This window comes from Burkholderia sp. Ed8, assembly GCF_040761425.1.
Lineage (GTDB): Bacteria > Pseudomonadota > Gammaproteobacteria > Burkholderiales > Burkholderiaceae > Burkholderia > Burkholderia seminalis.
Window position 1 is genome coordinate 570,965 of sequence record NZ_CP142889.1, and the last position, 461,373, is coordinate 1,032,337.

384 protein-coding genes, 2 tRNA genes, 3 rRNA genes and 19 pseudogenes (2 of these 408 only partly in view) are annotated in these 461,373 nt (G+C 66.7%); 185 read left to right on the plus strand and 223 right to left on the minus strand.

What is annotated here, in order from left to right; genetic code table 11:
• The 6 genes from VXM69_RS36820 to VXM69_RS36845 form a co-directional block, all read left to right on the plus strand.
• A protein-coding gene (locus tag VXM69_RS36820; protein ID WP_367190438.1) for a glycosyltransferase family 87 protein crosses the window boundary here: on the plus strand, positions 1-739 show its 3' portion. The gene continues 500 nt to the left of window position 1, outside the view; 739 of the gene's 1,239 nt are visible here — the last part of the coding sequence; its start codon lies beyond the left edge, outside the window; it ends in the stop codon at positions 737-739.
• Positions 736-2,115, plus strand: a complete 1,380-nt coding sequence (locus VXM69_RS36825) for a glycosyltransferase family 87 protein (protein ID WP_367190439.1) — start codon at positions 736-738, stop codon at positions 2,113-2,115. The genes VXM69_RS36820 and VXM69_RS36825 overlap by 4 nt, the downstream gene beginning before the upstream one ends.
• A 24-nt stretch (positions 2,116-2,139) precedes the next feature.
• Positions 2,140-3,183, plus strand: coding sequence for a glycosyltransferase family 2 protein (locus VXM69_RS36830; RefSeq protein WP_367190440.1), 1,044 nt, complete (start codon positions 2,140-2,142; stop codon positions 3,181-3,183).
• 15 nt (positions 3,184-3,198) lie between these two features.
• On the plus strand, positions 3,199-3,582 hold the full coding sequence (locus VXM69_RS36835; protein ID WP_034192011.1) for a GtrA family protein: 384 nt from the start codon (positions 3,199-3,201) through the stop codon (positions 3,580-3,582).
• 302 nt (positions 3,583-3,884) lie between these two features.
• Positions 3,885-4,388, plus strand: a complete 504-nt coding sequence (locus tag VXM69_RS36840) for an inclusion body family protein (protein ID WP_006483191.1) — start codon at positions 3,885-3,887, stop codon at positions 4,386-4,388.
• Between the two features lie 65 nt (positions 4,389-4,453).
• The gene (locus tag VXM69_RS36845; protein ID WP_124608321.1) at positions 4,454-5,344 is read left to right on the plus strand and encodes an AidA/PixA family protein; all 891 of its coding nucleotides are present in this window, start codon (positions 4,454-4,456) and stop codon (positions 5,342-5,344) included.
• Positions 5,345-5,420: 76 nt separating this feature from the next.
• Here VXM69_RS36845 and VXM69_RS36850 read toward each other — a convergent pair whose 3' ends face one another.
• Positions 5,421-5,909 carry a DinB family protein gene (locus tag VXM69_RS36850; RefSeq protein ID WP_367190441.1) on the minus strand — a complete coding sequence of 163 codons (489 nt, stop codon included), beginning with the start codon at positions 5,907-5,909 and terminating at the stop codon, positions 5,421-5,423.
• Between the two features lie 95 nt (positions 5,910-6,004).
• Between VXM69_RS36850 and VXM69_RS36855 the strand changes: the two genes are divergently transcribed.
• On the plus strand, positions 6,005-6,913 hold the full coding sequence (locus VXM69_RS36855; RefSeq protein WP_367190792.1) for a LysR family transcriptional regulator: 909 nt from the start codon (positions 6,005-6,007) through the stop codon (positions 6,911-6,913).
• Between the two features lie 179 nt (positions 6,914-7,092).
• Here VXM69_RS36855 and VXM69_RS36860 read toward each other — a convergent pair whose 3' ends face one another.
• Complete coding sequence (locus VXM69_RS36860) at positions 7,093-7,707, minus strand: NIPSNAP family protein (RefSeq protein ID WP_049030703.1); 615 nt, start codon at positions 7,705-7,707, stop codon at positions 7,093-7,095.
• A gap of 96 nt (positions 7,708-7,803) precedes the next feature.
• Between VXM69_RS36860 and VXM69_RS36865 the strand changes: the two genes are divergently transcribed.
• A complete protein-coding gene (locus VXM69_RS36865) occupies positions 7,804-8,724 on the plus strand; it encodes a LysR family transcriptional regulator (RefSeq protein ID WP_367190442.1) in 921 nt (306 codons plus the stop codon).
• Between the two features lie 76 nt (positions 8,725-8,800).
• Here the strand turns inward: VXM69_RS36865 and VXM69_RS36870 are convergent.
• Positions 8,801-9,063: pseudogene (locus VXM69_RS36870) on the minus strand (LysR family transcriptional regulator); the annotation flags it as partial.
• A gap of 61 nt (positions 9,064-9,124) precedes the next feature.
• Here VXM69_RS36870 and VXM69_RS36875 point away from each other — a divergent pair.
• From VXM69_RS36875 to VXM69_RS36885, 3 genes are all read left to right on the plus strand, one after another.
• Entirely contained in the window at positions 9,125-10,324 is a 1,200-nt protein-coding gene (locus tag VXM69_RS36875; protein ID WP_367190443.1) for an AAA family ATPase, read from the plus strand.
• A gap of 5 nt (positions 10,325-10,329) precedes the next feature.
• On the plus strand, positions 10,330-12,033 hold the full coding sequence (locus tag VXM69_RS36880) for a cobalamin biosynthesis protein CobT (protein ID WP_367190444.1): 1,704 nt from the start codon (positions 10,330-10,332) through the stop codon (positions 12,031-12,033).
• A 264-nt stretch (positions 12,034-12,297) separates the two neighbouring features.
• A complete protein-coding gene (locus tag VXM69_RS36885) occupies positions 12,298-13,452 on the plus strand; it encodes a PHB depolymerase family esterase (protein WP_367190445.1) in 1,155 nt (384 codons plus the stop codon).
• 31 nt (positions 13,453-13,483) lie between these two features.
• Here VXM69_RS36885 and VXM69_RS36890 read toward each other — a convergent pair whose 3' ends face one another.
• The 4 genes from VXM69_RS36890 to VXM69_RS36905 form a co-directional block, all read right to left on the minus strand.
• The gene (locus tag VXM69_RS36890; protein WP_367190793.1) at positions 13,484-15,253 is read right to left on the minus strand and encodes a histidine kinase; all 1,770 of its coding nucleotides are present in this window, start codon (positions 15,251-15,253) and stop codon (positions 13,484-13,486) included.
• A 65-nt stretch (positions 15,254-15,318) separates the two neighbouring features.
• Entirely contained in the window at positions 15,319-16,731 is a 1,413-nt protein-coding gene (locus VXM69_RS36895) for an HD domain-containing phosphohydrolase (protein ID WP_367190446.1), read from the minus strand.
• 279 nt (positions 16,732-17,010) lie between these two features.
• Complete coding sequence (locus VXM69_RS36900) at positions 17,011-17,448, minus strand: tol-pal system YbgF family protein (RefSeq protein WP_034191780.1); 438 nt, start codon at positions 17,446-17,448, stop codon at positions 17,011-17,013.
• A 216-nt stretch (positions 17,449-17,664) separates the two neighbouring features.
• Positions 17,665-18,273, minus strand: coding sequence for a short chain dehydrogenase (locus VXM69_RS36905; protein ID WP_049028812.1), 609 nt, complete (start codon positions 18,271-18,273; stop codon positions 17,665-17,667).
• A gap of 107 nt (positions 18,274-18,380) precedes the next feature.
• On the opposite strand from VXM69_RS36905, the gene VXM69_RS36910 reads away from it, so the two are divergent.
• Positions 18,381-19,274 (plus strand): LysR family transcriptional regulator, encoded by an 894-nt coding sequence (locus VXM69_RS36910; protein ID WP_069704822.1) that lies wholly within the window; start codon positions 18,381-18,383, stop codon positions 19,272-19,274.
• 41 nt (positions 19,275-19,315) lie between these two features.
• Here the strand turns inward: VXM69_RS36910 and VXM69_RS36915 are convergent, their stop codons facing one another.
• Genes VXM69_RS36915 through VXM69_RS36925 form a run of 3 tightly spaced genes read right to left on the minus strand, consistent with a single transcriptional unit; the run spans position 19,316 to position 21,943 of the window.
• The gene (locus tag VXM69_RS36915) at positions 19,316-19,777 is read right to left on the minus strand and encodes a chromate resistance protein ChrB domain-containing protein (RefSeq protein ID WP_034191783.1); all 462 of its coding nucleotides are present in this window, start codon (positions 19,775-19,777) and stop codon (positions 19,316-19,318) included.
• 14 nt (positions 19,778-19,791) lie between these two features.
• Positions 19,792-20,964, minus strand: a complete 1,173-nt coding sequence (locus VXM69_RS36920) for a chromate transporter (protein WP_034191784.1) — start codon at positions 20,962-20,964, stop codon at positions 19,792-19,794.
• Between the two features lie 16 nt (positions 20,965-20,980).
• Positions 20,981-21,943 carry a chromate resistance protein ChrB domain-containing protein gene (locus VXM69_RS36925; RefSeq protein WP_367190447.1) on the minus strand — a complete coding sequence of 321 codons (963 nt, stop codon included), beginning with the start codon at positions 21,941-21,943 and terminating at the stop codon, positions 20,981-20,983.
• Positions 21,944-22,275: 332 nt separating this feature from the next.
• Here VXM69_RS36925 and pstS point away from each other — a divergent pair, with 332 nt between their 5' ends.
• Both pstS and VXM69_RS36935 read left to right on the plus strand, forming a co-directional pair.
• A complete protein-coding gene (gene pstS, locus VXM69_RS36930; protein WP_367190448.1) occupies positions 22,276-23,301 on the plus strand; it encodes a phosphate ABC transporter substrate-binding protein PstS in 1,026 nt (341 codons plus the stop codon).
• A gap of 87 nt (positions 23,302-23,388) precedes the next feature.
• Positions 23,389-23,958 carry a YdeI family protein gene (locus tag VXM69_RS36935; RefSeq protein ID WP_034191787.1) on the plus strand — a complete coding sequence of 190 codons (570 nt, stop codon included), beginning with the start codon at positions 23,389-23,391 and terminating at the stop codon, positions 23,956-23,958.
• A gap of 171 nt (positions 23,959-24,129) precedes the next feature.
• Here VXM69_RS36935 and VXM69_RS36940 read toward each other — a convergent pair whose 3' ends face one another.
• The 3 genes and pseudogenes from VXM69_RS36940 to VXM69_RS36950 form a co-directional block, all read right to left on the minus strand.
• Positions 24,130-25,251 (minus strand): sensor histidine kinase, encoded by a 1,122-nt coding sequence (locus tag VXM69_RS36940; RefSeq protein ID WP_343726861.1) that lies wholly within the window; start codon positions 25,249-25,251, stop codon positions 24,130-24,132.
• 165 nt (positions 25,252-25,416) lie between these two features.
• Positions 25,417-26,364, minus strand: a complete 948-nt coding sequence (locus VXM69_RS36945; RefSeq protein WP_367190794.1) for a ketopantoate reductase family protein — start codon at positions 26,362-26,364, stop codon at positions 25,417-25,419.
• Positions 26,365-26,466: 102 nt separating this feature from the next.
• Positions 26,467-26,706, minus strand: a pseudogene (locus VXM69_RS36950) (aldehyde dehydrogenase family protein); the annotation flags it as partial.
• A 173-nt stretch (positions 26,707-26,879) separates the two neighbouring features.
• Between VXM69_RS36950 and VXM69_RS36955 the strand changes: the two are divergent.
• Positions 26,880-27,026 (plus strand): annotated as a pseudogene (locus VXM69_RS36955) (IS481 family transposase); the annotation flags it as partial.
• A 23-nt stretch (positions 27,027-27,049) separates the two neighbouring features.
• Here the strand turns inward: VXM69_RS36955 and VXM69_RS36960 are convergent.
• Entirely contained in the window at positions 27,050-27,421 is a 372-nt protein-coding gene (locus VXM69_RS36960) for a sensor histidine kinase KdpD (RefSeq protein ID WP_124669992.1), read from the minus strand.
• 341 nt (positions 27,422-27,762) lie between these two features.
• The gene (locus VXM69_RS36965) at positions 27,763-28,653 is read right to left on the minus strand and encodes a LysR family transcriptional regulator (protein WP_226252598.1); all 891 of its coding nucleotides are present in this window, start codon (positions 28,651-28,653) and stop codon (positions 27,763-27,765) included.
• Positions 28,654-28,795: 142 nt separating this feature from the next.
• On the opposite strand from VXM69_RS36965, the gene acnA reads away from it, so the two are divergent.
• The 4 genes from acnA (at position 28,796) to VXM69_RS36985 (ending at position 35,320) form a co-directional block, all read left to right on the plus strand.
• Positions 28,796-31,492 carry an aconitate hydratase AcnA gene (gene acnA / locus VXM69_RS36970; protein ID WP_367190449.1) on the plus strand — a complete coding sequence of 899 codons (2,697 nt, stop codon included), beginning with the start codon at positions 28,796-28,798 and terminating at the stop codon, positions 31,490-31,492.
• A gap of 143 nt (positions 31,493-31,635) precedes the next feature.
• Positions 31,636-32,931 (plus strand): MFS transporter, encoded by a 1,296-nt coding sequence (locus tag VXM69_RS36975; RefSeq protein WP_367190795.1) that lies wholly within the window; start codon positions 31,636-31,638, stop codon positions 32,929-32,931.
• 698 nt (positions 32,932-33,629) lie between these two features.
• A complete protein-coding gene (locus VXM69_RS36980; RefSeq protein WP_124608743.1) occupies positions 33,630-33,845 on the plus strand; it encodes a hypothetical protein in 216 nt (71 codons plus the stop codon).
• A gap of 554 nt (positions 33,846-34,399) precedes the next feature.
• Positions 34,400-35,320, plus strand: coding sequence for a LysR family transcriptional regulator (locus tag VXM69_RS36985; protein WP_049034467.1), 921 nt, complete (start codon positions 34,400-34,402; stop codon positions 35,318-35,320).
• Positions 35,321-36,067: 747 nt separating this feature from the next.
• Here VXM69_RS36985 and VXM69_RS36990 read toward each other — a convergent pair.
• The 4 genes from VXM69_RS36990 to VXM69_RS37005 form a co-directional block, all read right to left on the minus strand.
• Complete coding sequence (locus VXM69_RS36990) at positions 36,068-36,865, minus strand: HNH endonuclease (protein WP_367190450.1); 798 nt, start codon at positions 36,863-36,865, stop codon at positions 36,068-36,070.
• Positions 36,866-36,883: 18 nt separating this feature from the next.
• On the minus strand, positions 36,884-37,930 hold the full coding sequence (locus VXM69_RS36995) for a phospholipase D-like domain-containing protein (protein WP_367190451.1): 1,047 nt from the start codon (positions 37,928-37,930) through the stop codon (positions 36,884-36,886).
• Between the two features lie 497 nt (positions 37,931-38,427).
• Positions 38,428-38,997 (minus strand): hypothetical protein, encoded by a 570-nt coding sequence (locus VXM69_RS37000; protein ID WP_141727405.1) that lies wholly within the window; start codon positions 38,995-38,997, stop codon positions 38,428-38,430.
• A gap of 608 nt (positions 38,998-39,605) precedes the next feature.
• A complete protein-coding gene (locus VXM69_RS37005; RefSeq protein WP_034191796.1) occupies positions 39,606-39,992 on the minus strand; it encodes a MerR family transcriptional regulator in 387 nt (128 codons plus the stop codon).
• A gap of 133 nt (positions 39,993-40,125) precedes the next feature.
• Here VXM69_RS37005 and VXM69_RS37010 point away from each other — a divergent pair, with 133 nt between their 5' ends.
• From VXM69_RS37010 to VXM69_RS37020, 3 genes are all read left to right on the plus strand, one after another.
• Positions 40,126-40,989 (plus strand): alpha/beta hydrolase, encoded by an 864-nt coding sequence (locus VXM69_RS37010; protein ID WP_233623003.1) that lies wholly within the window; start codon positions 40,126-40,128, stop codon positions 40,987-40,989.
• A gap of 65 nt (positions 40,990-41,054) precedes the next feature.
• The gene (locus VXM69_RS37015; RefSeq protein WP_034191798.1) at positions 41,055-41,537 is read left to right on the plus strand and encodes a cupin domain-containing protein; all 483 of its coding nucleotides are present in this window, start codon (positions 41,055-41,057) and stop codon (positions 41,535-41,537) included.
• Between the two features lie 110 nt (positions 41,538-41,647).
• Complete coding sequence (locus tag VXM69_RS37020; RefSeq protein ID WP_034191799.1) at positions 41,648-42,382, plus strand: ABC transporter substrate-binding protein; 735 nt, start codon at positions 41,648-41,650, stop codon at positions 42,380-42,382.
• 79 nt (positions 42,383-42,461) lie between these two features.
• Here the strand turns inward: VXM69_RS37020 and uvrA are convergent, their stop codons facing one another.
• Positions 42,462-48,356, minus strand: a complete 5,895-nt coding sequence (gene uvrA / locus VXM69_RS37025) for an excinuclease ABC subunit UvrA (RefSeq protein WP_367190452.1) — start codon at positions 48,354-48,356, stop codon at positions 42,462-42,464.
• 223 nt (positions 48,357-48,579) lie between these two features.
• Positions 48,580-48,798, minus strand: coding sequence for a DUF3820 family protein (locus tag VXM69_RS37030; RefSeq protein WP_034192020.1), 219 nt, complete (start codon positions 48,796-48,798; stop codon positions 48,580-48,582).
• Positions 48,799-48,960: 162 nt separating this feature from the next.
• Between VXM69_RS37030 and VXM69_RS37035 the strand changes: the two genes are divergently transcribed.
• Positions 48,961-49,149 carry a hypothetical protein gene (locus tag VXM69_RS37035; protein WP_034192021.1) on the plus strand — a complete coding sequence of 63 codons (189 nt, stop codon included), beginning with the start codon at positions 48,961-48,963 and terminating at the stop codon, positions 49,147-49,149.
• A 79-nt stretch (positions 49,150-49,228) separates the two neighbouring features.
• Here VXM69_RS37035 and VXM69_RS37040 read toward each other — a convergent pair whose 3' ends face one another.
• Positions 49,229-49,624, minus strand: coding sequence for an outer membrane protein assembly factor BamE (locus tag VXM69_RS37040; protein WP_034192022.1), 396 nt, complete (start codon positions 49,622-49,624; stop codon positions 49,229-49,231).
• A gap of 44 nt (positions 49,625-49,668) precedes the next feature.
• Complete coding sequence (locus VXM69_RS37045; protein WP_367190453.1) at positions 49,669-54,315, minus strand: YadA-like family protein; 4,647 nt, start codon at positions 54,313-54,315, stop codon at positions 49,669-49,671.
• Between the two features lie 1,439 nt (positions 54,316-55,754).
• On the opposite strand from VXM69_RS37045, the gene VXM69_RS37050 reads away from it, so the two are divergent.
• Together VXM69_RS37050 and VXM69_RS37055 are read left to right on the plus strand one after the other, a co-directional pair.
• Positions 55,755-56,588, plus strand: coding sequence for a response regulator (locus tag VXM69_RS37050; RefSeq protein WP_367190796.1), 834 nt, complete (start codon positions 55,755-55,757; stop codon positions 56,586-56,588).
• Positions 56,581-58,929, plus strand: coding sequence for an ATP-binding protein (locus VXM69_RS37055; RefSeq protein ID WP_367190454.1), 2,349 nt, complete (start codon positions 56,581-56,583; stop codon positions 58,927-58,929). Before VXM69_RS37050 ends, VXM69_RS37055 begins: the two co-directional genes overlap by 8 nt.
• Before the next feature lie 67 nt (positions 58,930-58,996).
• Here VXM69_RS37055 and VXM69_RS37060 read toward each other — a convergent pair whose 3' ends face one another.
• Entirely contained in the window at positions 58,997-59,887 is an 891-nt protein-coding gene (locus tag VXM69_RS37060) for a LysR family transcriptional regulator (protein ID WP_034191804.1), read from the minus strand.
• Between the two features lie 119 nt (positions 59,888-60,006).
• Between VXM69_RS37060 and VXM69_RS37065 the strand changes: the two genes are divergently transcribed.
• The 3 genes and pseudogenes from VXM69_RS37065 (at position 60,007) to VXM69_RS37075 (ending at position 64,674) form a co-directional block, all read left to right on the plus strand.
• Entirely contained in the window at positions 60,007-60,747 is a 741-nt protein-coding gene (locus VXM69_RS37065; RefSeq protein ID WP_034191805.1) for an SDR family oxidoreductase, read from the plus strand.
• A 281-nt stretch (positions 60,748-61,028) separates the two neighbouring features.
• Positions 61,029-62,548, plus strand: a pseudogene (locus VXM69_RS37070) (diguanylate cyclase).
• A 167-nt stretch (positions 62,549-62,715) separates the two neighbouring features.
• Positions 62,716-64,674 carry a phosphatase PAP2 family protein gene (locus tag VXM69_RS37075; RefSeq protein ID WP_367190456.1) on the plus strand — a complete coding sequence of 653 codons (1,959 nt, stop codon included), beginning with the start codon at positions 62,716-62,718 and terminating at the stop codon, positions 64,672-64,674.
• 46 nt (positions 64,675-64,720) lie between these two features.
• Here the strand turns inward: VXM69_RS37075 and VXM69_RS37080 are convergent, their stop codons facing one another.
• The 9 genes from VXM69_RS37080 to VXM69_RS37120 are packed head-to-tail and all read right to left on the minus strand — an operon-like array spanning position 64,721 to position 74,303.
• The gene (locus VXM69_RS37080) at positions 64,721-65,014 is read right to left on the minus strand and encodes a hypothetical protein (protein ID WP_051701118.1); all 294 of its coding nucleotides are present in this window, start codon (positions 65,012-65,014) and stop codon (positions 64,721-64,723) included.
• Positions 65,015-65,069: 55 nt separating this feature from the next.
• The gene (locus VXM69_RS37085) at positions 65,070-66,593 is read right to left on the minus strand and encodes a UxaA family hydrolase (protein WP_069704838.1); all 1,524 of its coding nucleotides are present in this window, start codon (positions 66,591-66,593) and stop codon (positions 65,070-65,072) included.
• Positions 66,590-67,753 (minus strand): mannitol dehydrogenase family protein, encoded by a 1,164-nt coding sequence (locus tag VXM69_RS37090; protein WP_367190457.1) that lies wholly within the window; start codon positions 67,751-67,753, stop codon positions 66,590-66,592. The genes VXM69_RS37085 and VXM69_RS37090 overlap by 4 nt, the downstream gene beginning before the upstream one ends.
• A gap of 31 nt (positions 67,754-67,784) precedes the next feature.
• Positions 67,785-68,795, minus strand: coding sequence for a zinc-binding alcohol dehydrogenase family protein (locus VXM69_RS37095; RefSeq protein WP_175027702.1), 1,011 nt, complete (start codon positions 68,793-68,795; stop codon positions 67,785-67,787).
• A gap of 22 nt (positions 68,796-68,817) precedes the next feature.
• Positions 68,818-69,693, minus strand: coding sequence for an amidohydrolase (locus VXM69_RS37100; protein ID WP_367190458.1), 876 nt, complete (start codon positions 69,691-69,693; stop codon positions 68,818-68,820).
• Complete coding sequence (locus VXM69_RS37105; protein ID WP_367190459.1) at positions 69,690-70,706, minus strand: aldo/keto reductase; 1,017 nt, start codon at positions 70,704-70,706, stop codon at positions 69,690-69,692. The genes VXM69_RS37100 and VXM69_RS37105 overlap by 4 nt, the downstream gene beginning before the upstream one ends.
• 38 nt (positions 70,707-70,744) lie before the next feature.
• Positions 70,745-71,692, minus strand: coding sequence for an ABC transporter substrate-binding protein (locus VXM69_RS37110; protein ID WP_367190460.1), 948 nt, complete (start codon positions 71,690-71,692; stop codon positions 70,745-70,747).
• Positions 71,693-71,734: 42 nt separating this feature from the next.
• Positions 71,735-72,766, minus strand: a complete 1,032-nt coding sequence (locus VXM69_RS37115; protein WP_034191814.1) for an ABC transporter permease — start codon at positions 72,764-72,766, stop codon at positions 71,735-71,737.
• Positions 72,759-74,303: a sugar ABC transporter ATP-binding protein gene (locus VXM69_RS37120; protein WP_226252585.1), complete on the minus strand. Its 1,545-nt coding sequence runs from the start codon at positions 74,301-74,303 to the stop codon at positions 72,759-72,761. The genes VXM69_RS37115 and VXM69_RS37120 overlap by 8 nt, the downstream gene beginning before the upstream one ends.
• 234 nt (positions 74,304-74,537) lie before the next feature.
• Between VXM69_RS37120 and VXM69_RS37125 the strand changes: the two genes are divergently transcribed.
• On the plus strand, positions 74,538-75,239 hold the full coding sequence (locus VXM69_RS37125; RefSeq protein WP_069704844.1) for a FadR/GntR family transcriptional regulator: 702 nt from the start codon (positions 74,538-74,540) through the stop codon (positions 75,237-75,239).
• 230 nt (positions 75,240-75,469) lie between these two features.
• Here VXM69_RS37125 and VXM69_RS37130 read toward each other — a convergent pair whose 3' ends face one another.
• Complete coding sequence (locus VXM69_RS37130; protein WP_343726876.1) at positions 75,470-76,876, minus strand: MFS transporter; 1,407 nt, start codon at positions 76,874-76,876, stop codon at positions 75,470-75,472.
• 463 nt (positions 76,877-77,339) lie between these two features.
• Between VXM69_RS37130 and VXM69_RS37135 the strand changes: the two genes are divergently transcribed.
• The 6 genes from VXM69_RS37135 to VXM69_RS37160 all read left to right on the plus strand — a co-directional run bounded on the left by VXM69_RS37135 (position 77,340) and on the right by VXM69_RS37160 (position 85,188).
• Positions 77,340-78,284, plus strand: coding sequence for a helix-turn-helix domain-containing protein (locus VXM69_RS37135; protein ID WP_034191818.1), 945 nt, complete (start codon positions 77,340-77,342; stop codon positions 78,282-78,284).
• 283 nt (positions 78,285-78,567) lie between these two features.
• Positions 78,568-80,007, plus strand: coding sequence for an APC family permease (locus tag VXM69_RS37140; RefSeq protein ID WP_367190461.1), 1,440 nt, complete (start codon positions 78,568-78,570; stop codon positions 80,005-80,007).
• Between the two features lie 260 nt (positions 80,008-80,267).
• Entirely contained in the window at positions 80,268-81,713 is a 1,446-nt protein-coding gene (locus tag VXM69_RS37145; RefSeq protein ID WP_367190462.1) for an aldehyde dehydrogenase, read from the plus strand.
• A 62-nt stretch (positions 81,714-81,775) separates the two neighbouring features.
• Complete coding sequence (locus tag VXM69_RS37150; protein WP_367190463.1) at positions 81,776-83,140, plus strand: aspartate aminotransferase family protein; 1,365 nt, start codon at positions 81,776-81,778, stop codon at positions 83,138-83,140.
• Positions 83,141-83,282: 142 nt separating this feature from the next.
• On the plus strand, positions 83,283-83,846 hold the full coding sequence (locus tag VXM69_RS37155) for a cytochrome b/b6 domain-containing protein (RefSeq protein ID WP_059562574.1): 564 nt from the start codon (positions 83,283-83,285) through the stop codon (positions 83,844-83,846).
• 193 nt (positions 83,847-84,039) lie between these two features.
• The gene (locus VXM69_RS37160) at positions 84,040-85,188 is read left to right on the plus strand and encodes a porin (RefSeq protein WP_367190464.1); all 1,149 of its coding nucleotides are present in this window, start codon (positions 84,040-84,042) and stop codon (positions 85,186-85,188) included.
• A 57-nt stretch (positions 85,189-85,245) separates the two neighbouring features.
• On the opposite strand, the gene VXM69_RS37165 is transcribed toward VXM69_RS37160, so the two are convergent.
• Positions 85,246-86,301 (minus strand): porin, encoded by a 1,056-nt coding sequence (locus tag VXM69_RS37165; protein WP_124670012.1) that lies wholly within the window; start codon positions 86,299-86,301, stop codon positions 85,246-85,248.
• 312 nt (positions 86,302-86,613) lie between these two features.
• On the opposite strand from VXM69_RS37165, the gene VXM69_RS37170 reads away from it, so the two are divergent.
• Complete coding sequence (locus VXM69_RS37170) at positions 86,614-87,342, plus strand: IclR family transcriptional regulator (protein ID WP_034191825.1); 729 nt, start codon at positions 86,614-86,616, stop codon at positions 87,340-87,342.
• Between the two features lie 42 nt (positions 87,343-87,384).
• Here VXM69_RS37170 and VXM69_RS37175 read toward each other — a convergent pair whose 3' ends face one another.
• From VXM69_RS37175 to VXM69_RS37215, 9 genes are all read right to left on the minus strand, one after another.
• Complete coding sequence (locus tag VXM69_RS37175; protein WP_175027740.1) at positions 87,385-88,836, minus strand: NAD-dependent succinate-semialdehyde dehydrogenase; 1,452 nt, start codon at positions 88,834-88,836, stop codon at positions 87,385-87,387.
• A gap of 84 nt (positions 88,837-88,920) precedes the next feature.
• Positions 88,921-89,253 (minus strand): NIPSNAP family protein, encoded by a 333-nt coding sequence (locus VXM69_RS37180; protein ID WP_034191827.1) that lies wholly within the window; start codon positions 89,251-89,253, stop codon positions 88,921-88,923.
• Complete coding sequence (locus VXM69_RS37185) at positions 89,243-90,871, minus strand: bifunctional 3-(3-hydroxy-phenyl)propionate/3-hydroxycinnamic acid hydroxylase (protein WP_367190465.1); 1,629 nt, start codon at positions 90,869-90,871, stop codon at positions 89,243-89,245. The genes VXM69_RS37180 and VXM69_RS37185 overlap by 11 nt, the downstream gene beginning before the upstream one ends.
• Complete coding sequence (locus VXM69_RS37190) at positions 90,868-91,752, minus strand: alpha/beta fold hydrolase (protein ID WP_367190466.1); 885 nt, start codon at positions 91,750-91,752, stop codon at positions 90,868-90,870. The genes VXM69_RS37185 and VXM69_RS37190 overlap by 4 nt, the downstream gene beginning before the upstream one ends.
• Before the next feature lie 26 nt (positions 91,753-91,778).
• Positions 91,779-92,384 (minus strand): amino acid synthesis family protein, encoded by a 606-nt coding sequence (locus VXM69_RS37195; protein WP_034191828.1) that lies wholly within the window; start codon positions 92,382-92,384, stop codon positions 91,779-91,781.
• Between the two features lie 50 nt (positions 92,385-92,434).
• Positions 92,435-92,950, minus strand: coding sequence for a VOC family protein (locus tag VXM69_RS37200; RefSeq protein ID WP_367190467.1), 516 nt, complete (start codon positions 92,948-92,950; stop codon positions 92,435-92,437).
• A gap of 12 nt (positions 92,951-92,962) precedes the next feature.
• Positions 92,963-94,000, minus strand: coding sequence for a sialidase family protein (locus tag VXM69_RS37205; RefSeq protein ID WP_049036230.1), 1,038 nt, complete (start codon positions 93,998-94,000; stop codon positions 92,963-92,965).
• Between the two features lie 15 nt (positions 94,001-94,015).
• Positions 94,016-94,828: an SDR family NAD(P)-dependent oxidoreductase gene (locus VXM69_RS37210; protein WP_367190468.1), complete on the minus strand. Its 813-nt coding sequence runs from the start codon at positions 94,826-94,828 to the stop codon at positions 94,016-94,018.
• Positions 94,829-94,877: 49 nt separating this feature from the next.
• Positions 94,878-96,461, minus strand: a complete 1,584-nt coding sequence (locus tag VXM69_RS37215; RefSeq protein WP_367190469.1) for an acetolactate synthase large subunit — start codon at positions 96,459-96,461, stop codon at positions 94,878-94,880.
• Between the two features lie 401 nt (positions 96,462-96,862).
• Between VXM69_RS37215 and VXM69_RS37220 the strand changes: the two genes are divergently transcribed.
• Entirely contained in the window at positions 96,863-98,968 is a 2,106-nt protein-coding gene (locus VXM69_RS37220) for a TonB-dependent siderophore receptor (protein ID WP_367190470.1), read from the plus strand.
• 30 nt (positions 98,969-98,998) lie between these two features.
• Here VXM69_RS37220 and VXM69_RS37225 read toward each other — a convergent pair whose 3' ends face one another.
• The 6 genes from VXM69_RS37225 to VXM69_RS37250 all read right to left on the minus strand — a co-directional run bounded on the left by VXM69_RS37225 (position 98,999) and on the right by VXM69_RS37250 (position 105,957).
• Positions 98,999-100,252 carry an arsenic transporter gene (locus VXM69_RS37225; protein ID WP_034191834.1) on the minus strand — a complete coding sequence of 418 codons (1,254 nt, stop codon included), beginning with the start codon at positions 100,250-100,252 and terminating at the stop codon, positions 98,999-99,001.
• Positions 100,253-100,289: 37 nt separating this feature from the next.
• Entirely contained in the window at positions 100,290-101,555 is a 1,266-nt protein-coding gene (locus tag VXM69_RS37230; protein ID WP_049032425.1) for an MFS transporter, read from the minus strand.
• A 13-nt stretch (positions 101,556-101,568) separates the two neighbouring features.
• On the minus strand, positions 101,569-102,114 hold the full coding sequence (locus VXM69_RS37235; RefSeq protein WP_226252631.1) for a hypothetical protein: 546 nt from the start codon (positions 102,112-102,114) through the stop codon (positions 101,569-101,571).
• 40 nt (positions 102,115-102,154) lie between these two features.
• Positions 102,155-102,925, minus strand: coding sequence for a hypothetical protein (locus tag VXM69_RS37240; RefSeq protein ID WP_059562546.1), 771 nt, complete (start codon positions 102,923-102,925; stop codon positions 102,155-102,157).
• Between the two features lie 168 nt (positions 102,926-103,093).
• Positions 103,094-104,479, minus strand: coding sequence for a sigma-54-dependent transcriptional regulator (locus VXM69_RS37245; protein WP_367190471.1), 1,386 nt, complete (start codon positions 104,477-104,479; stop codon positions 103,094-103,096).
• Positions 104,461-105,957: a HAMP domain-containing sensor histidine kinase gene (locus VXM69_RS37250; RefSeq protein WP_069704969.1), complete on the minus strand. Its 1,497-nt coding sequence runs from the start codon at positions 105,955-105,957 to the stop codon at positions 104,461-104,463. Before VXM69_RS37250 ends, VXM69_RS37245 begins: the two co-directional genes overlap by 19 nt.
• Positions 105,958-106,135: 178 nt before the next feature.
• Here VXM69_RS37250 and VXM69_RS37255 point away from each other — a divergent pair, with 178 nt between their 5' ends.
• Positions 106,136-107,092: a mannuronate-specific alginate lyase gene (locus tag VXM69_RS37255; RefSeq protein ID WP_069704857.1), complete on the plus strand. Its 957-nt coding sequence runs from the start codon at positions 106,136-106,138 to the stop codon at positions 107,090-107,092.
• 89 nt (positions 107,093-107,181) lie between these two features.
• Here the strand turns inward: VXM69_RS37255 and VXM69_RS37260 are convergent, their stop codons facing one another.
• The 6 genes from VXM69_RS37260 to xylA form a co-directional block, all read right to left on the minus strand.
• Positions 107,182-107,511 (minus strand): hypothetical protein, encoded by a 330-nt coding sequence (locus tag VXM69_RS37260; RefSeq protein WP_233622743.1) that lies wholly within the window; start codon positions 107,509-107,511, stop codon positions 107,182-107,184.
• Between the two features lie 35 nt (positions 107,512-107,546).
• Entirely contained in the window at positions 107,547-108,782 is a 1,236-nt protein-coding gene (locus VXM69_RS37265) for a sugar ABC transporter permease (protein WP_124670020.1), read from the minus strand.
• The gene (xylG, locus tag VXM69_RS37270; RefSeq protein ID WP_034191841.1) at positions 108,779-110,338 is read right to left on the minus strand and encodes a D-xylose ABC transporter ATP-binding protein; all 1,560 of its coding nucleotides are present in this window, start codon (positions 110,336-110,338) and stop codon (positions 108,779-108,781) included. Before xylG ends, VXM69_RS37265 begins: the two co-directional genes overlap by 4 nt.
• A gap of 60 nt (positions 110,339-110,398) precedes the next feature.
• Positions 110,399-111,427 carry a D-xylose ABC transporter substrate-binding protein gene (gene xylF, locus VXM69_RS37275; RefSeq protein WP_034191842.1) on the minus strand — a complete coding sequence of 343 codons (1,029 nt, stop codon included), beginning with the start codon at positions 111,425-111,427 and terminating at the stop codon, positions 110,399-110,401.
• A gap of 104 nt (positions 111,428-111,531) precedes the next feature.
• Positions 111,532-113,010, minus strand: coding sequence for a xylulokinase (gene xylB, locus VXM69_RS37280; RefSeq protein ID WP_367190472.1), 1,479 nt, complete (start codon positions 113,008-113,010; stop codon positions 111,532-111,534).
• 4 nt (positions 113,011-113,014) lie between these two features.
• Positions 113,015-114,337: a xylose isomerase gene (gene xylA, locus VXM69_RS37285; RefSeq protein ID WP_367190473.1), complete on the minus strand. Its 1,323-nt coding sequence runs from the start codon at positions 114,335-114,337 to the stop codon at positions 113,015-113,017.
• A gap of 264 nt (positions 114,338-114,601) precedes the next feature.
• On the opposite strand from xylA, the gene VXM69_RS37290 reads away from it, so the two are divergent.
• Together VXM69_RS37290 and VXM69_RS37295 are read left to right on the plus strand one after the other, a co-directional pair.
• The gene (locus VXM69_RS37290; RefSeq protein ID WP_034191844.1) at positions 114,602-115,795 is read left to right on the plus strand and encodes a DNA-binding transcriptional regulator; all 1,194 of its coding nucleotides are present in this window, start codon (positions 114,602-114,604) and stop codon (positions 115,793-115,795) included.
• 27 nt (positions 115,796-115,822) lie between these two features.
• Positions 115,823-116,911 carry an aldose epimerase family protein gene (locus VXM69_RS37295; RefSeq protein ID WP_226229156.1) on the plus strand — a complete coding sequence of 363 codons (1,089 nt, stop codon included), beginning with the start codon at positions 115,823-115,825 and terminating at the stop codon, positions 116,909-116,911.
• 59 nt (positions 116,912-116,970) lie between these two features.
• On the opposite strand, the gene yjfF is transcribed toward VXM69_RS37295, so the two are convergent.
• From yjfF to VXM69_RS37315, 4 genes are all read right to left on the minus strand, one after another.
• The gene (yjfF, locus tag VXM69_RS37300) at positions 116,971-118,059 is read right to left on the minus strand and encodes a galactofuranose ABC transporter, permease protein YjfF (protein WP_124608711.1); all 1,089 of its coding nucleotides are present in this window, start codon (positions 118,057-118,059) and stop codon (positions 116,971-116,973) included.
• Positions 118,056-119,096 (minus strand): ABC transporter permease, encoded by a 1,041-nt coding sequence (locus tag VXM69_RS37305; RefSeq protein ID WP_367190474.1) that lies wholly within the window; start codon positions 119,094-119,096, stop codon positions 118,056-118,058. The genes yjfF and VXM69_RS37305 overlap by 4 nt, the downstream gene beginning before the upstream one ends.
• Positions 119,093-120,607, minus strand: coding sequence for a sugar ABC transporter ATP-binding protein (locus VXM69_RS37310; RefSeq protein ID WP_124608709.1), 1,515 nt, complete (start codon positions 120,605-120,607; stop codon positions 119,093-119,095). The genes VXM69_RS37305 and VXM69_RS37310 overlap by 4 nt, the downstream gene beginning before the upstream one ends.
• Before the next feature lie 74 nt (positions 120,608-120,681).
• Positions 120,682-121,644 carry an ABC transporter substrate-binding protein gene (locus VXM69_RS37315; RefSeq protein ID WP_006405299.1) on the minus strand — a complete coding sequence of 321 codons (963 nt, stop codon included), beginning with the start codon at positions 121,642-121,644 and terminating at the stop codon, positions 120,682-120,684.
• A gap of 490 nt (positions 121,645-122,134) precedes the next feature.
• Between VXM69_RS37315 and VXM69_RS37320 the strand changes: the two genes are divergently transcribed.
• Positions 122,135-123,181 (plus strand): DNA topoisomerase IB, encoded by a 1,047-nt coding sequence (locus VXM69_RS37320; RefSeq protein ID WP_051701119.1) that lies wholly within the window; start codon positions 122,135-122,137, stop codon positions 123,179-123,181.
• Positions 123,182-123,347: 166 nt separating this feature from the next.
• Here the strand turns inward: VXM69_RS37320 and hutC are convergent, their stop codons facing one another.
• The 9 genes and pseudogenes from hutC to VXM69_RS37365 all read right to left on the minus strand — a co-directional run.
• The gene (gene hutC, locus VXM69_RS37325; protein ID WP_034191849.1) at positions 123,348-124,076 is read right to left on the minus strand and encodes a histidine utilization repressor; all 729 of its coding nucleotides are present in this window, start codon (positions 124,074-124,076) and stop codon (positions 123,348-123,350) included.
• A gap of 49 nt (positions 124,077-124,125) precedes the next feature.
• Positions 124,126-125,619 carry a histidine ammonia-lyase gene (gene hutH, locus VXM69_RS37330; RefSeq protein WP_034191850.1) on the minus strand — a complete coding sequence of 498 codons (1,494 nt, stop codon included), beginning with the start codon at positions 125,617-125,619 and terminating at the stop codon, positions 124,126-124,128.
• Positions 125,620-125,626: 7 nt separating this feature from the next.
• The gene (locus VXM69_RS37335; protein WP_059562514.1) at positions 125,627-126,418 is read right to left on the minus strand and encodes an ABC transporter ATP-binding protein; all 792 of its coding nucleotides are present in this window, start codon (positions 126,416-126,418) and stop codon (positions 125,627-125,629) included.
• Between the two features lie 27 nt (positions 126,419-126,445).
• Positions 126,446-127,189, minus strand: a complete 744-nt coding sequence (locus VXM69_RS37340) for an ABC transporter permease subunit (RefSeq protein WP_034191852.1) — start codon at positions 127,187-127,189, stop codon at positions 126,446-126,448.
• 12 nt (positions 127,190-127,201) lie between these two features.
• The gene (locus VXM69_RS37345; RefSeq protein ID WP_006405306.1) at positions 127,202-127,924 is read right to left on the minus strand and encodes an ABC transporter permease subunit; all 723 of its coding nucleotides are present in this window, start codon (positions 127,922-127,924) and stop codon (positions 127,202-127,204) included.
• 92 nt (positions 127,925-128,016) lie between these two features.
• Positions 128,017-128,877: a transporter substrate-binding domain-containing protein gene (locus VXM69_RS37350; protein WP_049035238.1), complete on the minus strand. Its 861-nt coding sequence runs from the start codon at positions 128,875-128,877 to the stop codon at positions 128,017-128,019.
• Positions 128,878-129,513: 636 nt separating this feature from the next.
• Complete coding sequence (locus tag VXM69_RS37355) at positions 129,514-129,741, minus strand: hypothetical protein (RefSeq protein ID WP_367190475.1); 228 nt, start codon at positions 129,739-129,741, stop codon at positions 129,514-129,516.
• Positions 129,742-129,756: 15 nt separating this feature from the next.
• Positions 129,757-130,035, minus strand: coding sequence for a DUF4148 domain-containing protein (locus VXM69_RS37360; protein ID WP_059562508.1), 279 nt, complete (start codon positions 130,033-130,035; stop codon positions 129,757-129,759).
• A gap of 352 nt (positions 130,036-130,387) precedes the next feature.
• Positions 130,388-130,579, minus strand: a pseudogene (locus VXM69_RS37365) (alpha/beta hydrolase); the annotation flags it as partial.
• Between the two features lie 619 nt (positions 130,580-131,198).
• On the opposite strand from VXM69_RS37365, the gene VXM69_RS37370 reads away from it, so the two are divergent.
• On the plus strand, positions 131,199-131,411 hold the full coding sequence (locus tag VXM69_RS37370) for a hypothetical protein (protein WP_367190476.1): 213 nt from the start codon (positions 131,199-131,201) through the stop codon (positions 131,409-131,411).
• A 298-nt stretch (positions 131,412-131,709) separates the two neighbouring features.
• Here the strand turns inward: VXM69_RS37370 and VXM69_RS37375 are convergent, their stop codons facing one another.
• From VXM69_RS37375 to VXM69_RS37450, 16 genes are all read right to left on the minus strand, one after another.
• Positions 131,710-133,062: a TRAP transporter large permease gene (locus VXM69_RS37375; RefSeq protein WP_034191857.1), complete on the minus strand. Its 1,353-nt coding sequence runs from the start codon at positions 133,060-133,062 to the stop codon at positions 131,710-131,712.
• 4 nt (positions 133,063-133,066) lie between these two features.
• Positions 133,067-133,639 (minus strand): TRAP transporter small permease, encoded by a 573-nt coding sequence (locus VXM69_RS37380; RefSeq protein WP_049035255.1) that lies wholly within the window; start codon positions 133,637-133,639, stop codon positions 133,067-133,069.
• A complete protein-coding gene (locus tag VXM69_RS37385) occupies positions 133,636-134,622 on the minus strand; it encodes a TRAP transporter substrate-binding protein (RefSeq protein ID WP_367190477.1) in 987 nt (328 codons plus the stop codon). The genes VXM69_RS37380 and VXM69_RS37385 overlap by 4 nt, the downstream gene beginning before the upstream one ends.
• A 552-nt stretch (positions 134,623-135,174) precedes the next feature.
• Positions 135,175-136,362 (minus strand): M20 aminoacylase family protein, encoded by a 1,188-nt coding sequence (locus VXM69_RS37390; RefSeq protein ID WP_367190478.1) that lies wholly within the window; start codon positions 136,360-136,362, stop codon positions 135,175-135,177.
• A gap of 67 nt (positions 136,363-136,429) precedes the next feature.
• Positions 136,430-137,887, minus strand: a complete 1,458-nt coding sequence (locus tag VXM69_RS37395; protein WP_367190479.1) for an aldehyde dehydrogenase family protein — start codon at positions 137,885-137,887, stop codon at positions 136,430-136,432.
• Positions 137,884-139,161: an FAD-binding oxidoreductase gene (locus VXM69_RS37400; RefSeq protein WP_200161445.1), complete on the minus strand. Its 1,278-nt coding sequence runs from the start codon at positions 139,159-139,161 to the stop codon at positions 137,884-137,886. Before VXM69_RS37400 ends, VXM69_RS37395 begins: the two co-directional genes overlap by 4 nt.
• 93 nt (positions 139,162-139,254) lie before the next feature.
• Positions 139,255-140,580 (minus strand): FAD-binding oxidoreductase, encoded by a 1,326-nt coding sequence (locus tag VXM69_RS37405; RefSeq protein ID WP_027791938.1) that lies wholly within the window; start codon positions 140,578-140,580, stop codon positions 139,255-139,257.
• A gap of 2 nt (positions 140,581-140,582) precedes the next feature.
• Entirely contained in the window at positions 140,583-141,317 is a 735-nt protein-coding gene (locus VXM69_RS37410; RefSeq protein ID WP_367190480.1) for a cupin domain-containing protein, read from the minus strand.
• Between the two features lie 118 nt (positions 141,318-141,435).
• A complete protein-coding gene (locus VXM69_RS37415; RefSeq protein WP_027791940.1) occupies positions 141,436-141,867 on the minus strand; it encodes a helix-turn-helix domain-containing protein in 432 nt (143 codons plus the stop codon).
• A gap of 24 nt (positions 141,868-141,891) precedes the next feature.
• Entirely contained in the window at positions 141,892-143,226 is a 1,335-nt protein-coding gene (locus VXM69_RS37420; protein WP_080288025.1) for an FAD-binding oxidoreductase, read from the minus strand.
• A gap of 139 nt (positions 143,227-143,365) precedes the next feature.
• Positions 143,366-145,240, minus strand: a complete 1,875-nt coding sequence (locus VXM69_RS37425; protein WP_034191864.1) for an ABC transporter ATP-binding protein — start codon at positions 145,238-145,240, stop codon at positions 143,366-143,368.
• The gene (locus tag VXM69_RS37430; RefSeq protein WP_034191865.1) at positions 145,240-146,196 is read right to left on the minus strand and encodes an ABC transporter permease; all 957 of its coding nucleotides are present in this window, start codon (positions 146,194-146,196) and stop codon (positions 145,240-145,242) included. The genes VXM69_RS37425 and VXM69_RS37430 overlap by 1 nt, the downstream gene beginning before the upstream one ends.
• A 30-nt stretch (positions 146,197-146,226) precedes the next feature.
• The gene (locus tag VXM69_RS37435) at positions 146,227-147,180 is read right to left on the minus strand and encodes an ABC transporter permease (protein WP_034191866.1); all 954 of its coding nucleotides are present in this window, start codon (positions 147,178-147,180) and stop codon (positions 146,227-146,229) included.
• A 79-nt stretch (positions 147,181-147,259) separates the two neighbouring features.
• A complete protein-coding gene (locus tag VXM69_RS37440; protein WP_034191867.1) occupies positions 147,260-148,843 on the minus strand; it encodes an ABC transporter substrate-binding protein in 1,584 nt (527 codons plus the stop codon).
• 693 nt (positions 148,844-149,536) lie between these two features.
• Positions 149,537-151,075 carry a methyl-accepting chemotaxis protein gene (locus VXM69_RS37445; RefSeq protein WP_367190481.1) on the minus strand — a complete coding sequence of 513 codons (1,539 nt, stop codon included), beginning with the start codon at positions 151,073-151,075 and terminating at the stop codon, positions 149,537-149,539.
• Between the two features lie 172 nt (positions 151,076-151,247).
• Positions 151,248-151,916 carry a haloacid dehalogenase type II gene (locus VXM69_RS37450; RefSeq protein ID WP_034191869.1) on the minus strand — a complete coding sequence of 223 codons (669 nt, stop codon included), beginning with the start codon at positions 151,914-151,916 and terminating at the stop codon, positions 151,248-151,250.
• 467 nt (positions 151,917-152,383) lie between these two features.
• Here VXM69_RS37450 and VXM69_RS37455 point away from each other — a divergent pair, with 467 nt between their 5' ends.
• The 5 genes from VXM69_RS37455 to VXM69_RS37475 all read left to right on the plus strand — a co-directional run bounded on the left by VXM69_RS37455 (position 152,384) and on the right by VXM69_RS37475 (position 157,903).
• Entirely contained in the window at positions 152,384-153,244 is an 861-nt protein-coding gene (locus VXM69_RS37455) for a GNAT family N-acetyltransferase (protein ID WP_049031037.1), read from the plus strand.
• Positions 153,245-153,255: 11 nt separating this feature from the next.
• On the plus strand, positions 153,256-154,182 hold the full coding sequence (locus VXM69_RS37460) for a glyoxylate/hydroxypyruvate reductase A (RefSeq protein WP_200086739.1): 927 nt from the start codon (positions 153,256-153,258) through the stop codon (positions 154,180-154,182).
• A 161-nt stretch (positions 154,183-154,343) separates the two neighbouring features.
• Entirely contained in the window at positions 154,344-155,753 is a 1,410-nt protein-coding gene (locus VXM69_RS37465) for an aspartate aminotransferase family protein (RefSeq protein ID WP_367190482.1), read from the plus strand.
• An 86-nt stretch (positions 155,754-155,839) separates the two neighbouring features.
• Positions 155,840-156,331, plus strand: a complete 492-nt coding sequence (locus VXM69_RS37470) for a winged helix-turn-helix transcriptional regulator (RefSeq protein ID WP_034191873.1) — start codon at positions 155,840-155,842, stop codon at positions 156,329-156,331.
• A 99-nt stretch (positions 156,332-156,430) separates the two neighbouring features.
• Positions 156,431-157,903: an NAD-dependent succinate-semialdehyde dehydrogenase gene (locus VXM69_RS37475; RefSeq protein WP_367190483.1), complete on the plus strand. Its 1,473-nt coding sequence runs from the start codon at positions 156,431-156,433 to the stop codon at positions 157,901-157,903.
• A 60-nt stretch (positions 157,904-157,963) separates the two neighbouring features.
• Here VXM69_RS37475 and VXM69_RS37480 read toward each other — a convergent pair whose 3' ends face one another.
• A complete protein-coding gene (locus tag VXM69_RS37480; RefSeq protein WP_367190484.1) occupies positions 157,964-159,055 on the minus strand; it encodes a helix-turn-helix transcriptional regulator in 1,092 nt (363 codons plus the stop codon).
• A 427-nt stretch (positions 159,056-159,482) separates the two neighbouring features.
• Between VXM69_RS37480 and VXM69_RS37485 the strand changes: the two genes are divergently transcribed.
• Positions 159,483-160,595 carry a histidinol-phosphate transaminase gene (locus VXM69_RS37485; protein WP_367190485.1) on the plus strand — a complete coding sequence of 371 codons (1,113 nt, stop codon included), beginning with the start codon at positions 159,483-159,485 and terminating at the stop codon, positions 160,593-160,595.
• Positions 160,596-160,607: 12 nt separating this feature from the next.
• Here the strand turns inward: VXM69_RS37485 and VXM69_RS37490 are convergent, their stop codons facing one another.
• Complete coding sequence (locus VXM69_RS37490; protein WP_034191877.1) at positions 160,608-160,859, minus strand: hypothetical protein; 252 nt, start codon at positions 160,857-160,859, stop codon at positions 160,608-160,610.
• Between the two features lie 681 nt (positions 160,860-161,540).
• Between VXM69_RS37490 and VXM69_RS37495 the strand changes: the two genes are divergently transcribed.
• Complete coding sequence (locus tag VXM69_RS37495) at positions 161,541-162,599, plus strand: NAD-dependent epimerase/dehydratase family protein (RefSeq protein WP_367190486.1); 1,059 nt, start codon at positions 161,541-161,543, stop codon at positions 162,597-162,599.
• Complete coding sequence (locus VXM69_RS37500; RefSeq protein ID WP_034191879.1) at positions 162,596-163,588, plus strand: AraC family transcriptional regulator; 993 nt, start codon at positions 162,596-162,598, stop codon at positions 163,586-163,588. The genes VXM69_RS37495 and VXM69_RS37500 overlap by 4 nt, the downstream gene beginning before the upstream one ends.
• Positions 163,589-163,624: 36 nt before the next feature.
• On the opposite strand, the gene VXM69_RS37505 is transcribed toward VXM69_RS37500, so the two are convergent.
• Positions 163,625-164,113 carry a RidA family protein gene (locus VXM69_RS37505; RefSeq protein WP_059562470.1) on the minus strand — a complete coding sequence of 163 codons (489 nt, stop codon included), beginning with the start codon at positions 164,111-164,113 and terminating at the stop codon, positions 163,625-163,627.
• Between the two features lie 226 nt (positions 164,114-164,339).
• On the opposite strand from VXM69_RS37505, the gene VXM69_RS37510 reads away from it, so the two are divergent.
• Positions 164,340-164,639 carry an H-NS histone family protein gene (locus VXM69_RS37510; RefSeq protein ID WP_034191881.1) on the plus strand — a complete coding sequence of 100 codons (300 nt, stop codon included), beginning with the start codon at positions 164,340-164,342 and terminating at the stop codon, positions 164,637-164,639.
• 134 nt (positions 164,640-164,773) lie between these two features.
• Here the strand turns inward: VXM69_RS37510 and VXM69_RS37515 are convergent, their stop codons facing one another.
• On the minus strand, positions 164,774-165,106 hold the full coding sequence (locus VXM69_RS37515; RefSeq protein ID WP_049036215.1) for a cupin domain-containing protein: 333 nt from the start codon (positions 165,104-165,106) through the stop codon (positions 164,774-164,776).
• A gap of 110 nt (positions 165,107-165,216) precedes the next feature.
• Positions 165,217-166,158: a LysR substrate-binding domain-containing protein gene (locus VXM69_RS37520; RefSeq protein ID WP_367190487.1), complete on the minus strand. Its 942-nt coding sequence runs from the start codon at positions 166,156-166,158 to the stop codon at positions 165,217-165,219.
• Between the two features lie 82 nt (positions 166,159-166,240).
• Between VXM69_RS37520 and VXM69_RS37525 the strand changes: the two genes are divergently transcribed.
• Entirely contained in the window at positions 166,241-166,639 is a 399-nt protein-coding gene (locus VXM69_RS37525) for a nuclear transport factor 2 family protein (RefSeq protein WP_226229189.1), read from the plus strand.
• Positions 166,640-166,860: 221 nt separating this feature from the next.
• On the opposite strand, the gene VXM69_RS37530 is transcribed toward VXM69_RS37525, so the two are convergent.
• Positions 166,861-167,784: a LysR family transcriptional regulator gene (locus VXM69_RS37530; protein ID WP_367190488.1), complete on the minus strand. Its 924-nt coding sequence runs from the start codon at positions 167,782-167,784 to the stop codon at positions 166,861-166,863.
• Between the two features lie 66 nt (positions 167,785-167,850).
• On the opposite strand from VXM69_RS37530, the gene VXM69_RS37535 reads away from it, so the two are divergent.
• Complete coding sequence (locus VXM69_RS37535; protein ID WP_059562461.1) at positions 167,851-168,468, plus strand: LysE family transporter; 618 nt, start codon at positions 167,851-167,853, stop codon at positions 168,466-168,468.
• Positions 168,469-168,493: 25 nt separating this feature from the next.
• On the opposite strand, the gene VXM69_RS37540 is transcribed toward VXM69_RS37535, so the two are convergent.
• Positions 168,494-169,126, minus strand: coding sequence for an FMN-dependent NADH-azoreductase (locus tag VXM69_RS37540; RefSeq protein ID WP_367190489.1), 633 nt, complete (start codon positions 169,124-169,126; stop codon positions 168,494-168,496).
• A 132-nt stretch (positions 169,127-169,258) separates the two neighbouring features.
• Here VXM69_RS37540 and VXM69_RS37545 point away from each other — a divergent pair, with 132 nt between their 5' ends.
• Positions 169,259-170,140 carry a LysR substrate-binding domain-containing protein gene (locus tag VXM69_RS37545; protein ID WP_367190490.1) on the plus strand — a complete coding sequence of 294 codons (882 nt, stop codon included), beginning with the start codon at positions 169,259-169,261 and terminating at the stop codon, positions 170,138-170,140.
• 46 nt (positions 170,141-170,186) lie between these two features.
• Here the strand turns inward: VXM69_RS37545 and VXM69_RS37550 are convergent, their stop codons facing one another.
• The 3 genes and pseudogenes from VXM69_RS37550 to VXM69_RS37560 all read right to left on the minus strand — a co-directional run bounded on the left by VXM69_RS37550 (position 170,187) and on the right by VXM69_RS37560 (position 172,474).
• Positions 170,187-171,431, minus strand: coding sequence for a trans-acting enoyl reductase family protein (locus tag VXM69_RS37550; RefSeq protein ID WP_367190491.1), 1,245 nt, complete (start codon positions 171,429-171,431; stop codon positions 170,187-170,189).
• 45 nt (positions 171,432-171,476) lie between these two features.
• Positions 171,477-171,587 (minus strand): annotated as a pseudogene (locus VXM69_RS37555) (acetoacetate decarboxylase); the annotation flags it as partial.
• A 224-nt stretch (positions 171,588-171,811) separates the two neighbouring features.
• Complete coding sequence (locus VXM69_RS37560) at positions 171,812-172,474, minus strand: glutathione S-transferase family protein (RefSeq protein ID WP_124608693.1); 663 nt, start codon at positions 172,472-172,474, stop codon at positions 171,812-171,814.
• A gap of 100 nt (positions 172,475-172,574) precedes the next feature.
• Here VXM69_RS37560 and VXM69_RS37565 point away from each other — a divergent pair, with 100 nt between their 5' ends.
• Positions 172,575-173,555, plus strand: coding sequence for a YafY family protein (locus VXM69_RS37565; protein WP_049031229.1), 981 nt, complete (start codon positions 172,575-172,577; stop codon positions 173,553-173,555).
• 10 nt (positions 173,556-173,565) lie between these two features.
• On the opposite strand, the gene VXM69_RS37570 is transcribed toward VXM69_RS37565, so the two are convergent.
• From VXM69_RS37570 to VXM69_RS37585, 4 genes are all read right to left on the minus strand, one after another.
• Complete coding sequence (locus VXM69_RS37570; protein WP_034191891.1) at positions 173,566-174,210, minus strand: HD domain-containing protein; 645 nt, start codon at positions 174,208-174,210, stop codon at positions 173,566-173,568.
• A gap of 208 nt (positions 174,211-174,418) precedes the next feature.
• The gene (locus VXM69_RS37575; protein WP_367190492.1) at positions 174,419-175,984 is read right to left on the minus strand and encodes a methyl-accepting chemotaxis protein; all 1,566 of its coding nucleotides are present in this window, start codon (positions 175,982-175,984) and stop codon (positions 174,419-174,421) included.
• A 197-nt stretch (positions 175,985-176,181) separates the two neighbouring features.
• Positions 176,182-176,592: a VOC family protein gene (locus VXM69_RS37580; protein WP_059562442.1), complete on the minus strand. Its 411-nt coding sequence runs from the start codon at positions 176,590-176,592 to the stop codon at positions 176,182-176,184.
• 109 nt (positions 176,593-176,701) lie between these two features.
• Positions 176,702-178,135, minus strand: coding sequence for a CoA transferase (locus VXM69_RS37585; protein ID WP_367190493.1), 1,434 nt, complete (start codon positions 178,133-178,135; stop codon positions 176,702-176,704).
• A gap of 103 nt (positions 178,136-178,238) precedes the next feature.
• Here VXM69_RS37585 and VXM69_RS37590 point away from each other — a divergent pair, with 103 nt between their 5' ends.
• The 5 genes from VXM69_RS37590 (at position 178,239) to VXM69_RS37610 (ending at position 184,703) form a co-directional block, all read left to right on the plus strand.
• Positions 178,239-179,534, plus strand: a complete 1,296-nt coding sequence (locus VXM69_RS37590) for a citrate synthase family protein (RefSeq protein ID WP_049035759.1) — start codon at positions 178,239-178,241, stop codon at positions 179,532-179,534.
• 163 nt (positions 179,535-179,697) lie between these two features.
• On the plus strand, positions 179,698-180,651 hold the full coding sequence (locus VXM69_RS37595) for a LysR family transcriptional regulator (protein ID WP_367190494.1): 954 nt from the start codon (positions 179,698-179,700) through the stop codon (positions 180,649-180,651).
• Positions 180,652-180,714: 63 nt separating this feature from the next.
• On the plus strand, positions 180,715-182,124 hold the full coding sequence (gene tcuA / locus VXM69_RS37600) for an FAD-dependent tricarballylate dehydrogenase TcuA (protein ID WP_367190495.1): 1,410 nt from the start codon (positions 180,715-180,717) through the stop codon (positions 182,122-182,124).
• A complete protein-coding gene (tcuB, locus tag VXM69_RS37605) occupies positions 182,111-183,325 on the plus strand; it encodes a tricarballylate utilization 4Fe-4S protein TcuB (protein WP_367190496.1) in 1,215 nt (404 codons plus the stop codon). The genes tcuA and tcuB overlap by 14 nt, the downstream gene beginning before the upstream one ends.
• 58 nt (positions 183,326-183,383) lie before the next feature.
• On the plus strand, positions 183,384-184,703 hold the full coding sequence (locus VXM69_RS37610) for an MFS transporter (RefSeq protein WP_124670040.1): 1,320 nt from the start codon (positions 183,384-183,386) through the stop codon (positions 184,701-184,703).
• 146 nt (positions 184,704-184,849) lie between these two features.
• On the opposite strand, the gene VXM69_RS37615 is transcribed toward VXM69_RS37610, so the two are convergent.
• A complete protein-coding gene (locus VXM69_RS37615) occupies positions 184,850-185,539 on the minus strand; it encodes a TetR/AcrR family transcriptional regulator (RefSeq protein WP_034191900.1) in 690 nt (229 codons plus the stop codon).
• A 53-nt stretch (positions 185,540-185,592) separates the two neighbouring features.
• Here VXM69_RS37615 and shc point away from each other — a divergent pair, with 53 nt between their 5' ends.
• Entirely contained in the window at positions 185,593-187,632 is a 2,040-nt protein-coding gene (shc, locus tag VXM69_RS37620; RefSeq protein WP_367190497.1) for a squalene--hopene cyclase, read from the plus strand.
• Positions 187,633-187,681: 49 nt separating this feature from the next.
• Here shc and VXM69_RS37625 read toward each other — a convergent pair whose 3' ends face one another.
• Entirely contained in the window at positions 187,682-188,596 is a 915-nt protein-coding gene (locus VXM69_RS37625) for a LysR substrate-binding domain-containing protein (protein ID WP_124670041.1), read from the minus strand.
• 149 nt (positions 188,597-188,745) lie between these two features.
• Here VXM69_RS37625 and VXM69_RS37630 point away from each other — a divergent pair, with 149 nt between their 5' ends.
• From VXM69_RS37630 to VXM69_RS37650, 5 genes are all read left to right on the plus strand, one after another.
• On the plus strand, positions 188,746-189,870 hold the full coding sequence (locus VXM69_RS37630; protein ID WP_124670042.1) for an FAD-binding oxidoreductase: 1,125 nt from the start codon (positions 188,746-188,748) through the stop codon (positions 189,868-189,870).
• Positions 189,863-190,162, plus strand: a complete 300-nt coding sequence (locus tag VXM69_RS37635; RefSeq protein ID WP_034191904.1) for a (2Fe-2S)-binding protein — start codon at positions 189,863-189,865, stop codon at positions 190,160-190,162. Before VXM69_RS37630 ends, VXM69_RS37635 begins: the two co-directional genes overlap by 8 nt.
• Complete coding sequence (locus tag VXM69_RS37640; RefSeq protein ID WP_367190498.1) at positions 190,159-191,595, plus strand: NAD(P)/FAD-dependent oxidoreductase; 1,437 nt, start codon at positions 190,159-190,161, stop codon at positions 191,593-191,595. The genes VXM69_RS37635 and VXM69_RS37640 overlap by 4 nt, the downstream gene beginning before the upstream one ends.
• A 40-nt stretch (positions 191,596-191,635) precedes the next feature.
• Positions 191,636-192,418 carry an ABC transporter substrate-binding protein gene (locus VXM69_RS37645; protein ID WP_034191906.1) on the plus strand — a complete coding sequence of 261 codons (783 nt, stop codon included), beginning with the start codon at positions 191,636-191,638 and terminating at the stop codon, positions 192,416-192,418.
• A gap of 168 nt (positions 192,419-192,586) precedes the next feature.
• Positions 192,587-193,498: a LysR family transcriptional regulator gene (locus tag VXM69_RS37650; protein WP_367190499.1), complete on the plus strand. Its 912-nt coding sequence runs from the start codon at positions 192,587-192,589 to the stop codon at positions 193,496-193,498.
• Positions 193,499-193,597: 99 nt separating this feature from the next.
• Here the strand turns inward: VXM69_RS37650 and VXM69_RS37655 are convergent, their stop codons facing one another.
• Positions 193,598-194,014 (minus strand): SRPBCC family protein, encoded by a 417-nt coding sequence (locus VXM69_RS37655; protein WP_034192033.1) that lies wholly within the window; start codon positions 194,012-194,014, stop codon positions 193,598-193,600.
• Positions 194,015-194,031: 17 nt separating this feature from the next.
• Positions 194,032-195,051, minus strand: coding sequence for an aldo/keto reductase (locus tag VXM69_RS37660; RefSeq protein WP_367190500.1), 1,020 nt, complete (start codon positions 195,049-195,051; stop codon positions 194,032-194,034).
• Between the two features lie 319 nt (positions 195,052-195,370).
• Between VXM69_RS37660 and VXM69_RS37665 the strand changes: the two genes are divergently transcribed.
• The gene (locus tag VXM69_RS37665) at positions 195,371-195,694 is read left to right on the plus strand and encodes a DUF4148 domain-containing protein (protein ID WP_185732844.1); all 324 of its coding nucleotides are present in this window, start codon (positions 195,371-195,373) and stop codon (positions 195,692-195,694) included.
• Positions 195,695-195,838: 144 nt separating this feature from the next.
• Here VXM69_RS37665 and VXM69_RS37670 read toward each other — a convergent pair whose 3' ends face one another.
• Entirely contained in the window at positions 195,839-196,495 is a 657-nt protein-coding gene (locus VXM69_RS37670; protein ID WP_367190797.1) for an ankyrin repeat domain-containing protein, read from the minus strand.
• 48 nt (positions 196,496-196,543) lie between these two features.
• On the minus strand, positions 196,544-197,398 hold the full coding sequence (locus VXM69_RS37675; RefSeq protein ID WP_175026846.1) for a helix-turn-helix transcriptional regulator: 855 nt from the start codon (positions 197,396-197,398) through the stop codon (positions 196,544-196,546).
• A 271-nt stretch (positions 197,399-197,669) separates the two neighbouring features.
• Between VXM69_RS37675 and VXM69_RS37680 the strand changes: the two genes are divergently transcribed.
• Together VXM69_RS37680 and VXM69_RS37685 are read left to right on the plus strand one after the other, a co-directional pair.
• On the plus strand, positions 197,670-198,788 hold the full coding sequence (locus tag VXM69_RS37680) for a polyamine ABC transporter substrate-binding protein (protein WP_069704892.1): 1,119 nt from the start codon (positions 197,670-197,672) through the stop codon (positions 198,786-198,788).
• A gap of 77 nt (positions 198,789-198,865) precedes the next feature.
• Positions 198,866-199,237 carry a cupin domain-containing protein gene (locus VXM69_RS37685; RefSeq protein ID WP_367190501.1) on the plus strand — a complete coding sequence of 124 codons (372 nt, stop codon included), beginning with the start codon at positions 198,866-198,868 and terminating at the stop codon, positions 199,235-199,237.
• 62 nt (positions 199,238-199,299) lie between these two features.
• Here VXM69_RS37685 and ampC read toward each other — a convergent pair whose 3' ends face one another.
• The 4 genes from ampC to VXM69_RS37705 form a co-directional block, all read right to left on the minus strand.
• Positions 199,300-200,469: a class C beta-lactamase gene (ampC, locus tag VXM69_RS37690; RefSeq protein ID WP_367190502.1), complete on the minus strand. Its 1,170-nt coding sequence runs from the start codon at positions 200,467-200,469 to the stop codon at positions 199,300-199,302.
• Between the two features lie 230 nt (positions 200,470-200,699).
• The gene (locus VXM69_RS37695) at positions 200,700-201,656 is read right to left on the minus strand and encodes a prolyl oligopeptidase family serine peptidase (RefSeq protein ID WP_343726881.1); all 957 of its coding nucleotides are present in this window, start codon (positions 201,654-201,656) and stop codon (positions 200,700-200,702) included.
• Positions 201,657-201,678: 22 nt separating this feature from the next.
• Positions 201,679-202,491: an alpha/beta hydrolase gene (locus tag VXM69_RS37700; RefSeq protein WP_034191914.1), complete on the minus strand. Its 813-nt coding sequence runs from the start codon at positions 202,489-202,491 to the stop codon at positions 201,679-201,681.
• A gap of 70 nt (positions 202,492-202,561) precedes the next feature.
• Positions 202,562-203,029, minus strand: a complete 468-nt coding sequence (locus VXM69_RS37705; RefSeq protein WP_226229221.1) for a hypothetical protein — start codon at positions 203,027-203,029, stop codon at positions 202,562-202,564.
• A gap of 401 nt (positions 203,030-203,430) precedes the next feature.
• On the opposite strand from VXM69_RS37705, the gene VXM69_RS37710 reads away from it, so the two are divergent.
• Entirely contained in the window at positions 203,431-203,565 is a 135-nt protein-coding gene (locus tag VXM69_RS37710) for a hypothetical protein (RefSeq protein WP_006405345.1), read from the plus strand.
• Positions 203,566-203,656: 91 nt separating this feature from the next.
• Here VXM69_RS37710 and VXM69_RS37715 read toward each other — a convergent pair whose 3' ends face one another.
• From VXM69_RS37715 to VXM69_RS37755, 9 genes are all read right to left on the minus strand, one after another.
• Positions 203,657-206,113 carry a glycoside hydrolase domain-containing protein gene (locus VXM69_RS37715; protein WP_367190798.1) on the minus strand — a complete coding sequence of 819 codons (2,457 nt, stop codon included), beginning with the start codon at positions 206,111-206,113 and terminating at the stop codon, positions 203,657-203,659.
• Positions 206,114-206,632: 519 nt separating this feature from the next.
• Positions 206,633-207,820 (minus strand): YncE family protein, encoded by a 1,188-nt coding sequence (locus VXM69_RS37720; protein ID WP_367190503.1) that lies wholly within the window; start codon positions 207,818-207,820, stop codon positions 206,633-206,635.
• A gap of 122 nt (positions 207,821-207,942) precedes the next feature.
• Positions 207,943-209,445, minus strand: coding sequence for a M81 family metallopeptidase (locus tag VXM69_RS37725; RefSeq protein WP_034191918.1), 1,503 nt, complete (start codon positions 209,443-209,445; stop codon positions 207,943-207,945).
• A complete protein-coding gene (locus VXM69_RS37730; RefSeq protein WP_034192036.1) occupies positions 209,442-210,722 on the minus strand; it encodes a Zn-dependent hydrolase in 1,281 nt (426 codons plus the stop codon). Before VXM69_RS37730 ends, VXM69_RS37725 begins: the two co-directional genes overlap by 4 nt.
• A gap of 34 nt (positions 210,723-210,756) precedes the next feature.
• On the minus strand, positions 210,757-211,458 hold the full coding sequence (locus tag VXM69_RS37735; protein WP_059562383.1) for an ABC transporter ATP-binding protein: 702 nt from the start codon (positions 211,456-211,458) through the stop codon (positions 210,757-210,759).
• Positions 211,455-212,222 carry an ABC transporter ATP-binding protein gene (locus VXM69_RS37740; RefSeq protein ID WP_124608679.1) on the minus strand — a complete coding sequence of 256 codons (768 nt, stop codon included), beginning with the start codon at positions 212,220-212,222 and terminating at the stop codon, positions 211,455-211,457. Before VXM69_RS37740 ends, VXM69_RS37735 begins: the two co-directional genes overlap by 4 nt.
• Positions 212,219-213,262, minus strand: a complete 1,044-nt coding sequence (locus VXM69_RS37745; protein ID WP_059562380.1) for a branched-chain amino acid ABC transporter permease — start codon at positions 213,260-213,262, stop codon at positions 212,219-212,221. The genes VXM69_RS37740 and VXM69_RS37745 overlap by 4 nt, the downstream gene beginning before the upstream one ends.
• A complete protein-coding gene (locus VXM69_RS37750) occupies positions 213,259-214,119 on the minus strand; it encodes a branched-chain amino acid ABC transporter permease (RefSeq protein WP_034191922.1) in 861 nt (286 codons plus the stop codon). Before VXM69_RS37750 ends, VXM69_RS37745 begins: the two co-directional genes overlap by 4 nt.
• 70 nt (positions 214,120-214,189) lie before the next feature.
• Positions 214,190-215,398 carry an ABC transporter substrate-binding protein gene (locus VXM69_RS37755; RefSeq protein WP_069704898.1) on the minus strand — a complete coding sequence of 403 codons (1,209 nt, stop codon included), beginning with the start codon at positions 215,396-215,398 and terminating at the stop codon, positions 214,190-214,192.
• 225 nt (positions 215,399-215,623) lie between these two features.
• On the opposite strand from VXM69_RS37755, the gene VXM69_RS37760 reads away from it, so the two are divergent.
• The gene (locus VXM69_RS37760; protein WP_034192037.1) at positions 215,624-216,478 is read left to right on the plus strand and encodes a FadR/GntR family transcriptional regulator; all 855 of its coding nucleotides are present in this window, start codon (positions 215,624-215,626) and stop codon (positions 216,476-216,478) included.
• Positions 216,479-216,649: 171 nt separating this feature from the next.
• Here VXM69_RS37760 and VXM69_RS37765 read toward each other — a convergent pair whose 3' ends face one another.
• Genes VXM69_RS37765 through VXM69_RS37775 form a run of 3 tightly spaced genes read right to left on the minus strand, consistent with a single transcriptional unit; the run spans position 216,650 to position 220,959 of the window.
• A complete protein-coding gene (locus VXM69_RS37765) occupies positions 216,650-218,086 on the minus strand; it encodes an aldehyde dehydrogenase family protein (protein WP_175026849.1) in 1,437 nt (478 codons plus the stop codon).
• A gap of 33 nt (positions 218,087-218,119) precedes the next feature.
• Positions 218,120-219,517, minus strand: a complete 1,398-nt coding sequence (locus VXM69_RS37770; RefSeq protein ID WP_367190504.1) for an aspartate aminotransferase family protein — start codon at positions 219,515-219,517, stop codon at positions 218,120-218,122.
• 50 nt (positions 219,518-219,567) lie between these two features.
• Positions 219,568-220,959, minus strand: coding sequence for an APC family permease (locus VXM69_RS37775; RefSeq protein WP_049036710.1), 1,392 nt, complete (start codon positions 220,957-220,959; stop codon positions 219,568-219,570).
• Positions 220,960-221,214: 255 nt separating this feature from the next.
• Between VXM69_RS37775 and VXM69_RS37780 the strand changes: the two genes are divergently transcribed.
• Positions 221,215-222,309, plus strand: coding sequence for an AraC family transcriptional regulator (locus tag VXM69_RS37780; protein ID WP_367190505.1), 1,095 nt, complete (start codon positions 221,215-221,217; stop codon positions 222,307-222,309).
• A gap of 364 nt (positions 222,310-222,673) precedes the next feature.
• On the opposite strand, the gene VXM69_RS37785 is transcribed toward VXM69_RS37780, so the two are convergent.
• Positions 222,674-222,859: a hypothetical protein gene (locus tag VXM69_RS37785; RefSeq protein ID WP_034191928.1), complete on the minus strand. Its 186-nt coding sequence runs from the start codon at positions 222,857-222,859 to the stop codon at positions 222,674-222,676.
• Between VXM69_RS37785 and VXM69_RS37790 the strand changes: the two genes are divergently transcribed.
• The 6 genes from VXM69_RS37790 (at position 222,858) to VXM69_RS37815 (ending at position 229,977) form a co-directional block, all read left to right on the plus strand.
• A complete protein-coding gene (locus tag VXM69_RS37790) occupies positions 222,858-223,574 on the plus strand; it encodes an ABC transporter permease (RefSeq protein WP_034191929.1) in 717 nt (238 codons plus the stop codon). The genes VXM69_RS37785 and VXM69_RS37790 overlap by 2 nt on opposite strands.
• On the plus strand, positions 223,571-224,476 hold the full coding sequence (locus VXM69_RS37795) for a glycine betaine ABC transporter substrate-binding protein (RefSeq protein ID WP_034191930.1): 906 nt from the start codon (positions 223,571-223,573) through the stop codon (positions 224,474-224,476). The genes VXM69_RS37790 and VXM69_RS37795 overlap by 4 nt, the downstream gene beginning before the upstream one ends.
• Positions 224,477-224,486: 10 nt before the next feature.
• Positions 224,487-225,140: an ABC transporter permease gene (locus tag VXM69_RS37800; protein WP_049036718.1), complete on the plus strand. Its 654-nt coding sequence runs from the start codon at positions 224,487-224,489 to the stop codon at positions 225,138-225,140.
• Positions 225,137-226,312: a betaine/proline/choline family ABC transporter ATP-binding protein gene (locus tag VXM69_RS37805; RefSeq protein WP_059562369.1), complete on the plus strand. Its 1,176-nt coding sequence runs from the start codon at positions 225,137-225,139 to the stop codon at positions 226,310-226,312. Before VXM69_RS37800 ends, VXM69_RS37805 begins: the two co-directional genes overlap by 4 nt.
• Before the next feature lie 391 nt (positions 226,313-226,703).
• Positions 226,704-229,139, plus strand: a complete 2,436-nt coding sequence (locus tag VXM69_RS37810) for a PEP-utilizing enzyme (protein WP_367190506.1) — start codon at positions 226,704-226,706, stop codon at positions 229,137-229,139.
• A gap of 70 nt (positions 229,140-229,209) precedes the next feature.
• Positions 229,210-229,977, plus strand: coding sequence for a DUF169 domain-containing protein (locus VXM69_RS37815; RefSeq protein WP_034191935.1), 768 nt, complete (start codon positions 229,210-229,212; stop codon positions 229,975-229,977).
• Between the two features lie 38 nt (positions 229,978-230,015).
• Here the strand turns inward: VXM69_RS37815 and VXM69_RS37820 are convergent, their stop codons facing one another.
• On the minus strand, positions 230,016-230,390 hold the full coding sequence (locus VXM69_RS37820) for a hypothetical protein (protein ID WP_049036725.1): 375 nt from the start codon (positions 230,388-230,390) through the stop codon (positions 230,016-230,018).
• Between the two features lie 267 nt (positions 230,391-230,657).
• Here VXM69_RS37820 and VXM69_RS37825 point away from each other — a divergent pair, with 267 nt between their 5' ends.
• A complete protein-coding gene (locus tag VXM69_RS37825; protein WP_034191937.1) occupies positions 230,658-231,638 on the plus strand; it encodes a helix-turn-helix domain-containing GNAT family N-acetyltransferase in 981 nt (326 codons plus the stop codon).
• Positions 231,639-231,703: 65 nt separating this feature from the next.
• Complete coding sequence (locus VXM69_RS37830) at positions 231,704-232,549, plus strand: lysozyme inhibitor LprI family protein (protein WP_367190507.1); 846 nt, start codon at positions 231,704-231,706, stop codon at positions 232,547-232,549.
• Between the two features lie 19 nt (positions 232,550-232,568).
• Here VXM69_RS37830 and VXM69_RS37835 read toward each other — a convergent pair.
• Both VXM69_RS37835 and VXM69_RS37840 read right to left on the minus strand, forming a co-directional pair.
• Positions 232,569-232,703: pseudogene (locus VXM69_RS37835) on the minus strand (IS256 family transposase); the annotation flags it as partial.
• A gap of 184 nt (positions 232,704-232,887) precedes the next feature.
• The gene (locus tag VXM69_RS37840; protein ID WP_367190508.1) at positions 232,888-233,673 is read right to left on the minus strand and encodes a TetR/AcrR family transcriptional regulator; all 786 of its coding nucleotides are present in this window, start codon (positions 233,671-233,673) and stop codon (positions 232,888-232,890) included.
• A 101-nt stretch (positions 233,674-233,774) separates the two neighbouring features.
• Between VXM69_RS37840 and VXM69_RS37845 the strand changes: the two genes are divergently transcribed.
• The 5 genes from VXM69_RS37845 to VXM69_RS37865 all read left to right on the plus strand — a co-directional run bounded on the left by VXM69_RS37845 (position 233,775) and on the right by VXM69_RS37865 (position 240,454).
• Entirely contained in the window at positions 233,775-235,487 is a 1,713-nt protein-coding gene (locus tag VXM69_RS37845; RefSeq protein WP_175026853.1) for a bifunctional 3-(3-hydroxy-phenyl)propionate/3-hydroxycinnamic acid hydroxylase, read from the plus strand.
• A 7-nt stretch (positions 235,488-235,494) separates the two neighbouring features.
• A complete protein-coding gene (locus tag VXM69_RS37850; RefSeq protein ID WP_049036733.1) occupies positions 235,495-236,565 on the plus strand; it encodes a VOC family protein in 1,071 nt (356 codons plus the stop codon).
• 36 nt (positions 236,566-236,601) lie between these two features.
• Positions 236,602-237,558 (plus strand): fumarylacetoacetate hydrolase family protein, encoded by a 957-nt coding sequence (locus VXM69_RS37855; RefSeq protein ID WP_367190509.1) that lies wholly within the window; start codon positions 236,602-236,604, stop codon positions 237,556-237,558.
• Positions 237,555-239,516, plus strand: a complete 1,962-nt coding sequence (locus VXM69_RS37860) for an acyl-CoA synthetase (RefSeq protein ID WP_367190510.1) — start codon at positions 237,555-237,557, stop codon at positions 239,514-239,516. Before VXM69_RS37855 ends, VXM69_RS37860 begins: the two co-directional genes overlap by 4 nt.
• 212 nt (positions 239,517-239,728) lie before the next feature.
• Positions 239,729-240,454 carry an OmpW family outer membrane protein gene (locus VXM69_RS37865; RefSeq protein WP_049036737.1) on the plus strand — a complete coding sequence of 242 codons (726 nt, stop codon included), beginning with the start codon at positions 239,729-239,731 and terminating at the stop codon, positions 240,452-240,454.
• A 65-nt stretch (positions 240,455-240,519) separates the two neighbouring features.
• Here the strand turns inward: VXM69_RS37865 and VXM69_RS37870 are convergent.
• From VXM69_RS37870 to VXM69_RS37880, 3 genes and pseudogenes are all read right to left on the minus strand, one after another.
• Positions 240,520-240,741, minus strand: a pseudogene (locus VXM69_RS37870) (ISNCY family transposase); the annotation flags it as partial.
• Positions 240,742-240,903: 162 nt separating this feature from the next.
• Positions 240,904-241,476, minus strand: a complete 573-nt coding sequence (locus tag VXM69_RS37875; RefSeq protein WP_367190799.1) for a cupin domain-containing protein — start codon at positions 241,474-241,476, stop codon at positions 240,904-240,906.
• 83 nt (positions 241,477-241,559) lie between these two features.
• A complete protein-coding gene (locus tag VXM69_RS37880) occupies positions 241,560-241,970 on the minus strand; it encodes a hypothetical protein (protein WP_034191945.1) in 411 nt (136 codons plus the stop codon).
• Positions 241,971-242,196: 226 nt separating this feature from the next.
• Here VXM69_RS37880 and VXM69_RS37885 point away from each other — a divergent pair, with 226 nt between their 5' ends.
• Entirely contained in the window at positions 242,197-243,036 is an 840-nt protein-coding gene (locus VXM69_RS37885; protein WP_034191946.1) for a helix-turn-helix domain-containing protein, read from the plus strand.
• 103 nt (positions 243,037-243,139) lie between these two features.
• Here VXM69_RS37885 and VXM69_RS37890 read toward each other — a convergent pair whose 3' ends face one another.
• The 4 genes from VXM69_RS37890 to VXM69_RS37905 form a co-directional block, all read right to left on the minus strand.
• The gene (locus VXM69_RS37890) at positions 243,140-243,712 is read right to left on the minus strand and encodes a Fur family transcriptional regulator (protein WP_080288027.1); all 573 of its coding nucleotides are present in this window, start codon (positions 243,710-243,712) and stop codon (positions 243,140-243,142) included.
• Positions 243,713-243,836: 124 nt separating this feature from the next.
• Complete coding sequence (locus VXM69_RS37895; protein WP_367190800.1) at positions 243,837-245,228, minus strand: efflux transporter outer membrane subunit; 1,392 nt, start codon at positions 245,226-245,228, stop codon at positions 243,837-243,839.
• Positions 245,229-245,292: 64 nt separating this feature from the next.
• Positions 245,293-248,385 (minus strand): efflux RND transporter permease subunit, encoded by a 3,093-nt coding sequence (locus VXM69_RS37900; protein ID WP_367190511.1) that lies wholly within the window; start codon positions 248,383-248,385, stop codon positions 245,293-245,295.
• 13 nt (positions 248,386-248,398) lie between these two features.
• Positions 248,399-249,547, minus strand: coding sequence for an efflux RND transporter periplasmic adaptor subunit (locus VXM69_RS37905; protein ID WP_034191949.1), 1,149 nt, complete (start codon positions 249,545-249,547; stop codon positions 248,399-248,401).
• A 479-nt stretch (positions 249,548-250,026) separates the two neighbouring features.
• Here VXM69_RS37905 and VXM69_RS37910 point away from each other — a divergent pair, with 479 nt between their 5' ends.
• Together VXM69_RS37910 and VXM69_RS37915 are read left to right on the plus strand one after the other, a co-directional pair.
• Positions 250,027-252,162 (plus strand): TonB-dependent receptor, encoded by a 2,136-nt coding sequence (locus VXM69_RS37910; RefSeq protein WP_167361886.1) that lies wholly within the window; start codon positions 250,027-250,029, stop codon positions 252,160-252,162.
• A gap of 202 nt (positions 252,163-252,364) precedes the next feature.
• Positions 252,365-252,610, plus strand: a pseudogene (locus tag VXM69_RS37915) (polyamine ABC transporter substrate-binding protein); the annotation flags it as partial.
• Between the two features lie 95 nt (positions 252,611-252,705).
• Here VXM69_RS37915 and VXM69_RS37920 read toward each other — a convergent pair.
• The 10 genes from VXM69_RS37920 to rbsK all read right to left on the minus strand — a co-directional run bounded on the left by VXM69_RS37920 (position 252,706) and on the right by rbsK (position 263,206).
• Positions 252,706-253,311, minus strand: coding sequence for a DNA-binding protein (locus tag VXM69_RS37920; protein ID WP_367190512.1), 606 nt, complete (start codon positions 253,309-253,311; stop codon positions 252,706-252,708).
• Positions 253,308-254,555: an MFS transporter gene (locus VXM69_RS37925; protein ID WP_049036745.1), complete on the minus strand. Its 1,248-nt coding sequence runs from the start codon at positions 254,553-254,555 to the stop codon at positions 253,308-253,310. The genes VXM69_RS37920 and VXM69_RS37925 overlap by 4 nt, the downstream gene beginning before the upstream one ends.
• Positions 254,556-254,827: 272 nt before the next feature.
• Positions 254,828-255,157: an H-NS histone family protein gene (locus VXM69_RS37930; protein WP_034191954.1), complete on the minus strand. Its 330-nt coding sequence runs from the start codon at positions 255,155-255,157 to the stop codon at positions 254,828-254,830.
• Between the two features lie 313 nt (positions 255,158-255,470).
• Positions 255,471-256,820 (minus strand): reverse transcriptase family protein, encoded by a 1,350-nt coding sequence (locus VXM69_RS37935; protein WP_049036746.1) that lies wholly within the window; start codon positions 256,818-256,820, stop codon positions 255,471-255,473.
• A 288-nt stretch (positions 256,821-257,108) separates the two neighbouring features.
• Positions 257,109-257,681, minus strand: coding sequence for a hypothetical protein (locus tag VXM69_RS37940; RefSeq protein WP_034191956.1), 573 nt, complete (start codon positions 257,679-257,681; stop codon positions 257,109-257,111).
• 265 nt (positions 257,682-257,946) lie between these two features.
• Positions 257,947-258,912, minus strand: coding sequence for an SDR family oxidoreductase (locus tag VXM69_RS37945; RefSeq protein ID WP_069245782.1), 966 nt, complete (start codon positions 258,910-258,912; stop codon positions 257,947-257,949).
• A 209-nt stretch (positions 258,913-259,121) separates the two neighbouring features.
• The gene (locus VXM69_RS37950) at positions 259,122-259,535 is read right to left on the minus strand and encodes a DoxX family protein (RefSeq protein ID WP_034191958.1); all 414 of its coding nucleotides are present in this window, start codon (positions 259,533-259,535) and stop codon (positions 259,122-259,124) included.
• Positions 259,536-259,910: 375 nt separating this feature from the next.
• Positions 259,911-260,855 (minus strand): dihydrodipicolinate synthase family protein, encoded by a 945-nt coding sequence (locus tag VXM69_RS37955; protein ID WP_049036751.1) that lies wholly within the window; start codon positions 260,853-260,855, stop codon positions 259,911-259,913.
• Between the two features lie 44 nt (positions 260,856-260,899).
• Positions 260,900-262,219, minus strand: a complete 1,320-nt coding sequence (locus VXM69_RS37960; protein WP_034192040.1) for an MFS transporter — start codon at positions 262,217-262,219, stop codon at positions 260,900-260,902.
• Between the two features lie 60 nt (positions 262,220-262,279).
• Entirely contained in the window at positions 262,280-263,206 is a 927-nt protein-coding gene (rbsK, locus tag VXM69_RS37965) for a ribokinase (RefSeq protein WP_034191960.1), read from the minus strand.
• 241 nt (positions 263,207-263,447) lie between these two features.
• Between rbsK and VXM69_RS37970 the strand changes: the two genes are divergently transcribed.
• On the plus strand, positions 263,448-264,533 hold the full coding sequence (locus tag VXM69_RS37970) for a LacI family DNA-binding transcriptional regulator (protein WP_034191961.1): 1,086 nt from the start codon (positions 263,448-263,450) through the stop codon (positions 264,531-264,533).
• A 25-nt stretch (positions 264,534-264,558) separates the two neighbouring features.
• Here the strand turns inward: VXM69_RS37970 and VXM69_RS37975 are convergent, their stop codons facing one another.
• The 5 genes and pseudogenes from VXM69_RS37975 to VXM69_RS37995 form a co-directional block, all read right to left on the minus strand.
• On the minus strand, positions 264,559-265,563 hold the full coding sequence (locus VXM69_RS37975; protein WP_367190513.1) for a lysozyme inhibitor LprI family protein: 1,005 nt from the start codon (positions 265,561-265,563) through the stop codon (positions 264,559-264,561).
• A 62-nt stretch (positions 265,564-265,625) separates the two neighbouring features.
• A complete protein-coding gene (locus tag VXM69_RS37980; protein ID WP_367190801.1) occupies positions 265,626-265,994 on the minus strand; it encodes a hypothetical protein in 369 nt (122 codons plus the stop codon).
• A gap of 37 nt (positions 265,995-266,031) precedes the next feature.
• Positions 266,032-266,237 (minus strand): annotated as a pseudogene (locus VXM69_RS37985) (sodium:solute symporter family protein); the annotation flags it as partial.
• Between the two features lie 25 nt (positions 266,238-266,262).
• The gene (locus VXM69_RS37990; protein ID WP_367190802.1) at positions 266,263-267,387 is read right to left on the minus strand and encodes a Fic family protein; all 1,125 of its coding nucleotides are present in this window, start codon (positions 267,385-267,387) and stop codon (positions 266,263-266,265) included.
• Between the two features lie 91 nt (positions 267,388-267,478).
• Positions 267,479-268,396 carry a LysR family transcriptional regulator gene (locus VXM69_RS37995; protein ID WP_049036689.1) on the minus strand — a complete coding sequence of 306 codons (918 nt, stop codon included), beginning with the start codon at positions 268,394-268,396 and terminating at the stop codon, positions 267,479-267,481.
• 127 nt (positions 268,397-268,523) lie between these two features.
• On the opposite strand from VXM69_RS37995, the gene VXM69_RS38000 reads away from it, so the two are divergent.
• Together VXM69_RS38000 and wrbA are read left to right on the plus strand one after the other, a co-directional pair.
• Complete coding sequence (locus tag VXM69_RS38000; protein WP_069704920.1) at positions 268,524-269,249, plus strand: pirin family protein; 726 nt, start codon at positions 268,524-268,526, stop codon at positions 269,247-269,249.
• 61 nt (positions 269,250-269,310) lie between these two features.
• On the plus strand, positions 269,311-269,913 hold the full coding sequence (gene wrbA, locus VXM69_RS38005; RefSeq protein ID WP_301741834.1) for an NAD(P)H:quinone oxidoreductase: 603 nt from the start codon (positions 269,311-269,313) through the stop codon (positions 269,911-269,913).
• A gap of 90 nt (positions 269,914-270,003) precedes the next feature.
• Here wrbA and VXM69_RS38010 read toward each other — a convergent pair whose 3' ends face one another.
• From VXM69_RS38010 to VXM69_RS38040, 7 genes are all read right to left on the minus strand, one after another.
• Positions 270,004-270,309 carry a hypothetical protein gene (locus VXM69_RS38010; protein WP_034191966.1) on the minus strand — a complete coding sequence of 102 codons (306 nt, stop codon included), beginning with the start codon at positions 270,307-270,309 and terminating at the stop codon, positions 270,004-270,006.
• A 233-nt stretch (positions 270,310-270,542) separates the two neighbouring features.
• Positions 270,543-271,277, minus strand: a complete 735-nt coding sequence (locus VXM69_RS38015; protein ID WP_034191967.1) for an LrgB family protein — start codon at positions 271,275-271,277, stop codon at positions 270,543-270,545.
• On the minus strand, positions 271,274-271,645 hold the full coding sequence (locus VXM69_RS38020; protein ID WP_124608658.1) for a CidA/LrgA family protein: 372 nt from the start codon (positions 271,643-271,645) through the stop codon (positions 271,274-271,276). Before VXM69_RS38020 ends, VXM69_RS38015 begins: the two co-directional genes overlap by 4 nt.
• Positions 271,646-271,914: 269 nt before the next feature.
• A complete protein-coding gene (locus tag VXM69_RS38025; protein ID WP_367190514.1) occupies positions 271,915-272,949 on the minus strand; it encodes an alpha/beta hydrolase in 1,035 nt (344 codons plus the stop codon).
• A gap of 58 nt (positions 272,950-273,007) precedes the next feature.
• Positions 273,008-273,433 (minus strand): organic hydroperoxide resistance protein, encoded by a 426-nt coding sequence (locus tag VXM69_RS38030; protein WP_034191970.1) that lies wholly within the window; start codon positions 273,431-273,433, stop codon positions 273,008-273,010.
• A 224-nt stretch (positions 273,434-273,657) separates the two neighbouring features.
• A complete protein-coding gene (locus VXM69_RS38035; protein WP_034191971.1) occupies positions 273,658-274,224 on the minus strand; it encodes a TetR/AcrR family transcriptional regulator in 567 nt (188 codons plus the stop codon).
• A gap of 117 nt (positions 274,225-274,341) precedes the next feature.
• Positions 274,342-276,294: a HAMP domain-containing sensor histidine kinase gene (locus VXM69_RS38040; RefSeq protein WP_301741835.1), complete on the minus strand. Its 1,953-nt coding sequence runs from the start codon at positions 276,292-276,294 to the stop codon at positions 274,342-274,344.
• Positions 276,295-276,823: 529 nt separating this feature from the next.
• Here VXM69_RS38040 and VXM69_RS38045 point away from each other — a divergent pair.
• On the plus strand, positions 276,824-277,462 hold the full coding sequence (locus VXM69_RS38045) for a response regulator transcription factor (protein ID WP_175026868.1): 639 nt from the start codon (positions 276,824-276,826) through the stop codon (positions 277,460-277,462).
• Between the two features lie 310 nt (positions 277,463-277,772).
• A complete protein-coding gene (locus tag VXM69_RS38050) occupies positions 277,773-279,485 on the plus strand; it encodes an ATP-binding protein (protein WP_367190515.1) in 1,713 nt (570 codons plus the stop codon).
• Positions 279,486-279,542: 57 nt separating this feature from the next.
• On the opposite strand, the gene VXM69_RS38055 is transcribed toward VXM69_RS38050, so the two are convergent.
• Positions 279,543-280,139, minus strand: coding sequence for a TetR/AcrR family transcriptional regulator (locus VXM69_RS38055; RefSeq protein WP_049028532.1), 597 nt, complete (start codon positions 280,137-280,139; stop codon positions 279,543-279,545).
• Positions 280,140-280,228: 89 nt separating this feature from the next.
• Between VXM69_RS38055 and VXM69_RS38060 the strand changes: the two are divergent.
• From VXM69_RS38060 to VXM69_RS38070, 3 genes and pseudogenes are all read left to right on the plus strand, one after another.
• Positions 280,229-280,538: pseudogene (locus tag VXM69_RS38060) on the plus strand (alpha/beta hydrolase); the annotation flags it as partial.
• 105 nt (positions 280,539-280,643) lie between these two features.
• A complete protein-coding gene (locus VXM69_RS38065; protein WP_069704924.1) occupies positions 280,644-282,497 on the plus strand; it encodes an ABC transporter ATP-binding protein in 1,854 nt (617 codons plus the stop codon).
• Between the two features lie 47 nt (positions 282,498-282,544).
• Positions 282,545-282,742 (plus strand): annotated as a pseudogene (locus tag VXM69_RS38070) (DUF4262 domain-containing protein); the annotation flags it as partial.
• Between the two features lie 27 nt (positions 282,743-282,769).
• Here the strand turns inward: VXM69_RS38070 and VXM69_RS38075 are convergent.
• The 11 genes and pseudogenes from VXM69_RS38075 to VXM69_RS38125 form a co-directional block, all read right to left on the minus strand.
• Entirely contained in the window at positions 282,770-283,891 is a 1,122-nt protein-coding gene (locus VXM69_RS38075; protein WP_034191976.1) for a porin, read from the minus strand.
• A gap of 155 nt (positions 283,892-284,046) precedes the next feature.
• On the minus strand, positions 284,047-285,015 hold the full coding sequence (gene speB / locus VXM69_RS38080; protein ID WP_124608654.1) for an agmatinase: 969 nt from the start codon (positions 285,013-285,015) through the stop codon (positions 284,047-284,049).
• Positions 285,016-285,058: 43 nt separating this feature from the next.
• A complete protein-coding gene (locus tag VXM69_RS38085) occupies positions 285,059-286,648 on the minus strand; it encodes a gamma-glutamyltransferase family protein (protein ID WP_367190516.1) in 1,590 nt (529 codons plus the stop codon).
• Positions 286,649-286,662: 14 nt separating this feature from the next.
• On the minus strand, positions 286,663-288,033 hold the full coding sequence (locus VXM69_RS38090) for an aspartate aminotransferase family protein (RefSeq protein ID WP_034191978.1): 1,371 nt from the start codon (positions 288,031-288,033) through the stop codon (positions 286,663-286,665).
• Between the two features lie 79 nt (positions 288,034-288,112).
• Positions 288,113-288,877 carry an ABC transporter ATP-binding protein gene (locus VXM69_RS38095; RefSeq protein WP_367190517.1) on the minus strand — a complete coding sequence of 255 codons (765 nt, stop codon included), beginning with the start codon at positions 288,875-288,877 and terminating at the stop codon, positions 288,113-288,115.
• On the minus strand, positions 288,874-289,614 hold the full coding sequence (locus VXM69_RS38100; RefSeq protein WP_034191980.1) for an ABC transporter permease subunit: 741 nt from the start codon (positions 289,612-289,614) through the stop codon (positions 288,874-288,876). Before VXM69_RS38100 ends, VXM69_RS38095 begins: the two co-directional genes overlap by 4 nt.
• Positions 289,611-290,309: an ABC transporter permease subunit gene (locus VXM69_RS38105; protein ID WP_034191981.1), complete on the minus strand. Its 699-nt coding sequence runs from the start codon at positions 290,307-290,309 to the stop codon at positions 289,611-289,613. Before VXM69_RS38105 ends, VXM69_RS38100 begins: the two co-directional genes overlap by 4 nt.
• Before the next feature lie 85 nt (positions 290,310-290,394).
• The gene (locus VXM69_RS38110; RefSeq protein WP_069704927.1) at positions 290,395-291,180 is read right to left on the minus strand and encodes an ABC transporter substrate-binding protein; all 786 of its coding nucleotides are present in this window, start codon (positions 291,178-291,180) and stop codon (positions 290,395-290,397) included.
• Positions 291,181-291,320: 140 nt separating this feature from the next.
• Positions 291,321-291,998, minus strand: a complete 678-nt coding sequence (locus VXM69_RS38115; RefSeq protein WP_080288031.1) for a GntR family transcriptional regulator — start codon at positions 291,996-291,998, stop codon at positions 291,321-291,323.
• A 344-nt stretch (positions 291,999-292,342) separates the two neighbouring features.
• A pseudogene (locus VXM69_RS38120) lies at positions 292,343-292,774 on the minus strand (transposase); the annotation flags it as partial.
• A 60-nt stretch (positions 292,775-292,834) separates the two neighbouring features.
• Entirely contained in the window at positions 292,835-294,424 is a 1,590-nt protein-coding gene (locus VXM69_RS38125; protein ID WP_367190518.1) for a methyl-accepting chemotaxis protein, read from the minus strand.
• 803 nt (positions 294,425-295,227) lie between these two features.
• On the opposite strand from VXM69_RS38125, the gene VXM69_RS38130 reads away from it, so the two are divergent.
• Positions 295,228-295,506, plus strand: coding sequence for a hypothetical protein (locus tag VXM69_RS38130; RefSeq protein WP_367190519.1), 279 nt, complete (start codon positions 295,228-295,230; stop codon positions 295,504-295,506).
• A 280-nt stretch (positions 295,507-295,786) separates the two neighbouring features.
• Here the strand turns inward: VXM69_RS38130 and VXM69_RS38135 are convergent, their stop codons facing one another.
• Complete coding sequence (locus VXM69_RS38135) at positions 295,787-297,133, minus strand: MFS transporter (protein WP_034191985.1); 1,347 nt, start codon at positions 297,131-297,133, stop codon at positions 295,787-295,789.
• 294 nt (positions 297,134-297,427) lie between these two features.
• Between VXM69_RS38135 and VXM69_RS38140 the strand changes: the two genes are divergently transcribed.
• The 3 genes from VXM69_RS38140 (at position 297,428) to VXM69_RS38150 (ending at position 301,812) form a co-directional block, all read left to right on the plus strand.
• Positions 297,428-298,465 carry a LacI family DNA-binding transcriptional regulator gene (locus VXM69_RS38140; RefSeq protein WP_367190520.1) on the plus strand — a complete coding sequence of 346 codons (1,038 nt, stop codon included), beginning with the start codon at positions 297,428-297,430 and terminating at the stop codon, positions 298,463-298,465.
• 333 nt (positions 298,466-298,798) lie between these two features.
• A complete protein-coding gene (locus tag VXM69_RS38145; RefSeq protein WP_367190521.1) occupies positions 298,799-300,580 on the plus strand; it encodes an IlvD/Edd family dehydratase in 1,782 nt (593 codons plus the stop codon).
• 50 nt (positions 300,581-300,630) lie between these two features.
• The gene (locus VXM69_RS38150) at positions 300,631-301,812 is read left to right on the plus strand and encodes a fumarylacetoacetate hydrolase family protein (RefSeq protein WP_367190522.1); all 1,182 of its coding nucleotides are present in this window, start codon (positions 300,631-300,633) and stop codon (positions 301,810-301,812) included.
• Positions 301,813-301,958: 146 nt separating this feature from the next.
• Here the strand turns inward: VXM69_RS38150 and VXM69_RS38155 are convergent, their stop codons facing one another.
• From VXM69_RS38155 to VXM69_RS38170, 4 genes are all read right to left on the minus strand, one after another.
• Positions 301,959-303,149, minus strand: coding sequence for a M20 aminoacylase family protein (locus VXM69_RS38155; RefSeq protein ID WP_034191989.1), 1,191 nt, complete (start codon positions 303,147-303,149; stop codon positions 301,959-301,961).
• A 79-nt stretch (positions 303,150-303,228) separates the two neighbouring features.
• Positions 303,229-304,563 (minus strand): DUF3100 domain-containing protein, encoded by a 1,335-nt coding sequence (locus VXM69_RS38160; RefSeq protein WP_034191990.1) that lies wholly within the window; start codon positions 304,561-304,563, stop codon positions 303,229-303,231.
• A gap of 48 nt (positions 304,564-304,611) precedes the next feature.
• Positions 304,612-306,129: an aldehyde dehydrogenase gene (locus tag VXM69_RS38165; protein WP_367190523.1), complete on the minus strand. Its 1,518-nt coding sequence runs from the start codon at positions 306,127-306,129 to the stop codon at positions 304,612-304,614.
• A gap of 52 nt (positions 306,130-306,181) precedes the next feature.
• Complete coding sequence (locus VXM69_RS38170) at positions 306,182-307,054, minus strand: NAD(P)-dependent oxidoreductase (RefSeq protein WP_034191992.1); 873 nt, start codon at positions 307,052-307,054, stop codon at positions 306,182-306,184.
• 143 nt (positions 307,055-307,197) lie between these two features.
• On the opposite strand from VXM69_RS38170, the gene VXM69_RS38175 reads away from it, so the two are divergent.
• The gene (locus VXM69_RS38175) at positions 307,198-308,106 is read left to right on the plus strand and encodes a LysR family transcriptional regulator (RefSeq protein ID WP_034191993.1); all 909 of its coding nucleotides are present in this window, start codon (positions 307,198-307,200) and stop codon (positions 308,104-308,106) included.
• A 209-nt stretch (positions 308,107-308,315) separates the two neighbouring features.
• Here the strand turns inward: VXM69_RS38175 and VXM69_RS38180 are convergent, their stop codons facing one another.
• Positions 308,316-309,797 (minus strand): diguanylate cyclase, encoded by a 1,482-nt coding sequence (locus tag VXM69_RS38180; RefSeq protein ID WP_367190524.1) that lies wholly within the window; start codon positions 309,795-309,797, stop codon positions 308,316-308,318.
• A 210-nt stretch (positions 309,798-310,007) separates the two neighbouring features.
• Here VXM69_RS38180 and VXM69_RS38185 point away from each other — a divergent pair, with 210 nt between their 5' ends.
• The 3 genes from VXM69_RS38185 to VXM69_RS38195 all read left to right on the plus strand — a co-directional run bounded on the left by VXM69_RS38185 (position 310,008) and on the right by VXM69_RS38195 (position 312,640).
• Positions 310,008-310,652: a glutathione S-transferase family protein gene (locus tag VXM69_RS38185; protein ID WP_367190525.1), complete on the plus strand. Its 645-nt coding sequence runs from the start codon at positions 310,008-310,010 to the stop codon at positions 310,650-310,652.
• 154 nt (positions 310,653-310,806) lie between these two features.
• Positions 310,807-311,964 carry an acyltransferase gene (locus tag VXM69_RS38190; RefSeq protein WP_226252525.1) on the plus strand — a complete coding sequence of 386 codons (1,158 nt, stop codon included), beginning with the start codon at positions 310,807-310,809 and terminating at the stop codon, positions 311,962-311,964.
• Between the two features lie 151 nt (positions 311,965-312,115).
• Positions 312,116-312,640 (plus strand): hypothetical protein, encoded by a 525-nt coding sequence (locus tag VXM69_RS38195; RefSeq protein WP_367190526.1) that lies wholly within the window; start codon positions 312,116-312,118, stop codon positions 312,638-312,640.
• Between the two features lie 26 nt (positions 312,641-312,666).
• Here VXM69_RS38195 and VXM69_RS38200 read toward each other — a convergent pair whose 3' ends face one another.
• The 4 genes from VXM69_RS38200 to VXM69_RS38215 all read right to left on the minus strand — a co-directional run bounded on the left by VXM69_RS38200 (position 312,667) and on the right by VXM69_RS38215 (position 315,717).
• On the minus strand, positions 312,667-313,131 hold the full coding sequence (locus VXM69_RS38200; protein ID WP_367190527.1) for a hypothetical protein: 465 nt from the start codon (positions 313,129-313,131) through the stop codon (positions 312,667-312,669).
• A gap of 224 nt (positions 313,132-313,355) precedes the next feature.
• A complete protein-coding gene (locus VXM69_RS38205) occupies positions 313,356-313,823 on the minus strand; it encodes a hypothetical protein (protein WP_034191999.1) in 468 nt (155 codons plus the stop codon).
• A gap of 49 nt (positions 313,824-313,872) precedes the next feature.
• Positions 313,873-314,544, minus strand: a complete 672-nt coding sequence (locus VXM69_RS38210; RefSeq protein ID WP_034192000.1) for a hypothetical protein — start codon at positions 314,542-314,544, stop codon at positions 313,873-313,875.
• A gap of 195 nt (positions 314,545-314,739) precedes the next feature.
• Positions 314,740-315,717, minus strand: a complete 978-nt coding sequence (locus VXM69_RS38215) for a LysR substrate-binding domain-containing protein (protein ID WP_059562249.1) — start codon at positions 315,715-315,717, stop codon at positions 314,740-314,742.
• A gap of 57 nt (positions 315,718-315,774) precedes the next feature.
• On the opposite strand from VXM69_RS38215, the gene VXM69_RS38220 reads away from it, so the two are divergent.
• The 3 genes from VXM69_RS38220 (at position 315,775) to VXM69_RS38230 (ending at position 318,857) form a co-directional block, all read left to right on the plus strand.
• Positions 315,775-316,674 (plus strand): DMT family transporter, encoded by a 900-nt coding sequence (locus VXM69_RS38220; RefSeq protein WP_367190528.1) that lies wholly within the window; start codon positions 315,775-315,777, stop codon positions 316,672-316,674.
• Positions 316,675-317,312: 638 nt separating this feature from the next.
• Positions 317,313-318,467, plus strand: a complete 1,155-nt coding sequence (locus VXM69_RS38225; protein ID WP_034192003.1) for a branched-chain amino acid ABC transporter substrate-binding protein — start codon at positions 317,313-317,315, stop codon at positions 318,465-318,467.
• Positions 318,468-318,554: 87 nt separating this feature from the next.
• Positions 318,555-318,857, plus strand: a complete 303-nt coding sequence (locus VXM69_RS38230; RefSeq protein ID WP_059562243.1) for a hypothetical protein — start codon at positions 318,555-318,557, stop codon at positions 318,855-318,857.
• A 94-nt stretch (positions 318,858-318,951) separates the two neighbouring features.
• Here the strand turns inward: VXM69_RS38230 and VXM69_RS38235 are convergent, their stop codons facing one another.
• Positions 318,952-321,999 (minus strand): FAD-binding and (Fe-S)-binding domain-containing protein, encoded by a 3,048-nt coding sequence (locus VXM69_RS38235; protein ID WP_367190529.1) that lies wholly within the window; start codon positions 321,997-321,999, stop codon positions 318,952-318,954.
• A gap of 152 nt (positions 322,000-322,151) precedes the next feature.
• Between VXM69_RS38235 and VXM69_RS38240 the strand changes: the two genes are divergently transcribed.
• Entirely contained in the window at positions 322,152-323,042 is an 891-nt protein-coding gene (locus tag VXM69_RS38240; RefSeq protein ID WP_175905384.1) for a LysR substrate-binding domain-containing protein, read from the plus strand.
• Positions 323,043-323,064: 22 nt separating this feature from the next.
• Here the strand turns inward: VXM69_RS38240 and VXM69_RS38245 are convergent, their stop codons facing one another.
• Positions 323,065-323,916 (minus strand): LysR substrate-binding domain-containing protein, encoded by an 852-nt coding sequence (locus VXM69_RS38245; protein WP_034192007.1) that lies wholly within the window; start codon positions 323,914-323,916, stop codon positions 323,065-323,067.
• Between the two features lie 110 nt (positions 323,917-324,026).
• Between VXM69_RS38245 and VXM69_RS38250 the strand changes: the two genes are divergently transcribed.
• Positions 324,027-324,674 carry a LysE family translocator gene (locus VXM69_RS38250; RefSeq protein ID WP_034192008.1) on the plus strand — a complete coding sequence of 216 codons (648 nt, stop codon included), beginning with the start codon at positions 324,027-324,029 and terminating at the stop codon, positions 324,672-324,674.
• A gap of 352 nt (positions 324,675-325,026) precedes the next feature.
• Here the strand turns inward: VXM69_RS38250 and sfnG are convergent, their stop codons facing one another.
• Positions 325,027-326,130 carry a dimethylsulfone monooxygenase SfnG gene (sfnG, locus tag VXM69_RS38255; RefSeq protein ID WP_367190530.1) on the minus strand — a complete coding sequence of 368 codons (1,104 nt, stop codon included), beginning with the start codon at positions 326,128-326,130 and terminating at the stop codon, positions 325,027-325,029.
• A 35-nt stretch (positions 326,131-326,165) separates the two neighbouring features.
• Complete coding sequence (msuE, locus tag VXM69_RS38260) at positions 326,166-326,726, minus strand: FMN reductase (protein ID WP_367190531.1); 561 nt, start codon at positions 326,724-326,726, stop codon at positions 326,166-326,168.
• 475 nt (positions 326,727-327,201) lie between these two features.
• Here msuE and VXM69_RS38265 point away from each other — a divergent pair, with 475 nt between their 5' ends.
• Together VXM69_RS38265 and dhaL are read left to right on the plus strand one after the other, a co-directional pair.
• Entirely contained in the window at positions 327,202-328,356 is a 1,155-nt protein-coding gene (locus VXM69_RS38265; protein WP_367190532.1) for a sigma-54 interaction domain-containing protein, read from the plus strand.
• A gap of 226 nt (positions 328,357-328,582) precedes the next feature.
• Positions 328,583-330,283: a dihydroxyacetone kinase subunit DhaL gene (gene dhaL, locus VXM69_RS38270; RefSeq protein ID WP_367190533.1), complete on the plus strand. Its 1,701-nt coding sequence runs from the start codon at positions 328,583-328,585 to the stop codon at positions 330,281-330,283.
• A gap of 43 nt (positions 330,284-330,326) precedes the next feature.
• Here dhaL and VXM69_RS38275 read toward each other — a convergent pair whose 3' ends face one another.
• Together VXM69_RS38275 and VXM69_RS38280 are read right to left on the minus strand one after the other, a co-directional pair.
• Positions 330,327-330,479 (minus strand): hypothetical protein, encoded by a 153-nt coding sequence (locus VXM69_RS38275; RefSeq protein WP_367190534.1) that lies wholly within the window; start codon positions 330,477-330,479, stop codon positions 330,327-330,329.
• A gap of 60 nt (positions 330,480-330,539) precedes the next feature.
• A complete protein-coding gene (locus VXM69_RS38280; protein WP_034191737.1) occupies positions 330,540-330,827 on the minus strand; it encodes a DUF1330 domain-containing protein in 288 nt (95 codons plus the stop codon).
• 623 nt (positions 330,828-331,450) lie between these two features.
• Between VXM69_RS38280 and VXM69_RS38285 the strand changes: the two genes are divergently transcribed.
• A complete protein-coding gene (locus VXM69_RS38285; protein ID WP_367190803.1) occupies positions 331,451-332,383 on the plus strand; it encodes an MBL fold metallo-hydrolase in 933 nt (310 codons plus the stop codon).
• Positions 332,384-332,520: 137 nt separating this feature from the next.
• Here the strand turns inward: VXM69_RS38285 and VXM69_RS38290 are convergent, their stop codons facing one another.
• A complete protein-coding gene (locus tag VXM69_RS38290; RefSeq protein WP_367190535.1) occupies positions 332,521-332,769 on the minus strand; it encodes a hypothetical protein in 249 nt (82 codons plus the stop codon).
• Positions 332,770-332,967: 198 nt separating this feature from the next.
• Positions 332,968-333,828, minus strand: a complete 861-nt coding sequence (locus tag VXM69_RS38295) for a MaoC family dehydratase N-terminal domain-containing protein (RefSeq protein WP_069245778.1) — start codon at positions 333,826-333,828, stop codon at positions 332,968-332,970.
• 345 nt (positions 333,829-334,173) lie between these two features.
• On the opposite strand from VXM69_RS38295, the gene VXM69_RS38300 reads away from it, so the two are divergent.
• From VXM69_RS38300 to VXM69_RS38330, 7 genes are all read left to right on the plus strand, one after another.
• Positions 334,174-334,653, plus strand: coding sequence for a MarR family transcriptional regulator (locus VXM69_RS38300; protein ID WP_124610109.1), 480 nt, complete (start codon positions 334,174-334,176; stop codon positions 334,651-334,653).
• On the plus strand, positions 334,650-336,767 hold the full coding sequence (locus VXM69_RS38305) for an FUSC family protein (protein ID WP_367190536.1): 2,118 nt from the start codon (positions 334,650-334,652) through the stop codon (positions 336,765-336,767). Before VXM69_RS38300 ends, VXM69_RS38305 begins: the two co-directional genes overlap by 4 nt.
• A 34-nt stretch (positions 336,768-336,801) precedes the next feature.
• Positions 336,802-337,014: a DUF1656 domain-containing protein gene (locus tag VXM69_RS38310; RefSeq protein ID WP_034191733.1), complete on the plus strand. Its 213-nt coding sequence runs from the start codon at positions 336,802-336,804 to the stop codon at positions 337,012-337,014.
• Position 337,015: 1 nt separating this feature from the next.
• Positions 337,016-338,008 (plus strand): efflux RND transporter periplasmic adaptor subunit, encoded by a 993-nt coding sequence (locus VXM69_RS38315; protein WP_367190537.1) that lies wholly within the window; start codon positions 337,016-337,018, stop codon positions 338,006-338,008.
• Positions 338,005-339,513 carry an efflux transporter outer membrane subunit gene (locus VXM69_RS38320; RefSeq protein WP_367190538.1) on the plus strand — a complete coding sequence of 503 codons (1,509 nt, stop codon included), beginning with the start codon at positions 338,005-338,007 and terminating at the stop codon, positions 339,511-339,513. Before VXM69_RS38315 ends, VXM69_RS38320 begins: the two co-directional genes overlap by 4 nt.
• Before the next feature lie 180 nt (positions 339,514-339,693).
• Positions 339,694-340,119, plus strand: a complete 426-nt coding sequence (locus VXM69_RS38325) for a molybdopterin-binding protein (protein ID WP_034191730.1) — start codon at positions 339,694-339,696, stop codon at positions 340,117-340,119.
• Between the two features lie 75 nt (positions 340,120-340,194).
• On the plus strand, positions 340,195-340,779 hold the full coding sequence (locus VXM69_RS38330; RefSeq protein WP_034191729.1) for a nitrogen fixation protein NifQ: 585 nt from the start codon (positions 340,195-340,197) through the stop codon (positions 340,777-340,779).
• A 115-nt stretch (positions 340,780-340,894) separates the two neighbouring features.
• Here the strand turns inward: VXM69_RS38330 and VXM69_RS38335 are convergent, their stop codons facing one another.
• On the minus strand, positions 340,895-341,956 hold the full coding sequence (locus VXM69_RS38335) for a DMT family transporter (protein WP_034191728.1): 1,062 nt from the start codon (positions 341,954-341,956) through the stop codon (positions 340,895-340,897).
• A 459-nt stretch (positions 341,957-342,415) separates the two neighbouring features.
• Positions 342,416-343,096 carry a ProQ/FinO family protein gene (locus VXM69_RS38340; protein ID WP_367190804.1) on the minus strand — a complete coding sequence of 227 codons (681 nt, stop codon included), beginning with the start codon at positions 343,094-343,096 and terminating at the stop codon, positions 342,416-342,418.
• A gap of 625 nt (positions 343,097-343,721) precedes the next feature.
• On the opposite strand from VXM69_RS38340, the gene VXM69_RS38345 reads away from it, so the two are divergent.
• Positions 343,722-344,306 (plus strand): DUF2889 domain-containing protein, encoded by a 585-nt coding sequence (locus VXM69_RS38345; protein ID WP_034191726.1) that lies wholly within the window; start codon positions 343,722-343,724, stop codon positions 344,304-344,306.
• Positions 344,307-344,374: 68 nt separating this feature from the next.
• On the opposite strand, the gene VXM69_RS38350 is transcribed toward VXM69_RS38345, so the two are convergent.
• Both VXM69_RS38350 and VXM69_RS38355 read right to left on the minus strand, forming a co-directional pair.
• A complete protein-coding gene (locus VXM69_RS38350) occupies positions 344,375-344,866 on the minus strand; it encodes a flavodoxin family protein (RefSeq protein WP_034191725.1) in 492 nt (163 codons plus the stop codon).
• Between the two features lie 67 nt (positions 344,867-344,933).
• Positions 344,934-345,587, minus strand: a complete 654-nt coding sequence (locus tag VXM69_RS38355; protein WP_069704944.1) for a TetR/AcrR family transcriptional regulator — start codon at positions 345,585-345,587, stop codon at positions 344,934-344,936.
• A gap of 83 nt (positions 345,588-345,670) precedes the next feature.
• Here VXM69_RS38355 and VXM69_RS38360 point away from each other — a divergent pair, with 83 nt between their 5' ends.
• From VXM69_RS38360 to VXM69_RS38375, 4 genes are all read left to right on the plus strand, one after another.
• Positions 345,671-346,795, plus strand: coding sequence for an MBL fold metallo-hydrolase (locus VXM69_RS38360; RefSeq protein ID WP_059561920.1), 1,125 nt, complete (start codon positions 345,671-345,673; stop codon positions 346,793-346,795).
• Positions 346,796-346,920: 125 nt separating this feature from the next.
• Entirely contained in the window at positions 346,921-347,937 is a 1,017-nt protein-coding gene (locus VXM69_RS38365; protein ID WP_034191740.1) for an AraC family transcriptional regulator, read from the plus strand.
• A gap of 1,821 nt (positions 347,938-349,758) precedes the next feature.
• Positions 349,759-350,454, plus strand: coding sequence for a ParA family protein (locus tag VXM69_RS38370; RefSeq protein WP_031398033.1), 696 nt, complete (start codon positions 349,759-349,761; stop codon positions 350,452-350,454).
• On the plus strand, positions 350,447-351,478 hold the full coding sequence (locus VXM69_RS38375; protein WP_034191721.1) for a ParB/RepB/Spo0J family partition protein: 1,032 nt from the start codon (positions 350,447-350,449) through the stop codon (positions 351,476-351,478). Before VXM69_RS38370 ends, VXM69_RS38375 begins: the two co-directional genes overlap by 8 nt.
• Positions 351,479-351,578: 100 nt before the next feature.
• Here the strand turns inward: VXM69_RS38375 and VXM69_RS38380 are convergent, their stop codons facing one another.
• Entirely contained in the window at positions 351,579-352,895 is a 1,317-nt protein-coding gene (locus VXM69_RS38380; protein ID WP_034191720.1) for a replication initiation protein, read from the minus strand.
• A 2,346-nt stretch (positions 352,896-355,241) separates the two neighbouring features.
• Between VXM69_RS38380 and VXM69_RS38385 the strand changes: the two genes are divergently transcribed.
• Positions 355,242-355,556 carry a DUF4148 domain-containing protein gene (locus tag VXM69_RS38385; RefSeq protein WP_124610123.1) on the plus strand — a complete coding sequence of 105 codons (315 nt, stop codon included), beginning with the start codon at positions 355,242-355,244 and terminating at the stop codon, positions 355,554-355,556.
• Positions 355,557-355,708: 152 nt separating this feature from the next.
• Here the strand turns inward: VXM69_RS38385 and gcvA are convergent, their stop codons facing one another.
• Positions 355,709-356,614, minus strand: a complete 906-nt coding sequence (gcvA, locus tag VXM69_RS38390) for a transcriptional regulator GcvA (protein ID WP_034191719.1) — start codon at positions 356,612-356,614, stop codon at positions 355,709-355,711.
• Between the two features lie 140 nt (positions 356,615-356,754).
• On the opposite strand from gcvA, the gene VXM69_RS38395 reads away from it, so the two are divergent.
• Complete coding sequence (locus VXM69_RS38395) at positions 356,755-358,053, plus strand: adenylosuccinate synthase (RefSeq protein WP_367190539.1); 1,299 nt, start codon at positions 356,755-356,757, stop codon at positions 358,051-358,053.
• Positions 358,054-358,354: 301 nt separating this feature from the next.
• Positions 358,355-359,305: a LysR family transcriptional regulator gene (locus tag VXM69_RS38400; RefSeq protein WP_034191717.1), complete on the plus strand. Its 951-nt coding sequence runs from the start codon at positions 358,355-358,357 to the stop codon at positions 359,303-359,305.
• 263 nt (positions 359,306-359,568) lie between these two features.
• Here the strand turns inward: VXM69_RS38400 and VXM69_RS38405 are convergent, their stop codons facing one another.
• Positions 359,569-360,549, minus strand: a complete 981-nt coding sequence (locus VXM69_RS38405) for an AraC family transcriptional regulator N-terminal domain-containing protein (protein ID WP_367190540.1) — start codon at positions 360,547-360,549, stop codon at positions 359,569-359,571.
• A gap of 598 nt (positions 360,550-361,147) precedes the next feature.
• Between VXM69_RS38405 and VXM69_RS38410 the strand changes: the two genes are divergently transcribed.
• The 4 genes and pseudogenes from VXM69_RS38410 to VXM69_RS38425 all read left to right on the plus strand — a co-directional run bounded on the left by VXM69_RS38410 (position 361,148) and on the right by VXM69_RS38425 (position 368,214).
• Complete coding sequence (locus VXM69_RS38410; RefSeq protein ID WP_034191715.1) at positions 361,148-362,029, plus strand: LysR family transcriptional regulator; 882 nt, start codon at positions 361,148-361,150, stop codon at positions 362,027-362,029.
• A gap of 229 nt (positions 362,030-362,258) precedes the next feature.
• A pseudogene (locus VXM69_RS38415) lies at positions 362,259-363,496 on the plus strand (efflux RND transporter periplasmic adaptor subunit).
• A 15-nt stretch (positions 363,497-363,511) separates the two neighbouring features.
• On the plus strand, positions 363,512-366,703 hold the full coding sequence (locus tag VXM69_RS38420) for an efflux RND transporter permease subunit (protein ID WP_175868201.1): 3,192 nt from the start codon (positions 363,512-363,514) through the stop codon (positions 366,701-366,703).
• Between the two features lie 2 nt (positions 366,704-366,705).
• On the plus strand, positions 366,706-368,214 hold the full coding sequence (locus VXM69_RS38425) for an efflux transporter outer membrane subunit (protein ID WP_367190541.1): 1,509 nt from the start codon (positions 366,706-366,708) through the stop codon (positions 368,212-368,214).
• Positions 368,215-368,347: 133 nt separating this feature from the next.
• Here VXM69_RS38425 and VXM69_RS38430 read toward each other — a convergent pair whose 3' ends face one another.
• The 3 genes from VXM69_RS38430 to VXM69_RS38440 form a co-directional block, all read right to left on the minus strand.
• A complete protein-coding gene (locus VXM69_RS38430) occupies positions 368,348-369,061 on the minus strand; it encodes a dienelactone hydrolase family protein (RefSeq protein WP_034191110.1) in 714 nt (237 codons plus the stop codon).
• 288 nt (positions 369,062-369,349) lie between these two features.
• Positions 369,350-369,661 (minus strand): DUF4148 domain-containing protein, encoded by a 312-nt coding sequence (locus tag VXM69_RS38435; RefSeq protein WP_034191126.1) that lies wholly within the window; start codon positions 369,659-369,661, stop codon positions 369,350-369,352.
• Between the two features lie 316 nt (positions 369,662-369,977).
• Positions 369,978-370,943 (minus strand): GlxA family transcriptional regulator, encoded by a 966-nt coding sequence (locus tag VXM69_RS38440; protein WP_034191111.1) that lies wholly within the window; start codon positions 370,941-370,943, stop codon positions 369,978-369,980.
• 218 nt (positions 370,944-371,161) lie between these two features.
• Between VXM69_RS38440 and VXM69_RS38445 the strand changes: the two genes are divergently transcribed.
• From VXM69_RS38445 to VXM69_RS38455, 3 genes are all read left to right on the plus strand, one after another.
• Entirely contained in the window at positions 371,162-371,803 is a 642-nt protein-coding gene (locus tag VXM69_RS38445) for an HD domain-containing protein (RefSeq protein WP_124610176.1), read from the plus strand.
• 639 nt (positions 371,804-372,442) lie between these two features.
• Positions 372,443-372,898 carry an antitoxin Xre/MbcA/ParS toxin-binding domain-containing protein gene (locus VXM69_RS38450; protein ID WP_301943248.1) on the plus strand — a complete coding sequence of 152 codons (456 nt, stop codon included), beginning with the start codon at positions 372,443-372,445 and terminating at the stop codon, positions 372,896-372,898.
• Positions 372,895-373,374 (plus strand): RES family NAD+ phosphorylase, encoded by a 480-nt coding sequence (locus VXM69_RS38455; protein WP_034191114.1) that lies wholly within the window; start codon positions 372,895-372,897, stop codon positions 373,372-373,374. Before VXM69_RS38450 ends, VXM69_RS38455 begins: the two co-directional genes overlap by 4 nt.
• Positions 373,375-373,411: 37 nt before the next feature.
• Here the strand turns inward: VXM69_RS38455 and VXM69_RS38460 are convergent, their stop codons facing one another.
• From VXM69_RS38460 to VXM69_RS38475, 4 genes and pseudogenes are all read right to left on the minus strand, one after another.
• Positions 373,412-374,350, minus strand: a complete 939-nt coding sequence (locus tag VXM69_RS38460) for a tyrosine-type recombinase/integrase (protein WP_367190805.1) — start codon at positions 374,348-374,350, stop codon at positions 373,412-373,414.
• 65 nt (positions 374,351-374,415) lie between these two features.
• Positions 374,416-374,725 (minus strand): annotated as a pseudogene (locus VXM69_RS38465) (DUF2165 family protein); the annotation flags it as partial.
• 121 nt (positions 374,726-374,846) lie between these two features.
• Positions 374,847-376,202, minus strand: coding sequence for a uracil-xanthine permease family protein (locus tag VXM69_RS38470; protein WP_069704954.1), 1,356 nt, complete (start codon positions 376,200-376,202; stop codon positions 374,847-374,849).
• 58 nt (positions 376,203-376,260) lie between these two features.
• Positions 376,261-377,385, minus strand: coding sequence for an aryl-sulfate sulfotransferase (locus VXM69_RS38475; protein ID WP_367190542.1), 1,125 nt, complete (start codon positions 377,383-377,385; stop codon positions 376,261-376,263).
• Positions 377,386-377,487: 102 nt separating this feature from the next.
• Here VXM69_RS38475 and VXM69_RS38480 point away from each other — a divergent pair, with 102 nt between their 5' ends.
• The gene (locus tag VXM69_RS38480) at positions 377,488-378,444 is read left to right on the plus strand and encodes a LysR family transcriptional regulator (RefSeq protein ID WP_367190543.1); all 957 of its coding nucleotides are present in this window, start codon (positions 377,488-377,490) and stop codon (positions 378,442-378,444) included.
• 205 nt (positions 378,445-378,649) lie between these two features.
• A complete protein-coding gene (locus VXM69_RS38485) occupies positions 378,650-380,635 on the plus strand; it encodes a gamma-glutamyltransferase family protein (protein ID WP_367190544.1) in 1,986 nt (661 codons plus the stop codon).
• A 52-nt stretch (positions 380,636-380,687) separates the two neighbouring features.
• Here the strand turns inward: VXM69_RS38485 and VXM69_RS38490 are convergent, their stop codons facing one another.
• A complete protein-coding gene (locus VXM69_RS38490) occupies positions 380,688-380,846 on the minus strand; it encodes a hypothetical protein (RefSeq protein ID WP_176730030.1) in 159 nt (52 codons plus the stop codon).
• A gap of 196 nt (positions 380,847-381,042) precedes the next feature.
• Between VXM69_RS38490 and VXM69_RS38495 the strand changes: the two genes are divergently transcribed.
• The 6 genes from VXM69_RS38495 (at position 381,043) to VXM69_RS38520 (ending at position 389,131) form a co-directional block, all read left to right on the plus strand.
• Complete coding sequence (locus tag VXM69_RS38495) at positions 381,043-381,585, plus strand: hypothetical protein (RefSeq protein ID WP_034191119.1); 543 nt, start codon at positions 381,043-381,045, stop codon at positions 381,583-381,585.
• Positions 381,586-381,835: 250 nt separating this feature from the next.
• Positions 381,836-382,618: a hypothetical protein gene (locus VXM69_RS38500; protein WP_367190545.1), complete on the plus strand. Its 783-nt coding sequence runs from the start codon at positions 381,836-381,838 to the stop codon at positions 382,616-382,618.
• A 445-nt stretch (positions 382,619-383,063) separates the two neighbouring features.
• Positions 383,064-384,314, plus strand: coding sequence for an exonuclease SbcCD subunit D (locus VXM69_RS38505; RefSeq protein WP_367190546.1), 1,251 nt, complete (start codon positions 383,064-383,066; stop codon positions 384,312-384,314).
• 3 nt (positions 384,315-384,317) lie between these two features.
• Complete coding sequence (locus VXM69_RS38510) at positions 384,318-387,788, plus strand: AAA family ATPase (protein WP_367190547.1); 3,471 nt, start codon at positions 384,318-384,320, stop codon at positions 387,786-387,788.
• 122 nt (positions 387,789-387,910) lie between these two features.
• Positions 387,911-388,435 (plus strand): HD domain-containing protein, encoded by a 525-nt coding sequence (locus VXM69_RS38515; protein WP_034191123.1) that lies wholly within the window; start codon positions 387,911-387,913, stop codon positions 388,433-388,435.
• 9 nt (positions 388,436-388,444) lie between these two features.
• Positions 388,445-389,131, plus strand: a complete 687-nt coding sequence (locus VXM69_RS38520; protein ID WP_226229338.1) for a DUF429 domain-containing protein — start codon at positions 388,445-388,447, stop codon at positions 389,129-389,131.
• A 173-nt stretch (positions 389,132-389,304) separates the two neighbouring features.
• Here VXM69_RS38520 and VXM69_RS38525 read toward each other — a convergent pair whose 3' ends face one another.
• Positions 389,305-389,742 carry an ATPase gene (locus tag VXM69_RS38525; protein ID WP_226194352.1) on the minus strand — a complete coding sequence of 146 codons (438 nt, stop codon included), beginning with the start codon at positions 389,740-389,742 and terminating at the stop codon, positions 389,305-389,307.
• Positions 389,743-390,384: 642 nt separating this feature from the next.
• Between VXM69_RS38525 and VXM69_RS38530 the strand changes: the two genes are divergently transcribed.
• The 5 genes from VXM69_RS38530 (at position 390,385) to rrf (ending at position 395,574) form a co-directional block, all read left to right on the plus strand.
• Positions 390,385-391,917 (plus strand): 16S ribosomal RNA (locus tag VXM69_RS38530).
• A 63-nt stretch (positions 391,918-391,980) separates the two neighbouring features.
• A tRNA-Ile gene (locus tag VXM69_RS38535) sits at positions 391,981-392,057 on the plus strand.
• Between the two features lie 38 nt (positions 392,058-392,095).
• Positions 392,096-392,171: transfer RNA gene (locus VXM69_RS38540), tRNA-Ala, on the plus strand.
• 287 nt (positions 392,172-392,458) lie between these two features.
• A 23S ribosomal RNA gene (locus VXM69_RS38545) occupies positions 392,459-395,340 on the plus strand.
• Positions 395,341-395,461: 121 nt separating this feature from the next.
• A 5S ribosomal RNA gene (gene rrf, locus VXM69_RS38550) occupies positions 395,462-395,574 on the plus strand.
• Together the 16S, 23S and 5S rRNA genes with 2 tRNA genes alongside form the textbook arrangement of a ribosomal RNA operon.
• Positions 395,575-395,691: 117 nt before the next feature.
• On the opposite strand, the gene VXM69_RS38555 is transcribed toward rrf, so the two are convergent.
• The 4 genes from VXM69_RS38555 to VXM69_RS38570 all read right to left on the minus strand — a co-directional run bounded on the left by VXM69_RS38555 (position 395,692) and on the right by VXM69_RS38570 (position 397,713).
• Positions 395,692-396,408: an O-methyltransferase gene (locus VXM69_RS38555; RefSeq protein ID WP_226253857.1), complete on the minus strand. Its 717-nt coding sequence runs from the start codon at positions 396,406-396,408 to the stop codon at positions 395,692-395,694.
• A gap of 103 nt (positions 396,409-396,511) precedes the next feature.
• Positions 396,512-396,808 carry a 4Fe-4S dicluster domain-containing protein gene (locus tag VXM69_RS38560; RefSeq protein ID WP_034190682.1) on the minus strand — a complete coding sequence of 99 codons (297 nt, stop codon included), beginning with the start codon at positions 396,806-396,808 and terminating at the stop codon, positions 396,512-396,514.
• Positions 396,809-396,810: 2 nt separating this feature from the next.
• Complete coding sequence (locus tag VXM69_RS38565) at positions 396,811-397,119, minus strand: hypothetical protein (protein WP_367190548.1); 309 nt, start codon at positions 397,117-397,119, stop codon at positions 396,811-396,813.
• Between the two features lie 12 nt (positions 397,120-397,131).
• Positions 397,132-397,713 carry a sigma-70 family RNA polymerase sigma factor gene (locus tag VXM69_RS38570; RefSeq protein WP_175902134.1) on the minus strand — a complete coding sequence of 194 codons (582 nt, stop codon included), beginning with the start codon at positions 397,711-397,713 and terminating at the stop codon, positions 397,132-397,134.
• Between the two features lie 274 nt (positions 397,714-397,987).
• Here VXM69_RS38570 and VXM69_RS38575 point away from each other — a divergent pair, with 274 nt between their 5' ends.
• Positions 397,988-399,817 carry a methyl-accepting chemotaxis protein gene (locus VXM69_RS38575; RefSeq protein WP_059557998.1) on the plus strand — a complete coding sequence of 610 codons (1,830 nt, stop codon included), beginning with the start codon at positions 397,988-397,990 and terminating at the stop codon, positions 399,815-399,817.
• Positions 399,818-399,912: 95 nt separating this feature from the next.
• Here VXM69_RS38575 and VXM69_RS38580 read toward each other — a convergent pair whose 3' ends face one another.
• The gene (locus VXM69_RS38580) at positions 399,913-400,284 is read right to left on the minus strand and encodes a nuclear transport factor 2 family protein (RefSeq protein WP_367190549.1); all 372 of its coding nucleotides are present in this window, start codon (positions 400,282-400,284) and stop codon (positions 399,913-399,915) included.
• A 56-nt stretch (positions 400,285-400,340) separates the two neighbouring features.
• The gene (locus VXM69_RS38585) at positions 400,341-400,940 is read right to left on the minus strand and encodes a hypothetical protein (protein WP_367190550.1); all 600 of its coding nucleotides are present in this window, start codon (positions 400,938-400,940) and stop codon (positions 400,341-400,343) included.
• A 387-nt stretch (positions 400,941-401,327) separates the two neighbouring features.
• On the opposite strand from VXM69_RS38585, the gene VXM69_RS38590 reads away from it, so the two are divergent.
• Positions 401,328-402,833, plus strand: a complete 1,506-nt coding sequence (locus VXM69_RS38590) for an aldehyde dehydrogenase (protein ID WP_367190551.1) — start codon at positions 401,328-401,330, stop codon at positions 402,831-402,833.
• Between the two features lie 80 nt (positions 402,834-402,913).
• Positions 402,914-404,305 carry an aspartate aminotransferase family protein gene (locus VXM69_RS38595; protein WP_034190676.1) on the plus strand — a complete coding sequence of 464 codons (1,392 nt, stop codon included), beginning with the start codon at positions 402,914-402,916 and terminating at the stop codon, positions 404,303-404,305.
• A 107-nt stretch (positions 404,306-404,412) separates the two neighbouring features.
• Here the strand turns inward: VXM69_RS38595 and VXM69_RS38600 are convergent, their stop codons facing one another.
• Positions 404,413-405,417 carry an AraC family transcriptional regulator gene (locus VXM69_RS38600; RefSeq protein ID WP_049029564.1) on the minus strand — a complete coding sequence of 335 codons (1,005 nt, stop codon included), beginning with the start codon at positions 405,415-405,417 and terminating at the stop codon, positions 404,413-404,415.
• Between the two features lie 145 nt (positions 405,418-405,562).
• Between VXM69_RS38600 and VXM69_RS38605 the strand changes: the two genes are divergently transcribed.
• The 3 genes from VXM69_RS38605 to VXM69_RS38615 are packed head-to-tail and all read left to right on the plus strand — an operon-like array spanning position 405,563 to position 409,220.
• On the plus strand, positions 405,563-407,230 hold the full coding sequence (locus VXM69_RS38605) for an acyl-CoA synthetase (protein WP_034190691.1): 1,668 nt from the start codon (positions 405,563-405,565) through the stop codon (positions 407,228-407,230).
• A gap of 13 nt (positions 407,231-407,243) precedes the next feature.
• Positions 407,244-408,011 carry a 3-hydroxyacyl-CoA dehydrogenase gene (locus tag VXM69_RS38610; protein WP_034190674.1) on the plus strand — a complete coding sequence of 256 codons (768 nt, stop codon included), beginning with the start codon at positions 407,244-407,246 and terminating at the stop codon, positions 408,009-408,011.
• Positions 408,012-408,029: 18 nt separating this feature from the next.
• Positions 408,030-409,220: an acetyl-CoA C-acetyltransferase gene (locus tag VXM69_RS38615; protein ID WP_034190673.1), complete on the plus strand. Its 1,191-nt coding sequence runs from the start codon at positions 408,030-408,032 to the stop codon at positions 409,218-409,220.
• An 81-nt stretch (positions 409,221-409,301) separates the two neighbouring features.
• Here the strand turns inward: VXM69_RS38615 and VXM69_RS38620 are convergent, their stop codons facing one another.
• Positions 409,302-410,000, minus strand: a complete 699-nt coding sequence (locus VXM69_RS38620) for a TetR/AcrR family transcriptional regulator (RefSeq protein WP_034190672.1) — start codon at positions 409,998-410,000, stop codon at positions 409,302-409,304.
• 319 nt (positions 410,001-410,319) lie between these two features.
• Here VXM69_RS38620 and VXM69_RS38625 point away from each other — a divergent pair, with 319 nt between their 5' ends.
• From VXM69_RS38625 to VXM69_RS38660, 8 genes are all read left to right on the plus strand, one after another.
• Entirely contained in the window at positions 410,320-411,600 is a 1,281-nt protein-coding gene (locus VXM69_RS38625) for a Zn-dependent hydrolase (protein WP_034190671.1), read from the plus strand.
• Positions 411,601-411,727: 127 nt separating this feature from the next.
• A complete protein-coding gene (locus VXM69_RS38630; RefSeq protein WP_367190552.1) occupies positions 411,728-413,065 on the plus strand; it encodes an NAD(P)-dependent oxidoreductase in 1,338 nt (445 codons plus the stop codon).
• Positions 413,066-413,119: 54 nt separating this feature from the next.
• Entirely contained in the window at positions 413,120-414,430 is a 1,311-nt protein-coding gene (gene preA, locus VXM69_RS38635; protein WP_034190669.1) for an NAD-dependent dihydropyrimidine dehydrogenase subunit PreA, read from the plus strand.
• Positions 414,431-414,531: 101 nt separating this feature from the next.
• The gene (locus VXM69_RS38640; RefSeq protein ID WP_367190553.1) at positions 414,532-416,040 is read left to right on the plus strand and encodes an NCS1 family nucleobase:cation symporter-1; all 1,509 of its coding nucleotides are present in this window, start codon (positions 414,532-414,534) and stop codon (positions 416,038-416,040) included.
• Positions 416,041-416,092: 52 nt separating this feature from the next.
• Entirely contained in the window at positions 416,093-417,550 is a 1,458-nt protein-coding gene (gene hydA / locus VXM69_RS38645) for a dihydropyrimidinase (RefSeq protein WP_367190554.1), read from the plus strand.
• A 255-nt stretch (positions 417,551-417,805) separates the two neighbouring features.
• Positions 417,806-419,080: a NupC/NupG family nucleoside CNT transporter gene (locus tag VXM69_RS38650; protein ID WP_034190666.1), complete on the plus strand. Its 1,275-nt coding sequence runs from the start codon at positions 417,806-417,808 to the stop codon at positions 419,078-419,080.
• A 39-nt stretch (positions 419,081-419,119) separates the two neighbouring features.
• The gene (gene deoA / locus VXM69_RS38655; RefSeq protein ID WP_069707038.1) at positions 419,120-420,436 is read left to right on the plus strand and encodes a thymidine phosphorylase; all 1,317 of its coding nucleotides are present in this window, start codon (positions 419,120-419,122) and stop codon (positions 420,434-420,436) included.
• Between the two features lie 25 nt (positions 420,437-420,461).
• On the plus strand, positions 420,462-420,851 hold the full coding sequence (locus VXM69_RS38660; RefSeq protein WP_034190664.1) for a cytidine deaminase: 390 nt from the start codon (positions 420,462-420,464) through the stop codon (positions 420,849-420,851).
• Positions 420,852-420,879: 28 nt separating this feature from the next.
• Here VXM69_RS38660 and VXM69_RS38665 read toward each other — a convergent pair whose 3' ends face one another.
• The 4 genes from VXM69_RS38665 to msrB all read right to left on the minus strand — a co-directional run bounded on the left by VXM69_RS38665 (position 420,880) and on the right by msrB (position 425,425).
• The gene (locus VXM69_RS38665; protein ID WP_034190663.1) at positions 420,880-421,995 is read right to left on the minus strand and encodes an aromatic ring-hydroxylating dioxygenase subunit alpha; all 1,116 of its coding nucleotides are present in this window, start codon (positions 421,993-421,995) and stop codon (positions 420,880-420,882) included.
• Between the two features lie 220 nt (positions 421,996-422,215).
• Positions 422,216-422,959 carry a peptide-methionine (S)-S-oxide reductase MsrA gene (gene msrA / locus VXM69_RS38670; protein ID WP_059558018.1) on the minus strand — a complete coding sequence of 248 codons (744 nt, stop codon included), beginning with the start codon at positions 422,957-422,959 and terminating at the stop codon, positions 422,216-422,218.
• Between the two features lie 55 nt (positions 422,960-423,014).
• Entirely contained in the window at positions 423,015-424,862 is a 1,848-nt protein-coding gene (locus VXM69_RS38675) for a cytochrome c biogenesis protein DipZ (RefSeq protein ID WP_367190555.1), read from the minus strand.
• 35 nt (positions 424,863-424,897) lie between these two features.
• Positions 424,898-425,425, minus strand: a complete 528-nt coding sequence (gene msrB / locus VXM69_RS38680; protein WP_367190556.1) for a peptide-methionine (R)-S-oxide reductase MsrB — start codon at positions 425,423-425,425, stop codon at positions 424,898-424,900.
• A gap of 81 nt (positions 425,426-425,506) precedes the next feature.
• Here msrB and VXM69_RS38685 point away from each other — a divergent pair, with 81 nt between their 5' ends.
• Together VXM69_RS38685 and VXM69_RS38690 are read left to right on the plus strand one after the other, a co-directional pair.
• A complete protein-coding gene (locus tag VXM69_RS38685; protein ID WP_367190557.1) occupies positions 425,507-425,704 on the plus strand; it encodes a hypothetical protein in 198 nt (65 codons plus the stop codon).
• A gap of 274 nt (positions 425,705-425,978) precedes the next feature.
• Positions 425,979-426,095 (plus strand): annotated as a pseudogene (locus VXM69_RS38690) (AraC family transcriptional regulator); the annotation flags it as partial.
• Between the two features lie 54 nt (positions 426,096-426,149).
• Here VXM69_RS38690 and VXM69_RS38695 read toward each other — a convergent pair.
• The 3 genes from VXM69_RS38695 to VXM69_RS38705 are packed head-to-tail and all read right to left on the minus strand — an operon-like array spanning position 426,150 to position 430,217.
• The gene (locus VXM69_RS38695) at positions 426,150-427,805 is read right to left on the minus strand and encodes a tannase/feruloyl esterase family alpha/beta hydrolase (RefSeq protein ID WP_367190558.1); all 1,656 of its coding nucleotides are present in this window, start codon (positions 427,803-427,805) and stop codon (positions 426,150-426,152) included.
• 25 nt (positions 427,806-427,830) lie between these two features.
• Entirely contained in the window at positions 427,831-428,871 is a 1,041-nt protein-coding gene (locus VXM69_RS38700; protein ID WP_301742832.1) for a hypothetical protein, read from the minus strand.
• Positions 428,868-430,217, minus strand: a complete 1,350-nt coding sequence (locus VXM69_RS38705; RefSeq protein WP_034190902.1) for an MFS transporter — start codon at positions 430,215-430,217, stop codon at positions 428,868-428,870. The genes VXM69_RS38700 and VXM69_RS38705 overlap by 4 nt, the downstream gene beginning before the upstream one ends.
• A 113-nt stretch (positions 430,218-430,330) precedes the next feature.
• On the opposite strand from VXM69_RS38705, the gene VXM69_RS38710 reads away from it, so the two are divergent.
• Complete coding sequence (locus VXM69_RS38710; RefSeq protein WP_034190903.1) at positions 430,331-431,239, plus strand: LysR family transcriptional regulator; 909 nt, start codon at positions 430,331-430,333, stop codon at positions 431,237-431,239.
• A gap of 479 nt (positions 431,240-431,718) precedes the next feature.
• On the opposite strand, the gene VXM69_RS38715 is transcribed toward VXM69_RS38710, so the two are convergent.
• Positions 431,719-432,015: a hypothetical protein gene (locus tag VXM69_RS38715; RefSeq protein WP_367190559.1), complete on the minus strand. Its 297-nt coding sequence runs from the start codon at positions 432,013-432,015 to the stop codon at positions 431,719-431,721.
• 726 nt (positions 432,016-432,741) lie between these two features.
• Here VXM69_RS38715 and VXM69_RS38720 point away from each other — a divergent pair.
• From VXM69_RS38720 to VXM69_RS38790, 15 genes and pseudogenes are all read left to right on the plus strand, one after another.
• A complete protein-coding gene (locus tag VXM69_RS38720; RefSeq protein WP_226104035.1) occupies positions 432,742-433,686 on the plus strand; it encodes a GlxA family transcriptional regulator in 945 nt (314 codons plus the stop codon).
• 552 nt (positions 433,687-434,238) lie between these two features.
• The gene (locus VXM69_RS38725; RefSeq protein ID WP_124670535.1) at positions 434,239-434,421 is read left to right on the plus strand and encodes a hypothetical protein; all 183 of its coding nucleotides are present in this window, start codon (positions 434,239-434,241) and stop codon (positions 434,419-434,421) included.
• A gap of 86 nt (positions 434,422-434,507) precedes the next feature.
• Positions 434,508-435,584 (plus strand): sugar transferase, encoded by a 1,077-nt coding sequence (locus tag VXM69_RS38730; RefSeq protein WP_049035390.1) that lies wholly within the window; start codon positions 434,508-434,510, stop codon positions 435,582-435,584.
• A 234-nt stretch (positions 435,585-435,818) separates the two neighbouring features.
• On the plus strand, positions 435,819-436,940 hold the full coding sequence (locus VXM69_RS38735) for a polysaccharide biosynthesis/export family protein (protein ID WP_226104034.1): 1,122 nt from the start codon (positions 435,819-435,821) through the stop codon (positions 436,938-436,940).
• Entirely contained in the window at positions 436,937-437,371 is a 435-nt protein-coding gene (locus VXM69_RS38740; RefSeq protein ID WP_069706634.1) for a low molecular weight protein-tyrosine-phosphatase, read from the plus strand. The genes VXM69_RS38735 and VXM69_RS38740 overlap by 4 nt, the downstream gene beginning before the upstream one ends.
• Before the next feature lie 53 nt (positions 437,372-437,424).
• Entirely contained in the window at positions 437,425-439,662 is a 2,238-nt protein-coding gene (locus tag VXM69_RS38745) for a polysaccharide biosynthesis tyrosine autokinase (protein WP_367190560.1), read from the plus strand.
• Between the two features lie 63 nt (positions 439,663-439,725).
• A pseudogene (locus VXM69_RS38750) lies at positions 439,726-440,956 on the plus strand (lipopolysaccharide biosynthesis protein).
• Positions 440,957-440,984: 28 nt separating this feature from the next.
• Positions 440,985-442,184 carry a capsular biosynthesis protein gene (locus VXM69_RS38755; RefSeq protein WP_367190561.1) on the plus strand — a complete coding sequence of 400 codons (1,200 nt, stop codon included), beginning with the start codon at positions 440,985-440,987 and terminating at the stop codon, positions 442,182-442,184.
• Between the two features lies 1 nt (position 442,185).
• Positions 442,186-442,716: a serine O-acetyltransferase gene (locus tag VXM69_RS38760; RefSeq protein ID WP_175027306.1), complete on the plus strand. Its 531-nt coding sequence runs from the start codon at positions 442,186-442,188 to the stop codon at positions 442,714-442,716.
• The gene (locus VXM69_RS38765) at positions 442,713-443,666 is read left to right on the plus strand and encodes a glycosyltransferase (RefSeq protein WP_175027305.1); all 954 of its coding nucleotides are present in this window, start codon (positions 442,713-442,715) and stop codon (positions 443,664-443,666) included. The genes VXM69_RS38760 and VXM69_RS38765 overlap by 4 nt, the downstream gene beginning before the upstream one ends.
• A gap of 52 nt (positions 443,667-443,718) precedes the next feature.
• Positions 443,719-444,801 carry a glycosyltransferase gene (locus VXM69_RS38770; protein ID WP_367190562.1) on the plus strand — a complete coding sequence of 361 codons (1,083 nt, stop codon included), beginning with the start codon at positions 443,719-443,721 and terminating at the stop codon, positions 444,799-444,801.
• Positions 444,802-444,832: 31 nt separating this feature from the next.
• On the plus strand, positions 444,833-445,678 hold the full coding sequence (gene kdsA / locus VXM69_RS38775) for a 3-deoxy-8-phosphooctulonate synthase (RefSeq protein ID WP_124609278.1): 846 nt from the start codon (positions 444,833-444,835) through the stop codon (positions 445,676-445,678).
• Complete coding sequence (locus VXM69_RS38780) at positions 445,675-446,226, plus strand: HAD family hydrolase (RefSeq protein ID WP_034190913.1); 552 nt, start codon at positions 445,675-445,677, stop codon at positions 446,224-446,226. Before kdsA ends, VXM69_RS38780 begins: the two co-directional genes overlap by 4 nt.
• Positions 446,210-447,013 carry a 3-deoxy-manno-octulosonate cytidylyltransferase gene (gene kdsB, locus VXM69_RS38785; RefSeq protein WP_367190563.1) on the plus strand — a complete coding sequence of 268 codons (804 nt, stop codon included), beginning with the start codon at positions 446,210-446,212 and terminating at the stop codon, positions 447,011-447,013. Before VXM69_RS38780 ends, kdsB begins: the two co-directional genes overlap by 17 nt.
• A complete protein-coding gene (locus VXM69_RS38790) occupies positions 446,991-447,926 on the plus strand; it encodes an SIS domain-containing protein (protein ID WP_367190564.1) in 936 nt (311 codons plus the stop codon). Before kdsB ends, VXM69_RS38790 begins: the two co-directional genes overlap by 23 nt.
• Before the next feature lie 63 nt (positions 447,927-447,989).
• On the opposite strand, the gene VXM69_RS38795 is transcribed toward VXM69_RS38790, so the two are convergent.
• The 4 genes from VXM69_RS38795 to galU form a co-directional block, all read right to left on the minus strand.
• Positions 447,990-449,117, minus strand: a complete 1,128-nt coding sequence (locus tag VXM69_RS38795; protein ID WP_367190806.1) for a sialidase family protein — start codon at positions 449,115-449,117, stop codon at positions 447,990-447,992.
• Positions 449,118-449,188: 71 nt separating this feature from the next.
• On the minus strand, positions 449,189-450,382 hold the full coding sequence (locus VXM69_RS38800; protein ID WP_301742822.1) for a hypothetical protein: 1,194 nt from the start codon (positions 450,380-450,382) through the stop codon (positions 449,189-449,191).
• Between the two features lie 315 nt (positions 450,383-450,697).
• Complete coding sequence (locus VXM69_RS38805) at positions 450,698-451,303, minus strand: phosphatase PAP2 family protein (RefSeq protein WP_367190565.1); 606 nt, start codon at positions 451,301-451,303, stop codon at positions 450,698-450,700.
• Positions 451,304-451,328: 25 nt separating this feature from the next.
• Positions 451,329-452,213: a UTP--glucose-1-phosphate uridylyltransferase GalU gene (gene galU / locus VXM69_RS38810; RefSeq protein WP_034190918.1), complete on the minus strand. Its 885-nt coding sequence runs from the start codon at positions 452,211-452,213 to the stop codon at positions 451,329-451,331.
• Positions 452,214-452,532: 319 nt separating this feature from the next.
• Between galU and VXM69_RS38815 the strand changes: the two genes are divergently transcribed.
• The gene (locus tag VXM69_RS38815) at positions 452,533-452,805 is read left to right on the plus strand and encodes a flagellar transcriptional regulator FlhD (RefSeq protein ID WP_226104033.1); all 273 of its coding nucleotides are present in this window, start codon (positions 452,533-452,535) and stop codon (positions 452,803-452,805) included.
• A 105-nt stretch (positions 452,806-452,910) separates the two neighbouring features.
• Positions 452,911-453,219 (plus strand): H-NS histone family protein, encoded by a 309-nt coding sequence (locus VXM69_RS38820; protein WP_367190807.1) that lies wholly within the window; start codon positions 452,911-452,913, stop codon positions 453,217-453,219.
• Between the two features lie 397 nt (positions 453,220-453,616).
• Here VXM69_RS38820 and VXM69_RS38825 read toward each other — a convergent pair.
• Positions 453,617-453,865 (minus strand): annotated as a pseudogene (locus VXM69_RS38825) (winged helix-turn-helix transcriptional regulator); the annotation flags it as partial.
• A 225-nt stretch (positions 453,866-454,090) separates the two neighbouring features.
• Between VXM69_RS38825 and VXM69_RS38830 the strand changes: the two are divergent.
• Entirely contained in the window at positions 454,091-454,990 is a 900-nt protein-coding gene (locus VXM69_RS38830; RefSeq protein ID WP_367190566.1) for a DMT family transporter, read from the plus strand.
• Positions 454,991-455,404: 414 nt separating this feature from the next.
• On the opposite strand, the gene VXM69_RS38835 is transcribed toward VXM69_RS38830, so the two are convergent.
• Positions 455,405-457,813, minus strand: coding sequence for a hypothetical protein (locus VXM69_RS38835; RefSeq protein ID WP_367190567.1), 2,409 nt, complete (start codon positions 457,811-457,813; stop codon positions 455,405-455,407).
• Positions 457,814-457,852: 39 nt separating this feature from the next.
• Entirely contained in the window at positions 457,853-459,415 is a 1,563-nt protein-coding gene (locus VXM69_RS38840) for a DASS family sodium-coupled anion symporter (protein ID WP_367190568.1), read from the minus strand.
• Positions 459,416-459,574: 159 nt separating this feature from the next.
• On the opposite strand from VXM69_RS38840, the gene VXM69_RS38845 reads away from it, so the two are divergent.
• From VXM69_RS38845 to VXM69_RS38855, 3 genes and pseudogenes are all read left to right on the plus strand, one after another.
• Entirely contained in the window at positions 459,575-460,315 is a 741-nt protein-coding gene (locus tag VXM69_RS38845) for a GntR family transcriptional regulator (RefSeq protein ID WP_034190923.1), read from the plus strand.
• Positions 460,316-460,652: 337 nt separating this feature from the next.
• A pseudogene (locus VXM69_RS38850) lies at positions 460,653-460,880 on the plus strand (hypothetical protein); the annotation flags it as partial.
• Between the two features lie 55 nt (positions 460,881-460,935).
• Positions 460,936-461,373, plus strand: partial view of a TauD/TfdA family dioxygenase gene (locus VXM69_RS38855; protein WP_049036679.1) — the start only. The gene runs 489 nt beyond the window's last position; 438 of the gene's 927 nt are visible here — the first part of the coding sequence; the start codon lies at positions 460,936-460,938; its stop codon lies beyond the right edge, outside the window.

Sequence of the window (461,373 nt, forward strand, 5' to 3'; positions counted from 1 at the left end):
GTGCATGTCCGCGCTGTTCGGGCAGAACAGCATCCTGACCGCCGGCCTCGCCGCGCTGGCGCTGCACCTGCTCGGCAGGCGCCCCGTCGTGGCCGGCGTGCTGATCGGCCTGCTCGCGATCAAGCCGCAACTGGCCGTGGTGTTCCCGTTCGTGCTGATCGCGACGCGCGCCTGGCGCACGTTCGCGGCGGCGGCGATCAGCGCGGCGCTGTTCGCGGCGGCCGGTGTCGCACTGGCCGGCCCGGCCGCGCTGCACGGGTTGTCGCATGCGATGTCGACGGTACGCGAGCAGCACTTCATGCTCGCGTCGTACTGGCTCGCGTCGCCGACGCCGTTCGCCGCGTTGCGGCTCGCGGGCGCACCGGTGGCCGCCGCGCTCGCGGCACAGGCGGCGGTAGCCTTGCTCGCGATCGCCGCGGCCGTCGGCGTGTGGCGCCGTACGCGCGACATGCGCCTGCGCGGCGCGGTGCTGGCGGTCGCCACGCTGCTGACCACGCCGTATCTGTGGAACTACGAACTGACGTGGCTCGGCATCGCGGTCTTCTGCCTGATCGCGCATGGTCTCGACGAGGGCTGGCTGCCGGGCGACCAGGGCATCCTCGTGCTCGCGTGGCTGCTGCCGATCTTCGAGATGCTGAACCGGCTGATGAAGCTGCCGCAGATCGGGCCGATCGTGCTGCTCGCGGTGCTGTTCGTCGTCGTGCGCCGCACGGCGCTCGCATCCGGGAGCGCACGATGAAAACGCCTGCGTTCGCCCGCCACCTGCATGCATCCGTCGACGTGCATCCGGAGCTGCCGATCGCCGGCCCGCGCCGCTACCCGCACTGGCTCAATCGCGACCGCGTGCGCCTCTACGCGGCCGCCGCGCTGCTGACCGAACTGCTGTTCATCGTGATCTACGTGACGCGCGTGCTCCTGTCGCACAACGGCGCGCTGGAACCGCTGTCGCAGGACTTCTCGCCGATCTGGAGCGCCGCGTGGCTCGCCGCGCACGGCCACGGCGCCGACGCGTGGCATTTCCCCGCGCTGTTCGCGGTCCAGAAGCTGGCCGTCCCGACGATGACGCTCGCGGGCGGCGCGCTGCCGTGGCTTTATCCGCCGACGATGCTGCTGCTCGTGCTGCCGCTCGGCTGGCTGCCGTACACGCTTGCGCTCGTGCTGTGGCTCGCCGTCACGTATGCGCTGTTCGCCGCGACGATCCACGCGATCGTCCAGCGCGATGCCGCCTGGCTGTGCGCGCTCGCGTTCCCGGGCGCATTCCTCACCGTGATCGTCGGCCAGACCAGCCTCTTCACCGCGATGCTCGCCGGCGTCGGCCTGCTCGCGCTGAACCGCCGGCCTGCGGTGGCGGGCATCTGCTTCGGCTTGCTGACGATGAAGCCGCAGCTCGCGGTGCTGTTCCCGCTCGCGCTGCTGTGCGCGGGCCAGTGGCGCGCGCTGGCCGCGTGGGCCGCGACGATCGCCGGCAGCGTCGCGCTCGCGACACTCGCGTTCGGCATCGGCCCGTGGATCACGTTCGCGCACGTGATCGGCAACGTCTACGCGGTCGTCGGCACCGGTCACGCGAAGCTCGCGCGCATGCCGTCCGTGTTCGCGCTCGCGACGATGGCCGGCTGGCCCGTGCTCGTCGCGCGCGGCCTGCAACTGCTGTCGGCCGCGGCAGCCGCGATCGCCGTCGTCTACGCATGGCGCGGCGCGTGCTCCTATGCGCTGCGCGCCGCGACGCTCGTATGCGCGTGCCTGCTCGTCAGCCCGTATTTGTACGACTACGACCTGACCTGGTATGGCCTCGTGATCGCGTGGTACGCCCGCTATGCATGGACCCACGGCTGGCGGCGCTTCGATCGCGAATGGCTGATGCTGCTGTGGCTGATGCCGTTCGCCGGCCTCGCGGTCATGCCGCATCTGCCGTTCCAGTTCATGCCGCTCGTCACGCTGGCGTCGCTCGCGCTGCTCGTCGGCCGGATCGCGCAGGAAAGACACGACGTGCCGTCGATGCCCGACGCGCACGACCACTCGACCGATACCGGATTCACGCATCCGGTCCGGCCGCACCACCGCCCGGCGTACGGAATGCGCCGCACCGACCGCCCGACCATCGGCGCCGACCGGTGACGCGACATGACAAGGGGAGTCATCATGCGGGAACCACGCTACACACCGCTCGTTTCGCTGGTTGTGCCGTTCTATAACGAAGGCGAGGCCGTCGAGCGCTTCTTCGACGTCGTGATGCCGTTGCTGACGGCCATCGACGCGATCCGCTTCGAGATCGTCTGCGTCAACGACGGCAGCCGCGACGACACGCTCGAGCGCCTGGTCCGGATCGGCACCACCGAGCCGCGCGTGCGCGTGATCGACCTCACCCGCAACTTCGGCAAGGAAGCGGCGTTGACGGCCGGCCTCGACGAAGCCACCGGCGACGCGGTGATTCCGCTCGACGCCGACCTGCAGGATCCGCCGAGCCTGATCCCCGTGATGATCGAGCACTGGCGCGACGGCGCGGAAGTCGTCGCGGCGAAACGCAGCAACCGCGCGTGCGATTCGTTCGCGAAGCGCACCGCCGCCGCGATCTACTATCGTGTGCACAACATGCTGTCGGACGTGAAACTGCCGGAGAACGTCGGCGATTTCCGGCTGATGGATCGCCGGGTCGTGAATGCGCTGCGTAGCCTGCCCGAGCGGCACCGTTTCATGAAGGGGCTGTTCGCGTGGGTCGGCTACAAGACCGTGATCGTCGAGTACCAGCGCGACCCGCGCAGCGCCGGGCACTCGAAGTTCTCCGGCTGGAAGCTGTGGAATTTCGCGCTGGAAGGCATCACCAGCTTCAGCACGGTGCCGCTGCGCAGCTGGACCTACATCGGCGTCGGCATCGCCGCGCTCGCGTTCCTGTACGGCACGTTCATCATCTTCCGCACGCTGCTGTTCGGCAATCCGGTGCTCGGCTACGCGTCGCTGATCTCGGTCACGCTGTTCATTGGCGGCATCGAACTGATCGGGATCGGTGTCGTCGGCGAATACATCGGGCGAATCTACGACGAGTCGAAGCAACGGCCCGTCTACCTGATCCGCCGCCGCTACCAGGTGCACGCCAAGGTGATCGAGCTGCCGGTGGCGCGCGACGCGCGCCGCCAGGCCGCCCGCCGCCGCACGCAGCCGACCCACGCGCGGATCGGCGCCCGCTGACGCATGCGCGCCGCCATGATCGACCTGCTCCACGCCGAACGCACGCGGCTGGTGCGCTTCGGCGTGTCCGGGCTGTGCTCGACCGCGCTCCACACGCTGGTCGCCGCGGCGATGTTCGCGCTGTTCGACGCGACGCTGGTGGCCGCGAACGCGGTCGCCTTCCTGTGCGCGACCGCGTTCTCGTATCTCGCGAATACGCTGTGGAGCTTCGCGTCGACGGTGCGCACGCGCAACCTGGTGCGCTTTCTCGCGGTCACGCTGGTCGGCTTCGTCGAGACGATGCTGCTGGCGCGCGGCGCCGAAGCACTCGACCTGTCGCGCGGGATGAGCATCGTCGCGATCGCGCTGCTGATCCCGCCGACGACGTTCGTGCTGCACCGGCTGTGGACCTACCGGTAAACGGCCCGCCCGCGTTTCCTCCTCCCCGCCGATAATCGGTCAAACGATTAACAGATTCAATGTCGCCATATTTATGTGGCGTATCGAATCGATTGATTCCGATTTTAAAATTACTAATCGATTTAATCATAACGACCTGTTTACTTTTACAGCTTCCATAATTAACCGAACGGGATAATCTGCATTCGCCGTCGCTTCAGCACCTGCCGCCTCCGGAGCAAATCCTTGCGGCACAAGGCGATGGCGGCCGCACGAAGCAATTCGCGCAACGATAAGTCCCATTACTTCAAACGGGAGCTTCCATGTCACGCGTTACCGATGTGCTCGTTTCGTTCGATACCGAAACCATTCTCAAAAAATATCCGAATCCCAGCAAAAACCCGGCCGCTCCGACGCTGATCGACTGGCGTTATGTTTATATGGTGACCAACCAGGACAACGTCATCTCCGGGCAGGCAGGCGGCGAGCTCGATCTGAAAGCGCAGGTCGGCGACCTGATCCGCTGGCGTGAAACGAGCCTGTCGCTGGGCTTCGAGAACCAGGTGGTGTTCTACAAGTTCATCGGCAACGTCGGCAACGACCTGATCTCGACGCCGACGCCGCGGGTGGCGGAAGCGTCGATCCCGGTGCCGAACACCAGCAAGCCGGAAGTGCCGACGTGCCAGAAAGTCGCGAACTACTACTGGTCGTCGGAATGCCTGAAGGTCGGCCGCGTGACCTACCACTTCCAGTTCCAGATCATCGATCGCAACTGCCAGAGCCAGGGCTGCTTCTCGTGGGATCCGTTCATCTCGATCCATAACTGATCGCGGCAGGCGGGCGGCCGCGCGACGGCTGCCCGTGCCGCCCCCTTGTTGCGCAGGAGGTGCTCATGTCTGGTCTTCGTTGCGATGTGCTCGCGGTCGTCGACGCCGTCACGCTGCTGTCGGCCCACCCCGATGCGAGCCGGAACGCCGATGCGCCGACCGTGATCGACGGCCGGCACATCTACGTGTTGAGCCCGGGCGACGCCGGGCAGGTCGGCCACAACGACAACCGGCTGTTTGCCGGCCTGTCGCCCGGCGACGAGCTTCATCTGCGCGAAACCGCGCTGGCGCTGCGTGCGGAGCTGAGCGTGCTGTTCATCCGGTTCGCGTTGAAGGACGCCGGCATCGTCGCGCCGATCGAAGCGGAAGTGCGCGATGCCGCCAAGCCGGTGCCGGACGGCGACGACCTGCTTCATCCGTCGTGCCGGCCGATGAAAGACCACGTGTGGCGCAGCGAGGTGCTGGCGGCCGGCACCACCATCTGCACGGCCGATTTCGCGGTGCTCGATCGCGACGGCGCGGTGTCCGGTTACTTCCGCTGGGAAACGACGATCGAGATCGCCGGCAGCCGGCCCGACACGAAGCAGCCCGGTTTCAAGCCGTCGTCCGACCGCAACGGCAGCTTCACGCTGCCGCCGAATACCGATTTCAAGGCGACCTTCTACGCGAATGCCGCCGACCGGCAGGACCTGAAGCTGTTCATCGACGACGCACCGGAACCGGCCGCGTCGTTCGCGGGCAACGGCAACGACGGCGTCAGGCAGTTCACGCTGAACTCGCGCGGCGGCAGGATCCGGATCGACGCGTCGGCCAACGGCCGGCCATCCGCGACCGATGCGCGGCTCGCGCCGCTGTCCGCCGGCGATACCGTCTGGCTCGGCTGGCTCGGCGCCGAAGACGGCGCCGACCGCGACTACAACGACGGGATCGTGATCCTGCAGTGGCCGATCGCGTGAGCGGCGCGGCACATCCAGTACACCTGATCGTCGCACTTTCCGCCCGCACGCGCCGCTCTTTCCACTCGAGCTTGGATCACCCGAGCGGAAAATACGTGACGTCGAGGGCGGGCGGCGCAACGGGCGTTTGCGACAGCAACGCATGAACCTGACCGCGATGGTGCGCGTGATGAAGGAAAAGATGAGAAAGGACCAGCCCGAGCGGTTTGCGCTGCGGCGTTCCGTCCATGCTCGTGTAGTTCACGTCGGCGTTCAGGTCGTTGCGCGCGACAGCGCCGACGATGCGCGCGAGCCGCTCGTCCTCGGCTCGCCGTTCGGTCCGCAGGCTGTCGAAATCGTCGCAGACGACAAAGTCCAGGGTCGGGATGGCGTGGCCTTCCCCGGAGAGCCGGCCGAGCCAGATGCGGTCCGTGGCAAGCAGATGATTGAGCGTATGGTGGATCGAGCCGAACGCGCATGCGCGTGGGAGAAAATACTCATCCGATGAAAGGCCGGCGCATGCCTGATACATGCGCTCATTCGCCCAGGCGGTCCAGCGCGCCAGCATCTCGAACTGATTCGTCATCGCCGTTCCCTTGTCTTTTGATTCCGTCCGGGTAATCTATGGGTCCGGATGGTCGCTGTCGATCGCGTTTTTCTTATCAGCTATAAGGTCTGATGATGCCCGTACGCCGTGATCCGCCCCAAACGCACTTGCTTCGGGCCTTCGAGGCGGTCGCCCGGCTGAAGAGCTTCAGGCAGGCGGCTGTCGAAATAGGCGTGTCGCAGAGTGCGATCAGCCAGCGCGTGGCCGCGCTCGAAACGCGCCTCGGGACGTGCCTGATCCATCGAGAGCAGGGCCGCTTCGCACTCACCCGTGATGGCCTGGCCTATCTGGCCACGGCGGAAGGCGTGCTGCGAACGCTCGCGAGGGCCGACAGCCGGCTCGCCGATCGCCGGGAAACGGTCCGCCTGTCCGTCGTTTCATCGTTCGCGCACTGCTGGCTCGCTCCCCGGCTCGAAGCGCTGTCCCTGTCATTCGAAGACATCAGTCTCGAGGTGCACGTGTCGGACGAGATCGTCGCGATCGACGACGGCGAATTCGATCTCGCGATCCGCCTGCATCCGAAGGCGGGCATGCCGGGAGAACGGATGACGGCAGCCGATGACGTGCTCGTACCGGTCCACGCGCCGGGCAACCGGCCAAGCCCTGCGTGTCGCGCGGAGCCGTTCGCGGGGATGAGGTTGCTCGAGGACGACTGCAGCCGTCTCGGCGGATCGCGCCACCAGTCGTGGGACGCGTGGCATGAACTCAACGGATGCGAGATCCGGCAACCGCGCAGGCGGATCGTGTTCAACGACGCAGGGTTGATGATCGAGGCTGCTCGCCGCGGCGCCGGCGTCGCGCTCGCGCGCCAGTCGCTGGTTGCGGACCATCTGGCTGCCGGCGAGCTGGTGAAATTCGACGCGATGCCGCTCGCATGTCTCGCGCAAACATCGTTGATCCAACGACGCGCGAGCAGCCGCAGCCACGCGAGCCGGCGCGTCGCAAGCTGGCTGCTCGATGCCGTATCCGGCGCGATCGCCTAGCATCGCTCGTCGAGGCTCGCGCGAGCGGCGCCCACCGTCGCACCGCGCTTCTCCGCCCGATCCGTCCAGCTCGAGCGAAGTGGCCGGCGCTCACCGCCCGGTCGGGCAATCGCGGCAATACAGTCGGCGCGTGACCGATCGGCGCACTGCCCCCAAAATGGCCTGCGCCGGCGGCGCGTTCAATGCAACGGCGACCACGCCTCCGGCAACGCGATCGTCGAGGTCGCCCTTTCGATCTGTTCCGGGCCGCCGGCCGGTGGCCAGAGACCCGCCGCGTAGTGCCGTTTTCTCAACGCCATCCGCTCTTCCAGACTCGAGAATCCCCAGATGTGCACGATACGCGGCGGTCCATCGAGCGCGTACATGTTGCAAACGAGATGCGACGTATAGTCTTTGGCCGGGCCCACCGCCCGTTCCCACGCGGAAATGGTCGGCGCGATACCGCCGGCTTTCAGCCAGTAGCGGCGAATCTCGTAGAAATCGCCGAATACCCGCGGTTCGATCTCGGGTAGAAAAGGAAACAGCGCATAGCTTTCCATCGTCAATCGAACGGACGCGCTTTCAATCCCGAAAGGTTGCCCGGCGCTCAAGGCCCGATTGCGTTCGTGTTGCAATTCATCCGTCGTGTCGAAGCCCCTCAGCACGACGATCCGCGACAACTCGCCAATCTCCGTGCGCCATGCGCCCAGTAGCCTCCCTGGCGCGCCGGCATCGGATACCCAGCGATGCGCGCGGCGCGACACCCTATCCTGGTCTGTAAGCGGACACGACAACGTCGTGAGTTCATACAGCATGGCTGCCCTCCTTTCGCGTGGATGTCGCAATGTATGACCGAAGCGGCGGCCGATCAACGCGCGTCGCCTTGAAACAGAATCCAGTACCATTGCGCAATGGATCTCCTCAAGGCGATGGCCGTATTCGTCCGTATCGTGGAAACGGGTAGCCTGACCGCGGCCGCGCAAGCGTCCGATCTGTCGCCGACCATGGTCGGCAACTACCTGCAGGCGCTGGAAAGCCGCCTGGGCACGGTCCTCGTCCACCGCACGACGCGCAAGCAGAAAGTCAGCGCGTTCGGCCACGCCTACTACGCGCGATGCGTCGAAGTCCTCGGTCTGGTCGACGATACGGAGCGGCTGGCGCTCGATCATCTGCAGCAGCCGCGCGGGCGCTTGCGCGTGACGGCACCCGTGGTGTTTACGAACGAGTGCCTGATTCCCGCGCTCCCGGACTATTACCGGCGCTACCCCGAGATCAAGCTCGATATCGTCGCCACCGATTCGCTCGCCGATTTGTTCGATGAGGGTTTCGAGGCAGCGATTCGCATCGGCGCGTTCGCCGGCGCGGACGTGGTCGCGCGTCCGCTCGCGCCGTACCGGCTGGTGCTCTGTGCATCGCCCGCGTACGTTGCCGAACATGGCGCACCGACCACCCCGCACACGCTTGGCGAGCATCAATGCCTGACGTATGCCTATCCGCCTCGATCGGCGTGGCACGCGGCGCAATCGCGATGGATGCTCGAAGGTCCGGACGGGCCGATGAGCGTCGCCGTGGACGGCAGACTGAAGACCGACAGTGCGGATGCGTTGCGCCGGGCGGCATTGAGCGGGCTCGGTATCGCGATGCTTCCTTCGATGTTGATACGCGACGACATTCGCGAGCAGCGCCTCATCGAGATCCTGCCGGACTTCGCCGCTCCCGAACGATCGATGACGCTGCTTTATCTGCAAGAGACGCGGAAATCACCGAAGCTTCGCAGCTTCACCGAATTCGTGGTGGACCGCTTCGGCGCCGAAACGACGGATCGGGCCTGATACGGCTACCGCCCGGAAACCGCCGCGCCACCGCCGCGCGACGTCCTGTGTCGATCCTGAACGCCGAAGCCGCCGGTCAGGGCGCCGCACCGAACGGTCGAATCACGACGCCGCGCAGCCACCGGTCGCCGGCCTCGTGGTGATCGCGCGCCTGCCAATGCTGCCGTACCGCGAAGCCTTCGACCGGGACCGGGCAGGCATGAACCGCCAGGCCGCTCGCCTGAGCCAGGGTCTGGCCGACATGACGCGGCAACGCCGTGATCGGATCGGTCGTCCGGACGATCGCCCCCAACCCGGGAAACCCGGCAACGCCAGCACGACCTCTCGCTCGGCAAGCCTATACAATCGGCACGATGCATCGAAGCCATGAAGCGCTGACCGACCACGCCCGTCCGCCACCATGAATGCACCCGCCGCCCCCTCCTCCGCGCCGCCGGTACTCGGCGTCTACCGGCACCCGGCCGACCCGTCCGCCGGACAATGGCTCGTCAGCCGCTCCGAGCGCGCGCACCTGTTCCGCATCCAGCATCGCCGGCCCGACGGCAGCACGTCGGTCGACACCGTCGTCGATGCCGACAATCTCGACGCGAAGCTGCACAAGTGGCTTCGGGAAGGCTTCGTGCGGCGCGCGTCCGACGACCGCGCACCGCCCGCGCATCGCGACGGATTCATGCAGGACTTGCGTCGTGCGCATGCGTCGCGACCGGCCGCGGCCCCCGATGCGGCCCACCTCGTGCGCGTAGGCGGCGTGCCGATGCCGCGCGGCCCCGGCGGCCCGCTCGTACCGCCGCCGAATCCGGCCTACCTGTTTACCGCGCGGGCGACGAGCGCGCTCGAGGATGTCGTCGAGAACCGCCGCATCCTGCTGATCGGCCACACGGGCACCGGCAAGACGAGCCTGATCGAACAGACCGCCGCGCGGACCGGCCACGGCGTGCTGCGCTCGAACATGAACGGCCAGACGACAGTGGGCGACTTCGTCGGCTTCTGGACCGTCAAGGGCGGCGAGACGGTCTGGATCGACGGTGTGCTGCCGACCGCGATGCGCGAAGGACTGTGGCTCATCGTCGACGAGATCGACTTCGCGGAACCGGCGATCCTCGCGGTGCTGACCGCCGTGCTCGAGCCGGGCGGCAGCCTGCTGCTGAAGGAGAAAGGCAACGAGATCGTCGCCCCGCATCCGTCGTTCCGGCTGTTCGCGACCGCCAACGCGGTGGGCGCGATGGGACGGTTCCGCCACCTGTACCAGGGCGCCAACGTGATGAACGAGGCGTTCCTCGACCGCTGGCGCGTGTACCACCTCGACTACCTGCCGCCGGCCGACGAGGCGCACGTGCTGCAGCGGACCTTCGGCGCGGCGATGTCGGCGGCGATGGCCGACACGCTCGCCGCGATCGCGGCCGACTGCCGCGCCGCGTTCGTTCGCGAGGATCTGGCGAGCGCGTTCTCGACACGGCGCCTGCTCGACTGGGCCGAACTGATGCTGCGTACCGGCGACCCCGAAGCCGCCGCCGGCCCGACGATCTACGCGAAAGTCGACACGGAAGACGCCGACCTGATTCGCACCATCATCCGTCACTACATCGACGTGGACGGGTGAAGCCGATGAACCGGGACGACGACGCACGCGCGCAGCGTCTGGGCCGCCTCGCGCGCACGCTCGCGCAACGGCACGGCATCGACGTGCGGTTCGCGAACCACGGCCCGGCCATCGAGCACGACGTGCTGGTGCTGCCCGACAGATGGCTCGCCGGCGAGATCGACGACGCTGCCCTCACCGGCTTCGTCGACCTGCATGCGGCGCGCCTGCGCTTCGGCGCCAGCGACACCGTGGCCGCGCTCGCATCGCCCGCCGTGCGCGCGCTCGCGCAGGCGATCGACGACCGCCGCGCAGCCGCGTGCCTCGTCGCGCGTTATCCCGGCGCGCAGGCGTTCCTGCGCCGGATGCGGACAGTGACCGGCGCCGATACGCTGCGCCGGTGGCCGCGCGTCGCATGGCGCGACAAGCTGCTGTGGCGCATCGAGCGCGCGTTGTGGGACGAGCGGCCCGCAGCCGTCGAGCGCCTGCCATCGCTCGACGCGACGCTGGCCGCCTGCGACGATGTCGTCGACGAAGCGCGCGCCGCGACGTCGACGGCCGACAGCATCCGCGCGGCGCGGCGCATCGTCGAACGCGTGCGCGCGCTGGCGTCGGCCGGCGCCAACAACATGATGTTCACGGCCGATCCGGGCAGCACGATCGACAGCGACGCGATCGCCGCCGAGTTCGACCCGGACGGCCAGGGCGCGGCGGACGATGCGCGCGCGCCTGCCGCCGCCGAATCCGGCGCCGCGACGATCGCCGACACGGCAACGTCGGCGCAACCGCCGACGCCGGGCGATGCGTCCGCCGGCGCGATCCGCCTGTCGACGGAGAACCGGCCGCTGCTGTCGGTCCCGCTGACCACCGCATTCGACACGGTGGCGGACTTCACCGGCCGCGGCGAACCGGCGCGCTGGCATCGTCTGCTCGGCGCGGCCCGCGCCCAGACCGGGGCGCTCAAGCGGCAGCTCGAACGGGCGCTGAAGGTGGACGAGCACACCCGCTGGAAGCGCGAACAGGAACGCGGCGATCTCGACCGTGCGGCGCTCGCCCGCGTCGCGACGTCCCCCGGCTACCGCACGCCGTTTCGCGTCAGGCGTGCGACGCCCGGGCGCGACGCGGCGGTCAGCCTGCTGATCGACTGCAGCGGCTCGATGGCGGGCAGCAAGATCGAACTCGCGACGCTCTGCGCGGCCGCGCTGTGCGACGCGCTGATTCAGCTCGGCTTCGCGTGCGAAGTGCTTGGCTACAGTTCCGCCGAGGATGCGGCGATGCGCGCGCACTACCAGCGCTGGATCGACGACGGTCTCAGCACGTTCGGCTACAACCGGTTCGTCGAACGGCTCGACCTGCGGGTCTACAAGCGGTTCGATTCCGACAACCCGAGCGGCATCGCGTGCCTCGAATGCGGCCACGAGAATCCCGACGGCGAGGCATTGAGCTGGGCCGCGGAACGGCTGTTGTCGACGCCCGCACGCCGGCGCATCCTGATGGTGCTGTCCGACGGCTCCCCGGCCACCGGCGACGGCCACCCGGCGATCCTGCGCACCGACCTGCACGCACGCGTCGACGCGTTGCGCGCACGGCGCGTCGAACTGATCGGCGTCGGCATTCTCGACGATGCGGTCGAGTCGTTCTATCCGGTCAGCCGCGTGGTCGAACATCTGAATGCGTTGCCGGGCGCGGCGTTCGCGGTACTGAGCGACACGCTGCTGGATCGCCGGTAGCGCTGCGCGCGGCAGGGTGGAAGCGGACTTCGGCATTGCGGTTCGCACACAAGTCACATCGGACGGTTACCATTCCGCTTGGCCGGGTCGAATCGCCGCCGCGACGCAGGATCGCGTTTTTCCGTTGCATGCGCTCGGCCGCCCGGTTCCGCTGCGGTCGCGGGCGGCAGCACGAACCTTGCTCCGCAGCCGGTCGACTTTCATCCCGACGGCGAATCCGGCCGCCTCGCACTGCCGCGGCCGGCAGCCGGCACGAAACTGCATATGCCCAGGAAACGATCCAGCCTCTGGCTGCGGCCTCTCGAACTCCTCTCAATCGCGACCGGTGCGCGGCCGAAGAAGGTGGCCGGCAGGACGCGGCCGGCCGCCAAAAAGGCCGCACCGCAAGTCGCCTCCGCCAAGGCGCCGCAAAACGCCGCCGGGAAAATCACTCGACGGGCCTCCACGCCGGCGGCCAGCGTCCGTTCCGCCAAGCGCACGCGCACCGCGCATGCCGCACGCGCGGCGTCCGACACGCCGCCCGGCACGTGGCTGCGCTCGTTTCACTCCGCCGGCCCGAGCGCCGGCCGCCTCGTCAATCATCTGGCGTACGCGCTCTATCTTCCCGCCGCGCCGGCCGCGACAGCCGCGCTGCCGGTCGTCGTCATGCTGCACGGCTGCAAGCAGACCGCCGAATCGTTTGCAGCGGGCACGCGCATGTGCCGCCTCGCCGAGCGTGCGGGGTTCGCCGTGCTGTTTCCCGAGCAGGCCAAGACCGCGCATGCGCACCGCTGCTGGCACTGGCATGGTGATGCGACGCAGTCCGAAGCCGCGGCCGTCGTGTCGCTGGTCGATGCGATCGTGCGGCACCATGGCTTCGATCGCGACCGGATCTACGTGGCGGGCCTGTCGGCCGGCGCGGGGCTCGCGGCGGCACTGGCGATTCGGTATCCCGACCGTTTCGCGGCGGTGGGCCTGCACTCGGGGCCGGCCATTGCCCCGCCGTCGTCGGCGATGGCCGCGATGAGCCTGATGCGACGCGGCATCCGCGACGACCCGCTCGATGCGCTCGACGCCTGCGCCGACGTCGCGTCCTATCCGGGCATGCCGGCGCTCGTCGTGCACGGTGCGCTCGATACGGTCGTCACCGACCGGAACGCGACGCAACTCGGCATCGCATTCGCGCGGCTCAACCGGCTCGTCGACGAACACGGCGCGATCCGCGTCGGCGAACAACACGGCTACGCGCGAAACGATGCCGCTTACGTCGATTATCTGAAGGCCGGGCGGCTCGTCGTCAGGGTGTGCATCGTCCACCGGCTGCCGCATGCATGGAGCGGCGGCGACCCGCGCGAGCCGTTCCATTCCGCGACGGGGCCGGACGCGAGCGCGATGTTCTGGCATTTCTTTCGTCGTCAGCGCCGCAAGCGACCGGCGTGACGCACGACGCGAGCGGCGGGCGGCGATCGCGTCACGCGCGTTGCTCCAGCGCCGCCGCACTCGCGCGGTCGACGGCACGCCGGACCGGCAAGCGGATCCGGAAGGTGGTCCCGCGCCCCGGCGCGCTCGTCACGTCGATCGTGCCGCGATGGCGCTCGACGATCCCGTGCGACACCGACAGCCCGAGCCCCGTGCCCTGCCCGACCGGCTTCGTGGTGAAGAACGGATCGAAGATCCGCCGCATGACGTCGGGCGTCATGCCCGCGCCGGTATCGCTGATTTCGATCGACACCTGATCGCCGTCGCTCGACGTGCGGATCGTGATCACGCCATGCTCGGGAATCGCCTGCGCCGCGTTGACCAGCAGGTTCATGAATACCTGGTTCAATTGCGACGGCAGGCATTCGACGGGCGGGATATCGCCGTAGTCGCGCACGACGTCGGCCTTGTACTTGAGTTCGTTGTGGACGACGTTGAGCGTGCTCTCGAGCCCCGCGTGCAGATCGACGACGCGCCATTCGTCGCTGGCCGGGCGCGAGAAATCGCGCAGGTCCTGCACGATGCGCCGCACCCGCAGCGCGCCGTCGATCGATTCGTCGATCAGCGTCACGATCTCGTCGCGGACGTAGTCGAGATCCGCGGCCCGGCGCACGGCTGTCAGCGTGTCGCGGGTGGTCGGATCGAGCTGCGGCAGCGCGGCTTCGTGCGCGGCGATCACGTCGAGCAGGTTGCGCACCCATGCCTTCAATGTATTGAGGTTCGCGCTGACGAAGCCGATCGGATTGTTGATCTCGTGCGCGACACCGGCCGCGAGCTGGCCGATCGACGCGAGCTTTTCCGACTGCAGCAACTGGTCGTGCGTTTCCGCGAGCGCATGCAGCAGGCGCCGCTGTTCGTCCTTCTCCTGTTCGAGCTGCGCGTGCGCGGCCTTGCGTTCGTCGATCTCGGCCGCCATGTTCTCGCGCGTGCGCTGCAGCATCTGCGTCGTCTGCTCGTAGCGGCGCAGCGCGCGTTCGAGTTCGTCGGTTCGCAACCGCACAAGCCGCTCGAGCGTGTCGGTCATGCCGCGCAGGAAGGTGGTGCGCGCATCGAAACGGCACAGCATCAGCGTGACGACCAGCGTCGCCATCGTAAACAGCGCGACCGTCGTCGCGAGCCACGGCGCGTCGACCCCTTGCGCGGCGCCGCACCGTGCATCCGCCGCGAAATGCGCGGCGGCCATCGCCGTGTAGTGCATGCCGGTGATGGCCGCGCCCATGACGACGGCCGCGCCGATGCGTTGCACGGTCGCGTGGCGCGCCTGCCGCGCGCGCAATGCCTGCGCGATCCATAACGCGGCCGTCGATGCGATCACCGCGATGCCGATCGATGCGGCGAACAGCGCGGCATCGTAACGAATGGCCGGCTGCATGTGCATCGCGGCCATGCCCGTGTAATGCATGCCGGCAATCCCGCCGCCCATCAGCACGCCGCCCGCGCACAGCCGCCGCCAGCCGAGCCGCGCGCGCGTGACGACGTTCAGCGCGAAGTACGACACGAGCACGGCGATCGCCAGCGAGATGCCCGTGCCCTGCCATGCATAGCCGAGCGGGATCGGCAGCGAGAACGCGAGCATGCCGACGAAATGCATCGACCAGATGCCGGTGCCCATCGCCGCCGCGCCGCCCGCCAGCCAGGCCCGCTTCAGCTTTGGGTTGTCGAGCAGCGAAATGAACGCCGCGAGGTCGAGCGTCGTGTAGGAGGCCAGCGTCGCTATCGCGAGCGACAGCAGGACAAGCGGGACGTTGTAGGTGCCGTGCATGGTCGGGCGCCCGAGGCTGGGTGAAGGCATCGTCGCGGTGCGCGGTCGAACGCGCACCGCGACCGTCACGCCGGCGGCGCGCCTGCGTCGGGCGCCTGCGCCGACGCCGCCGGGCCGGCCAGCACGAGGATGTCGAACGGCGTCCCTTCGCGCGTCTCGAAGCGCCGCACGAGTTCGATCTGATGCGCGGACATCACGCTGCCCTTCGTTATCAGCAGCACGCCGCGATGCGTGCGCAGATCGTCGGCGAGCCGCATGCCTTCGCGCAGTTGCGCCGACCGGATCTCGGCGACGGATGCCGCGATGCCGAGACTCGCGGGGTCGCGCATCAGCTCGGTGAAGCGCTCGACCAGTAGCGGGTCGTAACGCACGCCGGCCTGCGAACGCAACACGTCGATCGCCTGCTCGATCGAATGCGGCGCGCCGATTTCGCCGTGGCGCAGCCCTTCGAAATCGCGGGCGATCGCCACGATCCGCGAGCCGGGCGGGATCGCTTCCCCGATCAGCCCGTCCGGCGTGCCGCGCCCGTTGAAGCGCTCGTACTGGTGCAGCACGATCGACGCGACCTTGTGCAATTGCGCGACGGGCGTCAGCACCATCTGCGCCCGCAACGGATGCTCGTGGAACAGCCGCTGCTCGTCCGTCGTCATCCGCGTGAGCGGCTTGTGCAGCAATTCGTCCGGCAGCGACAGCTTGCCGATGCCGTGCAGCAGCCCCGCGAAATAGACGTCCTGCGCGTGCAGCTCGCTCATCTGTGCCGCCAGCGCGAGCCGGCGCGCGATCTCGCCGACCCGCATCGCGTGGCCGCTGGCGGCGCCGCAACGCAGTTCGATCATGCTCGCGCAGACCTGCACCATCGCCGTGAAGCTGCTTTTCAGGTCGCGTTGCGCGGCCTCGAGAAACATCACGGTCTGGCCGAGCTCCTCGGTGCGCGCACGCACCTGCGTTTCGAGTTCCGTGTTGAACCGGCGCAGCGCGTCGTTCTGCGCTTCCGTCAGCGCGGCCAGCCGGGCCGCTTCGCGGCGCAAGCTGCGCTGTTCCAGCGCCTGCTCGATGGTCAGCAGCAGGTCGTGATCGTCCCACGGCTTGTTCAGGTAGCGGTACACGCCGCCTTCGTTGACGGCCTGCACGACCGACGCGATCTCCGCATAACCGGTCAGCAGGATGCGCATCGTGTCCGGGTGCAACGCCCGTGCGCGCGCCAGAAATTCCGCGCCGCTCATGTGCGGCATCCGCATGTCGGACACGATCAGGTCGATCTCCGTCGACGCCAGGATCGCGAGTGCGGCCTCGCCGCTGTCGGCGGTCAGGACGTCGTAGCCGGTTGGACGAAGCACGCGCCTGAGCGCCGACAGCACGTTCGGCTCGTCGTCGACCAGCAGGATCGACGGGGCGCGTTCGGCGTCGCCGGAAGCCGCTGTTGCGTCGGGGGTTTCGGATGGCACGCCATTCACGCCGTTCGTTGCAGATGTCGTCACAATGGGCCTCGGATCGATTGTTCACGTCCTCTCTGCAACATCGGCCGGCCTCGCGTTTTCCATATTGGTGGAAACGCTGATACGTGCGTGCCGGTTCCACCGACATGCATCCGGCGCTGCGCTACCCCCATTGTCGAACCCGCTTCGCGCGCGGCGCGGATATCCCCTTCCGCTTCGCCGATACGTCAAAGCCCGAACGGGCGCCATCGGCTTCGATGAAGCGGCATGGCGTCGGGGCGCGGGTCGGGCTCGTTGGCCGGGACTCGCGCCGCGCACCCGTCAAGGCACCTGGATCCCGTCCGCCCGCGTGGCCAGGAATCGCAGGTACTTGTCGTCCTCGTCCTCGAAAAGCTCCGGCCCGCCGCCCATGTAGGCGCGCATCAGCTCGTCCGCCGCGCGGTCGAGATCACCGAGTTCGAACTGGCACTGACCGAGCCGCAGGTGCAGGAACGGATTGCCGATCGCGTTGGGAAACCGCATCGCGTAGCCGAGATTGTCGCGTCCGGCCGCGTAGTCTTCCTGAAAAAAGTTCGCGTCGCCGATGGCGGCCATGAGCCAGGTGCCGGCTTCCCACTGGGTCTTGGGTTCGGGCAGCAGGTCGAACGCCTCCCGGTATTTCGCGAGCGCGCCTTCGAAATCCTCGTCCTCCGCCAGCGCGTCGCCGGCCTCGCTCAGCGCGCCGATCTGCTCGTAAAGTGCGTGGTCCAGTTCTGCCATGAGGGGTCCTTTTTTTCCGGAAATCGAAGGGGCGTCGCGCGGCGAACGGGGCGCTGCCAGCGCGGTATCGGCCGCGCCATGCATCGTCGTGCCCGATTCGTTCGCCAGGCTCGTCAACAGTGACGCAGCATACCCGAGCGCGATGACGCGTGCGCTGCGGTTTCCGGTGTACCGGCCCGGCGCGTGCCGCAGGTGCCGGCATGCGGGCCCGTCACTTCAATGACCGACCCGATAGATGCGACCGCTATGCACCCCCTCGACACTGCGGCGGTAGGCCAATGCCACGCGTGCCGCCGGCACGCCTTCGTAGCCGGGAAAGAATGGCCCGAACCGGTCCATGGATTCCGTCAGCACGGTCGGACTCACGGCATTGATGCGGAGCCCGCGCGGAAGATCGCATGCGGCGGCACGCACGAACCCTTCGATCGCGGCATTCGACGCTGCGGCATGGGCGCCCTGCGCGATCGGATCATCGACCGCGATGCCCGAGGTCAGCGTGATCGAGCCGCCGTCGCTCAGGAAATGCTGACCCATCAGCGCGACACGCACCTGACCGAGCAGTTTGTCCTGCAGGCCCTGATGGAATTCCTCCGCCGTCATCTCGTCGATGGGCGCCAGAATGACATTGCCCGCGGCGACCACGATGGCGTCGATGCGCCCGATCTGCTCGAACAGCGAACCCACGCTGTCGTCACGGGTGATATCGACCTGGCGGTCGCCACGGGTGCGGCCGACACGAATGATTTCGTGCTTGCCGTCACGCGCCAGCTCATCTGCCACGGAACGGCCGACGTCCCCGCCGGCACCGATTACGACGATCTTCATCGAACACTCCTTTTCGCGTTCAGGTGGAAACGTCGTCATTCTTCCCCGAACCGAAGAGCCCATAAATATGCTCTAATTTCCAACACTACTAACCTACAGTTCGCAATATGGACAGACTGCGTGCGATGGAAACCTTCGTTGCCGTCGTGGAGGGCGGCAACTTCACCGAGGCAGCACGGCGGCTGGCAATCTCGGCGGTCATGGTGGGCAAATATGTGCGCGAACTGGAGGAGCGCCTCGGCGCACGCCTGCTGGAGCGTACGACCCGACGCCAGAACCTGACCGATGCCGGTCGCGCGTTTTACGAAGACGCCAAGCGCGCGCTCGAACACATGCGGATCGCCGAAACGTCGGTCGAACGGCTGCGCGCGTCACCGTCCGGCACGTTGCGCATCAGCGCGCCGATCACCTTCGGCGCCTGTGTGATCGCGCCGCTGGCCGCGACGTTCCGGCAGCGGTATCCGCTCGTGCGTGTCGAACTGGAATTGAGCAATCGCAACGTCGACCTGATCGACGAGGGTTTTGATCTGGCGATCCGCATTGGCGACCTGGGCGATGCCGACCTGGTTGCCAAGCCGTTGACGCTGTATCGCATGGTGATCTGTGCGTCGCCGGACTATCTCGCCCGGTACGGGCGGCCGGAGACGCCGCAGGACCTGGCCGCGCATCACTGCCTGTCTCACACGGTATGGAACAGCCGTCACGGCTGGAAGCTCGGGGACCAGGACAGCCCGCACTTGTCCACGGAACCGGTATTCACGTGCAATGACGGCAACGGCCTGCGGATGGCCGCGATCGCAGGCGCGGGATTGTTGCTGCAACCGGAAGTCCTCGTGCGCCACGATCTGGCCAGCGGCGCGTTGGTACAGGTGCTGCAGGACCATTCACCGAGGCCGCATCCCGTTCATGTCGTGTATCGACACGACCGGCGGCCGCTGCCGAAGCTCACCCGCTTCGTTGCCCATTTGCTCGAGCAGGTGACGGAGCGCGAAGCGTCGTAGCATGCGTTTCCCGCCAGAAGGCATGCACGACAGCGGGTGCGTCACTCCGCCATCTTCGGCGGCCACGCATGGCTTTCGGCCTGACAATGCCTGCACCACGCATACAGTGCGTCGTACATGACCAGACCATGCTCAAGCATGTCGTGATCGTCGGAAAACAGCGCCGACAGCCCGAGTGAAATCGCGTAGAGCCCGCTGGACTGCGGCGTCAGGTCGAGCCGCGACGTATCCGCGCCCCGCACGATGCGGGCCATCTGCTGCAGCGCCCGGTCGCCGGTCAGGCCGTACTTGTCGAGAAACGCGTCAAAGCTGCAGTACTCGCCGACATGCGTCAATTCCACGCCTGGAATGTCGTACGGGATCGCACCGGTCTCGCCGGCGATCCGCAACACGTCGCCCGGCGGTACGTAGAGGAACACCGGGCGCTCGTCGATGAAACGAACGATGAGCCAGGGACAGGCGACCCTGTCGATCTTGGGACGTTCTCGCGTAATCCACTGCATGACAGCCTCCCCGATCAGTGATGCAACAGCGGATACACCATCAAGCCAATCACGGCGGCCCCCGCCACGACCGCCGGCTCCGGCAGCTTCTTGAATCGGACCAGCAGCACGATCGTCGCCAGCGCCATCAATGCGGTGGGCACGTCGACGATCGAACGTCTGGCCAGCACGATCACCGAACCTGTGATCGCGCCCACGGCGGCTGCCGTCACACCGTCGACGAAGGCCAGAATGGCCGGCAGCTTGCCGTACTTCTTGAAGTACGGGGCCGGCAACACCGTGAACAGATAACACGGCAGGAACGTGCCGGCTGCCGCCACGCATGCGCCTGGCAGGCCCGCCACCAGATAACCGATGAAGCCCACCGTGATGACGACCGGCCCCGGCGTGATCATCGCGACCGCAACCGCGTCGACGAACTGTTTCTCGTCGAGCCAATGGTGCTCCGTGACCACACCGCCATAGAGGAATGGCACGATGGCGAGGCCCGAGCCGAACACGAAGGCGCCGGCCTTGGCGAAGAAGGCGGCAAGTTGCGCAAGCTGCGGCCAGTCGGCGATACCCAGCCAGGCGCCGGTAGCCGATACCGGCAGCGCGACCATCGCATCGACGCGCCGCTGGCGCAACCAGCCGGGCGGCGAGCGCGTGAACCAGACGAGCAGGCCCGCCGCGAGAAACAGCCACGCCACTTCCGATTCGGTGATCACCGTCACGGCGACCAGCGTCAGATAGATCGCCCAAAGCAGCTTGTCGCGACCGATGCTCTTCGCGGTCAGCTTGCGTGCGCTGATCGCGATGATGCCGATCACCGCCGCGCCCACCCCGTAAAACACCGACTGCATCCACGTCAGGCCGCCGAATCGGGTATACGCATAACCGAGCAGCACAACCATCAGAAACGACGGCAGCACGAACGCGATCCCGACCATCGTCGCGCCGACGATGCGGTAGTGCACATAACCGAGATATATCGCCAGCTGCGCTGCGAGCGGACCAGGCGCGAGCTGCGCGAGCGCGAGGCCTTCCTTGTAGTCCGCGTCGGCGATCCATTTGCGGGTGTCCACGAGGTCCCGATGCATGTAGCCGGCGAGCGCAACCGGGCCGCCGAAGCCCGTCGCGCCAAGCCACGCGAAATAGATGATCAGCTGCCACAGCGTATAGGCGGGGCGATCGCGATGAATGTTCATGGGGCGAGCATCAGGGTCAAGGTTTCCGGGGGCCGCGGAAATGGGCGTACAGCGAATCGAGCACGGCACCCATCTCCGCCAGCAACGCGTCGTCGCCGACAAGGCGCTTGCGGGCGCCGGCCAGAATGGCCTCGAAGCCGCCGGCTTCCGGCACGCTCGCCCCGCCCACGTCCAGCGCATGCACCATCGCCCCCAGCCGGACGAGCCCTTCGTTGTCGTCCAGTCCGAAGCTGGCGACCAGGACCTCGAATGAAACGCGATCGCCCACATGCGTGAACGGAGCGCCGTCGAAATCGAAGCCAAGGGCATCGGCCGGGCATTCGGCGATGTTTTCCAGCCACACGAAGCGCGCATGCGGATCGATGAAGCGCTGAATCAGCCATGCGCAGGCGACGCGGTCCACCCACAGGTGACGCCGCGTCGCCCACACTTGCCCTTGATACCGGCCACGATCGCGCCGCGGAATGCCACCCTGGGCAGCACGCGGCTCGTCGGGGGATTTCACCGCTTCGATCGCAGCGGTGAAATCCCGCCATTGCGCACTGGCGCGCAGCGAGGTTTCGCCGGGAAAGAAATCGATGCTGCGAATGGCCTCATACGTGCGCGCGTGGCGACGGTGCAGACGATTGAGATCGGCTGCGGCGAGCTCGGGCAGTGTCTTGCGGTCCTCCGACAGCTCGGCGAGCCAGTCCGCGTAGTCGCCGCTGCGATCGAACAGCGCCTGGTACGCGTCCTCGTCGGACGCATCTTCCGGGCGGACCTGCAACAGCCAGGCTTGCCCCTCGCCCTTGCGCGCCTCGTCGGCCAGCTCGCGCAACTGCGCGGCCTGTTCGGCATGCGCCGGCAACAGGTAGGCACCGTCACGCAGTGCGCCGCAGCCGAGGGCCTTGACGGTCCGCCAGATGCGCATCCGCGCAGTCGCGCCGGAGGTCGGCAGACTGACGATCAACAGGAGCCAGGGGGCAGGAATCGCATTCATGAGGGCAGCATAGTTTCCCGTCACGAAGACTGCAATCCTGTAGAGATCGCTACAACACTTCGGGCGTGCACCAGCCTCGTCTCCCTCGAATCGGTAGCTGCCGCCACCAAACGGCCCCGGATGCCGATCGGTGGCCGCGCTTCGTCTCGACCCTCATCGGCATCATTCGGGCAGACAGCGGGGGCGTGACGACCATCGCTCTGCTGACGGCACGGGCCGGCAATGCGTCGCGGCCGGACTGGCGGCGGATGCCGTTGCGGAGAAGTTCGACGTGACCGAAACTGCACCCGAGCCGTTGCTCATTGCCATCGAAATCAGACAGGAGACGTTGCATGAACATCCGGATGTGGGCCCCCTGCGCCCTGGCCTTCGTTGCCATCACCGCTCACGCCGCCGACATCACGGGAGCCGGCAGCACATTTGCAGTCCCGGTTTACACGAAGTGGGCGGATGCCTATCGGAAGGCAGGCGGCGGCAAGGTCAACTACCAGGGCATCGGCTCGTCGGGCGGCCTGAAGCAGATCATCGCGAAGACGATCGATTTTGCCGGTTCGGACGCTCCGCTGAAGGATGAAGCGCTCGCGAAGGAAGGCCTGTTCCAGTTCCCGACGGTGGTCGGCGGCGTGGTGCCGGTCGTCAACGTGCCGGGCGTGAAGGCCGGCGAACTGACGCTGTCGGGCTCGGTGCTCGGCGACATCTACCTCGGCAAGATCAGGAAGTGGAACGACCCGGCGATCGCCGCGCTGAACCCGAAGGTCAAGCTGCCGGATACGGACATCGCCGTGGTTCGCCGGGCTGACGGTTCGGGCACCAGCTTCATCTGGACGAACTACCTGTCGAAGGTCAACGACGAGTGGAAGTCGAAGATCGGCGAAGGCACGGCGGTCAACTGGCCGACGGGCACGGGCGGCAAGGGCAACGACGGCGTCGCGGCCTTCGTGCAGCGCCTGCCGGGCGCGATCGGCTACGTCGAATGGGCGTATGCGAAGAAGAACAACATGGTCTACACGGCCCTGAAGAACTCGACGGGCACGGTGGTCGAGCCGAAAGCGGAAACGTTCAAGGCGGCCGCGGCCGGCGCGAACTGGTCGAAGTCGTTCTACCAGATCCTGACGAACCAGCCGGGCAAGGACGCATGGCCGGTCGTCGGCGCGACGTTCGTGCTGCTGCACGCGAAGCAGGACAAGCCGGCACAGGGCGCGGAAACGCTGAAGTTCTTCGATTGGGCATTCCGCTCGGGCAGCCAGACCGCCACGGACCTCGACTACATCACGCTGCCTGATTCGGTCGTATCTGAAATCCGCATGCAGTGGAAGACAAAAATCAAGGATGCTTCCGGTAAGGCGCTCACGTATTGAGCGCACCCCGGACGGTGATGTCCGCGTCGACACTGTCGGACCGCGGACGCCTGCCCTGTACCGTACCCAACCATTCAGGATAACGACATGACCGAATGCGCGCTGACCTTTGCCAGTCAGGCCGAGTGGGAAAGCTGGCTGGAGCAGAACGGCGGCACCGCGACCGGCGCATGGCTGCGTCTGGCGAAACAAGGCGCGGGGCAGCGAACCGTCACCTACGGACAGGCGCTGGAAAGTGCGCTCTGCCATGGCTGGATCGACGGTCAAAAGCGGGCCGAGAGCGAGACATACTGGTTGCAACGCTTCACCCCGCGCACCGCCAAAAGCATCTGGTCCAAACTCAACAAAGACAGGGCGGAAGCGTTGATCGCCGCGGGCAGAATGCGCGCGCGCGGCATGGTCGAAATCGAGAAGGCCCGGCAGGACGGCCGATGGAAGGCCGCGTATACGTCGGCCGGCAACTCGATCGTGCCGGACGACCTGCAGGCGGCCCTGGACGCCAATCCGCGAGCCGGAAAGTTCTTTGCAACGCTGAGCAGCCGCAACCGCTATGCCATTCTGTTCCGGATACAGAATGCCAAAAAGCCGGAAACACGGGCGCGCAAGATCGGCGAATTCATCGACATGCTGAACCGGGGCGAAACCATTCATCCATAGATCTTGCGCTTCCGACGGAGGCTTTCCTGATGCGGGCATTTCATTCAATCTGCCCGGATGGTCTTGGCGCCACGATGGAGTGCGGTGACGATCAGCGCCGCGCCCGCGATCCGGGCCGCTGTATCGAGCGATCGTTCCTGGCCGCGGATTCAATCGGTCGATCAACAGCAACTAGCTGCGGTATGGCAGATGTACAACGAACACCGTCTCGCTCGCGTCCGACCTTGCTTCAAGGGTCCCGTCATGCGCAGACGCAATTTCACGCGCGATGAACAGGCCCAGGCCCATGCCGTCATCGCCCGGCGCGTTGTGCGATTTGCCGGGACCGCGTTGGAGCGGATTGAAGATTTTCGCCAGCGTCGACGGGTCGAGGGCAGGCCCATGGTTGCTCACTTCGATGCATACGCCCCCGTTCGCCCGCGCAACCGAAACGCCGACCGGTGCATCCTGGGCGCCGTACTTCAGTGCATTGAGTACGAGATTCCCGACCAGCTGCTGGATTCGCTGGCCATCCCAGTACCCCGACAAATTCGATTCGACGCTCAAGTCGATCTGCCGCCTGGGGTATGCGGCGCGAAGCTCTTCGATCATATCCGTGACGATATCGCTCAGATCGGAATCATGTGGATCGATTTTGATCCCCAATCCCAACTGCGTCCGATTGAAGTCACACAAGTCGTCCAATAAGGACCTCATTCTGGCGCCACTCTTTGCGAGTCGCGCAGCAGCGTCCGTCACCGTCTCGCCGGCATTCAGCGACGCGAGATACGACGCCGTCAGCAGGATCGTCTGCAAAGGCGTGCGCATGTCATGCCCGAGCATGCCGAGCAGCAGGTTACGCGCCCATTCCACTTGCGCATTGAAATGGGTGACCGATTCCGTCACGGCCTGATCGATCGCTTCGTTGAAGCGCACCATGTCGCCTATGTGAGGGGCATCCGGGAGACAGTCGTCTATCCACATCCGCAACACGCTGGCGCGGAGCGCGCGGTACTCGGCGATCAATTGGTTGATGTCGAAGCCGCGCCCGGCGCGCGACTGAGCATGCGTTTGCGCGGGCGTATCGGCAGCATTGCCGTGCTCCTCAGCATGCCCTAACGACTTTTCCCGTTGTTGATCTCGCGTTTCCGGCGTCGAGATGTCTCTGACCAACGCCTCGAGAATTTTCCGGGCATCGTCGCGCAAGGCCATCGGCGACATGCCGTCGGCTGCGGGCATCAGGGTTCTGGCAAATGCCTCCCACTGAACCAGGATAGCTTCGATGTTATGTGTGATGAATTCAGACAAGCGCATGTCGTGTCCTCCGCGAAACGGGCGAACACCCGCGTTGCAGTCGACTGCGCAAGAGTTGAGCCTGAAGCATCGAGGGGATTCTTCTGGAGGATCGTACGTGCTGCTGGAAACTCGGAAGGTCGACGGACAATCCGACAACGCGCGTGGCGGCAACCGCCATGTGCTTCAATGTCGAGCCGTCGCTCCATCCGACTGGCGTGCACGAGCGTCGACGAGCCTGACGAGGCACGCTAGGCTGTTCGTATACGGCACTTCTACACCGACCTTGCGAGCAGCCTCGACTACGGCGCCATTGATTGCTTCAATCTCGGTACGCCGCCCGGCCAGCACGTCCTGCAGCATCGATGGCCGATGCGTACGATGATGGGCGAGCGCATCGCGCACGTTCGACACCACGTGCTCTTCGGTTGCCGAAATACCGAGCGCACGGGCGACGGCCATCACCTCCGCAACGATCTTCAGCGCCAATTCTTCACCGTCAGGGGTATTCGTCAACTCGCCGACCATGCATTGCGTCACGGCACACAGGCTGTTGAGGGCGGCGATAAATGCAACCTTCTCCCAAATCGCGGCCCAGACGTCGGGATCGACATGGCACGAGAGGCCGGCGTCGTTCAAGACCTGCACGGTCTGCTCGAGCGCGCTCGTATGCGCGCCGTTCGCGTTCATCAGTCGAATCGTGCCCTGGCCGTGCGAGCGGACGGCCCCAGGCTCTGACTTGTCGGCTGGCCACGTGGTCACGCCGACCATGATCCGGTCGGACGATACGGATCGGGCGAGCCGTTCGGCGTTCCCCAGGCCGTTCTGCAAAGACAGGATGACAGTGTCAGAGCCGAGTACGGCGCTTGCGGCAGCGAGTGCGGCGGTCGTATGCATCGTCTTCGTGAAAACGATGACGAGGTCGACGGGCTTGCTGGCCTCCTCCGGCCTCAGCGCGACGAGATTGCGCACAACTTGCTCGCCCGAATCGGTCGACAGCCGCAGGCCGTGGGCGCGAATCGAGGCAAGATGAGCCTCGTCGATATCGAGCAGGCTGACCGAATGACCTGCCAGCGCGAGGCGGCCGCCAAAGAACGAACCCATCGCACCGGCGCCCAGAATGGCGATCTGCATGGCACGCTCCTCAGAACGGATAATGGCGGGGGGCTGCAGGGCGATCCACCGCAAGTCGGTAAATTCCGCGCTACCCGCGCGGCCGCCGAATCGCCCGAAGCCGCTATCCTTGGCGCCGCCGAACGGCATTTGAGCTCCGTTGTATACCACCGGCCCATCGATACGGCAGATTCCGGATTCGATGCGCCGGGCAACGTTCATCGCGCGTGCGCTGTCCCGACCAAACACGGCCGCCGCGAGACCGTAGCGGTTGTCGTTTGCGCAAGCGATCACCGCATCGCGTACTGTCATGCCCTGCGCATTGCCGGCTTGATGGCCTTGTGGCGGAACGCTGTGCTCCATTTAGGTCTCCTGTTGTTCAGTACGGTTCTGGTGAACGCATTATCTAAACATCCTGCAGAATCCGGAATTGCCGATTTCGCCAAAAGGCATTACCTTCAGGCATGACTTTCAATCGCCAGCAGCTTCACGCCTCCGTCACGATCGCCTCAGTCTGCAGCCTCCGACGCGCGGCCGAAACCTTGCAGACGGACCTTGATGCGTGGGTCGACCCGTACAACGCTGAACGAGCGCCTCAGGGGTGCCGGTGTTACGGCAAGACACCGATGCGCACTTTCCTCGATTCACTCGCGCTTGCCAAGGAGAAACTCATTCCCCATTGATGCGTCGTTCTTTGTCGGTCCGACTACCTGTCAGATCGAGTCTCGGCTAATACAACTGACGATTGGTTGATGGCTGCCCCATGGTTGCTCACCTCGATGCATACGCCCCCTTTCGCCCGTGCAACCGAAACGCCGACCGGTGCATCCTGGGTCCCGTACTTCAGTGCGTCGAGCACGAGATTCCCGACCGGTTGCCGGATTCGCTGACCATCCCAGCGTCCTGACAAATTCGATTCGACGTTCGAGTCGATCTGACGCCTGGGGTACGCGGCACGAAGCTCTTCGACCAAATCGGTGACGATGTCGCTCGGATCGGAATCGTGCGGATCGATTTTGATCCCCAATCCCAATTGCGTCCGATTGAAGTCACACAAGTCGTCCAGCAGCGATCGCATCCTGGTGCCACTCCGTGCGAGTCGCGCTGCGGGCATTCGCCACCGTCTCGCCGGCATTCAGCGACGCGAGATACGACGCCGTCGGCAGGATCCTCTGCAAAGGCGTCGCACGTCATGCCCGAGCATGCCGAGCAGCAGGTTACGCGCCCATTCCACTTGCGCGTTGAGATGGGTGACCGATTCCGTCACGGCTGATCGATCGCTTCGGATACTGAATGTCGCATTCGTGCACCCAACGGCCGTGCGCAGAGATGGCGGAGACAGATAGGCCTTTTTCCTTTCAGCAGTGACGCTGGCGGCGTGCTGCGCTCTGGCGGCACGGCGGAATGACTTCCTCGCGGCTACCGAACCGTCTTCTTTCGCACCAGATCGACAAAGTTCTGGGCCGCGGGCGAAATCCCGTTCACTCGATGTACCAAGCCCAGACTTGCCGTCAGTTGCCCGCCTTGCAGCGCGAGATAACGGACGTCGTCCGCCCGGCTTTTGCGCATGCAGGAGGGCACGATTGAAATGCCCAGACCGCCCGCGACCAGATTGATCGTCGACGAAATCTGGGGGGCAAACTGCACGACCTTGGGACTGAAGCCGGCTGCCTCGCACGCCGACAGTACCTTCTCCGGGAGACCGGAGCGCGTGGTCCGCGCGTAAAGCACGAACAGTTCGTCGCGTAATTCGGCGAGCCGCACAGACTTGCGCTTGCCGAGCCGATGCCCCCTGGGAACCGCGACCACCATCGGTTCCGTCGACATCAGCAAAAACGCAATTGCGTCATCCTCGTCGACCGGCGGACGAACGAAGGCCAGATCGAGGCGTTCTTGCCTCAAGGCGTCCATCAACGGCCCCGTTCGATGTTCTTCCAGTGAAATTTCGACGTGCGGATAGAGGCTCCGGTATTCGTGTAGCGCCCAGGTCACCTCTTCGCGATACGACGCCGACTCGGTAAAGCCGATAGCCAGACGCCCGACTTTCCCCTGTGCGCTCAGCTGGCATCGCAGCCCCGCTTTCTTGACCTGCTCGAGGATTGCGCGCGCCTCCTCCAGATAAACCTTCCCGGGGACCGTCAGACTCACACGCCCCGGTTGGCGGTCGAACAATTGCACCCCCAGATCACGCTCGAGTGCTTTGATCTGCGACGTCAATGGCGGCTGTGCAATACCGATGCGCTGCGCCGCGCGTGTGAAGTGCAGTTCCTCTGCGACCACGACGAAGTACCGCAAATGCCTGAGATCCATACATTAAACGTATCGGGACTGCGACTTCAATATATTAGACGGGCTATCCGCGATTGCATAGACTTTGTTCATTCCTTGGCCCCTGCTTCGCGTGCCTCTTCAATCGCAAATCGTACTGTCATGCCAACGCGACGATCTCGTCATGGCTGGTCAATGGTCAGGTTTGCTTGACGATTCTCATCCAGACATGAACTTTCAATCCAACGACGCCCTCAAACCGCTTCTCGCAGACGGTCTGCCTGCGAGCCAGTTCTATTCTCTGGCCGTGCTCGAAGAGCGAGGTTTCGGCAAGATCTCGCGATTGCCACATTCGATCCGCATCATCCTGGAAGCGCTTCTGCGCAATCTCGACGGCATCAGCGTGCAGGAGCACCATCTCCGCGAGCTGGCCGCGTGGCGACCGAACGCAACCCGGGAGACGGAGATACCGTTTGTCGTGGCACGCATCGTGGCGCCTGATTCGTCCGGTGTGCCGTTGCTCGCTGATCTCGCCGCGATGCGCGAAGCGGCAGCACAATTCGACGTCGATCCTGCCGATATCGAGCCGCAAATACCCGTCGATCTCGTTGTCGATCATTCAATTTCCGTCGAGCATGCGGGAAGCGCCGACGCGCTGCGCAAAAACATGAGGGTCGAGTATCAACGTAACACCGAACGCTACACGTTTCTCAAATGGGCTGCCAACGCATTCAAGTCGTTCCGGATTTTTCCGCCCGGCACCGGCATCATCCATCAGGTCAATCTGGAATGGCTCGCACGCGGCGTCCATCAAAAGGACGGGGTCACGTACTTCGATTCGCTCGTGGGTACCGACAGCCACACCCCGATGGTGAACGGAATCGGTGTGATCGGTTGGGGCGTTGGCGGCATCGAAGCTGAAGCGGCCATGCTTGGCCAGCCGGTCACGTTGGTGGTTCCCGATGTGATCGGTGTGGAACTCATCGGTACGCCGGGTCCCGGCATCATGGCGACCGATATCGTCCTGACCGTCGTCGAAGCGCTGCGCGCCAGAAAGGTCGTCGGGAAATTCGTCGAGTTCTTTGGAGAAGGTGCAACGGGTCTCTCCGCGCCCGATCGATCGACGATCGCAAACATGGCGCCGGAATATGGCGCGACCGTCGCGTTCTTCACCGTCGACGAAAAAACCCTCGACTTTCTCAAGTCCGTCGGCCGAAGCGACACCGAGCTTGCCGCATTGAAGCGTTATTTCGAAGCCCAACAGATGTTTGGTATTCCAAAGCGCGGTGATATCGACTACACCGATACGGTGACGATCGACTTGTCCGCGGTTGTGCCGAGCGTCGCGGGACCTTCGCGTCCGCAAGACCGCATTCCGTTATCGACACTGAAAAGCAAGGTCCGCGAAATGCTGCCATCAACAGCCCGCGAAACCGGCAAGCTGAGTCACGGTGACATCGTGCTGGCGGCGATCACATCGTGCACCAACACGTCGAACTCGAATCTGATGCTTGCGGCTGGCGTTCTCGCGAAAAAGGCCGTAGCACATGGCCTGAAGACCGCGTCTCATGTGAAGACGTCTTTTACGCCCGGCTCGCGAGTGGTCAGCGCATATCTGAGGGCAGCCGGTCTGGAACAGTATCTCGACGCTCTCGGCTTTCAGGCCGTGGGCTATGGTTGCGCGACATGCATGGGGAATTCGGGTCCGCTGGCACCGGAAATACTCGAACAGATCGACGCTGACAATCTGAACGTTGCGGCTGTGCTGTCCGGCAACCGCAACTTTGAAGCGCGCATTCATCAGGCGATCAAGGCCAACTTTCTCATGAGCCCGCCGCTGGTCGTCGCCTTCGCCATTGCCGGCCGCAGTGATTTTGATCCTGAAAGCGAGCCACTGGGCCGAGGCGCGAATGGTGAATACGTGTATCTGCGTGATGTGTGGCCCACATCTGCCGAGCTCGCTGCCGTTTCGCCGTATGCCCAGAACCCTCGCAACGTGCCGGATATCTATCGGACTACTGCGGAAACGGAATTGTGGGACGCGCTGCCCGCGCCGGAAGGCGACGTGTTCACATGGACTGCCGGTTCGACGTATCTCAAACGCCCGCCGTTTTTCGACGGTGTGACGCCCGATCTGCCCCACTTGCCGGACATTCGGGGCGCGCGGGCGCTGGCGATCCTCGGCGATTCGGTGACGACCGATCACATCAACCCGGGGGGCGCTATTCCACCGGAATCCGAGTCGGGAAAATTCCTCCAGTTCCTCGGCGTCACGCCGCGTGACTTTAACAGCTACATTTCGCGCCGTGCCCACGATCAGGTGATGGTACGCAGCAGCTTCGCCAATGTCCGTCTGCGCAATATGATGGCTGACGGCGAGGAAGGAAGCGTAACGCGACATCAGCCGGATGGCCGGCGCATGAGCATTTTCGAGGCGGCGACGCGCTACAACTCGGACGGCGTGCCCATGATCGTGTTCGCTGGAGAAGAATATGGCAACGGATCCAGTCGTGACTGGGCAGCCAAAGGGCCGCGCCTGCTCGGCGTTCGCGCAGTGATCGCGCGCAGTTTCGAACGCATCCATCGCAACAATCTGGTCGGCATGGGCATTCTTCCGCTTGAGTTTCCGGACGGCGTGAGCGCGCAAACACTGCATCTGTCCGGCGACGAGTGGTTCGACGTGTGTGCGGATATGAATGCTTTACGCATGCGGCAAACCGTCGAAATGGTGATTCACCGAAGCAATGGAGAAACCGAAACCGTGTCGCTGCTGGCGCGCCTTGACTCGGCGATCGAAGAGACTTACTTCCGTCACGGCGGAATTCTCCCCTTCGTCCTGCGTGAACGACTGACGGGATTCAGTGCCGGGCAGGCTACCTGACCCTGCGACATCCGCATGCCACTGGCCGACACACATCGGCTGTCGCAGATCGTCCTTTAGACCCAAAACAGGCATGGATACATGCAGGAGACGCTATGACAATCGCAACAGACACTCGTACCGCATGCGACGTTGCGGAGGATATGCCTCGCATCGAATCATCCGGACGTCCGCGCATCCGCTCGATCGCCGGAGGCCTGGGCGGCAATCTGATCGAATGGTACGACTTCCTCACGTACAGCATTTTCTCGATCTACTTCGCGAAGTCGTTCTTTCCGAGCGATCAACCGACCGTCCAGCTCATGAACACAGCGGCAATTGCAGCCGTCGGTTATATCGCGCGCCCGCTCGGCAGCTGGTTGATTGGTCTATGGGCCGACAAGCGCGGGCGCAAATCCGCGCTCACCTGGTCGGTCGCAACGATGTGCATCGGGTCATTGATGATCGCCGTCACACCCGGCTACGAGTCGATCGGTGTGTGCGCGCCGATCGTGCTGATCGCAGCGAGACTGCTGCAAGGCTTGAGCATGGGTGGAGAATATGGCACCAGCGCGACCTATCTGAGCGAAATCGCGCCGCCACACCGTCGCGGTTTCTTCGTCGGTTTTTTGCAGGTGAGTGTCATTTCCGGCCAACTGGTGGCGCTCGGGTTGATGCTCCTGTTGCAGAAGACGCTGAGCGCGCATCAGATCGAGGCATGGGGCTGGCGGATTCCGTTTGCGATTGGCGGCGTGCTTGCCATGTTCGCGCTCTACATGCGTCGTAATGTGGTTGAGACGGCGGCATTTGAAGCAGCGCAGCGCGAGGAAGGACCGTCCATAACCGTTCAATTGCTGCAGCACTGGAGACAGATACTGCTCGCAATCGGCATGACCGTTGGCGGCACGGTAGGCTTTTATACGTACACGGTGTACATGCAGAAGTACCTCGTCAATACCGTCGGCCTCACGAAGGAAGTGTCGACGCTCGCCTTTACCTGCGCGTTGGTGTTTTACATGTTCCTGCAACCGCTATTTGGTTATGCATCGGATGTGTTTGGCAGACGTCCCGTACTGATCACGTTCGGACTGTCGACCACGCTGTTCTCCGTCCCGCTCTTCAAGGCGCTAAGTATGACGCACGATCCATGGGTTGCGTTCGGTCTGTCGTTCGCGGGCCTTTTCATGCTGGCTGGTTTCACGTCGGTGCATATGCTGGCGAAGGCCGAACTGTTTCCGGCGCGCATACGGGCCCTTGCGGTAGGATTGCCCTACGCTTTGACCACGGCGATCCTCGGCGGCACTACGGAGCTTGTCGCACTGAAATTCAAGGCGAGCGGGCACGAAGCGTATTTTTACTGGTACGTATCTTTGTGGGCCGCCGTCTCGTTGGCCGTCTATCTACGGATGCCCGAATCCAACAATCTTCACGCGCCAGATGACAGACAGTCCGCCGTCTGAGACGATAAATGCCCTCGGCGCCTGAAGGTCCGCACAATTCCCGCCTTTACAGGTACGGATACCAATACCTAGCCGGAAGGCGAACTTCGAGAGATCGCGTGCGTGCCACACCTGCGCCTGACGTGACAACGGCCGGCAGTGCAATCTTCGCCAGACCTACGCTCGTCGTTTTCGCCTACGCTCATCGCGCGACCGTCCGCGAATCCTGCTGGATCCCCGTTTTGACGACTCGAGTGAAATCGGAAACGCTCAGTGGAACTGTATCCGCCTTTGCGTTCGAGCGCGTCTTCCGCGCGACAACCAGGATCGCGCCCAAGTGTTCATAAAAACACGCGAGCTGTCGCGCATCGGACAACAATCTCTCCAGATCGAACGCCCTCTCAAGCACCGTCCGCGGGAGATGAAAGCGCTGAAATCCGCGCCGCACGCGAACCTGAAAAACCACCCCATCGCTGTTATGCGGTACTCCTGCCCATACAAGCGGGCCGCAATCCATGACGCCTCCGGAAAATCCCTATCGTCAGATCAATATGCCAGCTATTCTCAATCCGCACATTAATATTTCAAAATTGTGGCGACTGACGCACTGACGCATTCGCAACACTCCCGATATTGCGTTGCAGCATGAACTTCCGTCGACTGAATTTTCGCCTTAGAAGCAGTAGCCCCTCAGTCGCCCCATGACGGGAGAGCACGCCATGACGACTTCTTCACCAGCACTGAGCCAGTCCCTGCCCGCCCTCCATGTGTTCGAACAAGATGGAGGTTGGCATTGGGGCATCACGGTTCCTCGTTCGGTGGGATGCGGATTCAAACTGATCGCATCCAGCAATCACATCCTTCCCAACCAAGACACTGCCCGATGTGATGGTGGTCAAGCGCTGGCCGCGATTGTCACAAGTCCGGGCACCTGAACTTGTCGTCTCCGGCACGGAAAGCCCGCTTGAGTTTTCACGTCTGGATGCAATACTCCAATCAACCTTCAAAGCGAAGCATGCATTGCCGGACGACGGCCAGCACATCCAACTAGACAAGTCCGACTTCCAGATCCGAACCAGCGAGTGAGCGGTGCTCGGATCAATGTGTTAGCTGCGGCTAGCAGACGCACCGACGACGAGCCGCCTCGCCAAGAAACAGCTGGCTTGTCTACCTGCAAGCAGCCACTGGCGACTGGCGGCTTCTGGCCGCACGGAGCCCGACGTAGGCGCCGCCATCCTGCTACCGCCCTTCGAATCCGCATGGATTGACTTCCGGCGTTGATAAACTTGTGACCGACGCTTCCGTCCCTGAACACCTCGTATCAGTGCCCCAAAGTCCAGCCGAGCTGACGTGCGTGATCCGAGGAATCAGTGGCAAAGCGTCGTGGCGGCTGCCAAAATGGCGGCCCCGCAGCCGCGAGGGAAGTCTCGACCAACGACACCCCAAGCCCTGCGTCGATCATCAGCGGCGTATCTCACAGGTAATCGCTTTGAAATTGTCGTTTGAAGTTATCGAAGTGCTCGATGCCATAGACCGGGCGGGAACGTTCGCGGAAGCGGCCGTGCTGCTTCATCGCGTACCGTCGGCATTGACTTATCTGGTGAAAAAGGCCGAGGCTGATCTTGGCGTCGCCCTGTTTGATCGCAACGGCCGGCGCGCGCAGATGACGGAGGCGGGGAGACTGCTCGTGGAGGACGGTCGTCATTTGCTGCGAGCCGGGCAGGATCTGGAGAGCAAGGTTCGAAGTGTCCATGCGGGTTGGGAGGCTGAGCTCAGGCTGTGCGTCGACGATATTCTCCCGTTGCCTTCGTTGTGGCCGCACGTGCGTGCGTTCTACGAACTGAAGATGACGACACGGCTGCGTTTATCGACCGAAGTGCTCGGTGGCGTGTGGGACGCGCTTGTGACGGGGCGTGCGGATATCGCGATCGGCGCCGCGGGAGAGCCGCCACACGCGCCCAACATTGCAGCAAGGCCGATCGGCCTGCTACGTCACGTTTTTGTCGTGGCGCCTTATCATCCGCTTGCCGCGAACGAAAAGCCACTCGACAGCAGCGCAATTTCAAGTCACCGCGGCGTCGTCATCAGCGATACATCGCGTGAACTCGAGCCGAGATCGGTGGCCATTCATGACGGACAACCGGTCATCGTCGTACCGAACCTGGCCGCCAAAATCGACCTCCTTTGCGAAGGCATTGCCGTCGGCATGCTGCCCGCGCCTGTCGCCGACGAGTTGATACGGCAGGGCAAGCTCGTCGAGCGCCAGGTAACAGGCGTGCGAGCGCACACAAACTGCTACCTCGGCTGGCGGGAGGATAAGACGGGGCGTGCGTCGAGATGGTGGATTGAACGACTGGATCAGATCGATCTGATAACCGGGCTTTTCAGTGCGCGCGGCATCGCTACCTGAAGCAAATGCCCGTCTCACACCTCGGCGTCGACTCGCTGGATGGGGAGGACAGGATGCTCGAGAAAATGCGTCGAGGCGAGCGTGATACCTGGTCGTAGCAACGTGAGCGCCTCGAACGATAAACGCATCGCGTCGTGCCCCCGATATCGGCGCGACGGGTATAACGCGCCATCAGGTCACCGTTCGGGACCGACCAACTGCATCGCTGCGTGAAGCTGCACGCCGATAGGTGTCAACCCGCCCGGGACGCACTTGCACAGCGGACAGTCGCGGTCACGCGTTCGGCGGAGCCTGAGTTTGGCTGCGCAGGCATGCTGTCGTGATACGCAGGCATCTCGTTATCATGCCGTTCGACGATGTCTGCAAGTGACCCCGCACAACATCGAGTGTCCGCGCGGAGCCGGGGTGAAAGGCTCCTTGCGGCCCGAAGCTGCCTTTCGACCCAATGTGAGAGCTATGGCAGGTTGCAGATGGGGAACGGCCATACGCGCGGTGTCTTCGCCGGCAAGTTGTCGGGTTTTGCAGTCGCTCAGGCAGAGCGGTGCGTGAGGTAGCTTTAAGTTCCTTCCTGCCCTTAGCAGCATCGGGCCCGCGAATATCGTGTCACCATTACTGGCGCGGCCCGTTTTTTGCGAGCACCACACGGCGCTGGACCTATGATCGCTTAACAAATATTAAGCTTGAACCAAGCAAAAAAAAGAAAGTGGGCATAAAGCCTCCCGCCAGGAGGCTTGGGCTGATACGCCGTTACTCACGCTCGGAGTTTTCATTCGAATATGCGACCCCGAAGTGTCGTTCTCGATGGCAGTTAGGACAAAGGGCCTGTGCGTTCTCTTCAGTATCGAGGCCGCCATCTGCGAGGCGTTGAATATGGTGCACTTCGAGGTATGCGCTTCCGTTAGGCCGGAAGAAAGGCGCCGGTTTGTGGCAACCCTCACACTCTCCCTTTGATCGGAAAAGGACTTGGGCGATGACGTATGGGTTTCTTCGATAAACGGTCGTTGTTACCGTCATCTTTTCCGGGACGGTAGGCATTTGCGTTATGGCTCGCTTGCGCTCGTCTTCTGTTGCGAGCAGGGCTTTCCTGACCTGAAGGTCCAGATCGATCTTTTCCGAAATACCCTCATCCATCACAGAGAGCTTAGCCAGAAAGTGGTCATGAACGCGCTCTGGAACGCGGTAGGTTGGATTCTTCCTTTTGACGTACTCGATGTGGTCATTGAGCGTGTATAAAGCTGTGGTCAGGGGTGCCGGTCCCAACGCCGCAATTTTCTCGAGGTTGTACCTCCAACCCTCCTCGGAGATTGTGTTTTGAATGAGACGGCGGGTAAGCAGGTATAGATAGCACTGCCAGTACCCGTTGGCGGTGCGACCTTGGTTAGACGCCAAATTTAGGTGCGACATAAAAAGCTGGTTGGCCATATTCGCCGGTAACGTCCCTTCGTAGACTCGGCGAGAAATTTCATACCCGACCTCGATCATTTCGGGCGTACTCTTTTGCTTTTGCCTTTGCTTCTTCTCGGCCATTTCGATCTTCAGTTTCATTTTGGGCGCGGTCTGAGACTATGACTGTTTAGCATTCCCTGCCAAAATCATCTGACGGCCTCTGGCGTCAATCAAATCCGTCACAAACTCCCCAAATTCTTTCGTAATTTCGAGGAAGGAGTGTCCGTAATTAATCGCCGGTTGAATGTGGTCGCCGCCGGCTGCAGTCACCGCTACCGTTGGATGTAAGGACTTGAACTGTTTTATGACGTCGTCATAAAATAGAGGATCTTCGAACCAGCTTCTACCATAAGCTGGCGCGCAGTTGTTCCCGTACATATAATACTTCCATCTCGCATGGTGTGCATTTCTCTTCTGTTCGTCCGGGCTTCTCATGTATCCGCCGCTTGAGCTGACGTAGTAAGTCAGGAACGCTTTCGCACCAACTGCCGCTTCTATCAATACATCGCCGACACGAATAGGCGTTGGCATCTTTGCAAAACTCAAATCGGGATGGGGTGTGTCAAACGATCTTTTATCAATAATCCGAATCGGATCATCTTTAACTCCTGAAACCTTGATGAAAAACTTTGCCCCGGATCCAAGCATGACGTTTGAATTTCCCGCGCTTGGAGCGCAGTACTTTTTAAGCATGCCCGGAAGTCCAATGTCAATATCTGGACCAGGCGGATAGCTGGATCGGAACGAGTTGACGACTCCGCACAGTATTCCAATTTGCTGTTCCGTGATATGCACGTAATCAATATTGCGTTCGACTCTGTCCCGGATATCCACCAGGGTTGTCTCGTCGGTCAAGACAATGCCGGTTTCCGAGTTGTTTTGTAGCCCTCCGTGCGTAAGATTGGCTGACGTCACGATGCCCACGACAGGTCTGCCACCGTCATAAAATACGAAAACCTTTGAATGGAGGGATTGGTCGACATGTATAGGAGGCCACACATTCGTTTTCTCCTGAACCAAATCGCCAAAACTTCGCATTGAAAATGGTTTCGTGAGCAAGTCGTTCCCTCTTGCACTGAAACTTGTCACCAGCTCAAGGCGCTTTTCGCGTAGATCAATGCCGGCAAACAATGGCCCGAAATCCTCAAAGAGAAATGGTGACACGAGAAATGCCTGCTCGAAGCGTCTGAGAAAGACTCTGACGAGTTCAAAGTGGTCGTTCGTCGAAATCGCAAACGATCCATTTTCTGTTGGGATAGAAAAATGCGATAGCCGACCATTGCTTACAGCGTACATCCTGCCCCCGTATGATTTTGGCTTTATTCCTATGATAGCCGATCATCAGGAGCGGGTTGCGTCCGATCGTTACGAACACATTCTTCCGAAGCAGCCGCCCGCCTACAGCAACACTCGAGATCCCGCGAGTGAGCCCGAGTGGAAAAAAAATTCGGCCTGCATATTCTTCCGCCGAAGGCGGCTTTGATCCCAGACCGGTCGTTCCAGCGGCTCGATCCGTGAGCAGGCGAGTGGCGCTTCATGGCCGGTAGCCGTCGGCCACGATCGGCGCTTCCCGACCCGGAGCAGACTTTCGCACACTGCGGAAACGACCATTGACGCCCCTGTGTAGGCAGGTTTTGTGCGATGAGAGAGGGCCCCGTACGTCAGTACCGTGACTGGATGTGGAAGTGAATCATGAAATAAAGCGGTACGCATAGCATGGCCACAAAGATCGCCTTGGTAGATAGCTTACGAGACCGACCCGGCCCCCACGCAAATACTGACCTGGGAGTCACATCAAATTCGTGATAGTCGAGTTCGCTCAATCGATGGGCAATCGTGGCGAGATTTGAAACCAGGTGCCATCCTCCGCTAGGATCGAGCGATAGCTGTCGAGGAATCGTATCCAAGCTCGCGACCAGCTGCGTGTCAGTGCACTCCACATCAAACGCATACTGGTCGAGGACAAAGCGAAGAGCGGAACAAAGCTCGTGATCATGCCCGATGGTGCGAGATAGAATCTCTGCCCGGTCGCCAAAAATATAAAGTCCTTTTGGCATTTCAAAGTGGCGAAGGAATGGAAAAAGGCGACCTAGCCAGCCCGCGTGATAAGTCGTTGCGAAGCCTACATCAATCCGTGAGGGCAGTTTCAATGGCATGTAGACAAGGGTAAGTCCCTTAATGTGGTCCACCGTCCCACCATACTTTTTTACCAGCTCTTTTAATTCGCTCATGTCGACAGGTCCCCAACGTATCGTCGTCGAAAAATCGCAGCGACACCGCCCCGTATTTTGTCCGCGAGATGACCACACCTGACACGTATGTGAGCGTCACCCCGATTCAATGGAGTTTCAGCTTTCCAATTTGCACCGGTTGCAAACATCGCTGTCGATTGTCGACGATTCAGTCCTTCCGGTCGAGTGTCTCGTCCTGGCCGGGAGCCGACAGATGTACAGAACCGCTACCGCCCCCTGAGGCGGCCATCAAGATTGTGAAAGCGGACGCTCACGCATCGACTTGCCGATCCATTTAGACGCGCAGGCAATGCCAATGGACGATCATTCGACTACCTACCGCTGCCCGGTCGTTGATTTCCACACGAACGCGGCAATCCTTTCGACGATACCGTCCGCCAACGGGAGATCGGGATCAGAATAAGCCGCGAGGTTGGGCTCGACGGTCAGCCGTATGTATCGCTTTGAGCACGTGGTTGGCGTCGGCGACAAGCACGAGTTCAACGGCGGGATTTGCCTGTTTCAACCGTTGCGCATCCGCGGAGCCCACCTGAAGATCCTGCAATCCCTGCATGATGAGCACTGGCTTGCCCGCTCATCCCCGGACATCAATCCAACGGCGGCACGGCCCCCTCGGCCAAGGTCTTGAGCAACCGCGCGCGACGGCGTTCGAGATCCGCGATCTGACGTTCGATCGACGCCAGTCGTTTGCGCTGGGCATCAGTGGTTTCAGGGCATGCGCCCGCGCCTTCGATCATGCGCATGCAGTCGGGAAACGAACGAATCTCGGCCAGACTGAAACCCGTTGCGATCATCCGCTGAATCTGCCTGACCTGCGTCACCGCTGCGGCAGGAAACGCGCGGTAACCATTGCTCGCGCGAACGGACGTGAGCAGCCCCTGCTCGTCGTAATGACGGATCGAGCGCACGCTTGCGCCGGTCTGGCGCGCAAGCTCGCCAATGGTCAGCAGGTTTTGTCCGGGAGATCGAGTCATGGAAAAAGCATAGCAGCTTTCGCTTGACCCTCACATCAGTGTCAGGGTTGAAACTCGTGGGCATCTCAACGATTCTCGAACACCGATCATGCCCCATACCCTCTTGCGTCACGTGCTTTCGACACTGGTGGCCATGCTCGCCGCGCTTGCGGTGATATCGACGGCCGGCGCCGCGACAACAAACTATACGGTGACCGCGCCGGACGGCGTCACCCTTGCCGTCCAGGAATCGGGAAACCCGTCCGGGCCGGCGATCGTGCTGATTCACGGCTTGCTCGGCAGTCATCTGAACTGGGATGCACAGGTCGACAGCGCGCTGCTTCAGCGGTATCGCATCATCACGTACGACCTGCGCGGCCACGGCCTGTCCGGCAAGCCGGCGGGAACCGCCGCCTATCTCGACGGGCGGCGCTGGGCGGACGATCTCGCCGCCGTCATTGCGTCATCGCATGCGAACCGTCCGGTACTGGTCGGATGGTCGCTGGGCGGCGCCGTCATCTCGAACTACCTGGCCGCTCATGGCGATAGCCGGATCGCGGGAGCCGTCTACGTCGACGGAGTGATCGAACTGAAGGCGGACCAGCTCGTCGCCCATGCGGACATCTATCGCGACATGATCTCCGCGGACCTGAAGACGCACCTCGATGGCGAACGCGCATTTCTCGGCCAGTGCTTCCACACGCAACCCGACACCGCCACGGCCGACCGGCTGCTCGCGAACGCGGCGATGGCTTCATGGGACATGCAGCGCGCGGTGCCGTCGATGACGGTGGCGGCGGCCGAAGGCCTCGGCAACACCCGCGTGCCGGTGCTGCTGCTCTATGGCGAACGCGACGCGCTGGTGAACACCCACGGGGCGATCGCCCGTGCCAAGGCCATTGCGCCGCGCGTTCAAATCCGACTGTACGCGAACTCGGGCCATGCGCCTTTCATCGAGGAACCGGCGCGCTTCAATCGCGATCTGGCTGATTTCGTCGACCGTGTCGCAACGCACTGAGCAAACCGTGTCCGCGCGGACGCCAAACCGCTACCATCGATGTTCGTCCCCACGGAGAACCGCCGATGAGCCGCCCCGATTTCATCAAGCACTGGACCGAACTCGAAGAACCCGATGCGCATTGCTATCGCGGCGATACCGAGCCGATGGCACTGGATGCCCCGCTTTCCGCCGCGCTCGGCATCACGCGCATCGGTATTCATCACGTGAGGCTGCTTCCGGGCCGGCGGACATCGTACCCGCATGCCGAAAGCACCGAGCAGGAATTCGTGTACGTGCTCGAAGGCAAGCCCGACGTCTGGATCGACGGCGTGCTTCATCCGGTCGCCGAAGGCGATTCGGTCGCGTTTCCCGCGGGTACCGGCATCTGCCACACTTTCATCAACAATACGAAGGACGAAGTCCGGTTGATGGTGATCGGCGAACGCCCGCGCGACGACAACCGCATTCGCTACCCGCTCAACGAGGCCTATGAGCGGACCCGCGCGGATCGCTGGGTCGACTGGCCCGACAGGCCGCTCGGCCCCCATGACGGGATGCCGGACTGACGTTTGCGGCGGCTCGCCCGCGGCATACCGGCCCGGGCCCGGGGCTGGTGATAAGCTGCGAGGCGGTACGCAATCGCATCCGCCCGCCCACGCCCCAACGAGAGCCCGTCATGCCCATCGCTTCCTCCGTCCGCTCCGCCTTCACCCCCACCGGCAAGCTCCGCGCGTCGATCAACCTCGGCAACCCGATCCTCGCGAACCGGGATCCGGCGACCGGCGAACCGTTCGGCGTCTCGATCGACCTCGCGCGCGCATTCGCCGAGCGCCTGTCGGCCGAGCTGGAACTCGTCGTATTCGACACCGCCGGCCAATCGGTGCAGGCGCTGACTGAAGAACGCGCCGATTTCGGCTTCTTCGCGGTCGATCCGCTGCGCGGTGAAACGGTTGCGTTCACCGCACCGTACGTGCTGATCGAAGGCTTCTATCTCGTACCCGACGCATCGCCGATCCGCACCAACGCGGACGTCGACCAGCCGCACAACCGCGTGGCCGTCGGCAAGGGCAGCGCGTACGACCTGTTCCTCACGCGCGAACTGAAAGCCGCCCGGATCGTGCGCGCGCCGACATCGCAGGCCGTCGTGCCGACGTTTCTCGAACAGCATCTGGAAGTCGCCGCCGGCGTGAAGCAGCAACTCGAAGCCGACGCCGCGAAGACGACCGGCCTGCGCCTGCTCGACGCGCGCTTCATGGAGATTCGGCAGGCGATGGGCGTACCGAAGAGCCGCGGCGAAGCCGCCGCCGCGGTGTTGAACGCCTTCGTCGAGGACATGAAGGCGTCGGGCTTCGTCGCCGAATCGCTGCGTCGGCACGGTATCACGGGCGCGTCCGTCGCCCCGGCCGCCTGACCGGACGCGCATGACGAAATGAAACGGCCGCGGTGTCCGGCAAGACACCGCGGCCGTCGACCGAATGGAAGCCCCGCGCTCAACCGACGCGAGCCTCTCCCTCGCGCTCGGCTTCCCCCTCATCCGAACTCGCGCGCGCCAGCACCGGCTTGAGCGCCTGCCCCGTATGGCTCGCGCCGACCTTCACGAGCGCTTCGGGCGGCGCCGCCGCGACGATCGTGCCGCCGCCCACACCGCCCTCCGGCCCGAGGTCGATGATCCAGTCGGCTTCCGCGATCACGTCGAGATCATGCTCGATCACGACGACGCTATGCCCCGCATCGACGAGCCGGTGCAGCACGCGGATCAGCTTCGCGACGTCCGCCATGTGCAGGCCGACTGTCGGTTCGTCGAGCACGTACAGCGTATGCGGCGCCTTCTGGCCGCGCCGCGTGATGTCGTCGCGCACCTTCGTCAGCTCGGTGACCAGCTTGATGCGCTGCGCCTCGCCGCCGGACAACGTCGGGGACGGCTGGCCGAGCGTCAGGTAACCGAGCCCGACGTCCTTCATCAGTTGCAGCGGATGCGCGATGTTCGAGATCGGCGCGAAGAATTCCACCGCCTCGTCGATCTCCATCGTCAGCACGTCGCCGATGTTCCGGCCGCGCCACGTGACGGCGAGCGTCTCCGGATTGAAACGCTGGCCGTGACACACGTCGCACGGCACCTTCACGTCGGGCAGGAAGCTCATGCCGATCGTGCGCACGCCTTGCCCTTCGCACGCCGGGCAGCGCCCGTCGCCGGTATTGAACGAGAACCGCGACGCCGTATAGCCGCGCGCACGCGCCTCCAGGGTGTCCGCGAACAGCTTGCGGATCGTGTCCCACACGCCGATGTAGGTGGCCGGACACGAACGCGGTGTCTTACCGATCGGCGTCTGGTCGACTTCGAGCACGCGATCGATCTGCTCCCAGCCGCTCAGCGACGCGCAGCCCTGCCACGCGTGCGTGACGTTCAGCGACGGCCGCGGCGCGCTGCGTGCGAGCACGCTCGAGCGGCGGTTGGCCGCCGGCGCGTCCTGCTGCGCGGCCTTGCGTGCGCGCCGTGTGGCGGGCGACGACAGCACCGAGCGGCCGACCGCGTCGAGCAGGTTCGTCATCAGCACGTCGCGCGCGAGCGTCGACTTGCCCGAGCCGCTGACACCCGTCACCGCGACGAGCCGCGCGAGCGGAATGCCGACCGTGACGTCGCGCAGGTTGTGCAGCCGCGCACCGTGCACGGTCAACCACGCTTCCGGCACGGCCGCGCCGCCCTTCTTGCCCGGCAGGCTCACGCTACGGCGCGGCTGCAGCGGATGCGTCATCGGCCGCGCGAGCAGCCGACCCGTGACCGAGTCGGCCTGCGCGGCGAGATCGGCGACCGCGCCCTGCGCGACCAGCGCACCGCCGCGCTTGCCGGCGCCGGGGCCGATGTCGATGATGTGATCGGCGCGACGGATCGTGTCCTCGTCGTGTTCGACGACGACGAGCGTATTGCCCTTGTCGCCGAGCTTGCGCAGCGCGTCGAGCAGGATCTGGTTGTCGCGCGGATGCAGGCCGATCGTCGGCTCGTCGAGCACGTAGCACACGCCCTGCAGGTTGCTGCCGAGCTGCGCGGCGAGCCGGATGCGCTGCGCTTCGCCGCCCGACAGGCTCGGCGCCGCACGGTCGAGGCTCAGGTAGCCGAGCCCGACTTCCTCGAGGAACGCGAGGCGGCTGCCGATCTCGCTGACGATGTCGCGCGCGATCTGCGCGTCGCGCCCGGTGAGTTCGAGCGCGTCGATCCAGCGGCGCGTGTCCGACACCGTCCACTGCGCGACCTCGACGATCGGATGCGCGTCGAACGTGACCGCGCGTGCGGTCGGGTTCAGCCGCGTCCCGCCGCAGTCCGGGCACGGCTCGTTGCCGACGCCTTCCGGTTCCTGCTCGTCCGACGGCAGCGTCTGCTCGCGGCCGCGGCCGTCCTCGGCGAGTACCGTGTCGTCGTACGCGGCGCGTTGTTCGCGCGTGAGCGTGACGCCGGTGCCGACGCAGGTCGTGCACCAGCCGTGCTTGCTGTTGTACGAGAACATTCGCGGGTCCAGCTCCGGATAGCTCGTGCCGCATACCGGGCACGCACGCTTGACCGACAGCACCTTGACCGTGCCGACGCGCGCGGTCGAATGGTCGTTCCGCATCGCATCGTGCAGCCCGTCGAGCGGCGCGAGCAGATGCATCACGCCCTTGCCGAGCTCGAGCGTCTCGTCGAGCCTGCGGCGCAATTCGGCTTCGTTGTCCGGCGACACGACGAGATCGGCGACCGGCAATTCGATCGTGTGCTCGCGGAAGCGGTCGAGCTTCGGCCACGGATCGACCGGCACGAACTCGCCGTCGACACGCAGATGCGTGCTGCCGCGCGCCTTCGCCCACTTCGCGAGATCGGTGTACACCCCCTTGCGGTTCACGACGAGCGGCGCGAGCAATCCGACGTGCTCGCCGCGATGATCGCGCAGCAGCTGCGCGGCGATCGATTCGACGGATTGCGACGTGACCGGCGTGCCGTCGTGGATGCAATGCTGCAGGCCGAGCTTCACGTACAGCAGCCGCAGGAAGTGCCACACTTCGGACGTGGTCGCGACCGTGCTCTTGCGCCCGCCGCGCGACAGCCGCTGCTCGATCGCGACGGTCGGCGGAATGCCGTACACCGCGTCGACTTCGGGCCGCCCGGCCGGCTGCACGATCGAGCGTGCATACGCGTTCAGCGATTCGAGGTAGCGGCGCTGGCCTTCGTGGAACAGGATGTCGAACGCGAGCGTCGACTTGCCGGAGCCCGATACGCCGGTGATCACGTTGAACTTGCCGTGCGGAATGTCGACGTCGAGCGCCTTCAGGTTGTGCTCGCGCGCGTTGACGATCCGCACGACGTCCTCGCCCTCGATCGCACGGCGCTCGCGCGCGGCGTTCAGCACGGCCTGCAGCGGCACGCCTTCGTCGGCGAGCGCCGCCTCGGCGTCCATCGCGCGGTCGTACTGCAGCAGCGCCACGCCCGTGTGCGATTCGGCGCAGGCCTTCACGTCGTCGGGCGTGCCCGCGCACAGCACGAGGCCGCCGCCGTCGCCGCCTTCCGGGCCGAGGTCGATCAGCCAGTCGGCCGCGCGGATCACGTCGAGGTTGTGCTCGATCACGATCAGCGAATGGCCGGCCGCGAGCAGCTTGCCGAACGCCTGCATCAGCTTCGCGATGTCGTCGAAGTGCAGCCCGGTGGTCGGCTCGTCGAACATGAACAGCTTCGCGCGCGCGATGCGCGCCTCTTCCGTCGCGACCCGGCGCCCGTTGGCCGCCGCCGCCGATTCGGCGAGGAAGCCGGCGAGCTTCAGGCGCTGCGCCTCGCCGCCCGACAGCGTCGGCACCGGCTGGCCGAGCTTCACGTATTCGAGGCCGACGTCGACGATCGGCTGCAGCACGCGCAGCACCTCGGCGTCGGTCGCGAAGAACGCGGCCGCCTCGCTGACGGTCAGGTCGAGCACGTCGGCGATGTTCAGCGCACGGCCGTCGCGCTCGATGCGCACCTCGAGGATCTCGGCGCGGTAGCGGCTGCCGTCGCAGTCCGGGCAGCGCAGGTACACGTCGCTCAGGAACTGCATCTCGATGTGCTCGAAGCCCGAGCCGCCGCAGGTCGGGCAACGACCGTCGCCCGAGTTGAAGCTGAACGTGCCGGCGCCGTAGCCGCGCTGCAGCGCGAGCGGCGCCTTCGCGAACAGCTTGCGGATCTCGTCGAACGCGCCGACGTAGCTCGCCGGGTTCGAGCGCGTGGTCTTGCCGATCGGCGACTGGTCGACGAACACGACGTCGCCGACCTGGTCCGCGCCCGTGAGGCTGCGGTACGCGCCCGGCGACTCGGTCGCCTTGCCGTGGTGCCGCGCCATCGCCGGATACAGCACGTCCTGCAGCAGCGTCGATTTGCCAGAACCGGACACGCCCGTCACGCAGACGAGCCGCTGCAGCGGAATCTCGACCGTCACGTCGCGCAGGTTGTGTTCGCTCGCGCCTTCGAGCACGATGCGCGGCGTATGCGCGTCGACCGCCCGGCGCGCCCAGTTCGACGCGTGCGCGACCTGCTTGCGGCCGCCGAGATACTCGCCGGTCAGCGTGGGCGCGGAACGGATGTCGGCCGGCGTGCCGTCGTAGACGATCGTGCCGCCGCGCTCGCCCGGACCCGGCCCCATGTCGATCAGCCGGTCGGCCGCGAGCATCACCGACGGATCGTGCTCGACGACGACCAGCGTATTGCCCGCGTCGCGCAGCCGCTGCATCGCCTCGACGATCCGTGTCAGATCGCGCGGATGCAGCCCGATGCTCGGTTCGTCGAGGACGAACAGGGTTTTGGTCAGCGACGTGCCGAGCGCCGTCGTCAGGTTGATCCGCTGCACCTCGCCGCCCGACAGCGTGCGGCTCTGCCGGTCGAGCGTCAGGTAGCCGAGCCCCACGTCGCACAGGTATTTCAGGCGCGTGCGCACCTCGGCGAGCAGCAGCTTCAGCGCATCGTCGAGCAGCGCGCTCGGCAGGCTGATGCCGTCGAAAAAGCGCCGGATGCGCTCGATCGGCAGCAGCATCAGGTCGTGCACGGTCAGGCCCGGCAGCGCCTCGAGCTGCGCGCGGCTCCAGTCGACGCCGCGCGGCATGAAGCGCTCGGCCGGCGCGAGCACGCCGTCGGCATTTTCTTTCGAGCCGAGCCGCCATTGCAGCGATTCCGTCTTCAGGCGCGCGCCGCCGCACACGTCGCACGGCGTGTAACTGCGGTATTTCGACAGCAGCACGCGGATATGCATCTTGTACGCTTTCGATTCGAGATAGCCGAAGAAGCGCTTCACGCCGTACCACTGGCTCTGCCACTTGCCGTTCCAGTCCGGCGAACCGTTGACGACCCAGTCGCGTTCGGCGTCGGTCAGCTCGGACCACGCCACGTCGCGGCGGATGCCGGCCTTCGCCGCGTAGCGCATCAGGTCGTCCTGGCACTCTTTCCATGCGGGGGTCTGCATCGGCTTGATCGCGCCGCCGCGCAGCGTCTTGCGCGCGTCCGGAATCACGAGGCCGAGATCGACGCCGATCACGCGGCCGAAGCCGCGGCAGGTTTCGCACGCGCCGTACGCCGAGTTGAACGAGAACAGCGCCGCCTGCGGTTCCGCGTAGCGCAGGTCGCTGTCGGGATCGTGCAGCCCGGTGGAGAAGCGCCACACCTGCGGCTCGGCGACCGCATGTTCGGCCTCGGGGGCCAGCACGTATACGTTCACGCGGCCGCCGCCGCGCTTCAGCGACGCCTCGATCGCCTCGACCACGCGCACCTTGTCGGCCTGCTGCACGCGGAAGCGGTCGGCCACCACGTCGAGCACCTTGCGCGGCCCGGTGGGCGACGCGACTTCGCGCTGCGCCTGCACGCGCGTATAGCCGCTCGCGGACAGCCACTGCGCGATTTCCTCGTCGGACACCGCTTCCGGCAATTCGACCGGGAACGTGACGACGACGCGCGGATCGTCCGCCCGCGTGCGGGCGACGAGATCCGCGTAGATCGTTTCCGGCGTGTCGTGCCGCACCTGCCGCGCGGTCTGGCGGTCGAACAGCTCGGCCGCGCGCGCGTACAGCAGCTTCAGGTGATCGTTCAGCTCGGTCATCGTGCCGACGGTCGAACGCGAACTGCGGACCGGGTTGGTCTGGTCGATCGCGATCGCGGGCGGCACGCCGTCGACGCGCTCGACCTGCGGGCGGTCCATCCGGTCGAGGAACTGGCGTGCGTACGCGCTGAAGGTTTCGACGTAGCGCCGCTGCCCTTCCGCATACAGCGTGTCGAACACGAGACTCGACTTGCCCGAGCCCGACGGGCCGGTGACGACCGTCATTTCGCCGGTGCGCAGGTCGAGATCGAGGTTCTTGAGGTTGTGCTGACGTGCTCCGCGAATGCGGATCAGATTGCTGGATGACAATTTGCCTGCCCGTCTGAATGAGTTAGCCGGAATTCACGGTGCCGGAACGCTGCGGCGGATACCCGCAGGCGCGGCGCACGCGCCGCAAGGGTTGCACCTGTGCGGCTCGAGTTCGACGGGTACTATACTGTATATTCATACAGTTTTCCATGACGACCCTGCGGGCGTCATGGGCAGGCGGCCGGGGAACGGCCGGCAAGCGCCCTGGCGAAAGCGGCGTCGCTCACGACGAACGCGTGCGCAACGGTTCCAGCAAGTCCCTCAGGCCGTTGTGATCGATTTCGTGCATCAGCGCCAGCTGCCGGCCGATTTCGCCGCGCGGGAAGCCTTCACGGGCCAGCCAGTTGAGATAAGGCCCGGGCAGGTCGGCGATGAGCCGGCCCTTGTACTTGCCAAAGGGCATGGTGACGGTGACGAGGTGTGCGAGGTCGGCGGTCTGCATCCGCGTATTGTGCACGCCTTTGGGCCCGTATCGCGCGCCGGGCCGATGCGGCACGCGGCAAACCCGCCGGCCGCGGCCTCGCGAACAGGCCGCAACGAACCGCCCGCGCCCCTTTTCCGGCCTGCTAGACTGAAATTCCCCCTGCAAACGATGGAGGGCGTCATGTTGTCCGTCTACGTCGTGAAGACCGGCGAGCAGTTCCTCTGCACCGCCGAGGATGGCGATATCGGCATGGCACCGGCGGTTGAAGATGCCACGTCGTTTCGTTCGTATGAGGAAGCGGAAAAGGCGGCGCACGTGCATGCCGACCCCGGGTACGAAATCGTGGCCGTGTGCGTGCTCAGGCACTGACCCGACGCCCGGTGGCGGGCGCCGATGGACCCTGCGCCATCGACGCCCGCCGCCCGGCCCGAGAACCGGCCGTGCCGCGTCAGCCTGCGTTGCCCGCCGCCCCCTTCCCGCCGAAGGCCTCGCACTCCGGCTTGTCCCACCGCGTCTTCGCGACGCGGCTATCCGAATCGAACCGCACCTGATACTGGCAGGTCGCGACCTTCCCCGCGTCGCGGAACTGGAACAGGTAGTTCCACGTCCGCACGTGGAAGATCCACTCGTGGAAATGCGGCGGGCCGAGCAGTTCGTACAGCTGGTTCTTCGTCACGCCCGGCTGCACCTGCGCCAGGTTCGCGAGATTCGGATACGTGCCTTCGGGCAGCGTGGCCGTATCGGGCGACGGGAACGGCGGATCGCCCTGCTGCGTGGCGCATCCGGTCAGGCCGGCGGCGGCGACCAGTGCGGCGGCCGCGAACTTTGCAAGATTTGCGTTCATGTTTGCCATTGTCTGAATGGAAGGGAAACGGCGCGCGCCGCGGCTCACCACTGATACCCGGCACCGACCACCGCGCCATACGTACCGCGCGTGTTGGTCGAGACGGCCGCCTTGTAGATCCAGTGGTTGTTCTCCGAAATCGTCGAGATGCCCAGCGCCTGCCCCGACTGGCCGCGATACACGCTGCCGGCCAGTGCGACCATGCTCTTGCCGGGGCCGGACGGCTGCGGCAGGCCGGCGACGGCCATCGCCGTCGCCGTGCCGCCGTCCGCATCGCGGCGGTAGCTGTCGAGGCTGTTGCGCAAGCTCGCGACCTGACCGTCCGTGTAGCTGTTCGCCTGCGACAGCGTGTTGCCGACGCTCGCGTTCAGCTGGTTCACGTTGACCGCGTCGGTGCCCTGCGTGCCGGCCGCGACGTTGACGACCTGGCGCGCCGAATCCGCGGAGCCGACCGCCACGACGTTCGAGCGGCCGCCGTCGTTGCTGCCCGTGCCGATCGCGGCCGAATTGCTGCCGGACGCGGTCGACCCGACGCCGATCGCGGTCGAGCCGTTGCCCGATGCGAGCGCCCCGTTGCCGACCGCCGTGCTGTTCGAGCCCGATGCGACCGCGCCCGAGCCGCCCGCCGACGAGTTCGACCCGGTCGAGCCCGGCGGCACGTTCGTGCCGCTCGGATTCGTCGTGTACGAGCCGCCGAGGTTCGACGTGCGCTGGTTGATCAGCGTCGTCAACTGGTTGGCGACCGAGTCGAGCTGCGACACGTTCACCGCATCGGTGCCGTTCTTGCCGGCCGCGAGGCCGGTGATCTGCCGGTTGCCGATGTTGACCTCGCCGGCCGACGACTGCGGGCTGCTCAGGCCGTACGCGATGTAGTTCGTCTGCGCGCCGACCGTGGTCAGCGAACCCGCGCCGAGCGCGACGCTGTTCGCATAGGTCGCCGACGCGCCGGCGCCGAACGCGAGCGCATCGGTCGCCGTCGCGTGCGCGCCCGACCCGAGCGCGACGCTGCCCACGCTCGCCGCGACCGCGTTCGCGCCCTGCGCGACGGACTGCGCGCCGGTGGCCGTCGCCCCGCTGCCGAGCGCGATCGCATCGGCCTGCGCGACGCTCGCCGCCTGCCCGATCGCGACGCCGCCCGGCGCGGTGGCATCGACGATCGCGCCGTTGCCGATGCCCACGCCGTTGTCGCCGTTGACGACCGTCGTCGGGCCGACCGCGACCGATTCCGCGCCGACCGCGAGCGAATCCACGGCCGTCGAGTTCGCGTGGAAGTACTTCGTGGTGGTGACCGCGAACGATTGCAGCGCGCCCGCCAGTTGTCGCACGGTGACCGCATCCTGCTGGCCGGTGCCGTCCGCGACGTTGGTGATCTGGCGGTACGTCTTGCTCGTCGCGTCGCCGACCGACACCGCGCCGAGCAGCGTCTGGTCGGTCGTGTTGAACGGAATCGACGCGCTGCCGTTGCGAATCGTGCCGGACGTCGGCACCGTCGCGCGATCGGCTACCGAGCCGGCGCCGAGCGCGATGCTGCCGTCGACCTTCGACACGGCGTTCGGACCGATCGCGACACTGTCGAGTCCGAGCGCCTGGCTATCCGGCGCGGTCGAGTTCGCGTGGAAGTACTTGATGCCGTGCGCGTTGATGTTGTCGACCGCGGAACCGACGTTGTTGTTGACCGTCGTCGTGCCGTCGCTGTTGTACGTCACGTACGACGGCGCGGAGATCGTGCCGGTCGTCGGGTCATAGGTTGCGCCGCCGCCGATCGCGCCCGCCGTGCTGTTGCCGAGGTTGGTGTTGTTCGACGCGATCGAGCTGAGGCCCGTCGACAGCGAGCCGATGCCCGTCGACGTCGCGGTGGACAGCGACGTCAGGTTGCTGTTCGTGCTAGACAGGCCGGTGGACAGCGAGCCGACGGTCGTCGACGTCGACGTCGACAGCGACGAGATCGAGCTGGTCGTCGAGCTGAGGCCGGTGGACAGTGAGCCGATACTCGACGACGTGGCCGTCGACAGCGACGTCACGCTGCTGTTCGTCGTGCTCAGGCCGGTGGACAGCGACGCGACGCCGGTGGACAACGAACCGACGATCGTCGACGTGGAGGTCGACAGCGACGTGACCGTGCTGTTCGTGCTCGACAGGCCGGTGGACAGCGACGTGATGCCGGTGGACAACGAACCGACGATCGTCGACGTGGAGGTCGACAGCGACGTGACCGTGCTGTTCGTGCTCGACAGGCCGGTGGACAGCGACGTGATGCCGGTTGACGTTGACGTCGACAGCGATGTGACCGCGCTGTTGGTCGAACTCAGGCCGGTGGACAGCGAACCGACGACCGTCGAGGTCGACGTCGACAGCGACGTGACCGAACTGTTGGTCGAACTCAGGCCCGTCGACAACGACCCGACGACGGTCGACGTGGAGGTCGACAACGACGTGACCGCGCTGTTGGTCGAGCTCAATCCGGTGGACAGCGACGTCACCGAACTGTTGGTCGAACTCAGGCCGGTAGACAGCGAGCTGATGCCCGTCGACGTCGAGGTCGACAGTGACGTCACCGTGCTGTTGGTCGAACTCAGGCCCGTCGACAGTGACGTGATGCCCGTCGACGTCGAGGTCGACAACGACGTGATCGCGCTGTTCGCCGACGACAACCCGGTGGACGTCGACGTCGACAGCGACGTCACCGTGCTGTTGGTCGAACTCAGGCCCGTCGACAGCGACGTGATGCCCGTCGACGTCGAGGTCGACAACGACGTGATCGCGCTGTTCGCCGACGACAACCCGGTGGACGTCGACGTCGACAGCGACGTCACCGTGCTGTTGGTCGAACTCAGGCCCGTCGAGAGCGACGTGATGCCCGTCGACGTCGACGTGGACAGCGACGAAATCGCGCTGGTTGCCGACGACAACCCGGTGGACGTCGAGGTCGACAACGACGTGATGCTCGATGCCGTCGACGTCGACAGCGAATCGACCGCCAGGTTCGTCGCGGCCAGTTGCGAGCCGTTGATCGCGTCCGTGCTCGACGAACTGATCCGTCCGGCCGCGACGTTGGTGATCTGGCGCTCGGTACCCGCCGCGCCGACGCTGACGACGCTGGTCGGCGACGTACCGTTGAAGTTGTACGTGACACCGCCGATCACCGCGCTGGCCGTCGGATTCGGCGCGGCCGTCGTCGAGCCCGAGCCGAGCGCGACATCGTTCGCATTGTTCGCCACGGCCGAGGCGCCGAACGCGACCGCCCCCGCTACTGCCGCCGTCGACGTATTGCCGAGCGCGAGGGAACCAGTGCCCTGCGCGTTGTTGGTATTGCCGATCGCCACCGCCCCGTCGCCGTTCGCGGTGTTGTTCGCCCCCAGCGTGACCGCGCCCGTGCCGATCGCGGTGCTCGGATCGCCGATCGCTACCGCGCCGTTGCCGCTCACGGTCTGGCCGAAGCCGAGCGCGACTGCGCCGGTACCGCCCAGCACCTTCGAGCCGTAGCCGCCGGCGACCGAACCGGCACCGGCCGCCGCGGCGACCGAGTTGGAGTCGCCGATCGCCACGGTCGAACTCGCCGCCGCGACGCTATTGATACCGACCGCCGTCGCATTCGTGGCCGACGCCGTCGCGCCGGACCCGAGTGCGGTCGCCGAAATGCCGCTGCTGCGCGCGAGATTGCCGAGCGCGACGGCGAACTGCTGCGTCGCGGTCGACTGCACGCCGGCCGCGATCGAGCTGACGCCCGACGCATTGGCGCTCAGGCCGAGTGCCATTGCCTGATCGGCGCCCGCAGTCGTGGCGGAGCCGAGCGCGATCGAACTGGTGCCGAGCGACTGCGTGCCCGAGCCCGGTACGCCGGCCGTGCCGCCCCAGCCGATCGCGATCGACGTTGCACCCTTCGCGCCGCTGTTGACACCCATCGCGATCGACGAATTGCCGGTCGTCAGCGCACCGCTGCCCACCGCGACACCGGCAGCGCCGGAACTCGTCGACTGGTTGCCGAGCGCAACCGCGCCCTGATTGGTCGCCTGCGCCGAAAAACCAAGCGCGACGCTGCCGATACCCGACGAAACGGCGCCGAGTCCGAGCGCAGCCGCACTCTGACCGGAGGCCGTCGCATTGTTCCCGAGCCCGATGGCGGACGTGCCGCTCGCGGTCGCGCCACTGCCGATCGCCACCGTACCGGACTGCGTCGCCTGCGTTGCATTCCCGACGGCAACCGAAAACGCGCCCGACCCGATCGCCTGCACACCGAACGCCGCGCTATTGACACCGGTCGCCTGCGAATTGATGCCGACGGCCGTCGAACCGTCCGCCATCGCATGCGCACCCGGCCCCAGCGCGGTGGCCGACACGCCCTGCGCCGTCGACAGGTTGCCCAGGGCGGTGGAATTCTGCTGCGCGGCACTCGACCCGACGCCGATCGAGATCGAGCTCACGCCGCCGGTCGCGGAGCCGCCATCCTGCGCATACTGCGCGTGCGCGCCCGCATGGAACAACGCAAGATAAGTTGACGCCATCAGCACGGCCAATCGCCGCGGCGACGGCATCGAAGACCGGCCCGCGCGGCTCGCGGCGCCCTCGCTCGCGGCATGCCCGGACCTGACTGCCGACGACGCAACCCGCTTGCCGCGCGCACGGTCAAGCTCGGACGCCGCGACCCAGGCCCCCAGTGCTTCGTTCCAGATCGACTTGAACGACTTGTTCATCTTGTGTTCCCTCGGTTCTCATGTGCTGGATGACGCAGCAGCGAGCGCGACGGCAAGCGATGATGCATCGGCCCGCCTCCTCGCCCGTGTCGCGACGCTTCGCGATTCACTTTGGATAGCTAACTAAACGATCGAACAACGCTGCTCGGCAATCGCGATCGCCACGGCGATCGCGCGACGGCACGCCGCACGCGCGCGTCGGCACGCTGCGCGGCGGCACTCGCCGGTTATCGGATCATGGAAGCCGATGGCACGCGAAGACGGCGGCACGCTGCCCCGCGCATCGCGGATTCGCGTGCGCGCGCCGTCGCGCCGAGCCGGCGGCGACCTTGAATTTCATGGGAAGGCGCCGTTCAGACGCCGGATGAACGAAAGCCGGCCCCGAACCCGGGGCGGCTTTCGTCACGATTCATTCAGGAGGAGGATGACGCCGTGTGGTCCCCGGGTATGAAGCATGCGCATCCGGTCCGTTCGAACCGGTGCGTTGACCTGTCATGCCTGTCGTATTCATGTTTTTCGTGCCCGCCTGATTCGAGAACGCGCCGCGCGATCGCGCCACGACGGATCAGACCGTCGGGCGGACCATGCGCAGCCGCTCACCCTCTCCGCCGGCAGTCGAGCGCTTTCCGGATTTCCGGAAAAATCGCCCGACTTGCAGAACGGCCCCCGCATCGATTGAGTCGATCGAATTTTCTTGACGATTTTTCTTGTCGATGCGTCACACCCGAACCAATCTCACAATCATTCCGCTTTTCTTGTATACGAACACATTCGGAAAATTATGAAATTTGTATTACCCTCGTGCCAATTTTCTTGTTCATCATCGCACTCTCAAATTCTGAGAATTGCCATCATTCGATGTCACATTGAATATCGCAACATCCGAACGTGGCAGCGGCAAGGAATCCACGAACATCCGTTCCCCTCGAAGAACCGATTCCAGCCGCGCCGGAGCTAGTGTGCAGTCATCCGTTCAAACAAACCTTTTCCAGAGCGGAAAAATCCTTTTCCAGAGCGGATGATATTTACATTCATACATTTCCACTCGAAATCGGTTTTTCATCAAAACAAATCCTGACCGGACAACCAAAAAAATCAACCGGACGAGCGCCGATTCGAAGCGCCTGTTTCAAATCGAAAGACATCACCTCTCGACACAATTCACCCTAATTTATTTCGCGGGCCAATTCGATCACATAATCCATAAAAATCGGAAATAAAGACCGAAATTAAAAAGACGGCTCGGCATGTTTTTCCACTCCATTTCTTCCGGTCTAGTAACGCTGCCGAAACCGTTCAGTGTCCCGGCGGATAAGCCCACACAGTCCGCACGGAATCCTCACAATCGGTATTGTTGTCGACATATAATTTTTCGCAACAATCGCACCCACTGCGATGCTTTCAATCCGACCGACCACCCTTCCCTCGCGTCCGCCACCATGCCATCCCGCTTGCCCAGTTCGGCGCCGCCTCGTACCACGCCGGATCTCGCGGGCGCGCATATTCTTGTCGTCGACGACCGCCCGAACGACCTGCGGCTCCTGACCGAAATCCTGCGCGCGGCGCGGTGCCGGATCAGCGTGGCGTTCGACGGGCTGCAGGCCTATCACCGTGCGCAGGCCATCGCGCCCGACCTGATCCTGATGGACGTCCGCATGCCGCGCATGGACGGCTTCGCCGCGTCGCGGCTGCTGGCATCGACGCCGTCGACGCAAGCGATCCCGGTGATCATCCTGACGGCGGCCGGCGAGCTCGAGGATCGGATCGCCGGGCTCGAAACCGGCGCGATCGACTACATCGTCAAGCCGTTCGAGCCGGCGGAAGTCATCGCGCGGATCCGCAATCACCTGAAACGCGCGCGGCGCGGCCAGCCGTTCGCGCACTTGCCCGAACTGCCCGACCACCCCGACGCCGCGCTCGTACGCGCGGCGACCGACGTGCTGCTGCGCGACCTGCGGCATCCGCCGGCGCTCGACGATCTCGCGAAGCAGGTCGGTACGCACGAAAAGCGCTTGTCCCGCGTGTTCCGCGACCAGCTCGGCCAGACCGTATTCGAGTACTTGCGCGACACGCGCCTGCGTGCCGCGATGCACTTCCTGTCGGATACATCGATGGGCATCGGCGACATCGCCGAGGAAATCGGCTTTTCCACGCCCGGCAATTTCGCGACGGCGTTCCGCGAACGTTTCGGTATCACGCCGTCCGACTGGCGGCGCCAGCGCCACACCGGCGACACGCCGGCCGCACCGGGGGGGCGCCACGGCGATGCGTAGGCGACACGCGGCGTGGGCAGCCGGATGGCGCGCGGTGCTGCTGCTTGTGATCGCCCTGGCCGTCACCTGCGCGACGGCCCGCGCGGCATCGACGCCGAACCCCGCGCAACTGGACGGCGTATCGGTGTTCGAGGACGCGAGCACGACGATGACGGCCGAACAGGTCGCCGCGCGCCTCGCCGGGCCCGCTCGACGCGCGCCTGCGGCAAGCACGTCAACGTTCAACGTCGAGTTCTCGCGGTCGGCATGGTGGGTCCGGGCGACGCTGACCAACCGCGGCAGCGTCGCGCGTCCGCTGGTGCTGGTGATTCGCGACGCGCGCATCGACCACGCCGACTTCCATGTCGGCCAGGACGGCATCTGGACGCTCGTCAGCCGCTTCCCGGCTGCCGACGCCGGCAGCGACGCGGCCCGTCAGCCGTCGCGCTACCCGGTACTCGACGTCACGCTGCCCGCCGGCGCAAGCCTCCCCGTGCTGATCCGCGTCACGTCGCGCAAGGAAATGCGGCTCGCGCCGGCCGCGTTCACTCGCGCGGCATGGGATGCGCAGGAACGGCGCGCGACGATGTGGGACTTCGGCTTCTTCGGCGGCCTGCTCGCGCTCCTGTGGTGCGCGCTGCTGATCGGGTTCTTTTCGCGCAGCGGCGTGTTCCATGTACTGGCCGCGATGGCGCTGGGCACGACGCTGTTCGAGGCCGCTTACCGCGGTTACGTGGCCATGGCGCTACCGCCCGCACTGCGCGAGTGGTCGGCGCGCGGCGAGGTGATCGCCGTGTACGCGGCGATCGCCTGCTTCATCGTCTTCATCCTGACGGTCGCCCGGCGCGAACAGGCCAGGCTGCCCTTGCGTGCCGTCTACATGGCGTTCCTCGCGCTCGAATGCATCGGCATGGCCGGCGCCGCAGGCGGCGACCTGCTGACCTTCACGTGGTTCTGCCTGCGGCTGAACGCGGTGCTCGGGATCGTCAACATCAGCCTCGCGCTGATGCTCGCGATCCGCCGGACGCCGACCGGCCGCGTGATGCTGATCGCCATCGTGTTCGCCACCTTCAACATGCTGATCCGCGTGCTCGACGGCATGGACGCGCTGCCGCCGCTGCTGTCCTGGCTCAAGTCCGATATCTATCCGAACCCCGTCATCGCGATCGTCGGGCTCGCCACGCACCTGCTGGTGCTGGCCGCGTGGATCCACCACGTGGGCCGCCAGCGCACCGAGGCCAGGAAGCGGCTCGAACATTGGCAGCTCACCGAACAGGATCGCCTGCGCGACGAAGTCGCGAGACGCACGGTCGCGCTCAACGACGCGTTGCAGCAGGTGACGACCCACATGCAGCAGAAGATCGAGACGCTCGGTTATGTGAGCCACGACCTGCGCGCGCCGCTGTCGACGATCAACGGTTATGCGAAGCTGCTGCTGCAGAGCGCGACGCGCGGCCAGGCGCGGCTGATCCGGTCGATCGACCGCAGCATCCGCTACCAGCTCACGCTGATCGACGAACTGCTCGCGTTCACGAAGGCCGAACTGCAGCCGCTCGGTGTGGCGCCGGACGCGACCGACCTGCCCGGCCTGCTCGACGACATCGGCCACTATGCGCTCGCGCTGTGCGCGCAGCAGGACAACCGGTTCGTCTACCGGCCGGCCACGCCGCTGCCGCGCATGGTGTCGATCGACGGGATGCGGCTGCAGCAGGTGCTGCTCAACCTGCTGTCGAACGCGTCGAAGTTCACGCGGGACGGGACGGTCACGCTGTCGGTGCACGCGGCGCGCGAAGGTAATGCGTGGCGCCTGCTGTTCGAGGTCGCCGATACGGGCATCGGCATCGACATCAGCGGCACCCGCGACATCTTCCGCGCGTACCAGCAGGTGCAAGCCGTGAACGGCGGAACCGGGCTCGGCCTGTTCATCGCGCAGCGCATCGTCGGCGCGATGGGCGGCGAGCTGGCCGTCGCGAGCCAGCCGGGCGTCGGCACCGCGTTCTCGTTCCCGGTCGTCGCACCGGCGCTCGGGCACGCGCTCGTGCCGGTGTCGGAACTCGTCCGGCGGTTTCATCCGGGTGACGGGGCCGGGCCGGAACGCGTCGCGCCCGCGATGGATGGCCCGCCCGACGATGCACTCGACGCACTGATCCTGCTGGCCCGTGACGGGCGGCTCACCGATATCGAGACATGGCTCGGCCAGGTTGCGGACGAGCACGGTTACGCGGCCTTCGTGCAGCGCGTGCGCGAGCATCTCGATACGCTCGACCTGCACGCGATCGAGAAGCTGGCCGGGGAGCTCAAGCGTGCGCGCGGCGCGGACGCTTCGTTCGACGCCGAAGCGGACGCGGCCGGGCCGGCTTGACCGCGCGTGGCGCGGGCACCGGTCGCGCGGCACCGCACCGTGCACCGTGCCGTTCGAATCCGTTCGCTCAAACGCGCCGCGGCAGCGCCGTCGCGAAGAACTCCGTCGCGCGGCGCACGCGCGCCGGAACGAATCGGCGCTTCGGCCAGACGACGCTGATATCCCTGACTTCGCTGACGTATTCGTCGAGTATCGTCATCACGTCCGGGTGGCGAAGTTCATCGGCGAGCGAGATCCGGGCGAACAACCCGATTCCGACGCCGGCCAGCACGCCAGCCCGGATCGTCTCGACACTGTTGGACGACAGGTTGCCGCGCACGGCGACGCTGAACCTGCCTTGCGGGCCCGTGAACGGCCAGTTGACCGCTTCCGTCAGGCCGCCGTACAGCAGGCAATTGTGATCGACGAGCTCGGCGGGCGTCCTGGGGATGCCGTGTTGCTCGAAATAACGACGGGATCCGACGCACACGAGCGGGGTGCCGGCCACCCGCCTGACCACCGCGTCGGGATCGTGAACCGCGCCGACCCGGATCGCCAGGTCGATCCGATCCTCCACCATGTCCCGCACGAAGTCGGAAAGGACGAGGTCGACCTGCAGGCCGGGGTTCGACGCCAGCAGCTCGGGAATCAGTGGGAGCACATGCAGGCGGCCGAAGGTCGCGGAGACCGCGATCCGGATCAAACCGGATGCGTCGTGCGTGCTGCTCGCCAGTTCGCTGTCGGCGTCATCGAGCTCCTCGATCAGCGGTTTGGTCCGGTCGTAATATCGCTGCCCGTCGTCCGTCAGCGTCACGCTGCGCGTGCTGCGATTGAACAGCCTCACGCCGAGGCGGCTCTCCAGCGTGCCGATGGCCTTGCTGATGCCCGACTGCGAGTCGCCGGTCCGGCGGGCCGCGGCGGAAAAGCCGCCCGCCTCGACGACGGCGATGAAAGCGTTCAATTCGTGAAACCGGTCCATTGCGCTGCTCCGTTCGACCCATTCTCCCGAAGAATAGAGCTTATGCAGGCTCGGCCGATTATCATTTCCGGCAGCGGCAATTACGATGATTCCGTCAAACACATCGACGGAAGGTTCTCATGCCCACGCTTGCAGGCAAATTTGCGGTCGTCAGCGGCGCAACGACCGGTATCGGGTTCGCGATTGCCCAGCGCTTCGTCGCCGAAGGCGCGCATGTCTTCATCTTCGGCCGTCGGCAGGCCCAGCTCGACGCGGCAGCCGAACGGCTCGGACACGACGTCACGGCGCTCCAGGCCGACGCGGCCAGCCTCGCCGACCTCGACCGCGTCGCGGCAGCCGTGCGCGACGAAACCGGACGCGTCGACATCGTCGTCTCGAACGCGGGCTTCACCGAGCAGGCCCCGATCGACACGCTCACCCCCGAGCATTTCGACAAGGCCTTCAATCTCATGGCCCGCGGCCCCGTGTTCCTCGTGCAGAAGCTGCTGCCGCTGATGCAAAACCGCGGCTCGATCGTGCTGGTTTCGTCGGCCATGCACGTGATGGGCATTCCGGGGCACACCGCGTACGCAGCGACCAAGGCGGCGCTGCGCTCCTATGCGCGCACCTGGGCCGCGGAATTCAAGGATCGCGGCATCCGCGTCAACATGTTGAGCCCCGGCGTCACCGACACGCCCATCCTCGACGCGCAGACGGCGACACGCGACGAACTGGTCAGCATGTACCGGAGCATGGTGCCGCTCGGCCGGCTCGCGCGCGCGGACGAGATTGCGAGCGCGGCGCTCTTCCTCGCATCCGACGAAAGTTCGTACGTAACGGGTGCGGACCTGATGGCCGACGGCGGCATCGGTCAGGTCTGAAACGTGTGGGCCCCGGATCCGCCCGTTCGGCGCCCGGCGGCGCGTTCAATGAACGAAGCCCCCGCCGGGCCGGGCAAGACCGGCACGGCCATTGCCCGCGCGTTCGCCGCGCCCGCCGCCGGGTCGCGCGTTCCGATATGAGCCCGGGGCCGCACACGTTTGCGGCCGCGCCCCGCCCATTTGCGTTGCACACGACCCTCGATTTCCCCGCGGACCTGCCGTTAACCCGGATTTAAGCGCAGCCCGGTTCATCGCGCCGGGCCTTCCCCGCGAGCGCCAGCATGTCCGCATCCACCTCCATCGAGAAAATCGCCGACTGGGCGGGACGACACTACCTCGTCGTCGGCGCGCTGGGCACGCTGATGTCGCTCGCGGCGCTGAGCATCAGCGCGATCACGCTCTGGGCCACGAGAAGCGAAGTGGTCGAACATGCGCACGAAACCTCGCGCAACGTCGCCGCCGTGTTGGTGAGCGAGATCGCGCGGACCGTCGAAACGTCCAACAACGCACTGGTCGCGCTCGCCGCCGACCTCGGCAGCCGGCGGTCCGGCACATGGACGCCGGGCTGCGGCACGATCTGCTGTTCCAGCGCTCGGCCGCGCAATACGTGACGGGGATGGGCGTGACGGACCGGGACGGCCAGTTGATCGACGCGTGCTGCGGGCCGTCCCACCACTGGAACTTCAGCGATCGCGATTATTTCAAGGTCCATCGCGACGCGCCGAATGTCGGCCTTTACGTGTCGGAGGCCTATCGCGCGCGCTCGCGCGGCGGCAAGGAATCGATCGCGCTCTCGCGGCGCATCGAACAGCCGGACCATACGTTCAACGGGATCGCGGTGGTCGCGATCGACCTCGCCTATTTCGATCAGTTGCTGTCCCGGCTGGACGTCGGGCCGCACGGCATCAGCGCGGTCCTGCGCGCGGACGGCACCATCCTGGCCCGCAACCCGTCGCTGAACGACCACCAGATGGTCCGCCTGCGCCGTTCGAACACCTTCGATCGCATGCTGAACCAGGACTCGGGCTTCTATGCGGCGCATTCGCGCATCGACGGAACGTTGCGCCTGTATACGTTCCAGCGGGTGCCCGGCACACCGCTAATCGCCGTCGTCGCGCCGGCCGAAGGCGACGTGCTGGACGGCTTCATCCGCATGTCATGGTCGGTCGGCATATCGGCGTCGCTCCTGTGCGCACTTTTCTGCGCGGTCGTCTGGCTGCTCGCCTTCGCGTTGCGGGACAACCTGCGCAAGCAGACGCTGCTGACCGGCCTCAGCCGCACCGATCCGCTGACCGGCCTGCACAACCGGCGTGCGCTCGACTTCGCGCTGGCCGACCAGTGGGAGCGGCTGCATCGAAACGGCCACGGCAGCCTGTCGCTGCTGTTCATCGATGCCGACCACTTCAAGCAGTACAACGACCGGCACGGGCACGCGCGAGGCGACACGGGGCTCCGGTTCCTCGCCGCCTGCATCCGCGCGCACACGCAGCGGCGCGGCGACTTCGCCGCGCGCTACGGCGGCGAGGAATTCGTCGCGGTGCTGCCCGATACCGATGAACGCGGCGCCGCGAAGGTGGCGGAGGCGATCCGCCGGGAAGTGGAACACAACCGCCTCGACGGGTTCGACGACCCGGTGCCGGCCTTCACGGTGAGCATCGGCTGCGCGACCGCCCGCGCCGGATGGCCGGCGTCCGTCGACGCGTGGTCGCGCGAGGCGGATCTCGCGCTGTACGCCGCCAAGCGTGACGGACGCAACCGCGTCCGTCACGCGCCGTCGCCGCGGAACGAACAAGCGGCGTGACGGCCGGATCGATCCGCCATCCGTACCGCGTTTAGGATATCGGAGTAAACAAACCCGTCGGCGGGTTCGATCCATGCATCGCTCGTGACGCACAGCCGATTCGTAACCATCGCGTCACGATCGGCCACGACAATGCGCCATCTTTCAAACCCAGGATGGAGTCTTGCATGTTTGTGTCATCGAGCCGTCTCCCGCTGCACGTCGCAGCCCTGTCGACCGCGGTCGTGCTGGCCGCGTGCGGCGGCGGCGACGACGTGGTCGCCACACCCTCGACGAACGCCGCGATCCCGGCGCCGCCGGCCGATCCCGGTTTCGTCGACAGCGCGCCGGTTCCGAGCGTGCCCGCATTCGTCGACAATATCGCGACCAACCAGCGCGGCGACGCGCGTTACGCGACGCTGTCGACGAACGCCGCGGTGCGCGTGGTCAGCCGCTTCCTGGACCTCTGGCAGCCGTCGACGATGCTCGTCGATGCGGGCGTGACCGCGCCGGCCAACGGCGCGTTTCCGGCCATCTCGCCGTCGACCTGCACGGGGCTGCCCGGCAACGGCACACCGTGCGGCACGATCCTGAACGACGCGGTACTGCAGGCGAACGTGCAATACGTGGTCAACGCGACGACCGCACGCACGCAGCAGCAGGCCGACGCCGCGTACTACGACGACCGGCGCGGCAAGGGCTACAGCGTGACCGACGGCATGGGGCCGCTCACGTCGGCCTGGCGCACCGCCGCCCAGCAGACGACCAGCATCACCAGCGTGCCGGCCGACGCGACGAGCGTGCTGTACAACGACACGGGCAACAACGTGGGCGTGGGCGGCAGCGCGAACGCGAGCTTCGGGAAAGTCGTCGATCTGCTCAATGAGATGGGCAACAACGCGTCGACCGAACCCTCGAAACGTTTCTACAAATATGCGCGGCCGTACCGCTGGAGCACGAGCGTCGTCGTCGACCCCACGCTGGTGCCCGCGGAAAGCACGACGCCCGCGACCGACGGCGGTTTCATCAGCGGCCATCAGGCGGAAGCGATGCGCGACGCCGTGACGATGGCGTGGCTCGTGCCGGAGCGCTTCCAGGAAATGGTCGGCCGCGGCCTCGAACTCGGCGAGAACCGCATCCTCGCCGGCATGCACTCGCCGCTCGACGTGATCGGCGGGCGCATGCTCGCGCTGGCGATCAGCGCGGCCAATCTCGCGGTGTACGCGAACGATGCGCAGGCCGCCTACGGCCAGGCGCACCAGACGCTGCAGCAGCTCACCGGCACGACCGACGCGACGTTCCAGGCATTCGCGCGCTCGGGCACGACGGCGACCGACCGGTTCGCCGATTACACGACGAACAAGACGGCCTTCGCGCGCCGCATGACCTACGGCTTCGGCGCGCTCGACGCGACCGGCGCGCCGCCGGTCGTGCCGAAGGGAGCGGAGATCCTGCTGCAGACGCGTTTCCCGTACCTGGGCGCGGATCAGCGGCGCGTCGTGCTGAAAACCACCGAACTGCCGTCCGGCTACCCGGTGATGGACGATGCGGAAGGCTGGGGCCGGCTGAACCTGTTCGCGGCCGCCGACGGCTACGGCGCATTCAACGGCAACGTGACCGTCGCGATGGATGCGTCGAAGGGCGGCCTCAACGCCGCCGACCTGTGGCGCAATGACATCGCCGGCTCGGGCAAGCTGACGCTGCAAGGCAGCGGCGTGCTGACGCTGGCGGGCAACAACAGCTACACGGGCGGCACGCAGGTCGGCGGCGGCACGCTCGCCGCCGCCTCCGCGACGGCGTTCGGCAACGGCGACGTCTACGTCGGCGCGGGCGGCGGCGTCAGGATCGCGGCCGGCGCGCCCGTCACGATCGCCACGCGCTACACGCAGCTCGACGGCGCCACGCTCGAACTCGACATCGACGGCAACGGCGGCGGACGCCTGCGCGTGGGCGGCGCGTTCACCGTCGCGGGCGGCACGCTGCACGTGAAGTTCGTGAACGGCTATCAGCCGAAGGCCGGCGACACCATCGCGCTGATCGACGCGGCAGCGGGCGCGGCGAAATTCGCGACGGTGACCGTCGACGGCTTCAAGGCGACGCCGGTCTACACGGCGACGGGCGTGTCGATCACGCTGTCGGCGGCGTAAGCGGCGCCGCAGCGACCCGGGCGACGTCGCCGCCGAGCGGCGGCGGCTACGCGAAGCGACCGGGCACCGGCCCGTCGCCCGGGGTGCCAGCCTCGCCCGACGGACGAGGCCGCGTCCCGAAGCGCCGTTGCAGATCGATGATCGCGGGCAGGTTGAAGTCGTGGACGTCGGGCACGGCGCCGCCTTGCCGCCGGTTCACCTCGGCACAGAGTTCCAGCGCCCGGGCGCGTGTCTCGGCGAGCATCCGCAGCGCCTCGCCCAGCAGTCGCTGCTCCAGGTCCGACAGCGGAAAATCGCGGCCGGTGTCGCCGGCCGCCGGCTTGCGCATCAGGGTCGTCATCGCGGGGTCTCCTTCGAAGCCGGATCGCGCGGGCGGCCACATGCCGCCCCGCGCGTCACATGATCGCGCCGCGCAGCCACGGCACGAACTCGCGTTCGCCGATACCGTTCTCCTCGCTGCAGGTCCTGCGCCCGGACGCGACGTCGAGCATCAGCCGGAACAGCCGCGCGCCCGCGTCGTCGACGCTCGACGAACCAGTGACGATCCCGCCGCTATCGAAGTCCATGTCGGCGCGCATCCGCTCGTACAGGCCGGTCGTCGTCGCGATCTTGACCGTCGGCACCGGTTTCGACCCGAACACCGAACCGCGGCCCGTGGTGAAACAGACGAGATTCGCGCCGCCGGCGATCTGCCCGGTCGCCGACACCGGGTCGTAGCCGGGCGTATCCATGAAGACGAGGCCGCGCTGCCGCACCGGCTCCGCGTAGTCGTAGACGGCGCGAAGCGTCGAGCGCCCGCCCTTCGACACCGCGCCGAGCGATTTCTCGAGAATGGTCGTGATGCCGCCGGCGATATTGCCGGGCGACGGGTTGTTGTTCATTTCGCCGCCGCCGTCGGCCACGTAGCGCTCCCACCACCGCAACCGGCCGAGCAGGCGTTCGCCGATGTCGCGCGATGCCGCGCGGGCGATCAGCAGGTGCTCCGCGCCGTAGATCTCGGGCGTCTCGGACAGGATCGCGGTGCCGCCGTTGCGCACCAGCAGGTCGACGGCCGCGCCGAGCGCCGGGTTCGCCGTGATCCCCGAGTAGCCGTCGGATCCGCCGCATTGCAGGCCGACCGTCAGCCGCGCCGCCGGCACCGCACGGCGGCGCGCGCCGTCGGCCGCCTCCAGCAGCTCGCGCACGATCGACACGCCGCGCGCGACCGTTTCGCGCACGCCGCCCTCGTCCTGGATCACCAGCGTGCGGACCGTGCCCGGCGCGGCCGCGTCGAGCCGCTCGGCCAGCACGCGCACCTGGTTGACCTCGCAACCGAGGCCGACCAACAGCACGCCGGCGAAATTCGGGTTGCGCGCGTAGCCCACGAGCGTACGGCGCAGCAGCTCGACCCCGTCCCCGTTCGCCGCCATCCCGCATCCGCTCTGATGGGTGATCGCGACGACGCCGTCGACATGACCGAACGGCGCGAGCGCCTCGTGCCGGTACGCATCGGCAATCGCGTGGCACACGCTCGCCGAACAGTTGACGCTCGCGATCACGCCGATGTAGTTGCGGGTACCCACGCGGCCGTCGGGCCGCACGAACCCGTCGAAGGTATCGCCGAGGTCGGTCGGCGCGTCGGGCGCCGCACCGGCGGCGCCGTGATCGAGCACGTGCCGCTCGGGCATCCCGACGTTGTGCACGTGCACGTGCTCGCCCGCGGCGATGTCGCGCAGCGCGACGCCGATCGGCTGGCCGCACTTGACGATCCGCGCGCCGCGCGCGATCGGCGCCGTGGCGAGCTTGTGGCCGGCCGGCACCGCGGCCGCGACGCGCAGCGTCGTGCCGTTCGCGTCGACCGGCACGTCCGGCGCCAGCGCGTCGAGCGCGACGGCGACATTGTCGTCATGATGCAGGATCACTACTGCCGGCTGGTTCACGATGCGATGCTCCCTGTGGTGGCGCGGCGCGCCGGATCGCAGCGGGCCGCGATGCGTCGCAGGCGCGGCTGCCCGTCCGGCAGCGCCAGCGAATCCGCGAGCGCGAGCAGCGGCGCGATCCGCCGCGCCACCTTCTCGCGATGATTGCCGGCGATATCGGCGAGGCGATGCGCGAGATACGGATTGAGAAAACGTTCGCGCACGCTGTCGAGGTAGCGTTCGGCCGTTTCTTGCTGGCCCAGCGCGGCGAATACCGGCGCGACCTCATCGCGCCATACGGCCTCGAGGCCGTCGCGCAGCCGCACGTCGTTCATCGCGTCGAGCACCGTTTCCGATTCGGGCCGCCCCGTGACGAGCCATTGCTCCGCCAGCCAGCTGTGCCCGAGGTTGAGGAAAAACAGCTTCAGGCGCTCGTGGCTGCGCAGGTCGTCGGTGACGACGATCCGCGCGTGCCGGCACGGCAACGCCATGCCGGCACGCCGCTCGATCGCCCACAGCGCGTAAGGCTCCGCGACCGCGCCGACCGGGTGAATCGGCTCGGACACGATGCGGTCGACGAGCGAGTTGACCCAGACGCAGCGGTGCTGCAGGTAGTCGACGAACGCGTCGGGCAACCGCCATTCACGCGCGAGCGCGAGCACGCCGCCGCGCAGCGTGTCGCCGTTGTCCGCGACCAGTTCGCAGGGCAGCACGGTGACGCCGTCGGCGGGCCGCACCTGCCAGCGCGCCTGCAGCAGCACGAGCAGCTTCGCGGGAAAACCGCGCGGCACGCGGTCGGGATGAGCCAGCACCTCCGCCGAATCGTGCGGGTCGGCGCGATAACCCGCGTCGCCGGTGTTCGACACGATCGCCCGCACGGACTCGATCGCCGCGCGGCGGATTTCGGCCCAGTCCGACTCCGCATCCCACGCGCGGTGCACGGCGCGGCACTCGACCACCTCGTCGACGATCCGGCCGCCGTCGCGTCCGCGTATGCGCACCGGATAGTGCGCGGCCGAGCGCAGCGCGTCGATGCGCGCGCGGCTGGCCGGGTTCCCGGTCGACTGCACGATGCCGATGCCGCCCATCGCGCCGCCTTCGTCGAGTGCCTGCGACACGAACAGGTCGACGTGCGCGAGCAGGAAGCGGCTTGTGCCGAACTGCAGGATCGGCGGCGTCATGACGTGCGCCCCGCGGCTTGCATGGCGCGGCTCAGCATTCGACGAGCGCCTTCACGACGGTCTGCCCCGCGTCGAGCAGGCGCGGCAGCGCGTCGGGCACGTCCTCGAGCCGCATCCGGTGCGTATTCAGCGCGCGGTCCGGAATCCGCCCCGCACGCATCGCATCGAGCACCGTCGCGAAATCCTCGGCCGTGGCGTTGCGGCTCGCGAGCAGCGTGGTTTCGCGCTTGTGGAATTCCGGATCCGAGAACGCGACGTGCCCGCGCACGATCGAGATCAGCGTGTATTTGCCGCCGTGCGCGACGAATTCGAAACCGCGGTTCATCGCATCGAGGTTGCCGGTCGCATCGAACACCGCATCGAAATACTCGCCGTCGGTCAGCGCCGCGAGGCGTGCGGCATCGTCGGGCCCGACCTCCACCGCCGCGTCGACCCCCAGATGCTGCCGGCAAAACGCCAGGCGGTCGGCCCGCGTATCGAGGCAGGTCACGTCGGCGCCGCGCAGCTTCGCGAAAGTCATCGCCGCCATGCCGATCGGCCCGGCGCCGACCACCAGCGCTCGCTGGCCGGCCCGGATGTCCGCGCGCCGCACCGCATGCGCGCCGATCGCGAGAAATTCCAGCATCGCCGCCTGGTCGAGCGAAATGCCGTCGGCCTTGTGAACGAACTGCGCGGGCACGCTGAGGTATTCGGCCAGCGCGCCGTCGCGATGCACGCCGAGCACCTTGATGTTCACGCAGCAGTTCGTGTTGCCGTGACGGCATGCGACGCAGTGCCCGCACGACAGGTACGGCATCACGTACACCGCGTCGCCAACGCCGAGCCCCGACTCGGGTTCCGCCTCGACGACGACCGCGGAAAGCTCGTGGCCCATCACACGCGGATATTCGAGGTACGGCTGGTTGCCGGTGAAGATGTGCAGGTCGGTGCCGCAGATGCCGACACGTTGCACGCGCAACAGCACTTCGCCGCCGCCGCGCACGGGCAGTTCGCGATGCTGCACGCGCAGCACGCCGGGGGATTCGCAAATCACGCTGAGCATGTCGGTTCCTTTCGTTCGGGGTTCATTCGTCGTGGCGTGCGGTGTCGATCCGGTAGAAGCGGCGCGCGTTGCCGCCGAAGAGGCCGGCCAGCGCCGCGGAGCCGAGCCACCGCGCGCAATCGTCCTCGCACGCGGCCAGCCATTCGCCGTAGCCGCCGCACGCCGACGCGAGCCGCAGCACCGGCCAGTCGCTGCCCCACATCAATCGCGTCGGCCCGAACAGCTCGGCCAGCGCGCGAACATACGGCCGCGTGCGCGCCCGCACGGCGTCCGGCCCGGCCGACGGCCCGGCCTCCGTCCACAGGCCGGACAGCTTGCAATGCAGGTTCGGCAGGCTCGCCAGCCGGCGCATCGACGACAGCCACGGCTGCAGTTCGCCGCGCTCGACGAACGGCTTCGCGCCGTGGTCGATCACGATCGGCAGATCCGGATGGCGTCGCGCGAACGCATGCAGCGCATCGAGGTGGCGCGGCATCACCAGCGCGTCGAAACTCAGCACATGCTCAAGCATCGCGGCCACCGCGCGATCCAGCCGCGGATCGGCGATCCACGCGTCGTCGGGCAGATCCTGAAGCATCGGCCGCAGGCCGCGCGCCTTCGGCGCGCACGCAAATGCCGCGATCCGCGCCGGCGCGTCGTCGGCCTTCATGTCGACCCAGCCGACCACGGCGCCGACCGTCGGGGTGTCGGCCGCGAGATCGAGCAGATAGCGCGTGTCGGCTTCGCTCGGCAACGATTGCACGAGCACGGTGCGCTCGATGCGCGCGGCGTCGAGCAGCGGCGCCAGATCGGCGGGGCCGAAATCCCGATGGATCGCATCGAGCTCGGCCGGCGGCCAGTTGCCGGCTCGCGCGCCGATGCGCCAGTAGTGCTGATGGGCGTCGATGCGCACGGTCATGCGTGCGCTCCCGGAACCGGCGCGTGCGCGTCGATCAGACCTTCATCGCGCAGCGCGTCCCACAGTTCGGCCGGCGCGGCGCGCTCGAACCATTCGATGTTCTGCGTCAGCTGGGCCACGCTGCGCGCGCCGATCACGCACGACACGACCGCCGGATGGCCGAACGGAAACTGCAACGCGGCGGCGGGAAGCGGCACGTCGAAGCGCCGGCACAGCGCGCCGAGGCGCGTCGCCCTGTCGATCACGTCGGCACGCGCATCCGAATAGTTGAACTTGCCGTTGCCGGCGAGCACGCCGGAATTGAACACGCCGCCGATCACGATCCCCGTCCCTTCGCGGGCGCACGTGTCGAGCAGCGGTTCGAGCGCCGTCTGTTCGAGCAGCGTGTAGCGGCCGGCCAGCAGCACCGCGTCGAGCGCCGCCTCGTTCAGCGCATCGGCCGCGACTTCCCATTCGTTCACGCCGAGACCGAACCCGCCGATCTCGCCGCCCGCCCGCAGCGCCTCAAGCGCGCGGAACCCGCCGCCGCGGGTCAACTGATCCCAGTAGTGCGCATGGCGCTCGCCGTGCGTCATCGCGCCGATGTCGTGCACGTACAGCATGTCGATCCGCGCGAGCCCGAGCCGTTGCCGGCTGTCGTCGTGCGAACGCATGATGCCGTCGTAGCTGTAGTCGTAGACGGGCCGGAACGGCAGCGGCTCGGCCCAGCCGTCGTCGCCCGGCCGCACGCTCGCGTCGGCGCGCATCAGCCGTCCGACCTTCGTGCTGAGCGTGAAGGCGCCGCGCTCGCGCGGGGCAAGCCCCGCGCCCACGCGCCGCTCGGACAGCGTGTAACCGTAATACGGCGCGGTGTCGAAATAGCGCAGGCCCGCCGCCCACGCGGCGTCGACGAGCGACGCGGCATCGGCCGCCGACATCGGACGATAAAGGCCGCCGAGCTGCGAGCAGCCGAGACCGAGCGCGGATACCGTCAACCCGCTGCGCGGCAAGGTGCACGTATCGTTTGCGTTCATGAGGCGTGACAGGTAGTACGGAAAGGACGCATGGGCGGTCAGTACAGGACGTTCTTCGACGCCTGCGAATCGAGGTTCTGCTTGTCGACCATCACGACGCCGGTATCGATCAGCTTCGGCGCGGGCTTGCGCGCGATCACGTCGAGCGCCGTGCGCACGCCCTGGTTCCCCATTTGCCACGAGCCCTGCACGGCGATCGCCTGCACGGTGCCGTCGCGCACGAAGCCCTGCAGGTCCTCGTTGCCGTCGAACCCGATCGCCACCACCTTGCCCGCCTTGCCCGACTGCTTCAGCGCACGGCCCATCCCGACCGCGGTCGGCTCGTTCGCGCCGAAGATGCCCTTCAGGTCCGGGTTCGCCGACAACACGTCGGTCGTCTGGTTCAGCGCGGTCGCCATTTGCGATTGCGAGTAATACGGGCCGACGATCTGCAGCTTCGAGTGGCGCTCGATGTACGTGCGGAAGCCGCCGACGCGGCTGACCTCGGACCCCGCGCCCGGCACGTACGACATGATCGCGATCTTGCCGGACTGCCCGACGCGATCGATCAGCGCCTTCGCGCACAACGCCCCCGCCTTCTCGTTGTCGGTCGACAGGAACGCCTGGTAGTACGGCTTGCCGGCATCCGAGATGGCCGAGTCGATCAGCACGACGGGAATGTGCGCTTCCCACGCCTTCTTGATCGCGGGTACGAGCGCATCGGGATCGGACGGCGCGAGCACGATGGCCGCCACATGACGCGTGACCGCGTTGTCGACCATGTTGACCTGCCCGCTGATGTCGGATTCGGCCGCCGGCCCCTGGAACGTCATCGTGTAGCCGTTGGCCCCGTCGAGCGCCGCCTTCGCGCCTTTCTGCACGTTCTGCCAGTAGTTCGAATTGACCGTCTTGACGATCACCGCGATCTCGCCGCCGGCCGCATACGCGCCGCTGTTGCATGCCGCGAACAGGCACGCCGAGGCCGCCAGCAGGATGGATTTGTTCATGTCTCGCTCCGCTTCTCGTTGGTAGGGACTGCTTGCTGCCGGTCAGGGCCGGCGATTGCGCAACTGGTCGATCCAGACCGTGCCCAGAATCACGACGCCGATGATGATCTGCTGGATGAAGCTCGACACGCCGTTCATGTTCAGGCCGTTGCGCAGCACGCCGATCACGAACGCGCCGATCGCCGTGCCGGAGATCGTGCCGACGCCGCCCATCAGCGACGTGCCGCCGATGACCGAGCTGGCGATGGCGTCGAGCTCGTACATCACGCCTTCGTTCGGCTGCCCGGTGACGAGCCGCGACATCAGTACGCAGCCGGTCACGCCCGCGAGCGCGCCGGACAGCACGTAGGTGAACAGCTTCACGCCCTGGACGTTCACGCCCGACAGCCGCGCCGCCTCGGCGTTCGAGCCGACCGCGTAGATGTGACGGCCAAGCGACGTCCTCGACAGCAGCACGGACACCACGACGAACAGCACGATCATGATCACGACCGGATACGGAATGCCGGGAAACGTCGTGTCGGGGAACCCGTCCGCGCCGATGTGCGAGATCCGCAGCAGCGCGCCGTTGCCGAGCGCGCCGAACGCGTCGCCGAGATCCGATACGGGCCGGGCGCCCGTGATCTGGAGCGCGATGCCGCGCGCGACGAGCATCATGCCGAGCGTCGCGATGAACGGCGGCAAGCCCATGCGCGTCACGCAGATGCCGTTGACGAGCCCGCACAGCGCGCCGACCAGGATGCCGGCCGCCATCGCGGCGGGCACCGGCACGCCCGCCTTGACCAGCAGCGCGGCGCACACGCCGGCCAGCGCGAGCACCGAGCCGACCGACAGGTCGATGCCGCCCGTGATGATGACGCAGGTCGCGGCCACGCCCAGATAGGCGATGGAGGTCACCTGCAGGCCGACGGTCATCAGGTTGTCGACCGAGAAGAATGCCGCGCTCGATATCGAGAACGCGAACACGAGCACGACGAGACTGCCCAGCGCGGCGAACTTCTGGATCAGGTCGCGCCGCCGCTGTCGCGCCGCCCGCTCGTCGGCCTGACTCCGATCGGATGTCATTTCAAGCATGGGAACGCCCCGACGCATAGTGCATGATCTCCTCCTGACTGGTGTGTTTCGTGTCGAGCACCGCGGTCAATCGACCTTCGTGAAAAACGGCGATCCGGTCGGTCATGCCCAGCAGTTCGGGCAGTTCCGAACTGATCAGCACCACGCCGACGCCGTCGGCGGCGAGTCGGTCCATCAGCCCGTAGATCGCGAACTTCGCGCCGACGTCGATCCCGCGCGTCGGCTCGTCGAAGAACAGGATCTTCGAGCCGCGGTAGAGCCATTTGCCGATGACGACCTTCTGCTGGTTGCCGCCGGACAGGTTGCGCACGCGCTGGTGCACGGACGGCGTGCGAATCGCGAGGTCCTGCACGTAGCGGCGCGCCACCTCGAGTTCGTCGTCGAAGCGCAGGAAGCCCAGGCGCGACGAGATACCGCGCACGTTCGCGAGCGTGAGATTCGCCGCGACCGGCATCGGCAGCGCGAGCCCCTCCTTCTTGCGGTCCTCCGACAGATACGCGATGCCGTGCCGGATCGCCTCGCGCGGCGAGCGGATCGTCACGGGCCGGCCGTGCAGCGCGATCGAGCCGCCGTCCGGGCGATCCGCGCCGAAGATCGCGCGGGCGATCTCGGTGCGCCCGGCGCCCATCAATCCCGCGAAACCCAGGATCTCGCCGCGGCGCAGCGCGAACGACACCGGTCCGAACACGCCGTCCCGGCGCAGCGCGCGCACGTCGAGCAGCACGTCGTCCGTCGGCACCGATTGCCGGGACGGATAGGCGTCGTCGAGCGTGCGTCCGACCATGCGCGCGACGATGTCGTCGAGGCTCACGTCGGCGAAATCGTCCGTCGAGATATGGCGCCCGTCGCGCAGCACGGTCACGCGATCGACGATCTGCGCCATTTCGTCGAGGCGGTGCGAGATATACAGAATCGCCACGCCGTCGGCCCGCAGTTCCTCGATGATGCGAAACAGCTGCACCGTTTCCGACTCCGTCAGCGACGACGTCGGCTCGTCCATGATCAGCACGCGCGCGTCGTGCGACAGCGCCTTCGCGATCTCGACCATCTGCTGCTGCGCGATGGACAGCACGCCGACCTTCGTCGTCGGCGCGACATTCAGGCCGATCCGCGCGATGCAGCGCGCCGCGTCCGCGTTCATGCGTTTCGTATCGACGAACGGCCCGCGCCGCGGCTCCCGCGCGAGGAACAGGTTCTCCGCCACGCTCAGGTGCGGGACGAGATTGAGTTCCTGGTGAATGATCGCGATGCCGGCCGCCTGCGCTTCGGAGGCCGAACGGAATTGCACCGGTGCGCCGCGATAGTGAACGACGCCCTCGTCGGGCAGGTACTGACCGCTGATGATCTTCATCAGCGTGGATTTGCCCGCGCCGTTTTCGCCGCACACCGCATGCACCTCGCCGCGGCGCAGGTCGAGGCGAATGCCGTCGAGCGCCACGACGCCCGGGAAGCGCTTGCGAATGCCGTCCAGGCGCAGGATCTCCCGGTCGGTTTCGTCCTGCGCGGCCTGGCCGGGCAGATTGCGAGGCAATGCCATTGCGTCTCCTGGGGGCGGATCGACCTCGGCTTCGTCTGGTCAGTCCAATTTGGAGGGATTACATCAATCAAACCCATTTTGGTCAAGCCAATTTAACTATCTCAATCCCGATCTTACCAATAGTGAAAACCCGGACATCCGGATGAACCCGCCGCTGCAAAGGGCGATGCGGCGGGCGTGATAGACTCCGCGACACGCGCTTGCGCCGAAAGCGCATTGACCCCAATCCATCGGATGAAATCGACAGAACCCAAGCGGCTTTACCAATCGGTCGCGGCCCAGATCGTCGCGTTGATTCGCCAGGGCGAATTCGCGATCGGCGAGCGACTGCCGCCGGAGCGCGAGCTGGCGCTGACGCTCGGCGTATCGCGCCCGTCGCTTCGCGAGGCGCTGATCGCGCTGGAAATCGGCGGGCAGATCGAGATCCGGATGGGCTCGGGCGTCTATGTCCGCGACACGGCGGCCGACGATGTCGGCACGATGGTCACGCTCGGCGACAGTCCGTCGGAATTGATGCAGGCCCGCGCGGCCATCGAAGGCAGCGTGGCCGCGCTGGCCGCCGCGCGGATGACGGCCGCGATGCTCGACCGCCTGCGCCGCACGCTTCAGCGCATGAAGCGGCTCGCGGAAGCCGGCAAATCGCCGGTCGAAGCCGATCGGCAGTTCCACATGCTGATCGCGGAAGCCGCCGGCAATTCGGTGCTCACCCGCTTCGTCGGCGAGTTGTTCGACAGCCGCCACGACCCGATCGCGACCGCGATGCGCGGCCACGCGGAGAATCCGCAGACGTGGACGGCCGCCGTGCGCGAGCACGAGGACGTGCTCCTCGCGCTACAGGCCGGCGATCCGATCGCGGCGCAGACGGCCATCCGCGCGCATCTTCGCGCGTCCGAAGCGCGGTGGATCGAGGGTGGCCTGAAAGCCGAGCCGGATTGACCGCTGCGGGCGTCGGCACATGCGGGCGAACGCGTTGCCAAACGAGGCCGGCCCGATATCCGTCCCAATCTCCGTCCGGATCTCCGCTGAAAAAATTCCGGCGCTTGCCGCGTGAATGCGGCAGCGCAATCGCGCGTCACGCCGACCGGGTCCGGCCGATTCGCGCGAGCCGCTGCCCGCGACGCCGAGGGCAGGCCGTTGGCGCCGCGACACGCGGGCCCGGCCACGCGCTATTCAACGCCCTGCAACGCCGCCCGTTCGCTCGCCGTGCGGCGCGGCGGCAATGAGCGCGGGACCAGGCTCGTCACCAGCACCGAGCCCACCACCAGCAGCCCCGCGACCACCGCGAGCCCGGCATACGGCGCGCCGGTCCGCGCAAACAGGGCGCCGACCAGCCACGAACCGAACGCGCCGCCGAGCGAACCCAGCATGCTGATGACCGCGATGCCCGCCGCCGCCGCCCGCCCGGTCAGTTGCGCCGCCGGAATCGTCCAGAACACGATCGGCACGGTGAACGCGCACAGCTGCGCGATCGCCAGCAAGGTCACGGTGAGCCAGACATGGCCGACAGCGAAGCGCAGGAACAGCAGAGCGCACGCGGTGACGAGCATGCAGGCCACCGTATGCCACCGGCGCTCGCCGTACCGGTCGGAACTCCATGCGATCGCCACATTGCCGATCATCGTGAACACGGAAATCAATCCGGACAACCAACCGATTCCGGCGACACTCGTCACCCCGGCCGTCTTCAGCACCGTGGGCGACCAGAACGTCACCGTGCCCATCCCGACGTAGACGCAGAAATAGATCGCCGCCAGCCCCAGCACGCGCGCGTGGCGGACAATGTCGAGAACGCCCACCCGGCCATGGCCGATCACGGCCGAGGCCCGCTCCGCGTCAAGGTCGCGCAGGAGCGCCTGGCGATCCGACGGCGACAGCCATGCCGCCTGTTCCGGTCGGTCGCTCAGCATCAGCGGCGCAACCAGCCCGAGCGCGATGGCCGGCAACCCTTCGATCAGAAACAGCCACTGCCATCCGCGCAACCCCATCGCGTCCTGCATGTGCGCCATGATCCAGCCGGACAGCGGCCCGCCGATCATCCCCGCGACCGGAACGGCGAGCAGCAGCACGCTGTTGACACGGGCGCGCACCGCATCCGGAAACCAGTACGACAGGTACAGGATCAGGCCCGGAAAGAAGCCGGCCTCGGCGGCGCCGAGCAGAAAACGCACCACATACAGCGACGCGCTGCCGGTCACGAACATCTGCGCGACCGTGCAGAGGCCCCACAGCACCATGATTCGCATGAGCGTGCGGCTCGCGCCGATGCGCGCCAGCAGCAGATTGCTCGGCACCTCGAATGCGGCGTAACTGATGAAGAAGATGGCCGCCGCGGAGCCGAATACGGCTTCGCTCAAGCCGAGGTCCTGCAGGAACTGCAGCTTGGCGAATCCGATGTTGACGCGATCGACGAAGTTGACGACGTAGCAGAGGAACAGAAACGGAATCACGCGTAGCGCGATCCGACGATACAAGAAGGCAGGGGATGACTCGGACATGGACCGCTCCCGGTATGTGGAAATGCGTCGACCGTCGTTTGCATTGCGTGGGGGCCGCCAGCGATGGCGTCGACACACGTTGCGCGCGCACGAGCGGGCGAAGCGTTGCCGGATGATTATACAAATCCCGCCATTCGGTATTTATCGGTAGTTAACACGAGAGAGGCCGTTGGATGCTACGCACGCGATGCCGCCGCACCCCGAACCCGTCAGTTTCGTAATAAATATCGAAAAAACTCGATCACCAGGCCCTCTTTCCCGCGTGCAAGGTATCGCGCGACACCCTATGTAAACCCCATCATAAAAATAAATACAATCCCTTATAATGAGATTTACAAAAAATAGATCCTCGAGGGTTGAGATCGCCTCCTCCCGTGTTTTTTTCTGGATATGATCGTCGGGGAAACTGGCCGCGTCGTACGGCACCTTCGGAAGCCATCCAGGCGAACCGCGCGCATGGCGCGAGCCCGCTGCCCGCGCCTGGCAGCATGAGCCGGCTTCGGCCGGCGTCGAATTTGAGACGGAATGCATTAGCCACGCCATGAACCTGCACGCTGAAACACTGTGCTTCTCGGATGTGTTCCTCCATTCGCAGGCGATCGTGAACTGGTCGCAGCACTACGATCAGATCAGTCCGGGCACGGCCACGACCACGTTGCGCCAGGTCGCCGGCCAGCGCTTTCACGTCTTTCGCGAACGCATCAACCAGCGCGTGATGCAGCACGGACTCGCGCCGCGCGGCCGGCTCTGCTTCGCACTGCCGATCGCCAGTGCGGTTGCGCCGGTGGTCCAGGGCCGTACCGTCGAGCGCCCGAGCCTGCTGACGCTGCGCGGCGGCGAGGAATTCGTCGCGCACCTTCCGAGCGACACCGAAGTGCTCGCCTTCACGATCGATCGCACCCTTACCGCCGATCGCGAGGTCGACGAACTCGCGCACCTGCCGGCGCGTATTCTGCAGCAGCCGGTACTCCCGATCGCGCCCGCGCGTTACCGCGATGCACTGGACGGCCTCGAGCAGGTACTCTGCCAGGCGCTCGACCGCGATTCGCTCACGGCGCGCGATGCGTTCGACGAACGCGTGCTCGCGCACAGCGTCGTCGGTATCCTGCTCGACCTCGTGCAGACCGACGCGTCCGGCGCCGGCGCCCTGCCGTCGGCGTCGACGCAGAGCTACATCGTGCGCCGCAGCCAGGAGATCGCGCTCGACAGCGACGACGTGCCGACCGTCATCGATCTCTGCCACCACCTGCGCATCAGCCGCCGCACGCTGCAATACAGCTTCCAGAACGTCGTCGGCACGACGCCGACGGCCTACCTCCGCTCGATCCGGCTGAACGCGGTGCGGCGCTTCCTGATGACGACGCCCGAGACGATACGCATCGGCGACGCGGCGGCGCAATTCGGCTTCTGCCACTTCGGGCGCTTCTCCGCGTACTACCAGCAACATTTCCACGAGTTGCCGTCGCATACGCCGCGCCTGAGCTGAGTCCGTGCGCAAGCGCCGTGACGCCGCATCCGGGTAATCCCCTGCCGCTCGACGCATGCGGATTGCCGATAGCGGACAACGCCCGGTTTTTCGGCACCGTAAATTGCGTCGTCGGCCTGCTCCGCGGTGCGTTGCACCGGGCGGCCGGCCAAGCGTACACCGGTGTCGCCGGCGGACATCAGCCTCCATGGCCGGTTCGTCAGGATCGGCCCGCGGCACCGGGATATTGATCAGACATGCCGGTGTCGATTCCTGATGGACGATCCGGTCAGCGGGACTACTCATGAACGAATCGTCATCCCGGTCCGACGCGGGGCTCAGCAGGAACGCGGTCGGACTCTCACACATCGTCTTCTTCGTCGTCGCCGCGGCCGCGCCGCTCACCGCGATGGTCGGCGCGACGCCCGCGGCATTCTCGCTCGGCAACGGCCCCGGCGTGCCCGGCGTATTCGTGCTGGCCGGCATCATGTACCTGATCTTCAGCATCGGTTATGCCGCGATGAGCCGGCATATCTCCAATGCGGGCGCGTTCTACGCGTATATCGCGAACGGGCTCGGACGTCCGGCCGGCGTGGGTGGCGCGTTCGTCGCGATCGTCGCGTACAACGCGGTGCAGATCGCGATCTACTGCATGTTCGGCTTCTTCCTGAACGACAGCATCCAGCGCCACTACGGCGTCGACGTGCCGTGGTGGGCGTTCGCGCTCGCCTGCGTCGTCGTCGTCCATGTCTGCGGCGCGCGGCGCATCGAGTTCAGCGGCCGGCTGCTCGGCATGCTGATGATCGGCGAGATCGCGATCGTGATGCTGCTCGATCTCGCGATCGTCGCGCACGGCGCGAGCACCGGCGGCTTCAGCGCGAAACCGTTCAGCCCGTCGACGGTGTTCGCGCCAGGGCTGGGCACCGCGCTCGTGTTCGTCCTCGGCTCGTACATGGGTTTCGAGGCAACGGCGATCTTCTCCGAGGAGGCACGCGACCCGAAGCGCACGATTCCGCGCGCGACCTACGTTGCCGTGCTTCTGATCATGGCGTTCTACGCGCTGTCGTCGTGGGCGATCGTCGAGGCATGGGGGGAGAGCCGGATCGCCGCGCAGGCGGCCCACGACCCGGCCAATCTCTGGTTTGCCGTCAGCGGCCGGCTGCTCGGCGGCATCGCGACGGACGCGATGAACGTCCTGCTCGTCACGAGCCTGTTCGCGGCCATCCTGTCGTTCCACAACACGATCACGCGCTATTTCTACGCGATGGGCCGTGAACGTGTGCTGTGGCGCAAGCTCGGCCATACGTGCCCCGTGCATCGCTGCCCCGACGTCGCCGGCAAAGTGCAGACGCTGATCGCGCTCGCGGCCATCGCCGGATCGGCCGCCTTTCGCCTCGACCCGTTCGCGGTCGTGTTCTCGTGGATGAGCGCGCTGGCCACGATCGGCATCATCGCGGTGCAGATCCTCGTGGCGGCCTCGGTGATCGCGTTCTTCGCGCGCGATCGCCGGGATGCCAGCGTCGTGCACCGCCTGATCGCGCCGCTCGTCAGCATGATCGCGCTCGGTGCCTGCCTCGTGCTGGTCGTACGCAACCTGTCCGTGCTGAGCGGATCGGATTCCACCTTTGTCGCGATGTTTCCGTATTTCCTGGTCGCCGTCGGCGCGCTCGGCATCCGCGCCGCCTTGCGATTGAAGCGCAGCGACCCCGACCTGTACCGCGAACTCGGGCGCGCCGTCCAGTAGCCGCCCCCGGACGGTGCCGCACGGCACCGCCGTCGCACGACGCCCCGTCGACGATGTCCCGGGGCCGGCGACCCGCGCCCGCTGCGTCGCGCCGGCGCGGGTATTCCCTGTCCCGATCGCCTCGCAACGATTGCCGATAGCGGACAAGGCCCGCGATTTCATCGACATACAGTGAAAGCGACGTTGAAGCCGCACCGTGGCCGCTGCCCTCGCCGCCACCGGTTCGGTCCGACGATTCGCCCCTGGGAAACACGGACACCATGATGAAAATTCAGAATCTGATCGGCGGCCGGCATTGCGATGCCTCCGCCGGCCGCACCTTCGAAAAACTCGCACCGGCAACCGGCGACTACGTAGCCGCGGTGCCCGCGTCGAGCGCCGAAGACGTCGATCGCGCCGCGCGTGCCGCGCACGATGCCCTGCACGACGACGCGTGGGCCCGCGCGGGCGGGCCGGCCAGAGCCCGCTGGCTGCTGCGGCTGGCGGACCTGGTCGAACGCGACGGCGATGCGCTGACGCAGCTGCTCGCCGTCGAACAAGGACGGCCGCTCGCCGAGATGCGCATGATGGACCTTCCGATGTGCATCGACACGCTGCGCTACTTCGCCGGCTGGGCCGACAAGCTCGAGGGCCGCACGATTCCGACCGACGGCTTCATGGGCCGCCCGACGCTCAGCTACACGCGGCGTGCGCCGGTGGGCGTGGCCGGCCAGATCATCCCGTGGAACGCGCCGCTGATGATCGCCGTGTGGAAACTCGCGCCGGCGCTGGCGGCCGGCTGCACGGTGGTCGTCAAGCCGTCGGAGGATGCGCCGCTGGCCGTGGCCCGGCTCGGCGAACTCGCATGCGAAGCCGGCCTCCCTGCCGGGGTCGTCAATATCGTCCACGGCGTGGGCGCGGAAGTCGGCGCCGCACTGGTCGCGCACCCGCTCGTCAACAAGATCAGCTTCACGGGCAGCACCGAAGTGGGCCGCGCGATCGCAGGCGCCGCGGCGAAGACCTTCAAGCGCGTCACGCTCGAACTGGGCGGAAAAGCCGCGCAGATCGTCTTCGCGGATGCCGATCTCGACCGTGCGATCCCGTCGCTGATGGCCGGCATGTTCGCGAACCAGGGCCAGACGTGCGCCGCCGGCTCGCGCGTGCTCGCGCATCGCTCGATCGCGCCCGCACTCGAAGCGCGGCTCGCCGATGCGGCCCGCGCGATCCGCGTCGGTCCGCCGTCGGAGCCCGGCGTGCAGATGGGCGCCCTCATCAACCCGCGTCACCTCGCACGCGTCCGCGCGCTGGTCGACGGCGCGCTCGCCGAAGGCGCCGTGCTGCTGGCCGGCGACGAACAGCTGCCGCCGCGCGGCTGCTTCATGCGCCCGACGGTGCTCGGCGGCGTCCATCCGGGCATGCGGATCGCCCGTGACGAAGTGTTCGGCCCGGTCGGCATGGTCATGCCGTTCGACACCGAGGACGAGGCCGTCCGCATCGCCAACGACACGCCGTTCGGCCTGTCCGCTTCCGTGTGGACGCAGGACGTCGGCACCGCGCACCGCGTCGCCGAGCGGCTCGACGTCGGCGCGGTCGCGATCAATGCGTGGAGCCCGATCGACGCGCGCCTGCCGTGGGGCGGCACCAAGCAAAGCGGGATCGGGCGCGACCTGTCGAAGGCCGCGCTCGATTCGTACCTCGAGGAAAAGATCGTCACCGCAGCCCTGTGATCCCGCGGCGCACACCGCGCCGCCTCCTGTTCAAGCACTTCGTAAGAGAGACGAGAGACACCATGGACTATCAAACGCGTCAAAAACGATTCTGGCATCCGATGAGCTCGGCGGCCGCCGGGCATACGACCCCCACCGTCGTCATCGCGCGCGGCGACGGCAACTATGTGTACGACGTCGAAGGCCACCGCATGCTCGACGGCGTCGGCGGCCTGTGGAACGTCAACGTCGGCCACAACCGGCCGGAAGTGAAAAGCGCGATCGCCCGGCAGATGGACGAACTGTCGTACTACCAGACCTTCGACGGCGTCGCCCACCCGCGCGTCTACGACCTGGCCGACCGCCTGTGCGCGATGTTCGCGCAGGAAGACATGCAGCGCGTGATGTTCGGCAGCGGCGGATCCGACGCGATCGAGACCGCGCTCAAGATGGCGCGCCAGTACTGGATCGCCGCGGGCGAGCCGTCGCGCACGAAATTCCTGTCGCTGCGCAACGGCTATCACGGCGTGCACATGGGCGGCACGTCGATCGGCGGCAACGGCGTCTACCATTACAATCACGGCCCGCTGCTGCCCGGCTGCGTGCTGCTCGATACGCCCTGGCTCTATCGCAACCCGTGGAACTGCGACGATCCGCAGCAGCTCGTCGAGCATTGCATCGGGCAGCTCGAGGAAACGATCGCGTTCCACGGTCCGCAGACCATCGCCGCGTTCGTCGCGGAACCGGTCCAGGGCGCGGGCGGCCTGATCGTCCCGCCCGCCGATTACTGGGCGCGCGTGCGCGACGTATGCAACCGCAACGGCATCCTGCTGATCGCCGACGAGGTGGTGACGGGCTTCGGCCGCACCGGCAGCATGCTCGGCAGTCGCGGCTGGGGCGTCGCCGCCGACATCCTGTGCGTCGCCAAGGGGATTTCGGCCGGCTACGTGCCGCTCGGCGCGACGCTGTACAACGGGCGCATCGCTCAGGCGATCGAACATGGCGCGGGCTTCTCGCACGTGGTCATGCACGGCTACACGTACAGCGGGCATCCGCTCGCGTGCGCCGCGTCGCTCGCGGTGCTCGACATCGTCGAAGCCGAGGATCTGCCGGGCAATGCCGCGCGGGTCGGCCAGCGCCTGCTCGAGCAGCTTCAGCCGCTGAAAGCCGACTTCGAGACCGTCGGCGACGTGCGCGGCAAGGGGCTGATGCTAGCGCTCGATCTGGTGACCGACAAGGCCAGCCGCACGCCGCTCGATCCGGGCCAGGGGTTTGCGGCGCGCGTGGCCGATGCCGCGCGCAAGCGCGGGGTCCTGGTCCGTGCGATCGCGAACAAGGTCGTGATGTCGCCGCCGCTGACGCTGCTGCCGGACGAAGCCGACTTCATCGCGGTCACGCTGCGCGAGGCGCTGCAGGCGTGCTGCGCGGATTCGCGGTCGATCGCCTGACGCCGCCGGCCTTCGTGCACGGGCCCGGCATCCCGGGTTCGTGCGCATGGCCATGCCCCCGCGCGCCGATGGGCACCCTCGCGGGACGTCGATGCCCGGCGCCCCGCCCGCCGTTATTTCGTTTTCGAGGATCACACGCCAAATGGAAAACCAGGCCGTTGCATTCACGGTGGAGAAATACCCGCTCGCCCTTCGGCTGCTGCACTGGGCCCGGGCGATCCTGATCGGTGCGCAGCTGTGGACCGGCTGGACCATGGTCCGGCTCGACGACAACCTGCCGGCCAAATTCGACTGGTACTACCCGACCCACAAGGAATTCGGCGTGCTCACGCTGCTGGTGGTCGTCACGCAACTGGCGATCCGCTCGATGAAGCCGTTGCCGCCGCTGCCAGCGAGCCTGCCGAGGCTCGACCGCAAGCTCGCCAAGATCGGCCACATCCTGCTGTACACGCTGGCGATCGTCGTGCCGCTGATGGGTTATTCGATGTCCAGTACCTATACGCAGAGCGACGGCGTGCCGTTCTTCCTGTTCCGCGTGCCTGAGCTGCTGCCGAAAAACGACCACTGGTTCGAGGCGTTCCAGTGGCTGCACCGGACGCTGGCCTACACGTTGCTCGCGCTCATCGTCCTGCACGTTCTCGGCGCGCTGAAACACCGGTTCTTCGACCGCAATCCGGAAAACGACGTGCTACGGCGGATGCTGTAACGCCGCCGCCGTCCGGGCGCGCGGCCCGGTCGGTATTCGCCTTCGGGCCGCCTGTTGACGGCGGCCCGGTTTCCTGCATTTTCCTTGCTTCGTTTTACTAACTACTACCGGACCGGTTCGGGCGTCCGATGCCCCTACACGCCCTCGAAACCGGTACCGCGCCGGCAATCCGGCGCTCACCTGGAGATCGACGATGAAGAAGATGATTGCGGCCGTATCGGCCGCCGGCGCGATGGGATTCGGCCTGACGGCCCATGCGCAGAGCAGCGTGACGCTGTACGGGCTGATCGACGAAGGCGTCAATTTCACGAGCAACGCGGGCGGCAGCAAGGCCTACCAGATGGTCAGCGGCGACACCGTCGGCAGCAACTGGGGACTCAAAGGCACCGAAGACCTCGGCGGCGGCCTGAGAGCGCTGTTCCAGCTCGAAAACGGCTTCAACGCAAGTACGGGCGCGCTCGGCGTGACGTCCCGGATGTTCGGCAGGCAGGCCTATGTCGGCCTCGATTCCGACCGGTTCGGCACGCTCACGCTCGGCCGCCAGTACGACCCCACGCTCGACATGTGGAGCCCGTTCACGGCCACCGGAAACTGGCTCGGCGACTTCGGCGCGCACCCGTACGACAACGACAACGCCGACTGGGACTACCGCATCCAGAACAGCGTCAAGTACGTGTCGCCCGCGTATGCCGGTTTCAAGGGCGAAGTACTCTACGGCCTCTCGAACCAGGCGGGCGGCTTCGCGCGAAACCGCGTCTACAGCGCGGCCGTGCAGTATCAGATGGGCGCGTTCTCCGCCGCCGTCGCCTACCTGAAGGCGAACAACGGCGGCGCGACCGCGGGCGGCGCGCTGTCGAGCGACGACACGGTATTCAGCGGCCGCTCGCAGCAGAACATCGATGCCGGCGCGTCATACAAGTTCAGCGACACGTTCACGCTCTCCGCCGCGTATTCGCACGTCGACGTGACCCACCCCGAGTCGAATCTCTACTTCGCGAACCCGCCCGCGGCAGGCACGCAGAACGCGTGGAAATTCGACAACTTCGAGGTCAACGGCCAGTATTTCTTCCGGCCGGACCTCTGGCTCGGCGCCGCCTATACGTTCACGCACGCGCATGTCGCCACGACGGCCGGCGACGTATCGCCGAGCTGGCACCAGTTGTCGATGATGCTCGACTACGACCTCAGCAAGCGGACATCGACCTACATCCAGGGTGCGTACCAGCATGCAACCGGCAACACCGGTACCGACTTCGACTACGCGCACGTGCTCGGCACGGTCGGGCAGTCGTCGGGCCGCAACCAGCTGGCGCTGCGGATCGGGATGATGCACCGGTTCTGAGCGCGGCGACCCGCGGGCCGGGTTGCCGCACGCGGCAACCCGGGCTTTCCCGTGCGGTCAGAACTGATGCCGCACCCCGACGCGCACCGCCGTCTGCGACGCGCCTGCCGCCGCTGCGCCGAGCGCGGCCTCGACCTGGGCGCCGTAAGCACTGTCGTGCCCGCGCGCGAACACAGCGTACAGCCCGGTGCGCTTCGACAGCGAATAGTCGGCGCTCAGCGTGATCTGGTTGGCCGAGCCGATGTCCCCGCCGCGCTGCTGGTACTGGAAACCGCCGCCGAGCTGCAACGAGGGCGTGACCGCATAGGTCAACCCGGCGTCGTAGGTGGTGGCGCGCAGCGGCGCGGCGGCGCTGATCCGGACGTCCGACACCATGCCGAAGACGCGGAACGCCCCGACGTTGTAGCCGGCCCCGCCCGAGAAGTTGCGTAGATTGCCGCCGGCCGTCACGTCGTGCTGGCCGAAATAGGCGAGCGCGGCGCTGAATGCACCTTGCGTGTAGGACAGCATCGCGCTTTGCACGCTGCCGCGCGCGACCGTGCCGGGCACGTTGCCGAACCCCCACATGCCGCCGAACGCGACACCGCCGAACGTCGGACTCACGTACTTCACCGCGTTGTTCACCTGCACACCCCACACGCGGTTGTCGAGCGCGCCGCCCGCCGACGCGTTCGCCGGCAAGCCCCACGCGAGCAGCCCGGCCGGCGTGTTCGCGCCGATCGCGAACGACGGCATGAGATCGCCGACGAAATCGAACTGGCGCCCGAGCGTCACGGTGCCCCAGTCGCCGCCGAGCCCGACGTAGGCTTGCGAACTGAACGCGGAGCCCGGCACGGTCAGCGTGCCGTCCGATGTCTGGAACTGGCTTTCGAGCCGGAATACCGCGAAGTTGGCGCCGCCGAGATCTTCCCTGCCCGTCAGACCCCACACGTCGTTGCGCGACACGCCCGCCTGGAGCGCGAGCTGGCGGCCGCCGTGCGGCGCGGATGCGACGTCGCTCGTATAGGTGATGCCGGTGTCCAGCGAACCGTAGAGCGTCACGCTCGACTGCGCGAACACCGGCGAAACGGCACCGCAGCCGCACAGCGCCATCATCTTCAACCACGTTCCCATCTTCTTCTCCTCATCGAATTTTCGCGCGTCGCGTCCGCGAGCCGGACCGCACGCAGGCCGTACCGGGTTGCGTCATCTTCATCGTCAACATAGGATTCCAGATCGATTCGACGCGACGCGATCTCGGGACCGTCAGTGGCATGTGTCACGCGCCTTCCTTGATGCGAGTCCGGTTGCCGCCGCCACGACTTAAGTTAGACTACGGCCCTGCCGTCGCCGATGTGTCGCGTCACCCGCGACCGCGGCGCGGCGCGAGCCGTTTCCGATCGTCCCGTTCCATTGCCGCAAGCCGCCTGATTTCCGGATCACGTCATGTCGAGCCTCACCAAAATGCTGTCCATCCTCGACGTCTTCTCTTCGTCCGCGACGTCGATGACCGCCGAGGAAATCGCCGAACACCTGGGTTTTTCACGCACCACGTGTTATCGCTACGTGAAGGAACTGGCTTCCGTCGGCCTGCTCGTCGGCACCAACGGCCGCTATACGCTGGGCCCGCGCATCATCCATCTCGACTACAACATGCGGCAGTCGGACCCGACGCTCACCGCCGCGAAGCCCGTCATCCAGAAACTGGTCCAGGTCACCGGCGGCGATGCACTCGTGTCGACGCTGTTCGACGAACAGATCATCAACGTCATGCACGAAACCGGCGCCGAGAACCTGCAGCTCGGTTTCGGCCGCGGCCGCATCATGCCGCTGTTCCAGGGCGCGTCGTCGAAAGTGATCGTGGCCGCGATGTCGCGCGCGCGCCTGAAACGGCTGCACGAACGGCACAACGCCGCGTTCGGCGAGTTCGCGGCCGACTGGACGCAGTTCTGGCGGCACTGCCAGCAGATCGTCGAGACCGGCTACTGGATCTCGCGCGGCGAACTCGACGCCGGTTTCGTCGGCATCGCCGCCCCGATCCGCACCGCCAGCAGCGGCGAGATCAACAGCAGCCTGTCGTTGGTGTTTCGCGCCGAGCACTTCGCGCTGTTCGACGAGCACGTGCTCGGCAAGCTGCTGATCGACGCCACCGCGCAGATCGGCGAAGCTACCTGAAGGCTGGCGCGACGCCGCGCGCGGGCGCCGGCGCGCGCACCGTCAGTTCAGTTGCGTGATGAATTTGGTGACCAGATAACCGTCGAAGGTCTCCGTGCCTCCCTCGCTGCCGAAGCCGCTGTCCTTCACGCCGCCGAACGGGATCTCCGCCGGCCCCATGCCGAAGTGATTGATGTTGACCATGCCGGCCTCGAGCGCGCGGCCGATGCGGTGCGCGTTGCGTGCCGATGTCGTGAATGCGTACGACGCCAGGCCGAACGGCAAACGATTGGCCTCGGCGAGCGCATCGTCGAGTGCATCGAACGGCACGATCCCGACGATCGGGCCGAACGGCTCGTCGTTCATCAGGCGCGCCTCGCGCGGCGGCGCCACGACGACCGTCGGCGCGAAGTAATGGCCGGGCCCCGGCAAACGCGTGCCGCCCGCGACGATCGCCGCGCCGTTCGCCTTCGCGTCGGCGACGAACGCGTCGATCTCCGACACGCGCCGCGCATGCGCGAGCGGCCCCATCGTGACGCCCTCCTCCAGTCCGTAGCCGACGCGGATCTTGCCGACCGCTTCCAGATACGCGGCAACGAAGCGGTCGAATACCGCGCGTTGCACGAAGAACCGCGTCGGCGACACGCACACCTGCCCGGCATTGCGAAACTTGTACGCGGCCAGCATCGTCGCGGCGCGCTCGATCTCGGCATCCGCGCAGACGATCACCGGTGCGTGTCCGCCCAGCTCCATCGTCATGCGCTTCATGTGCGACGCGGCGAGCGCCGCCAGCCGCTTGCCGACCGGCACCGAACCGGTGAACGAGATCTTGCGCACCTGCGGCGCCTCGATCAGCTGCGTCGACACGTCGCCCGGCACACCCCACACGATGTTCAGGCAGCCCGGCGGCAACCCCGCATCGTGGAAGAGGTGCGCGAGCGCGACGATCGCGCTCGGCGATTCCTCGGGCCCCTTCAGCACCAGCGTGCACCCGGACGCAAGCGCGGCCGCGATCTTGTGCATCGCCTGGCTGAACGGGAAATTCCACGGCGAAAACGCCGCGCACACGCCGATCGGCTCCCGCAGCACCGTCTGCATCACGTCCGGCGAACGCGCGGGCACGACGCGGCCGTAGGTGCGACGCCCCTCCTCCGCGTGCCATTCGAGCTGTTCCGCGGACGACACGACCTCCGCGACCGCCTCCCGAAGCGGCTTGCCCTGGTCCATCGTAATGTGGCGGCCGATGGACTCGGCGCGCTCGCGCACGAGCGAAGCGGCGCGCCGCAGGATGTCCGAGCGCACGAGCGGCGACTCGCGGCGCCATGCCGCGAACGCGCGATGCGCGGCATGCACGGCGGCGTCGATATCGGCCCGCGTCGCATGCGGCAGGTCGCCGAGCACGCGGCCGTTGCCCGGATCGACGACGGGCTGCGTGCGCCGGCCGTCGGCCGGCAGGAACCGTCCATCGACATACAGACGAAGCGGCGGGTAATCGGCGCACGCATCAGGCACCATGCGCGAAGTCAGCGGCGTAAACGGAATCAAGACGGTACCCTCGGTTGAAAGTGCGCGGTGGGCGCGGACGGTGCGACGGTCGTGTCACGCCGCCTGTTGCGGCGCTTGCAGCAAGCCGCCGATTTCCTGCCGGAGAATCTGGTTTTCCTGCCTGACGAGCAGATGCCGGACCTTGCCGCGGAACGTCCCGAACTCGGGATCGGCCATCAGCGCGGCCCGGCGCCGCGCACGCGTGTCGAGCGAATCGAATGCCCACAGATAGACGAGCTGGTTCAGCGGCCCGACTTCCGTCGCGAAACAGCCGATCATCGTGCCGAGTGCCCGCTCCTGCGCGGCGCGCCCGCATTCCGCATACAGCCGCAGATATTCGGCGACGCCGCCCGGCACCAGCGTATAGGTGCGTTGCTCAACAAACATGCGCTTCCTCCCGTTGTCGCGGCGCGAACGCCTGAAAGGCCGCGGTCGCGCGGGCCATCCCCGCGGCGTCCGTCTGCGCCGCCACGTAGCGATCGGGGCGCACCACCACGAGCGGGCCGGCATGCCGGTCGAACCATGCCGCCAGCGCGTTGTCGACGTCCTCGACGCAGGCGCTGCCGTGCACGCTGGTCACGCGCCGGGCGCGACTCGTCCCGCTGCGCGAACGGCTGACCTGCACGAAGGTCGCGCCGAGCGACGTCCAGTACGCACGATCGTCGTCACTCAGGCACGCTTGCGGATCGCACTGCCAGCCGACGATCGAGAACCACGGGCCCAGCACGTCGTCGAGTTTGCGGCGCAGGCCATCGGCCGTTTCGACGTCGGGCTGCACGATCATCCTGCCGACCGCATCCGAGCCGCCCGGCAGCACGATGCCGCGCGTGTAGCTCGGCATCGGCTTGAATCGCATCTGCAGGATGTAGTCCTTCAGCCCCGGTGCAAAGCGGACGAGCCCGAGGACGCGATCGCGCAGAAACGCGACGAGCCGGTTGGTCGGCATCAGCATCGCGCCGAAGGTGTCCGCGAGGTCGATCATCGCCTTCGCGTGATCGCGCCGCTCGGATTCGTACGTCGAGATCACGCCGGGATGCAACGCGCCACGGACGATGCCGGCCAGCTTCCACGCGAGGTTGCCCACGTCGCGCAGGCCCGCGTTCAGGCCCTGGCCGATCCACGGCGGACTCAGGTGCGCGGCATCGCCGACGAACGCCACGCGACCGACGACGAAACGCTCGGCCACGCGCGAATGGTGCGTGTAGGTGCGCGCCCGCACGATCTCGACGCGATCGATGTCGTCGACGTACGGCGCGATCAGCGCGCGAATCGAGTCGGGCTGGGCGATCGCCGCTTCGTCCTCGTGCGGAAACACGAGAAATTCCCAGCGCCGGAAATCGAACGGCAGATAGATGCAGACGTTCGGGCGGCGCGGGTCGCAGTTCAGCGCCGTGCAAGGCTGGTCGAGGCCGGCGTTCTTCACGTCGACCACGACCCACTTGATCGGATGCGTCGTGCCGGCGAGCGTGACGCCGAGCAGCTCGCGCATCGGGCTGCGTCCGCCGTCGGCCGCGACCACGTAGTCGGCCTGGAGCGCGTACTGCCGGCCGTCCGCGCGGCGCACCTGCAACGTGACGCCTCCGTCGTCCTGTTCGACATCCACCACTTCCTGACTGGTCCGCAGCGACACGTGCGGATAGCGGGCCAGCCCGGCGCGCAGCGTTCGTTCGGCCAGTTGCTGCATGAAGATGTTGCGCCGCCACCAGCCGAATTCGCGGATCGACGGGCGGATATCGGCAAAGCATTCGCCGTTCGCCTTGAACATGCGCAGCGGCACGTTCTGGATGATGTCGCGGCTCAGTTCATCGGCGAGCCCGGCTGTCTGAAACATCCGCAACGCTTCGTCGTCGATGCCGACCGCGCGCGGAAATTCGACGATCTCCGCGGCCTTCTCGACGATCACCGTCGCGATGCCGTAGAGGCCGAGCAGATTCGCCATCGCCACGCCGTTCGGCCCCGCGCCGACGATCGCGACCGATGTCCGCTCCGGATTGTTCGCCTTCATGCGTCGGCCCCCGTCCGCCACGCCGGATCGTCGAGACGATCGAGCCATGATCGCAGTGCGCGATTGAATGCATCGGGCTGGTCGTCATGCACGTAGTGCGTCGCGCCGGGCAGGTCGATCCGTTCGATTCCCGCATTGGCGGCCGCCATTTCGGCCGCCACTTCCGCGGACAGGAAGTCCGACGCGCCGCCGCGCAGCAGCAGGGTGGGCACGTGCAGGTTGAGGACGAGCGGCCACAGATGGACGAGCTGCTCCGGCGTCGCGGCCAGCCGTGCCGCCGCGATCCCGGCGGCGTCGTGCCGCCACACGATCCGTCCGTGCGCGTCTTCCTTCAGCGAGTGTGCGACCCGCGAATCGAGCGCGGATTCCGCGATGTTCGGCCGCTGATGCCGCCAGAATGCGCGCGCGTCGTCCCACGACGCGAACGCGTCCGGCGTTTCCTTCAGCTCGCGCTTGATGCGCTCGGCACCTTGCGAGCCGGCCGACGCGCCCGGGCCCATGTCCTCGATCACGAGACCGGCAAGCCGGTCCGGATTCGATGCCGCGTAGACGAACGCATTGGCGCCGCCCATCGAATGCCCGGCCAGCACGAATCGTCGCAGGTCGAGCGCGCGCACCAGCGCATCGAGATCGCGCACGTAGGCCGCCGCGTAATAGTCCCGCCTCGGATCCCAGTCGCTCAGCCCGCGCCCGCGCTGATCGAGCGCAACGACCCGGTAGCGGTTGGCCAGCGCGTCGGCAACGGGCTCCCACGTCCGCGCGTAGCTGCGCAAGCCGTGCAGCATCACCACGGCCGGCGCATCGTCGCGCCCCCAGCTCACGTAGTGCAGCCGCAACCCGTCGCTCTCGACCCATCCATCCTTGACGGACACCGTATTCATCATTCGCTCTCCGGCAGCCCCTGCTTTCACACCAGGCCGTCGCGACCGACGATCTCGCTCGCCTTCAGGCCGCCGAGCCGCGCGTGCAGGCGGCCGCGCGTCGCGAACGCGAAGATCACCAGCACTTCGTCGTCGTTGGGCGCGTCGGGAAACAGGCAGGTCACCGTGTCGTAATGCGAGCGCACGTAGAGCGCATCCTTGTGCGCGAGCGGCACGTCGATCACCGTGTTGATCGGGCCGCGCTTGCCGCTCGACGGCACCCACGACTTCCCGCCGCCGAGCGCGGCACGGATCGGCTCCGCGAAGATCGACGTGAGGAACGCGTTGCCGTGTTCGTATTCGCCCGCCGAGCCGACCAGGCACGCCTTGCCGTAGCTCTCGATCGCCTGGCCCGCCGCGAGCGACGCGATGCGTCGCGCGAATTCCTGCCCGAGCGCCGGCGACGGGCGTACGAGATCGTCAAGATTTTCGCTGTACCGCCCCGCATACGGGTTGTGCACGGCCGCGGCGATCACGATCTTGCGCAGCGGCTCGCCGTCCGCGAGCTGGCCGGTCTCGTTCGCGAGCGAATCCTCGATCTGCGTATACCACTTGCGGATATGAAAGCCTTCGAAATTGGCGATCTTGCTCATCAGTAATCCTCTATAAAGTATCGATGATGTCGGAATGAATGGACGGCGCGTCAGTCGAACAGCGGTTCGAGCTGGAAGGGATCGCTGGGCGCGTTGTACCGGTGCAGCACGCGCTTGCCTTCCTCGTCGTCCGTGACGGTTTCGCAAAAGAATTCGAGCCGGTTGCCGTCCGGGTCCAGAAAATACACGCCGATCCCGACCTTGTGATCGGTGATCTTCACGATCGGCACGTCGCGACGGATCAGCATCCCGTACAGCCGGCGCAGTTCGGTCAGGCCGCCCGCGATTTCGAGGCCGTAGTGCTGCAGGCCGATCGTGCCGAGTTCCGCATCGGACGCCGCGCGAATCAGCGCGATGTCATGGTGTTTCTGGCCGAACGACATGAACACCCACTGCTCGCCACGAGCGGTTTCCGTCATGCCGAGCACGTCGGCATACCAGATGCTCGAGCGCACCGGATCGCGCACGAACAGCGACAGGTGCGTGCGCTGCACGCGCGGTACCGGCAGCGGCAGCCCAAGCGCGTTCGCATGCGCCGCTCGTTGCTGGAGGTCAGGCTGGGTCATCGCTCGCTCCGCTCAATGCGTCGACTGCGCGTGGGCGACGAGCGGCGCTTCGAACGGCGTCCACGCCACGGCCGTGATCTCGCTGAAGTCGCGCCATTCCTTGGTCCAGCTCCGGCCGCCGTCGTGCGAACGGAACAGGTGCCCGTACTTGGTCCCCGCATAGACGAGCCCGGGCCGCGCCGCATGGACGCCGAATGCCCAGAACGTCGAATTCGGCGGCGTGCGCAGATCCGTCTCGTGCCATGCACGGCCGCGATCGGGCGAGCGGTAGATACGGCTGCGCGTGCCCGGCGTGCCGTCGCCGATCGCCATCAGCAGGTCGCCGCCGGGCGCCGCCAGCTGGACGACCGTGCGCGTGTAGTACAGCCCGTCGAAGCGGTCGCGCGACAGCTTGCCGTCCCAGGTCAGGCCGTCGTCGTCGCTCACGTGCACCGCGTTCACCGTCAGCAGCACCGTGGTCTTCGGCTGGTGCGGCCCGGCGGGCAGCACGGCGATCGCATGAATGTCGCTGTTGCGGATCGCCGTGCCGGGGCCGTCCACGCGCGTCCAGGTCGCACCGGCGTCGCGGCTGCGCCATGCGCCGCCTTCCTCCACGCCGTACCACACGTTGCGGCCGTCCTCCGGGTCCACGCAGATCGTCAGCAGCCGCGGACGATTGACGCCCGAACAGAACTCCGGGAACTCGGGAGCCGTTCGCGCCCAGGTCAGACCCGCGTCGCTCGACTTGTAGAGCGCGGCGCGCGACGGCGCGCCGGTGCCCGCATACAGCACGGCCGGATTCGCGGGATCGATCGCGACGGACCAGACTGTCTGCCCGTTCAGCAGGTTCTCGGGGCGAAACCAGTGCGCGCCGCCATCCTCGCTGATGCACAGCCCCGAATCGGCACCGGCATACACCCGCGACGGCGTCGCGGGGTCCACCGCGAGCGCGCGCACGATGCCGTCGAACTCGATGGGCTCGTCCAGCCCGAGGCGATGCCAGGTCTTGCCGTCGTCGTTCGAGCGCAGGATGCCTTGTCCGGCGGTGGCGACCAGTACGGTTGCAGTCATGCGATGCTCCTTGTGTCAGAGAAAAATGCCGCGCGTGAGCCCGCCGTCGCAGCCGATCGACTCGCCGGTGATCGAGCCGGACTTCGGGGACGCGAGAAACGCCACGATCCATCCCATTTCCTCCGGCTGCAGCACGCGCCGGATCGGCGTGACCTTCACGTAGTTGGCCTCGACCTCCGCGGCCGTCAGCCCCTGCTTCCGCGCTTCCTTCTCGTAGAGCTCGTGAATGTGCGGGGTCTCGACGACGCCCGGGTGAATCGTGTTGACCGTGATGCCGAACGGGCCGAGCTGGTCGGACAGCGTCTTGGTCAGGTGCACGATCGCGACGTTGCGCATGCCGGACAACTGCTTGCTGCCGCGGCCCGTGAGCCCGCCGACATTGACGATCCGGCCGAAACCGTGGCGCCGCATGTAGGGCGCTGCCGCCTTCGCGCAACGCAGGTAGCCGACGACCTTGATGTCGATGTCCTGGAGCAGCCCCTGCGGATCCGCGTGCTCCAGCTCCGCGCGCACGAGGCCGCCCGGATGCGCGGCGCCGTTCAGCAGGATGTCGAGCCGGCCGAAACGTTCGACGCTCGCCGCCATCGCCGCTTCGACGGACGCCATGTCGGTCGTGTCGAGCGTGACGGGCAGGATCGCGCCGGCCGCGTCGCCCAGCGGCGCGAGCGTCGCGCGAATCTCGGCGGCGGCGGCCTTGAGGTGTTCGAGGCGTCGCGCGGCAATGGCGACGTTGACGCCTTCGCGCGCCAGTTCGAGCGCGACCGCCTTGCCGATGCCCATGCTGCCGCCGGTGATGAATGCGGCTTTTCCGTGGAGTTGCAGGTCCATAACGATGAAAGATCAGAGTCGGGAGTGAAGAAGTCGGCGGGCGGCGCGATCAGGGCAGGCACATTTCGATGAGCCGCGGCCCGTCGGTGTGCGCGAGTGCGTCGTCGAGCGCCTGGGACAGCGCCTGCACCGTGCTCGTACGCTCGGCCGGTACGCCGTAGCCGCGCGACAGCGCGAGCCAGTCGATCGGCGGATCGTCCAGCAGCGTCAGGCGGCTCGCGTGCGGCGTGTCGGCCGGCAGGCCGCCGCGTGCGAGCTCGGTCTGCAGGATGCCGTAGCGCCGGTTCGAGGCGATCAGCATGACGATCGGCAGACGCTCGCGCGCCATCGTCCACAATGACTGGATCGTGTACTGCGCGCTGCCGTCGGACTGCAGCGCGAACACGCGGCGTGCCGGGCACGCGACGGCGGCGCCGAGCGCCACCGGCAAACCCTGGCCGATCGCGCCGCCGGTATTCGTGAGGATCGTGTGACGGCGCGCGCGCGCCGACGCGGTCACGAACGGATAACCGCACGTGCCGCCCTCGATCGACACGATCGCGTCGTCGGGCAGCGCATTCGCCAGCACGCGACCGACGGCTTGCGGCGTCAGCGGCCCGCTTTCCACCTGCCAGCGCTCGACGGGCACGCCGCCGGCGCCCTCCGACGCGCCGATGCGCGCGGCCAACGCGTCCAGCGCGTCGTCCGCCGCGTCGCCCGGCTCGGCCAGCGTCACGATGTCCTCGGGGCGCGCGAGTTCGCCGGGAATGCCTTCGTAGCCGAAGTACGTGACGGGAGCGAGCGCCCCCGCCAGCACCACGCGCCGGCCGGCCAGCGCGGCGAGCGCCGGCTCGGGGAAATACGGCAGGCGGTCGATGTCCGGCAGGCCGCCGCCGCGCTCGGCGCGCGCCGGAAACGTCTCGCCGAAGCAGGTCGCGCCGGTCGCCGCCGCGATGCGCGCCGCCGCGCGCTGCCCGCGTGCCGACAGCGCGCGGCCGCCCAGCAGCAGCACGGCCGGCCGGCCGCCGAGCAACTGATCGGCGACCCGCTCGACCCGGGTTCGGTCGAACGACACCGCGGCCGCGCGAACGACGGCCGGCGACACCGAACCGCCGCGCACCGCGACCGACTGCAGATCCACCGGCAGCACGAGCGTCGCGACGCCGCGCCGCGCGGCCATCGCGGCCGCAATCGCGTCGGCCGTATCCGTCGCGAGATCCGCGGCGCGCGCCACGCTGCGATACCACACCGACACCGGGCGAGCGAGGGATTCGATGTCGGACGTGAGCGGCGCGTCGTACTTCAGATGATCGCGCGTGTGATCGCCGACGATGTTCAGGATCGGCGTGCGGGCGCGGCGCGCGTTGTGCAGGTTCGCAATGCCGTTCGCGTGCCCGGGCCCGAGGTGCAGCAGCGTCATCGCGGGTTTGCCGGCCATGCGGCCGTAACCGTCGGCCGCCCCGGTGCATACGCCCTCGAACAGCCCGAGGATCGGGCGCACGCCCGCCACGGTATCCAGCGCACCGACGAACGGCATCTCGGTGGTACCGGGGTTCGCAAAACAGACGTCGACGCCCGCGTCGCGCGCCGTGGCGAGCACGACGCCCGCCCCGCTTCGTGTTCCGGCATCGATGTCCAACTGTGGGATGTTCATGCGTCCGCTCGACGGTTTGAATGAAGTGGAGATCACTTTAATCCCGAATTACGGGATTTGTCAAACTGTCCAGTTCGCGAATAACGCCAAACCGATCCTCGTTTACCCGGAAAAAATTCGACTGGATAGTGCTATCAAGGCTCAACCCCGGCGATTTCCCAGGTCCTGAGCTCGTCGTAAATTCCCGCCATTCGGAATTCACGAAATCCACCGATTGCACCAACTTCCATGGCCGCGTGCCTGTGACGAGCCGCATCGCGTCGCACACAAAAATACGAGCTTACGATTGCAAATGCCTCTCATTTACATTAAATTTCCGCGCAAATGTACCGTTTGGAACACAGATGCCGATGCGCAACCGTCAGCCCTGCCCGAACGCCAACCACATCAAAGGACAGGGTATGAGCAGGAAGAAATGGGCGGCCGCACCGATGGCCATCGTCGTCGGCGCGGCCGGCGTGGGCACCGCCGACGCGCAGGAGGCGACGCTGCCGACCATCGAGATCGCCGGGCAGCGCGCGAGCGCGCCGTTTCGCACGCGTGACTCGACGAGCGCCACGCGTGGTGACGCGGACGTGATGGAGATCCCGTTCGCGGTCAGCAGCGTCGATGCGCAACTCGTGCGGACCGTCGCGGCGACACGCGGCGAGGACCTGTACGACTGGGTCGCGGGCGTCGCGCGGCAAAACAGCTTCGGCGGGCTGTGGGACAACTACGCGGTGCGCGGCTTCGCCGGCGACGGCAACACGTCCGGCACCGATTACCTCGTCAACGGCTTTTCGTGGAATCGCGGCATCGGCGTCCCGCGCGACACCGTCAACCTCGAGCGCATGGAAGTGCTCAAGGGGCCGGCGTCGGCGCTGTACGGGCGCGGCGATCCGGGCGGCCTCATCAGCTACACGACGAAGCAGCCGCAGTTCACGCGCGCGAATACCGTCGGCGTGTCGGCCGGCAGCTATGGCGCGTTGCGCGAGACGCTCGATTCGACCGGCCCCGTGACGAAATCGCTCGCGTACCGCTTCGTCGCGATGAACGAGAACAACGGCAGCTTCCGCGATACGGTGTCGAGCAAGCGCTACCTGTTCGCGCCGTCGTTCACGTGGGACATCGGCGCGGACACGACGCTCCATTACGAATTCGAGAGCGTGCGCCAGCGCGCGCCGCTCGATCGCGGCGTGGTCGCGGTGGGCGGGCAGCTCGGCGCGATTCCCGCGTCGCGCTTCCTCGGCGAGCCGCGCGACGGCGACTTCGACGTGCGCAACACGGGCCATCAGTTCACGCTCGAGCATCGCGTCGATGCGAACTGGTCGGTCAACGCCGGCTTCGCGCAGCGCACCACCGACCTGTCCGGCCGCTCGTCCGAGGCATTCGCGCTGCAGCCGGACGGCCGCACGCTGTGGCGCCGCTACCGGCAAGTCGCATTTCACTCGAACGACCTGCAGGGCCGCCTCGAAACGGCCGGCAAGTTCCGCACTGGCGGCATCGGCCACACGCTCGTGCTGGGTATCGACGCGTACCGCTTCAACTACGACCAGTTCGTCGCGCGCTCGACACCCACGGCCGCCGCGCCGTATGCGATCGACATCTTCGATCCCGTCTACGGCCAGCCGGCGCCCGTGCCGCGCACCGCGACCAACCTGCTCGAGCGCGACGACGGCCAGGGCGTCTATGCGCAGGACACGCTCGCGTTCGGGCCGCACTGGAAAATCCTCGCGGGGCTGCGCTGGGATCGCTTTCATCAGTCGGTCGTGAACCGCCTGAAAGGCACGACGAGCCACCAGTTGCAGACCGCGTTGAGTCCGCGCCTCGGCATCGTGTACGAGATGAGCCCCGCGCTGTCGCTGTATGCGAACACCGCGTATTCGTTCCGGCCCAACAACGGCGCCGACGTAAACGGCCGCGCGTTCGATCCGGAGAAGGGGCATGGCTACGAAGTCGGCGCGAAATGGGCCAGCGCACGCTGGCTCGCCACCGTCGCGGCATTCCACGTCAACAAGCGCAACGTGCTGACCGCCGATCCGGCCAACGCCGGCTTCTCCCGCGCGGCGGGCGAGGTGCGCAGCCGCGGCGTCGAATTCGAATGGAACGGCGACCTGGGTCACGGCGTGCGCGGCCTCGTCAACGTCGCCTACGTCGATGCCGCGGTCACGCGCGACGCGGTGCTGACGCCCGGCGCACGCCTCGTCGACATTCCGCGCCTGAGCGGCAGCGCGCTGCTCCTGTACGAAACCGCGGTGCCGTTCGCGGACAAGGCCGGCGCCGGCGCCGGCGTGATCTACGTCGGACGCCGGGCCGGCAATACCGCGAACACGCAGGACGGGTTCGACCTGCCGGCCTATGCGACCGTGCAGCTGAACGGCTATGTGCAGATCGACAAGCACCTGCGCGCGTCGGTCGTGCTGAACAACCTGTTCAACCGCACCACCTACGTCAGCTCCTACAACAGCCTGTGGGTCACGCCAGGCGCGCCGCGCAGCCTGTTCGCGTCGCTCGCCTACGCGTTCTAGCCGGAATCGGCCGGCCGCCGCGCACCGCGGTCACGCGCCGAGCGCGAGCCGTGCGGCGAGCGCGAGCAGCAGGGCCGGCAACATCACGCACGCGCCGACCGCAAGGAACGCGCGGAAGCCGACCTGCAGCCCCTCGCGCCGGATAGCCGCGAGCCACAGGATCGTCGCGAGCGATCCGGTCACGGACAAGTTCGGCCCCAGGTCGACGCCGATCAGGATCGCGTCGATCACCCGGTGCGGGCTGCCCGCGGCGTCGATCGTCGAGCTCGCGAGGAGTCCGGCCGGCAGGTTGTTGACCAGATTCGACGCCAGCGCGATCGCGACGCCCGCCACGGCCGCGGCGGTCTGCTCGCCGCTTGCCGTCAGCGCGCGCAGCAGCCCGGCCAGCGCACGCACCGCGCCGCTCCGGTCGAGCGCCTCGACCAGGACGAACAGCCCGGCGACGAGCGGCAACACGCTCCATGAAATCGCGCGAACGATCGGCACGGCTGCCGTGCGATCCCGAACCAGCACGCACGCGACCGTGACGACACCCGCCGCCGCGGTCGGCAACCCGAGCGGAAGATCGAGCGCCGACACCGCCATCAGCGCGGCGGCCGTGACCGCGATGCCGGCCAGCGCGATACGGCCGCCGCCGGTGAGCGGCCGCGTCGGCAGGCCCGATTCGCAACGACCGCGCAGCGCGTGTCGCTGGGTGATCCGCAGCATCCCGTACGTGCAGGCGATCGACACGACGGACGGAACCGCGAAGTGGGCCAGCCATGCGCCGAGCGGCGGCATGCGCGCGCCGTACAGCACGAGGTTCGCCGGGTTCGAGATCGGCAGCACGAAACTCGCCGCGTTCGCGACGAACGCGCAGATGTACAGCAGCGGCAGCGGCTCGGCCTTCGCGCGGCGCGCGGCCGCGACGACCGCGGGCGTCAGCACGACGGCGGTCGCATCGTTGGACAGGAAGACCGTCGTCACCGCGCCCACCAGGTAGACGAGCGCGAACAGGCGCCGGGGCGAACCCTGCGCGCGATTGACGACGCGCGTCGCGACCCAGTCGAACAGCCCTTCGCGCCGCGCGACCTCGGACAGCAGCATCATGCCGGTCAGGAACAGGTACACGTCGCCGCCCTTCGCGACGGCCTCGAGCGCCGGATGCACGGGCAGCAGGCCGCATGCGACCAGCAGCAGCGCGCCGCTCACCGCCCAGGTCGCCTCGGGCCAGCCGAACGGACGCGCGATGACGCCCGCCGTGGCGAGCGCGGAAATCAGCCATGCAAGCGAAACGGAATTCATGGACAAGTCGGAAATGACATGGAGAGGACAGGCACGTTCATGACGACGTGGCCGGCAGATCGGCCGGCTTGCCGCACACGCTGCTCAGCGCGCGCGCATGGCCGAGCCAGAGCGCGAGCGACCCGGTCGACACGGCGCCCAGCACGACGAATGCGGCCGGATAACCGAAGTGCTGCGCGAGCACGCCGCCCAGCGCGGGACTGAGCGCCGCGCCGATGCCCTGCGCGGTCGCGACGGCGCCCTGCCCGGCGTTCACGCGGCCGGAGCCGTGCAGCAGGCGTACGACGAGCGCCGGCACGACGACGCTCTGCAGGCCGGCGCCGATACCGTCGAGCACCTGCACCGGCCAGACGCCCGCCTCGCTCATCAGCACGGCGGCGAGCGCGCCGCGCACCGGCAGCACCAGATAGGACAGCAGCAGCACGCGCCAATAGCCGTGCGCGCGGATCAACCGGGGGGCGAGCCACGCGGCCGCGATCATCACGAGCTGCGCGATGACGATGGTCTGCGCGGTGAACATGCTCGCGTTGCTGCGATGCGTGGCGACCACGCCCATCCCGTAGAGCGGCAGCATCGCCGCGTTGCCGAGATGAAACAGCGCGAGCGACGCACCGAGCAGGACCAGCGGCCGGTTCGAGGCCAGCGTACGCATGCCGCCGACGCGCATCGTCGGCGCGCCCGCGGGCCGGTCGTCGTGCGCGGCAAGCGTTCGCGGCGCGGCAGGCTCGGTGTCGAGGCCACGCGCGCACGCATGGTCGATGGCCTGCCCGGGAATCGCCAGCGTGCTCGCGATCGCGAGGATCGTGAACACGGCGACGAGCGCGAACACCGCGTCGAATCCCGCATGCCAGCCGAGCCAGCCGGCGAGCGCCGCGCCCACGACGTTGCCCGCGTGGTTCGCCATCTGGTTGCGGCCGAACTGCCGGTCGAAACCCTGCCGGCGCGCGATGCCGAGCGTCACGCCCGCGACGGCCGGCGCCAGCGCCGCGCCGCCGACGGCGGCCAGGATCTGCGACGCCGCCACCGCCGGATAGCCGTCGGCGACCATCAGCGCCAGCGAGGCGAGCGCCGTCACGGCGGTGGCCACGATGATCAGCGCGCGCTTCGCGCGCAGCGCATCGACGAGCGCGCCGGCCGGCGGCGTCGCGGCCATCGCGGCGAGCCCGGCCAGCGTCATGACCGAGCCGATCGCGTCGGCGCTCCAGCCGCGCGACAGCAGGATCACGCCGACGAACGGGCCGATGCCGGCCTGCACGTCGGCCAGGAAAAAGTTGAGCGCCTCGAGCGCGCGCGTCGGTTTCATGGTCGACGGGCGGTCATTCGTCTTCCGCATCGACGAGTTCGGCGATCTCGCTGACATCGAGCACGGCGCCGTATCGCGTGACGACGCCTTGTCCCCACGCCATGACATGGACACCGGCGCGCAGATAGTCGCTCAGTTCGGCCGCCGCATGGGGCGGCACCCGCAGCACGGCACCGTTCTCCAGCAACGCGCCGTTCAGCTCGCCTTTCGGGCCGTGCAGCGCGAACGCGACCTCGCCGCTCATCTCCATCGGCGTGCGGCCGCCATGCGGCGGCTTCGGCGTACCGTGCACGGGCCCGTCGTCGACGATCTCGACGCCGTGGCGCCCGGTCAGTTGCACCGCGGCGATCGTCTCGGCGCCGCGCATCTTGACGCCGCGCACGCGAATGCGGTCGCCTACCTCGATGTGGCGAACCAGTTCGCGGCCCAGATGCGGCGGCACGTGAACCTGCAGGTCGCCGTTCAGGACCAGGCCGTCGATGTCGCCGTGCGGGTTGAGCAGGAACTGCGTGACGCGGCCGCGCGTTTCGGGCAGGCAGGCGGGATCGATCCAGTGCATGGCAGGACTCCTTATTGGATGAAGAGAAAACGACGTACGATCAGCGCGCGACGTCGTCATAGAGATTCACGACGCGGCCCGGCGCACCGAACGCGGTGGCCTGCAGCGCTTCGCCATAGGCGTTGCGCGTGCCGTACCCGACCGCGGCCACGCGCGCGCCGGGCACGAGCAGCCCGCCGAATTGCTGGGCGGCCGGCACGGTCAGCTTGACGATCGCGCCGTCGTCGAGCATCACGCCGTCCGGCTCGCCGCGCGGCGCGCGCATGACGCGCCGCACGACGCCGGACACGCTGATCCGGGTCAGATTGACGCCGCGCAGCGCGGGCGGCATCGGCGCGGCAGGTGCCGGCGGCTGGTCCGACAGCGACGCGCCGGTGCGGTCGTTGCGCACGACGCGCGCGTGGAGGTCGTCGCCGAGGCGGCGTTCCCCGGCCACCGTGACGCGCTCGCCCGGCCGCGCGAGCGCGACCAGTTGCGTGCCGAGATGCGGCGGCAGGCGGACGAGCGTGCCGTCGGTCAGCACGAAACCGTCGACGTCGCCTTCCGGGTTGATCGTCATGCGTGCCAGCGTGCCGGACACGAGCGCGTCGGGAGCGATGCCGCCGCCGGGCACGCCGACCGGCGGCGCCGGGTCGAGGCCGGCGCGCGGCGGTGCGCCGGGCGGCTCGTCCGCACGCGGCGCGGGCGGAATCTGCGCGGCGCAGGCGGTCGCCGCGGCAAGCAGCGCGACGGCGCACAGTCCGACAGCGGTGCGGCGAACGGCGGCGCGCCGCGGCGGCCGCGAACGCGCGGCAAGTGGGGTCGACATCATGGCGGGCTCCGGCAACGGGTTGCGATGCGTCGATATTCGCAACACGCGTGCCAGCACGCGCGCGCCCGCCGGGCGGTGTTCCGGACGACGGACCGTGCAAGACGTGTCGGGATTCCCGACATGTTTCACCCGCCGTTGTCGGAGATTCCGACAGTCACATCGGCGCGGCTAGTCGTCGCGCTCGATCCCCAGATGAGCCATGCGCGCGTAGAGCGATTGCCGGCCGATACCGAGCTGCCGCGCGGCCTCGGCGCGATTGCCGTTCGCACGCTCGAGCGCGCGCAGGATCGCGGCGCGCTCGACCGCCGCCAGCGCATCGGGCAACGGCAGGTCGAACAGCGAGGCCGGCAGCGCGAGCGTGTCGCTGCCGTTCTGAAGCGCGGGCACGGCGGCCAGCCCGAGATCGGCCGCACCGATGGCCGGCCCGGGCGCCAGCGCGGCCGCCCGCTCCATCACGTTGCGCAGTTCCCGGACGTTGCCGGGCCAGCAATGATCGAGCAACGCCCGCTGCGCGTCGTTCGTCAGGTGCAACGCACGCGCGCCTGCCGCCCCCGCCAGGAAATGCGCGGCCAGCGGCAGGATGTCGGCCACGCGCTCCGCGAGCGGCGGCAAGTGCAGCGGAATGACGTTCAGGCGATAGAACAGGTCTTCGCGAAACGTGCCGTTCGCGACCGCCGCGGCAAGATCGCGGTGCGTCGCGGCCACCACGCGAATGTCGATCGCCGTCGGACGATCCGCGCCGAGCGGCGTCACCTGGCGCTCCTGCAACGCGCGCAGCAGCTTGGCCTGCATCGCGGCGGGCATGTCGCCGATCTCGTCGAGAAACAGCGTGCCGCCGTCGGCCTCGACGAGCCGTCCGGCGCGATCGGCATGCGCGCCGGTAAACGCGCCGCGACGATGCCCGAACAATTCGCTTTCGAGCAGATCGGCCGGAATCGCCGCGCAGTTGACCGCGACGAACGGCTGCGCATGCCGCGCCGACGCCGCATGCAGCACGCGGGCCGCCACTTCCTTGCCGGCACCCGTCTCGCCGGTGACGAGTACGGTCGCGTCGCTCGTCGCGGCGCGGCCGATCTGCTTTTGCACGTCGCGCATCGCGGCGCTCACGCCCAGCAGCCGGGGGCGGGTCGACACGGGTTCGCGCGCGAACCCGTCGCCGTGCGGCTCGGCGGCCGCCGGCGGCGTGTTCGCGGACACGACGCGCGTGAGCAGTTGCGCGATGTCGCGGCGCCCGATCGGCTTGGTCAGGTGATCGAACGCGCCAAGCCGCATCGCGTCGATCGTGTTGTCGCTGGTCGCATGGGCGGTCAGCATCACGACCGGAATCGCGGCCAGCGCGGGATCGTCGCGCAATTGCGCGAGCACCGCGAGCCCGTCCAGGTCGGGCAGGCGGTAATCCAGAAAGATGCAATCGACGCGGACGCCATCGCGCAGCACGCTCAACGCCGCTTGCCCGGCCTCCGCTTCGACGACGCGATGGCCGAGATCGGCGAGTGTCTCGGCCAGGCCGTCGCGAAACGCCGCGTCGTCGTCGACTATGAGGATGGTTGCCATGGGATTTCAATGACGAAGGAGGCGCCGCGCGGCACGTCGTCGAGCCAGGCCTGGCCGCCGTGCGCCGCGGCGACTTCGCGGACGACCGCAAGACCGAGGCCCGTGCCGTCCGCCCGTCCCGTCACGAACGGCTCGAAAATGCGGTCGCGCTGCTCGGCGGGAACGCCGGGGCCGGTATCCGACACGGTGATCCTCAGCCAGTCGCGTCCGGCATCGGTGCGACGCGCGGCGGTCAGCGTGACCGCGCCGCCGTCGCCGGCATGGCGCAGCGCATTGAGCACCAGGTTGTCCAGTGCGCGGCGCATCTGGTCGGGATCGAACACGGGGAAACCGGCGGGCTCCGCCACGCGTTCGCGAGGCTCGCCGCGCGACCATGCGAGCTCGATCGACCGGCGCTGCGCCAGCTCGCGGTGCGCGTCGACGACCTGCGCGAGCCACACGTCGACATCGACCCGCGTCGCATGCGGGCTGACCGGCTGCGTCAGCGCAAGCAGGCCGGACAGTTGCGCATCGATGCGTTCGATCTGCGCCAGGATCACGCGCAGCGCATCCTGCTGCCGCCCGCTGTCGCCGGCCAGCGCGTTTTCGGCTTTCAGCCGCATCGCGCCCATCGGGTTGCGAATCTCGTGCGCGACCTGGGCGGCCAGCTTGCCCAGCATCCCGAAGCGTTCCGCCTGCGCGAGCCGCGTGCGGAGTTCGGCGGCCTGCTGCTGCAGGTGTTCGGCACGCCGTGCGCGCGCGTTGAACGCCTCGATGATCCGGTCGAGATCCGACTCGCCGACGTAAGGCAGGTGCGGTTCGCGACCGTCGGGCCCGAGCCCGGTCTCGATCCGCGCGAGATTGCGCTTCCAGCGGCGCAATCCGATGGCCAGCGCCGCCGCGATCGCGAGAATCACCGCGAGCACGCCGGCGAGGCCCAGCGCCAGCAGCTCGCCGTGCCGGCCGAGCGGCGGGCGGGCGCGCGTCAGCATCCAGACGAACAGGCCCGATCCGGCGCGGACGGGGCACGCCGCCGCGATCACGGCGTCCTGCGCGCCCTCGACGGCGTTCGACGTCGCGGCGCGCGTCGCGGCGGCCGCGCGCAGCGTGCGGAGAATCAGCGGCGTTTCCGCGTCCGGCACGTCGCGCTTGATGCCGCTGCCCTGATAGGTGGGAAAGGAATACGCGAGAAAACCGCTCGCCGCGGCGCCGCCGCCCGCCGTCCAGAAACCGCCTTCCATGTCCGGCGCGCGCGCGAGGACGATATCGAGGATCGCATGCATCAGCGCGGCATCCGGCTGCGCGCCGGCCGGCGCGGACGTATCGTAACGCGACGCGACCGCTTCGCAGGCCGCTGCGCCCGCGGCCCGCGCACCGGCGATCTGCTGCCCTTCGGCGGAACTGGCCATGACCCAGACGACCGCGACCAGCGTCGCGCAGAGCGCCGCGACGAGCGCCCAGAGCATGACGAGTTGAGTGGAGAACGGCGGACGCTTCATCGGATCGGGCATGCGGTCGAGGGCGACAGGATAACGTAAAGCATACGACGCCGGGACCCGCGCGAATACGACGCGTCGCGCCGGACGGCAACGGTCGCCATCGGGAAAGGCCGCTGAAAGAACCAAGCGCTAGACTGCCTGCGGCTCGACACTCCCGCCCCTTCCCCTCGAGGACAGCATGCGCGCCATTGCCTTCCGAAGACTCTCCGTCGCCTTGTTCGCCGCCGGTGCGCTGTTCGGCGCCGCGTCCGCGAGCCGCGCCTGCGACGTGCCCGCCCCGGTGCGGACGATCGATCCGCCCGGCTACTACGACGACCCGACCGGCTACGCGCGCGACGTGAAGCCGATGCGCGATTTCGTCGCGAAGCTGAACGCCGCGGCGGAACGCGCCGACTGGTCGTGCGCGCTGACGCTGCTCGACAGTTGGGCGCAATCGGATGCGCTGATGGGCAAGATCTCCGGCTATCAGGGATATTTCGAGCGTTCGTGGGCCGGCACCGACTTCGCGATGGTGATCCTGCGCATGCCGCCCGGCGTGCGCGAAGCGAACCGCGCGCCATTCAACGCGATCGACCCGTGGCTCGAACGCATCGCGATCGCCACCCGCGATTCGGAGGCAATCAACCGCCTGCACAACAACCTCGTGTACTGGGCGGGCCTCGACCTGATCGCCATCGGCACCGTGACCGACAACGCGAGCCTGATCGACTCGGGCCTGCTGCGCGTGCGCGAAGGAATCCGCGACATCGCCGCGGACGGTTCGCTGGCGCGGGAAGTCAAGCGCGGCAACCGCGCGCTGCACTATCACACCTTCGCGCTGCTGCCGCTCGTGTTCGCGGCGGAGCTCGTGCACCGGCGCAAGATCGACCTGTACCGCGAGAACGGCGGCGCGATCGGCCGCCTGGCCAACCTCGTGATCGACGCGGTGGAGAACCCCGACAGCTTCAGGAAGATCACGCCGGTCAGGCAGGACCTGTTCCCGTGGACGTTCCGCGACGAACTGAGCTGGGTCGAGCCGTACTACGCACGCTTCGGCGATCGCCGGCTGCCCGCGATCATCGCGCCGCGCCGCCCGTTCAGCGAGTGGCGGCTCGGCGGCGACGTGACCGCGGCGTGGGGTGCGCCGCTGCCGTAACGGCCCGCGCACGATGCGGAACACACGCGGCGCGAGCGCATCGAGTCACGCCGACCGCCCGAACGGTGTTGCGCCCCCCGTTCCGCGCGTCAGCGCATGCCCTCGTGCGCAGCCTCGCTCACGGCGCCGCCGACGCGCTCCGCGCGCTCGACGATGCGCGCGAGCCGGATGATGTCGGTCAGCGCGAAATCGTTCGCGTCCGGCGTCGGCCGATCGTGCTCGCGCGCGACGCGCATCGCGAACGCGAGCGCTTCCGAGCGCTCGCGCAACAGCGTGCGCAATGCATCCGCGATGATCCGGCGGTCGCGCGGATCGCCCAGGCCGAGCACCGGCCCGCGGCCCGGTTCGACGGCCGGCGCTACGTGTGCCGGCGCCGCCAGCATGGCGATGCCGGGCATCGGCACCGTGTTCCGTTTCATGTCCCTCTCCCGTTGACGGGCGGCCGCACGCTGCGTCACCGCCGGTTCGACCGCGACACCACGTCGATCCACACCGCCAGCACCAGTACCGCGCCCTTGACGATCATCTGCCAGTACGCGTCGACGTCCAGCATCGACATGCCGTTGTCGAGGCTCGCCATCACCAACGCGCCGATCAGCGCGCCGTACACGGTGCCCGAGCCGCCGCGCATCGACGTGCCGCCGATGAAGCACGCGGCGATCGCGTCGAGTTCGCCCATCGTGCCCGCGGACGGCGAGCCGGCCGCGAGCCGCGCGGTGTTCACGATGCCGGCGAACGCGCACATCAGCCCCATCAACGCGAAGATCGCAAGCTTCACGCGGTCGGTGTCGACGCCCGACAGTCGCGTCGCCTCGAGATTCGAGCCGACCGCGTAGATGCGCCGCCCGAACACGGTCTGCGTCGCGATCCACGAGAAGACGCCGAGCAGCGCGAGCAGCAGCAGCACCGGCACCGGGATGCCGCCGTAGCGGTCGAGCGTCGCGACGAACGCGAACAGCACCGCGCCCGCGCCCACGATCTTGACGGCGTCCTGCCACGGCGGCGCGACCGCCAGGCGGTAGCGTCGCCGCGTGCCGCGCTGGCGCACGACCAGCAGCGCGACGAGCGCGAACAGCAGCAGCGCGAGGCCGTCCCCGGCCATGCGCGGCAGGTAGCCCTGCCCGAGGAACACGAAGCCGTCGGACACCGGCGCGATCGTCGAGCCGCCCGTCACGCCGAGCAGGATCCCGCGAAACGCGAGCATCCCGCCCAACCCGACGATGAACGACGGCACGCGCCGGTAGGTCGACCACCAGCCGTTGAAGAGCCCGATCAGCACGCCGAGCGCGAGCACCGCCGGCACCGTCGCGGCGACCGGCCAGTGGCGGTTCACGTCGAGGATCGCCGCGACGCCGCCGAGCAGCCCGAGCAGCGAGCCGACCGACAGGTCGATCTCGCCCGCGATGATCACGAACACCATCCCGCAGGCGAGCATGCCGGTGATCGACATCTGCCGCAGCAGATTCGACACGTTGCGCGGCGTGACGAACGCGCCGTCGGTCAGCACCGAGAAGAAGGCCCAGATCGCCGCGACCGCGAGCAGCAGCGCGAGGATCTTGTAGCGCACGAAGACCTGGCGAAGCTGGCTGCCGGTCGGGCGGCCCGCGGCGTGCACCGCGTCGTGGCCGCTTGAACGGCGCGCCTCCGCGTCCTGCGTCGCCGGGGTGGAAGAGGAAAGTTCTGGATTCATGTCGCACTCGCTGCGGTGGGTTCGGTCGGCCGCCGGCCGGATTTCAGCGCGGCGCCGAGGATCTGTTCCTGCGTGAGGCCTTCGTTGACGAAATCCCCGCGCAGCTCGCCTTCGCCGATCACCAGCACGCGATCGGCGAGCCCGAGCACCTCCGGCATTTCCGACGACACGACGATCAGCGCGACGCCGCGCTTCGCGAGCGCGAACACGAGCCGGTAGATCTCGGCCTTCGCGCCCACGTCGACGCCGCGCGTCGGCTCGTCGAGAATCAGCACCTGCGGCTCGGCCAGCAGCATCTTCGCGAGCACGGCCTTCTGCTGGTTGCCGCCGGACAGGCTCGCGATCGGCAGGAACGGATGCGCGGCGCGCACCGACAGCCGCTGCATCTCGGTGCGGATCGCATCCAGCTCGGCCGCCGCGTCGATCCGGCCGCGCACCGCGAAGCGCCGCAGCACCGCCAGCGTGATGTTGTGGCCGACACCGAGCTGCGGCACGATGCCGTGACGCTTGCGGTCCTCGGGCACCATCGCGATGCCGGCGCGGATCGCATCGGCAGGCGTCCGGATCGACAACGGCCGGCCGTTCATCAGCACGGTCGCCGTGCACGCGCCCGGGTACGCGCCGAAGATCGCCTGCATCAGCTCGGTACGGCCCGCGCCGACGAGCCCCGCGACGCCGAGGATCTCGCCGCGCCGCACGCTGAACGACACGTCGTCGACCCGCTTGCGGCGCGGGTTCGTCACGTCGCGGCAGGTCACGTGGCGCGCCTCCAGCACGACCTCGCCGATATCGTGCGGCTCGCGCGGATACAGATCGCGGATCTCGCGGCCGACCATCATCGCGATGATCCGGTCGGTCGTCAGCGCGCGCATCGGCTCGGTCGCGACGTGACGGCCGTCGCGGATCACGGTCACGGTGTCGCACACCGCCTCGACCTCGTCGAGCTTGTGCGAGATGTATACGCACGCGACGCCGCGGCGCTTCAGGTCGCGCACGATGTCGAGCAGGATGCGCGTTTCGGACGCGCTCAGCGACGAAGACGGCTCGTCGAGGATCAGCAGCTTCGCGCGCTTGTTCAGCGCCTTCGCGATCTCGATCAGTTGCTGGTGCCCGCCGCCATAGTTCATCACCGGCTGCGCGACGTTGATCGAGTCGATCCGCAGTTCGTGCAGCAGCGCCTCGGCACGCTGCACCATCGCCGCGAAGTTCATGCGCCCGCCCGGCAGCGTGATCTCGTTGCCGAGGAAAATGTTCTCGGCCACCGACAGTTCGGGCACGAGCATCAATTCCTGGTGGATGATCACGATGCCCGCACGCTCGGTGTCGCGCACGCCGGACGCGACGAGCGGCGCGCCCTCCCAGCGGATCTCGCCGTCCCACGTGCCGTGCGGATACACGCCCGACAGCACTTTCATCAGCGTCGATTTGCCCGCGCCGTTCTCGCCGCACAGCCCCACGCACTCGCCCGGCCGCACCATCAGGTCGATGCCGTCGAGCGCCTTCACGCCGTCGAATTCCTTGACGATGCCGCGCATCGTCAGCAAGGGTTCGGTCATTCGCTCATGCCTCGCAGTGTGCGCGCGGACGCGCCGGTGGGCCGCCCGCGCACCGCGCCGTTACTGGCTCGCCAGCTGTGCCTGGGTATAGAAGCCGTCCTTCACGACGACGTCGACGTTGCGCTTGGTCAGGAGCGTCGGCTGCAGCAGCACCGTGTCGACCTTCTTCCTGCCGTTGTCGTACTGCGCGTTGAACGCGGGCTTCGTGCCCTTGGCGAGATCCACCGCGAGCTTCGCCGCTTCGCTCGCGATCAGCTTGAGCGGTTTGTAGACGGTCATCGTCTGCGTCCCGGCGATCACGCGCTTGACGGCGGCGAGATCCGCATCCTGCCCGGACACCGGCACCTTGCCGGCCAGATGCTGCGCGGCGAGCGCCTGGATCGCGCCGCCCGCGGTGCCGTCGTTCGACGCGACGATCGCATCGATCCGGTTGTTGTTCGCGGTCAGCGCATCCTCGACGATCCGCAGCGCGGTCGACGCGCTCCACTCCGGCACCCACTGCTGGCCGACGACCTTGATGTCGCCGCGATCGATCGCCGGCTTCAGCACCTTCAGTTGCCCTTCGCGCAGCATCTTCGCGTTGTTGTCGGTCGGCGCGCCGCCGAGCAGGAAGTAGTTGCCCTTCGGCTTCGCGTCGACGACGCCCTGCGCCTGCAGTTCGCCGACCTTCTCGTTGTCGAACGAGATGTACGCATCGACGTCGGCGTCGAGGATCAGCCGGTCGTAGGACACCACCTTGATGCCGGCCTTGCGCGCCTCGGCCACCACGTTGCCGAGCGTCTTCGAATTGAACGGGACGATCACGATCACGTCCACGCCGCGCGAAATCAGGTTCTCGATCTGCGAGATCTGCCGCTCCTCGCTCGCATCCGCGGACTGCACGGACACTTTCGCGCCGAGCTTCGTGGCGGCGGCCACGAAATAGTCGCGGTCGCGCGACCAGCGCTCGACGCGCAGGTCGTCGATGCAGAAGCCGATTTCCGGCTTGTCCTTGCTCGCATGCGCGAGCGGCGCGCCCAGCGCGAAGACCGCCAGCGCGGCGGCGCCGGCCAGCGCATTCAATACGGTACGACGTTTCACGGATTTCATGTCTCCATTCCTCTCTTTATTGGACAACGTCACGAACGCCGGGCAGCCGCCGAAGCCGCTCACCCATCGTCTTGCCACCGCGCGGCACGGCTTCGTGCGGCGCGTTACGCGCCTGCCGCGAACACCGGTTCGAGCGCCCGGTACAACGCGCGAAACGTCGGACGCCGCGCGTCGCGATACCACGCGTGGCGCGCCATGTCGGGCTCCCGTACCGCGACGACGGGCGGCTGCGGGCACACGGCGTCGAGCGGCGCCTCCGGTTCGAGCGCGAGATGCGCGAGCCGCGCGGCGCCGAGCGCCGGACCGACTTCGCCGCCCGCGCGCAAGGTCAGCGCGCGGCCGCTCAGATCGGCGAGCATCTGCGTCCAGTACGCGCTGCGCGAGCCGCCGCCGATCACCGTGATGCCGTCCGGCGCGAGCCCGGCCGCATGCAGCGCGTCGATCCCGTCGAGCAGCGCGAAGCCGACGCCTTCGAGCGTCGCGTTCGCGAGATCCGCGCGCCGCGTATCGGGCGTCATCCCGTAGAACACGCCCTTCGCATTCACGTCGTTGTGCGGCGTGCGCTCGCCGCTCAGATAAGGCAGGAACCACGGGCGCTCCGCGCGCGCGTTGTCTTGCGCGTCGGCGAGCAGCGCGGCCACGCCGTCGTACCCGGCCAGTTGCGCGGTGAAATCGATGCAGCCGGCCGCGTTCAGCATCACCGACATCAGGTGCCAGGTGTGCGGCAACGCATGACAGAAACTGTGCACCGCCGATTCGGGATTCGCGCGAAACCCGTCCGACACGGCGAAATAGACACCCGACGTGCCGAGCGACAGCAGCGCGTCGCCGGGCCGCACGATGCCCACGCCCACCGCGCCGGCCGCGTTGTCGCCCCCGCCCGCGACGACCGGAATCTCGCGCAACCCGAGCGAGCGTGCAACGCCCGGCAGCAGCGTGCCGGCGATGCGGTTGCCCTCGAACACGGCGGGCACCTGCGCGCGCGACAGCCCGCATGCGGCCAGGAGCCCGTCGTCGTAGTCGCGCTTCGCGACGTCGAGCCACAGCGTGCCGGCCGCATCCGACGGGTCGGTCGCGAACGTGCCGGTCAACCGGTAGCGCAGATAATCCTTCGGCAGCAGCACGTGAGCGATCCGCGCGAATACGTCCGGCTCGTGCCGGCGCACCCACAGGAGTTTCGGCGCGGTGAAACCGGGCATCGCCAGATTGCCGGCGACGGCACGTAACGTGGGCGCCAGCCGCTCGAGTTCCGCGCACTCGACGTCCGCGCGGCCGTCATTCCACAGGATCGCGGGGCGCAGCACGTCACCCCGCGCATCGAGCAGCGTCGCGCCGTGCATTTGCCCGGTGAGCCCGAGCGCGCCGATGTCGTGCGGATCGATGCCGGCCGCGCGCGCGTCGGCGACCAGCGCCGCCAGCGCACCGCACGCCGCGTCCCACCAGTCGCGCGGCGCCTGTTCGGACCAGCGCGGCCGCGGCCGGCTCACCGTCAGCGCCTGGCTCGCGCTGGCCCGCACCGCACCGTCGCGGTCGAGCAGCACGGCCTTCACGCCCGACGTACCGAGGTCGACTCCGATATACATGGCGTCAACGCAGCCCGTAGATGGCCTGGTTCACGATGTTCTCGAGCCGCTCCTGCCCGCCGCTCGCATGCTGCGGATTCACGCCGCGCGCGAGCGCGTCGGCGGCGAGCGACTCCAGCGTGTAGCCGCCCGCCAGGATCTCGCGGCCGAATGCGCTGTCCCATTGCGCGTAGCGCTGCCGGCGCAGCGCGTCGAGCCGGTCGTTCTCGACCAGCACGGCAGCGCGCTCCAGCGCCAGCGCGAGCACGTCGATCGCGCCCACGTGGCCGTGGAACAGGTCTTCCGGATCGACGCTCTGGCGGCGCACCTTCGCGTCGAAGTTCATGCCGCCGGTGGTGAAACCGCCGTGGCGCAGGATCTCGTAGAACGCGAGCGTCAGTTCCTCGACGCTGTTCGGAAACTGGTCGGTGTCCCAGCCGTTCTGCGGATCGCCGCGATTCGCGTCGACGCTGCCGAACACGTCGAGCGCGAACGCGTTCGCGATCTCGTGATGGAACGAATGGCCGGCGAGCGTCGCATGGTTCGCCTCGATATTCACGCGGATCTCGTTCTGCAATCCGTACTGCGTGAGGAAACCGTGCACGGTCGCGACGTCGTGGTCGTACTGGTGCTTGGTCGGCTCCTGCGGCTTCGGCTCGATCAGCAGTGCGCCGGTGAAGCCGATCCGGTGCTTGTGCTCGACGACCATCGACAGGAAGCGCGCGAACTGCTCGCGCTCGCGCACGAGATCGGTATTGAGCAGCGTCTCGTAGCCTTCGCGGCCCCCCCACAGCACGTAGTTCTCGCCGCCGAGCCGGTGCGTCGCATCGAGCGCGTGACGCACTTGCGTCGCCGCCCACGCGAACACGTCGGGATTCGGGTTGGTCGCCGCGCCCGCCGCGAAGCGCGGATGCGAGAACAGGTTCGCGGTGCCCCACAGCAGCCGGACGCCCGTGGCCTGCTGACGCTCGCCGAGGTAGTCGGTCATCCGCGCGAAGTTCTCGACGTACTCGCGCAGGCTGTCGCCCTCCGGCGCGACGTCGGTGTCGTGAAACGTGTAGAACGGCGTGCCGAGCTTCGTGAAGAACTCGAACGCCGCATCCGCCTTCTGCCGCGCCCGCTCGAGCGCATCGCCCGGCTGCTGCCACGGCCGCCGGAACGCCCCCTGGCCGAACATGTCGTGGCCCGGCCACACGAACGTGTGCCAGTAGCACACCGCGATGCGCAGATGCGCCTCGAGCGTCTTGCCGAGCACCTGCTTCGCGCGGTCGTAATACCGGTAGGCAAGCGGGTTGTCCGATTGCGGACCTTCGTAGCGAATCGCGGGAATCTGTTCGAAATACGACATGGTGTCTCCGTGCGGTTTCTTGTTGCGGTGCGGCGCGCGGCGCGTGGGCACGCGGGCCGGATTCGATCTGGCTGGATCGTGCCCGTGCGCCTGCCCGCCCGCAATTGCGAAATTGCGCAGTACGCTTAACGTTTCTTGCCAGCGCGCTGCGCACGGCATGCGTTCCGTCCTACAATCGCCGGACACCCGACCACCGCGCGGCACACCCCGCGCCCCCGGAGACAACGGCGCGACGTCCCGCACGGCGCGCGCTTCGAGACCGAGATGAACCGCGCCCCTTCCAGCCAGACACCGCACCGCATCGCGCTGCTGTTCAACGCCAACAAGGTCTACGACCGCGAGATCATCAGCGGCATCGGCCAGTACCTGCGCTCGACGCGCGTGGTGTGGGACCTGTTCCTCGAAGACGATTTCCGCTGCCGGCTCGCCGGCATCGAGCACTTCGACGGCGACGGCATCATGGCCGACTTCGACGATCCGGCCGTGGCCGACGCGCTCGCCGGCTCGCCGCTGCCGATCGTCGCGCTCGGCTCGTCTTACGAGGATCCGGCGCAGTACCCGGACGGCGTGCCGTATATCGCGACCGACAACGCGAAGCTCGTGTCGCTCGCGTACACGCACCTGATCGGCGCCGGGCTCGCGCACTTCGCGATGTACAGCCTGCCCGTCGCGCAACAGAACCGCTGGGCGCAGCAGCGCGAGCTGGCGTTCGACCGGCTCGCGCGCGCGGACGGGCTCGACGCGCCGATCTACCGCGGGCTGTCGACGAGCGCATCGGCCTGGAACCACGCGATCGAGCAGCTGATCGGCTGGCTGCACGCGCTGCCGAAGCCCGTCGGCATCATCGCGGTGACCGATGCGCGCGCGCGGCACCTGCTGCAGGCCTGCCTGATCGCCGGCCTCGCGGTGCCGGAACAGGTCGCGATCATCGGCATCGACAACGATCCGCTCACCCGCACGCTGACGCGCATCCCGCTGTCGTCCGTGATCCAGGGCACCGAGGAAATGGGCCGGACCGCCGCGCACCTGCTGCACCAGATGCTGCGCGGCGCGCGTTTTCCCGACCGGCGGATTCTCGTGCCGCCCGTCGGGATCAACGTGCTCGAATCGACGCGCCACCAGCCGCTCACGAGCCCATACGTGATGCGTGCACGCCATTTCATCCGCCAGTACGCGTGCCAGGGCATCAAGACCGAGCAGGTCGCCGACTACGTCGGCGTGTCGCGCTCGCTGCTCGAGGAACACTTCCGGCGCGAACTGCAGCGCACCGTGCACCAGGAAATCCTGCGCCACAAGCTCGAAGCGGCGCAGGCGCTGCTCGCCGGCCGGCAGGCGTCGAGCGCCGAAGTCGCGATCCGCTGCGGGTTCACGTCGCTCCAGTACATGTACGCGGTGTTCCGGCGCGAACTCGGCTGCACGCCGCGCGAATACCAGGAACGCGCGATCGCCGCGCATTGAAGCCGCCTTTACCCATCGAATCCGCCCATGCATATCGATACCGACTCTCTCCACCGGGCGCCCGGCGCCGCACGCGTGCATGCCGAGCCGTGGGGCACGCTGCCCGACGGCGACGCGGTGCGGCGCTATACGCTGCGCAACGCGCATGGGATGCGCGTGGTCGTCAGCGATCTCGGCGCGACCGTCGTGTCGTGGCTCGCACCCGACCGTGCCGGACGCTTCGCCGATATCGTGCTCGCGCACGACACGCCCGCCGAATACGTCGATTCGGGCGTCTACCTCGGCGCGACGATCGGCCGGTGGGCGAACCGGATCGCCGGCGCGCGCTTCACGCTCGACGGCGTCGACTACCGGCTCGATCGCAACGAGCGCGACAACCTGCTGCACGGCGGCGCGAACGGCTTTCACCGCCAGCGCTGGGCGGTCGTCGACGATGGCGGCGGGCTGACGCTGCAGCTCGATTCGCCCGAAGGCGACGCGGGCTTTCCGGGCAACGTGAGCGTGCAGGTTCGTTACGCGCTCGACGACGACGGCACGCTGACGATCGACTACACCGCCGTCACCGACGCACCCACGCCGCTCAACCTGACGAATCACAGCTACTTCAACCTCAGCGGCCGCGCGGGCAGCGACGTACGCGGCCACGTGCTGAGCATCGACGCGGACGCGTTCCTCGAAGTCGACGACGCGCTGATCCCGACCGGCACCGCCGATGTGACCGGCACGGCGTTCGACTTCCGGCAGAGCGCGCCGCTCGGCGCGCGCCTCGACTGGCCGCACGCGCAACTCGCGCGGGCGCGCGGTTTCGATCACTGCTTCGTGCTGCGCGACGGCGCGCACGCGGTCAGGCCGGTCGCGACCATCTACGATCCGGAAAGCGGCCGAGAGCTGATCGTGTCGACCGATCAGCGCGGCCTGCAACTCTATACGGGCAACTATCTGGATGGCGTGCGCGTGAGCGGCGGCACGCGCTGCGCGCGACACGCCGCGCTGTGCGTCGAGGCCGGCGGCTTTCCGGATCAGGTCAACATGGCCGACCTGCGCGACGACGTCATCGTTCAACCGGGCGCCGTCTATCGGCAGACCACGCAATACCGCGTCGGCGTTCGCGCATGACGCGGCGTGCGGCGTCGACCTGTCGAGCCGCCGCGCCGCACGCATTGTCGCGCGATCCGCTACACGCGCCGCATCGTCGCCGATACCAGCGCCGCATCCTCGCCCGTCCCGGCCGGCCGTGCCGCCGGCGCCGCATCGGCCGGCAGCGCACCGAGCCCCGTGCCGCCCGTGCGCCGCCGCGTCGCATGCCGCTCGATCACGCGCTGCAGCACGCAGAACACGCACAGCAGCGCGCCGATCACGATTCGCGTCCACCACGAACTCAACGTGCCGTCGAACGTGATCAGCACCTGGATCGTGCCGAGGATGCCGACGCCGAACACCGAGCCGATCACGTAGCCCACGCCACCCGTCAGCAGCGTGCCGCCGATCACGGTCGCGGCGATCGCGTCGAGCTCCATCCCCTGCGCCTGCAGCCCGTAACCCGACAGCACGTACAGCGTGAACACCACGCCGCCGAGCGCCGAACAGAAGCCGCTCAGCGCGTAGACGCCGATCTTGGTGCGCGCGACCGGCAGCCCCATCAGCAGCGCCGAGCGCTCGTTGCCGCCGATCGCATACACGTTGCGGCCGAAGCGCGTGAAATGCGCGACGTAGATCGCGACGGCCAGCGTCGCGAGCGCGATCAGCGCGCCCGCGCTCAGCATCCCGCCGCCGATCGGCACGCTGATGCCCGCGATCGCATGGAACACCGGTTCGTTGATCGTGATCGACTGCGTCGTGATCAGGAAGCACGCGCCGCGCGCGAGAAACATCCCGGCCAGCGTGACGATGAACGGCTGCAGACGGAAGTAATGGATCAGCGCGCCCATCGCCGCGCCGTACAGCGCGCCGAACGCGAGCACGAGCGGCACGATCACCCACACGGGCCAGTGCAGCCGCTCGGCGCCGACCGCGCAGAAGATCGTTGTCAGCGCAACGACCGAGCCGACCGACAGGTCGATGCCGCCCGACACGATCACGAAGGTCATCCCGATCGCGACGATCAGCAGGAATGCGTTGTCGACGAGCAGCCCGGTCAGCACCTGCATCGAGAAGAAGCCCGTGTACATCACGGACCCGAAGCCGAACAGCGCGGCGAACAGCACGATCGTCACGACGATCGGCAGCGTGCGCGGGTCGGCAAGCCGTGCGAGGAATCGGTTCATCGCGGCGTCGCTCCGGTGGTGGCGCGCGAACGCGCGGCAGGCAGCAGTCGCGACGCGAACCGGACGACGAGCGCACGCGCCGCGTCCGACTGGATCAGCGTCACGACGATCACGACGACCGCCTTGACGACGAGCGTCGCCTCCGGCGGCACGCCGATCGAATAGGTCGTGTAGGTGAGCGTCTGGATGATCAGCGCGCCGAGCACCGAGCCGGCGAGGCTGAAGCGGCCGCCGAGCAGCGACGTGCCGCCGAGCGTCACCGCGAGGATCGCGTCGAGTTCGAGCAGCAGGCCCGCGTTGTTGCCGTCCGCACTGCGCACGTTCGAGCTCGCGAGGATGCCGGCCAGCGCCGACATCACGCCCGAACACAGATAGACGCCGAACACGACCGCGCCCGAGCGCAGCCCGACGAGCCGCGTCGCGACCGGGTTCACGCCGATCGCGCGAATGAACAGCCCGAGCGCCGTGCGGTTCACCAGCAGCGCGGTCGCCGCGATCGTCGCGGCCGCGATCCACACCGCGCACGGCACGGTCGCGAGATAACCGCCGCCCAGCGCGAGGTAGCCCGGCGCGCCGATCGGGATGATCTGACCGCCCGTCAGCAGTTGCGCGACGCCGCGGCCGGCCACCATCAGGATCAGCGTCGCGATGATCGGCTGCATCCCGACGAATGCGACGAGCAGCCCGTTCCACGCGCCGGCCAGCAGCCCGACACCGAGCGCGGCCGCGAGCGCCAGGCCGACCCGCGACGGGTCCGCATCGAGCACGATCGCCGCGGCCGCGCCGGCAATCGCGACGATCGCACCGACCGAGATGTCGATCCCGCGCGTCGCGATCACGAGCGTCATCCCGAGCGACACGAGCACGAGCGGCGCCGCGCGGTTCAGGATGTCGATCGGCGCGCCGAACAGGTGATCGTCGAGCAGCGCGATCGACAGGAAACCCGGACGATACGCGACGTCGAGCGCCAGCAGCAGTACGAGCGTCAGCACCGGCCACGCGAGCGGATGACGAAACAGCGTGCGCAGCCGCGTCATGACTGGCCTCCCGCGATCAGCCGGTACACCTGCTCCTCGGAAGCGTCGGCGCCGGTCAGTTCGGCGACCTTGCGCCGGTCGCGCAGCACCGCGATCCGGTGGCTCACGCGCACCACCTCGCCGATCTCCGACGAGATGAACAGGATCGCGAGCCCGGTCGCGCACAGCGCGAGCACGCGCTCCATGATGTCGAACTTCGCGGCGACGTCGATGCCGCGCGTCGGCTCGTCGAGGATCAGCAGCTTCGGGGCCGTCGCGAGCCAGCGCGCGAGCAGCACCTTCTGCTGGTTGCCGCCCGACAGCAGCCCGATCGGCTGCTCCGCGTCGCGCGCCTTGATGCCGAGCCGGGCGATGTACGTCTCGGCGATCTCGCGCTGCCGCGCGCGCCCGATCAGCCGCCACCAGCCGCGTCGCGCCTGTAGCGCGAGGATGATGTTCTCGCGGATCGACAGCGCGGCGACGATGCCCTCCTTCTTGCGATCCTCCGGACAGTACGCGATGCCGTGCCGGACCGCATCGTGCGGCGACGCGAGCCGCGTGCGCGCGCCGTCGATCTCGATCGCGCCGGTGTCCGCGCGCTCGGCGGCAAACGCCAGTTGCGCGGTTTCGGTGCGCCCCGAGCCGAGCAGCCCGGCCAGCCCGACGATTTCGCCCGGACGCACGTCGAGATCGAGCGCACTCATCATCCCGCGCCGGCCGACCTGCTGCATCGACAGGAACGGCGCGGCGCCGCCGGCCGTGCGCTCGACGGCCGCCGCGCCGGCTTGCAGCGTGTCGGACATCCGTTCGCGGCCGGTCATCTTCGCGACCAGCGCATCGACCGGCAGGTCGCGTGCCAGATACTCGCCTTCGCGCTCGCCGTTGCGCATCACGGTGATCCGGTCGGACACCGCATAGGTCTGCTCGAGAAAGTGCGTGACGAACAGGATCGCGATGCCCGACGCCTTCAGCCGGCGCAGCACGTCGAACAGCCGCGCGACCTCGCCGTCGTCGAGGCTCGACGTCGGCTCGTCGAGAATCAGCACGCGCGCGTCGACGGACACGGCGCGCGCGATCGCGACCATCTGCTGGACGGCGATCGGATACGCATCGAGCGAGCGCGTGACGTCGAGCGACAGGTCGAGCTCGGCCAGCGCCGCGCGCGAGCGCGCATGGATCGCGTTCCAGTCGATCGCGCCGCGCCGCATCGGCTGCCGGCCCGCGAAGATGTTCTCCGCGACCGACAGGTTCGCGCACAGGTTCACTTCCTGGTAGAGCGTCTGGATGCCGGCCGCCTCGGCCTCGCGCGGCGCGGCGAAGCGCACCGGCCGGCCGCCGACGCGAATCTCGCCTGCATCGTGCGCATGCACGCCGGTGAGCACGTTGATCAGCGTCGACTTGCCCGCGCCGTTCTGGCCCATCAGCGCGTGGATCTCGCCCGGAAACAGCCGGAAGTTCACGCGCTGCAGCGCGCTGACGCCCGGAAACGACTTGTCGATGCCGATCATCTCGACCACCGGCGGACTCTCCATGCAGCCTCCCTCGAAGCGGTTGCGATCCTCGGGCGGCCGCGATGCGGCGGCCCGAGCCGGACCTGCCGGGCCGGTCAGTACTTGCGGGTCGGCATCACCTGCGCGGCGACGCTCATCGGGAACACGGTCTCGTTCGTGACGATGCGCTTGGGCAGCGTCTTGCCGGCGACGACGTCCTTCACCGCGCTCATCAGTTGCGGGCCGAGCAGCGGGCTGCATTCGACATCGACGTTGATCTTGCCGGCGATCATCGCCTGGAAGCCGCCCTTCGTCGCGTCGAACGACACGACGCTCACGTCCTTGCCGGGCTTGATCCCGGCTTCCTCCATCGCCTGGATCGCGCCGAGCGCCATGTCGTCGTTGTGTGCGTAGACGACGTTGATCTGCTTGCCGTAGGTCTTCGCGAACGCTTCCATCACCTGCTTGCCGCCGGCGAGCGTGAAGTCGCCGCTCTGCGACGCGATCACCTTGAATTTGGGATTGTTCTTGATCACTTCGAGCAGGCCCGCGCGCCGGTCGTTGGCCGGCGCGGAACCGACCGTGCCCTGCAGCTCGACGATGTTGATCGGGCCCGGGTCGTTCTTGTAGCGCTCTTCCATCCAGTGGCCCGCGCGGCGCCCTTCCTCGAGGAAGTCCGAGCCGATCATCGTCACGAACAGCGACGGATCCTTCACGTCGACCGCGCGGTCGGTCAGGATCACCGGGATGTGCGCGGCCTTCGCTTCGGTCAGCACGGGCTCCCAGCCCGATTCGACGACCGGCGAGAACGCGATCACGTCGACCTTCTGCGCGATGAACGAGCGAATCGCGCGAATCTGGTTCTCCTGCTTCTGCTGCGCGTCGGAGAATTTCAGGTTGATGCCGGCGTCCTTCGCCGCGCTCTTCACCGACACGGTGTTCGCGGTGCGCCACGCGCTTTCCGCGCCGACCTGCGAGAACCCGAGCGTGATCGGCTTCTGCTGGGCGAACGTGCCCGGCGCCCATACCGTCGCCGCGGCGACGAGCGCACCGGCCGCCAGCTTCCTGATGAATGTCATGGTCCGTCTCCGATGATGTAATTGTCTGCCGCGGCGCTGTTCTGATTCTGCATGGCGCGAACGCGGTGCGGGGCCGGTGCCGGCCGGCGCGTTCGGCCGGCCCGGTCTGCATGCCCCGCATCAGTCTAGGAACAAGTCCGATAACCTTCCAATGAAATATTGGATTGAGGCGATATCGGAATCGGCATACGTATAAACACCTAAACGCACGCCCCGCCCGTTACAGCCGGCCCTGGCCGCGTTTGCGACGCACTCGCCCGCCACGCCATGTTCCGTTCGGCGAATCCGCCGAATGCCGCCTTCGTCATCGTGTGTTCGTTCGCACACGTGGTATCGCGGCCGCAGCCGGGCCGGGATCGGCGCACGATCCTTGCTCCCCGGGGCTCGAACCGACGAACGACCAGGAGCAGAACATGCGTGCAGGATGCCCTCCCGGAACACGGCCCGACGATACGCGGATCGGCACACGCGTCGATCGACGCGCCGCAGCATGACGAAGCGCGCGACATCGCGGCCGAATGCGCGCATGCCCGGCGGGCCCCTGCGTCATGTCGACGACCGTCGCCCCGGCTATACGCGCCGGCGGCTCCGCCACGGCTTTGCCTATTACGGACCTGACGGTGCGCGGGTTCGCGACGCCGACGAAATCGCCCGCATCGACGCGCTTGCGATTCCACCCGCGTACACCGACGTATGGATCTGCATGGACCCGCGCGGACATCTGCAGGCAACCGGCCGCGACGCGCGCGGGCGCAAGCAGTATCGCTATCACCCGCTGTGGCGCGAGACGCGGGACGCGAACAAGTACGCGCGGATGGCCGCCTTCGCGCGGGCGCTGCCGCGCATCCGCGCGCGCGTCGCGCGTGATCTGGCGTTGCCGGGCATGCCGCGCGACAAGGTCGTCGCGACGATCGTCCGATTGCTCGACACCACGCTCGCACGGATCGGCAACGCCGAATACGCGCGGGAAAACGGCTCGTACGGGCTGACGACGCTGCGCAAGCGCCATTTGAAGATCCAGCCCGGCCAGGTGCGGCTGCGCTTCGCCGGCAAGAGCGGGATCGAACACGACGTGACGGTCGACGACGCGCGGGTCGCGCGGATCGTGCGGCGCTGCGCGGAGCTGCCCGGTCACGAGCTGTTCCAGTACGTGGACGACGACGGCGCGCGCCATCCGGTCGGCTCGTCCGACGTGAACGACTACCTGCGTGACGCCGGCGGCGCCGATTTCACCGCGAAGGATTACCGGACCTGGGCCGGCAGCGTGCACGCACTCGGCTTGTTGCGGCGCGTGGAGCACCGCGGCATCACGCACGCGCGCAAGCAGATCGTCGAGACCGTGCGCGCGGTGGCGGACCTGCTGCGCAACACGCCGGCCGTGTGCCGGCGCTGCTACATCCATCCGGCCGTGCTGGACGCCTTCGAGGCAGGTGCGCTCGCCGCGCTCGCGGTCGAGCGGACGCCGCGCGGCCTGCGTGCGGACGAAGCGGCCTTCGTGGCGGTGCTCGGCGCCGTCGGCCGGCGCGCGGCGAAATGACCGTGCGCATCGTGCCGCCGCCCGTTTAGCGACCGGCACTGCCCGGAACCCGTGTCGTCTTCAACCGGGTTCCGGACGCATGACCGACAGCCGGATCTGCCCGTTTCCCCGAACTCGTTCACACCACAGGCCCGCACGACGCCGCTGCATGCCAGCCCGGCCGCCCCTAGACGCGGCCCGCCAGATGAAACCGCGACGCCGGATGCCAAAGCTGCACCGACGTCGCGACGTGATCGCCCACCCAGGTACGGCGTCGCAACAACAGGCACGGCTCGCCGATTTCCATCACAAGGTGCCGACGCACCTGCGCATTGGGCTTCTCCGCGTAGATCCTGAACTCGGCACGCTGGATCGGTGCCAGTCGCACCATGTAGTGATTCGGCGTCTCGAGCGTGAAATCCTGCTCGAGATAGTCGGGAAACAAGACCGGATTGACGTAGCGATCCTCGAACTGGATCGGCTCGTCTTCCTCGAAATGCACGATGCGCGAGTGAAACACCGGCCCCGACCGCAGCCCGAGCGCATCGATCGCTTCCGGGTCGACGCTGCGCTCGATCAGCAGCACCCGCGCGCTGTGCCGATGGCCCCGCTCCGCGATCTCGTCCGCGATGTTGCGGATTTCGAGCACCGTCGATTCGTAATGCCGGCGTTCGACGAACGTGCCGGCTCCCTGGATGCGGGTCAGCACGCGTTCGGCCGTCAGTTCGCGCAGCGCGCGCGACACCGTCATCCGGGCCACGCCGAATTCCTTGACCAGTTCGGCCTCGGTGGGAATCGCGCCGCCGGGCTTCCAGTCGCCCTTCGCGATCCGTTCGACCACGTAGCGCTTGATCTGCTGATAGGCCGGCAGTGCACGCGCCGGCCGGGCGGAAAGTTCGCGTTCCGTTTCGTTCATGCGCCCTCGACCGAATGAAAATTGGATGATTCGCCGCGCCCGGTCATCGTCACTGCAACGACGGCGGCACGCCCGCGACGATGCCTGCCGCGATCGCGATATCGTCCGCGAGCGGCCGGTCGTCGTGATACGCCGGCACGCGTTCGCGCACCTGCCGCCACAACGCATCGGTCGACGCGGCCCGCCCCGTTTCGCCCGATTGCAGGTCGTATGCCTGCGCGGCGGCCAGCAGCTCGATCGCGAGCACGCGCGTCGTATTTTCGATGATGTCGAGCGCCTTCAGCGCGGCCGGCGTCGCATGACACAGGTGATCTTCCTGCAGCCCCGACGTGATACCGCCGTCGAGGCTCGCCGGCGCCGCGAGCCGCTGGTTCTGCGCGACCAGCGCGACCGCCGTGTACTGCGCGATCATGAAACCGGAGCAACTGCCGCCCGGCGTCGCGAGAAACGCCGGCAGCCCGCTGACGAGCGGATTCACGAGCCGGTCGAGACGTCGCTCGGCGATCGCCGCGACCTGGGCCATCGCGGCCGCGAGGCTGTCCATCGCGAGCGCGATACCCGCACCGACCGCATGGGCCTGCGAATGCGCGACGGGTGCCTCCCGCGTGCCGGCGACGATCGGATTGTCGGTGACGGACGCGAGTTCGCGATCGACCACCTCCGCCGTCACGGCGAACACGTCGCGCGCCGCGCCATGCACGTGCGGAATCGTGCGCAGGCTGAGCGGATCCTGCGTATGCCGGCCGCTCGCCGCGCACAGCATCCCGCTGCCCGCCAGCAGCGCACGCAAACGCGCCCCGACCTGCCCGATGCCCGGCGAAATCCGCAGCGCGAGCGACGCCGGATCGAATGATGCGAGTTGCCCGCCGAGGTTCTCGAAGCTCATCGCCGCGATCCAGTCGGCCCAGTCGAGCAACCGTTCCGCGCGCGCGAGGGCGAGCGCGGCCAGGCCGGTGACGCACGGTGTGCCGTTGACGAGGCTCAACCCTTCCTTCGCGCCGAGGACGAGCGGCTCGCGACCGATACGGCGCAGCGCCTCGTCGCCGCGCATGCGCTCGCCGCGATGGCGCGCATGACCGTGACCGATGCAGACGAGCGCGACGTGAGCCATGTGGGTCAGATAGCCGACCGACCCGTGCGCCGGCACCTCGGGCAGGCAATCGTGCTCGAGCAACGCGACGAGCTGCTCGACGACGTCGACCCGCACGCCCGAATACCCGTGCACGTAATTGTTGATCGCCGCCGCGATGATCGCGCGCGTTTCCGCCGCGCCGAGCGGCACGCCGACGCCCACCGCGTGGCTCATCAGGATGTTGCGCGACAGCTCGCTCTGCTGGGCCGGCGATACGATCACGTTGCACAGCGCGCCGACCCCCGTGTTGACGCCGTACGCGCGAATGCCGCGCGCGACGATTTCGTCGACGAGTTCGCGAGCGGCGACGACGCGCGCGCGGGCGTCGTCGGTCAATGCCAGCGGCGCGCCTGCCGCCACCGCCGCAACCTGGCGCCAGTCGAGCGGCCGTGCCGCGCGGAATACGGTCATGACGGCCTCAGTTGGTGGTGCGGTCGTGGTGGCTCGACACGAATTGCCGGAAGCGCTCGGAGGTCTGGCCGCCGAAGACCGCGTCGGGCGTCCCGTCCGTGTCGACCTCGCCCTGATGCAGGAACATCACACGATTCGACACGTGCCGCGCAAAGCCCATTTCATGCGTGACGACCAGCATCGTGCGGCCCTCTTCCGCGAGCGAGCGCATCACGCGCAGCACCTCGCCGACCAGCTCGGGGTCGAGTGCCGACGTCGGTTCGTCGAACAGCATCACTTTCGGATGCATCGCGAGCGCGCGGGCGATCGCGACGCGCTGCTGCTGCCCGCCCGACAGGTGGGCAGGATAGTAGCCGCGCTTGTCCGCGAGGCCGACGCGCGCCAGCAGCGCCTCGGCCTCTTCGACCGCTTCGGCGCGGCTGCGCTTTTGCACGCGCAGCGGCCCTTCGACGAGGTTGTCGAGCACCGTCATGTGCGACCACAGGTTGAAGTTCTGGAACACCATGCCGAGCTGCGAACGGATCCGGTCGACCTGGCGGCGGTCGCTCGGGTGCAGCTTGCCGTCGCGCGCGCGCTTCATCGCCAGTTCCTCGCCCGCGAGCGCGACGGAGCCGTCGTCGGGGGTCTCGAGCAGGTTCAGGCAGCGCAGGAACGTGCTCTTGCCCGATCCGCTCGCGCCGAGGATCGAGATGACGTCGCCCTCATGCGCGTCGAGCGAAATGCCCTTCAGCACATGATGATCGCCGAACGACTTGTGGATGTTCTTGACCGACAGCGCAACGGGAGCAGCGGTGTTCATCGAATTCTCCAGGAAGGAATGGCGCGCTCAGGAGGCGACGCGCCGGGCATTGCGGGCCGACGCGGGCGCACTGGACGGCTTCGGCGCACGCAGGTGCGCCGAGAGCCGCCATTCGAGCGCGCCGAGCAGGCGCACGACGATGAAGTTCAGGCCCAGATAGATGACGGCGGCGCAAACGAACACTTCGGTCGTCCGATAGGTTTGCTGAATGATCTGCTGCGCGACGCCCGTCACCTCCCACACGGTGACGAGGCTCGCGAGCGCGGTCGACTTGACGAGCAGCACGGCCTCGGTCGAATACGCGGGCAGGCACTGGCGCAGCGCGATCGGGCCGATCACGCGCCGCAACAACGCGAAACCGGACAGACCGATCGAGTAACCGGCTTCGATCTGCCCGACCGGCACGGCCATCAGCCCGCCGCGCAGGATCTCGGCCGTGTAGCCGGCCGTGCACAGCGCGAGCGACAGGACCGCGCAGACATAAGGTTCGCGCAGCAGCGGCCACATGAAGCTCTCGCGGATCACGCCGAACTGGCCGAGCCCGTAATACACGAGAAACATCTGGATCAGCAGCGGCGAGCCGCGAAACACCAGGATGTACGCGCGCGCAAAACGGTTCGGCAGCCAGTGCGGCGACACGCGCATCGTGACGATCACGAGCGACAGCAGGCCGCCGAGCACGAGCGACGCGAAGAACAGCCCGAGCGTGGTCGGCACGGCCGCGAGCAGCTGGCGCAGCGTATCGAGGAGAAAGCCGAAATCGATGGACATGCGCGTTCTCCGTCAGTTGCGCGCGAAATTGCGGCGGAACGACCGGCCGACGATCGCTTCCGCCCGGTTGAACACGCGGTTCGACAAGCCCGTCATCAGCAGGTACAGCGCACCGCCCGCGACGAAGAACACGAAGTACTGGTGGGTCGAATTGGCGGCGATCTGGCTCGTGCGCAGCAGCTCGGCCAGGCCGGTGACCGAGATCAGCGCCGAGTCCTTCAGGCTCAATTGCCATACGTTGCCGATACCGGGCAGCGCGAAGCGCAGCACCTGCGGAACCAGGATGCGGCGCAGCACCATGCTGCGGGGCATGCCGATCGAGCGTGCCGCCTCGAGCTCGCCCTTCGACACCGCGAGCACCGCCGCGCGATAGACCTCCGCCTGGTAGGCGCCCGAAATCATCCCGACCGCGAGCGCGCCGATCACGAACGGCGGCACGCCGATGAATCCTTCCGCGCCGAACCACTGGCCGACGGCCGTGACGAGCGTCGAGCCGCCGAAGTAGAACAGATAGATGACGAGCAGTTCGGGCACGCCGCGAAATACCGTCGTGTACAGGTCGCCGAGCAGCCGGGCGCTGCGGTAGCGCGACAGCTTGGCCGCCGCGATCGCCGCGCCGATCACCGCGCCGACCGCGAGCGCGGCGAGCGTCAGCGCCACCGTCATCAGCGCGGCGAGCAGCAGCACGCCGCCCCAGCCTTCGGTTCCGAAGCCGAGCATTTCAAGAATCGCCATGCGTGCCTCCCGGCAAGCGTTGAGTGAATCGGCAGGATGCCGGCCGCCGCGCGCCGCGCGTGTCGCTTACGCGGCGGCGGCCCAATGCGCGCTTACGGCGTGACGTCGGTCTTGAACCACTTGTCGGCGAGCTTCTTCACCGTGCCGTCCGCGAGCGCCGCGCCGATCGCCGTATCGAACTTCGTCTTCAGGTCGGCATCCTGCTTGCGGAACGCAAGCCCTTCGCCCGGCCCCCAGATCGGCCCGCCGAGCTTCGGACCCGCGAGCACGATCGACGCGTTGTCCTTCTTCGCGTTGTTCGCCGCGTAGTACGTGACGTCGTCGAACGATGCGTCGATGCGCCCGGCGACGAGGTCGAGATCGCGCTCGGGGGAGGTCTTGTACACGCGAATCGACGCGATGTCCTTGAAGCTGTCGTTGATGAATTTCGTGTAGACGGTGCCCGACTGGATGCCGATCGTCTTGCCCTTCAGCTGCTTGCGCAGCGCGTCGACGGTGGGCTTGTCGGCATTGGCGTCGCCCGTCAGCTTGACGATCGGCGCGCCGGGCGCGGCCTTCGGCAGGATCTTGGTGTCGGTGACGGCGAACGTCGCGGGCGTCGCCGCGTACGGACGCGAGAACAGCAGGATCTTTTCACGGTCCGGCGTGATGGAAATCGCATCCATCAGGATATCGAACTTGCCGGCCTGCAGGCCGGGGATCATCCCGTCCCAGTCCTGCGCGACCATGTTGCACTGCACCTTGATCCGTTCGCACACGTTGGCGAGCAGCTCCGGTTCGAAACCGCCCAGCTTGCCGCCGGGCAGCGTGAGGTTCCAGGGTGCGTAGCCGCCTTCGAGCGCGACCGTCACCGTTTTCCATTCCTTGGCCTGCACGGGAGCCGCGAGCGTTGCCGCCGCGGCCGCGATGATGCCGATCGTCCTGAGTGCCCAGTTGATGCGCTTGCCGTTCACGAGATTTCTCCTTGCGTTGAAGTTCGCCATCCCTTCGGTGCAGCAAGCCGCCTCAGGAATTTGTCTATACAAGCATGCAAGAAGAAAAACGGCGATACAAGCGATGATCAAAAAAAACCGGGGAAACGCGGGAAATCCCCTAATTTCAAGGCTTTCACGTGCCCCATCGAAGAGAATTCGGGCACGGGTTTGGTGCAGTTCGTGCAGATCAATCGCAAGGATGACTAGACAAATTCCGGATTCGATCGGCATCGCCGCTGCCGCGCGACGAGCCATTTCCGTCGATCCGATTCGCCATGCGCGCGCGATTAAAAGCAGTTGGTCGCCAGGGCTGACGTCACGCGTCGAATGTGCGCCAACGCTCACCCCGTGTATCAACACGACTTCGATCCGGTGCCGCTCGTTGTCGGGTTGTGTGCAAGCCGATGCGGAGCGGTCCGGGTTCCCGAAGGTGGAAGCCTGAACCGGCCCGACTGCAAATCCTTCGATCGCTCGATCGGCATGCGCTTGCCGATCGATCCGGCACGGACGACATCGCGTACCGGACGGCACATCCGTGAACAGGCTTCCGGAAAACCTCGGCAGCGGGCATTTCAATCCCGGCATTTCGTCGCATTCGCCCGTGAATGGGCAGCTTCACGTCCTCCCGTCCGGGACGGGCACACCCGCGTTGCCGTCACGATGGTCCGGGGCCGATGCGGACCGGCATTGCGCCCCACCAGGCGCGCGCGTCGGGTTCAGTTCACGCAGCACGCTGGCGCGGCTGCCGTCGTCATTCGGCAATTGGGGCTGCCCGCGCGCGAACGCGGGCGCGACCGCCGCCGCGAGCAGCGCGGCGATCGCCAGTCGGGAAAAGCTTTTCATCACCCGACTCCCCGCTTACTGCGCGCTGGCGGCCGGTACGGACACCGACGCGGTCGCCGTGCTCTGCTCGCCATGCGCAATTGCATAGAGTTCGCGATTGCGCGCGATCGTCTGCGTGCTCGGCGGATAGTCCCAGTTCGACGTCGGCACGGTGCCATCACGCTGCGCCTGAACGAGATCGGCGATCACGTCGGCGCGGGTCGGACCCGATGACGACGTCTGTGCGAAAGCGGCAACCGGCGTGCCGATGGCGAGGGCGAGCAGCGCGGCAGCTGCGATCAATCTGCGATTCATGATGAAACTCCCCAGAACGGTTCGATGAGGACGCATCGTCGATGCGCCGCCGGCGGAACCGCGGATGCGATTCGCCGCCTGACGCTTTCATTCTGGTGATCGCGACCGGCACGACGCTGACGCCCGGATGACAATCCTGAAATCCGCCGCATCGCGCGCAGGTTCACGACGACGGTAATCGACCTGCGCGGGCTGGCCGATCGGCGGCGGTACCCGAACGCGCGCCAATGCGAAACCGGCACCCGTCCAAAGACGGCCTGTCCTTCGTCACGCCGTCCGCCCGGGCGCGGCCGGCCAACGTCGGCGTGCTGGCCGAGTTCTTCGTCGCGAGGCTGACCGCGACCGGGTGGCGCGCCGGCAGCGTGTCGGGCCGCCCGAAGATCAGCCGGCCGAGCGGGACGATCGACTGCCGCAGCCGGTCGGCGGGCAGGCTCGCGAGCGCAGCGCGAGACGCGGCAGGCACCGGGTCCACGAAATTGACGTCCGGACGGAAGCACGGCGGCACGATCGCATCGAGGAGCGGTGGCACGATGCTGCCGGCCGCGCAGGCGCGCTTCGAGAATGCGGCGCCCGCGCGCCGCCCGTTCGACCATGGCGCGCTCTTCGCGACCGGCATCTTCGTGATGGCGTTGACGGCGATCGGCCTCGACTCGACGACCACCGCGATCGCGTCGCTGCGCGAACGCAATACGTTCAAGCTGTACGTGTGCTTACCCGTCTCGCGCGGATGGCGATGATCGCGCTGCAGGCGCTCGTGCTCGTGACGGTCGCGGGCAGTCGCTCACGGCCGCCGAACTCGCGTGCAACGTCACCGACTACCCGCTGCCGTTCTTCAGCGACCTGACGATCCCGATGCACGACGCGTCGCCACGCTGTTCCGACGAAGGAAAGACACCAATGGCATCGAGCAATCCCATAACCGGCTACCTGCTGCACGCAAGCAACCCCCTGCCCGCGAACGTGTCCCTGTTCTACGGCCGGCTGCGCCCCGAACAGCCGGACCTGCTCGGGACGCACGCGTTCCTGATCGGCGGCATGCTCGCGCTCGTGCACGGCGCCTGGCTGATCCGTCGCGCGAAACGCAACAGCATCGCGATCGGCATCGACCTGTTCTTCGCGATCGACGCGGTGCTGGCGCTGATGTCGCCGGCAGGTAGCCGTCTGTGGGGCGACTGTGGAGCGAGGAACTCGGGCTGGCCGCGCCGCCCATCCGCGTGCTGGTGGTCGGCATCATGCGTACCGCGTGGCCGGACGGCGGTTTCGTCGACGACACGTTCGTCGACCGTGCGCGTGCACGTTGGCTGTCGCTCGTGCTGCTCGCCGTCACGGCCGTCGCGCTCGCGGTGTCGATCACGATGCGGCACAGCCCGCTGTAGGGCGGCGTCGGGCCGGTCAATATCGCGTACGCGCAGCGGCAGCTTGCCGCCGCCGTCCGGCACGCCGTCGACCCGCCGGGCCTGATCGGACGGGTCCGCTACTGACACGCCGGTTCGCGGCGCCACGGAGAAATTGTCGCATGACGTTTCGACAGCCGCCCGGCCCGGGCACCGCGTCCGAACCGGACGCCGATCCCCGGCTTGCCGGCATCCGGGCCACGCTGTCCGATTCGAGGGCGGTCGTGAACGTGCGCGGCGTGGCTGACGTGATCACGCTGCCGCCGCGCGATCGCGCGCGTCAGAACACCGCGTGCCCGCTGATCAGGCTCGGCAGCCAGGTCGAGAAAAACGGCATGTACGTGACGATGTTGATCGCACTGAAGATCGCGAGGTAGTACGGCCACGCCATCTTCGTGGTCTCGCCGATCGACACGTTGCCGATCGCGCAGCCGACGAACTGCACCGACCCGATCGGCGGATGCACGAGGCCGAGCGAGCAGTTCAGCAGCAGCATGATCCCGAACTGCACCGGCCCGACGCCGCACGCCATCGCGATCGGCAGGAACAGCGGCGTCGTGATCAGGATGTGCGCGGCCATGTCGACGAACGTGCCGAGAAACACCTGGATGATGTTGATGTACAGCAGCATCAGCCACGGCGCGGCGGTCGACTGCTTGAGCAGCCCTTCGATCGCATCCGGAATCTCCAGGTACGACATCTGGAAGCGCAGCATGTTGGACACCGCGATCAGCAGCAGCACGACACCCGTCGTGCGCGCCGCATGCGACAGCGCGCGGCGCAGCTTCGCGGCCGTCAGCGTGCGGTAGACGAGCGCGGTCAGCACGAGCGAGTACACGACGGCGATCGCGGCCGCTTCGGTCGCGGTGGCGATGCCCTTCGCGACGCACACGAGGATGATCGCGATCACCATCAGCCCGGGCACCGCGCCGACGAAGCTGCGCAGCACCGCATACCAGCCGGGAAACGCGGGCAGCGCGGACGAGCCGTCCTCGCGGCGCGGGTAGCCGTGACGCACGGCCTGCCAGTACGCGGCGGCGAGCACGAAGCCCATCACCCACAGCACCGGCAGCAGCCCCGAGAACAGCAGGTCGCCGATCGACACGCCGCTCACCGGCTGGCCGTGCAGCATGCCGGTGATGCCCTGCGCGGCGAACGCGTAGATGATCATGTTGGTCGACGTCGGCATCAGCGCGCCGGCGAGCGACGCGTGCGTCGTCACGTTGACCGCGTACGCGGCGCTGTAGCCTTCGCGCTTCATCAGCGGAATCACCACGCCGCCCATCGCCGACGTATCGGCGGTGGGCGACCCCGACACGCCGCCGAACAGCGTGCACGCGACGACGTTCGCCATCCCGAGGCCGCCGCGGAAATGGCCGACGGTCGCCTGCGCGAAGCGCAGGATCCGGTCCGCGATGCCGCCGTGCAGCATCAGTTCGCCGGAGAAGATGAAGAACGGCACCGCGAGGAACGAGAACGCGTTCATCCCCGAGATCATCGCCTGCATCGCGGTCGCGATCGGCAGGCCTTCGACCATGTAGGTCAGCACGCAGGCTATCCCGAGCGCGAACGACACGGGCACGCCGAGGACGAGAAAAATCAGAAAACTGACGGACAGGATCGCGAGTTCCATGGCGTTATTGTCCCGACGAAGAACGACGAAGCGCGAGCAGGTGCTCGAGCGAGAAGAGGATGATCGCAACCGCCGCGGGCATCGCGATCAGGTAGCGCACGCCTTCGGGCAGCCCGATGATCGGGATGCGGTCGCCCATCGTCTCGGCGGCCATGCTGCCGCAGCCGACCATGATCATCACCGCGAACGCCATCAGGCTCAGGTGCTGGATCCCGATGACCACGTTGCGCGCCTTCGGCGACAGCCGGCGCACGAGCGAATCGAGGCCGATATGGCCGCCGTCGCGCACCTTCATCGCCGCGCCGAACATCGCGATCACGATCACGAGCAGCAGCGCGATCGGCTCGACGAAATCCGGCGCGTTCTCGAACACGTAGCGCATCACGACCGCGTAGAACACCAGCACCGTGAGCACCGCGAGGCACGCCGACGCGATCACGGCCAGCACGCGGAACAGCACGTCGTTCACGCAGCGCAGGAACGGCGCGGCGTGCGGCCGCGCCGGCCCGGCGCCGTCCGGGGCGGCGGCCGACGAGCCGCCGGCCGCGGCGCCGTTCAGGGAAGTGCGACGCGTCACTTGGTGGCCTCGATCTCGTCGACGATCTGCTTCATCTGCGGCGTCTTTTCATACTTCGTCCACAGCGGCTGCATCGCCTTCACGAACGCCGCGCGGTCGATCTGCGCGGCCGGCAGGATCTTCGCGCCGCCCTTCGTCACCATCTGCTGCGCGGACGCCTCGCGCGCGGTCCACAGCTTCTGGTAGTACGGCACCGAATCGGCCGCCGCCTTCCGGATCGCCGCCTGCTCCTGTGGCGACAGCGTGTCCCAGATCTTCTTCGAGAACACCAGCACTTCCGGCGTCATCGCGTGCTGCGTCTCCGAGTAATCGGGCGCCACTTCGTAGTGCTTGGTTTCCTCGTACGACGGCAGGTTGTTTTCCGCCGCGTCGACGAGGCCCGTCTTCAGGCCCGTGTACACCTCGGCGAACGGCATCGGCGTCGGCGTGCCGCCCATCGCCTTGATCTCGTCGACCATCAGGTCGGACGGTTGCACGCGCACCTTCAGCCCCTTCATGTCGGCCGGCGTGCGCACCGGGCGCTTCGCGTAGATCGAGCGCGCGCCGCTCTCGTAGAACGTCAGCGCGATCATCCCCTTCGCGCTGAACGCATCGAGGATCTTCTGGCCGGCCGGGCCGTACATCGCCTTGCGGAAATGGTCGACGTCGCGGAACAGGAACGGAAACGACGGGATCAGCGATTCCGGCACGATCTCGTTGAACGACGCGCCGTTCACCCGCGCCATGTCGATCGCGCCGATCCGCACCTGGTCGACCGTGTCCTTCTCCGAGCCCAGCGCGCTGTTGCCGAACACCTTGATCGAATCCTTCCCGCCCGTCGCCTTCGACAGTTCGTCGCCCATGAACTTCACGGCCATGTTGGTCGGGAAGTTGTCGCCGTGCACGTCCGCCGAGCGGAACACGCGCGCCTGCGCGGACATCGCGAAGCCGGCCATCAATGCGACGGCCAGGGCGGTACGGGAGCCGGTGAATCGGTGCTTCATGGTGAGTCTCCTTGATGGTCGATCGTTGTTGTGCGGCGATCCGTCGGCAGGCACATGCGTCGGCGAGACGCTCCGCTGAACCGCAGAGTCATACGTCGTATGACGTGTCGAGCGAATGTACGTCGGTTAACCGTTTAACTCACTTGGTGCATACCCCTATGACCGTTACCATCAGGGGTTTTTGGCGTGAATCGGGGAATCGTTCCCTCTGTTTTTGCGCGTTTTTGGCGAAACGTTTTCCGGAAACGGGGCGGGATTCGGATCGAACAGGGGCGGGGCGATTTCCTGACGGCCAATCGCCTTCTTTCGTAGCGCCCCGTTTTGTTATAGGATGACTGACCACAGTGCGACCACGTCGACGCACTTTGCCGACCAAGTCCGAGCGTGCTCGGCCGGCTTGCCGCCTTGCCCGCAACGGCGGCGGCGGCACTCACCGCGTGCGGCCGCGGCGATTCGAGCGCCCGCCGCGCGCCAACCGGGCGTCAATGCCCGGTTGGCGAATACCCCTTCAACGTGATCGGGCTGTCGACTGCCTCGACCTCGCGCCTGCCGTCACGGCGAGCGCCTGAAATAATGCTGCGCCAGCGCGACCCAATAGCGGACGCCCGCCGGAATGATGTCGTCGTTGAAGTCGTATTTCGGGTGATGCAGCGACGGGGCATCCATTCCGGCCGGCGCATTGCCGATCAGCACGTAAGCGCCGGGCCGCTCTTCCAGCATGAAGCCGAAGTCTTCGGACGTCATGTTCGGCGGCACGTCGCGCAACAGGCGGTCGTCGCCGAACGTGTCGCGAACGACCGTTTCGCACAGCGCCGTCTCGGCCGGCGTGTTGACGGTCGCCGGATAGTACTGGAAGAACTCGACGTCGACCTGCGCGCCATGCGCGGCGGCCAGCCCTTCGCATACGAGCCGGACATCGCGCTGCAGCCGTTGCTGCAATTCGGACGACAGCGTGCGAATCGTCCCGCGCAGCTCCGCGCTGTCCGGAATGACGTTGTCCGTCGTGCCCGCCTGGAACATGCAGACGGAAATGACGGCCGGATCGACCGGATCCTTGTGCCGCGCGGCGATGGTCTGGCACTGCAGCACCATCGCGCACGCGAGCGGCACCGGATCGATGCCCAGGTGCGGTTGAGCCGCGTGCGCGCCCTTGCCGGTGACCGTGATCCGGAAACGGGAACCCGCGGCCATGATCGGGCCGGTGCGCATCCCGAAATGCCCGGCCGGCAGGCCGGGCCAGTTGTGCATGCCGAATACGGCTTCCGTCGGGTAGCGATCGAACAGCCCGTCGTCGATCATCTTGCGCGCGCCCGCACCGCCCTCTTCCCCGGGCTGAAACACGAAATGCACGGCGCCCGGCAGCTGCGGCAAGTCCTTCAGGATGCGCGCGGCGCCGAGCAGCATGACGGTATGGCCGTCGTGCCCGCACGCATGCATGATTCCGTGCGTGCACGACGCATGCGCGAAGTCGTTCGCTTCGTGAATCGGCAATGCATCCAGATCCGCGCGCAGCACGATGCCGCGGCGCGGGTCCGCGCCGGGCAGGCTCGCGACGACGCCCGTGCCGCCGAGCCCGCGCGACACCGCGTAGCCGAGCGCCTCGAGCTCGCGGGCGACGACGTCGGCCGTCCGGTGTTCCTCGAATCGCAGTTCGGGGTGCGCATGCAGATCGCGGCGCAATGTCGCCCAGTGCGCGTGATGCAGGTCCAGCGACGTGTCGGGGATGACGATGTTTTCCAAGTCGGCACCTCTGCCAGGCAAACCGGTTCAAATCGGGACCGCCGCCGCATCGCGTGCGGCGACAGCTTCAGTCGTCGAATCCGAGGATCGACTTGATTTCCATATATTCCTCCATCCCTTCGATCCCGTACTCGCGGCCGTTGCCCGACTGCTTGTATCCGCCGAACGGCGCCTGCGGATCCCACGCCGGGTAGTTCAGGTGTACCTGGCCGGCCCGGATGCGCGCGGCCACCGCGCGCGCCTGCGCCTTGTCGGTGCCCTGCACATGCGCGCCCAGCCCGTAGACCGTGTCGTTCGCAATGGCGATCGCCTCGTCCACGGTATCGTAGGGAAGAATCGCGAGCACCGGACCGAAGATCTCCTGCTGCGCGATCGTCATGTCGGTGCGGACGTCGGAGAAAATCGTCGGCCGCGCATAAAAGCCCTTGTCGAACCCTTCCGGCCGGCCGGGACCGCCGGCGATCAGCTTCGCCCGTTCGTCGAGGCCCGCGTCGATCATCTGCGCGACCCGGCCGAATTGCGCGCGATTGGCAAGCGGCCCGTGCGTCGTCGTCTCCGCGAACGGATCGCCGACCACCAGTTTCTGCGCGGCCGCGAGAGCCAGCGCCTCGACCGTGCCGAGCAGGTTGCGCGGCACGATCATGCGGGTCGGCGCGCTGCACGACTGACCCATGTTCCGGAACGCGGCGGCCACGCCGGGCGCAATGGCCCGCTGCAGGTCCGCATCCGGCAAGACGATGTTCGGCGACTTGCCGCCCAGCTCCTGCGCGACGCGCTTGACGGTCGGCGCCGCCGCCTGCGCCACCAGCACGCCGGCACGCGTCGAGCCGGTGATCGACACCATGTCGACTTCCGGGTGCGAAGACAGCGCGGCGCCCACCACCGCGCCGTCGCCGCTCACCAGGTTGAATACGCCCGCGGGCACGCCCGCATCGGCGATCACTTCCGCGAACAGCAGCGCGCTGAGCGGCGACAGCTCGCTGGGTTTCAGCACGACCGTACAGCCGGCAGCGAGCGCCGGGCCGACCTTCGCCGTGATCTGGTAGATCGGCCAGTTCCACGGCGTGATCAGCGCGCACACGCCGATCGGCTCGCGCACGATCGCGGTCGTTCCCCGCCGCGAGACGAACGGATAACGCGCGAGATTGTCGCGCGCGACGCGGATATGCTCGGCCGCGAGCGGCACGTGCGCGGCGCGCGCATAGCTGATCGGCGCGCCCATTTCCGTGGCCAGCGCCGCGGCGAACAGCTCCGCGCGCTCCAGCATCAACGCATGCACGCGATCGAGCAGCGCGGCGCGCGCCTGCGGCGACGTGGCCGCCCACGGTTCGAAGGCTCTGCGCGCGGCGCTGACGGCCCGGTCGGCGTCGCGCGCGTTGCCGAGCGGGATTTCGCACAGTCCGTCTTCGGTGGACGGGCTGACGACCACGAACCGGTCGCCGCCGTCGGGCACGACCCAGTCGCCGTCGATGAAGAGGCGATCGAGCCTTCCGTTTTGCATCAGGTGAACAACAGGAAAATTCATTGCAGCGTGTCCTTGAGTCGATACCAGGCACCGACGAACGGCAGGAACCAGGGTTTGCCGAAGTGCCCGGGAATGGCCGGCCAGTCGAAGTCTTTCCAGGGGTTGAGATCCGCGCGCCCGTCCATGATCTCCGCCATCAGCGTGCCCATCAGCGTGGCCATGTGCGTGCCGTGGCCGCTATAGCCCATCGCGTAGTACACGCCGTCGCGCTCGCCCGCGCGCGGTAGTCGGTTGGCGGTCATGTCGACCATCCCGCCCCAACAGTAGTCGATGCGTACGCCGGCCAGTTCGGGAAACACGGCGGCCAGCTGCTGCCGCAGGATCGCCCCGCTCTTTTCGTCCGAACGCGGATTCGACGCGGCGAACCGCGCGCGACCGCCGAACAGCATCCGGTTGTCGGGCGTGACGCGAAAGAAATTGACGAAGTTCTTCGTGTCGGTGACCATCCGGCGCGTCGGCAACAGCCGGTCGAGCAGGTCGTCCGGCAACGGCTCGGTGACGATGATGAACGCGCCGACCGGCACGATCCTGCGGCGAATCCAGCCGAACGGGCCGACCTGCGAAATGCCGCTCGCGAGCAGCACCTGGCGCGCACGGATCTCGCCGAGCGGCGTACGCGCCGCGTAAGCGCCGCCCGCTTGCCGCTTCAGCCCGAGCACCGGCGCATGCTCGAGGACGTGCGCGCCGCGCGCTTGCGCGGCGCGTGCCAGGCCACGCACGTAACGGCCGACGTGCATCCCGGCACTCTTGCCGAACAGCAGGCCGCCGTGATAACGGTCCGAGCCGATCTCGTCACGCAGCTCGGCTTTCGTCACCATGCGCGTGTCGGGATCCACGCTCGCCGCGAGCAGTGCCTGACTTCGCGCGAGCTTGTCGTAATGCTCAGGTTTCGCCGCGAGCTTGAGCTTGCCGCGGCGCACGAAATCGCAATCGATCGACTCCTCCCTGACCAGCCGCTCGACCGTATCGACGCCTGCGTCGAACGCGCGATAGAGCCGATTGGCCAGTTCCGTGCCGATGCGCTGCGACAGCGCCGCGTAATCCTGCGCGAAGCCGTTGTTGCACATACCGCCGTTGCGTCCCGATGCCGCCTGCCCGACGGTGCCCGCCTCGCAGACGATCACGCGCGCCCCTTTCCTGGCCAGCGCCAGTGCGGCCGCCGAGCCGGTGATCCCGCCGCCCACCACCAGCACGTCGCAACTGCCGTCGCGCAACGCCGGCGAGTTGCTCGCGAATGGCTCCGACGTATCGAGCCAGTAGGAACCGAAACGCATTCGTCACTCCCAGGTGGCCGCGCCGGACGGTCAGGCCGGCGAAGGTTCGCCGCGCCGGTCCGGCCGCTCGCGTGCGAGCGTCGCGGCCTTGCATCAGAAATCGGCGACCTTGCCCCATGCGGAATCGCTGAACCGGGCCGGCTGGTACGGCACCGGATCGACCAGCGGCGGCGCGCCCGTCGCAAGATCCGCGATCAGGTGCCCGGCGCCCGGCCCGATCCCGAAGCCGTGGCCGGAAAAGCCCGCCGCGAGGATCAGCCCCGGCACGCCCGGCACTTCGCCGATGCCCGGCACGCCGTCCGGCGTGCTGTCGACGAACCCGGCCCACGCGTGCGTGATCTTCGCGTCGCGAAGTTCGGGCATCAGTTCGACGGCGCGGCGGTAGGTTTCGTGGACCGTCGACATGTCCGGCTTCGGATCCAGGATGCGGACCGCCTCCATCGGCGTCGGCGCATCGAGGCGCCAGCGCTTCAGCGTTTCATGACCGCCGCGCAGCCCTTCGAGCCCGCCCGGCAGCAGATTGCGCCAGCGCTTCGCGAACATCGGCACGAATTGCGGCGCGAATCGCAGGAACTGCGGCGTCAGGTCCACCCGAGCGCGGCCGCTGATCGCCAGCGCGTAACGGCCGTCGCTGCGGCGCGTCACGGACACGCCGGACGTGTACATCGCATCCGGCAGCGGATGCTCGACCGGCGACACGCTCAGGATCGACTGACGGATCGACGCCTGCGGAAAACGGATGCCGAGCTGGCGGCAGAACGACGACGCCCAGGCGCCGCCCGCGAGCACGACGGTCTTGGTCTTGATCACGCCGGACTCCGTGACGACGGCGCTCACGCGTCCGCCCTCGCGTTCGATGCCGCGCGCCGCGCAGTACTGGTGGACACTGCCGCCGAGCTTCATCAGCGCTGCGGCGACGGCCGGCGCGGCCTTTTCCGGGTCGGCCGTGCCGTCGGTCGGCGAAAACACGCCGCCTTTCCACGGCCGCCCGGTCGCGTGCCCGCGCTCGGTGGCCTGCTTGCCGTCGAGCATGTACGTCGCCACGCCCGCCGTCTTCGCGAACTCGCCCCAGCTGGCCCAGCGGGCCAGCTCGGCCTCGTCATTGCTCAGGTACAACAGGCCGCAGCGATGAAAACCCGTGTCCTCGCCCGATTCGATCGCGAATCGTTCCCACAGGTCGATGCTCTTGCTTGCCATCGGCAACTCGCGCGCATCGCGGTTCTGCTGCCGGCACCAGCCCCAGTTGCGGCTCGACTGCTCGGCGCCGATGCGCCCCTTCTCGACGAGCGCGACCGATACGCCGCGCCGGGCCAGATAGTAGGCGGTGAAGACGCCGATGATGCCGCCGCCGATCACGACGACATCGGCCGAAGCCGGCAGCGTGGCCGGGGTTTCGATATGGCGTAGCGGAGGAGTCATGCTCAGGCTCGCTCGGTGGATGCGTTGACGGTCTGCACGACGTAGAACTTCGCCACGCGTTCGCTGCTTTCCCACCCGATCGGCGTGCCCTGCGGCACGAACAGCGCATCGCCGGCGCCGAGCGACAGCACGCTGCCGTCCGGCGCGGCGAACCGTACGTCGCCGTCCAGCAGGAACATGAATTCGTTCACGCGATGCGGCCGGACGATCCGGTGATAGGGCGTCGAATCCCACGTGCCCGCGCAGTACGCGGCGCCGTCGTCGACGAACACGTTGTCGCTGCGGCACTGCGGCGCCGGGCCGAGCAGCACCTCCGCCGGCAGCGTGGCCGACGGCTTGAAGTCGGCATCGGCTCGCAGCGCGAACACGCCGCGCCGGGTCGGTGCCGCGCACGCGGCGGCGCAGAACGTGAACAGCACGCGCGATGCCGCGGTCACGCGCAGCGCCGTGCCGCCGCCGATCACGGCCCCGTCTCCCGGGCTCAGCACCAGCGGCGCGGCGCCGGCCGCTTCGAGCGTCAGCTCGCCCTCGATGATCGCGATGGTTTCGATGTGCGGAAAGCTCACCACGTCGAGTTCGCCGGTGAACGCGACACGTCCGGCGGCCATCGCGTCAGGACCTTCCCACGCGATCTCCCGGGCTTGCGCGAAAGGATCGTTCGCGCCGAACGCCTGCTGGCGAAATACGGTTGACGAAGGCGCGCCATCGGCGCGGTGCAACACGAAAACTGCGGTCATATCTGCTCCTGTGCGGCGCGCGGCGGTGCGGTTGAACGCCGCCGCGCGATATCGGAAATCGTCGTTCGCCGGCTCTGCCGCCGGACCTCCCCGGCATGCGAACCGTGCGTGTGTGCGCCTACGCCGCGTGACACGACGCTTCGCGGCGCTCGGCATGCCTGCGCGTCGAAGACGTGCGCGCCGTCGCACCGCCTGCCCGCGCGACCACGTAATCGCGCGGCGTGATCCCGAGCACCCGCCGGAAATGCCGGCACAGATGGCTCTGATCGAAGAAACCGACGTCGGTCGCGACGACCGACGGCGCGAGACCGGCGCGCAACAGATCCTGCGCACGGCGTACCCGCACCAGACACAGATACCGGTGCGGCGACAAGCCGGTTTCGCTGCGAAAGCGCGCGGTGAAACGCGACACGCTCAATCCGGCCACCGCCGCGAGCGTGTCGAGGTTCAGCGGCTGCGCGAACGATGCATCGATCGCGCGCAGCACGTCGCCGATCGCCGGCGAGACGGGCCGCGCGACACGAGACGAGCCAACGAGTTGCACTGTCATGTCGTATCCTCCCGGGCGCTCGCTTCAGTGCAGGAAATCCTGCATCCGGTAATACGCGCCGACGAGCGGCAGGAACCACGCGTGCCCGAAATGGCCCGGTATCGCCGGCCATTCGAGCTCGCGCCACGGGTTCGACGCGGCTGCGCCATACAGCACGTCGGCCATCACGCGGCCCATGTGCACCGACATCTGCACGCCGTGGCCGCTGTAGCCCATCGAGTAATAGAGCCCGTCGTGCTGGCCCGCGCGCGGCAGCCGGTCGGCGGTGATGTCGACGAGGCCGCCCCAGCAGTAGTCGAGCCGCACGTCGGCCAGTTCCGGAAAGTAGCCGGCCATGCCGGCGCGCAGGACGTCGCCGCTTTTCGTATCCGAGCGCGGGCTCGACATCGCGAAACGCGCGCGGCCGCCGAACAGCAGCCGGTTGTCGGGCGTCACGCGGAAGTAGTTGCCGATCTGGCGCGACGTCACGTACGCGCGGCGATGCGGGAACAGCCGGTTCAGTTGCGCGTCGGCCAGCGGCTCGGTGACGACGATGAAGCTGCCGACCGGCGCGATGCGCCGCCGGAACCACGCGAACGGGCCGTGCTGCGATGCGCCGGTCGCGACCAGCACGCGATCGGCGACGATCGTGCCGCGGGTGCTGGTGATCGAGTGACGCTCGCCGTCGAGCCGGTCGAGCTGCGTGACGGCCGCCTGCTCGTACACGCGTGCGCCGGCACGCACGGCCGCTTGCGCGAGGCCGACGCCGAACTTGCCCATGTGCATCTGCGCGCCGTTGCGCTGCAGGAGCCCGCCGTAGAAACCGTCGGATGCGATTTCATCGCGGATCCGCGACGGCTCGATCAGCTCGATGTCGGGATCGACGTCGCGGCGCAACGCATCGAAGGTCTTTTCGAGCCCGGCGAAGTGCTGCGGCTTCGCGGCGAGCTTCAGCTTGCCGGCGCGCCGGAAATCGCAATCGATCGCCTGTTCGGTCACGATGGTCTCGACGCTCTTCACCGCGCTTTCGTACGCGAGATAAAACTGCTTCGCCTGCGTGGCGCCAATGCGCGCGGCCAGCGACGCGTAGTCCTGCGCGACGCCCGTATTGCACTGGCCGCCGTTGCGGCCGGACGCCTCGCCGGCCACCTGCGCGGCTTCGAGCACGACCACCGACACGCCGCGCTGCGCGAGCGCGAGCGCCGCCGACAAGCCGGTGAAACCGCCGCCGATCACGACGACGTCGGCCCGCCCTTCGACGGGACCAACGCTTCCGGCGCGAAACGCGGGGCGGGTATCCAGCCAGTACGATTCCAGTTTCATTGGATCCTTCTTGTGCATGCCGGCAATGTCGATCGGCGAACGTTCAATGAGAATCATTTAATCACCGTCAAAAACCGCAGTTGCCGCGTATTCGCGCGCGGCACGCGTGCAAATTGCCGTTTTGCGCGACCGCCGCAGCAGACTATGCGGCGGGCCGTCCACCGCACCGCGCGATGAACGGTTCGCGCGCCTCGCACTACAGCTGTACCGGCGCGACGCCAGCGGAAATCGGCTCCGCCTGGAAGCGCGCGAGATCTTCCTCGCTGCGATGGCACAGCACCTGCGCGCCGTTCCCGAGCGTGCGCAGCGACGGGGCCGTGCGGTTGCACACGCCGTCCACACGCATCGCGCAGCGCGACAGGAACGGACACAGCTCGGCCTCGTTCTCGCGCTCGCCGATCGGCACCAGCGGCCGGTGGCAACGCTCGGCCGCATCGTCGAGCCAGCCCGCGCGCAACTCCGGCGCGGACGACACCAGCAAGTGCGAATACGGGTGATAAGGCGGCGCGCACAGCGCGTCGCGGCTGCCCGTCTCCACGCGGCGGCCCGCATACAGCACGACGATGTCGTCGCTGATCGCGCGCACCTTCGCGATGTCGTGCGTGATGAACACGTACGACACGCCGAGCTTCGCCTGCAGGTCGCGCAGCAGCTCGATGATCGCGGCGCCGACCACGGTGTCGAGCGCCGACGTGACCTCGTCGCACAGGATCAGGTCGGGCTCGGCCGCGAGCGCGCGCGCGAGGTTCACGCGCTGCTTCTGGCCGCCCGACAGCTCGCCGGTACGCCGCGAGGCCACCGCCGGCGGTAGCCGCACGAGTTCGAGCAGCTCCGCGACGCGCTGCCGCGCACGCGCGCCCTTGATGCCGTGATAGAACGCGAGCGGCCGTGCGAGCGTGCGCTCGACGGTATGCACCGGGTTGAGCGCGGTATCGGCGTTCTGGAACACGATCTGCACGCGGCGGTGCTGCTCCTTGGTGCGCTTGACGATATCGAGCGCGAGCGGCTCGCCGTCGAGCAGGATCTTGCCGCCCGTCGCCGGCACGAGGCCCGCGATCACCTTCGCGAGCGTGGTCTTGCCGGAGCCCGATTCGCCGATCACGCCGACCGTCTGGCCGCGCCCGATGCGCAGGTCGACTTCGTGCAGGATCACCTTCGCGGGCCACCCTTTGGCGGTACGGCCGCCGTAGCCGGCGATCGCGCCGCGCACGTCGAGCAGCGGCGTCGGCGCGGCCGGCTCCGGTGCTTGCCCCTGCGCGTCGCGTTCGGCATCGTTCGGCGTGACCGCCGCGATCAGGCTCTGCGTGTACGGGTGCGTCGGCGCATGCAGGATCTGTTCGGTGTCGCCCGCCTCGCGGATCACACCGTCGCTCAGCACGACGATCCGGTCGGCCATCTGCGCGACCACGGCCAGGTCGTGGGACACGTACACCGCGCTCATCCCGTAGCGCCGGATCACGCTCTTGAACGCCTGCAGCACGTCGATCTGCGTGGTCACGTCGAGCGCGGTGGTCGGCTCGTCTAGGATCACCAGCTCCGGATCCGTGATCAGCGCCATCGCGGCCATCAGCCGCTGCAGTTGACCGCCCGATACCTGGTGCGGATAGCGCTTGCCGATCGTCTCCGGCTCCGGCAGCGCGAGCGCGCGAAACAGCTCGATCGCCTTCGCCTGCGCGTCGCGCTTCGTCATCGTCTTGTGGATCAGCGCGCTCTCGATCACCTGGTCGAGAATCGTGCGCGACGGGTTGAACGCGGCGGCCGCGCTCTGCGCGATATACGCGACCTTGCGGCCGCGCAGCGCGGTCAGCGCCGCTGCGGAAAGCGTGCACACGTCGGTGCCGTCGAGCTTCACCGAGCCGCCGGCGATCCGGCATCCGGCGCGCGCATGGCCCATCAGCGACAGCGCGATCGTCGTCTTGCCGGAGCCCGATTCGCCGATCAGCGCGAGCACCTCGCCGCGCGCGATGTCGAAGTCGACACCGTGGACGATTGTCGTTTCCTCGCCGCCCGGCCGGCCGCCGACCACGCGCAGCCCGCGCACCTCGACGAGCGGGTTCGATTCGTGTCGCATCAGTGTCCTCCGGCGGCGCCGGCCGCGCCCTTGCGGCGGCCGCGATGCGGCAGGCCGTCGATCATCAGGTTGACGCCCACCGTCAGGATCGCGATCGCGACCGCGGGCACGATCGCGACGGCCGAGCCGTCGCCGAGGCTCGCGATGTTCTCGCGCACGAGCGAGCCGAGGTCCGCGTACGGCGGTTGCACGCCGAGCCCGAGAAAGCTCAGGCCGCTCAGCAGCAGCACGACGAACGTGAAGCGCAGCCCGGTGTCCGCCAGCATCGGGTGGATCATGTTCGGCAGCATCTCGACGCACGCGATGTACAGCGCGCTTTCGCCGCGTGCGCGCGCGACCTGCACGAATTCCAGCGTGCTGATGTTGACGGCGAGCGCGCGCGCGATCCGGTACGAGCCGGGCATGTAGCTGACCGCGGCGGTAAGGACCAGCAGCGGCAGCGACGAGCCGAACGCGGCGACGAACATCAGCGCGAACATCTTCGACGGAATCGACGTGAGCGCGTCGAGCAGCCGGCTCATCGTCTCGTCGACCGCGCGGCCCGACACGGTCGCGAGCAACCCGAGCGTCGTGCCGGTCACGGCGGCGAGCAGCACCGCGGCCAGCGCGAGCAGCACGGTCAGCCGCGCGCCGTACAGGATCCGGCTCAGCATGTCGCGGCCGAGGAAGTCGGAGCCGAACGGCAGCTTCGCGCTGAACGGCGCGAACACGTCCGGCGTGACGATCGCGCCGACGTCGTGCGGCGCGAGCAGCGGCGCGAACACGGCGATGAACAGCATCAGGCCGACCATCGCCAGACCGACGCGGCCGCCGGTCGTCAAGGCGATGCGCGCGGTGCGGCGCTTGCGCGGCTGGTCGGGGGCAGGCGCGGCCGGCGGCATGCTGCCCCGCCCCAGGGGCGGGTCGTCGGATGGCGGCAGCGGGCTGCTGCGTTGTACGGGTTCGATCGGTTGCATGGGCGGCATCTCGGAAGGAAGACGAAACACTCAGGTGCGCAGTCGCGGGTTCGACACGATCGAGCACAGGTCGGCGAACAGCACGAGCGTCAGGTAAGCGACGCAGAAGATCAGCGTGCACGCCTGGACCAACGGGAAATCGCGGTTGCTGACGGCGTCGACCATCAGGCTCGCGAGGCCCGGATAGTTGAAGATCGTCTCGACGACGATCACGCCGCCGAGCAGATACGACAGGCTCAGCGCGATTGCATTGGCGATCGGGCCGATCGCGTTCGGCAGCGCATGGCGCAGCACAACGCGCGCGGGGCTTGCGCCCTTCAACGTGGCCATCTCGACGTACGACGCGCTCAGTTGCTCGATCACCGCGGCGCGCGTCATGCGCGCCATCTGCGCGATCACGACCGCGCACAGCGTCAACACCGGCATCGCATACGCACGCAGGAAATCGTGCAGGCTCTCGATCGGGCCGCTGTACGACAGCGCGGACAGCCAGTGCAGCTTCACCGCGAACACGAGCACGGCGACCGTCGCGATCAGGAATTCCGGCGTCGCGACGAGCGACAGCGTGCCGAGGCTGATCACGCGGTCGACCACCGTCTCGCGCTTGACCGCCGCGAGGATGCCGAGCAGCAGCGCGATCGGCACCGACACGGCGGTCGTGATCGCCGCAAGCGCGAGCGACTTCGGCAGGCGGCCGCCGATCAGCTCCGACACCGGCATGTCGCCGGACAGCGACCGGCCGAAATCGCCGTGCAACAGCCCGGCGAGCCAGTGCACGTAACGGACGTGCGCCGGCATGTCGAGACCGAACTGCTGGCGCAGCGCGGCGACCGTCTCCGGCGTCGCCGACTGGCCGAGCGCGGCCTGCGCGGCGTCGCCCGGCAGCAGGTTCGTGATCGTGAAGATGATCGCGGACACGATCAGCAGGGTCAGCGCGGTGACCGCGATGCGCCGGCCGATCAGCCCGATGAGAATTCGGTTCATGGAGCAGCACTCCCGAAAAAACCGTGCGTGGCCGGCGCGGGGGCCCGCACCGGCCGCGCGACGGCGGCCAGCCACGACGTCACGCGTTCCACCACACGTTCTCGGCGAACATGAAGCCCATCATCCCGCCGGTCGGGATCGAACCGAGGCCCGCGAGCCGCTTGTCGTACCCGTCGAGGAAGCTGATGAACGCCGGAATGCCGACCCGGCCCTGCTGCGCCACGATCACCTGCATGTCGCCGTACATCTGCTTGCGCTTCGCGTCGTCGGTTTCCGAACGCGCGGCGAGCAGCAACTGGTCGAACTTCGCGTTCTTCCAGCCCGATTCGTTCCACGGCGCATCCGACTTGAAGAACTGCGTGAACAGCACGTCGGCGCTCGAACGCGGGTTGATGTTGCCGAACGTGAGCGGGTGCTTCATCCAGTGGTTCGACCAGTAGCCGTCGGGCGACGCGCGATTGACCTGCAGGTTCAGCCCGATCTTCTGGCCGGCCTGCTGCAGCAGCACGGCCATTTCGATCGACCCGTTCGCGTCGGACGTCGCATAGATCGGCGGCAGCGTGGTGCCGAGCGCGCCCGCCTTCTGGAGCAGGAATTTCGCCTTGTCCGGATCGTGCGCCCGCTGCGGCAGCGACGCGTTGAAGTAGCGATGCCCCGGCGGGATCGGCTGGTCGTTGCCGATCACCGAGTAGCCGCGGAACACCGCCGTGCGGATCTGCTCGCGATCGAACAGGTACTTCATCCCTTCGACGAAATCGGGATTCGAGACGATCGGGTTGTCGCTGCGCATGATCAGGTCGGTATAGAGGCCCGACTTGGTTTCCTTCAGCGCGTAGCCCGGCGTCGACGAGACCCGCTGCGTCGAGCGCGGATCGATCGCGTTGATCAGGTGCACGTCGCCCGACAGCAGCGCGTTCAGGCGCGCGGCGCTGTCGCCGATGCCGATCAGCTCGATCTCGTCGAGATACGGCCTGCCCGGCTTGAAGTAGCTGTCATTGCGCACGCCGATGGTCGCCACGCCCGGCTTGAACGACTTCAGCTTGTACGGGCCGCAGCCGATACCGGTGCTGAAGTCGGTCGTGCCGTCCTTGACGATCACGAGCTGCGGCGTCGCGAGGATCACCGGCAGATCGGCGTTCGCGCTCACGAGCGTCAGCGTGACTTCGTCGGGGCCGGTCGCCTTCGCATCCGCGAACTGTTCGGCGAGCGGCTTGACCTTCGACGCGGTGGCCGGGTTCTTGTGGCGCATCAGCGAAAACACCACGTCGGCCGGGCCGACGGGCTTGCCGTCGTGGAACGTGACGCCCTTGCGCAGCTTGATGATCCACGTCTTCGCATCGGTCGTCTGCAGCGACTCGGCGAGGTTCATCTGCGGCGTGAGGCTCGCATCGAGCTGCGTGAGACCGCTGTAGAACATGAAGAAACGGGTGTAGTCCGCGCCCGTCGAGCCCTTGGCCGGATCGAGCGTATCGGCCGTCGAGCCGGCTTCGTTCGCGACCCGGATCTTGCCGCCGCGCTTCGGCGCGGGCGCGGCGAATGCCGACTGCGCATCCATCAGCAGCCCGCCGCCGCCGACGGCCATCATGCCGCTCGCCGCCATGACCCGCATCATGTCGCGGCGCGTGAAGCCGCCCTTGCCGTCATTGTCGATATCGTCGCTCATCCGAACTGCTCCTGACTGTGGGAAGTGGGTCCAAGGGTCCAGCGTGGTTGTTCAATCCCGCCGCGCCCGCTTGCTGGTGGCGGGCGCGACGTTGTACACATGCAGTTCATTTAAGCATCGCCAAAATGCGGTTTGTCGCGATTCGGGCGGCCCGCACGATACGAATCGACCGTTTTGAGCCGCCCGCGCAGCATGAATTGCTGCGTGCGCGCATGTGTCGTCGTGCGCCCGGCGGCGTGTCGCGGCGGCTGCCCGACCCGTGTCGATACAGGAAATCGTAAGGCCGCAGCCGCCGCAGATTGCGCCGACAAAATTGCCCGTTCGGCATCCGGCGCGCGTTTGACTCACGCAAACCGCACGTTTGTGTCGAATGTGTGTGCGCGTGCCCAAGACGGTCGAAACGAGCGGCACGTTGCGGCGGATCGCCGCACGCACGAGCGGCGACGATGGGGATCGCGACGGGACGTCGCGCAGTAAAGTTCGGAAGAATGCCGCTCGATCGGAACGGCTTGGCGGGAAGACGGGAAGATGACGGGACTGCCCGGAAACCGGGCCCGTGCAGCCGTCAGGCGCCGCGGCCGCGAGCGGCGATGCATGCGTCACCGGGCATGTCGCCGCGCTCGCCGGGCGCTCGCCGGCGCGGCGCCCAGGCGGCAGGATGATGCGCCCCCGCGAGCGGACGGCGCGAAGCCGTCACGCAGCGAGCCGGAATACCGATACGGCGGCCCGCAGGCGCGCCGCCTGCTCGTCCAGCGACGAGGCGGCGGCCGCTGCCTGCTCGACGAGCGCGGCGTTCTGCTGGGTGACTTCATCCATTTGCGCGACGGCCAGCCCGATTTGTTCGATGCCGGTGCTTTGCTCCGCCGATGCCGCGGAAATCTCGCCCATGATGTCCGCCACCCGGTCGATCGACCGGACGATCTCCGTCATGCGCTCGCCGGCCGTCTCGACGAGCCGGCTGCCGCTGCCGGCCCGCTCGACCGACGCGTCGATCAATCCCTTGATGTCCTTCGCGGCCGCCGCGCTGCGCTGCGCGAGCGAGCGGACTTCCGATGCGACGACGGCGAACCCCCGCCCCTCCTCGCCGGCCCGCGCGGCTTCCACCGCGGCGTTGAGCGCGAGAATGTTGGTCTGGAATGCGATGCTTTCGATGACGACGGTAATGTCGGCGATCCGCACCGATCCGTCCGAAATCTGCCGCATCGTTTCGACGACCGCGTGCACGGCGGCGCCGCCGAGCTCGGTCGCATCCTTGGCCTGAGCCACGAGCGCATTCGCCTGGCGCGCGTTGTCGGCGTTCTGTTTGACCGTGGACGTGATCTGCTCCATGCTCGCCGCCGTTTCCTGCAGCGACGCGGCCTGCTGCTCCGTGCGCTGCGACAGATCCAGGTTGCCTTGCGCGATCTCGCCGGTGCCGGTGGCGATCGAGTGGGTCGTGGTCTGGATCTCGGCGATGGTGTCGGTCAGCCGCGCCTTCATGTCGCCCAGCGCAACGAGCAGGCTGCCGGGCGCGGCGTGCGCCGTATCGAACTGCACGTCCAGTTCGCCGGCGGCGATGCGGGCGGCGATCTGCGTCGCATGCGCGGGTTCCCCGCCCAGCGTGCGCCTGACGCTGCGCAGCACGCCCCATGCAATGGCCGCGAGCGCCGCGGCGATGACGAGCGCGACGGCGCCCAGCACCATCGCGAGCCGGGCAAACGCCGCGTTGATGTCGTCGTAGAAAAATCCCGTGCCGATCCACCAGTTCCAGTCCGGAATCGCGACCACGCCCTGCAGCTTCGGCTCCAGGTCCGCGTCGGGGCTGCGCTTGATCAGCACGTCGACGAGCGCGAAATGCGCCTGCGCCATCCCCGCGCGGTACGCCTCGCTGTCGGTCATGCCGCTGGTCGTGCGGTTACCTTTCGCGCGCGTGCCGATGAATTTCGCGTTCGGGTGCACGAGGTTGACGCCGTCGGACGTCGTGACCCAGAAGTAGCTCTTCGAATTCGCGTTGAGCGCCGCCAGCGCGGCCTTGGCCTGCTGCTGCGCCTGCTCCTGCGTGAGCGTGCCGCTCGTCTGCATCGCGCGATACGAATCGACCAGATGCTCGGCCTTGGTCAGCAGAATGACGATCTCTTCGCGGCGGCTGTCGATCAGCGCGTCGCGCAGCGTGTGCAGCGACAACGCGGCCAGCAGGACGACGCCGAGCAGCGCCGCGGCGACGAGCATCAGCAGTTTGGTGGACAACTTCATGCGGGGGCCTCGAAATATTAACCGTTCGGTACATATATCGGCCCGGGCGGCCCCGCCTTGAACGACTCAATATCGGTAATTACCCTCATTTCGTGCGCTGACCGAACGCGCCGGGACGCGACGGCATCACGGCCGCGCCCCGGCGCTCGACGAATCGGCCGGCGCGGCCGGCTTACAGCCCGAGTTGCGTCGCGAGCTGACCGATGTCCGACACTTCGTAATAGTTGTAGAACGGCGTGCCCGGCTCGTGGCCGCGGTTCACGAATGCCTTGTGCTTGATGCCGAGATCCTCGGCCGTCATGAGGTCGTAGCGCAGGCTCGACGACACGTGCAGCACGTCCTCGGGCTTGCAGCCGAGCTTGTCGAACATGTATTCGAAGCCCTGCATCCGCGGCTTGTACGATTGCGCCTGCTGCGCGGTGAACACGGCGTGGAACGGCGCGCCCAGCTTGTCGACGTTGCTCATGATCTGCTCGTCCATCGCATTCGACAGGATCACCAGCTTGTACTTCGACGCCAGCCGCGACAGCCCGGCCGGCACGTCCGGATGCGGGCCCCACGTCGGCACCGCATGATAGAAAAGCTCGGCCTCGGCCTCGTCGAACTTCACGCCGAGCCGCGCGCAGGTGCGGCGGACCGCATTGACGACGACGTCGCGGTACGGCTTCCACGCGCCGAGCACCTCGTCGAGCCGATAGGCGGCGAACGCGCGCACGAATGCCTCCATCGCGGCCGGCGACAGCCGGTCCGCATAGATTTCGCGCGCCGTCTCGGCCATCCGGAAATGGGTCAGCGTGCCGTAGCAGTCGAAGGTGATGTACTTCGGTTCAAACTGGATCATGGTGACGTCCTGTCGGTGTGAAGCCCCGGCAGGGCCGGGGACGGGCTGGATTTAACGAAATTGAATCAGGGCAAAAAGTCGTCCGCGCATCGTTCGGCGCCGCTCAAAACGCAGAATCGCCGCGTGTTGCCCGCCACATGCAGCACGATCTGCGGCACGATCGGGCGCGGCGCGGGCGGCGGGCGCCGATGGGCGCCGCGCTACCGCGGCGAGCCCGTCTGCCGATGCGGCCCTTCGGCAGGCGGCAGTGCCGCCGTGCCATTGATCGTAGTGGTATTCCACAGCACGCGTGGCCGGATTGACCCGTCTCGCCAGCACGATCCGGGCGTTCGTTCGCGCCGATCGAGCCGGTTTGCATCGAATTCGCGGGCGCGCCCGCCACCGCCGGAAAACAGGCGAATCGTCCTATCCGCCCCGCGGCCTCGCTGGCACAGTGATGCGTCATTCCCACCCCTCCGGAGTCCGGCGTGTCCGACCTCAATCCTTCCAGCACGCTTACCTATCGCCCGTTCGCCGAAACCGACCTGCCCGCCGCGCACCGGCTGTCGGAAGCCGTCAAGTGGCCGCACCGGCTCGACGACTGGCGCTTCGTGTTCCAGCTCGGCGGCGGCTTCGTCGCCGAAGACGAAACCGGCGTCGTCGGCACCGCGCTCGGCTGGCGCTTCGGCGAATCGCACGCGTCGCTCGGCATGGTCATCGTGTCGCCCGAGCGCCAGGGCCGCGGCATCGGGCGCGAGTTGCTCGCCCGCCTGGTCGACAGCTTCGGCCCGCGGACCGTGTTCCTGCACGCGACGCCGGCCGGCGAGCCGCTGTACGCGAAATTCGGGTTCGAAGCGATCGGCACGATCGATCAACACCAGGGCGCCGCCTTCCAGCCGCCGCTGATATCGCTGCCGCCCGGCGAGCGCCTGCGGCCGATCGGCGCGAACGACGGCCCGCGCCTTGCCGCGCTCGCGTCGCGCGCCGCGGGCTATCAGCGCGACGAAGTGATCGGCGCGCTGCTCGACGTCGCGAACGGCATCGCGCTCGATCGTGACGGCGAGCTGCTCGGCTTCGCGCTGTTCCGCCGCTTCGGCCGCGGCCACGCGATCGGCCCGGTGGTCGCACCGGACGCCCAGCGCGCGCAGGCGCTGATCAGTCACTGGCTCGCCCTGCACGAGGGCATGTTCGTGCGGCTCGACGTGCCGGGCGACAGCGGGCTGTCCGACTGGCTGCAGGGGCTCGGGCTGCCGCGCGTCGATACCGTCGTCGCGATGGCGCGCGGCGCCGCGCCCGAGCGCGATCCGGCGCTGCGCGCGTACGCGATCGTGAACCAGGCACTCGGCTGAGCGGAACGAAGATGAGCTTCCTGTACAAGGCCGACCCGGTGCGCGGCGCGCAATGGGCACAGCGCTTCGCGCAGCGCGCGCCCGATCTCGCGTTCCGGATCTGGCCGGACATCGGCGACCCGGAGGCGGTCCGCTATCTCGCCGCGTGGCAGCCGCCAGACGATCCGGCCGCGCTGCTCCCGAATCTCGAGGTCGTGTTCTCGGTCGGGGCCGGCATCGATCAGTTCGACCTGTCGCGCGTGCCGCCGCACATCCCCGTCGTGCGGATGATCGAGCCGGGCATCGTCGAGGGCATGGTCGAATACGTGACGCAGGCGGTGCTGACGATTCACCGCGACCTGTTCGACTACGCGGCGCAACAACGTGCGCAGGTGTGGCACGAGAAACCGGTGCGCGCCGCCGCGTCGACGCGGATCGGCGTCCTCGGGCTCGGCACGCTCGGCCAGGCGGTGCTCGACATGCTCCGGCGCTTCGGCTTCCCGTGCGCGGGCTGGAGCCGCACGCCGCGCACGCTCGACGGCATCGCGTGCTACGCCGGCGACGACGCGCTCGAACCGTTCCTCGCCCGCACCGACATCCTGATCTGCCTGCTGCCGCTGACCGACGGCACGCGCGGGCTGCTCGGCACACGCGTGTTCGATGCGCTGCCGGCCGGCGCGTCGCTCGTGCAGGTCGGGCGCGGGCCGCAGCTCGATGCGGCCGCGCTGCTCGCCGCGCTCGACAGCGGCCGGCTCGACAGCGCGATCCTCGATGTGACCGACCCCGAACCGTTGCCGGCCGGTCATCCGTTCTGGGCGCATCCGCGCATCCGGATCACGCCGCACATCGCGAGCGCCACGCGGCCCGACACCGCCGTGGACGCCGTGCTCGCGAATCTCGCGCGCCATCGTGCAGGACAACCGATGATCGGCGTCGTCGACCGCACACGCGGCTACTGACGCACGCGTCCGGCACGGCGGGGCGCGCAGCAGAAAATGCCGAAGCGCCCCGTGCAAACGCCGCGCCCATACGTTTCGGGGCGCAAATTGAAAGCGCATGCGGATCGTTCGCCCGGTAGCATGAACTCACCGCTGACACCTGACGAGAGTCCTGCCCTGCCATGAACCACGCCGACCACGCTGCGCTGATCGAAGCCGATCGTCAGCATCTGATCCACCCCGTCGTCAACTATCGCGCACACGAGGCGCGCGGCGCCACCGTGCTCGAATCCGCGGACGGCGTGTTCCTGCGCGACGCCGACGGCCACACGCTGCTCGACGCGTTCTCGGGCCTGTGGTGCGTGAACGTCGGCTACGGCCGCGACAGCATCGTGAAAGCGGCCGCCGCCCAGATGGCGAAGCTGCCCTACGCGACCGGCTATTTCCATTTCGGCTCGCAGCCGGCGATCGAGTTGGCCGAACGGCTCGCCGCGCTCGCGCCGCCGTCGCTGAACCACGTGTACTTCACGCTCGGCGGCTCGGATGCGGTCGACTCCGCGGTGCGCTTCATCACGCACTATTTCAACGCGACCGGCCGTCCGTCGAAAAAGCAGATGATCGCGCTCGAGCGCGGTTATCACGGCTCGTCGTCGATCGGCGCCGGCCTCACCGCGCTGCCGGCGTTCCACCGTCACTTCGACCTGCCGCGCGCGGACCAGCATCACATCCCGTCGCCCTACCCGTATCGCCATCCGCTCGGCGACGATCCGCAGGCGCTGATCGCCGCGTCGGTCGCCGCGCTCGAAGCGAAGGTCGCCGAACTCGGCGCGGACAACGTGGCCGCCTTCTTCTGCGAGCCCGTGCAGGGTTCCGGCGGCGTGATCGTGCCGCCGGCCGGCTGGCTGAAGGCGATGCGCGACGCATGCCGTCGCCTCGGCATCCTGTTCGTCGCCGACGAGGTGATCACCGGCTTCGGCCGCACGGGGCCGCTGTTCGCGTGCGAGACCGAACAGGTCGATCCGGACCTGATGACCGTCGCGAAGGGACTGACCGCCGGTTATGCGCCGATGGGCGCGGTGCTGATGTCCGATGAAATCTATGAAGGGATCGCGGGCAGCCGCGCCGAATCGGCCGTGGTCGGCCACGGCCATACGTATTCCGCGCATCCGGTCAGCGCGGCGATCGGCCTCGAGGTGCTGAAGCTCTATCACGAAGGCGGGCTGCTCGCGAACGGCCAGGCGCTGGCACCGCGCTTCGCGGCGGGCCTCGACGCGCTGCGCGCGCATCCGCTCGTCGGCGATGCGCGTTCCGTCGGCCTGCTCGGTGCGCTCGAACTGGTGACCGACAAGGCCCGCAAGACGCGCTTCGACCCGGCGCTGAACGTGCCCGACAAGATCGCGGCGGCCGCTTACGCGAACGGCGTGGTGTTCCGCGCGTTCGGCGACGGCGTGCTCGGCTTCGCGCCGGCGCTGAGCTTCACCGCGGGCGAGTTCGACCTGTTGTTCGAACGCGTGCGCAAGACGCTCGACGACGTGCTGGGCGATGCCGGCGTGCAGCGCGCGCTCGACGCCGCGCACGCGCAGCCGGCCTGACCGGTCAAGGGAAAGCCGGGCTTGTGGCGGCCCTCGTTCGACTCTAAAGTAACCGGACATTCCATTTTTTCGCCTCTCACGTGAACATGACGGACAGCAAGCTGGATCGCATCGACCTGCGCATCCTCTCCCAGTTGCAGAAGCGCGGCCGCATGACCAACGTCGAGCTGGCCGATGCGGTCGGGCTGTCGCCCAGTCCTTGCCTGATCCGCGTGAAGCGGCTCGAGAAGGCCGGCTACATCGGCGGCTACGGCGCGCACATCCAGCTCGAGAAACTCGGCGACGTGCAGGTCGTGTTCACCGAGGTCACGCTGGCCGACCACCGGCGCGAGGACTTCGACCGCTTCGTCGCGGCGATCCGCAACGTCGACGAGATCGTCGAGTGCCATCTCGCGAGCGGCGGCTACGACTACCTGCTGAAGTTCATCACGCGCAGCGTGAGCCATTACCAGACGATCGTCGAGGGGCTGCTCGAGCAGAACATCGGCATCGAAAAGTATTTCAGTTACGTGATCATCAAGTCGCCGTTCGTCAAACGGCACTATCCGCTCGAATCGCTGTTCGGCGACCGGCACTGACGCACGGTGCCCGCCTGCCTCGAACGCGGCAGCGTGCTGTCCGCGCGGGGTAGTCGCGCGCCCGCGCCGCCGCCGAACCGCTTCATCCAAGGACCTGTCATGCCGCTTACGCTGTCCCGAACCGAACTGCTGCGTACCGCCAATCTGATCGACGGTACCTGGCGCGATGCGCTCGACGGCGCACGCTTCGACGTCACCGATCCGGCGACGCTCGAGACCGTTGCCCACGCACCCGACAGCGGAGCCGCCGACGCGCGCGCCGCGACCGACGCGGCGGCACGCGCGCTGCCCTCATGGCGCGCGACGCCCGCTCGCGAACGCGCCGCGATCCTGCGCGCGTGGCACGCGGCGATCATCGCGCACACCGACGATCTCGCGAAGCTGATGTCGCGCGAACAGGGCAAGCCGCTCGCCGAAGCGCGCGGCGAAGTCGCCTACGGCGCGTCGTACGTGCTGTGGTTTGCCGAGGAAGCGACGCGCACGTACGGCGACCTGATTCCGCAACAGCAGCGCGGCAAACGGCTGAGCGCGGTCAAGGAACCGATCGGCATCGTCGCCGCGATCACGCCGTGGAATTTCCCGCTCGCGATGATCGCGCGCAAGATCGCGCCCGCCCTCGCGGCCGGCTGCACGGTCGTCGCGAAGCCGGCGGAAGACACGCCGCTGACCGCGCTCGCGCTCGCCTTCCTCGCGCAGGAAGCCGGCGTGCCGCCCGGCGTGCTGAACCTGATCGCCGCCTCGCGCGAGCGCGGGGTCGCTGCCGTGGCCGACTGGCTCGCGGACGGCCGCGTGCGCAAGATCACGTTCACCGGATCGACGCCCGTCGGCAAGCTGCTCGCGCGCGAATCGGCGGCGACGCTGAAGAAGCTGTCGCTGGAGCTCGGCGGCAATGCGCCGTTCATCGTGTTCGACGATGCCGAGCTCGATAGCGCGGTCGACGGGCTGATGGCGTCCAAGTTCCGCAACGGCGGCCAGACCTGCGTGTCGCCGAATCGCGTGTATGTGCAGCGCGGCGTCTACGACGCGTTCGCCGCGAAGCTCGCGGCACGCGTCGCCGCGCTGAAGGTCGCGCCGGCGACCGACCCGGCCGCGCAGATCGGCCCGATGATCAACGCGCGCGCGGTCGACAAGATCGCCCGCCACGTCGGCGACGCCGTCGAACGCGGCGCGCGCGTGCTCGCCGGCGGCAAGCGTCTGGCCGAACTCGGCCCGAACTTCTACGCCCCGACGGTGCTCGCCGACGCGACCGCCGACATGCAACTGAACTGCGAGGAAACGTTCGGCCCGATCGCGGCGCTGTTCCGCTTCGATACCGAGGACGAGGCCGTCGGCGCGGCGAACGATACGCCGTTCGGGCTCGCCGCGTATTTCTACACGCAGGACGTGCGGCGCATCGCGCGCGTGTCGGCGCGGCTCGAAACGGGCATCGTCGGCATCAACGAAGGCGCGCTCGCGAGCGAGGCCGCGCCGTTCGGCGGGGTGAAGGAATCGGGCTACGGCCGCGAAGGCTCGCGCTACGGCCTCGACGATTACCTGTCGATCAAGTACCTGTGCCAGGGCGGGCTCGAGTGAATCCGGCCGGACGCGACGGCCTGCCGCGCACCGCAGGGTCGGGCCGGCCGTCACGCATCGTCACGTCTGCATGACCAGCGACGTCAGCTGCGCCGCGCGCGCCACGTCCGTCTTCGTGTAGATCGACTTGATCTGCGCGCGGACCGTACCGATCGACACGCCGCGCAGCGCCGCGCATTCCTGCGGCGAGCGCCCGTCGCAGCACAGCAGCACCGCGAGGTCGGCTTCGGCCGACGACAGCCCGTAGAACACGCGCAATCGCTGCGCGCGCGCCGACGGCGAGCGCAGGTCCGCGGCGGTCATCAATGCCGTCACGCCCGGCCGTTCGCGCGCGAGGTGCGACTGTTCGGGAACGGGGATCAACGCCAGCGGCAGCGGCTCGCCCGTCGTCCGCCGCAGCAGCAGCCCGCCGCGCGCGAACGCATGCCGCCATTGCGCGTCGTCGACGCATCCTTCCGGCGCGAAACGCCCGTTCAGGACCCGCAGCGCCGGTTCGGCGGCGATCAGTTGATCGGCCGCACGGTTCGTGTAGCGCAGTTCGCGCCGCGCGCCGAGCAGGAACACCGGCACCGGAATCGCGTCGAGCGCCGATTCCGCGGCGGCCACGCGCGCTTCGAGTTCGCCGATGCGCGCCTGGATCCGCAGCGCGCGGCTGATGTGCGCGCCCATGATTTCGATCATGCGGCGCTGATCGTCGGACAGCCCCTGCGAGTCGGGGCCGCCCTGCACGCTGAGGAACGCGCCCGAGCCTTCGCCGCGATGGATGTACAGGCCCGAGATGCTGCCGAGCCCGAACGGGTGCATGAATTCCTGATAGAACACGCTGTGCGCGCGCTGGTGCGCGGACAGGTGCTTGACGTCCTCGAACCAGCGCCCCGTCGGCCAGTCGGCAGCGATCGGCACGACCGGGTCGTACAGGTAGAACTCGGTGTTGTAGCTGTGGTAGCACGCGGCGACCCACGACGCGTCGTCGCCGGCCGCCTGCTCGATCGCCGGCACCCTCGCCTTGTCGTCGAACGACAGCAGCGTGGCCATGCGCACACCGACCGACGATCGCAGCCCGTCCAGCACCGCTTCCCATCGTTGATCGCCCAGTGCCGCCGCGTAGATGTCGTCGATCCACGCCGATTGAATCAATCCGTTCAGTTGCATCTGGCTACCCCGCGCCGTGCGTTTCTGTCGAACGTCTTCAGCGCATCTTACTCAATGAACGAGATCGTTCAAATTAACCGGGTACGTTTGGTCTGAAATACCACGTTTGTTACCGTTTCTCGTCTGATGTATTGGCAATCCTGGCAAGACAGCGCGGCCGACGCCGGCACGAACCGCGCCGCGGCCGGCTTTTCATCCGGATCAGGGTATGCCATGATGCAGCGCATGACGATCCGAAACGCCACGTCCTCGCTGCACCATCACCACGGCCGCCCTCCATTGCGCCGTGGGTCGTTTCGCATCCAGTCATCGATCGGGTAGCTCCCCGGTCAACACGACAACCAAGGCGCCTCCGGCGCCTTTTTTGTTTTTTGCCGCCGAAAAAGCCCGCTGCGCCGCCCCATCGATAACGTCCGGAGTGTTTTCAATGCAACAACCGTGGAAAGACATTGCCCTGTCGGATTTGCCGCTGCGGGACGATCTGACGTTGCGGCATGCGTACGGCGCGCCGCAGCTCGACGTGCCGGTCCGCCTGAACGTCAACGAGAATCCGTATCCGCCATCGCCGGCGCTCGTCGAACGCATCGCGACCGCGGTGGCCGATGCGGCGCGCGACGCGAACCGCTATCCCGATCGCGACTTCGCCGAACTGCGATCGCATCTCGCTGCCTACCTGACGCACGACACCGGCGTGCCGGTCGACGCGAGCCGCGTCTGGGCGGCCAACGGGTCGAACGAGGTGATCCAGCAGATCCTGCAGGCATTCGGCGGCCCGGGGCGCTCGGTGCTGGCCCTTACGCCCGCGTATCCGATGTATGACGAATACTGCCGGACGACCTTCACGCGCCTGCACACGTTGCCGCGCGACGAGGATTTCTCGCTGGACCTCGATCGGGCGCTCGACGGCATCCGCGAACACCGGCCGAGCGTGATCCTGCTCACGTCACCGAACAACCCGACGGGAACCGCGCTGCCGATCGACGACATCCGCGCGATTCTCGACCTCGCGCCGGGTGTGGTCGTCGTCGACGAAGCGTATGCGGAATTCCGTCGTCACGGCGTCCGCAGCGCGGTGACGCTGCTGCCCGACCATCCGCGGCTGATCGTGACGCGTACGTTGAGCAAGGCATTCAAGTTCGCGGGGGGCCGCATCGGGTATTGCGCATGCGCGCCGGCGATCGTGGACGCGCTGAAGCGGGTTCGCCTGCCGTATCACCTGTCCGCGTTGACGCAGGCGGCGGCCTGCGCGGCGCTCGCCGCGCGTGACGAAATGCTGTCGCAGGTCGACGCGATCAAGGTCGAGCGCGACGCGACCGTGTGCTGGCTGCGCGGCCGGGGCCTCGCGGTCGCCGATTCGGACGCGAACTTCGTGATGTTCGGCAAGTTTGCGGATCGCCACCGGATCTGGAGCGGACTCCTGCGCCACGGTGTCCTGATTCGCGAGTCCGGGCCGCCCGAGTACCTGCGCGTCTCGATCGGCACCGCTCTGGAGATGGCTGCGTTTCGCGCGGCGCTGCTCGACGTGATGGCGCGCGAATAAGCAATGGGGTGCTTACTTCATCGTCGCGAGCCGCGATTCCAGTTCGTCGATCTTCGCGAGCACGGCTTCGCTGAGCTTCCTGACGTGACGCGGCACGTCGGGCGCCGACAGCAGTTCCTCGATGCGCCCGCGCCAGTAGCTCGGATGCCTGACGCGCGCCGCGCCCGACATCGATACGTCGTCAGCGATCGCATCGCTGTCCAGGAGAGCCACCATTCTCTGGATGTGAGAAAGCTCTCGTTCCACGTAGTCTCTTGCCAGCATATTGATTGCCATTCCCCGAAATACGACATCAGGCCTTCCGTCGTCAGCGCCATCGTGCCGCGATGCCAACGATGCACCGCCCACGCCGTGCGTCGTCCGCATGCAACGGCCGTGTCGTTCAACTGCGCGGACGATCGCATGCAATCGACACGGAATGGCAGGCCTGTTCGTTTGTTTTCGTTACATCCGCTCCCCGGTGCACTGTCGTCAATCGTAGGCGCACCGGCCCGCGCCGGCATCCCCAAAAATGGGGATGCCGGCCGATATCGTTTGCGCGACGGGTTACGGAAATGCCGGAGGCGGGGCACCTCCCGCCGATAAGACGGCGGTGCGAATTCGACCGGATCGGGGTTCAGGCGCGATGCGGCTCGCAATTCGGACGCGTTTGCCTTGCACCGTCGCGGCACGTCAGGTTCACGGGCACCGGTTGCGTCCGCAACGCCTGATGCCAGGTCTGCCGCGGGCCGTCCGCGACGGCGATCGGCGACCGTCCGTCGTGGAGCCGGCGGCACGTCAGACAGCGCATGGAGCCGGTCCAGCGCGCCACTGTCCATGTCGACGCGGGCAGCGGGCATCGCGCCGCCTGTCGCACCTTGCATGCCGATTGGCGCGCTTTGCAAGTGAATTGGCGCGTAAAAGGCGGCATCATGACGCATCGCCTCTGCCACGGAACCCACGCCCATGAATATCGATACCGACCTCCCCGTGATGGTGACCGGCGCCACCGGATACGTCGCGGGCCGGCTCGTGCAACGGCTTCTCGAGGCCGGCCTGACGGTCCACGCGGCCGTCCGCGACCCCGACAGCCCGGACAAGCTGAAGCACCTCCAGCGCATCGCGGCGGGCACACCCGGCACGATCCGTTTTTTCCGCGCCGATCTGCTCGAACCCGGCTCGTACGCGGCTGCGATGGCCGGTTGCGGCATCGTGTTCCACACCGCGTCGCCGTTCACGGTCACCGTTCGCGACCCGCAGAAGGAACTCGTCGATCCGGCGCTGCTCGGCACGCGCAACGTGCTCGAAACGGCCAACCGCACACCGTCGGTGCGGCGCGTCGTGCTGACCAGCAGCTGCGCGGCGATCTACGGCGACAACGCCGATCTCGCCGCGACGCCGAACGGCGTGTTCACCGAGGCGATCTGGAACACCAGCTCGTCGCTCGCCCATCAGCCGTATTCGTATTCGAAGACCGTGGCGGAGCGCGAAGCGTGGAAAATCGCCGGCGCGCAGCACCGCTGGGATCTCGTGACCATCAATCCGTCGCTCGTGATCGGCCCCGGCATCAATCCGTACGACACGTCGGAAAGCTTCGAGATCGTGCGGCAGATGGGCAACGGCACGATGAAAGCGGGCGTGCCGAATCTCGGCCTGGGCGCGGTCGACGTGCGCGACGTCGCCGATGCGCACGTCCGGGCCGCGTTTCTGGCGAGCGCCAACGGCCGCTACATCGTGTCCGGTCACGATACCAGCCTGCCGGCGATGGCCGCCACGCTGCTCGAGCGGTATGGCGCCGACTACCCGATTCCGCGGCGCATCCTGCCCAAATGGCTCGTGTGGCTGGTCGGTCCGCTCGCGAACAAAGGCGTGACGCGCCGCGTGATCGCGCGCAACGTCGGGCTTCCCTGGCGCGGCGACAACAGCCGCAGTCGCAACGAACTCGGCCTGCGCTATCGCCCGCTCGCCGAGTCGATGAACGACTTCTTTCAGCAGTTCGTCGAAACCGGGCAATTGCGGCGATGAACCGCTTCGCGATTTTACCGGGCTACCAGATCGTGATGGCCGACCTCGGCCTGCGTACCGACGAACTGCTGCGGCGCGCGCAATTGCCCGCCGATCTGTTCGCGCGGCCCGGGAACGGGCTGACCACCCGCGAGTACTTCCGCATGTGGCAGGCGGTGGAGGAGCTGGCCGGCGTGCCGGCCGTCGCGCTGCGCCTCCTCGACCTGCTCTCCGTCGAGGCCTTCGACCCGCTGTTGTTCGCCGCGCTGTGCAGTCCGGACCTGGAGGTCGCCATCCGGCGCATCGGCCAGTTCAAGCCGCTGATCGGCCCGATGCGCGTGCACGTCACGCACGATGCCGACGCGCTCGTGCTCGCCGTCGACTTCCTCGAACGCGAGGTGCCGCCGCCCGGCATGCTGCTCGCGGCCGAACTGGGCTTCTTCGTGAAGCTGGCGCGGCTGGCAACCCGCACCGCATTGCCCGCCCGCGCCGTCACGCTGCCGCGCGGCCTCGCGCCGCATCCCGGCTATGCGCGTTTTTTCGGCGTGGCGCCGCAATACGGCGACGCGCCCGCCGTGAGCTTCGCGCTGCAGGACGCGCGGCGTCCGTTCGTGACGGCCAACCATGCGATGTGGGCAATCTTCGAACCCGATCTGCGCCGCCGCCTCGACGCGCTGTCGGCGGGCGCGGGTATCGTCGAACGCGTGCGCGCGGCACTGCTCGAATTGATCCCGGGCGGCCTCGCCACCGCGGACGACGTCGCACGGACGCTTGCGATCAGCAAGCGCACGCTGCAACGCCGGCTCGGCGACGACGGCGCGACCTTCAAGACCATCCTGGCCGATGTCCGCGAGAAGCTCGCGTGGCACTACCTCGATCGCTCGGATCTCCCCTACAGCCAGATCGCGTTCCTGCTCGGCTACCAGGATCCGAACTCGTTCTTCCGCGCGTTCAACGAATGGACCGGCATGACCCCCGACGCCGCACGCTCGCGGACGATGCCACGCTGACGCACAAGGTTGCCCCATCGTTGGACCGGCGGGCGATCAGCGTGTGGCGTCGTCGCGGTTCAGCCCGAAAATGAAATCGGCTTCCACCGCCGCGCCTTTGGGCAACTGCAGCACGCCGACCGACGAACGCGTGTGGACGCCGGCATCGCCGAGCACGGCGTACAGGACGTCGGACGCGCCGTCGGCCACTTCGCTTTGCATCGTGAAGCCGGGTGCACTGCGCACATAAACGGTGATGCGCGGCACCGTCGCGATCGCATCGAGCGTGCCGCAATGCTTGCGAATCAGCGACAGCGCACGCAGCGCCGATATGCCGGCCGCACGGCGGCCGTCGTCCAGCGAAACGGATTCGCCGACGATACCGACGAAATGCACGACTTCCCCGATTCGCGGAATCTGGCCTGAGATATAGGCCGTCCTTCCATCGACCAGAACGGGCGTGTACTTTCCGCCGATCCTGATTTCCGCGTCCGGATCGAATCCGAAATCGGCCGCGATCTGTTTCAGCTTATCGTCTCTGTTCATCCGTGAATTCCCCGATCCTTCATAAAAAAGATAAAGAATAATTGAGTCCCCGAATCTTGTCCCGAAGGCACCCATCCGCCGAAAATGACGCAATTGACACACTTATCAGGTGTTCGAAGCAGTCCCGCGCGCGATATCGACACCGTAATTCGTAGTCGGCGAGATTTTTTTCATCATTTCCGGTTGAAACCGCTATCATGTGAACACACAACCTGATGAGCGATATATGGCGACTTACAAGGAACTGAAAGCCCAAATGGACGCTTTGGCCGAAAAGGCCGAAGCCGCGCGCATCGCCGAATTCCAGGCGATCGTCGACGACATCCGTGCCAAGGTCGCGGAATACGGCATTACCGAAAAGGACATTTTCGGCACGCGTCGTGGTCGGCCGGCCAAGCAGGCAGCGGCGCCCGTGCAGGCGAAGTATCGCGACCCGAAGACCGGTGCAACCTGGTCGGGCCGCGGTCGCGCGCCGGCATGGATCAAGGATGCGAAGAACCGCAATCGATTCCTGATCCAGGAATAAGATTTTCGGCGCGTACCGGCGCGCGGTTCAGCGCGCTGTCCGGCGAGTGGGGCATCGATACCGGCGGGATTCAAAGACCGCTCCGGGTTAATACCCATTTGTCTCATTCGGCCCGCCGCACGCCAATTCCTTCCTCATCGTTCGTAATAAATCGCAAGCCACACGGTTTGCGTTTCTTCATGTGTCCACGCAACACGATGGCGGCAATGCGGTTCGATCAGCACATAGTCGCCCGGATGCATCTCGTGCCGCGTCGAACCTTCTTCGAATTCGAGCACGGCCGCGCCCGACAGCAAGACGACCCATTCGGCACGCGCGTCGTCATACCAGAATCCATCGGGGCTCGTGTGTCCCATCGACACGATCCGCTCGACATTCAGGTGCTGTGCCCTGACGAGGAGATCGATCCGCTCGTCGCCGCCGCGTTGCCCTTCGACACTGAACAGGTTACCGGTTTGAAGTTGCATCGCTCGACCTCGTGATTGTCCTTCCGATGCAGGAAGCGGGTTGAAAGGCGCCGCGAAATGTTCACTGCAGTCCAGCCGTTACCGCGCCGCATCGGACGCTCGCCTGTCAATCAGTCTTCTCGCGCAAGTCGCAGCAAGATGTCGGCGAGGGCGCGAATTTTCGGTTGTGCCGCACGTTGAGGCGGATAGACGAGGAAGTAGGACAGGCCGTCCGGAACCACGTCCGCAAACGGCGTCACCAGCGATCCGGCACGGAGTCGGTCTCGTGCCATTCGCGGGTCGCCGATGGCCACGCCGTGCCCTTCCACCGATGCCGCGAGCGTCAATTCGAGGGTATCGAATACCAGTCCGCGTCCCGCATCGATCTGGCGCGCCCCGACATGATCGAGCCAGCATCGCCACTCCGCGTGGCTGGGCCCGGGATGAAGCAAATCGACCTGCGCAAGGTCGGCAACGGATTGAAGCGATGCGGCCAATGCGGGCGCGCACATCGGCGTGAGCATCTCGGAAAAGAGCGGTACCGCTTCCATGCCGGTCCACTGCCCCGCGCCGCGCACAATGACGGCATCGACGTCGGGCGTCGTGAAATCCGGCGTATCGTCCGCGGATGTCGAAATACGAAGTTCCGTACCGCTCATCGCGCGATGAATGTCCGGCAGCCGCGGGAGCAGCCAGCGAATGGCGAACGTGGACGGCAACTTCAACGTGAGCACCGAGGTCGCCCGTGCATGCACGTCCGCGTGCTGAACCAGTTGCGTGAGCACGTTGACCGCGACCGTCAGCAGCTCGCTTCCTTCCGCCGTCAACGTGAGACCCGATACATGGCGCACGAAGAGTGCGCATCGATAATGCGTTTCCAGTTGCTGTATCTGGCGGCTCACCGCGCCTTGCGTACGGCACAGGTGATCCGCGGCCTTGCTGACGCTGCCGAGCTGCGCCGCGGCGACGAACGACTGAATCGCCGCCAACGGCGGCAGGGGCCGCGTCAGGTCGGCCAGCGGGTATGCATGCGCCGCATACCCGGCTTGCAAATTTTTCGATTGTCCAGTCATCGGTGCGTCGCTATCGTGCGTCTACCGGATGCCCCGTTCACGCGAATGAACGGGGTTGTCAACGAATGATCGGAGGATAATCTTGGGCTCAACGTCGGCCTCACTATATACGGAACAGGTTCGCGCTTACCTTCGGGAACTGGAGCGAGGCGATGTCGACGCCATCTGCGCGCTCTTTACGCCGGACGCGCAGATTTTCTCGCCATTTCTCGGCTGGATGCCCCCTGAGCGCTTCTTTTCGAAGGTTGCCGCCGCGTCGGGAGCAAGCAAGATTACACCGATCGATATCTGCGTCAGCACGAGCGGGGCGCGACGTGCGACAGGCTACTTCATCTACGACTGGGCGCTGAAAGACGGCTCGGTGGCGCACTTCGAGTGCGTCGACGTGTTCGAGTTCGACACCGCGGGGCGCATCGAACGGATGATCATCGTCTACGACACCCATCCGATTCGCAGTACGGTCGGCGACAAATACGCGTAGCCGAATCGATGTCGGCCAATCCCGACGGCTGGCGTGTGCGGTGGGCTGCTCCGCATGAAGTCGCACTTCCGCGCACGCTGGAGCCCCGCCGAGAAGCCGGCGTTCCGGGACGAGACGGAACGACCGTTTGACCTCGGACCCTGCCGTCAGGGCCGGAATGGATCGACACCCCCGATCGAGTTCGCCACGCACGGCCCATTTCCGCTCCCCAACTCCCTCCATCACACTACCGCCCGCAACCACCTCAACAACGCCCCCGGTACGCTCCCGTCCACCACCGGCGCCGGCGTCAGCAGGCAGTAATGCGAGCCATCCTCGACGAATCCCATCGGCGCGACCAGCACACCGCTTTCGATGTCGTCGCGCACGAGATGCCACGGCCCGATCGCCACCCCCAGCCCCGCAACAGCCGCCTGCAGGCTGAAATAGAAATGATCGAACGTCTGCCCGCGCCTGCTCGCGGCCGGCAGACCGGCCGCCACCGTCCACTCCTTCCACGCATTCGGCCGGGTCCGCGTATGCAGGAGCGGCGCCTCCTGCTTCAACGAACGCTGGCCGCGGCGCGCGGCAAACCACGCACCGGCTTTGTCCGGTCGACAAACCGGCCCCACCTGCTCGGCGAACAACGGCTCCGCGTGATACCCCGCCGGCCACGTGAAATCGTTGCGGCGAATCGCCATGTCGATCCCGCTGTCGAACGAAAACGGCCCGCCCGCGGCAACCAGGTGGATATCGACATCCGCCTGTCGCGCCTGGAAATCCGGCCAGCGCGGGATCAGCCAGCGCATCAGCAGCGTCGGCTCGCACGACAGTACCCACCGCCGGGCACGCTCAGCCTCGCTACGCAATTCCTGCGTGGCGCGACGCATCAGGCCGAGGCCGTCGTGAACGGCCTGCGCCAGCTTGCGTCCTGCATCGGTCAGGAATACGCGACGACTGCGCCGCAGAAAAAGCGCCACGCCGAGATCCTCCTCGAGCAGACGCACCGCGCGGCTGACCGCGCCGTGGGTCACGCACAGCTCGTCCGCCGCACGGCTGAAATTCTCGTGACGCGCCGCCGCCTCGAAACAGCGCAGCGCCATCAGCGACGGCAGGTTCGCACGGGTCGATTGTGAGTCAAACTCACGATCGTCGTCAGAAATCATCGTTTTTCCTGATGGAATACGGTGGCTACGATTGTGCCATCAAGACTCCGACCGAAAGGAAAAGCGATGACCGAATTGATAGTTGTAGTCACCATTACGTTGCTGGCCGTCATCAGCCCGGGCCCGGACTTCGCGATGGTCACGCGCAACAGCCTCATGCTGTCGCGCCGCGCCGGCGTGCTCACCGCGCTCGGAATCGGGCTGGGCGTCACGGTTCACGTGAGCTACACGCTGCTGGGCATCGGGCTGCTGATCCGTCAATCGCTGTGGCTCTTCAACGCCATCAAGCTGATCGGCGCGATCTACCTGGTCTACCTGGGCGTCAAGATGCTCATGGCCAAGGCCCACGCCAGACAACCCGACACGCCAGCGGCCCCGCTGTCCGATCTCGCCGCATTACGCACCGGTTTCCTGACCAACGCGCTGAACCCCAAAACCACGGTGTTCATCGTCAGCCTGTTCATGCAGGCCGTGCGGCCCGACACGCCGCTGATCGTACAGATCGGCTATGGCGCGTTCATCGCGGTCGCGCATGCCGGCTGGTTCAGCCTGGTGGCCGTCTGCTTTTCGGCGACGGCCGTCCGCGATCGCCTGCTGTCCTTGCGCCACTGGATCGACCGCACCTTCGGTTGCCTGCTCGTGGGATTCGGCGTCGCGCTCGCCATCGCGCGCGGCGGGCGCTGACCTGACCGCCGACCACGCGGCAACGTCAGAACGTGCGCGCGATCGTCCGGGCTTCGTCGAGCGCGCGACTGCGATCGATCTTCCCGTCCGGGCCGAACAACGTGCGCTCCACGACAATCCCGGTGAGGTCGGTCACGCCCACGAACTTGAGCCACGTTTCCATGTACGGACGCTGCAGGTCGAACGCGGCGGCCGGCGTCAACGAACCCGGCGCCTCATAGCTGAGCCCGCGCGCATACACGACCGCCGCCTTCTTGCCGGCCAGCTTGCCGCTGAAACCCGTGCCGTCGAACGTGAACAGCACGTCTTTCTGCGAGATCACGTCGATCAGGTGCTTGAGCTTGTACGGAATGCTGAAATTCCACAGCGGCACGCCGAACAGGAACTTGTCCGCTTCGTGGAACGGCGCCGCGAGCCGTTCGATCTGCTGCCACGCCGCCGCCTGTTCCGGCGTCAGCGCCGTGCCGCTCAGTCCGGCATACTTCGCGGCCAGCGCGGCCGCATCGAATTCGGGCAGCGTCACGTCCCAGATATCGAGTTTCTGGATGTCATGATCGGGATGCGCATGCCGGTACGCATCGAGAAATGCGTTGCACACGTCGATGGACGCCGAATATGCCTTGTTGGGGGAGCCTTCGATATAGAGCACGCGTGTCATGGAGCCAATCCTTGCGACAAGTGACGGCGACGCGCGGGATGCGCGATCGCCCACTGCGACTCGCAGCGTATCGGGTCGGCTTATAATCCGGAAACGATATTAATTGATCGAATTAACCTGGATTGATGATCAATGAATCCTCCCCTCGACACGGCATTGCTTCATACGTTTGTTGCGGTCGCCGACATACGAAGCTTTACCGGTGCCGGTCATCGGCTGAACCTCAGCCAGTCCGCGGTCAGCGCGCAGATCGTTCGGCTCGAGGAGCAGGTCGGCCGCGCCCTGTTCGTCCGCAATACGCGCAGCGTCACGCCCACCGCGCATGGCGAGACACTGCTCGGCTATGCACGCGCGATGCTCAACCTGAGCGAGGAAGCGCGGGCGAAACTGGGAAAAGGCGACGCCGTCGACATCAAGTTGCGGATCGGCGTGTCGGAGGATGTCGCGGAAGGCTGGCTGCCGGACGTGATGCGACGCCATGGCGCCGCGCGGCGCGGCCTGCGGATGGATCTGGTGGTCGACATCGGCGACAGCTTGTTCCAACGGTACGCAAACGGCGAGTTCGATCTCGTGATCGGCAGCCGGTGCTCGCATGCCGGCCAGGGCGCGACGTTGTGGCAGGAGCCGCTGGCCTGGGCGTTTGCGCGCCACGAGCCGCTTCCGGAAGGCGACGTGCCGCTCGCATGTTTCCCCGATCCGTGCCCTTACCGCGGCGCCGCGATCAAGGCACTCGCGCTGGCCGGCATGGACTACCGGATCGCGTGCGAAAGCCCGAGCGTGACCGGCATCCGGGCCTTCGCGCGAGCGGGTGTCGCGATCGCCCCGGTGCCGCGCAGCGCGATCGACGACACGCTCCGCGAGCTGGGCGTGGCCGAGGGTTTGCCGCCACTGCCGGACATGGCATTCGTGATGATGCATGAAGCCCGGATGCCGGCCGCCGCCGAATTCGCCGCGACGATCCTGGACGAGACGACCGCCCGCACGGGCGCCGGCAAACGCGACCGGGCGTCGTGAGTGGCGCGATCTTTACCCTGCTTCTTCAATCGCAGGTGGATTACGCTCAGATCACCTCGAAGCGCAACCCGGCATGGCGAACCAGGCGCTCGATATAGCGCTCGTCGAACATCGTCGCGGGCGTCCAGAAGCCGCCGCCGCGCCCGCGCTTGACACCGTCGGCGCTGCCATCCAGCGCGAGGCTGAGGGCCGCCTGCCCGAGCATCTTGCCGGTCGACCCGTAACCCGGATCGCGATCGCCGGTGACTTTCACGCGCAAGATCCGCCCGTCGTCGGCCCGACCGAAGAAACGCAAGTCGTAGCGGCCGGCCCGCTGGGCCTCGACGCTCGGTCCCTCGCCGGGCTTCGGCAGCAGGAAGCGCTCCATCAGGCTACGCACCGGCTTGACGAGGATGCCCACCATGAACGCGCCGAGTCCCGCGACCATCGTCAGCGCGGTCAGGCGGCCCCTGAGGCCCGCGCCCGTCATCACGGCTTCGTCATAGGTGAAGCGGCTGCCGTACGCATTGCCGGCCAGCGCATTGGAGCGATGCACGACGCGCTCGTTGATCGCCGCCATCACGAACGGGGCGATCCACGCATCGCAATCGCGATCGAATTCGGCGGACCGAACCGCATGCTGCCGCGCCGTAAAGCCATGCCCTTTCGGGCACAGCGAATAAGGATCGAGCAATTCGCGGCGCAACGCGGGATCGGCCGCCGCTTCCCGCACGACGTTGATCACGCTCGCCACGGTGCCGCCCGACGCGCCGCCCTTCAGCGTGCGGACGCGCATCTTCACCTGCCCGGCCGGCATGCCCCACTGCCGCCGCGCGTGTTGCTGCAGGAAGAAAACGCCCATGTCCGACGGCACCGAATCGAAGCCGCAGCAATGCACGATGCGCGCGCCCGATTGCCGGGCCGCGGGCTCGTACCGGTCGATCATCCGCCTGATCCACTGCGTCTCGCCGGTGAGGTCGCAGTAGTCGGTGCCGGTTTGCGCACAGACCCTGACGAGCGGTTCCCCGTAAAGGGCGTACGGCCCGACGGTCGACACGACCACCCGCGTTTGCGCGCACAGCGCCCGAAGCTGCGCTTCGTCGGCCGCGTCCGCAACGATGATCGGCACCGACTGCCCGGCCGCGCCGAGCGCCTCCCTGACTTGCCTGAGCTTCGCCTCCGAGCGGCCGGCGATCGCCCAGCGCAGCGTCTCGCCGGCGTCCGGCAGGTAGTCGGACAGATAGCGGGACAGGATCTGCCCGACAAAACTGGTGGCGCCAAATACGACGAGATCGTAGGCGGGTTGCTGCATGAGTGGCTCCTCCGGTGCGTGCGCGCGCGTCGCGCATCCCTATCGTCAGCGTGGCATTCCGGGGGCATCGAAGGTTTTCAGGGGCGTCTGTAGGTTCAGGACCCGTTGCGCATCCTTGACCACGTCGAGCCGCATGACCGTCGACGCACCGAGCCCGACCTGCGTCAATCGCCGGTCCATGCTCGTCGCCTCTCGTCGATGATCGACCGTGGCAGTCGACACCCGACGCCGCTGATTCACTGTCGTCAGCAAGCACTCTAAGCTTTAAGTCGACTTCAAGGTCAAGGCCCGGAATAGAGGAACACGTCGGACTTCGTTCGTGCGGCGCTCCGGCGCTCGGCGCCGCGCCGGGCGATCATGCGGCCGTCGTGCGAAAGCCGCTACCAAAGTTCGCGCAGAAACCCGGGAACGGCTTCCCCGATCGACGCAAGATACGCCGCCATCGCACCGGCCACCTTGCGCACGGCGGGGCGAGCCGTCATCCGTTCGCGCCACGCGAGCAGGTTCGGCGTGTCGTCGGTCATCGGCGCGCCCTTGCGTGCGCCGAACAATTGCGCCATGTAGAACGCGATGTCGGCATAGGAGTAGGCGCCGGCCAGAAAATCCCGATCCGCGAGCACGCGCTCCATGCGTCGATAGTATTGCGCCGCCTCGGCACGCGCGGCCTGCGCCGCCGGGTCGTCCGGCGTGCGCTCGAGCCCCATCAGCCGGACGACGTGCGGGAAATAGACTTCGTCGCTGCCGTGTTCGAGCTGACGCGCCACGGCGCGCGCCGCCGGTTGCGCGGGCCACAACGCGGGCTGCGGCTTCAGGTCCTCGAGATACTCGAAGATTTGCGTGGAATCGAAGATCTCCAGATTGCCGTCGATCAGCACGGGCACCTGGCGCTTCGGGTTGATACGCAAGACGTCCGGATGCTTCGGTTCGTAGCCGCGCTGTTGACTGAACGGCACCATCACCCGCTCGAAATCGATGCCTTTCTCGTGCGCCGCAATCTCGACCTTGGCGCCGAACATGCTCAGCGGTCCTGAAATGATCTTCATGGTTCGTCTCCGCTACAGTGGAACGGGTTCAGTGATGCGACGAAGCATATGCTTGAAAACATGACATCCAGTGTCAGGTATTTGAGGTAACGTGTCGCGTATGAAAGCGAGCCGCCTGTTGTCGATCATGATGATGCTGCAAGCGCGCGGCCGAATGACCGCGCCGGCGCTTGCCGAAGCGCTGGAAGTGTCCGAGCGCACGATCCTGCGCGATATCGACCAGCTCTCGACGGCCGGTGTGCCGATCTGGGGCGAGCGCGGCCGCAACGGCGGATTTCAATTGCGCGACGGCTGGCGCACCGATCTGACGGGGCTCACCGAACACGAAGCGCGCGCGCTGATCCTCGCGGGCTTGCCCGGGCCGGCGAGTGAACTGGGGCTCGACGGCATGGCGGCTTCCGCGCGGCTGAAGATGATCGCCAGCCTGCCGCCGGCCTCGCGCGAGCAGGCCGATCGCGTCGCGAGCCGGCTGCACGTCGACACCGTGGACTGGTACCGCGCGCAGGAAACGCCCGCGTTCCTGCGTGAAGCCGCCGATGCGGTGTGGGGTGCGTATTGCATCGACGTGACGTACCAGAGCTGGCGCGGTGTGTCCCGCCGCGCGCTCGAACCGCTCGGCCTCGTGCTCAAGGGCGGGGCCTGGTATCTGATCGCGAGGGTAGTCGGCAAACCCGCCGCGCTCACTTTCCGGCTCGCGAACATCCGCGAATTCAACACGACGCGCCGCCGTTTCAGGCGCCCCGCGCGATTCGACCTGGCCGCGCACTGGCGTGACGCGATGAACCGGGTCGAAGCCGATCTCCACCGGCTCACCGCCCATGTCGCCCTATCGCCGCGCGGCGCAACCTGGCTGGCCAATGCGCGGATCGAGGCCGCGCCGGCCGGGCATGAGGCCGGCAACGCGGACATACCGCCGGGATGGAACGCATTCCTGATGCCCATCGAATCGATCGAGCACGGCGCGCGCAAGTTGCTGGGCTTCGGCGCGCACGTGAAGATCCTCGGGCCGCAGGCGCTCAAGGACCGGTTCCTCGACGAGTTGTCGCAGCTGAACGCGCTGTATCGATCCGTCGGCGATTGAAGCGGCGCCCTCAGATCTCGTCGGAGAACGCGTCGAGAAAGCGTTGCAACCGCTCGCGACGAACGTTCGCCATGCGCGTACCGGTGACGGTCTGGAAACCGGTTGCCAGCTTCAGCAGCTTCGTGCGGAAGTGGTCGATCGCGAATCGCGTGTCGTCGAGCGCCCGATTCGCGGCATGCGGATCGGCCGGGTCATACAACGCGCTGCCCATCCGGCCCGCGACATAAAAGCAGCGCGCGACGCCCACCATGCCGATCGCATCGAGCCGGTCGGCATCCTGCAGCACCTTGGCTTCCAGTGTCCTCGGCGCGATACGGGCAGAGTAACTGTGCGCTTCGACCGCGTGCGCGACGGCGTCGATCTTCGCATCCGGCCAGCCAAGCGACTTCAGCACCCGCCGCGCCTTTTCCGCCGACAGCCGCGACGCCTGTGCGCGCAACGGGGAATCTTTCTCGACCGCGACGCAGTCGTGCAACAGCGTTGCCGCACACAGCACTTCGGCGTCGCCGCCCTCCTCGGCATGAATCGCGGCGGCATTCTTCCACACGCGCTGCAGATGCGACGTGTCGTGGGCGCCGTCGCCATGAGCGTCGGGCCACTGAGCGAGCAAGGTATGAGCCAGATCCTGAAAGGGGGCGAACGCAGAAGTCGTCACGGGCGCGGAGGGTCGAAGAGGGGACGCCGATTATCCCCCATGCTCGGCACGTTCACGACCCGACGTCGAATCCTGTTGCCTCGCCGCCCGCGCATCAGGCAAACGACTGCCTCCATCGGCAACGGCCGGCACGCGTACCGCTTCGGCCATGCATTACCCGGCAACGCGCAGTGTGGCGCTCACGGCGATACCGCCACACGATCCCGCCTCACGCGACGGCCTCGTCGCGCAGACGGAATTGCGCGACCGCCGCGCTCAGCCGCGAACCCTGTTCATCGAGCGACAGCGCCGCGGCGGCGGCCTCCTCGACCAGCGCCGCATTGCGCTGCATCGTCTGCTCCATCTGGATGACCGCGGCGTTCACCTGCTCGATCCCCGCCGACTGCTCTTCGAACGCATTGCTGGTCTCCCCCATGATCGCGTTGACACGCTCGACCGCGGCGACGAGCTCGCTCATCGCCGAGCCGGCCAGCGTGACGAGGCCGCTGCCGTCTTCGACCCGCCGCGCGGCACTGCCGATCAGGTCGCGAATTTCCTTCGCCGCCGACGCGCAGCGCTGCGCGAGCCCGCGCACCTCCGTCGCGACGACCGCGAACCCGCGCCCCTGCTCGCCCGCGCGCGCGGCTTCGACCGCCGCGTTCAACGCGAGGATGTTGGTCTGGAACGCGATGCTTTCGATCGTGCCGACGATGCCGGAAATCCGCGCGGAGCTGGTCGAAATCGCGGACATCGTCTCGACGACGCGCTGCATCGCCTCGCCGCCACGCGACGCGATGCCGGCCGCCCCTTCGACGTAAGTCCGCGCATCGCGTGCGTTGTCCGCGTTCTGGCGCACGGCCGCCGTCAGTTGTTCGACGCTCGCGGCCGCCTGCTGCAGCGACACGGCCTGCTGCTCGGTGCGCGCGGACAGGTCGACGTTGCCGCTCGCGATCGTGCGGACGTCGCCGACGATCGTCTCGGTGCTCGCGCGCACCTGGTTCACGGTGTCGACCAGACCGTCCTGCATCCGCTTCAGCGCATTCAGCAGGTAGGCCATTTCGTTTTCGCCCGCGACGACGACGGTGCCCGTCAGGTCGCCTTTCGAAATTTTCTCGAACTGGCCGACCGCGAGATGGATCGGTTCGATGATCGCCTTCGCGAGCAGGCGTTGCGCGAAAAAGCCGACGACGAGGGCCAGCCCGGCGACCGCCGCCATCCCCCACACGATCCGGTGGAAACGCACGCCGGCCGCCTCGTAGCGGGCCTTCTGGCGCGCGACCTGGAACGATTCGAGCGCGTCGATCGCGTCCTGGTAGGCGGCGAACAGCGTCGGCGGCGCGGTGCGCTGCGTGTCGAGGAAGTTGAACGCGTCGTCGCCGTCGAGCTGCGACAGCGCTTTCAGGAACACTCGATCGAGCAGCGCGCGCCGGCGGCTCTGCAGCGCGTCGAACAATGCCTGCTCGTTCGCGTCGCGCGCATGCAGGCGCGTGTACGCCTCCAGTTCGTCATTGCTCTGCTTGAGGAGCGTGTGAAGCTGCGCGGTGCCCTCCTTGCCCGATTGACCCGCGCTGACGATCTGCGCCACGTCGCTCATGCGTTCGCGCAACACGAGCATCCGCTCGGAGCTGGTCTTCAGGTGCAGCAGCGAAGCGGTGTCGTCGCGGTACATCGCCTCGAGCGAATCGTTGCCCATATAAAGGGCCGCGATACAGGCGCCGACCACCAGCACGAGCAGCACGGTATAACCGGCGATGGTCGCGACGAGTCCACCGCGGATGGTGAGTTGTTTTCGCATGACGTTCCCTTGCGCGGGCCGGGTGCGGGCCGCGGCGGATGTGGATTCCGGATCACGAACGACGAGCGCCGCGTCACGGCTCGTGAGCACGCGGCGCGGGGCTACGAACCGGATAACGGCATGGGGAACGGGAAGGTTTTACCTGGACGCGACATGAATCTTGACGATTGCGACAGACTAGGCAGCAAAAATTGCGGCTATTCCCCGCCGGCGAGCCTTGCGCGGATCTCGTCGGCCGACAGGTCGCGCCGATGCGTGGCGATCTGCCAGAGGTTTCCCCACGGATCCTTCACCATCGCGCGCCGGTCGCCGTACGGCATGTCGGCGGGCGCTTCCAGCGAGATCGCGTGCGCCGCGACCGCTCGCCGATGGATCGCGTCGGTATCCTCGACGTACACGTACAGGAACGCCGGCATCGGATCGCGCAGACCGTCGCCGCCGCTGATCATCACGACCGAATCGCCGATGCGGATGTCGGCCGGCAAGCCGGCACGGTATTCGCCGCGGGCGTCGAACACCGTCCGGACGAATGCGATCAGGTTTTCCGGATCCGGTACGACGATCCGTGGCGTGACGGTATGCCATCCGCCGGGCTGGAATGTGGCCATGGTGCGCAACCTCCGATGCGTGCGTCAGCGGTATTGTCCTCCGCGCACCGGCAGCCTGCAAAGGAATCCGAAGGGTTGATCAGATACCGTCCGCCCCCTTCTCCGCTCGTCAAAGGCCGACGTTCGAATCCAGCCACCGCGGTTCATACGCGCCCAACGCGCGTGCCGGATGGAACCACGCGAGCGGCGCCCCCTCGATCCGCAACGGCGGGAGCAGCCGTGTTGCGGGGCCCCACGACGTCGCTTCGACGTGATTCGCGCGATCGTGCTCCGTCTCGGGAACCAACGCAACCACGTCGCTCATCGGCTCGGAACGCAGCTGCAACACGGCCGACGTACGCGCCAGCGAAGCGCGAACCTCGGTGCCCGCACCGTCCTTCAGTCGCGCCGTCAGGCCGCGTACGGCCGCCGCCGCCATCAGGTAACCCGTCGCATGGTCGATCGCCTGGACGGGCAGATTCACCGGCGCGTCGCTTCCCGCCGCGCGCATGCCAGCGTCGGCGATTCCCGTGCTCATCTGGATAAGGCTGTCGAAGCCGCGCCGGCAACGCCAGGCGCCACTCCAGCCGTATGCATCGAGCGATACGTCGACGAGCGCGGGATTGAGCTCGCGCCGTCGCGCGGCATCGAGACCAAGACGCGCGAGCGCGTCGGAGCGGTAGCCGTGGACGACGATATCCGCGCCGCGCAGCAGCCGCTTGAGCGTAGCGAGATCCGCGGGCTGCTTCAGGTCAAGCCGGGCGCAGCGCTTGCCCAGAACGACGTCGGGCACCGTGCCCGGCTCTTCCCAGCCATACGGATCGATGCGCAGCACGTCGGCGCCGAGCCCTGCCAGAAATCGCGTCGCGACGGGACCGGCGAGAATGCGCGTCAGGTCGAGCACGCGAATGCCGCGCAACGGCCGGTCTCGCGCCGGCTGCCAGTCGCGCGACGCTACCGCCTGCGTGGCGTGAACGTGCAGCAACGGTTCGGCAGCAACGGCCTTGCCTTGCGGATGCGCGGCCCATTCCTCCCGCGAGTACATCACCGCCGCGCAACCGCCGCGCCCGACGATCGCGTCTTCGAGCGCCTCGGCGTCCCAGCGGCCGACCGCCCGGGCAACTGCCTGTGCATCCGCCGCGCAGCCGAGCACCGTCAACGCGGCTTGCCGGTGATGCGGTGCGTTGGTGTGCAGACGGATCCAGCGATCGCGCGCCCGATAGTTGCCGGCCACCGGATCCCACTGAGGCGGCAGCGTCCATCCCGACGGGCGCAGCGACGTGCCGAACCACAGCGACGCCATGCGCCGGTCGACGTGAACGGCCGGCGATGTGCCGGTCGATTCGCACACCAGTTCGGCAACGGCCGCACCTGCCGCGCCAATCGCCGCACTGGCCAGGTCGGTCACGCGAAACGCGGACGGCAGTTCGCCCGACCCGCTGAAGCGGCAACGCTCGAGAAAGTGCGGCGCGCCGCCCAGCGCGGCCCAGAGTGCCTGCAGATGGTGCGATATCGGCCCCTCGCCGGCCGTCGTCGCAACACGGGAAATTTGATCGGCACGCATGTTCGTCTCGAATCGTTTCGGTGACGCAACGATCGGCTCGCTCGCATTTGTTGTCAACGTTGATTATCCTGATCAACCTGTCGAACGATTCGAGCCTGATGCCATGTCGCCCTACCTGAATTCGATCGAAGCGGCCGCAAAGCTGGGCGTCTCGCGGCAGACGCTTTACGCCTACGTCAGCCGCGGCCTGCTGCGCGCGGAGCCCTCGGGCAATCCGCGCGAAAGCCGCTACTTCGCGGCGGACGTCGACCGGCTCGCGGCCGAACGTGCGCGCGGCCGCAAACCGAAGGAAGTCGCGAAAGCCGCGCTGAACTGGGGGGCGCCCGTGCTCGAATCGAGCATCACGTTGATCGAGGGCGGCCAGCTTTTCTATCGCGGCGCGAACGCGCTCGATCTCGCCGGCCACGCGAGTCTCGAGGAAGTCGCCGCGCTGCTCTGGCAATGCGACCAGCGCACCGCGTTCGGTCCTCGCGTTCCCCGCGCACCCGCGGTGTTGCGCACCCTCTTCAAGCACTACGGCGATCAACGCGCGGAGCAAGCGCTCCTGCCGCTGTTCGCCGTCGCCACCGACGACGCACCGACGGCGGTGTGGCAGCAAGCGGCCGACAGCCGGGCGCAGGGTTGCGGCGATCTGGTACGGATCCTCGCCGCGTGCCTGTTGCGCACCGGGTTCGATGCGGCGCCCGTTCACGTGCAATGCGCGCGCGCATGGGGCGTGGGGCCGGCGGGCGCGGAACTCATCCGGATCGCGCTCGTCCTGTGCGCGGATCACGAACTCAACGCATCGAGTTTCACGGGCCGATGCGTGGCATCGACGAATGCGAGCCTGCGAGCGGTCGTGATCGGCGGCCTCGCCGCTCTGTCCGGCGGGCGGCACGGCGCCACCACCGCGCGGGTCGAGGCGATGTGGGATGAAATCGGCAACCGGGACGTCGCGCGCACGATGCGCGAGCGCCTGCACCGCGGTGACGACCTGCCGGGGTTCGGACATTCGCTGTATCCGGGTGGCGACGTGCGGGCGGCGGCTCTATTGTCGCGCATGCTGCCGCGCCATCCGCAATGGAAAACGATGATCGAGGCGGGCAGTTCGCTGGTTGGCCAGAAGCCTTCGGTGGATTTCGCGCTCGTCGCGCTACGCCGGCATTTGCGGCTGCCTGTCGGCGCCGCGTTCGGCCTGTTCGCGCTGGGCCGTTCGATCGGCTGGATCGCGCACGGGCTCGAACAGCGCGAACATCCCGACCTGATCAGGCCTCGCGCGGTTTATACGGGAGTGCGGTCAAGCGAAACGCATGCCGGCTCGGGTCCGCTTCGATCGCGCGGGCGGCCGGAAAAGCGCACCGTGTCGCGGCAAGGGGCGCCGGAAAACGACATCCTTGCCACGTTTTTCAGCGCGCGATAGCGGAGCGTGTGACGCGGGCGTGGCGTGCCATGACATGCGCAAACCCGCACTCTTCGCGGGAGCGGTCGCCGGCGCCGGACCATGACAAACCGACCTCGAAGCGGAGGATGGTTCGACGACCTTCTGTCAAAATATCAGCCCGATCCTTCTGACCAATCGCGGAATGGAACTCAGACAACTGCGCTATTTTCTCAGCGTCGTGGAACACGGAAGCATGGGCAAGGCAGCGCTGGAGCTCGGCGTGGTGACCTCGGCATTGAGTCAGCAGATCAGCCGCCTCGAAGGCGAGCTGTCCACGCGTCTGCTGCAACGCACCTCGGCGGGCGTCGTCCCGACCGACGCAGGTTTGGCGTTCTGGCGTCAGGCGCAACTCGCGCTGCGTCACATCGACGATGCCGCGCTAGCTGCACGCTCAGCCCGTCTGTCGGGCCACGTCAGCGTCGGCATGGCGCCGAGCACGGCGAGCGTGATGGGTGTCGCGTTCATGCAGGCCATGCGCGCGCGCTATCCCGATGTCCGGTTGCACATGGTCGAAAGTCTCTCCGGCTATCTGGCGTCCATGTTGAGCGCGCGTCAGATCGACCTCGCGGTGCTGTTCCGCGAGGAGTCCGCGCAACGCTGGAGCGTGCTGCCGCTGCTGGACGAGCGGCTGTTCCTGATCGGCGCGGGCGATCTCGATGGCATGCCGACGAGCGCATACGTCCGGCTCAAGCATCTCGGCAGGCTTCCGCTGATTCTCCCCAGCGGCACGCACGGGCTGCGTTCGCTGCTGCTGTCCGCATTCAGGCGCGCCGAGTACGAGCCGAACATCGTCGCCGAAGTCGACGGCCTCGCGCTCCTGATGGACTTCGTCCGCGCCGGCATCGGCGCGACGATACAGCCGGGCGCGGCGCTCGCAAGGCCCGAGAACGTGATACTCACGAGCGTGCCCGTCGCCGAGAAATACGCCACGCGGCCCAACATGCTCGCCAGCATCTCCGATGACGAACTGTCTCCCGCCGGTCTCGCCGCGCGCGTGGTGCTCGCCGATGTCGCCCGTCAACTGGTGCGGGAAGGCCGTTGGCCCGGCGCACGGCTGCGGGAACCTCAGCCTTCACGAAAAGTGAACACCCGTTGACGGCTGGCTGGTAGCGGCGCGTGCACGAGGCCTTTACGATTTGCCCAAAAGGAGGCAAGTCTGATGGTCGATGTGCTCGTAATCGGAGGAGGCAATGCCGCGCTGTGTGCCGCATTGATGGCGCGCGAAGCGGGCGCCTCGGTCCTGCTTCTCGAATCCGCGCCGCGCGCATGGCGCGGCGGCAACTCGCAACACACGCGCAATCTGCGCTGCATGCACGATGCCCCCCAGGACGTTCTCGTCGATGCCTACCCGGAAGAGGAATTCTGGCAGGACCTGTTGAAAGTCACGGGCGGCATCACGAACGAGCATCTCGCGCGGCTGACGATCCGCGCGTCGTCGTCGTGCCGGCCGTGGATGCGGAAGCACGGCGTGCGGTTCCAGCCGCCGCTGTCCGGTGCGCTGCACGTGGCCCGCACCAATGCGTTCTTCATGGGTGGCGGCAAGGCGCTCGTCAACGCGTATTACCGCAGCGCCGAAGCGCTCGGCGTCGATATCCGCTATGAAACGCCCGTCGATTCGCTCGAACTCGACGGCAGCCGCTTCATCGCGGCGCGCAGCGGCAGCCAGCGCTTCGAGGCACGCGCCTGCGTGCTGGCGGCCGGCGGTTTCGAATCCAATCGCGAATGGCTGCGCGAAGCGTGGGGGCAAAACGCGCGCGGCGAATGGCCCGCCGACAACTTCCTGATTCGCGGCACGCGCTTCAACCAGGGCGTGCTCATCAAGCATATGGCCGACGCCGGTGCCGACATGATCGGCGACCCGTCGCAGTCGCATTGCGTCGCGATCGATGCACGCGCTCCGCTGTATGACGGCGGCATCTGTACGCGCATCGACTGCGTGTCGCTGGGCGTCGTGGTGAATCGCGACGCCCAGCGCTTCTACGACGAAGGCGAGGATTTCTGGCCGAAGCGCTATGCAATCTGGGGACGGCTCGTTGCGCATCAGCCGGGGCAGATCGGCTATTCGATCATCGATTCGAAAGCCATCGGCCGCTTCATGCCGCCGGTGTTTCCGGGCGAAAAGGCCGACACGCTGCCGGAACTCGCGCGCAAGCTCGGGCTGCCGGAAGCACGCTTCATGGAAACGCTCACGCGCTATAACGATGCGTGCCGCGACGGCACCTTCGATCACACCGCACTCGACGACTGCCACACCGAACGGCTCGCGCCACCCAAGACGCATTGGGCGCGCCGCATCGAGACGCCGCCGTTCTACGGTTATGCGCTGCGGCCGGGCATCACGTTCACGTACCTCGGACTGAAGACCAACGACCACGCGCAGGTTCACTTCGGCGGCACCGCCAGCGAGAACCTGTTCGTGGCCGGCGAAATGATGGCCGGCAACGTGCTCGGCAAGGGCTATACAGCGGGCGTCGGCATGTCGATCGGCACGGCCTTCGGGCGCATTGCCGGGACGCAGGCCGCGCGCGCCGCACTCAAAACAACGGAGGCAACCCGTGCAGCAGTCTGACCCGCTCGCGCCCGAACACACGCGCACGGCCTTTTCGGTCGAGACGAAAAAAACGCCACGCGACAGCACGGCGCGCGTGATTCCCATTGTGCCGATGAGCGCCGGCGAAACCGAAGTCGCCCGGCAGATGCAGATCTGCAACGCCTGCCGCTACTGCGAGGGCTTCTGTGCCGTGTTCCCGGCCATGACGCGCCGCCTGGAATTCGGCAAGGCGGACGTCAACTATCTGGCGAATCTCTGCCACAACTGCGGTGCGTGCTATCACGCGTGCCAATATGCGCCGCCGCACGAGTTCGGCGTGAACGTGCCGAAAGCGATGGCCGAAGTCCGGCTCGAAACCTACACCGAATACGCGTTTCCCGCGTCGTTCGGCGCGCTGTACAACCGCAACGGCCTGACCCTGTCGGTCGCACTGGCGGCCGGACTCGCGCTGTTTCTGCTGCTCGGTACGGCATTGCACGGCGGCTTGCCCGGCGATGTCGCGCCCGCGAGCTTCTACGCGATCTTTCCGCACAACCTGCTCGCGGCGATGTTCGGCATCGTTTTCCTGTTCGCCATGCTCGCGCTCGGTATCGGCGTCACGCGCTTCTGGCGCGACGTGTCGGCAGGAACGGCGAGCGCGAGCGCGCCGGCCGTCGCGGAAGCGGCCCGGAACGCGCTGACGCTCAAGTACCTGGACGGCGGCCATGGCGACGGCTGCAACGAGGAGAACGATACGTTCACGCTGGCGCGGCGCCGGTTCCATCACCTGACGTTCTACGGCTTCATGCTGTGCTTCGCGGCGACCGCCGTCGCGACGCTCTATCACTACGCGTTCGGGCTGGAAGCGCCGTATCCGTTTCTGAGCGTGCCGGTGCTGCTGGGAACCGCGGGCGGCATCGGACTGATCGCCGGACCGGCGGGACTGCTGTGGCTGAACCTGAAACGCGCTCCGGCGCGCGGCGACGCCCGTCAGCGTCCGATGGACCGCGGCTTCATCGCGCTCCTGCTTCTGACGAGCACGTCCGGTCTCGCGCTGCTCGCACTCCGCACGACCTCGGCGATGCCGTCGCTGCTCGCGATTCATCTCGGCATCGTGATGGCGCTGTTCGCCACGCTGCCTTACGGCAAGTTCGCGCACGGCATCTTCCGTTCGGCGGCGCTGCTCAAATCGTCGATCGAGAAGCGTCAACGCAGCACACTGAGCCTCGGTTCGGATTAGCCAGTCACCCGGGCGCCCGTTGGGCGCCCATCACTACAGACAAGAAGCAGGAGACGCAATGAACCGTACCGAACCGATCGCCGCGACACCCGGCGTTTCGCCCACGACAAGGGCCGCCGCCGTGTTGCGTGTGACGAGCGGCAATTTCATCGAACAGTTCGATTTCTTTCTGTTCGGCTTCTACGCGACGTCGATCTCGAAGATCTTCTTCCCGTCCACCAGCGAGTTCGCGTCGCTGATGCTCACCTTCGCGGTGTTCGGCGCGGGCTTTCTGATGCGTCCGCTCGGTGCGATCTTTCTCGGCGCGTACATCGACAAGGTCGGACGGCGCACCGGGCTGATCGTTACGCTGTCGATCATGGCGAGCGGCACCATTCTGATCGCCTGCGTGCCCGGGTACGCGACCATCGGCCTGCTCGCGCCGGCGCTCGTGCTGCTCGGGCGTCTGTTGCAGGGCTTTTCGGCAGGCGCCGAACTCGGCGGCGTATCCGTCTATCTCGCGGAAATGGCGACGCCCGGCAACAAAGGGTTCTACACGAGCTGGCAGTCGGCGAGCCAGCAGGTGGCCATCGTCGTGGCGGCGGCCATCGGTTACAGCCTGAACGCGTGGTTGTCCGCACAGCAAATCGCCGCATGGGGCTGGCGCGTGCCGTTCTTTATCGGTTGCGCGATCGTGCCGTTCCTGTTCGTGTTGCGCCGCTCGCTGCAGGAGACCGCGGCGTTCGAAGCGCGGCGGCATCATCCGCAGGCACGCGACATTTTCGCGATGCTGCTCGCCAACTGGCGCACCGTGATCGGCGGCATGCTGCTGACCGCCATGACCACCACCACCTTCTATCTCATCACGGTCTATACGCCGACCTTCGGCAAGTCGGTACTGAAGCTGTCCACCTCCGACAGCTTGATGGTGACGCTGCTCGTGGCTGCATCGAATTTCATCTGGCTTCCGATCGGCGGCACGATCTCCGACCGCATCGGCCGCAAGCCGGTGCTGCTCGCCATTTCCGTGCTGGCGATCCTCACGGCTTATCCGGCGTTGTCCTGGCTTGCCGATGCGCCGAGCTTTGCGCGCATGCTGATCGTGCTGCTGTGGTTCTCGTTCTTCTTCGGCATGTATAACGGCGCGATGGTCGCCGCGCTCACCGAAGTGATGCCGGTCGAAGTGCGCGTCGCGGGTTTCTCGCTGGCGTTCAGTCTCGCGACGGCGCTGTTCGGCGGCGCTACGCCGGCGGTATCGACGTATCTGATTCAGGTCCTGCACGACAAGGCCGCACCCGGCTACTGGCTGAGCTTCGCCGCGCTCTGCGGCTTGTGCGCGACGCTCGGGCTGTACCGTCGCCGCGCGGACGGCAACGCGTCGGCGGCATCGTCGGCCTGACAGCGATTGCATCGGCGCGTGCCGGTCACCCCGGCTTCGCGCCGGGCTTTCGTTTTTCCAGCGGCGGCAAGAACGGGCGACGCGCGCCCGCTTGCCGTTGGAGCGGCATGTCCGGGCGCGGGCAAGCCGGTGTGATACAGGTTGCTTCAGCCGCCGTTGGGAAACACGCCCCTGCTCATCGCATCGAGCTGGCGCACGATCTCCGCGCGCAGTTCGGCCGATACCTCGACGCTGTCCAGCAATTCCGAAATCCACAGCCCGTCGGCCGCGAGCCGGCAGATCATCAGTGTCGCAGCCTGCTCGAGCGGCACCGGATCGGGCCGCGTCCATTCGCGCATCGGCACCGACCATCGTTCGCGCGTGTCCTGCTCGGTAATCATCGACGCGACCAGCACGCGCAGCACGTCGGTACTCGCGGCCGGATTGGCCGCATCGAGCACCGCATGCAGATAAGCGCGCGCCGCCGCGCCGTCGCCGCTCGGATCCGCCGCCATGCGCGCGTCCATCTGCGCGCCGAACCGCGCGGTCGCCTGGCCGAACAACGCATCGAGCAGCCCCTGCTTGTTCGCGAAGTGATATTGCAACGCGCCTTTCGTCACGCCGGCACGCTCGGCCACCGCATCGAGCGTCAACGCGGCCACGCCGTGATGTGTCGCGATTTCCGATGCGGCCGCCAGCAATTGCGCGCGCACCTGATCCGGCGCTTTTTTTCGCCGCACGCCGGCGGCGACGGCGGCGGGCGCTGACGATCCTTCAGACGCCCGCACACCGGCCGTTCCAGCCGGTTCGACGGGCGCGGACACATCGTGCGGCGCGGGTTCGAGACGTTTTTTCATGGTGCGGATGGTAGCACCCGGGTGTCTCGATATAAACATTCCGGCTGGATGGTATGATCCGTCGCATGAACAAAACCGCCCCCTCTTCCTGGTCCGCGCTCGACACCGCGATCGCCCGTGGACGCGATGCGCTCGCGCGCCTTCAGCAGCCCGACGGCAGCTGGTGTTTCGAACTCGAATCCGACGCGACGATCACCGCGGAATACATCCTGATGATGCATTTCATGGACAAGATCGACGACGACCGCCAGGAGAGGATGGCGCGTTACCTGCGCGCGAACCAGCGGCTCGACACGCATGGCGCCTGGGCACTGTACGTCGACGGCGCGCCGGACGTGTCGTGCAGCGTGAAGGCGTATTTCGCGCTGAAGGCGGCCGGCGACAGCGAACACGCACCGCACATGATCCGTGCGCGCGAGGCAATCCTGACGCTCGGCGGCGCGGCGCGCGCGAACGTGTTCACGCGCATCCTGCTCGCGACGTTCGGCCAGGTGCCGTGGCGCGCGGCGCCGTTCATGCCGATCGAATTCGTGCTGTTCCCGAAGTGGGTGCCGATCTCGATGTACAAGGTCGCATACTGGGCGCGCACGACGATGGTGCCGCTGCTCGTGCTGTGCTCGCTGAAGGCCCGCGCGCGCAATCCGCGCAACATCTCGATCCGCGAGCTGTTCGTCACGCCGCCGGACGAGGAGCGCCGGTACTTCCCGCCCGCGAGCGGCATGCGCAAGGTATTCCTCGCGCTCGACCGCACGGTCCGCCATGTCGAGCCGCTGATGCCGAAGCGCCTGCGGCAGCGCGCGATCCGGCACGCGGAAGCCTGGTGCGCGGAACGGATGAACGGCGAGGACGGGCTCGGCGGCATCTTCCCGCCGATCGTGTACAGCTACCAGATGATGCAGGTGCTCGGCTACCCGGACGACCATCCGCTGCGGCGCGATTGCGAACACGCGCTGGAAAAGCTGCTGGTCACGCGGCCGGACGGCAGCATGTATTGCCAGCCGTGCCTGTCGCCGGTGTGGGACACCGCGTGGAGCACGATGGCGCTCGAACAGGCACGCGGCGTCGCCGTGCCGGACGCCGGCGAGACGGCGTCGGGCGCGCTGCGCGAACTCGACGCACGCATCGCACGCGCGTACGACTGGCTGGCCGAGCGTCAGGTCGACGACCTGCGCGGCGACTGGATCGAGAACGCGCCGGCCGATGTCGAACCGGGCGGCTGGGCATTCCAGTACGCGAACCCGTACTACCCCGACATCGACGACACGGCGGTCGTCACCGCGATGCTCGATCGCCGCGGCCGCACGCACCGCAACGCGGACGGCACGAACCCGCACGCGTCGCGCGTCGCACGCGCGCTCGACTGGATGCGCGGGCTGCAATCGCGCAACGGCGGCTTCGCGGCATTCGACGCCGACTGCGACCGCATGTACCTGAACGCGATCCCGTTCGCCGATCACGGCGCGCTGCTCGATCCGCCGACCGAGGACGTGTCGGGCCGCGTGCTGCTGTGCTTCGGCGTGACGAACCGCCCGGAAGAACGCGCGTCGCGCGCGCGCTGCATCGACTACGTGAAGCGCACGCAGCAACCCGACGGCAGCTGGTGGGGCCGCTGGGGCACGAACTACATCTACGGCACGTGGAGCGTGCTGGCCGGCCTCGCGCTCGCCGGCGAGGACAAGTCGCAGCCGTATATCGCACGCGCGATCGACTGGCTGCGCGCCCGGCAGCATGCGGACGGCGGCTGGGGCGAGACCAACGACAGCTATCTCGACCCGAAGCTGGGCGGCACGAACGGCGGCGAAAGCACGTCGAACTTCACCGCGTGGGCGCTGCTCGCGCAGATGGCGTTCGGCGACCACGAATCCGATTCGGTGAAACGCGGCATCGCGTACCTGCTGTCGGTGCAACAGGACGACGGCTTCTGGTGGCACCGCTCGCACAATGCGCCGGGTTTCCCGCGCATCTTCTACCTGAAGTATCACGGCTATACCGCGTACTTCCCGCTGTGGGCCCTCGCGCGTTACCGGCGGCTGGCGGGCGCCGCCGCCCCGGCTCGCGCCGCGGCGGAAGCCACCGACACGGCAATCGCTTGAACGATCACGCGCCGCGGTGCCCCGGGGTACCCGGCGCGGTCGTGACGGATCATCCTCCGCCCCGCTCCCGCATCCTGACGAACGCGTCGCGCAGATCCGCGCAGAACGCGTCGCCGACCATCGACAGCGGCTGCGACGCAGACGTCACCAGATAGAAGTGATCGGGCACGGCCGGCTCGAACGGCTTGACCGCCACGCGCCGGCCCGCGTACGCGGCCGTCACCGGATCGATCAGCGCGACGCCCGCGCCGTTCGCGACGAACGCGACGATCGTCTGCGACAGTTGCGCCTCGATCGACAGCACGCGCGGCACGCCGGCCTCGACGAACACGCGGTCGATCGCGCTGCGCGCCTCGAAGCTCGGCGGAAACGAGATGAACGATTCGTCGCGCAGGTCGGCCGGCTGCACGATGCGCTTGCGCGCGAGCCGGTGCCCGCGCGGCACGATGCAGCACATCGCGCTTTCCGCGAGCCGCTCGCCGCGCACGGCCGGATGCGGGACGGGTTCGGCGATCAGCCCGACATCGCACTGCCCTGACGCAACCTTGTCGACGACCGTGGATGCGCTGTGCGCGAGCAGCGTGACGTCGACGCCCGGATGCGCGTGCGAGAAACGCGTGACGAGCGCCGGCAGCAGGTCGAGCGCGACGGCCGGCGAGCCCGCCACGCGCAGCGTGCCGCGCCGCATCGCGCGGATCTGTTCGGCGGCCTGCGCGACGCGATCGAGCCCGACGAACGCGCGCTCGACCTCCTCGTACAGCACGCGCGCCTGCGCGGTCGGCGTGAACCGCCCCTGCTGCCGCTCGAACAACACGAAGCCGATCCGGTCCTCGAGATCGGCGATCAGCCGGCTCACGGCCGGCTGCGAGATATGGAGATCGCGTGCGGCGCGCGTGACGGTATGGCGCTGCATCACCGCACGGAACGCTTCGATCTGACGGATTCTCAGCGATGGCGTGGTCATAACACTGGATTATGGAGCATTGATCAAGCTGTATTGGACAGTGCATTTTGCCTGCCCGAACATCGGTTCCACAACGTATTGAACGCAGGGAGCCGCGCCGTCATGGGATATAACACGGAACCGTCTTGCCCACGACACCGGAGCCGCGCATGACCGTGCGCCGCTTCGACGTCGTGGTGGCCGGCGGCGGCCTCGTCGGCATGGCCATCGCGTGGGGCGTCGCGCGTCTCGGCAAGCGCGTCGCGGTCTGCGACGGCGACGACATCGCGTTTCGCGCGTCGCGCGGCAATTTCGGGCTCGTGTGGGTACAGGGCAAAGGCGGCCGTTGCCTGCCGTATGCGCGCTGGTCGCGCGAATCGTCCGAGCGCTGGCACGCGTTCGCCGCGCAGTTGCAGCGCGCAACGGGCGTGAACTGCGGTTTCGAACGCCCTGGCGGCATCGAGCTGTTCGAGCATCGCGCCGAGCTCGACAGCGCAACGACTCTGCTCGAATCGCTGCACCGGCAGGAAGCGGCGCTGTCGTACGAAGTGCTCGATCCGGCGGCGCTGCGCCGGCGCATCCCATCGGCATCGCGAGCGCTGGCCGGCGCGCTGTGGTCGCCGAACGACGGCCACGCGAATCCGCTCTACACGCTGCGCGCGATGCTGCAGGCATTCCAGCAGTGCGGCGGCGTCTATCTGCCGCGCAGCGAAGTCACCGAGATCCGCCCGCGCGCCGGGCGTTTCGAGATCGACACGCGCGACGCGCGGCTCGACGCCGGGCGCGTGGTGCTCGCGGCCGGCCTCGACAATGCACGGCTCGCGCCGATGGTCGACCTGCTCGCGCCGATCGCGCCGTTGCGCGGCCAGATCATGGTCACCGAGCGCCTCGCCCCGTTTCTCGACTACCCGACGCTCGTCGTCCGTCAAACGCCGGAAGGCACGGTGCTGCTCGGTGACTCGGCCGAAGACGTCGGCTTCGACGACGGCCAGACGCGCCCCGCGATGGTCGACATCGCACGCCGCGCGCGCACCGCGTTCCCGGCGCTCGTGCATGCGCGCATCGTGCGCGCGTGGGGCGCGCTGCGCATCATGACGCCCGACGGGCTGCCCGTCTACGAGGCGTCGGCCACGCATCCCGGCGCGTTCATCGCGATCTGCCACAGCGGCGTGACGCTCGCGGCGGCCCACGCCGATCTCGTCGCGCCGTGGATCGCGGGCGGCGCCGCGCCGGCCGACCTGTCCGCCTTTACCACCGCGCGCTTCGCCGCGCCCACGGAAGTCCGGCATGTTTGAATCCCTCATTCCCGCCGCCGCGACGGTCGAACGCGTGCGCATCCATATCGACGGCACGCCGCACGAGGTGCCTGCGCACTACAGCGTCGCGGCCGCGCTGCTCGCCACCGGTCCGGCCGCGTGCCGCGCGAGCGCCGTGAGCGGCGCGCCGCGCGGCCCGTTCTGCATGATGGGCGTGTGCTTCGACTGTCTCGTCGAAGTCGATGGCGTACCCAACGTGCAAGGCTGCATGACACCCGTGTCCGACGGCATGCAGGTGCGCGCGATGCACGGCAAGGCGAGGCTCGCATGACGCGCCGCCAGTGCGACCTGCTGATCGTCGGCGCCGGGCCGGCCGGGATGGCGGCGGCTGCCGCCGCGCGCTCGGCCGGACTGTCGGTCGTCGTCGCGGACGAAGGCCGCGCGCCCGGCGGCCAGATCTACCGCAACGTGGCCGATGCGCCGGCGCCGCTCGCGCAATGGCTCGGCACCGACTACACGGCCGGCCGGCCGCTCGTCGACGACCTGCTCGCGAGCGGCGCGCATTACCTGCCGCGCAGCGTCGTCTGGCAGGTCGCGTTCGAACCTGAACCCGTCGCGATGCTCACGCAAGGCGGCCCGTCCGGCGGCACGCTCGAAGTCGGCGCGCGCGCCGTGCTGATCGCGACCGGCGCGCAGGAGCGCCCGTGGCCGGTGCGCGGCTGGACGCTGCCCGGCGTGATGGGCGTCGGCGCCGCGCAGACGCTGCTGAAATCGTCGGGCCTCGCGCCGTCGGCCGACGCCGTGCTCGCGGGCAGCGGCCCGCTGCTGTGGCTGTTCGCCGCGCAATTGCTGAATGCGGGGCGGCGCGTGCGTGCGCTGATCGACACGACACCGCGCGACGCCTGGCGTCGTGCGCTCCCGCATGCGCTGCCGGCGCTGCGCGGCGCCGACTATCTGCTCAAGGGCTGGCGCATGCTGCGCGCGGTACGCCACGCAGGGATTCCCGTCTATCGCGGTGCGACCGATATCGGCATCGACGGCGACGAGCGCGCCGAACGCATTCGCTTTCGCGATGCTCGAGGCGTCGTGCACATGCTCGACACGTCGCTCGTGCTGCTGCATCAGGGCGTCGTTCCGTCGACGCAGCTCGCGCGCGCGCTCGGGTGCGCACACGAATGGGACGAACGGTCGGCATGCTGGCGGCCGCAATGCGACGCGCGCGGCCGCAGCAGCGTGCCGCACGTCTGGATCGCGGGCGACGGCGCGGGCATCGGCGGCGCGCGAGCGGCGGCACTCGCCGGCGAAGTGGCGGCGCTCGACATCGCCGCGGAACTCGGCACGCTCGACGCGCAGCGGCAGGCCGCACGCGAGCGCCCGGTACTGCGTGCGCTGCATCGTCATCTCGCGGTGCGCCCGCTGCTCGATGCGCTGTACACGCCGCCCGCCGCGCTGCGCCGCCCCGACGACGACACGATCGTGTGCCGCTGCGAGGAGATCACGGCCGGCGAGATCCGCCAGCTCGCCGCGCTTGGTTGCCAGGGACCGAACCAGATGAAGGCATTCACGCGCTGCGGCATGGGCCCATGCCAGGGCCGCTGGTGCGGCACGACGGTCGGCGAGCTGATCGCCGAGGTGCAGCGGCGCAGCGTCGGCGACGTCGGTTACTACCGGATCCGCGCACCGATCAAGCCCGTCACCGTCGGCGAGATGGCCGACGCCCTCGAACTGTCGAACGATTTCCAGCGCGGCGATTTCCCGAGCTGATGCGCATGCCTACTCTTCCTCACACGAACGGAGCCTGACCATGAAGACGCGCCTCACGATTCTCCTTTCCGCCGCCGCGATGGCCTTCGCGTCGCTGGCGTCGGCGAAGGAATGGACGACCATCCGCATCGGTGTCGACCCGACCTACCCGCCGTTCGAATCGACCGCGACCGACGGCAGCGTGCAAGGCTTCGACATCGATCTCGGCAACGCGCTGTGCGCGAAGCTGAAGGCGAAATGCGTGTGGGTGTCGAGCAGTTTCGACGGGCTGATTCCGGGGCTGCAGGCGCGCAAGTTCGACGTGATCCTGTCGTCGATGGCCGCGACCGAACAGCGGCGCCAGCAGATCGACTTCACCGACCGCCTGTACCGCAACCAGACGCGGCTGATCGCGCGCACCGGCTCGGGGCTGTTGCCGGACGCGGCGAAGCTCGCCGGCAAGCGCGTCGCGGTCGAACAGGGCACGATCCAGGAAACCTATGCGCGAGAGAAGTGGGCGGCCGCGAAGGTCGAGGTCGTCCCGTATCCGAGCTACGACCAGGCGTATGCGGACCTCGTCACCGGGCGCGTCGACGGCGTGCTGATGGATGCCGTGCAAGGCCAGCTCGGGTTCCTGTCGACGCCGCGCGGCAAGGGCTTCTCGTTCGCCGGCGGCGTCGTGTACGACCCGAAGATCATGGGCAACGGCGACGCGGCCGGCGTGCGCAAGGCCGACGGCGACCTGCGCGACGCACTCAATCGCGCGATCGCGCAGATCCGCAGCGACGGCACCTACAACACGATCCAGTCGAAGTATTTCGATTTCGACCTGTACGGAAATTGACGAGGCGCGCCGGCGGCGCCGCGCATGCGACGCCTGACGCGCGATCGGCGGCATGTCGTCGAGGCTCGCACGCCTCCCCGGGTTTGAAGGAAATTGCATCCGGCCAGGTTGCACGAATAAGTCCACCAGGGACATAATTACAAACACTTGAGTCCCTGAAGGTCTTATATGCTCGACATCCGCCAGCTTCAGTATTTCATCGCGGTCGCGGAAGAAGAACACGTCGGCCGCGCGGCCGAGCGCCTGCACATTTCGCAATCGCCGCTCAGCCGCCAGATCGCGCAGCTCGAGGAAAAGCTCGGCCTGACGCTGTTCGAACGCAGCCAGCAGCGCATTCGTCTGACGCGCGACGGGCGCACGTTCCTCAGCGAAACGCATGCGTTCCTGCGCCATGCGAACCGGCTCGAATCGCTCGCGCGCCGGCTCGGCCGCGGCGACGAAGGCGGCCTGTGCATCGGTTACCTCGAAACGGCCACGCACTCGGGCGTGCTGCCGCGCGCGCTGAAGACGCTGCGCGCCGATCGTCCCGCCGTTCATCTCGCCTTGTACAACTATCAGTCCGCCGCGCAGCTCGAAGGCTTGCGCGAGCGCAGCCTCGACATCGCGCTCGTCACCGAGCCGCCCGCGCCCGACGATCCCGAACTCGACTCGACGATGGTACTGAACGATCCGATGCTGCTCGCGATGCCCGACGGGCACCCGCTCGTGAAGAAGAAGGCGCTCGTCGCCGGCGATCTCGCCGCCCAGGCGTGGATCGGCGTGACGCAGCAGGAAAGCGCGCCGCGTCACGGCGCGTTCGTCGCGGCCTGTGCAAGGGCCGGCTTCTCGCCGGACATTTCGGTGGAAGCGACCGAGCCGCTCGCGGCGCTCGGCCTGGTTGCCGCCGGGCTCGGCGTGACGATGATCCAGCAGAGCCTGCGACACCAGGTACCGGAAGGCGTCGTGTTGCGCGAGCTGCCGTGGTTCAGCTACCGCACGCCGCTGTGGGCCGCGTGGCACAAGGTCAACCTGCGGCCGCTGGTCGGCATCTTCCGCGAGATCCTGACCGGCGAGGACGTCGTCGCGGCGGTTGAGAAATAAGACCGGCACCCCGCGTGCAGGTGGCGGGCGCGCACCTGCTTCGCATACCGAACGGCATGGACGCGCCCCCGCCTTCACACACGATGCGACGCACTGCCGTCAGTCCGCCGCGAACCGCTTCGCCAGTTCCGCGAGGCCGTCTTCGTAGATCCCGCGGAACAGCCGGATGGTCTCGTCGTCGGTCGCGCCGCGTGGCGTAAACGTGCCCGACCACTCGACGGTCGACGCGTTCGATCCGTTTTCGCGCACGCGCAGCGTGGCGCGATAGTTCACGACCGGGAACGGCGCTTCGAGGATCGCGTACGTGTAGCTGCGTGCCGCTTCGTCGAACGCGACCAGCCGCTCGACGATCGTCTCGCCGACCGGGTTCGCGAGACGCCTCACGCGCCCGCCTTCGCCCAGCTCGCTGGCAGGAATGTACGACAGCCAGTCGGGCAGCGACCCGAAGCCGCCGATCAGTTGCCAGACGGTTCCGGCCGAAGCCGGGAGTTCGATGCTTGCATTTGCCTGTGCCACGTCATCACCCGTCAGGATCAACGACCGGTCGGTAGCGGCGCATTGGCCGCGATCAGGCCTTGTTCACGCATGTCACGCCAGAAATCGGCCGGAATCGCCACGTTCAGCGCAGCCTGGTCTTCCGCGATCCGCTCCGGACGGCTCGCGCCCGGGATCACCGCGACGGTGGCCGGATGCGACATCGAGAACTGCAGCGCGGCGGCCTTGATCGGCACGTCGTGGCGCGCGGCGATCGCCTTGATCCGCTCGACCTTCGCGAGGATTGCCGGCGAAGCCTTCTGGTATTCGAAGTGCGTGCCGCCTGCGAGCACGCCCGAGCTGTACGGGCCGCCGACGACGATCCCGACGTTCTGCGCGGCAGCCGCCGGCATCACGCGTTGCAGCGCACGTTCGTGATCGAGCAGCGTGTAGCGGCCGGCCAGCAGCATGCCGTCCGGTTGCGGTTCGGCGAGGGCGAGCACCAGCTCGATCGGTTCGACGCGGTTCACGCCGAGGCCCCATGCGTCGATCACGCCTTCTTCGCGCAGCTTGCTCAGCACGCGGAATGCGCCCTTGCGCGCGACCTCGAATTGCGCGAGCCATTCATCGCCGTAGAAGTCCTGGGCGATGTCGTGCACCCAGACGATGTCGAGGCGGTCGGTACGCAGGCGCTTCAGGCTGTCCTCGATCGAACGCAGCGTCGCGTCAGCCGTGTAGTCGTTGACGATGCGGTTCGGCCGGCCGTGTTCGAACAGGCCGCCCTTTTCGCCGAGATCGCGCGCCGACACGTCTTCGATTTCATCGAGGATCACGCGGCCGACCTTCGTGCTCAATACGTATTCGTCACGCGCTTGGTTCGCCAGCGCGTCGCCGAGGCGGATTTCCGCGAGACCGGCGCCGTAGAACGGTGCCGAATCGAAATATCGGATGCCGTGTTGCCATGCCGCTTCGACGGTGGCCGCGGCTTCCGCGTCGGGAATGTTGCGGAACATGTTGCCGAGCGGGGCAGTACCGAAACCAAGGATCTTGTTGCCGGGCAGCTTGTCTTCGAGACTCATGATTTTCTCCAGGGAGTATGGGAAAGCGAGTTCAGTCTAGGGACGCCGGTTAAGTCTGTCCAAGACGGAATTCGACACACTTGAGTCCCACGAGGTCTGATCGACCTGTTTGATGCGCGTACCGATGTGCCTCCCCGCCCCCGTTCCGGCGAAACGCTTGACCGGCAAGGCCGTCGACCGAATTCGCTCCCGATTCGTGATTCCAGCTCAAAAATCAATTGGGCCGGAGGCCGTTTTTCCCGGGCGTGGCGATACCTATATTGGCTGCACTCGCAACGACATCGATGTGGTTGCGGTTCACCCAACCTGACAGGGACCCATGATGAAAACGCTGATTTCCTCCACGCTTGCCGCACTGATCCTTTCCGCACCCGTGCTGTCGTTCGCGCAACAGGCCGACCGCCCGCTGACCCGCGCCGACGTGAAGGCCGAAATGGCCCGCCTCGCGGCCGTCGGCTACACCCCGGCGCTGGACCACAACCGGTATCCGGTCGCGATCCTCGCCGCCGAAAAGCGCGTGCGTGAAAATACCGTCGCACCGGAAGCCGACCAAGCGGGCTACGGCAGCGAAGCCCGCACCACCGGCGAATCCGGCCGCGCGACGACGATCGACAGCCGCCACTCGATCTATCGCGGACATTGAGCCGCGGCGGCGCGCAGGAGAGCACGCCTCTCGACACGCGCAACGGTTCGCCCCTCCCCTGCGCCTTGCCGGCCCGAATCGCCCGAACAGGCATTCGGGCCGCCCGTCATTCGGGTTTCGAGCGCGACGGGACGATCGGCCGCGTCAGACGAACCCTTCTTCGACCAGCGTGCAGCCATGCGCGGTGATCTCGTGTCGCTGGCCCGACCCGCCGACCACGCGGCTCCAGCTCTCCGACACGAGCACGGTCGTCTCGCCGTCCGTGCGCAACGCATAACCGAAGCCGCCGTACATGCCCGGCACGGCGAACCACGTGTTTCCGGCCTGCGCGTCGAGTTCGAGCAACGGTTCGAGTTCGGGCAGGCGCAGTGCGTCGACGCGCAGGTGAGCGATGCGGCCGAGAATCATCTTGTGGAAACGGCGCTGGATGGCGCGCAGCGTATCGTCGGGCACGAAGCGCTGCGGCTGCGGCGTCAGCAACTCGACCAGGTGCCGACGCCCGAACCGCGTGGCGATGTCGACCGCACGCTCGCGTCGTGCATCGCGCAGCATGCGCGATGCACCGAGGCGCAGCAGCTCGGCAACGACCGTTCGCGGCGCGCCGCCGAAAGCGGCCTGATGCAGCGGCGTGTAAAACGACGTGCCGCCGAGCCGCGTCGCATTGATGAGGTCGGCCTGGCGTGCCACGAAGTCGAGCACCGTCGCCCATTCGCCGCTGCGCGCCGCGTCGGCCAATGCGTGCCGGCTTTCGACCTGCGCGTCACCGAGCACATCGGCGCTCGTGATTCCATCCCAGACCATGCTCAACGAGCGCTCCTTGCGTATCGCGGGTGCGTCACGGCGGCGCCGTCACGCGTCGCTCCTGCGCGCCGCCGACGACGCGTCGAGCGCATCGTGATCGACCAGCAGGTTCAGCAGCTGGCGCCGCGATTCGATGCCGAGCTTCGCGAACGCGCGCCGCGCGTAGGTGTCGATCGACGAAGGACGAATGCCGAGTTCGTGCGCGATATCCTGCGTCTTCCGGCCGCGAATGAGGCGGGCACACACTTCCGACTCGCGCGACGTCAGCTTCTCGAACACGTCGTGCAGTCGCTGCGTGACGACGCCCTCGCGCGCACGCGCCGCGCCTGCATCCGCCGGCCGGTCGCCGACGATGCGTCGATGCGCGACCGCCAGCGGCAACACGATCAGCGCGACATGCCGGACGATGCTCAGCTCCTTCAGCGAAAACGGCGGCAGCCGGCGCGCGCGGCATACCGACAGCGCGTAGGTCAGCTCGTCCACGCGATACGTGACCACGCATTCGTCGTGAATGTCCTCGGTATCGTAAAACGCGCGCCGGATCTCCGGGTTCAGCCGCAGCGTCGACAACTGCAGCAACTGCGTATCACGCTCGCCGCGGATGCAGTCGAAGGTCGTGTCGATCCGCGCGAAATCGCGGTAATAGCGCGTCATCGTGCGCTCGATCTGGTCCGGATACGTGCCGTAGCTGCCGATCCAGCCGACGCGCCGCTCGAGCAGCGACTCGTCCTCGTAATCCAGATGAATGGAATCGCAATCGACGATGCGCGTGAGGTTCTCGAACACGACCGCGACGAAATCCGGCGAGCCGATCGCGCCGGCCACGGCCGACAGCGCGTCGGACAGGAACACGAGCTGGTTCAACTGGATATCGGTCGCCGCGGCGGTGTCATGGTCGGTCATACGATGCATGGGAGAAGGAGACGACCACCGTTACCACGCCAAAAGTGCGTTGCCAATTCCCTCGCGCCGGGTTCCGGTGCACGCGGCCGCCCGGCTGTACGGATTTCATGGACAGACATCCGGCCGGCCGCCCCCTACAGTCGTCTCCGATATCCGGCGAGGCCCGTCGGCGCGTTCGCGGTTCGAAGCGAACCGGCGCGCGCCTCGCCGACCGTCCCGCGGCGCGCATGCGCCACGCAGTGCGCCGCCCTCGTTCCGAAAGGGAGTGACCATGATCGTCCGCGTTTTTCGTCTCGCCTTCCCCGTTGCAATCGCGACCGTTGCGTGCTTCGCGCCGCTGTCGGTGTCGCCGGCCCGCGCGGCCGACGCCGAACTGAACGTCTACAACTGGTCCGAGTACATTGCGAAGACGACGATCCCGGACTTCCAGAAACAAACGGGCGTGCACGTGCGCTACGACGTCTACGACAGCGACGACACGCTGCAGTCGAAGCTGCTGGCCGGCAGTTCGGGCTACGACATCGTCGTGCCGACGTCGAACTACATGGCCAAGCAGGTCCAGGCCGGCGTGTACCAGAAGCTCGACAAGACGAAGCTGCCGAATCTCGCGAACCTCGATCCAGCGCTGATGAAGAAGATCGCCGAATCGGACCCGGGCAACCAGTACGGTGTGCCGTGGGCCTACGGCACCGACGGCGTCGGCTACAACGTGCAGGCGGTCAGGAAGGCACTCGGCGACGGTGCGCCGCTCGACAGCTGGGCGCTGGTGTTCGATCCGGCCAACGTGTCGAAGCTGAAAAGCTGCGGCGTGTCGTTCCTCGATGCGCCGGACGACGTGTTTGCGGCCGCGCTCCAGTATCTCGGCAAGGACCCGAACAGCAAGAACCCGGCCGACTATCACGCGGCGTTCGACATGCTGAAGAAGGTGCGCCCCTACATCACGCAGTTCAACTCGTCGGGCTACAACAACGACCTCGCGAACAACGACGTCTGCGTCGTGCTCGGCTGGTCGGGCGACGTCAGCGTCGCGCGCCGCGAAGCGGCCGCGGCGAAACGCGGCTACGAGATCCGCTACGCGAACCCGAAGGAAGGCGGCATCCTGTGGTTCGACGTGATGGCGATTCCGAAGGATGCGCCGCATCCGGAGGCCGCGCTGCAATGGATCAACTACATCCAGGACCCGAAGGTCAACGCGGACATCACCAACGAGATCTACTACCCGAGCGCCAACCGGGCGGCCCGTCAGTACGTGACGCCGGCCGTCGCGCACGACCCGAACGTGTACCTGTCCGCCGACGTGCTCGACAGGATGACGCTCTCGAAGCCGCGTTCGGCCGACATCGCGCGCCTCGAGAACCGCCTGTGGCAGCAACTGAAAACCGGCAACTGACGCAACCGCCCGCAAGTATGAAATCATGCGAACGCGCCGACGGCGCGTTCATTTCAATTCGACGCAACCTGACCATCATGATCGACGTTTCATTGATTACCGACGCGCTCCGCCCGAGCGGCGCGCCCACGCAGTACCGCGTGTCGCCCGAGAAGCTGATCTCCGGCGATCCGCTGCAGACGCTCACGCCGGGCTTCGCGAGTCCGTGCGGGCGGTTTTCGACCGGCATCTGGGAAAGCACGCCCGGATGCTGGCATGTCGCCTATACGGAAGCGGAGTACTGCGAGATCCTGGAGGGCACGTCCGTGATCACCGACACCGAGGGCAACCGGAAGACCGTGCGCGCGGGCCACCGCTTCGTGATTCCCCACGGCTTTCGCGGCACCTGGGAAGTCGTCGAACGCACGCGGAAGATCTTCGTCGCCTACGACGAGCAACCGGCCGGGTAAGCAACGGCGACACGGCTCGCCCGCGCCATCGCGCCCCCCTGTCGCCGCCGCTCGCGGCAGCGTTACCGCCCGGCGCCAAGGGACCCGAGAATCCCGTACGCGGCCTTCACGCGGTCCTCGATGGGCACGCTGCCGTTCGCGAGCATCACGATCGCGATCCGCTTCGACGGCACGAATGCGACATACGTGCTGAAGCCGCCGGTCGAGCCGGTCTTGTTGATCCACGTATCGGGGTTCGGCGCCAGCGGCGGCTTGATCGCGCTGGCCGGTACCGCGTCGTACAGCATCTTCGGTGCGTTGCCTTCGAGCAGCGTCGGCAGCGCGACCGGGTACGGATACTGTTCCCAGATCAGGTCCTGCGTCAGCGGCCCCGCGCGGAAATAACCGGCGTGCGTGCGGTCGATCGCGCGCTGCAGGCGCGGCGCCGTCTGGATCATCCCCATGTTCGCCTGCACGAAGCGCAACAGGTCCGCCGCCGTGGTCCGCACGCCGTAGGCCGGCTGCCACAGCATGCCTTGCGTCATCCGGACCGGCCTGCCGTCCTTCGTATAGCCCTGCGCGTAATCGGCCATGCGTGCGTCGGGCACGTTGATGTACGTGTGCGTCATGCCGAGCGCGGGAAAGAGCCGCTGCTCCATCAGCGCCGCGAAGTCCTTGTGCATGGCCTTCGCGGTGAGCCACCCGAGCATGCCGATCGCGACGTTCGAATACTTGCGGTGCGTGCCCGGCGCATACTCGGGCCGCCACGCGTCGAGATAGCGGATCAGGCCGGCGTCGTCGCGAATGCTGTCGGGCACCTGCAGCGGCGTCCCGCCGGGCGTGTGCGTGCCGAGCTGGAGCAGCGTGACGACGCCGAACGGCTTGCCCTGCAGTTCGGGCAGATACTTGGCGACCGGGTCCGCGAGCGACAGCTCGCCGCCCTCTTGCGCGTCCGATGCGAGCGTCGCGGTCAGCGTCTTGCTGACCGAGCCGATCTCGAACAGCGTGCCGCCGGTGACGGGCTTGCCGGTCTGCTTCGACATCACGCCGTAGTCGAACACGTAAGGCTTGCCGTCGGCGACGATGCCGACCGCCATGCCGGGAATCGCGTACTGCTTCATCAGCGGGGCGACGTGGCGGGTCACGGTGTCGCGGATGTCGTCCTGCACGGCGGCGGCCGCGCGGCCGGCCGCGGTGGTGGCGCAGGCGGCGACGAGCAGCGTCGCGGCGAAGCGGGTCATGGTGAATCGCATCGTTGCGGTTCCTTTGGTATCGGATGGTTGCATGAGCAACAGGCCGCTACGCGCCGCACGGCGATCGTTCTGGCCGGCCTGTCGATGCAGGACTATCCGCCGCCGGCCGGCCGCCAACAATCGACGATATGTTGCGCGAGCCTAAAGAAATTCTTATGAGACCCGCGGCATCACGCATCGTCACGGGTGCCGCCGCGCCTGCCGCGATCGAGGCTCGACCGCGATGCGGGTCAAGGCTGGTGTGCGGAAGGAAAGCCGTGATGCTCGAGAAATTCGGACACGACGGGTTGCCAGAGGTCGATGCCACGCGAGAACAGCAGGTGTCCGTTGTCGGAAAACGGCGGCAGCAGCCGATAATCCGCGTCGCCGCCCGCACGGACGAAGGCCTTGTACCACGCGCCGCTGTAGGTCGGATCGAAGTACCGGTCGTTCTCCGTATAGATCCACAGCATCGGGACACGCGCCGTGGTCCCGAAGCTTGAAAACATCGCTTCCATCAGTTCGCCCTGACACGGCGCCCCGGGGTGCTGGACGGGATCGCCGCCGGCGCCGCCGGCGAAATTGATCGCCGCGACCACGCCGTCCGGATTGTCGGCCGCCATCGCCGTCGTGATGAGGCCGCCTACCGATTGACCGACGATGACGATGCGATTCGGGTCGACGTTCGGTTGGTGTTTCGCGTAGTCCAGTACCGCGCGCTCCTCGGCGCGTGCCGCGTCGACCAGCGGGTGATAATCCTTGTGGCGACATGCGCCGCTGTATTCCGGATCGAACTGCGTGCCGAATCGCCCGTATCCGATCCGCGTCGGTTCGAATACGGCAAATCCTTTGCTGACGAAGAACCTGGCCTGTTGCGTATAACGAAATCGCGCCGGTGAGACACGATCCTGCGCATTGCGCCCGTGATTGAGAAGCAGGATCGGGAATGGGCCGTTCCCGCTCGGCATGAACCGCGTGATCGCGACCGTGCCGGTATCTTCCTTGCCGTAGAAATCCTTCACCTTGACGTCGACCGTATCCACCGATTCGTGCAGGTCGGATGCAAACGGCCCGGCGTGGGCATCGCCAATCAGGAATGCAAGGCAAATCAGGATGACGCGCATGATCTGAGTCCCGAACGATTGTTTTTCTGGAACGACGGAGTACGACGGCCGGCGAGAAGAATCCGCATCGGCCGGACGACGCACGCGGCCCGGCGGGCGCGTACGATCACCGCGGCAGCCGGTCGAGAAACGCCAGCATCGCCGCGTTGAATCGCGCGGGGCGCTGCAGCGGCGCGAAATGGCTGACGCCGGGCAGGATCGTCAGCGTCGCGCCCGGAATCGTGTCCGCCAGATACGCGGCATGCTCGGGGCGGATGAATTCGTCGTGCTCGCCCTGCACGATCGCGACCGGCACGGCAATCGCCGCGAGATCCCCCGCCGTGTAATTCGGTTGCGTGCGCATCATTTCACTGACGGCCGCGACGAATGCGTCGAACTGATCGGGTGTCGCGGACAGTTGCGCGTAGTCCTTGCGGTGCCGCGCGAAACAGCGGTCGATCAGCGGGCCCGGCACCACCTCCTTCGTGCCGCTCGGGTCCATGTTGCACGCGAAGAAAAACACGCCGGCCGCGCGGGCCGGTGCACGGGCCGCCAGCACGAGCGCGACGCACGCACCGTCGCTCCAGCCGACGAAGCGCGCGCGGTCGACATGCAGCGCGTCGAGCACCGCCAGCACGTCCGACGCCATGCGTTCGTAGGAATAGGGTTGCGCGTCGCGCGTGCTGCGGCCGTGGCCGCGGCTGTCGATCAGGATCGCGCGGTAGCCGGCCGCGAGCAGCGCCGGCACCTGGTTGCCCCAGTTGCCGGCGTGACCGAGGCCGCCGTGCAGCAGCACGACCGGCGGCCCATGGCCGAACGACGCGTGCCAGATGCGCGCGCCGTCGTGTTCCAGCCAGCCTTCGACCTCGGCCGCCGGCAGCGGCGTGCCGCCGTGGGCGTCGAAGCGGACGAGTTCGTCGTCGTCGGGTTCCGCATGCATCGTTCTGCCGTCCTTTCGAGGGAGACGCGCTTGCGATTGTAATGCGTGCGGGCCGCGCGGCCCGAAGCCGTCAGGCTTGGGTCGACACCAGCCCGCCCGACGACGCGTTGCCCGACTTCTGGAGCGCCGCCGCGAGTTGCGAGATCGCCGTCGACAGCGCCGCCGAGATCGAGCTGGCTTGCGCGCCCAGCGTCTGCTGCTCGATGACGGCGGACGGATCGTCCTTCGCGCGCCGGGCCGCGTCCGCCATCTGCCGTTCCAGCGTCGCGAGCTGCTTCTGCAGCCGCTCGATCAATGCCTTCAACTGCGTGACGGCCGGGTCCTCCGCCGACGACGCACCCGATGCGCCGAGCGTTTCGCCGGCATCGCCGGCCGCCTTCGCGCCGGTGGTACTGCTCGTCCCCGTCGTGCCGGTGCTGCCCGGGGCAGCCGTCGTGCCGTCGGCGGACGAGGTCGCGGCCGCGGCGGCCGATGGGTTCGCGCTCACGCCGCTGTCCGCCAGCGAGGCGCGCGCGGTCGTGGAGAAATCGATCTGCATCGTGTCGGTCCCTGTGTCGGTAAACGAATCGTGACGGGGCGGGAAATGCCTTCCAACTCGTTTACGGCATTCGTCACACGAAACTTGAGTATCGGAGTCGGACGGATGCGCCGACCGATCGCCGTTTCAGTCGCGAAAGGGCCAGAATGGCACCACCGCGGCGCTGGTAAAATCGCGGCTTCGCCGGCCGGAACCGCGCGTCGACCGCCTTCGGGCGTTCGCGTGCTACCGCGCCGGTATCGACTCCCGCCCTGTCGGGCGCGGCATGCCACGCGTGCCGACGCCGCCATCGCGGCGCAGCGGGTCGCCTGTTCCGCCTGCCTCCGTGACCCGCTCGCCGGTTCGAGCGGCGAGCGCCGTGCGGCGCGCGCTTCATTCATCATGTATTCGAGGAACACACGATGGCCCGCATCGGCGCCTTCTGCATCACGACGTGGCTTGCCGCCGCGATTCTCTACTTCGGCCAGCACTCCGTCGCGATGATCGCGCTCAGCGGTGTCGTCGTGTTCGGCGGGTTCGATCTGCTGCGTCCGTAACGCCCGTCGGCATGCCGGCGGCACACCGCCGAGCCCCGATCCGCGGTCGGGACGGTCGAGCCGCCATGCGCCCTCCGTGATGGCGCCGCCGTCAGTGCGCGCCGGCCGTCATGCGCGTGTAGTCCGCGTTCGGCCCGGACGGCGGCGTCAGGTTGTCGGCAGCCGCCCATTGCGTCGGCGTCGCGGACAGCGTGTAGCGCATCGTCCCGCCGTTGGCGATCGTGCCGAGCGGCAGCCACGACCCGGCATAGTCCGCACCGTTGACCTTCAGCGACTGGATGTACGCGAACGACGGACGACCCGACGCGTCCATCGCGACCTGCTTGTCGCTGTCGAGCCGCAGTGTCTTGCCGTTGCCGAGCCAGACGGTGATCCCGCTGAATTGCGGCGTGGACAACGCGAGCCCGGCTTCCGACGGAATGACCGGGAACATGCCGAGCGCCGCCCACACGTACCAGCTCGACGTCGCGCCCATGTCGTCGTTGCCCGGCAGGCCGTCGCGCGCGGTCGTGAACGCCTTCGACATGATGATCGGCAGGACGTACTGCGCGCCGCTCGGCTGGCCGGCCCAGTTGTATCCCCACGGCGACTGGAACGACGGTTCGTTGCCGATGTACAGGCGGGTGGACGCTTCGCCGCCGTTCAGGTCGGCGGAGCCCGGCACGGTCGAGAATGGCGTCGTGATCGCAAACAGGTTGTTCAGCCGCGCGACGGCCGCCTGCTTGCCGCCGATCGCGTCGATCAGTGCGGTCCAGTCCTGCGCGAAGGTCCAGAAGTAGTTCGGCTCCGTCGACTCGTGGAACGCGCCCGGCACGAGCGTGCCCAGCGTGCCGGGCGCCGAACCGGACGGCGGTGCGTTGCGCGCGGCGATCACCTTGTTCGTGTAGTCGAAGAGGTTGCGCCACCATCCGGCTCGCGTGTACAGCGCGCCGATGTTGTCGGGCGTCACGCCGACCGACGGCGCGTTCAGCACGCTCGCCGGTAGCGCCTGCAGGAACGCGGCGGCCGAACGATCGCTCAGCACGCGCTCGATGGTCGCGGACGACGAATGGCCGTCGTCGCTTTGCGACAGGTAATGGGCGGCCAGGAAATTGGCGAGCCCCGCCGCGCTCGTGCGGTCGTTGCATGCGCTCGAAGGATCGAATACCGACTGCTTCGTCAGCCGCGCGGCCGACACCAGGTCGAAATCGGTCGCGCCGAACTTGTACGCGCCGGCAATCACGTTCAGTGCGTTGTCGCCGGCCATCGGCGTCGAGTCGTCGCTGCCGTCGACCCAGTGCGGAAAGGCGCCGCACTGCAATGCGTCGACGACGAGCGACTGCATCATGTCGCTCGATTCCTTCGGCGCGAGCATCGCCAGCAGCTGCACCTGCGACCGGTAGGTATCCCACAGCGAGAAGCCGGTGTAGTGTGCGCCTGCGCCGCCCTGTGAGCCGTCGGCGCGCCGGAACGCGTAGTCGCCGACCTTCGCCGTCGCGCGCGGCGGAATCGTGCCGGTCTGGTCGACCGATTTCGGATAGCTGCCGTCCGCGTTCCTCGGCTGACGCATGCTGCGGAATTCGCCGTTCGCGTCGCTGTAGAGCGTCGGTGTGCCGAACACGCGGTAGAGCGCGGTGTAGAACTTCGTGAGGTTGGCCTTCTGTGTCGCATCGAGCGAGGACGGATTCGCGGCCTGGTCGATTTGGATCGTGTTGAGCCGGTCGTTCCACAGGCCGGACGCGTTCGCCCGCGCGTCGTCGAACGTGAGCTTGTCACCCTCGCCTTTCAGGTTCGCCCGCGCATTCCGGAGGCTGACGGACGAGATCCCGATCTTCACGGTCACCGTCCGGTCCGCGTCGGTCAGGTCGAACTGCAGCGTCGCCGCGCCGTTGCTGGCCGTGTTCACCGACGACGTGCCGGTCTGCCTGCGCAGCGGCTTGTCGAAGGTCGCGTGGAAATACACGGGCGCATTCCAGACCGTACCGTACGGCGTGCAGAATGCCGGCGCCACGGCCTGCCCGCTCAGCGACTTGCCGTCGCTCGCAAGCGCCAGCGCGACGTTGTTCGCGGTGACCTTCGTGCTGCCCGAATCGCTGTTGCCGTTCAGCTTCGCATCGATCGAGAAAAAGCCCTTGTCCTTGTTCGTGTACGTGAAACGCGCGATGCCGGCGCGCGCCGTCGCGCTCAGCTCCGTCACGATGCCGTTCGCGAGGCGCACCTTGTAGTAGCCGGGCTGGGCCGTTTCATCGGCATACCTGTACCCGATACCGATCGGCCGGCCACCCGATGCCACCGCCGTCGCCGCATCGGTCGGCAGCATCGCGACCGTCCCCTGCCCCGGGCAGCCGACGCCGCCCAGATGCGTCACGCTGAAGAAGTCGATCGTGCCGCCCGAGCCGCCCGACGACAGATAGCCGCCCGAGCCGTTGAAGTCGCGGCGCGGCGTGTTCGGCCCGAAGTTCACCATGCCGAACGGCACCATCGCGCCCGGGCTCACGTTGCCCGCATAACCCGAATCCGGGTTGACCTGCGTGCCGATGAGCGGGTTGACGAACCCGGTCAGCTGCATGTCGGTACGCTTGGGCGCGGTCGATCGACCGGGCTGCGGCTGCGGGGACGGCACCGAAGTCGCCGGCGGCACCATCGACAGCGTATCGCCGGCAGTGTTCGTGGCCGTCGAAACACCGTTCACATCGTCGCCGCCACATGCGGCAAGCGCTGCACAGGCCAGTGCAGCGACAAGCATGAGTCGCGAATTTTTCATTTTTTTGATTAGTACCGTTGATTAAAACGATTAATCCGGCGATGGAGATCGTTGCTGTCGCAACCGTCGCGCCCTCCAGTTTCAGGGAATGCCACCTGCTTCCCGAGGGCTTACAGTGCCGCAACGACTGTTTATGCACTACAGGAAGTTTCCCGAATTTTCAGTTTGTTTAACTAAACAATCTGAAGCCAAGTGCTTCGGGCATGAATTGCCGCCATTTGTTGCATTGCGGCGGCGGCGTGAACGAGTGTGGGCGACGGGCGCCCGGCGAAGCCGGGCGCCGCATGAACTCGCGGAGAAGAACGAGCGGGCATGCCGCGCGCGTCAGCGCGGCAGCGTCCTCAACGACGACGGCCCGCCCGTCAGCGCGATCCGCTTGCCCGTGTCGCGCAGCTTGCCGCCTTCGACCGCATACAGCGCAAGCTGCCGTTCGACGTTGAACTGCACGATCACGTGCCGGCTGTCGGCGGTAAACACGATGCCCTGCGCGGCTTCGCCGCCGGGCACCTCGTTCACCTTCACGGCCTGGCCGTCGCGGATCGCGAACAGCAGCACCTTGCCGTGCGCGTGGCGGCCCGGGTTGTCCGGTGTCAGGTTCGAGCCGTCCATCGCCTGCACGGCGATCCATTTGCCGTCCGGCGAGATCGCGACGCCTTCCGGCAGCGACGGCACCGTCAGGTACTGGACCGTGCGGAACGGCACGCGCGACACGTCGACCAGTGCGACCGAATCGGCGTCGCCCGCGAGCGTGCCCGTATAACCCGGCAGCCCCGCCAGCCCCACGTTGCTGACGACGGCCCAGCGATTGTCGCTCGACACGTCGATCGTGTAAGGCGCGACGCCCGTGCTCAAACGCGTGCCGCTGTCGGTCACCTTGCCGTCGTCGACGTTCAGCACCGCGACGCCCTGCTCGTCGCGCAGCGACACGAGTGCATGCTTGCCGTCGTGTGTGAAGCTGATCCCGGCCAGCCGCTTCTTGCCGATCTTCAGGCTGCCGTCGAGCGTCACCTGCGTGCCGTCGATGCGCAGGATCGACACGCTGCCGTCGACATTGGCGACGAGCGCGAGCCGGCCCGAGCGGTCGATCGCGATCCCTTGCGGATGCGTGCCGAGCTCGATGCGCGTGATCGCGAGCGGTGCGGCGCCGAGATTCACGACCTGCAGGAACGTGTCGAACACGAGCTGCTTCGCGGCCGTGTCGTAGCGCGTCGGTGCGCCGACGAGCGCGAGCTTCGCGTCGGGCGTGATCGCGACGGCCTGCGGCGGCCCCTGGATGCCGTTCTCGACGTCGACCTGCAGCGCGACCTTCGGCGGGAACGTGCTCGCATCGAGCAGCGTCAGCGTGTCGGCCGGCGGAGACGGCAGATAGGTGTCGCGGCCCTCGACACGCTGGTACTTGCCGTCGTTGCCGGACACGATCCAGTCGGCGGCGTGCGCGGCAACGGCCGTCGTGGCGAAGGTCAGCGCGGCGAGCAGGCGCGCGCTGCGCAGGCGGAAGGGATTCGAATGCATGGCGGTCGGTTCTCCGGATCGGTTGCGGACGCAATGGATTGCCCGGCCCTGCTGCTCGACGGGCCGGTGCCATCGCATGATGCCCGAAAGCGCGAGAATCCGGCGTCTCGCGCCCCGGCCCGTCACGCAGCCGATCGCGCGCCCGACTCCCACCGTGCCACGTCGTCGAGCGGATACACCGGCCGTGCGAGCCGCTCGTAGCGGAACAGCCCGTAGTCCGAGCCCGTCACGCCGCGGCTGTCGCATTCGACCAGCGCGGCCGCGATCGGCACGAATACCGGCCGGCAATACATCCGTGACTTCAGCAGCAGGAAGCGGGCCCGGCGCGGATCGACGCCGACGCTCTCGAACACGCCGAGATCCCACGGCTCCTGCGTACGCTCGGTGACGACGAGCGTGGCCGCGCCGATGTCGAGCACGGCAGCCCGCCCCATGTATGCGCGCTGCCCCGTGTACGTCGGCCCCGTGATCACGTATTCGCCGTCGGTGATCGCGCGCACGACGCCCGTCGCACGGAACGGCTCGCGCCGCACGCCGCCGTGCGACGGCAGCCGGTTGCCGACCGGCACCGTGACGGTTGCGCCGACGCCCGCGTCGATCAGCGCCGCCACGGCTTCGGGGTCGCACAACGGCCCGCTGACGATGCCGTCGAGCCCCTGCGCGAGCGCGGCCTCGAGCAGGTCCATCGTGTCGCACGGGCCGCCCGACATGCAGTTGTCGCCGTGATCGAGCAACAGCACGGGGCGGTCCGCGCCGCGCGCGAGCGCCGCGGCCTGCGCGACCGAGTCGGCAAGCGGTGCGCTGCGATAGACGAATTCGTCGCGCGCGTCCCAGATCTGCCGCGCGATGCGCTCGGCAACCGCGTCGGCCGCGGCACGGTCGCCGTCGGCCACCACCACGACGCTGATGCACGGTGCGGGAATATCCGCGAGCGAAAAGCCGGGCAGCACCGATACCGCCAGCATCCCGTCGGCTTCGGCCGCACGCGCGGCCTCCACCGCGCGCCGCATCGCGCCGTCCGCGCTCGCGCTGCGCAGCGTCGACGTCATCAGCGGCGGCTGCCGCCATGCGAGCACGGGCCGCGCGCGGCCGTGAAGCCGGTCGAACAGCAACCGTGCCGCATGCTCGCCGGTCTCGTACATGTCGACGTGCGGATAGGTCTTGAAACTGACGATCACGTCCGCGTGATCGACCATCTTCTGCGTGACGTTCGCATGCAGGTCGAGCGCGACCGCGATCGGCGCATCGGGCAGCGCCGCGCGCACGCGCGCGAGCAGGTGGCCCTCGCCGTCCGCGCTCTGCTCGGCGACCATCGCACCGTGCAGGTCGAGCATCACCGCGTCGCAACCGGGCGCGGCCGCGACGATCGCATCGCAGATCGCCGCATACGCGTCGGCCGCGACCGGCCCGCTCGGGTTCGCGGCCGCCGACACGGGCGTCACGATGTCGGCGCCTTCGCGCGCGGCCGCGTCGATGAACGCGGCCATCGCGGTGCGCATCCCGCGGTTCGCACGATACGCGTCGTCGCCCCAGTCGGGGCCGTTGCGGCCGAATGCGGCGAGCGGCGTCGGCACCGGCGAGAACGTGTTGGTCTCGTGGTTCATCCGGGCGATCAGGATCTTCATCGCGCAGCGCCCTCCGCGATCCCGGCAGCGCCCAGCATCGCCTGTAGCAGCACGTTGCAGCCGGCTTCCAGATGCGCCGGATCGGCGTCCTCGATCTCGTTGTGGCTGATCCCGTCCTTGCACGGCACGAAGATCATCGCGGTCGGCGCAACACGCGCGAGATACACGGCGTCGTGGCCCGCGCCGCTGATCACGTTCATCGACGACAGCCCGAGCGCGCTCGCACCGGCGCGAACCTGCTCGACCAGCGCCGCGTCGAACGGCTGCGGCGGAAAGTACACGACCTGCTCGACGTCGATCCGCATGCCGGTTGATGCGTACAGGTCCGCGCATGTCGCACGCAGTTCCGCATCCATCGCCGCCAGCGTCGCGTCGTCGGCCGCGCGCAGGTCGACGGTCAGCGTCACCCGGCCGGGAATCACGTTGCGCGAATTCGGATGCACGTCGACCCAGCCGACCGTGCCGCGGCCGTGCGGCGGATGTGCGCGCGCGATGCCGTTCACCGCACGCACGAGATCGGCCGCCACCAGCAGCGCGTCGCGCCGCAGCTCCATCGGCGTCGGGCCCGCATGCGCTTCCATGCCGTGTACGGTCACGTCGTACCAGCGCTGTCCGAGCGCGCCCTCGACCACGCCGATCGTCGTGTCGTGCGCCTCCAGCACCGGCCCCTGCTCGATATGCGCTTCGAAATACGCGCCGACCGGATGCGCGCCGGTCGCATCGCCCGCATAGCCGATCGCGGCCAGCGCGTCGCGCACCGACACGCCATCGCGGTCGCATTGCACGAGTGCATGATCGAGCGTGAATGCGCCCGAGAACACGCCGGACCCCATCATCACCGGAACGAAACGGGAACCTTCCTCGTTGGTCCAGACGGCCACCTCGAGCGGCGCGCGCGTACGCACGCCGGCGTCATCGAGCGTACGCAGCACCTCGAGGCCGGCAAGCACGCCGTAGTTGCCGTCGAACTTGCCGCCCGTCGGCTGCGTGTCGATATGACTGCCCGTGGCCACGGGCGGCAGGTCGTCGCGTTCGCCCGCCCGCCGCGCAAAGATATTGCCGATCGCGTCGACACGCACCGTGCAGCCGATTTCCTTCGCCCACGCGACGAACAGGTCGCGTGCGTCGCGATCGAGTTCGGTGAGCGCGAGACGGCACACGCCGCCCTTGTCGGTCGCGCCGATCCGCGCGAGCCGCATCAGGCTGTCCCACAGCCGTGCGCCATCGACGCGCAAGCCGGACGCCGCGACGCCCGGAGTCAAATGCTCTACTTGCATCGTTGCCATTCCTCGCATTGAAAGGGTACGGCGTTCATGCGACGCCGACGCCCAGGTACCGGTCCTTCACGTCATGATCGGCCGCGAACGCGGCATTGCTGCCTTCGTAGACGATCACGCCCTGCTCGATCACGAAGTGGCGGTCCGCGAGCTGCGTGCACACTTCGAGGTTCTGCTCGACGAGCAGGATCGCGACGCCGGCGGCCTTGATCTGCTTCAACTGCTCGACGATCTCCTCGACGATCACCGGGGCGAGCCCCTCGACCGGCTCGTCGAGCATCAGCAGCCGCGGATGATTCATCAGCGCGCGGCCGATCGCGAGCATCTGCTGCTCGCCGCCCGACAACTGCCCGCCGCCGTTGCGGCGGCGCTCCTTCAGGCGCGGAAAGATCCGGTAGATGTCGTCGAGCTGCCACGGCGAATCGCGGCGCGCGCCGAGCCGCAGGTTTTCCTCGACCGACAGCAGCCGGAAAATGCCGCGATGCTCGGGCACGAAGCACAGGCCGCGCGCGGCGATCCGGTGCGCCGGCTGCCCGGACACCGGCCGGCCGTCGAACGTCACCGTGCCGGCGGTCGGCACGACGACGCCCGCGATCGTCTTGAGCGTCGTCGACTTGCCCGCGCCGTTGCGGCCGAGCAGCGTCACCGTCTCGCCTTCATTGACGTTCAGCGAAATACCCTGCAGCACGTGGCTCTTGCCGTAGCAGGCGTGCACGTCCTTCACGTCGAGCATCATGCGCGGCCTCCCGTGATCATGTTGCCGAGATAGGCGCTGCGCACGCGCGCGTCGCCGCGAATCGCATCGGGCTTGCCTTCGACCAGGACGCGCCCCTGCTGCATCACCGTGATCGTGTCCGAGATGTCCATCACGATGCCCATGTTGTGTTCGATCAGCACGACCGTGTAGTCGTCGCGCAGGCCGCGGATCAGTGCCTTCATGTCGTCGAGATCGTCGATCCCCATGCCCGACGTCGGCTCGTCGAGGAAAATCGCACGCGGCCGCGCCGCCAGCGCCATGCCGACCTCGAGCCTGCGCTGCTGGCCATGCGACAGCACGCCGGACGCGGTGTCGGCGAACCGCTGCAGGCCGAGCCGCTCGAGCACCTCGTCGACGATGCCGTCGTGCGCGAGCGCACCGCGCGGCGGCGTCCACGGATTCAGCGCGCGACGCGAATCGACGCCCTGCGCGGCAACCCGCAGGTTCTCGCGCACGCTCAGGTTCGGAAACAGGCTCGTCACCTGGAACGAGCGTGCAATCCCGCGCCGCACGCGCTTGTGATCGGGTTCGCGCGACACGTCGTGACCGTCGAACAGGATCGAGCCCGACGTGATCGGCAGCGTGCCCGTCAGCGTATGGAACAGCGTCGTCTTGCCTGCCCCGTTCGGGCCGATCACCGAATGCACGGTGCGCGGCATGATCCGCAGGTCGACCCCGCCCAGCGCGGTGAACTTGCCGTAGCGCTTGACGACGCCGCGCGCTTCGAGAATCGCTTCGCTCATGGCTGCTCCTTGACCGTGGCCGCAGTGCGATCGTTACGCCGCAGCGATGCGATGACGCGTTCGCCGAGCCCCCACAACCCGCGCTGCATGAACAGGCTGACCGCGATCAGCACGAGGCCGAGCAGCAGCAGCCAGCGCGGCCACAACGTCGACAGCCAGTCCGCGAACAACACGTAGAACGCCGCGCCGAGCACCGACGCGAACAGGTTGCCCGTGCCGCCGATCACCGTCATCACGAGGATCACCTCGCTCGTGTGGTAGTCGATGTTCGACAGCGGCGCGATGCCCGTCATCAATGCATGCAGCGCCCCCGCGAGGCCCGTGACCGCGCCCGAGATCACGAACGCCGCGAGCTTGAAGCGCTTCACGTCGTAGCCGGCCGCCGCCGCGCGCGCCTCGTTGTCGCGAATCGCGAGCAGCGTCCGGCCGAACACCGAGCGCGACACGCGCAGCAGCAGCCAGAACACCGCGACGAACAGCACCGCGACGAAACCGTAGTAGCGCCACGGCGAATCGAGCACGACGAGCGGATGCCCGAACGCGGACAGCGCGGGGCGCGGGATGTCGAGCAACCCGTTGTCGCCGCCCGTCACATCCGGCGTCGTATACGCGAGGAAGTAGAACAGCTGCCCGAACGCGAGCGTCAGCATCACGAAATAGGTGCCGCGCTGCCGGATCGAGAACCAGCCGACCAGCGCGGCCGCGACGGCGCCGAGCACCGCGGCCGCGGCCAGCGCGGCCGTCACCGACTCGACGCCGCGCGTCAGCACCAGCCCCGCCGTGTAACTGCCGAGCCCGAAGAAGATGCCCTGCCCGAACGACAACAGCCCCGTATAGCCGAGCAGCAGGTTGCAGCCGAGCGCGGCAAGCGCGAACACCAGCACTTCGGTCGCGAGCGACCCCGAACTCAACACGAGCGGCAGCACGCACGCGGCGATCACCGCCAGCCAGCCTTCCGGCCGCTGCAGCATGCCGCGCCACGGCTGCGGGCGTTGCGACGCCGCCGCGCCCGGCGGCAGCGGTTTCGACGACTGGATCATGCGGCCCTCCCCAGCAAACCGTTCGGACGCAACAGCAGCACGGCCGCCATCGCGACATAAATCATCAACCGCGCGCCTTCCGGCCACAGCGTGCTCATCAGGCTCTGCACGATGCCGACCAGCAGCCCGCCGACCAGCGCGCCGAGAAAATTCCCCATCCCGCCGACGACGACCACGACGAACGCGACGCCGAGCGCCTCGATACCCATGAACGGATCGACGCCGCGGATCGGTGCGGCGAGCACGCCGGCCAGCGCGGCCGTCGCCGCACCGAGCGCGAACACGAGGCTGAACACGCGCGTCACGTTGATGCCGAGCAGCGACACCATCTCCGTCGACTCGCTGCCCGCGCGCACCGTGCTGCCGAGCCGCGTGCCTTCGAGCACCCACCACAGCAACGCGGCGAGCACGGCCGTGAACCCGATCACGAACAGCCGGTACTTCGGGTAGACGAAGCCGCCCCAGATCACGACGCCGTTCAGCGCGTCGGGCGGCGGCACGTTGTCGCCGAGCGGCCCCCACGCGAGGATCGCGCACTCCTGCAGCACGAGCGCGAGCCCGACGGTCGCGAGGATGTGGAATTCGTGCTGCTGCGCGTACACATGGCGCAGCACGAGTTTTTCGACGCCCCACGCGAACGCGCCGACGACGAGCGGCACGATCGCGAGCGCGACCCAGAAATTCGCCGACCATTGCAGCGCCTGGTAGCAGAGATACGCACCGAGCAGGTAGAACGCGCCGTGAGCGAAATTCACGAAGCGCAGCAGGCCGAACACGATCGACAGGCCGACGGCGAGCAGGAAATACAGCATGCCCACGCCGATGCCGTTGACGATCTGCAGCAGATAGACGTTCATGGCTTCCGTGTCGGAAAGGAAGGTAACGGACGCCCGCGGCGCACGAGGCGCCGCGAACGCATGCACTGCGTCACGCGAGCTTGCAGCCCGTCTTGTCGACCGGCAGGAACGACTGGCCCGAGCTGACGATGTCGGCATAGTCGTCCGCGTTCTTCATCCGGCTCTTCGGCTTGCCTTTCAGCAGGTAGTAGTTCTTCAGGACCTGGTGATCGCCCTTGCGGATTTCCTCCGGCCCCGTGAGGCCGTCGTATTTCATCCCTTCCATCGCCGCGACGACCTTCTTCGGATCGGCGCTGCCGGCCTTCACCATCGCGTCGATCAGGATCTTCGTGCAGACGTACGAACCCGCGAGGCTGTAGTTCGGGTTCGCCTTGAACGCGTCATTCGCGCGCTTCACGAGATCGCGGTTCAGCGGCGCATCGATGCCGTGCCAGTACTGCGCGCCGAAATACACGCCGTCGCAGATGTCCGGACCGAGCGCCTCGAACTGCTCGAGGCCCGATGCCCACGCGAGCAGGATCGTGCAGTTGCGCTTCATCCCGAAGCTGACGGCCTGGCGCAGCGTGTCCGACGATTGCGAGCCGAAGTTCAGGATCAGCAGCACGTCGGGCTGCGCGGCCGCCGCATTCGTCAGATAACCGCTGAACTCCTTTTCGGCGAGCGAGTGGTAGCTGTTGCCGACGTGCTCGATGCCCTTCTCCTTGAAGATCGCCTTCGCGGCCGACAGCAGGCCGTCGCCGAACACGTATTGCGGCGTGATCGTGTACCAGCGCTTCGCCTTCGGCAGCATCTGGACCAGCGGGCGCACCGTCTGCTCGATCGCGCCGAAGGTCGGCACCGACCAGCGGAAGGTCGCCGCGTTGCAATCCTTGCCGGTGATCTCGTCCGCGCCGGCCGTCGTGATGAACACGCCGCCCGCCTTCTGGACTTCCTTGCCCATCGCCAGCGATTCGGACGACAGGATGCCGCCCGCGAAGAAACGCACGCCCTTCTGCTGCGCGATCTCCTGCACGCGCCGCACGGCGGTCGCGGGCTTGCCCTCGGTGTCGAGCGACGTATAGGCGAGCGGCGCGCCGAGCACCTTGCCGTATTGCTTGACGGCCAGTTGCATGCCGAGATCGGCGTACTTGCCGTTGGCCGCGAACGGGCCGGACATCGGCACCGGGCACGCAAGCTGGATGGGCGAGCCCTGCGCGAACGCGACACGGGACGACATGCTGCCGAGCGCGCCCGGCACGGCCGACAGCGCGGCCAGTTTCAACAGTTCTCGGCGATTCAAGTTGACGCTCCTGATAAAGGGGGACACACGATGCGACCGACTGCCAAACCGTACCCACGCCCTGCAGGATGCGCGCGCCGGTTCATTCTATTTATCATGATAAATAGAATGAACCTGATGCTAGAGTTGATCAAAATTGGTGTCAATCAGGCAAAATTCCGTACCCGCGCCGGGACCGATCGTCGACGATGACGCGGCGCGCAGTCAGACAAAGGAGTCGTGAAGATGGTCATGGACCGAGCCAGGGCGGGCCTCGCGGTCGAAATCAAGCAGCCGAAGCGGGCCGATCTCGTCGCCGAGGAGATCAAGCGGCTGATCACCGAGAAGGACCTGAAGCCCGGTGACCGCCTGCCGCGCGAGGCCGAGCTGCAGCAGCTCTATGCGGTGAGCAAGAGCACGATCCGCGAGGCGCTGAAGTCGCTCGAGGTGCAGGGGCTCATCAAGGTCACGACGGGGCCGTCGGGCGGCGGGATGGTCGTCGAGGTGCCGCTCGACCGCACGCTGCAGCTCCTGCAGAACTACCTGTTCTTCAAGGACGTGTCGATCGACGACATCTATACGGTGCGCAAGCTGCTCGAACCCGAGCTGGCCGCCGGCGCCGTACCGCACCTGACGGAGCGCGACTTCGCGGCGCTGGAAGCGAACATCGCGTGCTGCGACGGCGGCTCGGGCGTGCACGATCGCGGCCACATGCTGCGCCAGCGGCAGGAGGACACGACGTTCCACGACATCCTTGCGGCCGCGAATCCGAATCCGTTCCTGCGCTTCAGCTGCGAACTGATCAACGAGATGATCCGGCAGTTGATCGAGTTCCGGAACGATACGCCGCTCGTCGAGCACAAGCGCTTCGGCGAGGCGAACGTGTCGATTCACAAGGCGATCCTGCAGGCCGCGCGCGAGCGCGACGTCGAGCGCGTCCGCGCGCTGATGGTCGAGCACATGACCGAGGCGCCCAAGCATGTGAAGCGGATGAAGGGCAAGCTGCGCGGGCGGTTGATCCTCGATTCCGAGATTCGCCGGCGCGCCGCCGCTCCCGTTGCGGGCGCCGATGCGGCCGTGGCCGATCCCGAAGACCGCTGAGCGGCGGCACACGCGGCGAGGAATCAAGGCCGACCGCTTCGTGGCGGCCCGGGGACTGCTGCCGCACCCGCGGCGGGCGGTGACGTGACGTTCCGATCGAACGCCAGGCGCGGCGCCGCCATCGGCGGGAACCGGTTCGCCGCCCCGGTCCCCAGGGCGATCAGGGCATCATCACGCGCTGCCGTCCGTGTACCCCGTCGTCCCCTTCGTTTCCAGATACTCGACGAGGCCGAACTCCGCATACTCGCGCCCGTTGCCCGAACGCTTGTAACCGCCGAACGGCGCGGCCGGGTTCCACGCCGGGTAGTTGATGTGAACGTTGCCGACCCGCAACCTCGCCGCGACGCGACGTGCGCGATCGAGATCCTTCGACTGCACGTAGGCCGCGAGCCCGTACACCGAATCGTTCGCAAGCGCGATCGCTTCTTCCTCGGTCCGGTAGGTCATGATCGACAGCACCGGCCCGAAGATTTCCTCGGTCGCGATCGTCATGTCCGGCGTGACGTTCGAGAATACCGTCGGCCGCACGTAGAAGCCGTCGCCTAACCCTTCCGGCCGGCCGGGACCACCGGCGACGAGCGTCGCGCCTTCGTCGATCCCGAGCCGGATGAAGTGCTGGATGCGGTCGAACTGCGTGCGGCTGACGACCGGGCCGATGCCCGTTTCCGTCGAACGCGGATCGCCGACGACGGTACGCTCCGCTTCGCGCCGCGCCGCCTGCTCGGCCAGCGCCAGATGATCCGCATGCACGAGCATGCGCGTCGGCGCATTGCACGACTGGCCGCTGTTGCTGAAGCAGCTGCGCGCGCCGCGCGTGACGGCATCCTCGATGTCGGCATCCGGCAGGATCAGGTTCGGGCTCTTGCTGCCGAGCTCCTGGTGCACGCGCTTCACGGTATCGGCGGCCGCCTTCGCGACCTCGACACCCGCGCGCGTCGAGCCCGTGAACGACACCATGTCGACATCCGGGTGTCGCGACAACGCATCGCCCACTTCATGCCCGTAGCCGTGCACGAGGTTGAACACGCCGGGCGGCACGCCCGCCTCGTGCAGGATTTCCGCGAACAGGATCGCGCTGAACGGCGCGACCTCGCTCGGCTTGAGCACCATCGTGCAGCCGGCGGCGAGCGCCGGTGCGACCTTGCACACGATCTGGTTGATCGGCCAGTTCCACGGCGTGATCAGCGCGCACACGCCGATCGGCTCGTGCGACACCAGCAGCGAACCGGTCTGCGTGCTGAAGCGGAACGACTGCAGCGCGCGGATCGTCTGTTCCAGGTGCGCGGTGCCGACCGCGGCCTGCGCCGCGCGCGCAAACGCGATCGGCGCGCCCATTTCCCGGCTGATCGTCCGTGCGACCTCTTCGTAGCGGCGCTGGTAGATCTCGAGCACGCGCCGCAACAGCGCGACACGCTCGTCCACCGGCCAGCGCGAATACGTGTCGAAAGCCCGTTTCGCCGCGCCGACCGCGCGATCGACGTCGGCCGCGGCGCCGATCCTGAGCTGCGCATAGGGCCGCGCGGTGGCCGGATCGATCACGTCGATCGACCGGGCGTCGGCCGGATCGAGCCACTGGCCGTCGATATAGGACTGTTGTGACGTTCGCATCGGTTGCTCCTTCTGAAATGAACGACGCCGCGCTCAGCGCGTCGCCCGGGCATAGGTGTCGGCGAGGATGTCGCGGATCTGCGCGACGAACCACACGATCTCGTCGCGCGACATCACGAGCGGCGGCGAGAACTGCACGATCGGCGTGCCTTCGTGATCGACGCCCGCACGGCACAGCAGCCCCGCGTCGAAGATCGCGGGCGCGAGGATCGTCGACACGAACGCCTGCGCGCTGATACCGGCCGCCCAGCGGCGCGCGGCCTTGTCCGTCACGAGTTCGAGCGAGTAGTGGTAGCCGTCGCCGCGCACGTCGCCGACGCACGGCAGTTCGAGCAGCCCGTCGAGCGTCTGGCGGAATACGGCTTCGTTGTCGCGGACGTTCTCGAGCACCCCTTCACGCGCCATGATCGCGAGGTTCGCGAGCGCGGCCGTGCAGGCGACCGGATGGCCGCCGTACGTCGCGCCGTGCAGGAACATCTGCTGCGGCCCGTCGAGCACCGTGTCGACCACGGCGTCGCTCGCGATCACGCCGCCGAGCGGCACGTAGCCCGACGCGATGCCTTTCGCGAACGTGATGATGTCCGGCTTCAGCCCGTAGCGCGCCGACCCGAAGTATTCGCCGAGCCGGCCGAACCCGCAGATCACCTCGTCCGCGACGAGCAGCACGCCGTGCCGGTCGCAGATGTCGCGCAGCCCGGCCGCATAGCCGGCCGGCGGCGTCAGGCTGCCGCCCGCGTTCTGCAGCGGCTCGACGACGAGCGCGGCGACGGTATCCGGCCCCTCCTGCACGATCAGCGATTCGATCTCGTCGAGCAGATGGCGTGTGAACTGCGCTTCCGTCTCGCCCGCCGGGCGGCCGTAGCGCTTCGTGTTGCTCACGTGCCGCACGCCCGACATCAACGGTTCGAAGTGCTTGCGGAAATTCGTCATCCCGTTCAGCGCGAGCGCGCCGAACGACGTGCCGTGATACGCGACGCGCCGCGCGATGAACTTGCGCCGCTGCGGCTCGCCGCGCGACTGGTGATACTGGCGCACCAGCTTGATCGCCGATTCGTTCGACTCCGAGCCGCTCGACGTGAAGAACACGCGGTTCAGGCCTTCGGGCGCGAGCGCCGCGAGCTGGTGCGCGAGCCGGATCGCCGGTTCGTGGCCATAACCCCAGTTGGTCGCGAACGGCAGCCGGACCATCTGCTCGCGGATCGCATCGCCGATCTCCGCGCCGTGGCTGTAGCCGACCTGCACGCAGTACAGCCCGGCCAGCCCGTCGAAATAACGCTTGCCGTGGCGATCGACGAGCCAGCAGCCTTCGCCGCGGTCGAACACGGTGAGCGCGTTCTCGCGGTACGCATCGGCATGCGTGAAATGCATCAGCAGGTGGCGCTTGCCGAGCGCCTGCAGGTCCGCACCGGGATTGACGTCAACAGCGTTCATGGGTCACTCCTCCTTCAGGGTTTCAGAACCGGCGACATGCCGCCGGTCATTCAATGCATCGACAGCGTCGGCGCCGGGCGCGTGAAGCCGCGCGTGAGCCACACGAGCTGGCAGAGGCCGAGCACGAGCCAGCCGAAGCCGACGTAGAACGTCTGGCGCGACAGTCCCGACCAGAGCCATACATTCATCGCGAAGCCGATCGCCGGCATCGCGCCGAACGTGATCCAGCCCGCGACATGACGGTGCCCGCGCTGGCCCAGGTAGCTACGCATCACGCACAGGTTCACGACCGCGAACGCGACGAGCGCACCGAAACTGATCATCGTCGACGCGAGGTCGAGCGTGACGAACAGCGCGGACAGCGACACGACGCCGACCGCGAGCGTCGCGCGCACCGGCGTATGCAGCCGCGCATGCAGGTGGCCGAACACGCATTCGGGCAGCACGCGATCGCGGCCCATCGCGAACAGCACGCGCGTCACGCTCGCCTGCCCGGCCATCGCGCTCGCGAAGCAGCCCGCCACGTACACCGCGACGAAGAACGCCGACAGCGTGCCGCCGCCAATGCGCCGCATCAATTCGAAGCTGGCCGAATCGAGATCCTTGAACGCGTGCCAGTCGGGAAACACCACTTGCCCGGCATACGCGATCAGCATGAACAGCAGGCCGCTCGCGAGCGTGCAGAGCAGGATCGCGCGCGGCACCGTGCGCCGCGGCTCGCGCGTCTCTTCCGACAGCGTGGTGACCGCATCGAAACCGAGAAACGACAGGCACAGGATCGCGGCGCCCGCGAAGATCGCGCGCGCATCGCCCGACGACGGCAACGCGACGGTCATCGACAGCCCTTCGCCGGCCGCGACGCGCGCCGACGCGACGACGAAGATCGCGATGAACACGAACTGGCTCGCGATCAGGATCAGGTTCACGCGGTTGACGAGCCGGATCCCGACGATATTCAGCCCGGTGACCAGCGCGATACTGCCGACGATCCATACGCTGGCCGGCACGCCGGGGAAAATCTGCTTCATGTAGATGCCGATCGCGAGGTAGCTGATCATCGGGATGAACAGGTAGTCCATCAGCAACGCCCAGCCGACCATGAAGCCGGCCGAGGTGCCGAAGTTGCGGCTCGCGAACGTGTACGCGGAACCGGCGCTCGGCATCAGCCGCGCCATGTGGCCGTAGCTGCGCGCGGTGAACAGCATCGCGACCAGCGTGACCGCATAGGCGGCCGTCAGATGCCCGTTCGTCTCGCTTGTGACGAGGCCGTAGGTCGTGAACACCGTCATCGGCAGCATGTACGCGAGGCCGAAGATCACCAGCGTCGAGAGGCCGAGCAGACGCGGCGTGCGGCGCTCGTCCGGGTCGCCTCGATGCGCGCTCGCGCCGACGTCGTGCGTCGCGGCGGCCGATACGGTTCGGCCTGGCCTGTCGTTGTCCATGCTGTCCTCACGTGGGTGGGTGGCGTTCATGACTTCAACTCTCGATCGCCCGGCGCCGCCGGCGGCGCGCGATCGGAAGAAAGTGTGGTGCGCCAAAAAATCCCGGACGAATGAGAAATACGGACGTAATCGGGGGATATTTCAGGACACGGCGTCACGCATCGCATCGTCCGGCCATGCATGCTGCTGTGCCGCACTGGCATTTTTCGGACATTCCGGCTATGTTCCGTGCACGCCCGTCACCGTATCGGCACCATGGACAGCCGCTCCCAACGCAACCAGAGCCGGGCCGAGCACAGCCTGCGCACATCGCTCGGCCTCGCCCGCCCGGCCGGACGCCAGGAAGATATTCCGGCCACCGTTCACGCGATCGCGGTCGCGCTGGACGAGTGCCGCGTGCGGCACATCGACGGCGCCGCGCTGCTCGAAGGCACGGGGCTCGGCGCGGACGAGGTCGCGTCGCCGAACCTGCACGTGAATCGCGGCCAGGAGCAGCGCTGCTTCCGCAACCTGCTGCGCTGCAGCGGCGTACCGTCGATCGGGCTGTCGATCGGCGCGCGGCTGCACGTGTCGACGCTCGGTCTCGCCGGCTACGCGATGCTGATCAGCGGCTCCGTGACGCAGGCGTTCCGCTGCATGGGCCAGTTCCCGCTGTTCATGGGCCTGTATTTCGACGTGCGCGTCGACGCGCACGCCGGCGGCATGAGCGTGACCATCAGCCGCTACAACGGCGAATCCGATCTCGAGGTATTCCAGGTCGACATGTGCCTGTCGAGCCTGCGGCTGATCGTGTCCGATCTCGTCGGCAAGCCGGTATGGCCGGAACAGTTGCAGCTCGCGCGCCGCACGCCGCGCAATGCAGCCGACTACGCACGCCACTTCGGCTGCCCGGTCGCGTTCAATGCGGCCGACAACCGTCTCGTGTTCACGTCGGTGAACGGCACGGAAACGCCGCGTCTCGCGAACGAAGTCAGCTTCAATGCGCTGCACGGCCAGTGCGAGGTGCTCGAACGGCAGTGGGCCGCGTCGGTCGGCACGCGCTTCGCCGATCGGGCGAAGGAGCTGATGGCGCGCGACCTCGTGCGTTTCAAGTCGATGACGGCGCTCGCGAATGCGCTGCACCTGACGGAGCGCACGCTGCGCCGGCGGCTCGACAAGGACGGCATCACGTTCCAGTCGCTGCTCGATGAAGTCCGTCACGACGAAGCCGTGCGGATGCTCGACGACCACACGCTGACGGTCGCGGTGATCGCCGAACGGCTCGGCTACAGCGAGCCGCGCAGCTTCCGTCACGCGTACCGGCGCTGGACCGGCAAGACGCCGCGCGCGGACGCCGGTATCGACATGTAACGTCGATCGCGCATGCCGATTCCGAACGGCGCCCCCGCCTGTTAGTTCGGAATTCGAATCATTTCCACGAAAGCCGCCGGCGGCGTCCGGCTCGACGCCGCCGCACGACCGCGTGCCGTGCCCAAGCTGGACGCGCTCATTCGATTGCTCTATACTCGCTCCAACTTCACACAAAACGCATGATCTCGTGCGCAACGTGATGTCATTTCGCACTTTGTTGCGCATGCATCCGTTTCGCCACGTCAAAGGGGCCACCGGCCCCAGCGGTCGGCGCCAAGCCGCCCGCATCCATGCCGTCTTCGCAGGACGGTGCCCTGCTCGAACGCGCCTTGCCGTTACGGCGCCGCCGGGCTGAACCTGACAATCAGACGAACGCAACATCGCGTTCACCCGACCGCCAGCCGCACTTCGGTGCAGCCGGCAGCACTGTTTCCGTCAGTTCAATCGCGGCCATGCCGGGATCACGAACTTCCATCGCGACGCCATCCGGCGTCATCGCGGCGCGTGCCTGCGCGCGTGCCGCATCGGGATCGAGGAGGGGTATCTTCATGACTCGACGCACTGTCCAGCTGGTGGGCAGCCTGGTAGCCATCATCGCGGTCGGATGGGCGCTGGCGCGCGGCATCGGCGCCGACACGTTCCGCCAGCGCGCGGACGATCTCGCGTACTACGCGGGCCAGCACATGCTGCTGGTCGTCTACTCGATGACGCTCGCGATCGTCGTCGGCGTACCGGCCGGCGTGCTGCTGAGCCGGCCGCGGTTTCAGCACCGGGCCGAGCGCTTCATGCAGGTCTTCAACATCGGCAACACGGTCCCGTCGCTCGCGGTGCTGGCCATCGCGCTCGGCATCTTCGGCATCGGCGACGTACCTGCGATCATCGCGCTATTCCTCGCATCGCTGCTGCCCATCACGCGCAATGCCTATGAAGGCATGAAGAACGTGCCGGCCGCGCTGCGCGAAGCGGCCAAGGGCATCGGCATGACGGGCTGGCAATCGCTCGCCCGCGTCGAACTGCCCCATGCGGTGCCGATCATCGTCGGCGGCGTGCGCACCGCGCTCGCGATCAACGTCGGCACGGCGCCGCTCGCGTACCTGATCGGCGCGGACAGCCTCGGCTCGCTGATCTTCCCCGGCATCTATCTCGACAACCAGCCGCTGCTGCTGCTCGGCGCGTCGCTCACCGCGATCCTCGCGCTCGTGCTGGACGGCATCGTCGCAACCGGCAGCCGCCGCTGGCTCGCGCGCCACGGAGGTGCCGCATGATGCGCCCGCTTCGATCGATCGCCCGCCTGTGCGCCGCCCTGGCCGTGTGCATGGCCGCCGGCACACCGGCATTCGCCGCCAAGCTCGTGCTCGGCGCGAAGAACTTCACCGAGCAATATGTCCTCGCGGAAATCACGTCGCAATACCTGCGCTCGCGCGGCTACGACGTGGAAGTCCGCGCGGGGCTCGGCAGCACGCTCACGCGCAGCGCGCTGGAAAACGGCCAGTTCGACCTGATGTGGGATTACACGGGCACCGCCGCGCTCGTCTACAACAAGATCCAGGACAAGCTCTCGCCCGAGGAGATGTACCGGCGGGTCAAGGCGCTCGACGTACCGCGCGGGCTCGTGTGGCTCGACGCGTCGCCGCTCAACGACACCTACGCGATCGGCCTGCCGAGCCAGCTCGCGCAGGCCACCGGCATCCGCACCGTGTCGCAGCTCGCCGAGCACCTGAAGACCGATCCGGCCGCGAAGCACTACGTGTTCGGCATGGATGCGGAATTCGCGAACCGTCCGGACGGCCTGAAGCCGCTGCTCGCCGCGTACGGCATGCAGTTCAGCCGCGCGCAGTTGAAGCAGATGGATCCGGGGCTCGTCTACACGGCGCTGCACAACAACCAGCTGAAGATCGGCCTCGTCTACACGACCGACGGCCGCGTGAAGGGCTTCGGCATCGTGCCGCTCGAGGACGACAGGCATTTCTTCCCGCCGTACAACGCGACGCCCGTGGTGCGCAAGGACACGCTCGAGCGCAATCCGGGACTCGCGACGCAGCTCAACGCGCTGTCCGCCGCGCTCGACAACGACGCGATGCAGGCCATGGCCAAGGCCGTCGACCTCGACGGCAAATCGCCGCGCGACGTCGCCGACGCGTTCCTGCGCACGCATCCGCTACCTTGAAGGAGACCCGATGAGCGTATTCGACTATCTCGCTTCGAGCTGGCCCGAGCTGTTGCAGCTCACGCTGCAACACATGTGGCTCGTCGCGATCGCCGTGGGCTGCGCGATCGTCGCGGGCGTACCGCTCGGCATCCTCATCAATCGCCACGAATGGCTCGCCGGGCCGCTGCTCGGCATCGCCACGATCGTGCTCACGCTGCCGTCCATCGCGCTGTTCGGCCTGATGATCCCGTTCTTCTCGCGCTTCGGCCAGGGCATCGGCGCCGCGCCCGCGATCACGGCCGTGTTCCTCTATTCGCTGCTGCCGATCATGCGCAACACCTACCTCGCGCTGCGCAACGTGGATGCGGGCATCAAGGAAGCCGGCACCGGCATCGGCATGACCGCGTGGCAGCGCCTGCGTCTCGTCGAGCTGCCGCTGGCGGTGCCCGTGATTCTCGCGGGCGTGCGCACCGCGGTCGTGATGAACATCGGCGTGATGACGATCGCCGCCGTGGTGGGCGCGGGCGGGCTCGGCACGCTGATCCTGCGCGCCATCGGACAGAGCAGCATGATGAAACTACTGGTGGGCGCGGTGCTCGTGAGCCTGCTCGCGATCGTCGCCGACCGGCTGCTGCAGAGGCTGCAGCGGGCATTGACACCGAAGGGAGTGCAGAAGACATGATCGAACTCGACCAACTGACCAAAACCTTCACGCGCAAGGACGGCCAGACCGTACGCGCGGTCGACTCCGTGAGCCTGTCGGTGCCCGAGGGGGAAATCTGCGTGTTCCTCGGCCCGTCGGGCTGCGGCAAGACGACCACGCTCAAGATGATCAACCGGCTGATCGCCGCGACATCGGGTCGCGTGCTCATCAACGGTGAAGATACGGCGCAGCTCGACGAAGTCGACCTGCGGCGCCACATCGGCTACGTGATCCAGCAGATCGGGCTGTTCCCGAACATGACGATCGAAGAGAACATCACCGTCGTGCCGCGCCTGCTCGGCTGGGACAAGAAGCGCTGCGCCGAACGCGCACGCGAGCTGATGTCGATGGTCGCGCTCGATCCGAAGCTGTACCTGAAACGCTATCCGCGCGAGCTGTCGGGCGGGCAGCAGCAGCGTATCGGCGTGATTCGCGCGCTGGCCGCCGATCCGCCCGTGCTGCTGATGGACGAACCGTTCGGCGCGGTCGATCCGATCAATCGCGAGTCGATCCAGAACGAGTTCTTCCAGATGCAGCGGCAACTGAACAAGACCGTGATCATGGTGAGCCACGATATCGACGAAGCGATCAAGCTGGGTGACCGCATCGCGGTGTTCCGGCGCGGCCAGCTCGTTCAGTACGATCACCCCGACACGCTGCTCGCACGCCCGCGCGACGAATTCGTCGCGCAGTTCGTCGGCCAGGACAGCACGCTCAAGCGCCTGCTGCTCGTGAAGGCCGGCGACGCGGCCACGCAACCCGACACCGCGCGCGTCGATACGCCGCTCGCGCACGCACTCGCGGTGATGGACGAAGCCGACTGCCGCTACCTGACCGTGCTCGACGACGCGGGCCGCGCGCTCGGCTACGTGACGCGCCGCGCGGCGCGCGGCGACGGCGGCACATGCGGCGAACGCGTGACGCCGTTCCCGGCCGGTGTCTCGGCCGACGACAACCTGCGCATCGTGCTGTCGAAGATGTACCAGTACAGCGTGTCGTGGATGCCCGTGCTCGACCCGGACGGCGTGTGGCTCGGCGAGGTCACGCAGGACTCGATCGCCGCGTACCTGAGTTCGGGCCGATCGCGCCGGCAAACGGGGCAGCCGCCGGGCAGCCCGGTCGATCGGGTTGAGGCGGCCGCGCCGCATTGATGCGTCGTCCTCGTCACACCGGTGCGCGATCGGCGTGACGCCGTTCTTGACCAACACACCGTGGGCGACGAGCGCAATCGATCCCGCCGCACCCCGGCTTCCTGTCACTGTCTTCCGTTGAATCCTGCCTGGCGGATTCCAGTGGCTTGATCCTGCGTTCCGCGCTCGCGCGACAAACGCGCAGCGAAAAATCCGGCCCCGGCAATCAAGCGCGAATCGCACGGAATCGACTCGCGTAAAATGCCCGCAACCATCCATCCGAGCGGGCCGCCCTTCCATTCCACTCGCATCGGCATAACACCCATACCAACGAGAGCCGTGGCATCCGCCGACGTCGCCGCCCCGATCGGGGCGACCGCGACCGCGACGATCGTCGACCGGCGAAGCATCGATGAGCAAACCGATCCTGTACCTTCTCGCCGGCAACGGCAGCGCGGCCGACTGGTGGGACGATGCGCTGCCCCACTTCCGGCGCTACCGGCCGGTGCCGCTGGAACTGCCGGGCTTCGGCGATCATCCCGCGCCGCCGTGCGAGGATCTCGCCGCGTACGCGCAGGCGCTGCTGGACGCCACCGAACCGGGCCACGCGATCATGGCGGTCGGCGTGAACGCGCTGCTGGTGCTGCACGCGTTGCAGCGGCGCCCCGGCCACTTCGGCCGCAGCGTGCTGCTCGCGCCCGTCGGCGCATTCCTGTGGGAACGGCGGCTGCCGAAACTGATGGCGCCGAAACCGCTGCGCAAGACGATCCACTGGCTGCTCGCGCACCATCCGACGCTGTTCGCCCGCCAGTTCTCGAACCAGACCTGGACGCCCGCGCAATATCGCCGCATGGGCGCCGGCTACGCGCGCTGCCGCGCGTTCCTGCCGCACTGGGATCTCGTGCGCGCCGATACCGCGCTGCCGCTGCTCGAGTGGGTTACCGACCGCATCGAGCTCGTATGGGGCGACCAGGATGCCGTGCTCGGCGTGCGCCAGGCCGCCGCATGGTCGGCAATCCTCGCGCGCGCCGACCTCACCGTCACGCTGCAGCACGGCTGGGGACACTATCCGTGGATCGATGCGCCGGCCGCGTTCGCGCAGTGGCTCGAAGCCGGCGACACGGGTTTCGTCGCGCACACGAAGGGCGGACGTCTGGCACTCGCCGCGATGGCCGGCCTGCCGGTGCCGCCCGCCTTGTCGCTGACCCGCGCCGACGATCCGCGCCTGCCCGCCTTTCTCGCGAGCCAGCCCGGCGCCGAGTGGGCGGTCCGCTCGTCGAGCCACGGCGAGGACCAGGCCGACGCAGCCAACGCCGGCCTGCACACGACGTTCCTGCGCGTGCCGGCATCGGATGCCGCCGCACGCGTGGCTGAACTGCTCGACGGCGGCCTCGAGGAAGCGGTCGTGCAGCGCTTCGTCGCGCCCGTGCTGTCCGGCATCGCGTTCGTGCGCCATCTGTCGGTGGAAGTCGAATGGGTGGAAGGCCACCTCGAATCGCTCGCCGACGGACAGGCAAGCCCGCGGCGCGCAATCCTGTCGCGGCTCGGCGAGCCGTGGCGGCGCGGCACGTTCGCGGCCGCGCACGGCCTGACTTCGCAACGGCTGTGGGCGTTCCTGCAACGCGTGCTGCGCGCGTTCCACTACGTACCCGGCGATGTCGAATGGGCATGGGACGGCACGCAGCTGTGGCTCCTGCAATACCGCCCGATCAGCAGCTACGGCTGGCACCGGCACCTGACCTCGGCCAACATCGCCGAGATCCTGCCGCCGCAGCCGAGCCGGCTCGTCGAATATGCGCAACGGCGCGCGGCCGGCAGCATCCCGGCCATCATGGCGCGCTGGGATGCGCGCGTGCTGCGCGACAACGAGCCGTTCACCGCGCTGTACGGCGGCGCGTCGTACATCAACAACGACCTGTTCCTCGCGCGTCTCGCGGACTGGGGCGTGTCCGCCGCGAACTACAGCGGCGAGATCGGCGGCGCGACGCCGCCGCTGCGCTGGCGTCCGCTGCGCCTGCTGCGCGCACTGCCGGTGTTCTGGCGCATGCTGCGCGTCGCGCGCGGGCACCTGCCGACGCTCGCGCGCGGCTTGCAGCGCTTCGACCGGGAACTCGCGACGCTCGTCGAACGGCGCGCGGACGGCCAGCAACTGGCCGACTGGTTCACGCGCTTCTACGTATTCGTCGTGCAGGGCAACCTGTGCATCGCGTCATCGCTCGCCAGCAGCGGCGGCACACTGTGGGGACGTCCGCCGACCGCCTATGGCCAGCTCGACGACAGCCCGCACCGCTTGCCGTGGGAAACCGATCCGGGCACCGCGCGGCCCGCGGCCGCCGACCTGCCGCTGCAGCCCTTCCCCGCCTGGCCGCTGCCGGTCCGCGTGCTGCACGCGCTCGGCGCGCCCGGCATGCGCGGCTGGTATCTGCAGGTACGCGAGTGGTATCGCGACAACCTGATGCGCGTGTTCTTCCGCCTGCATCACGCGATGCCGACCGCCGACCGCGACACCTGGTTCGCGCCGCATCCCGAACGCCGCGACCGCAACGGCAGCTTCTGGCAGGACGGCGGCGAAGGCACCGACGAGGCAGCCGGCTTCATGATCTATCCGGGCCACGCGCAGGGCGTGCTCGGCCGCGACATCCTGCTCGAAGACGCGCTCGACCCGGGCCGGCATGCGCAGTACCAGGCCGCCCGCGCGGTGATCGCACGCATGGGCGGCCGGCTGTCGCACGGCGCAACGCTGCTGCGCGAACTGCGCAAGCCGTCGGCCGTGCTGCCGCGCGTCGATGCGGCGTGGATCGGACGCGAAGTGCGGCTCAGCGACGGCCGGCTGACGCTGGCCGACTGAGCGGCCGGCGGCGTGTTGAAGGGGGTACCCCGGATCGCTACACTGGTCCGGCGAATCCCGGAGACCTCACATGAAAGAAACGCTTGCCGGACTGTCGGCGGACCTCGAGCGGCTGCTCAAGCTGCGCAGCATCCCGTTCGGGATGAAGCTGTTCGAACGGCGCGAGGACATGGAAGCCGTCCCGCGCATTCGCCGCCCGAAGGCGATTCACTCGCTGGACCAGATCGTCGGGCAGACGGCGCGGCTCGGCTTCACGGTCGGCATCACGGCCGACGACCTCGTCGGCGCGCAGTGCCGGTCGGTCGTCGGGCTCGGTCACGCGAAGGACGCGGAGTGGGCATCCGGCCAGCAGATGGCCGGCGTCTGGTACGCGACGCAGGAAGATTCGCGCGCGCACCAGGCCGCGATGCACTGCGTGGCCGACGGCCAGTACGAAGCGCTCGTCGTGTCGCCGCTTGCGGCCGGCCGCATCGCGCCCGACATCGCGCTGTTCTACGCGACGCCGGGCGCGATGATGTACTTCATCAACGGGCTGCAATGGTCGGGATACAAGCGCTTCGACTGGAGCGTGGTCGGCGAATCGGCATGCGCGGATTCGTGGGGCCGCGCGCTGTCGACCGGGCAGCCGAGCCTGTCGATTCCGTGCTACGCGGAACGCCGCTACGGCGGCGTGCTCGACGACGAGATGCTGATGGCGCTGGCGCCCGACGCGCTGGAACAGGCCGTTGCCGGAATGGAGGCGCTGTCGCGCAACGGGCTGCGCTATCCGTTCGCGCAGTACGGCATCCAGCAGGACGTGCGCGCGGGCATGGAAGTCAGTTACCCGAAAGCGACGTGACTTGACGCGTCGCCGCTGCGGCGCGCTGGAAGCTGCACTCAGCGCAGCGGCGTACGGACCTTGCCGTCGACCTTCAACGTGCGCCTGTCGCGCGCGGCCTCGTATTCGACCGTCTGCGCGGGCGTGACGGCGCCGTACGACCGTCCGTTCACATAGACGATGCCGTCGCGCAGTTCGATCCGGTCGCCGTTGACCGTCGCGGTGGCGCGGTCGCCCTGCAGCACCGCGCCCGAACACCCGGCGGTGGAGAAGCTGCGGACCGACGCGCCCGGCATCCCCGCGTTCCCGCCCGGGTCCGCCGCATGCGCGGCACTGCACGGCGGCGCATCCATGCCGCCGGCGGCATGGAGCGGCCCGGTACTGATGCCGCATCCGGCAAGCAACCCGATCGTCATCGGCAACAGCTTGTTCATGGTGGCCTCCGTGGTCCGCGAACCTGGATCGATGCCCGGGCACGCGCTCGCCCGTCGCCGGTCGCCGGTCGCCGGTCGCCGGTCGCCGGTCGCCGGTCGCCGGTCGCCGGTCGCCGGTCGCCGGTCGCCCGATACGCGCAGTATGCGTCCACGTGCCGGCACACCGCCATCCGCGCCAATACCACTTCTACTCGCCACACATTCGCCTTGACAAGTTGCGATCCGCAACTATTATCGATTGCGATACGCAACCATTTGGGGCAAACCATGGACCTCATCGACGCGCCCGCGAAGCCTCGCGACGCGACCATCCTCGAATTGCGCGACTTCTCCCGCAAGCTGGTGCGCGAGCTCGGCTTCATGCGCGCGACGCTCGCCGACAGCGACTGGGCGCCGTCGGCCGTTCACGCGATCCTCGAGATCGGGATGGCGCCCGGCATCAACGCGAAGGATCTCGGCAACATCCTGCGGCTCGACAAATCGAACACGAGCCGGCAACTCGCGCGGCTCGAGGCGGCCGGTGTCGTGGAGCGCCGCGTATCGAGCGAGGATGCGCGGGCGATCGAGCTGTACCTGACCGCCGAGGGGAAAAAGCTGCAGAAACGAATCGACACGTTCGCGACCGACCAGGTGTCGAATGCGTTGCGTCGCATGATTCCCGCCGACCAGCAGGCGTTGCTGCGCGCCCTCGCGCTGTATGCCGATGCCCTCGCGCAAGACAACGCCGCCAGGGCGCCCGCGACGACCCTCGATGCGCCGCCGATCCGCGAAGGCTACCAACCGGGCTGTATCGGCGACATCGCGAGCCTGCATGCACGCTTCTATGCGGAGCACTGGGGGTTCGGCGTCTTTTTCGAAAAGCGGGTGGCGACCGAGCTGGCCGAGTTCGCGGGCACGTTGCCGGCCGTCGGCAAGGCACTATGGCTCTGCCAGGAAGACGGGCGGACGCTCGCGTCGCTCGCGATCGACGGCGATCCGGCGACCGGCGTCGCGCACCTGCGCTGGTTCATCGTGAACGACGCGTTGCGCGGGTCCGGCATCGGGCGCCAGATGATGACGCTGGCGATGCGCTTCGTCGACGAGCACCGGTTTCGCGAGACCTACCTGTGGACCTTCAAGGGACTGGATTCGGCGCGCCACCTGTACGACGCGTTCGGCTTCACGCTGACCCACGAGTCCGCGGGCACGCACTGGGGCACCGAGGTCGTCGAGCAGCGGTTCAGCCGGCCGGGGCCCGCCGCCAGCTGACGTTCGACGCACCCGATTCACGCTGAAGGGCGTCATCACGCTCACCACGACAAAGGACGCTGCCCATGCTCGAACGTCTCGCGGCCCTCGCGCTTTGCGCGGTCGTCACCGCGCCTGCCGCCGTTGCCGCGCAACCCGACGCCGCGACCGGCATCGATCCGATCGACCGGACGATGACGCAGTGCCTGAACGATCCCGAACATGCGTCGACGGCAAGCCAGGACGAATGCGTCGTCGATGCGGGTCGCGCATGGGACGCACGGCTCAACGCGAGCTATCGCGCGCTGCAGGCATCGCTGCCGGCGGCGGACCGACCCGCGCTGCTGCGCGCCCAACGCGCGTGGCTCGCGCGCCGGGATGCCGACCTGAAGCTGATCGGCGCCGTCTACGCGACGACACGCGGCACGATCTACGCGCCGATGAATGCAAACGACGTGATGGAACTGACACGGCAGCGCGCGCTGTCGCTGCAACGGTTCGAAGCGGATCGCGCGGCGCACGGCTTCAGCCTGGCCACACGCCTGCCGCCCGCGACGGACGACCGTCCCGAACGCGTCGACGCCGTACCGCGACGCGGCGCACGCTTCGAACGGGCGCACTGCGCGGCGCTCGCCGATCTCGACGCAAAGGGCCGCTGCGCGGCGCAAGCCGCGCCGCTGTACCTGCAGGATATCGACGACGTGACGGCCGCGATCGAACGCCGCCTGCCGCGTGCATCGCGCGAAGCGATGCGCGCGTCGTCGCAGAAATGGCGCGCGTTCATCGCCGCCCAGCCGCCGCTGATCGGCGCGCTTTACGCGCCAGCGGATGTTTCCGGCGTGCCGCCGCAGGTTTCGATCGAGATGCGCGATGAAGCCGCCGCGCGCCTGCAGCAACTCGTGTACGCCGAAGACAAGATCGGCGCCGATTGAGGCGGCGGTGCACAGCCGCCGCGTTCTTCAGCGCCAGCGTCGCGGCATGGAGGGCTTCGGCCGTCATCGGGTCGCTGCCGAATTGCTCGGGCAGTTCAGCGGGAATGGCCGGTAGCTCAACCGGCGGGGTCTTCGGTTGACGAGGCTTATTCAATGAGCGCCACCGATACCGGGATCACCCCGGTGGCGCTCGTTCATCGCGATCGGCCCCGAAAAGTCAGCACCGCGTCCCTACCGCTCCCCAACCCGCTCCACCAACTTCACGAAATCACTCGCCCCCATCGGCAGCGTTGTGCCGACGGCCAGACCTCCTGCGTCGAGAAACACCCCCTTCACGCTCACAGCTCACGCGCTGGCGATGCCTGGGGCGCTGACGTCACAGCGGGCGGCAAGGGACGATTCGCAATCTCCATCGCTTCAGTTCGCGGCACACCGAGCGTCTGCAAAAGGGATGACGCTGCGCGCTCGGCAAAGCCGTTCTGACTGTACCCGATCATGTTCAACATGTCGGTGACGGGCTTCTCGTCTGCATCGAATCGTAATTCGATTGCAATGGCGGTCAGTACCGCGCCGCCGACCGTGACAACGCTCATCAACGGGTCATTTGCCGAGAATCTCCCGGCGAGGATCCCTTTCTGGATATCCCTCAACAACCGAGGTCCGAGGCCGCGGCTGAGTGCTCGCATCGACAGCCCTTCGCGGAGGAGAAATTGTCCCCAAACCGGTTCACCTCTGGCTCGCAGCAAAGTATGACGCAACGACACCGAAATGATCTCGGCAGGGTCGGTGAGGTTGGCGGCGATGCGGTCCAGGGTATCCGCGAACTCCTCGAACACGATTTCCAGAACCGCGGCATGAATCGCTTCTTTCGATTCGAAGTGGTTATAGAACGAGCCGAACCCCACGTCCGCGGCTTCCGTAATTTCATTGATCGCGACGCCTTCCATCCCCTTTTGCGCCATGAGTACGAAGGCGGCATCCAGCAGGCGCGCCCGCGTCTCGCGCTTTCGACGCGCGCCTCGAGGCTCGCGAACCTCGGGGCCTGACGGCGCTTGCCCGTTCGAGACGGCCGGCGACGGTGTTCTGGTGCGACGGGAAGAAGTGCTGGGCATCGGCGTGCGCATAGGTTCGATGTTTCGAGTATACGTTCGAACATCACAATTGACAAAATCATCAGTTATGATTTTAATGTCATCAAGGCAGCCTGCAGCGGCCTGCCTGAAGAATGGGAGACAGAACGGTGGCGGAGACAAAACTGACGTGCGAGTCGGGCGTCCATGAAGGCAACGACACCGCGAGCCGTGCCGGCGGGCGCGACTTGCCGTCGGACGTCGACGTGCTGGTCGTGGGCTGCGGTCCCGTCGGCGCGACGATCGGCGCGTTGCTTGGCCGGGACGACGTGCGCGTGCTTGTCGTCGACAGGGCGGCGGAGATCTTCATGGCGCCGCGTGCGATCGCGCTCGACAACGATGCGCTTCGCATCCTGCAGTACGTCGGGGTGAACGAAGCCGACCTCGATACGGTGGCGATTCCGTACGTCCGGATGCGCTCGCCGTGGTTCGGCGAGTTCGGGCGCATCAATACGCTCGGGAGCATCGATGGCCATCCGAAGCTTGTGACGTTCTATCAACCGGACCTCGAGCGATGCTTGCGTGCCCGACTGACCGCACACCGCACCGCCCGAATGGCGCTCGGTGTGACGCTCGTCTCGCTCGACGAGAACGCCGATCACGTCGCCGCCACGCTCGACAGCGCGCAGGGCGTGCGGCACGTCGTGCGCGCCCGCTACGTCGTCGGCGCCGACGGTGCCAGCTCGATCGTGCGCCAGTTGATCGGACAGGAGTTCAAGGGCAAGACGTTCGCGGAAGACTGGTTGATCGTCGACGCGCGAAACGTGCGCCGACCGATCGACCATGTCGAGTTCCTCTGCGACCACCGGCGGCCGACGCCACATATGACCGCTCCCGGCGGGCGCGAGCGTTGGGAGTTCATGCTCCATCCCGACGAGACGCGAGAGGAGATGGAATCCGACGAACGCATCCGCGAACTGCTCGCACCGTGGGGCGGCATCCAGGACATGGTGATCGAACGCAAGGCCGTGTACCGTTTTCATGCCCGAACCGTCAGGACCTTCAGCAAAGGACGCGTTTTCCTAGCGGGCGACGCCGCCCACATCACTCCGCCGTTCGTCGGCCAGGGGCTCGTCGCCGGCCTGCGCGATGCCGCGAATCTCGGCTGGAAACTGGCGTGGGTCGTCAAAGGCCACGCAACCCCTAAAATTCTGGACTCCTATGATCAGGAACGCCGACCTCACGCCAAGGCAATGATCGGCGTCGCGAAATTCATGGGGAAGCTCGTGATGCCGCGAAATGCCGGGATCGCGTTGTTCACGCACGGTCTGATGCGATTGACGCGGCTCGTTCCGCCGCTACGGAATCACTTCGACGAGCTCGGGATCAAGCCGAAGAATGCGTTCCGCAGAGGCTTGTTCGTCCCCGGCTGCTCGACCACGCGGCTCGTGCGCGGCGCCGTGCTTCCGCAGGGATGGCTGCGCAAGCACGATGGGGCGATCCGCCTGAGCGACGACGTGTTCGGCAGCGGTCTTGCGTTGATCGGATTCGGACGGGATCCAGACGTCGAACTCGACGCCGGCGCGCGAGCCGCGTTGATTGCGGCGGGTGGTGTCGTGGTGCAAGTCGTGCACCGCGGGCAGCGCCTTCATCGCATCGAGAACGACGGCTGGGAGGACCTGGACGGTACGTTCATGCCGGGTGTCGTGCGGTTTGGCTGGGCGGCCGTGATTCGGCCGGACAAAACGGTCCTGCACGAAGGCCCGGTGGCCAACTCGACCCGCCTCGTTCTCGAATCCCTGCAATTGCTGGGTGCGCGCACCTCCTTGTCGTCGCTATCCGGTCACATTGCCCAGCCGACTTCCTGAGGCCCCCATGAAGCTCACGACTGCACAACCCGCACGGAACCCCCGACCAACGACGAAGGCTCGGGCACTGTCCTATTTGATGTTCGAGCGTCCCGATCTCGAACGGGCCGAACGATTTCTCAACGATTTCGGCCTGCGGACCGTATCCCGTGACGGCGAATATCTGTTCCTCCGGGGCACCGCCGCCACGCCGTTCTGCTACGTCGTCCGGCGCGCTGAAAAAAACCGTTTCGTCGGCTTCGGGCTTGAAGTTGACGACATCGACGCACTGCGAAAGCTTGCCCACGTGCCGGGCGCATCGGACGTGGAGCCGTCACCGTGGCCCGGCGGCGGGCATCGAGTCACGCTCGTCGATCCATCGGGTTTTCGTGTTGACGCAGTCGCGGGACAAGCGCGGGCCGGCGCCCTGCCGCACCGGTCGGCGTTACCGTTCAACTCGCCCGATTCCATCGTTCGTGTGAACGATACCCAGCGTCCGCCGCCGGAGGTGCCGGAAGTGATTCGCCTCGGTCATGTCGTGCTCGAACTCGCCGACTTCCAGGCGACCTGTGCGTGGTACACGTCTCACTTCGGCTTCATCCCGAGCGACGTTCAGGTGTTGCCTGATGGATCGCCCGCCGTCGCGTTCCTGCGACTCGATCGCGGGGCGATACCCGCGGATCACCATACCCTCGCGTTGGCACAGGGATTCGCAGCGCTCTACAGCCACTCGGCATTCGAGCTGGTTGACGCGGACGCGGTGGGGATCGGGCAGCGTCTGCTGAGCGAAAAAGGATGGACGCACGCATGGGGGATGGGGCGCCACATTCTCGGTAGCCAGGTCTTCGACTATTGGCAGGATCCTTGGGGCGACAAGCACGAACACTATTGCGATGGGGACATGTTCACGGCGGACGTGGCCACGGGCATCCACGAAGTCAGCCGCGAAGCGATGTCGCAGTGGGGCCCCCGGATGCCGCGCAGCTTCACCAAACCGAAGATCACTGCCGCAAGCATCGCATCGCTCATCCGAAACCTCCGGACCAGTCCGGACGTCACCTTCGCGAAGCTGCGCACGCTCGCGAAACTGTTTGCGTGACTTTCATCTTCACTCAGACCTGTTCGAGGCATCTTCATGGCATTGCACGTCTTGCACTATCGGCATCAGGGGCGCGCCCAATGGGGCGTGGTGACGAATCACCGGATCACACCGATACCGGGCGACCACCCGACGACCGGCGAATTCGTGCGGGCACATCGGATCGATGAACTTGCCGCGCTCGGCGGAGAAACGATTCCCGAGTCGGACGTGGAGTGGCTGTCGCCGGTCACGCACAATCAACAGTTCGTTTGTCAGGGCGCCAACTATCGCCAGCACATGATCGAGTCCGGCATGAATCCGGACGCGAAGTCATTCAACATGATCTTCACGAAGGCGACCGGCTGCATCGTCGCCGCCGATTCCGACGTCATCCGGCCGCAACATGTGCAGTTTCTGGATTACGAGATCGAACTGGGGCTCGTGCTTCGCCGCGATATCACGTCCCGGCAAGCCATCACGGAACAGAACCTGCACGAGTACGTGGCCGGCCTCGTGATCGTCAACGACTATTCCGCACGCGATATCCAGATTCCCCAGATGCAGTTTTACAAAGGGAAAAGCTATCGAACGTTCGGGCCGGTGGGGCCGTATCTGTGCCTGCTGGAGGCAAGCGATATCGCGCGGCTGCGCACGCTGACGCTGACACTGACCGTGAACGGGGAAGTCCGGCAGAGCGATTCGACCGGGAACCTGGTATACGGTCCGGCCGAAACACTCACCGAGCTTTCGGGTGTTCAGGATCTGAACGCCGGTGACTTGCTTGCAACGGGCACGCCTTCCGGATGCGCGCTCAGCATTCCGTCGCCGGCGAAGCAACGAATTGCCGCGTTGCTGCCCGAGCACGTGAAGTGGCGGATTTTCACGAAGGTTCAGGCCGCGCGTCCGCAGTATCTGAAGGCCGGGGATCTGGTCGAATCACGGATCCGGAGCAGGGACGGGGCGATTGACCTCGGTGTGCAACGCAACCGAATCGTGGACCAGCTCGCATGAACGCCATCGCAACCGAAGCGGACGTGCTGCGGATCGAAAACCAGGGGCCGCCCGCCGACCTCCCGGCCAGCACCTACGAGATGATCGGCCGTGGTGCGGCGATCGACCCGACCGCGCCGGCCTTGTCGTTTTTCCTGCGCGCCGACGATCATCGCAAGCCATCGCGCTGGACTTATTCGGAGCTTATGCGGGATATCACCCGGACCGCGAACATGTTTTCGCGCCTGGGCATCGATCGCCACTCGGTGGTTGCCTACGTGCTGCCGAACTTGCCGCAGACGCATTTCGTCATCTGGGGAGGCGAAGCGGCCGGGATCGTATGCGCCATCAATCCTTTGCTGGAGGGGCCGGCAATCGCATCGCTGCTCAAGGCCGCACACGCAAAAGTGCTGGTGACGCTGGCGCCCTTTCCGGGAACGGATATCTGGTCGAAGATCCAGCCCATCCTCAGCCAGGTGCCGTCGCTGCAAAGCCTCGTCCTGATCGATCTGGCCAAGCGCGTGCAGGGTTGGCGCCGAATGGCGGCGCGCGTGATGGGGCGCCGCGAATGCAAACGGCTGCACGGGCGCGCGGGTCTGCGCGGCGCCGTTCCGCGCCACATCGCGATCCACGATTTCGACGCTGCGATGGCGCGCGAATCCGATGATGCGCTGCTGGCCTCACGGCGTTTCGAAGCCGACGACATATCGTCCTACTTCTGCACGGGCGGCACGACGGGATTGCCGAAAATCGCGATTCGCCGGCACGGCAACGAGGTGGCCAATGCCTGGAGCGTCGGGCAGGTCGTCGGTGCCGGGATGGGCCCGGGGAAGACCGTTTTCTGCGGACTACCGCTGTTCCATGTCAATGCCGTGCTGGCAACCGGCCTGGTGCCGTTCTCGCGCGGCGCACATGTGGTGCTCGGTACGCCACAGGGCTATCGCGGCGACGGAGTCGTCAAACGATTCTGGGAAATCGTCGAGCAACACCGGATCAATTTCTTCAGCGCGGTACCGACCTTGTATTCGGCATTGCTCGACGTGCCCGTCGACGGCTGGAATATCGACTCGCTCGAGTATGGGCTCTGCGGTGCCGCGCCGATGCCCGTGGAAGTATTCCGCACGTTCCAGGATCGCACCGGGGTCCGGATCCTCGAAGGTTACGGGCTCACCGAGGGCGCATGCGTAAGCAGCGTCAATCCGCCAGGCGGCGAACGGCGTCTCGGTTCGATCGGTTTGCGCATCCCCGGCCAGATGATGAAGGCGGTGATACTCGACGACGCCGGCCGCTACATGCGCGATTGCGTCGAGAACGAAGTCGGTGTGCTGACGATTTCCGGGCCGAACGTTTTCGCAGGCTATCTTCAGGAAGATCAGAACAAGTGCTTGTGGCTCGATCTCGACGACGGCCGGCAGTGGCTCAACACCGGGGATCTCGCGCGGCGCGATGCGCAGGGCTACTTCTGGCTCACGGGCCGCCGCAAGGAACTCATCATCCGGGGCGGTCACAACATCGATCCGGCGACGATCGAAGAGCCGCTGCACCGCCACCCGGCAGTGCAAATCGCTGCGGCAATCGGACGTCCCGACGTGCATGCAGGCGAGCTGCCCGTCGCGTACGTGCAGTTGAAAGCCGGCGCAACCGCAACCGAGACGGAGCTGGACACGTTCATACGCGGCTTGATCGGCGAGCGTGCCGCGCTACCGAAGCGGATTCATATCGTCGAGGCAATGCCGCTCACGGCGGTCGGCAAGATCTTCAAGCCCGAACTCAAACGACGGGAGACGCTCGACGCGCTGATCGCCGCGCTGAACGATGCCGGCATCGAGGGTGCCCGAGTGAGCATGGCGGACGACCCGTCGTGCGGGCTCGCCTTGCATGTGGCGCTGAGCGATCGCGCGCAGATAGCGAAGACCCATACGGTGATGGGTCGCTTCCCGTTTGCCTTTTCGACGTCGGTCGAACCCGAACATCAGTGACTGTCGATTCTCGGAATGCTTGACGTTGGATTAAACAAATATGTTCGGAATCCGAAATTACTGAAATATCTTTTGATTACCGAAGAAGAACCCGATGCCCTTGGCGTCGCGCTTCATCCGCGCAGGACCCGCCCGCGCGTCACGTCTGGCGCACGGGGATGAAGACAGGTTTCACGATTCCTGAACACAAACACCAAAATCTGGAGACAATCATGAAACGAATGAGCGCAGGAACCGTCGTACTGCTCGCGGCCATCTCTGGCGCGCATGCGCAATCAGCCGGCCAGTGGGTAGTCAATGCCGGCTGGTCGCACTTTGCCCCGCAGGGGTCGGCTGATCCGCTGACCGTCAATGCGCTCGGCCGGTCACAAGTGATGACCGGCAGCGGCGGGGAGATCGCAAGCGGCGATACGTTCGGGCTGACCGCAACGTACTTCTTGACCGACCATATCGCGGCGACGATGGTCATGGGCGTTCCGCCGACATGGCGCCTGAACGGTGCGGGCACGCTCAGCGGTATCGGGGAACTGGGCACTGCACGCGCGTGGAGTCCCGCGATCCTCTTCAACTACTATTTCGGCCAGCCGAATGCGCGGTTCAGGCCGTATCTGGGCGCCGGCGTCACCTATACGTGGTTCAGCAACATCAAGCTGAGCAATCCAGTCTCCACCGGGCAGATCTATTTTTCGCCGACCGCTGGGACAGCGCTCGAGGGGCCGACGTCCGTGTCGCTCAGCAAGTCCTTTGCGCCCGTCGTCAGCGGCGGCCTGACCTACAACATCGACTCTCGCTGGTCGATCAACGCGTCGGTGGCGTATTCGTGGGTATCGACACGCGCCACGCTGACGACCCGGTCGTCCGTCGGCACGGTCACGAGCACCAGCAAATTCCGGGTCAATCCGATCGTGACGTTCCTTTCGGTCGGATACCGCTTCTGATCGCGGGCGACGTCGACGGCCGAACGCGTGCTCCGGTCGGTACCGGTCTTACCCGACTTCACATTGCGGAACACAGCGGCCTTGTCGCTGTGGAACGCCCCAGGTTTGCCGTGCCATTCGATGTACGCTCGTGTCGCTTCGAAGTAGCCGAAGGTCGATTCGGTTTGCGTAAAGTGCAACATCGTCAGCCGGCTCGTCGCGTCGTCGACGTACACCAGCGGCGTGCAGGCCGGCGCCCGTTCCTCGCACCATCGATGATCGCAGCCGTCGATCTGGATCAACGCCCCCCAGGCACCCGCCGATAGCCGCTCGGGATTGGACACTTTCTCCCCTCGCACTGGACTCGGCGACTGCATATTGAGCCGCCCCATCATCATCTTGCCAGGCAAGGTCGAGCTCTTTAGGACGTCGCCTCATGCGCAAGCAAGTCCTGCCGCGCCGCGCGCCAGTCAGAGCAGCTGCGGCGTGCCGGCCCAGACCAGCACGGCTTCGTCGTCGCGCGTGTTGGTCCAGAAATGCGGAATTGTCGATTCATAGTGCGCGCTGTCGCCTGCGCCGAGCACGAACGATTTGCCTTCGAGCGTGATCGTCACTTCACCACTGAGCACATGCACGAATTCCTCGCATGCGTGCGTGGTCACTTTGCTTGGTCGCTCGCCGGGCGGCATGCGCACGAGAATCGCTTCGAGTTGGCGGCCGCCCGACTGATTCGACAGGCGCGCGAGCAGATCGGCTGAACCGGCGAAGGCGAAGTACTGCAAATCCTTATGGCGGCGCACACGGCCTTCCTCGGTCGGCGTATCGACGAAATAGCTGACGGACACGCCCAGCGCTTTCGCGATGCTCGCGAGCGAAGTGATCGACGGGCTGGCGTGATCTCGCTCGACCTGAGAAAGAAAGGATTTCGAAAGATGTGAGACGATCGCGATGTCATCCAGCGTGCGGCCCTGGCGCTGGCGCAGCGATCGGATCTTGCTTCCGACGGAGACGACGTTCCGGGTTTCGACGGGTTTCGATGCCATGACCTGCCTCATTTCTTCGGTGACCGTACCGCCGCTTAACGCGTTGCCGTCCACCGATACCGACCGCCCTCAGTTAGTCGGGCCTAGTGCGACCATGCATCCGTTTGCTCGCCCAGCAACAACCTCCGCGCCAGGGCCAGCGCCTCGTCTTTCGTCGCAACCGTGAGCATGGGATAGCCCCAAAATTTTTCGTAGACCAGAGCGAACGCCTTGGCCGCCAGTCGCTTGGCGGTATTCGGTTCGATGTAGATCCCTGCCTTGACGAAGGTTCGCAATTCGCTCTTGTGGCGTTTCATCCAAAGCGAGGTTTGCTTCCTTTCTTCCGGCGAATGTTCGTGTTCGCCTTGATCAAACCCCTCGTCGTTGAGTAAAACGAAAACTTCCTTCCGTGCGAGCAATCCCTCGAACTCGGCAAAAGGCGAGGCTGCGGGGTCGGTGCCTGGCGCGTTCAGCCGCATCCAGACCAAGGGGAACTTCGAGGCGTCAATCAACATGCCAATACTCCTTCGGCGCTTCACGGGAAATAGCTGGCGGCCCTACCTCGTCAAGAAAATGGGATACCCCTCCGGACCGGAAGCGCAATAGCCCTGGCGAGCAGAACGACCAGCATGGTCAATCACACGATACCGACGGAATGGCTGGACGTCATTGCACAAGTTGGCCATAATGTTTTTCAATTAGGCCAGCGCCTCATCTTGGATCCGAAGCCCGATACGCATCATGTCAAGCATTGCCATCACCGATCCGACCGTGGCCAAGGACGTGGACAACCTGCCCCGTCCCGTTGTCGCCCTGAGTGCCATGTCGGTAGCCAAGGGCTGGGAACATGCGAGGCATCGGCACCGCAGGGCGCAACTGCTTTACTCCGTCCGTGGCATCCTCAACTGCGAAATCGAAAACGGTGTCTGGATCGTGCCGCCGCAATGCGCGGTATGGATACCGGGAGACTTGCCCCACTCGGCACGGGGATCCGGTGAAACCGAATGTCATTGCCTGTTCGTGGAGCCTGATGCCGCACCGGATCTTCCGAAAACCTGCTGCACGATCTCCGTCTCGCCATTGTTGCGCGAGTTGCTTCTGAAGGTGGCCGGCTTCCCCGCGTCATACCCGTCGGGCGGCCGGGAAGACCGACTGATTGCCGCGTTGCTAGATGAGTTGGCGGCGGCGCCGGTAGAAGACCTGCATTTGCCGATGCCGCGTGATCCGCGATTGCGCCGACTCGCGGAAATGCTGTTGGCCGATCCTACCGACAAAACCTCAAAGGGCGATTGGGCTACCCGCATTGGCATGAGCGAACGAAGCATGAGCCGGCTTCTGCTGCACGAAATCGGCATGAGCTTCGGACGCTGGCGCCGGCAATTGCATGTGATCCTTGCGCTTCAACGCCTGACCATCGGCGAAAGCGTGCAAACGGTGGCGCTGGAACTGGGCTACGAAAATGCCAGCGGATTCATCACCATGTTCCGCAAGGCGGTAGGCAAGCCGCCAGCACGATACCTTTCCGATCGAACGACAACCGCGCAGTCTGCTGCCGTACGCGGCATCATGCTTCCCGATTAAGTCTCACCTTGACGGGAGCGTGCCGTCGTCCACCGAGCATGGACGCTTGGCAGCAAAAAGCGGCGAGCCGCCGTCAGATCGGGCGACCTCGGTTTAAAGTCGCCTACTCTCTTCTCCTGCGGAACGACCGACATTCCGCACACGTCACGGTGATGGTAAAAGCTGGCTCCTTGTCGAGATCGAAGCCTTCCTTGGTCGCCAGCGATCGAAGATGCTCGTGCAAAGCCCGGTCCTCGATAAAAACCAACCGCGCGCCACAGTGGCAGCGCACGGTGTCGTTCTGAAGGTTCTTCCTGTCCGGCTTGAGCGCGTAGAGTGCGCGGCCTTGTGCGCCCTCCGTACGGACCAGCAAGCCGGAGGTCCATAAATCATTCAGCGCACGGTAGATCGAGGCCGGTTTGAGGCTGTCGAGTTGCGTGCAGAGGATGCGATACATTTGACTGGCATCGAGACAGCGCGGCGCCGCCTGTTCCAGTACGGACAGGACACGGGTACGAGCGATCGTCGGTCGCAGTCGGCTGGCCGCCAATCGTTGTTCCTGAGACGACATCGGCGGTGTGGTCGCCGGACAGGCTGCTGTGGTGTGCTTCATCGTGTGTTTGCCAGACGGCGGGCTCTTGCTGCCGAATGATGTAATCAGGTCAATGATCCGAGGCGGGTCGTCGTGCGGGTCCATATCCGTCTTCCTTCGCTATGCCGGACCTCCGGTCGTTCGCGACAACGCGGAGCCGCGTGGCTAATGGTTGGCATCAGACATCGGCGCGACGGTGAGATCGCCCACGCGCCGATGCCCTCGAGCATTACTGCGTACTGGCCTGTTCCCAGCCACCGCCGAGCGCCTTGAATACGCTGACTCGCGCAGAACCGACTCGCTGGTCAGCAGCGGCCACCTGGGCTTTCGCGTCGATCAGACCGGTCTGTGCCACGATCACGTCGAGGTAGCTGATGGAGCCGGCGCGGTAACGCTGGTCGGCCAGCCGGAAGGCATTCTCGGCACGGTCACGCGCCTCTGCCAGCGCATCGCGCTGCTGCATCGCCGCGCCATAGGCGCTCAACGATTGCTCCGACTCTTTCAGTGCATTCAGCACGGCACCGTCGAAGCTGGCCAGCGACGCCGCGCTTTGTGCCTTCGCCTGCGCAATGCGACTGCGAGCCACCATCATGTTGGGGAACGTCCACGAGATGAGCGGCCCGAAAGAGAAGGACAAGGTGCGATTGCCTTTCAGGTAGTCGTTGCGCAGGTAGTTACCCGAGGTGCCCAGCGTGACACGTGGATAGAGATCCGCCACGGCCACGCCGATGCGGGCGGTATCCGCCGCCAGTTGGCGCTCGGCCTGCCGCACGTCGGGACGACGGCGCAGCAGCGCCGTGCCATCGCCGACCGGCAACGCACCGGAAATCTCGGGAGCCTTGGTGCAGGCACGCGCCGGTTCCGGCACTTGCGAGGGCGTGCGCCCCGTCAACGCGGCCAGCTCGAACAGTGCGGCTTCGCGCTGGCCTTGCAAGGGCGGCAAGGCGGCCTGGGCCTGGGCCAGCGTGACACCCGCCCGTTCGACATCCAGATACGACGCCGAGCCCGCGCGCGCCTGGCTGTCGATGAGATCCAGGCTGCGCTGTGCCAGTTCGACGGACGAGCGCGCCACGCCGATGGACTCACCGTAGCTGCAGGCGTCCACATAGGCCCGCGTCGTCTCCGCAACAACAACTACCCTGGCGGCATCGTAGGCGGCGGCGATTGCATCGGTGTCGTCGCGAGCAGCCTCGATGTCGCGCCTGACCCGACCGAACAGATCGAGTTCATAGGAGACGTCGAGGCCGGCGCTGTAGCTCCATTGCGCGGGGGCCTGGCCGGTGCCGGACCACGTGGTCTGATCGCGCCCGTATCCCACGCCTCCTGACATACGGGTCGAAGGGAATTGCCCGCTGCGCGCTTCCGTGTAGATGGCCCGCGCGCGATCGAGGTTGGCCATCGCCACGCGCAGGTTGGGATTGGCCGACAAGGCCTCCTGCACCAGCTTGTCGAGCGCGGGGTCGTCATACAGCTTCCACCAGTTCGCGGGCAGTGCTTCGGCAACATCCGTATTGGACGGGTGACTGACGAACGGGCCTGCTGCGGTTTCCGGTAAGGCCGGCGCGTGGTAATCGGGGCCGCTGGCGCAACCTGCGGTGATAAAGGCAACGGCCATCGCCATGAAGGCTGCGCGTGGAGAGAGAAGCGTCGCCGGACGCGACACAACAGGCATCGCGGGAACCGGTTTAAAGAGCGACATCGGGAGCCTCCGCAGTAGCGAGTTCACGGGCGCGAGAACTTTCCGCTGTTCCCCGGTGATCCTTGGCGATGAAACTGTAGATGGTGGGGAGTACGAACAGCGTGAAGAAGGTGCCGACCATCATGCCCATCACCACCACGATGCCGATGGAGAACCGGCTGGCCGAGCCTGCGCCGTCTGCAAACAACAGCGGCACAAGGCCGGCGACCATTGCCGCGGTGGTCATCAACACGGGACGCATCCGCACCGCCGCCGCCTTCTCGATCGCCTCGATGCGGCTCAGGTTTTCGTGGTGCTGGATATGGTTGGCGAAAGTGACCATCAGGATGCCGTGCTTCGAGATCAGGCCGATCAAGGTGACCAATCCGATCTGCGTGTAGATATTGAGCGTGGCAAAACCCAGCCACAGCGGCACCAGCGCGCCGCAGACCGCCAGCGGCACCGTCACCAGGATCACCAGCGGATCGCGCAGGCTCTCGAATTGCGCGGCCAGCACCAGGAAGATCACCACCAATGCGAAGCAGAAGGAGACCAGCAGGCGGTTGCCTTCCTGCACGAACTGGCGGCTGTCGCTGAGCCAGTCCACACTGGTGCCGGGCGGCAGCGGCTGCGATTGCAGGAACTTCACAGCCTCGCCCATGCTCACGCCCGGCGCCGGCAGCATTTCGAGCGTGGTCGAATTCATCTGGCCGAACTGGGTGAGCTGGTTCGCTTGCGGGCGCATCTCGACATGCGTCACGGTCGACAATGGCACCAGTGCGCCGGAGGTCGTTTTGACATAGAAGCGCCCGAGGTCTTCCGGTGTCATACGCTCGGCGCCGCGCACTTGCGGGATCACGTCGTAGGAGCGGTCGTGGAAGTTGAAGCGATTGACGTAGTTTTCGCCGACCAGCACGGCAAGGGTATCGGCGACAGACTGCATGGTCACCCCCATTTCGCTGGCCTTCGCATTGTCGATCGTGATGTGTGCCTGCGGGCTGTCGTAGGACAGGTCGTTCTGCACGTAGAGGAACAGACCGCTGGCATAGGCCGCTGCCTTGATCTTCTCGCCGGTCTCGTACAGCGTCTTGAAGTCGTCAGGCGAGCGCAGCACCATCTGCACCGGCAGGCCGCCGCTGGAACCCGGTAGCGGGGGCAACTGCACGGCGGTCAACGTCTCGCCGTCGATGGCGCCGCCGGCGGCTTGAATCTGCCCCTGGATCTCGGTGGCCGACCGCTTGCGCTTCGACCAGTCCTTGAGGATCGCGCCACCGAGCATCATGTTCTGGCCACCGGCGGAGTCGCCGATGTTCATGAAACTGCTGTCGAACTCGGGAATCTGCTCGAACAGCTTTTCGATCTGCTGAGCATAGCGGGCGGTGTAGCCGACGCCGGCATATTGCGGGGCCTTGGTGACGACGATGACGGCGCCCTGGTCCTCGGTCGGCGCCAGTTCGCGGCGGGTGCCGGTGAACAGCACCGCGATGGCGGCCAGCACGGCCACACCAACCAGCAGCACCGCACCGCGAGCGGCGAGCGTGCGGGCCAGCAGGCGCCCGTAGAGCGCCGTCAGCCCTTCCATGTAGTGTTCGACCCGCTTCGCCAGCCGCCCCTCTCCCTGCCTGGAACTGAGCAGCATCGAGCTCATCACCGGCGAGAGCGTCAGCGCGACCACGCCGGAGACGATGACCGAGCCGGCCAATGTGAAGGCGAACTCCTTGAACAGCGCGCCGGTCAGTCCACCCATCATGCCGATTGGCGCATAGACCGCCGCCAACGTGATAGTCATGGCGATCACCGGCCCGACGATTTCGCGTGCGCCGAGCAGGGCCGCGCGCACCGGCGTCAGCCCCTCCTCAATGTGTCGATGGATGTTCTCCACCACGACGATGGCATCGTCCACCACCAGACCGATCGCCAGCACCATCGCCAGCAGGGTCAACAGGTTGATCGAAAAACCGCAGACCAGCATCAACGCAGCGGTGCCGACCAGCGACAACGGAATGGTGACGACCGGAATGATCACCGCGCGGAACGTGCCGAGGAACAGGAAGATCACCGCGATCACGATCACGATGGCTTCCACCAGCGTGTGTTTCACTTCCTCGATCGAAGCATTGACGAAGCGCGCTACGTTGTAGTTCGGCGCTACCGTCAGTCCCGGGGGCGCCATTGCACGAATCCTGGTCAGCAGTTCGTTGGCCTGCTTGACGATCTCCAGCGGGTTCCCGGCCGGCGTGGGCTGGATGGCGACGAAGATCGCGGGTATGCCGGTAGCGAACGAGAGGCTATTGTAGTTTTGGCCGCCTATTTCCACGGTGGCGACATCCGACAACCGCACGACGCCACCGCCGGGGCTCGACTTCACGACCATCTGGCGGAAGTCCTCGACGCTGCGCAAATCGGTGGCGGCGCTGATGTTGGTGACGGTCAGCGCGCTCTTGAGCTGGCCCGGCGCGGCCTGCACGTTGTTGGCGCGCAGCGCGGCCGATATCTCGCCGGCCGACAGCCCGCGCGCGGCCAACCTCACCGGGTCGATCCAGATGCGCATGGCCAACGTCTGGCCGCCATAGACGTCCGCCGAGGCCACCCCCGGAATGCTGGTGAGCAGAGGCTGCGCAACCCGCGATGCGAAATCCGTCACTTGCGGGATCGACAGCGTCTTGCTGTAGAAGGCGATGTACTGCACCGCTGTACCGCCCTCGGTGGACTTGCTGATGACCGGATCGGTAATGCCCGCCGGCAACTGGTACTTGACCTGCTGCACCTTGGCAAGGATTTCGGTCAGCGCGCGATCGGCGTTGGCGTTGAGCACCAATCGCGCCTTGATCTCGCTCTTGCCTTGCGTGGTGGTCGAACTCAGGTATTCAATACCGCTGGCCGTGGCGATGGACTGCGCGATCGGCGTGGTCACGAAACCCTGCATCACGTCCTGGGTTGCCCCGGGCAGCGTGGTACTGACCGTGATGGTGGCGTTTTCGAGATAGGGGTATTGCCGCACCGGCAACAGGAAAATCGACGTGGCACCCATCAGCAGAATGAGCAGGCTGACGACCAGTGCCAGGATGGGTCGACGGATGAAGATGTCTGTAAAGCGCATGGCGTGGTTTCCTTTACCGCGCGCTGGCGCTGGAGGACACAACGGCCGGGGCGTCAGGTGTCGCCGTTGCCGAAGGGGGCGTGCCGTTGATTTTTACGGTCGCACCGGGCGGAAGACGGTTCTGGCCAGCCATCACCACGATGTCGCCAGGCTTGACGCCTTGGGATACGAGAACCTCCTCCCCGAGCCGGCGGCCGGTGACGACCGGCACGGCAACCGCCTTGCCGACTCCCTGCGCGTCGGCCCCTTTCACGACCACCACGCTGTCACCAGAGGCCGAAGTCTGGATCGCCGTCAGCGGCAATACGATATTGTCGGTCGTGGCAGGCAATACCAGCCGCGCCGTCACGTACATCCCGGGTTTCAGCACCCGGTCGGCATTGGGCAACAGCGCCTGAACGGCCACATTGCGGGTTTCTCCATCGATACGCGGTTCGATGGCGCTGATCCTGGCGGTGAACACCCTCCCCGGCACAGCATCCACCGTGACCTGAACCGGTGCGCCCGACGTCAGCCTGGGCATGTCCTGCTGCGGCAACGTGAAGTTGACATAGAGCGGGTCGAGCTGGGTCAGCGTGGCGATCGCGTCACCGGCATTGAGATACTGACCCAGGTTGATCCGTCGGATACCTAACTGACCGGAGAACGGCGCGCGAATCGCCTTTTGCTGAATGCGTGCGTCCAGTTGCCGGACTGCCGCGGCAGTCTGGGCAGCGTCCGCCTTATGTTGTTCGAGCAATTCGCGCGGTTCCGCGCCGGTAGGTGCCAACGCTTGCGAACGCCTGAGTTGCAACTGGGCGAAATCGGCTTTGGCCACGGCGGCGGCACGATCCGCTTGTTCGGGGGCATCGTAGAGCTGAATCAGCACCGCCCCTTCCTTCACGGACTGGCCTGCGTTGAAATTGACGGCGGTCACCCGCCCCGAGGTATCGGGAGCCAGCAGCACTTCATGCACGGCTTGCAGGCTGCCAACGGCCTGCCACTCGTCGGCCACACTGCGTGGCGCTGCGCGGATCGTCGAGACAGGCATCGGCGGCATGGCCTGTTGTTCCGCGCCGCCGCTTCGAACAGCGCGCCAGGCATACAGCAGGCCGAAGACCACGGCCAGCCCAACAACGCTTATGACAATGGGTTTGGTACGGGAGAGAGCGGCGGTGCTCATGCGCGCCCCGCTTGAGCAAAGGGGCTCGAGATGGCGCTTGAACGGCCGCGCATGGCCGATCTACCGATGATATGTGAGTGCACGGGTATTCCTCGGGAAGGACGAAGTACTCGGCCGGCCAGAGAACAGGCATGGCAGGCCACGATGAGGCGCAGCCTACCCGTGCAGCCACACTTCTACATTGCGAAATCTAGTCAATTTATTTCGCAATACGGCCATCTCGATGGAAAGACATCCACTTGGCCTGATTGAACAAGGAATTGGCCAAATCTCGCTACGGAGGTGTGTCGGCGAATCGGTAAATTGACGGTCCCGATAATGCAAATGAGTCTCGTTTAATGTCTAGCACGCCTCATATTGAAGGGCAATGCGCGGTACGTCGCTCTCCCTTTCATCAATCCCTTGGCAGAAGTTCAGGCTCGATCGACGCGATGCGCGAAAGGCTCCCGGCGTGTGGCTTGCGTACCGTCCGACATACATTGCTCAACGCAACGATTGCCGCAGCCGTCGCCGTCGCTGCTCCGGACGTGTTCGCTACCGAGGGAAAGCAAGCGCAATCAACCACTGAGTCGCCGGATAGCGGCACGTCGGCATCGAGCGCAGAGAGCACCGTCCTTGAGCCCGTCACGGTCACCGCCCGGAAAACGACCGAACGCCTTCAGGATGTGCCTGAAAGCATCACGGTTCTGCAAGCGAAGACCTTGAAGGAATCGCCCTTCGATCCAGGTGTGGCTATCGCCGGCCATTCGCCCAATGTGCAATGGGTCAGCCGCGCCACAGGCTCCCAGTGGTTCTCGATTCGCGGTGTCAGTTCACTTGGGACGCCTGCCAACTACGCCGATGGCACGATCGCATTCAATGTCGATGGTGTGCCGAACAGCATGATGAGCGCGTCGAACATGTTGCTCGACGTCGACCATATCGAAGTGCTGCGCGGTCCCCAAGGCACGCTATGGGGAACCAATGCGCTGGGTGGCGCCATCAACGTTGTCACGAAGCAGCCTGACGGAACTCGGGATGTTCACGTGACAACCGAGGTCGGCGAACACGGCTATCGCATGGGCGAGGCAGTTCTTGGCGGCAATATCGTGCCCGGGCAACTTGACGGACGGATGGCGATCCGTTACGGCCATGAGAATGGCGATATACGCAGCCTTTACACCGACAAGCTGGGCAAGCGCGACATCGGTGCATTCCGTGGAGGACTACGCTTCACGGGGCTGGACGACACGCTCATCACAGTGACGGGCAACTATCTGCATGATCAGGCCAACTCCCCGCTCTATATCCTGCGTAGCGCCAGTCAGTTTCCGACCAGTGGCATCCTGACCGAGCCGGACTTGAAGACAACGCAAGCGGGCGCCACCGTGACCGTCGAGCATTTTTTCAAGAATTTCCAGCTCACTTCCATCAGTTCCTACCAGCACAACAAGCTGGAAAGCGAACTCGATCTCGTGGACAAACTTGTCTATGACGCGATCGGGTTTCCCGCATCCAGTAACGTGGGCCACTCGACGGATCAGGAGAACATCTTCAGCCAGGAGATTCGGCTGAATTCAATCGAGGGTGCCCCGGTTCGCTGGGTCGTCGGTGCCAGTGCCATGCGAACCAACGGCATACGCTGGTGCAGCAGTACGCAGTGCGCGCCGCCTCCGTATTCCGGCTCAGTCGCGATGAAAAGCAATCTCGACACGACCAATCTAGGACTGTTCGGGGACGTTTCGATCCCCTTTGCGAACCGCTGGGAGTTCTCGATCGGCGGTCGGGTAAGCCATGACAATATCGAGATGAAGCAGGACAACTCCCTGGGCCTCGCTTCGCTGACCGGCTCCAACTCCACGTCGCAAACCTATCCGACAGGTCGGGTAGCCCTGTCCTTCAAGTGGACGAACGACATTCAAAGCTACGTGTCGGTGGCTCGTGGTCACGCGTCAAGGGTGTACCCGCTCTTTAGCTATCCGGTCGACGGCATCGTGGGCAACCCCTATCCGGCCGCTTTGGGGTGGACTTACGAAGCGGGCGTCAAGGCCGATCTTCTTGACCATCGTCTTCAGATCGATGCCAGCGTCTATCACAACGACATCAAGAACGGTGTCATGTCCTATCTCGATCCTTCGCTTGGCGCCTTTCGGACGACATACCAGGACTACAAGACCAGTGGTTTCGAGTTGCAGGCGCGCGCGCTCGTCGCTGAAGGCTTGAGCTTCTCCGGGGGCGTCGGCTACATCCATAGCGAACTCGGCGCCAACGGCGCCGCGGTCAATACGGTCACCGGCAATCCCGTTCCGAACACACCGAATTGGACGGCGACGGCCGGGCTGCAATACGAAACCTCAGCCAAGGCAATTCATTTGCCGGGCACGCTCTCCGCCGACCTTCAATACCAATATACAGGCAAGCGCACCGCAGATATCGACAAATCTTATTACCTTGACGCCTATAGCCTGGTGAATGCCCGGATTGGATGGAAGAACAAGGATCTCGAAGTCTATCTGTTCGGCCGCAATCTTTTCGACAAACGCTATGAAACCTTCGGCAACCTGTTCAACGGCATGCAACTGGTTTCGGTCGGTCGCGGCCGCACCTTGGGGGCAGGCCTGACAAAAAACTTTTGATTGCCGCCAGGATGGGCATCTCGTCATCTAGCCGCCGCAGCTCATCATCTGAGTACGTTACTGACCTGATCTTGAAACGCTCACCTCGGATTGGAAAGATTCGGAATGGTTCATGGCATATCTCGCCGATTTGTTGATCCCTTCTCGCGACCGGACCCGTTCAATCAGATCTCTCGTTGTTGATGCCCAAGCAGAACTGATCCACCTCGACGCGGCGCTGAAATGGATCAACTTACGGCAGGATCCGAAGGTCAACGCGGGCATCCCCAACGCGGCGTTCTACGCGACCGCGAACAAGGCTGCCCGCCAGTACGTGAAGCCGGCCGTCGCGCGCGATCCGTTGGTGTATCCGGCCGACGAGGTGCCGGGCAGGATGACGCGGCTCAAGCCGATGCCGCACGAGATTCGCCGGCTGCGGAACCGGCTGTGGGCGCGGTTGAAAACGGGACGTGGACGGCACCGAACCGTGCCTGCGGCCGCGTGCGCCGCAGGCACGCCCGCATCGAAAGCGCAACCCGCCGCCGTCGAAGCCGCTCGCGTGAGCTATCTCGTCGCCCGCGCGTGCTCCACCGCAAACGCCGCCTCCACGAACCGGATCACGTCGTCGAGCGATGACGTGCATACGGCATCGACCGCGAGCGCCTGAAACGCGCCGTCCGGCCCGAAGCAGACGAGCGGCTTGCGCCAGTGTTGCGCCAGCGAGATTTCCTGCGCCGTGCCGGGCCCACCCGGCAACGCGACGATCAGGTCGCTGCTCAACACGTTCACGTGGTTGCGGTTGATCGTATGCGGATCGGCATCGGGTTCGCGGCGCGGCAGCGGCGTGAGGATCGGGATGTCGACGAATGGATGCGGATAGCCGTCGAGCGGCACGAAGCCCGCGACCGGATCGGCCTGCGTCGGCAGGATGCCGATCGACCGGCCGGCCCGCCCCGGCACGCCGGCGAACGCACGCGCGACGGCCAGCATCACGCCCTGCCCGCCGCCCGTCAGCAGATTGAAGCCGGCCTGTGCGAGCCATGCGCCGAGCGGCTCCGAAAACGCCAGCCACGGCTCCTTGCCCGAGCCCATCACGCCGATCGTCCTGTTCTTCTGTTGCATCGTGGTTTCCGGTGAAATCGTCGCGGTGCGCGCGAGCGCCACGCTCATTCGAGTTCGACGCCCTTGAGCTCAGGAATCAGGAACAACGTCGCGACCATGTCGAGCACGTAGAGCCCGGCGAGCAGCGCGATGGCCGTCTGGAACGAGTAGTGCGCGGCGAGCGCGCCGACCGCGACCGGGCCGAAGCCGCCGACCGCGCGGCCGATATTCCACAGCACGTTCTGCGCGGTGGCGCGCGCGGCCGTCGGATAACCTTCCGACATCAGCGTCCCGTAGCCGCCGACCATCCCGTTGACGAACAGGCCCATCAGCGCGCCGGCCCACAGCATCGCCGTCGGGTCCGTCAGCCGCGCATACGCGATGACCGTGACGACCGAACCGAGCTGGTACAGCAGGAACGTCGGCTTGCGCCCGATGCGGTCGGCCAGCTGCCCGAACACCCACACGCCGATCATCATCCCGACGACTGTCGCCGCCGTCCACAGCCCCGACTTCGTCAGCGAGAAGCCCATCTGCTTCGACAGGAAGGTCGGCAGCCAGATCATGATCCCGTAGTAGCCGAAGTTCTGGACCGAACAGAGGATCACGATGCCGAGACTCGTGCGCGCGGTGCGGCCGTCGGCGACGAGCATGCGGAACGCATTGGACGTCGGCTGCGTCGCGCGCTGCACGAACGCTGCCGGCTCGTGCAGCTTGTTGCGCATCGCCCACGCGAGCAGCGCGGGCAGCACGCCGACCAGGAACATGCCGCGCCAGCCGATGTGGAGCAGCAGGAGCGGCGTCAGCAGCGCGGCCAGCAGCACGCCGGCCTGCCAGCCGAGCGCGACGTAGCACGACACGCGGGCGCGCTTGCTCGCCGGCCACGCTTCCGCCGCGAGCGCCATGCCGATCCCGAACTCGCCGCCCAGCCCGATGCCCGCGATGGTGCGGTAGGCCAGCAGATCCCAGAAGCCGCGCGCGAACGCGCACAGGCCGGTGAAGATCGCGAACAGCAGGATCGTCCAGGTCAGCACGCGCACGCGCCCGTAGCGGTCGCTCAGCGCGCCGAACAGGATGCCGCCCGCGACCGCGCCGATCAGCGTCCACGTGACGAGCGCGCCGCCCTGCCCGGGCGTCAGTTGCAGCGCCGCCGTGATCGCCGGCAGCATGAAGCCGAGGATCAGCAGGTCGAAGCCGTCCATCGCATAGCCGATCGCCGACCCGGCCAGCGCTTTCCACGCGTACGACCCGACCTGCTCCACGCGCGGGGCCGACGGGCCGTCGAGCGTCGAAGATTTCATGTTTGCTGCCATGGTGTCCTGCCACGAATGTCCGGCGACATTCTAAGGCCTGTGTGCGCCGACGACGGGCGCGGGCGCGCATCGGCGCCGCTGCCGCAACGGCAAGCGGGACATGGCAGGCAAGGCGGGAAAACGGAGGAAACGTCGATCCGGTGTCGGCGGCGAGGCCGGCGATGTCGCGGCCAGGCCGGACACCGGATGAAAAAGGTTGACAGACGGGGGTTACCGGCGGGCCTGCCGGCCCGAGCCGGACGGCGCCGCGCCACCGGGCGGCGCGACCGGCTTCAGCCCTGGTCGTCGCCGGGCCACCAGGCCTTGGCCTCGCGGTCGACGGCGAGCGATTCGAGATCCTTGCCTTCGAGCCATTTCGGCCGCGGGCCGCGCCCCGACCACGAGCGGCCGGTCGTCGGATCGTAGTACTTGGCAGGCGCCTTGCGTTTTCGCTGGACGATGTAGCCGAGCGCGCTCAACACTTCCTGCTGCGAAATGCCCAACAGCTCGACTTGCTCCTTGAATGCCGCGAGCGCGGCCTGCTTCTCCTTCTGCTTCGCATCCGACAGCTTGATGTTCAGGTCCCGAAGTTGTGCTTCGAGTTCCTGCAGGGCCTGGGTCATGTATTCATCCTCTTTGGGCATGTTTTTGCAAAAAACTCCGATGGTCGAACCTATCACGAAGTTCCGCCGATCGGTGCTGTCAAATATGTGAATCGTCCGCCCGAGCCGGCATGCTTTGCGCGATGCGCACTAAACGACGTCGCGCGTCATTGACAGGCAGGACCGGGCCGGCGTCGCGCACGAACAGGCACGGCGAACGGCTGCGGCAAGTCAGGCGCCGCCCCTGGCACGGGTGCGGCATGGCGCGAATGATAGCAGTGCGCGACATCGTATTGCAGAAGTCGCGTAACGGAATCGATGCGCAGCGAGCGGCTTACCGCCCGGCGTCGTGCGCATCCCAGGCGATCCGGTCGAACAGCGCGCGCAGCTTCGCGCCGCGTGCCGCATTCAGCGCGGCGGCATGCGCGACGCGCCCGGCGAGATGCGCGCGGAAATCCGGATGCGCGTCCCGATTCTGCGAGGCCGGGCCGTGCCGGATGCAGTTGGTCAGGATGGCCTTCAGCCGATCGAACTCGTCGCGCGCCAGATTCGGATGACGATTGACGACCACGCCGGCCAGTTGCTGTCGCGCCCCGCGCCGCATCACGCGCGTCTTGCGCAGTTGCAGCGCGAAGCCCTCCTCGAGCGCGATCGCGGCAACCCTGATTTGCAGCCGCTCGATGTCGCGCGCAAGCGCGCCGCCGCCCGAGAACGCGAGATCGTCCGCATAGCGCGTGTAGGTCGCGTCGAGCGAACGCGCGAGCGCGGCGAGCCGCATGTCGAACCGGAACGCGCTCAGGTTCGCGAGCGCCGGCGACGTCGGCGCGCCCTGCGGGAGATGCCGTTCGCGATAGCGCTGGCGGCCGATCCAGTCGAACCGGTCGCGCAGGTCCGGCGCGAGCAGCCGCGCGGAGGGCACGCGATTCGTGCACAACCCGGTGAGCGTGCGCGCGACTTCGACCGGATACCCGAGCGTGGCGAACAGCGCATGGACGCGTGCGGCGCGTACCGAGACGAAGAAATCCGCGAGATCGAAGCGGACGACGACATCGCGGCCGGCATGCGGCGCCGCGAACGACACGATCCCGTGCCCCTTGCGAAAACCGTGCACCGCGCCGTGCGGCGCAATGCGATCGAGCAACCCGTGCAGGATGCGGCGCTGTGCCTCGCGCAGCCTTCCCTTCGGGATCTCGACCAACCGGCACCCGCCGCTGCGCTTGTCGACCGCGACGTACGTGTAGTGATGCAGCGGCGTGGCGCCGCTGCGCGCGTCGACGCGCCAGTGATCGGACAGCCAGTCGAGCGCCGGCACGCTCACGCCGAGCCAGTCGGCGAGATCGCCGGGCGTCGCCCATGGCGGCACTTCGCAGCCGGCGAGCGGCGCCGGCAACGGCCGCTGGACCGGCGGCCGCCGCACGACGCGGATCACGGCCGGCCGAGGGTCGCCATACCACGCGCGCACGAATCCGGGCGCCTCGGCCACGACGGCCGCAAGTGCATCGATGGCGGTGTCGGCCCAATGCGCGCCGAAGCGCGCGAGCGATGCATCCGCGACTTCATCTGCCCAGACCGGCGCGCCGCCGAGCACGGCCGCCATCCGCGCGACGACGCCGTCGCGTTCGGGCGAACCGGCGAGCATCGCCTCGGCAATCGTGCGGGTCGTGTCGCGCAGGGATGAATGCATGGCCGGGAATGGGCGGGACGATGAGTCAACGTGGCTGGTGCTGCGAGGGGAGGCGTTGCGCCGCGCGCAACCGGGCCCCTTGCGACGCATCGGTGTGTCGATCCGATCCACGGGGTAGCCCCGTGGTCCTGGAACGTCGACTGCCTGTTCCGGGTGTGTGCTTGACCCACCGGCCCGCGTCGCGACTGTAATGGGCGCACGCGCCGGGTGTCAAATCAGGGGGACGACGCGCGATAGGCGGCGGGCCGAGCACGTCGCCGGCCCGCGTGCCTCACCCCGTTGCCGCGCTTACACGCCCCGCGCGAACAGCGCGCTGTATGCGATCGGCGCCACGCCGATACCGGCCATGCCGTTCAGCATCGTCGCCCAGGTCGCGTCGGCCACGCTCACCGGAAACGACCGCACGTGATTGGCGAGCAGCCAGAAGGTCCGCGTCATGCCGTCGCTCATCGCGACTTCGTACCCGCTTCCCGCAGGCCAGTAGCCGACCGGCGGCAGCGCCACCGGCGCCTCTCGGCCGCCCCTGAACCCGGCGGCGGCCATTGCGAACTTGCCGTCGAGCGGCATGGCCCGGCGCGGTACGCAGTCCTGCGAATCCTGTTTCGGGAATGCGGGGCTCGTTTCGAGCCAGCGGCGATAGAACGCGTCGGCGTCGAGATGGACGACGAAACGCTCCACCCCGGCCGGCTCGGCCGCCAGATAGCAGTCGGCCTGACCGGGCACGGGAACGCGCCAGATCGCGCGTTTCGCGCTCAGGTCGACCAGTTCGCACGCCGTCGGCCGGTGCGCAAGGGTTGAAGCGGGTCCGGATCCGCGCAAGTCGCGCGCGCGGTCGAGTCCGTTACGAAGACGTGTCAGCATGGGCCCTCTCTTTCTCTCTCGATTTGTTCGAATGAGTCAGGGAATGTGGCGCGATCCGCGCCATCGCTGCCGGTTTGCCCGGTGCCCCGACGCTCCCGACTGGGTCGGGAACCCGCGCAGTGTATCGCCTTTCGATGACGGCACGACAGCGCATGCCGCCCTCTGCCGGTGGGTGCGGATCACGCGCCCCGTCGAACGAAAACCCGCTTCGTCCCGGGCTTTCCGCGCCGGTGGCACGGCCCGCCGCAGCACATCGTCGACGGCCTTACGGAATCGGCGGCGCGCCGCGCAGGACCGTGCGCAAGGCCACGTCGAACGGCGTCGCGTGGTCGATGCCGAGCGCGCGCAGGCTCGACGCGTCCAGATGGCAATCGTATGGGCGCGGCGTCGCGTCGGTCGGCTGCTCGATCGGCGTGAGCGACGCGGCGACGCCGAGCGCGGCGGCGATCCGTTGCGCGATCTCGTATTTCGTCATCGGCTCGTCGCCGGACCAGTGACGGATGCCCGTGACGGTCCGGCCCGACAGGTGACGCAGCGTGAGGTCGCGGATCACGTCCGCCACGTCCGGCGTGTAGGTCGGGTAGCGGATCGCCCACGCGTCCATGCCGACCGCGTGTGCGCCCGTGCGCGCCGATGCCGCGGTCGCCGGGACGAGGCTCGTGACCGCCGATTCGCTCCAGTCGGCGATCGGACCATAGAGCAATGGCAGGCGCAGCACGCAGGACAGCGACGACGCGGCGAGCAGCGCCGCCTCGCCTTCGAGCTTGGTGCGGCCGTAGATGTTCAGCGGGTTTGGCGCCGCGTCTTCACGATACGGGGCGGCCTTGCCGTCGAACACGTAGTCCGTGGAAATGCCGAGCGTCCACGCGCCGTATCGGGCAGCCAGCGCGCCGACGCGGGCCGGCGCGTCGACGTTGATCGCGCGGGCGGCGGCCGGGTCGCGTTCGCAGATATCGGGCCGGCGTTCGGCCGCGCAGAGGATGACGGCGGCCGGCCGGTGGGTCGCGAACGCCTGCTCGAGGGCCGGCTGGTCGAGGACGTCGAGCAGCGCGAGGTTTTCCGGCGGCAGCGCGAGCAGTCTTGCGCCAGCGGTGTGCGGGTTACGGCGGGTCGCGATCAGGTTCAGCGACGGTTCGCGGGCGAGGGAGGCGGCGACGGCTCGGCCGAGCAGGCCGGAGGCGCCGATGAGGAGGATGGTGGGGAGTTCGGTCGGTGACGTCGTGCTTGGCATCGGGAACGGATGGCTTCGAGGTTTGGAAGCATGAGGTTACAACGAGTACCCGGATGCCATTCTCGAAAATTCGGATGCCTGCGCTGCCGGCCCGCGGTTCCGTGCAATGCCTGCGGCCGCGAACGGGGGCCGCAAAAGTCCGCAACAAACAAGGCCCGGCGCACCTCGGTGCACCGGGCCCATGAGACCGGGCAAAACTTCGCCCTGCGTTACTTCCGGTCCACCGAGTACCGCCCCGGCCCGGTCAGCGCGAGCAACAGCAACCCGCCGATGATGCTCACGTTCTTGTAGAAGTTGATCATCGCCATGTACTGCTCCATCCCCTGCAGCGCCCAGTAGCGATGGCCGATCAGCGCGGTCGCGAGCGTATAGGCGGCGAACACCAGCGCGAGCGGACGCGTGTAGAAGCCGATCGCGATCAGCACGCCGCCGGCCAGTTCGACCGCCACCGCGATCGCGGCCGCCAGTTCGGGCGCCGGGTTCCCCGTCGACGCCATGTACGCGACCGTGCCCGAGAAGCCGGTCAGCTTCTGCCAGCCGAACAGCACGAACAGGATCATCATCAACACGCGAGCCGCCAGCAGCAGCTCGTCCTTCCTCGATTCCAGCGAAACGTAACGCATAACAATCACCCTTGAATTGACGGTTTGATGCGGCCGCCGCCGATGCACGCCGAAGCGGCGCGCGTGACCGGCAACGGACCACGCCTCGCCCGACCGGATCGCCGGCCGATACCGTGGCCGGTTGCCGAAGAATCCGTCCGGTCGCGCCGTTCGCGGCGCGCTGCGAACCGGTTCTGGCGAAGCACGGGTGCAGTCTACTGTCTCGCCGCAAATCATCAATCCGTCGAAATATGATTCGCTGTCTCGATTTAGTGGACAATTGAGTCAAACAAGGGCTTGCTAAGCATCAAGGTGCGTGCAAAACGGCACGGCAAGCGGTGACGCCGGGCCGCACATGCGGCCCGAATGCATCGCCCGACCCGCCACCCCGGGCGCCTACGCCGCGATCCGCCGGCGGAAATGCTCGGTTCCCGCGACGATCTTGTCGAGCACCGCGTCGAGCGCCCAGAATCGCTCGCGCACGTCGTAGTCGATCGCACGGCACTTGATCGACCCGAACGTGCCGATCCGCTGATGGTAGAGCTTCGCGAGTGCCGGGTAGCCGAGCGCCTCCGACACCGCCGACACGACCAGGAACGTCGACAGTTCGTCGGCCAGCGCCGGATTCGTGTCGCCTTGCGTGCGCAACCACCGGTAGAGGTCCGGGTGGAAATTGGTGAACACGCCATTGAAGCCGGCGGACCCGGCCTTCATCGCGTCCCACGCAATCGCGGCGTTGGCGTTCAGGATCTTCAGCGGCGATCCCGCGGCGATCCCGACACGCCGCTTCACCGTCTCGAGATCGCAGCTCACGTCCTTGAGCATCACGAACCGGCCCGTGTCGATGCACGCGCGCAGTTCGTCATCCGAGAGGAGCCGCCGGTAAGGGGCCGGACATTCATACAGGCCGAGCGGAAGATCCGACGGCAGTCGCGCGAGCAGCCGGTGCAGATGATCGAGCAACGCGGCGCTGCCCTTGCGCTGCGGATCGAGGCGGTTGGTCACGAGCACGACGCCCTGCGCGCCCGATTCGGCCGCCGCGCACAATTCGGCGACCTGCGCATCGAGATCGTCGCTGATGTGCCCGGACGCGACGACGGGCACCCGGCCGGCCACCCGATCGACCACGAAACGCGCGAGTTCCGCGCGTTCGGCCAGGCTCAGGAACTGCATCTCGCTCGATTGCGCGACCGCGAACAACGCATCCGAGCCGTGTGCCAGATACCATTCGATGAGCCGTTCGAGCCCGGCGTAGTCGATCGCGCCGGCGTCGTCGAACGGCGTCAGCATCACCGGCACGATCCCCTCGATGGTCACGTTCGATTGCTGCGGGTGTTGCATCTGTTTCTCCTTGCTTCAGTGAATGCGGGGGGCAGACCGCGGGCTCACGCCGGCAACGGTCCGGGCGCGGCGTTCGCGGCCTGCTCGGGAATCGGCTTGCGCACCAGCAGCAGGTACGCCATCGCACCGGCGAACGCAATCGCCGCGGCCGTCAGCAGCGCCGGCACGAACGACCACTTCTGCGCAATGATGCCCGTCAGGATCGGCGCAAGCGCGCCGCCGATGAAACCGCCGAAATTCTGGATCGCGCCGAGCGACGCGATGCGGCTCGGCGGCGCGGCCGCCGTCGCGAGCGCCCACGAGCTGGCCGACGCCGCGTTCGCGAGAAAGATCACGACCGATATGCATGCGAGCGCAACCGTGTTGCTCTGCACGAGCGCGGCCGGGATCGTGAACGCGACCATCCCGAGCATCGCGACCACCACCGCGTTGCGTCGGCTCACGACCGGCGAACGGCTGCGGCGCGTGACCAGGTCCGACAGCCAGCCGGCGACCAGCGAACCGACGAACCCGCACAGAAACGGCACCGACGCGGCGAAGCCGGTGCGGATCAGGCTCATGTGCCGCTCCATCGTCAGGTAGCCCGGCAGCCAGGTCAGGTAGACCCAGTTCAGGTACACGGATCCGAAGAAGCCGATCAGCATCCCCCAGGTCGTGCCGTGCGAGAACAGGCTGCGCCAATCGGCGAAGGTCAGTTTCGGCGCCGCGGCCACGTTTTGCGCGTCGGCATCGAGATAGCTGCGCTCGGCGGCGGACAGTTGCGCACGCACCGGATCGCGATACAGCGCGAACCAGACGACCGCGACGACGAGACCGAGCGCACCGGTCACGATGAACGCCCAGCGCCAGTTGAACGATGCCACGAGAATCGACAGCAGCAACGGCGCCAGCGCGGTGCCGAGCGGCGACGCGGCGTTGAAAATGCCGGTCGGCGTGCCGCGCGCACGCAGCGGAAACCAGTTGCTCACCACGCGCGCGGCCGACGGAAACTGCGGCGCCTCGCCGATACCGAGCACGATGCGCGCGACGATGAACCAGCCGAAGGTCGACACGATGCCGCCCGCCGCCTGCGCGAACGACCAGACGATCAGCCCGATGCCGAGCAGCCGGCGCGGGCCGATCCGGTCGACGAGGCCGCCCACCGGAAACTGGCACAGCGCATAGCTCCACGAGAACGCGGACAGCAACAGCCCCATCTGCGCGAGCGACAGGCCGAGATCGCCGCGGATCGCCGAACTCGCGACGGCCAGCGTGCCGCGATCGAGGTAGTTGACGATCCCGCTCGCCATCAACAGCGCGAGCGCGATGCGTTGTCCGCGCCGGATGCGTGGCGGTGCGGGCGGAACAGGTTGGTTTTCGTTCATGTCGGTTGTCTCCATGTCACTGGTGTCGGCCGGTGATGGCCGTTCCGTCGTATGCGGAATTCAGGTATCCCCGCGCATGACTTCGTCACGCGTCGGGATCGAGGTTTGCGCGCCGTGGCGCGTGACGCTGATGGCCGCCGCGCGCTGGCCGAAGCCGATCGCATCGTCCATCGATGCGCCGCCGGCGCGGGCGGCCGCGAACCCGCCGACGAACGTGTCGCCGGCCGCGGTCGTATCGACGGCCACCACCGTCATCGCCCGATGCCGGCCGTTCCCCGCGCTGCCGCGCCAGCAGACGCCGCGCGCGCCGAGCGTGACCAGCACGTTGCCGACGCCCTTCGCGCACAACGCATCGGCGGCGCGCACGGCCGACGCGTCGTCGCCGACGGCGATGCCGGTCAGCGACTCGGCCTCGGTTTCGTTGACGACGAGATAGTCGACCCGTGCCAGCAACGCGTCGGACAGCGGCTGCGCGGGCGCCGGATTGAGCAGCACCGGTGTGTGGTGCTCAGTGGCACAGGCAATCGCGCACGCGACGGCGGCAACCGGCACTTCGAGCTGACACACGAGGAGTGCCGCCTCCGCGATCGCGTCGCGCGCCGCGTCGATCCGGCCGGCATCGAGACACGCATTCGCACCGGGCACGACGACGATGCTGTTCGCACCGCCGTCGTCGACGGTGATCGTCGCCACACCGGTCGCCGCCCCGCCGATCCGATGCAGGTGCGTCACGTCGATGCGCTCCGCCGCGAGCGCGCCATGCAGGCGCGCGCCGAACGCGTCGTCGCCGACGCAGCCGATCATCACGACCGATGCGCCCAGGCGCGCGGCCGCGACCGCCTGGTTCGCCCCCTTGCCGCCGTGAACGGTCTGGAATGCCGTGCCGAGCAACGTTTCGCCCGGCACCGGCAGGCGCGGCGTGCGTGTGACGAGGTCGATGTTGACGCTGCCGACGACAGCGATACGCGACGAGGCGATGTCGTTCATGCTCGAATGTAACCGCTTACATTTGAGATCGACATAATGGCCGAACGGGCCGTCGTCTCTGAAAATTTCGCGATGCGGGTGAAATCCATGTCTGACATAATACGAAGCAGCAATAAGATAGCGCTTACATTCTCACAGGATCGGATGAGGATGCAAGCGGGACCACCATGAATCGAGGGTAAACAATGACGCGACTGGCAACGCATGCCGCAGGCAGGCCCCGCCCGCCGGGAGACGGCCGATGAGCACGCCCCCGTCCCGCGGCGGCGCGTCGCGCACGCGCCGCGGCAGCGGCCGCTCGGTGCTCGGCGACGTCGCGAAGCTGGCCGGCGTGTCGACCGCGACCGTCTCGCGCGTGTACAACGATCCCGGCAAGGTGTCGGCCGACGTGCAGCAGCGCGTGCGCGACGCGGCGCGCACGCTGAACTGGATTCCGAATGCGGCCGGCCGCGCGCTCGCGTCCACGCGTACCCACATCACCGGCGCGATCATTCCGACGCTCGACGACCAGGTGTTCGCGTCGCAGGTCGCGGGCATGCAGGCGGTCATGGCCGAACACGGCATCACGCTGTTCCTCGGCTGCTCGAACTACGATCCCGCGCAGGCGCTGGCGCAGGTGCGCGCGATGCTGTCGCGCGGCGTGGAAGCCGTGTCGCTGGTCGGCGAAGCGTATCCGCCGGAACTGTTCGAACTCCTCGCGATGCATCGCGTGCCCTACGTGGTCACCTACGCGTATCGCGACGACAGTCCGCACTGCTGCATCGGCTTCGACAACCGCGCGGCGTTCGCGCGGCTCACCACCCACCTGCTCGACCTCGGTCACCGCGATTTCGCGATCATCATGCAGCCGTCGGCGGACAACGACCGCGTACAGGCGCGCCTGCGCGGCATTCACGACACGCTGGCCGCGCACGGGCTCGCCGTGCGCCCCGTGCATCAGCATGAAGGCGCGGCCACGATCGCGTTCGGGCGCGCGAGCCTGCGCGCGATCGCCGGCAGCGACGCGGCGACGCGGCCGACCGCCGTGATCTGCGGCAACGACGCACTCGCGCTCGGTGCACTGCTCGAGGCGCAGGCGCTCGGCATCGACGTGCCCGCGCAACTGTCGATCACCGGGTTCGACGACATCGCGCTCGCGCGCGAGATCCAGCCGCCGCTGACGACGATGTGGGTCGATACCGACGCAATCGGGCGCCAGGCCGCGCATGCACTGCTCGACGCGCTCGAGAACGGCGCCACGGGGCCCGGCCGGGCCGTGCTGCCCGAGTTGCGCACGCGGGAATCGGTCGCGCCGCCGGCGCCCGTGCGCGCGGCGCGCCGGAAGTGAAGACGTGCCGCGCGGCGGCGCCCGCTCACGACATCACGTCGATCGGCGGCGCCTTGTCGAGATTGTCGTGCCAGGCCTTGATCGTCTTCGGCACGGTTTTCTTCCACGCCGGCACGTTCGTGTAGTAGCGCATCCGGACGGTGTTCTTCGCATCGAACACGAGCAGCCCGATCCACAAATCGGCGCCGCGGCGCATCACGATCGCCGCGTTGGTCGTCGCGATGCCGCGCACCCAGTAGGATTTCACGCGCGCATCGAGCCCGTCGAGATCCTTCTCGTCGGCGCTGTAGTTGACCATGTCGACGAGCGTCTGATAATCGCCGCCAAGCAGTTTGTGCGCGGCCGCATTCTGCGTCGCGTCGGTCACGACCTTGAGGGTCAGCAGGTCGGCCGGCGGTTTGGCCTGGAACTGCGACGCCGTCACGTAGTCGCCCGCGTAGACGACACCCGCGCCGGCACCGCAATCGAAATCCGCGCCCTGCTGCGTGACGCGGATGCGCCCGCCCTTGCGGTCGAAATCGAGCCGGCATGCGTCCCGGCGATAGGTGCCGCTATCGCCGTGCAGCACGATGTCGCCGTCGAGGCCGCCGTCATTCGCGCCGTTGTTGCCGCTCAGTTCGAAATGCAGGCGCGGCGCCGTGCCGGTGAACGTCAGCACACCACCGAACGACGGGTTGTCGCTCGTCAGGTACCACGTCTGCTGCCAGCGGTCGGCGGCGAGCGGCGTGCCGTTCAGGCTCGCAAGCCGTTCGCGGTAGCGGTCGCCGAGGCAGGGTGCATCGCTGCCGCACTGGTCGCGCTGCTTCAGCCACTTCAATTGCGCGGCCTTCAGCGCGGCCGTATCGCCGCCTTTTGCGAGCGCCCGCTTCCACGCGGCCGACAAGTCGCCGTCCAGCTTCGACAGGGCGGTATCCGCACAGATCGTCTTCTCGGCCGGCGAGGCGGCCTTCGCGCAGTCGAAGCCGGCCGCCTGCGCGGCAATCGGCAGCAGCGTCAGCAGCGCGGCCGCCGCGACGAATGGCAGAGGCATGCGTCGCACGCTGGATGCGGAAATCGCGGCGTGTTCGCGCGGATTCGATCGGTTCTGGATAGTCATCGGCTTGATCGTCGCTGGGTCGCGCGCCCGTAGAAGCTACCTGCACGCGACATTCGAGGTAAAAACGCCCGGCCCGGCATGCGGCACACGCCGCCGCCCGCCGAAGCGTAACCCGGATGCGCGACGCCGATCAATCGACGTTCGATGTCGTTGCAACCGTTCCGGCAGCCACGCTGCGTTGCACGATGCCGTCGCGCAATACGGCTTGCGTCGCATGATCGAAGATCCCGATGAACACCATCGCGCCCGCCGCTTCGCGAGGCGACTGCCCCCTGCGCATCGGCCACGCGCACGATGCCTTTTGCGCGCTGGATCGTGCACGGCAACGCCTTCAGCCACGCGCGCAGCCGGACCTTGTCGAGCACGTCCGGCGCGGCGACGGTGACGCTTGCGAACGCCGGCAATCAGGAACAGGATCGATGCGCACGCAACGACCTGTTCGAACGCGCGGCGGCTGCAGTGGCCCTTGAACAGGTCGGGTAGCGTGATCGCGTTGTGGCGCTTGCCGGCCTCCCGGATCCTCGGTCCGACGAAATAGCCGATCGGATTGGCCCGCGGGATGAGCCGAGAAACCACACGCCACAAGTCGGCCTTTTCGCGTAGATGCCGTGCCGTCGAGCGCGCGAACGGGTATCAGCCGTCGAACGGCGCCAGCTCGTAACTCGTGCTCCGGCCGCCGGACGACGAACGGCGCAGCACGCCGCGCTCGACGAGTTCCGCGATGTCGCGCAGCGCGGTGTCCTGCGAGCACTTCGCGAGGGCCGCCCACTTGGTCGTCGTCAGCTTCCCCTCGAAACCGTCGAGCAGGCGATTCATCACCTTGGCCTGGCGCGCGTTCATCGCGAAGCCCGCACAGCGCTGCCAGAAGCGCGCCTTCACCAGCACCGCGTCGAGCGTCGTGTGTGCGTGATCGATCGCCCTGCCGAGGGTATCCAGGAACCACGCGAGCCATTCCGTGACGTTGAGCGAACCGCGCTGCGTGCGCTCCAGCACGTCGTAGTACGCATTGCGCTCGCGCTGGATCTGCGCCGACAGGCTGTAGAAACGCTGCGGACTCCGGTCGGCGCGCGCCAGGACCAGATCGCCGAGCGCACGCGCGATACGGCCGTTGCCGTCGTCGAACGGGTGGAGCGTGACGAACCACAGATGGGCCAGGCCGGCCTGGATCAGCAACGGCTCGGCCGGTTCGGCATTGAGCCACGCGAGAAAGCGCGCGATCTCGTGCGTCAGGCGCGCGGCCGGCGGCGCCTCGAAATGCACGCGCTGCCGGCCGATCGGGCCGGACACCACCTGCATCGGCCCGCTCGCATCCGTGCGCCATCCGCCGACCGTGATTCGCGACAATCCCGAATAGCCGGTCGGGAACAGCGCCGCATGCCACCCGAACAGGCGCGCCTCGGTCACCGGCGCCGCCGCATGGATCGTCGCGTCCAGCACCATGTCGACGACGCCCTCGACGTGGCGGTCGACCGGCGCCAGCGCGCCGATGTCGACCCCGAGCCGGCGCGCGATCGACGAGCGGACCGATGCGACGTTCAGGGTTTCGCCCTCGATCGCGCTGGTCTTGACGACGTCCTCCGTCAACGCGGTCAGGCTCGCCTCGTCGCGCAGCGCGAGGCCGATGTCCGCCAGCCGCCCGGCCAGCATGCCTTGCGCGCGGCTGACGTCGGCCAGCGGCGTCGCGAGTGCCGGAAGGTCGAAGCGCCACGCCGGCCAATCGGCCGATTCCCAGATGAAAGTGTAATCTCCGCTCATGATGCGGAGATTATCCCACCGATTCGCCGCATGACTCAATATTCTCCGCATATTTTGCGGAGAATATGCGCGCTATTCACCGCACGGTGGCCTGCTATCGCGTCCGGCCCGCGTCGCGCTTCCCGGGCGGCGGCGCGTCGCCGAGCCGTTCGGCAAGAAATCCGATGAACGTGCGCAGCGTGACGAACCCTTCCCGATGCTGCGGGAACACCGCATTGAGCGTGATCGGCGGCGGCACGTACGCGTCGAGCACCGGCACGAGCGCGCCGCTGTCGAGCGCCGCGCCGACGATGAAGTGCGGCAGCAGCGCGATGCCGAGCCCCGCGATCGCCGCGTCGCGCACCACTTCGCCGTTGTTCGCGACGAGCGGCCCCTGCACGTCGAACGTGCGTGACGCGCCGTCGATGCGGAATTCCCAGCCGACGCGCCGCTCGCGCCCGTACAGCAGGCAAGTGTGACCGGCGAGATCGGCCGGTGTCTGCGGCGTGCCCTGCCGCTTCAGGTACGCGGGGCTCGCGCACGCGATCATCCGCCACGCGCCCAGCGGGCGAGCGATCAGCGTCGAATCCTCGAGCGAGCCGATCCGCAGCACGAGGTCGAACCCTTCGCCGATCAGGTCGACGCGCCGGTCGGTCAGGTCGAGGTTCAGCCGCACGGCCGGGTGCGCGGACAGGAATTCGGCGATCAACGGCGACACGTGGGTGATCCCGAACGACAGCGGCGCGCTGATCTTCAGCGAGCCGTGCAGCTCGGTGCTGCGCACCGACATCGCCTGCTCGGCGTCGGCGATCTCCGCCAGGATGCGCTGCGCGCGCGCATAAAACTCCTGCCCCGATTCGGTCACCGCGAGATTGCGCGTATTGCGGTGCAGGAGCCGCACGCCGAGCGACGCCTCCAGCGCCATCGTGCGCCGGCTGACGAACTGCTTGGACAGCATCAGCTGGTCGGCCGCCGCCGTGAAGCTGCCCGCATCGACGGTCGCGACGAAGATCCTCAGGTCGTTGAGTTCCATATTGTCCACTCCATAGCGACAGTCATTATCTCTACAGCCATTTATTTGTCAAATCGATTGACCTAAGATTCATCTCAACGAACGGCCGGGCCCACTTCCGAGGTCCGGCGACTTCAAGGAAAAAATCATGATCGAAATCCGTGCAGCAAACCAACGTGGCCGTGCGGAGCATGGCTGGCTCAGCTCCCGTCATACGTTTTCGTTCGCGAATTACTACGATCCGAAGCAAGTCGGCTTCTCCGACCTGCTCGTGATCAACGACGACCGCGTCGCGCCGGGCCGCGGCTTCGGCACGCACCCGCACCGCGACATGGAAATCCTGTCGTACGTGCTCGACGGCGCGCTGGAACACAAGGACTCGATGGGCACCGGTTCGGTGATCGTGCCGGGCGACGTGCAGTTGATGAGCGCAGGCACGGGCGTGCGCCACAGCGAGTTCAACCACTCGCCGGACGCGCCGGTCCACTTCCTGCAGATCTGGGTCGGGCCGGCCGAAAAGGGTGCCGAGCCGCGTTATCAGCAGACGAATGTCGCGGCCGACGACAAGCGCGGCAAGCTCGCCCTCGTCGTGTCGCCGAACGGCGACGCCGGTTCGCTGAAGATCCGGCAGGACACACGGATTTACGCGGGCCTGTTCGACGGCGATGAGCGCACGACGCTGGAACTTGACCCGAGCCGCTTTGCTTACGTGCACGTGGCGCGCGGCAGCGTGACGGTCAACGGCGTGACGCTCGGCGAAGGCGACGGCGCGCGCATCCGCGGCGAACAGGCGCTGACGATCGCCGACGGCCAGGATGCCGAAGTGCTGGTGTTCGACCTGCGTCCGGTCGAAGTGACGGCCGAGTGGGCATGACGCCCGTTCGGGAAACCGGGCCCCGCTGAATGCGGGGCCTTTTTAATCGGAGATTCGCAACATGGCCAAGGTTCTGGTTCTTTACTACTCGTCCTACGGGCACGTCGAAACGATGGCGCAGCACATCGCCGAGGGCGCGAAATCGGTGCCCGGCGTCGAGGTCACGCTCAAGCGCGTGCCGGAAACGATCCCCGTCGACCAGGCCCGCGCGATCGGCGTGAGGGTCGACCAGGCCGCGCCGGTCGCCACGGTGGACGAACTCGCCGACTACGACGCCATCATCTTCGGCACGCCGACCCGCTTCGGCAACATGGCCGGCCAGATGCGCACGTTCCTCGACCAGACGGGCGGCCTGTGGATGAAGGGCGCGCTCGTCGGCAAGATCGGCAGCGTGTTCGCATCGACCGGCACGCAGCACGGCGGCCAGGAAACGACGATCACGTCGTTCCACACGACGCTGCTGCACCACGGGATGGTGATCGTGGGCGTGCCGTATGCGTGCAGCGGGCTCGTCAACATGAACGAAATCACCGGCGGCACGCCGTATGGCGCGACGACGCTCGCGGGCGCGGACGGCAGCCGCCAGCCGAGCGCGAACGAACTCGACATCGCGCGCTACCAGGGCAAGCACGTCGCGGAAATCGCCAGCAAGCTCGCGTCGTAACGCGGCGGCCTCGCGCCGCTGCCGTTGCGCGCACGAACGAACGGCGCCGGTTCGACCGGCGCCGTTCGTCCTGTGCAGGGCTGGCGGGCGTTACTGGCCCGAAGCCGGCGCGGCCGGCGCCGCCTTCGTCGCGGGCGCCTTCTGCACGGCGTTCTGCGGATAGTTGCTCTGGTCGTTGGTCAGCCGGTAACCGCTGCCGGTGCCGATCGCCTTCAGGTCCGACGCGTGCCGCGCACGGGCCGCCTTGCGCGCCGCCTTCTTCTGCGCCTTGTCGAGCTGCTTCTGCGTCGGCGCGGACGCCGGATCCTGCGCGTATGCCGCCGGCACGGCGGTCAACAACAAACCGCACGACGCCGCTACTGCTGCTGCCACCGAAACCACGCGAGACTGCTTCATGGCCGGATCTCCTTGTCGAGTGTTGATTGTGGATTATCGGACACCGGCGCGCACGCGACGGCTTGCGACAACGGCGCCGATGCAACGTTAGCCGATCGCCGCGCAAATGTCCGTGTGCGTTCCTGAATTCTCCTGATAACGACAACGATACGTGCAAGCGGCACGGGCCGTCCTTTCGGCCTGCCATCCGCGCCATCAGGGAAACCGATAGCCCGCGGCCGACCGGCGCGCGTTCAGATCCAGCGCGACAACACCGGCAGCAGGATCGGGACGACGAAGGCCGTCAGCACGCCGTTCAGCCCCATCCCCAGCCCGGCGAACGCGCCGGCCTCCTCGCTGACCTGGAACGCGCGCGCGGTACCGATCCCGTGCGACGCGACGCCGAGCGCGAAGCCGCGCACGGCCGGCTCGTCGACCCGCAGCAGATTGAGGATGCCACGTGCGCACACCGCGCCAAAAATCCCGGTCGAAATCACGAGCACGGCCGTGAGCGACGGAATGCCGCCGATCTCGGCGGCGACCGCCATCGCGATCGGCGTCGTCGCCGATTTCGGCGCGAGCGACGCGATCGTCTGGCCCGACGCGCCAAACAGCGCGGCGATGCCGACCGCCGACACGATCGCGGTCAGCGAGCCCGCGAGCAGGCCGACGAGCAGCGGCAGCGCGGTGCGCCGCAGCTTCGACCACTGGCGGTACAGCGGCAGCGCGAGCGCAACGGTCGCGGGGCCGAGCAGGAAGTGGACGAACTGCGCGCCTTCGAAATACGTCGGATACGGCGTATGCGTGATCGTCAGCAGCACGACGATCAGCGCGACCGCGATCAGCACCGGGTTCGCGAGCGGGTTGAAGCGCGCCCGCGCATAGACGGCCTGCGCGAACAGATACGCGACCAGCGTGATGGTCAGGCCGAGCAGCGGGGTCGCGGCGAGATAGACCCAGATCGCGCCGAGTTTCGGGAAGGCCGTCATTGCACGCCCTCCGCGTCGCCGCCCGCGCGGCGCTGGCGCCGCAGCAGCGCACGCGTGACGAGCGCCGTCACCGCGATCGCCAGCGTGGTGCTGACGGCCAGCGCGACGACGACCGCGACCGCATCGCCGCGCACGCGATCGGCCGACACCATGATGCCGACGCCGGCCGGCACGAACAGCAGCGACAGGTGGCGCAGCAGCTCGAGCGCGGTCGGTTCGATCGCATCGGCCACCTGCGGGCGCAACATCACGAAGCCGAACAGCAGCAGCATGCCGATCACGGGGCCCGGCACCGGCAGGCCGAACAGATAGGACACGCCTTCGCCGAGACACTGGAAGATCAGCAAGACCGCGAACGCCTGCAACATGAACCGCTTCTCCCGAATGGTTGCGCCGGGCCGGCGGCTTGCCGCGCCGGCATGGACGATACGCGCGATCGTACCAACATTGCCGGCCGCCAGTCGCGACTGGCGCAATCGCCCGATCCCGGCTCGACCGTGTCACCCCTGCGGACACCGTCGTGCTTCACCGCCCCAACCGCGCGCCGGTCGCATGCAAAAAAGGCGGGCATACGCCCGCCTTCGTTCCGTTCGCACACGCACCGCGACGCTTGCGGCGCGCGTACGCGCCCGCCGCGTTACTTCAACCGCGTCGCGATTTCGTTGGCCATCGCCTTCGTCGCGGCTTTCGTCGGTGCATCGTCGGCCAGCGCGTTCAGCAAACCGAAATCGTGGATCGTGCCGTCGTAGCGCGTGGTCGTCGCATCCACGCCGGCCGCGTCGAGCTTGCGGCCATACGCTTCGCCTTCGTCGCGCAGCACGTCGAACTGCGCCACCTGGATCAGCGCGGGCGGCAGGCCCGTCAACTGCGCGGTGCTCGCGCGCAGCGGCGACGCGTAGATCTCGTTGCGTTGCGCTTCGTTCTTCGTGTAGGCGTCCCAGAACCACTTCATCATCGGCCGCGTCAGGAAGTGGCCCTGCTGGTACGCGTTGTACGAGCCCGTATTGAAGTTGTGGTCCGTGACCGGCCACATCAGCCCCTGGAAGCGGATCGCGGGGCCGCCCTTGTCCTTCGCCATCAACGCCACGACGGCCGCCATGTTCCCGCCGACGCTGTTGCCGACCACCGCGAGGCGGCTGCCGTCGACACCGATCTCGGCGCCATGCGCGGCCACCCACTTCGTCGCCGCATAAGCCTGGTTGATCGCGACCGGGTAATGCGCTTCCGGCGACGGCGTGTAGTTCACGAACACCGCGACGGCGCCCGACTGCACGACGAGATCGCGCACGAGGCGCTCGTGCGTCGGGAAGTCGCCGAGCACCCAGCCGCCGCCGTGGATGAACACGAAGACCGGCAGCGTGCCCGTCGCGCCTTGCGGGCGCACGATCGTGACGGGTACCGACAGGCCGTCCTGCTCGATCGTGCGGTTCGACACGTCGATGCCGGACAGGTCCACCTTTACGCCGTTCTGCGCATCGACCAGCACCTGACGCGCCTTCGCGGGGCTCAGCGTTTCGAGGCCCGGGCCCTTCTGGCCGTTCAGCACGGCGAGGAACGCACTCGTCTTCGTATCGGGACGGATGGTATCGGCGCCGGCCGCGAATGCGGCGGGGGCGGTGGACAGCGCGGCCGCAACGGCGGCGGCGATCAGCAGCGGCTTGACGATCTTCATGATGGTGTTCCTTGGCGTTCGCGGTTGAATGACGACAAATGATTCGTAGTGCGATTGATTAGAGAAGCGTGAGCGTGACGTCGATGTTGCCGCGCGTCGCGTTCGAGTACGGGCAGACGACGTGCGCACGGTCGATCAGCGTTTGCGCGACGTCGCGATCGAGGCCCGGCAGCGAGATCTTCAGTTCGACTTCGATGCCGAAACCGTTCGGGATCGCGCCGATGCCGACGCTGCCTTCGATGGCGGCGTCCGCGGGCATCGCGATCTTGTCGCGAGCCGCGACGAACTTCATCGCGCCGATGAAGCATGCGCTGTAGCCGGCGGCGAACAGCTGCTCGGGGTTCGCGCCTGCGCCGCCCGCGCCACCGAGTTCGCGCGGCGTGGTCAGCTTCAGGTCGAGACCGCTTTCGGGCACCGTCGCACGACCGTCACGGCCGCCGGTGGCTTTTGCATGGGCGCGGTACAACACTTTTTCGATCGACATGACAGACTCCTTTGCAGTAAATGAACCAAACAACCTTCGAACCGGGGATCGCGTGCCGTCGGCTTTTTCCGCCGGTCCCGCGCTTGTTTATCTACTCATAGATAGACAAGCATCCCCAAAAAATACAGAAGCATTACCCTCTGCGCCGATTGTCTATCTATCACTAAATAGACAACAAGAACCAATAAAACGGCGGCGAACCGCCCTGCTACCCGCGCGGTCCGTCAGGACCGCGCCTTCCAGACGGCCTCGACATCCTCGAGGCGCGCCCGCGTATGAAACAGCCGGCTGGCCAGCACGCTACCCTGAAACGCCGCGTACAACGTGCGCGCGGCCGTATCGGGTTCGCCGCTGAACTGCAGCGTACCTTCCTTCGCGCCCTGCGCCAGCAATGCCGCCAGCCAGCTTTCGTTGGCCTTGAAGAACGCCTGCACGGCCTGCCGCACGTTCTCCGGCAGCGTTTCGATATCGGCCGCGAGCATCCCGCACAGGCAGATCAGGTTGCCGTCGCCGAGCGTGCGGCCGAACATCTTCGTGTACAGGCTCAGCTTCACGTCGGCCGGCAATGCCGGATCGATCGTCCGCATGGCCGCGAGGACTTCGTCGCTGTACACCGCCACCGCTTCCAGCACCAGATCGTCCTTCGACGGGAAGTAGTAGTGGATGCTCGACGTCTTCACGCCCACCAGGTCGGACAGGTCTCGATAGCTGAAGCCGTTGTAACCGCGCAGCATCATCAGCGTGATCGCGTGATCGAGAATCTGTTCGCGGACGGTCGGTTTCGTTTCCATGGATCGAACTTTATCTACTCATAGATAGACAGTCAAGGACTTTTTTCGGGGCACCATGAAAAGTCTGAAAATCTGGCGCCCCGGCGAGCGCACCGACCGGCTCGCCGCCGCCGGCCCTCAGCCCGGGACGGGTTCGGCCAGCGTCTCGCGGTTCGCGCTTTCCGCCGCGTCGTCCGCCCCGGCCACGGGCAAGCTCAGCACTACCGTCGTGCCCTGCCAGGCCGCGCTGTCCACGCGAATCTCGCCGCGATGCCGATCGACGACCGCCTTGGCGAACGCCATACCGAGCCCGACGCCCTTCGTGTACGGCTGCCCTTGCAGGCGAAAGCGCCGATAACGCTCGAACAGATGCGCCTGCTCGCTGGCGGCGATCCCGTAACCGTGGTCGCGGATGATGCAGCGCACCGACGCGCGATCGTCGGTCAGTTCGACCGTGCACTCGATACGGGTATCGGGTGCGCTGTACTCGACGGCGTTACCGAGCAGGTTGGCCAGCGCGCGCGACAGCAGTGCCGGGTCGCCGTACACGAGCGCTTCGTCGCAACGCGGCACGTCCTCGACGGCAATCCGCTTTTCCTGCGCGCGCGGCCAGATTTCATCCCGTGCCTGATTCATCAGGTCAGCGACGTTGACGAGCTCCGACACGCACTCGCCCGCCTCCGCCCTCGAGACCTGCGCGAAACCGTCGGCCATCGCCAGCGTATGGCACGCCAGCCTGCCGATCTCATGCAGGCGCTCGCGCAGGGTGCAGCCGGACGGGCATTCGGCGGGCGCATTCACCAGCACGACGACCGACGTGAGCGGCGCGCGCATGTCATGCGAGAACAGCGTCAGCATGTCGCTGCGCTGCCGCTCGAGCACCGAACGGCGAACGTAGGCGCCGCGCAGCATGTCCAGTGCGTCGTTCACCCGCCCGATCTCCGGGCTCGCGCCCGGCACCCGGGCGATCGGCGACACATCGCCCTGGCTCAGCGCGACGATGCGCCGGCTCAGCTCGGCGAGCGGCTTCGACAGCGTCCGCTGCGTGCCGCGCACGAGCAGGAACAGGATCAACGTGCACAGCGCCGCTTGGGCGACGGATAGCGCCATCCTGACGCGGGCGGCATCGCGCAACTCGACGGTGCGCGCGCTCGTCATTTCGATCACGCGGTCGCGCAATTGCTCCGACGCCCCGAGATCGCGCATGATCCGCCGCGCGAAGTCCTCGACGCTCATCGCATATGCGCCCGTCCGGCTCGCGCGGATCGTCGCCGCGACCAGCGGCAGGAAGCTGCCGTCCAGCGTGTCGTTCAGTCGTGCGAAGTCGTTTGCGAGCGTCGTGTCGGCGAGCAGCGGCGCGATCGCGCCGGCGATCAACGCGCGCAGCTGCATGATGCGTCCGCGCATCTGGATGATGCTCGCGAGCCGCTCCTCGCCGATCGGCTCGCGCTTGATCAGCGACGCGACGAACAGCGAGCCGAGCCGGCCGGTATATTCGCGCAGGTCGCCAAGCAGGTGCGCGAGCATCAACAAACCCGACGTCGCCGGATTGCGCATTGCCGTGCCGGCCATGACGTCGTCGGCCAGTGACGCGAGATCGTCGGCGACCGCGAACATCCGGTCTTGCGCCGCCTGAACCTGCCACACCGTGCGCGCCGTCAGCGGCTGCGCCGCGAGCGCGTCGACTTCGCCACGGGCGCCGCCCAGTTCCGCGCGGATCGACTCGAGCGCACGCAACGCGATCCGCCGCTCGGGTGCCTCGAGGGTCGCCGCCTGCGCGATGTCCGTTCGAAGCGCGTCGAGTGCCAGGTTCGAGCGCATCCGCGCATCGCTTACGGCCTCCACGTCCGCCGCCGGGTCGCGCCGCTGCAACGCAAGCAGCGTGTTGGCCGGCCAGCGTTCGGCCGAAATCAGGTTCGCCGCGACCATCGCGCGCTCGACCCGCCCGAAATCGCGCAAATCGAGGCTCCCCTGCCGGTATTGCCGGTAGCTTTCCAGGACGATCGTTCCACACGCCACGATCGTCAGCATCACGACGAGCACGAAGCCGATGCCCATCCGCTGTTGGATCGAGAGGCCATCGAAGCTCATGGCGCCCGTCCGCTTCGGCTACGGAGCACACCCGATTCGGCATCGCCGGTGGGACATGGATACGTCACGTTCGATTCCTGAATTACGTCATTTCCGTTGACAACACTCATCGCCGGCATCAATTGACGCACAATCGAAATCAATGGCCTCGCCATCGAATGACACATGGAAAAAAATACGCCGTTTCATCATGCTTATTTCATCGTGAAATATCCGATTCAACGGCTCCCGTGCGGCGAATTTCGACGGCCTTCCGCCGCACGCTTGCTTCGCACTGCGATACACCTGGGTTTCAGTCGGCATTCAGCGGCAGACGTACGCCGACGATCGCAGCACGGCGCCGCCTGAATCGCCCGCCATTAGCCACTGCCGCGATGGAGTCTCGACCTTTTCAAACGGAATGTAAACGCGACGTTCGACGCAGGGGAAATACCGGATAAGCAGGACGTTAGTATTACGACTTTCGTCTTGTACAATCCTGTTCTTTCCTATCGGATAGGCGTCGGCTTTCCCACAGCCCATCGCGCCCATGAAAATACTGATCGTCGACGATCACGCGCTCCTGCGTGACGGCGTGGAGATGCTGCTGCGTCGGGAAGACGCCGACATGATCGTCGTTCAGGCGAGCAGCGCCGATGACGCGCTGCACCTGCTCAACCTGCACGCAGACCTCGACGCCATCGTGCTCGACTTGAAGCTGCGAGGCATGGACGGGATCGACGCGCTCGCCGAGTTCGCGAAGATGCGCCCGGGGCTGCCCGTCATCGTGCTGTCGTCGTCGGAAGATCCGGGCGCCGTGCGCGCCGCATTCACGCAAGGCGCGATGGGCTACGTGCCGAAATCGGCCAGCCCGCATACGCTGCTGTCTGCGATCCGGATCGCGCTCAGCGGCGAGCGTTACGTGCCACCGCTCGTACTCGACGAACACGCGACACAGCAGCCGGACAGCGCCGGGGCGACGACGCTTTCGCGCGACGAGTTGCTGACGCACCGCCAGATCGAAGTGCTGCGCTATCTTGCGGAAGGCATGCCGAACAAAGTCATCGCCCGCAAGCTCGGCCTGTCGGAAAAAACCGTCAAGGCGCACATCACTGCGATCTTCAAGGCGTTGAACGTAATCAATCGCACGCAGGCGGCTGCCGTCGGCAGGAAGGCCGGACTCATCTGACCGGAAGCGCGAATTGCGTTGCCGGCGGGGATCGCCTAAATTTTTTCTGCATCCTCAACGCAAACGGGGGCGTTGATGACAACCCCGCCCCGAGACACGAAGCGTGGCGCGATCCTCCGACTCCCCGATGCACCCGCGTGCGACGCGCGCGATTGCAATTCGCCTCACACGCAATGAACGACACTTGACGGACATTCATGTGCATTCACGTGGCAATGAACGGGCGCGGCACCGACGCCGACCGCCGGGCCCGGTCGCGATACCGCATGCGGGCTCCGGGTCCGGGGCGTGATACCCGAGGAGCCTGCGCATGACGCGCGCCGACGAATCACCCGAAGCCCCGCCGCCGATCGTTTCGGCAGCCTCGGACGTCCCGTTCGACCTGGCCGCCGACGTGATCGCGCGCTGGCAGCGTCTCGTCGACCTGATGGCGGAAATCGTCGGCGTGCCGGCCGCGCTGATCATGCGCAACGTCGGAAAAGACATCCGCGTGCTGGTGGCGAGCCGATCCGAAGGCAATCCGTTCTATCCGGGCGAATCGGCCGAGCTGCACGGATCGGGGCTTTATTGCGAAGCGGTGATCGAGAGCGGCCGCTCGTTGGTCGTGCCGAACGCGCGACGATCGGAACGCTGGCGAAACAATCCTGATCTGCGCGTGAATATGGTTTCGTATCTCGGCCTGCCGATCCGCTGGCCGGACATGACGACGTTCGGCACGATCTGCCTGCTCGACTGCAAGGAAAACGCCTATTCGGAGCGGTACATCCGGCTGGTCGAAGAGCTGCGCAACCAGATCGAGATGCAGTTGCAGCTCATCCATGCGCAACGGACCGCCGAACACGCGCGCCAGCAGGCCGCTCAACTGGCCGAAAACTTCCGGCAGCAGAAGGATCTCGCCGCGGAAGCCGTGCGCGTCAAATCGAGCTTTCTCGCGGCGGCAAGCCATGACCTCCGCCAGCCCGTCCATGCATTGAGCCTGTTCGTCGGCGCATTGCGGCACGTGCCGATGCCCGTCGATGGCGCGCTGCTCGTCGAACGCATCGACCAATCCGTCAATGCGATGGACGAGCTGTTCACCGCGATCCTGGACATCTCGCGGCTCGATGCCGGTGTCGTGCCCGTGCATCGCAGGCCGTTCGCGATCGATTCGGTGCTGGAGCGGGTGTGCCGGGACGTAGCCGTCGACGCGCGCGCGAAGGGGCTGCACCTGTCGTACGTGCCGAGCACCGTGGTGGTCGACTCCGATCCGGTGCTGATCGAGCGGATCGCGCGCAACCTGCTGTCCAACGCGGTGCGCTATACCGACGCGGGACGGATCGTGGTGGGCTGCCGGCGCACACACACGCATGTCCGCCTGCAAGTGATCGATACCGGGCGCGGCATTCCCGCCGATCAGCAAAGCCGCGTGTTCGACGACTACTACCAGTTGCCCCATCGCGACCGCGGCCACGAACAGGGCGTGGGCCTCGGCCTGGCGATCGTGCGGCGCCTGGCGGAGCTGCTCGAGTGCCCGCTGGCACTGCGCTCGGCGCCCGGGCAGGGCTCGTGCTTCGAACTGCGCCTGGTGCGAGTGGACGCGGTCGTGAAACCGCCCGCGACCGCCGTCGACGAGTTCGCCTTCGACGAGGCCGCCGCGGCCGCGGCGCACCTCGTCGTGGTGATCGACGACGAAGCGGCCATCCGCGCGGGCATGTCGATCCTGCTCGCCCGCTGGGGATACCGCGTCGTCGTGGCGCCGTCGGTCGACGACGCGATCGCGCTTCTGGCGACCGGCGACGTACCCCCGACGTTGTTGATCTGCGATTTGCACCTGCGCGGCGACGAGAACGGAATCGGCGCGATCGCACGGATTCGCGAAGAATTCAACGCGGCCATTCCCGCGATGCTGATCACCGGCGACACTACCGCGCGCCGGCCCGGCCGATCACAGCACGGCGGCTTCATGCTGCTGCACAAGCCGGTGCCGAGCGACAAGCTGCGCTCGGCAATCATGCGCTGCCTGGGTGCGCCGAAGGGCAGATGAGACCGGGACCGAAACGCGCGACGACGAGGGTGCCGCGCGGTATCGGGACAGCGATCGTCACTGCGGCCGCAGCATCCGCCGGATGATCGTCCGCAGCATCGCGCGATGCGCGCGCGGCTTGAATCCCGGCTCGAATACGACCCGCCCGACCGCGCCTTCCGTGAGCGCGAGCAACCACGTCGCGACGAGATCCGGCTTCAGGCTCCCGTCGATCGTCCCTTGCGCGACACCGCGCTTGATCAGCGCGACCATCCGCCCTTTCACCTGCGCCTCGTTCGCCGCGAACAATGCCGCGACCTCCGGATTGCGCGTCGCCTCGGCCGCGGTCTCGATGCTGATGCGCGCATAGACGGGATCGCTCGACAGTTCCATCAGCGCCAGCGCGATCTCCTCGATCGCGGTCAGCGCATCGTCGGCGTTCGCATGCCGCGCGAACAGCTCGGCCATCTCGCGCTGGTCTTCCTGTGCGACGGCCTCGACGATCGCCGCCTTGGTCGGGAAATAGTGAAACAGGTTGCCGGGGCTCATCCCGGCCGCCTTGCAGATCGCGGCCGTGGACGTCGCATGAAAGCCGTCGCGCGCAAAACAGTCGATGGCGGCATCCAGAATCTGGCGCCGCTTCGCTTCCACTCTTTCAGGATCGATCTTTCTCAACGGGAACTCCGTACATGACGATCGCTCTAATATTTATTAGACTGATCAGTCGATCTATTATCATGGCGATGGGCTGCGGGCGTCAAGGCGGCCTGCAATCGGACCGGATCGATGCGACACTGGCCGCCGAGCGCGACTATCTGGAAGATGCATCGCAGGCGCTCGCGACGAGGCAGGGGCCCGTGCTGGCCGGGTGGGGCGCGCTGGATAGCCACGTCGATCCGGCGCGTCGTCGTGGTGCCCGGCGCGACGCACGGGCTGCCGCGCGCCGGCTGGTTCGATTACCCGCTCGAGTCGGACTGGCCGCAGTGGAAGATCGGTCCGTACACGGCGCTCGGGCGCCATGTGTATGCGCCCGGCACGCTCGGCCCGATCGAAGCGTGGATCCGGTCGCAGTGAACACATGTGCAACACGGCAGCGCCGCCAAAGGCGCGCTAGATGAAACGGGCATCAGGCAATATCGGTCGCACCGCCCCGCGCGGCCGCTACAAGGAGGAGTTTCAATGTATTCGTGGTTCGAACGTCGCCTGCCGACTTTCCCGCTCGAAGATCCCGTCACGCCGCCGAAGGGATTCTTCTCGTTCGTCTGGGCGTGCACGAAAGGCGCGCGCGGCTGGATCCTGCTGATCGCGCTGACGTCGGCCGCGCTCGCCGCATACGAAGCCGCGCTGTTCGCGATGATGGGGCACGTGGTCGACTGGCTGTCGACGTCGACACCGGCGGAATTCGGCGGCCGCCACTTCGGCGCGCTCGCCGGCTTCGCGGCGATCCTCGCCGGCAGCACGCTGCTGATCGCGCTGCACACGATGGTCAAGCACCAGGTGCTGGCGATCAACTTCCCGATGCGGCTGCGCTGGCTGTTTCACCGGCTGATGCTCGACCAGAGCCTGTCGTTCTACGCCAATGAATTCGCGGGCCGCGTGACGACCAAGATCATGCAGACCGCGCTCGCGGTGCGCGACGCGCTGTTCATGTCGGTCGACGTCGTGATCGGCGTGACCGCATACCTGATCGGTATCCTCGTGCTGGCGGCCAGCTTCGACTGGCGGCTGATGATTCCGCTCGTGCTGTGGGCGCTCGGCTACGGCGCCGCGTGCGCTTATTTCGTGCCGCGCCTGGGCGCCGTCGGCAGCCGGCAGGCCGACGCGCGCGCGCTGATGACAGGCCGCATCACCGATGCGTATTCGAACATCACCACCGTGAAGCTGTTCTCGCACACGCGGCGGGAAGCCGACCATGCCCGGCGCGCGATGGAGGCATTCAAGGCGACCGGCGACGCGCAGATGCGGCTCGTCAGCGCGTTCGAGATCGTCAATCATCTGCTGTCGACGCTGCTGCTGGTCGGCTCGGCCGGGCTCGCGCTCGCTCTGTGGATGCACGGCGAGGCGAGCGCGGGCGTCGTCGCGGCCGTGATCGCGATGGCACTGCGACTGTCGAGCTATTCGCACTGGATCATGTGGGAAATGACCGAGCTGTTCGAGAACGTCGGCACGATCCAGGATGGCATCAACACGCTGACGAAGGTGCGCAGCGTGGTCGACGCGCCCGATGCGAAGCCGCTCGCGGTGCAACGCGGCGAAATCGTATTCGACAACGTGCAGTTCGCGCACGAGGACAACGACCGCACGGTGTTCGACGGGCTGAACCTGACGATCAGGCCAGGCGAACGGATCGGCCTGATCGGCCGCTCGGGCGCCGGCAAGTCGACGCTCGTGAACCTGCTGCTGCGCTTCTACGACGTCGGCGGCGGCACGATCCGGATCGACGGCCAGGACATCGCGCATGTGACGCAGGACAGCCTGCGCAGCGCGATCGGGATGGTCACGCAGGATACGTCGCTGCTGCACCGGACGATGCGCGAGAACCTGCTGTACGGGCGGCCCGACGCGACCGAGCGCGAGATGCAGGAGGCCGCCGTGCGGGCGGAAGCGTCCGAGTTCATCGACCGGCTGCGCGACCGCCACGGGCGCAGCGGCTACGACGTCGAGGTCGGCGAGCGCGGCGTGAAGCTGTCGGGCGGCCAGCGGCAGCGCGTCGCGATCGCGCGCGTGATGCTCAAGGATGCGCCGATCCTCGTGCTCGACGAGGCGACCAGCGCACTCGATTCCGAGGTCGAAGTCGCGATCCAGCGCAGCCTCGACACGCTGATGAGCGGCAAGACGGTGATCGCGATCGCGCACCGGCTGTCGACGATCGCGGCCATGGACCGGCTGATCGTGCTCGACGAAGGGCGCATCGTCGAGGAAGGCACGCACCAGCAGCTGCTGAACGCGGGCGGTATCTATGCGGCGCTGTGGGCGCACCAGAGCGGCGGGTTCCTCGGCGAAACGGCGGAAGCGGAAGGCGCGGAGCGGTAGGCGGGGATGCCGCGGCAACGTGGCGGCACGGATGGTTTTGCACGGAAGTGCTCGCCGAAGGCGACGAACCGGGTTTCTCGTTCACGACCGGGTTGTGGGTCGACCACGGTTTCCCGGAAATCATCGTGTTCTCGTTGCCGGTGCGCATCGCCCACGATGTACCGGGAGACGCATACCGGATGGCCGCTTGCCAAACGCCGTCTCCCCTGCACCTCGTGCGTCACGACAACGGCCACGAGCGTGCCACTGTCATGACGCGCGCCGCTTGCGTGTCAGAAACGGTGGCGAATCCCGACGATCGCAAGCTCCTGGGTGGCCTTGCCGCCATCGACATACGCATCCGCAATCACCGCCTGCGCCGGGCCCGCGCCGTTGCTGCCCGACGCGTGCCCGTAGCTCATCGTTGCATAGAGATCGGTACGCTTGCTGATCGCGTAGTCGGCCGCGAGCGTGACCTGCTGGTAGGTGGCCGACGAATCGCCGTGCGATTTCAGATAGTTGTAACCCGTCTCGAACAACAGTGCCGGCGAAGCCTGCCATGCGACGAACACCGAGCCGTTGTTGTAGCGCTCGGCCGCCCCGAACGTCGAATGCCCGTCGCGCAGGTATTCGGCATAGCTATAGTGGCCGCCCAGCGTGAAGGCACCGAGCACGTAGCTCACGCCGGCCCGCGCGATATTCACCGCACTCGCCGTCGCGTATGCATTGTTGACCGGCGACAGGAAGATCGTATCGGCGCTGCTTGCGCCACGCGTCGACAGCACCGCGTTACCGTTGTCCAGATGCGCATAGCCGGCCGCGACGGTCACCGGCCCGGCCGTGTACGACATCGCGGCGTTGTACGCCTGCCCGGAGCCGACCGAGCCCGCCACGCCGCCGAACCCGTACATCGCGGCCACCTGCAGGCCGCCCCACGACGGGCTCACCCATTTGACCGCATTGCTGTTGCGGACCGAGCCGTCTGCATTGTCGACGTCGCCGGGCGCCGTGAAGTACTCGAGGAAATTGTTCCCCTGCACCGGCAACACCAGGTCCTGCAACGTATCCTGCTGGCGGCCGGCCGTCACCGTACCGAATCCGCCCGACAGCCCGACGAACGCCTTGCGTCCGAACAGCAGGCCGCCGCTCATCTTGCCGCTGTTCACGTTGAAACCGTTCTGCAGGTTGAACAGCGCGCTCAGGCCGCCGCCCAGATCCTCCGTGCCTTTCAGCCCCCACTGGCTGACCGACATCTGTCCCGATTGCAGCTTGACCTGGTTGCTGGCGCCGCCGGTGTTGTGCGTGTACTGAATCGATTCGTCGATGACGCCGTACAGCGTGACCGAGCTTTGCGCAAATGCACTGCCGCACATACCGGCCGCGCATGCAAGTGTGGTCGATGCGATCCATTTCATTGCCGTGCTCTCCTGTCGTTGCGTGGTTGATCCATCTATTGACATGTTTTTGGCTTCATTCGTCATTCAATTCGGATACCGAATTGATACGACCGAAATCGATGCCGTTTTTCCCGGGCCGCACCGGCGACGCGAATCGCCGGCGCGCCCAGGCCTTACCGCGCCGCGCGAGCGCGGTGCCTGAACAGGCAGACCAGCTCGCTCGCCACGTGCGCGGCGGCCAGCGCGGTAATGTCAGCGTGATCGTAGGCGGGCGCGACCTCGACCACGTCCGCGCCGACCAGGTCGACCGACGTGAGCCCGCGGATGATCGACAGCGCCTGCGCGCTCGACAGGCCGCCCGGCACGGGCGTACCCGTGCCGGGCGCGAACGCCGGATCGAGCCCGTCGACGTCGAAGGTGAAATAGGTCGGCCGCGCGCCGACGATCTCGACGATTCGGGCAATGGTCGCGTTCACGCCGTGTTCATGCACCCACGCCGCGTCGAGCACCGAAACGCCCATGAAATCGTCGTTCCACGTCCGGATACCGATCTGCACCGAGTGGACAGGATCGATTAGGCCGTCCTTGATCGCCTTGTAGAACATCGACCCGTGATTGAGGCTGTCCGGCCGATCGTCCGGCCAGGTATCGCAGTGCGCATCGAAATGGATCAGCGAAAGCGGCCGGCCGTATTTTTCCGCATGAGCGACGAGCAGCGGATAACTGATGTAGTGATCGCCGCCGAGCGTCAGCATCCGTGCACCGGCGTCGAGTATCGTGCGCGCATGCGCGACGATCGTCTCCTTGACGGTCGACGGATTGTGTACGTCGAGCCAGCAGTCGCCGTAGTCGATTACCGCATAGTCGTCGAACGGATTGATCCCCCACGGATACGGCAGCAGCACGCCGAGCTGGCTGCTCGCCGCGCGGATCGCGCGCGGGCCGAGCCGCGCGCCCGGACGGTTGGTCGTCGCGATATCGAGCGGCACGCCCGTCACCGCGAGATCGACGCCGGCCAGTTCCTTCGTATACAGACGCCGCATGAACGACACCACGCCCGCATAGGTATTCTCCTTCGACGAACCGTATGGCGACTCGCGGCGGATCGCGCCGTCTCCACGTACGACCGACTGCTTCTGCATGATGTAATCCTTGTTTCGTGTGCCGACAATGCGGACGCCCGGGTCAGATGCCCAGCGCGCAGCCGTCCTTGCGATGGTCGGACGCGCCGATCAGCGTGCCGGCCTCCCAGTCGATCCGGATCGCCTGCGCGCCGCCGATCGCCCAGTTCGGCGCGACGAGGTTGAAGCCGCGTCGCGTGAGCGCTTCGCGCACAGCCGCGGGCATCGTGCATTCGACCTCCACTTGATCGGTACCCGGCCGCGGAAAGATGCGCGGCAGGTCGATCGCCGTCTGCAGGTCCAGATCGTAGTCGAGCACCTTCGACAGGAAGTGCGCATGTCCCATCGCCTGGTAGTGGCCACCCATCACGCCGAACGTGATCTGCACCTTGCCGTCGCGGGTCACCATGCCGGGGATGATCGTATGCATCGGCCTCGCGTGCGGCGCGATCGCGTTCGGGTGGCCCGCTTCGAGCGTGAAGCTCTGGCCGCGGTTGTGCAGCATCACGCCCGTTTGCGCGGACATGATGCCGCTGCCGAACGGATGAAACAGCGAATTGATGAAGCTCGCGCAGTTGCGGTCCTTGTCGACCACGCAGATGTAGACCGTATCCTTGTGCTCCACCGGCGCCGCGACCGGCGCGCCGAGGGCATGCAGCGCCGCGATGCGCGTGCGCAGCGACTCGACCGACGCCTCGGACAACAGCGTATCGACATCCAGCGGCCGGTAGCGCGGATCCGCGAGCAGCACGTCGCGCAACGCATACGCGACGCGCGCGGCGTCGATCTCCCGGTGCAGGCGCTCGGCGCCGAGCGGATCGTCGTTCGCGTCGAATCCTTCGAGCAGCTTCAGCATCAGCAGCGCGATGACGCCCTGTCCGTTCGGCGGACACTCGTGCACGTCGTAGCCGCGAAAGCGCGCGGTGATCGGCGTCACGTATTCGCCACTGAACGCCGCGAAGTCGTCCATCGTATGCAGGCCGCCCATGCTACGCAGGCGAGCCACGATGTCCTCGGCGACCGCGCCTTCGTAGAACACCCGCGGGCCCCCTTGCGCGATCGCGTCGAGCGTGCGCGCGAGCAGCGGCTGCCGATGCACGCTGCCCGCGCGCGGCGCATGGCCGGCAACCAGCATCTGCGCGCGGCTCGTGTCGTCCAGCGACAGCAACTGCGCCTGATGGGCCCAGTCCGCGGCCGCGCGCGGCGCGACCGCATAGCCGTCGCGGGCGAGCCGGATCGCCGGCGCAAGCAGCGCGGAAAGCGGCAGCGTGCCGTGGTCGCGCGCGAGCGTCGCCCACGCGTCGACCGCGCCGGGCACCGTCACCGCGTGCGGCGAGTGCCGCTCGATCGACGTGATGCCGAGCGCGCTCAGCCGCTCGACGCTCGCAGCGGCCGGCGCCCAGCCCGACCCGTTGAAGCCGACGATATCGTCGCCGCCGCCGCGCGAATAAAGCGCGAAGCAGTCGCCGCCGATGCCGGTCGAGCCCGGCTCGACGACGCACTGCACCGCGCACGCGGCAATGGCCGCGTCCATCGCATTGCCGCCCGATTCCAGGATCCGGATGGCGGCCAGCGTCGACGCGGGATGCGACGTCGCGGCCATCGCGCCGGTCGACATCACCAGCGAGCGGCCCGGTTGTTCGAAATTCCTCATGGTGTTCTCCCGATTCAGCGTGCGGCCAGCGACCGGCGCCATGCGAGTGTGTCGTCGAGCGCCTGTTTCGACGCGTCGAACAACTGGTCGATTTCGTCGTGCGTGATGATCAACGGCGGGCAGAAATTGAACGTATCGCCCAGCGCCCGCGTGATCACGCCGTACGTCAGCGCCCGCTCGCCCGCATGGATCGCCACGCCTTCGGCGGGCGGGAACGGCGCTTTCGTCGCCTTGTCGGCGACCAGCTCGACGGCCGCGAGCAGCCCGGACCCGCGTGCCTCGCCCACGAGCGGATGCGCGGCGAGATCGGCCACGCGCTGCTGGAAATGCGGGATGACGTCGCGCACGTGGTCGAGCACGCCGTCCTCGTCGTAGATGCGCAGCGTCTCGAGCGCGACGGCCGCGCAAACGGGGTGGCCGCTGTACGTGAAGCCGTGGCCGAAGGTGCCGATCTTCTCGCTTTCGGCCACGAGTGCGCGATAGATCCCCTCGTTGACCATCAGCGCCGAGATGGGGAGGTAGCCGGCCGACAGCTGCTTGGCGACGACGATCATGTCGGGCTGCATGCCGAACGTTTCCGAGCCGAACATGTTGCCGGTCCGACCGAAACCGCAGATGACCTCGTCGGCCACGAGCAGGATGTCGTACCGTTTCAGCACGCGCTGGATCTTTTCCATATAGGTGGCCGGCGGGACGATCACGCCGCCCGACGCCATGACCGGCTCGGCAAAGAACGCGGCGATCGTCTCGGGCCCTTCGCGAAGAATCAGTTGCTCGAGCGAATCGGCGCAGCGCGTCGCGAACTGCTCCTCCGATTCGCCCGGCAGCGCATGACGATAGTAGTGCGGGCAGTCCGTATGCAGGATGCGATCGATCGGCAGGTCGAAGTCGCGATGGTTGTTCGGCAGGCCGGTCAGGCTCGCCGACGCGATCGTCACGCCGTGGTACGCCCGCGTGCGCGCGATGATCTTCTTCTTCAGCGGCCGCCCGAGCGCGTTGTTGTAGTACCAGATCAGCTTTACCGCGGTGTCGTTGGCTTCGGAACCGGAGTTCGCGAAAAACACCTTCGACATCGGCACGGGCGCCATCGCGATCAGTTTCTCGGCCAGCAGGATCGACGGCTCCGACGATTTGTGGCCGAACGCGTGATAGAACGGCAGCTTGCGCATCTGCCGGTCGGCTGCATCGGCCAGCCGTTGTTCGCTGAATCCCAGCGATGCGCAGAACAGGCCGCTCAGCGCTTCGATATAGCGGTTTCCTTCCGTGTCGTATACATAAACGCCCTCGCCACGCTCGATCACCATCGGCCCGACATCGCGATGGCGGCTCAGGTTCGTATACGGATGAAGGACGTGGTCGATGTCATTCTGCTTCAGCATGTGCATGGGTACCTTCCTGGTTTCGTCTCTTCCATGGTCGTGTCTTGCGTGTGCGGAACCGGCCGGAACTGGCCGTCGAGTCCCGCTATTTGAGCCCGCCGGACAGGAATTTCTGCAACCGTCCGCTTTTCGGCATCCTCAATATGTCGCGCGGATGGCCCTCTTCCTCCACAACACCCTGGTGCAGGAACATGACGTGGTTCGATACCTCGCGCGCGAAGCCCATCTCATGCGTGACGACGATCATCGTGCGGCCTTCGTCGGCGAGATCGCGCATCACCTTGAGCACGTCGCCGACCAGCTCCGGATCGAGCGCCGACGTCGGTTCGTCGAACAGCAGCGCGTCCGGCTCCATCGCGAGCGCGCGTGCGATCGCGACGCGCTGCTGCTGGCCGCCGGACAGATGGGCCGGGTACGCATCGGCGAAATGCGTCATGCCCACCTGTTCGAGATAGCGTTCCGCCCGTTCGCGCGCCTCCGCGCGGCCGAGCTTCAGGACGTGCAGCGGCGCTTCGACCACGTTCTGCAGCACCGTCATGTGTGCCCACAGATTGAAATGCTGGAACACCATCGCGAGCCGCGTCCGCATCCGGCGCAACTGCACGGGATCCGAAATCCTGATCCGGCCGTTGCGGTCGACCGACGTCCGCACTTCCCCGCCGCCCAGCGACACGCGGCCCGACGAAGGCGATTCCAGAAAATTGATGCATCGAAGCAGCGTGCTCTTGCCCGATCCCGACGAACCGATCACGCTGATCACGTCGCCCGGGTTCGCTGCGAGCGAGACGCCCTTCAGGACCTCGTTGTCGCCGTAGCGTTTGTGGAGATTGTCGACAGACAGTGCATTCATGTGGCGTGGCTCCGCGATTGAGCAAGCGTGGAAAGCGGCAGCGGCCGCAGGTGGACGAGCAGACGCCGCTCGGCGGTCCGGATCAGCAGCGCGACGAGCCCCGTCAACGCGAAATAGACGGTGCCGACGGAAATGAACGCCTCGAACGGCGCGTAGTAATTCGCGTAGGCATCCCGCGCGGCGCCCGTCAGGTCGATCAGCGTGATCGCGCTGACGAGCGATGTGCCGTGCAGCAACAGGATGATTTCGTTGCCGTAGGCGGGCAGGAACCGGCGCAGCGCCGACGGCAGCACGATGCGGCGCCACGCGGTCGCGCGCGACATCCCGTAGGCTTGCGCCGCTTCGATTTCGCCGTACGCGGTGGTGCGAATCGCTCCGGCCAGGATTTCCACGGTATACGCGCAGGTGTTCGCGGTCAGCGCGATCAGCGCGCACCCGAAAGGGTCGCGCAGCGGCAACAACAGTGGATTGCCGCGCTGCCACGCGTCCTGGACCCACTGGAACTGACCGAATCCGTAATACACGAGCATCAGTTGCGCGAGCAGAGGCGTGCCGCGCATGAACCACGTGTAGACCGCCACCGGGCCGTGCACGACGCGGTTCGGCGACACGCGCAACACGGCCAGCGGAATCGCGAGCAGCAACCCGAGGGCCAGCGAGCCCACGGTCAACTGCACGGTGACCCACAGCCCGCCGGCGTACGCGCCGAGCAGCGCGATCCATTGTTCATGGCTCATCCGTGCAGCCTCCCCTCGCGCATGCCGCGGTTCAGGCGCACGCGGGCACGCGCCAGGCATGCCGTCGATCCCGACGTCACCAGCAGATACACCGCGCAGGCGGCCAGGTAGAACGTCATCGGCGCCTGGGTCGTGCGGCCGGCCTGGTCGGAGATGAACATCACGTCGTGCAGGCCGATCAGCGACGCGATCGCCGTCGTCTTGAGCAGCACCAGCCAGTTGTTCACGGCGGCGGGCAACGCGAGCCGCGCCATCTGTGGCAACAGGATGCGTCGAAAGGCGAGCCATCCCGAGAATCCGTATGCACGCGCCGCCTCCATCTGGCCGCGCGGCACGCCGAGCATCGCGCCACGGAACGTCTCCGTGTAGTACGCGCCGAAAATGAAGCCGATCGTCAGCACGGCGGTGGCGAACGCGTCGACGTCGGGCGCATGCAAGCCGAACGCGGCCGACAGCTGGTTCAGTAGAATCTGGCCGCCATAAAACACCAGCAGCATCATCACGAATTCCGGCACGCCGCGAATCAGCGTGGTATACGCGGTGGCGGCGGACACCAGCACACGCGAGCCCGACAGCTTGGCCATCGCGCCCGCGATGCCGATGCACACGGCGAGCGCGACGGACAACACGGCGAGCACGATCGTCACCTCGGCGCCGCGCAACAGCGCCGGCAGGTATTGCTGCAATTCGGACATAACGCTCCTTTCCAGCGCGCTCGGGGTTCATATCGGCCATGCCGGCGCATCCATGCGCGTCGGCGCGGCGCCGATCGACACGCGATCAGTAGATGTCGAAATCGAAGTACTTCTTCTCGATGGACTGATACACGCCATTGGCGCGAATGGCCGTGATCGCCTGGTTCAGTTGCTGCCGGAGATCGTCGTCGGTCTTGCGCACCGGGATGCCGTAACCCTCGCCGAGCAACGCCTTCTGCTCGGGCGTCGTACCGACGATCGGCGTGCCGACGAACTTGAAGTTCGCGCCTTCCGGTTTCGTCAAAAATGCCGAATACGCGGCGGTCGCGTCCTGCAGCGCGGCATCGATGCGGCCCGAGCGCAGGTCGAGGTAGACCTCGTCCTGGGTCGGGTAGCGCACCAGCTGCACGCCGTTCTGCACCCAATACGCGCTCGCGTACTTGTCGGCCAGCGTGCCGCGTTGAACGCCGACGCGCTTGCCCTTCAACTCCGCCGGCGTCGCGTCCTTGACGGGGCTGTTTTTCGCGACGACCAGCCGGCGCGGCGTGTTGTAGTACTTGTCGGTGAAGGCGACCTTCTGCTTGCGCTCGGCGGTGATCGCGACCGACGCGACGATCGCGTCGACCTTGTCGGCCATCAATGCGGGAAGCAGGCCGTCCCAGCCGATCTGCACCAACGTGCAACGGGCGTGCATCTGCGCACACAGTGCATGGATCACGTCGATGTCGAAACCCACCGGCGTGCCGTCCGGCTGCATCGACGAAAACGGCGGATAAGCGCCTTCGTAGCCGATCCGGATGTCCTTCCACTCTTTCGCCTGGGCCTGCGCGGCCGCCAGCATGACGGCGGCGAGCACCAGGAATCTCATCATGTGTCGTTTCATGTCGATACTCCGTAACGTGTTTCGGTGGAAATGACTGCGTGGTCGTGTTGCAGGTCTCTCGTCTGACGATTATTTCGGATGCCTTATCGATAAGCACGAGGCGTCGGCGACCGCCTCGCCGCGTTCCGTCAGTCGCCGCCCGTCATCCAGTCGCGCAATGCCGGCACGGTCGCTTCGATGTGCTCGCGTACCGCCGCCTCGAGCGCGACAGGATCCCCGCACCGGATCGCCTCGATCAGCGACATGTGGTCGTCGCGCGACGTCTTCGGCTTGTACGCCAGCTCGAGCCACAAGCGCATGTGCGGTTCCACCATCGTATGCAGCCCGGCAATCTGCGTAATCAGGCGCTGGCGGCCGCACAGCTGGCACAGATACTCGTGAAAGCTGCGATGCACGGTCACCCACTGCTGGCCGTCCGGCTCGGCGCGCTCCATCGCGTCGATCAGGCGCGTCAACTCGTCGACATGCTGCGGCGTGATGTTCGGCAGCGCCATGCGCGCCGCCAGCCCCTCCAGCACGCCGCGCATGCCGAATACCACTTCCATCTCGTCGACGTCGAGCCCCCGCACGACCGCGCCGCGATTCGGCCGGATCACGACCAACCCTTCGCTGGCGAGCCGGCGAAACGCTTCTCGCACCGGCATGCGGCTCGTATTGATGTCGGCGGCGATGTCCTCCGGAATCAGGCGATCGCCCGCCTTGTACGTCCCCATCCGGATCCGGTAGAGCACGTACGCGTAGGCTTCCTCTTCCGCCGTCGCGGGAAATTGCGGATATGGCGAGGGTGTCTGTCCGTCCATGTTCATGTCATTGCCCTATGTCGCTACGCTGGCTGAGCGTGCGTCGATCCATCCGCCGGGGAATCACCATCGCCCCCAATCGGAAAGTATTTTGTAAGACTGGATATTTGTATCCGTGGCTGCACTATACGATGCCAAAAATAACCGACGATACGGGTTTACCCGTTGGCAATCGCAACGCGCGTATCCGGTCACATCCCCGCGAGCCGCGCCGATCCGGCGGCTCGAGATTCGATCGCGCATGTGTTGCCGCCCGGCAAAGTTTGCTGATTCGCTCAAACGATCTAATGAATGATCGACCACGCGTACAAGATCGAATCGAGGTGTCGTCGATGCGCGGGGTCGCGCACGAGAATATTCAACGCACGCCCGTCCGCCAACGGGTCGCGCGCAAAGCCGTAGCGCCATACCGGATCGGCTTGTGTCGCACCAGGCAGGCGAATGTTGCAGTCGCAACGACGACGGCGTGGCCACCGCCGGGTCAGGGCTTCCAGCGCGTCGCGCCGTCCCGTTGGATGACTCGTTTTTTCGGCTGCATTTCTTCAGGCCGTCGATGACCAGCCATTGCAGCGATCAAACGTCCGAGCCGCTCGCGCTCCGACTCCCGGCCCCTTGAGCCGGTCGGCATCGGCCACATCCACGCCGCCGAACCGGTTGCGCCAGCGCTCGAACGTCTGTTCCGAGATGTCGTGGCGCTTGCCCGGATCCTTCATGGGTTCGTCCCGACTCTCGGCCACGCGCGGAGTCCGGACGATCTGCTCGTCGGTCAACCGCATCTTCATCGAGTTCTCCTTGCCTCCGGGAAAAGAGAACTCGCTTGCCGAATGACTACGAGAAACGTCTCAGACCCATGCCTGCTGGTTCGCATCCAGCCGGAAGAACGACACTGCATGGTTCAGCTGTCGCCCTTGGTCTTCCAGTGATTTCGACGCGGCCGCCGCTTCCTCCACCAGCGCGGAGTTCTGCTGCGTGACATCGTCCATCTGTGTGATGGCCTGATTGACTTGCTCGATACCCCGGCTTTGTTCGGTCGATGCCGCGGCGATTTCGCTCATGATGTCGGTGACGCGAGCGACCGACTGCGTGACCTCGGTCATCGTTTTTCCCGCTTCACTCGCAAGGGACGAGCCGTCCTGGATCTTCTGCACGGATGCATTGATCAGATCCTTGATCTCCTTCGCGGCGATGGACGATCGCTGCGCGAGACTGCGCACCTCGCTTGCGACCACGGCGAACCCACGCCCCTGCTCGCCCGCGCGGGCCGCCTCCACCGCGGCATTGAGCGCGAGGATATTCGTCTGGAAAGCAATGCCCTCGATGATCCCCGTGATCTCGGCAATCTTGCTGGAACTTGCGCTGATATCGCCCATCGTGTCGACCACGCGGCTGACGACATGATTGCCGCGCCCTGCCACTTCCGACGCTTTGGCAGAAAGTGAGCTTGCCTGCTGCGCGTTCTCGGCATTCTGCCTGACGGTCGACGTGAGTTCTTCCATGCTCGCGGCCGTTTCTTGCAGGGAAGCCGCCTGCTGCTCGGTGCGCGCGGAAAGATCGACGTTACCCGACGCAATCTGGCTCGAACCGGTGGCGATGCCGTCCGCTGACGTGCGGACTTGACCAATCAGGCGCACGAGGCTCGCCTGCATCTCACCCATCGACGCGAGCACGCTGCCCGCGGGCGCGGCTTGCGCACCGGGTACCAGGCCCAGATCTCCGCCGGCCACGCGTTGGGCCACCTTGCCCAGAGCGGCAGGCTCGGCACCAAGCGCACGCAACACACCCCGTGTAATGACGACGCCGGCCAGCACTGCGATTGCAACCGCGACAAAACAGATGATGATCAGCACGGCTCGTTGGGTCGAAAACTGTTCGCCCGCCTCCTGCACCATCTGCGCTGCGTGCTGACGCGTGAAGTCCGCATAGTCGTTGGACGCCTTGATCAGCGCCGACAGCAGCGGTCTGCATTTCGTATTGATTTCAGCGATCGCTGCATCACGCTGGTTGCTCACTGCCAACCGGTCGATGTCCAAGGCCACCGGGCGGTAGAGCGCTTCGATCCGCGGGAGTTCAGCCGCCAGACTGCGCCCCTTGTCGCTTAGGTCGGAAGCGCTGGCCACCATTGCATTGAACTTCTCGAGGTTGGACTCGACGCGTCGTTCGGCGTCGATCACGGCGGCTTTTTCCAGTTCGACGTCGGCCGGTGTCGTCACCAATACGAGGTTGCGCACTGCCATCGCCCGATCGTCGACTGCGGTACGTACGGCTTCGGCCAAGTCGGCACGTGCATTGACGCCGCCGATATATCCGGCGAAGCGGCTGTTGGCCTCGTTCAATTCCTTGAGGGACAGTCCGGAGACGACCAGCACGATGACTGCCAGTATCCCGAACGCTCCGGAGAGCTTCGTCTTGACCGGCAGGTTGTTCAGATTCATGTCTTCTACTCCAGGGGCAACAAGGCCGGACGATAAAGAGCAGTCCTTGCGATGTTGGATAATTGAAAGGTGCGCGCGGCAATTGCGACAGGCTCACGAGAACGCGCCTGTATCTGCTTTACGGCGGCACGGTCGGGCGCTGAAGTGCGACGGAGCTCGTTTGGCATTCGCAAACGTTGGCGACGCATTAAAAAATTTTTTATGACGGAAAGGCGTAAGTCTCGTGACACCACGTTCGTTCACGTGCCGCCAAAACCGCCGTGTTGGCTCTTTGCCTCAGTCGCGGCGCTGTTCGCCCACGCTGCGCCCGAATACAGAACGGCCGATATGAAAGCCAGCAACAGTGGACGCTTGCGGCAAAGAGTTCATTTCACGGTTGTTTCTCGAAGTGGAGGGGCAACGGAGCCGACTCTAGGATCGATCGACTTACTCGTTACTTACTCACCCGGAAACAGCGAATCGACGGAGACACGGCGCTCGCGCCTCGCGGAAGGCGGGCTCGGCAGGCAGCCGCCCCGCGCGCGTCGCGCCGAAGCCGAAGCCGAATGCGAACGGCGGCAAGGCCCGCGGGATGATCGCGGCCGCCGTCATCACGATGGCGCGCGTGCTTCATGCAGGCATCCGCGAGCACTTCCCCCGCGGTATCGGCCTTGGTTGAAGATTGCGGATCATGTCAGTGTCGGGTAAGCCATGCACGCTCAGCATGGCGATCACGTCTATCCCGCGGAGAACCTGCGCGTCATGAAACCCCGCACCGCAACGGCGCCGCGCGCAAACATCGTGCTCTTCTCGGTTTCGACGGCATGGCCAGCCTCCCCTGTCTGAGCGTCGGCCTGCTGTTCGGCGTGCCCGAAAGCGGTGCACCAGCGTTGCTCTATCAGGGCGGCACCGTCACCGTGGCGCTTCTGGTGATGATGCTGCTGCGGCGGTGGGCGCTGCGTGCGGTCGATGCCGCCGTGGCGGCGCGCAAGATCGAATCGAGCGAAAACCCCGGCGTCAAAGTGCTGGTCGCCGACGACTGCCGCCGGGCGTGGCTGGTCCAGTTGCACCTCGGGCTGCATGGTCGCCAATGTGGCGACTGATTTCGTCCGGCGAACCAGCGGCGACTCCCGTTCATCCCGACTTGCAGGTCTCACGCCACGGAATGCGGCCTGAGGGGGGGCCGAATCATTCAAGGCACGGGAACCGTCGTGGAAACGCTCGGGCATTGTCTGCTCGTCGGATTGCCGCGGCATCCCGTGCTCGTCAGCGTGGTTGGCACACCGATCATCGATCTGCTCACCCGGCACGTGCTTGACAAGGCGATCGATCGCGCGATCAGGCTCGCCGCGACGACCGCGTACGAGACTGTCCGCGAAGTACCTACAGCCTGGCCGGCGGCTGCAGGATGGCGCGCGGAATCAGCGCGATCAGCACGCAGCTGACCAGCAGGCAGGTGCCCAGCGCATAGGTGCCGTTGTTGATGTTGCCGGTCATTTCCTTGGCGATGCCGGTAATCATCGAGCCCGTGAAGCCGGACAGGTTGCCCACCGAGTTAATCAGCGCAATGCCCGCGGCCGCGGCCGTGCCGGACAGGATCTGGCCGGGGAAGGTCCAGTAAATCGGCATCAGCGCCAGAATGCCGCAGGTGGCGATGGTCAGGAACAGTATCGACAACGCCACGTGCTGCGCGCACGCCGCGCTCATGATCAGGCCAACGCCGCCGATCAGCGCGGGAATCGCCGCGTGCAGGCGGCGTTCGCCGGTCTTGCGCGAGTGCGATGCATTCCACACCATCGCGAAGATCGCCGTCAGATACGGAATGGCGGTAAGCAGACCGATATGCAGCGGGCTCTGCACGCCCGACGCGCGAATGATCGACGGCAGCCAGAACGCCAGTCCGTAGAAGCCGGTATTGAAGGTGAGCAGGATGAAGGTCAGCAGCCAGACGCGCGGGCTGCGCAGCGCGGCGCCGATGCTGTGCGACTTGTGCGCGGCCTCGGATTCGAGGTTGCGCGACAGCACGGCCTTTTCGTCGGCGGACAACCACTTCGCCGACTGCGGGCCGTCGCCGAGGCAGGCCAGCACGATGAACGCCACCACGATCGACGGCAGCCCTTCCAGCAGCAGCATCCATTGCCAGCCGCTCATGCCCGCCAGGCCATGCGTCTGTTCCATCAGCCAGCCGGACACCACACTGCCGAGCGTCAGGCTCAGCGGGATCGCCACCAGAAAGCCGGACATGGCCACGCTCTGGCGGCGCGCCGGAAACCAGTAGTTCATGTACAGGATCACGCCGGGGAAAAAGCCGGCTTCGCACAGGCCCAGCAGGAAGCGCAACGTATAGAACATCGTGGACGTCTGCACGTGGAAGAACTGCGCGAGCGGCACGATGAAGGCCATCGACGACGACACGATGCCCCAGGTGATCATGATCCGCGCAATCCAGAAGCGCGCGCCGTAGCGGTGCAGCAGCAGGTTGCTGGGTATCTCGAACAGAAAGTAGCCCCAGAAGAATATGCTGGCGCCGAACGCGTAGACGCCATCGCTCAGGCTCAGGTCGTCGAGCATCTGCAGCTTGGCGAAGCCCACGTTGACGCGGTCCAGGTACGCCACGACGTAGCACAGCAGCAGCAATGGCAGAACGCGCCGCATGACCTTGCGATATAGGGCGTCTTCCGAAGAGGCGGCCGCGGCCGGTGCGACAGCGGTCTGCGTAATGGACGGCATCGGTTTGTCTCCTGATTGTGTAGGTCTTCTTCGTACCTGCGAGTTCGATGATGCGTGGATGTTACCGATAACAATCCGTCGCAAAAAAAACGCCGACGAGGCAACGGGAACCATCGGCGATCTGATACCGGTAACATAACCAAGTTAGCATGTCGGGACAGGCGAGTTCAAGTGCTGGTGAACGGGGAGTTTCCCTAGTGGAGCCACGGTCGCAACGGACGCCGGCGGCCTGCACGGTATTTCGCACCGGTATGATGTAGCCTTGACTGATTTCTCTCCCGGATCGCCATTCCGATGCCAAGCCCCACCGCCGTCCGGCCTGCCGGACCGCCCCGCATGTCCGACGTAGCGCGCCTGGCCGGCGTATCGAAGATGACGGTGTCGCGCGTGCTCGCCGGCCACAGCGTGGCTGCCGAAACGCGCGCGCGGGTCTGCAAGGCCATCGACCAGCTCGGCTACGTGGCCGACGCGGCCGCGGGTGCGCTGTCGTCGGGGCGCTCGGCGTTCGTCGCGGTGCTCGTGCCGTCGCTGTCGAGTTCCAACTTCTCCGACACCGTGCGCGGCCTCACCGATGCGCTCGAACCGCATGGCCTGCAACTGCTGCTCGGCGACACCGACTACGACCTGGAACGTGAAGAACGGCTGGTGCGCTCCATGCTGCGTCACCAGCCGCGCTGCATCGCGCTGACCGGTGCGCAGCACACCGATGCGACGCGCCAGGTGCTGCAACGCTCGGCCATTCCCGTCGTCGAAATGTGGGACCTGCCCACGCATCCCATCGACACCGCCGTGGGCTTCTCCAACGTGCGGGCCGCGCGTGCGATGGTGCGGCACCTGGCGGAGCGCGGCTACCAGCGCATCGGTTTTCTCGGCGGCGCCAGCGAACTGGATCGCCGCGGCCTGGACCGGCTCAAGGGGTATCAGGCGGAGATCAAGGCGCTGGGATTCGGTGAGCCGCGCATCGTGCGGCTCGGCGAATCACCGATCACCATGAGCCACGGTGGGCCTGCGATGGCCGCCCTGCTGGAGACGTGGCCCGACACCGACGCGGTGATGTGCGTGAGCGACATGTCGGCGTTCGGTGCCATCATGGAATGCCATCGGCGCGGGCTGTCCGTGCCCGCGGACATGGCCGTGGCCGGCTTCGGGAACTTCGAGGTGGCCGCATGCTGCCACCCGAGCATTACCACGGTGTCGGTCGACGCGTACGGCATCGGCCTGCGCACGGGCGAAGCGTTGCTGGCGGCATTGCAAGCTCGCGATGGCGGCGAGCGGAGCGCGTCGCAACGCATCCGGATCGACTACACGATCGTCGCACGGGAAAGCGCGTAACTGGCCGAAAGCACAGGCTGGCCGGCTCGTGCGGGAACAGCTGCGTATCGAGGCGCGGCGGTAGTGCGACGTGCGAGACCGCATACACACCCTGCCGATCACGCGCACCTGCGCCGCATCGGAGAGCAGCGCTTGCGAGGATCGACGCGTATCGGCGCACGCCATTCACCGCCCCGGAAACCCGCGCCCGTGCGTCGCACGATCTCCATTGCCTGCATCATTCGCTCGAGAATCCCCTTACGCAACGCGAAAACCCCGTGCTAACATCGACGTCATGTTACCGGTAACTATCCGGCACGCAAAACCAAGCAAATCCTTCGGAGACAGCCTGCCATGACCCAAGCCCCTCGCCGTCTGCGCAGCCAGGAATGGTTCGACGACCCCGCGCATGCGGACATGACCGCGCTCTATGTCGAGCGCTTCATGAACTATGGGCTCACGCGCGAGGAACTGCAGTCGGGACGTCCCGTCATCGGCATCGCGCAGACGGGCAGTGACCTCGCGCCATGCAACCGCCACCACCTCGAGCTGGCCGAACGCACCAAGGCAGGCATCCGCGACGCGGGCGGCATTCCGATGGAGTTCCCCGTCCATCCGCTGGCCGAGCAGAGCCGCCGGCCCACCGCCGCGCTCGACCGCAACCTCGCCTACCTGGGGCTCGTGGAAGTGCTGCATGGCTTTCCGCTGGACGGCGTGGTCCTCACGACCGGATGCGACAAGACCACGCCCGCCTGCCTGATGGCGGCGGCCACCGTGGACATGCCCGCGATCGTCCTGTCGGGCGGACCGATGCTCGACGGCTGGCATGCAGGCAAGCGGGTCGGATCGGGCACCGTGATCTGGCACGCGCGCAACCTGCTGGCTGCCGGCGATATCGACTACGAAGGCTTCATGCAGCTGACCACCGCCTCGTCGCCGTCGATCGGCCACTGCAATACCATGGGCACGGCGCTGTCGATGAATAGCCTGGCCGAGGCGCTCGGCATGTCGCTGCCGGGATGTGCGAGCATCCCCGCCGCCTATCGCGAACGCGGTCAGATGGCTTACGCCACCGGCAAGCGCGCCGTCGAGCTCGTGCGCGAAGATCTGCGCCCGTCGCGGATCATGACGCGCGCGGCGTTCGAGAATGCCATCGTGGTCGCCTCCGCGCTCGGCGCATCGACCAACTGCCCGCCACACCTGATCGCGATCGCGCGGCACATGGGCGTGGAACTGAGCCTCGACGACTGGCAGCGCTTCGGCGAATCCGTGCCGCTGCTCGTCAACTGCATGCCGGCCGGCGAATACCTGGGGGAGAGCTTCCACCGCGCCGGCGGCGTGCCCGCCGTGCTGCGCCAGCTCGATTCGGCCGGTCTGCTGCGGCGCGACTGCCTGACCGTGTCCGGCCGCGCGATCGGCGAGATCGCCGACGCGGCGCAGGACGCCGATCGCGACGTGATCCGTACGCCCGAAGCGCCGCTCAAACACGGCGCCGGCTTCATGGTGCTGTCAGGCAATTTCTTCGACAGCGCCATCATGAAGATGTCGGTGATCGGCGAAGCCTTCCGTCAAACCTACCTTGCCGAGCCGGGCGCGGAGAACACCTTCGAGGCACGCGTGATCGTCTTCGACGGCCCCGAGGACTATCACGCCCGCATCAACGACCCGCAGCTGAACATCGACGAACGCTGCATCCTGGTGATCCGGGGCTGCGGTACCGTCGGTTATCCGGGCAGTTCGGAAGTCGTGAACATGGCTCCGCCTGCCGACCTCGTGAAGCGCGGCGTGACGTCGCTGCCATGCCTGGGCGACGGACGCCAGAGCGGCACGTCGGCCAGCCCGTCGATCCTGAACGTGTCGCCGGAGGCTGCGGTCGGCGGTGGCCTGGCCCTGCTGCGCACGAACGACCGCGTCCGCGTGGATCTGAATCGTCGCAGCGTCGACGTGCTCGTCGACGAAGAGGAACTCGCACGCCGCCGCGAAACTGCCCGCTTCACCGTCCCGCAGGCGCAGACGCCCTGGCAGGAACTCTATCGCCGGTTCGTGGGCCAGTTGTCCACCGGCGGCTGCCTCGAACCGGCCACGCTGTACCTGAAGGTCATCGAGCAGCGCGGCAACCCGCGCCACTCCCACTGATCTCGTTGATCCCGCCGATCCAACCGTCCACGACTCCCACCGAGCTGACCATGCGTACACTTTCCGTTTCCGACTGCCTGCCGCACGACCTCGCACACGCGCTGCTGATCGGCCGCGTCTGGCGGCACGATGGCGCCCACGCGGGCCCGAGCGTCGTTGCCGTGCGCGGCGGCGAGATGTTCGACATCACGCGTACCGTGCCGACCACCGCGGACCTGTTCGACTGCCCCGACGCAGTCGCCATCGCGCGCGCGGCCCCCGGCGAATCGCTGGGCCGCGTCGAGCCGCTGCTGCAGGCGGCACTGGACGGCACGTCCGGCGCCACGCACCTGCTCGCACCGTGCGACGTGCAGGCCATCAAGGCTTGCGGCGTCACCTTCGCCGTCAGCCTGATCGAACGCGTCATCGAGGAGCAAGCCGGCGGCGATCCGGCCAAGGCGCGGGACGTGCGCGACACCCTGGCCGCGACCATCGGCACCGATCTGTCGAGGATCGTTCCCGGTTCGGAAGCCGCCCTGCGCCTGAAGGCCGAACTCGAGCGCCGCGGCGCGTGGTCGCCATACATGGAAGTCGGAATCGGCCCGGACGCCGAGGTGTTCTCCAAATCGCAGCCGATGTCCGCGGTGGGCTTCGGCGCGGAGGTGGGCCTGCTGCCCGTGTCGGTGTGGAACAACCCGGAGCCCGAGATCGTGCTCGCGGTCAGCAGCGCCGGCGCGCCGGTCGGCGCCACGCTCGGCAACGACGTGAACCTGCGCGACATCGAAGGCCGCTCGGCGCTGTTGCTTGGCAAGTGCAAGGACAACAACGGCTCGTGCGCGATCGGCCCGTTCGTGCGGCTGTTCGACGACGGCTTCACGCTGGACAGCGTGCGGCAGGCCAGCGTGTCGCTGTGCGTCGAAGGCGCGGACGACGGTTTCGTCCTCGACGGCATCAGCCACATGCGCGAGATCAGCCGCGACCCTGCCGACCTCGTCGCGCAAACCTGCGGCGCGCATCACCAGTATCCGGACGGCTTCATGCTGTTCCTGGGCACGATGTTCTCGCCGATCCAGGACCGCGACGCGCCCGGCGGCGGGTTCACGCATCACCTGGGCGATCGCGTCACCATCTCGACGCCCACGCTCGGCGCACTCGTCAATACCGTACAGCTTTGCACGACGATTGCCCCCTGGACCTTCGGCGTGCGCGCCCTGTACGCCAATCTGGCCGCACGCGGCCTGCTCGGCGCCTGACGCAGCGAAACTCAACGGCGCGCGACCGCGCGAAAGCGTACGCGAACCCGATCGACGGGCAGCGGGGCAACGGCAAGACCGCGGCCCCGCCACCTCGGTGCGCGGCGCCCGGTCGCGGTCGGCCCCGACAAGTCAGCACCGCGTCCCTACCGCCCCAGGACCCGCTCCACCAACCTCACGAAATAACTCGCCCCCACCGGCAGCAACGCATCGTTGAAGTCGTAACTGGCGTTATGCAGCAGGCAAGGCCCGCCGCCGTGCCCATGCACGCGATGATCGCCCGCGCCATTCCCGAGGAATGCATAACAACCCGGCTTCTCGCGCAGCATGAACGAGAAATCCTCCGCCGCCATGGTCGGATCGACGGCGGCGTTCACATGCGCGTCGCCCACCAGTTCACGCATCACCGCCACCGCCACCGCCGTCTGCTCGGCATCGTTCACGGTGGCCGGATACTGGCGCTGGAAATCCACCTCGCTTTCGCAATCGAAGGCCGCGGCCGTCGCAGCCACCACGGCGCGCATGCGCGTTTCGATCAGGTCGAGCGTCGCATCGGAGAAGGTCCGCACCGTGCCGCCGAGCCAGGCGTCGGTCGGCACCACGTTCATCGCCTCGCCCGCATGCACCTGGGTGACCGACAGCACCGCGCCGTCGACCGGATTTCGGTTGCGCGTGACGATTCCCTGCAGCGCGCTCAGCACCTGCCCCGCCGCGAACACCGGATCGCGGCCCAGGTGCGGCATGGCCGCGTGGCAGCCGGCACCGCGCAAGTTGATCCGGAACAGGCTGGTCGAGGCCATCAGCGGCCCCGGCCGCACCGCGAAATCGCCCGCCGCGATGCCGGGCCAGTTGTGCAGCCCGAACACGGCATCCACCGGGAAACGCTCGAACAGGCCGTCCTCGATCATCGCGCGCGCGCCGCCGCCCGCCTCCTCGGCCGGCTGGAAAAACAGCTGCACGGTGCCGTCGAACTCGCCATGCCGCGCCAGATGGCGCGCGGCCCCCAGTAGCATGGCGGTGTGCCCGTCGTGGCCGCAGGCATGCATCGCGCCGGGCACCGTCGAACGATGCGCGAAGGTGTTGGCCTCCTGCACGGGCAGCGCATCCATGTCGGCGCGCAGGCCGATCGCGCGCGCGCTGCCGCCGCGCTTCAAGGTGCCGACCACGCCGGTGCGGCCGACACCGCGCGTGACGGCATAACCCCATTGCTCGAGCCGCTCGGCGACGAGTTCGGCGGTGCGGAACACGTCGTAGCCCACCTCGGGATGGGCATGGATGTCGCGGCGTATCGCCGTCAGTTCGTCGGTATGCGCGACGATGGAATCGATCAATTTCATGCAGATGGGTACGTGCTTGTCGGTCGTCGCGGCTTGGCGGCGGGCCGGTCCATGGCGCCCGCCGCCACGCCGCGAGGCATCAGATATGGAACAGCTGCGCCACCAGGGTCGCGCCGATGAAGGTGCCGGCATTCGCCACGAAGGACACCAGCACGATACGCCAGCCGAGCCGGCGGAAGGCCGGGATGTCCTTGGCGATCGACAGCCCCGCGAACACCAGCATCGGCGTGGTCACCCCGAGGAAATCGTTGTGCGAGCCGAGCGCGGCGATCTGCGAAGCCCACGGGCACCACGGCGAGGTCAGGAACATCGCCACCACCGATACCCAGCAGACGGCCGGAATCCGTCGCCCCGTCACGCGCGCCAGCGCATCGCCGACGATCGTCGCGCACACCATGATCGCCATTCCCGGCAGTCCCACCAGCGGTGTGGTGCCGTGCGCGATCCAGTCGCACACCAGCGCCATCGCGGCCGTCACGATCCAGGCGAGCAGCTTGCCGCCGTAGCCGAGCGCGGGCGCCTCGGTCCGCACTTCGCCGAGCGACGGGCTGGCCGCCTCGGGCTGTGCCGAAGCCTTGGTGGTGCGGCCGATCAGCGGCTCCAGCACGCGATAGCCCCAGACCGCGAGCGGCAGCGAGATGAACAGCGTGAAGTAGGTACCGATGGTGGTGGTGATCAGGTTGCTGGCCGCAGCGAAGGCGAGCACCGATTTCGCCGTCTCCGGGTCCTGCTGCGCGGCGATCGCGCCCGAGGCGGCCGCCATCATGCTGCCCGAGCCGACGCCCGAGCCCATCGCCAGCGCAAGCGGATCGAAGATGCCGAGGCTGCTCACGAAACCCGCGAACACGGCGATGAACACCGCACCGAACACGGTGCCGGTCAGGTACTCGGCCAGCACGCCGCGGCCCTCGGCCGAATCCATGCCGTACTTCTCGCCGATGATCGCCAGGCTCGGCTCGCGGCCCACCGAGAAGGTCGCGCCGATCGCTTCGCGCTTGATGCCGAGCAGCAATGCGAGCGGCAGGCCGAGCAGGATGGTGCCGACGAAGTGGCCGAATTCCTGGAAGGCCAGCGCCCACCCCGCCGAAGCCAGCTTGGGCAGCGCGCTGCCCACCATCAGCCCGAGCTTGGAGACGAACAGCAGCAGCGCCGGCTGCAGGATCGCGGCCGCGAAGAACTGGTCCGGCACGCTCAGGCGCGCGCTGCTGTTCCAGCGCGCACTGGCCAGCCCCACCGCGGCACCGAGCAGCAGCGCCCAGATCATCGGCAGCAGCACGACCTTGCCCGGTCCGAGCTTGAACGTGAACGAGCCGATCCATTCGGCGATCAGCAGGATGCCGGCCGCGTAAAGCAGGACCTTGGCGGTGGCCGCGCCGCCCAGCTCGCGGCGCTCGATACCCAGTGCGTGTTCCATCACGAATCTCCCCTTGAAGCCCGGCTGCCGTCGAATGCGGGCCGGTAGTTACAGATAACCGAACGCGGTGGGCGGCGCTTCGGCCGTCTCGACCCACACGCTCTTGGTCTGCGTGTATTCGTACAGCGCCTCGACCCCGCTCGAGCGGCCGTAGCCGCTCATGCCGTAGCCGCCGAACGGGGAAGCGACGTTGATGGTCTTGTAGCCGTTGACCCAGAAGGTGCCGGCATTCACCTGCGCGGCCACGCGATGCGCGCGCGCCACGTCGGTGGTCCAGGCCGCGCCGGCCAGGCCGAAGTCGGTGTCGTTGGCGATCGCGATCGCCTCGTCCTCGGTGTCGAACGGGATGGCGGCCACCACCGGCCCGAAGATCTCGGTGCGCGCCACCTCCATCGCGTTCGACACGCCGGCCAGCACGGTGGGCGCCACGAAATAGCCGCCGCGACCCGCCTCGACGCGCTCGGCCGAGCCGCTGGCGAGCGTGGCGCCCTCCGCCACGCCGCGCGCGATCATCGACATCACATGGTCGTACTGCTTGCGATTGTTGATCGGGCCCACCTCGGTCGCATCGTCGAGCGGCGCGCCGACACGGATCTTCTTCGCGCCGGCAGCCACCATCGCAACGAATTCGTCGTAGACGGCGCGCTGCACCAGCAGGCGCGAGCCGGCCACGCAACTCTGGCCCGCGCCGGCGAATATCGCCGCCTGGGCGGTCAGCGCGGCGCGCTTGAGGTCGGCATCGGCGAACACGATATTGGCCGACTTGCCGCCCAGTTCCAGCACGCAGGGCAGCACACGGCGCGCGGCGGCCTCGGCGATGCGCGCGCCGGTGGCCGGCGAGCCGACGAACACCACCTTGCTCACCACGCGATGCGCGATCGCGGCCTGCCCGGCGGTGTGACCGAAACCGGCCAGCACATTGACCAGACCGCGCGGCAGCCCGGCCCGCTCGCCGAGCTGGGCAACCGCCAGCGAGGTGAAGGGCGTCAGCTCCGACGGCTTGAGCAGCACGCCATTGCCCATCGCCACCGCGGGCGCCACCTGCCAGCCGCAGGTGAACACCGGCGCGTTCCAGGGCGTGATCTGCAGCACGACACCGGCCGGCTCGCGGCGCGTGTAGTTGAGGTGCGAGGTCGGCACCGGGATCACGCTGCCGTAGAACTTGTCGGTCCAGCCCGCGTAGTACTCGAACATCTCGGCGACCTTCGCCACCTCGCCGCGGCAGTCGCGGATCGGCTTGCCCGAGCCCAGCGCCTCCAGCCGCGCGATCGCCTCGGCCTCGGCGCGGATCGCACGCGCCACCTCCTGCATCACGCGACCGCGCGCGGCATGCGTGAGCGCCCACCATTCGCGCTGCGCGCGGCGCGCGCTTTCGGCGGCATGGTCGATCACGGCCGCGCCGGCGTCGCGATAGGCGAGCGTGGCCTCGCCCGTCGCCGCATCGTAAAGCTGGATCGTGTCGCCCTGGCCGGCGACGAGTTCGCCGTCGATATACGAGCCGATCGTGGCGGCACCGGGGAAGAAATGCGCGAAGGCGGCGAGCAACTGGTCTGCGTGCTGGGTCATGTCAGGTTTCCGTATAGGGGTCGAGCGGGATCGCGGCGCGGGCTACCCGGCCTCAGGCAGGGTCGACGAAGTCGACGATGCGGTTGAAGTCCTCGCCGTCGGCGACGGCCACCTCGCTGGCGGCCCACACACGCGCCGCCTCGCGCGCCACCGGCGCGACGCTGTCGAACTGGTCGAGCAGGCCCAGCGCGAGCCGCACGTCCTTGCGCATCAGCTTCATGGTGAAACCGGAATCGAACTTGCCGTTGAAGATCCAGGTCGGGTAGTTGGTCAGCGTCGCGCTGTTGCGGCCGGAGCCGCCGTTGAGCGCCTCGACCAGCTTTTCCGGATCGACGCCGGCCGCGCGCGCGGTGCGCACCGCCTCGCTGGCGGCCAGCAGGTGCACGCCGGTCAGCAGATTGTTGAGCAGCTTGGTGACGTGGCCGGCGCCCACCGGGCCCACATGCACGCGCTTCGCGCTGATCGCCGCGAGGATCGGCTCGATGGCCGCGATGTCGCTGTCCGAGCCGCCCAGCACCATGGTCATGGTGGCGGTGGCCGCGCCCTTCGGGCCGCCGCTCACCGGGCCGTCGACGAAGCCGATGCCGCGCTCGGCCAGGGCCGCCGCCACGCGCCGCGTGCTGTCCGGATCGGCCGTGGTGGTATCGATCACGATGCTGCCCGGCCTGGCGTTCTCGAGCACGCCGCCCGCGCCCAGCACCACCGCCTCGACCACCGCCGAGGTCGGCAGCGACAGCAGCAGCACGTCGGCATCGCGCGCGATCTCGGCCACCGAATCGCGCGCCGACAGCACCGCCTGCCCGGCCAGCGCGAGCGCCACGCCAGGCGCCGCGTCGTAGCCGAGCACCGTGTAGCCGCCGCGCCGCAGCGAACCCGCCATGCCGCGCCCCATGTTGCCCAGACCGATCACGCCCACCGTTTTCATCCGACGACTCCTGATAGCTGTTGGTTCGAGGCCGGCGCGCCAGCGTGCGCCCGCCTTGCATGGCCACGATGTTCGGTCCGGCGACCCGTATAATCAATCAACTCCAATATTGATATTGTTCTCTTTTTTAGAACACCTGGATCATGAGCGACACCCTTACCGACAGCCGGATCGTCTATTTCTACGAGGCCGTGCGCTGCGGCACGATCCGCGCCGCGGCCGACTGGCTCGACGTGGCGCCCTCGGCCGTGAGCCGCCAGATCGGGCTGCTGGAGAAGGAGCTCGACGCCACCCTGGTGGAGCGCCACGCGCGCGGCGTGACGCCCACCGAGGCGGGACGCTGCGTGATCGAGTATTTCCGCGAGCAGCTCGCGCACCGCGACGACCTGCTCTCGCGCCTGCAGGAACTGCGCGGCCTCAAGACCGGCGAGGTCAGCCTGGTGCTCGGCGAGGGCTTCGTCTCGGACCTGTTGGCCGGGCCGATGCAGCAGTTCTGCCGGCAGTTCCCCGGGATCCGCGTCAACCTCGACGTGGGCAGCACCAACGACGTGATCCGCAAGATCTCGAACGACGAGGGCGAGATCGGCCTGGTCTACAACCCACCCGCCGAGCCCAAGCTGGTGTCGCGCGCCTCGAAGCGGCAGCCGATGATGGCGATCGTCGGCCCCGACTTTCCGCGCCGCACCCACAAGGTACTGACGGTGCAGCAGCTCGCCACCTACCCGCTGGCGGCCACGCACCCGTCCTACGGCACGCGGCAGATGATGGAGGCCGTGGAGTACGCCGAGCGCGTGCGGCTCGGACCGGTCGTCACCACCAACTCCTTCGCAATCCTCAAGGAGTTCGTGAAATCGGGACTCGGCATCTCGGTGATGCCCGCCTTCGCGGTGGCGGCCGAGCTGCAAGCCAAGGAGCTGTTCGCGATCGAGATCGCGCATCCGATCCTCGAGAACGCCGAGGCGCATATGGTCACGCGCGTGGGCCGCAAGCTCTCCGTGGCCGCCAACAAGATGCTGCAGATGATGATGGGGCAGATGCGGGCGTTCCGCTAGTTGTGCAGCGTCCCGAGGTTGTTTCTCGACGCAGGAAGTCCGGCCATCGGCGCAACGCCGCCGCGGTTACAGGACATACGCGTCCCCGTCCGATTCGATCGGCAACCTGTCGCCCAGGCAGTTCGCCTGGGCGCACGATGCCAAGCAGCGGGTTTTTACCTCGGACTCCACGCCGGTTCGAACAAAAATAGGGGTACGTCATCCCGGCCTCAATCGGGCCGGGGCTGAAAGGCGGCGACCTTGTTCCGGCCGGTTGCCTTCGCGTAGTACAGCGCCTCGTCCGCTGCCTTGATCACGGCGCCAGCCTCCCCTTCCTGCTCCGGTGTCCAGCTTGCCAGGCCAATACTGGCCGTGACGCGCCCGTATTCGCTGCCAGCATGCTCGAGCGCCAATTCATCGATGGCCGCACGAATGCGCTCGGCGATCTGCGCGGCGCCCGTTGGCGGCGTATCGGGCAACAGCACGACGAATTCTTCCCCACCGTAGCGAGCCGCGGTATCTGCCGGGCGGCGGATGTTGTCGCCGATGCAGCGGGCAACAGCCGCCAGCGCGTCGTCGCCCGCCTGATGGCCGTACGTGTCGTTGTACGCCTTGAAGCGGTCGACGTCGACAAACAGCAGGGAAAAAACGGAATGAGCGCGGCGGGCGCGGCGCCATTCGCGGTCCAGCACTTCCCCGAAGCTGCGCCGATTGTTCAAGCCAGTGAGCCCGTCCGTGCGTGCCAGGAGCACCAGTTCGGACTCCGCCCGCATACGACGCCGCAGTTGTGCGCCGAGCATGATCGACACGACGATAAAAGCGACGCCGAACGTGGCCACCAGCGCGCCGATCGTTACCGCGCGGTGCCGCCAGCCTGCATAGATGTCCTGTTCCGCCTCCGCGACCATGATGATCAGCGGCAGCTTCGGCAGGTGCTTGAAATAATAGAGACGACGCACCCCGTCGATCGACGCCGTTTCGGAAAACGAGCCCTCCGATGCCGTCTGGAAGCGCCGGAATGTCGCGGCCTTGCTGATGTCGCGGCCGATGAGGTGCACGTCGTACGGGTAACGCATCACCAATATGCCGTCTTTGCCGATCAGGGACATCGAGCCGTGCTGCCCGAGCGACAGCCCGGCAAACAGCTGCCGGAAGTACTCGAGGTTGATCGCAATCAGCGCGACGCCGCCAAACGAGCGGTCGGGGTTCGAGATTCGCCGCGACAGCACCATGCTGAGCAATCCGCCCCGCAACCGCGATGCGAATGGGTCACTGACGTAAAGCCCTGCATTGGGATTGTCGCGATGGACGGTGAAGTACTTGCGATCCGCAAAATTTCCCTGGCGCGGCACGTCGTTGGCGGAATCCAGGACGATGTTTCCGCCAGCGTCGAGCACCAGCATCGAGCCAAGAAATTGCGCTGTCATCGCATGATCGAACAGCACGGCGCGGCGCAGGCTCGCGGAAGAATTCATCACGTCCGTGCGCTGCAGACCGTGAAGCACCGCCTGCAGCGAAAGGTCGTAGAGTTCGACGTTGCGCTCGATGTCGCGTTCGGCCATCAGGCCCAGATTGCGGGAGGTCTCGCGGGCCCGGTCGAGTGCATCATTACGGCTCTGCAACAACTGCAGCACGCACAGGCCCATCAACGCGCAGGCGATCACGATACCCATGACGACGACAGTATAGGGAGCAGCCGACCTGGATTGCATTGAGGCCCTCGGAAGTGGTTTGGGCGCACGTGCGGGCGCGTTTCCCTCATAGTAAAAAACGGATGGGGGCACATCAAGCCCGCGATGACCCGGGTGGATCGCCTTTTTCGACGGGAGCGCGACGGACACTCGGCAGGCGCGCACCGCGGTGCACGCCTGCGGCGTTTACACTGTCCGACTTCCGATTCCACACGACGCAAGGAGACCGGCATGCTGACGGTATGGGGACGACGCAACGCGTTCAACGTCCAGAAGGTGATGTGGCTCGTCGGCGAACTCGCGCTCGCGCATCGGCACGTGCCGGCCGGCGGCCGGTTCGGCGTGCTCGACACGCCCCAGTTTCTCGCGATGAATCCGCATGGACGCGTGCCGTTGATCGACGACGACGGGTCCGTCGTATGGGAATCGCACAGCATCCTGCGCTACCTCGCCGCGCGTTACGGGCACCCCGGCTTCTGGCACGACGACCCAGCCGAACAGTCGCGCGCCGACCGCTGGATGGACTGGGCGCAGACGACGCTGCAGCCCACGTTCCTCAACGGCGTGTTCCGCGGCTACTTCCGGACGCCGCCCGAGCAGCGCGACACCGCGCGCGTCGAGCAGAGCATCGCGCAATGCGCGCAGTATTTCCGACTGCTCGACGCGGTGCTGGCCGGGCAGCCGTTTCTCGCCGGCGACACGATCACGCTCGCCGACATCGCGGCGGGCACGCATCTGTATCGCTACTTCGAACTCGACATCGCACGGCCGGACATCCCGCACGTGCAAGCGTGGTACGAACGCCTGAAGGCGCGGCCCGCGTATCGCACGCACGTGATGATTCCGTTCGACGACCTGCGCGGGAAACTCGACTGACCGGGTACCGCACCAGCGGTAAAACGGCTTGTTGGAAGGTTGTAAGCACAACGGCGTAGGGTACGGATCTGTACGCCCGCCGGATGCGCACGCGTCATCGCGACAACGATCGTCGTCAGGCGGGTCATGACGGACCAACCACGCAGGCGAGGCGATGAGCGCTCACGACGTTCCGGTCAACCTGGCGTTTCAGCAAGACGGGGCAGTTGCCGTGCATCGAAATGCCGGCCTCGACGCACTGCGGGCCTGCCTGACGTTGCTGGTGGTCTTTCACCACTGCGCGATCACGTACGGCGCACTCGGCGGGTGGTACTACCACGAAGTGGCCGCCGGGCCGTCGGTCGAATCCGCGCTGTTGACGCTCTTCTGCGCGATCAACCAGGCATTTTTCATGGGCCTGTTCTTCTTCCTGGCGGGCTATTACACGCCGCCGTCGATCGCGCGCAAGGGCACCGTCCGTTTCCTGGCCGACCGGTTTCTCCGGCTCGGGCTGCCGTTGCTGATATACGGCGTCCTGATCGGCCCCGTAACGATCGCCCTCGCACAGTCTGGCGCGGGCCACCCGTTCGCGAAGACGCTGGAACATCTGTGGCGAACCGGCACGTTCGAGAACGGACCGATGTGGTTCGCCGAGGCGTTGCTGATTTTCAGCGTGGCGGCGGCCCTGCTGTACCCCCCCTTCCCGCGCGCTGTCGCACACGATATGGACCGCTCCGCCCGCGGCCCTTCCGACAGGACGCTGGCCATCGCAGCGTGGTTCACGGGTATCGCGGCACTGGCGCTGCGGTCCCGGTGGCCGATAGGTACCAACGTATGGGGACTGCAACTCGGCTACTTCGCGAGTTACGTCGTGTTGTACGCGGCCGGTTGCCGGGCAGCGCGCGTGCACTGGATCGCGCATCTGCCGGCACGGCAGGTCCGGCTGTGGTCGCGCATCGCGCTGCTGGCGCTGCCCGTGCTGCCGCTCGCCTACCTGCTCGCGAAGCACGTTCCCACGTGGCGCGGCCGTCCTCAGGCGGTGATCTACGCGTTCTGGGAACCGCTGGTCGCTTGGGGGGCGATCCTGTTTCTCGTCGACCGCTTTCAGCGCTGCTTCGACCGGCTGACGGGCGCATGGCGGCCACTGTCGCGACGCGCGTATGCCATCTACATCATCCATCCGCCCGTGCTGGTCGGTGTCGCCCTCGCGTGGCGGCACGTGCCCGCGAACCCGTTCCTGAAATTCACCGTGACCGGCAGCGTCGCCTGCGTCGCGTGCTACCTGGTTGCCGGTCTCCTGCTTCGCGTGCCCCGGTTCGCGTCGATCCTGTAAGCGCCCGGTCGTCTCGCGCGGAGCGGAATACCGCACCGCGCTCCCGGCTACTACACTGATTTCAGGGTCGTCCGCGTCGCTTCGTCGATCGATACCGGCTGTCCCGCACGGGAGCACGAACATGGCACATCTGCGGTGGTCGCAGCACAGGATGGCTACTGTCTGGGTACTGGCGTCGCTGATGCTTGCGACTCCGCACATGGCGCTGGCCAGTGACGAATCGGACGCCAGCGTCGGCAAGAGCGCGTCCGAACCGCAATCGAAGGTCACCTGGGCTGACCGCATTCGCGCAGCAGACGTGCACGAGCACGAACCGATCGTCCTGATCGTGCACGCGGCAAAGGATTGCGTTTTTTGCCAGCGGTGGGCAGGTTCATTGGGCGGAAAAGGCGAATTCGAATCCTGGGCCAACGCGCACCCGGACGTGCATCTTTTCATCGTGGAACGCGATACCATTGCGTCCGCCGAAACGGTCGACGACTATCCGCCGATCGTCCGATGGTTGTTCGAGCGGCGACAGCGCCTCGAAAAATTGTCGCCACCGACGCCCACGTTCGAAATTTTCGTCAGACGGAAAATACTGTGGCAGTCGTACGGCCTTGGTTCATGGGACCGCAGCGTCTTTCCGGCACTGAAGGACCTGGACAGTCGCCGCATACCGTCCAGGGTCGAATAGGCATCGCGACACCGGTCAATCGCCGTCTAATGTCGCCGCATGCCGCCCAATCCGCGAGTCGCACCGACCGGAAACGAGCCATGGCGGAACCCCGCGCCCATCGGGGCGCCGAAGCGGCGATGCTCGATCGGATTGAAGTGATCGACGTGATCGAAGCGGTGGAAACGCCGGAAACGATCGACGAAGATGAAGCTCACGCCCGCTCCGACGAACAGCGGCGGCCCCCAGTACCACGGATCGGCATAGGGGTAGGCCGCCGCCGGATACCACAGCACGCTGCCGTCGGGGCCTTGCACGATCTGCCACGTACCGTCGCCTTGCAGGCACGCGCGCCCCACGATCTGCTGCCGCGTGCCGTCGATGTCCGCCTGCGCGACGATCGCGCGGCAGTTCGCGCCGTTCTCCGCCGGATCGTCAGCCATTTGCGCGAAGACGGACGCGGCAAGGCCGAGACAGACGATGCCTGTCGCGGATCGAAACAAGTTGCACATGATCGGCTCCTGCGTTGCCCCCGACCATTTGATCCCGAGCGTCGCCAACGACGCCCGACACACCGTTTTGCTTGCGCACGATTCGTCGCGCGGCGATCACCGCTCGCCGCTACTTCGCTTCGCACCGGGGTCTCCTGACGGCTAAACGACACGGCGCGCCAGGTTATTCCAGGGGTCGGGATACGGATGACGGGGGCAGGCACCCTCGGCAATCGATGCCGGGATCAGCGCCCCGTCTCGCGCCGGGCGACGCAGTAGACTGCCGCAGCCGTGACCCCGAATACCAGATGAGCGATCAGCGTGATCGCGCCGCGAACCGGAATGAACCACGGGAAGATTGCCGTGAAGGCGTACAGGTTGACGCCGTACAGGACGAGGCCGAATGCGCCGCCGGCAAGCGGCGTGGCGCGAAGCGACAATCCGTGGGCCAGCCGTGCCAGCACGGCCGCATAGACCAGCGAAAGCGCCGCATGCACGAGCGTCGCCACGCCCATGACCAGCGGATCGAAGCCGCCGGACGAACCGAGCACGCTGCGCCCCATCACGATCGCGGCCGTGAGGCGTGCGTCGCGCAACAGATTCCGGACGGCATCGTCGCCGGCAATTGCCCACAGCAGCAACTCGATGACGGTCGATCCGACGGCCGCGCCGAAGGCTGCCCAGAGAATCGGGACCGGACTGATTTGCTTCAATGGTCGTCCACCATGGCAAGCGGCGGATGCGTCGCGCCGCCGTGCAACCTTACAGCGCGCGGTCGCAATCCGACCAGTATGCAAACGGGTCGCGATGTTTCGGATAGTGCTCGTCGAGCCACTTCAGCAACGTCGCGCGGGCGTTGTCCATGTCGGCCTTCAGCGACGACGTCGTCAGTTCGTGCACCTCGACGGACTTTTCGCGGTCGATCACGAAGCAGTTCCAGTCGGGACCGTCCAGATCCGGATCGTCGGACGCCTTCGACGACTTGCTCCAGCCGAAACGCTTGCGTGCATCGATGTAGTAGCGCGGGTGCACCTTCAGATACGACATCTCGCCGCCCTGCAGGCTGCTCTCGGCGCGCAGCACGTCATGTTCGTCGACGATCTGCGTGACTTCCGGAAGGCGGCGCGAGCGCCATCCGGCCGGCAGCGTCGCCACGGCCCGGATGCTGTCGTACGTCCCCCATTCCAGCCCCCACGCTTCGGCCATGCGCTTCATGAACGCGTCGGCGCTCGGATAACCGCGCAGCTGGATTCGGGTCGACAGCGTGACTTCGACGCGGCCACGGCCGCCGGATGCACTGGACACCTCGTCGTCCGCCGCCTCGAACGGATTGCCGGGGCGCGGCGAAGTACGCGTCGCGTCCGCGGGCGCCATGCCCGAAAACAGCTGGTCCAGCGCCGCACGCGCTTTCGACGACTTGTCTGGTCTATTCATCGGTTCCCTTTTCAACAGATTTGAACCCGTACTGCAATGATTGAAGAGTGGCCCGCCACCGGCCGAAGGCACGATTCTGCCTCACCGTGGCGATCTCACCGTATTCCGCGGCTGCATTGTAACGATCTGGCGACGACGGTCGAGCTGGCAGAAATGGCACCGCACGGTCGATCGCATCCACGGCAAGGCGCGTGCCTACCCCAACGCCTTCACCATCCGCTCCATCAACGCCAGCACCTCCGGCCGACTCTCGCCCTTCGCATGCACGAAGTGATACCTGAGCTGCGAATCGACTTCATGCCGGCTGACGCGAACAAGCGCGCTGCGCGTCAGGTACGTATCCGCGAGCGGGGTCCGCGCCAGCGCCACGCCGAGGCCCGCTTCGGCCGCCGCGAGGACGAGGTTGTAATCCTCGAACCGGCGATCCTGCACCCGCGGCTTGAACGGAATGCCCAGCCCGTCGAACCAGGTGCGCCAGCCCGTCACGTCGGAATCGTGCAGCAACGGCATGTCGAGCAGCGCGGCGTCCCCCGCCCGGCGGCGCGCCTTCGCCAGCTGCTCGGCAAGCCGCGGATGCGCCACCGGGTACAGCCGTTCCGGCATGAACGCACGGGTTTCGAGCTGACGCCAGTTGCCGCGCCCGTACCGGATCGACAGATCGGCTTCACCGCCGGCGATATCGACGTTGCGCAGTTCGATGCCGAGCTCGATACGCAGCGCGGGGGCTTCGCTTTCGAGCGCATGCTGCCGCTCGAACAGCCAGAGCTGCGCGAACGCCGGCACGACGCTCATCCGGACCAGCCGCGGCGTACGCGGCGAGCGCCATTGATCGGCCGCGCCGTCGATGATCGCGAACGCCTGCTCGATCCGGCCGACGAAGCGCTGCCCGTCCGGCGTCAGGCGCACGCCGCGCGCATGCCGCTCGAACAGCGCCATCCCGAGCCAGTTTTCGACGGCGGCCACCCGCCGGCTGATCGCACCGTGCGTGACGCCGGAAACATCGGCGGCCGCGAGAAACGAACCCTCGCGGGCCACCGTGCAGACGGTCTCCAGGCTCGCGAGCGGCGGCCGCGGGCCGGGCGCCGACGCGGCAACCGGCAGCACGTCCACGACCGGGCGCGCACGCGCCGGATCGTCAGCCCGACGCGAACCCGAGCTGTGAACCATATTCATATCCGCGTGTTGATCTGTGCGCTAGCTTAACATCTCGCGACGCCGCACCATGGCTGCATGAATACCCTTTCCTCATCGACGTCGCGCGGCGCGCGACAACCGCTCGTCGCGGCAGGCGCGGTCGCGTTCACGATCGTCTCGTGGGCATCCGCATTCCCGTTCATCCGGATCGGCCTGCACGGCCTCGCACCGCTGCAGCTCGCGTCGGCACGTTTCGCGACCGCGGCGCTGCTGGTGATCGCGTGGCTCGCGTGGCGGCGGCCACCGCTGCCGGCGAAAGGCGACGCATTGCGCTTCGTCGCGTGCGGTTTTCTCGGCATCGCGCTGTACAACGCGCTGCTCAATACCGGCGAGCAGACCGTGTCGGCCGGCGCGGCGAGTTTCATCGTGAATACGCTGCCGATCTTCACCGCGCTGCTGGCCGCCGTGTTTCTGCGCGAGCGCTTCAACCGCTGGGGATGGCTCGGTTCGCTGGTCAGCCTCGCCGGCATCGCGGTGATCGCGCAAGGGCAGCCGGGCGGCCTCGTGCTCGGCTCGGGCAGCACGCTGATCCTCGGCGCGGCGCTGTGTTCCGCCAGCTATTTCGTGTTGCAGCGGCGGCTGATTCCCGTGTACGGCGCACTGGCCTGCACGGCATACACGCTGCTGGCCGGCGCGGTGCTGCTCACGCCCTGGCTGCCCGGCGCGCTCGGGTCGCTCGCCGGCGGGTCCCGCTACACGGCGCTGGCCGTCGTGGTGCTCGGCGTGTTCCCCGCCGCGCTGGGGTATGCGACCTGGACCTTCGCACTCGGCTACTTCGGCGCGGCCCGCGCGGCCAACTTCCTCTACCTAACGCCGGCGGTCGCGACGCTGCTGTCGATGGTACTGACGGGCGAGCGGCCCGGCATCGCGACGGCCTGCGGCGGCCTGCTGGCCATCGCAGGCGTGGTCTTCGTCGCACTGCGCGGGCGTTCGTAGATCGCCACCGCTTCGGTTGGCCGTGCCGGCCCGTCGATCCGGCAGCAGGCGGACCGAAACGCACCCCAGCTTCTGTGAAGCGGAATGGATCGTCCCGGGCAGGCGGTCGACACCCATTCGCCGACGCAGGCGGGCTTGACCGTTAGTTGCATTAAGACGAACACCACCGTTGATGAAAGCCAGTCGACGAAACCGGATAGGCGATCGCAAGTGCCCAAACTGTGCAGACAAATCGACCGAACAGTTCCGGATTGACCGCGCGTCAGTGTCCATGGCTTCGCCCCGTCGCCCGGCCGAATAATGGATGCATCCGTAAGGACATCGACAGCGAACCGCAGCCGGTGGCCCGCCGCAGCGCACGATTTCCGGCATCCGGAGGCTTCGACATCCGGGCGTCCGCCCTTGCCGCGCGGGCCGCTACGCGATTCGCCGCGGCGCGCAAAATCGCCTTCGTATATATTCATACGAATTGCATGACGGCCGGCGACGATTCGCCCGCTCGTCCGGGCGAGCCCGTCACACCGCCGGACGCCATGCAAGTGACGCCCATGATGGGTATGGAGACTCGTCCGACCGCCCCGGCGCCTCGCCGGCCGGTCGAGACGTCAATAGAAAGACATTCAATTCGGAGATGGCAGATGGAACGAAGCACTGTCGGCATGCGCTGCAAACCCCTGATCACCGTTGCACTGGCTGCCGCCGCATTCGCGGCCGCGTCGACGGCAATGGCCGACCAGGTCGTGAAGATCGGCAGCGTCGAACCGACGACGGGCGGCATCTCGCACCTCGGCAAGGACAACGAGAACGGTGCACGCCTCGCGGTCGAGGAAATCAACGCCAAGGGCCTGACGATCGGCGGCAAGAAGATCACGCTGCAGCTCGACGCGCAGGATGACGCGGCCGACCCGCGGCAGGCCACGCAGGTTGCGCAGAAGCTCGTCGACGACAAGGTCGTCGCCGTCATCGGCCACCTGAACTCGGGTACGTCGATCCCGGCGTCGAAGATCTACAGCGACGCGGGCATCGTGCAGATCTCGCCGTCGGCCACCAACCCGACCTACACGCAGCAAGGCTTCAAGACGACCTACCGCGTCGTCGCGACCGATGCGCAGCAGGGCCCCGCGCTCGCGAGCTACGCGCAGGCGAAGGGGGTGAAGAGCGTCGCGGTGATCGACGATTCGACCGCGTACGGCCAGGGCCTCGCGAACGAGTTCGAGAAGAAGGCGAAGGCGCTCGGCCTGAAGGTGCTGTCGCACGACGCGACCAACGACAAGGCGGTCGACTTCCGCGCGATCCTGACGAAGGTCAAGGGCGAGAATCCCGACGCGATCATGTACGGCGGCATGGACGCGACCGGCGGCCCGCTCGCGAAGCAGGCGAAGCAGCTCGGCCTGCGCGCGAAGATCCTGTCCGGCGACGGCGTATGCACCGACTCGCTGGCCGAACTGGCCGGCCCGGCGGCCGACAACGTGCTGTGCTCGCAGGCCGGCGCGGCGCTCGAGAAGATGCCGGGCGGCGCGGACTTCCTCGCGAAGTACCAGAAGCGCTTCAACCAGGGCATCAAGTTCGATGCGCCGTTCGCGTACGACGCGGTCTACATCGCGGTCGATGCGATGAAGCGCGCGAACTCGACCGACCCCGCCAAGATCCTCGCCGCGATGCCGTCGACGAAGTACAACGGCGTGATCGGCACGACGACGTTCGACGCGAAGGGCGACCTGACGCACGGGATCATCTCGATCTACGGCTACAAGAGCGGCAAGAAGACCTTCCTCGATCAGGTGAAGATGTAACCCGCCGCGGCGCCGGCACGACGGGAACGCCACCCGTCGGCGCCGGCGCCGGGCGGGCCGAATGCCGATTCACGGAGACGAAGCATCATGTGTGCAATGGCGTATGCGGAATTCCAACAGGAGCTGAAGAAAGCGCAGTTGACGGCGCGCGAGTTCGCCCGCCTGATCCGGATGAACGAAAGTTCGATCACGAACTATTCGAGCAAGGGCACCGTCCCGTCCCACCTCGCGGTCATCGCGAAACTGATCGGCACGCTGGCCGCGCACGAGATCGATTTCCGGCGCGTGATCCGGCAGATGCGGATCGAGCCGAAACGCCCGCGCGGCGGCGGCGTGTTTCCCGCGGCGGAAAAGCCGCGCGCGCGAAAGGCCGCGAAAGCCGACGCCTGAACCGCGGCATGCGTCGCATGCGGCAACGCAGAGGGCCGCTCGATGCATCGATCGATGCCCCCTCGCGCGCCGCGCAAACCGCGCCGCCCGATCGTTACCCCGCCGCCCGCACGTGATCGAGCAGCGCCTGCAACGGATGGCGCACCTGTTTCGACGACAAGCGCTTCACCTGGCTGCGACATGAATACCCGGTCGCCAGCGCCTCGCCTTCGTCCGCGGGCCCGTCGACGTGCGCCGCCCACGACTGCGCATAGATCGTCTTCGACGTCGCGAGATTGCGCGCCTCGTGCCCGTACGTGCCCGACATCCCGCAGCATCCGGTCGACTCGACCTTCAATCGCAAACCGCGCCGCGCGAATACCTGCATCCATTGCTTGCCGCTGTCGGGCGCATTGGTCTTCTCGGTACAGTGCGGCAGCAACCGGTACGAACCGGTCACGCCGCTCGCGCCGGCTTCCGGCAGTGCCTGCAGCAGCCACTCCTGCGGCAGCGCAACTTTCGGTACCTCGGCGAGCCCCGTCACCTTCAGGTATTCCTGCCGATACGTGAGCGTCATCGCCGGATCGAGGCCGACCAGCGATACGCCCGAACGCGCCAGCGCGGCCAGTTGCGTCGCATTGCGGATCGCGGCCTTCTCGAACGCGTGCAGAAAGCCCTGCACGTGCAGCGCCTTGCCGTTCGGTGCAAGCGGCGCGAGCCAGACCTGAAAGCCCGTACGCGCCGCCAGCTCGATCAGCGTCGCCAGCTGCTCGGTATCGAAATAGCGCGTGAACGTGTCCTGCACGATGACGACGCTGCGAACGCGCTGCGCGTCGCTCAGCGCGGCAAGCGCGCGCGGGTCGGCCGGCTTCACGCTCCATTGCCGGATCACGGCCGCGAGATCGAAGCGGCTCAGCAGCGGGCTGTCGACCATGCCGACCTGCCGTTCGAGCAGCGTGCGTACCCATCCCGCACGCATCAGCCCGTTGTACAGCGCCGGCACGCGCGCCATCCACGGCATCGTGACTTCGAGCGAGCCGATCAGGTAGTCGCGCAGCGGCCGCAGGTAGCGCTGGTGATACAGCTCGAGAAAGCGCGAACGGAACTCGGGCACGTTGACCTTCACGGGGCACTGCCCCGCGCACGACTTGCACGCGAGGCATCCGGCCATCGCGTCGTACACCTCGTGCGAGAAATCGGCGTCGCCGCCGCGCGCCGCGCGACTGTTGCGCCAGCGGGCGGCCAGGCCGCGCAGGAACGGCTGCCGCGCACGCGCCGCCGCGACGACGTCGATGCCGGCCTGTCCTTGCAGGCGCAACCATTCGCGCATCAGCGACGCGCGCCCCTTCGGCGACTGCACGCGTTCGCGCGTCGCCTTCCACGACGGGCACATCGCGTCGTCCGGATCGAAGTTGTAGCACGCGCCGTTGCCGTTGCAGTGCATCGCGGTGCCGTAGGCCTGCCACACGCGCTCGTCGATCTGCCGGTCGTGGTCGCCGCGCGTCGGCACTTCGTCGATCTTCAGCAGCCGCATCGTATTGTCCGGCGGCGTCGCGATCTTGCCCGGGTTGAACTGGTTGTGCGGATCGAACGCGGCCTTCAGTTGCTGCAGCGACGGATACAGCTCGCCGAAAAACGCCGGCGCGTACTCGGAGCGCACGCCCTTGCCGTGCTCGCCCCACAGCAGGCCGCCATGACGCTGCGTGAGTTCGGCCACTGCGTCCGACACGGGCCGCACCAGCGCGGCCTGCTTCGGGTCCTTCATGTCGAGCGCCGGCCGTACATGCAGCACGCCCGCGTCGACGTGACCGAACATCCCGTACTGCAGCCCGTGGCCGTCGAGCAGCGCGCGGAATTCGGCAATGTACGCGGCGAGGTTCTCGGGCGGCACCGCGGTGTCCTCGACGAACGGCTGCGGACGCGCCTCGCCCTGCACGTTGCCGAGCAGGCCGACCGCGCGCTTGCGCATCGCATACACGCGCTTCACCGCATCGTCGCCGGCCGCGAGCGTATGGCCGAGGCGCTCCACGCTCGTATCGGTGCGCAGATGCTCGACGAACGCACGCACGCGCGCATCGACGTCGTCCGCATCGTCGCCGCTGAATTCGACCAGGTTGATGCCAAGTGTCGGCCGCCGGTCGTCCTGCGGGAAATACTCGGCCACGCTGCTCCACACGAAATCCTTCATCGCGAGCATCAGCACCGTCGAGTCGACGGTCTCGATCGACAACGGCCGGTGCCCGAGCAGCGCGCGCGCGTCGCGCAACGCATCCATGAAGCCCGCATAGCGCACGTTGACCAGCACCGAATACTTCGGGATCGGCAACACGTTGAGCTGCGCCTCGACGACGAAGCCGAGCGAACCCTCCGCGCCGCACAGCACGCTGTTCAGGTTGAAGCGGCCGTCGGGTTCGCGCAGGTGCGCGAGGTCGTAGCCGGTCAGGCAGCGGTTGAGCTTCGGAAACTTCGCGTCGATCAGCGCGGCCTGGTCGTCGCTGATGCGGCGCGCGGTGCGATAGACCTTGCCGATGCGGTCCTGCCGCGCGCAACGGCACGCCAGCTCGTCGTCGTCGAGCGCATCGCTGTGCAGCCGCTCGCCGCCCATCAGCACGAAATCGAGTGCGAGCACGTGATCGCGCGTCTTGCCGTACGTGCAGCTGCCCTGCCCGCTCGCGTCGGTATTGATCATCCCGCCGACGGTCGCGCGGTTCGACGTCGACAGCTCCGGCGCGAAAAACAGCCCGTGCGGCTTCAGCGCCGCATTGAGCTGATCCTTGACGACGCCCGCCTGCACGCGCACCCAGCGCTGCTCGACGTCGATTTCGAGGATCCGGTTCATGTTGCGCGACAGGTCGACGACGACGCCGTCGGTCAGCGACTGCCCGTTGGTGCCCGTGCCGCCGCCGCGCGCGGCCACCGCGACGTCGCGGTGCGCCGGTTCGGCCAGCAGCCGCGCCAGCAGCCGGACGTCGTCCGCATGCGCGGGGCAGATCACCGCCTGCGGCAGGCGCTGATAGATCGAGTTGTCGGTGGCCTGCACCGTCCGGTTCGCGTGGTCCGCGTGAATCTCCCCGGCGAATCCCGCCGCTTGCAGCGCGGCGAGGAAATCGCGGTAAACGTTCGCGGGCGAGCTGGCGGGACGGGGCAACGGGGCGATCGACATGGGTAAAAACGCAGTGTGGGTGGAGCCGGTCGGCTCGCGCGCACCGAAACATGATTTTTTAGCAAGTTTCCGCGCGACCGGGAATTCCAGTATCTTTGGATATTCCGCGAGAAACAAACGAATTCTTGCCCGGCGAATATTGCATAAAACTCATGAATTACCGTCGCCTGACCCCGTCGATGTCATTGCTGCTCGTGTTCGAGGCCGCCGCGCGGCATGAAAGCTACACGCGCGCGGCCGAGGAGCTGTCGCTGAGCCAGAGCGCGATCAGCCGGCAGGTCCAGACGCTCGAGGACCAGCTCGGCGTGCCGCTGTTCCGACGCGAAGGCCGCTCGGTGAAGCTGACCGAAGTCGGCCGCCGCTATTTCGCCGAACTGAGCGGCGCGCTCGGGCGCATCCGCGGCGCGACGTTGCAGGCGATGTCGCACCAGGCGGGCGCCGGCACGCTGCGGCTCGCCACCTTGCCGACGTTCGGCTCGAAATGGCTGCTGCCGCACCTGCACGACTTCTACGCCGCGCATCCGGGCGTGACCGTGCATCTTCATTCACGGATCGGCGCGATCGATTTCCTCAACGACGACCTCGACGCGGCCATCACCGTCGGCGCGGGCGACTGGCCCGGCCTGCACGCGCACCGGTTGTACAACGAGTTCCTGATCGCGATCGCGCCGCCCGAGGCGGGCCGTGGCCGCAAGGCCGACGCGCGCACGCCGGCATGGGCCGCGAAGCAGACGCTGCTGGGCGTGACGAGCAACCAGCAGGCATGGGCCGAATGGTTCTCGCACTATCGGCTCGACCATCGCCAGATGCGTATCGGCCCGAGCTTCGAGCTGACGTCCCACCTCATCCAGGCCGTTCGCGCCGGGATGGGGATCGGGCTGGTGCCGAAGGTACTGGTGGAGGATGAATTGAGCCGCGGCGAACTCGTGTCGATCGGCGACGCGATCACGAGCCAGCGCAGCTACTACCTCGTCTATCCGCCCGGCAACGAGACGCTGCCGTCGCTCGCCGCGTTCCGTGAATGGCTGCTGGCGTCGTGCTGACGCGCGGCCGGCCGCCGGCCGGTCAGGTGCGCCATTCGCCGAGAATCTGCTCGGCCAGGTAATCGCACGGCGGGCGCGCCGACTGCGCGCTGCGCGCGAGCACGACCTCGATCTCGCCCAGCGGCGGCAGCCCGTGGCTTTCCGAAAGCTGCACGAGGTGATCCGGAATGCAGCAGCGCGCCAGCGGCGCGACCGCGAGCCCGGCCTCCACCATGCTCAGTATCCCGAGGTGGCTCGGGCTTTCGTACGACATCCGGTACGGGATCTTCCGCCGGTTCAGCGCCTTGACCGCGTGATCGCGCGCCATGCTGCCGCCGTGCGTGAAAAACGCCACCGGCAGCGGCCGCTCCTTCCACACGTCGCGTTTCGGCGACCCGACCCAGACGAGCGGCTCCATCCGGATCAGCTCGCCGGTCACGCCCTTGATCCGCGTGAGACACGCGAGGTCAACCGTGTTGTCCTTGAGCATCGGCACGAGCGCGCTGCTCGGCTGGCCGATCACGCGCACTTCGACGCGCGGATGCATCGCGGCGAATTTGCCGAGCACCTGCGGCAGCAGCGACGAAATGTAGTCGTCCGGCACGCCGATCGTCACGCGGCCGCGGATCTCCGGGCGCACCACCGACGCCCATGCCTCGTCGCGCAGCGCGAGCATCCGGCGGCCGTAGTCGGCGAGCATCGTGCCGTCGTCGGTGGCCGTCACGTTGCGCGTGTCGCGGATGAACAGCGGCTTGCCGAGCGCGTCTTCCAGCGCCTTGATCTGCATGCTCACCGCCGACGGCGACCGGTGCACGGCCTGCGCGCCCTGCGCGAACGAGCCGGTGTCGGCGACGGCCACCACCATCGCGAGTACGTCGAGGTCGAGCTTTTTCATGTCGATTCAGGAAATCTGATCAATCGATTCAGTTTATCCCGTTTTACTGCTCTCCTCCACGGCCGGACAATGAATCCCGTCAGCACTCATTCGATGCAGGAAGCGGAAAAATGCACACGTCCGGATCGCTCTACGGATTTCTCGCCATCGGCGGCATGCTCGCGGTCACGCCCGGGCCGAACATGGTCTACGTGATGTCGCGCTCGATCGCGCAAGGCCGCACGGCCGGACTCATTTCGCTGGCCGGCGTGATGATCGGCTACCTGTTCTACATGTTCGGCGCGGCATTCGGCATCACGACGCTGTTCATGAGCGTGCCCTATGCGGGCAGCGTGCTGGGCGCGGTCGGGGCAGTCTACCTGCTGTATCTGGCATGGCAGGCGGTGCGACCCGGCGGCCGCTCGCCGTTCGAGGTGCAGGCGTTGCCGAACGAGCAGCCGATGCGCCTGCTCGCGATGGGTGCGACGACGAGCGTGCTGAACCCGAAACTCGCGATGCTGTTCGTGTCGCTGCTGCCGCAGTTCATCGACTACCGGCAGGGCAGCGTGTTCGGCCAGTCGCTGTTTCTCGGCTCGCTGCTGATCGCCGCGTTCGCATCGGCCAACGGGCTGGTGGCGATCTGCTCGAGCGGCATCGCGAAATTCCTGCGCGGGCGCCCGACGCTGCTGCTCGCGCAGCGCTGGGCGATGGGGCTCGTGCTTGGCGGCCTCGGCGTGCAGATGGTCCGGGAAGCATCGAAGCTGGCGGGCGTGGCGTGACGGCCGCGCGCGGGTAACGACATCCGCCTGCCGACGCGCGCGTGATGCCGTACAGCACGCACCGGCGCGCGTTGCGTCACTCCGCCGGCAGGTCGGCCGCCAGTTCGCGCAAGCGTGGGGGAAACCGGACGCGCAGCGAACGGCAGCTTCCGTTCGCTGCCGCGCAACGGCACATGTGCCGCGAGCCGCGCCGCGACGCGGTGTGCGACCTCGATCGCTTCCGCATCGGAACCGATGAATCGATCGACGGATCCCCCAGGCATCCGTCGCCCCCTGTTTCGCTATACGAAGCGTCAGATCGGAACGGCCCGCGACAGCCGTCGCAGGCAACCTGCCTCGATCGGCCCGCGCGTCACGCCGCGATCGCCTGCCGCTGCGCCTCGAGTTCGCGCACGAGCGGCAGCACCTTCTTGCCGAAGTACTCGACTTCCTCGATGAAATGCAGGAACCCGGCCAGCACCAGATCGACGCCGATCGCCTTCAGCGCGACAATGCGCTCCGCGATCTGCCGCGGCGTGCCGATCAGGTTCGTGCGGAAGCCGTCGTTGTACTGCACCAGATCCTCGAACGTCGATTTCGCCCAGTTGCCCTCGCCTTCCGGCGACGCCTTGCCGGCCTCCTTCACCGCATCGCCGAACGCATTGACCGCCTCGACGTGCGCGTGCGCAATGATGTCGTCGAGCACGGCCTTCGCCTCTTCCTCGGTATCACGCGCGATCACGAACGCGTTGACGCCGATCCGTACGCGATGGTTGTTCGCGGCGGCCTTCGCACGGATATCGTCGATCTGCGCCTTCAGGTTCTCCGGCGTATTGCCGTTGGTGAAATACCAGTCCGACACGCTCGCCGCGTTGTCGCGCGCCGCCCGCGAGCTACCGCCCTGGAAGATTTCCGGGTGCGGCTTCTGCACCGGCTTCGGGCTCAGCGTGTAATCGTTGAAGCGATAGAAGTCGCCCTTGAACGTGAAGTTGTCCTGGGTCCAGATGCCCTTGAGCGCCTGGATGAATTCCTTCGAGCGCCGATAGCGTTCGTCGTGCTCGAGCCACGGCTCGCCGATCGCGGTGAATTCGCCCTTGAACCAACCGCTCACGACGTTGATCGCGATGCGCCCGTTCGAAATGTGGTCGATCGTCGCGAGCTGCTTCGCGACCACCGCCGGATGCCACGGCCCCGGCAGGATCGCGGCGAGCACCTTGAGCTTCGTCGTCGCATGCAGCAGCGCCTGGCTGAACGACACCGACTCGTGCTGGTATTCGGCGCCGTAGCCGGCCGTGAAGCGGATCTGGCTCAGCGCGTAGTCGAAGCCGGCCGCCTCGGCCGTGCGTGCGAGCGTCTGGTTGTATTCAAGGCTCCAGTCGGTACGCTGCTCGATCGTGCTGACGACGAGGCCGCCGCTGACGTTCGGCACCCAGTACGCGAATTTGACGCCGTCGGCGGAAGGGTCGTGAAGGCTCATGGAGGTGTCCTGGTCGAAGGGGAAACGGAAGCGGCCTACGCGGCCGCGGCGGAGAATGCGTGCGCACGCAACTGCGGTACCGCGCGATCCACGGCAAGCGCGATGCGCTCGCGCAGCGCCGGGTTCGCGATCCGGTACGCGTCGAAATCGCTTTCGGACGCGTACACGCCGACCGGCAGCGTGCGCGCCTGGAAGAAGCTGAACAGCGGTCGCAGTTGATGGTCGATCACCAGCGCATGACGCTCACTGCCGCCGGTGGCCGCGAGCAGCACGGGCACGTCGACGAGCGCGTCATGGCGCACGAGGTCGAACAGGTGCTTGAACAGGCCCGTATACGACGCGCGATAGACCGGGCTCGCGACGACGAGCGCATCGGCCGTCTCGATCGCGCCGATCAGTGCCTCGAGATCGGCCGGCACCTGCGCGCGCGTCAGCGCACCGGCCAGCCGGCTGCCGATCTCGCCGAGTTCGATCAGTCGCGGCTCGATCGGCAGCGCGGCGCCGAGTGCCGCGACGATCTCGTTGGTCAGCGCCAGCGTACGCGACGGTCGTTGCAGGCTGCCCGATATCGCGACCACGTTGAGGGTGTTGCTCATGCGATGCGTTCCCGTTGTCGAGCCGCGTGTCGATGCGGCGATACCGCTTCGGGTCAGCAAGGAGCGTGCCATTCGGGCGGCCGGGTCGCGGCGCGATCGTCTGCATCGCGAAGTTTCGTGCGTTCGTCCGCCCGGCACGGGATTCGCACAAATGCGCGAGCGCGGCAAGCGTTCCGCCGCGCGTATCACATCGATATTCCACGACGTGATGAACCGGGCGAAGCGACCGTGCTGGCGAACTGCTGCCCAGGAAGCAGCGCGGCGCGCGATGGCATCGAATTCGACGCCCCGGCGTCGGGGCAACCCCGCTCGCCCGCACCATTGCAGGTTTCTCAGCAATCGCGCTTTGGTTATCAGAAATCGATGCTTTTCGCGCGCGGCGAAACATTGAACACTCTGCTGACCACGCAGCAGCCGGACCCCGGCGCTTGTCGGCACGGGTCCGTCTCGCCCGGCCATCCAACGGTTCATCGCCATGACTTCCATTTCCGCTTCGTCGCGCCCGCTCAACCTTCGTGTCGTCGTCCCGTCCCGCGACGCATCCGACACGCGCGATCCGGCCGGCCTGCCCGCTGCGGCACGCACCGCCTCCGTCCTGACGTTGCCCGGACGCCCGGCACAGGTCCGCGCGCGGACGCAGGTGTTTGCCGATCCACGCTCGCTCGCGCTGCTCGAGGAAGTGCACCGTGTCGCACCGAGCGACGCGAACGTGCTGATCGTCGGCGAGACGGGCACCGGCAAGGAACTGATCGCGCGTCACGTGCACGCTCTCGGCAATCGCCGCGACGGGCCGTTTGTCGCGGTGAATTGCGGCGCCTTCTCCGAAACGCTCGTCGACAGCGAACTGTTCGGCCATGAGAAAGGCGCATTTACGGGCGCCGTCGGCGCCAAGCCCGGCTGGTTCGAAGCCGCGCACGGCGGCACGCTGTTTCTCGACGAGATCGGCGACCTGCCGCTGTCGATGCAGGTCAAGCTGCTGCGCGTGCTGCAGGAGCGCGAGGTCGTGCGGCTCGGCTCGCGCACGGGCATTCCGGTCGACGTGCGCGTGGTCGCGGCGACCAACGTCGATCTGCAGCAGGCGGTGGCGGCCGGGCATTTCCGCGGCGACCTGTACTACCGGCTCAACGTCGTGCAGCTTGCGGTGCCGCCGCTGCGCGAGCGTCCGGGCGACATCCTGCCGCTCGCGCGTCACTTCTTCGACGACTACCGCGCGCGCCTCGGTGCCGGACCGCGCGGTTTCGACCCGCGCGCCGAGCGCCGGCTCGTATCGCATCACTGGCCCGGCAATATCCGCGAACTGGAGAACGCGATCCATCACGCGCTGCTCGTGTGCCGCCACGATGTGCTGCACGACACCGACCTGCACCTTGCGTCGCCGTGCGTGCCACCGGCCGCCGTGCCTGCGCCGGAACCGTCCGCCCATGCTCAGGCTGCGTTCGAGCACGCGTTGCGCGACCTGCTCGACGACGGACACGGCAACCTGTTCGAGCATATCGAGGACACCGTGATGCGCGTCGCGTTCGACTTCAGCCACCGCAACCAGATCCGGGCCGCGCAACTGCTCGGCATCAGCCGCAACGTGCTGCGCGCGCGGCTGATCCGTGCGAAGGAAATTGCGGCGCTGAAATAATCTCGCCCAACGGCGCGATCGCGCCGCAATCCGTGCATTGACGTCCGAACCTGATGTATCGTGGCGCGAAGCTCGTGCTTCGTTGCCGCTCGCGCATCCGGTCATCCGTCATGCGACCGGCTGCCCCCGGCGACCGGGCACCCGCACGATTCTCCGCAATACGATGCCGACCGACGCCCATGCAGGCCCGGCCGCGCCCCCGTTCACCCGTCCGGAATCCGTCGCCATGAAAAAGCTTGTGAATCGTCCGTCCGATGTCGTGCGAGAAATGCTGGAAGGCATCGCGCGGCAGTCGCCGCATCTCGCGATCCTCGGCGACGAGCACGTGCTCGTCCGCCAGCCGCTGCCCGAACCGTCTCGACGCCCCGTCGCGATCCTGTCCGGCGGCGGCAGCGGCCACGAGCCCGCGCACGGCGGCTACGTCGGCGAAGGGATGCTGAGCGCGGCCGTGTGCGGCGAAGTATTCACGTCGCCGTCCACCGACGCCGTGCTTGCCGCGATCCGCGCGAGCGCCGGCCCCAACGGCGCGCTGCTGATCGTGAAGAACTACACCGGCGACCGGCTCAATTTCGGGCTCGCCGCCGAGCTTGCGCGCGCGGAAGGCATTCCGGTCGAGACGGTCGTCGTCTCCGACGACGTATCGCTGCGCGGCCGTGTCGACCGTGGCCAGCGGCGCGGGATCGCCGGCACCGTGCTGATCCACAAGCTCGCCGGCGCGGCCGCCGCGCGCGGGCTGCCGCTTGCCCGTGTTGCAGCCATCGCGCGCGACGCGGCGGCCGAGCTCGGCACGATGGGCGTCGCGTTCGACGGCTGCACGATCCCGGGCGCCGACAAATCGGGCTTCAGCCTCGGCGATCAGGAGATCGAGCTCGGCCTCGGCATTCACGGCGAGAAAGGCGTCGAACGTCGCGCGCCGCTGCCGGCCGACGCGCTGGTCGACACGCTGCTGTCGAGCATCGCCGCCGATCTCGTGCTCGACCGCGGCGAACGCGTCGCGCTGTTCGTCAACGGTCTCGGCGCGACGCCGGACATGGAGCTCGCGATCGTGCTGCGTGCCGCGTACGACAACCTGACCCGGCGCGGCATCGTCGTCGCGCGCGCGTGGGCCGGCACATTCCTGTCCGCGCTGAACATGCCCGGCTGCTCGATCTCGGTGCTGCGGATGAACGACGAACGCGCATCGCTGCTCGACGCACCGACGCAGGCGCACGCCTGGCCGGGCGGCGGCGCCGTGAATGCACAGATCCGCGTAGCCGCGGCCGCGTCGCCGGACGCACCACTGCCGCCGCTCGACGCGGCCGGCCACGCCTGGGCCGCGCGCCTGCAGCCGGCGCTGCACGCGGTCGCGCAGACGCTGATCGATCACGAGCAGACGCTGACGGACCTCGACGCGGCGGCCGGCGACGGCGACCTCGGTGCGAGCATGCTGCGCGCCGCACACGCGATCCTCGCGTTGCCCGATACCGCGTACGCCACGCCGGCCGGCGCACTCGCGACGCTCGGCGCGGCGTTGCGCCGCGCGATCGCCGGCAGTTCCGGGCCGTTCTATGCAACCGCGCTGCTGCGCGCATCGCGCCGGCTGGCCGATCTTGCCGAACCGTCGGCGCGCGACTGGGCGGCGGCATTCCGCGCGGCAGTGGATTCGATCAGCGAACTGGGGGGCGCGCATGCCGGCGACCGGACGATGCTCGATGCACTGGTGCCGGCCGTCGAGGCATTCAGCCGCGCGCTCGACAGCGATCGCGACAACGCAAGTGCATGGACGGCGGCCGTGGAAGCGGCCGTGGAAGGCGCGGAAGCCACCGCGCGCATGACGCCGCGCGCAGGGCGGGCGAGCTATCTCGGCGAGCGCGCGATCGGCACGCCGGATGGCGGCGCGGTAGCCGTGTCGTACTGGTTGCGCGCGTTGCAGCCTCACGTGCGCTGAACGGCAACGCGCGGGATGCGGGTGGGCGGCCGCGCCGCCCGCCTCAGCCTGCGTTCATCCGCCCGGGCGACAGCATCGCGCCGACGCGCAACACTGTGGTGAACATCGCGGCGAGATGACGCGGCACGCCGGCGGCGAGCAGCGTGATGGCCGCGCGGCCCACCGGCGGACGGACGGGCGCGGGGGAAGATGTCATCGCAAACATGACAACGTCAACCACGACATCGCGTCGCGGTAAACGGCAGAAGCGCCGCGCTCAAACACCTTCGACCAGCACGGCACGATAGCGCGCGCCCTTGAACCGGTGCTGCACGACGGCCTGGTATTCGGGGCCGTGATACCACGCATGTGCGGCCTCCTTCGACGGAAACTCGACGATCACCACGCCTTCCGGTCCTTCGCCTTCCAGCGTTTCCTGAGCGCCGTAAGCCGCGAGCACCTTCACCGGATGACCAGCGAGCGTCGCGCCGACCTTGCTCGCGTAGGTATCGAGTTCGTGCTGATCCTGCGTGCTTTCCCGTGTAAAAACGATGTAAGTTGCCAAGATGCGTGCCCCTTTGTCCGGTGGATGGAAATCGCGCGTATCGCTGCTTTCCGACGATCGCGCCGCCCCCGGCCGCGTGCAGTGCGAACGGGTGTGCGGATTATAGGCGGTCGCGGCGCAAGCCGCCGCGACGCTGAAAAAACCGATCCCCACATCGTCCGATCACATCGGGCATTGCAAATTGGCGGGATGACTTGCCCGGCGTGCGACGTGTCGACGCCGCTGTTCGGCGGTACCGCCCCGATCGCCAACGACCGGTTGATCGGCGAGACCGGCAACGCGCTGATTCCCGCGTATCACATGCTGGCCGCTGCGCAACCGGGCTGATCCGCGCGCCGGCGGCGCCCGGCTGTCCATCAACGGCATCCATTGCATCGCCCGCCGTCCGGCGACGGACAGCGGGCGACGCAGGTCGGGCGGCTGAAGCCGCGGCGGGATTGTTGTCGCCCGGACAACACGATGTGCACACGTGCGGCGCTGTTGGCGTGTATCGGCCGTCACTACAATCGCTGACACGCTCGACCGGAATCCGGGCGAACCGAAGCGCGCGACCTTCACGATCGCGCTCGCGAACCGCGTCGTGCCGCGCGGCTCAATCCACTCGACGAACAGGACTACTGAACATGAACGCACCACTCCGCAACGTCCAGCCGGTTATCGACCTCCTGGGAAAAGAAGGTTCGGGCGAACTCGTTCCCTCCCGCTACGCCGTGCGCATCGGCGATGTCGATGTCGTGCTGATCAGCGACGGCGTGCTGCCGCTGCCGACTTCCACCATGTCCACCAACGTGAGCGAGGCGGAGCGCAACGCCTGGTTCGACGGGCGTTTCCTGCAACGCGACCGATTCGACTGGGCGCTCAACATCGCGCTCGTGCGCAGCGCCGATCGTCTGATCCTGATCGATTCGGGCGTGGGTGACGGCTTCGAATACTTTACGCGCGCCGGGCGATCGGTGATGCGTCTGGAATCGGCCGGTATCGACCTGGCCGCGATCACCGACATCGTGATAACGCACATGCACATGGATCACGTCGGCGGGCTGAACACCGACGGCGTCAAGGCCCGGCTGCGCCCCGACGTACGCATTCACGTATCGGCCGCCGAAATGGCGTTCTGGAAGAATCCGGACTTCAGCAAGACGGTGATGCCGGAAACCGTACCGCCCGCACTGCGCAAGGCGGCGGCCAGGTTCGTGACGCTCTACGGCAAAAACATCGTGACGTTCGATCGGACCGTGGAAGTCGCAACCGGCGTGACGGCGCGCGTGACGGGCGGACATACGCCCGGGCACTGCGTGGTCGACGTCGCGTCGAACGGGGAAAAGCTGACGTTCGCGGGCGACGCGATCTTCGAAGTCAACTTCGATCATCCCGACTGGCAAAACGGCTTCGAGCACGATCCCGAAGCGGCTGTCGACGTGCGCATCGCATTGTTCAACGAAGCCGCCGACACCGGTGCGCTGCTGGCCGCCGCACATGTCGCGTTCCCTTCCATCGGCCATGTTGCGAGGGACGGCAGCGGCTTCCGCTTCGTTCCCGTCGTGTGGGACTACTGATCGAGGATCGGCGGCCGGTGCGTGCTGCGGCAACGCATCGGCGGTCCTCCCGAACGGCACCACCATAAAAAAGCGCCGCCGCATTTCATGCGGCGGCATCACGTCACGCGCCAAAGCGCATCACGACCGCCCGAACCTCACGCGAGCGCCGACATGTTCCGCTCCGCGACCTCGTCCGCCGCCTCCTTCACGATACCGACGCTCTCGTCGGCTTCCGCACGCGTCACGAGCCGCTTGTCTCTCGACTCGATGCCGGGCACCGCGCCGATCGCGTCGCGCCAGCCCGCCGATACCCCGGTCTTTCCCGTCTCGATGTCTCCGTCGTGGCATCCGCCTCGTCGCTCGGCAAGACACCCTGAAAATATTGTCCCGGTGGAATCGCGCACGTCAGCAGGGCGCTGCGGGTCGAGTCGATGCGGGCAGTCAGGCCACCGGCGCGCACGGCATGTGCCGTGTCTTCGAGGTCCCCAGCACATCGGCCGGAATCGCGTCGGTACGCAGTTGCGGCGGGACCGTCGCGACCGGGAACCGCGTTCGTCGTGGGTTGTGGAAACGAAATCGGGTCGCGCCGTTCGCGCGGCGCGTCAAGCCAGCGTCGCCGTCGCCTGCATCGTCAGCCAGCCATCGCGATCCTTCGCCCACAGCTCGATCGTACTGCCGTCGTCCGACGGCTTGCCACACAGCGTGAACGGCTCCCCGTCGAAGGTCGGGCGCACCGCGCGAAACGCAAAGCTCGCGAGCACCGCGTCCGGCCGTTCGCGATGCACGAGATCGACGAGCAGCGTCGCGATCAGCGGGCCGTGCACGACGAGCCCCGGATAGCCTTCTTCCTGCGTCACGTAGCTGCGGTCGTAGTGGATACGGTGACCATTGAAGGTCAGCGCCGAATAGCGGAACAGCATCACGGCGTCGGCCGTGACGGTGCGCGCCCACGTTTCACCCGTGGGCGCCGCGACCGGCTTCTGCGCCGGCGCGCCCGGCTGCTGCGCGTCTCGATAGACGATGTCGTGCTCTTCCTCGATACACGGCACCCCATCGGATTCGATGCGGTGCTGCACCGTCACGAACACGAGCCGCCCGCTGCGGCCCGTCTTGTCCTCGATGTTCGCGATCGTCGATTCGCGCGTCGCGCGCCGCCCCGCGCGCAGCGGCGCGTGAAACGTCAGCCGGCCGCCGGCCCACATGCGGCGCGGCAGCGGCACGGGCGGCAGGAAGCCGCCGCGCTTCGGGTGGCCGTCGGGGCCGACTTCGGCCAGCGGCGCGATGGGCAGGAAATAGAGCCAGTGCCACATCGGCGGGACGACGTCGCCGGGCGACGGGCGGTCGAGCGTGGCGGCCAGCGCGTTGAGCGGGAACGCGGTGATGTCGTCGCCAAGCGTTTCGGTCTTGCCGAGCCACGCGTCGAGTGACGCGGGTGCGGCGGGCTGCGAGGATGAGTTCGACACTGATGGAGTCTCCGGTGCGTTGGCAAGGGCCCAAATATGCGCGCCGCACGGCGTTTCGCGAAGTCGGCATTCCCGAACCCGGGCTTCGAATTTGCTCGCCCCCTGCGGCCCTGCCGGTCCTGCCGGTCCTGCGCGACGATTTTCGTCTGACCATTCGATACATTCGACAATATAGCCGCCTCGCGCGCCGCGTGCGATTCCTGGCGCGGACCTTACAGCTTGACCACCGCCGGCACGCTGCCTAAATTGGTTCTGACGGACCGGCCGCGCGACGAGCGACATGTCATCCGGGTGACAAGAAAACGATAGTTTGCTATCGAATGTTTTTACCCTATCATCTCGGCCATGACCAATCTGCACGACCTCCGCCTCGCCGTCAGCAGCCTGCTCGTGCTGTCCGCGCGCAAGTGGCGCCGCACCAGTGACGGTGTGCTGAACACGTACAACGTGTCCGAGGCCTGCGCGACGCCGCTCCTGATCGCCGGCCGGCTCGGCGAAGGTGTACGGCAGGGCACGCTCGCCGAACACGTCGGGATCGAAGGGCCGTCGCTCGTGCGCCTGCTCGACCAGCTGTGCGCGGCCGGCCTTGCGCGCCGCGACGAGGATCCGCACGATCGTCGCGCGAAAACGATCTCGCTGACGGCCGCCGGCCGCGCCGTCACCGCGAGGATGGAAGAAGACCTGCGCACGCTGCGCGCTCAGGTGCTCAAGGGCGTGACGCGCACCGATCTCGAAACGACGCTGCGCGTGCTCGAAGCGTTCAACGCGTCCGAGTCGCACCCGCCCGCCTCGCGTATCTCCCCCGCCGACGACACCGCGTCATGACCTATCCGAGCCTCCGCGACTGGCTGTTCTCGGGCAAGACGTTCGCCGCGTCGATGCTGGCGCTGTACCTCGGCCTGTATTTCCAGCTGCCGCGCCCGTACTGGGCGATGGCGAGCGTCTACATCGTGTCGAACCCGTTCGTCGGCGCGACGCGCTCGAAGGCGCTGTACCGCGCGCTCGGCACCGCGCTCGGCGCAGCCGCCGCGATCTTCTTCGTGCCGCCATTCGTCGAGACGCCGCTCCTGTTCAGCATCATCGTCGCGACCTGGTGCGGCACGCTGCTCTACCTCGCGATCTCCGACCGCACCGCGCGCAGCTACGTGTTCATGCTCGCCGGCTATACGATGCCGCTGATCGCGCTGCCGACCGTGACCGACCCGTCCACCGTGTTCGACGTCGCGATCGCGCGAACCGAGGAAATCGTGCTCGGCATCGTCTGCGCGAGCGTGGTCGGCAGCACCGTGTTTCCGAACCGGCTCGCGCCGACGCTGATCGAACGCACCGACGCGTGGTTCAAGGACGCCGCGTTCTACGGTCGCGAGACGCTGTCCGGGCAAATCGCCGGCAAGGCGTTGTCGGCATGCCGCCAACGGCTCGCCGCGACGATCACCGGCCTCGAATTCCTGCTGAGCCAGCTGAGTTACGACCATGCGCACCCGCGCATCCTTGCCCGCGCGCAGGCGCTCGCGGGCCGCATGCAGTTGTTCCTGCCGCTGATGTCGTCGCTCGCCGATCCCTTGATCGCGCTGATGCGCGACCTGCACGTGCGCCCGCCCGCTCTCGATGCGCTGCTGGCCGATGCCGCGAAATGGTTCGACGCACCGCTGCCGTCCGTGAAGGCCGACGGCGACATGGCCCACGACGCGGTCGCGGACAACCTGCGCGAGCGCATCGCCGCGCTGCAGCCCGCCGACAGCGCCCTGGCGAGCTGGGAGGGCGCACTGCTGTCGAACGCGCTGTGGCGGCTGCGCCAGGTCGTCGACATCTGGCAGGACTGCCGTTCGCTGCGTGCGCTGATCGCGAACGAATCGGGTGTGTGGCAGCCGCGCTACCGGCACTGGCGGCTCGGCGGCACCGAACGCTTCTTCGATCGCGGGATGATGCTGTTCTCGACGCTGACCGTCGTGTTCGCGATCGTGTTCGCGTGCTGGCTGTGGATCTCGTCCGGCTGGCACGACGGTGCGGCGGCCGTCACGCTCGTGGCCGTGTCGTGCAGCTTCTTCGCCGCGCTCGACGAGCCGGCGCCGCTGTTGTTCAAGTTCTTCCTGTCGACCGCCGCGAGCGTCGTGTTCGCGGGCCTGTACCTGTTCGTCGTGCTGCCGCACGTGCACGATTTCGCGATGCTCGTGCTGATGTTCGCGGGCCCGTTCATCCTGATCGGCACGCTGCTGCCGCGCCCGCAGTTCAACATGGTGACGATGCTCGTCGCCGTGAACACGGCGACCTTCATCAGCATCCAGAGCGCGTACGAAGCGGATTTCTTCGTGTTCCTGAACAGCAACCTCGCGGGTGTCGCCGGGCTGCTGTTCGCGTACGTGTGGACGCGGGCGACGCGGCCGTTCGGCGCGGAGCTCGCGGTGCGGCGCCTGTTGCGCTCGGGCTGGGAAGACGTCGCGCGCTCCGCGTCGACGCAGCCGCTCGACGACCAGCGCAACCACGCATCGCGGATGCTCGACCGCGTCACGCAGCTGCTGCCGCGCCTGGGCGCATCCGACGATCACCGCCACCCGTCGATCGAGAGCTTCCGCGACCTGCGCATCGCACTGAACGCGCTCGACCTGCGCCGCTCGCGCCGTCGCCTGTCGGGCGACGTACCCGACGCGATCGATCGCGTCCTCGCCGGCGTCACCGATCACTACGCGCGCTGCGCGGCCGCGAACGCGCGCCAGCCGGCACCGCCCGCGCTGCTCGCGACGATCGACGACGCACTGCACCGCGTGGGCGGCCGCGGCCTGCCGGGTGCCGCGCCGGCCGAGGGCGGTACCGCGCCTGCCGCCCCTGCCACGCACCGCCGGCTGCGCGACACGCTGCACGCGCTCGTCGGGCTGCGTCTGTCGCTGTATCCGGCCGCTGCCGGCCAGGCGCCTCGGGCCTCGGACGGAGCACGCGCATGATCCGGCTTTCCAACCCGTCCTTCCGACCGCGACCATGATCGGCGAAATCGACATCTTCGGCGTATTCGTGCCGGCCCCGCTCGTGCTGATGCTGATCGCCTACCTGATCAACATCGTCGTGCGCGCCGTGCTCGAGCGCGTCGGCTTCTACCGCCTCGTCTGGCACCGTTCGATCTTCGACCTCGGCATCTACGTGTTCGTGCTTGCCGCCGTCGTCATCGCTTCCCACCATCTCGTGGCTTCCTAACGTGAAAAAAACCTGGCTCTCGGCAGGGCAAATCCTGCTCACCCTGATCGTCGTCGTCGTGGCCGGCCTCGTGCTGTGGCGGATCATCAACTACTACATGTTCTCGCCGTGGACACGCGACGGGCACGTGCGCGCCGACGTGATCCAGGTCGCGCCGGACGTGGCGGGCCTCATCACGTCGGTGCAGGTCGCCGACAACCAGGAGGTCAAGCACGGCCAGGTGCTGTTCGTGATCGACCAGGCGCGCTACACGCTCGCGGAACGGCTCGCCGAAGCGACGCTCGCGCAGCGCCGCGCGACACTGGCCCAGGCGAAGCGCGAATACGCGCGCAACCTGCAGCTCGGCAACCTGGTCGCGAGCGAGCAGGTCGAGGAAAGCCGCACGCGCGTCGAACAAGGCGAAGCCAGCGTCGCCGACGCACAGGTATCGCTCGACACCGCGAAGCTGAACCTGCAGCGCACGACGATCGTGAGTCCCGTGGACGGCTACCTGAACGACCGCGCGCCGCGTGTCGGCGAATACGTGCCGGCCGGCCGCGCGGTCCTGTCGGTCGTGGACCGCCATTCGTTCCGTGTCGACGGCTACTTCGAGGAAACCAAGCTGCGCGGCATCCATATCGGCCAGCCGGTCGACATCATCGTGATGGGCGAGCCGCATGCGCTGCGCGGCCACGTGCAGAGCATCGTCGCCGCGATCGAGGATCGCGACCGCACGCAGGGCGCGAACCTGCTGCCGAACGTGAACCCGGCGTTCAGCTGGGTGCGGCTCGCACAGCGCGTGCCGGTGCGCGTCGTACTCGACGAAGTGCCCGACGATTTCCGGATGATCGCCGGCCGTACCGCGACCGTGTCGATGCGCGACGCCGACACGCGCCGAAACGACAACACAAAACCGGCTGCCGGTGCCGGCTCGGCCACGGCACCGGTCACCGCGGCGTCCGGGGCGTCCGGGGCGTCCGGGGCCGCCGCCAGCGCGGCGGGAGCATCGCAATGAACCGGCACGGTCTGCGCGTCGCGGCCGCACTCGCGCCGCTTACGCTCGCACTCGGCGCATGCAAATCCGTCGGCCCCGATTACACGCTGCCGCAGCAGGCGTACGTGAATGCGCCGCTCGCGAACCATGCGCTCGACGACGCGAACGGAACGCTCGTGTCGCGCGACGCGGTGCCCGGCAACTGGTGGCAGCTGTACGACGACCCCGTGCTCGACGCACTGGTGCGCGATGCGCTGAAGTCGAACACCGACCTGCGCGTCGCCGCGGCCAACCTCGCGCGGTCGCGCGCGGCGCTGGAAGTCGCGAGCCAGCAGGGCGGGTTCTCGGGCGGCGCCGAAGCCGCGGTGCAGCGCGCGCAGGAATCGGCCGAGCAATACCTGCTCGAGAACAAGCTGCCGGTTGTCAACGAAGGCGCGGTCGGCATCAACGTGTCGTACGAGCTCGACCTGTTCGGCAAGCTGCGGCGCGGCGTCGAAGCCGCACGCGCGGACAGCGAGGCCGTCAAGGCGGCCGGCGACCTGGCGCGCATCACCGTCGTCGCCGACGTCGTGCGCGCGTACGTCGAATCGTGCTCGGCCGGCGACGAGCTGGCGATCGCGAGGCAGTCGCTCGCGCTGCAGAAGCAGCGCGTCGCGCTGTCGCAGCGGCTGCGCGATGCCGGGCGCGGCAACCAAACCGACGTGACGCGCGGCGTGACGCAGGTGCGCACGCTCGCGGCCGACATCCCGCGCTTCGAAGGGCGCCGCAAGGTCGCGCAATACCAGCTCGCCGCACTGCTCGCGCGCGCGCCGGCCGACCTGCCGAAGGCCGTCGTCGAATGCGAACGGCTGCCGAAGCTGCGTCAGCCGATTCCGATCGGCGACGGTGCCGCGCTGCTGCGCCGCCGCCCCGACGTACGCGAAGCCGAGCGGCAGCTCGCCGCCGCGACCGCGCGGATCGGCGTCGCGACCGCGGCGCTGTATCCGTCGATCAGCATCGGTGCGTCGGCCGGCTCGGTCGGCGTCGCCGCCGACCTGTTCTCGTCCACCACGAATCGCTGGTCGTTCGGCCCGCTGATCAGCTGGTCGTTCCCCGTCAACGGCCAGCGCGCCCGCGTGCGCGAAGCCGAGGCGTCGACGGGCGGCGCGCTCGCGCATTTCGACGGCGTCGTGCTGAACGCGCTGCGCGAAACACAGTCGAGCCTCGCAACCTATGCGGCCGACGTGCAACGCACGGACGCCTTGCGCACCGCGTACGAATCGGCCCGCAATTCCGCCGACGAAACCCATCGTCTCTATGCGGCCGGCCGCGAGTCGTTCCTCTCCGATCTCGACGCGACGCGCACGCTGACGAGCGTGAAGGCGCAGGTTGCGGCGGCCGAAGGCCAGGTCGCGGCCGATCAGGTGCGGCTCTTCCTCGCGCTGGGCGGCGGGTGGGACGGCGACGGTACGGCGGCCGCGCGCGGCAGCGCCGCCGCCGCCGCGCGAGCCGCCGCAACGATCAAGGACGGCGAGTCGCCACGGTAGCGTCATCGCCTTCAATACATCACACCGGTGCGGCAAAACGCACAGCGGTGGCGGGTTTTACTGATTCGCGCCATAGCATCCGGATGGCGACGCGTCCCTGCGTTGACGGTAGACTGGGCGATGCATTTCCATTCATCCGCGGCTGCCGATCCGGCAGCCGCCTTCATTCGGAGAGTCATCATGCGAACCAGTGCCCGCAACCATTTCGCCGGCCAGGTCGGCGCCGTCAAGCCCGGTGCCGTCAACGACGAAATCACGCTGCACACGCAGGACGGCCTCGACATCGTCGCCGTGATCACCCACGGCAGCGCGGCTTCGCTGGGCCTCGCGGCGGGCACGAAGGCGTTCGCGCTCGTCAAGGCATCGTCGGTCATCGTGATGGTCGACGTCGACAGCAGCAAGGTATCGGCGCGTAACTGCGTCGCGGGCACCGTCGCGACGGTCACGAAGGGCGCGGTCAATTCGGAAGTCGTGATCAAGGCCGCGGGTGGCGCCGAAATCGTCGCGATCGTCACCAATGACAGCGTCGATCGCCTCGGCCTCGCGAGCGGCTCGGCCGCATCCGCGATCTTCAAGGCATCGAGCGTGATCGTCGGCGTCGAGTGAGCGCGTGACGGTCGCGACGGAGAACCGCCCAGTGCCGCGCGTTCGCGCGGCCCGGCTGCCATCCGGCGGCATGCGATGACAGCCGCGCTCGATCCCGCGCGGGAAAGCGCGCTGCACGCGCTCCGATCGGCGGCCGCGCATGCCGACACGCCCGACGCACGGCTGTTCGGCGTGCTCATCGCGGCTCGCGCGTGCCGTAACGAACTCTCGCTGCTGGGGCTGTCCCCCGACCAGTTCGCCGGCTTGCTCGCCCGGCAGTTTCCGCATCTGGCGCCCGTCGCTGCACTGATGCCAATGGTCACGTTGGCAGTGTTACCAGCCAACCATTCTGCGTTCGTCGCGACGCTGCGCTCGCGGCTGATGGACGACGCGAATCCCGACGTCGCCCGCGACGATGCCGACTGCCTCGCGTCGATCATCGCGCATGCGTGCCTGCGCCCCGACCATCTCTGGCGCGATCTCGGGCTCGACGGGCGCGATGCGGTATCCGCGATGCTCGATCGTTATTTCCCCGCGCTGGCCGCGCGCAACGTCACCCACCTGCGCTGGAAGAAATTCCTCGCACTGGAAGTGGCGGCCTCGCTCGGCGCGCCGCCGGGCCCCGCACCGGGGTGCCCGGGCTGCGAAGATTTCGGTTTCTGCTTTCCTCACGCGCGATAGCCATCGCGTCGACCAGCCTGTCCACTTGCGTCATCGACGTCATGGACCAGTGCGCGACACGCATCCCATAAACGGTCACCTGGCGGCGCATGTTGTCCGCCGTCCATGACCGCGGTCAATGTCGATGCCGGTGATGAATGTCCGGAAAGTGCGCGTGACTGTGCGTGATCGGCAAATGCACGTGCGAATGCGAGTGCGGCTCGTTGCCGTCGTACGCAAAATCGTGCGTGTGCTGGTGATGTTCGTCGTGCCGGTGCCGGTGCGCATGCTCGAGCCGCTCGTGCTCGTGCATGTGCTCATGCCGCTCGCGCACGTGCAGCCAGATACCGAATGCCATCAATGCGGCGGCGACCCAGAACGTTGCCGGCGGCAGCGCAGGCCAGATCAGCAGCGACAGCACGACGCCGAACAGCGGCGCGATCGAGAAATACGCACCGGTCCGCGCGCTGCCGAGATGGCGCAGCGCGACGACGAACAACACCAGGCTGATCCCGTAGCCGCCGAGCCCCGTCAGCATCGCAGCAGCCGTGACCGGTACGGCAGGCAGCGGCGCGCCGGTCGCCAGCGCAATGCCGATGTTCACGGGCCCCGCGATCAGCCCCTTGACGCACGCGATGACCATCGCGTCGTTCGCGGCGACCTTGCGGGTCAGGTTGTTGTCGATCGCCCAGCACAGGCAGGCGCCGACGATCAGCAACGCACCGACCGGCACGCCGGCCCGACCCGGCACCCACGACAGCAGCGTGCCGCCGGCGACGATCGCGACCATGCCGAGAAACACCTGCGTATCCACGTTCTCGCGAAACACGACCCATGCGATGACGGCCGTCAGTACGCCTTCGAGATTGAGCAGCAGCGCACTGGTCGCCGCCGGCGTGCTCGACAGCCCGAGCATCAGCAACGCCGGGCCGGCCACACCGCCCGCCACGATCGCACCGGCCAGCCACGGCAGGTCGGCGCGCTGCAGCGGCGCGGCATCCGCGGCCGGTGCGCGGCGGTTGTGCAGCCTGCGCAGCAGGATCCCGATGCCGAGCCCGACCCCGCTGCCAAGATAGAACAGGCCGGCGACCATGAACGGCGACATCGCGCCGATCAGCGCCTTGGCGAGCGGTGTTGCCGCGCCGAACAGCGCGGCGGCCGTGAGCGCGACCAGAATCGCGGAATGTCTCGGGTTCATGATCCGGTTTGAATGGACGTTGAAAATCGGTGGACGCGACTCCGGATCGCTTGGGCGCGGGTTTCCCGCACCTTTCGAAATGCAAGCTGCGTCGTGCAATCAGGAGCCTGTCGGGATTATCGCGCGTCGCCCTGTCGCGATGCGCCCGACCAGATCGCTCACGTCCCGGCCGGCGATTCCGATATTGCTATTTCAGGAAACCGAATTATCAAGCGACGACGCCGATAAATTAAGGTATGCAAATCGTTTTCCTGGAAATGGAAAAGCATGCAGTCCCGATTGACGAGCGTGCCTCGTCCGGTTGCATTGCCTGGTTGACGCGGGATAGGTAGGTGCTGGCCGGCAAGCGCCGGGGGAGGCAGTCCTGACCTGCCTCCGTCGAGGCAGGTCAGTCCGTCGTGTCATGCGCCGCGTGCGACATGCATGCGGGTACGCGCCGTGCGGCGGACGGCGGTGGCGTTACTCGTTGCCGGCCACTTGCTGCTCGACCTGCGGCGTGGCGTCGGTCTGAACTTCTGCTGCATCCGCCGCCTGCGGTGCGGCCGCGGCCTCGGCCTGCTGCTCGGCCTTCGGCGGCTGCTGTGCGCCCTTGGCCGCTTGCGCGGCGCCCTTGCCGGGACGGCGCGACTTCAGCCGGCGCGCCCGTGCCGCGTCGTCATGCGTGACGCGCCCTGCTTCGTTACCCTGCAGGTCGACGCGCACCGCGTCTTCGACGAGGCACGACCAGTAACGGTTGCCGCGGCACCACGCCGACATGGCTTCGCGCAGTTCGGCCTCGGTGAGGCCGACGGCCTGTGCCTCGCGCGCCAGGTCGTCCCAGATGCCGACCTTGAGCGGCACTTTGGGGGCCGGATTCTTCGGGAACGCGCTCGGAAACTTCCGCTGCAGTTTGCCGATCGCGACGATGACCGGATCGACCGGTGCCGACGGCTTGGCCGAAGCGGGCTTCGCGCGATGCGGTGCCTTCGCACCGGCCCCGGCCTTGGCGCCAGCGCCCGGTTTGGCACCGCGAGACGGCCGGTCGCCTGACTTCGGCTTTGCGCCGGTGTCCGCCGGTGCTGCCGGCCGCTTCGCGTTGCGCTCCTGCTTGGCCTTCGCTGCGAGCTGCGCCCGCAATTCGGCAAGTTGTTCAAAACCCATAAATTCAATCCACCAGGAATATAAGGTGTGGTTCGTGCGGCCATGCCGCGCGGCTCGAAAGCTCGCCGCCGTGCGGGCGGCCCGTCTGCCGCCGATGCGGGACACTATGGGGCCGCATCGCGCACGCCACGCTGTTTTCAGGCACCCGGCCACGATGCCGGACAAGGCAGGGGTGGAAGTATACCGGTACGCGCGGTGGCCGGTTGACTCGCCGGTCTGCATTTGCCCGCCCCCGGAGGCCGGAAAGGCGTCCGCGCGGTCATGTTGCGCATTATATGGATACGCTCCCGGATGTCACGCCATTCGAGGACGTCGCGGAAATCGGGCCGAAGCCCGGCCCGGCTTCGGCAGCGGCCCGCCTCTCCCGTGCGGCATTCCGCGTGACGCGCGTCCTGTCAACGTCACGCGACAGGCCGTCCGACAGCCCGCGGCCGCACCGGACGCCCCCTCGATTCGTTGCGTTCGCATCGATCTCGTCGTGTACGAAGATGCCGGAAAATGCGTAGTATGGCCGGATCGACGTCGTCGGCAGCGCATCTCGGTCCGTTTCGCTGCACGCCCGATCAACCGGCGATGTTCTCCTTTGCCTGCGAAAAGAACCGGTTGTACGAAACGGAGCGGATACATGGTTCCCCGACACGACATCGCGCACGACGGCATCACGCGCGAGGAAATCCACCATCGGCACATCGACATGCGCGGCTATCGGCGCAGCGACGGCCTGTTCGAAGTGACGGCCTGCCTCGCGGACCGCAAGACCAGCGATTTCACGCCACCGGGCGGTACGCGAACGGTCGCGGCGCTGTCGCCGATCCACGACCTCGGCGTGACGCTCGTCTTCGACGCCGACATGGTCGTTCGCGCGGTATCCACGTTCATTCGCTCGCATCCCTATGCGCAGTGTCCGGGCGGCGGCGACTCGCTGCAGGCGCTCGTCGGCCTGAGCATCGGCGCCGGCTGGAACAGCGAGGTTCGCAAGCGCCTGCCGTCCTGCGACACGTGCACGCACTTGAAGGAATTGCTCGGCCCGATCGCCACCACCGCCTATCAGACGATGGTCGGCATGCGGCGCTCGTCGCTGGACTACCGCGACAGCGAAGGAAAGCCGCTCAAGATCGACAGCTGCCACGCGTACAGCGCCTCGCGCGATCTCGTGAAACGTCTTTGGCCCGAATACCATCGGCCTTCGTCAACGGCAAAAGACGGCTAGGGTTTCGGTATTCGACCGGTTGTACGTCCGCACGACCCGCGCCGCAAATCGCCACAACCACAACGCCGTCAAAAGACGCCCAGTGCGAGTCCCGCGGCAAGACCCGCACCCAGTTCCGCGCAGCGTGCGAGATCGTCGCCGTCGATCGTCTTCGCCGCGAGGATGCGCTCCGTTGTCTGCGCGTGGGTACAGACGATCAGCCCGGGCGCCACGTTCTTCAGCCGCCATCCGGTCGCGATCCGGTCGATCTGGCGCAACGCGTTCTGTCCGTCGCTTCCCGCGCAGATCATTGCCGCATACGGACGGCCGTTAACGCGATCGAGCGCCGCGTAGTAGCAGCGGTCGAAGAAGTCCTTCATCAGCCCGGACATCGCCGCGAGATTCTCCGGCGTCGCGAACAGGTATGCGTCGGCGGCCAGCACGTCATCCGCGCTCGTCGCATCCGCGCGCTGCAGCCTGACGTCGATGCCGGGTTGCTCGCGCGCCGCGCCGGCAGCCGCTTCGGCCATCTGTTGCGTGCCCCCGGTCATCGTGTGATAGACGATCAACAGCGTCTTCATGGGTAGTTGCTCGCGTTCGGCTTCAGGTGCGCCGGCTTCGCTGTGCGCAGGGCATCCCGACGCACGGTCAGTCCGGTGTGGCGCGCACGGCATCGCCGTCATCCGGCCGCGCGTAGTACGCGAGAAACATGTCGGCCGCGGACTCCGCGACTTTCCGTTGCTCCTGCGCCGTGAGCGGCGGCTGACCCATCGTGATCTGCGGCCAGAACGCAAATGCCTTCACGACGCCATGCAACTGGTGCGCGGCGAATACCGGATCGGTGACCGACAGGCGGCCGGCCGCCGCGGCCGCACGCACCCAGACCGTCACGTCTTCCTCGCGCTCGCCGAGACGCTCGACCATGTCGCGCGCGCGATCCGGCGAATGGATCGCCGCGCCGATCGCCACGCGCGCGAGCGCGAGAAACGCTTCATCGTTCAGCAAGCGCAACTTGCGGTCCAGCAACGCGAGCAGTTGCTCGCGCAGCGGCACGTCGGCGCGATAGGTCGGCGAGCCGCCGGTCTGCGTCGCTTCCCACAGCTTGTGCAGGATCGCCGCGAACAGCGTTTCCTTGCCCGGGAAGTGGTTGTAGACCGTGCGCTTCGAGACGTCCGCGCGCGCAGCGATACGATCCATGCTGGTCGCGTCGTAGCCTGCCGCGAGAAATTCCTCGATCGCCGCATCGACGATGGCCGCGCGCTTTCGATCGGTCAGGCGCAAGGGGGGAGTGCTGGTTTCCATACGAAAATTTTACACCGGGCAGTTTACTTATCCAAAAAATAAACTACACTGTTTAGTGTACTTTATTCTCCGGACGCCCCGACATGGCATCGCCTCTCGTTCTGATTCACCGTATTCTGGGTTTCGCCGCCGCCCGGCGCGGCCGCGCGCTGTCCGGCGGGTCACCGCAGCACAACGGCGAGCGTTTCACCAATGTCGCGCCGCGTCCTGTCGAAGGATTCAGCAAGACACTCGGGATCGCGTGGAACATGCTGGTCAACAAGCCGCGCAACACCGTACCCACCGGCCCCGTGCCCGTCGATACGCTGACTCGCGCGACGCTCGATGCCGCCCCCGATCGCAGCCTGTACCGGCTCGGCCATTCGACGCTGCTGCTCAAGCTGCGCGGCGAATTCTGGCTGACCGATCCCGTATTCGCCGAGCGTGCGTCGCCGTTCCGACGCATCGGCCCCAAGCGCTTTCATGCCCCGCCGATCGCGCTTGACGATCTCCCGCCGCTGCGCGGTGTGATCCTCTCGCATGATCACTACGATCACCTCGACCGCGATACGGTGCTGGCGCTTGCCGCAACCACCGATGTGTTCGTGACCACGCTGGGCGTCGGCGACCGCCTGATCGAATGGGGCATCGACGCAAGGAAAGTTCGTCAGCTCGACTGGTGGCAGAGTGTCGACGTGGCCGGCCTGACGCTGACGGCGACACCCGCGCAGCACTTTTCCGGGCGCAGCCTGTTCGACGGCAACAGCACGCTGTGGGCGTCGTGGGTCATCGTCGACGACGACCTGCGCATGTTCTTCAGCGGCGACACCGGCTACTTCGACGGGTTCCGGACGATCGGCGAGCGCCTCGGACCGTTCGACGTGACGCTGATCGAAACAGGCGCCTATGATGCGCAATGGCCGTACGTGCACATGCAGCCGGAAGAAACCGTGCAGGCGCATATCGATTTGCGCGGACGCTGGCTGGTCCCGATCCATAACGGCACGTTCGATCTTGCAATGCATCGCTGGCAGGAACCGTTCGAGCGGGTCACGGCGCTGGCGCTCGTGCGTGGCATCGAGTTGTCGACGCCCAGGATCGGTGAGCGCCTCGATCTCGACGCACCGCATCGCGGCGAGCGGTGGTGGCGCACGGTCGACGAGCATGCGACGGCGCCGGCAACGAAATCGCGCCGCTGGCAACTTTGCGCGTCGCAGGCGACGAAGTAGCCGCTCCACCGATCGTTGCGCTTTCCGGCAATGCGGCCATGCCGCGATTCCGGATGGCGCATGCGTTGCCGGAGCATCTGCATATCGGCGGCCTGCCCGCCCCCGATTACCTGAATAGAGAAGTCATGCATCCGGCACCCGTCCAATATACCCCCGGCCAACGAGACGACGACGTCGCCGTCGCTGCATTCGACGGCGCAGATCAACGACCAGCCGGCCGCAGCCCCATGTGCGCTCTGCGGCAAACGCTAGCGGCACGTGTCGCGAAGTGGACCGAAGGCGCCGACCACGTCACCACGCCCATTCCGAACCTGAGCTTCCACCGCCGGGAAGCGCCGACTCAGCCGATGGACTGCATGGTCGAGCCGAGCTTCGGTCTTGTCGTTCAGGGCACGAAGCGGGTCATTCAGAGCGGCGACGCCTACATCTACGACGCCAACCGCTTTCTGATCACGTCGCTCGATTTGCCTGGTTCGACCCAGGTCATCGAGGCCAGCCACGAGAAGCCGTTTCTCGGGATCGGTCTCAAGCTCGATTTCCGTGTCCTGACGGAATTGATGATGCAGGTCGCACCAGATCGCGACGAAGCCCCCGTGGGCCGCGGCCTCGTCGTCGGCGACATGACCGAATCGCTGTACGATGCACTGAACCGTTTGCTGGCGTTACTGGACGACCCGAACGCCATTCCCGTTCTCGCCCCGTATGTCGAGCGGGAAATCTACTATCGCCTGCTGACGAGCGACCAGGGCGTTCGTCTGCGTCAGATCGCGTCTGCCGGCAGCCAGGGCAATCGCGTGTCACGTGCGATCCGGTGGTTGCGTGCCCACTATGACGAGTCGCTACGAGTCGACGATCTCGCAGCGCAAGTCCAGATGAGCAGTTCGACGTTCCATCACCACTTCCGCCAGCTCACGGGCATGAGTCCGCTGCAGTACCAGAAATGGATTCGGCTCAACGAGGCACGTCGGCTGATGCTGTCCGAGCGTCTCGACGCCGCATCGGCATCGTTCAGGGTCGGGTATGCGAGCCCGACCCAGTTCAATCGGGAATACAGCCGGTTGTTCGGCAATTCACCACGGCGAGATATCGATAACCTGCGGGGCGGGATGGATGTCGTTCTGTCGATCGCAGCAAGTTATTGATCACGGGCAATGATGGGGAGAGATGCGGGTGCTCCGTTTTGGCCGAATCCGCAGAACACCAGTATCGGCTTCACCCGTATTTGATCGAGCCGGTTGAATCGGGGGAGCGCGACAGAATGCGCACGTCGTGCCCACTCAGGATTAAATTGCTCAACATCTGTCCGCGGAACTCCCTTGGCTGTCTTGCGCGTGACAACGATCACGCCCGCGGGAGCGCGCATCCTGCACCCATAGCCGGACCCGTGGCGGACTCGCGGTCACTCACCCCTTCCTGAAGGTACCTGGGCTTCCCCTCCCAACAACCGCGGTGCCTGTTTCAGCATTCTGGTCCTTGGGCGCATATGCCCATCTATCGACTTCTCTCGAGGCGCCACGCATCACCAAATCGTGCGACTGACATGACGCGTTGTCACGTGACAACTCGCGTTGAATATCAGCACTGCGCGTCGGGCCAGAGTGTCGACATGATCTCAAGCTGACCACGACTAGCAACGAATCCGCCGCCCGCAGGCCTGGGTCACTCAAAAGCATTTCATTAACCACAAATTACGTATCAAAAGATACATTTTGTGTCAATCATCTGCGTATCGATGGCAACGGCAGACGGAAATGCCATACGCCCCCATTTCCACGAGCCATTTCGCTCATTTTGCGTGAAACAACATGAAGAATGTGGCGCAAGCCATTGCCAGAAAAGGATTTCCAAGAATACCCCGTTTCTCGAAAATGTTTCACGACACGATCCGCCTGCGTTGTCACGCGCCGTTTGGCTCGTGAATTCTCACCTATTCAGCCGGTTTCTCGGTGTCGCGGTCGCAGATGCGCGCCGGGATGCATTGACGGCAACACCGGCGTTCGACGAGACCACACCCCTCCCCTTCCGACTGGCGGACGAAACGAAACCACGTAGAGCCCCCAAATAAATGGGGACACATCAATGACATTCGATACACCTGCAACGGATCCATTATTCCAGGCAGTCCCAAGGACTCATGCAAGGGCAAGTGCACGCTCGAGCAGGGAGTCAGCAGCGGTTCGTTCAGAGCGATAAGCCGCTCTCCATAACTCGCCATCCTCAGGCGCTTGCTCACGGTGATACCCGAGCGGCTTCTCTCGATCAATCCATCAAGCGGCCAAGTCAGGAGTTTTGGTTGTCACGTGACAACTCACCAGCGTACCGTGCAGCGAGCCACATCGAGAGGTTAACCACCGCCTGTGAAAATCCGCCTTGGTAGACAACGCCTAAGTATCCCGATGCTGTTCGCTTCACTGCTCCAGGAAGATGCCGCGAAGGCACTCCAGGCGCATCTCAACAACTCGTTTGTCACGTGACAACTCGCCTCATCAGATAATCGAGCAAGGTCAAGAGCCGAATATCGGATACAGAAATGGAATAGTCGAGGGTCGACACCAGGGCCTGGTCAGAAACCTCCTGGCGATGTACCGCGATGCCCGGGACCGATTTCCAGCGACTTGTCACGTGACAACTGGATGCTTCTTCGATGTCCAAGATCCTAACCAATCGAAATCGCTACGAGTAAAGCGAGAGATGGAGATCTGTCGCGGCAGCCGGTTTTCACGCTGCGTCTTATCGTCGACATGAAGCCGAGCAAATCTTTTCCTGGCTCTAGTGGTCGCATCGGTGACGCGATCGAAAGTTATATTTTTACTAGAACATTTTTGTTGATAATAAATAGACCATTTGGCCTACTTGTCACGTGACAACCACATAGACCGTCAAGATATGCATTGCATCGAATGCTTTTCTGGACATTTTGCCAATAACTACATATATTATGCAAAACTCCTTGGAGGAATTTAATGGCTTTCAAGATCGCCGTCAGTAATCAAAAAGGTGGGACTGGGAAGACAACCATCTCCGTCAACATCGCGGCCGCGTTCGAGGCCGGCGGCAACAAAGTCGCGTTGATCGATGCCGACCCTCAAGGCACATCTGTCCGCTGGGTCACGAGTGGCGAGAACACCCTGCCGATGACGGTCCTTTCGCTGGCGCCCGCCGGCCGCGGCATTGGTGGCGAGATCAAGAAGCAGGATGCGAACTTCGACGTGATCGTCGTCGACTGTCCCGGCAACCTCGAAGATCCGCGCATCGCATCCGTCCTTGAAGTCGCCGACTTTTGCCTGGTGCCGCTGTCGCCGTCGCCGGCCGACCTGTACAGCACCGTCGCGATGATCCGTATGATCGAATCGATGCGCGCCGTTCGAAACCCTAATCTTTCTTCCGCATTAATGCTGAATAGCGTCAATGGAAAAACTAAAATGCGTGAAGAAATTTTAAAAATTCTAAGGGCTGAAGAAATAGGGGAGCATCTGCTCGACAGCCAGATCGCGCAACGCGAGGTCTATCGTCAGACATTCGCGCTCGGCACCACGATCCACCACCACAATCGATACCTGAAGGGCCTGAAAGAGGCCCGCGCGGAAATCGAAAAGCTGGTCACGGAAATGGCCCAATACATCGCGTCGACGCGCGCTACCGGAGCTGCCCATGGCTAAGGACACTTCGAAAGACAAGAAACCCACCGGCAACCTGCACCTCGCTGCCGGCCTGTTGCGCGGACTCGCGCAGGAAAATGCGGCCCTCGAAACGCGGCTGCCCGAACCCGCGGCCGTTGCAAATGTTGCCGCCGAGGCGACGCCTGCTGGCACGCCCCCCGCAGTCACGCCCGCCGGGACGCCAGATCTTGGCGCACCTCAGAAGGTGCTGGTCAAGGACTGCATCCCGAATCCGTTCAACCCGCGCGTGTTCTACTCGGAGTCGAGCCTGCACGAACTCGCGCTGACGTTGAAACGGGAAGGGCAGATCGAGCCGATCAAGGTCACGCGGCTTCCCGAGTTTCCCGGTAAGCTCGTCGTGATCGACGGGCAACGCCGGCTGCGGGCGACGAGCATCAACGGCGACGAGACCATCAACGCCACGTTCCGCACGGACCACACGCCCGAGCAGCTCTATACGATCGCGTATCGCGCGAACCACGACCACGAACGCCAGACGATCTTCGACGACGCGGTTGCGTGGAAGCGCCTCCTCGACGAAAAGGTCTTTTCCGACCAGAACACGCTGGCGGAAAAGATCGGCAAGGACAAGGCATCGATCAGCAAGACGCTGTCGCTCAACGCACTGCCCAACACGCTGCTGGAGCGGATGGCCGGCGCGAACGACGTGGTCGGCCTGCAGGCGGCGTACTTTCTGAAGCTGATTTTCGAACGCCTGGGCGAACCGACGGCCGACCGGCTGCTGACGGCCGTGATCGACCGGAAAAAATCGGTCCGCGATCTCGAGAATTTCCTGCGTGCGCAGAGCGACGGCAACAAGAAAACGGGCCGCACGCGCTACAGCGTCCGTCACGACTTCGCGCTCGAATCGCGCGCGATCGGCCAGTTGAAGACCTACCCGGACGGCCGTCTCGATCTGCAGCTCAAGGGCGTCGACGCGTCCCATCAGGAGGCGCTTGCCGACCAGCTCAAGATCGTCATCGATGCTTACGTCGCCGAGCTGGCGACGGCCGCGCAAAAGTAACTAACGCGCCCAAAGCAGAAGGCCTCGCATCCGCGTTGCACCGCGAAGCCGGACGACCGCAAAGTCCGGCGCGCGATGCAGCTCGGCTGCGAGGCCTGGATCAGTTGCCTGCGAGACTGCTTTTGAGCAGGAATTCCAGCAGGTCGTCCGAGGTCGGTTCGCCCCAGGTATCCAGTGCCAGCCATCGGAAGAAGCTGGTCTGCGCGAGCTTGCTCGCCTTCTTCTTCGGCGACAGCGTCAGGTCCTTCGAGCCCACTACCGTCTCGTTGTAGCGTTCGAGCAGCTTGGTCTGGTCATCGATCTCCAGTTCGCGGAAATACGCGCCGGCTTCCTCGACCTTCGCCGCCAGATACTTGTCGCGAATCTGCTCCTGCTTGCTCTGCGCGGATTCCTTCGCCGGTGCGACCGCCTCGGTTCCCTGCCCGTCTGCCAGCGTATAGCCGTGCGTCAGCGCCTTGCGGAAATACGCGGCCACGTTGTCGACCGGCGCCGCATTCTTCTTCGTTGTCCGATTGAGCGTATAGGCGATCGCCGCCTTGATGCGCTGCACGCCGTATTGCGTGATCAGCCGGCGCGCTTCCGAACGCGGAATGCCGAACTTGGCGACTTCCTCGACCAGCGCTTCGTTCTTGACGTCGCCGTCTTCCACCGTATCGGCGCTCTGCTTGCGCGTCACCTTGAACTGCACGGCTTCCACGCTGCGGCCGGACTTGTGTTCGATCAGCTCGAGCGTGTGATCCGATACTTCGTTCACCTCCTGAATGCACGGCACCAGGACCTTGCTCTTGAACAGCTTGTATTCCTTGTACGACTGCGACGCCTTGTCCTGGCCGAGAATGAGGTCGCGGAATTTCGGCAGCGGGATCTTTGCGGTGATGCCGATCCCTTCGTAGCGCACCGTGTTTTCCCACAGGGCGAGCGAGTGCGACCGCCGGAATTCGCGAGCGATCCGCATATCGATCAGCGCGTAGATTTCGGGGTTCAGCAGTTCGCTGCGAATCTGGTCCGAGAAACTGTACTTCAGCACCGATTGCTCGAGCTCCGCGCCGGCGAGCAGGCCCGACGCTTTCCAGACCGTCGAACGGTCCGCGGCCAGGTAGTCCCAGTTGACGACGGTACTGATCAGCGAGTTGACCGTGTCCTTCACGTACTTCGTGTTGTTGCTGTTCAGCCCGCTCTCGTGCGAAAGCGACGCGATCGAGATCGAGAAGCTGGTCCGGCCAGGCTCGAACGCCTCCTGCCGAAGTGCGTTCTTGATCAGCGAGCTGAACATCTTGCGCTGCTGCAGCCCGATCTTTCCGGACTTGGGCGCGATATGGATCGCCTGGACCGCCTTGCGCAGCAAGTCGGGAGGCTCGGGTGTCTGAAACAGTGAAACCTGTTTGTCTGAGCCTTTGCTTGCGGGCTTGCGCGGCATCGTGATGTCCGGATAAGGTGACCTTGTTGATAGCAGACTTTATACCTTTTCTCGTCCGGGAGCAACGTCATTGCTCCAGTATCACTTTCACTATCACGTCTAACTATCAGATAAAAAAGGGGAAATTTCGATTATTTGGTTTGCAAGGAGCCCCATATCCATCTACCTTTGGAAAAAAATGCTTCCCAAAAGCCGCTACCTTTCGTGTCCGGACACCGAAACCCGGCACGAGATTTGCCCCCACGAAGGTAACCATCCATGGGAGACAATCGACCGCAATCGAGATCGTCGGCGGAATTCGTGGTGCCCTGCAGCACAGCACGTTTTTCCTCCCATAACTTGCTACCTTCATCGATTCCCACAGGAGGGTACCTTTCAGCGTCATCGATTTCATTGTTTTCGATCCCGCCCGCGGAAATCGCTCCCATAAATGGCAACCTGCCATTTCCCCCATAGCAGGTAACCTTTATGCTCCAACGATCCAGTCCATGGGAAAGGTTTCCGGAACACCACGGTGAATTTCAGCCAATCGACCCGAGCAGGTTCCCATAAAAAGGTACCTTCGAGATACCCCATAACTGGCTACCCAAAGAAAATCGCTGTGTCTTGAGGGACTCATGGATCGAGAAAAACGCCCCATAAAAGGCTACCCTCAAGCATCCCCATAGACGACTACCCAGCGCGATTTACGACCGATTTCCCATAACCGGGTACGCTCGCCCCATATCCACAACCCCCAATCCCCACAACTCGGTACCCCATTCCCCAAATCCACAGACCTGAAACCCCAGACCCTTCCACCTGTGCTCCCATAAATGGGTACCGAACACCGCTCAAACCCATGAGGCACAAGGCTGTGAGCCGTCTAAAAGTAGTTAAAGAAGTAAACGTGGTTTACAAAGATGTAAACACACGTGTGCTCCCACAGAAAGACGAACCCCATAAACCGCTACCTACGGTAGCCGTCTGTGGTACGGAAAACGCGCGGAACGACTGATCCAGCAGTGCAGAACCTGAGATTGGGATCCTGTCCTGCGAGGGTTTCAGGCCCGACAAGGCTTTCCGGAGAGGTGAGTGCCTACTCACAAACGCCGAAACGTAGAAACCTATGGGAGGAAACCACGAGGAAATCCCCCGATTCGGCGTACAGGTTCCCGTTTATGGGATCGACGAATCCACTTCCTGATTACCCGCGCACTTGCGTTTGGCCGACAGAGCAGGTCCGTGGCCACCGCGGTGGCCGTCTTCGGAATCGCCGGCAGCAGTTCGAAATCATCGTGGATTGCGGGCGAGTGGATTTTTGTCCTCGTGATCCCGCGTCCGTGGACAACTTTTTACCGGTCGCCAGCCGGCATGTTTCGAACAAATTCAGCCTGTGGACTGTGCGCAGAGGCAATCGTCCCGGACTGCGTGTCCACGCGGCGGCCTCCCGATTTTCTACCTTTGGACCAACCGAGCCGTCGCACTGTGGCTCTGGCAAGCCGCCAAAAGCCGCACGACCGACCGCGAGCGATCGTCATGGCGAACACCTTCCGCACAGGTCGCCGGCTCCAGGACCGATCCGAAGATCGTTCCGAGCCGACGTGAAGATCCGGTCTATGACGAAGCTCACCGTCGCCAAATCGCGAGTGGCTCCCGGAAAGGCTCACCTTTCGGTACCGCACTGGGTTCGGCAAACCGTGTCGATCGCGATACCGCTCAACGGGCGGGCCACCTGAGCGATCAAATAAAAAGTCTGTGGCAAAGCTCGAGGTGTGATGTACCCGTAAGCACAGTCACTTGCGCTTTCTCGACGCATGCGTGAAGTGACGCCGATCGACGTCTTCACCACACAGTGTTCGGCTTTTCGTCATACGTACCCGTCAATGACGACCTTCACCTCGACAGGTCACCCAAGCCACAGGTGACTGCCAACATCACGGCGCGGCGACTCGACGCGATCGTCCTGATCGCCGGAGGAACCGAATCGTGACCGTTTATGGGAGGAACCGTCGCTCGAGCCGCGTCGAATGGCAACGTGACGCACAGATCGACTGCTGCTGCGGGGATCATGGATGAGCATGTCGACATCACCACCTGTGAAACAGCGGCCTATCGTGCGTGCCCAATCCGTCGCCGTTCCCGAACCGGGCGATAAGCGTCGCGGTCTCTAGCACATGACGCCTGTGCGGAGCCCCATCTTCTCCCATACATGTATCCCGATTCCGTCATCACGTTCACGCCACATTTTTCGCGACACGGTTATGATGCACAGGTCCTGATCGCGACATGACAACCGATCAGGACAGGGGCGGTATCTCGATGGTTGTTCAATCCGTGATAGTCATCAAAAAAGAGAGTTCAGCGATGCAAATCCAGATCAGAAAACTCGCGCTGGCTGCTACCGCAGCCGCTTTCCTGTTCGGCTCGGCAGCTCCCGCGTTTGCACAGACCGACGCCGCCAGCGCGCCTGCCGCACAGGATGCGAAGGCAGCGAAGAGCGAAGCACGCAAGGCGGCCAGGGCCAAACGCAAGGCCGAGCGCAAGGCTGCTCGTGCGAAGAACACCGCCGAGCTGAAGAAACTCGAAGATGCCGGTTACAAGCCGGCGGCCAATGATCCGAACTATCCGCAGAACCTGCAGAACGCGGAGAAGAAAGCCGGCGCTGCAGCAAGCCAGTAAGCGTCGTCCGACGGCAAGGCGTGGTGTGAGCCGCGCCTTGCCGTGTGCATCACGATCACGCGGTGCACGCCTGAAATCACGTTCCGTGCATTTCCGTTTTTTGATTCGGAATCCTGCCTTTCTCGTTACGCACGACCGACTCCTCGACGCGGTCAGTGCCGTCCGTCTCGCGCGGTCGCGTTCCCCGTCGTTTTCAGCCAGTCCTTGAATGCACGCACGGCATCGTCGTTTGCCCGCGCGGATGCGACGTACGTGAAGTAGCGCCACGGCGGCAGCGCCGGTTCGCTGAACGGCTGCACGAGCCGCCCTTCGGCGATATCGTCGGCGACGAGCGCGATCGGCCCCATGGCGACGCCCAGCCCGTCGAGCGCGCCTTGCAGCGTCAGGTAGAAATGCTCGAGCGTGAGCGAGTGCCGCGGTGCAAGATTCGGATGCCCGGCCGCCGCGAGCCACTCGGGCCACATGCCGGGATAGGTGGCCGCGTGCAGCAGCGTGAAGCCCGCGAGATCGGCCGGCGTGTCCAGCGGCCGTCCCTCCAGCAGCTTCGGCGCACACACCGGCAGCCGAACTTCCGACAGGAATTCCTCGGCAACGTAACCGTCGATGGCTTGCGGGCCGCCGCGAACGATCAGGTCGACCTTGTCGCGCAATTTCTCGATCGGCTCGTTCGACGTCGACAACCGCACCTCGATGGCCGGATGGGCGACCTGGAACGATGACAGCTTCGGCACGAGCCAGCGTAGCGAAAACGTCGCGGGCGCGCTGACGCGCAGCACGCGCTGCTGCGCGTGACCGAAGTGCTGCGCGGTGGCGAGCGCGATCCGGTCGAACGATGCGCCGACCTCGGCGAGATACGCACGGCCGGCGTCGGTCAGCTCGACGCGCCGGTTGTGGCGTTCGAACAGCGGCCGCCCGAGCCACGCCTCCAGTTGCTGCACGTGCCGGCTGATCGCGCCGTGCGTCACGCACAGCTCGTCGGCGGCCAGCGTGAAACTGCCGAGCCGCGCGGCGGCTTCGAACGCGCGCAGCGAATTCAACGGGGGAAGTCGTCGGGCCATTGCTTCGTTTCGCGTGATTTTTACTCACACGAAGGTTCAGGTTTAATCGTTTGATCGGGCGATCCAGCTCCGCCAATATGGCACACAAACGGCCGGCACGGCCGAACGAGTGTCTGAATTTCTCACATGGAGTGCGGAGCATGCCGAACGTGGTGGTGGTAGGCGCCCAATGGGGCGACGAGGGCAAGGGGCGCGTCGTGGACTGGCTGGCGGCCCAGGCCGATCTCGTTGCGCGCTACAACGGCGGCCACAACGCGGGCCATACGCTGGTCGTCGGCGACAAGACGTACAAGCTCGCGCTGCTGCCGAGCGGCATCGTGCGCGGCAAGCGCGGCGTGATCGGCAACGGCGTCGCGCTCGATCCGGAAGCGCTGCTCGCGGAAATCGAGCGGATGGCCGGGCTCGGGCTGTCGGTGACGCCGGACAATCTGTCGATCGCCGAGAACGCGACGCTGGTGTTGCCGATTCACCGCGCAATCGACCAGGCGCAGGAGCGCCAGCGCCGCGAACCAATCGGCACCACGCTGCGCGGGATCGGGCCGGCCTACGAGGACAAGGTCGGGCGCCGTGGTCTGCGCGTCGGCGATCTCGCGGAGCCTGGCCGGCTTGCCGCCAAGCTCGACGTGCTCGTCGATCATCACAACGCGTGGTTCCGGGGCCTGGGGCTCGACGAATACGACCGCGACGCGATGCTGGCGACGCTGGTCCGCCTCGCGCCGAAGATCCTGCCGTTCGTGCGCCCCGTCTGGGCCGATCTGAACGACGCGACCGATCGCGGCGAGCGCATCCTGTTCGAGGGTTCGCAGGCCGTGATGCTGGATATCGACTGGGGCACGTACCCGTTCGTGACGTCGTCGGGCACCGTGGCGTCGGCCGCCGCGGCCGGCACCGGCCTGGGCGCGTCGAAGCTCGGCCATGTGCTGGGCGTGACCAAGGCGTATGCGACGCGTGTCGGCGGCGGCCCGTTCCTCACGGAGCTGAACGACGTCACCGGCGAAGCGCTGCGCGCGCGCGGGCAGGAATTCGGTGTCAATACCGGCCGGCCGCGACGCTGCGGCTGGCTCGATGCCGCACAACTGCGTCAGGCCGTCAGGATCTCGGGCATCGATTCGCTCGCAATCACGAAGCTCGACGTGCTCGACGGCTTCGAGTCCATCGCGCTGTGCGTCGGTTACGAACTCGACGGTGCGCGTGTCGACCATCTGCCTGTGAGTCTCGATACGCAGGCGCGCGCGAAGCCTGTATACGAAAGATTCGACGGCTGGCATGGCACCGTGAAGGGCGTGCGCGAGCGCGCGGCGCTGCCGCGCGCCGCTCAGGATTTCATCGCGCGCGTCGAAGCGGTCGCGGGCGCACCGGTGTCGATGATCACGACCGGTGCGGAGCGTGACGACACGATCGTGTTGCGCAATCCTTTCGACGTGGCGGCCGCTGCGTGACGCGCGAAACGGGGAGGGCGTAAATTGCGCCGCGGCATCGCGGCCGGCGGGGCGTTTTTGCCGGCCCGATGCCCAATGCCCGTTGATGCTCGGGTGCGTGCACGCGCGGCCCGGATGCCATGCGACAAGCGATTCCACGGCACGATTCGGCATCCGGATTACGCCGCGTACGGCGAACTGGACACGCCTGCAGCGCTGCTGTACTGTTCCGCACAATTCGCGCCAGACCGGCCTGTGCCGGAGCCGCCGGCACCCAGGCCGCACGGCGGCGCGACGTGATCTCAATCCCGGGGACAGGTCGATGGACACGTTACAGATGATGCGCATTTTCGTCCGGGTTGCGGAGGAGGGCAGTTTCACGAGCGCGGCCCATCGCCTGGACATCACGACGGCCTACGCATCGCGTTCGGTCGCACAACTCGAAACGCATCTGCGCACGCGCCTGCTCAACCGCAGCACGCGCCGCATTGCGCTGACCGACGCCGGGCAGCGCTATCTCGACCGCTGCCAGCGGATCCTCGGCTATATCGACGAAGCGGAAGCCGAGGCGGCCGACGCACAGGCGAAACCGTCGGGGCGGCTGCACGTTCACGCGACGACGAGTTTCGGCCAGTCCTACGTGGTGCCCGCGGTCGTGCGCTACCGTGAGCGTTATCCGTCGGTCGCGGTCGAGCTGACGCTGTCGCAGCACGTGCCCGACATCATCGACGAAGGCTACGACGTATCGCTGCAGTTGAGCACGACCGAGCTGCCCGATTCCGGGCTCGTGTCGCAGCGGCTCGGCGACGTGGGCAGCGTGCTGTGCGCGTCACCCGCGTACCTGAAGGCGCGGGGTACGCCGCACACGGTGAGCGACCTCGAAGGTCATGCGTGCCTGCAGATCGTCACGTCGCTCTTTCCGCGCGACCGCTGGCATCTCGACGGCCCCAATGGTCGTGAAACGTTCGAGCTGCCGTTGCCGGATTTCCAGGTAAACATCGCCGAAGCGCTTGGCGCCGCGCTGCGTGCCGGCCTCGGGATCGGCTCGCTGCCGATCCCGGCCGCCCTGCCCGGGCTCGCGAGCGGTGCGCTGGTGCGCGTGCTGCCCGAATACCGGTTGCAGAAGCTGACGGTCTATACGCTGTACGCGTCGCGTCAGTATCTCGACGCGAAGATCCGCACGTTCGTCGATTTCCTGCGCGAATGCGTGCCCGAGTTGCTGGCCGCCGACGAGGCTGCGGTGACCGCGTCCTGCGCGTCACGCAATTCCTGATTCAGGCATGGTGCGGTGCGCGAGCGCCGCATACCGATCCTTACTAGCTTAAATAATACGTATTTCTATATTTTCTGGCGGCGCTGGCTACTGGCGCACACCCGGCGCGCCACCTGTATCTTTTGTTTCGCGACAGCGTGGTGCCCACGTCGTCGGCCGAATACTTCGCCCGCTGCATCGACGAAGCCGTGCTGGCCGAGCGGGCGAATGAGAACGGGAAGAAGGGCGGGGCACGCACGCGCATACGGCCCGCGTGAAGCGGCTTATGGCGCGACGCGCGACAGCGGCACCGCTTCGCCTCGCAGCCTCGCGACGTCGCGGCCCGGCGCGTCGCCGAACAGCCGCGCGTATTCGCGGCTGAACTGCGACGCGCTGACGTAGCCCACGCTGCGGCACGCCTGCCGCGCATCCATCGCCGACAGGCACATCAGGCGGCGCGCCTCCTGCAGTCGCAGTACCTTCTGGCATTGCAACGGGCTCATCGACGTGACCGCACGGAAGTGGTGATGAAAAGTCGACGGGCTCATGTCGACCTGCCGCGCGAGCGAGTCGACCGTCATCGGATCGCGGTAGTGGTCGCGAATCCACGCGACCGCGCGCGAAATGCGCTGCGCCGTCGAACCGGCCTCGCCAACCTGCGCGACGCGTGCACCCGACGGACCGCACAGCAGCCGAATGAGGATTTCGTCGACGATCAGCGGCGCGAGCAGGTCGAGCTCGACCGGTTGTGCCATCAACTGCATCAGCCGCGCGACGGCGTCGACGATTTCCGGCGTCGCGTCGTGCGTGTCGAGCGCGCCGCAGTCGACGGTTTTCGGCAACCCGCGCGGGAACACGCGTGGCGTGAGCGCGGCGATGCGCGCAGGATCGAGTTCGAGCTGCGCGTAAAGGAACGGCTCGGCGGGCGTTGCGCGCGTCACGCGGCCGGTGACGGGCACGTCGGCCGTCGCGACCAGCATCCGCGCTTCGTCGATCGTGTAGGTGTCGTCGCCGACCCGCATCGACTTCGCGCCTTGCCCGACGATGCTCATGCACGCGTGGTGCACGCCGTGGTTCCACTGCGCCGGCGCGCCGGATGCGCGTGAGATGCGCATGCCGCGCACCGGGAGGTCGAACGACCCGTCGTGCGGCGCGTAGGCGGCGATCAACGCCGCGAGCCGGGCCGCGTGCGGCCGTGCCGGCGACCGCGGGTCGTGATCGGGCAGGAGGCGCGGTTGCGGTGGCGTTCGGGCGTCGGTTTCCATGTTGCGTGAGCGGATGGCGGAGTGAGCGAGGCGAGGTGCGCGGCGGCGATTCCCCGTCGAGAAACAGGCAGGGGCGCCGGCACGGCGGTCACATCGTACGACCAGTTGCGTGCGCCGGATTGCCCAAACCTGTCGGAAATTAGCCCGATCATCCGGACCTGCATGGTCGGTGGTCGCATCGCCCGTCGTTGCGAGGTGTGCAGCGCACAAATTCGGAAATTAAGGCAAAACAATCGCAGGATCGGGCAAGCTATTTCCCGGTGGTTTTCATACCATTGCACCTGCTGAAAGAAATGTGTTCCAGTGCGTTCGTGTGACGCAGGCAAAACCGTCGCATGATCCGCGGCCGCTGCCGCACGTGTTGCCGCCGCGAATCGCTGGAAAAGACTCAGGACTGCTATCGAATGATCGTACATCGGGCCGGCCGAGGCTGGCTTGCGCCCGTTGTATGCCGGCTCGCGCTCGTCGCGAGCGGGCCGACCGGCCCGGCGAGGCCGGCGTCGGCGCCGCTGCATTGGCCGGGCTGATGCGGATTGGCCGCGACGCGCCGGCGGGTGCAGGTGGAACGGCAGCCGTCCGCGCAGGGGAATCCGGACAAATGGACCAACTTCAATCGATTCGGGCATTCGTGACGGTGGCAAGGGAAGGCGGGTTCCGCCGCGCGGCGACGCGGCTGCGCGTGTCGACGGCGATGGCGAGCCGGTTGGTCGATGCGCTCGAAACGCGGCTCGGCGCGCGCCTGCTTCAACGCAGCACCAGCCACCAGTCGCTGACGGAAATCGGCGAGCTGTATCTCGCGCGCGTCGAGCGGATTCTGGGCGCGATCGACGAGATCGACGGCCGTTTCGTCGCGATGGGCAGCAAGCCGGAAGGGGCGTTGCGCGTGGCCGCGCCGGTCGCGTTCGGGCTCAGCCAGTTGAGCGCGTTGCTCGATCGTTTCGTGCACCTGTTTCCGGACGTGCGGCCGACCGTGACGCTGACCGATGCGTACGTCGACCTGACTGCCGAGGACATCGACGTCGCATTCCTGATCGACGGTATGCCGGTATCCGGTGCGCACGCGCTGCATACGCTGGCCGCGTACGAATCCGTGCGCGTCGCGGCGCCGGGTTACGTCGCCGCACAGGGCGGCGCGGCGGCATCGGGCGGCTGGCCGGATCTCACGACCGTCCGGTTCGAACCGCCGGCGGCCGACGACGACCCTGCGGCCGCGATTCGACCGGGCTCGGCCCCCGGCAATGCGGGCGTCGGCCATCTCGAGATGGCACGACGGCTGGCCGTGGCCGGCATGGGCGCGGCGGTGCTGCCCGCGTATCTCGTCGACGCCGATCTGGCGGCCGGCACGCTGGTGCGTATCGCACCGGTTCGCCCGCTCGCGCCCGTCACGCTGAAGCTCGCGCATGTGCGTGCCGCGCGTCTGTCGGCCGCCGCGCGCGCGTTCATCGAATTCGCCGGCGCCGCGTTCCGGCCCGCGCGCTAGCGTCCCGGCTGGCCGCTGCGGCAACGCGTGCCCGTCGGGGCCGCGGGCTCGCCGTTCCTTTTTACGGAAGCAGTTCGGCAAACGAACGCTCCGCAGGGTGCACCGCACACCCGAAGCACGTGCCCGCATGCGTGTCGGACGGAAGCGAGAGCATTCCGCCCGCGCATGCAGGCCGCGAGGAGATCTGGTGATTCCCATTGAATGTCGTCTATTTGTGAGAGGTCGCTCCATGCGCGTCGAACGGGTTCCATACCGCTTGATCACTGTCGCGGCAGCCGCGGTTTTCCTGGCTGCCTGCGGAAAAAAGAATCGGCACCGCCGCCGCAAACACCTGAAGTCGGCGTCGTCACCGTCCAGCCGCAGGCCGTACCGGTCTTCACCGATCTGCCGGGCCGCACCAGCGCGTTCCTCGTCGCGCAGGTGCGTGCGCGGGTCGACGGCATCGTGCTGCGCCGTGAATTCACCGAAGGCAGCGACGTCAAGGCCGGTCAGCGTCTGTACAAGATCGACCCGGCGCCGTACGTCGCCGCGCTGAACAGCGCGAAGGCGACGCTCGCGAAGGCGCAGGCGAACCTCGTCACGCAGAACGCGCTGGTCGCGCGCTACAAGGTGCTGGTGGCCGCGAACGCGGTCAGCAAGCAGGACTACGACAACGCGGTGGCCACGCAGGGCCAGGCCGCGGCGGACGTCGCGGCCGGCAAGGCGGCGGTCGACACCGCGCAGATCAACCTCGGCTATACGGATGTCGTGTCGCCGATCACGGGCCGCGTCGGCATCTCGCAAGTGACGCCGGGCGCGTACGTGCAGGCGAGCCAGGCGACGCTGATGTCGACCGTGCAGCAGCTCGATCCGGTGTACGTGGACCTCACGCAGTCGAGCCTCGAAGGGCTGAAGCTGCGCCAGGACGTGCAGAGCGGGCGCCTGAAGACGAGCGGCCCGGGCGCGGCGAAGGTGTCGCTGATCCTGGAAGACGGCAAGACCTATTCGGAAGCGGGCAAGCTGCAGTTCTCGGACGTGACGGTCGACCAGACCACCGGCTCGGTGACGATCCGCGCGGTGTTTCCGAACCCGGGCCGCGTGCTGCTGCCGGGGATGTTCGTGCGCGCGCGGATCGAGGAGGGCGTGAACGAGAACGCGTTCCTGGTGCCGCAGATCGGCGTCACGCACGACCAGAAGGGGCAGGCGATCGCGCTGGTGGTGAACGCCAGCAACAAGGTCGAGCCGCGTCCGCTGAAGACGACCGGCATGCAGGGTCAGAACTGGATCGTCGAAGGCGGTCTGCAGGCGGGCGATCACGTGATCGTGCAGGGCGGTGAAAAGGTGCGCCCGGGTGCGACCGTGAAGACCGTCGAGGCGCAGCTCGCGCCGGCGCCGGATGCGGCGTCCGCCGTAGCGGCGGGTGCCACGCCGGCGAGTACCGCCGCCAATGCTGCTGCGAGTTCGGCCGCCGCGTCGGCCGCGCAATAACAGGGAGTCCGTTTCATGGCCAAGTTCTTTATCGATCGCCCGATCTTCGCGTGGGTGATCGCGATCGTGCTGATGCTGGCCGGCGTCGCATCGATCTTCAAGATGCCGATCGCGCAGTATCCGACGATCGCACCGCCGACGATCCAGATCCAGGCGAACTACCCGGGCGCATCCGCGAAGACGGTGGAAGACACGGTGACGCAGGTGATCGAGCAGCAGATGAGCGGTCTCGACAACTTCCTGTACATGTCGTCGACGAGCGACGACTCGGGCAATGCGACGATCACGCTGACCTTCTCGCCGGGCACGAATCCGGACGTCGCGCAGGTGCAGGTGCAGAACAAGCTGTCGCTCGCGACGCCGAACCTGCCGCAAGTCGTGCAGCAGCTCGGCATGCAGGTCACGAAGTCGAGCAGCAACTGGCTGATGTGGTTCGCGTTCAACTCCGAGGACGGCAGGATGTCGAAGGAGGACCTGACGAACTACGTGGCCTCGCACGTGCTTGATCCGCTGAGCCGCGTGAACGGCGTCGGCCAGACACTGCTGCTCGGTTCGCAGTTCTCGATGCGGATCTGGCTCGACCCGACCCGCCTGACCAACTACGGCCTTACGCCGATCGACGTATCGACGGCGATCACGCAGCAGAACGTGCAGATCGCGGGCGGCCAAATCGGCGGCACGCCGGCGAAGCCGGGAACGGTGCTGCAGGCGACGATCACCGAATCGACGCTGCTGCGCACACCCGAGCAGTTCGGCAACATCCTGCTGAAGGTCAACCAGGACGGCTCGCAGGTTCGACTGAAGGACGTCGGCCGCGCGGCGCTGGGTTCGGAGAACTACACGTTCGACACGAAATACATGGGGCAGCCGACGGCCGGTCTCGGCATCCAGCTCGCGACCGGTGCGAATGCGCTGGCGACCGCGACTGCGTTGCGGGCCAAGATCGACGAGCTGTCGAAGTACTTCCCGCACGGTCTGGTCGTCCACTACCCGTACGACACGACGCCGTTCGTGCGCCTGTCGATCGAGGAAGTGGTCAAGACGCTGATCGAGGGCATCGTGCTCGTGTTCCTCGTGATGTACCTGTTCCTGCAGAACCTGCGGGCGACGATCATCCCAACGATCGCGGTGCCGGTCGTGCTGCTCGGCACATTCGCGATCATGGGCGTCGCCGGCTTCTCGATCAACACGCTGTCGATGTTCGGCCTGGTGCTTGCCATCGGCCTGCTGGTCGACGATGCGATCGTGGTGGTCGAGAACGTCGAGCGCGTGATGGCGGAAGAGGGCTTGTCGCCGAAGGAGGCGACCCGCAAGGCGATGGGCCAGATCACCGGCGCGCTGGTCGGCGTGGCGCTCGTGCTGTCGGCGGTGTTCGTGCCGGTGGCGTTCTCGGGCGGCTCGGTCGGTGCGATCTATCGCCAGTTCTCGCTGACGATCGTGTCGGCGATGGTGCTGTCGGTGCTTGTCGCGCTGATCCTGACGCCGGCACTGTGCGCGACGATCCTGAAGCCGGTTCCGCAAGGGCATCACGAAGAGAAGAAGGGCTTCTTCGGCTGGTTCAACCGGACCTTCGATCGCAGCCGCGATCGCTACACGGGTGGCGTGAATCACGTGATCCGGCGCTCGGGCCGCTGGCTCGTGATCTATCTGGCCGTGTTCATCGCGGTCGGCGTGATGTTTACGCGCCTGCCGAAATCCTTCCTGCCCGATGAAGACCAGGGCTACATGTTCATGATCGTGCAGACGCCGTCCGGCTCCACGCAGGAGACGACCGGCAAGACGCTCGACAACATCAATACGTACCTGACGACCGCGGAGAAGGACGTGGTCGACTCGGTGTTCACGGTCAACGGCTTCAGCTTCGCGGGCCGCGGCCAGAACGCGGGCCTCGTGTTCGTGAAGCTGAAGCCGTACGAGCAGCGCCAGCGTTCGAACCAGAAGGTCCAGGCGCTGATCGGCCGGACCTTTGCGCACTATTCGACCTACAAGGACGCGATGGTGATTCCGTTCAACCCGCCGTCGATTCCCGAACTCGGCACGGCCGCCGGCTTCGACTTCGAGCTGACGGACAACGCCGGTCTCGGCCACGAAGCGCTGATGGCCGCGCGCGGCCAGTTGCTCGGGATGGCCGCGAAGGATCCCGCGCTCGCGCTCGTGCGCCCGAACGGCCTGAACGACACGCCGCAGTACAAGGTCGACATCGACCGCGAGAAGGCGAATGCACTCGGCGTCACGGCCGCTGCGATCGACCAGACGTTCTCGATCGCGTGGGCGTCGCAGTACGTGAACAACTTCCTCGATACCGATGGCCGGATCAAGAAGGTCTACGTGCAGTCGGATGCGCCGTTCCGGATGACGCCGGAGGACATGAACATCTGGTACGTGCGCAACAGTTCGGGCGGGATGGTGCCGTTCAGCGCGTTCTCGAGCGGCCACTGGATCTACGGTTCGCCGAAGCTCGAACGCTACAACGGCGTGTCGTCGATCGAGATCCAGGGGCAGGCTGCGGAGGGCAAGTCGACCGGCCAGGCGATGGCCGCGATGGAGGCGCTCGCGAGCAAGCTGCCGGAAGGCATCGGCTATTCGTGGACCGGCCTGTCGTTCCAGGAAATCCAGTCCGGCTCGCAGGCGCCGATCCTGTACGCGATCTCGATCCTCGTCGTGTTCCTGTGTCTCGCGGCACTGTATGAAAGCTGGTCGATCCCGTTCTCGGTGATCATGGTGGTGCCGCTCGGCGTGGTCGGCGCGCTGCTCGCGACGATGCTGCGCGGCCTCGAGAACGACGTGTTCTTCCAGGTCGGCCTGCTGACCACCGTGGGCTTGTCCGCGAAGAACGCGATCCTGATCGTCGAGTTCGCGCGTGAGTTGCAGGCGACCGGAAACATGGGGCCGGTGCGGGCGGCGATCGAGGCGGCGCGCCTGCGACTGCGCCCGATCCTGATGACGTCGCTCGCCTTCATGCTCGGCGTGCTGCCGCTCGCGATCAGCAACGGCGCGGGCTCGGCCAGCCAGCATGCGATCGGTACGGGCGTGATCGGCGGGATGATCACGGCGACGTTCCTCGCGATCTTCATGATCCCGATGTTCTTCGTGCGGGTTCGCGCGATCTTCAGCGGCGAGACGGAAAACGTCGACGATGCATGGCGTCTCGTGCAGGGCGACCTGCAGCGCGGTCACGACGACGCACACGATTCGAAGGGGCGGTAACGATGCAAAAACATGCTTTGACTGCAACGATGGCGGCACTGGCCGCCGCGCTGTTCGCCACGGGCTGCACGATGGCGCCGCATTACAAGCGGCCCGATGCGCCCGTCGCGCAGGCGTACCCGGCCGGCGGCGTCTACGCGACGCAGCCGGGTGCGGCCGACGCGCGCAGCGCGAACGGCCAGGCGGCGACGGCCATCGGCTGGCGCGAATTCTTCGTCGATCCGCGCCTGCAGCGGCTGATCGAGATCGCGCTGAAGAACAACCGCGACCTGCGCGTGTCGGTGCTGAATATCGAGGCGGCGCGCGCGCAGTACCAGATTACCCGCGCGGGCCTGTTCCCGACGCTCGACGGTACGGGCACGGGCAACGTCCAGCGCGTGCCGCAGGGCTTGTCGACGACCGGTGCGCCGTATATCTCGCGTGCCTACAACGTCGGGCTGTCGGCATCGTGGGAGCTCGACCTGTTCGGCCGCGTGCAGAGCCTGAAGGACCAGGCGCTCGCGCAGTACCTGTCGACGTCGTACGCACGGCAGGCGTCGGAAATCTCGCTGGTGTCTTCCGTGGCCGACCAGTACCTGACGCTGCTGTCGACCGACGACCTGCTGAAGGTCACGGAGAACACGCTGAAGTCCGCCCAGGCGCAGTACGACCTGACGAAGCTGCAGTTCGACAACGGCACGGGCTCGGAGCTCGAGCTGCGTCAGGCGCAGACGGTGGTCGAGACGGCGCTCGCGAACCAGCAGGCGCAGGCGCGTGCGCGTGCGCAGGCGCTGAACGCACTGGTGCTGCTGATCGGCGAACCGCTGCCGGACGACCTGCCGGCGGGCATGCCGCTGGACGCGCAGAACCTGCTGACGGACGTGCCGGCCGGGCTGCCGTCGGATCTGCTGACGCGTCGTCTGGACGTGATGCAGGCCGAGCAGACGCTGCTGGCCGCGAACGCGAACATCGGCGCGGCACGTGCGGCGTTCTTCCCGCGCATCTCGCTGACGGGCGCATTCGGCACCGGCAGCCCGACGCTCGGCGGCCTGTTCAAGGCCGGCACGGCGGCGTGGTCGTTCGCGCCGCAGATCACGATGCCGATCTTCGAAGGCGGGCAGAACATCGCGAACCTGAACCTCGCGCACGTGCAGAAGCGCATCGAGATCGCGAACTACGAGAAGGCGATCCAGTCGGCGTTCCGCGAAGTGGCGGATGGTCTCGCCGCACGCGGCACGTACGACCAGCAGATCGCGGCGCTGGAGCGCAACGAGCATGCGCAGCAGCGTCGTTTCGACCTGTCGGACCTGCGTTACAAGAACGGCGTCGACAGCTACCTGTCGGTGCTGACGGCGCAGACGGACCTGTACTCGGCCCAGCAGACGCTGATCAGCGCACGTCTGGCGCGCTGGACGAACCTGGTCGACCTGTACCGCGCGTTGGGCGGCGGTTGGATCCAGCACGCAGGCGAAACGCCGCGCGCGCCGGATGCGCCGGTCGATTACGACAAGGCGGCTGCGACAAACGGGTAAGCGCAACGAAGCGCAGGGGCGGCCAGCCGCGCCTGTCGTTTCGAACCGGCGGTATGCGGAAACGAAAACGCCACGGATTTGCGTCCGTGGCGTTTTCATTTGCACGGCCGCCCGCGAAGGGCGTCGCGTTACGTTACGCCTGTGTCGTCCAAAGCGTACGGCCGAAGAAGGTCAGCGTGCGATCCCAGGCCATTTGCGACCACACCGGATCGAACTGCGTGCTGGAGATGCGGCCCGGGCCCACGGCCGTTTCGTTCGCGAACCCGTGGTGCGCGAGATAGCGATGGAACTCGAAGCCGACCTTCGCATCGGTCAGCTTCTTTTCCAGCGCGTCGACCTGGTCGATTGTGAAGAATGCGTCCTGCGTGCTCCAGTGGCCCATCAGCGGCACCTTGAGCTTCGCCGGATCGATGTAGTCGAGCGGCGGGAAGCCGTACCACGTCACGCCCGCATCCGCATCGGCGTGTTGCAGCGACAGCAGCGTGAGGGCGCCGCCCATGCAGTAGCCCGTGATCGCGACCCGCGAGGCCAGCGTCTTCAGATACGTGACGGCGCCGGGAATGTCCTGCGACGCGGCATCGCCGAAATCGAGGCCGGTCATCAGGTGGTGCGCTTCTTCTTCCTCGACCGTCGACTTGCCGCGATACAGATCGGGTACCAGCGCGAAGTAACCGCAGCGCGCAAGGCGGTCCGCGACGCCGCGGATCTGGTCGTTCAGCCCCCACCATTCCTGGATGACGACGACGGCAGGCGCGCCTTCGGTTTTTGCCGGCGTCGCGAGATAGCCCTGCAGTTCCTGGCCGTCCGGGCGGCGAAACGTGATCATGGAACCGGATGTTTGAGACATGAAACCGCTCCTTTTCGAAAAATGCGTTGAGCGCGGCATCGGGCCGGCCAGCGGGCGCGGCGACGATCGGGCATGCCGGGCGTCGTGGTGCCGCTCGCGTTCGAGTCGGCCGGCGCCGACCACGCGGCCATTCTATGCGCAAACATCCACTGGCTGCGTGAACGGTGCTGTGCCGCACGTGATCGGTGTCCGGAGCGGGTGGCCGAAAAGCAAACACCCCGCCCCGATGAACGGGCGCGGGGTGTTGCGGGTACCGCGCGCGTACCGGGATACGCGCGCGGGATCGGCTTACTGGCCGAAATAGACCGAGTCGCGGCCTTCCTGCTTGACCGCGATTGCGCGGCCGGCACGCACGCCGGCGGCGGCTTGGGCGCCGTAACCGGCTTCATCGGCGTTCGTCACACGCGCCTGGGCGGTTTGCAGCGCGCGCGGGTAATACTGATCGGAGACTTCGGGCTTGTAGCCGGCCTGTTCGAGCTGCACGAGTTCCGCACGGACCTGGGCGCGCGTCAGCTGGCCCGACGGGTTCGATTGTGCGAATGCGCCGTACGAGGCGGACAGGGCGGTTGCGGCGACGACAGCGGTGATGAACGACTTCATGGTGACCTCCGGTTTCATGGATTTCTCGCTTCGCTCGTTGCGTTTAGCGGTTGATTGCATCGTAGCGATCGCGTTACCGGTCGGAAATACGCGTTCCAGTGATTCATTATTGCAACTGGGTAAACGATCGGCGTGAGTGGCGGTTTCATCCGATGATTGCGGGCGTGACGGGCCGCGGGCATACGCCGATGAGCGCTCCGGATTCGGCCCGACAGGGCTCGATACCGTCAAACTGCCCGTTGCCGCGTGACGCTCAATTACATCGCATTCCGAAATAGTTGACCGGTGCAGTCGCCATCGTCGATGCGTTGTCCTATCACTCCACAGGAACCGCCTGCCGTTTTCGGTACTCGGCCGGCGTAATCCCGACGTGGCGGGTGAACGACCGCCTGAGCGTGTCGACATTCGCGAAGCCGCATTTCGCGGCGACCTGCTTCGGCGTGTCGTGGCCGTTCTCGAGCAACTGGCGGGCCGCCGAGATGCGGGTTGCCTCGACCCACGCGGCCGGCGTCATGCCCACCTCGGCGCGAAACAGCCGCGCGAAGTGGCGGGGGCTCATGCCCGCATGCTTCGCCAGGTCGGCTACCGAATGCGCGAGTTCCGGATTCGCCGCGATCCAGCGTTGTACCTCCTGCAGCACCGAGCGCCCGGTGGGGCGCGCTTCGCCCTTGCGGCTGAACTGGAGCTGCCCGCCAGGGCGCTTGAAGAACATCACCAGTTGCGCGGCGACGCGCCGTGCGATCTCGCGGCCGAGATCTTCCTCGACCAGCGCGAGCGCGAGATCGAGCCCGGCCGTGACGCCGGCGCCCGTGCGCAGCTTGCCGTCGCGCACGTACAGCGCATCGGCATCGACGGCGAGCGACGGATAGGCTTCTGTCAGCGCGTCGGCGGCGGCCCAGTGCGTGGTCAGGCGGCGGCCTTTCAGCAGGCCGGTGGCGGCGAGGATGAACGCGCCGGTGCAGATCGAGCCGTAGCGCTTGCTCTGCACGGCCGCCGATCGCAGCCACGCGAGGACATCGGTGCGCAGCGTGACGCGGCCCGCGCTCGGCGCGCCCGCGACCAGCAGCGTGTCGATGCGCTCCGGGATGTCGGGAACGATCCAGTCGGGCAGCAGTTGCGCACCGGACGAACTGCGGATCGGACCGGATTCGCTCGCGATGATCCGCAATGCATAGAACGGCCTCCCGCATTCGGCATTCGCCTGTGCGAACACGTCGAGCGGTGCGGAGACATCGAGCAGTTGAACGCCCGGGACGGCGAAAATTCCCACGACCTTCGGCATGGTGATCGGATGCGTGCGGTATCTAAGGTGATGCGCAGCAGTATAGAGGGGCCGGTGGCGCATCGAGCGAGGCGGCGGAGCCCTTTTTCGGTGTTTTTTCGGTCACGCAGGCATCACGTCCGTCCATCGCGCGAAATGGCAGGATTTGACGTAATACGTCTATTGAAGACAGCTATCGGGCTTTGGAAAATCGGGAGTGTTTTCAATGGAGGTCAATCATGACTGAGAACGTTGCAGGCATCGCCATCCCCGATAGCCAATTGACGCGCGAGATCACCGAACTCGTTCGCGATACCGCGTCGCCGCTGCTGTTCCATCATTCGAGCCGCGTTTACTATTTCGCGGCGCTGGCGGGCCGGCGCCGCGGGCTCGAGTACGATCCCGAGCTGCTCTACTGCGGCTGCATGTTTCATGACATGGGGCTCACTCACAAGCACAGCAGCGCATGCGAGCGCTTCGAAGTGGACGGCGCCAATGCCGCCCGCGATTTCCTGAAGGGCAAGGGCATCTCGCAGCAGGATATCGACGTTGTGTGGACTTCGATCGCGCTGCACACCACGCCCGGTATTCCGCAGCACATGCATCCGGTGATCGCGCTCGTCACCGCGGGCGTCGAGATGGACGTGCTGGGCCTCACGTATCCGGAATACAGCGACGTCGAGCGCGAGGCCGTCGTTCGCGCGCATCCGCGTACGCCGCACTTCAAGGAAGACATCATTCAGGCGTTCTACGACGGGATCAAGCATAAGCCCGGCACGACGTTCGGCAACGTGAAGGCCGATGTGATCGCGGACAAGGATCCGCATTTCCGCGCCGGCAATTTCTGCAGCGTGATCCGGTCGTCGGCGTGGGCCGGCTGATTGCATCGGGTATCGCGCACGTTCCGCTGCACCGGGCGGAACCGTGCGTGCCGGTGGCAGGGTAGCTGCCTGTGTGAGTAGGGGCGTTGCCCTGCCGGATGTTCGACCGGGACCGGCGTTCTGATGGCGTCCATACTCAGGACGTATCCGACACCCGCTGCGTCGACATGGGCTCGACATGGTTCGACGACAGCTTCAAGTGGGGCCGTACGGCGATGAGATCTCGAACCGGATGTTCATGAGCGATGGCGAGAAGTGCGGGATCGGGGCGCGAATCCGGAGGGAGGGGGCCGCGGGACGTGTTTCGTCATGGTGGTCGGCGAGTAACCGGGCCGGTCGCTCCGGTCGACAAATGTGCATTGCGGGATGGCAGATGCCGGTTCAGCGGCGCGATTTAATTCAATAAAAGGGTTGTTACGTGACAACCGTAAGACATCTCAGAGGACTTTATATACTGAATAATAGTTCCGCCTCATCAAAGCGAATCTTCGATTCGCATCCTCAGACGCTGCTGCCAGGGGCAGGAGGGGATCCTTGGCCGAGCCCGTCGACCGGCCGACGACAGCAGCTTTGGCTCGTCCTCCCGCAAGTTTTCGGCAAAACGCCTATAATGGTTGGGCAAATTGCCGGAGAGAGGTCATGAGCACCATCGCTTTTCATCCTTCAGGCGTCGCGCATCCGCGCCAGGCCGAATTCACGATTCTCGAGCAGCTGCTGGCGATCCGTGTCCGTTCGGGCGCCGATCTGGCCGAGCTCGCGAGCGCGCGTGTCGACGTATCGGTGATCGACCGGCTGTCCGAGCGCGGGCTGAAATCGGACGAACTGGCCTTCATCATTCCGCGCCGCACGCTGAGCCATCGTCGCCAGGCGCACGAGCGCCTGTCGCCGGAGGAATCCGACAAGGCGATCCGCCTCGCGCGCATCGTCGCGCAGGCGACGGCCACGTTCGGCGACCAGGGCAAGGCGATGGCGTGGCTGCGCAACGGGTTGCAGCGCTTCGGCGGCCGCACGTCGCTCGACATGGCGAGCACCGAGCACGGTGCTCGCCTCGTCGAGGAAGTCCTCACGCAAATCGACGAGGGGTATTTCGCTTGACGACGTTGTGGCGGATCAGCAATTACGCCGATCTGAAGGGCATCGGCGGGTTGCGGGCCGGCGGGCGCTGGCATTTTGCCGGGCAGCCCGTCGTCTATCTCGCCGAACACCCGGCGCTCGCGCTGCTCGAGACGCTCGTTCATTTCGAAATCGCCACCGTTGCCCAATTGCCGAGCGGATACCAGCTGCTGCGGATCGACGTGCCCGATTCGGTGGATGTCGCCGAAATCGCGGAAGGCGACGCACCGGACGACTGGCAAACGAACGTCGACTGGACCCGCAGCGCCGGCACCGAATGGCTGCATACGCAGCCGAGCGCGCTGCTGCGCGTGCCGAGCGTCGTCGTGCCGCACGCGCACAACTTCCTGTTGAATCCGCTGCATCCGGCCGCATCCGAGATTCGCATCGCGGAAGTCATGCAATCGCCGTACGACACGCGAATCCTGCGCCTGATCCAGTCGAAGTCGGGCGCATAACGAACGGGAAGGAAAAGGGGGCGTTCCGCGCACGCGTTCAGCGTTCGTGCGCAGCGCGATCCGCGGCTGCGTCCGGCGGCAGCGTCTGCCGGATGCGCGTGACCGTTCGCGTGCTGACGAGGCCGAGCATCGCACTGACCTCGGCATGCGTGTGGCCCGCGAGCAACTGCCGGCGCGCATACGTGTTGCGCAGCACGCGCGGGCTCATGTCCGCCGCGTGGAAGCCGATCGCGGTGAGCGCTTCGCGCACCACGAGCAGCAGGAACATGTCGTTCATCGCGCCACCGCCGCGCGGTGCGGGGAACAGCAGCGCCGGTGCCGGCGTATCCGTCGAATACGCGTGCCACGCGGCGAGCGGCGCCAGCGCGAATTCGGCCAGTTCGACCCGGCGCGCCGGCCGCGCGCGATCGCGCGGCACGGACAACGCCGGTGGCTGCGCATCGAGATCGGGCGCGGCGCGGGGCATCGCACGAATCTCGGCCGAGGTGATACCGCTGGCAAGCAGCAGCGCGACGATCGCGCGATTCCGGCAGTCGGTGGGCGAGTCGTCCGGCCGAGGCTGGACATGGCGCTGCAGCGCCGCGTCGGCGTCGGGCGGCAGGTAGCACGGCTCCGGCTCGCCGGCCGGCCAGGCGAGATCGCGCGTCGTCCGTCCTGCCGGGTGGATCGTCCGCACACCGGTGTCGACCAGATGCCGCCCCAGCCGGTCGATCAGCTTCGCATAGCGCACGCGCGTCGACGTGCCGGGTGCGCAGGTACGGTCGAGTTCCGCCAGGAACGCCGCGACGTGGTCGGGGCCGAACGTGACCAGCGACACGCGCTGTGCGATCAGATGACGCAGGAACCGCTCGAACATCGCGACGTGCTGCACGACCGAACGCGGCGCGAACGGCCGGCGGCCGGCGCCCGTCGCGGCGGTTTCCTGCCATGCGCGAAACGCGCCGACGGGGTCGTGAATCCAGCGATTCGTGTCCATCCACGATTTATAGCCGGACGCGGTGACGCCGGCAATCGTCCCGATGTCCATCCGTTCGGCGCGGCACGCGTCTCGTCGATTCCGTCGGTGTTCATCGTCAGGTAGACGAGCACGAGCGGCAGCGTGATGAAGAAGCGGAACGCGTCCGGTACGCCGTTCCATTGCCTCGACATCCCCATCCCGAACCATTCGCCGCCGACCGACATGAACGCAACCTGTCACGTGAGGAGGCCGAGCGTCAGGCCGGCGATCGCGTGTGCCTTGGCCGTGCGGAACGCCGCTTCGCCGGCGCGGCGCGCGCAGCAACCGGACCGCGCCGATCCGGCACGGCAAGGCCGTCGCCGTTTCCATCGCGATGATGATGCCGATATACCCGAAGCCGGGGCGGCGCCGAGGAGACGCGCGTGCCGGCGCCAGGAGAGAGCGGCGCTTGCCGGTTGAACGGAGGAAGTCGTCAAGCGGAGCGCAGCGTGCGCCGCGCTGCCCGTTATCGCCGTTACGCTTCGCGCGAAGGTGCCGGTGGCACGCTTGCCTGCGTCTGTCCGCTCAACCGCGCGAGCGCGGCGAATGCCAGTTGCGTTGCGATGGCCGCGAGCGTGCCGGCCGCCATGCCGTTGCCGAGCACGATCTGGACGGGCGCGCCGAATTGACGATACAGGTTCGGCACCAGGATCGGCGCGAGACCGACCACCAGCGCGGCCGCGAGCGTGTACTGGTTGGCGCGCGCGTGCAGGTCGACGCCGGCGAGCAGCCGGATGCCCATCACGCCGATCATCGCGAACACGACCAGCGCGGTGCCGCCGACGACGGCGGCCGGAATCGCATACGCGAGCCGCGCGAGCGGGGCGAACAGCGCTATGACGATCAGGATTGCGCCGGCGGCGGCCGTCACGTAGCGCGAGCGCACGCCGGTCGTCTGTACGACGCCGATGTTCTCGGCACTGGTCACGATCAGCGGCGTGCCGAACAGCGCGCCGGCCAGCGACGCCAGTGCATCGCCGCGTATCGTCTTCGGCACGTCGCGCGTCATCGAGACCGCCTTGCCGCACGTCTCGCCGACGGCAACGGTCTGCGCGGTGGCCTCGGCCATCGAGATCGCGGTGAAGATCAGCAGCGGCAGCGCGGCCAGCACGTCGAAGCGCGGCATCCCGAACGGCAGCCACACCGGATGCGTGAACCACGGGCCGTGCCATACGCCGGCGAGCGCCGGCATCGCGTCGAGCGCCCAGCCGAGCGTCGCGCCGGCCATCAACCCGATCAGTACCGCGAGGCGCCCGAGCGTGCCGCGAAACGCACCGGCGACGACGACGGTGGCGACGATCGTCGCAAGCGCGAGACCGAGCGCGCGCGGTTGCGCGAAGTCGGCCGAGCCGGGCTGGCCGACGACGATCGCCGCGTAGATCCGGATCAGGTTGATCGACACGAGCAACAGCATCGCGCCGACGACGACGCGTGGAAAGAGCCGCAGGCAGCGCGTGAACACGGGCAGCAGCACCCAGTAGAACGCGCTGGCGAGCAGCGCCGCGCCGGCGGCGGTCGGCAGGCCCGACTGCGCGGCGATGCCCGCGAACAGCATCGTCGGTGCGCCGCCGGGCACCATCACGAACGGCATGCGTGCGCCGATCGGGCCGGCGCCGAGCGATTGCACCAGCGTGCCGACGCCGCACGCGAAGAACGTCGCGCCGATCAGCTGGACCGTCAGGTCGGCCGGCAGCGCCAGGACTTTCGCGATGAGGAAGACGGCCGTGATCGGCGACGCGGCCATCGACAGCACGTGCTGCAGCCCGAACAGCGCGAGCTGCCACGCGGGCAACCGTGCATCGACGGGCGGTGAGATCGGATCGTGCGACACGGCAGGCCCCTCGGAAGCGAACGGCGACGATGGCAGGAATGCAACGGCGAACGACGCGTCAGGTCCGCAGCCAGGGCAGTTGCGCGGCGCTGTAGCGGAACGTCTGGAACACGCTGTTCAGCTGGCCGGGGCCGGTCTTGCGCGCGGCCTCGTCCGGGTATTCCGCGAACCACGGGATCACGTATTCCCACACGACTTCGCCGGCCGGCGTCACTTCGAACAGCCGGCCCGTTGACGATTCGGTGATGTGCGTGTTGCCGTTCGGCAAGCGCTGCGCGTTGCCCATGAACGGCGTGTAGAACAGGTTCACGACGTCGTCCGTGTACGACCAGACGACGCGTTGCGTCGCGGGATCGATCTCGACGACGCGCGAGAACACGACGTGCGCGCCGTGGCGGAAATTGCCGTTGTCGAACGCGAGGATGTTGCCGTTCGCGAGCGGCACGGGCGCATGCTGGTGCGACACGACGTCCGGCCCGACGTGCAGGTCGATGCGGCCGGTTGCGCGGTTTACGCCGATGATCCCCGACGTCGTGCGCAGGCTCATCAGCACGCGCCCGTTCGCGTCGACCGCGAGACCGTTGACGAGCGGCCAGTGATAGCGGCCGAACCCGGCCGCGATCGGAAAATCCTCGGGTCGCAGGTGCTCGCGCGCGTGCCATTCCCACACGATCTGTCCGGCCCGGTTCACTTCGCGGATCACGTCCGCGTACATCACGTCGTCGTCGCCGTGCGGCGTACCGCCCGGCACGCGCCGCGCGAACGCGGCGTCGACCGGTTCGCACGCGGCGTAGAGCAGGTTGCCGTTCGGCAGCCACTGCGCATCGTGGTGATGCGCGGGATCCTCGTAGCGCCACACCGTTTCGCCTTGCGGCGTGACCTCGTAGAAGTCGCCGCCATGCCACATCGACCACGGCGCGTAGCGGGATTCGGATTGCGGGTGATTGCCGTTGTAGCCGAGGTTGCCGTTCGCGAGGATGACCGCGTGACGGCCGGGGCGCACGGGCATTTTCCACTGATGGGCGACCTCGCCGTCGATGCCGACGAGATAGACGTTGCCGTCCGCCGTTTGCGGCGCGATGAGCGTGTAGCCGCCTGCGGACAGGGCGGGATCGTGGGCGATGAGGCCGACGCCGCGGCGGCGCTGGGTAATCTGGTCGACGGTCGTCACTGCGGTCTCCATTCGAATCGAACACGGGAATGCAGCGCAATCTAGACGATCCGGAGAGTCAGTGAAACTGGATTATTCTTGACGGCATGTTCGGAAAAATCTAACGGTCCATTCATGCGTTCGATATCGCAGACATTCCGCTGTTTCGACGAGGTCGCCCGGCGCGGCTCGATTCGCAAGGCAGCCGACGCGCTGCACCTGACCGCCGCGGCCGTGCACCAGCAGATCCGCAATCTCGAGGAGCAGGTCGGCGTGCCGCTGTTCGACCGGCTGCCGCGCGGCATGCAGCTGACGCTCGCCGGCGAGATCGTGATCGCCGCCGTGCGGCGCGGCCAGCGCGACTTCGACAACGCGCTGACGCAGGTCGAGGACTTGCGCGCACTGCGGCGCGGGCACGTGAACCTGGCCGTGCCCGCATCGACGGCCGAGAAGCTCGTGCCCGACGCGATCCTGGCCGCGATGCAGCGCTATCCCGGCGTCACGTACAGCGTGCGCTCGGGAAACGGCGAGAGCATCGTGCGCTGGGTCGAGACGGGCGAGGCCGACATCGGCTATGCGCTGCGCCGGCGCACGGCGGCGAGCGTCGTCGAGGTGCGCGCGTTCGCGCAGCCGCTTGGTGTCGTCACGGCACCTGGCCATCCGCTGGCGTTGTCCGGCGGCAAGGTGCGGATGCGCGACTGCTTCGCCCATCCGCTGCTCCTGATGACACCCGACACGGAGCTGCGCGTGATGTTCGACCAGATCGATGCGCGGCAGCCGCGCAACGCGCGGCCGCTGGTCGAGACGGGTTCGGTGTCGATGGTGCGGCGACTCGCGGCCGAAGGGGCCGGCATCGGCTTCCTGATCGCGGAGAACGTCGCGGACGACGTCGCGGCCGGCCGGCTCGCGTGGACGCCGCTCGCCGATGCGGGCGCGCGTTCGTTCAGCTGCATCTACCAGCGCGCGGACATGAGCGCGACTGTCGCGATGACGATGTTTCTCGAGTTTTTCTCGGAAGCGATCGAAGCGATGGAGCACGGTTTCGCGCGTGATGGCCGCGTGGCCGGCAAGCGTCGCCGGACGGCAACGTAACGAAGCCGCGTCGCGACGCAGTGCAGCAAATGGCCGGCAAGCCGGTTCGGTGGCGTTGTACGTGCAACGATCGGCCGCATTGCGTCATTTCCTTGTTGCGGAAAGAAAATTGTTCATGGGACTATCGAACGCGTTGCCCGCGCACCGAGGGGGTCGCAGGCAGCGTGATGCCCATCGCAACGCTCTAAAAGAACATCGACGAACAATGAACAGAACAGCGATTTTTCCGTATGCCTCTGTATTGCTCGCGGCCGCGCTGCTGACCGCATGCGGCGGCGATGTCGAGAACGACGCGGGTCACGCGACGACACCTTCAGCCGACACCAGCTGCCTCGCGGTCGACAACAGCGGTGCGACGGTCGTGGTCGGGTCGAACCAGCCGGGCGATCCGTCGCTGCCGGAAGCGTCGTCGGGTTATCGCACCGGGATGAAACCGGTCTACGCGAAGACCTACCTCGTGGCCACGTCGAACGCGTACGCGAGCGCGGCCGGCTGCGCGGTGCTGAAGAAGGGTGGCACGGCCGCCGATGCGGCGGTCGCCGTGCAGGCCGTGCTCGGCCTGACGGTGCCCGAGGCGACGGGCCTTGGATCGGGCGGCGTGCTGCTCTACTACGATGCCCGCGGCAAGACGCTGCAGGCCTACGACGGCCGCGAAACCGCGCCGGCCGCCGCGACGGAAAACTACCTGCGTTACGTCGACGACGCGACCGACCATTCCGCGCCGCAGCCGAACGCGCGCGCGAGCGGCCGCTCGATCGGCACGATCGGCGTGCCGCGGCTCATCGAGGCGCTGCAACAGGATCACGGCCGCCTGCCGTGGCAGAACCTGTTCGGCGATGCGATCACGCTCGCGACCAACGGCTTTCCGATCGGCGGCCGGCTCGCCGACGCGATCGCGGCGAACGCCACGAACCTGAAGCGCGATCCCGAGGCCGCCGCGTACTTCCTGAACGCCGACGGTTCGCCGAAGACGCTCGGCACGGTCCTGAAGAACCCCGCGTACGCGCGCACGCTGGCGCTGATGGCGCAGTCAGGTGCGAATGCGCTGTACACCGGGCAGATCGCACAGGACATCGTCGCGAAGATCGCGATGACGAAGGGTGCGGACGGCTCGACGCTCACGCCGGGCAAGACGACCGTCGCGGATCTGGCCGCCTATCAGGCGAAGCGTCGCGTACCGGTGTGCACGACCTATCGCAGCTACTGGGTGTGCGGGATGCCGCCGCCGTCGTCGGGCGGCATCGCGGTCGCGTCGGCGCTCGGCATTCTCGAGAATTTCGACCTGAAGTCGCTGAAGCCGACCGCGATCGATCTCGAAGGCGGCAAGCCGACCGTCGCGGGCGTGCATCTCGTCACCGAGGCCGAGCGGCTCGCGTATGCCGACCGCGACAAGTACGTGGCCGATACGGATTTCGTGCCGCTGCCCGGCGGCACGTGGGACACGTTGCTGAACAAGCCGTATCTGAAGTCGCGCGCGGCGCTGATCGACACGACCAAGAGCATGGGGACCGCCCAGCCGGGCAATCTCGGTGCGGTGCCGCTCGGTGTCGACACGACGCTGATCGAACACGGCACGAACCAGTTCACGATCGTCGACGGCGACGGCAACGTGCTGAGCGCGACGACGACGGTCGAGTCGAGCATGGGCTCGTTCCACATGACCAACGGCTTCCTGCTGAACAACCAGCTGACCGACTTCTCCGCGAACCCGGTCGATACGTCCGGCAATCCGGTGGCCAACCGGCTGCAGCCGGGCAAGCGGCCGCGCAGCTCGATGGCGCCGACGATCGTGTTCGGGCAGGCCGCCGACGGCTCGCGCGGCGATTTCGTGATGGCGACCGGTTCGCCGGGCGGCGGCACGATTCCGCAATACGTGGTCAAGACGCTCGTCGGCGCGCTCGACTGGGGGCTCGACGCGCAGCAGTCCGCGGGGCTCGTCGATTTCGGCGCGAGCAACAGCCCGACGACCACGATCGGCGGCGAGCATCCGAACGTCAACACGGCGAACAACGGTGCGAACGATCCGCTGATCACGGGGTTGCTCGCGCTCGGGCACAAGGTGTCGACGTCGGCGCAGGCGAGCGGCGTCAATACGGTGATGCGCGTGACGGTCGGCCAGTCGCCGGCGTTGCAGGGCGGTACCGATCCGCGTCGCGAAGGCGTCGTGCTCGGCGATACGTTCCGGCCGTAACTGGGTGAGTGCGTACGGCCCCGGTCCGCCGACGGGCGGTCGGGGCCGTTTTTCATGGCGAGGCCGCATGGATGGCCGAGCAATGCACATCATTCGGAATGCTGATGAAATAGGCTGGCCGCTTCACCAGCCGGGTGGGCCGATGCGTGGCGATCGGGCGAATCACCCAGGCGGAGCGCCGCTCCCGTTCGCCGACGAATAGGGTGTCCATCCCGCCGCGAGCCCTCGATTGTCAAACAGTGTGAGTCAATCGTCAGCATTTGCAACCGAAGTAACAGTCCCCGCAATTCAATCGTTTTGCGCGCCGGCGCCGCTACATTAGCCCCACCTGCCGCACTTCGCGGTGAGGCATGCGACAAGCCGCACGAAGGCGGCCCGCAGCAACAACGTCTTTGGGGAGAATGACCATGAACAAGATTCGTACGATCCTGCTGGGTGCCGCTCTGACGGCGATGGCGACGTCGGCTGCATTCGCACAGACGGCCCAAACCGGCGCACAGGGTTCTGCTGGCGTCGGCGCACAGGTCCAGACGCCGCTGCTCGGCGGCGGCGTGGGCGTGCAGGCCGGCGCCGGCGCGAATGCGGCGGGCTCGGGTTCTGGCGCAGGCAATGTGGTCGGCGGCGCGCTGAACGGCGTCGGCAAGACGGTCGGCGGCGTCGGCTCGGCAGCCGGCAATGCGGTCGGCGGCGCGACGCAGGCGGTCGGTTCCGCAGCCGGTACGGCGAAGGATGCGGCGGCATCGGCCGTCCACTCGACGAAGTCGCACGTGAAGCACGTCGCCGGTTCGGTGAAGAGCCATGCGCAAGGCGCGATGTCGACGGCAGGCGACGTCGCGGGTGGCGCGAAGGCGAAGGCCGGCGAGGCGCTCGAAGGCACGGCTAACGCAGTGCAAGGCGGCGCATCGGTCGGCGTGAAGGGTTCGGCGTCGGCGCAAGGCGGCGCGCTGTAAGCAGCACGCGTTCCGTCAAGGCCCGGCCCGCTTCGATGCGGGCCGGGCTTTTTTTGTTGGCGCGCGCGGCCCCTGCCCATTGCCGGCCCGCCATGCTTAAATAGCGAGGCTCCCGGTTGCGGGGCCGCCGCGACGGCGGTGCCGGTCGACCAGGGCAAGCATGTCCGATCGACATCGTGACGACAGACGACACCAAAACGCCGCGTCGGCCAGCCCGGCGCGGTCCGATAACATTCCGAGGCATCACGTCATGACTATCCTGTTCCGTCTTTTCGCGCTTGCCTGCGCGCTCTGGCTGGCCGCCTGCGCGGCGCCGCCCCCGCCGCCGCCTCCGCCGTCCGCCAGCGCCGCCGCGTCCCCCGCCGCACCGGACGCCGGCGAACGCCGCGGGCTCGGCACCGCGTGGGGCGAGTCGGTGCGATCCGAAACCCGCCAGGTTGAATTCGAACGCGCGGATCCGGCCAAGCCGACGGATCTCGCGTCGGTCTACTACAACGATGCGCTGCCCGGCCATCCGCCGGCCTCGCAGGTTCGCCGGCTGCCGACCCGCGTCGCGCTCGCCAATGGCGACATCGCGCTGTCGTTCATCGACGAAAAGGGCGCGCCGCTGCGGCTCGCGCGCAACAACGGCCGCTGGCACATGGCGGGCGTCGAGGGTTCGCGCTACATCATCGTGCTGCGCAACCAGGGGCGCCGCACGTTCGAAGTCGTGTCGACGGTCGACGGCCTCGACGTGCTGTCGGGCCGGCCGGGCAGCTATACGAACGGCGGCTACGTGCTGTATCCGGGCCGCACGCTGACGATCGAGGGTTTTCGCAAGAGCCGCGACGAAGTCGCCGCGTTCCGCTTTGCCGCCGTGCCCGACAGCTACGTCGCGAACTCGAAGTACGGCGATGCCGCGAACGTCGGCGTGATCGGCGTTGCGCTGTTCGCGCAGAAAGACGACGACGAGGAAGCGCTGCGCCGCAACGCGAATCCGTTCCCCGGCAACGACAACCGCTTTGCGCCGCCGCCCGTTCCGCGCGGCGAGTAACGGCATGTAGTCGGGTGCCCGCATGCGTCGCGACGCACGCGGGGCGATCCAGCGCGTTTTCCGGCTGCCCGTTCAACGCCGTTGCCGTTTCGTATCTCCCGAAACACGATCCAAGGCCCAATCGCCTCTATCGGACGATTGCGCGGCCATCGTTTCGTGAGCGGGCCGTTCTGCGGCGGCGCGGTTTCGCCGTCGCTCGCTCGTGCTGCGGCACAATGTCGGTTCGCACCGGTATCGCGTGCTTCCCGGCCATCCGGACCGACGGATAACGTCTTGTCGTTACCCGCTTTCAGGTACCATCCCGACCCGCTTGCAACGGGCCGCATGATCCGGTCCGGTACGCGCCGTACGTCACGCGGCAGGCCCGGCGGCTGGCGGGACGACGATTGACGGCACGGGCCCGTGCGAGCGGCGTCGCCCTTCGCCATGAAACAGAGGAACCTTCGTGAAGTTCATCCACGCGGCAGACATTCACCTTGACAGCCCGTTGCACGGCCTGAGCGCGTACCCCGACGCGCCGGCCGCGCAGTTGCGCAACGCGTCGCGCGAGGCGCTGCGGCAACTCGTGGATCGTGCGATCGAAGAGGACGTCGCGTTCCTCGTGATCGCGGGCGACCTGTACGACGGCGACTGGAAGGATCACAACACGGGCATCTTCTTCGGCCAGCAGATGGGGCGCCTGCGCAAGGCCGGCATCCGCGCGTTCGTGCTCGGCGGCAACCACGATGCCGAAAGCGAGATGACGAAGAAGCTGACGCTGCCCGACAACGTCACCGTGTTCGGCCACCGCAAGCCGGAAACCGTCAAGCTGCCCGAATTCGACGTCGCGCTGCACGGGCAGAGCTTCAAGGACAAGGCCATCGTCGACAATCTCGCGCTCGGCTATCCGGATCCGGTACCCGGCTACTACAACATCGGCGTGTTGCACACGGCGCTGGAAGGGTATGCCGCGCACGCGAACTACGCGCCGTGCACGCTGGCCGAACTGCACGCGAAGGGCTACGACTACTGGGCGCTCGGCCACGTGCACGAGTTCCAGCAATGGACGGGGCCGTCCACCGTCGTGTTTCCCGGCAACCTCCAGGGGCGCCACATCCGCGAGACGGGCCGGCGCGGCGCGGTGCTCGTGACGGTTGAGCAAGGCCGCACGCAGGTCGAGCGCCTGTATCTGGACGTGCTGCGCTGGGAAGCCGTGTCGGTCGACGCGTCCGATTGCCTGTCGGTCGCCGATTTGTCGAGAAAGATCGGCCAGTCGCTGGAGGCGCTGCTGACCGTCGACGGCCACGTGCCGCGCGCGGTGCGCGTGACGGTCACGGGGCGCACGCCCGCGCACGGCCTCTTTTTCGGCCGCGCGCCGCAGTTGCGCGCGGAGGTGCTCAACCAGATCGGCATCATCGGCAACGAGCGGCTGTGGCTCGAGAAGGTCCGGCTCGCGACGTCCGCCGCCGATCACCAGCCTGGCGAAAGCGAGCAGCTCGAAGCGCTGGAGGATCTGAAGCAGATCCTCGCCGATGCCGCGCACGATCCGGATTTCCTCGCGCTGCTCGAACGCGACCTGAAGCCGTTCGTCGGCAAGGTACGCAGCGACGTGAAGGAGGAGGTGCCGTTGCTGACGATGGCGCGCGCCGGTGAACTGACGGCGCTGGTCGAGCAGGTCGGGCCCGCGTTGCTCGCGCGGCTGGCGAGGGGGGAGTAAGCGATGCGCATCAGCCAGCTCGATCTGATCAAGTACGGCAAGTTCACCGACGAGACGCTGCGGTTCCCGCCGGCCCGCGAGGATTTTCACGTGATCGTCGGGCCGAACGAGGCCGGCAAGTCGACGATCCGCACGGCCGTATCCGAGCTGCTGTTCGGGATGAAGCTGCAGACGCCGCTCGATTTCCTGCACAGCACGCCCGAGCTGCGGATCGGCGGCGTGCTGGAGAGCGGTACGAGCGAACTCGTGTTCCACCGTGCGCGCGGGCGCAGTTCGCTGCGCACGCCCGGCGACGACAAGCTGCCCGACGACTATCTGGCGGCGATCCTCGACGGCGCGACGCGTGAGTTCTTCGAGCAGATGTTCGGGCTCGATCACGGACGGCTGATCGATGGAGGCCGAAGCATTCTCGATGCTTCCGACAAGCTCGGCCAGGTGTTGTTCGAATCGGCTGCCGGTGTCGGCAGTCTCGGGCCGGTGCGCGAGGAGCTCGACGCGCGAGCGCTCGAGCTGTGGGCGCCGCGCCGGAGCGGCAGCGCGTTTGCGTTGGCCGAGACGTCGTTCAACGAAGCCGTGACCGAACTGAAGACGGTCCAGGTCCGCACGCGCGACTGGGTCGATCGCAAGGACGCGCGCGAAGCGATCGAGCAGCAGATCGAGCAGGCGCGCGCGGAACAGCGCCGGCTCGAAACGCTGCGCTCGAAGCTTGAACGCGTCCGTCGGCTTGCGCCATACCTGAAGGAGCTGACGGTCAAGGATGCGGCGCTGGCCGAACTGGGTGCGGTCGTCGAGTTGCCGCCGACCGCGTATGCCGATCTGCTGAAGGCGCAGGGCGATCTCGCGGCCGAGCAGAAGGTGCTCGAAGAACGTCGCGCCGACCTGCTCGCGAAACGGCAGGCGCGCGAGGCGATCGATGCGGACGCCGTCACGCTGGCGCTCGACGCCGATATCGAAGCGCTCGATCGGTTGCGCGGCACGTGCATGAATCACGCGCAGGATTTGCTGTTGCTCGGCGCGGATGTCGAGCGGCATGTGTCCGCCGCGTGCGCGGCGGCGGCCCAGCTCGACTGGCCGACGAACGAAGCGTCGCTGCGTGCGTCGCTGCCGACGGCGCTGTCGCTGAAGACGGTGACGAACCTGCTGCGAGAGCACGGCGCGCTGCACCAGGCGCTCGCCGGCGCGCGCGAGTCGCTCGACGAACGCACGCGCGAGCTTGCGCAGGTGCGGGAACAACAGGCGCGACTGTCGACCGTCGACGTGCCGGAGGCGCTGCGCGCGGCGCTGGCCGACGCGCAAGCCTTTCGCAACAGCGGTCAGCGCGAGCAGGCGCTGGCGCACGAGATCGCGGCCGCCGAACGCACGCTGTCGGGTGCGCTCGATGCGCTTGGCCAGTGGCGCATGCCGGTCGACACGCTGCGCGCGCTCGACGTGCCGTCGGCGGCGCGGCTCGGCGCGCTGCTGAAGGAAGACGGCGAGTACGCGAGCGCGGCCGCCGCGGCACGTGATGCGCGGGACAGCGCGCTCGAGGAGCTCGAGCGGCTCGAACTGCAGGAGAAGCATTTCGCGGAGAACCACAAGGTCGTCACGACCGCCGACGTGCTGGCGGCGCGCGCGCGGCGCGATGGCGCGTGGGGCGACATCCGCAATGGCACGGTCGATCTCGCCGCGGGCGCACCGGCGGTCGACGACGCGATTCGCCTCGCCGACGAACTCGTCGATGCACAGCTCGGCGCGACGCAGGCCGCGGCGACGTTGCAATCGCTGCGTCAGCAGGTCGAGTCCGCGCGTGCGGGCGCGGCACGCAGGCAGGCCGCGCTGGACGAACGCGAGCGCGAGCTGGCCGCGCATCGCGACGCGTGGGCCGCACTCGCGGCGAGAGCCGCGGTGCCCGGCATGTCGCTGGCGGCGATGGGCGACTGGCTCGCGAAGCGCGAAACGGTGTTCGCCGCGCAGGCGGATCTCGACCGCCAGCGCCGCGAATTCGACGCGCTGCATGCGGCCCGGGACGGCGCGGAAGCCGCGCTGCGCGTGGCGTTGCGCACGGTATCGCGAGGTGGCGAGCCGGACGGCCTGGCGGCGCTCGTCGCGATTGCCGAGGCCTTCGTACAGTCGGCCGAGAAAGCGATCGCGCAGCAGGATAGCCTGGAAGACCGTGCGCGGGAAGCCGAACGCGGATGCGCGACCGCGCAATCGCGGGCCGGCCACGCGCAAACGGCTTACGACGCGTGGCAAGCGCAGTGGCGCGACGCGCTGGCCGACGCGAAACTGTCCGCGAGCGCGACGACGCTGGCCGCGGCGGAAGGGGCGCTTACGCTCGCGAATACGGTGACGGCCGAACTGGCCGATGCCGACGCGCCGCGCAACCGGATCGCCGCGATCCGCGCGGAGCTGGCCGCGCTCGAGGCCGGCGCGCGGCGGCTTGCGGAAGCGCTCGCGCCGGAATGGCTGGCGAGCGGCGACTGGCCGGACGTGGCGCGCCGGCTGACGATGCGCCTCGCGGCCGCCCGGGAAATCGCGCGTGCGATCGACCGTGCCGACGAGGCCGTGCGGCACGCCGACGGCAAGGTCGCGGACGCGGCCGCCGCGGTGGCCGGTGCGGATGCACGAATCCAGCCGTTGCTTCAACTGGCCGGCGTCGCGTCGATCGACGCGGCGCTGCCGCTGGCCGAGCGCTCGGATCGTCAGCGTCAGCTTCGGCAGGCGGTCGAGGCCGCGCACGAGGCATTGGTGCGCGATGGCGACGGTCTTTCCCGGTCCGCCGTCGAAGCCGAGGTCGCGGAGCAGGACATCGCCGACGTACCGGCGCATCTCGAAGCGGTGAAGCAGTCGCTCGGCGATGTCGGCAAGCGGCTGAACGAGCTGTCGCAGCAGCAGGTCGTGGCCGACCAGGCGTTCGGCGCGATCGACGGCCAGGCGAATGCGGCCGTCGCCGAGTCGAAACGGCAGGAAGCGCTGGCGGCGATGGGCGATGCGGCCGAACAGTATCTGGAGGCGGCCACCGCGAGCCGCTTGCTGAAGTGGGCGACGGATCGCTATCGCGACCAGAAGCAGGGGCCGATGCTCAGGCGCGCGGGCGAGATCTTCGCGGGGCTCACGCTCGGCGAATTCGCGAAGCTGACCGTCGACACCGAACGGACGCCGCCTGCGCTGTATGCGCGGCGTACGAAGGGCGCGTCGGTCGAGGTCGCCGGGCTGAGCGAAGGCACGCGCGACCAGTTGTTCCTCGCGCTGCGGATTGCGGCGCTGGAGCTGCAGCTCGGCAGCCGCATCGCGCTGCCGTTCGTCGCCGACGATCTGTTCATCAATTTCGACGATGCGCGCGCGAAGGCCGGACTCGATGCGCTGCGCGATCTGTCGACGCGAACCCAGGTGCTGTTCCTGACGCACCACGACCACCTGTTGCCGCTCGTGCGGGACGTCTTCGGCGCGCGGGTCAATGTGGTCGAGTTGCAGCGCGCGCCGGCCGGCGCGTGATGCGCGGGCGTGCCGCGATGCCGGTACACGGGAAGGGGCATCGCGTGCAGGTAGTATGAGCGGTTCCGAAACGCACGGGACCGGGACAACCGGTCGCGGGTCTGGCCACACGAGGGGAAAATATGAAAAAGCTGGTAGCCGCCATCGCGTTCGCGGCGGACAAGCATCGCAATCAGCGTCGCAAGGACGAAGAGGCGTCGCCGTACATCAATCATCCGATCGCACTTGCCGACGTGCTGGCCAACGAAGCCGGTATCGAGGACGAGCGCGTGATCGTCGCGGCCGTGCTGCACGACACGGTCGAGGACACGGAGACGACCGAGCAGGAACTGCTGCGGCTGTTCGGCAAGGACGTGGCGGACATCGTGATGGAGGTCACCGACGACAAGTCGTTGCCGAAGGAGGAGCGCAAGCGCCTGCAGATCGAGCACGCGTCGACCATCAGCCGGCGAGCGAAGCTCGTGAAGCTCGCCGACAAGATCTGCAACCTGCGCGACATCGCGCGGCATCCGCCCGCGGACTGGCCGCTCGAGCGCAAGCAGGCGTATTTCGACTGGGCGAAGTCGGTCGTCGACCCGATGCGCGGCGTGCATCCCGGTCTCGAGGCGATCTTCGACACCGCGTACGGCGCGCGGCCGGCGGACTGAAGTTCCGGCATGGTATCGGCTCGATCCGTCGCATCCGCCGCGCGACAGGTGCCCGCCGTGGCGGGTGTCGACGTCGGGGGCGACAAGAAGTTGTGCGATCTCGTGATCCTGCGCGGGTCGACGGTCGTCTGCCGCGAAGCGCGGATTGCCCCCGAGGCGATACCCGCGCTGTGTGTTACCCATGACGTCGTGGCCGTCGGCGTCGACGCGCCGAGCGTGTGGTGGCCAGGCGTCGGCCGCCGGGCGGCCGAACAGGCGCTCGCCTGCGAACGGATCTCGTGTTTTCCGACACCGTCGCGGGAGCAGGCCGTTTCAAGCACGTCGGGCTTCTTCGACTGGATGTTCATCGGGGAACGCGTGTACCGCGCGCTGGCGGATACCTATCCATTGCTGACCGGTGTGCACTATGCGGGTGGTCGTGCGAGTTTCGAGACCTATCCGTATGCGATTACCTGCGCGATGCTGGGCAAGGCGGTGGCGTCGGCGAAGCAGAAGCGTACCCAGCGCCTGCAATTGCTGGAGCGGCTGGGGATCGACGTGTCGAGGCTGCGCTCCGTCGATGCGCGAGACGCAACCCTTTGCGCGTTGACCGCGCAATACGTGATCGACGGGAACGCATATGCGTATGGTGACACGGAGGGCGGTTACATCCGCGTGCCGATCGTGAGCGAGGCGATCGTGCTCGACTCGCTATAGCGGCGGCACGTGGCGACTGTGGGGCGGTTGCCACGACAAGGTGAGCTTTTGCGGGAGAGGGGCGGTCTTCCCGGCGCCGATGCCGTAGGCATTGCGTGTCGACCGACCAACATCGGGATGGCCGGCGCGCACGGCATGAAGCCGGTGCGCCGCGCAATCCCCGGCGGCACCATTCAGTCCTCGAGGATGGACTTCGGCACGCTGGACAGGTCGCAGGCTTGCGCCTGATCGAAATAGTCTTCGGCGTCGTTGATCATCACGACCGCGACGTCGATCAGCTCGTCGAGCCGTTGCAGCAGCGATTCGCGCCACTCGATGTCTTCATCGCGCGCTGGCGTCTTGTCTAGTTGTTCGATGATCGAATCGGCTGTCTGCAGGAAAGGAATCGCCTGCTGATAGTTCTCGATCGAGACCATCGCCGCGTTACGCGCGCCGACGAGCCGCTCGCGATGCTCGTCCGCCAGTTCGGATTCGCCGCTGATCCGAGGCAATACATCCGAGATGCGTTGGAGAAGCGCCGGCGTTTGTTCTTCCAGCAGGATGGCGCGTTCGCGCAGCGCCGCATATTCGTCGCGAAGATCGGCGTCGCCGGATTGAGTCGTGCTGTCCATCGTCGATAGGGGTGCGTGGTTCGGTCGCGGCATGATACTCGACAGCGCCAGGTTCCTTGTCCGTTCCGCTGCTTTTCATATAGGGGGAAAGACGGGCATACGTCATAGCTATAGCGAACCGCTCGCGTTGCGATTCAGGCCCGTCGAACCCCCAGCCCCCGTGCGCGGCAGCGCACGGGGGCTTTTTCAAACTTTTTTCACAAAGGGCTTGCGTGGGCGGCGCGAGGTGCATAGAATCACGCCTCTTTCGCGCTCACGGAAACGCAGCGCGGAAGGAAGGGAAGCAGTGCGGTTGAGGCTTGGCAGGAACGGCCTCGGCGGTACGGAAGTTGAGCCCCGCGGTCGCAACGACGTAGTGCAAAAAGTTGTTGACGAGCTGCGAAACACGGTTCATAATCTCGCTTCTCTGCTGCTGAAAACGCAGCGCTGCCGGGAAACACGAAGTTCCTCGCAGATTGCTCTTTAAAAATTAACAGCCGATAAGTGTGGGCGCTTGATGACAGCGAGCTGATCCTCGGATCAGATAGCGAAAGTATCAAGAGTCTCACACTAAAGTAAGTCAGGTTTATGAAGTGATTCATATTCCTGTCAGCTTTGAGTGAGCGACCGGTTCTTAACCGAACCGAAAACAGTAACAGGTTTAAACTGAAGAGTTTGATCCTGGCTCAGATTGAACGCTGGCGGCATGCCTTACACATGCAAGTCGAACGGCAGCACGGGTGCTTGCACCTGGTGGCGAGTGGCGAACGGGTGAGTAATACATCGGAACATGTCCTGTAGTGGGGGATAGCCCGGCGAAAGCCGGATTAATACCGCATACGATCCATGGATGAAAGCGGGGGACCTTCGGGCCTCGCGCTATAGGGTTGGCCGATGGCTGATTAGCTAGTTGGTGGGGTAAAGGCCTACCAAGGCGACGATCAGTAGCTGGTCTGAGAGGACGGCCAGCCACACTGGGACTGAGACACGGCCCAGACTCCTACGGGAGGCAGCAGTGGGGAATTTTGGACAATGGGCGAAAGCCTGATCCAGCAATGCCGCGTGTGTGAAGAAGGCCTTCGGGTTGTAAAGCACTTTTGTCCGGAAAGAAATCCTTGGCTCTAATACAGTCGGGGGATGACGGTACCGGAAGAATAAGCACCGGCTAACTACGTGCCAGCAGCCGCGGTAATACGTAGGGTGCAAGCGTTAATCGGAATTACTGGGCGTAAAGCGTGCGCAGGCGGTTTGCTAAGACCGATGTGAAATCCCCGGGCTCAACCTGGGAACTGCATTGGTGACTGGCAGGCTAGAGTATGGCAGAGGGGGGTAGAATTCCACGTGTAGCAGTGAAATGCGTAGAGATGTGGAGGAATACCGATGGCGAAGGCAGCCCCCTGGGCCAATACTGACGCTCATGCACGAAAGCGTGGGGAGCAAACAGGATTAGATACCCTGGTAGTCCACGCCCTAAACGATGTCAACTAGTTGTTGGGGATTCATTTCCTTAGTAACGTAGCTAACGCGTGAAGTTGACCGCCTGGGGAGTACGGTCGCAAGATTAAAACTCAAAGGAATTGACGGGGACCCGCACAAGCGGTGGATGATGTGGATTAATTCGATGCAACGCGAAAAACCTTACCTACCCTTGACATGGTCGGAATCCTGCTGAGAGGTGGGAGTGCTCGAAAGAGAACCGGCGCACAGGTGCTGCATGGCTGTCGTCAGCTCGTGTCGTGAGATGTTGGGTTAAGTCCCGCAACGAGCGCAACCCTTGTCCTTAGTTGCTACGCAAGAGCACTCTAAGGAGACTGCCGGTGACAAACCGGAGGAAGGTGGGGATGACGTCAAGTCCTCATGGCCCTTATGGGTAGGGCTTCACACGTCATACAATGGTCGGAACAGAGGGTTGCCAACCCGCGAGGGGGAGCTAATCCCAGAAAACCGATCGTAGTCCGGATTGCACTCTGCAACTCGAGTGCATGAAGCTGGAATCGCTAGTAATCGCGGATCAGCATGCCGCGGTGAATACGTTCCCGGGTCTTGTACACACCGCCCGTCACACCATGGGAGTGGGTTTTACCAGAAGTGGCTAGTCTAACCGCAAGGAGGACGGTCACCACGGTAGGATTCATGACTGGGGTGAAGTCGTAACAAGGTAGCCGTATCGGAAGGTGCGGCTGGATCACCTCCTTTCCAGAGCTTCTCGCAAAGTTGAGCGCTCACGCTTATCGGCTGTAAATTTAAAGACAGACTCAGGGGTCTGTAGCTCAGTCGGTTAGAGCACCGTCTTGATAAGGCGGGGGTCGTTGGTTCGAATCCAACCAGACCCACCATTGTCTGGCGGTAGGTACCTGAGGCATCTGTACTCAATGGGGGCATAGCTCAGCTGGGAGAGCACCTGCTTTGCAAGCAGGGGGTCGTCGGTTCGATCCCGTCTGCCTCCACCAATCACCAACGCTAAGTGCTTGGTTCACACGCTGAACCGAGAATTTTGCATTGGCGATTGAGCCAGTCAGAGGATATCAACAGATATCGGCTGTCGTTCTTTAACAATCTGGAAGAAGTAAGTAATTTGGATAGCGGAAGCGTCTTGAGATGGACGTGGAAACTATCCGGGTTGTGATTGTATCGATGTATCTCAAGATGATTCGAACTCTATGTTTGACTCAATTGGAATACGGCACAACGCGAGAACTCAACCTGTAGCGGCTGTCGAGAGACAGACTCGTTATAGGGTCAAGCGAACAAGTGCATGTGGTGGATGCCTTGGCGATCACAGGCGATGAAGGACGCGGTAGCCTGCGAAAAGCTACGGGGAGCTGGCAAACGAGCTTTGATCCGTAGATGTCCGAATGGGGAAACCCACTCCTTTTGGAGTATCCATGGCTGAATACATAGGCCATGCGAAGCGAACGCGGTGAACTGAAACATCTAAGTAACCGCAGGAAAAGAAATCAACCGAGATTCCCAAAGTAGTGGCGAGCGAAATGGGATGAGCCTTGCACTCTTTATTTGTATTGTTAGCCGAACGCTCTGGAAAGTGCGGCCATAGCGGGTGATAGCCCCGTAGGCGAAAACAGTATGAAAGAACTAGGTGTGCGACAAGTAGGGCGGGACACGTGAAATCCTGTCTGAAGATGGGGGGACCATCCTCCAAGGCTAAATACTCGTGATCGACCGATAGTGAACCAGTACCGTGAGGGAAAGGCGAAAAGAACCCCGGGAGGGGAGTGAAATAGATCCTGAAACCGCATGCATACAAACAGTCGGAGCCTCGTAAGGGGTGACGGCGTACCTTTTGTATAATGGGTCAGCGACTTACGTTCAGTAGCAAGCTTAACCGTATAGGGCAGGCGTAGCGAAAGCGAGTCCGAATAGGGCGTTCAGTTGCTGGGCGTAGACCCGAAACCAGGTGATCTATCCATGGCCAGGATGAAGGTGCGGTAACACGTACTGGAGGTCCGAACCCACTAACGTTGAAAAGTTAGGGGATGAGCTGTGGATAGGGGTGAAAGGCTAAACAAACCTGGAAATAGCTGGTTCTCTCCGAAAACTATTTAGGTAGTGCCTCGTGTCTCACCTTCGGGGGTAGAGCACTGTCATGGTTGGGGGGTCTATTGCAGATTACCCCGCCATAGCAAACTCCGAATACCGAAGAGTGCAATCACGGGAGACAGACATCGGGTGCTAACGTCCGGTGTCAAGAGGGAAACAACCCAGACCGCCAGCTAAGGTCCCCAAATATAGCTAAGTGGGAAACGAAGTGGGAAGGCTAAAACAGTCAGGAGGTTGGCTTAGAAGCAGCCACCCTTTAAAGAAAGCGTAATAGCTCACTGATCGAGTCGTCCTGCGCGGAAGATGTAACGGGGCTAAGCTATATACCGAAGCTGCGGATGCGTGCTTTGCACGCATGGTAGGAGAGCGTTCCGTAAGCCTGCGAAGGTGCGTTGAAAAGCGTGCTGGAGGTATCGGAAGTGCGAATGCTGACATGAGTAGCGATAAAGGGGGTGAAAGGCCCCCTCGCCGTAAGCCCAAGGTTTCCTACGCAACGTTCATCGGCGTAGGGTGAGTCGGCCCCTAAGGCGAGGCAGAAATGCGTAGCTGATGGGAAGCAGGTCAATATTCCTGCACCATTGTTAGATGCGATGGGGGGACGGATCGCGGAAGGTTGTCCGGGTGTTGGAAGTCCCGGTCGCTGCATTGGAGAAGGCACTTAGGCAAATCCGGGTGCGCAATTCAAGGGTGTGGCGCGAGCTCCTTAGGGAGCGAAGCAATTGGAAGTGGTTCCAAGAAAAGCCTCTAAGCTTCAGTCTAACGATGACCGTACCGCAAACCGACACAGGTGGGCGAGATGAGTATTCTAAGGCGCTTGAGAGAACTCGGGAGAAGGAACTCGGCAAATTGGTACCGTAACTTCGGGATAAGGTACGCCCTTGTAGCTTGACTGGCCTGCGCCAGGAGGGTGAAGGGGTTGCAATAAACTGGTGGCTGCGACTGTTTAATAAAAACACAGCACTCTGCAAACACGAAAGTGGACGTATAGGGTGTGACGCCTGCCCGGTGCCGGAAGATTAAATGATGGGGTGCAAGCTCTTGATTGAAGTCCCGGTAAACGGCGGCCGTAACTATAACGGTCCTAAGGTAGCGAAATTCCTTGTCGGGTAAGTTCCGACCTGCACGAATGGCGTAACGATGGCCACACTGTCTCCTCCCGAGACTCAGCGAAGTTGAAGTGTTTGTGATGATGCAATCTACCCGCGGCTAGACGGAAAGACCCCATGAACCTTTACTGTAGCTTTGCATTGGACTTTGAACCGATCTGTGTAGGATAGGTGGGAGGCTATGAAACCGGAACGCTAGTTTCGGTGGAGCCGTCCTTGAAATACCACCCTGGTTTGTTTGAGGTTCTAACCTTGGCCCGTGATCCGGGTCGGGGACAGTGCATGGTAGGCAGTTTGACTGGGGCGGTCTCCTCCCAAAGCGTAACGGAGGAGTACGAAGGTACGCTAGGTACGGTCGGAAATCGTGCTGATAGTGCAATGGCATAAGCGTGCTTAACTGCGAGACCGACAAGTCGAGCAGGTGCGAAAGCAGGTCATAGTGATCCGGTGGTTCTGTATGGAAGGGCCATCGCTCAACGGATAAAAGGTACTCTGGGGATAACAGGCTGATACCGCCCAAGAGTTCATATCGACGGCGGTGTTTGGCACCTCGATGTCGGCTCATCTCATCCTGGGGCTGTAGCCGGTCCCAAGGGTATGGCTGTTCGCCATTTAAAGAGGTACGTGAGCTGGGTTTAAAACGTCGTGAGACAGTTTGGTCCCTATCTGCCGTGGGCGTTGGATATTTGAAGGGGGCTGCTCCTAGTACGAGAGGACCGGAGTGGACGAACCTCTGGTGTACCGGTTGTCACGCCAGTGGCATCGCCGGGTAGCTATGTTCGGAAGAGATAACCGCTGAAAGCATCTAAGCGGGAAACTCGCCTTAAGATGAGATATCCCTGGGGACTAGATCCCCTTGAAGGGTCGTTCGAGACCAGGACGTTGATAGGTCAGGTGTGTAAGCGCAGTAATGCGTTCAGCTAACTGATACTAATTGCCCGTAAGGCTTGATCCTATAACAAGTCTGTTTTACAGACAGCGGTTGAATGACCGCGATGTGCTGATACGCACAACACCAAAATTACTGCTTCTTCCAAGATTGGTTGCGCTGCGAAGCAACGCAACAACCCTCTTTGCCTGATGACCATAGCGAGTCGGTCCCACCCCTTCCCATCCCGAACAGGACCGTGAAACGACTCTACGCCGATGATAGTGCGGATTCCCGTGTGAAAGTAGGTAATCGTCAGGCTCCCTAAGCCAAGAACCCCCGCCCGACCAGGCGGGGGTTTTTGCATTTCGGCGACGGAAATGCGCGTCGGCGCAGAAAGGTGCTCGATTCATCGCATCCATTCGACGACATCCCGACTCAAGATACGACGACCGTAAATTCGACCCCCGATTCAAAGTCCAGCGTCGTGGTCGAAAACCGCGGATCGTTGTCCAGGTATTGCTTGTAGGGTCGAACGGCATCCTCGGCTGTGTACATGTTGTCGGCAAGCACGACCGATCCCGGGCGCAGCAGGTGCTCGATCTGCTTGAACAGTCTCAGATAAGCGTCGGCCCAAACGTCGATGAATACCAGGTCGAAGGCCCCGTCCAATTCGGCAACGGTCTCGAATACGTCGCCCTCCCGCAAATCGACATAAGCGTCCAGGCCTGCCGTTTTGGCGTGCGCGCGCAGATGTGCGCACTTGAGCGTGTCGCGCTCGGTCGCGACGACCACGCCGCGGCCCAACATGCGCAGCGCCTCCGCGAAATACAGCGTGGACACGCCGCGGGAACTGCCGAGCTCGAGGATTCTGGCCGGCCGTTGCGAAAGCACCATGTTGCGCAGGAATCTTCCCGTTTCCGCCGACACGGCCAACGATAGCGGGCTGCCTTCCGAGGACTCGAAGTCTTCGCTGGACAACCCGAGCATTTCGAGAAACCGTCCCCGCAGCCGGGGAGCAAGCGCCTCGTATTCGTCGCCGAGCGTCAGGAACGCTTCGTTCGATCCCTGGAACTGCGCGCGTGCGCGCGCGATGATTTCGGCTCGGCTCTCCTCATGAAGCCTTTGCAGAAGAGCCATGGTGGGTTGAGTCATGTGCATTCCCTGGAGAGATTGATGAGGCCGACGACGCATCCAGCGACTGCTCCCTCCGCCGGGTTTCCCGCGCTGAGGTTCGGCCGCCGACCAACCGGCGATGCTACGTGCTTCGGGCGAGCGTGATGGCGCGTTCCGGACACGCCGTCACGCAAAGCCCGCATGACCGGCACGCATGCGCATTCGGCGTGTAGGCGACTTTCATTCCATGCACGCGCAACTTCAGGCGATGCATCATGCCGAGGCCGACGTAGTCGGACTGATCGATGCGCCGGATCTCGAATACGTTTTCCGGGCAAACGGTGACGCAATCCCCCTTGCCTTCGCAACGTTTCAGGTCGACGACCGGCGCAATCACCCCCGGCTTCTGTTTGCAGCTGCCCGTGGATCGTTCGCGCATGTTCACTCTCCCGTGCGCGGGTTGCTGTCCGATCGCCACTCGGCCCGAAAACGCTCGCGCTCTTCCGGCGTCATCGATTCCCACTTGCGCCAGTGGCGTCGGCCGTGCCAGCCACGGTGTCCGCGGAATCCGCCGAACAGAATGCGGCTCAACACGAGCAGGCCCAGCGCATGGGCGAAGTCGATCGTCCGGGCGCCGACGAATAACGCCGGCATCACCCAGTTCCACAGCATCATGACGACCCATCCGAGCACGCCTATGGCGATCACCACGAGCAGTGCCTTGCCGGCACATCTGATTCGAAAATTCATCCGTCGACTCCGTTAGTTGTCCAGTTCGTCATAAATGGGCTGCAGCCGGGCGCGCAGATGCAGGACCGCATAGCGTTTGCGCGCGAGCAGGGTATTGAGCGCGATACCGCTTTGCGCGGCCATCTCCTTGAAGGACTGCCCTTCCAGTTCATGCGCGATGAAAACCTCACGCTGATTGGCGGGCAACTCGTCGAGCGCATCCTGCAACGCCTTGAGCACCAGCGTGCGGGCGTAGAGCGCTTCGGGGCCGGCGTCGTGCGCCGGTAGCGCGAGGTCCAGCCGATACTCGCCGTCCGGTTCGTCTTCGGCTTCGAGCAGATCGGTCAGCGGCTGCTCCTTCTTCTTGCGAAAACGATCGATGATGCGGTTGCGCGCGGTACGGAACAGCCACGCGCTCGCCTGCTCGATCGGGGCAGGCAGTCGATACGCCTGCACGAATTCGTAAAACACATCCTGCAGGATGTCCTCGGCATCGTCCGGGTCGCGTATCCGGCGCCGGATGAAGCTCACTAGCCTCGATCGTTCACGCATCACCGTCGCCGTGATGTCGCGGTCTGGGTCGGTCATCATGTGCGAAGTGGGTGGCGATTCCATGCCTGTGAAGACGTTTCAGGCGCCCGGATATTGTGGTGCCGGTGAAAATCCGCTGCTGAACGCTTTCCCTCGACGCACCACGGACAGTCGGCACGATAGTCCGATCTCGCCGAATCGACCCCGTCTTTTCCGACTTCGCAGCCCTGCCGACCTCTCGTCTGAACTGGTCAGGCCAGTCAGGCCTTAAGTTCCCGCCACCGCTGTCGTTAAACAGGACGTTGCCGGCCTTCGGCAACCCCATTCAAATAACGCGGTAACGGAGATCGAAGTCATCATGCTGTCCTCGATTCGTGCTCGGATACTTGCGACCTGCGTCGCCATCGTGGTCACGGCGCTGGCCGTGACGGGCGGACTGGTCTATTACGTCGTCAAGAACCACAACGACGAGGCCATCGACCAGAACCACAAGTCGATCCTCGCCGGCCACGCGCTCGCGATCAACGAATGGGTGGCCAGCAGGGCGCGGGCGACCCAGGCACTCGCCGACACGATCGCGATCGGCGAAGGCGACCCGCTGCCGGCATTGAAACTGCTCGGCAAGTCGGGTGGCTTCGAGGTGCTGACGCTTGGCTTGCCGGACAAGACTGCGTTCTCGAACGTCCCGCTCGCGCCCGGCTACGATCCGACCGCACGGCCCTGGTACAAGCAAGCCGTCAGCGCGGGCCAGCTGGTCGTGACGGCGCTCTACCGTGATGCGACGACCGGCAAGCCGGCCGTCGCGTTCGCGGTGCCCGTGGTGCGCGACGGCGCCGTGAAGGGCGTGCTGGCCGCCAGCCTGTTCATGGAGAGCGTGAGCGCGATCGTCACCTCCGTTCACCCGACACCGGCGAGTTTCGCGTTCCTGGTGGACAAGAGCGGGCGCGTGATCGCGTCGGCGAAGACCGACCTGATCATGAAACCTGCGACCGGCCTTTCGCCTGCGCTCGACTCCGATCACCTCGGCGCGCTGCAAACGGCGTCCGCGCCCGTCGCGGTCGACATCGACGGGGCCACCAAGCTGGTGCGCGCACAGCCGATCGCAGGCACCGACTGGTCGCTGGTCCTCGCGCTCGACAAGGCCGACGTGACGGCCGGCATGCGTGCGGTCGCGACCACGACGCTGGCTGCCATCCTGATCGTCGCCGTCATCGCGGCGGCGCTCGTCGGCGCGATGACGAACGCGGCCTTCAAGCGCATCCTGCTGGTTCGCGATGCGCTCATGGACGTCTCGAGCGGCAGCGGCGACCTGACGAAACGCCTGCCCGCCGACGGCGCGGACGAAGCCGCGCAGATCGCGCATGCGTTCAACCTGTTCGCCGAAAAGATCAGCACGATCCTGCTGCAGATTCGCGAATTCAGCGAATCCGTCAACCTCGCGAGCGCCGAGATCGCACAGGGCAACCAGGATCTGTCGAGCCGGACCGAACATGCGGCGTCGAGCTTGCAGGAGACGGCCGCCGCGCTCGAGGAAATCGCCGGCACGGCCCGCAACTCGGCCGATGCCGCCAGCCAGGTGAGCCGTCTGGCGGAATCCGCGTCGACTGTCGCGTTGCGCGGCGGCTCGGTCGTGAGCGAGGTCGTGTCGACGATGAACGACATCACGCAAGCGTCCGGCGAAATCGCCAACATCGTCGGCGTGATCGACGGCATTGCGTTCCAGACCAACATCCTCGCGTTGAACGCCGCCGTCGAGGCAGCACGCGCGAACGAGCACGGCCGCGGCTTTGCGGTCGTCGCGGGCGAGGTGCGTGCACTCGCACAGCGCAGCGCGCAAGCCGCCAAGGAGATCAAGCAGCTGATTCACTCGTCGGTCGAGAAGATCGAGGGCGGCTCCGGACTCGTCCAGACGGCCGGGGCGACGATGGACGAGATCGTCGAGGGCGTGCGCGGCATCACGGGCGTGATCGCCGAAATGACCGTGGCGGCGAAGGAGCAGAGCACGGGGCTCGAGCAGGTGAATCAGGCCGTGTCGCATCTCGACGACGCGACGCAGCAGAATGCGGCGCTCGTCGAGCAGTCGGCGGCCGCGGCGACGTTGTTGCGCGAGCAGGCTGCCAGGCTCGCGCAGACGGTCGGCGAGTTCAAGCTCGCGGACAATCGTGCGTCGGCGTTGCAGCCCGCTTGACGACGCGCGTATCGGCTACCCGACATTCGCGGCATGGACGGGTGCGGCACCTTCACCTGTGCGCGAATGTCCGGACAGCCTGAACCGGGCGCAGCCTACATGACCTGCGAAGCGTGCCCGGCGACGATGCGCCAGCCCGTGCCCGAGCGGCGCCAGAGGCGCGTATAGGCAAACGTGCCGTCGAACGCGATGCCGTCGAAATGGCCGGCGAGTGTCGCTTTCGTCGTGGTCAGGATCATCGCGTCGATCGCGCAGGCGCGCATTTCGTGGACGTCGAGTTTCTCCAGGCGCAGCAGCTTCGCACGATGCGCGGACAGGTCGTCTTCGTTGGAAAGGATCTGGCCGGTCGGGACGGTGAACACCAGATCGTCGTCCAGCAGCGTATCGAGCGCGTCGACGTCGTTGACCAGCATCGCCGCACGCAGCGCGGTTTCAAACGGTTCGATGACAGTACGGATTGCATCCATGTCGGATCCTCGCTTCATCCCCGAAGGGTTGCACACGCAGCGGCGGCGGATAAAACCTACCGCGCATTCGACAGCGATTGACGCCGGACCAGCATCACCACGCAGATGCCGATCGACGCGATGACGTTGACGACCGGATAGAACGCGACCGCGCCACGCCACGTGTTCAGTGCCAGCAACGCCAGCGCGTACTTGAGCACGCACAGCGCGAAATAGGCGAGGCTTTCGCTCCACGGATCGCGGATCGTCTTGCGCACGGTCGGGCCGAGGCCGGCAAGCTCGATCAGCGTGACCAGGCAGATCGAGATCGTCGGGTCGTCGGTCAGCATCCACAACGGCACGGCCGACAGCGCCGCGCCCAGAAAAACCCAGTCGAGGCCGGTCCAGCCGCGATCGCCGCGAAAGATGCTCGCCACCAGCGTCAGAAGGCACGTGACGGCAATCGCCGCCGTGCACCATGCGGACGGCCCCGCGCCTGCAGCGAACTGGCCGGCCGCCGCGATCGCGGTGACGACCGACCAGACGAGCCACGTGAACAGATGCGGGCGAACGGTGCGCCGGTAGATCGCGAGCGCGTACGGAACCGCCGCCAGCAGGGACACGGCCGTGCTGATCACGCCAAAGACCGAAGCGGCACCCTGATCGATACTCCCCATCGACGCAACCTCGTGCGGACTGGCCGACCAGTATGTGGTCGGACGGCGCGGGGCGCAACGTCGTGCCGACGCAATGTTGCGTCGCGTTTTCACGCAGGCTCGCACCGGAATGCCGAAGCAATCACCTCCAAAACGAACGGCGCCGCGATCGTGACGCGGCAGGAAAACCCCGCTGCACGACGATCGAATGGATAGAAATAACCTCGTCAGTGAGAAGAAAAACTGTTCTTTCAAATTTCCTTTTGATCACCGACAGTTGGCCGACCGGACGACTGCCGCGATGCACGGCGGTCATGGGCCGAGGTCGTGGCCGCCAACGTCCGTCGTCGGGTCGAAGCCGGGCGGAGCACTCCACACAAGCGCCGGGTCGTCACAACGGAGCCTTGAATGAACCCAACTTCAACAGAAAGCCGTCAGCACGCGGACTGGAGACGTCTCGCGGCGCAGGTCGTCCCGAGAACGCTCGCGCATATCGGCGGGCGCGGCGTGCCGGCCCGCAGCGGGCGGACGTTCGCCGCGATCAATCCGGCGACCGAGGCCGTCATTGCGGAAGTCGCGTCGTGCGACGCGCCGGACGTCGACGATGCGGTGCGCGCCGCGCGCCGCGCGTTCGAATCCGGCGTCTGGTCGCGCTGCGCGCCGGCCGAGCGCAAGCGCGTGCTGTGCCGGCTCGGCGAGCTCATCGCCGCGCATGGCGAAGAGCTCGCGCTGCTCGATTCGCTCAACATGGGCAAGCGCGTCGCGGACGCGTTCGGCATCGACGTGCCGGCCGCGGGCGGCCTGTTCGGTTGGTATGGCGAAGCCGTCGACAAGCTGCACGGCGAAGTCGCGTCGGCCGATCCCGGTAACCTCGCGGTCGTCACGCGCGAACCGCTGGGCGTGGTCGGCGCGGTCGTGCCGTGGAATTTTCCGCTCGACATGGTCGCGTGGAAGGTGGCGCCGGCGCTTGCCGCCGGCAACAGCGTCGTGCTGAAGCCGGCGGAACAGTCGCCGCTGTCCGCGCTGCGTGTCGCGGAGCTGGCGCTCGAGGCCGGCCTGCCGCCCGGCGTGCTGAACGTCGTGCCGGGTGACGGCGAGACCGCGGGGCGCGCGCTCGGACTGCATCCCGACGTCGACGTACTCGCGTTCACGGGATCGACGGCCGTCGGCAAGAAATTCCTCGAGTACGCCGCGCAGTCGAACATGAAGCAGGTGTGGCTCGAATGCGGCGGCAAGAGCCCGAACCTCGTCTTCGACGATGCGGACGATCTCGATCTCGCCGCACGCAAGGCGTGCTTCGGCATCTTCTTCAACCAGGGCGAAGTGTGTTCCGCGAACTCGCGGCTGCTGGTCCAGCGCTCGATCCTCGATGCGTTCGTCGACCGGCTGATTGCGCATGCCGCTGCATTCATGCCGGGCGATCCGCTCGATCCGTCGAGCGGGATGGGCGCGATCGTCGACGAGCAGCAGCATCGGCGCGTGCGTGAATGGATCGCGCGCGGCCGCGACAGCGCGACGCTCGCGATCGGCGGCGGCGCACCGCGTGTCGACGGCAAGGGCTACTTCATCGAACCGACGATCTTCATCGACGTGCAGCCGGACGACGCGATCGCGCGCGAGGAAATCTTCGGACCGGTGCTGTCGGTGATGGCGTTCGACACCGAGGACGAGGCCGTGCGGCTCGCGAACGATTCGATCTATGGGCTCGCCGCGTCGGTGTGGACCGGCAGCCTGTCGCGCGCGCATCGCGTATCGGGCCGGCTGCGGGCCGGCACGGTGTCCGTCAACACGGTCGATGCGCTGAGCGCGCAGACGCCGTTCGGCGGGTTCCGCCAGTCGGGCTTCGGCCGCGATCTGTCGCTGCACGCGATCGACAAGTACACGGGCCTGAAGACGACCTGGATCAGCTACTGATTCGGCCCGGCGGGCCGCCAATGGCCGCGCCGGGCGGCACGACCGCGCTTTTATCCCTACAACGCACCGGAGACTTGCCCATGAATGCCCCCCACTTTCCGCATCGTACGACCCAGGACTATCAACGCAGCGACGCCGCGCATCACCTGCATGCATTCGTCGACCAGAAGGCGCTGAACGAGGAGGGCGCGCGCGTGATGGTGCGCGGCGAAGGTGTATATCTATGGGACAACGACGGCAACCGCTATCTGGACGGCATGTCCGGGCTGTGGTGCACCAACGTCGGTTATGGCCGCCCGGAGCTGGTCGACGCCGCCGCGCGGCAGATGAAGGCGCTGTCGTACTACAACATGTTCTTTCATACGACGCACCCGTCGGTGATCGAACTGTCGGAGCGGCTGTTCGCGCTGCTCGGCAATCGCTTCAGCCATGTGGTGTATACCAATTCGGGTTCCGAATCGAATGAGGTACTGATCCGCACGGTACGGCGCTTCTGGGACGTGATGGGCCAGCCGGCGAAGAAGGTGCTGATCGGCCGCGTGAACGGTTATCACGGGTCGACGGTCGGCAGCGCGTCGCTGGGCGGCATGGCGTTCATGCATGAAATGGGCGACCTGCCGATTCCGAACGTCACGCACGTCGACGAACCGTACTGGTACGCGAACGGCGGCGACCTGAGCCCCGAGGCATTCGGCAGGCAGGCGGCGCTGTCGCTCGAGCGCAAGATCCTCGAGATCGGTGCGGACCGCGTCGCCGCCTTCGTCGCGGAGCCGTTCCAGGGGGCGGGCGGGATGATTTTCCCGCCGGACGGCTACTGGCAGGAGATCGAACGCATCTGCCGCCAGTATGACGTGCTGCTTTGCGCGGATGAAGTGATCGGCGGCTTCGGCCGTACCGGCGAGTGGTTCGCGCATCGTCACTTCGGCTTCGAACCCGACCTGATCTGCATGGCCAAGGGGTTGACGTCGGGTTATGTGCCGATGGGCGGCCTGATCATGAGCCGGCGCGTCGGCGATGCGCTGGTCGACAAGGGTGGCGTCTATGCGCACGGGCTGACGTATTCGGGGCACCCGGTCGCGGCCGCCGTCGCGCTGGCGAACCTCGACGTGCTCGAGCGCGAGGGCCTCGTCGAGCGGACGAGGACGGATACGGGCCCGTACCTGCAGAAGGCGCTGCGCGACGCATTCGACGGTCACCCGCTCGTCGGCGAGATTCAGGGCGTGGGCGCGGTCGGTGCGATCCAGTTCGCGAAGGACAAGGCGACGCGCGAGCGCTTCGAGAACGAGGCCGACCTGACCTGGCACAGCCGGACGGTCGGTTTCGAACTCGGTGCGATCGTGCGATCGACCAACGGCCGCCTGATCGTTGCGCCGCCGCTGGTGATCGATCATGCGCAGATCGACGAACTGGTCGGCACGATGCGCAAGGCGGTCGATGCGACCGCACGCGAAGTGCTCGGGATCGACTGCTGACCGGTCGAGCGGCGCGCTTTCGTCCGGCGACTGACTGCTCCGCGGCGCCGGTGCCAGCGTGAGGTGACAACCCGAATGTTCGAAGCGCACCGCGTGCGCTTCGCGCGTCAAGGCTCCGCTTTTGCCGCATGCACGTCGCGGCGAAACGCGCCGGGGCTCGTGCCCGTCCACTTGCGGAACGCGCGATGGAACGCGCTCGGCTCGGTGAAGCCGAGCTCGGCCGCGATCTCCGCGACGCTGAGCGCGTGAGCGCGCAGCAGCGACTGGGCCAGCGCGCCGCGCAGCTCGTCCTTGATCGCAGCGAAGCTCTGCCCTTCGCTGCGCAGGCGCCGCCGCAGCGTCGCCGGCGTCGTGCCGAGGCGCACGGCCAGCGCGTCGAAGTCGGGCCACTCGGCGGCCGGCAGCGCTTTCAGGTGCGCGCGCGTTTTCGCGACCCAGCCGGTGTCGTGCCGGTAGCGAACCAGCAGGTTGCCGGGCGCGCCGCGGAGGAAGGTTTTCAGTGCCTGCTCGGAACGGATCGTCGGCAGCGCGAGATACGCGGCGTTGAACGCGAGCCGGCTGTCGGGCCGGTCGAAATGCACGGGGACGCCGAAGAACTGGTGATAGTCGCTGCGCTGGTCGGGGCTTGGGCACGCGAAATCGATCCGTTGCAGCGGAATGCGCCGGCCGGTCAGCCAGCACGCGACGCCGAGCAGGATCAGCCAGAACGTGCGGTAGGCGAACGCCGGATAGGGTGCGCCCGTCTGCGTCAGCACGATTTGCGCCTGCCCGCCGGCCACGACGAGTTCGCCGTGCGGTTCGTCGAGCACCACGCGAAGGAACTGCAGCGCGCGGCGCAGCGCCTGCTCGAGCGTGCCGGCGTGCAGCACCGCGTGGCACAGCAGCGTGAAGCTGCCTCGTCGCATCGGGCGCGCGGCGAGGCCGAAGAATTCGTCGTCGAGCGTGCCGGCGATCGCCAGCCACAGCCGGCCGTACTGTTGCGGCGTGACGGGCTCGCGCACGGCGGCCGGGAGGCCGGCGGCGTGCAGTACCGGTTCCGTCGGCAGGCCTTGCCGGCGCAGGCACGCGAGCGCATCGTCGACGAAATCCGGCGAAATCATCTGCGGCCCCATTTTTCTGCGTCCTCCCGACATGGCAAAAGCGATCCCGATTCTAGATTCTGTTTGTCATTGAATGCAATGTGCGGGCTGTCTACTATCGATGTATGCCCCGTCGCGCTCCTGGCTCGACGGCGGCCATAACGTACAGGAGACACGCATGCCTGATGGAGCGACCGCCCGGGCGGTGCCGGCCTACGCCGACGCCGTGGCCCGGTTCAGAATCGAGACCGCCGCCGCGCAGCTGCACGGCGATTTGGAGCGCGGCATGAACGCGTGCGTCGAGTGCTGCGACCGGCACGCGACGGCGGACGCGGTCGCACTCGACTGGATCGACATCGGCGGGCGGCACCACCGCTTCACGTTCGCGCAGATGCAGGCGTGGTCGGCGCGGGTCGCGAACCTGCTCGTCGCGCAGGGCGTGAAGCCGGGCGACGTGGTGGCCGGCCTGCTGCCGCGCACGCCCGAGCTCGTCGCGACGATCCTCGGCACGTGGCGCGCGGGGGCCGTCTATCAGCCGCTGTTCACCGCATTCGGCCCGAAGGCGATCGAACACCGGCTGCGCATGAGCGATGCACGCGTCGTCGTGACCAACGTCGCGAATCGCGCGAAGCTCGACGAGATCGACGATTGCCCGCCGGTCGCGACGGTGCGCGAACCGGGCGACACGCTGCCCGAGCGCGACATCGATTTCCGCGCGGCGCTCGATGCGCAGCCCGATACGTTCGAACCCGTGCCGCGCAAGGGCACGGACCTGTTCATGATGATGTCGACGTCGGGGACGACGGGCTTGCCGAAGGGCGTGCCGGTGCCGCTTTACGCGTTGCTCGCGTTCGGCGCCTACATGCGCGAAGCGGTCGATCTGCGCGCAGGCGACCGATTCTGGAACATCGCCGATCCGGGCTGGGCGTACGGCCTCTATTACGCGATCACGGGCCCGCTCGTGCTCGGCCATGCGACGACGCTCTACGAAGGCAGCTTCACGGTCGAGAGCACGTACGACGTGATCGAACGGCTCGGCATCACGAGCCTGGCCGGCTCGCCGACCGCGTACCGGATGCTGATGGCTGCCGGGCCGGAAGCGGCGGCGCGCGTGAAAGGCAAGCTGCGCGTGGTCAGCAGCGCGGGCGAGCCGCTGAATCCGGAGGTCGTGCGCTGGTTCGACGCGGCGCTCGGCGCGCCGATTTACGATCACTACGGCCAGACCGAGCTCGGGATGGTCGTGAACAACCATCACGGTCTCGCGCACGTGGTGCATGTCGGTTCCGCCGGCCTGGCGATGCCGGGCTACCGTGTCGCGGTACTCGACGAAGCGGGCCGCGAGCTTGGCCCCGGCGAACCGGGCAACCTCGCGATCGACATCGCGCGCTCGCCGCTGCTGTGGTTCCGCGGCTATTGGCGGCAGGACACGCCGGCGATCGCGGGCGGCTATTACCGGACCGGCGACAACGTCGAGCTGGAGCCGGACGGCACCGTGAGCTTCATCGGCCGCGCGGACGACGTGATCACGTCGTCCGGCTACCGGATCGGCCCGTTCGACGTGGAAAGCGCGCTGATCGAGCATAAGGCCGTCAGCGAAGCCGCGGTGATCGGCGTGCCCGATCCGGAGCGTACGGAGATCGTGAAGGCGTTCGTCGTGCTGTCGAAGGGCTTCGACGGCACGCCGGAACTGGCCGAGGAATTGAGCCTGCACGTGAAGCGGCGGCTGTCCGCTCACGCGTATCCGCGCGCGATCGACTTCGTCGGCGCGCTGCCGAAAACCCCGAGCGGCAAGATCCAGCGCTTCGTGCTGCGCAAGATGGAAGCCGAGAAGGCCGCTCAACCCTGAATACGGACTGCGAATGAATATCAAGGATCGCGTTTTTCTGATTACGGGCGCCGGCTCGGGCCTGGGCGCCGCGGTGGCGCGCATGGTCGTCGGGGCCGGCGGCAAGGCCGTGCTGCTGGACGTCAATGACGATGCCGGGACGAACCTCGCGCACGAACTCGGGGCGGCCGCCCGCTTCGTGAAGACTGACGTGACGAACGAAGCCGACGGCCAGGCGGCCGTCGCCGCCGCGCGCGACGCGTTCGGCCGCATCGACGCGCTGGTCAACTGCGCGGGCGTCGCGCCGGGCGAGAAGGTCGTCGGCCGCGACGGTCCGCACTCGCTCGACCGTTTCGTCCGTGCGGTGTCGATCAATCTGGTCGGCACGTTCAACATGATCCGGCTGGCCGCCGAAGCGATGTCGAAGCAGGACGCCGATGCGGAAGGCGAGCGTGGCGTGATCGTCAACACCGCATCGGTCGCGGCGTTCGACGGGCAGATCGGGCAGGCGGCGTATGCTGCATCGAAAAGCGGCGTGGTGGGCATGACGCTGCCGATCGCGCGTGAACTCGCGCGCTTCGGCATCCGCGTCGTGACGGTCGCGCCGGGCATCTTCGCGACGCCGATGATGGCCGGCATGCCGCAGGACGTGCAGGACGCGCTCGGCAAGAGCGTGCCGTTCCCGCCGCGGCTCGGCCGCCCGGAAGAATTTGCGGCGCTGGTGCGCCACATCGCCGAGAACACGATGCTGAACGGCGAAGTCATCCGTCTCGATGGCGCGTTGCGCATGGCACCGCGCTGACACTGGAGGAAGCGAATCATGACGACTCAGGATCCGATCGTAATCGTTGGCACGGCGCGTACGCCGATGGGTGGTTTTCAGGGCGACCTGGCGGGGGCCAGTGCGAGCGACCTCGGCGCGGTCGCGATTCGCGCGGCGCTCGAGCGCGCGAACGTGCCGGCCGAACGCATCGACGAAATCGTGTTCGGCTGCGTGCTGCCGGCCGGCCAGGGCCAGGCGCCGGCACGACAGGCCGCGCTGAAGGCCGGGCTGCCGCTCGGCGCAGGCGCGACCACCGTCAACAAGATGTGCGGTTCGGGGATGAAGGCCGCGATGTTCGCGCATGATCTGCTGCTGGCCGGTTCGGCGGCGGTGGCCGTCGCGGGCGGGATGGAGAGCATGACGAATGCGCCGTACCTGCTGCCGAAGGCGCGCGCCGGGATGCGCATGGGCCACGGTCAGGTGCTCGATCACATGTTCCTCGACGGGCTCGAGGACGCGTACGAGAAGGGTCGCCTGATGGGCACGTTCGCCGAGGATTGCGCGCAGGCGTACCAGTTCACGCGGGAGGCGCAGGATGCGTTCGCGATCGCGTCGCTCACGCGTGCGCAGCGCGCGATCGCGGAGGGGCGTTTCGTATCGGAGATCGCACCGGTGACCGTGAAGGCCGGCAAGACGGAAAGCGTCGTGTCGATCGACGAGCAGCCGGGCAAGGCAAAGCTCGACAAGATCCCGACGCTGAAGCCCGCGTTCCGCGAAGGCGGCACGGTGACGGCCGCGAACGCGTCGTCGATCTCGGACGGTGCGGCCGCGCTCGTGATGATGCGCCGCTCGGAAGCCGAACGTCTCGGCCTCACGCCGAAGGCCGTGATCGTCGGGCATTCGACGTTTGCGGACAAGCCCGGCCTGTTCGCGACCGCGCCGATCGGCGCGCTGCGCAGGCTGTCGGAGAAAACCGGCTGGAACCTGCGCGACGTCGACCTGTTCGAGATCAACGAAGCGTTCGCGGTGGTGCCGATGGCCGCGATGCGCGACCTCGACCTGCCGCACGAGAAGGTCAACGTGCATGGCGGCGCGTGCGCGCTCGGGCATCCGATCGGCGCATCGGGTGCGCGCGTGATGGTGACGCTGCTGGCCGCGCTCGACACGTATGGGCTCAAGCGCGGCGTCGCATCGCTGTGCATCGGCGGGGGCGAGGCGACGGCGATCGCGATCGAACGGGTCGCGTAACGCATCGCGGAATACGCACGCTGCAACGCGGGCGACGGGTCTGGCGCGGGGTGAACCTGCGCGTGACCCGTCGCCCGATTTTCATTCGGGAGAACTTGCCTTCGGCGACACCGCGCCGCACGCACGAATCACGAGCTGCACGACCTGCTCGGTCTTCTCGTCGAACGCCTTCTGCGTGAACGCGCGCTTGCCGCTCAGCGCGCGGATCTGCGCGTCGAAATCCGCGTAGTGCTGGGTGGTCGCCCAGATCAGGTACATCAGCGCATGCGGGTCGATCGGCGCGAGCAACCCGCGCGCGATCCAGCCGTCGATCACGTTCACGCGGGTGTCGAACCACGGCTTCACGCGTTCCGACAGGATGTCCTGCATGTGCTCCGCGCCCTGGATGATCTCGTTGGCCCACACCTTCGAGCCGAGCGGGCGCCGCCGCGACAGCGCCATCTTCGCGCGCACGTAGCCGCCGATCGCTTCCACCGGATCGTCGCTGGCCTCGAACGAACCGGCCGCGCGATGCCATTCCTCGAACAGGTCGTCGAGCACGCGGCGGTACAGCGCGAGCTTCGTCGGGAAGTAGTAATGCAGGTTCGCTTTCGGCAAGCCGGCGCGTTCCGCGATCGTCGCGGTGCTCGCGCCGTCGAACCCACGTTCGGCGAACACGGCCTCCGCACAGGCGAGCAGATGCGCTTCGTTGGATTCGCGGATGTGTGCCTTGCGTCGCCGCAAAGGCGCGGACGTCTCGTCGCTGTCGGTGGCTTCGGCTGCGGCCTCGTCATGTCTCATCGTTACCCTCGCGCGGCGGGCGTGCCGCGTTGGGCTTCATTCTAGCCGCTGATCCGCGTCGAACGCACGCATGCGGACAGCGCGTCCGCCGCGATGCTGCGTTGCGATGGCACGTTTCTCGCTCTGTCCATTCCCGCAAGAAAGAGATTGCTTTGGTGATTTTGATCGTCTAAAACCTGTCCAATCGGACAGGATTTGACGGGTTTCGCACACGACACAAGCATGCACCGCTGATGGGCGCGCATGCCCCGAAACCGGCATGACGCGCACCGGCACAGACCGGGCTGACGACATCACCGACCCCACAGGAGCGATACGAATGAATGCGGTATCGGAAACAGTGAAGCGGGCAGCGTTCGACACGTCGATCAAGGTCGACGGGAAGCGGTTGTGGGAGAGCCTGATGGAGGTCGCGAAGATCGGCGCAACGCCGAAAGGCGGCGTGTGCCGCCTCGCGCTGACCGATCTCGACAAGGCCGGCCGCGACCTGATCGTCGGCTGGGCGAAGGCCGCCGGCTGCACGGTGACGGTCGATACGATGGGCAACGTGTTCATGCGCCGCGCGGGCCGCGTGGCCGACGCGGCGCCGGTCGTCACGGGCTCGCACGCGGATTCGCAGCCGACCGGCGGCCGCTTCGACGGCATCTACGGCGTGCTCGGCGGCCTCGAGGTGATTCGCAGTCTCAACGATCACGGGATCGAGACCGAGCATCCGGTCGAGGTCGTGATCTGGACCAACGAGGAAGGCTCGCGTTTCGCGCCCGCGATGGTCGCGTCCGGCGTGTTCGCGGGCGTTTTTTCGCTCGAGTACGGGCTGTCGCGCAAGGACGTGGACGGCAAGACGATCGGCGAGGAACTGGCGCGCATCGGCTACGCGGGCGACGTGCCGTGCGGCGGGCGCAAGCTGCACGCGGCGTTCGAACTGCATATCGAACAGGGACCGATTCTCGAAGCGGAATGCAAGACGATCGGCGTCGTGACCGATGCGCAGGGGCAGCGCTGGTACGAGATCACGTTCACCGGCCAGGAAGCGCACGCGGGGCCCACGCCGATGCCGCGCCGCCGCGATGCGCTGCTCGGTGCGTCGCGCGTCGTCGATCTCGTCAACCGGATCGGCCTCGATCACGCGCCGTTCGGCTGCGCGACGGTCGGCATGATGCAGGTCCACCCGAACTCGCGCAACGTGATTCCGGGCCGCGTGTTCTTCACCGTCGACTTCCGGCATCCGGACGACGCGGTGCTTGCAAAAATGGATGCGGCGCTGCGCGACGGTGTCGCGCGCATCGCGGCCGACATCGGGCTCGACACGGCGCTCGAGCAGATTTTCTACTACAAGCCGGTTGCGTTCGATGCCGCCTGCGTCGAGGCCGTGCGCGGCGCGGCCGATCGCTTCGGCTACTCGCATCGCGACATCGTATCGGGTGCCGGACACGACGCATGTTATCTGGCGCAGGTCGCGCCGACCTCGATGGTGTTCGTGCCGTGTGTCGACGGCATCAGCCACAACGAGATCGAGGACGCGACACCCGCATGGATCGAGGCCGGCGCGAACGTGCTGCTGCACGCGATGCTGTCGCGCGCCTGCGAGCCGGTTTCATGACGCATCGACCGTAGCAGCCGGCAGGCTGCGTATCGCCTGATTGCAGGATGCCTCAGCATGACCGCCCCGACTGTGCGTTCGCAGCCGGCGGGGACGGCTTTGTCTCCACTCAGTCGAAGGAACGCGTATGACCACCAAGCCAACCGGCGATATCGCCGCGCATCGCCTGTCGTCCACGCAACTCTCGTGCGAATTCGCCGATATCGCGCCGCTGCTCGATCCGACTGCCGCGGCGGCCGCCGCGAGCCGCTGCCACTACTGCTACGACGCGCCGTGCGTGCAGGCCTGCCCGACGCAGATCGACATCCCGAGCTTCATCCGCAAGATCGGCAACGGCAACCTGAAGGGCGCCGCGACCGACATCCTGTCCGCGAATCCGCTTGGCGGGATGTGCGCGCGCGTTTGCCCGACCGAGATCCTGTGCGAAGGCGCGTGCGTGCGGAATCACCAGGATGCGCAGCCGGTTGCGATCGGCGCGCTGCAGCGGCACGCGACCGACTGGGCGATGGCGACCGGCGCGGTGCAGTTCCGGCGCGCGCCCGACACGGGCCGCCATGTCGCGGTGGTCGGCGCGGGGCCGGCCGGGCTCGCGTGCGCGCACCGGCTCGCGCTCGCCGGGCATCGCGTCACGTTGTTCGACGCGCGCCCGAAGGCCGGCGGCCTCAACGAATACGGGATCGCCGCGTACAAGACCGTCGACGATTTCGCGCAGCGCGAAGTCGAGTGGCTGCTGTCGGTCGGCGGCATCACGCTGGCAACGGGCGTCGCGCTCGGCCGCGACGTGACGCTCGACGCGCTGCGCGAGCAGCACGATGCGGTGTTCCTTGCGATGGGTCTGGGCGGTGTGCGGGCCCTCGCGATCGACGGCGAGCAACTGGGCGGCGTGATGAACGCGGTCGACTTCATCGAGCAGGTGCGGCAGGCCGACGGGCTCGAGAACGTGCCGGTCGGGCGGCGCGTGGTCGTGATCGGCGGCGGCAATACGGCGATCGATGCGGCGGTGCAGAGCCGCAAGCTCGGCGCCGAGCGCGTGACGATGGTGTATCGGCGCGGCGTCGACGCGATGAGCGCGACGTGGGCCGAGCGCGAATTTGCGCAGAAGAGCGGCGTCACGCTCGTCACGCACGCGAAGCCCGTGCGCATCGCGGGCGCGAACGGGCAGGTGACCGGCGTCGAATTCGAGGCGGCGTCGGGCGAGCGCTTCACCGTCGAGGCGGACATGGTGCTGAAGGCGATCGGGCAGACGCTGGTGCCGGACGGAATCGCGGCCGCGTTGCTGACGGCCGACGGCACGCGCATCGCGGTGGAGGCCGACGGGCGTACGGCGCTGCCCGACGTATGGGCCGGCGGCGACTGCGCGGCGACGGACGGCATCGACCTCACGGTGCAGGCGGTGCAGGACGGCAAGCGCGCGGCCGCCTCGATCGATGCGGCGCTGGCGGCGCGCGACGCGAAGGCGGCCTGAACGCGCGACGGATCCAGGCATACCGATCACGACACCATTCTTCTGGAGCCGACCATGGCCGACCTTCGCTGCACCATCGCAGGCATCACTTCGCCGAATCCGTTCTGGCTGGCGTCCGCGCCGCCGACCGACAAGGCCTACAACGTCAACCGCGCCTTCGAGGCGGGCTGGGGCGGCGTCGTCTGGAAGACGCTCGGGCTCGATCCGCACGTCGTCAACGTCAGTTCGCGCTACGGCGCCGTGCAGTGGAACGGCCAGCGCATCGCGGGGCTGAACAACATCGAGCTGATCACCGACCGTCCGCTCGACGTGAACCTGAGAGAGATCGCGCAGGTGAAGCGCGACTGGCCGGACCGCGCGCTGATCGTGTCGCTGATGGTGCCGTGCAACGAACGCGACTGGAAATGGATCCTGCCGCTCGTCGAGGATACCGGGGCCGATGCGGTCGAACTCAACTTCGGCTGTCCGCACGGGATGAGCGAGCGCGGCATGGGCGCGGCCGTCGGGCAGGTGCCCGAATACGTCGAGATGGTCACGCGCTGGGTGAAGGAAGGCACGAAGCTGCCGTGCCTCGTGAAGCTCACGCCGAACATCAGCGATATCCGGATGGGGTCGCGCGCCGCGTACAAGGGCGGCGCGGACGGCGTGTCGCTGATCAACACGATCAACTCGATCGTCGCGGTCGACCTCGATCAGATGGCGCCGATGCCGACGGTCGACGGCAAGGGCACGCATGGCGGCTATTGCGGGCCGGCCGTGAAGCCGATCGCACTGAACATGGTGGCCGAGATCGCACGCGACCCCGAAACGCCGAACCTGCCGATCTCGGGCATCGGCGGCATCTCGTCATGGCGCGACGCGGCCGAGTTCATGGTGCTCGGCGCCGGCAGCGTGCAGGTGTGCACCGCGGCGATGCATTACGGATTCCGGATCGTGTCGGATCTCGCCGACGGGCTGTCGAACTGGATGGACGAGAAGGGCTACGCGACGCTCGACGATATTCGCGGCCGCGCGGTGCCGAACGTGACCGACTGGAAATACCTGAACCTGAAGTACGACATCAAGGCGCGCATCGACCAGGACCGCTGCATCCAGTGCGGGCTGTGCCATATCGCGTGCGAGGACACGTCGCACCAGGCGATCACGGCGACGAAGGACGGCGTGCGGCACTTCGAAGTGGTCGACTCGGAGTGCGTCGGGTGCAATCTTTGCATGCACGTGTGTCCGGTCGAGCAATGCATCACGATGGAGCGTGTCGATTCGGGCGACTACGCGAACTGGACCACGCATCCGAACAATCCGGCGAGTGCCGAAGCCGGTGCGGGCACCGCGGCGCCACCCGAGAAGCATGCGAAGGCGGCCTGACCGGCGTCCGGCGGCGCGCAATGTCCGCGCCGCCGCTTTTCGTGACCCCTGGGCCGGCATCGCACGATGCCGGCGCTGACGTTTTTCGTGGAGTGCGATCGATGACATCCGCAGCGAATCCCGCCGATCCCGACAGCGCCGCGGCGCGGGGCGGCAGCCTGTACAACGACGACCTCGCGCCGACGACGCCGGCGCAGCGCACGTGGAAGTGGTATCACTTCGCGGCGCTGTGGGTCGGGATGGTGATGAACATCGCGTCGTACATGCTCGCGGCCGGGCTGATCCAGGAAGGGATGTCGCCGTGGCAGGCGGTGATGACGGTGCTGCTCGGCAACCTGATCGTGCTCGCGCCGATGCTGCTGATCGGCCATGCGGGCGCGAAGCACGGCATTCCGTACGCGGTGCTCGTGCGCGCGTCGTTCGGCACGCAGGGCGCGAAGCTGCCGGCGCTGTTGCGCGCGATCGTCGCGTGCGGCTGGTACGGCATTCAGACCTGGCTCGGCGGCAGCGCGATCTACACGCTGCTGAACATCCTGACCGGCAACGCACTGCACGGCGCGGCGCTGCCGCTCGTCGGCATCTCGTTCGGGCAGCTCGCGTGCTTCCTCGTGTTCTGGGTGCTGCAGCTGTACTTCATCTGGCACGGGACCGATTCGATCCGCTGGCTCGAGAGCTGGTCCGCGCCGATCAAGGTCGCGATGTGCGTGGCGCTCGTGTGGTGGGCGACGTCGAAGGCCGGCGGGTTCGGCTCGATGCTGTCGGCGCCGTCGCAGTTCGCGGCCGGCGGCAAGAAGGCCGGGCTGTTCTGGGCGACGTTCTGGCCGGGCCTGACGGCGATGGTCGGCTTCTGGGCGACGCTCGCGCTGAATATCCCCGATTTCACGCGCTTCGCGCAGTCGCAGCGCGACCAGATGATCGGGCAGTCGATCGGGCTGCCGCTGCCGATGGCGCTGCTGTCGGTGGTGTCGGTCGTCGTGACGTCGGCGACCGTCGTGATCTACGGCAACGCGATCTGGGATCCGATCGACCTGACGAGCCGCATGACGGGTATCGGCGTCGGCATCGCGCTCGTGATCCTCACGCTCGACACGATGTGCTGCAACCTCGCCGCGAATCTCGTCGGCCCGGCGTACGACTTCTCGAGCCTGTGGCCGAAGGCGATCTCGTACCGTGCCGGCGGGATGATCACCGCGACGATCGCGATCGTGATGATGCCGTGGAAGATCCTCGCGACGACAGACGGCTACATCTTCACCTGGCTCGTCGGGTACTCGGCGCTGCTCGGGCCGGTCGCCGGCATCATGATGGTCGACTACTTCCTGATCCGCGGCACGCAGCTCGATACGCGCGCGCTGTTCGACGAACGCGGCGGCTTCAGCTACGCGCGCGGCTGGAACCCGGCCGCGCTCGCCGCGCTCGCGGTCGGCGTGCTGCCGAACCTGCCCGGCTTCCTGCATACCGCCTTTCCGGCGTCGTTCCCGAACGTGCCGGCGTTCTTCAACACGCTCTACACGTACGCGTGGTTCGTCGGCCTCGTGCTGGCGTCCGGCGTGTACGGCACCTGGATGAAGTGGCGCGCCGGACAGCGCGCGCAGATCGCGAGCGCATGACGCGCGACATGCGTGTCGAGCGGCACCCGACAGTCAACGAGGAGGCAACCCCATGGCAATCCTGATTCGCGGCGGCACCGTGGTCGATGCGGACCGTTCCTATCGCGCGGACGTGCTTTGCGCGGATCCGCAGGACGGCGGCACGATCCTGCAGATCGCCGAGCAGATCGACGCGCCGGCCGGCGCGAGCGTCGTCGACGCGCACGACCAGTACGTGATGCCGGGCGGCATCGATCCGCATACGCACATGGAACTGCCGTTCATGGGCACGACCGCGAGCGACGATTTCTACTCGGGCACGGCCGCCGGGCTGTCGGGCGGCACGACGAGCATCATCGACTTCGTGATCCCGAGCCCGAAGCAGCCGCTGATGGACGCGTTCCGCGAGTGGCGCGGCTGGGCCGAGAAATCGGCGGCCGACTACGGCTTCCACGTGGCCGTGACGTGGTGGGACGAGAGCGTGCACCGCGACATGGGCACGCTCGTGCGCGAGCATGGCGTGTCGAGTTTCAAGCACTTCATGGCGTACAAGAACGCGATCATGGCCGACGACGAGATTCTCGTGAACAGCTTCACGCGTTCGCTCGAACTCGGCGCGCTACCGACCGTGCACGCGGAGAACGGCGAGCTTGTGTTCCGGCTGCAGCAGGCGCTGCTCGCGCGCGGCATGACGGGGCCGGAGGCGCATCCGCTGTCGCGGCCGCCGGAGGTCGAAGGCGAGGCCGCGAACCGCGCGATCCGCATCGCGCAGGTGCTCGGCGTGCCCGTGTACATCGTGCATGTGTCGGCCAAGGACGCGGTCGACGTGATCACGCGCGCGCGCGGCGAAGGGCTGCGCGTGTTCGGCGAAGTGCTGCCGGGCCACCTGGTGATCGACGAAGCCGTCTATCGCGACCCGGACTGGACGCGTGCGGCCGCGCACGTGATGAGCCCGCCGTTCCGCTCGGCCGAGCATCGCGAGGCGCTGTGGCGCGGGCTGCAGTCGGGGCAGCTGCATACGACGGCGACCGATCACTGCGTGTTCTGCGCATCGCAGAAGGCGATGGGCCGCAACGATTTCACGAAGATCCCGAACGGTTGCGGCGGTGTCGAGGATCGCATGTCGGTGCTGTGGCATCACGGCGTGAATCATGGCCGCATCACGCCGAACGAGTTCGTGCGGATCACGTCGACGAACGCCGCGCAGATCTTCAACCTGTATCCGCGCAAGGGCGCGGTGCAGGTCGGCGCCGATGCCGACCTCGTCGTGTGGGATCCGGCCGCGACGAAGACGATCTCGGTGAAGACCCATCACCAGCAGGTCGACTTCAACGTGTTCGAGGGGATGACGGTGCAGGGCGTCGCGACGCACACGCTCACGCGCGGCGCGCTCGCGTGGGCCGACGGCGAGCTGCGCGCGGTGCGCGGCGCGGGCCGCTACCTGCAGCGTCCGCCGGCGGCTGGCTACTACGAGGCCGCGCGGATCGCGAACCGGTTGCGCGAACCGCATCCGGTCGAGCGCGCGGGTTGAACAACGCGTGTCATGCGGGGCATGTCCGTTCGAGCGGAGAGCGGCATGCCCCGCCTGCGTTTTCCGCCAGGTAGATAGAACAACTGATCAAGTCGGATAGATGCGAAACGGGAAACGATCGATGCGGCTGGTCACGGTGATTTTGTCGGCGTTGCAGGCGCGCGTATCGAGCGAGTAACATCCACCCACCCCATGCAGGGGCCGCGAGCCAGGGCCGCTCGCCGGACAGTTCAAATAGTGAGAAAGGAGCACAAGGTGGATATTCTGCGCAGTCTCCTCGGTATGCTGTTCCTGTTGCTGGTTGCCTATCTGCTGTCGAACAATCGTCGGGCGGTGAGCGGCCGGACGATGATCGCCGCGCTGCTCACGCAGTTCGCGATCGGCGCGCTGGTGCTGTTCGTGCCGTCGGGCCGCGCGGCGCTGGCCGGGGCCGCGAACGGCGTCAATCGCGTGCTCGACATGGGCAATCACGGCATCGCGTTCGTGTTCGGCGGGCTGGTCGACGCGCGGATGTTCCAGCTGTTCGGCGACGGCGGATTCGTGTTCGGCTTGCGCGTGCTGCCGATGATCATCTTCGTCACCGCGCTGATCTCGGTGCTGTACTACATCGGCGTGATGAAGTGGATCGTCGCGATCCTCGGCGCGGGGCTCGCGAAAGTGCTCGGCGTGAGCCGCATCGAGGCATGTTCGGCCGTCGCGACGATCTTCCTCGGGCAGAGCGAGATGCCCGCGCTCGTGAAGCCGTTCGTGCGGAACATGACGAGCGCCGAGATCTTCACGGTGATGGCGAGCGGCATGGCGTCGGTCGCGGGCTCGGTGCTGGTCGGCTATGCCGGCCTCGGCGTGAAGATGGAATACCTGCTCGCCGCGTCGTTCATGGCCGTGCCCGGCGGCCTGCTGTTCGGCAAGCTGCTGTTTCCGACCGTCGAGCCGAGCCGCGTCGTGGTCGACGGTCTCGATTTCGACGACAAGCGCGCCGCGAACGTGATCGAGGCCGCGGCATCCGGCGCGTCGGTCGGACTGCGCATCGCGATCAACGTCGGCGCGATGCTGATCGCGTTCGTCGGGCTGATCGCGCTGATGAACCTGATCGTCGGCGGCGCGGCCGCGTTCGCGGGCTTCCCGCAGGTCACGCTGGTGGGCATCATCGGCCACCTGTTCGCGCCGCTGGCGTGGATCATCGGCGTGCCGTGGCACGATGCGACGCTCGCCGGCAACTTCATCGGCGAGAAGCTGATCTTCAACGAGTTCGTCGCGTACGGCGACCTGTCGCCCTACCTGAAGGGCGGCGAGCACGTCGCGGCGGCCGGCCTGCAGGTGCTCGACCCGAAGACGCTCGCGATCGTGTCGTTCGCGCTGTGCGGCTTCGCGAACTTCTCGTCGATCGCGATTCTCGCGGGCGGCTTCAGCGCGGTCGCGCCGGAGCGCCGCTCGGAAGTCGCGCGGTACGGCCTGCGCGCGCTGACGGCGGCCACGCTGTCGAACCTGATGAGCGCCGCGATTGCCGGGCTGTTCTTTTCGCTGCATTGAATCGTGCAGTAGACTCCGACCGTTCGAAGAGAGGCAACGATGTTTCTACCGCAGGAATTCATTCGCAGGAAGCGCGACGGGCAACCGCTCGATCGCGACGGGATTGCCGCGTTCGTGCGCGGCGTGACCGACGGCAGCGTGACCGAGGGCCAGGTGGCCGCGTTCGCGATGGCCGTGTATTTCAACGACCTGAGCACCGAGGAGCGCGTTGCGCTGACGCTCGCGCAGCGCGACTCAGGCGACGTGCTCGACTGGCGCGCGCTCGATCTCGACGGGCCGGTGATCGACAAGCATTCGACCGGCGGCGTCGGCGATGTGGTGTCGCTGATGCTCGGGCCGATGGTGGCCGCGTGCGGCGGCTACGTGCCGATGATCTCCGGGCGCGGGCTCGGCCATACGGGCGGCACGCTCGACAAGCTCAGCGCGATTCCCGGCTACGACGTGATGCCCGCGACGGATGCGTTTCGTCGCACGGTGCGCGAGGTCGGCGTCGCGATCATCGGGCAGACCGCCCGGCTCGCGCCGGCCGACAAGCGCATCTATGCGATTCGCGACGTGACGGCGACCGTCGAGTCGGTCGCGATGATCACCGCGTCGATCCTGTCGAAGAAACTCGCGGCGGGGCTCGACGGGCTCGTGATGGACGTGAAGGTCGGCTCCGGCGCCTTCATGCCGACCGCGGAGAAATCGGCGGAACTGGCGCGCAGCATCGTCGACGTCGGCAACGGCGCCGGCATGAAGACGACCGCGATCCTCACCGACATGAACCAGTCGCTCGCGCCGTGCGCGGGCAATGCGCTCGAAGTCGCCTGCGCGATCGACTACCTGACGGGCAAGTCGCGCCCGGCGCGCCTGCATGACGTCACGATGGCGCTGTCGGCGGAGCTGCTCGTCACGGGCGGGCTGGCGCGCGACGTCGCGGCGGCGCGCGCGAAGCTGCAGGAGGCGCTCGATTCGGGTGCGGCGGCTGAACGCTTCGCGAGAATGGTCGCGGCGCTCGGCGGCCCCGCGGACCTGATCGACGTGCCCGCCCGGCATCTGGCGCGCGCGGCGGTGATCGTGCCGGTTCCCGCGCCGGCGACCGGCGTGGTGCAGCGGGTAGATTGCCGCGGGCTCGGGCTGGCGGTCGTCGCGCTCGGCGGCGGCCGCACGCGCGCGGAGGACGCGATCGACGTCAGCGTCGGACTGACGGCGCTGGCGGAGATCGGGCAGCGCGTCGAGGCCGGCGAGCCGCTCGGCTACGTGCATGCGCGCGACGGCGCGGCCGCTGCACACGCGGTGGACGCGGTGCGGCGCAGCTACGTGCTCGGCGAGACGGGCGAAGCGCCACCCACCCTTTACCAGCAGATCGGCTGACCCCACTCCCGGAGGCATCATTTCGATGGAACGAGACGAACTGATCGAACAGGCCAGGGCGGCGCGCGAACGCGCGTATGCGCCGTATTCGCGCTTCAAGGTCGGCGCGGCGCTGCAGGCGCGCGACGGGACGGTCTTCCACGGCTGCAACGTCGAGAACGCGTCCTACGGATTGTGCAATTGCGCGGAGCGCACGGCGATGTTCTCGGCGATCGCCGCCGGCTATCGCCCGGGCGACTTCGCGCGGCTCGCGGTGGTCGGCGACACGGACGGCCCGATCGCGCCGTGCGGTGCGTGCCGTCAGGTGATCATCGAGATCGGCTTGCCCGACATCGAAGTGATCCTCGCCAACCTGAAGGGGGCCGTCGAGGTCACGACGGCCCGTGCGTTGCTGCCGGGCGCGTTCAGCCTGTAACGGCGCGCGCCGCGGCGGGTCGCACGCGTCACGCGCCTTCGCGCGTTTCGCGGATCGGGATCACGGTGCGCGCGCCGCACTGGCGCAGCAGGTCGCGCAGCTCGTTGATGACCGGAAACACCTCGTGGTTCCAGTCGGCGCCCTGGCGATCGTGCGCTTCCTGTTCGCGCTCGACGATCCAGCGATCCTCGCGGAAGATGCGCTCGGTGAACCACACGAGCAGCGGCCACGCGAGATCGAGCGCGAACGGGATGCCGGGCTTGTGGATCGACAGCAGGCCGAACGTGCGGTTGGTGCGCTGTTCGGCGTCGAGCGGCACGTAGACGATCCACAGGTCCATCACGAGCGTGCCTTCGCTCGAACGGATCTGCAGCGTCTGGTACGGGTAGCCGGTGCGCACCGTCATCACGCTCTTGTCGGACTGGTCGGCCGGCTTCTTGCTCGCGCCGAACACGAGCGCCTCGCCGACCGGCTGCTTGCCTTCCATCCGCGCGAACGTGTAGTCGACCTCGACCCAGTCGTCGCCGCGGCGACGGCCCACCGAGCGCGCGCGCATCTGCCCCATCTGCTTGCGGTGCAGGAACTGATGGTTCATGTCCATCAGGTTCTCGTGCATGAACGAGTAGTGGCACTTGACCTCGCGGCCGAAACGGCGCGTCTTGTACGCGCGGTTGTCCGCCGATTCGAGGGCGGGGAACGGCCGTTCCTCGGCGAGCGTCGCGTCGCCCGGGAACACGAAGATCAGCCCGTGCGCCTCGCGGCACGGATACGCGCGCACGCCGTTGGGCAAGCGCTCGCGGCCGAGATAGGGCACGTCGACGCAGCGGCCGCTGTCGCACGCGTAGGTCCAGCCGTGATAGCAGCAGCGCAGCGTTTCGCCGCTGACGACACCCGCGTGCAGCGGCACCTGGCGGTGCGCGCAACGATCCTCGAGCGCGTACACGGCGCCGGACTCGGTGCGCACGAGCACGATCGGCTCGCCGGCGAAGTGCACGCCGAGCGTCTTGCCGCGCTTGAGCTCGCGCGACCACGCGAGCGGGTACCAGTGATCGGGATGAATCGGCACACGGCGCAGGTCGCGCACGGTGGCGCCGGAGGACGATTCTCCAACGGTGTTGCTGTCAGGCAAAGGCACTGCGAGCATGCGTGACGCCTCCTGGGCGGGTAGTCCGGGCGCCGCAAGAAGCGGCGGGGATCTGGAGAAGTCTACGCGAAGTTGCCCGCGACGGCGGACGCGATGCGGGTTTGCCCCGGCATGGCGCGACGGGTTTCGTTGATGCGGCGCAAATCGGGACGCAGGCGGCGCGCGCCGGTCGTGCCCGGCCGCGCGGCGGGCGGTATCCCGTTACGCGGCCGGTGGCGGGTCATGAACGGGCGTCGCGCCACAGCACCGCGTCGGAACGGTACAGCGCCGGGAAACGCTGCTTCAGCCCGGCGACCTTCGGCAGGTCGTTGAACGCGATATACGGCGCGTCGGGATGCAGTTCGAGGTAGTTCTGGTGATACGCCTCGGCCGGATAGAACCCCTTGTAGTCCTCGACCCGCGTGACGACGGGCGCCGGGAACACGTGCGCCGTGCCGAGCTGCGCGATGTACGCGGTCGCGACCGCGCGTTGCTGCGCGGTGGTCGGGAAGATCGCGGACCGGTACTGCGATCCTTCATCGGGGCCCTGCCGGTTGAGTTCGGTCGGATCGTGCGCGACCGAGAAGAACACCTGCAGCAGCCGGCCGTACGTGATCTGCGTCGGGTCGTAGACGATGCGCACCGATTCCGCATGCCCCGTCAGCCCCGAGCCGACGAGCGCGTAGTGCGCGGTTTCGGACGCGCCGCCCGCATAGCCCGCGGTGACCTGCTTCACGCCCTTGACGTGCTCGAACACACCCTGTACGCCCCAGAAGCAGCCGCCGGCGAGCACGGCCGTTTCGTCGTGCGACGCGCCGGACGTCTCGTCGAGCGTCGGGGCGGGCACGGTGCGCATCGGCTCGGCGGAATTGACGATACGCTGGTAGCCGAACACGGCGGCGGCCGCGAAGGCGACGGCGCCGATGCGGCGCAGCAAGGTCGCGCGCCGTCGCGCCGCGGCATCACGGGGGGAGATCGGGATCATCATTTGCTCCTTTTCAATGGGTCGGGGACACGGCGCCGGGTGGCGGCGCACGCGATCAACCGAAAGTGAATGCGTACGCATCGACACCGGGATCGAGGAACTCGATCGCGAACGTGCGATCGGCGATCGCTCCCGGCTGCCGCACGAGCTGATACAGGCGCTGGCCGGTAACGGTGCCGTAGCCCTGCGCGTCGACGTCAGTGCCGTGCGCGGCGCCAGGGGCCGCGCCATCGAGCGTCACGCGAAAGCGCACGGGCTGGCCGTTCGCACCCGGGCCGAGCACGAGGTGCAGGTCGCGCGCATGGAAGCGGTACACGATCCGGCCGTCCGGCGCGGCGAGCGACGCGCGCTCGGCACCGACGTTCCAGGTGCCCGCGAGGCCCCAGTCGTTGAGGTCCGGCCGGGCCGGCGCGTCGTAGCGGTGCGCCGCATCGCGCACGGCGCCGCCCGGCGACGTGAAGCTCTCCGCACGCGTGTAGCCGACATAGGTTTCGGGCGAGCGGACGTCCGCGCTGTCGGCCGCCGCGAGCGCCCCGTTCGCGGGCGCACCGGCCAGCCCGAGCGGCACGTTCAGCGCTTCCGGATGGCCGGCTTCCGCGAGCAGCGACTGGATCGCGCGCTCCGACTGTGCGTATTCGCCTTCGCCGAAGTGGTGATGGCGCACGCGCCCTTGCGCGTCGACGAAGTAGTGCGCCGGCCAGTATTCGTTGTTGAATGCGCGCCAGATCGAATAGCCGTTGTCGATCGCGACCGGGTAGTCGATGCCCAGGTCGTGCACGGCCTTCTTCACGTTGCCGATGTCGCGCTCGAACGCGAATTCCGGTGCGTGCACACCGATCACGACGAGCCCGTACGGCGCGTACTTGCGTGCCCACGCGTTCGTGTACGGCAGCGTGCGCAGGCAGTTGATGCATGAATACGTCCAGAAATCGACCAGCACGACCTTGCCGCGCAGGCCGGCCGCGGTCAGCGGCGGCGAGTTCAGCCACTGCACGGCGCCGTCGAGCGACGGCAGCGTGCCTTCGACGGGCAGCGCGGACGGCGTCGTGACGGCCGCGCGCATCATCGCACCGCCGCCGGCCGGTGCGCCGTCGGCGGCCGCGGCCATCATCGCGCCGCCGGTTGCGCTGTCGGCAGCGGTGCCGGTCGCGGCCATCGCGGCCGGTGCACCGTTCGAGCGTCCGCCGAGGCGGTCGACCAGCTTCGTCTCGAGGCCGCCCGTCGTGACGGTCGACAGCTGCGCGAGTGCGCCGGTGTCGAGGCCGAGCGCGATCGCGCCGACGCCGGCCAGCAGTGCCGCGCCGATCCCGCGCCGGATCCATTCGCTGGCGCCGAGCGAGCGCTTCATCGCGGCGAACACCTTGCCGCCGATCACGAGCGCCACGCCGAGCGAGGTCGCTGCGCCGGCCGCATACGCGACGAGCAGCAGCGTCGTACCGACGCTCGCGCCGCGCAGGGCGGCGCCGGTCAGCACGAGCCCGAGGATCGGGCCCGCGCACGGCGCCCACAGCAGGCCGGTCGCGACGCCGAGCAGCAGCGACGATGCGGGGCCGGCCGGGCGGCCGTCGCGCTGCGCGAAGCCGGTGAGCCGGTTGCCGGCCGCGACGAGCGGGCGCGTCAGGTGTTCCGCGAAGCGCGGCATCAGCAGCGTCAGGCCGAATACGGCGAGCAGGACGATCGCGATCCAGCGGCCGGCCTGGTTCGCCTGTGCGACCCAGCCGCCGCCGACGGCGGCGAGCGTCGCGACGACGGCGAACGTGAGCGCCATGCCGGCGAGCAGCGGCAGGCCGGTGCGCGCGAACGGCTGGTCGGCGCGGGCGAACACGAACGGCAGCACAGGCAGGATGCAGGGGCTCAGGATCGTGAGCACGCCCCCGAGATAGGCAAGGACGATGAGCAGCATGGTGCGTTCTCCAGTCGGTCGGAAGGGGGGCCGGATCAGGCGGCGGCCGGATGGAAGGCGAGCGCGAGGCCGTTCATGCAGTAGCGCAGGCCGGTCGGCTGCGGGCCGTCGTCGAACACGTGGCCGAGGTGCCCGCCGCAGCGCCGGCAGTGCACTTCGGTGCGGACCATCCCGAACGTCGTGTCGGTGTGGGTGTCGACCGCGTGGTCGAGCGGCTTCCAGAAGCTCGGCCAGCCCGTATGGCTGTCGAACTTGGTGGCGGACGAGAACAGCGCGAGCGCGCAGCCGGCGCACGCGAACGTGCCGGCCCGGTGTTCGTCGTTCAGCGGGCTGCTGTACGGCCGCTCGGTGCCGGCTTCGCGCAGGATCGTGTACTGGGCGGGCGTGAGCCGGCGATGCCATTCGGCATCGCTGAGCGTGATCTCGAAAGGGGCCGCCGGTGCGCCGGCCGGCGGCGCGGCGAACGCCCGGCCGACCAGCGCACGCCGTCCGGCGGACGACAGCGCCGCGAGCGCGGCAAGACCGGTGGCGCCGGCGAACAGCAGATGTCTGCGGGTGGGCATGATGGGCTCCTGGAAGCAGGTCCTGAAAACATGCGCCCATCGTAGGCAGCGGCCGGTGTCGAAGTCCTCACGGAAAGTTAAATGAATCGTGACATCTGGGGTGTTCCGAGGGGGGCGGTGGAATCCGTCGATGTTCCAGCTGGCAAGCGTCTTCGGACGGGTGAGCTGACGATATTTACCGCGCAGCGGTTCGCGCCGCGTTTTTTAAGTGTTTTTTTAGTTTTCGTTGAGTTGCGTGGCGAATCCGGAGTCAGATCCGCCTGTCCTCGCAATCCTTGAGCAATTCGCCAAGTGCGTCGAATACCACCCGCACGCGCCCCGGCACGGTCGCCGAGACGGTGCTGCGGCAGCTCGCATCGCGCGCTTTGTCTGCTTGAGTCCGTTGCGACGATCCGTATCGCTTCGTCGCGTTGCGTGACGAGCGTGGGTGACCACCCGACAGGGGGGGCGCCCGCTCCGCGGACTCGAGCAGCGCGACCCCATGCGTGCGATTGACTTGCGCGACAGTACGATCATGAGCGATGACCTTGCTCCGACATCCCGAGACTCGCGAACGCCGAATCGCTTTGGAAGCGGTGACATCGGATTACCGACGGCAAAACGGTCGTTCGTTCGCGCAAGCGATCCTCGCGTTCCACCCGTCGACGCGATGGCGTTGTGCTCGGGTTCCTGAAAGACGACGGTGAAACCGGGCAACGACGATGACGAGAAAAACTGCCGTGCGCTACGAGCTAGTGCACTGGAAGCTCGCCGCTGCCCTTACATCTCCACCGATATACTTGGGCCACAGTGGATAGCGGCACAACGGGCGCGTCCTCCCGAGCGTGGCGGCGTTGAGGTCGCTCATCGTCAGTGTTTCAGGTGCCTTGCCGCTTTCTACCCATTCATCGAGTGCGGATAGCGAATCGATGGCGGGATGAAAGGGGCCCGTGCCGTGGCCGACCCCCGGCATCAGATAAAACCGCACGAAGCCGTCGACCGTTCCTTGTCCGAAGCGCTGCACCAGACCGGCGTAATAGTCGGTGCTCGAGTCGGTGCTCACGATCTCGTCGGCAAGGCCGTGCGTCATGATGAGCTTGCCGCCTTTCGCGACATAGGCGCTCAGGTCGGTGCTCGTTGCATCGGTCAGCGCCGAAAGCGCCTGGACGCGCGACTGATATGCACCGGGATTGACCGGATCGAACGTCAACGAATCGAACGTGGGCACGCGCGTGACAAAGTACTTGACCCATTGATCGCCTGTCACCCACTGGTTCGCGTCTTTCTTTCCCGCGGGATTCGCGGGTACTTTCGATTCGCCGAGATCACGCGTCGTGTACGGCCCCGCGAACACCGAACCGGCGAGGATGTTGTAGCCGGCGTATTGCGTCACGCCGTTCGCAAGCGGATAAGGCAATTGCAACGGTGCAGCGATGGTCTGAATGGTCGCGATCTGCGCATCCGACAGACAGGTGTCGCCCGAATCCGCGCCGTTCGGGCAACGCACGGACGCCAGCACCGTCGCCGATTGCGCCTTGCACGCCGCCACGTTGGACACGATGCCGTCGGCGACACCGTCGAGCGCATCGCACGCGCTCATGACGGCATTTTGCAGCAGTACCGTTTTGGCGACATCGAGCCAGCCTGCGCCGTTGTTCAGGTAGAGTGCGCGGCCGAGCACGACATTGCTCAAACGCAGCCCGGTATAGTTGAGCGCCGGGCGATTCACGACGATACCGTCATAGTCGGCGGGCCAGCGTTGCGCTTCGCTCAACCCGTCCCGACCGCCTGTAGAACTGCCGAAGAAATAGGTTTTGCCGGGCGCGCTCGCGTAGCGCTTTCTGATGAGCGCCATCGCGACGTCGTGTGTCTTCTTCAGACTCAGGCCGCCGTAGTTCGCCAGCGACTCGTCATTCGCGGCGAACTTGCCGTCGGTGATGCTGGTGCTCTGATGCCCGGAATCGTCGCCGAACGTCGCGTAGCCGTCGGCAAGCGGCGTCGGCGTGCCCGTTGGCGCCATGTCGAGCGCGTCGACGCCGGTAATCAGCGTACCGTCGAAGCCGCCGCCGCCATAATGCAGCGCCTTGCGGTTCCAGTGGGTCGGCAGATTGACCTGAAACCTGATCGACGGCGCCGCGGGATCGACGGGAGCGATGGCCCCATTCACCTGGCAATATTCACCGGCGGCCTCCACCAGCGTGGCGCTCGTGATCGTCGCGCCGCCGGTCGGCTCGGCAATCGACGATGCCGGAATCGCCAGGCCGTTCAATGCCGCACATTGGGCCGCGGCTGACGGCGGTGGCGGCGAGCTCGCCGAAGCGCCGCCGCTGGACTCATTGCCGCCGCACCCGCTGATGCAAAGGCTGAGGGCGAGCGCCCCCCACAACGGTCTGTTATCCATCGTCGTCTCCAGGATGAATGGATTGCTATTCGACAGCACCGCCTGCCTGCTCGACGCCAGATTCGGCGAGCCGAACGGAGGGGCCGAACAGTGCGCACACGCCGGCCTGCGATACGAACATTGCATCGCCGCTGTGCCCCGCGCCTTGAACTTCATGCAGCACATGCCGCAATGCCGGATGCCGGGCGCGCAGATAGGCGTAGTACGCGCGGCCGCGTGCGAGGCGGTGCGGGCCTTGCATCATCGCCTCGCATGAGCGGTCGAGAGCCGGGTGCGCCGGATCGTCGTCGTGCGCACCGAGCAGATAGGTGACGTCGTGATCGACATAACGACGTTCGAGCGATTGCGCGTCGAGTCCGTCCGCGTAGCGGGGAAGTCGCGACGTGCCGTATTTCCATTCATTGAATCCGGCGCATGCGGTTCGATCGATGCCCTCGCAGTGCGGACGCCACGCGTCGAAATACACATACGACGAAGGATTCGCGATGACGTAACGTACTTTCACACCGCGTGCGAGACAACATGCCGTAGCGTTGCTGAGTATCGCGTGCCGATGCGCGACCTGCGCACCTCCGGAATGTCCCGCGATCACGATCTCGCGCAGCTTCGGATAGCGGCCGCTCTGCATGCCCTGCACGTAATGTTCGACGAGCGCATCGAGCACATCGAACGAGCTGAGCGGCGCTGGACCGACTGCGTCAAGTCCGCCCATCCACGAGGTCCATTCCCAATGCAGACAGGCGTCCGCCAACCGGTGATACGCGACGTCGGCCGTCGCGAGAAATTGCGGCACGGCGAGCATCACGCTTTTCGCATCGGCCGTGGAGGCGTCGAGCGCGCGCTGCGTCGATCGAAGGTATGCGTCGGCGTCGCGCAATCGGCCGTGCAGCATCACGACGACCTGCGTCGCGGTTGCCCGTGCGGCGGTGCCGCCCGTGAACAGCGGCACGTTCGCTGCGCCGCGTGACGTCGAAACGGTCAACCGCTCGCTGGCGACGACTTTGACGGGTACTTCGTTGCGTGGACGCATCTCGTGGTTCCGGGGAAGGCACATCGCGGCGCTCATGCTGTATCACCCGGCCACAGGTCGGGCTCGCGGCGCAAGCGTCGCCCGGACGACGTGAACCCGACCAGCAACAACGAGACGATGCCGGCGAACACCAGATACCACGCCGGTACGATGCGCGAGCCGGTGACGTCGATCAATGTCGAAACGGTGAGCGGCGCGAGTCCACCAAACAGCGTGACGGCCACGTTGTACGACAGCGCCACGCCCGTCGAACGCATGGCCGTCGGAAACAACTGCGTCAGCATGCCGGGGTGCGCGCCCGACATGACGCTGAGCACGACCGTCGCGATTATCTGCGCGCTGAAGACGCGTTCGGGCGAGGGCGCCGCGAGCACCCATGCGAAAAGCGGATAGGCAGCGCATACCCAGGCGATCGTCACCGGAAAGAACAGCCGATACGCGCCGAAGCGGTCGGCAAGCTTCCCTGCCAGCGGATAGCCGACAATGCCGATCAATCCGGAGATCGCCGTGCCGAACAGCGCGTTCTTGAGCGGTAGATGCAACTGGTGTTCGACATAGAGCGGCATATACGAGTGCCACAGATAATTGGTCGCGGCGCCGATGATGATGACGCCCATCGCGCATAGCGCCGCATCGCCGCGCTCGCGAATGAATGTCCGTAGCGACTGGCGTGGCGCATGTCCAAGGCGCTCCCGCAACTGTACGAATTCCGGCGACTCGCCGACCTTGTGGCGGATGTAGAAGCCCACGGGTCCCACCAGCGCGCCGAGCAGAAATGGCACGCGCCAACCCCACGTCACGAGCGACTGGTGCGACAGCTGCGTGGTGAGCAAGTACGAACACAGCGACGACAGAAGCAGCGCGACCGCCTGTGACGTCATCTGAAAACTGCCGAAGAACATCTTGCGCCCTGGCGGCGCGTATTCCGTCAGCATCGCGGCCGCTGTCGCGAACTCGCCGCCCACCGAGAGCCCTTGCAGAATACGGGCGAGGACGACGAGGAGCGGTGCGGCCATGCCGATGGCTGCGTAACTGGGTGTCAGGCCCATCATCAGCGTGCTCGCCGCCATCAGCAGAATCAGCAGCGACAAGGTTTTGCGCCGACCGTAGCGGTCCGCGCATGCGCCTATCACGATGCCGCCTAGCGGCCTCACCACGAAGCCGACCGCGAACGTCGCAAGCGTCAGCGTGATCGACACAAATCCGTTGCCGACAGGGAAAAACACCTGCGCGATGATCTTCGCGAAGTAGCCGTAGATGAGGAAGTCGAACCACTCGAGGCCATTGCCGATGACCGACGCGAGCACCGCGCGGCGGGTTTGCGAACGGCTGAGTGCCGTTGCGGCCGACGCGTGCACAGCCGCTTGCAAGGTGGATTGCATGTGTCTCCTTTGATGCGCTTCCAGCTTTTGAAGCAAGCGTACGTGTCGATGTCGCGAATGTAAAATACCGATGAGACACGGTTGCCATATCCAACGCATATACCAGACAAACGATGGAACTCAGACAGCTGCGCTATTTCCTCGCCGTCGCCGAAGAAGGTCAGTTCACTCGGGCCGCCGCGCGACTGCATATCCAGCAGCCGCCGTTGTCGCAGCAGATTCAGGAACTCGAACAGGAACTAGGCTTCGCGCTGTTCGTGCGGCAGCCCCGCGGCGTCGTGTTGACGGCGCCCGGCGAGATCTTCGCCGCACGCGCGCGTACGGTACTGCTCGAACTGAACAACGCCGTCGTCCATGCGCGCCGAGTGGCGCAAGGCCGGATCGGCACGGTGCGTATCGCGCTCACGAGTTCGGCGGCGTTTCACCCCCTTACGCCTACCGCTATTCGCAATTTTCGGGACATGTACCCCGAGATTTCGATCGAGATGAGCGAGGTGAATGCGGCGGAGATCATCGAAATGATGTTGAACGGCCGCGCGGATGCCGCCATTCTCCGCAAACCGGTCGAAACGCCCGCTGACCTACGCTTCGAACTCCTCGCCGAAGAACGCATGTTGCTGGTGCTGCCGGTGGGGCACAGGCTGGTCAGCAGTCGTTCCGTGTCGCTCAAACAGCTCGCGAACGAATCGTTCATCTTCGTGCGTCGGCCGGGTGCGCCCGGCATGTACGCGGACTTCATTCGCGCTTGTCAGGCGAAGGGATTCGAGCCGCACGTCGCGGAAGAGGTGCCGCGCATGGTGACGGCAATCAATCTCGTGGCGGCGGGCGGCGGCGTATCGCTCGTTCCGGCGTCGATGCAACGTTACCATCAGGAAAGCGTGCGCTACTGCCGTGTGGCCGGCGATCATGCGTTTCGCGCGCCGTTGCATCTGGTTACCCGGCATGATTTGCAAAACCCCGCCGCGTCGCATTTCCGTGAAGCGTTGCTGATGTTTGTCCAGCGTCACCCGCATCGCGAATAAGCCTGAGAACGGCAAGCACCTGACGGATGGCGCGGTCTGCCGAGTTCCGTTGTGCAATGTCGACAAATTCCCGGACGCGCGGGCTGCCTTCTCGGACGCTCCGTCGCATCGCGTGATCGCGGGGAGCGATCGGTTACAGGTGATGGTCTGTGGCCCGGCGGGGCAAAACGGGTTGCCGGCGGTGCACGGTGCGGGTCGCTCCGATGGCAAAGCCGACCGCAGGGTTTGTCGATTTCACGCTTTTCGTGCATGTATGGCCCCGCCGCCTTTTGCAAGCCTCTTGTTCGGGATGTCGAAACGGTCTACATGCCTCTATCCGGCTCGCCTGATGCGAACGCATGGCCGGAACGCCAATCGTGACGTACTGGCTGTCGCGACACGACCGCGTTCATACGGTCGGACAACGGCATCGAATCCGTCGTTGCCGGCGCCACGACAGGTTTCTGTCGTGAAGGCGACGTGGTCGCGTGTCATCGTATTCACGAATTGCCCGGCCATCCCGTCAATTTGTGTGCCACGCTGCCTGCAGGCACATTGGCTTTGGCGCGGTGGCACGCCGCGAGCTGTGCCAATAGCGTCGAAACGAATCCGAACGCAACGCGTCGCATTTTGCCGCTCTCCGGCGACGTCGATATGTCGAATAGGGCGTCGGCGCGACATTGCTGCATCAATTTGGTGCGCCCATCAGGGGTATATCCATATTTAACGAAACGTTTGCGTCGCACCGTTTCGAAATATTCGGTAATTGCACCGCTATTCGAGCGTCGATACAGCACGGGATACTGCGTGGATTTCCAATGACATCGGATGAATATGTCCGTCGCGAACGTTTGCCTCGATATCGAAGCGAATACAAATCGTACTTCGCACCACCCATTCGTGTTCAGCAATTTCCGATCAGGGCTCACACGATTACATCGATTGCCGTCTGCATTACACCCGGGACCCGTGCACGCGACATCGATTTGAACGTGACGCCGAGGTGCACGAATAATCGAGGCAACTGCCCGAATTTGCGGTGGTCCGCACACCCATGCGGTCGCCGAAACATCTTCCCTCATCCAGCCCTGATCCACCGGCTCACGGGCGTCATGCACCGGGCGGCCCGAATTTCGTCGCAATTATCCTGAGCCCGGTAAGTTTCCCGTTATCCCGATCGATATCCGCTGTCGATGACTAGCGTCAATTTTCTATCGAATTTTGAGAATTAATTCACATTCCATCCGACTATTGTCAATAAACAGGGTCGCATCACGGGCTTGATTGATTCCGACAACAACACGGCGGAAACGGACATTGATAAATCGGCTAACAATCCCAGCCGCATATGATGCGGCGCAGAAATCAAGAAATGTAAGAAATTGTTAAAGGGCCGCAAGATGCAAACAGTATCGAATCATTCGTCGGCGGGGTTAAGCGTGAATCGTGGCAGAGGCTCCGGAACCGGGCATCAACGGGTAAGCGTAATCGTACTGTTGCTCGAGGGTTTTTCGATTATGCAGATGGGCAAGCTGGCGGCAGTGTTCGAACTCGCCAATCAGCTAGGTCGGGCCGAGGGCGCATTCGCCGACCACTACGAATTGCGGCTTTATTCGATCCATGGCGGCCCGGTTCGTTCGTCGTCCGGTGTCGGAATCTGGACGGACGCCACCCGCATGCTCGATGCAAGCACGGTTCACGCGATGTTCGTCCTGAGCGGAGAGGGTGGGATCGATGCTCTCGACGAGCAATTGATCGCGTGGCTCAGGCACGCGCATCAGCGCGCGCGCGTGGTCAGGGGCAGCGGTGGCGGCCGGAAGCTGTTGACGCAGATTCACCTGGCGCAAAAGGAGGCCGAGAAGGTGTTGCCGTCGGCGGACGACGACGGCGCTTCGCACCTCGGACGCGACGACATCGAATGTGCGGGTGACGAAGACGACGGGCCGTTCTCGGACGCGTTGTCGATCGTGCGCGTGGACATGGGTTACGAAATCGCGCAGGAAATCGTGGCGTGCATGGTATCCGGTGCGAACCGCAAGCTGACCGACGTGCTGTTCGGCGCTCGTGTCGCGCGCGCCAGCACCTTGATCCGACGCGCGGCCCATCACCTGCGCGTCAACAGCGAGAATCGGATCTCCATCGCGGACGAGGCGCAGGCCGCCGCGATGAGCGAGCGCAATTTCCTCCGGCGATTCAAGAACGAGATCGGTGTGACGCCAACCGAGTTCGTGTTGAGAATCCGCCTTGAAAAGGCCTGTCGCATGCTGATCGAAACGGACCTGCCGGCCGATAAGGTCGCGAGACGAACCGGCCTTGGCAGCGGCGACCGGATGGCCAAGCTGTTTCGCCAGCACTTGCAGACTTCACCAACCGAGTATCGGGCCGCTGCTCGAAAAGGCGGCGAAGCCTCGGCGGAAATGCTGTATGCGTCGGATCTGAGCAGCTGGATGAACAACGCGACATCGTAGTCGCGAGCGTGCCTTTCGTCACTCGAAGCCGATACGTCAATTCATCGTGCCGGGCGTAATGAGTTTCCGGATGAACGGTATTTCAATCGAATGACAGGGCGCTCGATTCGTACTGCAAAATTCGTATATCGGTGGATCGACGCGCAACGAAGGCGGATTCGGCCACAATCGTGGCGCCGTCCGACACCCGCCGCCCGAACCGCGTATCCGCTCGATTAGGTTATCGACTGGCCTTTCGAGGAGGCGGCACCCCGGTACTCCTCGGAATTTTGCCTGCCGTGTGTTCGTGAGCGCACCGTGCAGGCCTTTTTATTCCTCGAACCAGCATTCGCGCGGACATTGACCGCCGATGCTCGCTCGTCTGTTCCGCGTGGCACCCGGCGATGAAATCGCCGTCTGGCATGGCGAATGTCACCGGCAACATGAATCCTGCATTGGCGGGAGGCGGCGTAGTGCCGTAGCGGTCGTGATTCGAGAATCACTGAAAAGACGTGTGTCATTTCGCACGGAATGTTATCGGGACAATCGTGAGGGCGATCGGATAAATCCGGCATGGATTCACCCTTGATTCCATCAGCCATCAACAAGGCGAATTCGGACGCAAGCGATAAATGCGCGAGTCGCGATGAATATGATGCACTGCGGAAACACGGAAGTGACGACATTCCGACGGGCACACGGATGGGCACGCTGACCGGCGAGCGCACCGCAGCGTGCCGCGGCACAGCGGAATGACCGCCTCGCGGCGCCATGAGTTCTGACGTGAAGTGCCGGTGCGGAACGAGGATGGATGCTGGACTGAAAATTAGGAGTTCATATCAATGAATTCGTTGATCAATCGAGCGACCGATATCGGGCTGATCGTGCTGGGCGCGTTCATTCCCGCGTTGATCGGTGCCACCGGCGGCGCGCGCGGGACGCTGTTCGACGGCGCGCTCGTCGCGTTTGCCGCCGCGCTGGCCTTGTCGGTATTTCCCGCCTGTGGCATCTACGACGCGGCGCGCACGCGTTCGGCACTGCACGTGCTCGGTCGAACCGTGCTCGCGTGGATCGTCGTGCAGGGCGTGAGCACCGCGCTGCTGTACATGCTGCATCGCGCGCACGTGCTGTCGAGCGAGTGGTTCGTGTACTGGACGCTCGCCAGCGGGATCGGCCTGATCGCGTTCCGTGCGCTGACGCTCGCGCTCTTCGGAATGATCGAGCGTGCCGGCGATCGGATGCGTGCGGCGGCCATCGCGCACGCCGACCTGCGCGGCCAGCGCGAGATCGGCCACCGCGCGGTGGGGCGCGTGAAGCGCATGGTCAAGCGCGGCTTCGACCTGGTGTGCGCGTCGTTGCTGCTCCTGATGCTGGCGCCGGTATTGCTGGGCATCGCGTGGATCGTGCGGCGCGACGGCGGCCCGGCGATCTTCGGGCACGAGCGCGTCGGCCGCGACGGCCGGCGCTTCAAGTGCCTGAAATTCCGCTCGATGGTGACGAACGCCGATGCGGTGCTCAAGGCGCTGCTCGAGCGCGATGCCGACGCCCGCGCGGAATGGGATCGCGAATTCAAGCTGAAGAACGATGTCCGCATCACGCCGATCGGACGCCTGCTCCGCAAGACGAGTCTCGACGAACTGCCGCAGCTGCTGAACGTGCTGAAGGGCGACATGAGCCTCGTCGGGCCGCGCCCGATCGTCGAGGCGGAACTCGAACGCTACGGCACCGACGTGCGCTACTACCTGATGGCGAAACCGGGGATGACCGGACTCTGGCAGGTCAGCGGCCGCAACGACACCGACTATTCGACGCGCGTGTCGCTTGACGTGTCCTACGTGCGCGAATGGTCGCTGCGGCGCGACATCGGCATCCTGTTGCGGACGATCAACGTGGTGGTGCGCGGATCGGGCGCGTATTAGCCGCTGCCGCGCGCACGTCGCGAAGGATGGGCGGCGGCGCGTCACCGTGGCAGGCGCGGCGGGGTTCGGCAGTGAGCAGTGGCGGCAAGCATGTCCGGTCTCGACAGGGGTGCTGTACTCGCGTTCGACACGACGCGGGGCGACCGGTGAAATTTCAAATTAAAAGAGTGCGAGGGTGTAATGCAGAGGTTGCGTCAAATGGAGTCGGCGCGCGCGATCGCGCCGCGCCGGCCAATGCGTGTCGGTTCGCTCGTGATGATCCCGCCGCTGTGTGCGTTGCTGGGCGCGTGCGGCATCGCGCCGGGCATGCGCATGCAGCAGCCGACGTCGATTCCGCTGCAAAGCGTGGCCGCGCAGGCGGAGAGCACCGTGCTGCCGGTGTCGATCACGAACATCGATCTGTCGCTGATCCGGCGCATGCGCGACACCGAACGCAGTACGCGCGGCGAAGCGCGCGATGTCGTCGGGTCGCCGGATGCCTACACGATCGGGCGCGGCGACGTGCTGCAGATCGTCGTCTGGGATCACCCCGAACTCGCGGCGGCGCTCGGCGCGCCGGCGCAGGCGGCGCCGCGACCGGCCGATGCGCCGCCGGGCTTCGTCGTCGACCAGGACGGCACGCTGCAGTTCCCGTTCGCGGGGCGCCTGCCGGTGGCCGGACTGACGGCCGAGCAGGTTCAGACGCAGCTCACGCGGCGTCTCGACAAGACGTTCAGGAATCCGCAAGTCACGGTGCGCATCGCATCTTTCCGCGCGAAGCAGGTGTATATCGAGGGTGAGGTGCATACGCCGGGCTCGCAACCCGTCAACGACATCCCGATGACGCTGTACGACGCGATCGGGCGGGCCGGCGGCTTCGCGGCGTCGGCCGACCAGAGCCGCGTCGTGCTCGTGCGCGACGGCGTCGAACGCCGGCTCGACCTGACCGAGATGGCCGAGCAGGGGCGCAACCCGTCGACGATCGTGCTGCGCAACGGCGATCTCGTGCGCGTGCTGCCGCGCGACGAGAGCGGCGTGTTCGTGATGGGCGAGGTCAACAAGCCCGTGACGGCGTTGCCGATGCGCAATGGCCGGCTGACGCTGAGCGAGGCGATCTCGCAGGCCGGCAGCTTGAACGCGAACACGGCCGATGCGGCGCAGGTCTACGTGGTGCGCGGGATGCAGGACGAGCAGCCGCAGGTCTATCACCTCGACGCGCGCTCGCCGGTCGCGATGGTGCTGGCGAATCAGTTCCAGCTGAAGCCGCAGGATGTCGTGTACGTCGACGGCAACGGGCTGGTGCGCTTCAGCCGTGTGCTCAGCCTGTTGCTGCCGGCCATCAACGCCGGCCTGACCGCGGCGATTGCGACCAAGTGATGGAATCGATCCTGATCGTCTGCGAGGGCAACATCTGCCGCAGCCCGATGGCCGAAGCGATGCTGCGTGACGCGATGCCCGGGCGCCGCATCGCGTCCGCCGGCCTGAACGCGCTGGTCGGCATGCCGGCCGCGCCGTATGCGCAGGACGTCATGCGGATGCGCGGCTTCGACGTGTCGACGCATCGCGCGCAGCAGATCGGCCGCTTGCTGTGTACCGACGCCGACCTGATCCTCGTGATGGACCGTCGCCAGCGGACGTCACTCGAGAACCAGTTCCCGTTCGTGCGGGGACGCGTGTTCCGTCTCGGCGAGTACACGGATTTCGACGTGCACGACCCTTACCGCCAGCCCCGATTCGTGTTCGAACGCTGCGCGCGGCTGATCGAGCTCGGCGTGTCCGAGTGGTCGAAGCGCCTGCGTATCGTCTGACGCGGCCGCAGGTCGATGCCCCAATGAAACCCCATATGCCTCCCGTCGCTGCCATGACCCAACCCTCCGCCCCGCCGCAGCCCACCGCCGAAGACGGCAGCGAGACCGACTTCGTCGCGGTGCTCGACATCCTGCTGGAAAGCCGTTGGCTGATCGCGATCATCACGTGCGTGCTGCTGGCCGCGGGCCTCGCGTATGCGATGCTCGGCAAGCCCGTGTTCGAAGCCAACATCATGGTCCAGGTCGAGGACAGCCCGGACACGTCGGCCGCCAAGTCGTTGCTCGGCGATGTCTCCGCGCTGTTCGACGTGAAGTCCTCGGCCGCCGCCGAGCAGCAGATCCTCGCGTCGCGCCTCGTCGTCGAACGCGCGGTCGACAAGCTCAACCTGTTCATCGACGCCGAGCCGAAGCGCTTTCCGCTGATCGGCGACTGGATCTCGCGCCATGCCGACGGCCTGTCCGACCCCGGCCTGGCCGGTTTCGGCGGCTACGCATGGGGCCGCGAGCACATCGACGTGCCGCGCTTCGACGTGCCGCGCAAGAACGAAGGCGATGCGTTCTCGCTGACGAACCTCGGCGGCAAGCGCTACCGGCTCGAAGGCGGCGATTTCGATGCGCCGGTCGAGGGCACGGTCGGCACGCTCGAGCATTTCAGCTCGCCGCGCGGGCCGGTCACGCTGCTGGTCGCGTCGATCGCCGCGAAGCCGGGCGCCGCGTTCGTGCTGGTGCGCAACTCGCGGCTGAAGACGATCGAGGACATCCGCGACCGCCTCAACGTGCAGGAGCGCGTGAAGCAATCGGACGTCGTCGTCGCCAGCCTGCAGGACACCGACCCGAAATGGGTCAGCGACACGATGAACGAGATCGGCCGCCAGTACGTGCGGCAGAACATCGAGCGGAAGTCGGCGGAGGCCGCGCAGTCGCTCGAGTTTCTCAGCGGGCAACTGCCGCAGCTCAAGCAGCAGCTGACCGATTCCGAGGCGCGCCTGACGAAGCTGCGCAACGAGCACGGCACGGTCGACCTCACCGAGGAAGCGAAGCTCGCGCTGGCGCAGACCGCCGACGCGAAGACGCGCCTGCTCGAGTTGCAACAGAAGCGTCAGGAGCTGATGTCGCGCTTCACCGAGCGGCATCCGAGCGTCGCGGTGATCGACGAGCAGATCGCCGCGCTGAACGGTTATCGGAATACGGCCGAACAACAGATCCGGCGCCTGCCGGACCTGCAGCAGGATACCGTGCGGCTGATGCTCGACGTGAGGGTCAACACCGACCTCTACACCGCGTTGCTGAACAACATGCAGCAGCTGCAACTCGTGCAGGCCGGCAAGACGGGCAACGTGCGCCTCGTCGACACGGCGGCGGTACCGGAAGTGGCGGTGCGGCCGAAGAAGGCGCTCGTCGCGCTCGCGTCGTTGCTGCTCGGGCTGCTCGCCGGCTGCGGCACCGCGATCACGCGATCGATGCTGTTCCATGGCATCTCCGATCACAACGAGATCGAGCGCCGTCTCGGCCTCGCGGTGTACGCGACGGTGCCGATCAGCGACCATCAGCGCGACCTGGCCGAGGAGGCCGCGCGCAAGCGCGGTCACAAGTCGATCCTGTCGATCGACTTCCCGAACGAACCGGCCGTCGAGTGCCTGCGCAGCCTGCGCACCGCGCTGCAGTTCGCGATGCTCGAGGCGAAGAACAACATCGTGCTGATCGCGGGCCCCGCGCCGGGCGTCGGCAAGACCTTCCTGTCGGCGAACCTCGCGGTCGTGATGGCGAGCGCCGGCAAGCGCGTGCTGCTGATCGACGGCGACATCCGCAAGGGCCGGCTGCATGACTATCTCGGTTTTCCGCGCGGGCGCGGCTTCACGGAGCTGATCGCCGGCAGCGCGCGCGTGGAGGACGTGATTCACCGCGAAGTGGTCGACGGTCTCGACTTCATCTCGACCGGGACGATGCCGAAGAACCCCGCGGAGCTGCTGCTGAACCGCAATCTTGCGGCGCTGATGGACGACCTGTCGTCACGCTACGACATCGTCGTGATCGACTCGGCGCCGGTGCTCGCCGTGCCCGATACCGGCATTCTCGGCGCGGTCGCCGGCACCGCGCTGCTCGTCACGATGGCGGGCAGGACGAAGCTCGGCGAGATCGGCGAATCCGTGAAGCGCTTCGCGCAGAACGGGGTCCGCCTGAGCGGCGTCATCTTCAACGGCGTCAACCCGCGGCTTGGGCAGTACGGATACGGGTCGAAGTACGGCGGGTACCGCTACGTCGCGTATGAATACGGGGCGCAGGATGCGTGACGCGCTCACCGCCGCCGGCGGCCCGGCCCGCGTATCCGGCCGCGCATCGCGCACGGAGGCGAGATGATCAATCCACGGGATTCGATCGTGTCGCTTGCCGGCGTCGTGCTCGGCCAGATCGCGCTGTTCGCCTGCATCTTCGTGATCGGACGGCGCTTCGGGCCCGACTCGCTCGGCCATTTCAACTATCTGCTCGCGCTCGCGACCTTCGTCGGCACGCTGCTCGCGTTCCGCTACGAACTCGCGTGCGTCGACGACAGGCCGGGCGAGTCGTTCAACGCGTTCGTCAACGTGACGGCGCTGAGCCTGGTCGTGACCGCGGCGTTCGGCGTCGTGATTGCCGTCGCCGGGCGCCGGGATCTCTCTCGTCGCCGTCTATGCGCTGGCCACGTTCGTGCAACTGGCCGCCGGTTCCTATTTGAACAGCCTCAGGCGTTATGGCTGGATCGCGCTGTCGCGCGTGGTGGTCAACGGCATGTTCCTCGCGGGCCTCGTGCTGTCGCTCGCCTGCCCAGCGTGCGGAAGGGTCGACGTGTTCGCGCTGTACACGTGGGCGACCGCGGCGGTGTCGATCGTGATGGCCGCGGCCATTCTGCTTTCCGGCTATCGCGCCGGGTACGCGTTCAGGCTGTCGCACGCGTTCTTCGTCAGGAACCGCCGTTTCGCGCTGTACATCCTGCCGTCGACGCTGTGCGCGTCGGTGCTGACCTACGCACTGTCGATCGCGATTCCGCACTGGTTCGACGCGCAGAGCGCCGGCTACTTCGCGGCTGCGTACCGGCTCGGCTTCTTTCCGGTGTCGCTGATCGCGCAGAGCGTCGGCGGCGTGTTTCGCCGTGACGCGATCGGTGCGATGGCGCGTCCGGATGCGGGCACGACCGTGCCGCGCGTGTACCGGACCTACGCCCGCGCGCTCGCGGTGCTCGCGGTCGTGTACATGGCCGGCGGGCTGCTGCTGTTCGCGCCGCTCGTGAACCGGTTCTTCGGCCCGAGCTGGCACGGCTCGGTCGGGTTCTATCACAGCCTGATGCCGCTGTTCGCGCTGCAGCTGATCTACGTGCCGCTGTCGCAGATCTTCCTCGCGACGCGCGCGCAGCGCGTCGATTTCCTGTTTCAGCTGACCTGCGGCGTGTGCCTGTCCGGTGCGCTGGGCATCGCGCGGCTGATGAACCTGTCGGCCCCGGCGAGCGTGCAGGTTTTTTCGCTGACCGGCGCGGCGCTGATGGCAGCCGGCATCGCGCTCACGTACCGGGTCCTCGACACGAACCTGTCCCGATCCCGCGCGCTGGCGTGAGATCGCCGCAACGACGAATGAGCACACCATGATCCTGATCGTCATCGATTCCCTCGAGCGCTACTACTTCGCGACCCGGCTCGTGAGCGCGGTGCGGCACGAATACGAGTTCGCGTTCCTGACGAGCGAGCCGGTCGCGCACCTCGGCCTGCTGCTGAGCGGCTATCGCTCGGTGTACCTGAACCGGCTGATGCCGATCGACGTGCCCGACGGGCACGCGGCCGACCGCACGCCGTACCCGCTGTCGATCGAGGTACTGAACGGGCAGATGACCGAGGCGCGCGCGAAGCGCGAGTCGGCGGCGATCTTCCATATCGCATCGGAGGTGCTGCGCGGCCTGCGGATCGAGCAGTGCGTGATGTGGAACGGACAGCAACTGGTGTGCCGCGCGGTGCGGCAGGCGTGCACGGTGTACGGTGTCGCGACCCGCTTCATCGAGATCTCGAACCTGCCGGGCAAGCTGTTCGTCGATTCGCTGGGCGTCAATGCGCTGTCGACGATCAGCCGCCACCCCGAGAGCATCGATCGGTTGCCGCTGCCCGACGAGCACATGCATGCGCGCTGGCTGTCGGCCTACGAGCGCTACAAGCAGATGCCGCTGCCGCAGGCGCGAACGTCGTTCGCGCGCAAGGCCATGTCGGCGACCAACTACGTGATGAAGGTGGTCAGCCGCGGCGTCGGCCGCCGGCGCCTGACGAGCGTGCGGGCGCGCAACGGGATGCCGGCGCCGCGCCAGGCCACGTACATGTCGGCGGACGCGCTGGCGACGAGCCGCTATGTGTTCCTGCCGCTGCAGGTATCCGGCGACACGCAAATCAAGCTGCATTCGGACGTCGACAATCTCGAGGCGATCCGCCGTGCGTTCGCGTTCGCGGCGAACGAGAGCGCCGACCTGTTCGTGAAGCTGCATCCGGCCGAAACCGATGCGGCCGAGATCGAAGCGATCGTGCGCCTGCAGGAGACGTATCGCTTCGAAATCGCCACGTCGCCGACGACGGACCTGCTGCGGCACGCGTATGCGGTCGTCACGATCAATTCGACGGTCGGGCTCGAGGCGATGCTGTACGGCAAGCGCGTGGTGTCGCTCGGCCGCTGCTTCTACAAGGAATTCGATCGCGAGCGGCTGCTGAAGTACATCCATTCGTTCCTGGTCGACGGCATCGACTACTTCGGCGCCGCGCGCATTCCCGCCGATGCTGCACGGCGCGTGTTCGAGAGGCGGCACTGACATGCGCATCACGTTGCGTCAGACCGCCGAGGCGATCGCCGAAGACTGCCGCCGCAATGCGTTCGTGAAGACGCGCAGCGTGGTGATCTTCTACCGCGTCGTGCACTACCTCGCGTGCCGGAGCCGGTTCACGCTGCTGGCCGGCGCGCCGCTGATCCTGCTCTACATCGTGCTGTGCGACTGGCTGATGGGCATCGAGATTCCGGTGAAGACGAAGATCGGCAAGGGGCTCGCGCTCTATCACGGCACCGGCCTCGTGATCAACGGCTACGCGGTGATCGGCGACTACTGCACGCTGCGGCACGGCGTGACGATCGGCAACACGATCCGAAAGGACGGCACGCTCGGCGGCGTGCCGACGATCGGCGATCACGTGGAGTTCGGCGTGCACAGCGTCGTGCTCGGCGCGGTGCGGGTCGGCGACGGCGTGCGGATCGGCGCGGGCGCGGTGGTGTTGCGTGATGTGCCCGACCGTTGCGTGGCCGTCGGCGTCCCCGCGCGCATTCTCGACAACGAACAGGAACCGACATGAAAGTGTTCATTCTGCATCCCGGCAAGGCGAACTATCCCGAGATAGCCGCTTACCGCAGCCGCCTGGGGAAGCACGGGTTCGAGGTATTCGACGGCGATATCGACGCATACGCGCGCTTTCCCGATCGGGACGTCTGCATCCTGTGGTGCATCATGGGTTTCTATCGCACGCTGCCGCCCGCGCGGTTCGTGATTCACGATTACCGGTCGCTGTCGGTCGGTCGGCTCGCGGCCGTCAAGGATGGCGTGAAACGCGTGCTGAACGTGCGGCCCGATCTGCGGATCTTCCAGAACGAGCAGATGCGCGACGCGATGGCGTTTCGAGATGGCGTGCGCACGTTGCTGTTGCCGATGGGCGTGCCGGACTGGATCTTCGCGCCGGCCGAGGCGGGGAGCGACCGTGTCGCGCCGATGCCGTCCGCCAGGTTCTGCTATATCGGCGAAATGAGCCGCGAACGCGGTTTTCAGAAGGTGCTGGCCGCCTATCGCGACGCGCGTCGCGACGCGTCGGACACGCTCGTGCTGGTCGGCCAGCCGGAGCCCGAGATCCACGCGGCGTTCGTCGATACGCCGGGTATCCGTTTCGTCGGCCGCGTGCCGCAACCGGACGCGCTGCGCATCGTCCGCGACAGCGAATACGCGGTGTGCTTCTTTCCGTATCACCGGCCGCATTGCTTCCAGACGCCGACGAAGCTGCTCGAGTACGCGTCGCTCGGCAAGAAGATCATCTGCAACGACGCGCCGTCCAACGTGCGCACCGCGCACGAACTCGGCATCCAGTGCCACGTCACCGGTGCGGCGATCTTCGACGAACTGTTTCCGCTGTCGCGGGTCCGGGCGACCCGGCCCGACCCGGCGGCGATGCAGTCGCTCGAATGGGGCCGCGTGATCGAGCGCTCGGGCGTGCTCGCGTTTATCGATGCGGTCGCGGGGCGCCGTCCGGGTGCCTGACGACGTCATTCGCCGTCAGCGCGGCGGCTCATCCCTCATGGAACGGATTCCGATGAAGATCGTCCACATGGTCGAATCCAGCGCCACGGGCACGTTGTCGATGGTGTGCCTGATCGCGAATCGCCTGGCGTGCGACGGCCACGACGTGCATGTCGTCTACTCGGTGCGGCCCGATACGCCGCCCGGTCTTGCCGCGATGTTCGACAAGCGGGTGTCGCTGCGCCACGTCCAGATGAAAGGCGCGGGCCTGTTGCGGACCGCGGGCCGGCTGCGTGCGACGCTCAACGAGATCGGCCCGGACGTCGTACACCTGCACTCGTCGTTCGCCGGCTTTCTCGGGCGGCTGTCGACGCTGTTCGCGCTGCCGAAAGCGGCGTTCTTCTACAGCCCGCACTGCATCTCGTTCATGCGCCGCGACATCTCCGGCGTGAAGCGGCTGGCATTCGTCGGTCTCGAATGGGTCGCATGCGTGCGCAAATGCCTGTACGTCGCATGCTCGGAAAGCGAGGGCCGGGCGATCCGCGCATGGCTGCGCCAGCCGGTGGTGGTGGTCGAGAATGCGGTAATCGATCGGCCGTCGTCGGTACCGGCGGGCGACGACGGCCGGCCGGCCGGCGGCCCCCTGCGCGTGGTGACGGTCGGCGGCATTCGCGCGCAAAAGAATCCGGCGCTGTTCGCGCAGATCGCGCACGGCCTGCGTGCGCGCGGCGTGCGCTTCGTCTGGATCGGCGACGGCGACGATGCATCGAAGGTGCGCCTGGCCGAGGCGGGCGTCGAGGTGACCGGATGGTTGCCGCACGACGAGGTCGCGCGGCGGCTTGCCGGCACGGACGTATACCTGTCGACGTCGTCGTGGGAGGGCATGCCGGTGTCGGTCATCGAGGCGATGCTGGCCGGGCGGCCCGTCGTCGTGTCCGGGTGCGCCGGCAATGTGGATGTCGTGCGCCATCTGCAGACCGGTGTGATCTACGCGTCGGCCGCCGACGCGGTCGCGTGGCTGGAGCGTCTCGCCGGCGACGGCGCGCTGCGCCGGGAGCTGGCACGGCGGGCGAGCGGCGAGGCGCGGCACCGCTTCGCCGAGGCGCGCTTGTTGGGCGAGCTCGTGCCGCTCTATGCTGCACGGACGACCCGCTAACGACAGCATCCCCCATTTCGTGGAGAACCGTATGAATGTAACCCTCACCCCGGATGTCACCGTCGGCAACGACTTGCCGTTTGTCCTGTTCGGCGGCCTCAACGTGCTCGAAAGCCTGGACTTCACGCTCGACGTCTGCGGGACGTTCGTCGAGGTCACGCGCCGTCTCGGCATTCCGCTGGTGTTCAAGGCGTCCTTCGACAAGGCCAACCGCTCGTCGATCCACTCGTATCGCGGCGTCGGATTCGACGAGGGGCTGCGGATTTTCGACGCGGTCAAGCGCCGGTTCGGCGTGCCCGTGATCACCGACGTGCATGAAACTTGGCAGGCCGAGCCGGTGTCGCAGGTCGTCGACGTGCTGCAGGTGCCGGCGTTCCTCGCGCGCCAGACCGACCTGGTGGTCGCGATCGCGCGGACCGGCAACGCGGTCAACATCAAGAAGCCGCAGTTCATGAGTCCGACGCAGGTCGAGCACATCGTGTCGAAGTGCCGCGAAGCCGGCAACGACCGCGTGATCCTGTGCGAGCGCGGCTCGTCGTTCGGTTATGACAATCTCGTCGTCGACATGCTCGGCTTCCGCCAGATGCGCGACACGACGGGCGACTGCCCGGTGATCTTCGACGTCACGCACAGCCTGCAGATGCGCGATCCGGGCGGTGCTGCGTCGGGTGGCCGGCGGCGCCAGGTGCTCGACCTCGCGCGCGCCGGGATGGCGGTCGGGCTGGCCGGGCTGTTCCTCGAAGCGCATCCCGACCCCGACCGCGCGCGCTGCGACGGCCCGAGCGCGCTGCCGCTCGCGCTGCTCGACGCGTTCCTGCAGCAGGTGAAGGCGGTGGACGACCTGGTCAAGCGGCTCCCGCCGCTCGATGTCCGGTGAGCGGCGCGACGTATCGCGGGCCCGTGCGCCTGGTGCTGTTCGACGTCGACGGCGTGCTGACCGACGGCTTGCTGCACGTCACGCACGAAGGCGAGTGCATGAAGAGCTTTCACGCGCACGACGGGGTCGCGGTCGCGCTGCTGCGCGCGCACGGCATCCGCACCGGCATCCTGTCGGGCAAGCACAGCGGCGCGTTGACGTGGCGCGCGGCGCAACTCGGCGTCGACGTGCTCGTGAGCGGCTGCGACGACAAGGGCGCCGGTTATGCGGACATCAAGGCGCGGCAACGGGTCGACGATCATGAAGTCGCGTATGTCGGCGACGACGTGAACGATCTCCCGGTCATCGAACGCGTCGGCGTGTCGTATGCGCCGGCCGATGCGCATCGGCTCGTCCGCACCCGCGTCGACCATGTCGCGCGCGCGGCCGGCGGCCGCGGCGTCGCGCGCGAGGTGGCCGAGCATCTGCTGATGGAGGCCGGGCTGTCGCTCGACGACGCATACCGGCCGTTGCTCGAACAATGGAGCGGTCATGACGTCGTTCAATAACAGGCGGACGGTGCGCGTCGTGATTCCGGCGCGGTACGGTTCGGCGCGGCTGCCGGGCAAGCCGCTCGTCGATCTGGCGGGCGAACCGATGATCGTCCGCGTGCATGCGCGCGTGCGCCGCGCGCTGCCCGATACCGACATCGTCGTCGCGATCGACGACGCACGCATCGCCGAGGTACTCGACGCGCGCGGCATCCGGTTCGCGATGACCGATACCGGTCACGCGTCCGGCACCGACCGCGCGGCGGAACTCGCGCGGGCGTTTGGCTGGCCCGACACCGATGCGGTGCTCAACGTGCAGGGCGACGAACCGCTCGTGCCGACGGCGCTGCTGAGGGCATTCGCCGGATTTTGCGGCGCGGCGCCGGATCTCGGTGTCGCGACGGTCGCCTGCCCGGTCGGGCAAGGCGCGCTGCTCGACGAGCCGGCGATCGTCAAGCTCGTCGTGGATCGCCACGGCCGCGCGCTGTACTTCTCGCGTGCGGCGATCCCGTTCTGCCGCGACGGGCGGCCGGCGGCGGACGGTGCGAGCGGGACCGGGTTTCTGCGCCACATCGGCCTCTACGGCTACGCGAATGCGACGCTGCAGGCGCTGGCGAGCGCGGCACCGTGCGAACTCGAACAGCTGGAGAAGCTCGAGCAGTTGCGCGCGCTGTGGCTCGGCATGCCGATCGACGTGATGCGCTGGCCCTATGCGCCGCCCCCCGGCATCGATACGCCCGACGACGTCGCCCGTGTCGTCTCCCTTCTCAAACGGCAAACCCATGATGCGACAGAACCATATTGAATCCGCCCGGCAGGTCTTCGAGATCGAGTTGCGGGCATTGGCCGGCGTGGCCGCGCGGCTCGATGCGAATTTCGAGCAAGCGGTCGAGATCGTCCTCGCGTCGAGCGGCCGCGTCGTCGTATGCGGGATGGGCAAGTCCGGCATTGTCGGCAGGAAGATCGCCGCGACGCTGTCCAGCACGGGTACGCCGGCTTTCTTCATGCATCCGGGCGAGGCCTATCATGGCGACCTCGGCATGGTGACGCCGGACGACGCGTTTCTCGCGATTTCGAATTCCGGCGAAACGGACGAGGTGATCAAGCTGATTCCGTTCCTGCGCGGCAACGGCAACGACCTGATCGCGCTGACCGGCAACCCGGCGTCGACGCTCGCGAGCGCCGCGCGGGTTCATCTGGACATCGGCGTCGAACGCGAGGCGTGCCCGTTGCAGCTCGCGCCGACCGCGTCGACGACGGCAACGATCGCGATGGGTGATGCGCTGGCGGTCACGCTGATGCGGGCGCGCGGCTTCCAGCCGGAACATTTCGCGCGCTTCCATCCGGGCGGCTCGCTCGGCCGCCGGCTGCTGTCGACGGTCGACGACGAAATGGCGCGAGGCAACCTGCCGTTCGTGACGGAGGCGACGTCGACGCTCGACGTGCTCGACGCGATGACGCGCGGCCGGCTCGGGCTCGCGATCGTGAGGCGCGACACCGGCTGGGGCATCGTGACCGATGGCGACATTCGTCGCGCGATCGAGCGGCATGGGGACGGCGTGCTGCGGCGCACGGCCGCCGACATGATGTCGATCGAGCCGTCGACGGTACGGCCCGGGACGCGGGTCGAGGATGCGTTGCTGCTGATGCAGCAGCAGCGCATCGGCGCGTTGCTGGTGGTCGACGGCGGCGACGTCGTCGGCGTGTTCAAGAAATAGCGAACGGGCCGCGCCCGCCGCGTGGGGCGGCGCGCGGGAGACGTGCCGGCACACCGGCGTGCGCTATTGCAGGCTTTGCGTCAGCGCGGCGGATGCCGCGTCCTGACGAAACCGGCGCACACGCAGGAACGTGACGAAATTCGAGTCGTGCTGGCTCGCGGCGCCGCCTTCCGGGTCGTCGAACGCGACGCGCAGCACCGCGACGAGGTCGTTGCCGTCGAATTGCCAGTCGACGTACTGGAAGCCGTGCCGTTTCGGATCGGCGTGCTGCAACACGACGCGCCGCGCGGTCCACTGCCGGAGATCGGGCGACGACAGCAGCACCAGCGTGTTGCGGACGCGTTCGAGGTTCATCCGCCGGGCGCTCTTCGGCACCGCATTCGTGATCGTCCAGTACTGCTTCGACTGCGGATCGAAGCGGATCGTGAACTTCTTCCCGGCGCCGGGCAGGTCGATGAAATCGCGTGCCGGGTCGAACGACAACGTGCGGCCGTCGTTGCCCGTCGCCACCAGCGCGGCCTTCTCCGGGCCGTTCGCGGTGTTTACGCGCAGCACGACGGCGGGCGCGGCGCCTTGCCGGCCGACCACGTTGCCTTCTTCCCATGACTGGAACCTGCCGTCGAGCCAGCGCTTGTCCGACGGCAGGTGCGCGGACGCGCGCCAGTTGCGGGCATCGAGCAGGTCGCGATCGACGGGCGCGGACAGGACCAGTGCACGCAGGTCGCCGTCCTCGACGCTTTCATACGCGCGCCACACGCGTCCACGATCGACGAGGACCGGCACCGGCCCGGTAATGTAGCGCCCCGCATAAGGCAGCAGCCCGGTGGACGCGTCGACCGGCGTGGTCCACGTTTCGCCGCCGTCTTCGGAGCGGCGAATCGTCGGCGTGCCCATCGAACGGTTGGTCCCCATCAGGTACAGCGCACCGTTCAGCACGAACAGCGACGACCAGTACTGGTCCGGCACGTCGCCGAGCTTCGACCAGGTCGTGCCCTTGTCGTGCGACGTGAACACGGACACCCGGTTCTGCGCCGACGCGGCGCCGAATGTATCGAAGCTCGCGACATAGTCGCCGTTCGGCAGCACGGCCAGCGACGGCGAGCCGAGATAGACGCGCGTGGCGGCCGGGCTGTGCGCGATCACCTCGCCGGGCGGCGCGGGCGCGGTTTGCGCGCGAACCGCCGTCACCATGCAGCCCAGGCATAGCGCCGCGATCGTCGACCGTTTCAGCGCGCGGAACGTCGAGGCAGGTCGAAGCGAGTTCATGTCAGGTGCGCGAGCGGCTTGCCGCCGGATGGGTTCGGGATGGGACGGGCAACCGCGCGCCGGTTGGGCGCGTCCTGGTCGGCCAGCACGACGAACAGCAGGATGGTGAGCCAGAGCATGCCATAGAGCACGTGATACTTGAACAGCAGGATCGGCAGCAAATAAAGCAGATACTTGCGCCGGCCCTTGCGGCGGAACAGCATGACAAGCGCACCGCCGAACACGACGGAACCGGCGATGCCCGCGGCGAACACGAGGTAGACGTAGAACGAACTGTCCCGCACCTGGTAGCCGCGCAGGTGCGTTTTCCCGACGTTGTTGCGCTCGTCCCAGAACAGGCCGCCGCCGAACACGCCCGCGACGACGTCGCGCTCGGTCAGCTCGGTCAGCACGAGCGTCCGGCTGCCGACCGCATCGTAATCGACCGACTGGTTCACCCGCTGATCGTACACGCTGTAGAGCCAGGGCACGCACGCGAGCGCGACGACGACGACGGCGATCCGCGTCCGCAGCCGCCCGCGCCCAGTGAGCACGTGCAGCCCGCACAGCGCCGCGCAGACGACCATCGACGCGACCGAGAAGCTGAGCAGTGCGGTGGCGAACCCGATGACGGGCGCGAGCGTGATGCGTCGCTTCGACAGCAGCAGGATCACCGCGCTCGGGACGACCGTCATCGCATAGAACGACGGTTCGGAATACAGGCCCAGCGCACGGATCGAAATCAGGCTGTCGGACAGCGCCTTGGTCGCATAGAGCGCTTCGGAGTCCGCTTCGCGCACGTAACTGTCGAAATCGATGAAGGTGCCGGTTCCGAGGTAGAAGACGAGCTGGAACGCGAAGAACGCGGCATGCACGTAGATCAGCGTCTTGCACGCGGTGTCGAGCGATGCCCGTGTGAGTACGCCGCCGGCGAACATCCAGTAGCTCAACGCGATGTACGTCTGGATCAGCACGAACTTGATGAAGAAGTTCACGTAGAAATCGCCGAACGCGGACAGGATGAAGGCGAGGCAGGTGCTGATCAGCCAGTACGTGCACACCGGAAACAGATGGCGCTGCCGGTTCATCAGTGTCGGCGCGCGCAGAAAGGCGAGCGCGCACAGCAGCACATACGCGGCGAAGGTGGCCCGCACGCTGAACGCGTTGAGCGAGAAGAACAGTACGCTGGCTGAAAAGAGCAAGGTCGACATGCGTGTGCCCGATCGGAGGCTCCGGATCCGCTGCGTGCCGGCCGTGCCGGTGCCGCGCGGCGAGAGGTCGTGCGGCGCGTGGCAAGGTGCCCGCGGGGAGGGCGGGCATCGTGTCGCGCCGCGTCGCACGCGGAATGTGCGTTCGTCGTCCGGGACGAAGCGCTTCCGGCGACCGAGGATAGACGACTGGACAGTCGGGCGAGCCGGGCCGTCCGATCCGGGCGGCATTCTGTCCGTTTCGGGCGGGGTCGGCGGAGCGCGCGATGTGCCGGAGGCCGGCGAGGGCGTTCGCAGCGTACGGTCCAGGCGCGGCCGTCACGGCTGAAACGCGAATCGCCCGCACAAGAACGGCGAATACAGTTCGATCGCCTCCTGAATCGGCACGTGGCGCCCGTACGCGGTGGCCGACACGGCCAGCAGCGAGCCGACGACGAGCACGCGATAGCGTGCGTCGACACGCGGCGTGCCGTGTCGCCACACGAATGCCAGCGCGACCGCCGAGCCGACGAGCCAGCCGGCGACGACTTCCGATGGCGTGTGCGCGTCGTCGAACACGCGCGCGACGCCGATCAGCGCGCCGAGCGCGAGCCCGAGCCCGAGCCCTAGCGGCAGCGCTCGCGACGCGCTCGCCCGCGGTTGCATGCCACCGCTCAGTGCCAGCACGCACACCATCGGCCAGACTGCGGACGCGAGCATCGTATGCCCGCTGATCACACGAAAATGTATCGGGCGGATCTGGATACCGCAGCCGGCGTACAGCATTTTGGTCGCGCCGACGAGCGCCATGCCGGCCGCGAGCATCAGCGCCCACGACGCCGCGCGATGCCGTCCGGCCGTCGAGCGCACGAGCCACGCGATGCATACGACGGCCAGCGGCAGCGTCAGCGCCGCGTCGCCGAGATCGCTGACGGCGGCCCACATGATCGGATTCGTGATGGCCGCCCCGTCAGGCGGCCAGCAGCGCAGACATGCGGGTGGCCAGATAGCTTTCGAAATCCGCGGCCACTTCGGGGTGCCGCAGCGCGAACTCGACCGTCGCCTTCAGATACCCGAGCTTGCTGCCGCAATCGAAACGCGTGCCGTCGTAGCGATGGGCAAGCACCTGCTCGTCGGACAGCAGCGACTGGATCGCGTCCGTCAACTGCAGCTCGCCGCCGGCACCGGGCCGTAGCGCGCGCAGATGCTCGAACACCTTCGGCTTCAGCACGTAACGGCCGACCACGCCGAAATTCGACGGCGCCTGCGCCGGCTCCGGCTTCTCGACGATGCGGGACAGCTTGAACAGGTTGTCCTCCCAGCGCTTGCCTTCGATCACGCCGTACGACTTCGATGCGTCGGGCGCGATTTCCTCCACGCCGATCACCGACGCGTGATAGTGATCGAACACGTCGATCATCTGGCGCAGCACCGGCGTCGGGCCGTCGAGCAGGTCGTCGGCGAGGATCACGGCGAACGGCTGGTCGCCGACCAGTTTCTCCGCGCACAGCACGGCATGGCCGAGCCCCAGCGCTTCGGCCTGGCGCACGTAGAAACAGTCGACGTGGCTCGGCTTGATGCCGCGAACCAGCGACAGCAGCTTTTCCTTGCCGCGCGCTTCGAGCTCGGCCTCGATCTCGTAGGATTTGTCGAAGTGGTCTTCGATCGCGCGCTTGCTGCGGCCGGTCACGAAAATCATTTCGGTGATGCCCGCGTCGATCGCTTCCTCGACCGCATATTGAATCAGCGGCTTGTCTACGACGGGCAACATTTCTTTCGGGCTGGCTTTGGTCGCCGGCAGAAATCGCGTGCCGAGACCGGCAACCGGAAATACGGCTTTCGTCACTTTCAACATGATTTTCGAATTCCATCCGTTCAGGATCAGGCATCAACAATGCCGAGGGTAACCGGCGATGCGTGCATGCAATCGTCGCGCGCCGGTGCCATATCGTTCGCGCAGCCGGACTCGCGCGCCGTTCGACCATCGTATGAGTGTTCGCGTTTCGAGTAGAGACCGAATCTAGGCTGAATCCGACAGCGATGAGCGGCGAATCGCGAATTGAGATTGCCGAATTCGAATATGTCTGATGCCATCTAGGAATTGTCGGCATGACGTCGATCGCATGACATAGATTCAGGCATCCATTACTGGACGGCCGGTCTCGGCGCCGCGCGTGCGGCATGCGACGATCGCCGTCGGCTCAGGAGCAGTCATGACCGAACGGGGCGATATCTTCGATGCAATTGCGGAATTCAACCGCGCGTATCTCGTGCTCGCGCAGCGCATATTGCGGATCGACTACGAACAGGGCAAGCGGCAATTGGGTATCTCGGATGAAATCGCCGCATCGATCGACGCGTTGACGCTGGATCAGATCGATGAACTCGCGGCCGGCGGCGAACTGGTTTGTGAATTTCGCGCCGAAAACGCGCCGGGCCGCGCTTGATCCGTTTTCAGGCTTTATCGAATGGATGTTCCGGTCGCGCCGTTTCACGAGATCGCATCGTCGCGGCCGTTCGTTTTTTTCACCAACAGAATGTGGAGAAGTTGCATGCCCGGTTATCGCGAATTGAAGGCGCAAGCCGATGAACTGATGAAGCAGGTCGAGGAAGCCCGGCTCGCCGAACTGGAGGCCGTCATACAGGAGATTCGCACTCGGGTCGCCGAATATGGCCTGACCGCCGGACAGATATTCGGGCGCCGCGGCAGCGCGTCGAAAGCGGCGCCGCGAAAGCGCGCGTCGGCGCCGCGCTATCGTGACCCGAAGACCGGCGCGACGTGGAGCGGGCGCGGGCGCGAGCCGGCCTGGATCAAAGGCGGCCGTCGCGACCGGTTCCTGATCGAGCGCAGTGCCGGTTGAGCGTGAAGACTTTCGACTTCCGCTTCGCGGCGGCGGAGCAGTCGCTTGCGAAGTGTTGGCCCGGGGATTCCGCGACGTATGCATAGGAGACCGGCGTTGCCGGTCTTCTGATACATGCTGTCATCGAATATTTGAACACCGGCCTTGGCGGTGTTCGCGCTCGCTTCACCTGCTGAGTGCGAATTCGCAGGACAGGATTGTTTTTCCCGATCACAATCAGTCTTCCTGTGTCAGCCGAAACAAGACGCCAGCGATAGCGCGAATCTTGGACTGTGCGGCTAGCTGGAATGGATAGGCGACGAAGTACGACAGGTGCGACCGCCATAAGCCGCTCACTCAGAGACTCGAACCCGTCTCCCGCCAGGAAAATAAGCAATACAAATCAATAACCGGAAAGCTACGAGTTCGCGTCGCGGTGATGGTTGTCGAAAATCCGCCTTGCTTCTCGGAAGCGGTCCGCATTCTCGGCGATCCAGGTCCACGGCGGGACCACGCGAACGAGCAGGTCCATGCCCATGTCGGATAACTCGTATTCGACTCTAGCGGGCACCTCATCGAAATCGTGACGGAGCACAAGACCGTCACGTTCGAGTTGTCGTAACGTGCGCGTCAACATCGGCTGAGTCACCCCGTGCATGCGCCTGCCGTACACGCCGAGCGTATGAAAGCAATGTGGCAGCTGCCAGGAGCGGCTTGTCGGCGGTCGCTGACGGCGCGGAGGATGAGATAACAGGTTAGGGGCGGCATCAGCCGGTCCGACGCTACCGCGATGCCATTCGACCGGGTTCGGCCAGAACCGGCTCTTGGACAAGCAACGCCGAATCGTTGACAATTCGCTTTCTCACATTGGACTTACCACTGCCGAGATAATATGCGCATCAACGTTGCAGTCTCCGATCGCACCGCCCAGTATCAAACAATTGCGCTGATACTGGTCTCGATGTTTTGTTTTGCGGTCGTCGATGCACTGGGCAAAGCGGTAGCCCTCAACTATCCAGCTAACGAGGTGACATTCTTCCGAATGCTGTTCGGGATTGTGCCGGCTGTTCTCGCCAGTCTTCATGGCGGTTCGCTTGGCCCTCGGATCCGAAGGATCGACCTTCGCGGACAGACAATTCGTGCACTCACGCTTCTCGGCGCCTCAGGACTCTTTTTCGCGGGCTTGCCGTATCTGCCGTTGAGCGAGGCCGTGGCAATCGTCTATTCGGAGGCTATTTTTGTTGTTGTCCTCGCCCCTTTCTTGCTTGGGGAATGCTTACTCGCGCGAAATGCCGTTGCCGCGTCCGTAGGCTTTGTCGGGGTCCTTCTAGTAGTCCGACCTCAGGGCAGCTTGTCGAACTTCCTTGGCCCAGGTCTGTTGCTACTGAGCGCTTTGTGCGGTGCTCTTTCTATGATTCAGCTTCGCAAGCTCAAAGCTGGCGATGACTCAAGCATTACGGTGCTTTTCTTCACGGCCTTCGGGACTGCCGTTACGGGTGTTTCTTTATTGTTTGCCTGGAGGACTCCGACACTCAAAGACTTATTTATCTTAGTGCTGCTTGCAATATTTTCGACAGTCGGCCAGATTTTATTTACGGTGGCAGTCCGGCGTGACAGCGCTGCGAAACTGGCGCCCTACACTTACACAAGTATCATTTGGGCAACGCTTTTCGGCTTCTTCGTATGGGGCGAAAAGCTAGATGTCGTTCCAGTCGTCGGAATCATTGGGATTGTCGGGAGTGCAATCGCTGTCGCCATCCGGGAAGAGCCACCGGAGGGACCCGCAGTCTAGTCTGACAAGCAGGCTTGGCTGTGATTGGCCGATACGAGTCGATGCACACGCGACAGAACTGTGTCGACCGCGAACGACCGGGATCGAGGAAATTGAAGGCCCCCTATGGGTCGGCTACAGCCGATCGTGTTGGGCGGAAATCGGCCAAACGCGGAAGTTCGCTATGTCAACGTCAACGTCCGATGCAGCCTGCCAAGAGAAGTTGAGCTCAGGCCATCCGGCGTCCTGTCAGGATAAGTGCATTATCCGAATCATTGAACAAGATTAACGCGCGAACGGACGCCGTTAGCCGTATCTGCGAACTTCAACACCCGCCGCGCGGCTAGCCGGATCGGCAATGCTGGCGTCGTGACAGCTTGACCGGCCCAATGCGATCGAGTTCGAGGCGTCAGATGACCGACGCCTGCAAACGCCTCACTCGAACGTGATGAACTGTGCCGACGACCATACCTTGCTGTCGTTGCGCTGCCGCCCGAAGAAATAGACGGGGCGATACCCGAACGATGCGTTGTCGGGCGCCACGTCGATGCTGCCCGCGAGATCGACGGGCAGCGGCTTGTCTGTCAGCCGTTCGACCGCGACGAAAAGCTCCGTGCCGCCGAGTGCGTGTGTCGCCGATTCGCGCGCGAGCAACTCCGCGCCGCTGATTTCGAAGCGGAACGCAGGGGCGTGCACGAACGGATTGCGTTCCAGCGGGTCGCCGACCTTCGCGAAGCTGTCGATCGTGCCCTCGACCACGATCGTCGCGGCGGCGAGATTGCCGACGTCGAGTTCGATGCTGTCCGCGTCGCCGTAGGTGTCGCTGCGGAACTCGATGTCGGTCGCGCCGGTGCGCCATGCCGACTCCTCGACATGCTCGAACCCGTTCGACCCGAAACGGTGAATCGTGCCGTTGACGATCCGGATCCGGCCGCGCCACGCAGCCCAGCGATAGCGGTCGCGGATGCGTGCACCGCCCCAGCGGACCCGGACCAGCCGCTCCGCGTAGCCGAGTTCCGCGTGCAGGTTGCGTTCCCACAGCAAGCCATCGTGATCATACGCGGCCACGTATTCCCAGCCCGACTGGCCGAGCAGCCGATAGTCGAGCCGCGCCGGCCCTTCGTGCGCAAACGCGTCGCCTTGCCGGTGATCGCCGCAGCGCACCAGCAGCGCACTGTGCTCGCCGGTCGTCGCCCACGTGCGGCGCGCGCGCAGCGCTGCGCCGACGTGCTTTCGATCGAGCCCGGGCGCCAGCACGCCCGTCAGCCCGCCATGCACGCCGAAGACCTGCACGCCGGGTGCGCCGCCGCCGGGCCGGCCGCGATGTTCGTCGCCGCTGGCCGCGACGCCGAGCTGATAACCCCGTGCGATCACGTCCTGGTACAGCCAGCCGAAATGGCCCCACGACGATGCGATCTCGACGAGCCGCTCGAGCTCCGGATGATGCCAGTCGGGGATATAACGACGACCGCCCACGTGCGGCATGACCAGATGTTGCGCGGCATTGTCCGCATACGCATCCCACAGTTCCTCGACGGGCCAGCGGCCGAGTTCGACCGCATGACCCTTCATGTCTTCGTTCCAGACCAGCGTGCGATTGTGCTCGCCGCGCGCGTTGTACGGGAAATCCGGTTGGTCGTCGCCGAGGAACACCACGTTGTGGTCGCCCCCTGCCGTCGAGCTGCCGCACCATTCCTGCACCGGATACACGACAAACCGGCCCGGTTCGTTGAAGCGCTCGACCGCGTCGACGCCGAGCCGCCAGTTCTCGTCGGTGATCTGGAAGTCGTTCGCGGTGTAGCCGAGCACGTCGATACCGCCGATGTCGCGTGCGTAGCGCGCGTTGTACTCCGGACTGTTGGTACCGACGGTGTCATGTGCGTGCACGTGAAGGTCCGCATACAGCGCCCGCGGCACGGGCAGCGACGCGTCGACCGTCAGCCACGCTTCGGCCGCACGCACGTCCGGGTGCCCCGGTACGTCGGCGACGATGCGCAGCGTGCCCGCGTCGACCGGCAGGTCGTCCACCGCCCAACTCGCAAAGCCTGTATCGGGCAGCGCGTGTTCGCGCCGGTAAACGATCTCGCCGCGGGCATCGTACGCGACGACCCTGGCATGACCGCCGACATCGCGGCACGCGTTGCCCCAGCGGTCCTGAAGCGACAGCCGGAACGGTGCGCGCGTGCCGGGCCGCACGAAGCGCGGGCCGTTCAGCAGCACGTCGGACGGCGCACCGGCACGGATGTCGATCGACACGTCGCCGGGCACGGCGACGAAGCGCGACGTGCCGAGCGGGTCGACGTAGAGCCGGAAGCGGAAGTTGTCTTCGGCGAAGGTCTGCACGCGCGTGCCGGGGCCGCGGCGGCGGTCGCCAAGACGGATCACGATCCGGTCGCCGGCATTCACGTAGCCGTCGACGATGTCGACGATCACGGCCTTCTGGAACGGCCGCTCATGCCCCTTCTGGTCGAAGCGCACGTTCAGCGCCTGCACGGTGGCCGGGCTCTGGCCCGGCACGAGCGGCGCCGCGTGGTACTCGGCGCTGATGTAGTTCGCGGCGCTCGGGTCGCTCGTCTGGAACAGCGCCCAGTCGGAATAGAACTTGAAGGTCGCCTTTAGCCAGCCGCCGTCGGCGATGCCGGACGAGCCGACTTCGTAGTCGAGCACGATTTCGCTCCACTCGCCGGCGTCGAGCCGCGTGAGGTTGCATTGCACGCGTCCGGCGAACGGCAGGCGTTTGTGGCGTTCGTAGAGCCCGTCGGGCGCAACGTGCGGGCCCAGGCGGTCGCGCAGCGCGGCGGCGCGTGCGTCAATGGTATCGATGGCGTCGTGGGATGCGTTCATTGTGGAATGCAAAATGATGTCGAGGGAAGGCGGCGCGCGTCAATGCGCGAACGGCCAGGGCGCGCTCGCGTCCCAGACGGGAATGCCCATGTATGCGTACCACGGTGCGATCACGCAGAGGCCGTAGACGATCGCGATCAGCACCGACACCGCGCCGACCTTCGCGTAATCGGCCGTCGAGAACGCGCCGCTGCTGTACGCGATGACGCCGGCGGTGATCTGCGTCGGCAGCAGATAGGCGAAGCTGTCGGTATCGCTGACGAGCATCGTGAACGCGACCGGATGCAGCCCGAGGCGCGGTGCGAGCGCGAGCGCGATCGGCGCGATCATCGTGACGGCCGCGACGTTGGACAGCATGCCGATACGGATCACGTGCGTGCCGAGCATCACGATCGCGATGGCGAGCCACCAGCCGTGCCCGCGCGCGGCGACGTAGACGTGATCGGCGGCCCAGCTTGCGAGCCCCGACGCACTGATCGCCGACGACAGCGACAACGCACCGGCGAGCAGGAACAGCGTGCCCCAGATCGTGCGCTGTTCGACTTCGGCCCAGCCGAAGCGCAGCACGCCGGGCGCGAACAGCAGCGCCAGCGCGATCAGCGCGACGATTTCCGACGGCAGGTGATGCAGCGGCTCGGTCGCCCACAACACGGCGACGGCCGCGAACAGTGCGAGTACGGCCCAGTCGTTGCGCGCCGCGGGTGGTTGCGTCCCGCGCATCGCCGCGATCGCGCCGGGCCCGCCCGGAATCGCGACGGCGCGCGAGCGGAAATGGAATTGCACCCAGGCTTGCGTGATCGCGAACATCCCGAGGTACGGCCACTGCAGCTTCAGCCACGTCAGGTACGAGATCCGGATGCCGAGCTGTTTCTCGAGCAAGCCGGTCACGACCATGTTCGGCAGATGAGCCGTCAGGATGCACATGCCGCTGATCATCGCGCCGTACACGAGCGTCTGGATCACGATCGCCTTGCGCGCGGCGCGTTCGCGCGGCGATTCGCCGAACAGCCGGACGATGCCGTTCGTGACCGGCAGCAGCGTCGCGGCACGTGCATTCGCGGCCGGCACGACGAGCGCCATCACGCAGTTCACCGCGAACATTGCCCAGATCACGCCGTTGGCCGTGCGGACCTTCAGCCGGTCGAGCAGCAGCAGCGCGACGCGGCGGTCGAGCCCGCTTGCCTGCATGATCGCGGAAAACAGGAACGCGGCGAGGCAGAGGAACACGACCGGCGCGGCGAAGCCGCTGGCCGCCTTCGGGAACGACGGGCTCGCGTGCGACAGCACGAGCAGCATCGGCAGCAGGATGCCGCTTACGCCGACGGGAATGGCTTCGGTGATCCATACGATCGCGACCCAGGCGACGACGGCAAGCGTCGCCTTCCCTTCGGCCGACAGATGCGCAGGCGCGGGCAGCCACCATGCGATCGCGAAGAACGCGAGCCACGCGGTGGTGAAGCCGATCGCCGCACGCCACCGTGCACCGCGCGACCGACCCGTCGCGTGCGGATCGATGCGCGGCGCAATGGCCGGTTCGGTTCGTGTCGGCCGGCTGGCCTGCGCGCCATCGAGCGGCGGCGTGCCGATTGCGTTTTCAGTCACTGGTATGCTCCCCGGGCGTCGGGACCGCGAAACGCGGCCCCCGAACGTCTGTCGAGATGTGATAATACGTATTAATACAAGTTGGGCGTTCCAATTGCTTTTCATATCGATATCGGGAGACGCGCATAGCGCGGACCCAGCACGACGAGGAAGGACCAGATGACGCTGGTGCGTGACGACACGACATCGCTTTACGAGCAGCTTGCGACGACACTGCGCGACGAGATCGAACGCGGTGTGTACGAGCCGAGCGGCAAGCTGCCTTCGGAGGCACAGTTGAGCGAGCGTTTTCAGGTCAGCCGCGTGACCGTCAGGCTCGCGCTCGATCGGCTGAGCGACGCGCGCATCGTCGAGCGCAAGCAGGGCAAAGGGACGTTCGCCGCGAAGCAGCGGCTGCGGCATCGGCTCGACGTGCTGCGCGGGCTCCACGATTCGATCGCCGATCAGGGCGCCCGCGCCCGGATGACGTTGCTGCGGTTCGAGGCATGCGACGTGCCGCCGGGCCTGCGCCACGTCTTTGCCGACGACGTCGCGCGTTGCGTCTATCTTGAACGCGTGCATTGGGTCGACGACGAGCCGATCGCGCTCGCGCAGACCTGCCTGCTGCCCGACGCCGCGACCGTCACCTTCGAGCAGGCCGAGCGGATGTCGACCTACGAGGTGCTGGAAAGCGTGCTTGGCTGGCGCATGACGGACGCCGACATGTCGGTCACGGCCGTGGGGGCGCCCGAAGACGTTGCGGAGCGCCTCCGGGTCGGCGCGCATTCGCCGCTACTCGTGCTGCGGCGCACGTCGCGCCTGGCGGACGGCCGTACCTGCGAATCGACGGTGTTCCACATTCGGCCGGAGCGTTTCGACCTCCTCGTGCACAGCGGGGTGGAGGCTAGATTCGTCGGCTGACGGGGTATGCGGCCGCCCGTTCACTGGCCGCGTTGCGCGACACGCACTAGATTCGTTATTTGCGCGCGGCAGCGAAGCATCACCGCAATCGGAATTTTGGGGGCGCTCGAGGTTGACTATGATCAAGCCGCTTGGGCGGATGCCGGTATCGTCAACCGTTCCTCTCGCGCACGGACCATGGGCGACCGCACAGATTCCCCTCCGCTCATTGCGTTGCCGGAAAGCGAGCATCGCCCCCTTTCGGTGCGCGCGCGATCGCATCAATCTCGTCCGCGTGCGCCTGCCGCCGCTGCGCGAGTGGCCGCAGCCGATATCGTCCGAGGGCACGATCCATGCGCTGCAAGCGCACTCTTGGCCCGGTAATGTCCGCGAGCTGGAAAACGTCATGCACCTGGCGCCGCTCGTATCGAACGGCAACCGGATTCGCCCGGAGCACCTGAAGTTCCCGGAGGCGTTCGAGCATTGCCGGTTCAGCCAGGTGCGCACCGCCCCCGATCGGCCCCGTATGCGCGAGCAGCGATCTTTATCACCGCAGCAGATAAACGTATCCGAATCGCTTCGTTGACGCGTGCCGGCAAGGCCTCGTAGATTCGCGTTTTGACCGAATCAGAGGCCGTGCCGTGACGACTACCGCCATCCGCGATGCCGCAACGCTTTCCGCCGGGCATCCCGCCTTGCGGCCGGACGGCGCGGCGCAGCATTTCGACATCGTGCCGTTCGACGCGCCGCTCGGCGCCGAGGTCATCGGCCTCGACCTGTCGAAACCGCTCGACGCCGACGATTTCGCGCGCATCCATCGCGCGCATCTCGATCACCACGTGCTGGTGTTTCGCGATCAGCGCATCACGCCGGACGAGCACATCGCGTTCAGCCGCCGCTTCGGCCCGCTGCAGATTCACGTGCTCCATCAGTTCGCGCTGGCCGGCCACCCGGAAGTGCTGATCGTGTCGAACATCGTCGAGAACGGCAAACCGGTCGGGCTCGGCGACGCCGGCCATTTCTGGCATTCCGACCTGTCGTACAAGGAAAAACCGAGCCTCGGCTCGCTGCTGCACGCG

What these genes read in the sequence shown, in the direction of transcription:
- VXM69_RS36825 (WP_367190439.1), top strand. Translation starts at nt 736, where the DNA reads ATGAAAACGCCTGCGTTCGCCCGCCACCTGCATGCATCCGTCGACGTG.
- VXM69_RS36830 (WP_367190440.1), top strand. Translation starts at nt 2,140, where the DNA reads ATGCGGGAACCACGCTACACACCGCTCGTTTCGCTGGTTGTGCCGTTC.
- VXM69_RS36835 (WP_034192011.1), top strand. Translation starts at nt 3,199, where the DNA reads ATGATCGACCTGCTCCACGCCGAACGCACGCGGCTGGTGCGCTTCGGC.
- VXM69_RS36840 (WP_006483191.1), top strand. Translation starts at nt 3,885, where the DNA reads ATGTCACGCGTTACCGATGTGCTCGTTTCGTTCGATACCGAAACCATT.
- VXM69_RS36845 (WP_124608321.1), top strand. Translation starts at nt 4,454, where the DNA reads ATGTCTGGTCTTCGTTGCGATGTGCTCGCGGTCGTCGACGCCGTCACG.
- VXM69_RS36850 (WP_367190441.1), bottom strand. Translation starts at nt 5,909, where the DNA reads ATGACGAATCAGTTCGAGATGCTGGCGCGCTGGACCGCCTGGGCGAAT.
- VXM69_RS36855 (WP_367190792.1), top strand. Translation starts at nt 6,005, where the DNA reads ATGCCCGTACGCCGTGATCCGCCCCAAACGCACTTGCTTCGGGCCTTC.
- VXM69_RS36860 (WP_049030703.1), bottom strand. Translation starts at nt 7,707, where the DNA reads ATGCTGTATGAACTCACGACGTTGTCGTGTCCGCTTACAGACCAGGAT.
- VXM69_RS36865 (WP_367190442.1), top strand. Translation starts at nt 7,804, where the DNA reads ATGGATCTCCTCAAGGCGATGGCCGTATTCGTCCGTATCGTGGAAACG.
- VXM69_RS36875 (WP_367190443.1), top strand. Translation starts at nt 9,125, where the DNA reads ATGAATGCACCCGCCGCCCCCTCCTCCGCGCCGCCGGTACTCGGCGTC.
- VXM69_RS36880 (WP_367190444.1), top strand. Translation starts at nt 10,330, where the DNA reads ATGAACCGGGACGACGACGCACGCGCGCAGCGTCTGGGCCGCCTCGCG.
- VXM69_RS36885 (WP_367190445.1), top strand. Translation starts at nt 12,298, where the DNA reads ATGCCCAGGAAACGATCCAGCCTCTGGCTGCGGCCTCTCGAACTCCTC.
- VXM69_RS36890 (WP_367190793.1), bottom strand. Translation starts at nt 15,253, where the DNA reads ATGCACGGCACCTACAACGTCCCGCTTGTCCTGCTGTCGCTCGCGATA.
- VXM69_RS36900 (WP_034191780.1), bottom strand. Translation starts at nt 17,448, where the DNA reads ATGGCAGAACTGGACCACGCACTTTACGAGCAGATCGGCGCGCTGAGC.
- VXM69_RS36905 (WP_049028812.1), bottom strand. Translation starts at nt 18,273, where the DNA reads ATGAAGATCGTCGTAATCGGTGCCGGCGGGGACGTCGGCCGTTCCGTG.
- VXM69_RS36910 (WP_069704822.1), top strand. Translation starts at nt 18,381, where the DNA reads ATGGACAGACTGCGTGCGATGGAAACCTTCGTTGCCGTCGTGGAGGGC.
- VXM69_RS36915 (WP_034191783.1), bottom strand. Translation starts at nt 19,777, where the DNA reads ATGCAGTGGATTACGCGAGAACGTCCCAAGATCGACAGGGTCGCCTGT.
- VXM69_RS36920 (WP_034191784.1), bottom strand. Translation starts at nt 20,964, where the DNA reads ATGAACATTCATCGCGATCGCCCCGCCTATACGCTGTGGCAGCTGATC.
- VXM69_RS36925 (WP_367190447.1), bottom strand. Translation starts at nt 21,943, where the DNA reads ATGAATGCGATTCCTGCCCCCTGGCTCCTGTTGATCGTCAGTCTGCCG.
- pstS (WP_367190448.1), top strand. Translation starts at nt 22,276, where the DNA reads ATGAACATCCGGATGTGGGCCCCCTGCGCCCTGGCCTTCGTTGCCATC.
- VXM69_RS36935 (WP_034191787.1), top strand. Translation starts at nt 23,389, where the DNA reads ATGACCGAATGCGCGCTGACCTTTGCCAGTCAGGCCGAGTGGGAAAGC.
- VXM69_RS36940 (WP_343726861.1), bottom strand. Translation starts at nt 25,251, where the DNA reads ATGCGCTTGTCTGAATTCATCACACATAACATCGAAGCTATCCTGGTT.
- VXM69_RS36945 (WP_367190794.1), bottom strand. Translation starts at nt 26,364, where the DNA reads ATGCAGATCGCCATTCTGGGCGCCGGTGCGATGGGTTCGTTCTTTGGC.
- VXM69_RS36960 (WP_124669992.1), bottom strand. Translation starts at nt 27,421, where the DNA reads ATGCGATCGCTGCTGGACGACTTGTGTGACTTCAATCGGACGCAATTG.
- VXM69_RS36965 (WP_226252598.1), bottom strand. Translation starts at nt 28,653, where the DNA reads ATGGATCTCAGGCATTTGCGGTACTTCGTCGTGGTCGCAGAGGAACTG.
- acnA (WP_367190449.1), top strand. Translation starts at nt 28,796, where the DNA reads ATGGCTGGTCAATGGTCAGGTTTGCTTGACGATTCTCATCCAGACATG.
- VXM69_RS36975 (WP_367190795.1), top strand. Translation starts at nt 31,636, where the DNA reads ATGCCTCGCATCGAATCATCCGGACGTCCGCGCATCCGCTCGATCGCC.
- VXM69_RS36980 (WP_124608743.1), top strand. Translation starts at nt 33,630, where the DNA reads ATGACGACTTCTTCACCAGCACTGAGCCAGTCCCTGCCCGCCCTCCAT.
- VXM69_RS36990 (WP_367190450.1), bottom strand. Translation starts at nt 36,865, where the DNA reads ATGAAACTGAAGATCGAAATGGCCGAGAAGAAGCAAAGGCAAAAGCAA.
- VXM69_RS37000 (WP_141727405.1), bottom strand. Translation starts at nt 38,997, where the DNA reads ATGAGCGAATTAAAAGAGCTGGTAAAAAAGTATGGTGGGACGGTGGAC.
- VXM69_RS37005 (WP_034191796.1), bottom strand. Translation starts at nt 39,992, where the DNA reads ATGACTCGATCTCCCGGACAAAACCTGCTGACCATTGGCGAGCTTGCG.
- VXM69_RS37010 (WP_233623003.1), top strand. Translation starts at nt 40,126, where the DNA reads ATGCTCGCCGCGCTTGCGGTGATATCGACGGCCGGCGCCGCGACAACA.
- VXM69_RS37015 (WP_034191798.1), top strand. Translation starts at nt 41,055, where the DNA reads ATGAGCCGCCCCGATTTCATCAAGCACTGGACCGAACTCGAAGAACCC.
- VXM69_RS37020 (WP_034191799.1), top strand. Translation starts at nt 41,648, where the DNA reads ATGCCCATCGCTTCCTCCGTCCGCTCCGCCTTCACCCCCACCGGCAAG.
- VXM69_RS37030 (WP_034192020.1), bottom strand. Translation starts at nt 48,798, where the DNA reads ATGCAGACCGCCGACCTCGCACACCTCGTCACCGTCACCATGCCCTTT.
- VXM69_RS37035 (WP_034192021.1), top strand. Translation starts at nt 48,961, where the DNA reads ATGTTGTCCGTCTACGTCGTGAAGACCGGCGAGCAGTTCCTCTGCACC.
- VXM69_RS37040 (WP_034192022.1), bottom strand. Translation starts at nt 49,624, where the DNA reads ATGAACGCAAATCTTGCAAAGTTCGCGGCCGCCGCACTGGTCGCCGCC.
- VXM69_RS37045 (WP_367190453.1), bottom strand. Translation starts at nt 54,315, where the DNA reads ATGAACAAGTCGTTCAAGTCGATCTGGAACGAAGCACTGGGGGCCTGG.
- VXM69_RS37050 (WP_367190796.1), top strand. Translation starts at nt 55,755, where the DNA reads ATGCCATCCCGCTTGCCCAGTTCGGCGCCGCCTCGTACCACGCCGGAT.
- VXM69_RS37055 (WP_367190454.1), top strand. Translation starts at nt 56,581, where the DNA reads ATGCGTAGGCGACACGCGGCGTGGGCAGCCGGATGGCGCGCGGTGCTG.
- VXM69_RS37060 (WP_034191804.1), bottom strand. Translation starts at nt 59,887, where the DNA reads ATGGACCGGTTTCACGAATTGAACGCTTTCATCGCCGTCGTCGAGGCG.
- VXM69_RS37065 (WP_034191805.1), top strand. Translation starts at nt 60,007, where the DNA reads ATGCCCACGCTTGCAGGCAAATTTGCGGTCGTCAGCGGCGCAACGACC.
- VXM69_RS37075 (WP_367190456.1), top strand. Translation starts at nt 62,716, where the DNA reads ATGTTTGTGTCATCGAGCCGTCTCCCGCTGCACGTCGCAGCCCTGTCG.
- VXM69_RS37080 (WP_051701118.1), bottom strand. Translation starts at nt 65,014, where the DNA reads ATGACGACCCTGATGCGCAAGCCGGCGGCCGGCGACACCGGCCGCGAT.
- VXM69_RS37090 (WP_367190457.1), bottom strand. Translation starts at nt 67,753, where the DNA reads ATGACGCCGCCGATCCTGCAGTTCGGCACAAGCCGCTTCCTGCTCGCG.
- VXM69_RS37095 (WP_175027702.1), bottom strand. Translation starts at nt 68,795, where the DNA reads ATGCTCAGCGTGATTTGCGAATCCCCCGGCGTGCTGCGCGTGCAGCAT.
- VXM69_RS37100 (WP_367190458.1), bottom strand. Translation starts at nt 69,693, where the DNA reads ATGACCGTGCGCATCGACGCCCATCAGCACTACTGGCGCATCGGCGCG.
- VXM69_RS37105 (WP_367190459.1), bottom strand. Translation starts at nt 70,706, where the DNA reads ATGAACGCAAACGATACGTGCACCTTGCCGCGCAGCGGGTTGACGGTA.
- VXM69_RS37110 (WP_367190460.1), bottom strand. Translation starts at nt 71,692, where the DNA reads ATGAACAAATCCATCCTGCTGGCGGCCTCGGCGTGCCTGTTCGCGGCA.
- VXM69_RS37115 (WP_034191814.1), bottom strand. Translation starts at nt 72,766, where the DNA reads ATGCTTGAAATGACATCCGATCGGAGTCAGGCCGACGAGCGGGCGGCG.
- VXM69_RS37120 (WP_226252585.1), bottom strand. Translation starts at nt 74,303, where the DNA reads ATGGCATTGCCTCGCAATCTGCCCGGCCAGGCCGCGCAGGACGAAACC.
- VXM69_RS37125 (WP_069704844.1), top strand. Translation starts at nt 74,538, where the DNA reads ATGAAATCGACAGAACCCAAGCGGCTTTACCAATCGGTCGCGGCCCAG.
- VXM69_RS37135 (WP_034191818.1), top strand. Translation starts at nt 77,340, where the DNA reads ATGAACCTGCACGCTGAAACACTGTGCTTCTCGGATGTGTTCCTCCAT.
- VXM69_RS37140 (WP_367190461.1), top strand. Translation starts at nt 78,568, where the DNA reads ATGAACGAATCGTCATCCCGGTCCGACGCGGGGCTCAGCAGGAACGCG.
- VXM69_RS37145 (WP_367190462.1), top strand. Translation starts at nt 80,268, where the DNA reads ATGATGAAAATTCAGAATCTGATCGGCGGCCGGCATTGCGATGCCTCC.
- VXM69_RS37150 (WP_367190463.1), top strand. Translation starts at nt 81,776, where the DNA reads ATGGACTATCAAACGCGTCAAAAACGATTCTGGCATCCGATGAGCTCG.
- VXM69_RS37155 (WP_059562574.1), top strand. Translation starts at nt 83,283, where the DNA reads ATGGAAAACCAGGCCGTTGCATTCACGGTGGAGAAATACCCGCTCGCC.
- VXM69_RS37160 (WP_367190464.1), top strand. Translation starts at nt 84,040, where the DNA reads ATGAAGAAGATGATTGCGGCCGTATCGGCCGCCGGCGCGATGGGATTC.
- VXM69_RS37165 (WP_124670012.1), bottom strand. Translation starts at nt 86,301, where the DNA reads ATGGGAACGTGGTTGAAGATGATGGCGCTGTGCGGCTGCGGTGCCGTT.
- VXM69_RS37170 (WP_034191825.1), top strand. Translation starts at nt 86,614, where the DNA reads ATGTCGAGCCTCACCAAAATGCTGTCCATCCTCGACGTCTTCTCTTCG.
- VXM69_RS37175 (WP_175027740.1), bottom strand. Translation starts at nt 88,836, where the DNA reads ATGGTGCCTGATGCGTGCGCCGATTACCCGCCGCTTCGTCTGTATGTC.
- VXM69_RS37180 (WP_034191827.1), bottom strand. Translation starts at nt 89,253, where the DNA reads ATGTTTGTTGAGCAACGCACCTATACGCTGGTGCCGGGCGGCGTCGCC.
- VXM69_RS37185 (WP_367190465.1), bottom strand. Translation starts at nt 90,871, where the DNA reads ATGAAGGCGAACAATCCGGAGCGGACATCGGTCGCGATCGTCGGCGCG.
- VXM69_RS37190 (WP_367190466.1), bottom strand. Translation starts at nt 91,752, where the DNA reads ATGAATACGGTGTCCGTCAAGGATGGATGGGTCGAGAGCGACGGGTTG.
- VXM69_RS37195 (WP_034191828.1), bottom strand. Translation starts at nt 92,384, where the DNA reads ATGAGCAAGATCGCCAATTTCGAAGGCTTTCATATCCGCAAGTGGTAT.
- VXM69_RS37200 (WP_367190467.1), bottom strand. Translation starts at nt 92,950, where the DNA reads ATGACCCAGCCTGACCTCCAGCAACGAGCGGCGCATGCGAACGCGCTT.
- VXM69_RS37205 (WP_049036230.1), bottom strand. Translation starts at nt 94,000, where the DNA reads ATGACTGCAACCGTACTGGTCGCCACCGCCGGACAAGGCATCCTGCGC.
- VXM69_RS37210 (WP_367190468.1), bottom strand. Translation starts at nt 94,828, where the DNA reads ATGGACCTGCAACTCCACGGAAAAGCCGCATTCATCACCGGCGGCAGC.
- VXM69_RS37215 (WP_367190469.1), bottom strand. Translation starts at nt 96,461, where the DNA reads ATGAACATCCCACAGTTGGACATCGATGCCGGAACACGAAGCGGGGCG.
- VXM69_RS37220 (WP_367190470.1), top strand. Translation starts at nt 96,863, where the DNA reads ATGAGCAGGAAGAAATGGGCGGCCGCACCGATGGCCATCGTCGTCGGC.
- VXM69_RS37225 (WP_034191834.1), bottom strand. Translation starts at nt 100,252, where the DNA reads ATGAATTCCGTTTCGCTTGCATGGCTGATTTCCGCGCTCGCCACGGCG.
- VXM69_RS37230 (WP_049032425.1), bottom strand. Translation starts at nt 101,555, where the DNA reads ATGAAACCGACGCGCGCGCTCGAGGCGCTCAACTTTTTCCTGGCCGAC.
- VXM69_RS37235 (WP_226252631.1), bottom strand. Translation starts at nt 102,114, where the DNA reads ATGCACTGGATCGATCCCGCCTGCCTGCCCGAAACGCGCGGCCGCGTC.
- VXM69_RS37240 (WP_059562546.1), bottom strand. Translation starts at nt 102,925, where the DNA reads ATGATGTCGACCCCACTTGCCGCGCGTTCGCGGCCGCCGCGGCGCGCC.
- VXM69_RS37245 (WP_367190471.1), bottom strand. Translation starts at nt 104,479, where the DNA reads ATGGCAACCATCCTCATAGTCGACGACGACGCGGCGTTTCGCGACGGC.
- VXM69_RS37250 (WP_069704969.1), bottom strand. Translation starts at nt 105,957, where the DNA reads ATGAAGCGTCCGCCGTTCTCCACTCAACTCGTCATGCTCTGGGCGCTC.
- VXM69_RS37255 (WP_069704857.1), top strand. Translation starts at nt 106,136, where the DNA reads ATGCGCGCCATTGCCTTCCGAAGACTCTCCGTCGCCTTGTTCGCCGCC.
- VXM69_RS37260 (WP_233622743.1), bottom strand. Translation starts at nt 107,511, where the DNA reads ATGAAACGGAACACGGTGCCGATGCCCGGCATCGCCATGCTGGCGGCG.
- VXM69_RS37265 (WP_124670020.1), bottom strand. Translation starts at nt 108,782, where the DNA reads ATGAATCCAGAACTTTCCTCTTCCACCCCGGCGACGCAGGACGCGGAG.
- xylG (WP_034191841.1), bottom strand. Translation starts at nt 110,338, where the DNA reads ATGACCGAACCCTTGCTGACGATGCGCGGCATCGTCAAGGAATTCGAC.
- xylF (WP_034191842.1), bottom strand. Translation starts at nt 111,427, where the DNA reads ATGAAATCCGTGAAACGTCGTACCGTATTGAATGCGCTGGCCGGCGCC.
- xylB (WP_367190472.1), bottom strand. Translation starts at nt 113,010, where the DNA reads ATGTATATCGGAGTCGACCTCGGTACGTCGGGCGTGAAGGCCGTGCTG.
- xylA (WP_367190473.1), bottom strand. Translation starts at nt 114,337, where the DNA reads ATGTCGTATTTCGAACAGATTCCCGCGATTCGCTACGAAGGTCCGCAA.
- VXM69_RS37290 (WP_034191844.1), top strand. Translation starts at nt 114,602, where the DNA reads ATGAACCGCGCCCCTTCCAGCCAGACACCGCACCGCATCGCGCTGCTG.
- VXM69_RS37295 (WP_226229156.1), top strand. Translation starts at nt 115,823, where the DNA reads ATGCATATCGATACCGACTCTCTCCACCGGGCGCCCGGCGCCGCACGC.
- yjfF (WP_124608711.1), bottom strand. Translation starts at nt 118,059, where the DNA reads ATGAACCGATTCCTCGCACGGCTTGCCGACCCGCGCACGCTGCCGATC.
- VXM69_RS37305 (WP_367190474.1), bottom strand. Translation starts at nt 119,096, where the DNA reads ATGACGCGGCTGCGCACGCTGTTTCGTCATCCGCTCGCGTGGCCGGTG.
- VXM69_RS37310 (WP_124608709.1), bottom strand. Translation starts at nt 120,607, where the DNA reads ATGGAGAGTCCGCCGGTGGTCGAGATGATCGGCATCGACAAGTCGTTT.
- VXM69_RS37315 (WP_006405299.1), bottom strand. Translation starts at nt 121,644, where the DNA reads ATGACATTCATCAGGAAGCTGGCGGCCGGTGCGCTCGTCGCCGCGGCG.
- VXM69_RS37320 (WP_051701119.1), top strand. Translation starts at nt 122,135, where the DNA reads ATGACGAAGCGCGCGACATCGCGGCCGAATGCGCGCATGCCCGGCGGG.
- hutC (WP_034191849.1), bottom strand. Translation starts at nt 124,076, where the DNA reads ATGAACGAAACGGAACGCGAACTTTCCGCCCGGCCGGCGCGTGCACTG.
- hutH (WP_034191850.1), bottom strand. Translation starts at nt 125,619, where the DNA reads ATGACCGTATTCCGCGCGGCACGGCCGCTCGACTGGCGCCAGGTTGCG.
- VXM69_RS37335 (WP_059562514.1), bottom strand. Translation starts at nt 126,418, where the DNA reads ATGAACACCGCTGCTCCCGTTGCGCTGTCGGTCAAGAACATCCACAAG.
- VXM69_RS37340 (WP_034191852.1), bottom strand. Translation starts at nt 127,189, where the DNA reads ATGTCCATCGATTTCGGCTTTCTCCTCGATACGCTGCGCCAGCTGCTC.
- VXM69_RS37345 (WP_006405306.1), bottom strand. Translation starts at nt 127,924, where the DNA reads ATGGCGATTCTTGAAATGCTCGGCTTCGGAACCGAAGGCTGGGGCGGC.
- VXM69_RS37355 (WP_367190475.1), bottom strand. Translation starts at nt 129,741, where the DNA reads ATGAAAAGCTTTTCCCGACTGGCGATCGCCGCGCTGCTCGCGGCGGCG.
- VXM69_RS37360 (WP_059562508.1), bottom strand. Translation starts at nt 130,035, where the DNA reads ATGAATCGCAGATTGATCGCAGCTGCCGCGCTGCTCGCCCTCGCCATC.
- VXM69_RS37375 (WP_034191857.1), bottom strand. Translation starts at nt 133,062, where the DNA reads ATGGAACTCGCGATCCTGTCCGTCAGTTTTCTGATTTTTCTCGTCCTC.
- VXM69_RS37385 (WP_367190477.1), bottom strand. Translation starts at nt 134,622, where the DNA reads ATGAAGCACCGATTCACCGGCTCCCGTACCGCCCTGGCCGTCGCATTG.
- VXM69_RS37395 (WP_367190479.1), bottom strand. Translation starts at nt 137,887, where the DNA reads ATGAATTTTCCTGTTGTTCACCTGATGCAAAACGGAAGGCTCGATCGC.
- VXM69_RS37400 (WP_200161445.1), bottom strand. Translation starts at nt 139,161, where the DNA reads ATGCGTTTCGGTTCCTACTGGCTCGATACGTCGGAGCCATTCGCGAGC.
- VXM69_RS37405 (WP_027791938.1), bottom strand. Translation starts at nt 140,580, where the DNA reads ATGACTCCTCCGCTACGCCATATCGAAACCCCGGCCACGCTGCCGGCT.
- VXM69_RS37410 (WP_367190480.1), bottom strand. Translation starts at nt 141,317, where the DNA reads ATGACCGCAGTTTTCGTGTTGCACCGCGCCGATGGCGCGCCTTCGTCA.
- VXM69_RS37415 (WP_027791940.1), bottom strand. Translation starts at nt 141,867, where the DNA reads ATGACAGTGCAACTCGTTGGCTCGTCTCGTGTCGCGCGGCCCGTCTCG.
- VXM69_RS37420 (WP_080288025.1), bottom strand. Translation starts at nt 143,226, where the DNA reads ATGATTCTCATTGAACGTTCGCCGATCGACATTGCCGGCATGCACAAG.
- VXM69_RS37425 (WP_034191864.1), bottom strand. Translation starts at nt 145,240, where the DNA reads ATGCGACACGAATCGAACCCGCTCGTCGAGGTGCGCGGGCTGCGCGTG.
- VXM69_RS37430 (WP_034191865.1), bottom strand. Translation starts at nt 146,196, where the DNA reads ATGCAACCGATCGAACCCGTACAACGCAGCAGCCCGCTGCCGCCATCC.
- VXM69_RS37435 (WP_034191866.1), bottom strand. Translation starts at nt 147,180, where the DNA reads ATGAACCGAATTCTCATCGGGCTGATCGGCCGGCGCATCGCGGTCACC.
- VXM69_RS37440 (WP_034191867.1), bottom strand. Translation starts at nt 148,843, where the DNA reads ATGAGCGACGATATCGACAATGACGGCAAGGGCGGCTTCACGCGCCGC.
- VXM69_RS37445 (WP_367190481.1), bottom strand. Translation starts at nt 151,075, where the DNA reads ATGAAGTTGTCCACCAAACTGCTGATGCTCGTCGCCGCGGCGCTGCTC.
- VXM69_RS37450 (WP_034191869.1), bottom strand. Translation starts at nt 151,916, where the DNA reads ATGATCCAGTTTGAACCGAAGTACATCACCTTCGACTGCTACGGCACG.
- VXM69_RS37460 (WP_200086739.1), top strand. Translation starts at nt 153,256, where the DNA reads ATGAGCTTCCTGTACAAGGCCGACCCGGTGCGCGGCGCGCAATGGGCA.
- VXM69_RS37465 (WP_367190482.1), top strand. Translation starts at nt 154,344, where the DNA reads ATGAACCACGCCGACCACGCTGCGCTGATCGAAGCCGATCGTCAGCAT.
- VXM69_RS37470 (WP_034191873.1), top strand. Translation starts at nt 155,840, where the DNA reads ATGACGGACAGCAAGCTGGATCGCATCGACCTGCGCATCCTCTCCCAG.
- VXM69_RS37475 (WP_367190483.1), top strand. Translation starts at nt 156,431, where the DNA reads ATGCCGCTTACGCTGTCCCGAACCGAACTGCTGCGTACCGCCAATCTG.
- VXM69_RS37480 (WP_367190484.1), bottom strand. Translation starts at nt 159,055, where the DNA reads ATGCAACTGAACGGATTGATTCAATCGGCGTGGATCGACGACATCTAC.
- VXM69_RS37485 (WP_367190485.1), top strand. Translation starts at nt 159,483, where the DNA reads ATGCAACAACCGTGGAAAGACATTGCCCTGTCGGATTTGCCGCTGCGG.
- VXM69_RS37490 (WP_034191877.1), bottom strand. Translation starts at nt 160,859, where the DNA reads ATGCTGGCAAGAGACTACGTGGAACGAGAGCTTTCTCACATCCAGAGA.
- VXM69_RS37495 (WP_367190486.1), top strand. Translation starts at nt 161,541, where the DNA reads ATGAATATCGATACCGACCTCCCCGTGATGGTGACCGGCGCCACCGGA.
- VXM69_RS37500 (WP_034191879.1), top strand. Translation starts at nt 162,596, where the DNA reads ATGAACCGCTTCGCGATTTTACCGGGCTACCAGATCGTGATGGCCGAC.
- VXM69_RS37505 (WP_059562470.1), bottom strand. Translation starts at nt 164,113, where the DNA reads ATGAACAGAGACGATAAGCTGAAACAGATCGCGGCCGATTTCGGATTC.
- VXM69_RS37510 (WP_034191881.1), top strand. Translation starts at nt 164,340, where the DNA reads ATGGCGACTTACAAGGAACTGAAAGCCCAAATGGACGCTTTGGCCGAA.
- VXM69_RS37515 (WP_049036215.1), bottom strand. Translation starts at nt 165,106, where the DNA reads ATGCAACTTCAAACCGGTAACCTGTTCAGTGTCGAAGGGCAACGCGGC.
- VXM69_RS37520 (WP_367190487.1), bottom strand. Translation starts at nt 166,158, where the DNA reads ATGACTGGACAATCGAAAAATTTGCAAGCCGGGTATGCGGCGCATGCA.
- VXM69_RS37530 (WP_367190488.1), bottom strand. Translation starts at nt 167,784, where the DNA reads ATGATTTCTGACGACGATCGTGAGTTTGACTCACAATCGACCCGTGCG.
- VXM69_RS37535 (WP_059562461.1), top strand. Translation starts at nt 167,851, where the DNA reads ATGACCGAATTGATAGTTGTAGTCACCATTACGTTGCTGGCCGTCATC.
- VXM69_RS37540 (WP_367190489.1), bottom strand. Translation starts at nt 169,126, where the DNA reads ATGACACGCGTGCTCTATATCGAAGGCTCCCCCAACAAGGCATATTCG.
- VXM69_RS37545 (WP_367190490.1), top strand. Translation starts at nt 169,259, where the DNA reads ATGAATCCTCCCCTCGACACGGCATTGCTTCATACGTTTGTTGCGGTC.
- VXM69_RS37550 (WP_367190491.1), bottom strand. Translation starts at nt 171,431, where the DNA reads ATGCAGCAACCCGCCTACGATCTCGTCGTATTTGGCGCCACCAGTTTT.
- VXM69_RS37560 (WP_124608693.1), bottom strand. Translation starts at nt 172,474, where the DNA reads ATGAAGATCATTTCAGGACCGCTGAGCATGTTCGGCGCCAAGGTCGAG.
- VXM69_RS37565 (WP_049031229.1), top strand. Translation starts at nt 172,575, where the DNA reads ATGAAAGCGAGCCGCCTGTTGTCGATCATGATGATGCTGCAAGCGCGC.
- VXM69_RS37575 (WP_367190492.1), bottom strand. Translation starts at nt 175,984, where the DNA reads ATGCGAAAACAACTCACCATCCGCGGTGGACTCGTCGCGACCATCGCC.
- VXM69_RS37580 (WP_059562442.1), bottom strand. Translation starts at nt 176,592, where the DNA reads ATGGCCACATTCCAGCCCGGCGGATGGCATACCGTCACGCCACGGATC.
- VXM69_RS37585 (WP_367190493.1), bottom strand. Translation starts at nt 178,135, where the DNA reads ATGCGTGCCGATCAAATTTCCCGTGTTGCGACGACGGCCGGCGAGGGG.
- VXM69_RS37590 (WP_049035759.1), top strand. Translation starts at nt 178,239, where the DNA reads ATGTCGCCCTACCTGAATTCGATCGAAGCGGCCGCAAAGCTGGGCGTC.
- VXM69_RS37595 (WP_367190494.1), top strand. Translation starts at nt 179,698, where the DNA reads ATGGAACTCAGACAACTGCGCTATTTTCTCAGCGTCGTGGAACACGGA.
- tcuA (WP_367190495.1), top strand. Translation starts at nt 180,715, where the DNA reads ATGGTCGATGTGCTCGTAATCGGAGGAGGCAATGCCGCGCTGTGTGCC.
- VXM69_RS37610 (WP_124670040.1), top strand. Translation starts at nt 183,384, where the DNA reads ATGAACCGTACCGAACCGATCGCCGCGACACCCGGCGTTTCGCCCACG.
- VXM69_RS37615 (WP_034191900.1), bottom strand. Translation starts at nt 185,539, where the DNA reads ATGAAAAAACGTCTCGAACCCGCGCCGCACGATGTGTCCGCGCCCGTC.
- shc (WP_367190497.1), top strand. Translation starts at nt 185,593, where the DNA reads ATGATCCGTCGCATGAACAAAACCGCCCCCTCTTCCTGGTCCGCGCTC.
- VXM69_RS37625 (WP_124670041.1), bottom strand. Translation starts at nt 188,596, where the DNA reads ATGACCACGCCATCGCTGAGAATCCGTCAGATCGAAGCGTTCCGTGCG.
- VXM69_RS37630 (WP_124670042.1), top strand. Translation starts at nt 188,746, where the DNA reads ATGACCGTGCGCCGCTTCGACGTCGTGGTGGCCGGCGGCGGCCTCGTC.
- VXM69_RS37635 (WP_034191904.1), top strand. Translation starts at nt 189,863, where the DNA reads ATGTTTGAATCCCTCATTCCCGCCGCCGCGACGGTCGAACGCGTGCGC.
- VXM69_RS37640 (WP_367190498.1), top strand. Translation starts at nt 190,159, where the DNA reads ATGACGCGCCGCCAGTGCGACCTGCTGATCGTCGGCGCCGGGCCGGCC.
- VXM69_RS37645 (WP_034191906.1), top strand. Translation starts at nt 191,636, where the DNA reads ATGAAGACGCGCCTCACGATTCTCCTTTCCGCCGCCGCGATGGCCTTC.
- VXM69_RS37650 (WP_367190499.1), top strand. Translation starts at nt 192,587, where the DNA reads ATGCTCGACATCCGCCAGCTTCAGTATTTCATCGCGGTCGCGGAAGAA.
- VXM69_RS37660 (WP_367190500.1), bottom strand. Translation starts at nt 195,051, where the DNA reads ATGAGTCTCGAAGACAAGCTGCCCGGCAACAAGATCCTTGGTTTCGGT.
- VXM69_RS37665 (WP_185732844.1), top strand. Translation starts at nt 195,371, where the DNA reads ATGATGAAAACGCTGATTTCCTCCACGCTTGCCGCACTGATCCTTTCC.
- VXM69_RS37670 (WP_367190797.1), bottom strand. Translation starts at nt 196,495, where the DNA reads ATGGTCTGGGATGGAATCACGAGCGCCGATGTGCTCGGTGACGCGCAG.
- VXM69_RS37675 (WP_175026846.1), bottom strand. Translation starts at nt 197,398, where the DNA reads ATGACCGACCATGACACCGCCGCGGCGACCGATATCCAGTTGAACCAG.
- VXM69_RS37680 (WP_069704892.1), top strand. Translation starts at nt 197,670, where the DNA reads ATGATCGTCCGCGTTTTTCGTCTCGCCTTCCCCGTTGCAATCGCGACC.
- VXM69_RS37685 (WP_367190501.1), top strand. Translation starts at nt 198,866, where the DNA reads ATGATCGACGTTTCATTGATTACCGACGCGCTCCGCCCGAGCGGCGCG.
- ampC (WP_367190502.1), bottom strand. Translation starts at nt 200,469, where the DNA reads ATGCGATTCACCATGACCCGCTTCGCCGCGACGCTGCTCGTCGCCGCC.
- VXM69_RS37700 (WP_034191914.1), bottom strand. Translation starts at nt 202,491, where the DNA reads ATGCATGCGGAACCCGACGACGACGAACTCGTCCGCTTCGACGCCCAC.
- VXM69_RS37705 (WP_226229221.1), bottom strand. Translation starts at nt 203,029, where the DNA reads ATGCAGATCGATTTCTCCACGACCGCGCGCGCCTCGCTGGCGGACAGC.
- VXM69_RS37710 (WP_006405345.1), top strand. Translation starts at nt 203,431, where the DNA reads ATGGCCCGCATCGGCGCCTTCTGCATCACGACGTGGCTTGCCGCCGCG.
- VXM69_RS37715 (WP_367190798.1), bottom strand. Translation starts at nt 206,113, where the DNA reads ATGCAGCTGACCGGGTTCGTCAACCCGCTCATCGGCACGCAGGTCAAC.
- VXM69_RS37720 (WP_367190503.1), bottom strand. Translation starts at nt 207,820, where the DNA reads ATGCATTCGAATCCCTTCCGCCTGCGCAGCGCGCGCCTGCTCGCCGCG.
- VXM69_RS37725 (WP_034191918.1), bottom strand. Translation starts at nt 209,445, where the DNA reads ATGAAGATCCTGATCGCCCGGATGAACCACGAGACCAACACGTTCTCG.
- VXM69_RS37730 (WP_034192036.1), bottom strand. Translation starts at nt 210,722, where the DNA reads ATGCAAGTAGAGCATTTGACTCCGGGCGTCGCGGCGTCCGGCTTGCGC.
- VXM69_RS37735 (WP_059562383.1), bottom strand. Translation starts at nt 211,458, where the DNA reads ATGATGCTCGACGTGAAGGACGTGCACGCCTGCTACGGCAAGAGCCAC.
- VXM69_RS37740 (WP_124608679.1), bottom strand. Translation starts at nt 212,222, where the DNA reads ATGAGCGAAGCGATTCTCGAAGCGCGCGGCGTCGTCAAGCGCTACGGC.
- VXM69_RS37745 (WP_059562380.1), bottom strand. Translation starts at nt 213,262, where the DNA reads ATGATCCAGTCGTCGAAACCGCTGCCGCCGGGCGCGGCGGCGTCGCAA.
- VXM69_RS37750 (WP_034191922.1), bottom strand. Translation starts at nt 214,119, where the DNA reads ATGAACGTCTATCTGCTGCAGATCGTCAACGGCATCGGCGTGGGCATG.
- VXM69_RS37760 (WP_034192037.1), top strand. Translation starts at nt 215,624, where the DNA reads ATGGTCATGGACCGAGCCAGGGCGGGCCTCGCGGTCGAAATCAAGCAG.
- VXM69_RS37765 (WP_175026849.1), bottom strand. Translation starts at nt 218,086, where the DNA reads ATGCGAACGTCACAACAGTCCTATATCGACGGCCAGTGGCTCGATCCG.
- VXM69_RS37770 (WP_367190504.1), bottom strand. Translation starts at nt 219,517, where the DNA reads ATGAACGCTGTTGACGTCAATCCCGGTGCGGACCTGCAGGCGCTCGGC.
- VXM69_RS37775 (WP_049036710.1), bottom strand. Translation starts at nt 220,959, where the DNA reads ATGGACAACGACAGGCCAGGCCGAACCGTATCGGCCGCCGCGACGCAC.
- VXM69_RS37780 (WP_367190505.1), top strand. Translation starts at nt 221,215, where the DNA reads ATGGACAGCCGCTCCCAACGCAACCAGAGCCGGGCCGAGCACAGCCTG.
- VXM69_RS37790 (WP_034191929.1), top strand. Translation starts at nt 222,858, where the DNA reads ATGACTCGACGCACTGTCCAGCTGGTGGGCAGCCTGGTAGCCATCATC.
- VXM69_RS37785 (WP_034191928.1), bottom strand. Translation starts at nt 222,859, where the DNA reads ATGAAGATACCCCTCCTCGATCCCGATGCGGCACGCGCGCAGGCACGC.
- VXM69_RS37795 (WP_034191930.1), top strand. Translation starts at nt 223,571, where the DNA reads ATGATGCGCCCGCTTCGATCGATCGCCCGCCTGTGCGCCGCCCTGGCC.
- VXM69_RS37800 (WP_049036718.1), top strand. Translation starts at nt 224,487, where the DNA reads ATGAGCGTATTCGACTATCTCGCTTCGAGCTGGCCCGAGCTGTTGCAG.
- VXM69_RS37805 (WP_059562369.1), top strand. Translation starts at nt 225,137, where the DNA reads ATGATCGAACTCGACCAACTGACCAAAACCTTCACGCGCAAGGACGGC.
- VXM69_RS37810 (WP_367190506.1), top strand. Translation starts at nt 226,704, where the DNA reads ATGAGCAAACCGATCCTGTACCTTCTCGCCGGCAACGGCAGCGCGGCC.
- VXM69_RS37815 (WP_034191935.1), top strand. Translation starts at nt 229,210, where the DNA reads ATGAAAGAAACGCTTGCCGGACTGTCGGCGGACCTCGAGCGGCTGCTC.
- VXM69_RS37820 (WP_049036725.1), bottom strand. Translation starts at nt 230,390, where the DNA reads ATGAACAAGCTGTTGCCGATGACGATCGGGTTGCTTGCCGGATGCGGC.
- VXM69_RS37825 (WP_034191937.1), top strand. Translation starts at nt 230,658, where the DNA reads ATGGACCTCATCGACGCGCCCGCGAAGCCTCGCGACGCGACCATCCTC.
- VXM69_RS37830 (WP_367190507.1), top strand. Translation starts at nt 231,704, where the DNA reads ATGCTCGAACGTCTCGCGGCCCTCGCGCTTTGCGCGGTCGTCACCGCG.
- VXM69_RS37840 (WP_367190508.1), bottom strand. Translation starts at nt 233,673, where the DNA reads ATGCGCACGCCGATGCCCAGCACTTCTTCCCGTCGCACCAGAACACCG.
- VXM69_RS37845 (WP_175026853.1), top strand. Translation starts at nt 233,775, where the DNA reads ATGGGAGACAGAACGGTGGCGGAGACAAAACTGACGTGCGAGTCGGGC.
- VXM69_RS37850 (WP_049036733.1), top strand. Translation starts at nt 235,495, where the DNA reads ATGAAGCTCACGACTGCACAACCCGCACGGAACCCCCGACCAACGACG.
- VXM69_RS37855 (WP_367190509.1), top strand. Translation starts at nt 236,602, where the DNA reads ATGGCATTGCACGTCTTGCACTATCGGCATCAGGGGCGCGCCCAATGG.
- VXM69_RS37860 (WP_367190510.1), top strand. Translation starts at nt 237,555, where the DNA reads ATGAACGCCATCGCAACCGAAGCGGACGTGCTGCGGATCGAAAACCAG.
- VXM69_RS37865 (WP_049036737.1), top strand. Translation starts at nt 239,729, where the DNA reads ATGAAACGAATGAGCGCAGGAACCGTCGTACTGCTCGCGGCCATCTCT.
- VXM69_RS37875 (WP_367190799.1), bottom strand. Translation starts at nt 241,476, where the DNA reads ATGGCATCGAAACCCGTCGAAACCCGGAACGTCGTCTCCGTCGGAAGC.
- VXM69_RS37880 (WP_034191945.1), bottom strand. Translation starts at nt 241,970, where the DNA reads ATGTTGATTGACGCCTCGAAGTTCCCCTTGGTCTGGATGCGGCTGAAC.
- VXM69_RS37885 (WP_034191946.1), top strand. Translation starts at nt 242,197, where the DNA reads ATGTCAAGCATTGCCATCACCGATCCGACCGTGGCCAAGGACGTGGAC.
- VXM69_RS37890 (WP_080288027.1), bottom strand. Translation starts at nt 243,712, where the DNA reads ATGGACCCGCACGACGACCCGCCTCGGATCATTGACCTGATTACATCA.
- VXM69_RS37895 (WP_367190800.1), bottom strand. Translation starts at nt 245,228, where the DNA reads ATGGCGATGGCCGTTGCCTTTATCACCGCAGGTTGCGCCAGCGGCCCC.
- VXM69_RS37900 (WP_367190511.1), bottom strand. Translation starts at nt 248,385, where the DNA reads ATGCGCTTTACAGACATCTTCATCCGTCGACCCATCCTGGCACTGGTC.
- VXM69_RS37905 (WP_034191949.1), bottom strand. Translation starts at nt 249,547, where the DNA reads ATGAGCACCGCCGCTCTCTCCCGTACCAAACCCATTGTCATAAGCGTT.
- VXM69_RS37920 (WP_367190512.1), bottom strand. Translation starts at nt 253,311, where the DNA reads ATGAGCGTGGCGCTCGCGCGCACCGCGACGATTTCACCGGAAACCACG.
- VXM69_RS37925 (WP_049036745.1), bottom strand. Translation starts at nt 254,555, where the DNA reads ATGGCAGCAAACATGAAATCTTCGACGCTCGACGGCCCGTCGGCCCCG.
- VXM69_RS37930 (WP_034191954.1), bottom strand. Translation starts at nt 255,157, where the DNA reads ATGACCCAGGCCCTGCAGGAACTCGAAGCACAACTTCGGGACCTGAAC.
- VXM69_RS37935 (WP_049036746.1), bottom strand. Translation starts at nt 256,820, where the DNA reads ATGCATTCATCCCTGCGCGACACGACCCGCACGATTGCCGAGGCGATG.
- VXM69_RS37940 (WP_034191956.1), bottom strand. Translation starts at nt 257,681, where the DNA reads ATGCTGACACGTCTTCGTAACGGACTCGACCGCGCGCGCGACTTGCGC.
- VXM69_RS37945 (WP_069245782.1), bottom strand. Translation starts at nt 258,912, where the DNA reads ATGCCAAGCACGACGTCACCGACCGAACTCCCCACCATCCTCCTCATC.
- VXM69_RS37950 (WP_034191958.1), bottom strand. Translation starts at nt 259,535, where the DNA reads ATGCGTTACGTTTCGCTGGAATCGAGGAAGGACGAGCTGCTGCTGGCG.
- VXM69_RS37955 (WP_049036751.1), bottom strand. Translation starts at nt 260,855, where the DNA reads ATGCAACACCCGCAGCAATCGAACGTGACCATCGAGGGGATCGTGCCG.
- VXM69_RS37960 (WP_034192040.1), bottom strand. Translation starts at nt 262,219, where the DNA reads ATGAACGAAAACCAACCTGTTCCGCCCGCACCGCCACGCATCCGGCGC.
- rbsK (WP_034191960.1), bottom strand. Translation starts at nt 263,206, where the DNA reads ATGAACGACATCGCCTCGTCGCGTATCGCTGTCGTCGGCAGCGTCAAC.
- VXM69_RS37970 (WP_034191961.1), top strand. Translation starts at nt 263,448, where the DNA reads ATGAGCACGCCCCCGTCCCGCGGCGGCGCGTCGCGCACGCGCCGCGGC.
- VXM69_RS37975 (WP_367190513.1), bottom strand. Translation starts at nt 265,563, where the DNA reads ATGCCTCTGCCATTCGTCGCGGCGGCCGCGCTGCTGACGCTGCTGCCG.
- VXM69_RS37995 (WP_049036689.1), bottom strand. Translation starts at nt 268,396, where the DNA reads ATGGAACTCAACGACCTGAGGATCTTCGTCGCGACCGTCGATGCGGGC.
- VXM69_RS38000 (WP_069704920.1), top strand. Translation starts at nt 268,524, where the DNA reads ATGATCGAAATCCGTGCAGCAAACCAACGTGGCCGTGCGGAGCATGGC.
- wrbA (WP_301741834.1), top strand. Translation starts at nt 269,311, where the DNA reads ATGGCCAAGGTTCTGGTTCTTTACTACTCGTCCTACGGGCACGTCGAA.
- VXM69_RS38010 (WP_034191966.1), bottom strand. Translation starts at nt 270,309, where the DNA reads ATGAAGCAGTCTCGCGTGGTTTCGGTGGCAGCAGCAGTAGCGGCGTCG.
- VXM69_RS38015 (WP_034191967.1), bottom strand. Translation starts at nt 271,277, where the DNA reads ATGACGGCCTTCCCGAAACTCGGCGCGATCTGGGTCTATCTCGCCGCG.
- VXM69_RS38020 (WP_124608658.1), bottom strand. Translation starts at nt 271,645, where the DNA reads ATGTTGCAGGCGTTCGCGGTCTTGCTGATCTTCCAGTGTCTCGGCGAA.
- VXM69_RS38025 (WP_367190514.1), bottom strand. Translation starts at nt 272,949, where the DNA reads ATGAAGATCGTCAAGCCGCTGCTGATCGCCGCCGCCGTTGCGGCCGCG.
- VXM69_RS38030 (WP_034191970.1), bottom strand. Translation starts at nt 273,433, where the DNA reads ATGTCGATCGAAAAAGTGTTGTACCGCGCCCATGCAAAAGCCACCGGC.
- VXM69_RS38035 (WP_034191971.1), bottom strand. Translation starts at nt 274,224, where the DNA reads ATGGAAACGAAACCGACCGTCCGCGAACAGATTCTCGATCACGCGATC.
- VXM69_RS38040 (WP_301741835.1), bottom strand. Translation starts at nt 276,294, where the DNA reads ATGAGCTTCGATGGCCTCTCGATCCAACAGCGGATGGGCATCGGCTTC.
- VXM69_RS38045 (WP_175026868.1), top strand. Translation starts at nt 276,824, where the DNA reads ATGAAAATACTGATCGTCGACGATCACGCGCTCCTGCGTGACGGCGTG.
- VXM69_RS38050 (WP_367190515.1), top strand. Translation starts at nt 277,773, where the DNA reads ATGACGCGCGCCGACGAATCACCCGAAGCCCCGCCGCCGATCGTTTCG.
- VXM69_RS38065 (WP_069704924.1), top strand. Translation starts at nt 280,644, where the DNA reads ATGTATTCGTGGTTCGAACGTCGCCTGCCGACTTTCCCGCTCGAAGAT.
- VXM69_RS38075 (WP_034191976.1), bottom strand. Translation starts at nt 283,891, where the DNA reads ATGAAATGGATCGCATCGACCACACTTGCATGCGCGGCCGGTATGTGC.
- speB (WP_124608654.1), bottom strand. Translation starts at nt 285,015, where the DNA reads ATGCAGAAGCAGTCGGTCGTACGTGGAGACGGCGCGATCCGCCGCGAG.
- VXM69_RS38085 (WP_367190516.1), bottom strand. Translation starts at nt 286,648, where the DNA reads ATGAGGAATTTCGAACAACCGGGCCGCTCGCTGGTGATGTCGACCGGC.
- VXM69_RS38090 (WP_034191978.1), bottom strand. Translation starts at nt 288,033, where the DNA reads ATGCACATGCTGAAGCAGAATGACATCGACCACGTCCTTCATCCGTAT.
- VXM69_RS38095 (WP_367190517.1), bottom strand. Translation starts at nt 288,877, where the DNA reads ATGAATGCACTGTCTGTCGACAATCTCCACAAACGCTACGGCGACAAC.
- VXM69_RS38100 (WP_034191980.1), bottom strand. Translation starts at nt 289,614, where the DNA reads ATGAGCCATGAACAATGGATCGCGCTGCTCGGCGCGTACGCCGGCGGG.
- VXM69_RS38105 (WP_034191981.1), bottom strand. Translation starts at nt 290,309, where the DNA reads ATGTCCGAATTGCAGCAATACCTGCCGGCGCTGTTGCGCGGCGCCGAG.
- VXM69_RS38110 (WP_069704927.1), bottom strand. Translation starts at nt 291,180, where the DNA reads ATGATGAGATTCCTGGTGCTCGCCGCCGTCATGCTGGCGGCCGCGCAG.
- VXM69_RS38115 (WP_080288031.1), bottom strand. Translation starts at nt 291,998, where the DNA reads ATGAACATGGACGGACAGACACCCTCGCCATATCCGCAATTTCCCGCG.
- VXM69_RS38125 (WP_367190518.1), bottom strand. Translation starts at nt 294,424, where the DNA reads ATGAATCTGAACAACCTGCCGGTCAAGACGAAGCTCTCCGGAGCGTTC.
- VXM69_RS38130 (WP_367190519.1), top strand. Translation starts at nt 295,228, where the DNA reads ATGGCCAGCCTCCCCTGTCTGAGCGTCGGCCTGCTGTTCGGCGTGCCC.
- VXM69_RS38135 (WP_034191985.1), bottom strand. Translation starts at nt 297,133, where the DNA reads ATGCCGTCCATTACGCAGACCGCTGTCGCACCGGCCGCGGCCGCCTCT.
- VXM69_RS38140 (WP_367190520.1), top strand. Translation starts at nt 297,428, where the DNA reads ATGCCAAGCCCCACCGCCGTCCGGCCTGCCGGACCGCCCCGCATGTCC.
- VXM69_RS38145 (WP_367190521.1), top strand. Translation starts at nt 298,799, where the DNA reads ATGACCCAAGCCCCTCGCCGTCTGCGCAGCCAGGAATGGTTCGACGAC.
- VXM69_RS38150 (WP_367190522.1), top strand. Translation starts at nt 300,631, where the DNA reads ATGCGTACACTTTCCGTTTCCGACTGCCTGCCGCACGACCTCGCACAC.
- VXM69_RS38155 (WP_034191989.1), bottom strand. Translation starts at nt 303,149, where the DNA reads ATGAAATTGATCGATTCCATCGTCGCGCATACCGACGAACTGACGGCG.
- VXM69_RS38160 (WP_034191990.1), bottom strand. Translation starts at nt 304,563, where the DNA reads ATGGAACACGCACTGGGTATCGAGCGCCGCGAGCTGGGCGGCGCGGCC.
- VXM69_RS38165 (WP_367190523.1), bottom strand. Translation starts at nt 306,129, where the DNA reads ATGACCCAGCACGCAGACCAGTTGCTCGCCGCCTTCGCGCATTTCTTC.
- VXM69_RS38170 (WP_034191992.1), bottom strand. Translation starts at nt 307,054, where the DNA reads ATGAAAACGGTGGGCGTGATCGGTCTGGGCAACATGGGGCGCGGCATG.
- VXM69_RS38175 (WP_034191993.1), top strand. Translation starts at nt 307,198, where the DNA reads ATGAGCGACACCCTTACCGACAGCCGGATCGTCTATTTCTACGAGGCC.
- VXM69_RS38180 (WP_367190524.1), bottom strand. Translation starts at nt 309,797, where the DNA reads ATGCAATCCAGGTCGGCTGCTCCCTATACTGTCGTCGTCATGGGTATC.
- VXM69_RS38185 (WP_367190525.1), top strand. Translation starts at nt 310,008, where the DNA reads ATGCTGACGGTATGGGGACGACGCAACGCGTTCAACGTCCAGAAGGTG.
- VXM69_RS38190 (WP_226252525.1), top strand. Translation starts at nt 310,807, where the DNA reads ATGAGCGCTCACGACGTTCCGGTCAACCTGGCGTTTCAGCAAGACGGG.
- VXM69_RS38195 (WP_367190526.1), top strand. Translation starts at nt 312,116, where the DNA reads ATGGCTACTGTCTGGGTACTGGCGTCGCTGATGCTTGCGACTCCGCAC.
- VXM69_RS38200 (WP_367190527.1), bottom strand. Translation starts at nt 313,131, where the DNA reads ATGTGCAACTTGTTTCGATCCGCGACAGGCATCGTCTGTCTCGGCCTT.
- VXM69_RS38210 (WP_034192000.1), bottom strand. Translation starts at nt 314,544, where the DNA reads ATGAATAGACCAGACAAGTCGTCGAAAGCGCGTGCGGCGCTGGACCAG.
- VXM69_RS38215 (WP_059562249.1), bottom strand. Translation starts at nt 315,717, where the DNA reads ATGAATATGGTTCACAGCTCGGGTTCGCGTCGGGCTGACGATCCGGCG.
- VXM69_RS38220 (WP_367190528.1), top strand. Translation starts at nt 315,775, where the DNA reads ATGAATACCCTTTCCTCATCGACGTCGCGCGGCGCGCGACAACCGCTC.
- VXM69_RS38225 (WP_034192003.1), top strand. Translation starts at nt 317,313, where the DNA reads ATGGAACGAAGCACTGTCGGCATGCGCTGCAAACCCCTGATCACCGTT.
- VXM69_RS38230 (WP_059562243.1), top strand. Translation starts at nt 318,555, where the DNA reads ATGTGTGCAATGGCGTATGCGGAATTCCAACAGGAGCTGAAGAAAGCG.
- VXM69_RS38235 (WP_367190529.1), bottom strand. Translation starts at nt 321,999, where the DNA reads ATGTCGATCGCCCCGTTGCCCCGTCCCGCCAGCTCGCCCGCGAACGTT.
- VXM69_RS38240 (WP_175905384.1), top strand. Translation starts at nt 322,152, where the DNA reads ATGAATTACCGTCGCCTGACCCCGTCGATGTCATTGCTGCTCGTGTTC.
- VXM69_RS38245 (WP_034192007.1), bottom strand. Translation starts at nt 323,916, where the DNA reads ATGAAAAAGCTCGACCTCGACGTACTCGCGATGGTGGTGGCCGTCGCC.
- VXM69_RS38250 (WP_034192008.1), top strand. Translation starts at nt 324,027, where the DNA reads ATGCACACGTCCGGATCGCTCTACGGATTTCTCGCCATCGGCGGCATG.
- sfnG (WP_367190530.1), bottom strand. Translation starts at nt 326,130, where the DNA reads ATGAGCCTTCACGACCCTTCCGCCGACGGCGTCAAATTCGCGTACTGG.
- msuE (WP_367190531.1), bottom strand. Translation starts at nt 326,726, where the DNA reads ATGAGCAACACCCTCAACGTGGTCGCGATATCGGGCAGCCTGCAACGA.
- VXM69_RS38265 (WP_367190532.1), top strand. Translation starts at nt 327,202, where the DNA reads ATGACTTCCATTTCCGCTTCGTCGCGCCCGCTCAACCTTCGTGTCGTC.
- dhaL (WP_367190533.1), top strand. Translation starts at nt 328,583, where the DNA reads ATGAAAAAGCTTGTGAATCGTCCGTCCGATGTCGTGCGAGAAATGCTG.
- VXM69_RS38275 (WP_367190534.1), bottom strand. Translation starts at nt 330,479, where the DNA reads ATGACATCTTCCCCCGCGCCCGTCCGTCCGCCGGTGGGCCGCGCGGCC.
- VXM69_RS38285 (WP_367190803.1), top strand. Translation starts at nt 331,451, where the DNA reads ATGAACGCACCACTCCGCAACGTCCAGCCGGTTATCGACCTCCTGGGA.
- VXM69_RS38300 (WP_124610109.1), top strand. Translation starts at nt 334,174, where the DNA reads ATGACCAATCTGCACGACCTCCGCCTCGCCGTCAGCAGCCTGCTCGTG.
- VXM69_RS38305 (WP_367190536.1), top strand. Translation starts at nt 334,650, where the DNA reads ATGACCTATCCGAGCCTCCGCGACTGGCTGTTCTCGGGCAAGACGTTC.
- VXM69_RS38310 (WP_034191733.1), top strand. Translation starts at nt 336,802, where the DNA reads ATGATCGGCGAAATCGACATCTTCGGCGTATTCGTGCCGGCCCCGCTC.
- VXM69_RS38320 (WP_367190538.1), top strand. Translation starts at nt 338,005, where the DNA reads ATGAACCGGCACGGTCTGCGCGTCGCGGCCGCACTCGCGCCGCTTACG.
- VXM69_RS38325 (WP_034191730.1), top strand. Translation starts at nt 339,694, where the DNA reads ATGCGAACCAGTGCCCGCAACCATTTCGCCGGCCAGGTCGGCGCCGTC.
- VXM69_RS38330 (WP_034191729.1), top strand. Translation starts at nt 340,195, where the DNA reads ATGACAGCCGCGCTCGATCCCGCGCGGGAAAGCGCGCTGCACGCGCTC.
- VXM69_RS38335 (WP_034191728.1), bottom strand. Translation starts at nt 341,956, where the DNA reads ATGAACCCGAGACATTCCGCGATTCTGGTCGCGCTCACGGCCGCCGCG.
- VXM69_RS38340 (WP_367190804.1), bottom strand. Translation starts at nt 343,096, where the DNA reads ATGGGTTTTGAACAACTTGCCGAATTGCGGGCGCAGCTCGCAGCGAAG.
- VXM69_RS38345 (WP_034191726.1), top strand. Translation starts at nt 343,722, where the DNA reads ATGGTTCCCCGACACGACATCGCGCACGACGGCATCACGCGCGAGGAA.
- VXM69_RS38350 (WP_034191725.1), bottom strand. Translation starts at nt 344,866, where the DNA reads ATGAAGACGCTGTTGATCGTCTATCACACGATGACCGGGGGCACGCAA.
- VXM69_RS38355 (WP_069704944.1), bottom strand. Translation starts at nt 345,587, where the DNA reads ATGGAAACCAGCACTCCCCCCTTGCGCCTGACCGATCGAAAGCGCGCG.
- VXM69_RS38360 (WP_059561920.1), top strand. Translation starts at nt 345,671, where the DNA reads ATGGCATCGCCTCTCGTTCTGATTCACCGTATTCTGGGTTTCGCCGCC.
- VXM69_RS38365 (WP_034191740.1), top strand. Translation starts at nt 346,921, where the DNA reads ATGCATCCGGCACCCGTCCAATATACCCCCGGCCAACGAGACGACGAC.
- VXM69_RS38370 (WP_031398033.1), top strand. Translation starts at nt 349,759, where the DNA reads ATGGCTTTCAAGATCGCCGTCAGTAATCAAAAAGGTGGGACTGGGAAG.
- VXM69_RS38375 (WP_034191721.1), top strand. Translation starts at nt 350,447, where the DNA reads ATGGCTAAGGACACTTCGAAAGACAAGAAACCCACCGGCAACCTGCAC.
- VXM69_RS38380 (WP_034191720.1), bottom strand. Translation starts at nt 352,895, where the DNA reads ATGCCGCGCAAGCCCGCAAGCAAAGGCTCAGACAAACAGGTTTCACTG.
- VXM69_RS38385 (WP_124610123.1), top strand. Translation starts at nt 355,242, where the DNA reads ATGCAAATCCAGATCAGAAAACTCGCGCTGGCTGCTACCGCAGCCGCT.
- gcvA (WP_034191719.1), bottom strand. Translation starts at nt 356,614, where the DNA reads ATGGCCCGACGACTTCCCCCGTTGAATTCGCTGCGCGCGTTCGAAGCC.
- VXM69_RS38395 (WP_367190539.1), top strand. Translation starts at nt 356,755, where the DNA reads ATGCCGAACGTGGTGGTGGTAGGCGCCCAATGGGGCGACGAGGGCAAG.
- VXM69_RS38400 (WP_034191717.1), top strand. Translation starts at nt 358,355, where the DNA reads ATGGACACGTTACAGATGATGCGCATTTTCGTCCGGGTTGCGGAGGAG.
- VXM69_RS38405 (WP_367190540.1), bottom strand. Translation starts at nt 360,549, where the DNA reads ATGGAAACCGACGCCCGAACGCCACCGCAACCGCGCCTCCTGCCCGAT.
- VXM69_RS38410 (WP_034191715.1), top strand. Translation starts at nt 361,148, where the DNA reads ATGGACCAACTTCAATCGATTCGGGCATTCGTGACGGTGGCAAGGGAA.
- VXM69_RS38420 (WP_175868201.1), top strand. Translation starts at nt 363,512, where the DNA reads ATGGCCAAGTTCTTTATCGATCGCCCGATCTTCGCGTGGGTGATCGCG.
- VXM69_RS38425 (WP_367190541.1), top strand. Translation starts at nt 366,706, where the DNA reads ATGCAAAAACATGCTTTGACTGCAACGATGGCGGCACTGGCCGCCGCG.
- VXM69_RS38430 (WP_034191110.1), bottom strand. Translation starts at nt 369,061, where the DNA reads ATGTCTCAAACATCCGGTTCCATGATCACGTTTCGCCGCCCGGACGGC.
- VXM69_RS38435 (WP_034191126.1), bottom strand. Translation starts at nt 369,661, where the DNA reads ATGAAGTCGTTCATCACCGCTGTCGTCGCCGCAACCGCCCTGTCCGCC.
- VXM69_RS38440 (WP_034191111.1), bottom strand. Translation starts at nt 370,943, where the DNA reads ATGCCGAAGGTCGTGGGAATTTTCGCCGTCCCGGGCGTTCAACTGCTC.
- VXM69_RS38445 (WP_124610176.1), top strand. Translation starts at nt 371,162, where the DNA reads ATGACTGAGAACGTTGCAGGCATCGCCATCCCCGATAGCCAATTGACG.
- VXM69_RS38450 (WP_301943248.1), top strand. Translation starts at nt 372,443, where the DNA reads ATGAGCACCATCGCTTTTCATCCTTCAGGCGTCGCGCATCCGCGCCAG.
- VXM69_RS38460 (WP_367190805.1), bottom strand. Translation starts at nt 374,350, where the DNA reads ATGGACACGAATCGCTGGATTCACGACCCCGTCGGCGCGTTTCGCGCA.
- VXM69_RS38475 (WP_367190542.1), bottom strand. Translation starts at nt 377,385, where the DNA reads ATGGAGACCGCAGTGACGACCGTCGACCAGATTACCCAGCGCCGCCGC.
- VXM69_RS38480 (WP_367190543.1), top strand. Translation starts at nt 377,488, where the DNA reads ATGCGTTCGATATCGCAGACATTCCGCTGTTTCGACGAGGTCGCCCGG.
- VXM69_RS38485 (WP_367190544.1), top strand. Translation starts at nt 378,650, where the DNA reads ATGAACAGAACAGCGATTTTTCCGTATGCCTCTGTATTGCTCGCGGCC.
- VXM69_RS38490 (WP_176730030.1), bottom strand. Translation starts at nt 380,846, where the DNA reads ATGGACACCCTATTCGTCGGCGAACGGGAGCGGCGCTCCGCCTGGGTG.
- VXM69_RS38495 (WP_034191119.1), top strand. Translation starts at nt 381,043, where the DNA reads ATGAACAAGATTCGTACGATCCTGCTGGGTGCCGCTCTGACGGCGATG.
- VXM69_RS38500 (WP_367190545.1), top strand. Translation starts at nt 381,836, where the DNA reads ATGACTATCCTGTTCCGTCTTTTCGCGCTTGCCTGCGCGCTCTGGCTG.
- VXM69_RS38510 (WP_367190547.1), top strand. Translation starts at nt 384,318, where the DNA reads ATGCGCATCAGCCAGCTCGATCTGATCAAGTACGGCAAGTTCACCGAC.
- VXM69_RS38515 (WP_034191123.1), top strand. Translation starts at nt 387,911, where the DNA reads ATGAAAAAGCTGGTAGCCGCCATCGCGTTCGCGGCGGACAAGCATCGC.
- VXM69_RS38520 (WP_226229338.1), top strand. Translation starts at nt 388,445, where the DNA reads ATGGTATCGGCTCGATCCGTCGCATCCGCCGCGCGACAGGTGCCCGCC.
- VXM69_RS38525 (WP_226194352.1), bottom strand. Translation starts at nt 389,742, where the DNA reads ATGGACAGCACGACTCAATCCGGCGACGCCGATCTTCGCGACGAATAT.
- VXM69_RS38555 (WP_226253857.1), bottom strand. Translation starts at nt 396,408, where the DNA reads ATGACTCAACCCACCATGGCTCTTCTGCAAAGGCTTCATGAGGAGAGC.
- VXM69_RS38560 (WP_034190682.1), bottom strand. Translation starts at nt 396,808, where the DNA reads ATGCGCGAACGATCCACGGGCAGCTGCAAACAGAAGCCGGGGGTGATT.
- VXM69_RS38565 (WP_367190548.1), bottom strand. Translation starts at nt 397,119, where the DNA reads ATGAATTTTCGAATCAGATGTGCCGGCAAGGCACTGCTCGTGGTGATC.
- VXM69_RS38570 (WP_175902134.1), bottom strand. Translation starts at nt 397,713, where the DNA reads ATGGAATCGCCACCCACTTCGCACATGATGACCGACCCAGACCGCGAC.
- VXM69_RS38575 (WP_059557998.1), top strand. Translation starts at nt 397,988, where the DNA reads ATGCTGTCCTCGATTCGTGCTCGGATACTTGCGACCTGCGTCGCCATC.
- VXM69_RS38580 (WP_367190549.1), bottom strand. Translation starts at nt 400,284, where the DNA reads ATGGATGCAATCCGTACTGTCATCGAACCGTTTGAAACCGCGCTGCGT.
- VXM69_RS38585 (WP_367190550.1), bottom strand. Translation starts at nt 400,940, where the DNA reads ATGGGGAGTATCGATCAGGGTGCCGCTTCGGTCTTTGGCGTGATCAGC.
- VXM69_RS38590 (WP_367190551.1), top strand. Translation starts at nt 401,328, where the DNA reads ATGAACCCAACTTCAACAGAAAGCCGTCAGCACGCGGACTGGAGACGT.
- VXM69_RS38595 (WP_034190676.1), top strand. Translation starts at nt 402,914, where the DNA reads ATGAATGCCCCCCACTTTCCGCATCGTACGACCCAGGACTATCAACGC.
- VXM69_RS38600 (WP_049029564.1), bottom strand. Translation starts at nt 405,417, where the DNA reads ATGGGGCCGCAGATGATTTCGCCGGATTTCGTCGACGATGCGCTCGCG.
- VXM69_RS38605 (WP_034190691.1), top strand. Translation starts at nt 405,563, where the DNA reads ATGCCTGATGGAGCGACCGCCCGGGCGGTGCCGGCCTACGCCGACGCC.
- VXM69_RS38610 (WP_034190674.1), top strand. Translation starts at nt 407,244, where the DNA reads ATGAATATCAAGGATCGCGTTTTTCTGATTACGGGCGCCGGCTCGGGC.
- VXM69_RS38615 (WP_034190673.1), top strand. Translation starts at nt 408,030, where the DNA reads ATGACGACTCAGGATCCGATCGTAATCGTTGGCACGGCGCGTACGCCG.
- VXM69_RS38620 (WP_034190672.1), bottom strand. Translation starts at nt 410,000, where the DNA reads ATGAGACATGACGAGGCCGCAGCCGAAGCCACCGACAGCGACGAGACG.
- VXM69_RS38625 (WP_034190671.1), top strand. Translation starts at nt 410,320, where the DNA reads ATGAATGCGGTATCGGAAACAGTGAAGCGGGCAGCGTTCGACACGTCG.
- VXM69_RS38630 (WP_367190552.1), top strand. Translation starts at nt 411,728, where the DNA reads ATGACCACCAAGCCAACCGGCGATATCGCCGCGCATCGCCTGTCGTCC.
- preA (WP_034190669.1), top strand. Translation starts at nt 413,120, where the DNA reads ATGGCCGACCTTCGCTGCACCATCGCAGGCATCACTTCGCCGAATCCG.
- VXM69_RS38640 (WP_367190553.1), top strand. Translation starts at nt 414,532, where the DNA reads ATGACATCCGCAGCGAATCCCGCCGATCCCGACAGCGCCGCGGCGCGG.
- hydA (WP_367190554.1), top strand. Translation starts at nt 416,093, where the DNA reads ATGGCAATCCTGATTCGCGGCGGCACCGTGGTCGATGCGGACCGTTCC.
- deoA (WP_069707038.1), top strand. Translation starts at nt 419,120, where the DNA reads ATGTTTCTACCGCAGGAATTCATTCGCAGGAAGCGCGACGGGCAACCG.
- VXM69_RS38660 (WP_034190664.1), top strand. Translation starts at nt 420,462, where the DNA reads ATGGAACGAGACGAACTGATCGAACAGGCCAGGGCGGCGCGCGAACGC.
- VXM69_RS38665 (WP_034190663.1), bottom strand. Translation starts at nt 421,995, where the DNA reads ATGCTCGCAGTGCCTTTGCCTGACAGCAACACCGTTGGAGAATCGTCC.
- msrA (WP_059558018.1), bottom strand. Translation starts at nt 422,959, where the DNA reads ATGATCCCGATCTCCCCCCGTGATGCCGCGGCGCGACGGCGCGCGACC.
- VXM69_RS38675 (WP_367190555.1), bottom strand. Translation starts at nt 424,862, where the DNA reads ATGCTGCTCATCGTCCTTGCCTATCTCGGGGGCGTGCTCACGATCCTG.
- msrB (WP_367190556.1), bottom strand. Translation starts at nt 425,425, where the DNA reads ATGCCCACCCGCAGACATCTGCTGTTCGCCGGCGCCACCGGTCTTGCC.
- VXM69_RS38685 (WP_367190557.1), top strand. Translation starts at nt 425,507, where the DNA reads ATGAATCGTGACATCTGGGGTGTTCCGAGGGGGGCGGTGGAATCCGTC.
- VXM69_RS38695 (WP_367190558.1), bottom strand. Translation starts at nt 427,805, where the DNA reads ATGGATAACAGACCGTTGTGGGGGGCGCTCGCCCTCAGCCTTTGCATC.
- VXM69_RS38700 (WP_301742832.1), bottom strand. Translation starts at nt 428,871, where the DNA reads ATGAGCGCCGCGATGTGCCTTCCCCGGAACCACGAGATGCGTCCACGC.
- VXM69_RS38705 (WP_034190902.1), bottom strand. Translation starts at nt 430,217, where the DNA reads ATGCAATCCACCTTGCAAGCGGCTGTGCACGCGTCGGCCGCAACGGCA.
- VXM69_RS38710 (WP_034190903.1), top strand. Translation starts at nt 430,331, where the DNA reads ATGGAACTCAGACAGCTGCGCTATTTCCTCGCCGTCGCCGAAGAAGGT.
- VXM69_RS38720 (WP_226104035.1), top strand. Translation starts at nt 432,742, where the DNA reads ATGGGCAAGCTGGCGGCAGTGTTCGAACTCGCCAATCAGCTAGGTCGG.
- VXM69_RS38725 (WP_124670535.1), top strand. Translation starts at nt 434,239, where the DNA reads ATGGATTCACCCTTGATTCCATCAGCCATCAACAAGGCGAATTCGGAC.
- VXM69_RS38730 (WP_049035390.1), top strand. Translation starts at nt 434,508, where the DNA reads ATGAATTCGTTGATCAATCGAGCGACCGATATCGGGCTGATCGTGCTG.
- VXM69_RS38735 (WP_226104034.1), top strand. Translation starts at nt 435,819, where the DNA reads ATGCGTGTCGGTTCGCTCGTGATGATCCCGCCGCTGTGTGCGTTGCTG.
- VXM69_RS38745 (WP_367190560.1), top strand. Translation starts at nt 437,425, where the DNA reads ATGACCCAACCCTCCGCCCCGCCGCAGCCCACCGCCGAAGACGGCAGC.
- VXM69_RS38755 (WP_367190561.1), top strand. Translation starts at nt 440,985, where the DNA reads ATGATCCTGATCGTCATCGATTCCCTCGAGCGCTACTACTTCGCGACC.
- VXM69_RS38760 (WP_175027306.1), top strand. Translation starts at nt 442,186, where the DNA reads ATGCGCATCACGTTGCGTCAGACCGCCGAGGCGATCGCCGAAGACTGC.
- VXM69_RS38765 (WP_175027305.1), top strand. Translation starts at nt 442,713, where the DNA reads ATGAAAGTGTTCATTCTGCATCCCGGCAAGGCGAACTATCCCGAGATA.
- VXM69_RS38770 (WP_367190562.1), top strand. Translation starts at nt 443,719, where the DNA reads ATGAAGATCGTCCACATGGTCGAATCCAGCGCCACGGGCACGTTGTCG.
- kdsA (WP_124609278.1), top strand. Translation starts at nt 444,833, where the DNA reads ATGAATGTAACCCTCACCCCGGATGTCACCGTCGGCAACGACTTGCCG.
- kdsB (WP_367190563.1), top strand. Translation starts at nt 446,210, where the DNA reads ATGACGTCGTTCAATAACAGGCGGACGGTGCGCGTCGTGATTCCGGCG.
- VXM69_RS38790 (WP_367190564.1), top strand. Translation starts at nt 446,991, where the DNA reads ATGATGCGACAGAACCATATTGAATCCGCCCGGCAGGTCTTCGAGATC.
- VXM69_RS38795 (WP_367190806.1), bottom strand. Translation starts at nt 449,117, where the DNA reads ATGGTGACGGCGGTTCGCGCGCAAACCGCGCCCGCGCCGCCCGGCGAG.
- VXM69_RS38800 (WP_301742822.1), bottom strand. Translation starts at nt 450,382, where the DNA reads ATGTCGACCTTGCTCTTTTCAGCCAGCGTACTGTTCTTCTCGCTCAAC.
- VXM69_RS38805 (WP_367190565.1), bottom strand. Translation starts at nt 451,303, where the DNA reads ATGTGGGCCGCCGTCAGCGATCTCGGCGACGCGGCGCTGACGCTGCCG.
- galU (WP_034190918.1), bottom strand. Translation starts at nt 452,213, where the DNA reads ATGTTGAAAGTGACGAAAGCCGTATTTCCGGTTGCCGGTCTCGGCACG.
- VXM69_RS38820 (WP_367190807.1), top strand. Translation starts at nt 452,911, where the DNA reads ATGCCCGGTTATCGCGAATTGAAGGCGCAAGCCGATGAACTGATGAAG.
- VXM69_RS38830 (WP_367190566.1), top strand. Translation starts at nt 454,091, where the DNA reads ATGCGCATCAACGTTGCAGTCTCCGATCGCACCGCCCAGTATCAAACA.
- VXM69_RS38835 (WP_367190567.1), bottom strand. Translation starts at nt 457,813, where the DNA reads ATGAACGCATCCCACGACGCCATCGATACCATTGACGCACGCGCCGCC.
- VXM69_RS38845 (WP_034190923.1), top strand. Translation starts at nt 459,575, where the DNA reads ATGACGCTGGTGCGTGACGACACGACATCGCTTTACGAGCAGCTTGCG.